The organism is Bradyrhizobium sp. 26S5 (assembly GCF_036923295.1).
Classification (GTDB): Bacteria; Pseudomonadota; Alphaproteobacteria; order Rhizobiales; family Xanthobacteraceae; genus Bradyrhizobium; species Bradyrhizobium septentrionale.
Map to the genome: position 1 here is coordinate 2973049 of NZ_CP145948.1, position 461373 is coordinate 3434421.

Consider the following 461373-nt stretch of genomic DNA (forward strand, 5'->3'; position numbering starts at 1 on the left):
ATGACGCGTTTCCGGCGGCGCGCGCGCTCGGCTATCGCGGCATCTCCTCGAAATCGTGCAAAGGCATCTACAAGTCGATCATCAACGCCACGCGCGCCGCTGCGTGGAGCGCGGACGACGCCGGGTATTTCATCAGCGGCGAGGACTTGACCTGCCAGGCCGGGCTTGGCGTGCAGCAGGACCTCGCGCTCGGCGCGCTGATCGGCGTCACCCACGCCGAACGCAACGGACACCACTATGTCGACGGCTTTGCCGACACGCCAGCGAACGAAGCGGATGCCTTCCTCACCGCGCATCCCGATCTCTACACCCGCGCGGGCGGCAAGGTGCGCCTCGCGATCCATGACGGCGATCTCCTGACGGGATCGATCGCTGCCGCACCGGGCTTTGCCAGTTCGGTCCATCCGGACTGGTCCATCATGCAGCCGCTCAAGCGGCCAACACCACGCGTTTCGCAGGAGCAGACAGCATGACGACCAAACGCCTCGGCCTGATCATGAACGGCGTCACCGGCCGGATGGGGCTGAACCAGCATCTGATCCGCTCGATCGTCGCGATCCGCGAGCAGGGCGGTGTGCAACTCGCGAACGGCGACCGCATCATGCCCGATCCGATCCTGGTCGGCCGCGACGCCGAGAAGGTCGCCGCATTGGCCAAACGCTTCAACATCGAACGTCATACCACCGACCTCGATCGCGCGCTGGCCGACAAGGGCGACACCGTGTTCTTCGACGCCGCGACCACGCAAGCGCGGCCCTCGCTGCTGACCAAGGCAATCAACGCCGGCAAGCATGTCTATTGCGAGAAGCCGATCGCGACCAACCTCGAGGAAGCCGTTGCGGTCGTGAAGCTTGCGAACGCAAAAGGCCTCAAGCACGGCACGGTGCAGGACAAGCTGTTCCTGCCGGGCCTGAAGAAGCTCGCCTTCCTGCGCGACTCCGGTTTCTTCGGCCGCATGCTCGCGGTGCGCGGCGAGTTCGGCTATTGGGTGTTCGAGGGCGGCTGGCAGGAAGCGCAGCGACCGTCCTGGAACTACCGCGCCGAGGACGGCGGCGGCATCATTCTGGACATGGTCTGCCACTGGCGCTACGTGCTCGACAATCTGTTCGGCGAGGTCGAGAGCGTGGTCTGCATCGGCACCACCGACATTCCCGAGCGTTATGACGAGAAGGGCAAGAAGTATCAGGCGACGGCCGACGATTCGGCCTACGCGACCTTCCGCCTGAAGGGCGGCGTGATCGCGCATATCAACATGAGCTGGGTGACGCGGGTCTATCGCGACGATCTCGTCACCTTCCAGGTCGACGGCACCCATGGCTCGGCGGTCGCGGGCCTGACCGACTGCGTGATCCAGGCGCGCCAGGCAACGCCGCGGCCGGTGTGGAATCCGGACGAGAAGCGGCTGCACGATTTCTATGCCGACTGGCAGAAGGTCCCTGAGAACGTGGTCTACGACAACGGCTTCAAGGAGCAGTGGGAGATGTTCATCCGCCATGTCTGCGAGGATGCGCCTTACAAATACACCCTGCTCGAAGGCGCCAAGGGCGTGCAGCTCGCCGAATGCGCGCTGAAGAGCTGGAAGGAGCGGCGCTGGATCGACGTCGCGCCGATCGTGGTCTGAGAAAGGACCCTGCCATGAACAAGCCAGTCCTGCACAAGCCTGCCCTGACAAAGTCATCGCTGTCGCTGAAGCTGCCGACCGCTGATGGAGGCCTCGAGACTTATCGCCTGGCGGCGTCGCGGACCTTTCCGGCGAAGCTCGGGGGCACGCTGAACCGCGTCGCATTCTCGGCGGCGCATGTGGTGGCCGATCCGCGCGCCGACGTCGATCCATGGCTGTCGGCCGCGATCGACTGGGACAGGACGATCGCGTTCCGCGAGCACGTCTGGGATCTCGGCCTCGGCGTCGCCGAAGCCATGGACACTGCGCAGCGCGGCATGGGGCTGGATTGGGCGACCTCGCTCGAATTGATCCAGCGCTCGGTGAAGGCGGCGAAGGCCAAAGGCAACGCACTGGTGTTTTCCGGCGCCGGCACGGATCACCTCGCGGTGGAGAATGCAAAATCGATCGACGATGTGATCCGCGCCTATGAGGAGCAGATCGAGGCGGTGGAAAAGGCCGGCGGCCGCATCATCCTGATGGCGTCGCGGGCGCTGGCAAAGCTTGGGAAGAGCGCGGACGACTACGCGAAGGTCTATGACCGTGTGCTGGCGCAGGTCCGCGAGCCCGTGATCATCCATTGGCTCGGCGACATGTTCGATCCGGCGCTGACGGGCTATTGGGGCACCGCCGATCTCGACAAGGCGATGGATACGGCGGTCAAAATCATCAACGCCAGCGCGGCCAAGGTTGATGGCGTGAAAGTCTCGCTGCTCGACAAGCAGCGCGAGATCGACATGCGGCGGCGGCTCGACAGCAAAGTGAAGATGTATACCGGCGACGACTTCAACTATGCCGAACTGATCGCCGGCGACGACAGGGGATTTTCCCACGCGCTGCTCGGTATCTTCGATGCGATCGCACCGGCTGCGTCCTACGCGCTGTCGCGGCTGGCTGCGGGCGATGAGGCCGGCTTCCACGACGTGCTGGGACCCACGGTGCCGCTGTCGCGCCACATCTTCAAGGCGCCGACGCGGTTCTACAAGACCGGCATCGTGTTCATGGCTTACCTCAACGGCCACCAGGATCACTTCACGATGGTCGGCGGACAGGAGAGCGCGCGTTCGACCTTGCATCTCGCCGAGCTGTTCCGGCTCGCCGACAAGGCGGGGCTGCTCGCCAATCCGGAAGCCGCGACGCGCCGGATGGTGACGATCCTGGCCACACGCGGCGTTGAGCCCTGATGCGCGATTTTTCCAGAGATCACCGCTGGCTGTCGCTGAACACGGCGACGGTCCGCAAGCAGGGCGATCTCACAGCCATCATCGAGGCCTGCGCGCGGCATGGCATCCGCGCCATCGATCCCTGGCGCGACCAGGTCGCCGCTGTCGGCCTCGATCGCGCCGTGCGCGCGGTCAGGGATGCCGGGCTCGATCTGTCAGGCTATTGCCGCGGCGGCATGTTCACGGCGGATAGCGCGCATCGCAGCGAGGCGCGCGACGACAACCGCCGCGCGGTCGATGAGGCGATAGCGCTGGGCGCGCCCTGCATTGTGCTCGTCGCCGGCGGCCTGCCGCAATATTCACGGCCGGGCAGTACCGCGTCCAGGGACATCGCGGCGGCACGCAACCTGGTGCATGACGGCATTGCCGAGATGCTGGAATATGCCAAACAGGCAAAGCTGCCGCTTGCGATCGAGCCGCTGCATCCGGCCTATGCCGCCGACCGGGCCTGCGTGAACACCACAAAGCACGCACTCGATATCTGCGACGCGCTCGATCCTGACAGAACCGGCGCGCTTGGTGTCGCGCTCGACGTCTATCACATCTGGTGGGATCCGGAGCTGATGAGCCAGATCGCGCGCGGCGGCAAGGACCGCCTGCTGGCGTTCCACGTCTGCGACTGGCTGGTGCCGACCAGGGACATCCTCAACGATCGCGGCATGATGGGCGACGGCGTGATCGACATCAGATCAGTGCGCGCGGCCGTCGAGGCGCAGGGCTTCGCCGGCTATTCGGAGATCGAGATCTTTTCGAATGACTGGTGGACGAAGCCGATGGATGAGGTCTTGACGACATGTATCGAGCGGCACCGCTCGGTGGTTTGACCCAACGAGAGGTTCGGTGGACAAGGCGAAGCGTGCCCGTTATTCCGGGTGCTGCGGGTGTGAACGGCACTGGGGGCCGTTGAACTCCCCGGTCCGGACCTTCGGAGCACGACATGCGTTTGAGCGATTGCCACAATTTCCATGACTTCCGCGAGCTGGCGAGGCGGAGGCTTCCGGGGCCGATCTTCGATTATATCGACGGCGGGGCGGACGATGAGGCGACGCTTCGGCAGAACACCGCGAGCTTTGAGCGTTGCGATCTGGTGCCCAATGTCCTGCGCGGCGTGGAGAACGTCGATCTCTCGGTCACCGTGATGGGACAGAAGCTGGCAACGCCGTTCTATTGTTCGCCAACCGCGCTGCAGCGTCTGTTCCATCATCAGGGCGAACGGGCCGTCGCTGCCGCGGCGGCAAAATACGGTACGATGTTTGGCGTGTCCTCGCTCGGCACCGTGAGCCTGGAGGAATTGCGCAAGGCCTACACTACGCCGCAGGTCTATCAGTTCTATTTCCACCGGGATCGGAGCCTGAACACGGCGATGATGCAGCGCGCCAAGCAGGCCGGCGTCGACGTGATGATGTTGACCGTTGACAGCATCACCGGCGGCAACCGCGAACGCGATCTGCGCACCGGATTTTCGATTCCTTTCAGGCTCACGCTCGGCGGCATGCTGCAATTCGCCATCAAGCCGGCGTGGGCCATCAACTACGTCACCCATGAAAGCTTCAAGCTGCCGCAACTCGACGAGCATGTCGACATGAGCGGCGGTGCCATGTCGATCGGGCGCTATTTCACGGAGATGCTCGATCCGGCCATGACATGGGACGACGTCGCGCAAATGGTCCGGCAGTGGAATGGCCAGTTTTGCCTGAAGGGCGTCATGTCGGTTGAAGATGCCAAGCGCGCGGTCGAGATCGGCTGCACCGGCATCATTCTGTCCAACCACGGCGGCCGGCAGCTCGACGGCTCGCGGGCGGCGTTCGATCAGCTGGCCGAGATCGTCGATGCCGTGGGCGACCGGATCGATGTGATGATGGACGGCGGCATCAAGCGGGGCAGCCATGTGCTGAAAGCACTGTCGCTGGGTGCCAAGGCCGTCGGCCTTGGACGCTTCTATCTCTATCCGCTGGCATCGGCCGGCCAGGCCGGAGTCGAGCGGGCGCTTGGCCTGCTGCAGGCGGAGCTGTTGCGGGACATGCGGCTGATGGGGTGTTCCTCGATCAGCCAGCTCTCCCGTGCGAACTTGCGCTTCAGATAGCCGCTGATCCTGCCGACCTCGCGGTCACGAGAGGTCCTGCGTCAACGCGGCGCCGATCTGCTCCAGTGCCCAATCGACCTGATCGCTGGTAATCACCAGCGGCGGGGCGATGCGGATGGTGTGGTCATGGGTGTCCTTGGCAAGGATGCCTTTCTCGCGCAGCACCTCGCAATAGCGCCGGGCAGGGCCGGCCTCGGGGTGAAGCTCGACCGCGAGCATCAGCCCGCGACCGCGCACCTCGCTGATGGTGTTGGCACGGATGCTTCGCAGGCCTTCGAGGAAGCGCGCACCCTGGGCGGCCGCGTTCTCGATCATCCCTTCGTCGACCAGCACGCGGAGCGCCGCGCGTGCCACCGCGCAGGCGAGCGGATTGCCGCCGAAGGTCGAGCCGTGCTGACCGGGCTTCAGTGTGCCGAGGACTTCGTTGTTGGAGAGCACCGCGGAGACCGGGTAGAAGCCGCCGGACAGCGCCTTGCCGAGCAGCGTCACGTCGGCCTCGACGCCCTCGTGCTGTTCCGCCAGCAGTTTGCCGGTGCGGCCGAGCCCGGTCTGGATCTCGTCGAGGATCAGCATGATGTTATTGCCAGTGCAGAGTTCGCGGACCCGGGTGAAATAGCCTGACGGCGGGATGATGACGCCGGCTTCGCCCTGGATCGGCTCGACCAGGAACGCGACCGTGTTCGGCGTGATCGCATCCTCCAGTGCCCCGGCATCGCCGAAGGGAATGATCTTGAAGCCCGGCGCAAACGGTCCGAAATGCGCGCGTGTGTCCGGATCGGTGCTGAAGCCGACGATCGCAAGCGTGCGTCCGTGGAAATTGTCGGCGCAGACGATGATCTCGGCCTGGCCATCAGGCACGCCCTTGACCTCGTAGCCCCATTTGCGCACCGACTTGATCGCACTCTCCACGGCCTCGGCGCCGCTGTTCATCGGCAGGACCTTGTGGGAGCCGGTCAACTCGGCGAGTTCCTCGTAGAACGGGGCGAGCTGGTCGTTGTGGAAGGCCCGCGAAGTCAGTGTCAGCCGGCCGGCCTGTTCCACCATGGCGGCAAGGATTTTTGGATGGCAATGGCCTTGATTGACTGCCGAATAGGCCGACAGGCAATCGAGGTAGCGCTTGCCGTCGGTATCCCAAACCCAGACGCCTTCGCCGCGCGACAACACGACGCCGAGCGGCGCATAGTTCTGGGCGCCAAACTGCGCTTCCCTTGCGATGAAATCGGTGACTGGCGGACGCATGTTTCGTCACTCCAGCTGAGTCGGCGCCATGGAGGTGCCGTCCTGCACCTTATCACTGATTTGGGTATCGGCCCGTGCGGCTTAAAGGATTGCTGTGGACCAAATTCGGTCCATCCCTTGCGCGTCAGTCCTGATCGCGGTGCGCGATCTCGAGGGTGACGAGCCGCGCCAGCAGCGTCGCGGGATAGAGCTGGCCGAAGATCGCCTCGACATTGCACAGGCTGCGCGCGATCGGGTGCAGCGGCGCCACGTCGCCATAGCCGGTCGTCGTCAGCGTGGCGAAGGAGAAATAAATCAGCTGGCTCGCGAGCGACGGGCGGTCCTCGACCTTCATGCCGGCAAACGCATCCGGCACCAGCGTGCCGATGAAGGTGAAGAGCGCCGAGAAGATCACCGCGACCGTGAGATAGAGCAGCACCGCGCCGATCACCCGGTGATAGGTGACGCGCCCCGGCGCGAAGGTCGCTTGCGCGACCGTCACCGCCATCGTGATGCCGACCAAAAGCCAGGAGCCGGCGAACAGATTAAGGTCGAGGATCGAAGCGAGCGAAGCCGGAGGATTGCGCCGGTCACGATCATCGCAAGCGCGACCAGCATCGTGACGACGGCAAGCGCGCTGCCCGACATCACGAACACGCCGCCGACCAGGAAGACGGCGAGCAGCAGCTCGAACACCTGAAACTCGAACAGGCCGAGCGCCTGCAACGGCGCCACCACGAACATCATGACCAGCAGGAGGACGGTCAGCACTGTCAGCAGCGAATCGCCCCAGCGATCGCGGATTTGCCTTGTCGTCATCGGATCACGCGTGGCGCCGGCATGGCACGCTGAGGAAGCCGCGGAAGCGCACCCGTCCGCCCCGCACCGGCTCGCCGTCGAGCAGATAATTCGGCAAGCGCTTGAGGAATCGCGAGATCGCGATGGCGCCTTCGAGGCGCGCCAGCGCCATGCCCGCGCATTGATGCGCGCCGGTGCCGAAGGCGAGATGGCGGTTCGGCGTGCGCGCGACGTCGAAGCGTTCTGGGTCGGGGAATTGCGCGGGGTCGCGGTTGGCGGCGCCGATGCACAGCGTGACCAGCGTGCCGGCCGGCAGCTTGATGCCGCCGAGCTCGGTCTCCTCCACGATCATGCGGTTGCCGAGCTGGTTCGAGCTTTCGTAGCGCAGCATCTCCTCGACCGCGGTCTTGATCAGCTCGGGCTGCGCGATCAGGCACTGCTTCTCGTCGGGGTATTGGGTCAGCGTCACCAGTCCGTTGCCGATCAGATTGGTCGTGGTCTCGTGGCCGGCGTTGAGCAGGAAGATGCAATTGTGCAGCAATTCCTTTGCGGTCAGCCGCTCGCCATTCTCTTCACCCTGGATCAGCCGGGTCAGCACATCGCGCTCGGGATTGCCCGGTTTGGCGCGACGGCGTTCGACCAGGGTTTCGAGATAGGCGAGGAAATCCTTGACTGCATTATTGCCGCGGTCGAACGCCTCCTTGCCGATCACCGGCTCCAGCGCCCCCAAGATCGCCAGCGACCAGTCGCGCAGCGGCTCGCGTTCGTCGTGCGGCACGTCGAGCAGATTGCCGATCACTTCGACGGGAATGGCGGAGGCGAAGTCGCCGATCAGCTCGAAGCGGTCCTTGGTCGCGATCCGGTCGAGCAGGCTGTCGACCAGCGCGATCAGGTCCGGCTCCATGCCGGCGATGGCGCGCGGCGACAAGGCGCCCATGATCAGCCGCCGCACCCGGGTGTGCGCCGGCGGATCGTTGAAGACGAGGCTCGTCGTGTGGTGCTCGTAGAGCAGCGAGTTGCCGTATTTCGGCAGGAACTCCTTCTTCTTGTCGGAGGAGAACGCCTTGGTGTTCTTGTAGGCGGCGATCAGGTCGTCGTAGCGGGTGAGAAAGTAGCAGCCGTTCGGCAGCCGCTTGACCGGCGCAGTCTCGCGCAGCGCCCGATAGGTCGGGTAGGGATTGGCGTAGAAGTCTGGCGTCAGCTTCTCCAGGTCGAAACCGTCAGCCAGCTCTCGCGCGTGCCCGTCCATGGCGGATATCCAACCCTTATTAGTTTCACTTGCAACTATCGTAAGCCGCAGGCGGCGACCGCGCAACACAATTTGCAGGCCGCGGGAACAGCGCGGCGGGCGCGATCCGATGCGAGTAAATCGCAGAGCCATATGCGGTTTTGCGCTTTGATGAAGCGCGCGCGCCCCACTACAGTCGCGGCCAAACAATAGAGACCGGAAACGCCGATGCATGCCCGTGCCGAGACCGCGGCCTCCTGGCCCGAGGAGATCTTCTCGATATTGCAGCGCTTCGAGGTGCGCCAGGTGCCTTACGTGCCGGACGCCGGGCATTCGGAGCTGATCGAGCGCGTGCTGGGCTCGTCCTCGATGCGCGGCATTGCGCTGACCACCGAGGAGGAGGGCGTGGCGCTGCTCGCAGGCGCCTGGGCCGGCGGCCAGCGCGGCGTGCTGCTGATGCAGTCGAGCGGGGTCGGCAATTGCATCAACATGCTGTCGCTGGTGCAGATCTTCCGCTTGCCGTTCCTCACGCTGGTGACGATGCGCGGCGAATGGGGCGAGTTCAATCCGTGGCAGGTGCCGATGGGTTCGAACACCCAAGGCATTCTCGAATTGTCGGGGATCAAGGTGCTGCGCGCCTCGCATCCTGATGAGGTGCGCGAAGTCGTCGAGGCCGGCGCCGCGCAAGCGTACAACGCCTGCACGCCAACCGCCGTGCTGCTGTCGCAGCGCCTGATCGGGGCAAAGGTCTTTACCAAATGAGCAAAGCCAATCTCCTCGACCGCCGCGCCGTCGTTTCCGAGCTGCTGAGGAATCGCAACGGCGCGTTCGCCGTCGGCGGCCTCGGCGCTTCCACCTATGACATCGCCGCCGCCGGCGACCATGACCGCAACTTCTATCTCTGGGGCGGCATGGGTGGCGCCGTGATGATCGGGCTCGGCCTGGCGCTGGCCCAGCCGACGCTGCCGGTCGTCGTGATCACCGGCGATGGCGAGATGCTGATGGGGATGGGGAGCCTCGCGACCGTCGGCCTGCAACAGCCCAAAAACCTCTCGATCATCGTGCTGGACAACGAGGCCTATGGCGAGACCGGCGGCCAGTCCAGCCATACCGGCGGGCCCGCCGACCTCGTCGGTGTTGCCAAAGCCTGCGGAATCGGGGATAGCCGCGCGATCAGCACGATGGCCGAGGTCGAGGCTTTTGCTTCGACTTTGCAAGATGTTACGGCGGGGCCGCGGTTCGCCAGCGCGAAGATCGACGGGGCCAACCTGGAACGCGTGCTGTCCAGCCGGGACGGCACCTACATCGTCAACCGCATCCGCGGGTCTGTCGGCCACACTCCAATTTAAAGTGGCTTTCGCGGTGCAATAGAACCTTGACTTTTGGTAAAGTGAGTGATTACTCACGACCCAAATGTCTACCTTACGCATGACGAGTGACTTGCGGCGTCAGTTGATCCTGAGCGCTGCCAAGCGATGCTTCGCCCGGAACGGCTTTGCCGGCACCACGACAAAGAGCGTGGCGGCTGCGGCTGCCATTTCGGAAGGGCTGTTGTTCAAGCACTTCCCGTCGAAGGCGGCGCTCTACGCCGAAATCCTTGCCGAAGAGTGCGAGGCCGATCCCGACCTCGCGCATCTGCTCGGCCAGGAGCCGTCGACCGCGACGCTGGTCGAACTGGTGCAGGGCATGGTCGGCCACTTCATGCAACTGCGGGATGCGCCGGACCAGGAAGAGGCGCAGCGGATGCGGCTGATGGTGACGAGCCATCTCGATGACGGCGAGTTTGCGCGCCTGCTCTACGACAAGGTCGGCAAGCTGATCGGTCCGACCTTCGCCGCCTCGCTCGAACGGGCGATCGCTGCCGGCGACGCCACGCAGATCGGCGACCAGCCGCTCAACCTGTTCTGGTTTGCGCACCACACCGTGCTTATGAGCGCGTTGACGCAGCTGCCTGCGACACCGTGTCTCCCCTACGGCGATGCCGCCGCGGCCGAGCGGCAGCTTTGCCAATTCATCCTTCGCGGCATCGGACTTACCGAGGCCGCAATCTCAACTCATTTGGGCCGCCAGCCGTCGCCGATCGCAGGACCGTCGGTAACTGCAGAAAGTGCATGACATGAATATCCAGACCGAAAGTCACATCTCGGGACAACCGCTCAAGGAAAAACAGGCCAAGCGCCCCGTCCGCATGGTGCGCTGGTTCATCATCGTAGGCCTGTTGCTGGCTCTGCTGGTCGGCGCACTGGTCGGCTTCAACGCCTTCCGCAGCCACATGATCGCGCAGTTCTTCGCCAACAATAAGCCGCCGCCGTCGAACGTGACCGCCGTCGAGGCGAAGTCCGAGGTGATTCCGAACCTGTTGAGTGCGGTCGGCGATCTCGTCGCCGTGCACCAGGTCAACGTCACCACCGACGTGTCGGGCCGCATCACCGAGATTCTGTTCACCGCCGGTAGCCATGTGAAGGCGGGGACGCCGCTGGTGCAGCTGTTCGATGCGCCTGAGCAGGGCGACCTCGCCAGCTTCAAGGCGCAGGCGACCGTCGGCGAGCAGCAGCTCGACCGCGCCAAGCAACTCGCGTCACGCCAGTTCGGACCGCAGTCGACCGTCGACACCGCGCAGGCGACCTACGACCAGGCCAAGGCGGGCATCGCCAGGACCGAAGCGCTGATCTCGCAGAAGCTGGTGCGCGCGCCGTTCGAAGGCGATCTCGGCGTTCGCCAGGTCGAAGTCGGCCAGTATCTGACGGCCGGCACGCAGATTGTGTCGCTCACCGATCTGTCGGTGCTGTACGCCAACCTGACCGTGACCGAGAAGCAGAGCTCGCAGATCAAGGTCGGCCAGACCGTGCGGATCGCGGTCGATGCCTATCCGGGCCGTACCTTCGAGGGCAAGCTCACCACCATCGAGCCGCAGATCTCGACCGACACCCGCAACATCCGGGTCCAGGCCACGATCCAGAATCCGGACAGCATCCTCAAGCCCGGCATGTTCGCGACCACCACGATCGTGTTGCCCGAGAAGCCGCCGGTCGTCACCGTCCCTGAGACGGCGGTCGACTACACGCTGTACGGCGACTCGGTGTTCCTGATCACCGAGAAGAAGGGCGACGACGGCAAGACCACGCTGACCGCGGACCGCACATTCGTGAAGACCGGCAATCGCGTCGAGGGACGTGTCGAGATCCTCAAGGGCCTCAAGCCCGGGGCCAAGGTCGTCGCCGTCGGACAGATCAAGCTGCAGTCGGGCATGGCGGTCGCGATCTCGACCGATCCGCCGCCGCCGATTCCGGCCGAGGCGCCGCGTTACTGATCTCCATTATCTGAACTCGGAGGGCCGATTGGCCCTCCGCCACCTGCCGCAAACCGGCAGACAACACGAATCGAGTTGGCGATGGCCTTCACTGATATTTTCATCAAGCGCCCGGTGCTGTCGGTCGTCGTCAGCCTGCTGATCCTGCTGATCGGCTTGCGCGCGGCGATGGTGCTGCCGATCCGGCAATATCCGAATCTCTCGAACACCGTGGTGACGATCACCACGTCATATCCGGGCGCGTCGCCCGAGCTGATCAACGGTTTCATCACGACGCCGATCGAGCAGGCGGTCGCCTCGGCTGAAGGCGTCGACTACATGACGTCGAACTCGGTGCTCGGCACTTCGACGATCCAGGTCTACGTCAAGCTCAACCACGATCCGAACCAGGCGCTGACCGAAGTGCTGGCCAAGGTCAACTCGGTCAAATATTTGATCCCGAAGGAAGCGTTCGATCCTGTCGTGAGCAAGGCGACCGGTGACACCATCGCGGTGATGTATCTCGGCTTCTCCAGCGAAGAGCTGACCGGATCGGCGATCTCCGACTATCTGACCCGCGTCGTGCAGCCGGTGCTCTCGACGGTCGACGGCGTCGCCTCGGCCGACATCCTGGGCGGCCAGACCTTCGCGATGCGCGTCTGGCTCGATCCGACCCGCATGGCCGGACGCGGCGTGTCGCCCAACGACGTTGCCGCCGCAATCGCCGCCAACAACTTCCAGGCGGCTGCCGGCCAGACCAAGGGCTTCTTCATCGTCTCCAACGTCTCGGCCAATACCGACCTTCAGAACATCGATCAGTTCAAGCGCATGATCGTGAAGTCGAAGGACGGCGGGTTCGTGCGTATCGAGGACATCGCGACGGTGGAGCTCGCGGCGCAGAGCACGGATGCCAGCGTCGCCTTCAACGGCGAGCATGCGATCTTCATCGGCATCAAGGCGACGCCGCAGGGCAACCCGCTGACCCTGGTGCAGGGCGTGCGGGCGCTGTTTCCCAGCCTCGAGCGCAACCTGCCGCCGTCGATGAAGATGAAGGTGGCCTATGACTCCACCAAGTTCATCCAATCGTCGATCGACGAGGTCGAGAAGACGCTCACCGAAGCGGTCCTGATCGTCGTCGTCGTGATCTTCCTGTTCCTGGCGTCGCTTCGCTCGGTGATCATCCCCGTCGTCACCATTCCGCTGTCGCTGATCGGCGTCTGCATCCTGATGCTGGCCGCAGGCTTCAGCTTCAACCTGCTGACGCTGCTGGCGATGGTGCTGGCAATCGGCCTCGTGGTCGACGACGCCATCGTGGTGGTGGAGAACATCCATCGACATCTCGAGGAGGGCCTGCCACCGGTGCAGGCATCGCTGAAAGGTGCCCGCGAGATCGTCGGCCCGGTCGTCTCGATGACGATCACGCTAGCGGCGGTGTACGCGCCGATCGGCTTCCTTGGCGGCGTGACCGGTACGCTGTTCCGCGAATTCGCCTTCACGCTGGCGGGCTCCGTGATCGTGTCGGGCGTGATCGCGCTGACGCTGTCGCCGATGATGTGCTCGGTGTTCCTCAAGAGTGCGGAAGAGGGGCGTTTCGCCAGGCTGGTCAATCGCGTGTTCGGCGCGATCACTCGCGGCTATGGCCGTCTGCTCGACCGCTCGCTCGACTATCGCCCGATCACGGCGCTGTTCGCCCTCACCATCCTCGGCCTGGTCGGCTTCCTCTATATGCACATCCAGAAGGAGCTGGCGCCGCAGGAAGACCAGGGCATCGTGTTTGCGATCACCAAGGCTCCGAAATACGCTAACATCGACTACATCGATTTCTATAGCGACAAGATGGACAAGGAGTTCCAGAAGTTCCCCGAGACCGACCTGCGGTTCATCCTGAACGGTATCACCGGTCCGCAGGGCGGCTTCGCCGGCGCACTGCTTAAGCCGTGGGACGAGCGCAAACGGAGTGCGCAGGCGCTACAACCGTTAATGCAGGCCGAGCTGTCCAAGATCGAGGGTGTCAGCGCGTTCGCGTTCAGTCTGCCGCCGCTGCCCGGCGGACCCGGCGGTCTGCCGGTGCAGATGGTGATCAGCTCGACGGCCGGCTTCCAGCAGGTGTTCGACCAGATGAACAAGCTGAAGGATGCGGCGCGCAAGAGCGGCCTGTTCATCGTCACCGACAGCGATCTCGACTTCAACCAGCCGGTGGTCCGGGTGAAGGTCGATCGTTCCAAGGCGAGCGACCTCGGCATCACCATGCAGTCGATCGGCGGCGCGCTGGCGACGCTGCTCGGCGGCAACTACGTCAACCGCTTCAACCTGGAAGGACGCTCCTATCAGGTGATCCCGCAGGTGCCGCGCGCCAGCCGGCTCGCGCCGGAATCGTTCGACAACTACTATGTCCCGACCGCGACCGGGCAGCTGGTGCGGCTGTCGACCGTGGTTACGGTCGAGACCGGTGTCGATCCGAACGCGCTGACCCACTACAACCAGCTCAACTCGTCGACCTTCCAGGCCGTGCCGATGCCCGGCGTCTCGATGGGGCAGGCGGTGGAGTTCCTGCAGGGTGAAGCCAAGAAGCTGCCGTCCGGCTTCACCTACGACTTCCTGGCCGACTCCCGGCAATACGTCCATGAAGGCAACCAGCTGCTGGTCACCTTCGCGTTCGCCATCATCATCATCTTCCTGGTGCTGGCGGCGCAGTTCGAGAGCCTGCGCGATCCGTTCGTGATCATGATCTCCGTGCCGATGGCGATCGTCGGCGCCTTGATCCCGCTGTTCTTCGGCGTCGCCACCATGAACATCTACACCCAGGTGGGCCTGCTGACGCTGGTCGGACTGATCACCAAGCACGGCATCCTGATGGTGGAGTTCGCCAACGAACTGCAGCTCAACGAGGGACTGGACCGCCGCTCGGCGATCGAGATGGCGGCCCGGATTCGTCTGCGTCCGATCCTGATGACGACGGCGGCCATGGTCACCGGCCTGCTGCCGCTGCTCACCGCATCGGGCGCCGGCGCTGCAAGCCGCTTCTCGATCGGGCTCGTGGTCGTCACCGGCATGACGATTGGCACGCTGTTTACCCTGTTCGTGCTGCCGATGGTCTACACGGTGATCGCGACCGACCACCAGGCCGCGGCCCGTTCCGACCGCGCCAAGCAGATCGCCGACTACGAGCTCGGCGGTGGCAGTGCGCTCAAACCGACCTGAGCCCTCCAAGTTCATGCTCGCAGGAGAGGCGGCACTGGCGAAAGCCACTGCCGCCTTTTCTTTGTCCTGTGACGGGCCTTGCCGACGGGGGCGCAGAGGACTCTTTGGTTTGACGCGTTTTCTTCACGCGAACCGGGAGACCACTTCGCTCGAAAGCGCTATGCTCCTCACAAGATCTGGAGGAAACAGGCGAGGAAACAGGCATGGCGAGCGAGTTTGCGGCGGGCAATTACCGGTTCATTCCGGCGGTGTTTCAGTATTCAAGCGGCGCGCAGGCGAATGCGGGCTATGAGATCGAGCGGGTCCGCTTCGATCGATTGCTGCCGCTTGCGGAAGGTTTTGCGCAGATTGCGGCCTACATCCGGGATGCCGGCCGGCCGCTGACCTCGTTCTGCGCCTGCGAGTTGCGCTCGCCGGCCGCATTCACCGAGGACGGTTTCCGCGCCTTCAACCAGCACTATGTCAAGACGCTCGCCGAATGGGGCCTGTTCGACGGCACCATCAATCCGGTGGCACGCAGCAATGTCTGTCCCGAGATCGATCCGCCGGCCGAGCCGTCGTTCTATGCGTTCTCGTTCACGCGGCCGAGCACGAGCGCGTCGCCGTCCTTCGTGATCGCGGGTGGCGCCGAGGCACGCGGCGGCGCCGGCAGCTATCCCGAGCGCATCGTTTGCTATCGCGATCTCAGTCCCGGCGCGTGGCGGGAGAAGGTCCGTTTCACCACGGGCGAGATGGAGCGGCGTCTTGCCGAGTTCAGCTTTGGCTGGCCGGAGACGACGGCGGTGCAGGCCTACACCGTGCACGATGTCCATCCCGTCATGCTCGACGAGCTGGTCCGCCGCGGCGCCACCCGCTCGGGCCTGACCTGGCACTTCTGCCGCCCGCCGGTGGTCGATCTCGAATACGAGATGGATTGCCGCAGGGTGCTAAGGGAAGTGGTGATTTAGGCGGAAGACATCCGGCTTTTCCGGCCCCGTCATCCTGAGGTGCGAGCGGAGCGAGCCTCGAAGGATGCACGGCCCGGCTGGTGGCCGTCGACCCTTCGAGACGCGCAAGATGCGCTCCTCAGGGTGACGGGGAGGGAGTGTTGCCCGCTTCTAACTACATTACCGCGCCTTCGGGTCCAGCGCGTCGCGCAGGCCGTCGCCGATCAAATTGAACGACAGCACGACCAGGAAGATCGCAAGTCCCGGCCAGACCGCTATCCATGGCGCATTGGTGAGGAAGCGCTGCGCGGCGTTGAGCATGCTGCCCCAGGACGGCGCCGGCGGCTGCTGGCCGAGGCCGAGGAAGGAGAGTGCGGCTTCCGCAATGATCGCAGCCGCGATCGACAGCGTCGCCTGCACCAAAAGCGCCGGCAGGATGTTCGGCAGGATATGGACCAGCGCGATCCGCCAGCGCGGATTGCCCATCGCGCGCGCGGCTTCGACATAGTCCTCGACCTTGACGCTCATCACCTGGCCTCGGGTCAGGCGAACGAAGATCGGGGTCGCCGAGATGCCGATCGCGATCATCGCATTGCCGAGGCTCGGGCCGAGGAAGGCGGAAAGCGCGATCGCCAGGATCAGGAACGGGCAGGCCAGCATCGCATCAGTGATACGGCCGATCAGCGCGTCGATGAAGCCGCCGCGATAGCCGGCGAGCAGGCCGAGCGGCACGCCGATCGAAAGCGCGATGCTGACCGAGATGAGGCCCGCCAGCAGCGAGGCGCGGGCGCCGTACACGACACGCGCCAGCACGTCGCGACCGAGTTCGTCGGTGCCGAACCAGTGCTGCGCCGACGGCGCCTTGCGCACCAGCGACCAGCTCGTCGCGATCGGATCGTAGGGCACGATCAGCGGCGCGAACACCGCGAGCAGGATGAAGGTCGCGATCACGACGAGGCCGGCGACGGCGCCCTTGCGCTTCATCAGCCGTCGCCAGGCGCGGCGCGACGGGCTCTCCAGTGCTTCGGAGGCAGCAAGCGGGACCATGCTGAGAGCGGTGTCGGTCACAGGGTCAGCCCCTCAGCCGCGGGTTGACGAGGATATAGGCGATGTCGGCGATCAGATTGAGCGCGATGTAGATCGTCGCGGTGGTCAGCACCACGCCTTGCACCACCGCGTAATCGCGGTTGAACACCGCATCCACGATCAGCTTGCCGAAGCCGGGGATCGAGAAGATCTGCTCGGTGAGGACCGCGCCTGATAGCAGCGTGCCAAGCTCGAGCGCGCCGAGCGTGATGATCGGCGTCAGCGCGTTGCGCATCGCATGCTTGAGGATCACCGTGCGCTCCGAGAGCCCCTTGGCGCGCGCGGTGCGGACATAGTCGCTCTCCAGCACCTGCAGCATGGCGCTGCGGGTATGCCGCATCAGGATCGCCGCGATCGCATTGCCGAGCACGAAGGCCGGCATGATCGACGCCGCAAGACTGGCGCGCCAGTTCTCGCTCAAAGGCACGTAGCCGGAAGCCGGCAGCCAGCCAAGCTCGATCGAGAACAGGAAGATCAGCATGATGCCGAGCCAGAAATTCGGCGTTGAGATGCCCCACAGCGCGAACAAATTGGCGCCGTAGTCCCAGGCGGAGCCCTTCTTCACGGCCGAGACGATGCCGGCAGGAACCCCGATCAGGAAGGCGATCACGATCGCCATGCCGCCGATCTGCAGCGTCACCGGCAGCTTCTGCGCGATCAGGCTGAGCACCGGCATCTTGTTGCGCAAGGACTCGCCGAAATCGCCCGACAGCACGCCCTTGATCCAGTAGACATATTGCACCGGGATCGGCTGATCGAGGTGATACTGCTGGCGGATCTGCTCGATCACGGCCGGATCGCGCTCCTCGCCGGCCATCACCAGCGCGGGATCGCCCGGCAGCAAATGTTGCAGCGAGAAGATCAAGATCGACACGAAGAACAGCGTCGGGACGAGCTGAACCAGCCGCTTGGCGAGGAAGTTCAGCATTGCCAGCCCTGCGTCTCTGGTGGCGCGACGGTCATTTCAGCTTCAGCCCGACCACGCGCACCAGGCCATCGGGCATCTGCCGGTAACCGTCGACCTTGGCGGTGTGCGCGATCAGCAGCTTGCGGTGATAGAGGTAGATGATGGGCTCGTCATTGAGCAGGATCTTGGTCAGCTTCTCGTAGATCGCCTTGCGCTGCGCGGGATCAGCGGTCAGCCGCGCGTCCTCCATCAGTCTGTCGGCTTCCGGATTGGAATAGCCGCCGTCGTTCTGCGGGGCCTTTGAGTGCATGAAGATGTAGGAATTGCCGTCGGGATCGATCCGGCCGCTCCAGTTGATCTGGAATATTTGGAATTCGCCGGCCTGGGCCTGCTTGAAAGTGGTGGCAAACTCGACAACACGGATCTTGATGTCAAAGCCGGCTTCGGCCGCCATCGACTGGACCACCTGTGCCACCGCTTCATACTCCGTGCCCTTGGGCACCATGTAGTCGACGGTAACCGGCAGCGCGACACCGGCTTCCTTCAACAGCGCCTTGGCCTTGGCGACGTCGCTGCCGCGAACCGGAAACGCCTTCTGGTAATAGGGATGGGTGGGAGAGACCCATTGATTGCCCGGCGTGAACTCGCCGTTGAACACGACCTGGTTGAGCGCCTCACGATCGATCGCCAGATCCAGCGCCTGGCGCACCTTCTCCGACTGGCTGAGCGGTCCCTTGGCCTTGTCGTTGGCAATGTTGATGGTGAGGCCGAGATAGCCGAGCTCGGGCGCCGTCGACAGCACGAGCTTCGGGTCGGCGCGAACATCCTTGATATCGGTCGCCAGCACCCGCTCGATCAGATCGAGCCCGCCGGATTTCAGATTGGCCAGCCGCACGGTGGCATCCACTATCGGCAGATACACGATGCGGTCGATGAAGACGTTGTCCTTGTTCCAGTAGTCGGCGAATTTCTCGAACACGATGCGGTCCTGCTGCACGCGCTCGACGAATTTGTACGGTCCGGCGCAGACCGGATGCAGGCCGAACTTGTCGCCGGCCTCTTTCGCCGCTTTCGGCGACACCATCATGCCGGCACGGTCGGTGAGCTGGGCGATCAGGGGCGAGTATGGCGTCTTCAGCACCAGCTTGATGGTGAGCGGATCGACCACCTCGACATGATCGAGGCTCGCAAGCTCCGACTTGCGGAACGAGGTCGGCAGCGTCATGTGGCGGTCGAGCGAGAACTTGGCCGCTTCCGCATCGAACGGTTCGCCATCCTGGAACTTGACGCCGGGCCGGAGCTTGATCGTGACCTCCTTGCCGTCGGCGGATGTCTCGTGCGACAGCGCGAGCTGCGGCACGATGTTGAGCTTTTCGTCGATGTCGAACAGCTTGTCGCAGAACGCGGCAAACACGATACGGCCGACATAGGTGCGTGCGGTCGAGGGATCGAGGATGTCGGGATCCTCGGCAAGGCCGATGCGCAGCGTGGTCTGGGCTTGAGCCCGGGTTTGAGCGCCCGCGCCGAGCGCGAGCAACAGCGCGGCTGCCGCCGCCAAACGAAGCATCTTCATCACACCGTTCCCCATGTTCACGCGCCGACCTTAAGTCCCGACTGTACCAACCCCGGGACGTCCGGCTCCTTCCGCCGCGCCAAAGGCCGCCAACAGTTTTTCCAGCGTCGGCGAGAAGCCGCCGTCAGACGGGACGATCGCATCGTCCCGCGGCAGCTCCGCCGTCCGGTGACACGCCGTTGCATGTCCGGTGCCATCTTCGACGAGCTGTGGCGCTTCGCTGCGGCAGCGCTCGATTGCATAGGGACATCTTGTGTGGAATCGGCAGCCCCGGGGCGGATGCAGCGCACTCGGCAGTTCGCCCTGCAGCACAATCCGGCTGCGTTTTGCCTTCGGTTTAGGCACCGGGATCGCCGACAACAGCGCACGGCTGTAGGGATGGCGCGGGGCGGCGAACAGCGCCTGCGCATCCGCCGTCTCGACGATGGTGCCGAGATTCATCACGGCGACGCGATCGGCGATGTGTTTCACGACCGCGAGATCGTGCGACACGAAGATGTAGGCGAGCTTCAGGCGATCCTGCAGGTCGCGCAGCAGATTGAGAATCTGCGAGCGGATCGAGACGTCGAGCGCCGACACCGGCTCGTCGCAGATGATCAGCTTCGGCTCGACCGCGAGCGCCCGCGCAATCGCGATGCGCTGGCGCTGGCCGCCGGAGAATTCGTGCGGGTAGCGGCGCGCAAAGCGCGGCTCGAGGCCGACGAGGCGCAGAAGCTCCTCGACCCGCTCGCGGCGGCGTGCCGGCGGTACCAGGTCGTGCAGCGCCAGCGGCTCGGTCAGGATCTGGCTCACCGTCATGCGCGGGTTGAGCGAGGCGTAGGGGTCCTGGAAGATCAGCTGCGCGTCGCGGCGGAACGCGCGCAACTGCTCGGCATTGAGCGCGCCGAGGTCGCGGCCCTCGAAGCTGACACGTCCGGCATCCGGCTCGATCAGCCGCAGCACCAGGCGGCTGACGGTAGATTTGCCGCAGCCGGATTCGCCGACCAGTGCCAGTGTCTTGCCGGCCTCGACCGTGAAGCTGACGCCGTCGACCGCTTTCACATGGGCGGTCGGCCGCCCGAACATCGACCGTTCGGCGACGAAATGCTTCACCAGCCCTTCGACCTCGAGCAGCACGGTCATCGGTGTTGCCCTCCGTGTCCCGGGCGCAGTGCAACGCGAAGTGTTGCGCTGCTGAACCGGGACCCATGTCTCGTGACGCTCGCTGTGGGCCCCGGTCCAGCAGTGCACCACCGCGCTGCGCTTGTGCTGCACTGCGCCCGGGGCACGAGAGTGAGGAGCCCAGCCGTCATGACACCAGCTGCTCCAGCGGCGCCCTGATGCAGCGCGAGGCGTGGGTCGCGCTCAGCATCGCGAGCGGCGGCGGCGCTTTGGTGCAGGCATTCTCCACGAACGGGCAACGCGCGGCAAAGCGACAGCCCGCGGGCGGGTTCGCCATGTTCGGCACCATGCCCTCGATGGTGGCGAGATGGCTGGTGCGGCGGTCGAGCCGCGGGATCGAGCCGAGCAGGCCGACCGTGTAGGGATGCTGCGGATTGGCGAACAGCTCGTCGACCGGCGCGCGCTCGACGATCTCGCCGGCATACATCACCGCGACCTCGTCGCAGACTTCAGCGACAACGCCGAGATCGTGGGTGATCAGGATGATCGCAGCTCGGCTAGCGGCCTTCAGCTCGCGCATTAGATCGAGGATCTGCGCCTGCAGCGTGACGTCGAGCGCGGTGGTCGGCTCGTCGGCGATCAGAAGCTGCGGATCGCAGGCCAGCGCCATCGCGATCATCACGCGCTGGCGCATGCCGCCGGACAGCTTGTGCGGGAACTCGTCGATGCGCTTCTCGGGCGAGGGGATATGCACGCGGCGGAGCAGCTCGATGGTGCGCTCGCGCGCCGCGCGGCGGGAGCCGCCGCGGTGACGCAAGATGGTCTCGGTGATCTGGTCGCCGATCGTGAAGCTCGGGTTGAGCGAGGTCATCGGCTCCTGGAAGATCATGGCGAGACGGTTGCCGCGCAGGTCGCGCAGCGTCGCGTCCGGCACGTCGAGCAGGTCGAAGCCGTCGAAGCGGATCGCGCCGGAGACTTCAGCCGATTGCTTCGGCAACAACCCCATGATGGCGAGCGAGGTCACGCTCTTGCCGCAGCCGGACTCGCCGACCAGGCCGAGCGTGGCGCCGTTGGCGACGGACAGATCGACGCTATCGACCGCGTGCGTAATGCGGCCGTCGTCGCCGTGGAACGTGACGCGCAGGCCTTCGATCTCGATCAGCGCGCCTGCAGTCATTCGCGGCTCGTGGTTGCCGCTGCGATGCCGGCATCGATCTTGGCGCGGTCGCTGGTTCCGGCCGGATTGCCTCGGGTCGGCATGAAGTTCCGGAACGGCACCCAGTGCTCGCGGCTGACGGCTTCCAGCCGCTCCAGCTCGCGCAAGGGATCGGCGTGATCGTCGACCCGCAGGTCGAGCAGCGGCCATTCCTCCGCGCCGTGGATCAGGAGTGCCGCCGATTGCTTGCCGCGCTTGTCGCCGCCGGCCGCTTCGCCGGCGAACATCGCCTTGATCAGCCGCTCGGCGAACGGGAGTTTTTCGCCTGCGGAATACACACGCGCGGTCTCGTCAAGCACAGCGGGGCCGGCCAGCATGTTGCCGGCGATCGAGAAGCCATCGCCCGCGATATGGCCGAACCAGTCGATGCAGTCCTTGCCGGAATGCGCAGCGAAGTGACCCGTGCTGTCCATGACATGGACCTGCCGACTCTCGCGGCCGCTGTCGGTCGCAAGCAGCGCCGCGATCGCCTCATGCGGGCTCTTGCCCTCGCGCAGCAGCGCGAGGCCGTCGATGCCGTAATAGGGATTGACCAGCGCCTGCGTCGCGACGGCGCCGATCCCGGGGGCGATGTGGGGCACCAGCGCACCGACTGCGAAGAACCGCGTCGCGACCGCGATGCCGAGCTGGCCGGTGGCGCTATCGCGGGCGATGATCGACCAGGTCATCTCGTGTCTCTTCTCCCTCTCCCCGCTCTTCGCGGGGAGAGGGCTGGGGTGAGGGGCTCGTTCCGCGAAAGCGGCAGATATCGAGTTTGCGGAGGCTCCCCCTCACCCGGATCGCATCTGCGATGCGATCCGACCTCTCCCCGCAAGCGGGGCGAGGTGGAGTTTGAGGCTCGGTCTGCAATTCGATCCGACGTCATCATGATACGATGGTCATCTCGTCTAGCGGCCCGCGGCATAACCCTGCATGCCGCGCGGGTTGGCCGCGGCACTGCGACGGGGGCCAACCTTGGAGGCGGCGGTGAGGCGGCCCTCCGACCAATCGGGGCCGATCTCCACCACATGGCCGCGGCGCTTCAATTCATCGATGGTCGATTTCGGCACGCGATTTTCCAGCACCAGCACGCCGGGCCGCGAAGTGCGCGGCCAGAACGAGATCGGGAAATGCTCGGAGTGCCACGCCGGCGCGTCGATAGCCTCCTGCAGATTGAGCCGGGCGTGGACATGGCGCAGGAAGAACTGCGTGATCCACTGGTCCTGCTGGTCGCCGCCGGGCGAGCCCCAGGAGAGATACGGCTCGCCGTCGCGCAGCGCCATGGTCGGCGACAGCGTGGTGCGCGGCCGCTTGCCCGGTGCGAGCGCGGCAGGGTGGTTCTCCTCCAGCCAGAACATCTGGGCGCGGCTGCCGAGGCAGAAGCCGATCTCGGGAATCACCGGCGAGGATTGCAGCCAGCCGCCGGACGGTGTCGCCGAGATCATGTTGCCGGCCTTGTCGATGATGTCGAAATGCACGGTGTCGCCGCGCACCTCGCCGAACCGGCCGACCGTCGGCTCGCCTGCGCCCATGGCGCCGACCGCCTCGCGATGCCCTTCGGCGCGTCGCAATTTCACGACGCCGCCGAAACCTTCGAGCGAGCCGGGGCGGAAATCGAGCGAGGCATGCTCCTTCGAGATCAGCTTGCGCCGTTCGTTATTGTAGGCATCGGACAGCAGCGTTTCGATCGGGATATTGGTGAACTTGGGATCGCCATAAAACGTTTCGCGATCGGCATAAGCGAGCTTGGCGGCTTCGATCTGCAGATGGATGAAGTCGGCGCCAGCCGGATCGAGCCCGTCGAGTTCAAAACCCTTGAGCAGCGCGAGCTGCTGCAGCATCACCGGGCCCTGGCTCCAGACGCCGGCCTTCTGCACGGTGTAGCGGCCGTAATCATAGGTGAGTGGCGCCTCGATGGTCGGTTGCCAGCGCGCCATGTCGTCGGCCGACAGCACGCCGCGATGCGGCGAGCCGGAGACGTCCATCACCTCCTGGGTGCGGCAGAACTTATCGATCGCCTCGGCGACGAAGCCTTTCGACCAGGCCTGCCGCGCGCGCTCGATCTGCGCGACGCGGTCGTGGCCTGCGCTCTCCGCCTCGCTCAGGATACGGGTGTAAGTCTCCGCGAGCTTCTTGTTGGTGAAGATGGTGCCGGGCTTCGGCACCTCGCCGTTCGGCAGATAGACGTCGGCCGACGTGGTCCAGTATTTCCGGAACAGCTGCTCGACGGTCTGGATGGTCGCAGACGCACGCTCGACCAGCGGATAGCCGTCACGGGCATAGGCGATTGCAGGCTCCAGCACGTCGCGCAGCTTCATCGTGCCGTAGTCGCGCAGCAGCAGCATCCAGGTTTCGAACGTGCCGGGCACGCAGGCCGCGAGCAGGCCGGTGCCGGGCACCATATCGAGGCCCTCGCTGCGGTAATGCGCGATGGTTGCCTTCGCCGGCGCCGGGCCCTGGCCGCAGATCACCTCGCTTTTGCCGCGCTTGACGTCGTGCACGATAACAGGCACGTCGCCGCCGGGCCCGTTCAGATGCGGTTCGACCACCTGCAGCGTGAAGGCGGTGGCGACCCCCGCATCAAAGGCGTTGCCGCCTTTCTCCAGCGCCGCCATGCCGACCGCGGTGGCGATCCAGTGCGTCGAGGTGACGACGCCGAAAGTGCCTTCGATCTCGGGCCTTGTGGTGAACGGATCGGGGTTGACGTTGCTCATGACGATTGACCGTTTGGCGGCTTGTTGGGTTTCTTGTGCGCGCGCACTTGATCACAGGCGGGCTGGTATGCCAACCGCTTGGTAGACATGGCCGCTCCCATCCGCGTGATCATGCCGGAACGGCGGCGGCAGCATTGTTGACGGCGTGGCAGGCGACGCCATCGATCAGTTCCGGCGTCCTCTCACGGCAGAGATCGAAGGCGAGCGGACAGCGCGGGTTGAACGAGCAACCCGGCGGCGGATCGATCGGGTTGGGAATCTCGCCCTTGACCGGGATGCGCTGGCGCCCGGACATCGCAAGATCGGGAACCGCGCCGAGCAGCATCCTAGTGTAGGGCATCCGCGGGGTCTCGAACAGTTTTCGGCCCTCGGCGATCTCGACGATGCGGCCGAGATACATCACGCCGATCCGGCTCGCCATATGACGGACCACCGCGAGATTGTGACTGATGAAGAGATAGGTCAGGCCGAACTTGTCCTGCAAATCGCGCATCAGATTGAGGATCTGCGCCTGCACGGAGACGTCGAGCGCCGAGGTCGGCTCGTCGCAGACGATGAACTCGGCCTCCGACGCCAGCGCGCGGGCGATCGCGATGCGCTGGCGCTGGCCGCCGGAAAATTCGTGCGGGAATTTTTGGCCGTCGTCGGGGTGCAGGCCGACCAGCGAGAGCAATTCGCCGACCCGGGCCTTGATATCGCGCTCGCCCTGGATCAGGTCGAAGGCGCGGATCGGCTCGGCGACGATGGCCGCAACCCGGTAACGCGGATTGAGGCTCGCATAGGGATCCTGAAAAACCATCTGGATGCGCCGGCGCAGCCGACGGCGCGCCTGGGCCTGCCGCGGATCGGTCATCGAGACGCCGTCGATAATGACTTCGCCCGAACTCGGCGGCAGCAGGCCGACGACCATGCGCGCAACGGTGGTCTTGCCGGAGCCGGATTCGCCGACCAGCGCAAAGGTCTCGCCGCGCTTGATGTCGAAGCTGACGCCGTCGACGGCCTTCAGGAATTCGAGATGGCCACCCTCGATCACGCGATTGAGCCACGGCTTCGAGACGTCGAAGACACGGCGCAGGTTCTTGACCTCGATCAGCGCCGTGCTCATGCCGCCGTCTCCTTTGCGGGCTCGAACAGATGGCAGGCGACGGATTGTGTGCCCTGCCGGATCGGCTCGGGCCGCTCGATGCGGCAGCGATCGAAGGCGAACGCACAGCGCGGATTGAACGGGCAGCCCGGCGGGATCGCCGATAGCCGCGGCATCGCGCCGGGGATCTGCACCAGGCGCTTGTCCTCGCCCGCGAGCGTCGGGATCGCGCCCATCAGGCCACGGGCGTAGGGATGCAGCGGATTGCGTACCACTGCCTGCACCGGGCCGATCTCGGCGATGCGGCCGGAATACATCACCGCGACGCGGTCGCAGGTCTCGGCGATCACGCCCATGTCGTGGGTCACCAACATCACGGCGGTGCCATGGTCGCGGCCGAGCCGCTTGATCAGCGCGATGATCTGCGCCTGCACGGAGACGTCGAGCGCGGTGGTCGGCTCATCGGCGATGATCAGCTCGGGCTCGGCGCAGATCGCGAGCGCAATGACGACGCGCTGGCGCATGCCGCCGGAGAATTCGTGCGGGTAGCCGTCGATGCGCTTCTCCGGCGCGGGGATTCCGACCTCGGCCAATAGATCGATCGCGCGCTTGCGCGCGGCGCTTTCGCTGAGATTGGTATGGGTTCGGATGGTCTCAATGATCTGGTCGCCGATCCGGTAGAGCGGATTGAGGCTGGTCAGCGGATCCTGGAAGATCATGCCGATCCGCTTGCCCCTGACGCGGCGGATCTCCTCCGGTGGAAGATGGTCGATGCGGGTGCCCGACAGCTCGATCTCGCCGCTGGAGATGCGGCCGGGCGGATCGATCAGCCCGATCACCGCAAGGCCCGTGACCGATTTGCCGGCGCCGGATTCGCCGACCACGCCAAGCACCTCGCCCTTGGCGATGTCGAACGACACGCCGTTGATGGCGCGCAACGTCGCGCGGCGGGTGACGAATTCCACCTCGAGGTTGCGTACGGAGAGGACGGGCTTGCTCATCGGAGCTTCGGATTGAGGGCGTCGCGCAGCCAGTCGCCGACGAGGTTGATGGAGAGGATCAGGCCTGCCAGCGCAATGCCCGGGAAGGCGACGATCCACCATTCGCCGGCAAACAAATAGTTATTGCCGATCCGGATCAGGGTGCCGAGCGAGGGCATGGTATCGGGCATGCCGGCGCCGAGGAACGACAGCGTCGCCTCGGTGATGATCGCGAGCGCCAGATTGATGGTGGCGATGACCAGGATGGGACCCATCGTGTTCGGCAGCACGTGCCGCAGCATGATCGTCGGCGCCGGCAGCCCGATCAGCTGCGCCGCCGCCACATAATCCCTGTTCTTCTCGACCATCACCGAACCGCGGACGGTGCGGGCATATTGCACCCAGAAACTGAGGCCGATCGCGATGATCAGTACGCCGAGCGTGCTCATCTCGTCGAGCCGGTTGCCGAGCAGCGACTTGGCGACGCCGTTGACCAACAGCGCGATCAAGATCGCCGGGAAGGTGAGCTGCACGTCGGCGATCCGCATGATGACGCTGTCGACCGCGCCGCCGAAATATCCGGCGACCAGCCCGAGCGCGATGCCGAGCGCGCCGGCGAAGATGACGCCGGCGACGCCGACCGCAAGCGAGATGCGCAGGCCGTAAAGGATCGCCGAGAGAACATCACGCCCCTGCTCGTCGGTGCCGAGCAGGAAGGGGCTTTGGCCGTCGGCGGTCCACAGCGGCGCGATTCGCGAGTTCATCAGCTGCAGCTGTGCCGGATCGAACGGGTTCTGCACCGCGAGCCACGACGCGAAGACCGCCAGCAGGAAAAACAGCAGCGTGATCAAGGCGGCGACCATCGTCAGCCGGGAACGGCGGAACGAATAGAAGATATCGCTGTCAAGCGCGCGCCTGAACCAGCCGGCAGGTACATGCGCCTGGTCGTCGGAGCGATGGGGAACGACGGCGTCGGACATCGGTCAGCCCCTCACGCCGCACGACCGACGGTCGACCGCAAGCGCGGGTCGACCACGGTGTAGAGGATGTCGACCACGAGATTGATGGTGACGAAGATCAGCGAGACCATCAACAGATACGCAGCCATGATCGGGATATCGACGTTTTGCACGGCCTGTACGAACAGAAGTCCCATGCCCGGCCATTGGAACACGGTTTCCGTGATGATCGAGAAAGCAATAACCGAGCCAAACTGCAGCCCAGCCACCGTGATTACCGGGACCAGGGTATTCTTCAGCGCATGGCCGAAATGGATCGCGCGCGTGGTCAGCCCGCGGGCGCGGGCGAAGCGGATATAGTCGGTCCGCAGCACTTCCAGCATTTCGGCGCGCACCAGCCGCATGATCAGGGTCATCTGGAACAGCCCGAGCGTGATCGACGGCATGATCAGCGCTTTGAGGCCGGAAACGGTCAGCAGTCCGGTGGTCCACCAGCCGAGCTTCACCACCTCGCCGCGGCCGAAGGAGGGCAGCCAGCCCAGCGTCACCGCGAACAGATAGATCAGCAGGATGCCGATCAGGAAGGTCGGCAGCGAAATGCCGATCAGCGATATCGCCTGGAATAATTTGGCGAGCACGGTGTCACGGCGCAGCGCCGAATAGACCCCCATCAGGATGCCGGCCACCATGGCGAACAGCGTCGCGCAGATCGCAAGCTCCAGCGTCGCCGGCAGCCGCTCCGCCAGCAGCGAGGAGACCGGCAGGCGGAACTGGTAGGACACGCCGAACTTGAACTGCACGGCATTGATGAAGTAGCGGCCGAACTGCACCAGCACGGGATCGTCGAGGCCGAGCGATTGCCGTATCTCGGCGCGCTGCGCGGCCGAGGTGTCGATCGAGACGATCTGGTTCACCGGATCGCCGGCAAAGCGGAACATCGAGAACGCAATGACGCCCACGGCGAGCATGACGCCGATCGCCTGCAGCACGCGGCGAAGAGTGAAAGCCAGCATCTCTACCTTTCACTGCTCTTAGCACTTGTCAGCACACTTGGCACGCGGCATTGCGCGCCCGGAAAGCAAGAGGTCCCGGAAGCAGGGGCTTCCGGGACCCAATTCGTCAAAACTACTATTCACCCTGTTTGGTCGCCCAGTAAAGCAGGACCTGGTTGTCCGCACGCTGGGTCAGCTTGACCTTCTTCGATACGCCCCATGCCAGCGACTGCTGGTGCAGCGGGATGTAGCCGTAGTCCTTGATGACGATCTCGTAGGCCTGCTTGATCAGCTGGTTGCGCTTGGCATCGTCGGGCTCGACCAGAACCTTGTCGGTCAGCGCGTCGACCTCCTTGTTGCAATAGCCGCCCAGATTGGCTTCGCCCCTCGTGGAATCCTTCGGGTCGGGGCGGCAGCCGAAAATGTCGTGCAGCACGTTGTGGGAATCCGAGGTCGCCGGCGTCCAGCCCAGCATGAAGAACGAGGTCTGGTAGCCGCCGGGCTTCAGCACCTTGGCGAAATACTGCGCCTTCGGCTGCGCCAGCAGGTTCACCTTGATGCCGATGCGCGCCAGCATGCCGACCACCGCCTGGCAGATCGCGGCGTCGTTGACGTAACGGTCGTTCGGGCAATCCATCGTGACTTCGAAGCCGTTCGGATAGCCGGCGTCGGCCAGCAGCTTCTTGGCGCCGTCCGGATCGAGCTTGGGCCGGGTGAACTCCTTCGACAGCGGATAGAGCTCGGGGGCGATCATCAGCGTCGAGGGCGTCGACATGCCGCGCATGACGCGGGTCTTGATCAGATCGACGTCGATCGTCTTGTAGAAGGCTTCGCGGACGCGGATGTCCTTGAACGGGTTCTTGCCCTTGATATTGGAGAACAGCAGCTCATCGCGCGCGATGTCCATGCCGATGAAGATGGTGCGGATCTCCGGCCCGGTCAGGACGGTTGCGGTGCCGCTCGAATTGACCCGCTGGATGTCCTGGATCGGAACCGGCTCGATGACGTCGACTTCGCCCGAGAGCAGCGCGGCGACGCGGGTGGCGTCGGAGGCGATCGGGGTGAAGATGATTTCCTTGAGATTGTGCTCCGGCTTGCGCCAGTAGTCCGGGTAGACCTTGAAGACGGTCTTGACGCCGGGCTGGTGGCTCTCGATCGTGAAGGGGCCAGTACCGTTCTCGTGCAGCGTCGCGTAGCTCGGCGTGGTCGCGGAGGCCGGCGTCGGTGCGACGGCGTTGTTCTCCTCGCACCATTTCTTGTCCATGATGTACCAGCCATCCCACTGCGCGGTCAGGATGGGATTGGGCGAGTCCAGCGTCACGTCGACCGTGTAGTCGTCGACCTTGGTGAACTTGGCGTCGGCCGGGACGTTGCTGAGGAAGTTGGAGCCCTTGGCGCGGACTCGTTCGGCGGAGAACAGCACGTCGTCGGCGGTGAAGGGGTCGCCATTGTGAAATTTCACGCCCTTGCGCAGATGAAAGCGCCATTGAGTCGGGCTCAGCGCCTCCCAGCTTTCCGCCAGTGCCGGAATGATCTTCAGGTCCTTGTCGCGCGCAACCAGTCCCTCATAGACATGGCCATGATGCGCGATCGTCGTGGTTTCCTTCAGTGTGTAGGGATCCAGTGACTTGAGCTCGCCCTGGTTGGCATATTTCAACGTCTGGGCCGATGCCGGCAAAGCAAAGGCAACGAGTGCGACGGCAGCCGCCGCAAACAAACTCCAACGTACCGACATGTGATCCCGCGTCCCCGTTTTTGTCCGCCGGCTGCTTTGTCCGGCTGGTATTATTGGCCATGTTGCCAGAGTTTGCAGGCCACGCAAGCGCGATTTCCCAAAGGGTTAACCGGTTTGCGCGGGTGCAGCGCAATGAACAGGATCGTGAGAATAGGCGGTCGGCGCGAACGCGTGACATTCGACTTTCGGAGTGCCGTATTGGCCGCAATGGCGATCACCGGCGGGCGCCGTTTGCGCCGGCAACGGGTGAACGGTTTAGTTGACCATAACGGATGATTGAGGCCGACTGTACCTCGGGGCAGATACGGCTCGCTTGCGTGACTCCCCCGGTCGCGGTGATACTGAGGCGGGCCAGGCGCATTTGAGGAGGCGGATATGAAAGTCAACGTCGAGATAGATTGTACGCCCCTTGAAGCGCGGCAGTTCTTCGGCCTGCCGGATGTGGCGCCGATGCAGAACGCCGTGATGGACAAGCTGCAGCAGCAGATGCTGTCGAACATCGACAAGATTTCACCGGAATCGTTGATGCAGAGCTGGTTCACCTTCGATCCCAAGCTCGCTGAGCGCTTCCAGGATATGTTCGTGGCGATGGCCGGCTTCGGCGGCACGGCCAAGAAGAAGTCGTGACTGACATGGACAGGAGCGTCGATGGGACCGGACGCCGGCTGCGTGCGCCAAGCCTGTTCCTGATGCTGGCGGAGGGGCGCGGCGTGCTCGAGCTCAATTCGAGCCTGCTGCTCTCGCCGCTGCTGATGCAGGCGCCGAAGGGCGACGGTCATCCGGTGCTGGCGCTGCCGGGCTTCCTCGCCAGCGACCTTTCGATGGCGCCGATGCGGCGCTATTTGAAGGAGCTCGGCTACGACGCCTACGCCTGGAACATGGGCCGCAATTTCGGCGGCATCGCCTCCAGGCGCAATGCGCTGCGCGACCTCCTGAAGCGGATACACGAGGCTTCCGGGCGCAAAGTCTCGATCATCGGCTGGAGCCTCGGCGGCGTCTACGCGCGCGACCTGGCGTCGCAGATGCCGGAGCTGGTGCGTTCCATCATCACGCTGGGCTGCCCGTTCGCCGACGACATCCGCGCCACCAATGCGACACGGCTCTATGAGCTGTTGTCCGGCGAGGGGGTGGACGACATCCCCGAGATCCGCGCCGCGATCGCCGGCGACATGCCGGTGCCGACCACCTCGATCTATTCCCGCACCGACGGCATCGTGAACTGGCGGACCTCGCGGCTGCGGCCTTCGGCCACCGCCGAGAACATCGAGGTGCATTTCGCCAGCCATCTCGGCCTCGGCGTCAATCCCGCAGCCTTGTGGGCGATCGCGAACCGGCTGGCGCAGCCGGAAGGGGAGTTCCGGCATTTTGACCGGTCGGGCCCCTTTGCCATTGCCTACGGGGCGGCAGAACAGGCACTATCCTAAACCAGACGACGAGAAGCGCCGCCAAGGCGCCCGCGTCAATTGGCTCTCGGGAGGAGATCATGAGCGACGCCAAGAAGCTGTCCTCGCTGGACGCATCGTTTCTCTATCTGGAAACGCCGGAAATGCCGATGCATGTCGGCAGCATGGCGATCTTCCGCCTGCCCGACGGCTACAAGGGCGACTTCTTCGAGGAGTTCAAGGCGATGATCGCCTCGCGGCTGCACGTTGCGCCGATCCTCAAGGCGCGCCTGCAGAAGGCGCCGCTCGACATCGATCATCCGTCCTGGGTCGAGGACGACCAGTTCGACATCGACCGCCACATCTTCCGCGCCAGCCTGCCGGCGCCGCGCGACCGCGCCACGCTGGAGCGCATCGTCGGCTGGATGCACGCCAAGCTGTTGAACCGCGCCCGCCCGCTCTGGGAGTTCTACGTCTTCGAGGGCATGAAGGACAACGAGATCGGGCTCTATTCCAAGATGCACCATGCCTGCATCGACGGCGGCGCCGGCGCGGCGCTGACCAGCATGATCTACGACCTGACGCCGGTGCCGCGGCAAATCGAGCCGCCGAGCGCGAAAAAGGTCGCTCAGGAGCCGCGCGACATCGCGGCCAATCTGATCGACGCCTATCAGCAGCTCTGGACCCAGCCGTTCGAGGCGGCCGCCGCCGCGCAGAAGAGCCTGGAGCTGCCGCGCTCGGGCAAGAGCGATCTCGGCTCGATCCTGTTCGACAATGCCATGTTCCAGATCGAGAGCGCGGTGAAGTTTGCCGGCTCGATGCCGACCGTGCTCAAGAGCCTGTCCGACGTCGTCGCCAAGGTCGCCGACCCCAGGTCGCGCGAGAGCCTGCAGGCCATGGCCTCGCCGCCGACCATCCTCAACAAGGCGATCTCGTCGGAGCGTAGCTTTGCCGGCACCTCGATCTCGCTGTCGCGCGCCAAGGCGCTGGCGAAGGCGTCGGGCGGCAAGCTCAACGACGTCGTGCTGGCGCTCGCCTCCGGCGTGGTGCGCCGCTATCTGATCGGCCAGGGCGCGCTGCCGAACAAGTCGTTGACGGCCGGCGTTCCGATCTCGCTGCGCGAGGAGGGCAATGCCGAATCCAACAACCAGGTGTTCGGCATGATCTGCTCGATCGCGACCGACGTCGAGGACCCCAAGAAGCGGCTCGAGACCATCATCGCGCAATCCACCAAGTCCAAAGAGATGTCGCATCCGCTGCGCGCCCTCGTGCCGCAGGTCTCCAACATCTCGCTGCTGGGTGCGCCGATCGTGGTGCAGGTCTTGGCGCTGCTCTACAGCCGTTCCGACCTCTCCAACGTGCTGCCGCCGGCGACCAACATCACGGTGTCGAACGTGCCGGGGCCGCGGCAGACGCTCTACGCCGCGGGTGCGGAGCTGCTGCACATCTTCCCGGTTTCGATCTCGACCCATGGCGTGGCGCTCAACATCACGGTGCAGAGCTATCGCGATCAGCTTGATTTCGGCTTCATTGTCGGTGCCAACATCATTCCCCATGTGCAGGTGATGTGCGACATGCTGCCGCTCGAATTCGATGCACTCGAGGCGGCGTTCGCGCCCCCGCCTGCTGACATCAAGGGCGCGGCCGAATAGGAATTTCACAATGATCGAGATGCCACCGCTGCAGTTCGCCGAGACGAACGGCATCCGCATGGGGTTTTACGAATCGGGCCCCAAGACCGACACGCCGCCGGTGGTGCTGTGCCATGGCTGGCCCGAACTGGCGTTCTCCTGGCGCCACCAGATCAAGGCGCTCGGCGAGGCCGGCATCCGGGTGATTGCGCCGGATCAGCGCGGCTACGGCGCGACCGACCGGCCGGAGCCGGTCGAAGCCTACGACATGGAGCACCTGACCGGCGATCTCGTCGGCCTGCTCGACCATCTCAAGATCGACAAGGCGATCTTCGTCGGTCACGACTGGGGCGGCTTTGTTGTCTGGCAGATGCCGCTCAGGCATCCTTCGCGGGTCGCCGGTGTCGTCGGCGTCAACACGCCGCATTGGGACCGTGCGCCGATGGACCCGATCGCGCTGTTCCGCCAGCGCTTCGGCGACCATATGTACATCGTCCAGTTCCAGGATCCGGCGCGCGAGCCCGACCGTATCTTCGGCAGCCGCGTCGAGCAGACTTTCGACGCCTTCATGCGCAAGCCGGTGGCGCGCCCGCCCGGGACGCCGGAGGAACAGCCGATCGCCGGCGTCGGGGCGTCGGCCCGACTTAATCTGGCGTTTCCGCAGATGATCGCGAACTACGACGCCAAGCACGACCCGCGCACGCCGATCCTGTCGGCGGATGAGAAGAAGGTGTTCGTCGATACGTTCTCCAAGACCGGCTTCACCGGCGGCATCAACTGGTATCGCAATTTCACCCGCAATTGGGAACGCTCGGCCGGGCTGGACCATCATGTGCGGGTGCCGTCGCTGATGATCATGGCCGAGAACGACGCGGTGCTGCCGCCGTCGGCCGCCGACGGCATGGAAAAGCTGGTGCCGGACCTCGAAAAGTATCTGGTCCACGACAGCGGCCATTGGACGCAGCAGGAAAAGCCTGACGAAGTCAGCGCCAAGCTGATTGAGTGGCGTAAGCGAAAATTCGGACAGGCGTCATCCTGAGGTGCGCGCCGGCCTCGGCGCGCCTCGAAGGATGAGAGGGACAGGAGCAAGCGGCCATCCTTCGAGACGCGCGCGTTGCGCGCTCCTCAGGATGACGCGCATAGTGAGGGGGCACTTCCGAAGATGGCGTCCGGCAACAGACTGAGTCCGATCCCGCATCCGCCGACGAAACCGGTGGTCGGCAACATGCTGTCGCTGGATTCGACCGCGCCGGTGCAGCATCTGGTCAAGCTCTCCAAGGAGCTCGGGCCGATCTTCTGGCTCGACATGATGGGCGCGCCGATCGTGATCGTCTCCGGCCATGATCTGGTCGACGAGCTCTCCGACGAGAAGCGCTTCGACAAGGCGGTGCGCGGCTCGCTGCGCCGCGTGCGCGCGGTCGGCGGCGACGGGCTGTTCACCGCCGACACCAAGGAGCCGAACTGGAGCAAGGCGCACAACATCCTGATGCAGCCGTTCGGCAACCGCGCCATGCAGTCGTACCACCCGAGCATGGTCGATATCGCCGAGCAGCTGGTCAAGAAATGGGAGCGCCTCAACGCCGACGAGGAGATCGAGGTCGTCCACGACATGACGGCGCTGACCCTCGATACGATCGGGCTCTGCGGCTTCGACTACCGCTTCAATTCGTTCTACCGCCGCGACTACCACCCTTTCGTGGAATCGCTGGTGCGCTCGCTCGAGACCATCATGATGACCCGCGGCCTGCCGCTCGAGGGTCTGTGGATGCAGAAGCGGCGCAAGACGCTCACTGACGACGTCGGCTTCATGAACAAGATGGTCGACGAGATCATCGCGGAGCGGCGCGGCAATGCCGACGTGACCAGCGACAAGAAGGACATGCTGGCCGCGATGATGACCGGCGTCGACCGCGCGACCGGCGAGCAGCTCGACGACGTCAACATCCGCTACCAGATCAACACCTTTCTGATCGCCGGCCACGAGACCACCAGCGGCCTGTTGTCGTGCACGATCTATGCGCTGTTGAAGCATCCCGAGGTGCTGAAGAAAGCCTATGAGGAGGTCGACCGCGTCCTCGGTCCCGACCTCGATGCGAGGCCGACCTATCAGCAGGTGACGCAGCTCACCTACATCACGCAATGCCTGAAGGAGGCGCTGCGGCTGTGGCCGCCGGCGCCGGCCTACGGCATCGCGCCCCTCAGCGACGAGACCATCGGCGGAAAGTACAAATTAAAGAAGAACACCTTCATCACCGTGCTGGTGATGGCGCTGCATCGCGACCCCTCGGTCTGGGGACCGAAACCCGACGTGTTCGATCCGGAGAATTTCAGCCGCGAGGCGGAGGCAAAGCGCCCGATCAACGCCTGGAAGCCGTTCGGCAACGGCCAGCGCGCCTGCATCGGCCGCGGCTTTGCCATGCACGAGGCGGCGCTCGCAATCGGCATGATCCTGCAACGCTTCAAGCTGCTCGACGTGCATCGCTACCAGATGCATCTGAAGGAGACGCTGACCGTCAAGCCCGACGGCTTCAGGATCAAGGTACGGCCGCGCGACGACAAGGATCGCGGCGCGTTCGCCGGCAGCACGGGCGCGGTTGCGGCTGCGCCAAAGGCGCCGCGCGCGCCGACCACGCGCCCCGGCCACAACACGCCGATGCTGGTGCTCTACGGCTCTAACCTCGGCTCCGCCGAGGAGCTGGCGACCCGGATGGCGGATCTGTCCGAGATCAATGGTTTCGCAGTGCGTCTCGGGCCGCTGGACGATTATGTCGGCAAGCTGCCGGAGGAGGGCGGCGTCCTGATCATCTGCGCCTCCTACAATGGCGCGGCGCCCGACAATGCCACGCAATTCGTCAAATGGCTCGAAAACGATCTGCCGAAGGATGCCTTCGCCAAGGTGCGCTATGCGGTGTTCGGCTGCGGCAACAGCGATTGGGCCGCAACCTACCAGTCGGTGCCGCGCTTCATCGACGAGCAATTGACCAGGCATGGCGCGCGCGCCGTCTATCCGCGCGGCGAGGGCGATGCGCGCAGCGATCTCGATGGCCAGTTCCAGAAATGGTTCCCGGAGGCGGCGAAGGTCGCGACCAAGGAATTCGGCATCGACTGGAATTTCACCCGTACCGCCGAGGACGAGCCGCTTTATGCGATCGAGCCGGTGGCGCAGGGCGCGGTCAACACCATCGTGACGCAGGGCGGCGCGGTGCCGATGAAGGTGTTCGCCAACAACGAGTTGCAGAACAAGGAGGGTGCCCATCCGTCGGAGCGCTCGACCCGGCACATCGAGGTCGAACTGCCGGCCAATCTGAAGTATCGCGTCGGCGATCATCTCAGCGTGGTGCCGCGCAACGACCCGACCCTGGTCGATTCCGTGGCGCGCCGGTTCGGCTTCCTGCCGGCCGACCAGATCCGCCTGCAGGTGTCGGAAGGCCGCCGCGCGCAACTGCCGGTCGGCAACGCGGTGTCGGTTGGGCGGCTGCTCACCGAGTTCGTCGAGCTGCAGCAGGTCGCAACCCGCAAGCAGATCCAGATCATGGCGGAGCAAACCCGCTGCCCGGTGACCAAGCCGAAGCTGATGGCCTATATCGGTGACGACGAGGCCTCGGCCGGGCGCTACCGCACCGAGGTGTTGTCCAAGCGCAAATCGGTGTTCGACCTGCTCGAGGAATATCCGGCCTGCGAACTGCCGTTCCACCTCTATCTCGAAATGCTGTCGCTGCTGGCTCCGCGCTACTACTCGATCTCGTCGTCTCCGGCCGGCGAGGCACAGCGCTGCAGCGTCACGGTCGGCGTGGTGGAAGCCCCCGCAAGCTCTGGTCGCGGCATCTACAAAGGCGTGTGCTCGAACTACCTGGCACGCCGGCGCGCCGGCGACACCGTCCACGCCACCATCAAGGAAACCAAGGCGGGCTTCCGCCTGCCCGATGACAACGGCGTGCCGATCATTATGGTCGGGCCGGGGACGGGCTTGGCCCCGTTCCGCGGCTTCCTGCAGGAGCGCGCCGCGCGCAAGGCGCATGGTGCGACGCTGGGCCCTGCGATGCTGTTCTTCGGCTGCCGCCATCCGGAGCAGGATTTCATCTATGGAGATGAGCTGAAGGCGTTCGCAGCCGACGGCGTCAGTGAACTCTACACCGCCTTCTCGCGTACCGATGGGCCGAAGACCTATGTGCAGCATCTCGTCGCTGCGCAGAAGGATCGGGTCTGGGAGCTCATCGAGAAGGGCGCAATCGTCTATGTCTGCGGCGACGGCAGCAAGATGGAGCCCGACGTCAAGGCGACCCTGATGTCGATCTATAGCGAGCGCTCCGGCGCGGACGCGGATGCTGCCGCGCGCTGGATCGAGGAAATGGGCACCAGGAACCGCTACGTGCTCGACGTCTGGGCCGGTGGGTAGCCTGACGTCTTCGGGCAAGGTACTGGCCATGCTACAAGCCGCCGCATGATTCCATGGGAAAAGATCGATACCGCGCGCATTCCCGGCACCGAAGGCGAATTGCGTCTGATGCGGCGCGGCCGCGAATTCTCGATCATGCTCGGCACCAACGAGCTGATGAACAGCCGCCTGTCGGGCTCGGAAGCCGCACTGGCGACGCTTGCTGCGAAGAAGATCGAGAAGATCGTGAAGCCACATTTTCTCATTGGCGGCCTCGGCATGGGCTTTACGCTGCGAGCGGCGCTCGCCGTGCTCGGACCCGAAGCGCAGATCATGGTGGCCGAACTGGTGCCGGCAGTCGTTGCCTGGGCGAGGGGCCCGATGGCGGAGATTTTCGGCGACAGCCTGAACGATCCGCGCGTCAGCATTCAGGAGGTTGACGTTGCCGACGTGATCGAGCGCCATCCGCGTACCTTCGATGCCATTCTCCTCGATGTCGATAACGGCCCCGAAGGCCTGACCCGCAAGGCCAATGACGCGCTGTATGATGTCTCCGGACTCAAGATCGCGCACGCCGCGTTGCGGCGCGGCGGCGTGCTCGCGGTCTGGTCGTCCGGGCCGAATGCCAAATTCCCGAAATCCCTGTTGCGGGCCGGGTTCGCCGTCAACGAAGTTGCCGTGCGCGCCACCGGCCGAGGCCGCGGCGTACGCCACGTGATCTGGATCGCGGTCAAGGAATAGCAGGCGTCGCTATTGCGACGCAGCAAGGCTGCGGGGGCTGCCGTTCGGTTCGATTGTATTGAAAATCGAGGGCTGTTGGGCTTCACTCGACGGCACCGAAGCCTCGAGCCCTTGGTCTGTCGGATGCAGGCGACGTCGAATTTTGGGGTGCAGGAGACGCACGGGATCCTGAACCGCTTCCAGGCCGAATTCCGCGGCTCGAGCGAGGGGCTCGGCTGGTCGTCCGCGTATGCCTCGGTCCAGCGTGAACGGCCGTTTGACGGGCACTTCCATGCCCTTTCCGACAATCTGATGGTGCTGCATCGGGGTGGCCCCGTCGACATCACCTATGTGATGGACGGCAAGTCGGTTGCCCGCCAGATTCCGCGCGGCGGCGTGTTCTTCCTGCCGGCGGGACATGCCTGCAACGTCGTCCTGCGTGAAGCGCTTGAATCCACCCACATCTATCTGCGGTCCGATCTGTTCGCGGGCCGGGATGGGGCGTCCAGCCTGATCGGCGGGCTCGCGCCGATGCTCGGCGATCAGGATGCCGTGCTGGAGCATCTCGCTGCGGCGATCGGCGACACCATCACCAGCAGCCTGCCGGCCTCGTCGCTGTTCGTCGATCCGATCGCCCAGGCGATCGCCAACCGCTTTGTCGCGATCAATTTCCACAAGCCGAGCGTGGAGGCTGGCAAGCACCCGAACCTGCTCAGCAACAGGCAGATGGCGCGCATCCGCGAATTCGTCGACACCAATCTCGATACCGATATCCGGCTCGACCAGCTGGCGGAGCTTTGCGGCCGCAGCACCGAATATTTCGTGCGCCTGTTCAAGGCGACCAGCGGCATTTCACCCTATCAATACGTGCTCAATCTGCGCATCGAGCGCGCCAGGGCGTTGCTCGTCGATGAGACGCAGAGCCTGGCCGACATCGCGCTGGCCTGCGGCTTCTCCCACCAGGAGCATTTTACGCGCATGTTCCGCCGCTTCACCGGCGTGACGCCGGGACGATACCGGCGCAGCCACTAGGCGTGTACTCATAAATTTGGTACGCGCGTGCGGTGATAGCGAGGTCCGGATCGCCCTCGAAAGCAGACGTCGAACGATGCCAAGTGAATGTCCGCTAAGGGCCTTAGCGGACATTGATTGGCCTTCCGCGTTCTCCGGAAAACGGAGTAGGCTACGCCAGCTTTCGGCTATGGACCAGAAGCTAACGCGCGCAGCTTCCCGCCGACCAGAGTCATTTTGTGAGATAGGAAATCCCTACTCGCGGCCTATGAGCCGACCTTGACCACCTGCGGCACCTTCCAGCTTCCGTCGATGATCGAAGGGGCAATGTCCTTGGGCCAGTACATTCGCAGCATCAGGACAAAATCGCCCTTGGGGGCCGGCAGCCAGTTCGACTCCTTGTCAAGACCCGGCGACTCGTTCTGAAAGTAGAGGGTCAGCGAGCCGTCCGGATTGAACTTCGGATTGTCGCGCATGCTAACGGTGAACCTGTTCAGCGGATTGGGAACGAACCACCAGCCCTGGTCGATCATGTACATGGTGAACGACCAGAAGCCGTTGACGGGTGGTGTTGCATCTTTTGCAAACGTCAATGTGTATTTGTTTGCACCGCTCAGCTTCTGTCCTGTCGAGTCCTTCTCGGTATTCGGATAGACCGCATCGCGCTCCTGATTTGCGGGCCAACCGAAGGCCGCTACCACTGCGCGCTTCATGTAATCGGAGGGGCCGTAGGTGCCGAGACCCTTCGTGATCGACCAACCGTTGACGATCCCGCCGAGGTTCTCCTTGTTGGCTTCGATTTTTTTAAGAGCGATATTGGGGATGTCTTTCAGCGCTGCTTGTACTGCCGGATCGAGCTTGCTCATCTCGAACGGCTTGCCGGGCACGATGCCGATCTTCGCCATGCTTGCGAGCATCGGTGTATCTGCCGCGGCTGCAGGTGCCGTCGAAGCCATGAGCTTGGCCATCAGATTGAAGTACCCCTCCGTTCCCATGGCGAGAATGACCGTCTGCGGCTTGTCGGTCATGCTGAAGCCCGGATTGGGATTCACCGGGGGCGTGACCGGCGTGTATGGCTTGCCCCACGCCAAAAGCGGCGTGATCTTGTATTGTGCCTGCAGCGCGTTGACGGCCTTGTAGTCAGCCTCCGTGCCGTCCGCATAGGTGCGACCGAGAATGACCATGTTGCGCGTCGCCATCGGGAAATGTTTCATGTCCGCTGGCACTTCGCCCTTCCAGCCCGGGCCGGTGAAGAGGTAGTTGGTGGCCTTGCCGCTGGCCGTCCGCTTGCTCGGTGAGTGCTCGGAATCCGACATCCACAGATCAGTGATCTCAAAGAGATAGAAGCGATCGCCCATATCCGGATGACTGAATACCTGCGGCTCGGTAAGGTCGAGCCAGGCAACGGAATACAGCGTATCGGCATTGGGCGCGGAAACGCCGCGATAATCCGCAGGCGGATAGCGGGGAACGTTGACGAACTGACCGGTGGGACTGTTGAACCCCTCGACCTTGGGCACGTTGCTCATCTGCACGCGGGTTACTTCAGTCGTAATCAACGAATAACCGTAGACATAAGCATCGACGGCAATCTGCTGGGCATCCGCGGGCGATAGGGATTGCGCGTTTGCCGGTACAGCCGCTGTGAAGCACGTCGATACGGCAAGGGTGATGGCGAGAAGAGAACGTCGATTAATTGCGTTCATAAAATCTACCTCTTTGCTTTTTGTCCGATGCGAAGGTCGGTGGCGGTAATCGGCTCCGCTGACAGCCTGAAGCAAATTCATTCGAACAACAGCGCCGATGAAAGCCCATTGATTCAGATCAACGACGTCCGGTTTGGGTCAAAGCGCCGGTTTTCCCCTTTGGCGTTGACTTCCGATCTCCCCCTAATCAACGGACATTCTCGTGGCCGGGTCGGCACGTCTCAAACGGGCCAACAGCGGAAGTCGTACTGATCCGTTAGTTCATCAAACAAGCTTAGAGAGCACGATCTCGTTCCGCCTGATCGAAGGGTGATCCGCCGCTAATGCCTTTGGTGAAGCTGTCGGGAAAATGCAAGCCCGCCGGCGCATCCTGCAAGGCCCCCTATGACAAAGACGGAAATCCATGACCTGAAGTACAAGTTGCCGGCTGGTCCGGTCGACGATAGCCCGAGCCAGATTAGCGTACCAACCACGAAACCAACGACACCGAACGCCCAATGATTAGCAGTCCGAATAGTATTCAGGAACGGATATGCGCAGGCGCCCATAACCAAGCTTACAGGAACGGCAATAGCGAAGCTGAAAAGTAGCGCGAGCACAAAGGTAGTCGCCCCGCCCACCACGACGCCCGGCAGGTCCGCAACTTTTGTGTGCCCTTCGGCGACCTCGTATATCCCGAACGCCAAGTTAGCGAGGGTGAACAGGGTAGCCAACGATGCCGCGCCGACCGCTGACGCTGACCACGCCGCAAGCATCATTGCTCGCACACTACTCGTCATGATCGAACCTCGCAGCGACGGTTTTACATCACATGGCTGTTCTACTTTAGAGCGTCGATATTTACGGACTATTGCTGAGGTCGAGATAGACCAATCGATGACAATGTCCGTTCTGGGTCACAAGGCAACATCCTTGCGGTCGGGCCGCCCTCCGCTTTACCTCTCGAAAGCGGACATCCCGGATTAATGAGTACGCGCCCTAGCTCCCGGCGATTGGCGACTGGGTCAGGCGCGGGCGCACAGCCGGCCCCCTCTCGACGGATGATTTTTCCGGTTTTGTGCAGATTTTCTCCGGTTTCATGCAGGCCCGCCGCGGCCGCCCGCCGCTAGCATTCTCCCAACAAGACGAGATCGCCGGTTCGCCGGCCCGGGAGGAATGCCATGAGCGTCGCAATGCCCGATGCCGGAGGCGCATCCATTGCGCCCGTTGCGGCGGCCGGTGATGCCGGCCGGGATACCTTTGCCTATTGCTCGCAGCAATATCGTGTGGTGTTCGGCGCCGGCACGTCGGCGCGGCTTGGCGAGGAAACGGAGCGCCTTGGCATCAAGCGGGCGCTGGTGCTCACCACAAGCGAGCAGCAGGATCTCGGACGTCAGTTGGGTGCCGGCCTCGGTGACAAGCTGGCCGGCCTGTTCGCCGGCGCGCGCATGCATACGCCGGTCGAGGTCACCAACGAAGCGCTTGGCATCGTCGAATCCCATGACATCGACGGGCTGGTCGCAATCGGCGGCGGTTCGACGGTCGGGCTCGGAAAGGCGCTGTCGCTGCGCACCGGGCTGCCGCACATCGCGATGCCGACCACCTATGCCGGCTCGGAGATGACGCCGATCCTTGGTGAAACCACCAACGGCATCAAGACCACACAGCATTCCCAGGATCTGGTGCCAGACACCGTCATCTACGACGTGGATCTCACCGTTAGCCTGCCGCCGCACATCTCCGCCGCCAGCGGCTTGAACGCGATTGCCCACGCGGTCGAGGCGCTTTATGCGCCCGACGCCAATCCGCTGACCTCGCTGATGGCGGAGGAAGGCATCGCCGCGCTCGCCCGTGCGCTGCCGCGCATCATGACTGCGCCCGCCGATCCCGGCGCGCGGCGCGATGCGCTCTACGGCGCCTGGCTGTGCGGCGTCTGCCTCGGCGCGGTCGGGATGTCGCTGCATCACAAGCTCTGCCACGTGCTGGGCGGCATGTTCGACCTGCCGCACGCCGAAACCCATTCGATCGTGCTGCCCCACGCCGCCGCCTACAACGCCGCCGCCGCGCCGGAGGCGATGACCCGCGTCGCGCGAGCGCTGCACAGCGTCAATGCACCGCAGGGCCTGTTTGACCTTGCCCGGCAGCTCGCGCTGCCGCGCGCGCTCTCCGACATCGGGATGCCCGAGGGCGGCATCGCTCGCGCCGCGGAGATGGCGGTGCGCAACCCCTATGCCAACCCCAGACCAGTCGATCGCGCCCCGATCGAGCAACTGATCGCGGCAGCCTGGTGCGGCGACGCGCCCGTGCAGCACTGACCTTCATCAGATCAAGGAAACACGATGGCCAATTTCAACGAGCATGATCTCACCGACGAGGTGCTTCGCAGCTTCGCCAACACGCCGAACAAGCGGCTCAAGTTCATCATCGAGGAGACGGTCAAGTCGCTGCACGATCTGGTGCGCCGCACCGAACTCACCTTCGAGGAATGGAATCAGGCAATCGAGTTCCTGACCCGCACCGGCCAGACCTGCACGCCGCTGCGCCAGGAGTTCATCCTGCTCTCCGACGTGCTCGGCGTTTCGATGCTGGTCGACGCCGTCAATCACCGCGAGCGCGAAGGCGCGACCGAGACCACGGTGCTTGGCCCGTTCTATGTCGGCGAGCACCGCGTCACGCCGCACGGCGCCAACATCTCCGAAGGCATCGACGGCGAAGTGATGTTCGTGCTGAGCCGCGTCACCGACCTCGCCGGCAAGCCGCTCGCCGATGCCGAGATCGATGTCTGGCACGCCGACGATGACGGCTTCTACGATTCGCAGAAGGCCGATTACGCGACCCACGGCCCATCGCTGCGCGCGCGCTTCGTCACCGATGCCGACGGCCGTTTCTCGTTCCGCACCATCCTGCCGTGCAGCTATCCGATCCCGACCGATGGCCCGGTCGGCGATCTCATCACCGCCACGCAGCGTCATCCGATGCGGCCCGCGCACGTCCACTTCCTGGTCAAGGCCGAGGGCTACGAGCCGCTGATTACCCACGTCTTCCTCGATGGCGACCAATATCTGCGCAGCGACGTGGTGTTCGGCGTCAAGGACGAGCTCATCGCGCGCGTCGAGCCCCGCAGCGAACCGGCGTTGCCGAATGGCGACCGCGTGTCCGCACCGTGGCACCTGATGACCTACGACTTCCAGATGAGGCCCGGAGCTGGGCTGGTGCCGAAGCCGATGATGGCCGCGGAATGACGATCGCAACCAACAAGACGACCAGGGAGAGCAACATGACCAGCAAACCGATCGAGACCGACGTGCTTGTCGTCGGCAGCGGCCCGGCCGGCGCGACGGCGGCGGCGCTGCTCGGCATGTACGGCGTCAAGCACATCATGGTGACCAAATACGGTTGGCTGGCCGATACCCCGCGCGCCCACATCACCAACCAGCGTGCGATGGAGGTGCTGCGCGATCTCGGTCTCGAGGACAAGGCGGTCGCGCAGGCGGTGCCACAGCATCTGATGGCCAACAACGTGTTCTGCGAGAGCCTCGCCGGCGAGGAGTTCGGCCGACTCTATTCCTGGGGCAATCATCCCTCGCGCAAGGCGGATTACGATCTCGCCAGCCCGACCCGGATCTGCGACCTGCCGCAGAATTTCCTCGAGCCGATCCTGATCGAGGCCGCCGGCCAGCGCGGCACCTCGCTGTGCTTCAACACCGAGTTCGTCGACCTGGTGCAGGATGCCGACGGTGTGACCGCGACGGTGAAGGATCGGCTATCCGGCGAGACCTACCAGATCCGCGCCAAATATCTGATCGGCGCCGATGGCGGCCGCAGCCGCGTCGCTGAGGTGATCGGGCTGCCGATGGAGGGCCAGATGGGCCGCGCCGGCAGCATGAACATCATCGTGCAGGCAGATCTGAGCAAGTACGTCGCGCACCGGCCGAGCGTGCTGTACTGGGTGCTGCAGCCCGGCGCCGAGATCGGCGGAATCGGCGCCGGCCTGATCCGCATGGTGCGGCCGTGGAACGAATGGCTGATCATCTGGGGCTACGACATCGAGCAGGGCGAGCGCAAGCTCAGCAATGACGAGGCGATCTCGATCGTGCGCAATCTCGTCGGCGACGAGACGCTCGAGGTCAAGGTGACCTCGACCTCGACCTGGACCGTGAACGAGATGTATGCCGGCCACTACACGTCCGGTCGCGTGTTCTGCGTCGGCGATGCCGTGCACCGGCATCCGCCGACCAACGGGCTCGGCTCCAACACCTCGATCCAGGATGCCTACAATCTCTGCTGGAAGCTCAAGCTGGTGCTGGAGGGTCACGCCGCGCCATCGTTGCTCGAGACCTATTCGGCCGAGCGCCAGCCGGTCGGCAAGCAGATCGTGACCCGCGCCAACAAGAGCATCGGCGACTTCCCGCCGATCTTCGAGGCGGTGGGGCTGGTCGCCTCGACCGATCCGGCCGAAGCGCGCAAGGCGATCGCCGCGCGCAAGGCCCCGACCGCCGAGGGCAAAGCGCGCCGCAAGAAGCTCTATGAGGCCATCGCCAACAAGAGCTACGAGTTCAACTGCCACGGCGTCGAGATGAACCAGCGTTACGGGTCGACCGCCGTGGTGTCCGACGGCACGCCGATGCCGGCCTTCACTCGCGATCACGAACTCTATTATCAGGCCACCACGTGGCCCGGCGCGCATTTGCCGCATGTCTGGATCGAGCATCAGGGCCAGCGCAAGTCGACGCTCGATCTCGCCGGCAAGGGCCGCTTCACGCTGCTCACCGGGATCGGCGGCGACGGCTGGAAGACGGCCGCTGCCGCGGTCGAGAAGGCCTACGGCCTGCCGGTCGATGTCGTCACCATCGGCCCGCAGGGCTGCGACGCACTCGACATCTATGCGGACTGGTATCGCCAGAGCGAGGTCGACGAGGACGGCTGCGTGCTGGTGCGTCCCGACACGTATGTCGCCTGGCGCGCCAGGGAGGCGGCGGCTGACGCCTCCGATGTGCTGCTCGACGTGTTCGGCCAGATCCTTGGCCGCAGCGCGAAGGCGCAGACGAAGTCCATCGCCGCCGCGTGATGCGGCGCGACGCCGGTAATTTCTCAGAACGGAATGAACGGCAGCCGGTGTGAAAACCGGCTCGCCTCAAGGGAGGGGAAAATGACCAAGGACCATTTGAGCGCCAAGGACCACTTGAACGCCAAGGATCACTTGAACGTAATGTCTTTCGATCGCCGCCGCGTGCTGCAGGGCATCGCCGGTGGTTTCGCGGCCGCAGGTACGACGACATTGTTTGCGCCGGCGGTGCGGGCGGCCAACAAGCCGATCAAGATCGGCTATGTCTCGCCGAAGAGCGGTCCATTGGCCGCGTTCGCCGAAGCCGACGATTTCGTGCTCGGCGAGTTCAGAAAGTTCATCAAGGATGGCGTCAAGGTCGGATCGCAGACCTACTCGGTCGAGGTGGTGACCAAGGACAGCCAGTCGAATCCGAACCGCGCCGCAGAGGTCGCCAAGGAGCTGATCACCCGCGACAATGTCAGCCTGATCGTGGTCGGCGCCACGCCCGAAACCAATAATCCAGTGGCGACGCAGTGCGAGCTCGAGCAGGTGCCGTGCATCTCTTCCGTCGCGCCGTGGCAGACCAACTTCATCGGCCGGCAGGCCAATCCGGGCGATCCCAAGAGCTGGAAGCCGTTCGAATACACCTTCCACTATTTCTGGGGGCTCGAGGACGTGATCGGCGTCTTCACCAGCATGTGGAGTCAGGTCGCGACCAACAAATCGGTCGGCGCGCTGTTCCCCAACGATGCCGACGGCAACGCTTGGGGCGACACCACGATCGGCTTCCCGCCTGTGATGGCCAAGCAGGGTTTCAAGCTCACCGATCCCGGCCGCTTCCAGAATCTGACCGACGATTTCAGCTCGCAGATCGCCGCGTTCCGCGGTGCCGATGCCGAGATCATCACCGGCGTGATCATCCCGCCCGACTTCACCACGTTCTGGAACCAGGCGCGGCAGAAGGGGCTGAAGCCGAAGGTCGTGTCGGTGGCCAAGGCGCTGCTGTTCCCCGCGTCGGTGCAGGCGCTGGGCAAGGGCGGCAACAATATCTCCACCGAGGTGTGGTGGACGCCGACGCATCCCTACAAATCGAGCCTCAGCGGCGTCAGCGCGGCCGACCTCGCCAAGGGATATGAGCAGGCGTCGGGCAAGCAATGGACCCAGCCGATCGGCTTCGTGCATTCGCTGTTCGAGGTCGCGATCGACGCGATCAAGCGCTCCGGCGACCCGGCCGACGGCGCGGCGCTCGCGAAGGCCATCGGCGCCACCAAGCTCGATACGATCGTGGGCCAGGTCGCGTTCGGCTCCAGCGCGGTGCCGCCGTTCGCGGCGAAGAACATCGCCAAGACACCACTGGTCGGCGGCCAGTGGCGGCTCAATGGCGACAAGTACAACATGGTGATCACGGACAACAGGCTGGCGCCGCAGATTCCGCTTGGCGGCGACATGCAGGCGCTGAGCTAGCGCGAGCCAGCTGCTTCATCGAAGGCAGGAGATGCGCGGCAGTGCTGCGCATCTCCTCTCCGCCGAAACCATACAGTGGGCGACCATGCTCGAACTCCATGCCATCTCGAAAAGGTTCGGCGCCATCGTCGTTGCCGACGCGATCGACCTGACGCTTGTGTCCGGCGAGGCGCTGGGTGTGATCGGGCCGAACGGCGCCGGCAAGTCGTCGCTGTTCAATTTGATCACCGGGCTGCTGCGGCCCGATGCCGGCCGCATCGTCCTCGATGGCGTCGACATCACGGGTCTCTCGCCCGAGGCGCGCTGTCGCGCTGGCATAGGGCGCTCGTTCCAGATCCCGCAACCGTTCGACCATCTCTCGGTGTTTGAGAATCTTGCGGTCGCCGCGTTGTTTGGCGGCGGCCTGTCGGAGGCGGATGCGGTCCAGCATTGCGGCCGCATGCTCGATCTGACCGGCCTCGAGGCCAAGGCCAACCGGCTTGCCGGCAGCCTGCCGCTGCTCGATCGCAAGCGGCTCGAACTGGCGCGGGCGCTCGCTACCCGACCGCGCACGCTGCTGCTCGACGAGATCGCGGGCGGGCTCACCGATGCCGAATGCCACGAACTGGTCGAGACCATCCGCACCATCCACGCCGAAGGCGTCGCCATCATCTGGATCGAGCACGTGGTGCACGCGCTGCTCGCGGTGGTGCAGCGGCTGGTTGTCTTGAACTTCGGCAAGGTCGTCGCCGAGGGCGTGCCGGTCGAGGTGATGCGCTCGCGCGAGGTCGAGACCATCTATATGGGCGTGCCGGCATGACCGCGCTGCTCAACGTCACCGCGCTCGATGCCTTCTACGGCGACTTCCAGGCGCTGTTCGGCATCGACTTCGAACTGCAAGAGGGCGAGGCGGTCGCGGTGATCGGCGCCAACGGCGCCGGCAAGTCGACCATGCTGAAGTCGCTGGCCGGGCTCGTGAAGAGCCGCCCGGATTCCATCCGCCTGAGTGGGCGGGCGATCGGCGATGCGTCGGCCGCGCGCATCGTGCGGCTCGGTCTCGCGCTGGTCCCTGAGGGGCGCCAGCTCTTTCCCTCGCTCAGCGTCGAGGAGAACCTTCTGATCGGCGCCTACGGCGGCGAGCGCACCGCGCCGTGGGATCTCGCCGCGGTCTACCGCATGTTCCCGGTGCTGAAGGAGCGACGGCGCGGCGCCGTGACTGCGCTGTCGGGCGGCCAGCAGCAGATGGTGGCGATCGGCCGTGCGCTGATGTCCAACCCGTCGGTCCTGCTGTGCGACGAGATCAGCCTCGGCCTCGCGCCGATCGTAGTGGAGGACATTTACCGCATGCTGCCGCAGATCCGCGCCGGCGGCACCGCGGTCGTGCTGGTCGAGCAGGACATTGCCCGCGCGCTGCGGGCGGCGGATCGCTTCTACTGTCTGCAGGAGGGACGGGTGACGCTGAGCGGACGGCCAAAGGATGTGGGTCAGGACACGATCCGCGCGGCCTATTTCGGAACGTGAGGGAGCGATGAGCGGGTTCGACACCATCATCGAAGGCGTGCTGCTCGGCGGCGTCTATGCGCTGTTCGCGCTCGGCCTGTCGCTGATCTTCGGCATCATGCGCCTTGTCAATCTGGCGCATGGCGATCTAATCCTGCTTGCGGCCTATCTGGTGCTCAGCGCCACCACCGCGCTCGGCCTGCCGCTTGCGGCGGCATCCCTGCTGGTCGTCGTGGCGATGTTCGCGCTCGGCTTCGTGCTGCAGCGGCTCGTGCTGGAGCGGGTGCTCGGCGACGACATCCTGCCGCCGCTGCTCGTCACCTTCGGCCTGTCGATCGTGATCCAGAACGGGCTGCTGCTCGGCTACGGCGCCGACAGCCGCCGGCTGCAGGCAGGAGCCTTCGAATCCTCATCGGTGACGCTGGCCCCGGGCCTGAGCGTCGGACTGGCGCCGCTGACCGCGCTGGTGACGGCGATCGCCGCCGTCGCGCTGCTGCAGCTGATCTTCTATCGCACCTCGCTCGGCCGCGCCTTCCGCGCCACCGCCGACAATCCCGCGATCGCGCAATTGATGGGCGTCAATGAGCGCAATGTCTACGCCATCGCGGTGGGACTATCGCTCGCGGTGTCGGTGATCGCCGCGATCGTGTTCGGCATCCGCGCCAGCTTCGATCCGTCGATCGGTCCGGCGCGGCTGCTCTACGCGTTCGAGGCGGTGATCATCGGCGGCCTCGGCAGCCTGTGGGGGACGCTGGCAGGCGGCATCGTGCTCGGGCTCGCCCAGGCGATCGGGGCGCGGATCAATCCGGAATGGCAGATACTGGCCGGCCATCTCGCCTTCCTAGCCGTGCTGATGGTGCGGCCGCGCGGTCTGTTCCCGGCGAGGCGGACATGAGCGTGGAAAGCATCCGTATCCCGGCAAGCCGCGAGGAGCGCCCGGCGGATGCGCCGGTGTGGCAGGTTCGGGTCGGCACACGGCTGTCGCGCATTGCGGCTGTGGCCGGCATCGCGCTGGTCGTGGTGCTGGCCGCGCTGCCTGCGATCGCATCGCGCAACCTGATCCAGGACCTGATCTTCGTCTTCACCATGCTGACGCTGGCGCAGCTCTGGAACGTGCTGGCCGGGTGGGGCGGGCTGGTGTCGGTCGGGCAGCAGGCGTTTGTCGGGCTCGGCGCCTATGCGCTGTTTGCCGGCATCGTGATGGCCGGCCTCGATCCCGTTGCGGCGATCCCGCTGGCTGGTCTGTTCGCGGCGCTGGTCGCGGCGGTGCTCGGGCCGCTGCTGTTCCGGCTGGAAGGGCCATACTTCGCGATCGGCAGCTGGGTTGCCGCCGAAGCGCTGCGGCTGATCTGCGCGCAGTTCAAGTCGCTCGGCGGGGGCACCGGGATGTCGATCTCGCCCAGCGAGCTGTCGCAGATCGTCGGGCTAAAGGCGGTGCAGGCGCTGCTCGGTTTGCGCCCTGCGGCGGCGCGCGACGTGCTGGTCTACTGGCTTGCGCTGCTAATCGCCGTGCTGGTGACGCTCGGCATCTACGCCTTCATGCGCTCGCGGCTTGGCCTCGCGCTGGCGGCAAGCCGCGACAATGCGGCGGCGGCGCGCAGCGTCGGCGTCCGCACCGCGCGGATCCGCCAGGTGCTGTGGATCGCGGTTGCGTTCGCGACCGGCATGGTCGGCGCGCTGGTCTATCTGCAGAAGGCGCGGATATCGCCCGACGCCGCGTTCAGCGTCACCGACTGGACCGCGTACGTGATCTTCATCGTCGTGATCGGGGGCGTACGCACCATCGAAGGCCCGATGGTCGGTGTGCTCCTGCTCTGGGGGCTCCTGACCTATCTCGCCCAGTATGGCAGTCTGTATCTGGTCGTGCTGGGGACGCTCGCCATCCTGATCATGCTGTTCATGCCGAGGGGTGTGTGGGGCGAGGCCGCCCGGCGCTGGCAGCTGCAGCTGTTCCCGACGCAGCGCTGGCTTGGTCGCAGCCGGTAGCGACGTTCAATATCGTCATGCCCGGCGCATAGGCGAGCGGAAGCGACGCCGTCCTTCGGACGGCTAAGGCCGGGCATGACGGAAATTCTCAGAACATCGTGTTGTTGTTGGCGGGAGTCTCCGGGATCGGCTGCACCACGTCCCAATGCTCGACGATCTTGCCGTCCTCGAGCTTGAAGATGTCGATGATCGCATTGCCGCGCGTGCCGGGCTCGCGCACGGCATGGACGTGCAGGATCACGTAGTCGCCGTCGACGAACGAACGCTTGATCTCGCTGTGCGAGTTGGGAAACTTCTCGCGCAGGAAGCCGATGAACTTGCGGAAGCCGTCGGGGCCGTCGGCAGCGCCGGGATTGTGCTGCACATAGCGGTTGCCGACATAGGCGAGCGCCGCGTCGGCGTCCTTCTGGTTCAGCCCCTTCTCGTAGAAGGCCAGCACCGCCTTGCGGTTGGCTTCCTGCTGCGCTTCGCTGGTGGCGGCCATCGCGGTGGATGACGCGAGCGCGAGGAGGAGAGCGGCGACCGCTGTCCGCGGCCGGAGGATGGTGTTCATCTGGGGACTCCCGAGGCTGATGGCGCGCGACCCGCACGCTGCACTGCGTTCTCTACAGCCTCTACGCGGCGCCCGGAAGAACGCACCCCTGGCTCACATGGTTACCGGGAGATACCAGAGCCCTTTCCGTTCCGATTGAATCGGAACGGGGCTTTGTCACGCGAACCGGTATCCACTTCGCTCGAAAACGCTCCGGCCTCACGCGGCCTTGGCCGCCGCGCCATGCGCGTGCTTGTCGATGGCGTCGATGATCTGCGGCCACATCGGGATCGGCAGCGCATGGCCCATGCCCTCGACCATCACGAGCTTTGCGCCCGGGATCGAGACCGCAGTGTCCTTGCCGCCTTCGGGATGCACCAGCGGATCGACGGTGCCGTGGATCACCAGCGTCGGCGCCTTGACGCCGCGCAGCCGTTCCTTGCGGCTGCCGGAGGCGAGGATGGCGCGCAGCTGGCGGCCGACGCCTTCCGGATTGAGGCCGCGCTCAAAGGTGCGCCGCGCGCGCTCGGGGTCGAGCGCCTCATCCTCGGGGAACGAGCCGTTGCGCAGCACCTTCCAGGTCTGACCGAAGCGCGCGAAGTATTCCTCCTTGCTCTTAGGCGGCGGCGCCATCAGCACCGCGGTCGCCTCGCGGGTCGGCCCAGGTATCTTCGGGTTGCCCGTAGTCGACATAATCGAGGTCAGCGAGCGCACGCGCTCGGGGAAGGTGATCGCAACCTCCTGCGCGATCATGCCGCCCATTGAGGCGCCGACCAGATGCGCGGTGCGGATGCCGAGTGCGTCCATCAAGCCGACGGTGTCCCGCGCCATGTCGATCAGCCGGTAGGGCGCTGCGACCGGGATTTTCAGGAAACGCAGCTTGAGCAGTTCGAGCGCGGACAGCCGCTTGCCGCCGCTCAGGCGGGAGGACTTGCCGATATCCCTGTTGTCGAATCGGATCACGCGAAAGCCGCGCGCGGCGAGCTGGCGGCAGAATTCGTCGTCCCAATGGATCATCTGGGCGCCGAGCCCCATGATCAGCAGCAGCGGCTCGGCATTCGCATCGCCAAAAATCTCGTAGCAGATGTCGATGCCATTGGCGCGGGCGAGCTGCGGCGGCTGATGGGCGAGCGTGGTCACGGGCATCCCCTGCTGGTATCGCGGTCAGGAACCTCTATGCCACGCTTTGATGCGGCGCAGAAGGGCTTCGACGCCGTGGGTCGTGCCGTGCTGTTGACCGATCCACGGCAACAGTGTCGTATGGCGGAAACAAGCGGAAGCGCGGCAAGCGCTCGGATTTGGTGTGGAGGAGCGCCGCATGGCCGACAAGGGCAACGACCCTGCCGTGATCTGGCAGACGATGATGGGTGAGATGGAGAAGGGGTTCAACTCCTTCGGCAACCAGTTAATGGCATCGCCGGAATTCTCCAAGTTGATGAATCAGGCCGGCGGTGCCGCGGCGGGCGCGCAGCGGCAGCTCGGCGAGCTGATGGAGAAGTATCTTCTGGCGATGAACCTGCCGAGCCGCGCCCAGCTCGTCGGCATGGCCGAGCGCCTGCAGTCGATGGAGAACCAGCTCAACGAGATCAAGACGCTGCTGCAGCAGGTGCACCACAATTCGCTGGCGCCGGGGGATGGCTTCGGCGCAACGCCACGGCCGCCGCGCACCAAACGCCCGCCATCCGAGGGAGAGCCCAAATGAACGCTTCCACGGGGTTTGACGTCGCCTCGATCGCGGAGCGGGTGCAGTCCGAGGTGCAGCGTGCGATCCAGCGCAGCATCAAGGGCGTCGAGTACATCTCGAGCTCCGGTCCCGCGCTCGGCTCGACGCCGAAGGACGTGCTGTATTCGCGCGGCACGATGAATCTCTATCACTACCGGCCGATGGCGAGCGAAGTCTATCGCGTGCCGATCCTGATCGTGATGGCGACCACCAACCGCGGCTACATCCTCGATCTGGTGCCGGGCCAAAGCTTCGTCGAATTCATGCTCAAGCGCGGCTACGACGTCTACATGCTGGACTGGACCGCGCCGAAGCCGGAGGAGAAAACGCTGAGCATGGAGGACTACGTCCTGGATTTCATCCCGGAGTCGGTCCGCCGCGTGCAGCAGGACTCCGGCGAGCAGGACGTCTCGGTGATCGGCTATTGCTTCGGCGGCGTGCTGTCGCTCCTCTACGGCTCGATCTTCAACGACGGGCCGATGAAGAACCTGATCTGCTTCACCACGCCGATCGATTTCCGCGAGATGAAGCTGTTCCAGAATTTCTCCGACCGTCGATATTTCGACGTCGACAAGCTGGTCGACAGCGTCGGCAACGTGCCGGGCGACATGATCATGACGTCGTTCGATATGCTGCGGCCGGCGTCGCGCGTATTCAGCCAGGTGCAGTTGTGGGACAACATCTGGAACGACGAGTACGTCAAGGGCTACCGGATGATGGATCGCTGGGGCACGGACACCCTGCCGCTGGCCGGCGAGTATTTTCGCCAGACCGTCAAGAACCTGATGTGGGACAACAAGCTCTACAACGACAGCATGACGGTCGGTGGCCGCGAGGCGAAGCTTGCCAACATCAAGGTGCCGATCCTGCACGCGGTCGCCGAGCACGACCACATCGTGCCGTATGACGCGGCAAAGCACCTCATCCCCAAGATCGGCTCCGAGGACAAGGAGGAGGTGATGCTGAAAGGCGGTCACGTCTCGCTGGTCGCCGGCGCCAATGCAATCAAGCGGCTGTGGCCGAAACTGGACTCCTGGTTGGGCAAGAGATCGACATGACCGAACAACGTTCCTATCCGCGCCACGTCAAGACCGAGGCCGGCGACATCGAGTTCCGCCTGATGGCGAGGGCCGACGAGGCCGCGGTGCTGGCCTTCGCGCAAAAGCTGCCGACGCACGACTTGCTGTTCCTGCCGCGCAACATCAGCCAGCCGAAGGTGCTGTCGGCCTGGGTCAACGAGATCGATCGCGGCGACATCACGAGCCTGCTCGCGATCAAGGACGGCAAGGTGGTCGGCTGCGGCACGCTGGTGCGCGATCCGCACTCCTGGTCGCCGCATGTCGGCGAGATCCGCATGGTGGTGTCGCTCGATGTCCGTGGGCAGGGGGTCGGCCGGGCGCTGTCGCAAGAGACCTTCGCCATCGCGCTCGGCGCCGGCTTAGAGAAGTTCTCGGTGCAGATGACAGTCGACCAGCGGGCGGCGATCGCGCTGTTCGAGAGCCTCGGCTTCAAGGCGGAGGCACTGCTGCGCGACCATGTCCGCGATGTCGAGGGCAAGACCCACGACATCGTCGTGCTTGGGCACAATGTGGCGCAGGTCCGGGCCCAGATGGAGGCTTATGGGCTGCCCGGCGCAGTTGGGGGTGGCTAAATACCTCAATCTGCCGGTTCCACAGGCAGTTTGCCCGATATTTACGCTGCTCACGCGTTCGTGATATCGCGATGCAACATCTATGTTGCGGCGCACCATGGGATGTGTCATAACACTTTTGCCCCGGGCCAATCCGGACGGGGTGAGCCCATAGCTCAAACCTGAGGATGGAGAGACCCCAATGACCACCGAAACCAATTCCGTGCTGAACAGCGTCAAGGAAGCCTTCGCGCCCGTCACCGAGGCGTTCACCAAGCTCCAGAACCTGGAAGTTCCGGAAGCCGCCCGTGAGTTCGTGAAGAAGCAGGCCGAGGCCGCCAAGACCCGTGCCGCCGACGCGTATGCCGGCTCCGAGAAGGTGACCAACGTGATCGAGACCGCTGTTGCCGGTTCGGTGACCGAAGCCGCCAAGATCAGCCGCAACATCCAGCAGGCGCTCTACCAGGACGCCGAGGCGTTCTTCGCCGGCATCGACAAGCTCGCGTCGGCCAAGTCGCTGAGCGAAGCCGCCCAGATCCAGTCGGACATGGTCCGTGCGCGTGGCGAACTGTTCGTCTCGCGGGCGAAGGCCACGTCAGAGTATCTCGGCAAGCTCGTCACCGACGGTGCGAAGACCGCGCAGGACAACTTCGCCAAGGTCTACAGCAAGACCGCCTGATCGCGCTTGCACCGACCACTGCCCTTTTCGAAGGCCCGCCATTTTGCGGGCCTTCTTTTTTGCCCCCTCCGACGTCATCCTTGCGCAACGGCTTTGCCGTTGTCGCTGGAGGTGCGAGCGGAGCGAGCCTCGAAGGATGGGAGCTAGCGACGGTGCTTGTGGCCATCCTTCGAGGCGCGCAAAGTGCGCGCACCTCAGGATGACGCCCGGGCGTGTGGCACCTAGGTAAACTAGCGTTCACTCGAAAGTCCCGATGACCCTTCCCGCCGCCCTCATCGCAACGCCCGTCGACGCCGAACGCGCGGCCGAGCTGCGGCGCGTGAAGTGGCTGGCGACCGGCGTGCTGGCGGCAACCTTCATCATTTTCATCGCGTCGAAGGCGCTGTTGTCGACGCATCCGGTGTTCGGCTTCATCGCGGCATTTGCCGAGGCCGCGACGATCGGCGGGCTCGCCGACTGGTATGCCGTCGTTGCGCTCTTCAAGCGGCCGCTGGGGCTGCCGATCCCGCACACCGCGATCATCCAGAGCAATCAGAAACGCATCGCCGAGAAGCTCGGCGAATTCATCGAGAACAATTTCCTTGAATCCGGTCCGGTCGAGGCCAAGCTGCGCGAGATCGACTTCGGTTCGTTCATCGCCGACTGGCTGCGCGACCGCAAACGATCCGAGGATCTTGCCCGCTTCGTGCTGCGGATGCTGCCCGAGGCGTTCGCGGCGACCGAGAGCTCAGGCTTGATGCAATTCATCAGCCGTCGCATCACGACGCAGGTGCTCTCGATTGATCTCGCGCCGCTTGCCGCCGGCGCGTTGCGCGGCTTCGTGCAGGAGGGCAAGCATGCCGGCCTGCTCGACGACATCCTGCGCGTGCTGCATCAGACGCTGACGCAGCAGGAGACCATGGCCGTGATCCGCGACAAGGTCCGCGCCGAGATGCCGACGCTGCTGAGACTTTATCGCGCCGACAAATTCGTGGTGAACCGCATCATCGCCTCGGCCACGAAATTCTTCGAGGAAGTGCGCAACGACCCCGAGCATCCGTTCCGCGGCGAGTTCGACCGCATGCTGCTGTCGTTTGTCGACCGGCTCGGCAGCGACAAGGCATTTGCCGATCGCATCGAGGGGCTCAAGCGCGACCTCTTGGCGCGGCCGGAGCTCGCCAATCTCGGACGCACCATCTGGGCCAACGTCAAGGACTTCATCGAGCGCAGCGCTTCGGGCGAGTCGCAGGTGCTGCAGCATCAGCTGGCAAGAATGTTCAGCGAGGCCGGCGAGGCGCTCGGCGGCGACGCCGACATGCGCGGCGAAATCAACCAGGGTCTGGTCGCGATCCTGCGCACGGTCGTGGCCGAGCAGAAGAGCGGCGTCTCGACCTTCATCGCCGACCAGATGAAGAGCTGGGACATGGAGCAATTGCTGCAGCTGATCGAGGTCAATGTCGGCAAGGATCTGCAATACATCCGCTTCAACGGCTCGCTGATCGGCGGACTTGCCGGTCTCGCACTTTACACCCTGGAATATGTGCTTCGGCTGCTGTGACCGATTGGGCACGGAGGTCACTTAAGTTGTGGCAAGTGTGACCCGGACCGCTTGCACGGAAGTGATCGGTTCCCTAGCTTTTCAAGGTTGATTGTTGCGTTGCGGAACGATTCCGCCGGGTTTGCGTCAATCCTGTTGACCCATTCCCGCTGATCCCATTGCCGGCCGCCGCGACGTCAGGGGCCGTGCCAAAGAGGAGTTGAAATGTCCGTTGCTGCGCAGACGCTACGCCCGCCGTCCAGGACGCTGATGTTTCTGGAAGGCCGCGCCATTCATGAGCTCGGTGCCTTCCTTGGTGCATTGCCGCTGTTGAGCCTCGCGCCGCGCGGCGATGCGCATCCGGTGCTGGTGCTGCCTGGGCTGATCGCCTCTGACACGTCGACCCGGCCGCTGCGCTCCTTCCTCAGGAGCAAGGGCTACGCCGTCAGTGGCTGGCGCCAGGGTCGCAACCTCGGGCTTCGTTCTGGCGTGCAGGACGGGATGGTCGAGCTGCTGCAGGAGATGAATGAAACCAGCGGCCGCAAGGTCTCGGTGATCGGCTGGAGCCTCGGCGGCCTCTATGCGCGCCAGCTCGCCAAGATGATGCCGGAGCGCGTGCGGCAGGTGATCACACTCGGCAGCCCGTTTGCCGCCGGCCCGAAATCGACCAACGCCTGGCGCGTCTACGAGATGGCCAGCGGCCGCCGCGCCGAGCAAGAGGACCAGCGTTTCGGCGGCTCGCTCGCCAGCACGCCGCCGGTGCCGACCACCGCAATCTTCAGCCGCACCGACGGCGTGTGCGCCTGGCAGGGCTGCCGTGAGCAGAGTTCGTCGATGACCGAAAGCATCGAGGTCGAGAGCAGCCATTGCGGCATGGGCCATCATCCGGCCGTGGTCTACGCGGTCGCCGATCGCCTCGCGCAGAAGGAAGGCGAGTGGGCGCCGTTCGATCGCAGCGGCTGGCGCAGCGTCGTCTATCCGGATCCGAATCGATAAGCGTTGTGAAGGTCTCTCTTCACCTCGCCCCGCTTGCGGGGAGAGGTCGGATTGCGCAGCAATCCGGGTGAGGGGGACTCTCCACGTCTCGTCTCTCACCATTCTCGCGAAGGCAGCCCCTCACCCCAACCCTCTCCCCGCAAGAGCGGGGCGAGGGGGGCAGCGGCGCTTCCCGCGTGTCGGTATTTCTGTGAATCGACAAAACGCGCTATGCGTTGACACATGCCGCAGCCGCTTGCCCGCATCGTCGACCAGCTGAAGCGCGAGCCGTCACGCACGGGCTCAATCATCATCACCGTGTTCGGCGATTCCATCGTGCCGCGCGGCGGCTCGGTGTGGCTCGGCACGCTGCTCGAATTCTTCAAGTCGCTCGACATCGACGGCAATGTGGTGCGCACCGCAATGTCGCGGCTCGCCGCCGACGGCTGGCTCGAGCGCAACAAGGTCGGCCGCAACAGCTTCTATCGGTTGAACGCCAGGGGACGGCAGACCTTCGACACCGCGACGCGGCACATCTACGATCCGCCGCCGTCGGACTGGACCGGCCGCTTTGAGCTGCTGTTGATCGGCAATGCCGAGGACCGCGACGCCGCGCGCGAGGCGCTGAAGAATGCCGGCTTCGGCAGCCCGGTGCCCGGCGTGTGGGTCGCACCCTCGGGCGTGCCGATCCCCGATGAAGCGTCGCGCGCGATCCGTCTCGAAGTCTCCGCGGAGGATGACAGCGGGCGCCGGCTGCTCAGCGAAAGCTGGCCGCTCGATCGCACCGCGGACGCCTATCTGAAGTTCATGAAGACGTTCGAGCCGCTGCACGGCTGGATCATCCGAGGCGAGAGGCTGAGCGACGCCGACGCCTTCACCGCACGCATTCTTCTGATCCACCACTACCGCCGGGTCGTGCTGCGCGATCCGCTGCTGCCGTATCAATTGCTGCCGAAGGATTGGCCGGGCAGGGCCGCGCGGAAACTCTGCGGCGAGATCTATCGCGGGCTGCTTTCGCCGTCGGAACAATGGCTTGACGACCACGCCACCAACGAGGCCGGGCCGCTGCCGAAGCCCAACGGGGCCGTGGCGCGCCGTTTCGAGGGCACCTGAACATATTACAAAAAATTCTTGCATTTTAAAATTTGTGTTATATATTCCTGCCCAACAACACACTGGGAGGTCGGCCATGTATACGCAGGCGCTCAACTCATCCGACGGCGACGATCGCGGCGTCGAGGATGTCGCCCGTGCCAGTCAGTTCCAGGCCCGCATCGATGCCGACGAGCGCATCGAGCCGAATGACTGGATGCCGGCAGCGTACCGCAAGACGCTGACCCGGCAGATTTCCCAGCACGCCCACTCCGAAATCGTCGGCATGCTTCCCGAGGGCAACTGGATCACCCGCGCGCCGTCGCTGCGTCGCAAGGCCGCGCTGCTGGCCAAGGTGCAGGACGAATGCGGCCACGGGCTCTATCTCTACGCCGCCGCCGAGACGCTCGGCACCTCGCGCGAAGAGCTCGTCGACGCGATGCTGTCGGGCAAGGCGAAATATTCCTCGATCTTCAATTATCCGACGCTGACCTGGGCTGACATCGGCACCGTCGGCTGGCTGGTCGACGGCGCGGCGATCATGAACCAGATCCCGCTCTGCCGCTGTTCCTACGGGCCCTATGCGCGCGCGATGATCCGCGTCTGCAAGGAGGAGTCGTTCCATCAGCGCCAGGGCTTCGAGATCATGGTGACGTTGTGCCGCGGCACCGCGGAGCAGAAGGCGATGGCGCAGAACGCGCTCGATCGCTGGTGGTGGCCGGTGCTGATGATGTTCGGCCCACCGGACCAGGTGAGCCAGCACAGCGACACCTCGACCAAATGGAAGATCAAGCGCTTCTCCAATGACGAGCTGCGCCAGAAATTCATCGACGCCACCGTACCGCAAGCCGAGTTCCTCGGGCTGACGATTCCCGATCCCGGCATGAAGCAGAACGAAAACGGCAATTGGGAACACAGCCCGATCGACTGGGACGAGTTCAAGCAGGTGCTGGCAGGCAACGGTCCCTGCAACCGCGATCGCCTTGCCGCCCGCCGCAAGGCGCATGAAGAAGGCGCCTGGGTGCGTGAAGCCGCGATGGCCTATGCCGAGAAGCGCAAGAGCCGCCAGCTCGCGCAAGCCGCAGAATAGGGAGCGCCGCCATGGCCACGCCGAACGTTCCGCTCTGGGAAGTCTTCATCCGCAGCCGCAACGGGCTTGCGCACAAGCATGTCGGCTCGCTGCACGCGGCCGACGCCACGCTGGCGCTGCAGGCCGCGCGCGACATCTACACCCGGCGCGGCGAGGGGCTGTCGATCTGGGTGGTGCCCTCGAACGCGATCACCGCGTCCGATCCGTCCGAGAAGGGCATGATGTTCGAGCCGGCAGAATCCAAGATCTACCGTCACCCGACCTTCTACGACGTCCCCGACGAAGTCGGGCATATGTGACTCTCATCCGTCATGGTGAGGAGGCGCGTAGCGCCGTCTCGAACCATGACGCCCCGATCGCAATCGCGGCCATCCTTCGAGACGCCTGCTGCGCAGGCTCCTCAGGATGACGTCGAGCAAGTGGATGCAGGTGGAATAGAGAACATGGCAACCGCCAATATCGAAGTCTCCGAAACGCCGCTGGTGCTCTACGCGCTGCGCCGCGCCGACGATGCGCTGATCCTCGGCCATCGCCTCTCCGAATGGTGCGGCCATGCGCCCGCGATGGAAGAGGACATGGCGCTCGCCAATATGGGTCTCGACCTGCTCGGCCAGGCCCGCGAGCTCTACACTTATGCTGCCAAGGTCGAAGGCCGCGGCAATGACGAAGACAAGTTCGCCTATCTGCGCGACGTCAGGCAGTATCGCAATCTCCTGCTGGTCGAGCAGCCGAATGGCGACTTCGCCCGCACCATGGTGCGGCAGTTCTTCCACGCGGCGTTCGCCGATCTCTACTGGCGCGCGATGATGGCGTCGTCAGATCCGACCTTCGCCGCGATCGCGGCGAAGTCGGAGAAGGAGAGTGCCTATCACCTGCGGCATTCGTCGGAATGGATCGTCCGCCTCGGTGACGGCACCGAGGAGAGCCATCGCCGCGCGCAGGATGCGATCGACGACCTCTGGGCCTATACCGGCGAGATGTTCGCGGTCGACGACGGCGAGCGCAGCCTGATCGATGCCGGCATCGCAATCGACCCGGCGGCGCTGCAGCCGCGCTGGCTGAAGACGGTTACAGGCATCGTCAACGAGGCGACGCTGGCGCTGCCATCCGGCAACTGGATGCAGCAGGGCGGCCGCAGCGGCCGGCACAGCGAGCATCTCGGCCATCTCCTCAGCGAGCTGCAGTCGATGCAGCGGACCTTCCCGGGGGCAACATGGTGACGGCGGCACTCAGCGATGCCGATCTGCGCCGGCGCGCCTGGAGCGCGGCCGCGCAGGTGGTCGATCCCGAGATTCCGGTGCTGACCATTGCCGATCTCGGCGTGCTGCGCGATGTCGCCGTCCACGACGGCCATGTCGAGGTCGCGATCACGCCGACCTATTCCGGCTGTCCGGCGATGAACATGATCGCGCTCGAGATCGAGCTCGCACTGGAGCGCGAAGGCATTCACCGGCCGAAGGTGCGCACCGTGCTGTCGCCGGCCTGGACCACCGACTGGATGAGCGAGGACGGCCGGCGCAAGCTCAGGGAATACGGCATCGCGCCGCCGCTGCCGGGCTCCTCGCGCCGCGCGCTGTTCGGCGAGCAGCAGGTGCCGTGCCCGCAATGCGGATCGGGCGATACCGAACTGCTGTCCGAATTCGGCTCGACCTCCTGCAAGGCGCTGTGGCGTTGCAAGAGCTGCCGTGAACCCTTCGACTACTTCAAGTGTCATTGACCATGTCGACCCCGCGCTTTCACCGTCTGTCCGTCAGCGATCTGCGCCGCGAGGCGTCGGACGCCATCTCGATGACTTTTGCGATCCCCGACGATCTGCAAGGCGACTACCGCTTCACGCCGGGACAATATCTGACGCTGCGCACCACGATGGACGGCGAGGAAGTCCGCCGCTCCTATTCGATCTGCTCGGGTCCCGACGATGGCGAGCTGCGCATCGCGGTGAAGAAGGTCGACGGCGGCGCCTTCTCGAACTGGGCCGCCGATGAGATCAAGGCCGGCGACGAGCTCGACGTGATGACGCCGACCGGCCGTTTCGGCGTCGCGCATGCGCCGGGTGAAGCGCGGACCTATGTCGGCTTCGCTGCTGGCAGCGGCATCACGCCGATCCTCTCGATCATCAAGGGCGTGCTGGCGCGCGAGCCGGACAGCCGGTTCTTCCTGTTCTACGGCAATCGCTCGACCGAAGGCGTCATGTTCCGCGAGGCGCTGGAGGAGCTGAAGGACCGCTTCATGCAGCGGCTGTCGGTGTTCCACGTGATCTCGGGCGAGGAGCAGGACATTCCGATCCTGCACGGCCGGCTCGACGGCGAGAAGGTGCGGGTACTGCTGCGCTCGCTGGTGCCGGCTGCGACCGTCGATCACGTCTTCGTCTGCGGCCCGGCCGCGATGAGCGAGACCATCGAGGCGACCTGCCGCGAGATCGGCATCGCCGACGAGCGCATCCATGTCGAACGCTTCGTGTCGGAATTCGGCGGCAAGCCGCGTCCGAAAGTGGTCGTTCCCGCCGGCGCGCCGCCGAAGGCAATCGCCGGATTGATCATCGACGGCAAGCGCCGCGAGGTCCCGGTGGCCGACGGCGAGTCGATCCTCGACGCCGCGCTGCGTGCCGGCATGGACCTGCCGTTCGCCTGCAAGGGCGGCATGTGCTCGACCTGCCGCGCCAAGCTGGTCGAAGGCGAGGCCCCGATGGATCTGAACTATTCGCTGGAGCCGTGGGAGCTGAAGGCGGGGTTCATCCTCACCTGCCAGGCCAAGCCGTGCTCCGGCAAGGTCGTGGTCGACTACGACCACGTCTGATTGTTGATCGTCATTCCGGGGCGATGCGCAGCGTCGAACCGCAGATGCGCAATGGCGCATCGGGGAATCTCGAGATTCCGGGTCTGGTCCTTCGGACCATCCCGGAATGACGGAAGAAGCGTTGACGCCTCACGCGTCGCGCCCAACACTGATGTGACACCAAGAGGCCCTTGCAACGGGCCCGCGCACAGGGAGTTCGATGTGAACGTGAAGGCCACGCTATCGCCCGAGGACGTCGCCCGCGCCTGCGCGGATGCGATGTGGAAGGAAGACGACGCCAGCAAGGGCCTCGGCATGGAGCTTGTTGAGATCAGGCCGGGGCGGGCCGTGATGGCGATGACGGTGCAGCCGCACATGGTCAACGGCCAGCGCATCTGCCATGGCGGCTACATCTTCACGCTGGCGGATTCCGCCTTCGCCTTTGCCTGCAACAGCCGCAACGATCGCGCGGTGGCGGCGCAGGGCGACATCACCTTCATCCGGCCCGGCAAGCTCGGCGACCGTCTGGTGGCGAGCGCGCACGAGATCTCGCGCGGCGGCCATTCGGGAATTTACGACGTGCGCGTCACTGCCGGCGACAGCGTGATCGCCGAATTCCGCGGACATTCGCGGGTGATCCAAGGCAACTGGCTGCCGGACACGGACATCAAGGCATCATGATTTCGGGAGACATGTGATGGTGACGGCAAAGCTCAAGGTCAGGGATGGCGGCTATCACGCCGAGCTCGACGCCGCCGAACGCGCCTCGCGCGACGAGATCATGGCGCTGCAGACCAGGCGGCTCGCCTGGTCGCTCAAGCACGCCTATGACAATGTCGCGCATTACAAGAAGAGTTTTGATGCCGCCGGCGTCCATCCGTCCGATTTCAGGCAGCTTTCCGATCTCGAAAAATTTCCGTTCACGGTGAAGACGGATCTGCGCGACAATTATCCGTTCAACATGTTCGCAGTGCCGCGCGAGCAGCTGGTGCGGGTCCACGCGTCGTCTGGCACGACCGGCAAGCCGATCGTGGTCGGCTACACCAGGGCGGACATCGACACCTGGGCGGATGTGATGGCGCGCTCGATCCGCGCCGCCGGCGGCCGCACCGGGATGCTGATGCACAATGCCTATGGCTATGGCCTGTTCACCGGCGGCCTCGGCGCGCATTACGGCGCCGAGCGGCTCGGCTGTACGGTGATCCCGATCTCCGGCGGCATGACCGAACGGCAGGTGCAGCTGATCAACGATTTCAAGCCCGACATCATCACGGTGACGCCAAGCTACATGCTGGCGATCCTCGACGAGTTCAAACGGCAGGGGCTCGATCCGCGAAAATCATCGCTGAAGTTCGGCATCTTCGGCGCCGAGCCATGGACCAACGCGATGCGCGTCGAGATCGAGCACGCCTTCGACATGGACGCCACCGACATCTATGGTCTGTCGGAGGTGATGGGGCCCGGCGTCGCGCAGGAATGCGTGGAGACCAAGGACGGCCTGCACATCTGGGAAGACCACTTCTACCCCGAGGTGATCGACCCCCTGACCGGCAAGGTGCTTGCTGACGGCGAGAAGGGCGAGCTGGTGTTCACCTCGCTGACCAAGGAAGGCTTTCCGATCATCCGCTACCGCACCCGCGACCTGACGCGGCTGTTGCCGGGCACGGCGCGGCCCGGCATGCGGCGGATGGAGAAGGTGACCGGCCGTTCCGACGATATGATCATCCTGCGCGGCGTCAACGTGTTCCCGACCCAGATCGAGGAGGCCCTGCTGGCGACCGACTGGTGCGGCGGCCATTTTGTGATTGAATTGACCCGCGAGGGCCGGATGGACGAGATGACGGTGCTAGCCGAAGCCCGTCCCGAAAGCTCGGACGGCGAAGGGCTGACCGCGCACGCCGAGAAGCTCTCCGCCTTCATCAAGAACACGATCGGCATCTCCACCCGCATCCGCGTCGTCGCCCCCGAGACGCTAGAACGGTCGCTCGGCAAGGCGAAACGTGTTTACGACAAGCGGCCGAAGGCCTAGCCTTGCGCCCACAGCAAGAGGGCGCAGGGTTCGATGGCAAATTCGACTGAAACCACCGCCGCTGAGATCGTGGCGGCGATCCGCGACGGGAAGGTGACGGCGGTCAGCGTCGTCGAGGCGGCGCTCGATCGCGCCGAGCGGCTCAAGGACCTCAACGCATTCATCGTGCTGAACCGCGACGGCGCACTTGCCGCCGCGCGCCAGGTCGATGCCGGGACGCGGACCGGCGTGCTGGCCGGGCTTCCGATCGTCGTCAAGGACAACATCAACACATCAGATCTGCCGACATCGGGCGGCACGGCGGCGCTGCAACACGCGCGACCTGCGCGCAATGCGCCGTCGCTGCAAAAGCTGCTCGACGCCGGTGCTATCGTCATCGGCAAGACCAATTTGCACGAGCTCGCCTTCGGCATCACCAGCACCAATCTTGCGCCGTTCGCGGGACCTGTGAGGAATCCGTACGACACCAGCCGGATTCCGGGCGGGTCGTCGGGCGGAACGTCCGCGGCGATCGCCGCGCGTATCGCCACCTGTGGCCTCGGATCCGACACCGGCGGCTCGACCCGCGTGCCCGCGGCGCTGACCGGCACCGTCGGCTTACGGCCGTCGGTCGGCAATGGCGGCGCCGAGCGGCGCTACCACGATGACAATCAGGTGGTTCCGATCAGCCATACCCGCGACACCATCGGCCCGATGGGCCGCACGGTCGCCGATGTCGCGCTGCTCGATGCCGTGATTACAGGCACGCCGCTCGCCACTAGCATTCCGTTGCGCGGCGTGCGTCTCGGCATTCCCGCCTGCTTCTGGAGCGGCCTCGATCGCGACGTCGAGGCGGTTACCCGCGCAGCCTGCGCACGGCTCACGGCGGCTGGCGTGGTGCTGGTCGATGTCGATATGCCTGACCTGTTCGAGCAGAACGGCAAGGTGTCCTTCGTGGTCGCGCTGCATGAACCGATCGCCGATATCCCGGCCTGGCTCGCCGCCTCCGGGATCGAGGGAATCACGCTTGCCGATATCGCCGCGAAGGTCGCCAGCCCCGACGTCATCGGCGCGTTCGGGGCCATCACCACGGACGCCTTCGGCGCCGCCTATGATGATGCGATCAAGGTGCAGCGGCCGGCGCTGCAGGCGATCTATGCCGCCTATATCAGGGACAACAAACTGGATGCCATCCTGTTTCCGACCACGATCGCGCCTGCGTCGGTCATCGATGAAAAGAACGGGTCCGGCGACATGTCGGTCAATGGCGGCGAGCCGGCGCCGACTTTCGGCACCATGATCCGCAACACCGATCCCGGCAGCAACGCCGGCCTTCCCGGCTTGTCGCTCTATGCCGGAATGACGCCGGGCGGATTGCCGGTCGGGCTCGAGATCGATGGTGCGGTCGGCAGCGATGCCAGACTGCTCGGGCTCGGCTTGTCGATCGAGGCGATCCTGGGCACGGCCCCGCCGCCGAAGCTCTGAGTCCACCGGCCGCAACAAGTCCCTTGAATTGGTCGGTCAGTCGATTAGTCATGGCGTTGGAGCGTGGCCTCGCGTCACGCAAAACGACCAAGACTGGAATCTCCATGCCGTCGGCTCTCCATCCCAATCCTGATCAGGTCGAAGCGCGTTGCGTGCGCCTGTTGACCAAGGCGGAGAATGCAGCGGCCGTGGCGCCGGTGGTCGAGACCCATGCACTTTCGTGCGGGGGCAACGACGTCCTGATCGAGGTGAAGGCGGCGGCAGTCAATCCGTCCGACGTGAAGGCCGCGACCGGGCTGATGCCCTATGCCGTGTTCCCGCGCACCTCCGGCCGCGACTATGCCGGCGTCGTGATTGACGGTCCGTCGGGCTTGATCGGGCGCGAGGTGTTCGGCTCATCAGGCGATCTCGGCATCCGCCGCGACGGCACCCACGCCACGCATCTCGTGGTCGAGCGCGATGCCGTGGTGGAAAAACCCGCCGGCATTTCCTGGGACGAAGCCGCCGGGATCGGCGTGCCCTTTGTCACCGCGATGGAAGGCCTGCGCCGCGCCGGACTGCCGAAGGCGGGCGAGACCGTGCTCGTGATGGGCGTCAACGGCAAGGTCGGCCAGGCCGCCGTGCAGATCGCAAGCTGGCACGGTGCGCGCGCGATCGGCGTGGTGCGCAAGAGCGAGCCCTATGAGGGCCACACGAATTCGCCGGTCGAGGTGATCGATGCCTCCACCACCGATGTCGCCGCGCGGGTGCGTGAGCTGACCGGCGGCAAGGGCGCCGACATCGTCTACAACACGGTCGGCGATCCCTATTTCCAGGCCGCGCACAAGTCGCTGGCGCTGCGCGGCCGGCAGATCCTGATCGCCGCGGTCGACCGCATCGTGCAGTTCAACATCCTCGAATTCTACCGCGGACAGCACACCTATGTCGGCATCGACACGCTCGCGCTGTCGTCGGTTGCGACCGGCGAGGTGCTGCGCGAGCTCGCGCCGGGCTTTGCCAGCGGGCATCTGAAGCCGTTTCCGATCAGGCAGAACGCGATCTATCCGTTGGAACAGGCCAAGGCGGCGTTCGTTGCCGTCGCCGGCTCGTCGCGCGACCGCGTGATCCTGCGACCGTAATTCACCGTCATTGCGAGGAGCGAAGCGACGAAGCAATCCATTCTCTCCCGTTGTGGTGGTATGGATTGCTTCGCTTCGCTCGCAATGACGAACTCTTGAGGACCCTTGCATGGACTCCGCCACGATCGTCATCCTCGCCGCCCTGATCATCGGCCTGATCTACGGCTCGGTCGGACTCGTCAGCGGCTTCTGCATGATGAGCGGGCTGCGCGGCTTGTGGGCGGAGGGCGACGGCCGGCTGGGGCGTACCTACGCGTTGGCGATGGGCGTTGCGATCGCGGCCTCGCAGCTGCTGGCGGCGGCGGGCCTCGTCGATCTCGGCAAGTCGATCTATCTGCAACCGTCATTCTCGGCGCCGGTGATGTTCCTCGGCGGCCTGCTGTTCGGTTACGGCATGGTGCTGTCGAATGGCTGTGGCTCGCGCGCGCTGGTGCTGCTCGGTCGCGGCAATCTGCGCTCGTTCGTGGTCGTCATCGTGCTCGGCATTTTTGCCGAGATGACGCTGAAGGGACTGATCGCGCCTATGCGGATCGCGATGGTGCAGACGTCTCAGGCCACGGTCGCCGCCAATTCGGTGCCGGCCTTGCTGGCAAGCGCCGGCCTTGGTGCGGTGCCGGCGCGGATGATCGCGGCCTCGGTGCTCGCGGCCGTGCTGATCATCTTCGCCTTCGCTTATGCGCCGTTCCGAAAATCGCCCGGCCAGATCGCGGCCGGCCTGATCGTCGGCCTGCTGGTGGCGGCAGGCTGGTACGCGACCGGCTATCTCGGCGCCGATGATTTCAATCCGGTGCCGGTGACGTCGCTGACCTTCATCGCGCCGATCGCCGACGCGCTGCAATATGTGATGCTGTCGACCGGCTCGACGCTCAATTTCGGCATCGTCACCGTGTTCGGCGTGTTTGCCGGCAGCCTGATTACGGCGCTTGCCACCGGACGCTTCGAGCTCGAAGGCTATCGGTCGCCGCAGCACATGCTGCGCTCGGCCGGCGGCGCCGCGCTGATGGGGGCGGGCGGCGTGATGGCCTTCGGCTGCTCGGTCGGGCAGGGGCTGACCGGGCTGTCGACGCTGTCGCTGTCGTCGTTCATCGCTATCGCCGGCATCCTGCTCGGCACCGGCGCAGGTCTGCGCGGGGCCTTGCGGGTCAGGCCGCTTGCGACGGCCTAGGGCGCTTACTCATAACCGGCGGCTTCCGGTCATAAAGCGGAAGTTGCCCGGTTCGGTAGTTATCGGCGGCTTATGACCCAGAGCTGTCATTGTGCCGCCGGTAGAAAAGGATAGGCTTAGCGTCGAAACGAGGTCGGTTGTGGGCCGTATATCCGCTGCCGCATCACGAATTAGATCGGTGGGGCCATGGCAGTAAAAAAAGACACGGGAACGCCACAGGCAAAAAGCGTCGAGCTTCTGGTAGCGATGACCGGCAAGGCGAGTCCTGCGAAAGCGGCCGAAGGCGACAAGCCGGTATTTGCCTATATCGAGAGCCTTCCCGAACCGCAGAAGAGCATCGCCAAACATGTCGATGCCTTGGCCGCCAAGGCAATCCCCGACCTCAAACGCGCGGTGAAATGGGGAATGGCTTACTATGGCGTTCCCGATGGGTGGTGCTTCTCTTCCGGCGCCTTCGTCGGTCACCTGAAGCTGATGTTCATCCGAGGCAACGAACTACAACCGGAACCCCCAGTGACACCGTTCAGAATGGGCAAGGCCACCCGCGGCGTCGAGTTGACCGCCATGGACGAGTTCGACGACGACCAGGTGCTTTCGTGGATGGCTCAGGCCGCCAAGAAACCGTACGTCACGGCGGCGATGAAGAAGAAGAAATAGGCCTCCTGGCGGCTGCCGCTTCTGGCCCAAGGCCGACATGCAGCGACGTCGGTTTCGACGTCAGCTTCCGAGACCGAAGCGGACGTGACGAATCCATGAGTACAGGCCCTAATTACGCACGCGCCGGTGCATCCGCGAGCGAGCTCAGCGCGATGCCGCCGACGATCAGGGCCGCGGCAATCGCGAGCGACAGATCTATCGGTTCGCCGAGCAGCAGCGCCGCGGTGACGATCCCGACGATCGGCGTCCCCGTCGTGCCGAGTGAGGTCGTGAGCGCCGGCAGGCTCTTGTTGACCATCGACATCGCCCAATAGGCGAGCGCCGTGCCGATGAAGCCGGAATAGAGGAACAGCAGCACGAGGTGCGGCGACCAATTCACCTCGGGCACGCCCTCGGTGACCAGCGCCGTCGTCGTCAGCACCAGCACCTGCCACAGCAGGAGCTGCAGCGGCGTCGCGATCCAGCGGTGCGAGCGGATATAGATGATGTTGGCGGCCCAGCAGATCGCAGCGACGATGATCATGCCGGCGCCGGCGATGATGTGCAGATTGCTCCAGTCCAGCGACGCCGGGTTGAGGATCACGCAGAGGCCGGCGAGCCCCGACGCGACCCCGACCAGCTTCAATGTACCGAGCCGTTCGGTGCGCGCGGCACCGGCGGCAAGAGCGACCCAGAGCGGCGTGGTGTAGCCGAGCACCACGCCCTTGCTCGCCGGCAGATAGCGCAGGCCGGCGGCGGTCAGTGTCGAGAAGAACGTCATGTGCAGCAGCGCGACGCTGAGCACGACAGGGACATCGGCGATCCGCGGAATGATCAGATTGCCGCTGGCGCGCAGGATCACCAGCAGGGCGATCAGCGCGATCCAGCTGCGGATCGACGCGGTCCATAGCAGCGGCACCGCCTGGACCAGCGATTTCGTCACCGACCAGTTGATGCCCCAGGCCAGCACCACGACGATGAACAAAGCGGCGGCTTTGGCCGGCGACAGCGATTGATTCACGGCAGCGTCCTTGCAGGCGATACCGCTTGTGAATAGGATCATGCTGGCTCTCTCGAAAGGGCCAGATTTGATAGACTGAAGGAGCCAGATTGATCCTCGCCGAATTGCTCGTGCTGAAGCGGTCGGATGATGCCGGCCTGGCCGCGCAGCTGACGGGGCAGCTGCGCGCGCTGATGGCAAGCGGCCGGATCAGGAGCGGCGCCGTGCTGCCGTCGAGCCGCAGTCTCTCGGCCGAGCTCGACGTGTCGCGCAACACGGTGACGCATGCCTATGAGCAGCTCGCGGCCGAGGGATATCTGCGCGTCGCCGCGCGGCGCCGGCCGGTGGTCACCGACGATATCGAGGCGCGCTTTGCCAAGGCTATGCCGGCGCCACGGCGAGACGCCGCCCGCAAGCCGCTGCTGTCGCCCTGGGCCTTGCAGCTCTCCGAGACGGATTGGCCGCTGTCGTACCAGGCCGAATTCCGGCCGCTGCGTCCCGGGTTTGCGGACGCGCGCGAGTTTCCGCACGAGCTCTGGGCGCGCTGCCTGCGCCGCAGCGCGCTGCGCCGCCGTTTCAACGACCAGACCATGGTCAACCGGCCAGCGCTGCGCGAAGCCTTGCGCGACTACCTCGAAATCAACCGCGGCGTGCACGCCGAGGCCGACCAGATCCTGATTCCTGCCGACCGCGCAGGCGGCGCTGACGCTGATCGCGGCGACCACCATCGTCGCCGGTGATGCGGTGTGGACCGAGGATCCCGGATATCCCGGCGCCGCAGCGGCGTTTCGCGCGGCCGGCGCCGACGTCGTCGGCGTCAGGCTGGATCAATGGGGCATGATGCGGGTGCGCGCGGTGCGCGCGCCGAAGCTGATCTTCACGACGCCGTCGCATCAGCACCCGACCGGACGAGTGATGCCGGTTGCGCGCCGCACCGAGCTGCTGGCGACGGCCGAGCCCGGCAAGACCTGGATCGTCGAGGACGATTACGACGGCGAATTTCACTATGACAGCCGCCCGATGCCGGCCCTGCAAGGGCTCGACCGCGAGGGGCGCGTGCTCTATCTCGGCACCTTCCCCAAGGCGATGACCGCCGATATCCGCATCGGCTATCTGGTGGTGCCGCCACAGCTGGCGCGGACGATGGAGATCGCGCAGCGGCATCTCGGGCTGATCGCCTCCGTGCATGTCCAGGAGGCGCTGGCCGGCTTCATAGCGGACGGGCATTTCCTGGCCCATGTCAGGCGGATGCGGCGCATCTATCGCGCGCGCCGGGACCACCTCGCCGCCGCGCTGGCGCGGCAGCTCGGCGAGGTGCTCGCGGCCGAGGTCCCGCCCGGCGGCATGCAATTGATCGCCCGCTTCAAGGACGGCGGCGCCGACCAGAGCGCCGTGGCGCGGCTGGTTGCCGCCGGCGTCGAGGTGCGCGCGCTGTCGAGCCTCGCGCTGGAACGGCCGCGCGACCATGGCTTGTTGCTCGGCTTCGCCGCCTGGCGCGAGAACGAGATCGGCGCGGCGGTCCGGATCATGGCGAACTGCCTGGCCGGCAAGCGCGCGGCGCGTGGGTAGAAGGGCGCTCGCACGATTTCGGAATAATGGAAGAATATCCCTGAGTTGCCCGACGCGTCAAGTTGCCTTGTCGAACACCGGCGGCCGCCGGCTACTTTGCATGGGGTTGTTTTCGATATTTCAAGTGGAGAGCGGATACAGCTGACATGCTGCTTCGGCTCGGCCCATCTCGCTGCGTCGCAGGTTCTACTCCGCCGCCTTGGTGACGATCCGTACCTCCGATGTCAGCGTCTTGTGCACCGGGCATTTGTCGGCGATCTCCATCAGCCGCTTGCGCTGATCGACGTCGAGCTCGCCCTCAATCCGGATGACACGGTCGATCTGGTCGAGCATGCCCTCGCGCGTCTCGCACTCCTCGCAATCCTTTGGGTAGATCTTGTTGTGTTGGAGCGTCACGGTGATGCGATCGACGGGCAGCGACTTGCGGTCGGCATACATCCGCATCGTCATCGAGGTGCAGGCCCCGAGCCCGGTGAGCAGGAAATCGTAAGGGCCGGGACCGGTATCCTGACCGCCGACGGCGGCCGGCTCGTCGGCCAGCATGCGGTGCGGCCCCGTGGTGACGATCTGCTGGAACTTGCTGGCGCGGGTCTCCTGCACCACGACGTTGCGCGGTGCGGCGCCGGTGTCTGCTGCCGGCTGGGGCGCGAGATCGACGTAGCGTTCCGCCCAGGCGCCGATCAGGTCGGCGACATAGGCGGCATCCTGCTTGCCGCTGAGGAGATGGTCCGCACCCGCAAGCGAGACGAAGCTCTTGGGGTGTTTGGCGGCGATGAAGATATTGGTGGCGTTGTCGATGCCGACGGTGTCGTCGGTCGGCGAGTGCATGACCAGCAGCGCCTTGTGCAGCGTTTTGACCTGTGCCATCAGATTTTGCTCGGCGACGTCGTCGAGGAATTTGCGCTTGATGCGGAAGGGACGGCCGGCGAGCGACACTTCGCCTTCACCCTGCGTGCGGATGTCCTCGAGGCGGTCCTTGAAAAAATGCGTGACATGGGCGGGATCGGAGGGCGCGGCGATGGTTGCGACCGCCTTCGCCTCGGGGATCCGGCCTGCGGCTGCGAGGATCGCGGCGCCGCCCAGGCTGTGGCCAATCAGGATCGCGGGCGCCTTGCGCGTCTCGCGCAAATGGTCGGCGGCGCGGACGAGGTCGGCGACGTTCGACGAGAAGGTCGAGTTGGCGAAATCGCCCTCGCTGGAGCCGAGGCCGGTGAAATCGAACCGCAACGTGGCGATGCCCTTGGCGGCGAGCGCGACCGCGATGCGCTTTGCCGCCAGCACGTCCTTGCCGCAGGTGAAGCAGTGCGCGAACAGCGCATAGGCCTTGATCGGCCCGTCGGGCGCATCAAGTGCTGCGGCCAGCTGATGGCCGTCCACACCGGTGAATTGAAAGCGTTCGTGCGGCACGGGCAGGCTCCATTTTTCTTGGTGGTTGTCAGTCGCCAGAATAGCGCTGTTCGGCCCAGGGATCACCGCGATTGTGATAGCCGCGCACCTCCCAGAAGCCCGGCGCATCTTCGGTCAGGAATTCGATGCGCTGCAGCCATTTGGCGCTCTTCCAGAAATAGAGATGCGGCACCACGAGCCGCACCGGGCCGCCATGCTCCTGCTCGAGCGGCTTGCCCGACCAGCTATGGGCGAGCAGCGCGTCCTCGGCGGCAAAGTCCTCGAGCGGCAGGTTTGTCGTATAACCGTCATAGGAATGCAGCGCGACGAAGCGCGCGTCCTCGCGCGGCTGGCAGGCGGCGAGCAAGTCGCGTGTTGCGAGCCCCTCCCACTGATTGTCGTAGCGCGACCAGGTGGTGACGCAGTGGATGTCGGAGACGAATTGCGTCTGCGGCTGCGCCATGAATTGCGGCCAGCTCCAGTAGATCGTCTGCTCCACCGCACCGTAGACGTCGAGCCGCCAGCGCTCCTGCGTGACGTTGGGCATCAGCCCGAGATCGAGCACCGGCCAGTCTGCCGTCAAATGCTGGCCCGGCGGCAGGCGCTGCTCCTCCGGCCGGGTGATCTCGCCGGTGAGGAACTTGCCTTCGCGCGCCCAGCGTTGCTTGCTGCGCGTCAGCTTGCTCTCGGGCGGTTCCTGGTCGTCGGTCATTGGCGTCGTGTCATCATTCGTGGCGATGCATCGCGGATTCGTGCTTGGTGTCGCGCATCGTCGAATAGATCAAGAGCGACAGGAAGATCATGCCGCTGAGGTAATAATAGAACCAGTCCTCGTGTCCGACGCTCTTGAAATACAGCGCGACCGCGGGCGCGGTGCCGCCGAAGATCGATACCGTGATGGCATAGGGTAGGCCGACGCCGAGTGCGCGGACGTTGGTCGGGAACAGCTCGGCCTTCACGATTGCATTGATCGAGGTTTAGCCGGCGACGAAGATCCAGGCGCCGCAGATCAGGAGGAAGGCGATGAAGGGCGACTTGGTGTCCTTCAGCGCGGTCAGAATCGGCACTGTCGAGATCGTGCCGACGACACCGAAGAAGATCAAAAGCGGCTTGCGGCCGATGCGGTCGGAGAGGCCGCCATAGATTGGCTGCAGGATGGTCGCGAAGATCAGCGAGCCGAAGATCACGAAGGTGGTCTGGTCCTCGGTCAGCCCGACCGACAGTTTGACGAAGGTCTGCATGTAGGTGGTGAAGGTGTAGAACGCCGCGGTGCCGCCGGCGGTGAGGCCGACCACCAGCAGCAATTCGCGCGGGTAGTTCAACAGGCCGATGATCGAGCCGGTCGGCTTGGAGACCTTCTTGGCCTCCTCGAACGCCTCGGTCTCGTGCAGGCCGCGCCGCATCACCGCTGCGAAGATCGCAAGCCCGGCGCCGATCACGAACGGAATCCGCCAGCCCCAGGCCTTCAGCTCGTCCGAAGTCAGGAATACCTTCTGCAGCAGCAAGAGCACGATGATCGCGGTGAGCTGGCCGCCGATCAGGGTGACGTATTGGAAGCTCGAATAGAAGCCGCGGTGCTTGGGGTCGGCGACCTCGCTGAGATAGGTGGCGCTGGCGCCATATTCGCCGCCGAGGCTCAACCCCTCGATGATGCGGGCCAGCGCCAGGATCGCCGGCGCGGCAATGCCGATGCTGGCATAGGTCGGCGTCACTGCGATGATCAGCGAGCCGAAGCACATGCAGACCACGGATAACGTCAGCGACAGCCGGCGGCCGTAGCGGTCGGCGACGTAGCCGAACAGCCAGCCGCCGAGCGGGCGCATCAGGAAGGTCGCGGCAAACAGCACGGCGGCATTGAGCTGCTGCACCACCGGATCGCTGTGCGGGAAGAACGCCGGTGCGAAATAGAGCGCGAAGGCGGTATAGGCGTAGAAATCATACCACTCGACGAGATTGCCGACCGAGCCGATGAAGATCGCCTTCACCCGCCGCTCGACGTCGTGGATGTCGAGATGATCGCTCGCGGATTGAGCGGTTTGATCGGTCATAAGCTAGCCTCCCGGACTCGTCGGTTCGATTCCGGGGCAAGCTACCTCATTGAATGGTGCGATGTAACTGCTGTGTCCGGCCGCTCAGGCGGTCTTGCCGAACAGAACAGGCAGTTGACGCGGCCCGCGCACCGTGCCTTCGGACCAGGTGACCTTGCCGGCTGGATCGAGCCGGAAATCCGGAATCCGCTTCAGCCATTCCTCGATCGCGACCTGCATCTCCATCCGCGCCAGATTGGAACCGACGCAGCGGTGAATGCCGAGGCCGAAGGCGGCGTGGCGGTTCTCCTTGCGGTCGATCACCACCTTGTCCGCGTTGGGGAACATGGCGGGGTCGCGATTCGCCGCCGGGAACGACAGCAGCACCATGTTGCCGGCCTTCACCGGGCAACCGGAGATCGTGGTCTCCTTCATCACCTCGCGCGCCATCGTCACCGGCGCATAGGCGCGCAGGAATTCCTCGATCGCAGTCGGGATCAGTGCCGGCTCCGCAATCAGCCGCTCGCGATCGGCCGGCGTCCTGGCGAGGTGCCAGAGCGAGGAGCCGATCGCGCTCCAGGTGGTGTCGATGCCGGCGATCAAAAGCAGCCGCAGCGAGCCGAGCACGTGCTCGTCGGTGAGCGGCTGGCCGCCGGGGCCCTTGGCCCGCAGCAGCTGCGAGATCAGGTCGTCGCCCGGCGCAACCTTGCGCTGCTCGAGATGGGCCATGAAATAGCCGGTCATCTCGCGCACGCCGTTCATCAGCTCGTCTTCGTTCTTGATGCCGAGCTCGAGGATCTGGTGGATCCATTTGATGAAGAGGTCGCCGTCCTTCTCGGGGATGCCGAGCATGTGGGCGATGGCGCGCACCGGGATGTGCTTGGTGTAGCGCGCCGCGGCGTCGCAATGGCCATCGGCGATGAATTCGTCGATCAGCTCGTTGCAGATCGCGCGCACCCGCGGCTCCAGCCGCGCCATCGCGTCCGGCGTGAACGGCGGCAGCAGCACCTGCTTGGCGGGCTTGTGCTCCGGCGGATCCGAGGTGATCGGCGGCGCGCGGGCGGTGATCTCGGGGCGGACGTCGCGCACGATGACGCGGCGCGAGGAGAAATGTTCGGTGTCGTAGGCGATTTCCTTCACCGCCTGATAGGTGGTCGGCATGTAGCAGCCGAGGAAGCGCTCGGTATGCACGACCGGCGAGGCTGAGCGCAGCGCCTCCCAGATCGGGAACGGATCGTCGGTCCAGACCGGGTCGGTGTGGTCGAAATCATGGACCCAGTCGGTGACCGGGGGATGTTCGGGCAGATAGGTTGCGGACGGGGAATCGGACATCAGCTCGTTCCTTCTCGTTCGATCAAACGCTTGGGCTCAACGGGAGGCGCGCGGCCGCCCCTTTTGGCCGTCATTCCTCGGTGACTTCGATCGCGATTTCCGGGCAATTGGTCTGCGCGAGCCAGGCCTTGTCCTCGAGCCCGGCCGGAACGGTCCCGTCGCCGGCCTCATGGGCATTGCCGTATTCGTCGAGCTCGAACAGTTCGGGGGCGAGTGATTTGCAGCGGGCGTGACCCTGGCATTTGTCCTGGTCGACGCGGATTCTGAGCTTGGACATGCAAGCACTCTCCCTCGGCTCTGGCGCACCGCAGGGCGCGCCGGGTTCCTCATGTCTTGATTACGCAAGTTCTAGCTTGCTTGGGCGGCCGGGCTCTTAACCTGACCACCAAGTTATAGCATATTACATTATCGTCGCGCTTGCGCGTCAAGCAAAAATTCAGCGATCATTGCCGCAATGGGACAAATCATTCGTAAGCCGTTCAAAACCTACCACCATGGCGACCTCCGCGAAGCCCTGATTCAGGCCGCGTTGCGCGAGGTCGAGCTTGGTGGTCCCGAAGCAATCAGCATCAAGGCGCTGGCCAAGCAGCTCGGCGTCTCGCAGCCGGCGCCGTACCGGCATTTCGCCGACCGCGAGGCGCTGCTCGAGGCGGTGACCGCGGAAGCGTTCCGGCAGTTCAACGTGATCATGCGCGAGGCGATCGAGCAGCCGGGCAAGGGATCGAAACTGTCGCGGTTTGCCCAGGCCGCGCTGGCCTTCGGGCTCCAGCGCCACGGCATCTACCGGCTGATGTTCGCATCGCGCACCATGGCCTGCGCGCCTGTTGGCAGTGAGCTGCACACCGCGGCGATGGACACGCTGGCGCTGCTGATCGAGTCGTTCGAGGCGCCGGCCGTCGGGCTGTTGCGCGAGCGCCAGGCGCTGAAGATCTGGGCCGGGCTGCACGGTATCGTAATGCTCGCCGAGCAGGGCCTGCTCACCGGCGAGTCCGCCCAGATCAGCCGCGAGGAGCTGTTGGACGAGATCGTCGAGCAGACCAAGCACGCACTCACCGTCGCGCTCAAGGCGACGGAAGACAAGGCGTAGAGCATGATCCGGAAAAGTGCGAAGCGGTTTTCCGAGAAGATCATGCTCAAACAAAGAGCTAAAGCGCGATGATGATTCAACCCAATCTCATCGCGCTTTAGGCTGCTTTATCTCGGCGGCCGCGGATCGATCGGAGTGGTGCCGCGCACGCCCAGAACATCCTCCAGCACCTTCGCACCAGCCAGAAGCTGCGCCTCGGCGCGCGGTTTGGCGACCACCTGCAGGCCGACCGGCAGGCCCGACGCGGTGAAGCCGCAGGGCAGCGACAGCGCCGGGCAGCAGGCCAGCGTGATCGCATAGACGATGCCGAGCCATTCGACGTAATTGTCGAACGCCTTGCCGTCGCATTCGGCGACATAGCGGTTCTCGATCGGGAATGGCGGCACGATGGTCGCGGGCGCCAGCAGCAGATCGTAGGTCTCGAAGAATTCGAGCGCACGTGCGGTCATCGCGACGCGCTGCGCTTCAGCGCGCTCGAGCTTCTCGACCGTGAGCTTGAGGCCTTCCTCGATGTTCCAGATCACCTCGGGCTTGAGCAGGTCGCGCTTGGTGCGCAGCAGTTCGGCCTTGCTGATCGCGAAATCGAACGCGCGCAGCACGTGGAAGCATTCATGGGCCTCGCGCAAATCGGGATGGGCTTCCTCGACGATCGCGCCGGCTTCCGCAAAACGCTCCGCCGCCTTGCGGGTCACCGCCTTGACCTCGGGATCAACGGGCGTGATGCCGAGATCGGGCGAATAGGCAATGCGCTTCGGCTTGCTGCCGGAGCGTGTCGCCGAGAGGAACGATGTCGGCAGCGCGGGCAGCGACAGCGGATCGGCGGCATGCTCGCCGCTCATTGCGTCCAGCAGCAACGCGAGGTCTTCGACATTGCGCGCCATCGGTCCCTGCACGCCGAGCGTGCGGTCGACGCCGAATTTCGGCGTGTGCGCGACGCGGCCGATTGACGGCCGCAAGCCCACGATGCCGCAGAAGCTTGCGGGGTTGCGCAAGCTGCCGCCCATGTCGGAGCCGTGGGCGAGCCACGCGGTGCCGCTCGCCAGTGCCGCCGCGGCGCCGCCGGAGGAGCCTGCGGCCGAGCGCGACGTATCCCAGGGATTGCGGGTCGGGCCGAACACCTCGTTGAAGGTGTTGGCGCCGGCGCCGAATTCCGGCGTGTTCGACTTGGCGTAGATCACGCCGCCATTCTCTTCGAGGCGCTCGACCAGGATGTCGGACTTCGCCGGGATGTTGTCCTTGAAGATCGGCGAGCCCAGCGTGGTCAGCACGCCTGACACGGCGGTGAGATCCTTGATCGGAACGGGAAGGCCGGCGAGCAGGCCGCGCTCGCCGACCGGCTTCTGCATCAGGGCCTTGGCGTGGCTGCGGGCGCGATCGAAGCAGAGTGTGGGCAGGGCGTTGACCTTGCCGTCGACCTCGGCGATGCGCTTTTCCAGCACATCGAGCAGATCGAGCGGCGTGACGTCACCGGCCTTCAGTTTCCCGACGACGGCACACGCCGTTTCCTTCACCAAGCCCTGATCAGCCATGCACCGTTGCTCCTATGTGTTCTGTTTGCTTGTGCTGTAGAACATTTCCTGCCGTTGTGGCAATGCGACGAGAACCGAGGGAGCAGGGATGGCAGAGTTGTTTTCCGCGCTGGACTGGCGCGCGATGAGCCAGCAGGAGCGCGACCTCGGCCTGAACAACGGCGTCGCCGTCAAGGGCAGTGCCGAGATCGCCGCCGGCTGGGAGCAGCGCTCGGCGGCGCTGCGGCAGCAGCATTCCGATCATCTCGATCTCAGATACGGCCCGCGTGAGCGCAACCGGATCGATTTCCTCAAGGCGCACGACGGCGCGCCGACGCTGCTGTTCATCCACGGCGGCTACTGGCAGACCCGCGCCAAGGAAGTGTTCACGATCTTCGCCGAGGGGCCGATGGCGCACGGCATCAATGTCGCGCTGATTGGCTACACGCTGGCGCCGGATGCGACGCTCGATGAGATCGTCGCCGAGATTCATGCCGGGATCGATTTTCTTGCGCAGCAATTGCCGGGCCTCGGTGCCGCTGCCGATGGCATGGTCGTGTCGGGCTGGTCGGCGGGTGGACATTTGACATCGATGGCGCTGTCGAACGCCCATGTTCGGGCCGGCATGGCGATCTCAGGCATCTACGACCTCGAGCCGATCAGGCACTCCTACCTCAACGAAAAGCTCAAGCTCGACGAAGCCGCATCGCGGCGCAATTCGCCGATGATGCAGCAGGGCGGTACGTCAAAGCCGCTGTCGCTGGTGGTCGGCAGCGCCGAGCTGTCGCTGCTGCGCAAGCAGACCGCCGATTTCGCCGGCCATCGCGCCCACTACGGCTTGCCGGTGACCTATGAAGAGATCCCCGGCGCCGATCATTTCTCGATCATGCACCAGATGCAGGCGCCGCAGGGCCGGATCACGACGCTGATCCGGCAATTGTTCGAGCGGACCGCGTCATCCTGAGGTGCGAGCCTCTTCGGCGCGCCTCGAAGGATGACGCAGCCCGTGGCCCATCCTTCGAGACGCCGCTTCGCGGCTCCTCCAGCGACAATGGCGAAGCCATTGCGCGGGGATGACGGTGGAACAAGTGGCACGATCTCGGACTAGCCCCACCCCGACGTCAGCCCCCCATCGACCGTGTAGATCACGCCCGACGTATACCCCGCGCGGTCGGACGCCAAAAACGCCATCAGGTCGCCGATCTCGCGCGCATGCGCGGGACGGCCGAGCGGCATGCCTTTCTGGAATTCCTTGTAGCGGTTCTCGTCGCCGAACTGGTGCTTGGCGCGGGTCTTGAGCAGGGTGACGTGACGGTCGGTGCCGACAGGGCCGGGGTTGATGCCGACGACGCGGATGTTGTCGGCGAGACTCTTGCCGCCGAGCGCGCGGGTGAACGCCATCAGCGCCGCGTTGCCGGCGCTGCCGCAGATATAGTTGGCGTCGAACCTCTCGCCGGCCGCGCCGATGTCGTTGACAACAACGCCGCCGCCGCGCGCCTTCATCTGGGCATAGATCGCGCGCGTCAAATTGACGTAGCCGAACACCTTGAGTTCCCAGGCGTGCCGCCAGGTCGCCTCATCGATCTTGTCGATCGAGCCGCCGGGGATGTCGCCGGCATTGTTGACCAGGATATCGATGTCGGCAGCCTCCTTGGCCAGCCGGGCAAGATCCTCGGACTTGCGCAGATCGACCACGCTGATCGCGGCATCGATCTGGTGCGCGGAGCGCAGCCGCTCGGCCAGCGCCTTGAGCTGGTCGCGGTTGCGGGCGGCGAGCAGCAGGTTGGCGCCTTCCTCGGCAAAGGCTTCGGCGGCGGCCGCGCCAATGCCCTTGGAGGCGCCGGTGATCAGGACACGTTTGCCGCGCAGATGCAGATCCATGGGATGTCTCGCTTGTTATGAGGAACGGATATCGGCGAATTTGGTGGGGCAGGGTCGCGCCGCGGTCAACACTGCACTGCAGCGTTGCGCTGGCGCGAAGTTTGGTCCATTGCAGGGCCATCAGAATAGGCGGCATTGCCGGCCGGGCAAATCACAAGGGTGTTCTCGATGAGCAGCAAGAAGCAGTATCGGATTGCGGTCATTCCCGGCGACGGCATCGGCAAGGAAGTGATGCCGGAAGGCCTGCGCGTCATCGAAGCGGCGGCGAAGAAGCACGGCGTCGACGTGAAGTTCGACCATTTCGACTTCGCCTCCTACGACTATTACGAGAAGCACGGCGAGATGATGCCGGCCGACTGGAAGGACAAGATCGGCAAGCATGACGCGATCTATTTCGGCGCGGTCGGCTGGCCGGCGAAAATACCTGACCATATTTCGTTGTGGGGTTCGCTGATCAAATTCCGCCGCGAATTCGACCAGTACGTCAATCTGCGCCCGGTGCGGCTGATGCCCGGCGTGCCGTCGCCGCTGGCGAACCGCAAGCCCGGCGACATCGATTTCTGGGTGGTGCGCGAGAACACCGAGGGTGAGTATTCCTCGGTCGGAGGCCGCATGTTCCCGGACACCGACCGCGAATTCGTGACACAGCAGACGGTAATGACCCGCATCGGCGTCGACCGCATCCTGAAATTCGCGTTCGATCTGGCGCGGTCGCGGCCGAAGAAGCATCTGACCTCGGCGACCAAGTCGAACGGCATCTCCATCACGATGCCCTATTGGGACGAGCGCGTGGAGGCGATGGCCAAGACATATCCGGGTGTGAAGTGGGACAAGTACCACATCGACATCCTCACCGCGAACTTCGTGCTGCATCCGGACTGGTTCGACGTCGTGGTCGGCTCCAATCTGTTCGGGGACATCCTCTCCGACCTCGGCCCGGCCTGCACCGGCACGATCGGCATCGCGCCGTCGGGCAACATCAATCCTGAAGGCGATTTTCCCTCGGTGTTCGAGCCGGTGCACGGCTCGGCGCCTGATATTGCGGGCCAAGGCATCGCCAACCCGATCGGCATGATCTGGTCGGGCGCGATGATGCTGGAGCATCTCGGCGAGAAGCAGGCGGCGGACGCCATCGTCGGCGCGATCGAGCGCACCCTCGGCGAACGCACGCTGCGCACCCGCGATCTCGGCGGCAACGCCGACACCACGGCCTGCGGCAAGGCCGTCGCGGAGATGGTGGATTAAGCTGCGCTGTCAATCACGGGGTCGTCCTGGCGGAAGCCAGGACCCATTACCCCGAGTGCTTGTTGTCTTGATAGGCCTGACCACCGCCCTGCGCGATGACACAGGCCGGTGGTAATAGGTCCTGGATCGCGCTCGCTACGCTCGCTTGTCCAGGACGACGTCGATAATTAAATTACTTCACGATCCTTCGGCAATGCTCCCACGCCGCATGGATCAAATTCTCGCTCGCTTCGGGCGTGCGGAACGCGGAGTGCGCCGACAGCGTCACGTTGGGGATTTTCGTCAGCGGATGATCCTTCGGCAGCGGCTCGATGTTGTAGACGTCGAGGCCGGCGTGGCGGATGTGGCTCGAGTTGAGCGCATCGATCATGGCCTGCTCGTCGACGATGGCGCCGCGCGCGGTGTTGATCAGCACCACGCCCTTCTTCATCTTTGCGATCTTGTCGCGCGTGATCATCCCGCGGGTCTCGTCGTTCAGCAACAAATGGATCGAGACCACGTCGCTCTTTGCCAGCACCGCGTCGAGATCGACGAATTCGATGCCCGGATGGCTCTTGGGCGACCGGTTCCAGGCGATCACCTTCATGCCGCTGCCGAGCGCGATGCGCGCGACTTCGGCGGCGATGCCGCCGAAGCCGACCAGGCCGAGCGTTTTGCCGGTCAGCTGCATGCCGTCCTCGCGCAGCCAGTTGCCGGCGCGCATCTCGCGGTCCATCTGTGCGATCACGCGCGCCGACGACCACATCAGCGCGATCGCGGACTCCGCGACCGCGGTGTCGCCATATCCCTTGATCAGGTGCACGGCGATGCCGAGCTCGGCAAGTTCTTCGGGGTTCATGTAGCTGCGCGCGCCGGTGCCGAGGAACACGACGTGCTTCAGGCCGGCGCACTTCTTGGCAATGTCGGTCGGCAACGCGGTGTGATCGACCACCGCGATCTCGGCGCCGTCGAGCACCGCCGGATAGTCTTCCGGCTTGATGTCGGGGTTGCGGTTGATCCGCATCTTGGGATCGCCTGGTTTCTCCAGCCGCTCCGTGATCACCGCAAGCGATTCATTGGCGTCGACGAAAACTGCGCGCATGCGCACCTCCAGGTAAAGGGGATCAGAGGATCACGACGCGACGCCGGCGAGCGCCAGCACCGTATGCATCAGGACGTTGGCGCCGGCGGCGCAATCGGTCTGTGTCGCGTCTTCCAGCTCGTTATGGCTGATGCCGTCCTTGCAGGCCACGAACACCATCGCTGCCGGCATCACCGTGTTGAGGTTGCAGGCGTCGTGGCCGGCGCCGGAGGTGATGCGGCGATGCGAATAGCCGAGCTGCTTGGCCGCGTTCTCCACGGCGTCGACCAGCTTCGGATCGAAATGCGTCGGCGCCTTGCGCCAGACCAGATCGAGCTGAACCTCGACCTTGCGCCGCGCGGCGATCTCGGTGACCGCTGCCCGCAGGTCGCGATCCAGCGCATCCATGATCGCGGCATCGGCGCTGCGGCAATCCACCGTGAAGGCGATCTCGCCGGGGATGACGTTGCGCGAGGGCGCAGCGATCACCGCCTCGCCGATGGTGCCAACCGCCTTCGGGCCATGCTTTTTGGCGATGCTTTCCATCGCCAGCACGATCTCCGACAGCGTCGCCAGCGCATCGCGGCGCAGCGGCATCGGGGTCGAGCCGGCATGGCTCTCGAAGCCGGTGATCTTGCCGTCGTACCACAACACGCCCTGGCCGGAATCGACCACGCCGATGGTCTTGCCCTCGGCCTCCAGGATCGGGCCCTGCTCGATATGCAGCTCGACGAAGCTGGTGAATTTCTGGCGGCCGACCGGGGCATCGCCGCGATAACCAATCGAGTCGAGTGCCTGCGCCACCGTGACGCCTTCGGCGTCCTTGCGCGACAGGATGTCGTCGGTGGTGAAATCGCCGACATAGGCGGCCGAGGCCATCATCGCCGGCGCAAAGCGCGAGCCTTCCTCATTGGTCCAGTTGCAGATGCAGATCGGCAGCTCAGTCTCGATGCCGGCATCGTTGAGCGTGCGCACCAGTTCGAGCCCGGCCAGCGTGCCGAGGATGCCGTCATATTTCCCGCCGGTCGGCTGGGTGTCGAGATGCGAGCCGACGCCGATCGGCGGCTTCGACATATCCCGTCCTTTCCTCAACCCGAACATCGAGCCGAGCGCATCGACCTGCACTTCGAGGCCGGCGTTCTCGCACGCCTTGCGGAACCAGTCGCGCACCTGCTTGTCCTCGGCGCTCAGCGTCAGCCTCCGCACCCCGCCCTTCGCTGTTGCGCCGAACTGCGCGGTTTCGTGGATGCTGCCCCAGAGGCGGGCGGAATCGATCTGCAGGTTGGTCGCGGCTCGGCTCATGTCGTCAGTCCATTTCAGCTGTCATTCCGGGGTGGCTCGAAGAGCCGAACCCGGAATCTCGAGATTCCGGGTTCGATGCTGACGCATCCCCGGAATGACGTTTGATTATCCGGCACTTGTTCAATGACGCGCCGCTTCCACCGCGTCAACCGCCACGCTCGCCTGCGCGATCTGCCTCGCGAGATGAGCGACGCGCTCGATGGCGACCGCATCGGGGGAGGCGAGCCAGCTTGCGGTGAAGGTGAGGGGCGGCAGCTTGAGGTCGGTATCGAGCAGTTGCAACCGCCCGTCGGCAAGCTCGTTCTCGACGATCGCCGATGGAATCACCGCAATGCCAAGGCCTTCATTGGCCATATGGATCACGGTTGCGAGCGAGGTCGAGGCATGCAGCCGGATCGGCGGCAGATCGGGGGCGTTGAACAATGCGCGCACGGTCTCATAGGGCTGGGTCTTGCGCGGAAAGGTGATGATCGGAAACCGCGCCAGATCCTGCCGCGCCACCGGGCCGTCGCCGAGGCCGAGCGCCGGGCTGGCCAGGAAGCCGATCGGATAATCGCACAGCACATGGTTATGCACGCCGGAGGCCGAGACCGGTCCGAGCACGAAGGCGAGCTCGATCTCCTGCGCCAGCAGCCGCGGGGTCAGGTTCGGCGTGATGTCGACCTCGATCTCGAGCGACAGGTTCGGATAGATTTCGTTGACGCTCTTGACCAGCCGCGGCAGCCAGGTGTGCACGATGGTCTCCGCGACACCGAGCCGCAGCGCACCGCGCATCGCCGAACGGTCGCCGACCTCGGCCATCATCTCCGAGCGCAGGCCGATCAGCTTCTCGGCATAGGTCATCATCAGCCGGCCGCTCGGCGTCGGCGAGGCCACGCGATGGTCGCGGTTCAACAGCTTGACGCCCATCTCGCGCTCGAGCTGGGCAATGCGCTGGGAGATCGCCGGCTGGGTGGTGTTGAGCCGCTGGGCGGCGCCGCGGAAGCTGCCGAGCTTGACGACCCAGAGGAAGGTTTCGATCGAGCGGAAGTCCGTCATCGGAAGCATATCCCCGATCGATAAATTCCATTTATCGATTTTGATTAGAAAGGACGATTAGACATTATATCACGCTTGGTGTTGGTTTGTCCTTGTCGAGATTATGGGCAGGAGCCTCCCATGACTGTTTTTGCGGCAGTGCAGCGATCTCAGGGTGAACCTGTGCCGGCGAGCGTCGAGGCGCGGCGCGCCTGCCGCGACGGTGTGGCCTCGGCCACGACAGCCGGTCTCGCCAACGGGTTCGTCCAGGGCAATCTCGCGATCCTGCCGGAAAAGCTTGCCGGCGCCTTCCACCGGTTCTGCCAGCTCAATCCGAAACCGTGCCCGATCATCGGCATGTCCGATGTCGGCGATCCCCGTATCCCCGCGCTCGGCCTCGACCTCGACATCCGCACCGACGTGCCGCGCTACCGGGTCTGGCGCGACGGCGAGGTGGCCGACGAGCCCACCGACATCACGAAATACTGGCGCGACGATCTCGTCACCTTCGTGCTCGGCTGCTCGTACTCGTTCGAAGAGGCGCTGCTCGATGAGGGACTGCCGATCCGTCATATCGAACGCAATCTGCGTGTGCCAATGTACCGCACCAACATCGCCTGCAGCCCGTCGGGGCCGTTCGCGGGACCCATGGTGGTGTCGATGCGCCCGTTCAAGCCGGCAGATGCGATCCGCGCGGTGCAGATCACCTCGCGCTTCCCGTCGGTGCATGGCGCGCCGGTCCATCTCGGCCATCCGCATGCGATCGGCATCAAGGATATCGCCAAGCCCGACTATGGCGATGCGGTGCCGGTGGCCGACGACGAGATCCCGGTGTTCTGGGCCTGCGGCGTGACCCCGCAATCGGTGATCGCAAGTGCGAAGCTGCCGTTCGCGATCACGCATTCGCCCGGCCTGATGCTGGTGACCGATCTCAGGAACAAGCAGCTCGCTGTGCTCTGAATAGGCAATTCGTGCAATTCATTGAGGCTTTACTGCGCGCTACAAGCATCACATCGATTAAGAACAAAGCTGATCAAGGGGAATTTCGAATGATGATCTCTCGCCGTAACGTATTGCTTGGCGCCTCCGCCGCCGCGCTGGCACCGATCGTGGCCCGCGCGCAAACCTCCGAAGTCGTCATTGGCATCATCTATCCGTTCTCCGGCGGCAGCGCGCAGCAGGGCGTCGATGCGCAGAAGGCCTATGAGACCGCGCTCGACGTCATCAACAAGGACCATGATTTCGACCTGCCGCTCGCCAAGGGCGCGGGCCTGCCGGGCCTCGGCGGCGCCAAGATCCGTCTCGTGTTTGCCGACCACCAGGCCGATCCGCAGAAGGGCCGTGCCGAAGCCGAGCGCCTGATCACGCAGGAGAAGGTCTGCGCCGTGATCGGCACCTATCAGAGCGCGGTCGCGGTCACCGTCAGCCAGATCTGCGAACGCTACGGCGTCCCGTTCCTCTCGGCCGACAATTCCTCGCCGAGCCTGCATCGCCGCGGCTTGAAGTTCTATTTCCGCGCGGCGCCGCATGACGAGATGTACTCGGCCGCGATGTTCGATTTCTACGATGCGATGAAGAAGAAGGGCACCAAGATCGAGACGCTGTCGCTGTTCCACGAGGATACCATCTTCGGCACCGACTCCGGCAACGCCCAGACCAAGATCGCCGGCGAACGCGGCTACAAGATCGTCGCCGATATCAAGTACCGCGCCAATTCGCCGTCGCTGTCGGCCGAGGTGCAGCAGTTGAAAACCGCGAATGCCGACGTGCTGATGCCGTCGAGCTATACGACGGACGGCATCCTGCTGGTCAAGACCATGGCCGAACTCGGCTACAAGCCGAATGCGATCGTCGCTCAGGATGCGGGCTTTTCCGAAAAGGCGCTGTATGACGCGGTCGGCGACAAGCTGGAAGGCGTGATCTCGCGCGGCACCTTCTCGCTCGACCTCGCCACCAAGCGTCCGATGGTCGGCAAGCTCAACGCCATGTTCAAGGAACGTTCGGGCAAGGACTTCAACGATCTCACCTCGCGCCAGTTCATGGGCCTGATCGTGATGGCCGACGCCATCAACCGCGCCAAGTCGACCGATGGCGAGAAGATCCGCGAAGCGCTGGTCGCGACCGACATTCCGGGCGAGCAGACCATCATGCCCTGGAAGCGGGTCAAGTTCGACGACATGGGCCAGAACAACGACGCCGATCCGGTGCTGCTGCAATATGTCGGCGGCAAGTTTGTCACCATCTTCCCGCCGCAGGCCGCGATCGCCGACGCGGTCTGGCCGATGAAATAGGCCGGGATGGCGCAAGGGGCGGGGGGAGCAAGCACTATGACAGCGAAAGAGATCATTCAGCGCACCGCGCATTTCGTCATTGCGAGGAGCGAAGCGGCGGCGCAACGCAGTCTTGCTCGCGGGGCGATGGCTTGCTCCGCTTCGCCGGCAACAACACGTGATGGCATGGCAGGCGTCGCGAGGCGTCAGCCGTGACCGCCCAAGCCATTATCCAGAGTCTGGCGAGCGGCCTTCTGATGGGGCTGCTCTATGGACTGATCGCAGCCGGCCTCGCATTGATCTTCGGGCTGATGGACGTCGTGAATTTCGCGCACGGCGAATTCCTGATGATCGCGATGTACGCGACCTTCTTCCTGTTCGCGTTCTTTGCGATTGACCCGTTGCTGTCGGCGCCGCTGGTCGCCGCCGCCTTGTTCGTGTTCGGCGCGGTGGTTTATCTCCTGATCGTTCGCTTCGCGGTGCGGGCGAAGGCCAATGCCGGCATGGTGCAGATCTTCTCGACCTTCGGCCTTGCCATCGTGATGCGGGGTCTGGCGCAGTTCTTCTTCACGCCCGATTATCGCAGCGTCACCCACTCCTGGCTCGGCGGCAAGACGATCTCGGTTGCCGGCATCTACCTGCCCGTGCCGCAATTGGTCGGCGCGCTGGTCTCGATCGCGGCCTTCGTTGCGCTCTATTTCTTCATCAACCGTACCGATTTCGGCCGTGCGCTGGAAGCGACACGCGAGGATGCCGGGGCGGTGGCCCTGGTCGGCATCGACAAGAACCGCGTGTTCGCGCTGGGCTGGGGCCTTGGTGCGGCGCTGGTCGGGCTTGCCGGCGCGATCATGGCGACCTTCTTCTACATCTATCCTGACGTCGGCGCTTCCTTTGCCCTGATCGCATATGTCACCGTGGCGCTCGGCGGCTTCGGCAGCGTGTTCGGCGCCTTTGCCGGTGGCATCATCGTCGGACTGGTGGAGGCGAGCACTGCGCTGATCCTGCCGCCGTCGCTGAAGTCGGTCGGCATCTACGCCGTCTATCTGCTGGTCGTCTTCATCCGCCCGCGTGGCCTGTTCGGATCGATGTGATGGACACCCACTTCGCCCAACGCCGCAGGCGTGACCTGATCGTGGCGCTTTGCCTGGCGGTGATCGCCGCGCTGGTGCCGCTGTTCGTCAAGGACGTCTACGTCCAGAACATCATGGTGCTGACCCTGATGTATGCCGCGCTGTCGCAGAGCTGGAACATATTGTCCGGCTATTGCGGGCAGATCTCGCTCGGCCATGCGCTGTATTTCGGGCTCGGCGCCTATACCACCGCGCTGCTGTTCACCAAGTTCGGCGTGCTGCCGTGGTTCGGCATGCTGGCGGGCGGGGTGATCTCCGCCTTGATCGCGATGGCGCTCGGCTATCCCTGCTTCCGGCTGCGCGGGCATTATTTCGTGATCGCGACCATCGTGATCGCCGAGATCGCGCTGTTGTTGATCCAGAACTGGGATTGGGCAGGTGCCGCGCTCGGCATCACGATTCCGATGCGCGGCGACAGCTGGCTGAAATTCCAGTTCGCCCGATCCAAGCTGCCATATTTCTACTTCGCGCTGGCGCTCGCCTGCGTCGCCTGGTTCGTCACCTGGTGGCTGGAGGACTCCAAATGGGGCTATTGGTGGCGCGCGGTAAAGGACAATCCCGATGCCGCCGAAAGCCTCGGCGTGGTCGTGTTCAATTCCAAGATGGGCGCCGCGGCGGTCTCGGCATTCCTGGTCGCGGTCGGCGGCGGCTTCTACGCCCAGTTCGTCTCCTATATCGATCCTGAAAGCGTGATGGGCTTCCAGTTCTCGCTGCTGATGGCACTGCCCGCGGTGCTCGGCGGCATCGGCACGCTGTGGGGGCCGGTGCTCGGCGCCGTCATCCTGATCCCGCTCACCGAGCTGACGCGCTCGTTCGTCGGCGGTTCGGGGCGCGGCGTCGACCTGATCGTCTACGGCACGCTGATCGTCTTGATCTCGCTCGCGCTGCCGCGCGGTCTGGTCAGCGTGTTCGGCAAGGTCCCTTGGCGCAAGGAGGCCGCGCGATGACGGCATTGTTGGAAACCCGCGGCGTCTGGCAGCGCTTCGGCGGCCTCGTCGCCAACAGCGATGTCTCGATCTCGGTCGGGCGCGGCGAGATCGTCGGCCTGATCGGCCCGAACGGCGCCGGCAAGTCGACGCTGTTCAATCTGATCGCGGGCGTACTGCCGCCGACCCAAGGTTCGATCATCTTCGACGGCGAGGACGTCACCCGGCTGCCGGCAGCGGAACGCTGCCAGCGCGGCGTCGGACGCACCTTCCAGGTGGTCAAGAGCTTCGAGACCATGACCGTGATCGACAATGTCATCGTCGGCGCGCTGATCCGCAACACGAAGATGCGCGTTGCGCGGCAGAAGGCCTACGAGGTGCTGGAGTTCTGCGGCCTTGCGGCGCGCGCCGAAAAGCTTGCCGCCGACCTCGTCCCGTCGGAGAAGCGCCGTCTCGAAGTCGCGCGTGCGCTGGCGACCGAGCCGAAACTCCTGCTGCTCGACGAAGTTTTGACCGGTCTGACCCCGGTCGAGGCGCAGACCGGCGTCGAACTGGTGCGCAAGGTCCGCGCCACCGGCGTCACTGTGCTGATGGTCGAGCATGTGATGGAGATCGTGATGCCGCTGGTCGACCGCGCCATCGTGCTCAATCTCGGCAAGGTGCTCGTCGAGGGCAAGCCCGCCGAGGTCGTCCGCAATCCAGAGGTCATTTCTGCCTATCTCGGGGATCGTCATGCTGTCGGTGCGTGAAGTCACCACCGCCTATCAGGGCCTGGTTGCGATCTCTTCGGTGTCGATCGACGTCACCAAGGGTGAGATCGTCTGCGTCGCCGGCGCCAACGGTGCAGGCAAGTCGACGCTGCTCAAATCGATCGCCGGTGCCGAGCGGCCGCGCGCAGGGACCGTCACCTTCGACGGCAAGCGCATCGACGGCCAGCCGCAGCACGTCATCACGTCAAGCGGCATCGCCTTCGTGCCGGAAAACCGCCGGCTGTTTCCGCGGCTCTCGGTGCACGACAATCTGCGGCTCGGCAGCTACCTCTATCGCAGCGAGGCCAATCGCGACGCGCCGCTCGATCTGGTGTTCCAGCTGTTCCCGCGGCTCGCCGAGCGGCTCGACCAGCGCGCCGAGACTTTGTCCGGCGGCGAGCAGCAGATGCTCGCGATCGGCCGGGCGCTGATGACGCGGCCGCGGCTTCTGATGCTCGACGAGCCGTCGCAGGGCATCATGCCGAAGCTGGTCGACGAGATCTTCCAGGCCGTGAAGCGCATCCGCGACGCCGGCATGACGGTTCTGATCGTCGAGCAGCGCATGGCCGAGTGTTTGGAGATCGCCGACCGCGCCTACATCCTGCAGACCGGCCGCGTGCTGATGCAGGGCACCGCCGCCGAGATCAGCGGCAATCCCGACGTGCGCAAGGCGTATCTGGGATTGTAGCGGAAAAATATCTCCGCGCACTCCGACGTCATCCCCGCGCAAAGGCGAAGCCTTTGTCGCTGGAGGTGCGAGCCTTGCGGCGCAATTGCGCCGCTGGGCGAGCCTCGAAGGATGGCCACAAGTGCGTCCGCGGCTATCCTTCGAGGCGCGCCGAAGAGGCGCGCACCTCAGGATGACGCCGGAATTTGTGGCGCGGTGTTCGGCTCGTAGCCCGGATGAGCGACTTGTCCGCCGTAGCTCGAAGAGCGAAGGCGGAAGCGACATCCGGGGCGTCCCGCATATTGCTGCGCTCATGCGGGCTACGAATCCAGCCCACGCATCCTACTTGCCCTGTTCGACCTTTTCGACTTTGGCCGCGAGGTCGGGCACGCGGCTGACGCGGTAGGTCGCGTTGCTGCAGGTCAGGGTCCAGGCCTCGTTGTCGGGCTTGGAGAGCTTGTCGTCCCGTTCGGCCTTGAGCGGCTTGTCGCAGGCATAGCCCTGCGCGCGCAGCTGGACCGCAAGCAGGTCCTGCAAGGTCTCCTCGGCCTGCGCAGTGGATCCCGCCAGGCCGCCGACGAACAGAGCCGCGAATGCCAAGCCTGTGAACTTCGTCATGACTGTCCTCCGCATGTCTCACCTCTGCTAGGTCTAGTCAGTAGATCCCTACACCTGTTGCAGTGACGCGCTTCTTTCCATGAGGGTGAGGGGCGTTCCGTTGTATTCGATCCGTTCGAAGGTCTTCCAGCCCAGCCGCGCATACATCGCTTCGCTGTGCGGGGTGAACAAGTACAGCCGGTCGAATCCCAGTTTGGCGCTTTCATCGATGGCGCGCAGACTCAATGCGGAGGCGATTCCCTGTCCGCGATGTTCCCGGGGCACGTATACCGAGGACAGCCACGGCGTCAGATGCTTGTGGATGATGCTCGCCGCAAGGATGCCGGCCGATCCCAACGGCGTCCCGTCCTCGCTCAATGCCACAATCGCCATCGGCAGCGCGTCTTTCTGGAGCGATCGACGGAGCCTCTCGGTTCGATCTTCGAGCGTGGCCGCCGGCGTGAGGTAGCCGAATTGCGCGTGCTGCCATGCCGCGATCGTTGGCACGAGTGCTGGATGGTCAGCCAGATATTCGATCGTTGCTTTCGGTTGTCCGATCAAATGTTCAATCATGCCCGTGTTCCGGCAACGTCAACCCGAACACCTTGGTCAACTCCTTGACCTGTTCCGGCGACAGATACCGCGGGTTCAGCCCGCGCAGCAGCAGATAAAGCTTTGCGGTTTCTTCCAGCTCCTCGGTTGCGAACACCGCGGCCTCCAGCGTGTCGCCCGACACGACGGGGCCGTGATTGGCGAGCAGCACCGATGAATATTTCCCGGCCAGCCCCCTGATCGCGTCGGCAACGACGGGATCGCCGGGGCGATAATAGGGCACCAGCGCGGTCTGGCCGCATTTCATCACGTAATAGGCCGTCATCGCCGGCAGTGCGGCGCGCGGGTCGATCTCGGGCAGCATCGAGAGCGCGACCGAATGGGTCGAGTGCAGGTGCACCACGGCGCCGGCGCTCGTGCGGGTCTGGTAGAGCGCGGTGTGCAGCGGCACTTCCTTGGTCGGGGCATCGCCGGAGACCAGCCGGCCGTTGCCGTCGAGCCGCGACATTTTCGCCGGATCGAGGAAGCCGAGCGAGGCGTTGGTCGGTGTCACCAGCCAGCCGCCGTCGTCGAGCCGGACGCTGATATTGCCCGAGGAGCCCGGCGTCAGCCCGCGCTCGAACAGCGAGCGGCCGAAGCGGCAAATGTCCTCACGAAGCTTTGTCTCGCTCATCCGGTTTCGCCTGTTCCGGCTCGCTCATGGCGCCATCCGTTTTCCGCTTTGTCTCATGCTTTGGCAGCGCGGCCAAGCCGTGTTACGCAAGCAGTAACGAGCATGATCCGGAAAACGGCAATCATGCTCTAACAAGTAAAAATTTGAGGATCGCCGCATGTCCAGTTCCGCAACACCACGCGTCGCCGTCATCGGGCTGGGGTCGATGGGATACGGCATGGCGACCTCGCTCAGGCGGGCCGGTCTCGAGGTGACCGGCTGCGACGTCTCGTCCGATGCCGTCGCACGCTTCGTGGCCGATGGCGGCAAGGGCGCCAGCTCTCCGGCCGAGGCGGCCAAGGATGCCGATATCGTCGTCAGCGTCGTCGTCAATGCGGCGCAGACCGAGGCCATCCTGTTCGGCAAGGGCGGCGGCGCCGAGACCATGGCCAGGGATGCGGTCTTCATCTCCTCGGCGACCATGGACCCCGATATCGCGCGGCGGCTGGCAAAACAGCTCGAGGCGACCGGCCGGCACTATCTCGATGCCCCGATCTCCGGCGGCGCGCAGCGCGCGGCGCAGGGCGAACTGACCATTCTCGCTTCCGGCAGCGCGGCGGCGTTCGCCAAGGCGCGGCCGGCGCTGGATGCGATGGCGGCAAAGCTCTACGAGCTCGGCGATGCGGCTGGCCAGGGCGCGGCGTTCAAGATGATCAACCAGCTGCTGGCCGGCGTGCACATCGCGGCGGCGTCGGAGGCGATCGCGTTTGCCGCCAAGCAGGGACTCGACATCCGCAAGGTCTATGAGGTGATCACCGCCTCCGCCGGCAATTCCTGGATGTTCGAGAACCGCATCCCGCACGTGCTCGACGGCGATTATGCGCCGCGCAGCGCGGTGGAGATTTTCGTCAAAGACCTCGGCATCATCCAGGACATGGCGCGCACTGCGCGCTTCCCGGTGCCGGTCTCGGCCGCGGCCTTGCAGATGTTTTTGATGACATCGGCCGCTGGCATGGGCCGTGACGACGATGCGTCGGTGGCGCGGATGTATGCGCAGGTCACCGGCACCAAGCTTCCCGGCGCGAAATAACAGGAGTTTGCAATGCCCCGTTTTGCCGCCAACCTCACCATGATGTTCAACGAGGTCCCGTTCCTCGACCGCTTCGAGGCGGCGGCGAAAGCGGGCTTCACCGCGGTTGAGTTCCTGTTTCCCTATGACCATCCGGCCGAGGAGGTCGGCAAACGGCTGAAGGCCGCCGGGCTGACGCAGGCGCTGTTCAACCTGCCGCCGGGCGACTGGGCCGCCGGCGAAAAGGGATTTGCGGCGCTGCCGGATCGCTTCGCCGATCTGCAGCAGAGCCTGAAGACCGCGCTGCCCTATGCAGCGGCGACCGGCGTCAAGCGGGTGCATCTGATGGCCGGCATCGCCAGTCGCAGCGATGCCACGGCGGTCGCGGCGTTTCGCAAATCGGTCGCATACGCGGCCGAGTTCTTCGCGCCGCATGGCCTCGACGTCGTGATCGAGCCGATCAATCCGCGCAACGTGCCCGGCTACTTCCTCAACGATTTCATTTTCGCGCGCGACCTGATCAACGAGCTTGGCCTCGCGAACCTGAAGCTGCAGTTCGACATCTATCACTGCCAGATCATCCATGGCGACGTCACGATGCGGCTGCGCGAGATGATGCCTGTCGTCGGCCACATTCAGATCGCCTCGGTCCCGTCACGCAACGAGCCCGACGGCGAGGAGCTGAACTATCCGTTCCTGTTCAATGAGCTCGACCGGCTCGGCTATGGCGGCTTCGTCGGCTGCGAATACAATCCGCGGGCCAAGACCACCGACGGCCTCGCCTGGTTCAAGCCCTATGCCGGAGTGAAGCCGTGACATCAGCAACGAAACTGTCGCTTGGCTGTGTCGCCGACGACTACACCGGCGCCTCGGACCTCGCCAACACGCTGACCCGTGCGGGTCTACGCACGGTGCAGACCATCGGCGTGCCCGCCGACGATCTGGCGCTGCCCGAGGTCGACGCCGTCGTGGTGTCGCTGAAGAGCCGCTCGATCGAACCCGGCCTCGCCGTGACGCGCTCACGCGCGGCGGAAAGCTGGCTGCGCGGCCGCGGCGCTTCCCACATCCTGTTCAAGATCTGCTCGACCTTCGATTCCACCGATGCCGGCAATATCGGCCCGGTGATGGACGCGCTGCGCGCCGATTCCTCTGACAGCATCGTGCTGGTGACTCCGGCGTTCCCAGAGACCGGCCGCACCGTCTACCAGGGCAATCTGTTCGTAGGCTCCGTGCCGCTGAACGAGAGCCCGCTGAAGGATCACCCGCTCAACCCGATGCATGATTCCAATCTGGTGCGTGTGTTGGCGCGCCAGAGCAAGACCAAGGTCGGCCTGGTCGATCTGGCGACGCTGAGCCGCGGCGCTGAGGCGGTGCGCGCTAGGCTGGCCGAGCTCGCGCGCGGCGGCATCGGCGCTGCCATCGTCGACGCGGTGTTCGATCGCGACCTCGAGACCATCGGGCAGGTGGCGCTGGATCATCGCCTGTCGGTCGGCGCCTCCGGCATCGGGCTTGGTCTGGCGCGGGCGCTGGTCGCTGCGGGCAAGGCCAAATCGGACGCCGCGACTGCGATGCATGAGAGTGCGATCGGCGGCCCGGCCGCCTGCCTCGCCGGCAGCTGCTCGCAGGCGACCCTGCGCCAGATCGCCAACGCCGGGAAGGTGATGCCGGTGCTGCACCTCGACCCCGAGCGGGTGATCGCCGGACGGGAGGAGGCGCAGCGCGCGCTCGCCTGGGCCCGAGACCGGTTCGGCGCCGGGCCGATCCTGATCGCCAGCAGCTCGACCCCCGAGGAGGTGGCAGCTCTGCAATCCCGTCATGGCCGCGATGCAGCCGGACATGCCATCGAGCAGGCGATGGCCGATATCGCGGAGGGGTTGGTGCAGTCGGGTGTGCGCAGGCTGGTGGTCGCCGGTGGTGAAACTTCAGGCGCCGTGGTCGACCGCCTGCGCATCCCGGGATTCCTGGTCGGTGCGGAAATCGCTGCAGGCGTGCCGGTTCTGCGCGCCGTCGGCGCCGGAAATGGCGAGATGGTACTTGCCCTGAAGTCGGGCAATTTCGGCGGGCCTGAGTTCTTCTGGGATGCGCTGGCATTGATGCCCTGATGCGCGCAACGCGCCGCGTGTTGCGGCGGCGAGGGACGTCTCCGTAGTTGAACGGGGAACCAAATTAACCCTGCCGAAGGAGGGGGGCTGGCTTTGATATCCGCGGCGTCCCGCAGCGCCCCCAGCCATTCGATCGGGCCTCGCGAGCCCGATATCCAAGAGACCTCACGATGTTCGCCAAATTCTCGATCCGCGCCAAGATCATTGCCGTGGTTGCGTTCCTGCTTGTCGCGATAACGGGAATGGGCTTGCTCGCGGTCAAGAACATGCGGGCGATCAATGCCAACACCGTCGACATCATGACGAGCTGGCTGCCGAGCGTACGGGCGCTTGGCGACCTGCGCGCCGGCGTCATCACTTACCGCAACGTGATCCGCGAGCACATGCTGGCCGAGACGCTGGAGGAGAAGCTGGCTGCGGAAAAGACCCTGGCAACCGTGGTCGAAGCCAACACGAAGGTCCGCGCGGTCTATGAACCGCTGATCACGTCCCCCGAGGAGCGGGCGCTTTACAATCAGTGGGTCGATAGCTGGACGCGCTACAAGAAGGGTACCGAGCAGGTGATGGAATTGTCGCGCAAGGAAGCCGGCAAGATCCCGCACGAGGCGCATGAGCTGAATGCCAAGACGGTCAACAAGATCGGGCTCGAGGCAGACGAGATCCTGCGCAAGGACATCGACCTCAACAACGCCGGTGCCGACAAGGCGGCGCAGGATGCGGCCAGCAGCTACGATTGGGGCTTCATGCTGCTTGCGATCATCCTGGGTGCCGCCATCGTCGTCGGCGTCGGCGTCAGCTTCCTGATGATCCGCGACGTCTCGGCCGGCATCGCCTCGATCGTGAGCCCGATGCAGGCGCTGGGCCGAGGCGACCTCACCGCCGTCGTGCCGCATCAGGGCGAGAAGACCGAGATCGGCGCCATGGCCGATACGCTGCAGGTGTTCAAGGAAGCCCTGGTCGCCAAGAAGGCGGCCGATGAAGCCGCTTCTGCCGATGCCGAAGCCAAGATCGAGCGCGGCCGCCGGGTCGACACCATCACCCGCAATTTCGAACAGATGATCGGCGAGATCGTGCAGACGGTGTCGTCGGCCTCGACGGAGCTCGAAGCCTCGGCGGGCACGCTGTCGTCGACCGCGCGGCGTTCGCAGGAATTGACCACCTCGGTTGCCGCGGCGTCCGAGGAGGCCTCGACCAATGTACAGTCGGTGGCATCCGCGACCGAAGAGCTGTCGTCGTCGGTGACCGAGATCAGCCGTCAGGTGCAGGAATCGGCGCGGATGGCCGGCGACGCCGTCGGTCAGGCGCGCACCACCAACGATCGCGTCAGCGAGCTGTCGAAGGCCGCCGCGCGCATCGGCGACGTCTCGAATTGATCAACACCATCGCCGGCCAGACCAACCTCCTTGCGCTGAACGCCACCATCGAGGCGGCGCGCGCCGGCGAGGCCGGCCGCGGCTTCGCGGTGGTGGCTTCCGAAGTGAAGGCCCTGGCCGAGCAAACCGCAAAGGCGACCGGTGAGATCGGCCAGCAGATCGCCGGCATCCAGGCTGCGACCCAGGAGTCGGTCGGCGCGATCAAGGAAATTTCGTCGACCATCGAGCGGCTGTCGGAGATCTCGTCCACCATTGCCGCCGCAGTCGAACAGCAGGGCGCGGCGACGCAGGAGATTTCCCGCAACGTGCAGCAGGCGGCGCAGGGCACCCAACAGGTCTCGGCCAACATCACCGACGTGCAGCACGGCGCCAGCGAAACCGGCTCGGCCTCAAGTCGGGTGCTGTCGGCGGCGCAATCGCTGTCCGGCGACAGCAGCCGTCTCAAGCTCGAGGTTGGCAAGTTCCTCGACGCCGTCCGCGCCGCCTGAACACTGCTTTGGCACGTTGATCAAAAGCCCGGCCGTGATAGCCGGGCTTTTTTTATCTCCGCGATTGAAGCTTGCTCCGTCTTTTGCGCATGGATCGACTGCACAGCGACGAAAAGTTGTGTCGGGGCGAGCGCTGCAATTATTCAGAGGTGTCCGAGGGTTGCGTCGTCCGTAGTCATACTGAAATTCACGTTAACCTTGTTCTAGCGGGGTACGTGTAGCGTTTTCGAAAACCTGCCGGCAGTTCGGTTGAGAACATGCCGTTGTCGCGTTTCCTCCGCCCTTATGCCGCTTGAGTGGGCCTGCGATCAGGCCCTGCGTCATGTCGATTCGCTTTTTGAAGGCGGAGCGATCGCGAAGCACGTCCGGAATTCCTTAAGTCATTAACAGCATCGGAAGATGAGAGATGTCCTGGCTGGATAATTTCAAGATCGTCGTGAAGGTTGGTCTGATCGTTGGCATTCTCGGCGTCGTCATGATCGGAGAAACCCTGTTTGCGGCGCGCCGCATGAGGGCGATGGACGATGCCAACACCGATGTCGTGACACGCGTCGACAAGTACACGACGCTGGCCACGCGCATGACGCGTCATGCCGAAGCCTATCTTTCCGCGGCGTTTCAGCTCGCCGTGGAAACCACCGACGAAGGCAACGTCAAATATCTCGCCAAGACCAAGTCCAGCGAAAAGGCCTATAAAGCAGGCATGTCGGACGTGCTCAACCACATGCCGGAGAAGGGGACGGCCATCAAACCCATCCTTGCCGGTTTCGAGAAGGCTTTCGTGGTCTGCGATCCCGGAATCGAATACGCGGCGACGACCACCTCTCCCGAAGAGAACATGAAGGCCGCCGCGCGTCTCAAGGCGGAGTGCGTTCCGCTGATGGAGGCCGCGATTACCGACCAGGTCAAACTCGTCGACGATCTGCTGGCGGATGCGCACAGGATATCCGATGCGATGACGGCGGAGGCCGATTCTTCGATCAGTACCGTGCAGATGACGGCTGCAGCCGGTCTCTTGCTGGGCCTCGCGGTCGCGATGTGGATTGGGATCGCGGGAATGTCGCGGCCCATCGCCCGCCTGAAGGCGGCGATGGAGGCGCTCGCTCGCAACGATCTCACTGCCGATGTCCCGGGCAAGCAGCGCCGCGACGAGATTGGCGAGATGGCCCGCAGCGTCGAGGTGTTCAAGGCGAACGGGCTCGAAGTCGAGCGTCTGAAACGTGAGCAGCAGGAAGCCGACCAGCAGGCCGCCGTGCGGCGCAAGGCCGACATGATGCAACTTGCTGATGGCTTCGAAAGCGCGATCGGCCATATCGTCGAGACGGTGTCGTCCGCTTCGACCGAACTGGAGGCCTCCGCCAACACCCTGACCGCCACGGCCGAACGCTCGCAACAGCTGGCGACCGTGGTGGCGGCGGCTTCCGGACAGGCGTCCGCCAATGTCCAGTCGGTATCTTCGGCCACCGAAGAGTTGTCGTCATCCGTCAACGAGATCAGCCGGCAGGTCCAGGAATCGGCCCGGATGGCCAACGACGCGGTCGACCAGGCCCGTACCACCAACGATCGGGTCAGCGAGCTGTCGAAGGCCGCCGCGCGCATCGGCGACGTCGTCGAGCTGATCAACACCATCGCCGGCCAGACCAACTTGTTGGCGCTGAACGCCACCATCGAGGCGGCGCGGGCCGGCGATGCCGGCCGCGGCTTCGCGGTCGTCGCGTCCGAGGTCAAGGCGCTGGCCGAGCAGACCGCGAAGGCGACCGGCGAGATCGGCCAGCAGATTTCCGGCATCCAGGCCGCGACGCAGGAGTCGGTCGGCGCGATCAAGGAAATCTCGTCGACCATCGAGCGGCTGTCGGAGATATCCTCGACGATCGCTGCCGCCGTGGAAGAGCAGGGCGCCGCGACCCAGGAGATTTCCCGCAACGTTCTGCAGGCCGCGCAGGGTACCCAGCACGTCTCGGCCAACATCACGGACGTGCAGCGTGGCGCCACCGAGACCGGCTCGGCCTCCTCGCAGGTTCTTTCGGCAGCGCAGTCACTTTCAAGTGACAGCGCGCGCCTCAAGATCGAGGTCGGCAGGTTCCTGGGCACGATACGCGCGGCCTAGCGCACAAGGGGCGACCAGGCGCGCCCATTTCTGGAGCTATGCCAAGGAAGTGAAGGCCAACTGCGTTTCCCGCGTTGGCCTTTTTGCCATGCTTCGGGTAAATCGGCCTTTGCGGAACGGCATTTGGAACGCCGATTCCTCTGCCTGGGCGGGCTCTATTTCGGGAATATCTCTTTTATGATCGCACTGGTCCGTATCGCGCTGAGCCGGCCATATACTTTCGTCGTGCTCGCGATTCTGCTGCTGATTATCGGACCGTTGGCGGCGCTGCGCACGCCGACCGACATCTTTCCGGATATCCGCATCCCCGTGATCGGCGTGGTGTGGCAGTACACCGGCCTGCCGCCCGACCAGATGTCCGGCCGCATCACCACGCCGTTTCAGCGCGCGCTGACCACGACCGTCAACGACATCGAGCACATCACCGCCAACTCGTATAACGGGTTCGGTATCATCAAGATCTTCTTCCAGCCCAGTGTCGACATCCGCACCGCCAACGCGCAGGTCACTGCGATCTCGCAGACCCTGCTCAAGCAGATGCCGCCGGGCGCGACGCCGCCGCTGATCCTGAACTACAGCGCCTCGACGGTTCCGATCATCCAGGTCGCGCTGTCGGGCGAAGGCCTCACCGAGCAGAACCTCGCCGATATCGGCATCAACCAGCTGCGCACGCCGCTGGTCACGGTGCCCGGCGCCGCGATCCCTTATCCGTTCGGCGGCAAGCAGCGCCAGGTTCAGATCGATCTCAATTCGACGGCGCTGCAGGCCCGCGGCCTGTCGGGCCAGGACGTCGCCAACGCGCTCGCCGCGCAGAACCTGATCACGCCGGTCGGCACCCAGAAGATCGGCAATTTCGAATACACCATCAACCTCAACAACTCGCCGCTCCGGATGGAGGAGCTCGGCGACCTGCCGGTCAAGCAGGTCAACGGCGCAATGGTCTATGTGCGCGACGTCGCCACCGTCCGCGACGGCAACCCGCCGCAGACCAACATCGTTCATGTCGATGGCAACCGTTCGGTGTTGATGATGGTGCTGAAGGCCGGCGCCACCTCGACGCTCGATATCATCTCCGGCATCAAGCAGAAGGTGATCGACGTCAAGGACCAGATGCCCGACGCGCTCAAGATCGGCTTCATCGGCGACCAGTCGGTGTTCGTCCGCGGTGCGATTACCGGCGTCGCCTTCGAGGGCGTGATCGCAGCGCTCCTGACCAGCGTGATGATCCTGCTGTTCCTCGGCAGCTGGCGCTCGACCGTCATCATCGCGGTGTCGATCCCGCTGTCGGTGCTGGGCGCCATCATCATGCTGTCCCTGATCGGCGAGACGCTGAACATCATGACGCTCGGCGGCCTCGCGCTCGCGGTCGGCATCCTGGTCGACGACGCCACGGTGACGATCGAGAACATCAACTACCACCTCGAGCAGGGCAAGCCGGTCGAGCAGTCGATCCTCGACGGCGCCAACCAGATCGTGACGCCGGCCTTCGTCTCGCTGCTCTGTATCTGCATCGTGTTCGTGCCGATGTTCTTCCTGTCAGGCGTGGCGCGCTTCCTGTTCGTGCCGATGGCCGAAGCGGTGATGTTCGCGATGATCTGGTCGTTCATCCTGTCGCGCACTTTGGTGCCGACGATGGCGAACTATCTGCTGCAGCCGCATGTGCATCACGAAGGCGCGCCGCCGAAATCGCGCAATCCTTTGGTCTGGTTCCAGCGCGGCTTCGAGGCGCGGTTCGAGCGCATCCGCAGCGGCTATCGTGGCCTGCTCGCGATGGCGCTCGGTCATCGCACGGTGTTCGTGACCGGCTTCCTTGCGGTCGTCGCCGCCTCGTTCCTGCTGGTGCCGTTCCTCGGGCGCAACTTCTTCCCGTCGGTCGATGCCGGCAACATCCTGATGCATGTCCGCACCCAAGTCGGCACCCGCGTCGAGGAGACCGCCAATCAGCTCGCCGACATCCAGAAGGCGATCCGCAAGCTGGTCCCCGGCGAGATCGAGACCATGACCGACAACATCGGCATGCCGATCTCCGGCATCAACATGACTTACAACAACACCGGCGTGATCGGCCCGCAGGACGGCGACATCCAGATCCGCCTGAAGGAAGGCCACAAGCCGACCGAGGAGCATGTCCGCGCGCTGCGTGAGCAATTGCCGCGGCTGTTCCCGGGCACCAGTTTCGCGTTCCTGCCGGCCGACATCGTCAGCCAGATCCTGAACTTCGGCGCGCCAGCGCCGATCGACCTGCAGATCCGCGGCGCCAATCTCGACGCCAACTTCGCCTATGCCAACAAGCTGCTCGCCAGGATCAAGCGCATCCCCGGCATTGCCGATGCGCGGATCCAGCAGTCGCCGAACAACCCGACCTTCAACATCGATGTCGACCGCACCCGCGCGCAATATGTCGGCCTGACCGAACGCGACGTCACCAACTCGCTGGTGGTGAACCTCGCCGGCTCGTCGCAGATCGCGCCGACCTATTACCTCAACCCGGACAACGGCGTGTCGTATTCGATCGTGATGCAGACGCCGCAATACCAGATCGACTCGCTGAGCGCGCTGCAGACGCTGCCGATCACCGCGAGCGGCAACACCCAGGCGCCGATCCTCGGCGGCATCGCCGACATCAAGCGCGCCACCTCGAGCGCGGTGGTCTCGCAATATGACATCCAGTCGCTGGTGCAGATCTACGCGACGACGCAGGGCCGCGATCTCGGCGGCGTCGCCACCGACGTGCGCCAGCTGATATCAGACACCGCCAAGGAAGTGCCGAAGGGCTCCTCGGTGGTGCTGCTCGGCCAGGTGCAGACCATGAACTCGGCCTTCACCGGTCTGCTGTTCGGCCTGCTCGGCGCGGTCGTGCTGATCTACTTCCTGATCGTGGTGAACTTCCAGTCCTGGTCGGACCCGTTCGTGATCATCACGGCGCTGCCCGCAGCACTTGCCGGCATCGTCTGGATGCTGTTCACGACCGAGACCACGCTGTCGGTTCCGGCGCTCACCGGGGCCATCATGTGCATGGGCGTGGCGACCGCCAACAGTGTGCTGGTGATCAGCTTCGCGCGCGAGCGCTATGAGGAGCTCGGCGATCCCGTCGCGGCGGCGCTGGAGGCCGGGTTCGTCCGGTTCCGCCCGGTGCTGATGACCGCGCTCGCCATGATCATCGGCATGGCGCCGATGGCGCTGGGGCTGGGCGAGGGCGGCGAGCAGAATGCGCCGCTGGGCCGGGCCGTGATCGGCGGCCTGATCTTTGCAACCTTCGCGACGCTGATGTTTGTTCCCGTGGTATTCAGTATGGTACACAAGAAGCAAGGCGCCAAAGCCGCCGCCTCATCGGAGATTCCGCATGCCGCCCACTGAACAGCGCCCGCCGGTTTCGCGCCGGAAACTGGGCATCTTCGGCGTGGTGGCGCTGGTCGGCGCCGGCCTGATCGTCGGCACCGGGATCCGTGCCCGCGAGGAGCAGGACTCACGCTTAAAGGAATGGACCGACGACCAGGCCGTTCCGACCGTCGCGGTGGCACTGCCGATCGCCAAGGCGCTCACCCCCACCATCGACCTGCCGGGCCGGCTTGAGGCCTATTCCCGCGCCCCGATCTTCGCCCGGGTTTCCGGCTACCTGAAGACCTGGGACGTCGACATCGGAGCCCGCGTCAAGGCCGGCCAGGTGATTGCCGAAATCGAGGCGCCCGACCTCGACCAGCAATTGCTGCAGGCGCGCGCCGATCTTGCCAGCGCCCAGGCCTCAGCCAAGCTCTCCGAAGCGACGCTGAACCGGCGCAAGACGCTGGTCGCCTCGAACTTCGTCTCCGCCCAGGAGATCGACGAGCGCACCGCCGACCTCTCCAACAAGAACGGTGCGGTCAAGGCCGGCCAGGCCAATGTCGAGCGGCTCGAAGCGCTCGCCGGTTACAAGAAGATCACGGCGCCGTTCGACGGCGTGGTGACCTCGCGCGACACCGACGTCGGCGCGCTGATCAATGCCGGCGGCAACTCGGGCCCGGCGATGTTCACGGTCTCCGACATCACCAAGCTGCGCGTCTACGTCAACGTGCCGCAGAATTACGTCCCGGCGATCAAGATGGGCGCCAAGGCCGCGCTGGTGTTGCCGGATTACCCGAACCGCACCTTCCAGGCGACGGTGGAAGCTTCCTCGCAGGCGGTCGATGTCGCCTCGGGCACGACGCGGATGCAGCTCGGGCTCGACAACTCCTCCGGCGAACTGATGCCGGGCAGCTACGCCAGCGTGAAGCTCAATCTGCAGCGCGACTCCACGCCGCTCAGCATTCCCGCCAGCGCGCTGATCTTCAACAGCAACGGCCTGCGGGTCGCGACCGTCGGCCCTGACGACAAGGTGCTGTTCAAGACCGTGAAGATCGGCCGCGACCTCGGCAAGGAGATCGAGATCGCCTCGGGCCTCGCCCCCGACGACCGCATCATCACCGCCCCGCCGGACGGCCTCGCCGACGGCGACCACGTGCGCGTGACCGGCGCCGGCGCCAAGGGCAAGCCGACCACGGCGTCCGAGAAGCAGGACGCGAAGGGGTAGGGCGTTCGTCGCCCTTACTTCGTCATGCCCGGGCTTGTCCCGGGCATTTTCGTTTTTGGCTGATGCGTAGGCAGCCCTGACCTCGCCCCGCTTGCGGGGAGAGGCGTAGGCCGCCTCCGGCGGCCGTCTCTTAAGAACGCTGAAGCGAAGCTTCAGCTACGTTGCATCGTGAGATGCAATCCCTGTGAGGGGGTACAGGTCTAACTGCGCTCACGTCTCGCGGAGAGAGCCCCTCACCCCAACCCTCTCCCCGCAAGAGCGGGGCGAGGGAGCCTTACACCGCGCCTGCGGCGAGAGTTCCTACCTCACCCGCCATTCCAGCACGCCGTCAGCCGCCGTGACGATGTCGCCGAGCGTGCCGACCGGCGTGCGATCCATATCCTGCAGATACGCCAGGGTCGCGGTATCGCTTGCCGGGATGCGGCCGAGCGTGCGGCGGCCGTCCTCGGTGCGCAGCATGGTGACGCCGTGCTCGACCTCGCCATTGGCGCGATAGATCACGGTGAAGGCCTCGACCTTGCCCTTGCCCGCGGCCTCCGCGGCGAAGTCGGGCACGTCGCGCCTGTTGCGGTCGGCTTCCGCCTGCACGGAGGTGTCCTGCTTGAGTGCGGCCGTCGGCGCCGCGCGCGACAGCACCAGGCCGTGATGTTTGGTGACGAAGCCGCCCTGGCCGTAGAGCAGGCCGAGCGTGCCGCCGCTGCGGAGCTTGCGCACCATCGCGCAGGCCGAATGCGTCATGTAGGTGTTGAGCGGCGCGCCGAAGAACGTCAGCCCGCCGGTCACGGTCGGCTGCACGTCGGCTCCGAGGCCCAGCGTGCGGCGCGCCATCTTCGGCACGCAGGGGAAACAGCTATAGAGCTCGATCGCGTCGAACTTCCTGCCGTCGCCGCCGACGAGGTCCATCACCGCCTTCAGCACCGCATTCTGGGCGTGGCTCTCGACGAACTGGTCGCGGATCAGATAGTCGCGCGGCTCTTCCGCCGAGGCGCCGCCGAGCGGATAGATCAGCTTCTCTTCCGGCACGCCTGCGGCGCGCGCTTTCGCAAGGCTGGTCAGCATCAGCGCGCCGCCCATGTTCACCGTCGGGTTCGCCACCATCAGTTTTGTATACGGCCACGCGATCATCCGATTATCAGGCGTTACGGTGGTAATCTCGTCGCCGGTGAAGCGCTTCTTCAGCCAGGAGTTCGGATTGTCGGCCGCAACCCGCGCATAGGTCGACCACAGGTCGCCGGATTCCTTCAGCGCCTCGCGCGGCGTCTGGCCCCAATGCGCCGAGGTTGCGGACTCATAGAGCGGATAGACCGTGATCGGCCTGAAGACGCCAAGCGCCACGGCCAGCGGCTTCTGGAACGCGGCGCCGCGCTTCGGCTCCTCGACGTCGTGCGCGAACGGCGTCCACGGCAATTCGACGCCGGCGCGCTGCGCCTTGGTCGCGGTCGACTGCGCCTCCGCACCGCACACCGCGGCAACGCTGCATTCGCCGCGCGCGATGCGCTGGGCTGCCTCGTGCAGATAGCGGATCGGGCTCTCGCCGCCGACCGGCCCGTAATAGAGATGCGCCGGCGCAACGCCGAGCCGCTGCGCGAGCTGCTTCTCGGGATCGCGATAGCGCCAGCTCAGGAAGTTGACGACGTCGAGTGACTGCAACTCGGAGAGCAGCTTGGCCCCGCTGTCGGCTTCGGCGCGCTTCAGCGCCTGTTCCAGCAGCGTGAGCGGCTCGAGGCCGGCGGCGATGTCCCTCGGACGATCGACGATCTCGCCGACGCCGACGATGACGGGAATGCGGTCTTCGGGGATAGAGGATGTGGTCATTTCTTCTTGCTTTACTTTCTAGGTCTTCGCCACGCCGTCGCCCTTCGAGGCGCGCAAGGGCGCGCACCTCCAGCGACAACGGCTTCGCCGTTGCGCGGGGGTGACGGCTACGGGGTACGCGTCATCCTGAGGTGCGAGCGTAGCGAGCCTCGAAGGATGGGCCACGTACTCTACTCCGCCACCAGCGCGTTCATGTGCTCGACGGCTTCAACAAAGTCTTCCTTGAACTCCTGCACCACGGCGCCGGCCGACTTCACGCTGTCGATCAGGCCGACGCCCTGGCCGACGAAGTAGGTGACGAGATCGCGCGCCTTCTCGTTGCCGGCCGCGGCGGCGCGGTCGATGGCGTTGAAGGCGTCGCGGCTGATGATGCTTTGCAGCGGCATCGGCAGCGCGCCGGGGCTGTCCGGCGAGCGGTCCCAGGCGTCGGTCCAGACCGAGCGGAGCTGCCGCGCCGGCTTGCCGGTGCGGCCCTTGGAGCGGATCGCATCGCGCGAGGACGCCGCGATCATCTTCTCGCGGAAGATCTCTGAGGTCTCCGACTCCACGGTGGCAAGCCACACCGAGCCGGTCCAGGCGCCGGCCGCGCCCATCGCCATGCAGGCCGCCATCTGGCTGCCGGTCATGATGCCGCCGGCCGCGAGCACCGGCACGTCGCGGATCTTCCGGACCGCCTTGATCACCTCGGGCACCAGCACCATGGTCGAGACCTCGCCGCAATGGCCGCCGGCCTCGGTGCCCTGTGCGACCAGGATGTCGACGCCGGCCGCTACCTGGCGCAGCGCGTGCTCCTTGGAGCCGACCAGGGCTGCGACCGGCACGCCGTGCTTGCGGCCCATCTCGATCATCGCCTTCGGCGGCACGCCGAGCGCGTTCGCAATCAGCCTGATCGGATGCCGGAACGAGACCTCGAGCAGTTGCAGCGCGGTCTCGGCATCGAACGGCTGCGGCTGGTTGTCGGCGACATTCCGGCTCGTCAGCTCGATGTCGTACTTCTTCAGCAGATTGCGGGTGAAGTCGCGGTGCTCCTGCGAGACGCGCGCCTCCAGGCTCTTCCAGGTGACGTTCTTCTCACCCGCGGTCGAGATGTTTTCCGGGATCAGCACGTCGATGCCATAGGGCTTGCCGTCGACATGCGCATCGATCCACTTCAGCTCCTGCTCCAGCGTGTCCGGCGTATGCGCGGTCGCGCCGAACACGCCGAAGCCGCCGGCGCGGCTGACCGCTGCCACCACGTCGCGGCAATGGCTGAAAGCGAGCAGGGGGAAATCGATTCCCAGCATGTCGCAGATCGGTGATTTCATGGAGCGGTTCTCCCGGCAGCCGTTTTTGTGCTTGTTGGCATCAGGCTTCCGCGACGCTAGCGCATCATGGATGGCTAAGCCAAGCCGGTTTCGGCTACGGCGATCTTGCGTGCAAGCGCTGCTCTGGCTGCATCCCTCGCGGCGCATTCCGCAAGGTAGAAAATGCGAGAGAGCGGGGTGGGCAAAGCCAGCTGTGCCCACCATCTAGTGCGGGCATGCACGGCGGTCGCCGCGCCACCTTGGAAAAACGTAAATCGGGAGCCAATGACGTGACTGACACCCCTGCCTACGAGCCGCCGAAAGTCTGGACCTGGAACAAGGAGAGCGGCGGGCGTTTCGCCAGCATCAACCGGCCAATCGCCGGCCCGACCCATGACAAGGAACTGCCGGTCGGCCGCCATCCGCTGCAACTCTACTCGCTGGCGACACCGAACGGCGTGAAGGTCACGGTGATGCTGGAGGAGTTGCTCGCCGCGGGCCACAAGGGCGCGGAATACGACGCCTGGCTGATCAAGATCGACGGCAACCAGTTCGGCAGCGGCTTTGTCGCGGTCAATCCGAACTCGAAGATCCCGGCGCTGATGGACCGCAGCTCTCCGGAGCCGATCAGGGTGTTCGAGTCGGGCTCGATCCTGGTTTATCTGGCGGAAAAGTTCGGCGCGTTCCTGCCGACCGACGCCAAGGCCCGTGCCGAAACCTTCTCCTGGCTGTTCTGGCAGATGGGTGCCGCGCCCTATCTCGGTGGCGGCTTCGGGCATTTCTATGCCTACGCCCCGACCAAGATCGAATACGCCATCGATCGCTTTGCGATGGAGGTGAAGCGCCAGCTCGACGTGCTCGACCGCCGTCTCGCCGACAACGAATATCTCGGGGGCGATGTCTATACTATCGCCGACATGGCGGTTTGGCCGTGGTACGGCGGCCTTGCAAAAGGCCTGCTCTACGGTGGCGGTGAATTCCTCTCGGTGCAGGACTACAAGAACGTGCAGCGCTGGACCGATGCGATCGCGGCGAGGCCTGCGGTGAAGCGCGGCCGCATGGTCAATCGCACCTGGGGTGAGCCGTCGAGCCAGCTGCACGAGCGGCATGAGGCCAGCGATTTCGAGACCAGGACGCAGGACAAGATCGGCGAGCTGGCGGCGTCGTGACATGCCGCATAAATCTGCCCGTCATCATGAGTGTCTGAATCAGATCTGTGGCCGATGAGAACTCGTCATGCCCGGCCTTGTGCCGGGCATCCACGTCTTTGCTTCACTGCGGCCTGAAAGACGTGGATGGCCGGGACAAGCCCGGCCATGACGAAGATGGTGGGTAACGCCTTGCTAGCCCACCCGATGCTTCACCCCAGCAGATCGTCGTACTCCGGGTGCTTCTTCATGAAGCCCTGGATGAACTCGCACTTCACGACGAGCTTGCGGCCCTGCGCGCGCACCGCGTCCAGCGTGGCGCGGGCGAGCTTTGAGCCGATGCCGCGACCGCCGAGCTCCGGCGGTACCTCGGTATGCACCAGCGTGATCGTATCCGGCGTCTTGCGATAGACCACGAAGGCGGTGGCGCCGTCGACTTTGAGCTCGAACCGGCTCTGGGCTTCGTTGTCGTGGAATGCTTCGCTCATTTATCGTCCTTGGTTATTTTGTCTGCGCGCCCTCGGCCGCGGGAAACACCACGCGGTCGTCGGTGCGGCAATAGCGGTCGGCGAACATGCGGCCGATCGGGTGGTAGCGCTCCATGTGCACGCGCATCGCCTCGCGATCCCACAATTCGTCGCGGATGTGGAAGTGGATGCCTTCGCCCATGATCAGCTGGCGGTCGCCGTTGACGTCGATCAGCTTCCAGGTCTTGCACTCCATCGCGAACGGCGCGTCGGCAAGCCGGGGCACTGCGATCCTGCGCGATGGCGCGAGCTTGAGGCCGAGATAATCGGGCTCGCCGATCTCGGGCGGGAAGTCGCCGCTCGTCTCGTGCATCGCGCGCGCCAGCGGCTCGTCGGTGAGATTGACCACGAACTCACCTGTGCGCTGGATGTTGATGAAGGTGTCCTTCTCGCGGCCGTCGGGCCTTCGGTTGACCGCGAACATGCAGAGCGGCGGGTCTTCGCAGAACACGTTGAAGAACGAAAACGGCGCCGCATTGACCACGCCATCCGGCCCGATGCTGGTCACCCAGGCGATCGGCCGCGGCAGCACGAAGGAGGTCAGCACCTTGTAGCGTTCGCGCTGGGTGAGGTCGCTAGGGGAATATTCCATGGGGTGATCCGACAATGTGTAGGGGTTAGCGACCTGTCCGCCGTAGCTCGAAGAGCGAAGGCGGAAGCGTAACCCGCCGCCAGCCGGCAAGAAAGCAAAAGGCGGGTTACGCTTGCGCGCACCCGCCTTGCAAACTTGCTCTCTTGCTTACCTCGCCCCGCTTGCGGGGAGAGGTCGGATTGCGCAGCAATCCGGGTGAGGGGGTACAGGTCTCAACGTTCGGCTCGCTCGCGGAGGCAGCCCCTCACCCCAACCCTCTCCCCGCGAAGAGCGGGGAGAGGGAGAGGATAGACTACGGCATGCTCAGCTCGTGGCGGCCGACCACCATCCAGTGCACCTCGTCCGGACCGTCGGCGAAGCGCAGATGGCGGACGTCCTGGTACATCTCGCCGAGCGGTGACCACTGCGAGATGCCGGTGGCGCCGTGCATCTGGATCGCCTGGTCGATGATCTTGCAGGTGCGCTCCGGCACCATGGCCTTGACCATGCTGACCCAGATCCGCGCTTCCTTGTTGCCGAGCACGTCCATCGCCTTGGCAGCCTTGAGCACCATCAGCCGCATCGCTTCGATCTCGCAGCGCGCCTGCGCGATGATCTGCAAATTGCCGCCAAGATGAGCGATCTTCTTACCGAAGGCTTCGCGGGTCAGGCCACGCGACACCATCAGGTCGAGCGCCTTTTCGGCCTTCCCGATCGTGCGCATGCAGTGATGGATGCGGCCCGGGCCGAGGCGAACCTGCGAGATCTCGAAGCCGCGGCCTTCGCCGAGCAGCATGTTCTCCTTCGGCACCCGGCAATTGTTGAAGCGCAGATGCATGTGGCCGCGCGGCGCATGGTCGTGGCCGAACACGTGCATCGGGCCGAGGATCTCGACGCCGGGGGTGTCGATCGGGACCAGGATCTGCGACTGCTGCTTGCTTGGCGCGGCGTCCGGATTGGTCTTCACCATCACGATCATGATTTTGCAGCGCGGATCGCCGGCACCGGAGATGTAATACTTCTCGCCGTTGATCACCCACTCGTCGCCGACCAGCTTGGCGGTGGTCGAGATGTTCTTGGCGTCGGAGGAGGCGACGTTCGGCTCGGTCATCGCGTAAGCCGAGCGGATTTCACCGGCGAGCAGCGGCTTCAGCCACTTCTCCTTCTGCTCCTTGGTGCCGACGCGCTCCAGCACTTCCATGTTGCCGGTGTCGGGCGCGGAGCAGTTCATGGTCTCCGACGCCAGCGGATTCTTCGCAAGCTCGACGGCGATATAGGCATAGTCGAGGTTCTTCAGGCCCTGGCCGGTCTCGTCATCGGGCAGGAAGAAGTTCCACAGCCCTTCCTCCTTGGCCTTGTCCTTGGCCTTCTGTAGTACCGCGAGCTGCTCCGGCGTGAAGCTCCAACGGTCCTTCTTGCCCTCGGCGAGTCGCATGAACTCGACCGACATCGGATCGACGGTCTCACGGATGAACTTCTTGACGTGCTCGTAAAGCGGACGAACCTCATCCGACATCCTGAGATCGTTGAGTTCTTCTCCAGGATTGAGATTGTAGGTCGTGGTTCGCGGGATATAGGCGTGTTTCATTCTTGGTCCTCCCATCAGCGAGATTTCGCGTTGCGGCCGACAATAGACTTAGGATTTGCGAAGCGCGAGCATGCTTTTCGGCGTGATCCCTGCCGCATCGCGGAATATCGCGACAGCGTTTAAAACGTTGTTTAAACGCCGTCGGTCTCAAGATCGAATTTGGCGGCAGGCGCTCAGGCTATCCGGTGCATCGCGCAGATCTTGTTGCCGTCGAGATCGCGCAGATAGGCGAGGTAGAGCTTGACGCCAGAACCTTCCCGCACGCCGGGCGGGTCCTCGCAGGGCTTGCCGCCATTGGCGACGCCGGCCGCGTGCCAGGCGTCGACCTGTTCGGGCGAATTGCAGGCAAAGCCGATCGTGCCGCCATTGGCGTGCGTCGCCGGTTCGCCGTTGATCGGCTTGGAAACCATGAAAATGCCGGCCCTGGTGAGGTACATAATGCGGTGACCGTCGACCCGGGCCGGCCGGACATCGAGCGTGGCCAGCAACGCGTCATAGAACGCCTTGGCCTTGTCCAGATCGTTGGTGCCAACCATCACGTGTGAAAACATCTGAAATATCCTCCCTGCTTGTCTTGGCGCGCCGCAATGCTGCGCGATGTCCCGCACGCCGCGTGCATGCCGGTCGAACGCTAGCAGCAGATTTGCCGCGGCGGAAGCGGCCTCACGTCGCGCGGCAGTGCTGAAGCTTCGTCATTCCCCGGTGCGCAATTGCGCACCTGAGGGCTCGCGAAGTGAGAACCCGGAATGACGGCGAGGTGAGCACGCCGCTTAGGCTCCCTCTCCCCTTGCGGGAGAGGGTGGGGAGAGGTAGCCCCGGGCTTTCCCTGCGCCCTCTGCTTGATGAGGGAGCAAGTTAACGCAAGACTCGGACGCTTCAGCGCCGCGAGGATGCGGATGTATGACCCACAAACCGTGCAACACACTCAGTGTCGTCCCGGCGAAGGCCGGGACCCATTACCCCACGCATGTGTTGCTGCGCGACGCTGGAGCCACGATCCCGCTCATAACCAAATGCAGTGGGTTCTGGGTCCTGGCTTTCGCCAGGACGACAGTTGCGGACGTGGCGGCAGCAACGTCGTCAGAACGCCGTGTACCCGCCATCGATCACAAAACAATCCGCCGTATGATAGGACGATGCCTTGCTCATGATGTAGACGGCGATGCCGCCGAAATCGCTCGGCTCGCCGAAGCGGCGCAGCGGGATGCGCGGCATCACGTTGGCGAAGAATTTGTCGTTGGCCATGATGCCCGCGGTCATGTCGCTCTTGATCCAGCCGGGCAGGATCGCGTTCGCGGTGACGCCGTGGCGGGCGAGCTCGACGCCGAGCGCGCGGCACAGCGCGTTCAGCGCGGCCTTGGTGCCGGCATAGTGCTCGTTGCGCGCGGTGCCGAACAGCGAGGCGAGGCTCGAGGTCGCCACCAGCCGGCCGAATCTGTCGCCCGCCTCGGCGCGCTCGGTCATGTGGCGCGCCGCGGCCTGGAACACATGAAACACGCCGTCGAGATTGGTCGCGAACATTTTTCGCCATTCTTCCTCGGTGCGGTCGATGAAGGAGCGGCGTCCGCCGCCGCCGATGCCGGCATTGGCGAAGCAGCCGTCGACGCGGCCGAAGGTGTCGAGCGTCGCCTTCATCGCGGTCTTGACCGAGCCGGGATCGGTGACGTCGCAGAATTGCGTTGCGACCTTGCCGGGCCCGGCCTTCATCGAAGCCGCCGCGTTGGCATTTTTCTCGGCGTTGCGGCCCCAGATCGCGACGTTGCAGCCGGCGGCGTTCAGCGCCTGCGCGATGCCAAGGCCGATGCCGCCATTGCCGCCGGTGATGACGGCGACGCGGCCGGTGAGATCGAAGATGCCACTCATTGGGGTTTCCATTTGGTTTGGCGCGCGTTAATCGTGCGCCTCGGGACGAGCTTGGCGGCAACCATGGACAAGCCCGGCACAAAAATCAAATATGGGTCGAAGCATCGACCTACCGCGGTACCAACCGCCGAAGCAACGTAAAGAGGAAACCATGCAGTTCAAACACGTCACGCTCGACTTCGACGGATCGGTCGCGATCCTCAAGCTCGACCATCAGGAAGTCATGAACGCGGTCTCGCTCGACATGCTGGGCGGGCTTGCCGAGGCAATGGATGCGATCGACGACAAGCGCGACGAGGTGCGCTGCCTGGTCATCACCGGTGCCGGCCGCGCCTTCTGCACCGGCGCCAATCTGCAGGGCCGCAACACGCAAGCGAAGCCGGGCAAGAGCAACGCCGGCGCCGCGCTGGAGACCGCATTCCATCCGTTCCTGCGCCGATTGCGTAAGCTGCACTGTCCGATCGTGACCGCGGTGAACGGTCCGGCCGCCGGCGCCGGGATGAGTTTTGCATTGATGGGCGATTTGGTGCTGTGCGCGCGCTCGTCGTATTTCCTGCAGGCGTTCCGCCGCATCGGCCTGGTGCCGGATTGCGGCTCGACCTGGCTGCTGCCGCGGCTGATCGGCAAGGCGCGCTCGGTCGAGCTGTCGCTGCTCGGTGAGCGGCTGCCGGCCGAGAAGGCGCTGGAATGGGGTCTCGTCAACCGCGTCTATGACGACGGCGCGCTGATGGAGGAAACCATGAAGCTCGCGCATGAGCTCGCCAATGGCCCGACGGTCGCGCTGTCGCTGATCCGCAAGCTTTACTGGGACAGCCCGGAGAATTCGTTCGAGGAGCAGCTCAATCTGGAATTCGAGTCGCAGCGCATCGCGGGCAGCGCCGAGGATTTCAAGGAAGGCGTCGCCGCATTCCTCGAGAAGCGTCCGGCGAAGTTCAAGGGCAAATGATCGAGACCGAGCTCACCCGCTGCGTCGCCTCCTTTCATCCCGGCGCGACCGGCATCACGGGCGCCGCAAAGCTCTCCGGCGGTGCCAGCCAGGAGACCTGGACGTTCGACATCGTCCATCCGAACGGCAATGTCGGCGCGATCCTGCGCCGCGCGCCGCCGGGCTACGGTGCGGCGCCCGGCCGCGCCGCCGGCCTCGATGCCGAGGCCACGCTGATGCAGCTCGCGCATGACGCGGGCCTGCCGTCGCCCAAGGTGATGCACGTGCTGACGCCTGAGGACGGTCTCGGCCGCGGCTTCATCATGGCGCGGGTCGAGGGCGAGACCATCGCGCGGAAAATTTTGCGCGACGAGGAATTTGCCAATGCGCGGCCGATCCTGGCGCGCCAGCTCGGCCGCGTCATCGCCGGCATCCACGGCCTGCCGCAGGCAAAACTGCCGCAGCTGCGCAGCCTGACCGCGACCAAGGAGATCGAGGATCTCGCCCGTGAGTATCACAGCTTCAACTGGCCCCGCCCGGTGTTCGAGCTCGCGCTGTGCTGGCTGCGCGATCACGATCCCGGTCCGTCGTCTGAGGTGACGCTGGTGCATGGCGATTTTCGCCACGGCAATCTGATCATCGGCCCCGACGGGGTGCGCGCGGTGCTCGACTGGGAGCTCGCGCATACCGGCGATCCCATGGAGGACCTGGGATGGATCTGCGTCAACTCGTGGCGCTTCGGTGAGATCGACAAGCCGGTCGGCGGTTTTGGCACCCGCGAAGACCTGTTCGCAGGCTATGAAGAAGCCGGCCGCGAGGCTGACCCCGATCGCGTGATGTTGTGGGAAGTGATGGGCACGCTGCGCTGGGGCGTGATGTGCTGCGGCATGATGCAGCGCTTCCGCTCCGGCCCCGATCATTCGATGGAGCGGGCGATGATTGGACGGCGGGCGTCCGAAACCGAAATTGACCTACTCAGACTGCTAGCGCCGCGAGGCAAGTAAGATGCAGGACGAACCGACACCCACCGAACTGATCAAGGCCGTCGCCGATTTCCTGCGCACCGAGATCGCGCCTGCGATCAAGGGGCACAACAGCTTCAAGCTGCGCGTCGGCATCAACGCTCTCGATCTGGTGACGCGGCAGCTTGCGCTTGCCGAGGCGGGCGATACGACCGAGGCCGCGCGGCTGAAGCAGCTCCTTGGTGCGGATGGTACGCTGATGGAGCTCAACGGCGCGCTGTCGGCGAAGATCGCAAGCGGCGAGGTCGATCTGAACACGCCGGGGCTATCGGAGCATCTCTGGCAGACCACGATGGACAAGCTCGCCGTCGATCAGCCGAACTATGCGTCCTACAAGAGGGAGTTGGGGAATAAGTAGCTTTGGGTACGTTCCCCGGACGCTGCGCAGCGCGAAGCGGTGCGCTGCTGATCCGGGGTCCATCAGCCGCAGGTCCCGGCTCTGCGGCGCAGCGTTGCACGCTGCACCGCGTCCGGGACGCGACAGTCCGTTACCGCCCCAGCCACTTCGGCGGCCGCTTCTCCGAAAACGCCTTCGGTCCCTCGATGTAATCCTGCGAGGCGGCCATCGCCTTCACCGCCGGATACTCGCGCTGCTCGGCGGTCGCCCGTTCCAGCGATACTTCGAGACCGCGCTGGATTGCCTGCTTGGAGGCGCGGATCGACATCGGCGAGTTCTTGGCGATGGTCTCGGCCCAGCGCTCGGCGGCAGAAAGCGCCTCGCCCTGCGGCACCACCTCGTTGACGAAGCCAAGCTCGAGGCCTTCCTTGGCGCTGACATGGCGCGCGGTCAGGATCATGCCCATGGCGCGCTTCAGCCCGATCTGCCGTGGCAGCCGGTGCACGCCGCCGGCGAGCGCGGCAAGGCCGACGCGCGGCTCGGGCAGGGCGAAGGTCGCATTCTCGGAGGCGATGATCAGGTCGCAGGCCAGCGCGATCTCAAACCCGCCGCCCATCGCGACGCCGTTGACGGCGGCGATGATCGGCTTGTCGCAGTCGAAGCGGCTGGTGAGGCCGGCGAAGCCGCCCTTGTCCCAGCCGCGCTTGCCGCCGGCGGCCTGCCATTTCAGGTCGTTGCCGGCGCAGAACGCCTTGTCGCCGGCGCCGGTGACGATCGCGATCCACTGCTCGGGATCGGCGGAGAAATCGTCGAACACCTTGTTGAGCTCGAAATGCGCGTCGATATGCAGCGCGTTGTAAACCTCGGGCCGCGACAGCGTCACGGTGGTGATGGGACCCTTGCGTGTCACCTTGGAGAATTTCAGATCCATGTTGGCTCCCGTCGATTTTCTGTGGCGAAGAATATGTTGGCTATCCTAACGCCTGCGCGCCGTCCCGTGCCATCCAATTACGCAACGCGACCGCGCGCGCAGGCGCCATCGGCCTGCTTGACTTGGCCTGTCGCTTCTCACCTTAATCGATCCGAACGCGTGTTTGCGATAGCGCCTAGACGCAAAATCAAAATCAACGAATTTTCCGGGAGAGACGACCTTGGATTTCAATCTGCCGGCTGACCTGACAGCCTATCTCGCCGAGCTCGACCGCTTCATCGAACGCGAGATCAAGCCACTGGAAGCGGCTGATGACAACATCCGCTTCTTCGATCATCGCCGCGAATGGGCGCGTACCGATTTCGACAAGGGCGGCCTGCCGCGCCATGAATGGGAGCTGTTGCTGCGCAAGGTCAAGAACTTGGCCGACGCCGCCGGCCATCTGCGCTTCGCGATCCCGAAGCGCTATGGCGGCAAGGACGGCTCCAATCTCTGGATGGCCGTGATCCGCGAACATTTTGCCTCGAAGGGGCTCGGCCTGCACAACGACTTGCAGAACGAACACTCCATCGTCGGCAACCTTCCGATCGTGACCATGCTCGACCGCTATGGAACCGACGAGCAGAAGGCGATGATCGACGGCTCGATCACCGGCAAGTACCGCATCACGTTCGGCCTGACCGAGCCCGAGCACGGCTCGGATGCCACGCATATGGAAACCAGGGCGGTGCAGGCGACCCGCGACAACGTCAAGGGCTGGATCATCAACGGCGAGAAGATGTGGACGACAGGCATGCATGTCGCGACCCATTGCGCGCTGTTTGCCCGTACCTCGGGCAATGACGGCGATGCGCGCGGCATCACCTGCTTCCTGGTGCCGGCGAAATCGGCGGGGGTGAAGGTCGAAGAGTATATGTGGACCTTCAACATGCCGACCGATCATCCCCGCGTCAGCTTCACCGACGTGTTCGTGCCTGAAGATGCGCAGTTCGGCGAGGTCGGTCGCGGCCTGTCGCTGGCGCAATGTTTTGTCCATGAGAACCGGATCCGTCAGGCCGCAAGCTCGCTCGGCGCTGCCGTGTATTGCATCAACGAAAGTGTGAAATATGCGCGCGAGCGAAAACCGTTCGGCAAGGCGCTGGCCGAGAACCAGGCGATCCAGTGGCCGCTGGTCGAGCTTGCGACCCAGGCCGAGATGCTGCGGCTGTTGATCCGCAAGACCGCCTGGGAGATGGATCAGCTGACTCAGGCGCAGGTCGAGCACACGCTGTCGGACCGGGTCTCGATGTGCAACTTCTGGGCAAACCGTCTGTGTTGCGAGGCCGCCGACCGCGCGATGCAGGTGCATGGCGGCATGGGCTATTCGCGCCACAAGCCGTTCGAGCACATCTATCGCCACCACCGCCGTTATCGCATCACCGAAGGCAGCGAGGAGATCCAGAAGCGCAAGGTGGCGGGCTTCCTGTTCGGCTATATGGGAGCCGGCAAGCACTGAGGGATAAACGAGGGAGCGGGTCGACATGGAAGGTGGATGCACCTGCAGAAACGTCCGCTACCGCCTGACCGGCAGGCCGCTGATCGTGCATGCCTGCCACTGCACGTGGTGCCAGCGCGAGACCGGCACCGTGCATGCGCTCAACGCGATGTACGAGGCCGAGCGGGTCGAGCACATCGCGGCCGAGCCCGAGATCGTCGACACGCCGTCGGCGAGCGGCAAGGGGCAGAAGATCGCGCGCTGCCCGATCTGCAAAGTCGCGGTGTGGAGCAATTATCCGGGCTCGGGACCGGCGGTACGCTTCGTCCGCGTCGGCACGCTGGATGATCCGAGCCAGTTCCCGCCCGATGCGCACATCTTCACGTCGTCCAGGCAGCCCTGGGTGACGTTCTCGCCCGGCGCAAAGGTGTTCGCCGAGTATTACGATCGGAAAGCGGTCTGGCCGGAGGAAGCGCAAGAACGCTGGCGCGTCTTGCGGGAGAGGATGAAGAAGGCGTGAGGGGAGCCTCTCTCTCTCTCTCTCTCTCTCTCTCTCTCTCTCTCTCCATCGTCGTCCCGGCGAGGGCCGGGACCCATAGCCACGACAGGCTATTGGTTGAACGAGATGTGGCCCCAGCGTCTCACCACCACAAACAACGGTGGTTATGGGTCCCGGCTCGCGCTTCGCTTGGCCGGGACGACAGAGGAGGCTAATTCACCTGCCGGTCCTTGCCCGTCCAATACGGATCACGCAAATTCCGCCGCAGGATCTTGCCCGACGGATCGCGCGGTAGCGCGGCGATGAAGTCGACCGATTTCGGCGTCTTGTAGCCCGCGATCCGCTCGCGGGTGAAGTTGATGATGTCGGTGGCCGTCGCACTCTTGCCCGGCTTCACCACCACCACGGCCTTCACCGCCTCGCCCCATTTGTCGTCGGGGATGCCGATCACGGCGGCTTCGGCCACGTCGGGGTGGTCGCACAGCGCGCTCTCGACCTCGGCCGGATAGATGTTCTCGCCGCCGGAGATGATCATGTCCTTGATGCGGTCGTGGATGTAGAGATAGCCGTCACTGTCCATGTAGCCGGCATCGCCGGTGCGCAGCCAGCCGTCATTGTCGATGGTGCGCGCGGTGGCCTCGGGCAGATTCCAGTAGCCGACCATGTTGGAGCCGGAACGGGTGGCGATCTCGCCGACTTCGCCCGGCGGCAGCGGCTTGCCGTCCGGATCAAGGATCGCAAGCTCGATACCGGGCAGCGCCTTGCCGGCCGAGCGCATCCGCTCGAGCCCCTCGATGTGGTCTTCCGGCGGCAGTGCCACAATGGTGCCGGTGGTCTCGGTCATGCCGTACATCTGCACGAAGCCGCATTTGAAGACCTCGATGCATTCCTTGAGCAGCGCCGCCGGGATCGGCGAGGCGCCATACAGCATGTACTTCAAACGGGAGAAGTCGACCTGCCGCGCGCGCGGCTGCCGCACCACGAACTGCATTGCGGCCGGCACCATGAACAATTTGGTGATGCCGGACTGCTCGAAGAAATCGAGCACCTTGGTCGGGTCGAATTCGCGCGCGATCACGCCACGGGCGCCGTGATAGAGCCCCATCACGCCCCAGCCGGAGCCGCCGATGTGGAAGATCGGCATTGCCACCAGCGAGACGTCGTCGGTGGTCCAGCGGTTCCATTCCGGCTTCTCGGCCTCGTTGCCGCTCTGCACGAGGTTGAGGAAGTTGGCGTGCGACAGCATCGCGCCCTTCGGCTTGCCCGTGGTGCCCGAGGTGTAGAGCTGGATCGCGATGTCCTTCGGCTCGAGCGGGACGCGCGGATCATCGCCGCTCTGCGCGTCGCGCCAGGCGCGATAATCGGGCCATTCCGGCGCGCCGCTCTCAGTCGTGATGACGGTGCGAACGCTGGGCAGCTTGTCCCTGATGTTGCGCGCTTGCGTGATGAATTCGGGGCCGACAAACAGGATCGGTGCCTTGCAGTCCTCGACGATGAAGGCGACCTCGGGGCCCGCCAGCCGCCAGTTCACCGGCGCCATCACCACGCCGGCCTTCATCGCGCCCATCAACAGCTCGAAATAGAAGTCGCTGTTCTTGCCGAGATAGGCGATGCGCTCGCCCTTCTTCACGCCCATCGCGATCAGCGCGTTGGCGACACGGTTGGTCTTGATGTCGAATTCGGCGAAGCTGGTTTGCCGTCCCTCGAACTCATAGGCCAGCGCATCGCCGAGACTGCTGGCGCGGTCGCGCACCATGTCGGCAAGGTTGGTCAGTTTCGGCGCAGCGGACATGTTTCCCCGTGACGTCTTGTTCTGGTTGCGCGGAGTGTGGCGGCATCCGGCAGCAAAGACAATACGGGGGAAGTGGCTGCGATGTTTCAACATCGTCGTCCCGGCGGAGGCCGGGACCCATTACCACAAATGCGAGTGTGGTGCGATGCTGGGGCCCCAGCGAGCTCAACGACGCGCAGCGGTGGTTATGGGTCCCTGCTTTCGCAGGGACGACAGTTGAGGTTGAGGCGCGAGCTGTCGCGTCAGCCGCGCGCCGCGCGGTCCTTCTCGTTCTGCGCCTTGATCGACTCGCGCGCCTTGGTCCAGTCGTCGTCGCTCCAGTCGCGCAGCTGGTAGAAATTGCCGCCCATCGCGAGCGCCTGGGCGCCGTCCATCGCGATGGTCTCGCCGTTGATCCAGTCGCAGCCGCCCGAGATCAGGAACACCGCGAGGTTCTGCAACTCCTCCATGGTGCCGACGCGGCCCATCGGGTTCATCGCCTTGGTGCGCGCGCCGGCCTCGTCGCCGGGCTTGATACGCTTGCTCATGCCTTCGGTCGGGATCTCGCCGGGCGCGATGGTGTTGAGGCGGATGCCGTGGCGGCCCCATTCGATCGCAAGCGACATGGTCATCGCGTGGATCGCCGACTTGCTCATCGCCGACGGCACCACATAGGGCGAGCCGTTGCGCACCCAGGTCACCGTGATCGACACCACATTGCCGCGATGGCCGCCGGCGATCCAGCGCCGGCCCACCGCGTGCGTGACGTAGAAGGTGCCGTGCATCACGATGTTGGCCACTGCGTCAAATCCTCGCGCGGAGAGCTCTTCCGAGCGCGAGATGAAATTGCCGGCGGCGTTGTTGATCAGATCGGTGAGCGGACCGCTGGTGGTCCAGATCGCCTCGATCATCTCGTCGACCGCCATGGCATTGCGGATGTCGACGCCATGGCTGACCACGCGTCCACCATGCTCGGCCATCAGCTCGGTGGCGGTTTCGTCGCAGACGCTCTTGCGGCGGCCGCAAATGTGCACCTCGGCCCCGAGTTGCAGGAACCGCGAGGCCATGGCCTTGCCGAGGCCGGTGCCGCCGCCGGTGACCAGGATGCGCCGCCCGGTAAGAAGCTGATCAGAGAACATCGTTTCCTCCACGGGGGTTGTCAGTTAATTGGTCGATTGACTAAAAGCGGACAACGGCCTTTGTGTAAAGCGCCATCAAGGAACAGCGGAGGAGATTTCAATGGAAGATCGCGTTTCGATATCGATTTCGGACGGTATCGCCGATGTCCGCCTGGTGCGGGCCGACAAGATGAACGCGCTCGATGCCGCGATGTTCGAGGCATTGGTCGCCGCAACCGACCGGCTTTCAAAGGAAAAAGCCGTTCGGGTGGTGGTGCTATCAGGCGAGGGCCGGGCGTTTTGCGCCGGGCTCGACATGGGGCGGTTCGCTGCCATGAAGGACGGCGGTAACGGGGTGCCGGGTGGCGAGAACCGTGACCTGACGATCCGCACCCACGGCAAGGCCAATTTCGCGCAGCAGGCGGTCTGGGGCTGGCGCCAGCTTCCGGTGCCCGTGATCGCCGCGGTCCATGGCGTCGCGTTCGGCGGCGGCTTCCAGCTCGCGCTCGGCGCCGACATGCGCTTCCTTTCGATTGATGCGCGGATGTCGATCATGGAGATCAAATGGGGCCTGGTGCCCGACATGGCGGGCACGCCGATCCTCGCGAGCCTGGTGCGCGACGACATCCTGCGTGAGCTTACCTACACCGGTCGCATCTTCTCGGCGCAGGAAGCAGTGAGCTACGGCCTCGCCACTCGCATCTGCGACGACCCGCGCGCCGCGGCGCTCGAGGTCGCGCGCGAGATCGCCGGCAAGAGCCCGGATGCCATCCGCGCCGCCAAGCGGATGCTGAACAATCTGTCGGTCGATCCGGCGGCCGCGCTGCTGGCGGAATCCGTCGAGCAGCAGAAGCTGCTCGGCAGCCCGAACCAGACTGAATCCGTGCGCGCCAATCTGGAGAAGCGCGCGCCAAGGTTTGCGGATGCGTGAATCTCTTCGCCGTCATGGCCGGGCAAAAAGCGCGAAGCGCGTCTTCGCGCAGATGTCCCGGCCATCCACGTCTTCGTTGCGGCGGTGAACACGTGGATCACCGGGACAAGCCCGGTGATGACGACAACTTCCAGCGTCGCTAACCATCAACGAAGAACAAGAACAACAGATGAGCGAAACGTCCCATCCCTTCCTCGGCATTATCAGCGGCGAGCGCCGGCGCGATCACGCGGGGGTGGCCGAGCGCACTGAGCGCATTGCCAGCGGCCTGAACAAGCTCGGCGTCAAGCCGGGCGACAGCGTCTGCATGCTGATGCGCAACGACATCGCCTTCATCGAAGCCGCCTATGCGGCGATGCGGCTCGGCGCCTATGGCGTGCCGATCAACTGGCACTTCAAGCCGGAGGAGATCAACTACGTGCTGAGGGATTCCGGCACGCGCGTGCTGATCGGCCATGCCGACATGCTGCATTCGCTGCGCGGCGCGATCCCGCCTGACGTCACCGTGCTCAGCGTGCCGACGCCGCCGGAAATCCTCGCCAACTACAAGATCAATCCCGATCATCTGACGACGCCGGATTTCGCGATCGATTTCGAAGCCTGGCTCGCCCAGTTCCCGCGCTATGACGGCCCGGTGGTGCCGCAGCCGCAGAACATGATCTACACCTCGGGGACGACAGGCCACCCGAAGGGCGTGCGCCGCTTCGCGCCGACGCCCGAGCAGACCGCCAATGCGGAAGCGATGCGGGGGATGATCTACGGCCTGAAGCCGGGGGCACGCGCGATCCTGCCGGGGCCGTTGTATCATTCCGCGCCGAATTCCTTCGGGCTGCGCTCGGGCAAGCTCGGCGGCGCGCTGGTGCTGATGCCGCGCTTCGACGCGGAGCAATTTTTGGCGCTGATCGAGCGCGAGCGGATCGACACCATCTTCATGGTGCCGACGATGTTCATCCGCCTGATGAAGCTGCCGGAGGAGGTGCGCAGCAAGTACGACATGTCGTCGCTGCGCCACATCATCCACGCCGCGGCGCCGTGCCCTGCCGACGTCAAGCGCGCCATGATCGACTGGTGGGGACCGGTGATCTACGAATTCTACGGTTCGACCGAGTCGGGCGCGGTGACGTTTGCAACCTCGGAGGACGCGCTGAAGAAGCCGGGCACGGTCGGAAAGATTTCGCCCGGCGCCGAGCTGCGCTTCATCGGCGACGATGGCCAGGAGGTGGCGCAGGGGCAGATCGGCGAGATCTATTCGCGGATCAAGGGCAATCCCGATTTCACCTATCACAACAAGTCCGAGAAGCGGGCCGAGATCGACCGCGAGGGATTCATCACCTCGGGCGATGTCGGCTATATCGACGCCGACGGCTATGTCTTCATCTGCGACCGCAAGCGCGACATGGTGATCTCAGGCGGCGTCAACATCTACCCGGCGGAGATCGAGGCGGTGCTGCACGCGGTCCCCGGCGTGCATGATTGCGCGGTGTTCGGCATTCCCGATGCCGAGTTCGGCGAGGCGCTGATGGCGGTGGTCGAGCCGCAGCCGGGCGTCACGCTGGACATCGCAGGGGTCCGCGCCCAGCTGAAGTCCGCGCTGGCCGACTACAAGGTGCCCAAGCACATCGAGATCCAGACCAACCTGCCGCGGGAGGATTCCGGAAAAATCTTCAAGCGCCGGCTGCGCGATCCATATTGGGAGCGGGCGGGGCGGAGGATTTAGGAGCACAAACTCGCTGTCGTCCCGGCGAAGGCCGGGACCTATAACCACGGATGCCTCTGCTTGCACGAGCCGTGGCCCCATCGGATGCCAACCTCGGGCATCGGTGGTTATGGGTCCCTGCTTGGACGACGGGCAGTGGTGCACCGCCCCCAAGTTCATCTTGCGCTGCGGCAAAAAATGCGCACATTTGGAGCGAGCCCGGCAGCCTCTGGAGTAGCCAGCCATGTCTCCCCAGATCTTGCCTCCCCAGACCATGCCTTCCGAGACCGATCTCCAGGCCAGGCGCGCGGCAGAAGTGCAGGCGCAGGAGGAGGATGCACGGCTCCGGAACGACATCCGCCTGCTCGGCCGCGTCCTCGGCGACACCGTGCGCGACCAGGAGGGGGCCGACGTGTTCGACCTGGTCGAACACATCCGCCAGACCTCGGTCCGGTTCCATCGCGACGAGGACAAGCTGGCGCGGCGGGAGCTGGAGGGCATCCTAGACGGCATGTCGATCGCCGAGACGCTCCAGATCGTCCGCGCCTTCAGCTATTTCTCCCACCTCGCCAACATCGCCGAGGACCAGAACAACATCCGCCAGATGCGCAGCCGCGGCCCGAGCGGGGCGCCGCGGCCGAGCACGCTGGAGCAGACGCTGGTCCATGCCCGTCAGGCCGGCATCAGCCCGGCCGACCTGCGCGATTTCTTCAGGAGCGCGCTGGTCAGCCCGGTGCTGACGGCGCATCCGACCGAGGTCCGCCGCAAGAGCACGATGGACCGCGAGATGGAGATCGCTGACCTGCTCGACCGCCGCGAGCGGCTGCAGATGACCCCGGAGGAGAGCGAGGCCAGCGACGAGCAGCTCCGCCGCGCGGTCGTGACGCTGTGGCAGACCAATCTCTTGCGCCGGACCAAGCTGACCGTGCTCGACGAGGTCGCCAACGGCCTGTCGTTCTACGACTACACCTTCCTGCAGGAGGTCCCGCGCGTGCATTGCGCGCTGGAGGACCGGCTCAACAAGGAGGGTGGCGAAGCGGGCGAGCTCGCCTCGTTCCTCAGGATGGGAAGCTGGATCGGCGGCGATCGCGACGGCAATCCGTTCGTCACCGCCGAGGTGATGCGCGGCACGCTGCGGCTGCAGTCGAGCCGGGTGCTCAGCTTCTATCTCGAGGAGCTGCACGCGCTCGGTGCCGAGCTGTCGCTGGCGGCGTTTCTCGCCGACGTGTCGGACGAACTGCGGACCCTTGCCGAGCGCTCGCCCGATACCTCACCGCATCGAAGCGGCGAGCCTTATCGGCTGGCCGTCTCGGGCATCTACGCGCGGCTCGCGGCGACCGCCAGGAGGCTCGAGGTCGAGACCACGCGGCCGCCGGTCGGCAAGGCCGAGCCCTATGCCAGCGTCAAGGAATTCCAGGCCGATCTCGACGTGCTCAATCGCTCGCTGATCGCGAACAATTCCGGCGTGATCGCGCGCGGCCGGCTGCGGCTGTTGCGGCGCGCGGTGGATTGCTTCGGCTTCCATCTGGCGCGGCTCGACATCCGCCAGAACTCGGCGGTGCATGAGCGCACCATCGCCGAGCTGCTCGATACCGCGAATTCCGGCATGTCCTATCTGGCGCTCGGCGAGGACGCCCGCGTCAGCCTGCTGCTCGGCGAGTTGCGCAGCGCGCGGCCGCTCGTCTCGCCCTTCGTCAAATATTCCGAAGAGACCCAAAGCGAGCTCGCCGTATTCCGTGCCGCGGCGGAGGCACATGCCAAATTCGGCCCCGAGGTGATCCCCCAGTGCATCATCTCGATGTGCAAGGGCATGTCCGACATGCTCGAGGTCGCGGTGCTTCTGAAGGAGGTGGGGCTGGTCAATCCGTCCGGCCGCAGCGCGATCAACGTCGTGCCGCTGTTCGAGACCATCGAGGATCTACAGGCCTCGAGCGGGATCATGGACCGCATGCTGGTGCTGCACGACTATCGCAAACTGGTCGACAGTCTCGGCAGCGTGCAGGAGGTGATGCTCGGCTATTCCGACAGCAACAAGGATGGCGGCTTCGTCACCTCGGGCTGGGAGCTCTACAAGGCCGAGATCGGACTCGTCGAGGTGTTCGAGCGCCACGGCGTGCGGCTGCGCCTGTTCCACGGCCGCGGCGGCTCGGTCGGCCGCGGCGGCGGCCCGAGCTATGATGCGATCATCGCGCAGCCCGGCGGCGCGGTGAACGGCCAGATCCGCATCACCGAACAGGGCGAGATCATCTCCTCGAAATATTCCAATGCCGAGGTCGGCCGCAGCAATCTGGAAATTCTCGCCGCGGCGACGCTGGAGACCAGCCTGCTGCAGCCGCGGCAGAGCGCGCCGCGTACCGAATATCTCAAGGCGATGGAGCAGCTCTCCGCGCTCGCCTTCAAGGCTTATCGTGGCCTCGTCTATGAAACCGAAGGCTTTGCCGACTATTTCTGGGGCTCCACCGTCATCAGCGAGATCGCGACCTTGAACATCGGCAGCCGTCCGGCCTCGCGCAAGAAGACCCGCGAGATCGAGGACCTGCGTGCCATCCCCTGGGTGTTCTCCTGGGCGCAATGCCGGCTGATGCTGCCGGGTTGGTACGGTTTTGGCGCGGCGGTGGAGACCTGGATCGCGGAGCATCCGGAGCAGGGCATGCCGTTCCTGCAGGAACTCTACCGGGAATGGCCGTTCTTCCGCACGCTGCTGTCCAACATGGACATGGTGCTGGCGAAGAGTTCGATCGCGATCGCCTCGCGTTATGCCGAGCTGGTGCCCGACGTCGCGTTGCGCGAGAAGATCTTCGGCCAGATCCGCCGCGAGTGGCATCTGTCGATCGAGACGCTGCTCGACATCATGGGCCACGACCGGCTGCTGCAAGGCAACCCGCTGCTGGACCGCGGCATCCGCAACCGTTTCCCCTATCTCGATCCGCTCAATCACGTGCAGGTCGAGCTCTTGAAGGAGCATCGCGCGCAGAACCCGGACGAGCAGGTGTTGCGCGGGATTCAGATCACGATCAACGGGATTTCGGCGGGGTTGAGGAATAGCGGGTGATCTCCCTCCCCCTGAAAGGGGGAGGGCAGGGTGGGGGTCTCTCTCCACGAGCGCGTTTGCGGAGAGAGACCCCCACCCGGCGCCTCACGGCGCCGACCTCCCCCTTGCAGGGGGAGGTTAAACAAGCGTCAGCAGTTATGCGCGCCTCTGGTCTCGACATAGACCGCATAGAGCGATTGGCTCGCCGTCATGAACAGGCGGTTGCGCTTCCTGCCGCCGAAGGTGAGGTTGGCGCAGGTCTCCGGCAGCAGGATCTGGCCGATGCGCTGGCCGTCGGGCGCGAACACCTGCACGCCGTCATAGCCGGGTCCGACCCAGCCGGCGCCGACCCAGATGTTGCCGTCGATGTCGACGCGCATGCCGTCCGGGAAGCCCGACTTGCCGTCCAGCGTCATGTCGATCAGCGTGCGCGGGTTGGAGAGCTTGTCGCCGTTGAGGTCGTACTGCCAGACAATGTTCTTGGCGTTCGGATAATGCGTGATGCCGGTGTCGCAGACATAGACCTTCTTGTAGTCGTGGCTGAAGGCGATGCCGTTCGGCTTGAACGGTTCGTCGGCGACCTTGGTGACCTGGCCGGTCGATGTGTCCAGGCGATAGACCGCTTCCTTCTGGTAGGGCTGTTTCGATCCGGTGTTGGCCAGTTGGCCTTCATAGATCGAGATCGCGCCATAGCCGGGATCGGTGAACCAGATCGACTTGTCGTTTGGATGCACGACCATGTCGTTCGGCCCGTTGAGCTGCTTGCCATTGGCCTGCTCCGCCAATGACGTGACGGTTCCATCGTGCTCGTAGCGCACGAGGCGCGTTCGCTCGGCCGTGATCTGCCGGCCCTCGAAATCGAAGGTCGAGCCATTGGCCTCGTTCGACGGCTTGTGGAACTGCTCGGAGATGTGGCCGTCGTCGTCGAGATAGCGCAACTGCCGGTTGGCCGGGATGTCGCTCCACACCAGATACTGGCCCTGTGCGTTCCAGGCCGGGCCTTCCGCCCACAGACAGCCGGTGTAGAGCCGCTTGATCGCGGTGTTGCCAACCTTGGCCTTGAAGCGCTTGTCGTCGATCACGACGATATCCGGGTCGGGATAACGCTGCGGCTCCGCGTTGCGGCCGAAGTCGCGCGCGGCAGCATCGGATGCAACCATCGCAGTTGCAGCAAGCGCGGTTGCGCCGCGCAAAATGGTTCGACGGTCGAACGCCTTCGCGCCGTCGCCCTCGTGTTTCTGAATGTTGCTTGGATTTGCCACGAAAGTCCTCCCAGGTTTTTTGTTATCGGGAGGGCGATCATGCACCCGCAATTCTGGCACAATGCGGGCACGCGATGATGAAACAACCAAAGAGTGTGTCGCCCCGGCCTCGTGCGCGATTGCGCGCAGAGTTCACCGAGGCGACCTTTTCATAAAACTGTCAGATCGGATCCCAAGATCAGATCAGTTCAGATCGGATCCCAGGTGAAGACGTCGGCCGAACGGTCGAGCTTGGCGAACGATCCCTTCAGCGCGGGCATGCCGTGTTCGGCAATGGTCTCGGGCGTCCAGCCTTCGCCGCGATGAACCGAGCGCACCGGACGATGCTGGCCGAACAGGAAGATCTCGTTCATGCGCACGCCGAAGATCTGCCCGGTGACGTCCTTGGCAGCGTCCGACAGTAGATAGGCGCAGACCGGCGCGATCTTCTCCGGGCCCATTTGCTTGATCTTCTCGACCCGCGCCTTCTCGGCATCGGTCTCGGTCGGGATGGTGCCGATCATGCGGGTCCAGGCGAACGGCGAGACGCAGTTCGAGCGCACGTTGAAGCGGCCCATGTCGAGCGCGATCGACTTCGACAGGCCGACGATGCCGAGCTTGGCGGCGGCGTAGTTGGCCTGGCCGTAATTGCCGATCAGGCCGGAGGTTGAGGTGAAGTGCACGAACGAGCCCGACTCCTGCTCGCGGTAGATCCGCGCCGCGGCGTGGCTGACATAGAACGAGCCCATCAGATGCACCTTGATGACGGCCTCGAAGGCTTCCACGCTCATCTTGTGGAAGATCATGTCGCGCAGGATGCCGGCATTGTTGACGACGCCGTCGAGCCGGCCGAAGTGGTCGGTCGCGGTCTTCACGATCTTGCTGGCGGGAATCGCTTCCGCCACCGACTCGAAATTGGCAACAGCCGTTCCGCCGCGCTTCTTGATCTCCTCGACCACTTCCTCGGCAGGCGCGGCGCTCGAGCCGCCACCGTCGGCGGCGCCGCCGGGATCGTTGACCACGACCTTGGCGCCCTCAGCCGCGCAGAGCAGCGCGATCTCGCGGCCGATGCCGCGGCCCGCGCCGGTGACGATGATGACTTTATCCTGCAGTGATTTTGCCATGTGGGTTCTCCTTGTTGCTGTCCGTTATTCCGGGATGGTGCGAAACACCAGACCTCAGATGCGCAATTGCGCATCGGGGAATCTCGAGATTCCGGGTTCGCGCTTTGCGCGCCCCGGAATGACGGGCGTTACTTCTCGTTCGTAAAGATGATCGTGCCTGACGCCGCGAACATGCCGCCGACGCCGTGGCAGACCGAGATCTTCGCGTTCGGCACCTGCGCCGGCGCGATGCCGCGCATCTGCCGCACGCTCTCCTGCAGCGCGTACATGCCGTACATGCCGGAGTGCATGTAGCTCAGCCCGCCGCCATTGGTGTTGAGCGGCAGCTTGCCGCCGGGTCGGGTGTTGCCGTCGGCGATGAACTTGCCGGTTTCCTCATGGGGCATGAAGCCGAGGTCGCCGAGGCCGTAGAGCGGCAGATGCGCGAAGGCGTCGTAGATCATCAGATGGTCGACGTCCTTGTGCGCGATGCCGGCCTCCTTGAAGGCGAGCGGACCCGCCACCTTGAAGGCGCGCGATGAGTCAAACGTCTTCATCTGGCTGACCATCGGCGTTTCCACGCTCTCGCCGGTGCCGAGGATATAGACCGGCTTCTGCGGGAAATCCTTGGCGCGGTCGGCCGAGGTGAGGATCAAGGCGCCGCCGCCGTCGGTGACGAGGCAGCATTGCAGCAGCCGGAACGGATAGGCGATCATCCGTGAGTTCAGCACGTCGGCAACCGTGATCGGGTCCTTCATGGTCGCCCGCGGATTCTTCGCCGCCCATTCGCGCTGCACGACCGCGACCATCGCAAGCTGCTCATGGGTGATGCCGTGCGTTTTCATGAAGCGCAGCACGGGAATCGGAAACATGCTCGGTGGTCCATAGACGCCGAACGGTGACTCGAACTGGCCGTTGAGGCTGTCGGCTGCAGTGAAGCGCGGCTGCTTGCCGATCATCGACTTGCCGCTCTCGGCATGGGTGATCAGCACGATCTTGCAGAGGCCGGCCTCGATCGCCGCCGCGGCGTGGCGGACATGCAGCATGAAGGAGCAGCCGCCGACCGAGGTGCCGTCGACCCAGGTCGGCGTGATGCCGAGATAGTGGGCCATCTGCTGCGGGGTCTCGACCGCGGTGGCGAAGCCGTCGATGTCGGACAGCTTTAGGCCAGCATCCGCGATCGCGTTCAGTGCGGCATCCGCGTGCAGCTGGATCTGCGACATGTTCGGGATGACGCCGAGTTCGGTGGTCTCTGCCGCACCGACGACGGCAACCTGGTTTCTGCGCATCGCGTTACCCCTTCGCCGGACGGAACAAGGGAAGGGTGATCTTGTCGTCGAGTGCCTCGAAGGCGACCTCGAGCGGCATGTCGAGCTCGAGCGCTTCCGGCGTCTGCGGACAATCGATGATGTTGCTCATCAGGCGCGGGCCCTCGTCGAGCTCGACGATAGCGATCGCATAAGGCGGCGTGAAGCCGGGCGCCGCAGGACGATGATTGATGACATAGCTGTAGAGCTTGCCCTTGCCGCTGGCCTTGAAGACCGAGACCTTGCGCGAGGCGCAGGAGGGGCAGAACGGCCGCGGCGGAAAATAGACATTGGCGCAGGCGTCGCAGCGCTGCAGGCGCAGCTCGCCGGCCTTGGTCCCATCCCAGAAATGCTGGGTCTCAGGCGTCGGTTTTGGTTTTGCGCGCGCGGGCTCGGCCATGTCTGATGTTTCCTCCCGAAATCGTTACAGACTTGATGCGCCATTGGACCGAGCCCCGTCAACGGTCCATCCGTGCCCCGCGCAGCGGCCTGTGTTTCGCGCATGCCGCATATTCCGCCCCTCGCACAATTGCTAAGGCCGCGATGCTTGTGTCGCTCCGATCCGGCGCGTAGAAGGGCCGCGGTCCAAGATACGTCAAGGGCACGTTCAAGATACCCGGGAGGAATAATATGATGCTGAGGATCATCGGCGCGGCACTCGCTGCCAGCCTCGCATTCGCCACACAAGCCACGGCCGCCGACGCACCGTCGGAAATCAAGATCGGCACGCTCTACGCGTCCTCCGGACGCTACGCCTCGATCTCGATGCCGGTCTACAGCTCGCTGAAATTGTGGGTCGAGCAGAAGAATGCCGAGGGCGGCGTGTTCGTGAAGGCGTTCGACAAGAAGATCCCGATCAAGCTCGTCTCCTATGACGACCAGAGCAACACCGCGACTGCGTCTACGCTTTATAACCAGCTCGTCACCCAGGATAAGGTCGATCTCCTGGTCGCCGATTCCGGATCGGTGTTGACGGCGCCCGCGGTTGCGATCGCGCGCGATCACAAGATGTTCCTGTTCGACCAGACCGGCACCGGCGCGAGCTTCTTCTCCAAGGACAATCCCTACATCGCGCTGATGGCCGATCCGGTGTCGACCGTCTGGCCGAAGCCGGTCGCTGACTTCATCAGCCAGGACGGCCCTGGCCTCGGCATCAAGAAGGTCGCGATCCTCTACGCCACCAACGAATTCACCGGCACCCAGGCCAACGCGTTCCGCAAGTTCGTCAAGGATTCCGGCGCGCCGATCGAGATCGTCTACGACCAGGGCGTTCCGACCGAGACCACCAACTACAACGTGATCATCAACAACATCAGCAAGACCAATCCCGACGCGGTGATCCATTTCGGCTATGCGCCGAACGACATCGCTTTCCTGCGCAACGTCCAGGACGTCGGCACCAAGTTCAAGATGCTGTTCGCGATCTATGCCGGTCTCGAGACCGAGCTGCTCGAGAAGAACGTCGGCGCCAAGGGGCTGGAGCACATCTGGACCTATGTGCCGCCGTCCGAGCTGGATTATCCCGTCAATTTCGGGATGACCATGAAGGATTTCCGCGACGCCTGGCTGAAGAAGTACAACGACGGCAAGATGGAGTTCGGCTTCAACGCGGTGGCCGGCTACACCACCGCGCTGGTGGTCGAGAAGACGCTGTCGGTTGCGACCAGCCTCGATCAGATGGAGCTGCGTCGCGCCGTGTTCTCGCTCAGCGGCCAGCTCAAGACGCTGGACGGCACCTTCGCGCTGGACGAGACCGGCGGCCAGATCGGCGAGCTGACGCCGCTCGGCCAGCTCACGGTCGACGAGCACGATCACATCAAGTTCGTCTCGATCTATCCGCACGAGACCGCCAACGGCAAGCCGATCTATCCGGCGCCGTGATGCGATTTTCGGCGGGAGGCGTAACCTTCGGCGGCGAGCGGTAGCATGACCTATGCGCTCGTTGCCGGCGTGCTGTTCGGGCTGTATTTCAGCCTGGTCGGCATCGGCCTCAATCTCGTGTTCGGCGTCATGCGCATCGTCAATCTTGCGCATGGCGACATCCTGATGCTGGGCGCCTTCATCGCGCTCGGCGTGGTCGGCATCGCCGGCATCGATCCGCTGTTCGCGGTGCCGCTGGCCTTCGTGGTGTTCGTGCTGGCGGGCGTGCTGCTGTACTGGGTGCTGGTGCCGCGGCTGCAGGGCTCGGCCAATCCGGAAATGCTGTCGATCATCCTGTTCTTCGGCTTGTCGCAGGTGATCGAGGCCGTCACCACGATCTTCGCCGGCACCAGCGAGCGGTCGATCCAGAGCCGGCTGCTCGGCACCGTGTTCACGACCATCAAGGTGAAGTGGTTCGGCGGCAAGGCCGGCGGGGCAGGGCCGATCCAGATCTTCGGCCAGGGTTTTCCCGCGCCCTGGGTGATCGCGGCCTGCACCAGCCTGATCGCGATCGCGCTGGTCTATCTCTATCTCTACCACACAAGGCTCGGCACCCTGACGCGCGCGGTGATGTCGCGCCGCGACGAGGCGCTGGCGACCGGCATCGACGTCGATCGCGTCTCGGCGGCGGCGTTCGGCATCGGGCTCGGCATCGCCGCTGTCGCCGGCGTGTTCGCGCCCTTCATGTTCGGCTCGGTGACGCCGGCCTTCGGCGCCGATGCGACGGTGACGTCGTTTGCGATCGTCGTGCTCGGCTCGCTCGGCAATCCGCTCGGCACCGCGCTCGGCGGTGTCGTCTATGGCCTCTGCTACATGCTGGTGCAGACCTATCTCAGTTCCTGGGCCGACCTGTTGCCCTATGTGTTGCTGATCGTGATCCTGTTGTTGCGCCCGAGCGGTCTGCTCGGAAGGCGGGTGCGCGTTGCCTAGCGTATCGAAGCACCTGCTGTTCATCCTGGCGCCGCTGGTCGTGGTGTTCGCACTGCTGCCCGGCGTCTATCAAAACCATCTCTTGCTGTTCAACTTCGTGATCTTCCTGATCCTCGCGCAGGGCGTGAACATCATCTATGGCTTCACCGGCTATCTGCCGTTCGGCTATGTCGGCTTCTTCGGCGCCGGCGCCTATGGCTTTGCCATCATGGTGATGCACCTGCAGACGCCGGCGCCGTTGGCGGTGGTGGTCGGCGGCCTCGTTGCGGTGGCGCTCGGCCTGTTGCTGACACCGCTGCTGCGGCTGTCGGGCGCCTATTTTGCGATCGCCAATCTCGCGGCCTCGCTCGCGGTGCTGCACTTCGTCGCCAACCCGGCGCTGGAGGGGATCACCAAGGGCCCGTATGGCGTGTCGCTGACCGGCACGTTCAACCCGACCCACGCGTACTATGCGGCCGTCGTCGTGATGGCGCTGACCGTCGGCGCCGTGGTCTATCTCAAGAACTCGGCGTTCGGCCTCGCGCTGCAAGCCGTGCGCGAGGATGCGGTGTCGGCCTCAATGGCCGGCGTCAACATCATCAAGATGCGGGTGATCGCCTGGCTCGCCTCGGCGCTGGTCGCGGGCCTCGCCGGCGGCATCTACGCCTGGTACGTCTCGGTGTTCTATCCCGACAATGTGTTCTCCGGCGAGTTCAGCATTTTCGCGATCGTGTTCGCGCTGTTCGGCGGCGTCGCCACCATCACCGGACCGATCGTCGGCGTGCTGATCCTCTACGGCATCTACAATCTGATCGGCTTCACCACGCCGCAATATTTCCAGCTGATCTATGGCCTGTTGATCATGGGCCTGGTGCTGTTCCTTCCCGCAGGGCTGGTGTCGCTGGCAACGCGCAGGGGGTGGCATGTCCCCTGAGAAAACCCCCATCCTCAAGGTCTCCAAGCTGGTCAAGCGCTTCGGCGGCTTCCACGCGCTCGACGGCTTGAGCTTTCATGTCGTGCCGGGCGAGATCCTCGGGCTGGTCGGCCCCAATGGTTCGGGCAAGACCACGGCGATCAACGTGATCTCCGGCCTCTATGCGCCCGACGGCGGCGAGGTCGTGTTCGACGGCACGTCCTCTGGCGGCGTCGCCTCGCACAGACTGGTTCATCGCGGCATCAACCGCACCTTCCAGGTGCCAAAGCCGTTCCTGTCGCTCACGGTGCGCGAGAACATCCAGGTCGCGCTGGCCTATGGCGGTGCGACCGGCGCACCGTCGATCCCCGAGCTGCTCGAGGATTTCAGGTTGAAGGAGGTCGCCGACCGCCCCGCCGCCGATCTCAACAGCGCGCAGCAGAAGATGCTCGATCTGACCCGCGCGCTCGCGACGCGGCCCCGGCTGTTGCTGCTCGACGAACTCGCGGCCGGTCTCAACCCGGCCGAGCTCGACTGGATCGCCGGCCGCATCAAGGCGCTGGCCGCAACCGGCATGGCTGTTATCGTGGTCGAGCACCTGATGGGCTTCATCGAGCAGATCACCGACCGCGTCATCGTGCTCAATGCGGGCAAGGAGATCTTCGAAGGCACGCTTGCGACCGCGGTGCGCGAGCCGCAGGTGATCGAGGTATTTCTGGGAGGCGAGCATGCCCACTGATGCAGCGCCGCTTCTGGACGCCAAAGGCGTCGATGCCGGCTACGGCACCATGCAGGTCTTGTGGGGCGTCGATCTCGACGTCCGCCCCGGCGAGACCGTGCTGCTGCTTGGCGCCAATGGCGCCGGCAAGACCACCTTCCTGAAATCGCTGGTCGGCCTGATCGAGGCCCGCAGCGGCCATATCAGGCTCGGCGGCGAGGACATCACCAAAATGCGATCTTCGGACCGCATGAAGCGCGGCATGACCTACATGTCGGAGCTTGCGGTGTTTCCCGATCTGTCGATCGAGGAGAACATCCGGGTCGGCGCGCAGGCGCTCGGCCATGTCAATCCGGGCGGGCGGGTCGACGAACTCTACGGCCTGTTCCCGGTGCTGCGCGACAAGCGCCGCGACCGGCCTCCAGTCTGTCCGGCGGCCAGCGCAAGATGCTGGGCATCGCCAAGGCGCTCTCGGCCGAGCCGAAGCTCCTGGTGATGGACGAGCCCTCGGCCGGGCTGTCGCCGCTGTTCGTCAAGGAGGTGCTCCGCGCCTTGTCGAGCCTGCAGGGCCACGGATTGGCACTCTTGATCGCAGAGCAAAATATCGGTTTCCTTGAGATTGCCACCCGCGTATTCGTGCTGGAAGGCGGGCGCATCCGTTTCTCCGGCACGGTTGCCGAGATGAGCGGCAATGAAGACCTGCACCGCGCCTACTTCGGGTTGAAGTGATCCGGATCGGTGCGGCTATTCGGGCGACAACAAGGTCCAACTGTGAAGTGAAAACCATGCCCAAAAATCCGACACTCGCCTCCCTTGCCGCCGATCTCGAAAGCGGCGCGACCTCTGCCCGCAAGCTCGTCGAGCAATGCATCGCCAGGATTGCCGATCCGGCCGGCGAGGGCCAGCGCACCTTCATCCATGTCGACCGCGACGCCGCGCTGGAAGCCGCCGATGCCATGGACCGGCTGCGCAAGGCCAATGCCGCGCCGTCGCCGTTTGCCGGCATTCCGGTCTCGATCAAGGACCTGTTCGACATCAAGGGGCAGGTGACGCGCGCGGGCTCGCGGGCGCTGGACGATTCGGCGCCAGCGGATGCCGATGCGACTGTGGTGGCGCGGCTCAAGCGCGCCGGCTTCATCGTGATCGGCCGCACCAACATGACCGAGTTCGCCTATTCCGGCATCGGCATCAATCCGCATTACGGCACGCCGAAGAGCGCCTGGAATCGCAGCGTCGGCCACGTGCCCGGCGGCTCGTCCTCGGGGGCGGCGGTCTCGATTGCCGACGGCATGGCGTTCGGCGCGCTCGGCACCGATACCGGCGGCTCCTGCCGGATCCCGGCGGCGTTCAACGGCATCGTCGGCTACAAGCCGACGCAGCGCCGGATTCCGCTCGATGGCGGCGTGCCGCTGTCGTTCACCCTCGACAGCTATGGCCCGCTGGCGAATTCAGTCGCCTGCTGCGCCGCGCTCGATGCCGTGCTGGCCGATCAGCCGGTGACGCCGCTGACCCCGCGCCCTGTCAAGGGTATGCGGCTCGCGGTGCCGACCACCGTTGCACTCGACGACCTCGATGATGCCGTCGCAAAAACCTTCGAGCGTTCGCTCGCCGCGCTGTCGCGCGCCGGCGCGCTGATCGAGCGGATCGAGGTGCCCGAACTGCTCGATGTCGGCGTCATGAATGCCAAGGGCGGCTTTGCCGCCGCCGAGAGCTATGCCTGGCACCGCTTCCTGCTCGCCAGCAAGGGCGACATCTACGACCCCCGCGTCGCCGTGCGCATCCAGCGCGGCGAGGGCTTTCCGGCCGCCGACTATATCGATCTGCTCAACGCGCGGCGCTCCTTCATCGCCCGCACCGAACAGCGGATCGCGCCCTATGACGCGATGGTGCTGCCGACTACGGCGAACCTGCCGCCGACGATCGCCAGCCTCGCCGACGACAAGGCATTCGGCACCGAGAACCTGCGCGCGCTGCGCAACTGCACGCTGATCAATGTGCTCGACGGCTGCGCCATCTCGCTGCCCGCGCATCGCGAGGGCGAGGCCCCGGTCGGCCTGATGCTTGCAGCCGCAGGCGGTTCGGATCGCCGCATCTTCGAGCTTGCGGCCGGAATGGAGACCGTCATCCGTGTTTGATCTCACCTTCAATGTCGACGACAAGGGCGTCGCCACGCCGCTCACGCTGGAAATCAAACAGGCCGTGATCGCCGGCTGGACCGGCCGCGATCCGGTGGCGCGCGACAAGCATATCGCGGAGCTCGAGGCGCTCGGCATCGCGCGGCCCGCGACCACGCCGATCTATTACCGTTGCTCGGCGCGCCGGCTCACCTTCGCCGACGCCATCGAGGTCTGCGGCGAGGACTCCAGCGGCGAGGTCGAATTCGTGCTGATCGGCTGGCAGGGCCGCATCTTCGTCGGCTGCGGCTCGGACCATACCGACCGCAAGGTCGAGAGCTACAGCGTCACGGTGTCGAAGCAGATATGCGACAAGCCGATGGCCTCTGAGCTCTGGGAGCTCGAGAACGTCATCGGTCACTGGGACCGGCTGATCCTGCGCTCCTGGGCCACAATCGGCGGCCAGCGCGTGCTCTACCAGGAAGGCACGCTCGACCACATGCTGCCGGTCAAGGACCTGATCGCCGGCGGCTTCGAGAAGGGCGCGCTGCCCGACGGCTGCGCCATGTTCGGCGGCACCTTCGCGGCCAAGGGCGGCATCCGCCCGGCCAGCCGCTTCGAGTTCGAGCTGGAAGACCCGGTGTTGAAGCGGAAGATCAGCCATGGCTACGACGTGATCACGCTGCCGGTAAGAGGCTGACTTCTTCCCGCAAGTCGGGCCAGAAAAAGTCGGCTAACACTGCCTCCACGCGTCGTCCCGGCGAAAGCTGGGACCCATAACCACCGTCGTCAGTTGTTGAGATCGCTGGGGCCACAGCGTGCCAACCACAATGCCCTGTGGTTATGGGTCCCGGCTTTCGCCGGGACGACGCCGTGATTGTGGCGTCGTTCTCGGCATATTTCGGAAATCGGGTGGCGCCGGCCGCGCTCATGGGCCAGATTCCGCCGCATGACAGCAACAGCCAAAGCCATCGCTCGCCCAGCCACCGGCATTCCCGCCCGCATCGACGCGCTCGACTGGGACCAGATCACCGCCGACCTCGACACCCAGGGCTGCGCCGTCCTCAACGGCCTGCTGACGCCCGGGGAATGCGATGGCATCGCCGCGCTCTATCCCGATGACGGCCGGTTCCGCAGCCGGGTCGTGATGGGCCGCCACGGTTTTGGCCGCGGCGAGTACAAATACTTCTCCTATCCGCTGCCGGACCTGATCGCGGAGCTGCGGCCGGCGCTGTATGCGCGGCTGACCGCCACGGCCAATCGCTGGAACGAGACGATGGGGATCGAGATCAGCTATCCGACATCGCACGCGGCGTTCCTGAAGCGCTGCCACGATGCCGGGCAGACCCGGCCGACGCCGCTGCTGCTGCAATATGGCGAGGGCGACTACAACTGCCTGCACCAGGACCTCTATGGCGAGCACGTGTTCCCGATCCAGGTCGCGATCCTGCTGTCCGAGCCGGGGCGCGATTTCACCGGCGGCGAATTCGTGCTGACCGAGCAGCGGCCGCGGATGCAGTCGCGGCCCGAAGTGGTGCCGCTGACCAAGGGCGATGCGGTGGCCTTTGCCGTGCATCACCGTCCGGTGCAGGGGACGCGCGGTCCCTATCGTGTCAATCTGCGCCATGGCGTCAGCCGGATTCGCGCCGGCCATCGCCATACCGTTGGCGTGATCTTCCACGACGCAAAGTGAGTGCGCAGAAGCTTGGCTGCTGATCTGTTCGAGACCATTGGTGATGCAAGGCCGCCGCGCGAGACGATTGCGGACGGCGCGGTGCTGTTGCGCGGCTTTGTCCGGCCGTTCGAGGTCGAGCTGATCCCGGCATTGCGCGTCATCGTCAAGCAGGCGCCGTTCCGCCATCTGATCACGCCGGGCGGCCACCGGATGTCGGTCGCAATGACCAATTGCGGCAACCTCGGCTGGGTATCCGACGCAAGCGGCTATCGCTATGATCCGATCGATCCCGACACCGGACAACCCTGGCCGGCGATGCCGGAGGTGTTGCGCAGGCTCGCTGCCGACGCGGCGGATGAGGCCGGCTTCACCGGCTTTGCGCCGGAGGCCTGTCTGATCAATCGCTACGTCCCCGGCGCAAAGCTGTCGCTGCATCAGGACAGGGACGAGCTCGACTACGCGGCACCGATCGTCTCGATCTCGCTCGGGCTGCCGGCAATCTTCCTGTTCGGCGGCCTGAAGCGCAGCGACACGCCGCGCCGCTACCGGCTCGAACATGGCGATGTTGCGGTATGGGGCGGACCGTCACGGCTATTTTATCACGGCGTCGCGGCGCTCGCTGATGGCGAGCACAGCGTGCTCGGCCGCCAGCGCATCAATTTGACCTTCCGCAAGGTGCGCTAGCGCCCCTCCCGCAAACGTGGCGGGTGGTCTAAACTCATGACATGACCACCAAGGCCGACCGCGCCGTCAACCGTACCGGCGTCTATCTCGCCGTGCTGCAGCTCGTCTTCACGCTGGGCTGGACCACATACGTGATCCATCTGCCAAAGCTGTGCGCCGATGTCGGCATTGCGCCGACCACCGTCATCCTGATCCTGATGATGGATCAGGGCATCTTCACCATTACCGACACCGCCATGGGCATGGCCGCCGACCGGATCTCGAGACTGGTCGGCCGCCTCGGCGTGTTCGTCGGCATCCTCGCCGCGATCTCCTGCGCCGCCTTCATCGCGCTGCCTTACGTGGCGGGCACCGGGCCGGGCGCCAAGATCTGGCTGATCGCGCTGATCGTAATCTGGGCGGTGACGTCGTCGGCGTTGCGCGCGCCGCCGCTGACGCTGCTCGGCAAGTATCGGGCCGAGCCGTCGGTCCCGTTTCTCGCCGCGCTGGCGATGCTGGGCTATGGCATCGCCGGTGCGGTGTCGCCCTATCTCGCCGTTGTGCTGCGCGATCACGATGCGCGTCTGCCGTTCGTGTTGTCCGGTGCGGTGCTGCTGCTGACCGCGCTGGCGTTCTCAGGGATCGAGCGCCGCATCGCCGAGGAGGCGCAGCCGGAGCGGCTTGCGCCACCGGCCAAGCGGCTCGGCGCGGTGCCGATGTTCCTGATCGCGTCGATGGTGCTGCTTTCGCTCGGCTATCAGCTGCACTTCAACATCAACAGCGCCCCGTTCTACCTGCGCTTCGCCACGGCGGACAATCTGCAATGGCTGATGCCGGTGTTCTGGATCGGCTTCAATATCGCGATGTTTCCGGCGAGCATCGTCGTCAGGCATCGCGGCGGCCTGATCGTGATGGGCGCGGCGGGGCTGCTCGGCGCATTCGCCATCATTGCCGCCGAGATTGCCGGAAGCCTCAACGCCCTGATCGTGGCGCAATTCCTGGCGGGGGCCGCCTGGGGCTGCATGCTGATGAGCGCGGTGTCCGCAGCCCTTGCGATCGGGGAGACCGGCGCGGAAGGCAAGGTCACCGGCCTCGTGTTCTCGGCGCTGGCGCTTGCCACCTTTGCGCGGATGGCGGCGGTCGCCGGCGGCTTGCAGAAGATACCGGACTATGCGCCGCTGGTGCACTGGGCGCCGGTCGCCTGCTGGTCGGTCGCCGGCGCCGGCCTGCTCGTGATCGCCGCGTCGCGGCTGCAACGCGGCGTCAAGCAAACTTGATTAGCATCGTCATTCCGGGGCGCGAAGCGAACCCGGAATCTCGAGATTTCCGGGTTCGATGCTTCGCATCGCCCCGGAATGACGAGCGTTTGGCTTAGTTATTCCGCGCCGGATGGATAAACGCCCAGGGCGAAACCTCGGAATCTGTCGGCACCTCCACCGAGATCACGTAAGGGCCGCCGTCGGCCAGCGCCTTCTCCAGCACTGGGCGGAAGTGATCGGGCGAGGTGACGCGCGCGGCGCCGACGCCGAAGGATTCCGCGAGCTTGACGAAATCGGGGTTGACCAAATCGGAGGCGACGACGCGGCCGTCGAAACGCTCGCGCTGGTCGCGGCGGACATTGCCGTAGGCATTGTTGTTGAACACCAAGGTCACCACGCCGATCCTGAACTGCACGGCGGTGGCGAGTTCCTGCACGCCGAACATGAAGCCGCCATCGCCGGTGATCGCGACCACCGGCTTGTTCGGGTTGGCGACCTTGGCGCCGAGCGCGGTCGGGAAGCCCGAGCCGAGCGTGCCCTGATAGCCCGAGGTGACGAAAGTCCGAGGCTCGTAGATCGGAAAGCCGTACCAGGAGGCGAAGCCGACCTGCGACAGCTCGTCGGTGACGATCGCGTTTGCCGGCAGCACCTCGCGCAGGATCTTCAGATAGGCCATCTGCGGCTGGACGCGCTGGATCTCATGCTCGGTGGCAGCGGTGGCCTCGCGGATTGCCGTGCGGCGGCCTGAGGTCTTGCTGTAGCCGGCCTTGCGGACCGCGGCGACGAGATCGGCGGTGCCGGCCTTGGCGTCCGCGATCACGCCGGCGTCAGCGGGCCAGCGGCGCAGCTCGACCGGATCGATGTCGATCCGTACGCATTTCAGGCCGGCCGGCTGATAGGGCCAACGCGACATCGTCGGCAGCTCCATGCGGGTGCCGATGCCGATCATCAGGTCGGACTTTGGCCACAGTTTGTAGGCCGAAGCCATCGTGAGTCCGAGCTCATGCGCGTTGGAGACGATGCCGCGGCCGCTGCGGAACGCGACCACCGGCGCGTCGATCATCTCGGCGAGCTCGAGGATTTCCTCGCGCGCCTCGATGGCGCCGCTGCCGACGAAGATCATCGGCGCCTTGCTGCCGACGATCAGATCGGCGGCCGCCTTGATACGGTCCGGATCGGGCTGCGGCGCCGGCAGCGGGTCGAACGGCTTGACGGCCGCGACCTGGGTGCGCTGGGTGAACACGTCCCAGGGCATTTCCAGCGAGGCCGGGCCGCGCCGGCCCGACAGCATCTCCTGGAACGCACGCGACACCATCGCGGGCGCGTTGTCGGGGTATTCGATCCTGTCAGCCCATTTTACGAAGCTGCGCAGCGTTGCGAGTTGGTCCGGCATCTCGTGCAGATGGCCGCGGCCCTTGCCCAGGAATTGCGTCGGCACCTGTCCGGTCAGGCACAGCACCGGCTCGTTGCAGCCGAAGGCGGTGAGCAGCGCCGCCGAGGCGTTGAGCACGCCGGGGCCGGGCACCACGCTGAACACGCCGGGCTTGCCACTGGAGCGGGCGTAGCCGAACGCCATGTAGCCGCAGGCCTGCTCGTGCCGGGCGCCGATCACCTTGAGCTGCGCCTGGTGGAACGCATCGAACAGGCCATAGATCTGGGCGCCGGGCAGGCCGAACACGGTGTCGACGCCGTGGGCGACGAGGCCGTTGACGATCGCTTCGCCGCCGGATGTTGAGGTCATGGCACTGTCCACTTGCTTCTCGGGTTAGATCGCTTCGTCGACGACGCCGTTGCGCAAAATGCCGACGCCTTCAGCCTCGACCTCGACGACGTCACCGGGCCTCAGATAGCGCGGCGGATCGAACCGTGCACCTGCGCCGGTTGGCGTCCCCGTGACGATGATGTCGCCGGGAACCAGCGTCGTGAAGGTCGAGATGTAGTTGATGAGGTAGCGGAAGCCGAAGATCAAGCGCGAGGTGCGGTCGTCCTGCCTGACTTCGCCGTTGACCCGCGTGGTCAGGCGGATATCGGCGATCTGCGCTTCGCCGGTGTAGGGCACGATCCACGGGCCGAGACTACCGGTGGAATCGAAGTTCTTGCCCTGGGTGACGTTGAATTTGGCGTGGCGCACCCAGTCGCGGATGGTGCCTTCATTGCACAGCGTGATCGCGGCGATGTGATCGAGCGCGGCGCTCTCGGCAATGTGCCGGCCGGCCTTGCCGACCACGAGCACCAACTCGCCTTCATAGTCGAGCTGCGGCGAGATGCGGGGGCGCACCACCGGCGTGTTGTGGCCGACGAAGGAGCGCGGCACCCGCAGGAACATGCTGGGATATTTCGGCGCGTCCGAGCCGTCCTTGTACTCTGCGTTGCGGTCCGGATAGTTGACGCCGATGCAGATGATCTTGTCCGGCGCCGGGATCGGCGGCTGCCAGGCGACTGCGTCCAGCGCATGGTCGGGCGCGCGCTTGGCGGCATCCTCCACGAGCCTCGTCAGCGCGCCGGCGGCGATCGCCTCACGCAGCGTTGGATACTCTTTGGCGAAGCGCGACGAGAAGTCGACGATGCCGGTGTCGGTGACGGCGCCATATTTCGTGGCGCCGTTGATGGAGTAGGTGGCGAGGCGAGGGGCGGGCATCGGCAATCCATTCATTGGTGTCGTCCCGGCGAAGGCCGGGACCCATACGCCGCGGCCATCGGAATGGGTACGCGGCTAGACATTCTTTCGGCAACCCTATTCGGTGGTTATGGGTCCCGGCCTTCGCCGGGACGACGTGGATGGTGTTCGTTGCATTCGTGTTTAATCCGCAACCAGCACGTCGGCGACGAAGCGCGGCTCGCGCACGGTTTGCCCTGCGAAGGTCGAGCCCTCCTCGAACCAGGAGCGCGGCGCCGGCGCGCCCCACAGCGTCTGGCGGCGCGGATCGCGTAGCGACCAGCGCAGCGGCTCATGGTCATGATCGCCGGTGAAATAGTCGCTGGTGTAGAGCTCGATGCGGTGGCCATCGGGATCGCGGATATACAGGAAGAACGCGTTGGAGATGCCGTGCCGGCCCGGGCCGCGCTCGATATTCGCAAGGAAGCCGGAGGAGGCCATCACGTCGCAGAGATGCACGATGTTCATCGCGGTCGGTACCCAATAGGCGATGTGGTGCAGGCGCGGTCCCTTGCCGTTGGTGATGGCGAAGTCGTGGACGTTGCCCTTGCGATGCATCCAGGCGGCTGCGATGCGGCCATTGTCGCCGTCCTCCTCGGCATATTCGGTGAGGCGGAAGCCGAGCCGCGCATAGAAATCGACAGTGTCCTGCACTTCGGCGGCGAACACGTTGAAATGGTCGAGCCGCTGCGGATGGCAGCCCTTGTAGAGATCGTAGCGCCGCAAGAGATGCGGGCGCTTCTCCATCGTGGCATAGAGTTCGATCTGGAAGCCGAACGGATCGGTGAATTGCAGGGTGCGGCCCTGGAACGGCTGGTCGACGAAAGCATAGGCAACGCCATTTTCGGAGAAGAAGGCGGCCGCCTTGTCGAGATCGCCGTCATTACCGACCTTGAAGCCGAGCCGGTTGCAGGCGGCCTTCGGCGCCTTGCGCAGCACCACCGAGTGATGCTGGTGCTCCTCGCTGGCGCGCAGATACACCGCCTTGTTGTCGCGATCCTCGATATGGAGGCCAACTGTGTTCGAATAGAACGCGGCGCTCTTCTCCAGGTCCGTGACGTCGAGCACGGCATGGCTGCAGCGGATGATGTTGAAGGGCGGATCGAAGACGTGCGTCGGAACGGGCATGGTGTTTCCTCAATTTTGTTCGTCATTCCGGGGCGGTCCGCAGGACCGAACCTCAGATGCGCGATTGCGCATCGGGGAATCTCGAGGTTCCGGGTTCGCTTCGCGCCCCGGAACGACGTGCAATCAAATTCCCAGTTTCTGAATCTTGTGCGTCCCGCGCGCGAGCGAGACGTGCTTGGTTTCCATGTAGAAGTCGAACGAGTAATCGCCGCCGTCGCGGCCGATGCCCGACGATTTCATGCCGCCGAACGGGGTCGGCAGATGGCGGACGTTTTCCGAGTTGAGCCAGATCATGCCGGCTTCCAGCGCATCCGCCACGCGCAACGCGCGGCCCATGTCGCCGGTCCAGACATAGCCGGTCAGGCCGTATTGCACGCCGTTGGCGATCTCGATGGCGTCAGCCTCGTCCTTGAACGGGATCACGGTCAGGAACGGGCCGAACACCTCTTCCTGCGCGACGCGCATGGTCGGGTTGGCGCCGGTCACCAGCGTCGGCTGCACATAGTGTCCGCCGCCGGGGCCGTCATGCGGCTTGCCGCCGACCGCGATCGTGGCGCCGTCCTTCTTTGCGACGTCGAAATAGCTGCAGACCTTGGCCAGATGCCGTTCATGGATCAACGGCCCGATCTCGGTTGTGGGATCGAGGGGATGACCGACCTTGAGTGCCTTGACGCGCGCGGTCAGCTTCTCGATGAACTTGTCGGCGATGCTCTGCTGGACGAGGAGTCGGCTCGACGACGTGCAGCGCTCGCCGTTGAGCGAGTAGATCATGAACACGACGGCATCGAGCGCGCGGTCGAGATCGGCGTCGTCGAACACGATCACCGGATTCTTGCCGCCGAGCTCGAAATGCACGCGCTTCAGGGTCGGGGCACCCTGCGCCATGATCGCCGAGCCCGTCGTGCTCTCGCCGACAAAGCCGATCGCCTTGATGGCGGGGTGTTCGGTCAGCGCCTTGCCGGCCTCTTCGCCGAAACCGTGCACGGTGTTGAGCACGCCGTCGGGGAGGCCGGCCTGTTTTGCAAGTTTCACCAGCAGGTCGGCCGTGACCGGCGACCATTCCGCCGGCTTGTGCACCACGGTGCAGCCGGCGGCAAGCGCAGGTGCGATCTTCCAGGTCGAGAGCATGAACGGCGTGTTCCACGGCGTGATCACGCCGACCGGACCGATCGGTACGCGGGTCGAGATGTTCCAGTGTTCGTCCGACGGCGTGTTGAGGCCGTCGCGCGCCTCAGTGCATTTGTCGGCGAAGAAGCGGAAATTCTCCGCGGCGCGGATCGCGCCCTTGGCCATGAAGCGGTGCGCCTGACCGGTGTCGATGCATTCGAGCACGGCGATGTCGTCGGCGCGCTCCTCGATCGCGTCGGCGACGCGATGCAGCAGCTTGCGGCGCTGCGCCGCCGGCATGTCGCGCCAGGCCTTGAACGCCTTGGAAGCAGCGGTCGCGGCGCGGTCGATATCCTCGGCATTGCCGCGCGCGACGGTTGCCAGCACGGTGCCGTCGATCGGCGATTTCGTCTCAAAAGTCTGGCCGGAGGCCGCCGGGACGACCTTGCCGTCGATCACATTGCCGATGCCCTCTGCCTTCAACTTGGCGAGCAGGGGGCCGGCGCGATCGCGATTGGCCTGGAATACGTCGGCGGCGGATTTCGAGGTGGCTTTATCCATTGACCGTCTCCACCTTCAGTGCCTCGTGGATGTTGTTGCGTTTCCAGCTGGTTTCCTTGTCGTTGATCTGCATGTCGAACGACAAGGCGAATTTGCTCTTTGCAAATACCGGATCAAGATGCGCCGACAGCGCCTTGAAGATGTGCTCGCCGGCCTTCTTGCGGGTGGCGAGGTCGCGGCCTTCGCCAAGCCGCAGTACCATGTCGAGGAAGCCGTAATTCGCGCGACCGTCGGCGATCGCGTAATGCTCGCATCTGACGGCGCGGACGCGGATGCCGCCGAGCGGGAAGATGCCGGTCTCGACCGCAGCCTTGCGGACCAGTTCGACTGTTACGCCGATGTCGACGAGGCCGTCGAGGTTGGCGGAATATTCAAGCGTGAAATGCGGCATGCAGCGCTCCTGCTGAGTGCGTCAGGCGAAGTAGCAGCTCACGGAACCGTACGGTCCGTAATCGGCCTGAATGGTGTCACCCTTGCGGGTCTCGGTCGGGCGGATGAAGGAGCCTGCCAGCACGACCTGTCCGGCCTCCAGCGCCAGCCCGTTCGGGGCGATCTTATTGGCGAGCCACGCCACCGCGGTCGCCGGATGATTCAACACGCCGGCGGCGAGTCCGGTTTCCTCGAGCTGGCCATTTCGGTAGCAGAGCGCGCCGATCCAGCGCAGATCGGTTTCCAGCGGACGGATCGGCCGGCCGCCGAGCACGATGCCGGCATTGGCGGCATTGTCGGCGATGGTGTCGAAGATTTTTCGCGTTGCCTTGGTCTCGGGGTCGACGCGTTCGACCCGTGTATCCAGGATTTCCAGTGCCGGCACCACGAAGTCGGTGGCGTTGAGCACGTCGAACAGCGTGCAGTTCGGCCCAGCCAGGCGATGCTTCATCACGAAGGCGAGCTCGGCCTCGACGCGGGTTGCGATGAAGCGGTCGGTCGGCACCAAGCCGCCATCGGCAAAGAACATGTCGTCGAGCAGGATGCCGGAATCGGGCTCGTCGATATTGAGCGCGCTTTGCATCGCCTTCGACGTCAGGCCGATCTTGTGGCCCTTGACGACGCGGCCCTGCGCCACCTTCATCTCGACCCAGGCCTTCTGAATCGCGTAGGCCTCTTCGAGGGTGATACGGGGGTATTCCAGCGACAGCTGGCGGATTTGCTTGCGGGTCTTTTCCGCAGTGTCGAGCCGTTCGGCGGCAGCGCGGATATCGTCCTTGGAGAGGGCCATGCGTGATACACAAAAGTGGATGCTGGGGAGATGATTAACATGTTAAGTGAATTCCCGCAAACTGAATCGGGGCATGCTGCAACGCAAAAGATCGTTGTGGTGGATTGAGCGATGGCGCGAAAAAATAACGACACGCGGTCGGGGCAGGGTGATGAAGGATCGCCGCGCCGCACGCCGATGCGCGAGTTTTCGCGCTCGCTGCCGATGTCGCTGCTCCGCGCCCGCGAAGCGGTGATGCGGCAATTCCGTCCGTCGCTGCGCAATCACGGGCTGACCGAGCAGCAATGGCGGATCCTGCGTGCGCTCACCGCGGTCGACGAGATCGAGGTCACCGAGCTCGCCCGCATGGCGTTTCTGCTCGGCCCGAGCCTGTCGCGCATCCTGCGCGATCTCGAGGCGCGCCAGTTGATCGAGCGCAAGGCGGCGGCGACAGACGCGCGACGTGCGGTGGTTTCGATCTCCACCAAGGGGTTGAAGCTGATCGAGGCGGTGGCGCCGACCTCGGAGGTGATCTACGCCGCCATCACCAGGCGCTATGGCGCGCGCAAGCTCGCGGAACTGCAGGAGATGCTGGGCGCGTTGGAAGCCAGCCTTGCCGGAATGAGCTCCACGGATGATGTCGAGCTCGATGCGGACGAGTAGCCGGCAATTTGCGCGAGGGCGCGCAGCAGTGCCGGTCAGGCCATGTAGGGAACGCGCGAAATCACGTTGATGGCACGGAATTCGGCGATCCAGCCGGCGACCTTCGAGTGGGACCACTCGATATGCCGGCGCAGGGTCGCGGCCGCCGCATCGCCGTCGCGGGCGCGCAAGGCTTCAATGATCACCAGATGCTCGTCCATGAAGGAATCGATCTGCGGCGCGGTCAGGGCGACCTGAATGTGCTTGCCGATCACGAAAGCGCAGTGGGTGCGCTTGAGGGCTTCGAGCATCTCGCGATTGACGCCGTAACCCAGGCACTGGATATGGAGGTCCCCCTCGATCTCGTCGAGTTCGCCGACGCCGACCCGGTCGCGATATTGGATGCCCTCGCGCAGCCGCTCGGCCATCCGGTCGAGCAGCGCCGCCGGTATCTTTGCGGCAGCGGATTTCAGCAGCAGCGGTTCCAGCGTCGCGCGCATCTCGAAGATGTCGCGAACGCGGTCCTCGTCCAGCGGCACCACGTACCAGTGGGCCTTGGCGCCTTTCTCCAGGATTCCGATCGCCTGCGCACGCAGCAGCAAATTGCGCGCAACGGTGCGCCCGACCCGGAAATGCCGCGCCAGTGCGAGCTCGCTGACGCGGAAGCGTCCGAACAGCGACCTGTAGATGATCTCGCGTTCGAGCTTGTAATAGAGGGCGTCCCAGGCGTCGCTGCGCACCGCCTCGACCGGTCCGTCGGTCAGCCCCAGCATCTCCGGCGTGATCGGGACGCGACGCGGTTCGACCTGGCGCTTGCCGGCGATGACGCCGCGGCCGTCGAACCGGCGCACCAGGCCGATAAGCTCCAACTGCTCGAAGGCCTGCCGCACCGGGGAGCGGCTGGAGCCGAACATGGTCGCAATCGCCGATTCGGAGAGAACCGTGCCGGGCGGCACGTCACCGGTCCGGATACGCTTGGCCAATGCGGCCTTGATCAGCGCATAGGCCGGTTGTTTCCGTCTGGTCTGCGATTTCGCTCTTGGCATCGACATGGATGGGTGCTCGGCCGCCACACTAACACGTGATCGCGTCGCGGTCGCTCGCAACAGGCATTTACGCACCGCCTGTGCCGAACTTTTGACTATTGCGTGCAATGTACAATCATGGTTAGCTGGCCCATACGCTTGGATTTGATGGTCGCCGTTGCACGTCGGGTGCGCTGCAGCGGCGCTGATGTTTGTTCGTCACGCTGCGATTGCTGTGGACAGGGCAACGAGTCTACGCGTCCAGCTCGTCTCAACGCAGCCGACAAGCAAGTTCGGCGCAATACAGGGAGGATTGAATGAAACTGACGAGGCGTGAGTTTTCCGCCGGTTTGGCGGCAGGTCTCGCTGCTCCCGCGCTGATGCGGAGCGCTTGGGCGCAAGGCGCGACCATCAAGATCGGCATGTGCGTGCCGGTGACCGGACCGGCCGCGGAGCAGGGGCTGTGGGCGCAGAACGGCGCCAAGCTGGCGCTGGCCGCGGTCAACAAGGCCGGTGGCGTGCTCGGCAAGCAGGTCGAACTCGTCATCGAGGACGACCAGACCACCAATCCGGGCATCGTGCTGGCCTTCTCCAAGCTCGCCGCGCAATCCGACATCGTCGCCTTCCTCGGCTCGATCCGCTCGACCCAAGTGCAGGCGATGGCGCCCGACGTGATCAAGGTCGGCAAGCCGGTGATGATCGGCGGCACCAATCCCGACCTTACCCATTCCGGCAATCCGTGGCTGTTCCGCTTCCGTCCGAATGACAATTATTCCGGCCGCGTGATCGCCGATTTCGGCGTCAACACGCTGGGCAAGAAGAAATGGGCGATCGTCCATTCCACCGATGCCTTCGGCACCGCGGGCGGCAAGGCGCTGTCAGAAGCGCTGACCAAGCTCGGCGCGCCGCCGGTGCTCGACCAGGGCTATGCCAACCAGAGCCAGGACTTCACCCCTGTGGTGCTGGCGGTGAAGCAGTCCGGCGCAGATGTGCTCGGCACCTACTTCACCTTCGAGAACGACCTCGGCATCTTTGCCCGGCAGCTGCGTCAGCTCGGCGTCAACATCCCCTGGGTCGGCTCGCCCTCGGTGGTGGCGGTCTCCTCGACCAAGCTCGCCGGCCCCGCGCTGTTCGGTACCTTCGGGGTCGCCGACTTCGCCGAAGACTCAAGCGACGCCGCAAAGACGTTCGGCAAGGCCTATCGCGATGCCTACAAGACCGCGCCCGACAATCAGAGCGCCTGGCCATACGACGCGATCACCATCCTGTCGGCGGCGATCAACAAGGCGGGCTCGACCGATTCGAACAAGATCCGCGACGCCATCCTGGCGACGCAGAAATTCGCCGGTGCCGAAGGCGAGTACAATTTCGACAAGAACGGCGACGGCCTGCACGGCTACAACGTCGTGAAGAACGAGAAGGGCACGATCGTCTACGACAAGCACATCGACTTCAACGATTGATTGCGGATCGGCCTCGCCGTTGAACCCGGCGAGGCCGCTTCCCCCGCGCACACTGTTCTGATCGGGCGCTGTCATGGATCTGGTCCTACAACTTCTGTTCACGGGCATCGGCATCGGCGCGGTCTACGCGCTGGTCGCGCTCGGCTTCGTGCTGATCTTCCGCGCCACCAATGTGGTGAACTTTGCGCAAGGCGAATTCTCGATGGTCGCCGCCTATCTGATGGTGGTGTTCTCGGTCGATCTCGGCTGGCCTTACTGGCTGTCGTTTCTGATCGCGCTAGCCGGCATGGCGCTGTTCGGCGTCATCTTCAATCTCGGCGTCTACTATCCGCTGCGCCACCGCACCTATCTGCCTGTCATCATCGCCACCATCGGCGCCTCGATCCTGCTGTCGAACTCGGTGCTCGCGATCTACGGCCCGCAGCCGCAGGTGCTGCAGGGCTGGTTCGATACGCCCGGCATCCAGCTCGGCCCGGTCTATCTGGACAGCCAGTACCTGTTGATCATCGGCGTCACCATCCTGCTGGTGCTGTTCAATTTCTGGTTCTTCGAGAAGACGCTGCTCGGCAAGAAGCTGCAGGCGACCTCGCAGGACAAGGAGATGGCCTCGCTGCTCGGCATTTCCGTCTCCACCATGATCATGATCACCTTCATCTATTCGGCTGTGCTCGGCGGTCTCGCCGGCATCCTGGTGGCGCCCGTGCTGTTCGTCTCGATCCAGATGGGCTCGACGATTGCACTGAAGGCGTTTGCCGCGACCATCATCGGCGGCTTCGGCGACGTCGCCGGTGCCATCGTCGGCGGGCTTGCGCTCGGCGTCATCGAGACCTTCGGTGCGGCCTACATCTCGGTTCCCTACAAGGACGGCTTTGCCTTCCTGGTGCTGATCGCCTTCCTGGTGTTCCGACCGCAGGGCATCTTCGGCGAACGTGTCGCGGAGAAAGCATGAGCGCCAGCGACAACATGATCCCGGCGCCGGCCGTGCGCTCCAAGCCGCTGATCGTCCGTCATCTGCCGTATTTCGTCGGCGCTGCGGTGCTGGTGGCGCTGGCTGCCGGCATGCGGTTCGATGGCTACATCCTCAACATCCTGCTGCAGGCCACGACCTTCTCGATCGCGGTGTTCGGGCTTTCGGTCGTGCTCGGCCTGTGCGGCCAGATCAACCTGGCGCAGGCCGCATTCTTCGGCTTCGGCGCTTATGCGGTCGGTCTCGGGACCGCCGACCTGCATTTGAACTTCTGGCTCTGCCTGGTTGCGGCCTGCGTCATCACGCCGGTGGCGGGCGCGTTCCTCGGCATGTCGACGCTGAGGCTGGGCGGGCATTACTTGGCCATGGTGACGATCTCGTTCCAACAGATCGTGACGCTGGTGATGATCAATGCCATCGGCCTGACCCACGGGCCGGACGGCGTCGCCAATATTCGCCGGCCCGAACTGTTCCAGTCGTCGCAGAGCTATCTCGCCTTCTGCGTCGCGATGCTCGCGATCGTCGGCTATCTGGTCTGGCATCTGCCTGACACCAAGCTCGGCCGCGCCATGCGCGCGGTGCGCGACAATGAGCTCGCGGCTGGCGTCAACGGCATCGACGTGTTCCGCACCAAGATCTACGCGTTCGGGCTCTGCGCGCTGCTCGGCGGTCTGGCCGGCGGCCTGTTCGCCGGCGGCTTTGCCTATGTCAGCCCGGATCAGTTCTCGTTCGCGGAATCGATCGTGTTCCTGACCATGTCGCTGCTCGGCGGCGTGGCCTCGCCGATCGGCTCGGTGATCGGCACCGGGCTGTTGATCCTGATCCCGGAATGGCTGCGCTTCCTGAAGAGCGTGCCGGGACTTTATCTGGCGATCTACGGCCTGTCGGTGATCCTGATCATCCGCTTCATGCCCGACGGCATCTGGGGCTTTGTGTCTGATGCATTCACGCGCTTGCGGGCGCATGCCAAGGCGCCGCCGGCTGCGGCTGCCTTGCAGCTCAGGCCGGCGACCACCGGCGGCGACATCGTGCTCGAAGTGACCGGGCTCTCGAAGCATTTCGGCGGCCTGAAAGCGGTCGACGGCGTCGACATCGCGGTGAAGCGCGGCGGCGTGCATGCGCTGATCGGACCCAACGGCTCCGGCAAGACCACGACGCTGAACGTGTTGTCCGGCCTCTACAAGGCAACTGCCGGCAAGATCGTGCTCGACGGCACCGACATCACCAATATGGCGCCGCATCAGCGCACGGCGGCGGGTCTCGGCCGCACCTTCCAGAACATCCGCCTGTTCCGCTCGATGACGGCGCTGGAGAATGTCGAGATCGGCGCCGAGCGGCCCGGCAACACCATGATCGGGAAGGGCGAGGACGCGTTGACCGAGCGCGCGATGGAGGCGCTGACCTTTGTCGGCCTCGGCAATCGCGCCAACGAGCTGATCTCGAGTTTCTCCTACGGCCACCAGCGCCTGATCGAGATCGCGCGGGCGCTGGCGTCGAACCCGACGCTGCTGCTGCTCGACGAGCCGGCCGCCGGCCTCAACTCGACCGAGAAGCTCGAGCTGCATGAGCTATTGAAGCGGATCGCAGCGCAAGGCCTCACCATCCTGATCATCGATCACGACATGACGCTGGTCTCGGAAGCCGCCCAGCACATCACCGTGCTGAACTTCGGACGCCGCATCGCGGACGGCGAGTCCATGGCGGTGCTGCGCCATCCCGACGTCGTCTCCGCCTATCTCGGAAGCGAATGATGCCGCTGCTCGAAATCCGCAATCTCGTGGTCCGCTACGGCGAGATCGAGGCGCTGCGCGGCGTCACCATCGCCGTGGAGCAGGGGCAGGTGGTCACGCTGCTCGGCGCCAACGGCGCCGGCAAGTCGACCACGCTGCGTGCGATCTCAGGCCTCGCCAAGCCCGCCTCCGGCGACATCATGTTCGACGGTCACTCGATCGCCGGCCTCGGGCCGGAGGCGATCGTGCGGCTCGGCATCTCGCATGTGCCGGAAGGTCGCCGCGTGTTCCCGGGCCTCACCGTGAAAGAGAACATCATGCTCGGCGCGTCGAACCGGAAGGTATCGGCGTCGCAGATCTCGCGCGAGGCCGACGCGATGTTCGACCTGTTTCCGGACATCCGTGCCTTTTCCAACGCGCTCGGCTGGACATTGTCCGGCGGCCAGCTGCAGATGGTCGCGGTGGCGCGCGGCCTGATGGCCAAGCCGCGATTGTTGCTACTGGACGAGCCCTCGCTCGGGCTGGCGCCTGTCATCGTGCAGGCGGTGTTCCGCATCATTTCGCAGATCAGGAAGGACACCACGGTCTTGCTCGTCGAGCAAAATGCGCGCATGGGACTTTCAGTCGCCGATCACGGTTTTGTCCTCGAGACCGGGCGGATCGTGCTGGGCGGCAAGCCTGACGAATTGTGGGGCAACGAAGCCATCGCCGCGGCCTATCTCGGCGGCCACGCCAAAACCCACGCCTAACAACGCACCGTGCTTTATCAAGCGAGCTAGTCTTTCATGGTCACCATCAAGGTCGATAACCTCATCAACTTCGTCTCCGAGGTGTTTTCCCATTCGGAGTCCGCTCCGGACGAGGCGAAGCGCATCGCGACCTACCTGACGACGGCAAACCTCACCGGCCACGACAGCCACGGCGTGATCCGCGTGCCGGTCTATGTCAGGTGGAAGAAGATGGGCTCGATCGTGCCGAACCAGACCCCCGAGGTCGTGGTCGACACGCCGTCGCTCGCGGTGGTCGACGGCAAGTTCGGCTATGGCCAGACCGTCACGCCGATTGCGGTCAAGCTCGGCATCGAAAAGTGCAAGAAGGCAGGCCTTGCTGCAGTCGCGCTGCGCAACTCCGGCCATCTCGGCCGCGTCGGCGACTGGGCCGAAATGGCCGCCGCCGAAGGTCTCGTCTCGATCCATTTCGTGACTGCGGCCGGCTCGCTGCTGGTCGCGCCTTACGGTGGCGTCGAGAAGCGGCTGTCGACCGCGCCATATTGCGTCGGCATTCCGCGCGAGGGCCAGGATCCGATCGTGCTCGATTTCGCCACCTCCGTTGTTGCGGAAGGCAAGGTGCTGGTGGCAAGCCGCGGCGGCAAGAAGCTGCCACATGGCGCGCTGGTCGATGCCGACGGCACGCTGAGCGAAGATCCGCACGTGCTATATGGCCCGTACACACCGGACGGGCCGCGCGACCACACCAAGGGAACCGGCGCGATCCGCGCCTTCGGCGATCACAAGGGCTCGGGCCTTGCCTTCATCTGCGAGCTGCTCGGTGGCGCGCTGACCGGCACCGGCGCGACGTCGTCGGACCGGCGCTTCGCCAACGGCATGATGGCGTTCTACATCGATCCCAAGGTGATCGACACCAGCAACTTCTTCGACGGCGAGATCACCCGCTACACCGATTTCATCCGCGCCACCAAGCCGATCGCGGGTACAGAGTCCGTGCTGGTTCCGGGCGATCCCGAGCGGAAAACCCGTGCCGACCGCACCAAAAACGGCATCCCCTTGCCTGACGACACCTGGGCGGCGATAGTGAACACCGCGCGCGAAGTCGGCGTCAGCGAAGTCTCGATCCAGCGGGCGACCAGCTGAGGTCCGCCCTCCAAGAAACACATCTGCTCTTCAAGAAACAAAAGGAAACGTGATCAATGGCAAACAAGGTCAAGCAGGTCTGGGCATCGGGCAAGGCGGTGGTGAACGCGTGGCTCGCGATCCCCTCCGGGTTTTCGGCCGAAGTAATCGCGCAATGCGGCTTCGACAGCGTCACCGTCGACATGCAGCACGGCGTGCAGGATTATCTGTCGATGGTGCAGTGCTTCCAGTCGATGCATGCACATCCGGTGACGCCGATGGTCCGCGTGCCCTGGAACGAGCCGGGCATCATCGGCAAGGTGCTGGACGGCGGCGCCTATGGCGTGATCTGCCCGATGGTCAACACGCCGCAGGAAGCCAAGAACCTCGTCTCTTATGCGAAGTATCCGCCGAAGGGCGTGCGCTCCAATGGCCCGATCCGCGCCGGCATGTATGGTTCCGCCGGCACCTATCAGCAGACGGCGAATGACGAGATCGTGCTGCTGCCGATGATGGAGACCAAGACCGCGGTCGAGAACATGGAAGCGATCCTCGATGTCGAAGGCATCGACGGCGTCTATATCGGCCCGTCCGATCTCGGCTTCTCCTATGGTCTGGTGCCGAAGCTCGATCGCGACGAGCCCGAGATCCTCAAGATCTACGAGAAGATCATCAAGGAATGCGGCAAGCGTGGCCTCAACCCCGGCATCCACTGCTCCGGCGCCGATGGCGCAGTGCGCGCGATCAACATGGGCTTCAAGCTCGTGACGCTGTCGAACGAAGTCGGCCTGATGCAGACCTACGCCAAGATGCAGGTCAACGCGACCCGCGAGAAGTCCGGCGGCAAAGCCTGATTGTCACTTCTCCCTCGCCCCGCTCTTGCGGGGAGAGGGTTGGGGTGAGGAGCCTCTATCCGGCGAGCACCATCGTTGGAATTGACATTGTGCCTTGCCCCTCACCCGGATCGCTGACGCGATCCGACCTCTCCCCGCAAAAGGGCGGAGAGAGCTGAAGAACTCCGAAGGAGAACTCCCATGGCCTCGGCACAAGTGATCCGCCTGCACGCCGACGACAGCGTCCTGATCGCACGCGCGAGCCTGCCGCCGGGGCTCGAGGTGGCCGACGGTGTCACCACGGTCGACCGCATTCCGGCCGGCCACAAGGTCGCGATCAAGCCGATCGCGTCAGGTGAGCCGATCAGGCGCTACGGCCAGATCATCGGCTTTGCGACGCAGCCGATCGCACCCGGCCAGCACGTGCATACGCAGAACTGCGGCATGGGCGACTTCGCCAAGGACTATGCCTATGGCGTCGACGTCAAGCCGGTGCCGAATTTCGATCTGCCGGCGACCTTCGAGGGCATTCGCCGTGCCGACGGCCGCGTCGCCACCCGCAACTATATCGGCATCCTCACCTCGGTGAATTGCAGCGCCCATGTCGCCGGCATCGTCGCCGACATGTTCAAGAAGAATCCATTCACCGGCGACAACCCGCTCGCCGATTTCCCGAATGTCGATGGCGTCGTCGCGCTGACCCACAAGACCGGTTGCGGCATGACCCAGGACGAGCCCCTGGCGCTGCTCCGCCGCACGCTCGGCGGCTATGCGCGGCACGTCAATTTCTCCAACGTCATCGTGCTCGGCCTCGGCTGCGAGGTGAACCAGATCGGCGGGTTGATGCAGGAGCAGAAGCTCGCCGGCCGGCTGCGCGCGATGGACATCCAGGAGGTCGGCGGCACGCGCAAGACCGTGGAAGCCGGCGTTGCCTTCGTGAAGGAAGCACTCACCGATGCCAACAAGGTCAAGCGCGAGGCGGTGCCGGCGAGTGAGCTCACCGTAGCGCTGCAATGCGGCGGCTCGGATGGTTACTCCGGTGTGTCGGCCAATCCGGCGCTCGGCGCCGCGAGCGATCTGCTGGTCCGTCACGGCGGCACCGTGATCCTCTCGGAAACGCCCGAGACCTACGGCGCCGAGCATCTGTTGACCCGCCGCGCCGTCAGCCGCGAGGTCGGCGAGAAGCTGGTCGGCCTGATGCGCTGGTGGGAGGAATACACCCAGCGCGAGGGTGCCGAGATGAATGCCAATCCGAGCCCGGGCAACAAGGCCGGCGGCCTCACCACGATCCTTGAGAAGTCGCTCGGCGCGATGGCGAAGGCCGGCAGCACCAACCTCGTCGACGTGCTGCACTATGCCGAGCCCGTTACCAAGAAGGGTTTTGTGTTCATGGACACGCCCGGTTACGACCCGGTCGCCGCGACCGGGCAGGTCGCCGGTGGCGCCAACCTCGTCTGTTTCACCACCGGCCGCGGCAGCGTGTTCGGCTGCAAGCCCGCGCCGTCGATCAAGCTTGCGACCAACACGCCGATGTACAAGCGGATGGAAGACGACATGGACGTCAATTGCGGCACCATCCTCGACGGCGAGGAGAGCGTGCAGGAATGCGGCCAGCGCATCTTCGACCTCATCCTCAAGACCGCCTCGGGCCAGCCGACCAAGAGCGAGAGTTTTGATTTCGGCGGCGCCGAGTTCGCGCCCTGGGTACTCGGCGCGACGATGTAGGCGCGGAGGACACATGCGCGGGCGTCGGTTCGGAACAATTGGATGCCTCGCATTTCTGGCCGCCTTGAGTGTTGGCGTCGGTTCGGCTGACGCCGCAAACATTGTGGCGCTTGGCGCGAGCAACACCTACGGAAAGGGCGTGGCGCGCAACCAGGCCTATCCCGCGCAGCTCGAAGCGATCTTGCGGGCGAAGGGATTGAACGTCCGTGTCGTGAACGCCGGCATCAATGGCGACACCACGGAAGGGATGCTGCAACGCCTGGACCGGGCCGTCCCGAACGGCACCAGTGCGGTTATCTTGCAGCCGGGCGGCAATGATCGGCGCAAGGGCAGCCCTGACCGGACAGCCGATATTCAAAGTCGCCTCAGTGCACGTGGCATCGCGGTGATCATGCTCTCCAACGGGATGTTGAGCGGTCTCCCCCATCAGCCCGACGGCCAGCATTTGACCCCCGAGGGCTATCATATGCTCGCCCAGTCGCTGGCTTCGCAGGTGTCTGGGGCGATCGGCCGCTAGCCGGTGAGGGTCTCCGGCCGCGCCAATTGCTGACATCGGGACAACGCGCGGATATTTCCTGGGCAATCGCTGCCCGTTGTTAGTGCTTGATGTCGACCGGCAGCAGTGTTCTGCTCAAAAAAGCTGCTGGAGTCCTCGGTCCGTGTCGATCTTCGTCGCACTGCATCACGTCACGCACTACAAATACGACCGGCCGATCGATCTCGGGCCCCAGACCATTCGGCTCCGGCCCGCGCCGCATACCCGCACGCCGATCCTGAGCTACTCACTCAAGGTCACGCCCGCCAATCACTTCGTGAACTGGCAGCAGGATCCGCAGGGCAACTGGCTGGCGCGCTACGTCTTTCCGGAGAAGACAACCGAGCTCAAGGTCGAGGTCGACTTCACCGCCCAGATGACGGTGGTCAATCCGTTCGACTTCTTCGTCGAGCCCTATGCCAGCAGCTTTCCGTTCGAATACGACAGCGATCTCAAGATCGAGCTCGCGCCCTATCTGGAAACGGACGAGCCCGGGCCGTTGCTCGCCGCTTACCTGAAGGACATTCCGCGCAACGCCGACAGCACGGTCAATTTCCTGGTCGAGCTGAACGCGCAGCTGCAGAAGAAAATCAGCTACGTCATCCGGATGGAGGCCGGCATCCAGACGCCCGAGGAGACGCTTGCCGCCGGCTCCGGCTCCTGCCGCGATTCGGCGTGGCTCTTCATCCAGGCGCTGCGCCATCTCGGGCTCGCCGCGCGTTTCGTCTCCGGCTATCTCATCCAGATCCGGCCGGACATCGATCCGATCGAAGGGCCGCGCGAGGTCGAGAGCGATTTCACCGACCTGCACGCCTGGGCCGAAGTCTATCTGCCGGGCGCGGGCTGGATCGGCTTCGACGTCACCTCCGGCATGCTGACAGGCGAGGGGCACATTCCGGTCTGTGCCACGCCGCACTACCGCTCGGCCGCGCCGGTGACCGGCACCGCAGGCTTCGCCAATACCGAGTTCGGCTTCGAGATGACCGTCAAGCGGATCCGCGAGGCGCCGCGGATCACGAGGCCGTTTTCGGATGATTCCTGGGCGCGGCTCGACCGGCTCGGCGAGGAGGTCGATGCCGACCTGACGAAGGACGATGTGCGGCTGACCATGGGCGGCGAGCCGACTTTTGTTTCGGTCGACGATCTGGAATCTCCGGAGTGGAACGTCGCCGCGGTTGGCCCGACCAAGCGCGCACTCGCCGACGAATTGATCCGTAAGCTGCGCACCCGGTTCGCGCCCGGCGGCCTGCTGCATTACGGCCAGGGCAAATGGTATCCCGGCGAAAGCCTGCCGCGCTGGGCGTTCGGCCTCTATTGGCGCAAGGACGGCAAGCCGATCTGGAACAATGCCGACCTGATCGCTTCAGTCGAAAATCCGCGCAAAGCTGAGATCGCAGACGCAGAGCGCTTCGCAATCGGCATCGCCGCGCGGCTTGGCCTGAAGGCGGACTACGTCATGCCGGCCTTTGAGGACACTGCGTTCTGGCTCGAGCGCGAGGCAGGCCTGCCGGCCAATGTGAGCCCGGCCAACTCCAAATTGGCCGATCCGGAAGAGCGCGCACGGATCGCGCGGGTGTTTGACGAGGGGCTGACGTCACCGAAGGGCTTTGCGCTGCCGATCCAGCGCTGGTCTCCGCTCGGCGACCGCGTGCCGGCGCGCTGGCGTAGCGAGCGCTGGAAGATCCGGCGCAGCCATTTGTTCCTCTTTCCGGGCGATTCCCCCCTGGGCTTGCGCCTTCCGATCGGCTCGCTCGAACACGTCCCGCCCGATGATTTTCCCTTTATCGTCGAGCAGGACCCGATGGCACCACGCGATGCACTGGGGGAGATCGATCCGGAGCTGAAGCAGGCACTCAAGGACATTGAAGAGCCGCTGCCGGTGCGCACCGCGATGTCGATCGAGGTGCGCGACGGCGTGCTGTGCGCCTTCATGCCGCCGGTCGAGAAGGTCGAGGATTATCTCGAGCTGATCGCCGCGATCGAAGCCGCCGCCGAGGAACTGCAACTGCAAGTCCACGTCGAGGGCTACGCACCGCCGTTCGATCCGCGCATCGAGGTGATCAAGGTGACGCCGGACCCCGGCGTGATCGAGATCAACGTGCAGCCGGCGCAAAGCTGGCGCGAGGCTGTCGATATCACCCTAGGCCTTTATGAGGATTCCGCGAAGACGCGGCTAGGGGCCAACCGTTTCCTGATCGATGGCCGTCACACCGGCACCGGCGGCGGCAACCACATCGTGGTCGGCGGCAGCAAGCCTGAGGACTCGCCGTTCCTGCGCCGGCCCGATCTGCTGAAGAGCCTCGTGCTGTACTGGCAGCGGCATCCGTCGCTGTCCTATTTGTTCTCCGGCATGTTCATCGGCCCGACCAGTCAGGCGCCGCGCATCGACGAGGCGCGGCATGATGGGCTCTATGAGCTCGAGATCGCGCTGTCGCACGTGCCGCCGGCGGGCATGGACGCGCCGCTGTGGCTGGTCGACCGGCTGTTCCGGCATATCCTGGTCGATATCACCGGCAACACCCATCGCGCGGAAATCTGCATCGACAAGCTCTACTCGCCCGACGGCCCGACCGGCCGGCTCGGCCTGGTCGAATTCCGCGCGCTTGAAATGCCGCCCGATCCGCGGATGTCGCTGGCGCAGCAGCTTCTGATCCGCGCGCTGATCGCCAAGCTGTGGCGCGAGCCGCAGCAGGGCAAATTCGTGCGCTGGGGCACCGCGCTGCATGACCGCTTCATGCTGCCGCATTTTCTCTGGGAGGATTTCCTCGGCGTACTCGCCGAGCTCAAGCAGTCCGGCTACGACGTCGAGCCGGAATGGTATCAGGCCCAGCTCGAATTCCGTTTCCCCGCCTTCGGTCGCGTCCATCACGGCGGCGTCGGCCTGGAGTTGCGGCAGGCGCTCGAGCCCTGGCACGTGCTGGGCGAGGAGGGCACCGCGGGCGGCACCGTGCGTTACGTCGATTCCTCGGTCGAGCGGCTGCAGGTGAAGGCGACCGGATTCGTCGAGGGCCGCCACGTCATCACCTGCAATGGAAGGCGGATGCCGATGACCGAGACCGGCCGCGCCGGCGAGGCGGTCGCCGGCGTCCGCTTCAAGGCCTGGCAGCCGGCCTCCGGGCTGCATCCGACCATTCCCGTGCACGCGCCGCTGACGTTTGATCTGATCGATACCTGGAACGGCCGCTCGCTCGGCGGCTGCGTCTATCACGTCGCCCACCCCGGCGGCCGCAACTATGAGACCAAGCCGGTCAATTCCTACGAGGCCGAGGCGCGGCGGCTGGCGCGCTTCCAGGATTATGGCCATACCCCCGGCAGGATCGAGACACCGTCGGAAGAGCGCACAATTGAGTTTCCCTTGACCCTCGACTTGCGGTCGCCGCTCCTGCACTAATTGTGTCAAGGGGAAGTGGAATGACCGCATCGGGTGGGCAAGGCAGCAGTCAGGAGAGCAGGGCCCGTCCCGGTCAGCGCCGGATGGCGCAGTGGACCCGCGACTATGTCCGGCTGCCCGGCATTCCCGACGAATATATTGCCGAGAACGGCGCACCGCGGCCGGTCTGGGCCCGCTTCTTCGACGCCTTTGCCGCGCTGTCGCCGGCCGATATCGAGCGCCGCTTTGCCTCCGCCGACCGTCATCTGCGCGAGGCCGGCGTCACCTATCGCGCGCCCGGCGACACTTCCGACCGGATCTGGCCGCTCAGTCATCTGCCGCTGATCATCGACGCGGCCGACTGGCGGCAGCTCGCCGCCGGCGTCGCGCAACGCGCACAGCTTCTGGAAATGGTGCTGCGGGATCTCTACGGCGAGGGCCGCCTCGTCGCCGATGGCGCGATTCCTGCGGCGGCGATCGCCGGCAGCAGCGAGTATCTGCGCGCGGTCAGCGGCGTCAAGCCGCCGGGTGGCCGCTATCTGCATCTTTATGCCGCCGACATCGGCCGCGGGCCTGACGGCCGCTGGTGGGTGCTCGGCGATCGCACCCAGGCGCCGTCGGGCGCCGGCTATGCGCTGGAAAACCGCCTGGTGCTGTCGCGCGCCTTTTCCAATCTCTACAAGTCGATGAATGTCGAGCGCGTCGCGCCGTTCTTCGAGGCCTTCCGCGATTCGCTTCGCGCCAGCGCCGACCGCGACGAACCGCGGATCGGCCTGCTGACGCCGGGCGCCTTCAGCGAGACCTATTTCGAGCATGCCACGCTCGCGCGCTATCTCGGCTTCCTGCTGGTCGAGGGTGACGATCTCGCGGTCTCCGGCGACCGCATCCACATCCGCACCGTCGCCGGGCTGAAGCGGCTCGACGTGCTGCTGCGCCGGGTCGATTCCAACATGCTCGATCCGCTCGAGCTCGACGCGTCCTCCTATCTCGGTGTGCCCGGCCTCGTCGAGGTCCTGCGCAAGGGCGGTGTCGTGGTCGCCAACACGCCGGGCTCGGGCGTGCTGGAAGCGCGGGCGCTGCTCGGCTTCCTGCCCAATCTCTGCCGCCGTCTGCTCTCCGAAGACCTGATGATGCCGCACATCGCGACCTGGTGGTGCGGCCAGAAGTCCGCCCGCGAAGAGGTGCTGTCGCGGCTCGACGAGTTCGCGATCGAGGGCGCCTATGGCCGCGGCGTTCCGGATTTTCCCGGCCACGGGCCGGTGCTCCCCGGCGAATTGTCGGCGGCGGACCGCGATCGCCTGAAGGACGCGATCAGCCATCGCGGCATCGACTATGCCGGCCAGGAACTGGTGCGGCTGTCGACCACGCCGGTGTGGGAAAACGGCCGCATCGCGCCGCGCCCGTTCGTGCTGCGGGTGTTCGCGGCGGCGACGCCGAACGGCTGGACCGTGTTGCCCGGTGGCTTCTGCCGGATTGCCGATCGGGCGGATGCGCGCGCGGTGTCGATGGGCGATGGCGCGGTGTCCGCCGACGTCTGGGTGGTCTCCGACAAGGCGGTCGCGACCTCGACCTTGCTGCCGGCGGTCGACACCGTGCGTATCCGCCGCATTGCCGGCGTGCTGCCGAGCCGCGCCGCCGACAATCTGTTCTGGCTCGGCCGCTATCTGGAGCGTGCCGAGGCCACCATCCGGCTGATCCGCGCGCTGTGCACGCCGCTGCGCGATCCCGCGCGAGCGAATTCGACCGGCGCCGCGCCGGCGATGCATTCGACCGAGCGCATCCAGCGCATGCTGGTCGCCTGGGGCGCGGCCTCGCAGACCGCGCGCGCCAATCCCGCCAAGGTCGCGCTCGAGGCGTTGCAGAACGAGGAGAAGTTCGGCTCGGCGCTGTCGCTGGTGCGATCGGCGCAACGCACCGCGACCTCGCTCCGCGAGCGGCTGTCGCCGGATGCCTGGCAGGTCATCACCGAGATGGCCGAGCGGCTCGCGATCGAGGTGCATGACGACGACGGCGTCGTCAGCGCCGCCGAGCTGACCTTGCAGGAGCTCGCAAGCTTCGCCGGCCTCGCGCAGGAGAACATGAACCGCGCCGCCGGCTGGCGCTTCCTCGAGATGGGCCGCCGCGCCGAGCGCGCCATCAACACCACGCGCTTTGCCCGCCAGTTCGCCTATGACGAAGCCGGCGACGAGGATCTCGACGTCCTGCTCACGCTGGTCGACTGCCAGATCACCTACCGCTCGCGCTATCTGGTGCAGCCGCTGCTCACGCCGGTGCGGGATCTCGCGGTGCTCGACCCCTACAACCCGCGCTCGGTCGCATTCCAGGTCGCCGCGCTGAACGAGCATATCGCGGCGCTGCCGAGCCTGAAGGAGCACGGCCTGATCGAGCGGCCGCAGCGGCTCGCAGTCGCCGTGGAGGCGATGTTGACGACGGCGGAAGCGGCCAGCCTCGACGTCAAGACGCTGTTCGCGCTGGAGCAGGACCTGCTCAACATCGCCGATGCGGTCGGGCTGCATTATTTCCCGCATGGACCGAACGCCAGCCGGCCGGAGAAGCTCACGGGGCTGGCGTGATCTACGACATCCGTCACGTCACGACCTACAGCTATGAGACCCAGGTCAGCTTCGCGCGCTGCTCGCTGCGGCTGGAGCCGGTCAGCGGCGACGGGCAACAGCTGATCTCGCATTCGGTCGATATCCGCCCCAAGCCCGCGGAGCGCACCGTGCGGCGCGACTTCTTCGGCACGCTGACCGAAAGCGTCCTGATCGAGGCCGCGCATCGCAGCCTTCGCATCGATTCCCGCTCGCGGGTCTCGGTGGCGCGGCAGCCGCCGGCGCGTGGCGCCGCGAGCCCGCCCTGGGAGAGCGTGCGCGATCACGCGTTCGAAGGGGTGAGCCTCGGTGCGGCCTCGCCGGTCGGCTACGTCTTTGCCAGCGCGCTGGTGCCGGTGCTGCGGCCGGTGACGGCCTACGCCTCCGCGAGCTTCTTGCCCGGTGGCGGCATCCTCGCCGGCGCGGCCGACCTGATGCGCCGCATCCGCAGCGACTTCAAATACGATCCCAAGGCGACCGTGATCTCGACACCGCTTCGCGACGTGTTCGAGAAGCGCCATGGCGTCTGCCAGGATTTTGCCCATGTGATGATCGCAGGCCTGCGCGGCCTCGGCCTGCCCGCGGCCTATGTCTCAGGCTATCTGCGCACCATTCCGCCGCCGGGCCAGCCGCGGCTGCAGGGCGCGGACGCAACCCATGCCTGGGTGTCGGTCTGGTGCGGCAGCGAGCTCGGCTGGATCGGGTTCGATCCGACCAACGATCTCATGGTCGCCAACGACCACATTATTCTCGCCATCGGCCGCGACTTCGCCGACGTCTCGCCGGTCGACGGCGTCATCGTCGGCGCGCGCAAGCAAAAGCTCAGCGTCGCGGTCGACGTGCTGCCGGTGGAGTGAGCGGGGGGCGGTCGCGCGTTCGACCGCGCTAGAGCCTTTTCCGTTCCGATGGAATCGGAACGGGGCTCTAGATTCTTGTTTTGACGCGTTTTCTTAACGCGAACCGGTATCCACTTCGCTCGAAAACGCTCTAGCGTGATCTCGATCAGGCGACGTGCCGCTTGCCCGATTTATCCCACCCGATGGGACTGACGACGACGCGGTCGCGGCCTTCATGCTTGGCCTGATAGAGCGCGAGGTCCGCGGCCTTGAGCAGATCGCGCGATGTGCGCTCGTGATCAGGGACGAGGCAAGACAATCCGATGCTGACGGTCGGTAACTCATGCTCGGATTCGCGCGCAGCCGTCAGCTTTGCGCGAATCTTTTCGGCAACTTCCAATGCGCCCGCCTTGCCGATGCCAGGCAGCAGCACCGAGAACTCCTCACCGCCATAACGCGCGCCGAGATCGGTTGCGCGCTTTGTGCTGGCTGCGATGCAGCGCCCTACGGTGGCGAGCACGGCGTCGCCGGCCTGATGTCCGTAGGTGTTGTTGAACGCCTTGAAATGATCGACGTCGATCATCAGAAGCGAGACCGGCGCCTTTGCGCGCATGCCGCGACGCCATTCGACGTCAAGGGTATCGTCGAGGCGGCGGCGGTTGGCGAGACCGGTCAGTGCATCGGTGCTCGCGAGGTGTGCGAGCCGGTCTTCCGCGGCGGCGCGTCGTTTGAGCGCGGCCAGCAGATAGAACATCAGGATGATCGCGAAGCCGCCGAGCGCGGCCACCACGCCGCCGATCAGCCACAGCTGCTGCCACCAGTCGGCATAGATGCCGTCGAGTGAGAGACCCTCGGCGATGATCAGGCGGCGGTGTCCGACCTCCTGAAAGATATAGAGCCGGTTGACATGGTCGACGACCGATTTCGTCATGTAGGAGCCGGACTGCCGTGCCGGATACTGTTTGAAGACCAGGGAGTCCTTGATGCTTTGCCCGATCTTGCTGATGTCGAACGGTGCCCGCATCACCATGACGCCATCAGTGTTGAACAACGCCATGCTATCGCCGGCGCCGAAATTCAGTTTGCGAAACAGATTGTGGAAATAGCTGAGCCGCATGCTGCCGGCGACCACGCCGGCGAAAGACCCGTCGTCATTGCTGATGCGGCGGCTCAGGCTGATCAAATATTCGCCGTCCGAAGTGACCCACGGAGGACTGATGAACAGTCCGCTGTCCGCTCGCGTCCGATGTGCCCGGAAGAAGTCCCGATCTGCGAAATTTGCGGCCCGCGGCGTCAATGTTCTGGAATCGCGCGTGACGTCTCCTGCTGCATTCAGCACGAGGATCGAGCCGAGATCCTTGGCCGTGGCGGCGCGGTCGAACAGCACGATCTGGCGAAGCTCCGGGCTGATCTTGCCGAGCTCCGGCAGCTTGACGCCGTCGGCGACGGCTTGCAGCGAGAGGTCATAAAGCTCGATGGTGCGGTCGATCTCGCTGGCGATGGAGGCGATGAGGTTGGTCGCGCCTTCCTTCGCATGCCGGTAGTCCTTGTCCGCCATCTCCCAGAGAATGGCGGCACAGATCGCTGAAAAGCACAGGATGAGGCCGATTCCGAGCGCGAGCAGCCGTTTGGTCGGCACCGCCTTCGGCTTTTGTACAAGCCCGTTCATTGCTCGCTTCCACTTCCCCGCGCCCCCGCGCTCCGGGACTTTTTATAGGGGGATCAAATTGAGAAAGGCGGCCTGAAGCGTGTGTAATTTGGGCCCGTGCGTTGGGAGAGTCTTTACCATCTAGATTGGCCAGGATCTGCCGCACGGTCTCGGCGCATCGCTGATTCGTTCAGGTTCCGGTCCGCCACAGGTCTAGGCGGCGTCGCTGCGCAGGTTGCGGAAGAACTGCTCGACCTCGCGCGACAGCGTCTCGGCGGTTGCGGTCAGATCGTTCGATGCCGCGAGCACCGATTCCGCCGCCTTGCTGGTCCGGTCCATATCGTCGCGGAGCGAGCCGACGTTGGTCACCAGGGTTTCATTGCCCTGCGCGGCCATGTGCGCGTTGGCGGAGATTTCGCGCGTGGCGGCGTCCTGCTGGCCGATCGCGCTTGCGATGTTGGCGGTGACGTTGCTGATCTCGCGCACCGCCTGGCCGATGTCGCGCACGGCGGCCACCGAGTTGCGGGTCGAGGCCTGGATCAGGCCGACATTCTCGCTGATCTCGGCGGTTGCCTTCGCGGTCTGCCCGGCCAGCGCCTTGACCTCGTGCGCGACGACGGCGAAGCCGCGGCCGGCATCGCCGGCGCGGGCGGCCTCGATGGTGGCGTTCAGCGCGAGCAGGTTGGTCTGCTCGGCGATCGCCTGGATCAGGTTCAGCACGCCGTCGATGCGCTGGGTGGTGGCGGCAAGCCCCTCGATCTCGGTGATCGAGCGGTCGGTGCGCGCACCAGCCTGATCGACCGCGCCGGACGACTGCTTGACCTGACGGCCGATCTCCTCGACCGAGGCGGAGAGTTCTTCGGCCGCGCCCGCCACCGCGGCAACGTTGCTCGAGGCCTGTTCGGTCGCGCCTGCCGCCGCCGCCGCGCGGCCGCTGGCGCCTGCCGCGACGTTTGCGATGGTCTGCGCAGTGTCGCGCATCGTGGTTGCGTTGTCGTGCACCGCGCGGAGCACCGATCCGATGGTGCTGCGGAACGTCTCGAGCGACGTCTCGATATGCCGGCCGCGTGCATCGCGCGCCTCGGAGTCCTGCGCGACCTGGGCGTTCAGGCTGCGGTTGCGGTCCATCGCCTCCTGGAAGACCTTGATGGCGCCGGCCAGCGCGCCGATCTCGTCGCGGCGGCCGACATGCGGCACTTCAACATGGTCGGCGCCCTCGGCGACACGCTTGATGGTCGTGGTGATTTGCGACAGCGGGCGGGCCACCGAGCGGGCGATGATCAGCACGCCCAGCACGACCACGATCAGGGCCGCCGCGCCGAGCCCGGTCAGCAGCAGCGCCATTGCGCGGTTGGTGTCGGTCTGCTGCGCCAGCTTCTTGCTGCGCTCGGCGTAGACCTTGGAAAGCGCCTCGAGATCCTTGTTCAGCGCTGTGCGCACGTTGCGGTTGGCGTCGTTGTCGCCCCATTCACGCCCGGCTGCGGCGCCGATCTCGATGCCGCGGCGAACCAGCTCCTTGCGAAACTCGACGAACTGCTCGATGCGCTGCTTGAACACCGCGAACTGGCTGGTGTCGTCGGCCTGCACCAGGGTTTCCCAGTTCTTCACCACGCCGAGGATGCGCTCGTTGAACGCCAGCAGCCCGTCGCCGTATTTCTTCACCGCCGCCGGATCGGTCGACATGTAGATGCCGCGGGATTCCATCACCACGGCATAGACCAGCGAATTGACCCGCTCGACATTGAGCGCGGCACGGCTGGCGAGGTCGACGGCCTCGGTCAGCTCGGCGTTGCGCCGCGCGTTGTAGTCGGACAGCACGGTGATGGCCGCGGTCAGCGCCGCGATCAGCGCAAACGTCGAGTACAGCCTGGCAGCAAGCGAGAATCGGGAAGCCATTGGAGGCCCGGATGTGGAGACGGGAGATGTGATGGGGGCGGGCATTGCGGGCACTCCAAGAGGCCGGGGAGCACCTTCGGCCGATTAAAGCTTATGCAAAACCTTCATGGACAATTTCTTAACGCGTGCGTTTTTTGTGGCCGCAACCCTTAAAATCTCTAAATAATACCAATGTCTTATAAGGCGTTCTGAGTCCGCCGGGGGCCGGCGGCTTGCGGCGGCGACGATGATGCGCCGCCATCACCATCAACACCTCCGGCGCGGAGGGCGAAGCTGGTGGCACGACTTTCGCAAAGAGGTGCTAGGCTATGCCGTCCCCAGCCCGCGACGCGAACTCCCCATGCTCTATCGTCACACAATCGATGCCACCAACTATGCATTCGACGATCTGCGCATCCTGCTTGCCAAGGCCTCGCCGCCGCGTTCCGGCGACCGATTGGCCGGCATTGCGGCCGACAGTGCGGAGGAGATGATCGCCGCGCGGCTTGCGCTTGCCAACGTTCCGCTCAAGCAATTCCTCGATGAGCCTGTGATCCCCTATGAGGACGACGAAGTCACCCGGTTGATCCTCGACAGCCACGACGTGGCCGGCTTCCTGCCGGTGTCGTCGCTCACCGTCGGCGGCTTCCGCGACTGGCTGCTGTCGGATGCCGCCACCCGTGATTTGATCAAGAAGATCTCGCGCGGCATCACGCCGGAGATGGTGGCGGCGGTGTCGAAGCTGATGCGCAACCAGGACCTGATCCTGGTCGCGAACAAATGCGAGGTGACGACCCGCTTCCGCAACACCATCGGTTTGCGCGGGCGAATGAGCACGCGGCTGCAGCCGAACCATCCGTTCGACGACGCCAGGGGCATCACCGCCTCGATCCTGGACGGCCTGCTGCTGGGATCGGGCGATGCCTGCATCGGCATCAATCCGGCGAGCGACGATCCGAATGTCATCGGCACCCTGCTGCGGCTCTTGGACGACATCATCACGCGGCTGGAGATTCCGACGCAGGGTTGCGTGCTGACCCATGTCACGACCACGCTCGGATTGATCGGGCAGGGGCTGCCGGTCGATCTCGTATTCCAGTCGATCGCCGGCACCGAGGCAGCCAACCGCAGCTTCGGCGTCGACCTGTCGCTGCTGCGGGAGGCCCGCGAAGCCGGGCTGTCGCTGCGCCGCGGCACGGTCGGCGACAATGTGATGTATTTCGAGACCGGGCAGGGCTCGGCGCTGTCGGCCAACGCCCATCACCAGGTCGACCAGCAAACCTGCGAGGCACGGGCCTATGCGGTGGCGCGCGCGTTCGATCCGCTGCTCGTCAACAGCGTGGTCGGCTTCATCGGTCCCGAATACCTCTACGACGGCAAGGAAATCATCCGCGCCGGGCTCGAGGATCATTTCTGCGGCAAGCTGCTCGGCCTGCCGCTCGGCATCGACGTCTGTTACACCAACCACGCCGAGGCCGATCAGGACGACATGGACAATCTCCTGACGCTGCTGGCGGCCGCCGGTGTGAACTTCATCATGGGCGTGCCGGGCGCGGATGACGTTATGCTGAACTATCAGTCGACATCGTTTCACGATGCGCTCTACATCCGCGACCTGTTCGGCCTGAGGCGGGCGCCCGAATTCGACGATTGGCTGCTGCGCGCAGGCCTTGCCGGGCCGGACTTTCGCCTCGTTGCCGATGCGGAGCGGCTGCCCGATCTCGCTGCCAGGCTCTTGACCTGAGGGGATAGCGCAATTCTGCAGAGCAACTATCTCGGCAGTGTGACGTTGGTAAGTGCCACAATGTTGAAGAATTTCTGGCCCAGCGTTCCGCGCTATGGTTAGATTTGAGGGTGCTTCGGGGTCATTCGATGAGAGCTGAGGGCATAAAGACAGCACGGCGTATCCTCTGCGTCTTTCCGCGCTATACGTCGTCGTTCGGGACCTTCGAGCACTCCTATCCCCTCACGGAGGGCGTCAAGGCGTTCATGCCGCCGCAGGGACTGCTGCTGATCGCGGCATACCTCCCCGAGACCTGGCTGGTCCGCTTCGTCGACGAGAACCTGCGGCCGGCGACGGCGGAGGATTTCGAGTGGGCAGAAGCCGTGTTCGTCAGCGGTATGCACATCCAGCGCCAGCAGATGAACGACATCTGCCATCGCGCGCATGACTATGACCTGGCGGTCGCGATCGGGGGGCCGTCGGTCAGTGCCTGTCCGGACTACTATCCCTCATTCGACTACCTTCATGTCGGCGAACTCGGTGACGCGACCAACGAACTGATCAAGCGCCTCGCGGAGGACACCAGCCGTCCTGCCGAGCAGGTGGTGCTCAAGACCCTCGATCGCCTGCCGATGACGGAATTCCCGCTGCCGGCCTACGAGCTCGCCGAGACCAAGAAGTATTTTCTCGGCAGCATCCAGTTCTCCTCGGGCTGCCCCTATCAGTGCGAGTTCTGTGACATCCCCGGGCTCTATGGCCGCAATCCGCGCCTGAAATCGCCGCAGCAGATCATCGCCGAGCTCGACAAGCTGCGCGCCTGCGGCGCGACCGACACCGTCTATTTCGTCGACGACAATTTCATCGGCAACCGCAAGGCTGCCAGCGAATTGCTGCCGCATCTGATCGAGTGGCAGAAGCGGACCGGCTATGTCACCCGACTGGCCTGCGAGGCGACGCTCAACATCGCCAAGCGGCCCGAGATCCTGGAGAAGATGCGCGAAGCCTTCTTCGTGACGATCTTCGTCGGCATCGAGACGCCGGATCCTGACGCGCTGAAGGCGATGCACAAGGATCAGAACATGATGGTTCCGATCCTGGAGGGCGTGCGCACCATCAATTCCTTCGGCATGGAAGTTGTCTCCGGCATCATCATGGGGCTCGACACCGACAAGCCGCAGACCGGTGATGCGCTGCTCTCCTTCGTCGAGGAGTCCCGGATTCCGCTCCTGACCATCAACCTGCTGCAGGCGCTGCCGAAGACGCCGCTGTGGGATCGCCTCGAAAAAGCGGGACGGCTGATCGATGACGACAGCCGCGACTCCAACGTGCAATTCCTGCTGCCTTACGAGGACGTGGTCAGTTCCTGGCGCAAATGCATGGAGCTCGCCTACGAGCCCGAGACGCTGTTTAGGCGCTACCAGCATCAATGCGACTACACCTATGCCAACCGCATCAAGGTGCCGGTCAGCCCGGAGATGAAGAGCTGGGCCAACATCCGGCGCGGCCTGATCATGCTGCGCAACATCTTCTGGAAGGTCGGCGTGCTCGGCGACTACAAGCGCGTGTTCTGGAAGTTTGCGCTCGGCCGGCTCAAGCGCGGCGACATCGAGGGGCTGATCTCGGCGACCCTGGTGGCACATCACTTGATCACGTTTGCGCGTGCAGCCTCCAGCGGCCGGCAGAACGCCTCGAACTACTCGCTCCGGCTGCGCGAGGCTTCCGTTCCCGCCGAATAGCAGCATGACAACACCGCCGGCGCCATCGTCCCCTTCGCCAATGTCCGCTTCGCTTGCCGATCTGCGCGAGCTCACGCCGGCGCGCGTCGGTCTCGGCCGGTCCGGGGCAAGCCTGCCGACCAGTGCGCTGCTCGCATTTACGCTCGATCACGCCCGCGCCCGCGATGCCGTCCACGCGGCGTTCGATCTCGGCGGGATTGCCGCCGGTCTTGCCGGCCTCGGCATCACGCCGCTCGAAGTGTCGAGCCAGGCGCGCAGCCGGCGCGACTATCTGCGCCGGCCCGATCTCGGGCGCATGCTGGATTCCGCATCGAGGCGGTCGCTCGAGAGCAGCGGCGTCACCGCGTGCCCCTGTGCCATCGTGATCGGTGACGGCCTGTCGCCGACCGCGGTCAATGTGCACGCCGTCGAATTGATCCGGCATCTCGTGCCGCGGCTTAAGGCCGACGGGATCGACGCCGGCGCGGTGATCGCAGCATCGGGCGCGCGGGTCGCGCTGGGGGACGAGATCGGCACGATCCTCGGCGCGCGCATGCTGGTGCTGCTGATCGGCGAACGGCCCGGCCTGTCGGCGCCGGACAGTCTGGGCGCCTATCTCACCTTCGCGCCGCGAATCGGCCTCACCGATGCCGACCGCAACTGCATCTCCAACATCCACCGCGCCGGGCTGAGTTATGCGGAAGCCGCATTCAGGATCTCTTGGCTTGTGCGTGAGGGCCTGGCACGCCAGATCACGGGGGTCGCGTTGAAGGATGAAAGCGGCGCAGGATTGTCCAGGAATACGCTACCGGGGTGTGACAAATCCGATACTTAGCGGCGGTTTTCGGCAGTTCCCGGCCGATTTAACATGTCGCTCGCGCTTGCGAGCAAGGGGGCGGACCTGTAAAACCGCGCCGGTCAATATTTGCGTGTTTTCAAGGACTAGCGCCGATCAGTCGCGCTCGCGAGCCTCATTCGCGCCCTATAACCCAAGCTAGACAGATCGCGCCGCTTCAGAACTGGACAGGGCATGCTCGAAAAGAATTCCGAAAGTCGGGTCCACGTCGAGAAGATCGAGGAGCCGCGGCCGGGGACTAGCATCGCATTCGGGTTGGAGCGTATCGGCCTGATCGCGATCAAGGCGCCGGTCCTGTCTGTCATCATTCTGCTGGCGCTGATGGTCGCGGCCGTTTTCGGCATCGAGCGCATCAAGATCGACGACTCGCTCAGCCAGTTGTTCCGTTCCAATTCCAAGGACTACAAGCAGTACGAAGCGGTCACCAAACGCTTCCCGGCAACCGAGTTCGACGTGCTGGTCGTGGTCGAGGGCAAGACGCTCCTCGCGCGCGAGAACCTCGAAAAGATCCGCGACATGGTCACCGACCTGCAGCTGGTCGAGGGCGTGCGCGGCCTGGTCTCGCTTTTTTCGGCGCGCCAGGCGCCCGAGCCCGGCAAATTGCCGGCCGCCCTGTTCCCGTCCGAGCTGCCGCAAGGCGCCGCCTACGACAAATTCGTCGAGACCGTCAAATCCAACGAGATCATTCGCGGCAAGCTGCTGTCCGAGGATGGAACGCTCGCACTGATCGTGTTGTCGCTCGAGCCTGAGGTTGTCGGCAGCAACAAGCTCTCCAAGGTCGTCGCGGACATGAGAAAGATCATGGCCGATGATCTCAGCGGTAGCGGGCTCAACGCCCAGCTCTCCGGCGTTCCAGTCATGCAGCTCGAAATCCGCAACGCGGTCAAGCGCGACGGGCTGACCTACAATATCCTCGGCATTCTGGCTGGCTGCATCATCGCCATCATCTTCTTCCGCAAGATATCGTTCATGGTGATCGCCGCGTTCCCGCCGATCATTGCGATCCTGCTCGCGCTCGGCGGCCTCGGCTGGGCCGGCTTCAATCTCAACATGTTCCTGAACGTGATGACGCCGCTCATCATGGTGATCAGCTTCTCCGACTCGATGCAGCTGACGTTTGCGGCACGCGACCGCCTGATCGCCGGCCAGGACAAGTACACCGCGTTCAAGAACGCGGTGATGGTGGTCGGTCCGGCTTGCGTGCTTACTCATGGCACCGCCGGCATCTCGTTCATCGCGCTGCAATTCTCGAATTCCGAACTGATCCGCAAATTCGGCGAGGCCGGGCTCGCCGCTACCATCATCGCGCTGATCGCGGTGCTCTCGCTGGTGCCTGCGTTCGGAGTGCTTCTGGTACGCAACGAAAAAGTGTTTGCGGTCAAATTCCAGGGCGCCGACGCCGGTGTCCAGGCGCTGCGCAATTTCTGCTACTGGATCGCGGTACGCATGGTGGGCCGTCCCGGGCTGTTCAGCCTGCTCGCGCTGATCGTCGTCGGCGGCCTCGGCATCATCTACGCCAATCTCGAACCGCGCTACCGGCTCGCCGATCAGGTGCCGGACAAGCGGCAGGCGGTGGCGGCGTCAAGCCGGCTCGACGCCAAGCTGACCGGCGCCAATCCGGTCGATGTGCTGATCGAATTCCCCAAGGGCCAATCGCTGTACTCGCCGGAGACCTTGAAGACGATCGCCGACGTCCACGCGATGGTCGAAACTGCGGCGGGCGTCGGCAACGTCTGGTCGCTGGAAACCTTGCGGCGCTGGCTCGCCGAAAAGGCAGGCAGCAATGACGTCGCGACGCTGAAGGAATATGTCGGCGTGATTCCCGAGCATCTGGTGCGCCGCTTCATCTCGGCGGATCAGGATGCGGTCGTGGTGTCCGGCCGGGTCCCGGATCTTGACTCGAGCGAGCTGCTTCCGGTGGTGAACAAGCTTGATAGCTCGCTGGACAAGGTGCGCGCCGAGCATCCCGGTTACGAGATCGCAGTCACCGGCCTGTCGGTGATCGCCGCGCGCAACAGCGCCAACATGATCGAAAAATTGAACCGTGGCCTGACCGTCGAATTTCTGCTGGTGGCGGTTTTCATCGGGCTGGCATTCCGCTCGGTCGTGGTGATGTTCTCCTGCATCCTGCCCGGCATCTTCCCTGTGGTGCTGTCAGGCACCGTGCTGTGGCTGCTCGGGGAGGGGCTGCAATTCGCCAGCGTGGTGGCATTGACGGTGTCGTTCGGCCTCGGCCTCAGCGCCACCATCCACTTCCTCAACCGGTTGCGGCTCGAGACCAAGCCGGGGGTCTCGCCGGAGCTCGCGGTGGAGCGCGCCACCGTGCTGGTCGGCCCCGCACTGATCCTCACCACGGTGGTGCTGGCCTGCGGCCTCGTCGTCACCGTGTTCTCCGACCTGCCGTCGCTGCGCCTGTTCGGCTGGCTCAGCGCATTCTCGATGGTCGCAGCGCTGGTCGCGGACCTCTTCATCCTGCGGCCGACCTCGATGTTCCTGATCAACCTGTCGCAGAAGCTCCGCGGCAAGGGCGGGCAGCCAGCGCCGATCGAAAAGGCCTGATCGGCCGATAAAAAAAGGCCCGGTTCCGAAGTGGTCGGAACCGGGCCATTTTTGTTCGCCGGAGAAATCGGTCGGGGAGCGTCAGCTCTTCGTCATCGTGATCGAGACGCCGCGGATCTCACCCTTGGAGTCGATCTGTACCTGCTTGAAGCCGTTGGTCTGCAGGTTCAGGTTTGCGGCAAAGCCGGACGCCTCGACGAACACGTCGATCCGCCCGCCGCCGGCGGTGCCCTGCAAATTGCCGAAGATATTGCGGCTGGCCTCGCTCCAATTGCCGGAGATCCGGTCGCCCTGGCTGGTGACGTCGCTGGAAAGGTCGAACTTGTAGCTGTCGCTCGCGCAATGCAGGCTCTGCTTCAGGCTCAGGCCCGAGGGCGCGACCTTGTAATCCGCCTTGCAACGAATGCGTTCGGTGGTGCCGTTGGACAACGCCACCGTGCCGGTTCCGCTCCAGGAGCCGGCAAAACCGGCGAACGGGCCGCTGGCCTGGGCATGGACTGCGGAGGCGGACAGCATGAGTGCGGCGCCGACGCCCACAGCCCTGAGAGCCTGCCCGGAAAGGCTGGAACCAAACAGTGTCATTGTGAATTTTCCCATCAAAATCAGCGCTTCCTTCGCAAGAAAGCGTCTCGCCGCATCGAAAGTTTAGTGTCACCGAAGAATGTTAGGTTCAAACGACAGAACGGCGTGCGCGACGCCGATATTGTCATCGAACAGAATCAGAAGCCTCCGGCTCGTGTGGCATCTAGCTACGCGCAAGCGCGATCCGCAATTGCCAAACGCGACAAAGTGATGGCACAAATCGTCGTTTGGAATCAATAGTTTATGCGGGGGTTTACAGCGCCGCAAATTTAGCCGCATTTAACAGTGCTTGTCGTCAATCCGTTGCCGCGTTACGTGGCGTCTGCAATCCCCAAAATCCGTCCCGGCCATGCCGAACCGCTTTTCGGGAACAGATTTTCTGCTGTCGGAAATGAAGGAATACGATGCGTAAATTTCTCCTGGCACTTGCCCTGTTGTCGATCCCGCTCTCATCCGGCGCCTCCGCCCAGCAGCAGCAGCGCGGTACGCCCGACGAGCAGAAGGCCTGCACGCGCGACGTGCAGCGTCACTGCCGCTCCGTGATCGATCAGGGCGATTTCACCATTCTCGCCTGCCTGCAGCAGAACCGCACCAAGATCAGCGCGGCCTGCGACCAGGTGCTGAAGACCCACGGCCAATAAGGCCCTCAAGGCCGCTTCAGGTCTCTTGGACCGCCGCAAGGCCCGTGAACGGCATTCCTGCCGGCCACGGGCCGGATATGCTGGCGGTCACAGATAGCATTGGTTTTGGTGGCGTATTCCCCTATATGGGGCTCGCAAATCCCCGCATGCGCCTGACCATTCGCGCCTGCGTCGTGCCATGACCAGTGTAGCCCAAATTTCCCATGACCACCGCGAGCGACCTGCGATCCGGAAAGACCCACCGCGACGAGAATTTCCCGGTCGCGTCGTGGATCATTCATCCGCGGCATCGCGCCCTGATCCTGGCCTTCTATAACTTCGTCCGCACCGCCGACGATATCGCCGATCACGCGACGCTGCCGGCCGAGGAGAAGCTGCGCTATCTCGACCTCATGGAGGCCGAGCTGCTTGGCAATGGCGCTACTCAGAAGGAGGCGGTCAATCTGCGCCGGGCGCTTGCCGAGCGCGGCATGCCGCCGCGGCATGCGCTCGACGTGCTGGTGGCGTTTCGCCTCGATGTCACCAAGCTGCGCTACGAAAACTGGGATGATGTGATCGACTATTGCCGCTACTCGGCGATGCCGGTCGGGCGATTCATGCTCGACGTGCACGGCGAGGACATTTCGACCTGGGCGGCGTCGGACGCGCTCTGCGCCGGTCTGCAGATCAACAATCATCTGCAGGACTGCGGCAAGGACTACAGGAATCTGAACCGCGTCTATCTGCCGCGCGACGCGCTGGCCGCGGCGGACGCGACCGTCGAGATGCTCGGCGAGGCGAAATCACCGCCGGCCTTGCTCGGATGCCTGCAGGCGCTCGCGGTGCGCACCGCGGCGCTGCTCGACGAGAGCAAGTCGCTCGCCGCCGAGGTGAAGGACTTCAGGCTCGGGCTCGAGATCTCGGTGATCCAGGCCTTCGCCGACAAGATCGTCAACATGCTGAAGGTGCGCGATCCGCTCAGCGAGCGCGTGCATCTCGGCCCGGTCGAACTGCTGCTGCAGAGCCTTGGCGGCGTCGCCGGCGAGACCGCGCGGCGCGCGACCGGACGGCGTGCGGTCTCCAGGACGGCGGCGGGCGCATGAGTGTCGAGGCGGCGGCCAACGCAAATTACGGAAGCACGGCATCGGGCAGCTCGTTCTATGCCGCGATGCGCGTCCTGCCGCGCGCGCAGCGCGAGGCGATGTTCCAGATCTACAGCTTCTGCCGGCAGGTCGACGACATCGCCGATTCCGACGGCCCGCGGCCGGAGCGGCTGGCCGCGCTGCAGCAGTGGCGCGACGACATCGACGCGCTCTATGCGGGGCATCCGCCGGAGCGCCTGAGGGACTATGTCGCGTCGGTGAAGACCTTCGGGCTCAAGCGCGAGGATTTCGTCGCGATCGTCGACGGCATGGAGATGGACGTGCCGCAGGATATCCGCGCGCCGGATCTCGCGATGCTCGACCTGTATTGCGATCGCGTCGCGAGCGCGGTCGGCCGGCTGTCGGTGCGCGTGTTCGGCCTGCCCGAGGACGACGGCATCGAACTCGCTTATCACCTCGGCCGCGCGCTGCAGCTCACCAACATCCTGCGCGACATCGACGAGGACGCCGGCCTCGGCCGCCTCTATCTGCCGCGCGAATGGCTCTGGCACGCCGGCATCACCAATAACGACCCGGCCCGCGTCACCGCCGACCGCGCGCTGCCGAAAGTGTGTGCGCCGCTCGCCGAGCGCGCCAAGATGCATTTCCAGAAGTCCGACGAGATCATGAAGCGCAATTCGCGCCGCGCGGTGCGCGCGCCGCGGATCATGTCAAAATACTACCGCGCGATCCTCGATCTCCTGATCGCGCGCGGCTTCACTGCCCCGCGTGCGCCGGTGCGTGTGTCCAAGGCGGCCAAGATCGGCATTCTTCTTCGTTACGCGATCATCTGATGCAAAAGACCGTTCATATCATCGGTGCCGGCATTTCCGGCCTCTCCGCGGCCATGCGACTTGCCAATGGCGGCTACAAAGTGTGCGTCCACGAGGCGACGCAGCAGGCCGGTGGCCGCTGCCGTTCCTATTTCGACGCCGCTACCAATCTGACTATCGACAACGGCAACCATCTCTTGCTGTCGGGCAACCGCCATGCGTTGAGCTACGCACGCTCGATCGGCACCGAGGCCGGTCTCGTGGGACCCGCGCGCGCGCAGTTTCCGTTCGTCGATCTTGCCGGCGGCCAGCGCTGGCAGCTCGACCTTGGCGACTCCCGCTTGCCGCTGTGGGTGTTCGACGAGGCGCGCCGCGTCCCTGACACTACCCTGCGCGATTATCTCGCATTGGCGCCGCTGGCCTGGGCCGGCACCGGGGCGCTGGTCGGCAACACCATTCCCTGCAAGGGCACGCTGTACGATCGCCTGGTGCAGCCGCTGCTGCTGGCTGCGCTGAACGTCGATCCGCCGGAGGGCTCGGCCGGGCTTGCCGGCGCCATCGTGCGCGAGACGCTGCTCGCGGGCGGGCAGGCCTGCCGTCCGCTGATCGCGCGCGACGGCCTGAGCTCGGTCCTGATCGAGCCGGCCGTGAAGTTGCTGCAGGAGCGGGGCAACAGCGTCCAGTTCAGTCACGAATTGCGTGCACTCGTCATGTCGGGTGATCGCGTCGGCGAGCTCGACTTCGGCGGCGGCGACAGGATCGCGCTGGCGGCCGGCGATGCCGTCGTGCTGGCGGTGCCGCCGCGCGCTGCGGCCACGCTGCTGCCCGGCCTGAAAACGCCGACCAAATTCCGCGCCATCGTGAACGCGCACTTCCGCATCGATCCGCCGCGCGATGCCGCGCCCATTCTTGGCGTGGTCGGCGGGCTCGTGGAATGGCTGTTCGCCTTCCCGCAACGGCTGTCGGTGACGATCAGCAATGGCGATCGCCTTGTCGACATGCCGCGCGAGGAGCTCGCGCAGGCGATCTGGCGGGATATCTGCAAGGCATCGGGCGTGTCCGGTGACCTGCCGCCCTGGCAGATCGTGCGCGAGCGCCGCGCTACATTCGAGGCGACGCCGGAGCAGAATGCCCTGCGTCCCGGGCCTGCGACGGCGCAAAGAAACCTGTTCCTTGCCGGCGACTGGACTGCTACCGGGTTGCCGGCAACCATCGAGGGATCGGTGCGGTCGGGGGATCGCGCCGCCGATCTGGTTTTGGCCAGGCGCTAGATTCGACCTATTGGAGCGACGCCGGCCAGCGTGGGCCGGCCCGCGATGAAGAGGATATCGAGCGAAATGCTTTCGAGAGATCACAGCGTCGCAGTCGATCCGGTCGCGCTGGAGAAGAGCATCTCCAAGGCAACCGAAGCGCTGCTCGGCTATCGCCAGTCCGACGGACACTGGGTATTCGAGCTCGAGGCCGACAGCACCATTCCGGCCGAGTACGTTCTGCTGCGTCACTACCTTGCCGAGCCGGTCGACGCCGGGCTCGAGGCCAAGATCGCCAACTATCTGCGCCGCACCCAGGGTGCGCATGGCGGCTGGCCGCTGGTGCACGACGGCCCGTTCGACATGAGCGCCAGCGTGAAGTCGTACTTCGCGCTGAAGATGATCGGCGATTCCATTGACGCGCCGCACATGGTGCGGGCGCGCGAGGCGATCCGTTCGCGCGGCGGGGCTTCGGGCAGCAACGTGTTCACGCGCTTCCTGCTCGCGCTCTATGGCGTCGTGACCTGGCGCGCAACGCCGGTGCTGCCGATCGAGATCATGCTGCTGCCGATGTGGTCGCCGTTCCACATCAACAAGATCTCCTACTGGGCGCGCACCACCATGGTGCCGCTGATGGTGCTCGCTGCGTTGAAGCCGCGTGCGAAGAATCCGAAGGGCGTCGGCATCGACGAACTGTTCCTGGAAGATCCGAAGTCGGTCCGGATGGCGCCAAAGGCGCCGCATCAGAGCGCGGGCTGGTTCTATCTGTTCCGCTCGCTCGACGCCGTGCTGCGCGCGATCGAGCCGATGTTTCCGAAGCGCCTGCGCCAGCGCGCCATCGACGCCGCGCTCGCCTTCACCGAAGAGCGGTTGAACGGCGAAGACGGCATGGGCGCGATCTATCCGCCGATGGCCAACATCGTCATGATGTATGAGGCGCTCGGCGAGGACGAGAATTTCCCGCCGCGCGCCATCACCCGCCGTGGCATCGACAAGCTGCTCGTGATCGGCGACGACGAGGCCTATTGCCAGCCCTGCGTCTCGCCGGTGTGGGACACCGCGCTGGCCTGCCACGCGCTGCAGGAGGCCGGCGGCGAGGACACCCTTGCCAAGGCCAAGCAGGGCCTCGACTGGCTGAAGCCGCGCCAAGTGCTGGAGCTGAAGGGCGATTGGGCGGTCAAGGCGCCGGACGTCCGTCCCGGCGGCTGGGCGTTCCAGTACAACAACGACCACTATCCCGATCTCGACGATACCGCCGTGGTCGTGATGGCGATGGATCGCGTGCGGCGGCACAGCGGGACCAGGGAATATGACGAGGCGATCGCGCGCGGCCGCGAGTGGATCGAAGGGCTGCAGAGCCGCGACGGCGGCTGGGCCGCGTTCGATGCCAACAACCTCGAATATTACCTCAACAACATCCCGTTCTCCGATCACGGCGCGTTGCTCGATCCGCCGACCGAAGATGTCACCGCGCGCTGCATCTCGATGCTGGGCCAGCTCGGCGAGACCGCCAAGAGCAGCAAGGCGATGGCCGACGGCATCGCCTATCTGCGCCGCACCCAGCTGCCTGAGGGCTCCTGGTACGGCCGCTGGGGCCTGAATTACGTCTACGGCACCTGGTCGGTGCTCTCAGCGCTAAATGTCGCAGGGATCGATCGCAACGACCCGATGATTCGCAACGCGGTCGACTGGCTGGCGTCGGTCCAGAATCAGGACGGCGGCTGGGGCGAGGACGCCGTCAGTTACCGGCTGGATTACAAGGGTTATGAAGCTGCGCCATCGACTTCCTCGCAAACGGCATGGGCTTTGCTTGGATTGATGGCAGCCGGAGAGGTCGAAAATCCCGCAATTGCGCGGGGGGTGGAGTACCTAAAGGCAACACAGACGGAAAAAGGGCTGTGGGACGAGCAGCGATACACCGCTACGGGGTTTCCGCGGGTATTTTACTTGCGATATCATGGCTACTCGAAGTTCTTTCCGCTCTGGGCGCTGGCGCGGTATCGGAATTTGAGAAGCACCAATAGCAGGGTGGTAGGGGTCGGGATGTGATTGTTGAGGCGGGGGCCGCCGAGACCGTGGGCAATAGAATTGATCCTCGGCCGGTATTGATTGTGACTGGATTGGTGCAGGAGGCCCGCATCGCGGCAGGGCCCGGCATGATCGTGATCTGCAGTTCAAGCGATCCGCAGCAGCTGCGTGCATTGCTGGCGACGCTGGATCCCATGACGTTCCGCGGCGTGATCTCGTTCGGCGTGGCCGGCGGGCTCGACCCGTCGCTGAAATCCGGCGATGTCGTGGTCGCGACCGAAGTGATGGCCGGCGATACCCGTTTCCTGGCGGCATCCGCGCTGAACGAGGAGATGATCGCCAGCGCCGCGCTGAAGCGCCGCAGGATCGTCCGTGGTGGACTTGCCGGCGTGGAAGAGGTGATTGCGGCGAAGGCCTGCAAGGCGGCCCTGCGCTCGATCACGGGCGCGGCTGCGGTCGATATGGAGAGCCATATCGCGGCAGCCTATGCCGCAAAGGCAGGCATTCCGTTCGCCGCGCTGCGTGTGATCAGCGATCCCGCGCACCGGGCGCTGCCCGAGCTTGCGAAATCCGCGGTGAAGCCGAACGGCGACATCGACCTGCGCAAGGTGCTGAGCGGCATTGCGCGCAATCCGCGCACGCTGCGGGCGTTGGTGTCGACCGGTATCGACTTCAACCGCGCGCTGCGCTCGCTGCGCAGCTGCCGCGGCTTCCTGCTCGGCAACGACGTGCTGGTGCCGGTGGAGGCCTGACAGGCCACCGGCGAGGCGCTGACGCCGAGATACACCCTCAAAAAAAGGCCCGGTCGCATCGCGATCGGGCCTTTTGTTTTGGTCGCTCATGAGCCGGCTTGATGCCGCGCCGTCCGGCTCCGCGCGTGCTCGGCGCGGACTTGTCCAGCCGGGTAGGGATCCCGCTGTTCCCGTTCCCGCCGCCTCAGGGCGTGGCGCTGGTCTCCACCGGCCACGCCCGGCGGCCTCCGGGGCGCCTGGTGCTGTGCTGCGACCTCAAGGCTCCGCCGAATGCTTGACAAGCACTGGCATTCGATCGACTATGAATTATGATCCTCTATTCATGAATTAAGGTTCATTATGGCAATCGCTGCGGTTCGCCTCAATCAACTCGTCGAAACCAAGGCGCGCATCCTGGATGCCGCCAAGGAGGCGGTGGCGTTGAGTGGCTGGAAGGATGCCCAGATCGCCCTGATCGCCTCACGGGCCGGCGTGGCCACCGGCAGCGTGTACCGCTACTTCGACTCCAAGGCGGACCTCTACGCGCAGGTGCTGGGGCTCGTTTCGGAGCGCGAGGTGGCCGTGGTCGCCGCCATCGTCGAGGCCGAAGGATCTGCGTCGCAGTGTCTGGTGGACGCGATCTACACCTTCTCGGTCCGCGCGATGCGCGGCCGCCGTCTGGCCTACGCGCTGATCGCCGAACCCTGTGAACCCGAGATCGACGCGGCGCGCCTGAAATACCGCGCGGCACTGGCCGATCAGATCGCACGGCTGGTCCGGCGCGGCATCGCCAGCGGTGAATTCGTCGAGATCGACGCCAACGTCGCGGCGTCCTGCGTGACCGGCGCTTTCATGGAGGCGCTGGTTGGTCCTCTGGCGCCCGAAGCGGCTCCCGATTCCGACGCGGCCAAGGCGATCGCACAATCGATCGCAGGGCTTTCCGCCCGCATGCTGTTTCGCCACGCCACGCCTGAATTGACCCCTGGATCGAGAGTCTCCGCATGAATGCGCGTGTCCAGCCGGTTGCCGTCGCGGCAACGAAAGCCAGTTCGTTTGCAACCCACGAAGTCCGCAATCAGGCGCGGCCGGCGACAGGCTTCAACGCGTTCGACGATGATCCTGCGTTGAGCGGCCTGATCGCAAAGTTCACGCCGTGGGCAAAGGATAAGCTCTCTACGCTCGGAGCCCATGCCGGCTGCGAACCCGTGCAGGAAGCGGCGAGGCTTGCCAACGAGCACGAACCAAAACTCTTGACCCATGACCGGTATGGCAACCGAAACGACTGGGTCGAATTTCATCCGGCCTGGCATCAATTGATGGCGCTGGCGTTCCAGAGCGAGGTCCATAGCCTCGCCTGGTCGACGCGCGAACCGCATGGACATTTGGCCCGCGCGGCGCTGAGCTATCTCTGGAATCAGATCGAGAACGGCGTCGGTTGCCCCACGGGAATGGCTTACGCCGCGATCGCCGGATTTTCCGGCAAGCCGCAATTCAGTCTGTGGCGGGAGCGAACGCTCGCTTCGGACTACGATCCGCGGCGGCTCCCGATCGAGGACAAGCGTGCGGCGGTCATCGGCTACGCGATGACCGAGAAGCAGGGCGGCTCCGACCTGCGCGAGACCCAGACCACCGCACGCTTCGTCGAGCGCGGCGCGCATGGCGAGATCTATGCGATCACCGGCCACAAATGGTTCTTCTCGGTGCCGGTCGCCGATGGGTTCTACACGCTGGCGCAGACCCAATCCGGTGTCAGCTGCCTGTTCGTACCGCGCCTGCTGCCGGACGGCAGCGCCAACCGCGTCCACATACAGCGTCTGAAGGACAAGTGCGGCAACCGTTCCAACGCCTCGAGCGAGATCGAATATCACGACACCTGGTCGATCCTGGTCGGTGAAGAAGGGCGCGGCATCCGGGAAATCCTTTCGCATGCGCATCTGACCAGGCTGGATTTCGCGGTCGGCTCCGCCGGCCTGATGCGGCAGGCGTTGAGCCTGGCCTTGAACCACGCGCAAACGCGAACGGCGTTCGGCAAGCCGATGGCCGAGCTTCCGATGCAGCGCAACGTGCTCGCCGACCTCGCGCTCGAGAGCGAGGCGGCGATGCTTGGCGCATTCCGGGTCGCGCGTGCGACCGATGGCCTGCAAACCAGCGAGCACGAACGGCTGCTGGCGCGGGTCGCCACTCCAGTGATGAAGTTCTGGAATTGCCAGCGCGCCCCTTCGTTCACCTACGAGTGCTTGCAGGTGCATGGCGGCAACGGCTTCATCATGGAGAACCCGATGGCGCGGCTCTATCGCGAGGCGCCGCTGAACTCGATCTGGGAAGGCACCTCGAACATGATGTGCATGGACGTGCTGCGGGCCATGCAACGCGATGCAAACTGCCGCGATGCATTCGTCGACGAACTGCGCGCCAGCAGGGGCCTCAACCCGACCTATGACAGGAGCACGGACGATCTCGCCGATCGACTGTGTGCGCGCTATCCGGACGACGGGCATGCGCGGGCGCTGGTCACCCGCATGGCGCATGCGTTGCAGGCTGCCGAGATGTTGCGGCATGGCGACGCGGCTGCCGCCGATCTGTTCGTGCAATCCAGGCTTGGCGCGGACGGCATGCACGTGTTCGGCACGCTGCCATCGTCGGACGGCCTCAGCCGTATCGTCGCGCGCGCCTCCGTCATCCGTCACTAGGGAAGCCCAGTCACATGCGTCAGAGCGAAGTTTGTGCCGTCAACGACATCAGGGCCGTTGTGGGCGAAGAGGAATGGGCGACACGGGTCGATCTCGCGGCGTGCTACCGTCTGGTCGCACTCTATGGAATGACCGACCTGATCTACAACCACCTCAGCGCGCAAATCCCGGGGCATGACGATCAGTACCTGATCAATCCCTACGGCATGCTGTACGAGGAAATCACGGCGTCGAGCCTCGTCAAGATCGACATCGAGGGCCGCACCCTGCTGCAGCCCGACCACCGCTACAACGTCAACGTCGCCGGTTTCTATCTGCATGCCCCGATCCATCGCGCGCGGCCCGACGTGAAGTGCGTCCTGCATACCCACACCAGGGCGGGCACGGCGGTCAGCGCGTTGGCCGAGGGGCTGCTTCCACTGTCGCAGACGGCGATGCGGTTTCACGGGCGGATCGGCTATCACGATTTTGAGGGGCCGGCGATCGATCGCGACGAATGCGATCGGGTCGTCGCCGATCTCGGCCGCAACAACGTACTGGTGTTGCGCAATCATGGCCTCTTGGTCTGCGGCAACACGATTCAGCAGGCGTTCAACGCGATCTACTGGCTGGAGCAGGCGTGCCGGATCCAGGTCGATGCGCTTGGCTGCGGCCGGCCGCTGCACGCGCCGACCGAACTCGCGATCGACAACACGGTGACCTGCTTCGCCGGCACCGAGATCACGCTCGACAACGAGCGCGACACCAATCCGGTGTTGAATGAAACAGCGCAAAATCAGCAGGCCGGTTACGGCCTGCTGGAATGGCCGGCGTTGCGGCGCCGGCTCGACCGCATCGACGGGAGCTATGCGCAATGAGCACGTCGCTGGCAGCGCTGCGGATCGGCTTCATCGGCGCCGGCCGCGTCGCGCAAACGCTCGCGCCGGCGTTCGCCGGCGCGGATCTGAACGTTGCGGCCTTCTACAACCGCGGCCGTGATGCCGCGCAGCAGCTCGGATCCCGCGTGCCGTCGGCGCGGTCGATGACGCACGCGCAGCAGGTCGTGGACAGCTGCGATATGGTTTTCCTGACGGTGAGCGATGACGCGATCCTGCCGGTCTGCCGCGATTTGCGCTGGGAGCCGCGTCACCGCGTGGTCCATTGCAGCGGCGCGACCGAGCTGGCGGCGCTCGATCATGCGAAAGCCGCGGGCGCAGCAACCGGCGGATTTCATCCAATGCAGATGTTTGCAAATCCCGACGTCGCGCTCGAGGGATTGCGCGGATGCACCGTCGGCATCGAGGCAGAACCCGACTTCAGGCGCGACCTCGAACATCTCGCTGTCAGCATCGGCTGCGAACCGTTGGCGCTGCCGGCCGGCGTGCGGGCGCTCTATCATGCTTCGGCCTATTATGTCGGTCCGTTCCTGATCGCGCTGCTCAAGGAGGGCGTCGAGCTCTGGAAGAGCTTTGGCGCCAGCGAGGCCGACGCGCTGCGTGCGATGATGCCGCTGTTGCGCGGGACGGTCGCGGCGGTTCTCGACGGTGGCCTAGCCAACGGCATGGGCGGCTGCGTGGCGCGCGGCGACGTTGGAACGATCCTCAAGCACCTCCGAGCCCTGGACGAGCGCTTTCCTCCCTCGGGCGCGCTGTATCGCGAACTGGCCCTGCGCAATGTCCCGCTCGGGATCGAGCGCGGCACACTCAGCGCACCGCGCGCGGCAGAGATCGAGAAGGTGCTTCGACGGAGTAGCCGGGAAGAGCAGGCGGTCTCCTGATCGAAAAAAGGCCCCGGTTCGCTGAACCGAGGCCTTTTATCATTCTGCTCACACAAAGCCTTAGGCGGCGGTGGAAGCCTTCTGCTGCTGCTTGGCGGCGGCAGCCGCGGCCTCGTCGCGGCGGATATCCGAGAGCTTCTTCTGGACCTGCTCGGCGAAGATGTACTGCGCCGGACGCTGCTTCGACATGTCGATCTCGGGCGCCATCGGGCCGGTCGTCCTGATGCCGCGCAGTGCCACCCACATCGCCTTCAGCGGATTGTTGATCGCAGCGGTCGCCGCGGTCGGCTCGTAGCCGCAATGCGCCATGCAGTCGGCGCACTTCTCATACTTGCCGGTGCCGTAGGTCTCCCAATCGGTGGTGTCCATCAGCTCCTTGAAGGTCTTGGCGTAGCCTTCACCGAGCAGATAGCAGGGCTTCTGCCAGCCGAAGATATTGCGCGCCGGCATACCCCAAGGCGTGCACTCGTATTCCTGGTTGCCGGCGAGGAAGTCGAGGAACAGACCGGAATGCATGAAGTTCCACTTCTTGCCCTTGCCGAGCGCAAAGACGTCGCGGAACAGCTTCTTGGTCTTGGTGCGGTTCAGGAAGTGCTCCTGGTCGGGCGCACGCTCATAGGCGTAACCCGGCGACATCGAGACGCCGACGCCGAGCTCGGTGGTGAAGTCGAGGAACTTTGCGATCTCCTCGGCCGGATGGCCGTCGAAGATGGTGGCGTTGACGTTGACCGTGAAGCCGCGCGCCTTCGCCGCCTTGATCGCGGAGACGGCGCGATCGAACACGCCCTTCTGCGACACCGCCTTGTCGTGATGATCCTTCAGGCCGTCGAGATGCACCGAGAAGAACAGGTAGGGCGACGGCTCGAACAGATCGAGCTTCTTCTCGAGCAGCAGCGCGTTGGTGCACAGCGAGACGAACTTCTTGCGCGCGACGAGGCCGCGCACGATCTCGCCGATCTCCTTGTGGATCAGCGGCTCGCCGCCGGGAATTGCCACCATCGGCGCGCCGCATTCATCGGCTGCGTCCCAGCATTCCTGCGCAGTCATGCGGCGATTGAGGATCGCATCCGGATAGTCGATCTTGCCACAGCCGACGCAGGCGAGGTTGCAACGGAACAGGGGTTCCAGCATCAGCACGAGCGGATAGCGTTTGCGGCCAAGCAGCTTCTGCTTGATCAGATAACCGCCGATACGCATTTCCTTGAAGAACGGTATAGCCATTAGACGATTTTCTTTCTGCACTTATCAAAGGGAAGTGGGTTCAGATCAGCCCGCAGTCAGTTCGGCCGGCAGCCGGAATTCGATATTCTCTTCGCGGCCCGGAACGACCGAGACCGACACCGGTCCGATGCGCCGCAGGGCCTCGATCACATCGTCGACCAAAACTTCGGGCGCTGAAGCGCCCGCGGTGATGCCGACGGCCTTCGCATCCTTCAGCCAATCCGGGTTGAGCTCGCTCCCATCGGCAATCAGATAACTCGCGACGCCGACCTCGGTGCCGATTTCGCGAAGCCTGTTCGAGTTGGAACTATTGGCGGCCCCCACCACCAAAATGACGTCCACCAGCTTGCTTAGGTCCCTTACCGCAGATTGGCGGTTCTGTGTCGCATAGCAGATATCCCTGATGTCCGGGCCTTGAATATCTGTAAATTTTGCCTGAAGGGCCGCGATTATGTCCCTGGTGTCGTCCACGGACAACGTGGTCTGGGTGATGTAGGCGACCGGGGCGTCGGTCGGTAGCCTCAGTTCTGCCACATCCTGGACGCTCTGGACCAGCAGGACCGGCCCTGGAACCTGCCCCATGGTGCCCTCGACCTCGGGGTGGCCGGCATGCCCGATCAGGATCAGGGCGCGGCCCTTCGAGATATAGCGTTTGCCCTGGTTGTGGACCTTCGTCACAAGCGGGCAGGTGGCATTGAGCACGGGCAGGTCGCGCTCGGCGGCCTCCTGCTCGACGCTCCTCGCCACGCCATGGGCGCTGAAGACGGTCACGGCTTTGGCCGGCACTTCCGACAGGTCCTCGACGAAGATCGCGCCCTTCTTCTTCAGGCTTTCGACCACGTATTTGTTGTGAACGATCTCGTGACGGACATAGACCGGCGGGCCATACTTCTGCAGCGCGCGTTCGACGATCTCGATCGCGCGCACCACGCCCGCACAGAAGCCGCGCGGCTGAGCAAGAAAAACTTCCATCGGACTTTCGCTACGCAAATTGCACCAATCTCATTCAATGCCCTGCGGCCGTTTCGGCAACGCACTCCACACGTCGGACGCCGCAACGTCAGTTGCAATGTCCGCACCATCACAGGTCCTGCACGGGATCCGTGCCCCAAGCGCATGGAAATACAGGCTTTTGTGGCAAAAAGGTAGCGCCTCGCGCGGGTGGGCGGTCAACCAGGAGGGGTGTATGAGGTAATATGGTGTGGATTCCGGCCCCTGCGACCCTCCGTCCCCCTCACTTGTTCGTCACTTTATCGCCCTCTGATGCGGTTTATACCGGCCACTCGTGGCCGTTCCCTGTCGTTTGGAACCTCCTCGCCATCGCGTCGAGGAAGGTAACCAAAACAACATTAGATCGGTCCCGGGAACTCCGCTACAGAGCGGGCGTTTTCGGCCATGCTTCCCCGAGATTAGAAAGAAACGAAGTGCTGACAAATATTGTCGTCTCCGTTGTTCGAACCTGTACGCGTTTTGCCCTTCCGGTTGTGATCCTTGCTGTGCTGCTGTCGATCGGCGCCGGCTTCTATACGGCCCGCAACTTCTCGATCAACACCGACATCAACAAGCTGATCTCGCCCGATCTGGATTGGCGCAAGCGCGACAACCAGTTCGAGGAGGCGTTTGATCGCGAGCGGCTGATCCTGGCCGTGGTCGAGGCCGCGACGCCGGAGCTGACCAGCTCGGCCGCGAAGGCGCTCACCGCGAAGCTGCAGGCCGACAAGAAGAACTTCGAGGCGATCACCGCGCTCGGCTCCGGCGAGTTCTTCGAGAAGAACGGCTTGCTGTTCCTGCCCACCGAAGAGGTCGGCAAGGTCACCGGACAGCTCGGATCGGCCGCGCCGCTGATCGAGATCATGGCGGGCGATCCTTCGATTCGCGGGCTGACCGGCGCGCTCGAGACCGGCCTTGCCGGCGTCAAGCGCGGGCAGGTCAAGCTCGACAATGCCGCTCCGTCCTTCAACCTGATCTCCCAGACCATCGAGACCGTCCTCGCCAAGGGCAACGCGACCTTCTCCTGGCGCGAACTCACCAGCGACACGCCGCTGACCGATTCGGACAAGCGCGCCTTCATCGAGGTCAAGCCGATCATCGACTATTCGGCGCTGGAGCCGGGCAAGGCCGCAACCGACGCGATCCGGCAGGCGGCGGCCGATCTGAAATTCCCGACCGAATATCACGCGCGCGTCCGCCTGACCGGACCCGTGCCGATCGCCAACGAGGAATACGCCACCGTGCAGGACGGCGCGATCACCAACGGCATCGGCACCGTGGTGATCGTGCTCGTCATCCTCTGGCTGGCGCTGCATTCCGGCAAGATCATCTTCGCCGTGTTCGTGAACCTGTTCATCGGCCTTGCGCTCACCACGGCGGTCGGCTTGATGATGGTCGGATCGCTGAACCTGCTCTCGATTGCCTTCGCGGTTCTGTTCATCGGTCTCGGCGTCGACTTCGGCATCCAGTTCAGTGTTCGCTACCGCTCCGAGCGCTTCAAGAACGATAATCTCACGCTGGCACTTGAGAACGCGGCGCGCCGCTCGGCGGTGCCGCTGTCGCTTGCGGCGATGGCCACCGCCGCCGGCTTCCTCTGTTTCCTGCCGACCGACTACAGGGGCATCTCCGAGCTCGGCAAGATCGCCGGCGCCGGCATGCTGATCGCATTCCTCACCAGTATCACGGTGCTGCCGGCGCTGCTCGATCTGCTCAACCCGCCCGGCGAGAAGGAGCCGGTTGGCTATGCCTTCCTGGCGCCCCTCGACCACTTCCTGGAGAAGCACCGCATCCCGATCATCGTCGGCACGATCTTGATCTCCGTCGCTGGTCTGCCGCTGCTCCACTGGATGAAGTTCGACTTCAATCCGATCAACCTGCGCAGTGCGAAGGTGGAATCGATCGCGACCTTCCTCGACCTGCGCAAGGACCCAAACACCGGCGCCAACGCCATCAATGTGATGACGCGCTCGGAAGCCGACGCCAAAAAGATCGAGGCCAAGCTCGAGAAGCTGCCGGAAGTGTCGCGCGTGATGTCGCTCGACAGCTTCGTGCCGGACGACCAGCCGGCCAAGCTGAAGCTGATCGCGCAGGCGGCCAAGACGCTCGGCCCCGCGCTCAACCCCGACTCGGTCGATCCGGCGCCGTCGGATCAGGAGAATGTCGAGTCGCTGAAGAGCTCGGTCGACAGCCTGCGCAGGACCGCCGGCGACAACAAGGGGCCGGGTGCGGTTGCCGCGCGCCGGCTGGCCGACGCGCTGCAGAAGCTTGCCGATTCGAACCAGGCGACCCGCGACAAGGCGCAGGAGGTGTTCGTCGCGCCGATGAAGATCGTGTTCGACCAGCTCAAGAACACGTTGCAGGCCCAGACCGTCACGCTGCAGAACCTGCCGCCGGAACTGGTCGCGAGCTGGAAGACCAAGGATGGCCTGATGCGCGTCGAGGCGGAGCCGAAGGGCGATCCAAACGACAACGACAATCTGCGCCGCTTTGCCGACGCTGTGCTCGTTGCCGAGCCGACCGCGATCGGTGGACCGATTTCAATTCTGAAATCTGGCGATGTCGTCGTGGACGCCTTCATTCACGCCGGCATTCTGGCGCTTGTGGCGATCAGCGTGCTGCTGTGGCTGGCATTGCGCCGTGTCGTCGACGTGCTGCTGACGCTGGTGCCGCTCCTGGTCGCCGGCATCGTCACGCTGGAGATCTGCGTGCTGATCGGGCTGCCGCTCAACTTCGCCAACATCGTCGCGCTGCCGCTGCTGCTCGGCGTCGGCGTGGCGTTCAAGATCTACTATGTCACGGCGTGGCGCCAGGGCAGAACGAATCTGCTGCAGTCGAGCCTGACGCGCGCGATCTTTTTCAGCGCGCTGACCACGGCAACCGCGTTCGGCAGCCTGTGGCTGTCCAGCCATCCCGGCACTGCGAGCATGGGCAAGCTGCTTGCGCTGTCGCTGGTCACGACGCTCGCGGCGGTGTTGCTGTTCCAGCCGGCGCTGATGGGCAAGCCGCGCGAGGTCGGCAAGGAGGAAGATATAGCCAACGACGTCACCTGACGTCTTCGGCGCCTGACGCCCTGGCGGCCCGCGATTTTAGAGTTGAGCGCGCCAGTGATGCTGGCGCGCGCGACTTCTCCGCTTGACGGTGCGGTCAGCTCGCTGCCGCTAACGCGTCGGCTTTGCGATGTCCGGGAGCAGGCAGATATCGCCCACGAGGTCGGCCGACGCATTGGCGTTGGCTGGCGGGTTGACCGCCTGCTTTTGAGCCGGCTTGGTGGCAGGCGCCACGACGCCGGTGGTTTTTGGCGCTTGAGGAGCTGCCGATTTGGGCAGGGCGCCCTTCGCAGCAGGGTTGCCGGCGACGCTGACCGGGATCGGCGGACTGACGCGGGTCCAGGTCTCGCCGCCGCACAGGAAGCCGAGCACGCAGCCCTGGATCTCGAGCTGATCGGTGCCGACGGGCTTGATGGTCGAGCTGTAGAGCTGGCCATCCTTGGCGTTGTAGACCTGACCTTCCCACGCATCGACGCCGGCCTTCTTCTTCATGTCGATCAGGATCGGCATGCCGAGTGTCGGCCGGCTCTGCTTCGCGGGATCAGGATTGTTCTTATCCTTGCCGCCGGGGGTTTTTTCCCAGGACACCGCACCCCACATGTTGCCATTACACTGGGCGACGCGGATGGTTGCGACACCGTCTGCGACCTTCCAGTCGCCGGTTGGGTCCGCAGCAAGTGCCGGTGATAATACGGTGGCCAAAAATAAACCTGAAAAGGCTATTGTACGCGCGAAAGTTCTTGGGCAGTGCAACATGGTCCAAACCTGTGCTTAATTGGACGATCCGAGCGGGGGTCAAAACGCCGCGAGCGAGCGTTTTAAGTTGACGAGATGGCCATCAACCGACGTATGTAACGAATGGTAAGTTCCAATTTAGACGTTTCCGAGATTTTTGTGGAGCGGGAGGGGCAGCGCGGTGCCATGCACACGCGTCACCTCAACGAGCAGCTCGTTCGCGTCCTCAAGACCATCGGCTACGACGTCGGCTTCCAGAAGGGGCAAGGCCAATACCTCTTCGATCGTCAGGGGGCTCGCTACCTAGATCTATTGAGCGGATTTGGCGTTTTTGCGGTCGGTCGTAATCATCCGGACCTGCGCAAGGCGCTGAAGAGCGTGCTCGACGCCGATCTGCCGAATCTGGTGCAGCTCGACGTCTCCACGCTCGCCGGCGTGCTCGCGGAACGGCTTCTGGAATATGTTCCATATCTGGACAAGGTGTTTTTTGCTAATTCCGGCGCCGAAACCGTCGAAGCCGCGATCAAGTTCGCGCGCGGCGCCACCGGCCGTCCCGGCATCGTCTATTGCGGGCATTCGTTCCATGGCCTGTCCTACGGCGCGCTGTCGCTGACCGATGATTCGAATTTCCGCAGCGGCTTCGAGCCGCTGCTGCCGGGCTGCACCCCGATACCCTACAACGATCTCGAGGCGCTGGAGAAAGCGCTGTCATCGCGCCAGGTCGGCGCATTCATCGTCGAGCCGATCCAGGGCAAGGGCGTCAACATGCCCACTGACGAGTTCCTGCCCGGCGCGCTGGCGCTGTGCCGCAAATACGGCACGCTGTTCATCGCCGACGAGATCCAGACCGGCATCGGCCGCACCGGAAAGTTCCTCGCGGTCGAGCACTGGGGCATCGAGCCCGACATGGTGTTGCTGGCGAAGGCGCTCTCCGGTGGTCACGTGCCGATCGGCGCGCTGCTGACGCGCAAGAACATCTTCGACAAGATCTTCAACCAGATGGACCGCGCGGTCGTGCACGGTTCGACCTTCGCCAAGAACGATCTGGCGATGGCCGCCGGCATTGCCACGCTCGACGTCATCAAGGCCGAGAAGCTCGTCGAGAACGCCGCCAAGCGCGGCGCCGAGCTCCGCCTGGCGCTGACCCGCATGGTGCCGGGATACGAATTGATGAAGGAAGTCCGCGGCAAGGGCCTGATGATCGGCGTCGAGTTCGGGCCGCCGAAATCGCTGCGCCTGAAGGCGTCGTGGAACCTGCTGGAGACCGCCAACAAGGGTCTGTTCTGCCAGCTCATCACGGTGCCGCTGTTCAAGGATCACAAGATCCTGACCCAGGTCGCGGGCCACGGCCTCCACACCATCAAGCTGTTGCCGCCGCTCGTCATCACCGAACAGGATTGCGCCTGGATCGAGAAGTCGTTCGACGAGGTGATCGCCGGCAGCCACAAGGTGCCCGGCGCGATCTGGTCGCTCGGCAAGACGCTGGTCGACAACGCGGTGCGCAAGTCGGCGTAAGCGCAAATCTGTAGCCGGATGCAGCGAAGCGAAACCCGGGATTCCCACAATTCGTAAGCTGCGTTGAGCGGATTAGCCCACCGGGTCCGCGCGAAGCGCGGCCCGATGACAGGCTTCGGCGTAATCCGCCGACAGGCCTGCGGCGCGCGCTACCTAACCTTCTTCGGGATGGATATCTGCGCGCGTGGCCTTTGACCACATCTCGTCGAATTCGTCCTTCTCAATCTCGGCCGCTTCAAATTCTGGATTCGCCGCAATCTCGGCAAGCGACGAAAACGTTTCGGGGCTGAGAAAGGTGCGTCCTCGAGATCTCGAGCGACTTGCGTAGCCCAAGGAGTCGTCGGAAAACACTTCCACTCTGCGGACTTCCCACCGTGCGTCATCCAGTTCGCTGTAGATCCGGACGGGGTCGTGGCTGTTCTGGTGCCGCCACGTCACTCTCGTGTAGCGCAACGTCATGGCTGATTGGTTCCAAGACCGCCATCGACCACTGACATCAAGCGGCGCGGCATTTGGAATAACGTACACACTTTTTCGCCCAGCGACGACATTTAGAGCCTTAGAGTAGGCCAAGCCGTAACCCGCCGACAGCGCGCGAGAAATTTGGTGGATTATGCCTTCGGCTAATCCGCCCATCTACAAATCACCCCTCCTTGTTGGCGCGCATCGCGCTCTCGAACTTGTCGCCGAATTCGGTCAGCTCGTCGGCGCCGAGGTCGCTGACCGCCCAGTAGTTCAGGCCGCGGTCGCTCCAGCGGCGGATGTTGAAGCCTTGCAACGTCGAGATCTTCGCCGGGTGCCGTTCGGTGTTCGCGGTCTGCGCCACGAACAGGTTGATGACGTGCTGGCGCCGCTTGTAGACCACGGCGCCGATCTCGCGGGTGTTGACGTAGTCGAGCCGGCCGCCGATCAGGGTGAAGCCCTGCGCGGTGAGGTCGATCACCGGTGGCGAGACGTCGAGCTTGCCATTGAACCAGGGCTTGACCGTGTGCTGATCGGTCGAGATCACGTCGGTGAGGTGGCCGGCCTGCAGCGAACGCAGATGCGCCGACACCACCTCGCTCTCGATGCGCTGCTCGTCGTCATTGCGCAGCACGACCGCGACAAGGCCGGTCGCGGCCATCGCCGATACCGCGGAGCCGAGCGCGAAGCCACGCAGCACCGAGCGCCGGCTCGGCGCAGCCTGCACCTGCACCTGCGGCAGTGCCTTCTCGATCTTGCGGCGCAGCTCGAGCGGCGCCTTGTAGCGCACGTCGCTCTCGGCGATCGCCTGGCGGATCTCCTGACACTCCTTCATCAGGGCGGCGCAATGCGCGCAACCTTCGATATGGGCTTCCACTTCGCGTGCATGGCCAGCGTCGAGTTCGCCGTCGATCAGCGCGTGGACCAGCACTTCGGCTTCCTCGCAGGTCATTTCACTTGCTCCTGTTCCGCAAGCCAGGCCGATCGCAGCATGGCGCGGGCGCGCGCGAGGCGCGACATCACGGTGCCGACCGGCACCGCGGCGACATCGGCGATCTCGCGGTATGAAAGATTCTGGATTTCCCTCAGCACAAAGGTCTCGCGAAACGGCTCGGCGAGCGCCGCGACCAGCTTGCGCACGGTATCGCCGTCGAAACGGCGCAGCAGCTGCTTTTCCGGTGTCTCCGGAGCTTCGCTCCACAGCGGGGTCTGCTCGCCGCCTTCGGGCAGCTCCTCGACCGCGGTGGGGGCGGTCTTGCGCCTTGCATATTCGGCGCGGCAGACATTACGCAGGATCGCGAACAGCCACGGCTTCATGGCAGGTCCCCGGTAGCTGTCGAAATGCTTGTAGGCGCGCAGATAGCATTCCTGCACCGCATCCTCGGCGTCGGCGGCATCGCGCAGCAGGTAGCGCGCCAGCGTGTAGGCGTCGTCGAGATACGGCAGCGCTGCCTCGCGGAAGCGCCGCGCCTTCTCGGGATCGTCTTGCGACGCTTTGACAACCATCGTGTCCTGTCCGGCTGGTCGAGAGACGGCTTGTGCCCGGCCGGGGGCGGAGGGCCACCGGCCAGGCATGGCTGTGATTGTATGGGTGGTCACGTTACCCAACCTTGATACTGCCTGTCATGTGCGGATGCAGCGAACAGAAATACTTGTACTCGCCGGCTTCCGTGAAGGTGAACGAGAAGGTGCCGTCGGTATCCATGGTCTTGGAGCGGAATTTGCCCGCACACACCACGGTGTGCGGGATGTCGTCGCGGTTGGTCCAGGTCACGGTGGTGCCGACCTTCACGTCGAGCGGGTTCGGCGTGAACGAAAAATTGTCGATGTGGACCGCGGTGTCTTCGGCGCGGGCCGCCGTGACCGGCAGCAGCATGGTCGCGACCACGGCTATACCGAAGTCGCGTCGATTGATCGAACTCATCGCTCTCTTCCCTCAACCCTGCAGCGGCGTGTCGATGATGGCCAGCGGCTGGCTGTTCTGCTTGAAGTTGATGCTGGCGACGCCGAGCATGCTGCGCAGCTTGGCATCCTCGACCTTCATCGGGCCGGGCGAGGGCGCGGAACCGGGCGCCGGCTGCGGGAAGGCGGTCGAGCGCGCGGTGTGGAAGGTGACGTTGCCCTCGACCTTCTGCATCACCTGGTGGATGTGGCCGTTGAGCACGGTGACCGAGCCGAAGCCCTTGACGTATTCGAGCGCGCGGGCGCCATCCTCGGTGCCCCAGCCCCATTGCGGATAGACCGTCCACAGCGGGATGTGGGCGAACAGCACGATTGGCGTCGACTTCGAACGGCCCTTGAGGTCGTTCTCCAGCCATTCCAGCTGCTCGTTGCCGAGATTGCCGAGGCCGCCGCCCTTGAGGTCGACGACGTTGACAAGGCCGATGAAATGCACGCCGCCGGCATCGAACGAATAGTAGCCCGGACCCTTGGTGCCGCGGCCGTAGCGCTCCTTGTAGAGCTTGACCTCCTCGTCGATGAAGTCGTGCTCGCCCGGCACGTAATGCACGTCGAGCTTGGCCTGCGAGATGATGCGATCGGCGTCATCGAATTCGGACGCCTTCGACAGATGGGTGATGTCGCCGGTGTGGATCATGAAGGACGGCTTGACCTGCATCGCCCGGACCTTGTTGATGGCCTCTTCCAAGGTGCCGATCGCGTTCGGGTTGGCCGGCTTGTCGAAGCCGACATGGCTGTCGCTGATCTGCATGAAGGTCATGCCGGTGGGCTCTGCAGCCTGCGCCGAGCCGATGATGCCGAGCGAATGCGGCACGCCGCCGGTGACGGTCCACAGCACGCCGGTGCCGGCCCAGGTCATGCATTCCAGCACCTTGCGTCGGCTGACGCCCTTTTCCTCATCGTGATGATCGTGATCGTGTCCGCTCATGACATTGTCTCCCGTGGGCCCCAGGGATTGGGTTTCCGGGTAGGTGATCAGCGGTGCCGGGGCTTTATTCCCGGGGCTGCGGCGGTGCGTCGGGACGCGATGACGATTTCGTGAGGGCCCGCGCGACAGGTGGACGCAAGGGCAAGATGCGTCATTGCCGCCCAACGGCTTGCGGCGCTATCGACCCATCAAACCACTGATCGGCCGGAGGAAACCATGGGCGACGTGACCGGCGGCTGTCACTGCGGCGCGATTCGTTATGAGGTGACCGGGGAACCGATCGTCCATGCGCTGTGTCATTGCAGCGATTGCCGGCGTCATGCCGGCGCGCCGATGGTCGGCTGGGTGATGGTCGCCGAGGACATGGTCAAGCTGACCAAGGGGCAGCCCAGGATCTACCAATCCTCGGAGCATGGCCGGCGGCACTTCTGCGCGGATTGCGGTACCGGGCTTTTCTACACCAATGGCAACATGTTGCCCGGGTTCATCGACATTCAAAGCGGCACCTATGATGACCCCGGCGCGGTGCCGGCCGTCGTGCATATCCAGGTCGCCGAGCGGCTGCGCTGGATGGAAGATGCGCATGAGCTGCCGACCTTCGACCGCTTTCCGCCGCCGGCATGACCGGCGACCGGCGATGATGCGCGCCGCAACATGGAAACGCTGCGCAACATAGATGAACGGCCGCAACAAAGCTGTCTTGCAGCCGTCAGCATAATGTCAGCGCTCCTGCATAAGAATGGCGGACTTCATTCGCCACACCGGGAGATCACCATGAGCGACCACGCAGGCGTTGAGCATCACCACAAGGCAGCTGAGCATCACGAGCACGCGGCGCGTCATCACCGCGAGGCAGCCAAGCACCACGAGGCCGGCGACCACCACAAGGCGGCGCATCACGCCCACAGCGCCCATGGTCACGCCAGCCATGCCCAGCATCACCACACCGAGGCGAGCCGGCATCACGCCGAGCACCACGGCAAGCACTAGTAACCGTTCCAGTACTGCGTGAGTTGGCTTCCGCCGTCCCCGCCAGGGGACGGCGTTTTTCTTTTTGACCTACTCCGCGCGTCTTGCAAACGTTCTGACCGCCGCAACCTTCAGCGCCGGCGCTTCCTGCGCGACGCAATGCCCGACGCCGTCGAACGTCCAGCGGCTCGCGTGCGGGAGCAGCGCCGCGGCTCGGTCGGCCATCAGCTTGTAGACCGATCCTGACTGCTCGGTGGTGGCGATGCAGACCGGGCAGGTGATCTCGGAGAGCCACGGGAATGGATTGCCGCGGGCATCGCCGGTGTAGATCTGTTCCATCGCCTGGACGATCGGCAGCAGCAGCGCGGACTCGATCTCGGGCGTGCAGCGCAGCCGCACGCGGCCGTCGTCGAGTTTTGCAAACCCGTGATGGACATAGGCCCAAAGCGATCGCTCGGTCCATGGCGCGAACGCGGGCGCGGTGCGCAGCCGCTGGAACAGCGCATCCGCGCTGTCGAACTCGGCCCGGCGGCGCAGCGCGCCCTGCACGGACGCGCTCGACATCTCGCTCAAGCCACCGGTCCGTGGCGCGTGCGGGTCCATCACGGTCGGCTCCGTCACGAACAGCCGCGCGAAGCGGTCCGGCATCAGCTTCGTTGCGAGCAGCAGGTCGGTCGCGCCGGCGCTGTGGCCGATGCCGTAGATGTTATGCAGGCCGAGGCGTTCGACCACCATGCAGATGTCTTCGGCGAAATCCTGGAAGTGGTAGCAATCGGCCGCCGGTTTGTGGCTCAGGCCATGGCCGCGGCGGTCGAGCGCATAGACGGTATGGTCGGCGGCCAGCGCCTCGGCGACCTCGCTCCAGACCTCGGCGACAAAGCCGGTGCCGTGCAGCAGCAGCGCGGGCGGCTTGCCGGAAGCGGGCTCGCCCCATCGCGCCACCGCGATCGCGGTGCCGGCATCGCCAACGAGAATTCGCTGCGGCTGCGTCATCGTCGCTCTATCGCGCGTCCTGCAAAATCATCGCCGCGGCCTTCTCGGCGATCATCGCGGTCGGCGTGTTGGTGTTGCCCGAGGTGATGGTCGGCATCACGGAAGCATCCGCGATGCGCAGGCCGTGCAGCCCGTAGAAGCGCAGCCGCTCGTCGACGACAGCCATCGGATCGTTGGCCATTCCCATCTTCGCGGTGCCGACGGGGTGGAAGATCGTGGTGCCGATGTCGCCGGCGGCCTTGGCGAGCGAGGCATCGTCGTCGCCGACCGCGGGGCCGGGCAGGAATTCCTCGGGGTGATATTTCGCAAGCGCCGCCTGCTTCATCAATTTGCGCGTGGTGCGGATCGCATCGGCTGCGACCTGGCGGTCGTCTTCGGTCGACAGATAGTTCGGCGCGATTGACGGCTTGTCGTCGGGCGCGGTCGATTTGATCCGCACGGTGCCGCGCGAGGTCGGCTGCAGATTGCAGGCGCTCACCGTGATCGCCGGGAAGCGGTGCAAGGGATCGCCGAACTTGTCGAGCGACAGCGGCTGCACGTGGAATTGGATGTTGGCGCGCGAGCGCGTCGCATCCGAGCGGGTGAAGATGCCGAGCTGCGACGGCGCCATGGTCAGCGGCCCGCGGCGGCGGAATGCGTAGTCGAGGCCCATCAGGCCGCGGCGGACCAGGTTGTAATAGGTCTCGTTCAGCGTCCGCACGCCCGACACCTTGTAGATCGCGCGCTGCTGCAGATGGTCCTGCAGATTGCGGCCGATGCCCTGCACATCGGCGACGATGTCGACGCCGAGCGGCGACAGCCATTCGGCCGGGCCGATGCCGGAGCGCTGCAGCACCTGCGTGGTGCCGATCGAGCCGGCGCAGAGAATCACTTCGCCCTTGGCGCGCGCTTCCACCACCTCATTGCCTTGCTCGTTGCCTTGGCGGAACAGCACGCCGGCGGCGCGGCCGCTCTCGATGATCAGGCGATCGACCAGCACGTTGGTCTCGAGCCGCAGATTGCTGCGGTTCAGCACCGGCTTGAGGAAGCCGCGCGCCGACGACCAGCGCCGGCCGCGCTTCTGGTTGACGTGGAAATAGCTGGTGCCCTCATTGTCGCCGGTGTTGAAATCGGGAATGCGCTTGATCCCCATCTCTTCCGCGGCATCGCCGACCGCGTCGAGGATCTGCCATGACAGGCGCGGCGCCTCGATGCGCCAGCCGCCGCCGACACCGTGATGCTCGCTCTCACCGAGAAAATGATCCTCCAGCCGCTTGAACGCCGGCAGCACGTCGCTGTAGCTCCAGCCGGTGAGGCCGAGCTGCCGCCAGTGATCGTAATCCGCGGCCTGGCCGCGCATCGAGATCATGGCGTTGATCGCCGAGGACCCGCCGATCACCTTGCCGCGCGGATAGGCGAGTGCGCGCCCGTTGAGGCCGGGCTCTGCCTCGGTCTTGAACATCCAGTCCGAGCGCGGATTGCCGATCGCGAAGAGATAGCCGACCGGGATGTGAAACCAGATCCAGTTGTCCTTGCCGCCGGCTTCCAGCAGCAGCACGCGCTTGTTCGGATCGGCCGACAGGCGGTTGGCCATGATGCAGCCCGCCGTGCCTGCGCCGACGATAATGTAGTCGTAATCACCCTCGAGCCTTCGCGGCATGTCCTCGTTCCCGGCAAGCGTCTATTGTTGGTCCCTATTAGTCAGACGCAGCCGGTCGAGACAAGCCCGACGGAGGACGCCGGGCGTGCGCTGGGTGATCAGGGACGGCTGGGTTCGGCGAGTGTGACCTCGGGGCCCGGCCGTGGCACACAGAGGATGAGGGTCAGCATGCCGATCGCGAGCAGCGCGCCGACGAGCGCGAGCGGTGCGTAGATGCTCTCGGTCGCGACATTCATCCATCCGATCAGGGCAGGGCACACCGCGCCGCCGAACGAGCCGATCGCGCTGATCAGCGCGATACCGCCGGCCGCGGCGCTGCCTTCCAGCATCGCGTTCGGGATGGTCCAGAACAGCGAGAGGATCGCGAAGATGCCAATCGATGCGATCGCAAGCAGCGTTACGGTCAGGAGGATGCTGCCCTGCGCGGCCTGCAAGGCGATGAAGCACGCTGCCGCGACGAGGCCGCAGCAGACCACGTGCCAGCGCCGCTCCCTGGTGCGATCGGAACTGGTGCCGATCACGACCATGCCGATCGCCGACGCCACCGAGATCACTCCGCTCAGCCAGCCGATCTCGGTGGTGGTCGCGACGCCGACGCGTTTCAGCAGCGTCGGCGTCCACAACAGGATGGTGTTGAGCGAGCAGAAGAACGCGAAATAGATGAAGGACAGCAAATAGACGCGCGGCTCGCGCAGCGCCGCCGCGAAGCTCCGCGTGGTGCTGGGCGTGGCGGCGCGGTCGCGGGCGAGATCGCTTGCGACCTGCCGCCGCTCGTCAGTGCTGAGCCAGCTCGCGGCCTGCGGCCCGTCGGCGAGATAAAGATAGGCGGCGATACCGAGCAGCACGGCGGGAACACCTTCGAGGATGAACAGCCACTGCCAGCCATGCAGGCCATGGACGCCCTGCATGCGATCCATGATTAGGCCCGACAGCGGTCCGGCGATCACGCCGCCGAGCGGCACCGCCATCACGAACAGGCTGGTCATGCGGCCGCGCACGCGGTCCGGAAACCACAGCGTCAGATAATACAGGATACCGGGAAAGAATCCGCCTTCGGCGGCGCCGAGCAGGAAGCGCAGCAAATAGAGATGATACTGGTTCTGCACCAGCGCGAGCAGCACGGTGACGGCGCCCCACAGCACCATGATCCGCAGCAGCGTCTTGCGGACGCCGATCTTGACCAGCAGCAGATTGCTCGGCACTTCGAGCGCGACGTAGCCGACCGAGAAGATGCCGGCGGCAAGCCCGAACACCGCGTCGTCGATGTTCAAGTCGTGCAGGAATTGCAGCTTGGCGAAGCCGATGTTGAAGCGATCGATGATCGCCACCGTGTAGCATGCCAGCAGGAACGGGATCAGGCGCCAGGCGATCCGGCGATAGAGCCGCGAATGGGCTGCATCCTGCATCGAAACCTCCTCAGTGATTATTTTGATTGTTTGTTGGCGCGGCGACGGCGGTGCGCTCCCTCGCCCCGTTCTTACGGGCAGAGGGTTGGGGTGAGGGGCTGTCTCCGCATACTCGGAGAGAGTTACGCCCGCGGAGGCTCCCCCTCACCCGGAATGCATCTGGCGATGCGTTCCGGCCTCTCCCCGCAGGCGGGGCGAGGCGGAGCGCGCTGCTCGACCTGAGCGCACTTCGCTAGTTCGCCGGAAACTCCAGCATCGCTTCGCCGGCCGCGACCGTCTCGCCACGCTGGTTCTGCACGGCGACGTCGACCAGCACCCAGCGCGATCTGGCTGATATCTGCTTGGCCTTGATGGTGCCGGCGGGGCGGATGGTGTCGCCGGGCTTCACCGGCTTCAGCCAGCGCGTCTCGAGCCTGCGATGGATCGCGCCCGCGGGAAGAGCCCAGTCGGTCAGCATGCGCGAGATCAGGCCGAAATTGTTCATGCCATGCATGATGATGCCGCCGAAATTGGTCTTGCCAAAATCGCCCTTCATGTAGTTGTCATCGAGATGCAGCGGGTTGTGGTCGAGCGATGCATCGCAGAACAGGCGGATCGATTCGCGCGAGACCGCGAATGCGGGGCCGTCGATGCTGTCGCCGGCCTTGAGAGTATCGAAATTCGCTGTGGTCATCGTGATCCCCCTTAGATCGGACGGATGGTCTGGCCGCGACCCGAGCAGATCACGTCGCCATGCTGGTTGAAGAAGACGTTGTCGTGCACCACGAACAGCCGCTCGCGCTTGATGAATTTGTCGAGCGCGCGGGCCTGCAAGGTGATGGTGTCGCCGGGGCGGGCAGGGACGTTGTAGCTCCAGGACTGCCCGGCATTGACGGTGCCCGGCGAGCGCATCCAGTCGTCGGCCGGTGTGCAGGCGAACATCAAGAGGATGTGGATCGCGGGCGGCGCGATCAGCCCGCCATAGGGGCCGGCCTTGGCGGCGGCTTCGTGCAGATACAGCGGATTGGTCTCGCCGACCGCGCGGCAGTACAGCGCGATTGCTTCTAGCGTCAGCGTGTAGGGTAGCGTCTTGCGCGGTTCGCCGGGGACGATCTCGTCCCAGACCTTGCGCAGCTTCGCGTCCTTCCAGAAATCGGTTTCGAACGGGGTGGTCGCAGAACTTTCCGCTTGCGCCATCGGGCATCCTCCTGCTATTCAGTTCGCCAGGCGAACAATTTATTCGCTGTATGAACTGACGCTAGCGAGGTCGGGGGCCCCTGACAAGCGCGCAGCGCCGCGTCATGTGCAGGCAGCCATGCGGGCTGCGATGTCATGAGCAATACCAACGCCCGAGCATGACCCGGAAAAGTGCGAAGCGGTCTTCCGAAAAGGATCATGCTCAATCGAAAAGCCAGAGTGACGGGATGAGCAAAGAGAGTGACGGCTTCGTGCGCGCGATCGCGCGCGGCTTCTCGATCATCGAGGCGCTCGGCAAGCCGCCGGGCCGGCACACGCTGGCGGAGGCCGCGGACACCGCTGATCTGAACCGCGCCACTGCGCGCCGCATCCTCGCGACATTGGTGGCGCTGAAATATTGCGCGTCCGACGGACGCTATTTCAGCTTGCGGCCGCGCGCGCTCGGGCTCGGCCTGTCCTATCTGAACGCATTGCCCTACTGGGCGCATGCGCAGCGCGCGCTGGAAAACCTGCGCAACGAGATCGGCGAATCCTGCGCGATGGCGGTGCTCGACGAAGACGAGATCGTCTATGCGCTGCGTCTGCCGGCGCGGCGCATCCTGTCGGCCAATCTCGGCGTCGGCAGCCGGCTGCCCGCGCATCTGGTGTCGCTCGGCCGCGTCATGCTCGCGGCGCTGCCGCCTGTTACCCGCGAGGCCTATCTCTCAGGCAACGCCTTCAGGCAGGTCACGCCGCGCACGGTCACAGATCCCGAGCGCCTCGGGGAACTGCTCGCGCGGGTCGAGAGCGAGGGTTATGCCTGGGTCGATGGCGAGCTTGATCCCGCGATCTGCGGCATCGCGGTGCCGCTGCGCGATCCGGCAGGCTCCGTGGTCGCGGCGCTCAGCGTCAACACGATCTCGGGGACCGTGAGCGAAGCCGGCGCGCGCAAGAAATTCCTGCTGCCGCTGCGGCGCACCGCGCAGGAGATTCGCAGCCAGATGCTGACGTCGGGCTAGGTGGTGTGGACACTAGCGCATCCATAGAACGATGGCTGCGAGAGTGACGACGGCCCGGTAGTTCCGGGCCGTTTTTTCGAAGCGGGTTGCGACGCGGCGGAACTGCTTGAGCTTTGAGAAGCAGCATTCGACGAGATGACGCTGGGCATAGAAATGCTTGTCGAGTGGATATTTGAGCGCACGTGACGGGTTGTTGGGGATCACGGCGAGCGCGCCTTTGGCGGCGATGGCTTGGCGCAAGTGATCGGCGTCATAGGCCGTATCGGCCATGACGACCTCGGCGGATAAGCCTTCGATCAATGCGGCGGCTTGCGGTGCATCGCCCTTCTGACCTGCGGTAAGCGTGAACCGCACCGGACATCCCAAGCCTCGAACGGCCATATGTATCTTGGTGCTCAGGCCGCCGCGCGAGCGGCCGATCGCTTGATCTTCCGCTTGATCTTCAGACCCCCCTTTTTGGCGCCGGCGGCGTGCTGATGCGCCCGAACAATGGTGGAATCGACGATCAGATATTCGAAGTCCGGATCATCGGACATCGCCTCGAAGATCCGCCACCAAACACCCTTGATGCTCCATCGACTGAAGCGCCGGAACACGCTGTTCCAGTCCCCAAACACCTCCGGAAGATCGCGCCAGGGAGACCCCGTACGCACGATCCACAGCACACCTTCCACGAACATCCGGTTGTCGCGCCCGGTGGAGCCCTTCTGATCGGGGCGCCCTATGATCAGCGGCGCTATCCGCTCCCACGCCGCGTCGCTCAATACCAAACGGTCCATCACACCCAAGGCGGCCTCCCCAAAAGCAGCCTTGAATCTGATTTGCTCCTAAAAGGGAATCCTTAGAGTCCACACCACCTAGGGCACGGCCGTCATCGACGCCTTTTCACCCGATTCGGACCGGGATGGCTTTTCACGCCCGTGCCGAATGAATAGGCTTTCTCTTTGTTGGCCGGCTGAATTGCCAGGAAAAATTCCGGCCGCGTCAAACGTTGCTCAACTTGCTGGAGGATTCCCGTGGCAGACCCGGTCCGCGCCCCTTTCTACCACGACGGAATGCGTGAGTTGCAGGACCGCTTCGACGGTCGTCGTGTCGCCGACGGCCTCGAGAAGCATCGCCTCCACTTCGAATTCTGGGAACAGGACCGCAAGCTCATCGAAGAGTCGCGGTTCTTTTTCATTGCGACGAGCTATCAGGACAACGTCGATTGTTCGATGCGTTCCGGCGATCCCGGCTTCGTGAAGATCACTGGGCCCGACACGCTTGAATTCCCTGAGTACGACGGCAACAACATGTACCGCACGCTCGGCAATATCCACCGCAATCCGAACATCGGCTTGCTGTTTGTACGCCTCGACGGCAAGACGTTTCGTACGCGCATCCGAGGCAAGGCAACGATCCACGACAGCGCTGAAGCGCTTGCCGGGCATCATGGCGCGAAGGTTGTCGTGCGCGTCACATGCGAAATCTTTCCAAATTGCCCGCGCTACGTTCCGGACATCATGAGCGCTTCAGCTGATGTGCCGGCGAATCTGTTCGTTCCTCGGCCAGGCTACGAGCCGCCCGCACCGGAATGGAAAAGCCGGGATTACCTCAAAGACGTCCTTTCGAAATACGATCCGCACCGGAAACGTGAATAGGGAAGCAACCTGCGATCAGGGCAGCGGCGCCATGTAGGGAATGCTGGCGACCAGCGCGAACACCTGAACCGCGTTGCACAGCATGCCGCCCCAATGCAACCGGCGCAGCCGCCGCACCGCGGTGGGATCGCCTGAGTCTCGCGCGTTCGCCTCGGCATCGAGCCGCTGCAGAAACCAGCGGCGCGCCAGCACCGCAAATCCCGCGATCAAGGCGATGCCAAGCGCGACGGCTGGCCGGCCAGCCGCGGCAAAGGCCAGTGTTCCGATCACACCGGAGACCGTGAGCACGAGGAAGTAGGCATTGAACATGCCGCGCAGCAGGCGGGTCACCGGTGGGACGTCGAGCTTCACAAGCAGGAACGCCGGCGCCGCCAGTAGGAAATAGCCCATCGGCACCAGCAGGATGATGGTGGAGAACAAGACCGCCTGATCCGGCGTCATGCAGCCGCCCCTTTTTTGAAGGCCTGAGGATTCTCGGTGCGGAAACCTGAGGTAGTATCCGCGCGGGATATCTCCGGCACTATTAGGCTTTGGTCGGATGCGATCGTATCAGGCCTGACGTCGGTGCAAAGTGCCGCGAGAAGCATTCTGCCTCCCGTTTGCGAATGCAGGCCCCAGCCGCAGGCATGCCACATCTGTTGGGTGGACCGGCTCTTGCATGCTAAACAGGCACAAGTCGTCCAACCCTCTGAGGCCAGAATTCTCATGCCCATCGTCAACCGCGTCGCCGATCTGCAACCCGATATCCAGGCTTGGCGCCGCAACATCCATGAAAACCCCGAGCTGCTCTATGATGTGCATCGCACCGCATCATTCGTGGCCGATCGTCTCAGGGAGTTCGGCTGCGACGAGGTCGCCACCGGCCTCGGCAAGACCGGCGTGGTTGGGGTCATCAAGGGCAAGAAGGGGCCGGCCAAGGGCGACGTCAAGGTGATAGGCTTGCGTGCCGACATGGACGCGCTGCCGATCCATGAACAGACCAACCTGCCTTACGCCTCGAAGACGCCTGGCAAGATGCACGCCTGCGGCCATGACGGTCACACCGCGATGCTGCTCGGCGCGGCGCGCTATCTGGCCGAGACGCGCAATTTCGCCGGCGATGCGGTCGTGATCTTCCAGCCGGCCGAGGAGGGCGGGGCCGGCGCCGCCGCGATGATCAAGGACGGCCTGATGGATCGCTTCGGGGTCGAGCAGGTCTACGGCATGCACAATGGCCCGGGGATACCGATCGGCTCGTTCGCGATCCGCTCCGGCCCGATCATGGCCGCAACCAACGCGATCGACATCAAGATCGAGGGCCTTGGCGGGCATGCCGCCCGGCCGCACAAATGCATCGATACCGTGCTGGTCGGTGCGCAGCTGATCACGGCGCTGCAGCAGATCGTCTCGCGCACCGTCGATCCGCTGGACTCCGCTGTGATCTCGATCTGCGAATTCCACGCCGGCAACGCCCACAATGTGATCCCGCAGACTGCGGAATTGCGCGGCACCGTGCGCACGCTGACCAATGAGGTTCGCCAGCTCGTCGAGAAGCGCGTGCGCGAAGTCGTGGATGGCGTCGCCAAGATGACCGGCGCCAGGATTGAGCTCAACTATGAGCACGGCTATCCCGTCACCGTCAATCACGGGCCGCAGACCGAATTTGCGACCCGCGTCGCGCGCGAGGTCGCGGGCGCGGCCAATGTGCACGAGATGCCGCCGTTGATGGGCGCCGAGGATTTTTCCTACATGCTGGAGGCGCGGCCCGGCGCCTTCATCTTTTGCGGCAACGGCGACAGCGCCGGCCTGCATCACCCCGCCTACAATTTCAACGACGAGGCGATCGTCTACGGCACCTCGTATTTCGTGAAGATCGTGGAGAACGCGCTGGCGGCGTGATGTCGCGGTCCGCGTCACCTTGGTTCAACGAACGCCTCATGGCCGGGCGAAAGCGCGAAGCGCGTCTTCGCGCCGGATGTCCCGGCCATCCACGGGTTTCCTTACTCGAACCGAAGAGGTGGATGCGAAGCGCACACGTGTGCGGTCCTAGTCCGTCGGGAGCCGCGAGAATCGGAAATTGCAGTGGCTCGCGCCGCCAGCCAGCGTTTGGGTCCTTTGCAGGTGGATGCCTCGGGTTGCATAGGCGTCGAAATCGAGCCCGCAAATGTTCGGCAGGATGTCTTTATCGCCATGGCGAGCCGCGAATTTGCAAAAGCCGCAAGCCTTGTAGTCGATGCCGAATTCAAAGCTGTCACCCGGACCCGGCTCGACGAAATCGTAGACGAAATCTTCCGGAAATTCTTTCTGATGGCTTTTTGTAGCGCTTTGTGTCGCCTGCTCGCGCAGCAAAGCCTGATTCTCCGATGACATGAACTGACGCCCCGAGGCGAGACGTTCCGCTTCGGGCACCGTGAGCAGTTGCGCCTTGTAGGTTTCTCGCTCGATTTCGCCGATCACCGAGAGCGACACGCCGTGCCGCCGGAGTACGCGGCTGATAGCCATAAATCCGATCAGACGCATGAAGAAATCGCTCATGCGACTAGCCGCGCCTCCGACATAGGGCATTTGGGTGAGCACGATTTCGAATTCGTCCATCACCTCCTGCCTGATCCCGGCAATATCGGACAGATGCGCGCACTCGCGCAACATCGCTTCCGCAAGGTCGAGGCGATGGCACATTGCGGCCTCCATGGCACCGCGATGCGACTCGTAAAAGGGATGGATGATCTCAGCCATTGGACATCCTCTCTCATCAAACCCCGGCGCGGCATCCACGCTTCACTCGGCAGCGATCGCCTCGATCTCCAGCAACCATTTGCTGTCGACGGTTTCGGCAATCATGACCGTCGATGCAGGTTCGTTTCCTTCGAGCATCTTGCGGCGAATGGCGCGGTTGGGGACCAGCTGGCTCTTGTCAGTCAGGAACGTGTTGATCTTGACCAAATGCTCGACGCCGAGGCCGGCGGAGGTGAGCACTTCGATGACATTGCGCCAGGACTGCTCGCATTGCGCCTCGAACCCTTCGGGCACGCTGCCGTCGGAATTCTCCGGCACCTGGCCGCTGATGAACAGCAGCCGGCGGTGCTGGCCAACTTCCAGCCCCATGCTGTAACCGCTGGAGGGAGCGTGGACGGCAGCGGGATTGTGACGGACGAGATGAGCCATGTCAGATTTCCTCATGTTCGACGAATTCCAGAGCCAGGCCATGCGACGCGGCGGGTGCAATCAGTAACGCATTGTCGATCAGCTGGAACGCGACGCCGTTATTCTTCAAGAGCCGCCTGGTCGCATCCAGATCGGTGACCGCCACGCGCGCCGCGCAAAAGCGCGGCGAGCCATCGGCGACGACGTCAGGTAGCCGGCGCGCGATCTCAGAGGGACCGAGCACGGTGATCCGATTGCCCCTCTCGCCGACCGTCAGTTGTCCGGGCGCGTGCTCGGCCGCACTCTCCGTCAGGCTTTCGAGGAACGCGCGATGTTGCTCAGGCTCCGGCGCCGACATGACGACCTCGATCACGCGCAAAGCGCCGTTGGGATGGTGCTGGTATTCCGCCTTCCAGAACAGTTCTGGCGGATGGCGTTGCTGGCAGGTAAAGAAGGCGATCCCGGGCATCGCGGCATCGGTGGCAAAGGCCAGTGAGAATGCGACACGGGCAGTGCCGCCGCCCGGCAGCACCGCGTCACGGCCGAAATCGAATGGTGCATAAGCGCCGATGCGCATCGCGCGGAAGCGTGCTGCGTCGGCGTGTGCGTCGGTGCTGTGCAAGGCCAGCATCGACATCCCTTCAGCGTTCCTGAGAAAATCCTGCTGATGTGCGGCAAAGTTGAAGTGGCCGCTCTCGGCCGGCGGTATCGCTGCGACATTGGTAACGGCCAGCAATTCCAGAAAATTGTTCCCGAACATCGCCAGGCGGTTGCTGGTTCCGAAGGGATGGACACCAGTTGGCGTCAGGCTGAAGCCGAGCGTCTGCCAGTCCAGCGCGGCCTGCGCCAAATCGTGGACACAGATAACCAGATGATCGAGGCGGTGAGGCATGGGATCTCCGCAAATGCTGCGACCCAACCGTAGCTGCGGCCACCAAGCCGGCGCAAACCATGTTTCCTTCGGTCCAGCACAAGAAAATCTATTGCAAGGTCACGGCCCATCGGTGTCAAACTGCAGTGCGATGACCTACGCCCTTCCACCACTCAACGCGCTCCGCGCATTCGAAGCCGCCGCGCGGCATCTCAGCTTCAAGCTGGCCGCGCACGAGCTGCACGTGACGCCCGCCGCCGTGGGGCAGCAGGTGAAAGCGCTGGAGGCGCGCCTTGGTGTGCGTTTGTTCGAGCGGCTGCATAAGCAGCTCATCCTGACGGCGGCCGGCCAGGCCTACCTGCCCGGGATATCCGATGGTTTCCGTCGCATTGCGGAAGCGACCTCGCAAATGAAACCGGCAGGTGCAGTGCTGCTGCAGTTGGGGGTCCATGGCAGCTTCGACCTGCGTCCCCTCGAACTGGCGGAGTTTCGCAGCGCGCATGCGGACATCGGTTTGCGGGTGCTGCAGCCCGCCGGCTTGCATGAGTTGGTCGAGGGCAAGGTCGACCTGCTGATAGCCCGCGGTCTTGGCCACCATCCGGGCTATCGCTCCGACCGGGTCAATGAGGGATCCGGTTTGGGTGATTGGCTGATTGCGCCCGAAGGTACCGCGGATTGTCCCGAGGTCATAAGCTTCCGCCAGTGGCTGCGCGCCCTGGCGGCCGAGAAGGGGCTCGCAAACCACCGCCGCCCTCGTCTGGTCGGCAGCATCGGGAGTTGAGGCGACCGCAAGAGCGCGTTCGCAGCGCTACGCTGACGCAGACGCGTTCGTCACGAATCCCACCGCACTGGCAACGACACCGGACCGCGGAACACCCAGCCGCGGACAACCGGCGGAGCCTCCTCGCGGAGGCGCAGATTGCGCAGGCGTTCGAACAGCATCGGCGCCACGATCTTGCCGACGGTGAGCCGCGACACCCAGGTGCCGGCGCAGAAATGCGGTCCGGCGCCGAACGCCAGATGCGATTGCTTTGGCCGCATCACGTCGAAACGATCGGGATTGGCGAAGCGGCTGCCGTCGCGGTTCGCGGCGCCGACGCAGAGGCCGATCTGAAGGCCCTCGGGCAGCGCGGCGCCGGAGAGATCGACGCTGCAGGTGACGCGGCGCGGATACATGCCGATCGGCGAGATCCAGCGCACCGCCTCCTCGAGCGCTGACGGCCATAGCTCCGGCTTCGCCAGCACGCTGTCCTTCTGCACGGGATTTTCCAGCAGGCCGAGCACGAGGGTCAGGATCGCGTCGCGCGGCTCGTTCAGTCCGCCGCCGATGATCACCTTGATGTTGGCGCGGATGGCTTCGATCGGCATCTGCGGATCGGCATTGACCATCGAGGACAGGATCGAGGGATTTGGATTGCTGCGGTGAAGTTCGAGCACCACGTCGATCGCGGTATCGACATCGGCGCTCGCCTGCATCGCCTTGCGCTCGATCTCGGCATCGGCGGCATAATTGCCCGCGCCGTCGATCAGCGCCTGTGACCACTCGGCCAGGATCTGCCACGGCATCTCGCGAAAACCGATCATCGCCATCAGTCCACCGGCGCCGCCAGCGCGGCGAACAGATCGGCTTCGCCAGTCGCGGACAGATCATCGATCAGCTCTTGCGCGATCGCGGTGAATTTGGGCGCCCAATGCTCCTTGATCGTGGTGGGGCGGAACGAGGGCTCGATCGCCTTGCGGCCGATCGCGTGCTCGGCGCCGTCCTTGCGCATGAAGGTCGGCCCCATCACTCTGTTGACCAGCGAGGTTGGATTGTCGGCCGAGTAGGTCGCGGGATCGCGCTCGATCCGCGTGATGTCGTCGAAGCGCGTCACCAGCGTCAGCTTGGCGGGTTCGACGAAAACCGCCGGCGCCATCTCGCGCAGGCGGCGGAAGACCGGGTAGGGGTCGTCGAGCAGGTCCTGATACGCGATGTCGGTGACGACAGGCACGGTGCTGGTCATTAATCCTCCCGGGAGCGTCTTTTCGCCAAATCTAGCGCCGGGTGCGCAATCGCTCAATTCGATGGGGCCGATCTGCTACATCGAAATCTCGCATGACCTTGTGATAGGCTGGGCCGCCAGCAATGGGGGAGGTGCAGCGTGGCGGTCAATTCCTCGATCGATCCGATCGACATCGGGACCTTGCGGACGCTGGTGCTGGTGTACGACCTGCAATCGTTCTCGGCGGCAGCCAAGCGGCTCGACGTCAACCAGTCCACGATCAGCTATGCGATCGAGCGGCTGCGCGGCGCGCTCCGTGACCCGCTGTTCGTCCGCAACGGCAACGGCGTGACCGCCACGGAGCGCTGCGCGGCACTGGTCGGCTGGGCGCGAGACATGATCGGCGAGATCGACGGGCTCGCCGCACCGGCGGAATTCGATCCGGCGACGGCGCGGGGCAGCGTGACGATCTCCTGCAACTATCACGAACGCCAGACCCTGATCCCGCAATTCACTGCGCGGCTGCGGGCCGGCGCGCCGCAGGTTCGTCTTGTCCTGCTCGACGCCGCCGGCCACGGCGACGTCCATCTCAAGCAGAACCAATGCGACATCGTGCTCGGTCCGGTCGGCATCGTCGGCGACAACTTCTTTAGACGCCACATCCTCACCGATCACTATGTCTGCGTGATGGATCCGGCCCATCCGCTGGCGCGCGGCCGGGTCGCGCTGTCGGCCTATGCGAAGGCCGAGCATGTCTTCATCACCCACAGCGGCGAGTGGCAGCCGCTTTATCTCGAGGCGCTGAGGGCGAAGCAGATCGAGATCGAGCCGGTGGTCAGCCTTCCGAACCACGACAGTCTGGAGCGCATCATCGCCGGCACAAGGCTGGTCGGACCATCCCGCATCATCTGGCGCGGGCGATGCGCGGCGGCCTGCATGTCGGTGCGCTGCCGTTCCGCGTGCCGGTCTCGATCGACATGTACTGGAGCGCAAGGACGGCCAAATCCGGCCTGCACAAATGGGCGCGCGGCCTGCTCGCCGAGGAAGCCCGGGCTTATGCTGCCTGAGCCGCAGTCTTTGAAGACGGCCGTCGCGAAACGTCCTCCATCACGCAGCAAGGCCCGCGCTGGCGGCGCGGGCCTTGCGTGTTTCTTGCGTGTCTTGCGAGAGCCGCCGCGGCTCTCGCGGGTCAGAACACCCGCGAGAAGATCACGTAGAGGCAGCCCGACAGCAGGATCGCGGCGGGGAGCGTCAGCACCCAGGCCATCACCATGTTTCTGATGGTGGCGACCTGGAGGCCGGAGCCGTTGGCCGCCATCGCGCCGGCGACGCCTGACGACAGCACGTGTGTGGTCGAGACCGGCAGGCCGAACATGTCGGCGGCGCCGATGGTGGCGGCGGCAACGAGTTCGGCCGATGCACCCTGTGCGTAGGTGAGATGGGTCTTGCCGATCTTCTCACCGACCGTGACGACGATGCGCTTCCAGCCGATCATGGTGCCGAGGCCGAGCGCGATCGCGACCGCAACCTTCACCCAGGTTGGGATGAATTTGGTGGCGCTGTCGAGCGAGGCCTTGTAGGCGTTCAGGGTCGCGACCTCTTCCTTGCTGAGGTCGTTTTCCTTGTCCTTCATCAGGAAGCGGATCGCCTCCGAGGTCAGGTACATGTCGTTACGGGTGTTGCCGACGACTTCCGCCGGCACCTTGTTCAGCGAACCGTACTTCTGCACCTGGTCGCCGACGTCCTTCACCAGCACCGACAGCGAGGGATAGGTGCCTTCGCTGATGTGGTGCGACGAGACGTATTGGGTCACCGCCGGGCGGGGATCGCCGATGATGCTGTGGCCGGCGCCCTTGGCCGCGACCACCTTGGAGGCGGCCTCCGAGGTCTTCTGGAACTGGGCCACCTGGCTCTCCGGCAGCGCGCGGTTCAGAGCGTAGGCGGTCGGCACGGTACCGATCAGGATCAGCATGATCAGGCCCATGCCCTTCTGGCCGTCGTTCGAGCCGTGGGCGAAGCTGACGCCGGTACAGGTCAGGATCAGCAGGCCGCGGATCCAGAGCGGGGGCGCCTTGTTGCCTTCCGGCGCGGCGTAGAGCGCCGGGTTCCGGACGATCACCTTCAGCAGCAGCAGCAGCCCGGCGGCGCAGATAAAGCCGACCAGCGGCGACAGCAGAAGCGCGTAGCCGATCTCGGTGGCCTTGCCCCAATCCACGCCCGAGGTGCCGTCACGGCCGCGCAACAGCGCGTTGGCGACGCCGACGCCGATGATCGAGCCGATCAGCGTGTGCGAGGAGGAGGCGGGCAGGCCGAAATACCAGGTGCCGAGATTCCACAGGATCGCGGCGATCAACAGCGCGAACACCATGGCAAAGCCGGCGCTGGAGCCAACCTGCAGGATCAATTCCACCGGCAGCAGCGAGACGATGCCGAACGCCACCGCGCCGGTCGAGGTCAAGACGCCGAGGAAGTTGAACAGGCCGGACCACATCACCGCAGCTTCCGCCGGCAGCGAGTGGGTGTAGATCACGGTGGCCACCGCGTTGGCGGTGTCGTGGAAGCCATTCACGAACTCGAAGCCGAGCGCGATCAACAACGCGACCAGCAGCAGCAAGTAGGGCAGGTAGGAGGTGACCCTGGTGCCGGTGGCGTCGACGTCCGAATAGATGCTGTAGGCAACGTACAAAAGTCCCGCGGCAAGGATGCCGAAGAAGATGATCATCGTGAGCGGGTTAAAACCCTTGTCGAGATTGGGCCGCGACGCCGGCTGTATCGGCGCTCCATCGGCCAGCGATGAATTGAGTGTAATGTCGGTCATTCTGACGCCCCTCGTAGTTGGAGGGGCATTTTTGACTGATGGAGTTGAAGGTTAGATGACAAGCTCAACGTTGTTTTGCGCAGCGCAAGCAGGTGCTTGAATCCGCGCCATGCGTCATGCGCTGAATCTTGCTGCTTCTCCTTGAAATCGTTTGAACAGTCCCGCGAATACGGACACGACGGGACTGGCGCGCGCGGTGGATATCGCACGATCATTCGTGCGCATCGTCGGTCCAGGACGGCTGTTTCGGGAGTGAGGATGAGGTGGCGCGCCGCACGATCGGGGCTAGCAAACCGCGCAGCGCGCCCGCCTCAGGGTACGTCATGGCGTGAACATGACGCCCGATGCCCGTAGACACGTGAGGGTATCACGGATCAATTCAAGGTTGTAGGGATTTATCAGCGTTTTGAACAATTTCACGTTGAAGTGTGATCCTGCAGTTCCCCCGGAACTCAAGCCGCGTGGGCTGAATTGCGCAGCTGATTTGCGGCGATTTTCAGATCGTCGATAAAGCGTTGATATTCCAGCGCCTTGGCTTTCTCGTCGGGCAGCCGCAACAGATAGGACGGGTGTACGGTGACCAGCACCCTGGTTCCGTCATGCTCGATCAGCTGGCCGCGGTTCCTGTGGATAGGTGTGATCTTGCCGAGCACGCTCTGCGCGGCCGTGGCGCCGAGCGCCACCACGAGCTCCGGCTTGATGGCGGCGAGCTCGCGCTCATACCACTGCCGGCAGGCGCGGATCTCCGGTGTGCCCGGCTTCTGGTGCAGCCGGATCTTGCCGCGCGGCACGAACTTGAAGTGTTTCACCGCATTGGTGATGTAGACCTTGGCGCGCGCGATGCCGGCTTCCTCAAGCGCGCGATCGAGCATCTGCCCGGCGGGACCGACGAAGGGATGGCCGGCGAGATCTTCCTTGTCGCCGGGCTGCTCCCCGACCAGCATCAGCGTCGCGCCTTGCGGCCCTTCGCCGAACACGGTTTGCGTCGCGTCCTTCCACAGCGGGCAGGCGCGGCAAGCGGCGGCCTCGTCGCGCAAGGCTGCGATCGCGTCACGAGTTTGCTTGTCTTGAGTTTGCTTGTCTTGGGTTTGCTTGTCCTGGGTATGCGTGTCGCGAGCTTGCTTGCGGGGCATCGGCATATCCTGCCGCTGCTGCGGCTCGGCGGCCTTGCGTGCGATGAAGGGGCCGCTGGTCATGCGCATGGCGTCTTCGATCAGAGGTTTAATGATCGAGTCCTCGGGCAGGTTCCTCCAATAGGCCTGCGGCATCTCCATCACTTTCAGCCGCGCCGGATTGAAGCGGCCGTTGTCATGCCGCCGCCAGACCTCCTCGAGCCGGTCCTCGCTCGGAACCTCGGATTTGGCGACGCCCGGCGTGATCGAGATCGCGTGCCCGTCCCAATGTGCGCAGGCGTCGGGGGTCAGGATCGACCACGGCATGTCGGCGAAGCGGCCGGCGAAGAACGGTGCGGCATGCTCGACGATGCGATGCTCCGGCTCGAACCAGGCGACGTAATGCGCCTTCTGCTCGCGGCCGATCTCGCGGAAGCGCAGATGCGTGTGCATCCTGTCGATATCGCGATAGACCGCGCGCGCCATCGCGTGGACCTCGGCGACATCGGGATCATCAGTCGCGCTGAGCAGATCATGATGGCTGCGCAGCCGCCACAGCAGGCGATAGAGCAGGGCGAAGCGCTCGTCATTGCGATGCAGGATCGCGGTCCTTGCCAGCTCGATAAATTTGGCTGTGACGTTGAACTGCGCCTGCGGCGTATCAGGCAATTCATTCACGCAGGATGCCGACACCAGTTCGTCGTCGCTGCGCACCGTCCACGTGACGTCCGACGGCTTCACGTCATTCAGCACCAATCGCCGCGCGGCCTTGCGCCAGCCTTCGAAATCGGTGACGTTGTCGAGCACGATGATACGCATGCGATTGCTCCGTTTCCGTCACGCCGCCATTTTCCGGGCCGGCGCGCCGGACGCCGCGGGCGAACCGGCGGCGTGCAGTTCGGCCGCTCCTGAATCCCATTGATTCCGCTCATGAATCACGGAGCTCACCAATCCGATTGACTCTGCCGGCCCTGTTAGCTTTATATTAGAACATATCATGAACAAATGAGCCAGTCCCTGGTTCGGATCAGTGACGGCCTCAAATTTTGGTTGGGAAGGAGCGGCGCATATGAACGGCGCACGCACGGGTACGCTTGCGTCTCTGCGCGGCAGCATCGCGCGCATCGAGGCGCCATCGGAGGCGGCGATGCCGAACCGCATCGCGCTTGGACACGCCAGCGCGGACGCGATGCTGCGCGGCGGGCTTGCGGCGGCAACGCTGCACGAGGTGTTCGCGGCCGGCCATCAAGGCGGGGCGGCGACCGGCTTCATCGCGGGGCTTGCCGGACGGCTGTCTGCGCGCAAGCCGCTGGTCTGGGTGCGGCAGGATTTTTCCGATCGCGAAAACGGCGCGCTGTCGATGCGCGGGCTCGCCGAGCTCGGCCTCGATCCGCGCCTGCTGGTCACGGTGCGCGCCGCCGATATCGACAATGGCCTCCGCACCGCGGCCGACGCGCTCGCCTGCGATGCGCTCGGCGCCGTCGTGCTCGAGGTCTGGGGCCATGCGCGCCAGCTCGACCTCGTCGCCAGCCGCAAATTGACCCTGGCCGCGCAAGCCTCCGGCGTCACCGCGCTGGTGCTGCGGATCGCGGCAACGGCGATCCCCTCGACCGCGGAGACGCGCTGGATCGTGCGCGCGGCGCATTCGCCGCCCGGCAATGCCGCAAGCGCCTGGGGCGCGCCGCGCTTCGACGCCGAACTCGTGCGCAATCGTCATGGCCCGGTCGGGCGATGGATCATGGAATGGAAATGTGATGAGTGCCAATTCAGTGAACCGTCGGCGTATCCTCAGCCTGTGGCTGCCACGTCTGCCCATCGACCGCATCAAGCGCAAGCTCGCGCAGGACATCGTCTCGCAAGCTGATGCGCGGGACATTCGGCAGGTGGTAGGGCTCCCTCTCCCGCTTGCGGGGGAGGGTTGGGGTGGGGGTCTCGCCACGAACGACGCTCTTCGTGGGGAGAGAGCCCCCACCCGGATCGCATCTAACGATGCGATCCGGCCTCCCCCGCAAGCGGGAGAGGCGAAGAAAGAATCTCGCTTTCCGCAGCAATCGACTGAGGCCCCCAGCGTCGTCGTCGCAAAGGACCACAACGCGATCCTGCTGCACGCGATCGACGAGGCGGCGGTGCGCGCCGGGCTGTCGATCGGGCTGCCGCTCGCCAATGCGCGGGCGATCTGTCCGGAGCTCACGGTCTACGACGCCGATCCGGCCGCCGATCTGAAGACGCTGAACGACATCGCCGACTGGTGCGACCGCTTCACGCCGCTGGTCGCGCTTGATCCGCCTTACGGGCTGTTCCTCGACATCACCGGCTGCGCACATCTGTTCGGCGGCGAGCGCGCGTTGCTGCAGATCGTGACCAATGCGCTGAGCCGGCGCGGCTTTGCGGTCAGCGCTGCGATATCAGGCACCTCGATCGCGGCCCGCACGCTGACGCGTTACACTTCCGGGCAGATCGTCGCCAGCGGCGCGGAAGCAGAGGCGGTCGGCCCGCTGCCGGTGTCGGCGCTCGGCGCCGATCCTGCCGTGACCACCGGCCTGCGCCGCGCGGGCTTGAAGACCATCGGCGACGTCGCCTCACGCGCCCCGCATGAAATCTCGGCACGGTTCGGCGCCGCCTTCACCACCCTGCTCAGCCACGCGCTCGGTCAGGGCGATGCCCCGATCAGCCCGCGCAAGCCGCTGCCCGATTACATCGTCGAGAAGCGTTTCCCCGAACCGGTCTCCACCGACACCGTGATCGCGCTGACGTTACAAAGCCTCGCCAAGATGCTGGTGACGGCGATGGACAAGCAGGGCAAGGGCGCCCGGCAGCTGGAGGCGAGCTTCTTCCGCACCGACGGCGCGGTGCGCGCGATCATGGTCGAGACCGGCCGTCCGGTGACGCGGCCCGAGATGATCGACCGCCTGTTCCGCGAGCGGCTCGATGCGCTCAATGATCCCCTTGATCCCGGCTTCGGTTTCGACCTCATTCGCCTTGCCGCCGGGCGTACCGAGATCGTGGTGCAGCAACAGCGCGATCTCGACACGTCAGTGCACGACAATGACGAGCTCTCGGCGCTGATCGACCGCATCGCCGCCCGCATCGGCGGCAAACGCGTCGTCGTGCATCTGCCGCTGGAGAGCCACATCCCCGAACGATCGGCGCTCGCGCTACCGGCGCAGCATCATCTGACTGCTGCCAGCGCCGCCGCCTGGCCGGAACGCGTCGCCGGCGAGCCGCCGCTGCGTCCCTTGCGGCTGTTCGATCGGCCCGAGCCGATCAAGGTGCCGTTCGCGAGCGTGCCCGACGGTCCGCCGCATCAATTCACCTGGCGGCGCGCGCAGCACGACGTGGTGCGGGTCGAGGGCCCCGAGCGCATCGCGATGGAATGGTGGAAGCAGGACGGCGCATCGCTGACCCGCGATTACTTCCGCGTCGAGGACGCCGAGGGCCAGCGCTTCTGGATCTTCCGCGACGGTCTCTATGAGAGCGAGCTGCGCGACGAGCAGGGCAAGCCGGTCCCCGCTAACTGGTATGTGCATGGGCTGTTCGCATGAATACGCCAACGCCTGATTATGCCGAGATCGGCATCACCAGCAATTTCTCCTTCCTGCGCGGCGGTTCCGATCCGCGCGCCTATGTGCATCAGGCGAGCGAACTCGGGATCCCCGTGATCGGGCTCGCCGATCACAACACGCTGGCCGGCGTGGTGCGCGCCTGGAAGGAGCTCGACAGCGAGAAGGTCGCTCATCCGCCAAAACTTTTGATCGGCGCCCGCATCGTCTTCATCGACGGCACGCCCGACATCCTGGTCTATCCGCGCGACCGCGCCGCCTATGGCCGGCTGTGCCAGCTGCTGACCCGCGGCAAGCGCGGCGGCGGCATCGAGCGCATCGAGAAGGGCGACTGCCGGCTCATTCTGTCCGATCTGCTCGACTTCGTCGAAGGCCAGCTGCTGGTGCTGGCGCTGCCGCATCGTTTCGAGGTGGCCGACGCGCTCGATCTGCTCGCGCAACTCAAGGCAAGTGCGGCCGATGGTGTCTGGCTCGCCGCAAGCCTGCTCTATCGTGGCGACGACAGGCGCCGCCTCGCGCGGCTGCATGGTCTCGCCACTGATGCCGGCGTGCCGCTGCTCGCCACCAACGAGGTGCTCTATCACCATCCCGCGCGCCGCCCGCTGCAGGACGTGCTGACCTGCATCCGCGAAAAGACCACGATCGAGGCTGTTGGCCGCAGGCTCGAGGCCAATGCCGAGCGGCATCTCAAGCCGGCGCATGAAATGATCAGGCTGTTCCGCGATCTCCCTGATGCGATCGCGGAAACCATGCGCTTCGCTGCGCGCATCTCCTTCGCGCTCGACCAGCTCAAATACCAGTATCCCGACGAGCCGGTGCCGCCGGGCAAGACCGCGCAGCAGCATCTGGAGGACCTGACCTGGGCCGGCGTCGACAAATATTTCGGCGGCGAGATCGACGAAAAACTTCGCACCACCCTGAACAAGGAGCTCGCGCTGATCGCCGAGCTGAAATACGCGCATTACTTCCTCACCGTGCATGACATCGTGCACTATGCGCGCAGCCAGAACATCCTGTGCCAGGGGCGGGGCTCGGCGGCGAATTCGGCGGTCTGCTACGTGCTTGGCGTCACCTCGGTCGATCCGACCAAGGTCGATCTGCTGTTCGAGCGCTTCATCTCCAAGGAGCGGCTGGAACCGCCCGACATCGACGTCGATTTCGAGCATTCGCGGCGCGAGGAGGTGATGCAGTATGTCTATCGCCGCTACGGCCGGCACCGCGCCGCCATCATCGCCACCATCATCCATTATCGTCCGCGCAGCGCGATCCGCGATGTCGGCAAGGCGCTCGGGCTGACCGAGGACGTCACCGCGGCGCTCGCCGACACCGTGTGGGGCAGCTGGGGCAAGGGCCTCAACGACATGCAGGTGCGCCAGGCCGGGCTCGACCCGAAAAATGCGATGATCAACCTCGCGGTCGAGTTCGCCACCGAGCTGATCGAGTTTCCGCGCCATCTCTCGCAGCATGTCGGCGGCTACGTGCTGACCCAGGACCGGCTCGACACCTATGTGCCGATCGGCAACGCCGCGATGGACGACCGCACCTTCATCGAATGGGACAAGGACGACGTCGACGCGCTTCACATGATGAAGGTCGACGTGCTGGCGCTGGGCATGCTGACCTGCATCCGCAAATGTTTCGACCTGATCGATGACCACAAGGGCGAGCGCTGGGAGCTCGCCTCGGTCCCGCAGGACGAGGAAGAAGTTTACGACATGCTGTGCCGCGGCGAGTCGCTCGGCGTGTTCCAGGTCGAGAGCCGGGCCCAGATGAACATGCTGCCGCGCTTGAGGCCGCGCACCTTCTACGACCTCGTCATCGAGGTCGCGATCGTGCGCCCCGGTCCGATCCAGGGCGACATGGTGCATCCTTATTTGCGGCGGAGAAACAAGCAGGAGCAGGTGACCTATCCATCGCCGGCGCCGGACCAGGGCGACAAGAACGAACTTTACAATGTGCTGCACAAGACGCTCGGCGTGCCGCTGTTCCAGGAGCAGGCGATGCGGATCGCGATCGAGGCGGCAAAGTTCACCTCGGAGGAAGCCAACGGCCTGCGCCGCTCGATGGCGACCTTCCGCAACCTCGGCACCATCGGCAGCTATGAGGAGAAGCTGGTCGGCAACATGGTGGCGCGCGGCTACGATCCGGACTTCGCCCGCAGCTGCTTCGACCAGATCAAGGGTTTTGGCTCCTACGGCTTCCCGGAAAGCCATGCCGCGAGCTTTGCGCAACTGGTCTACATCTCCTCATGGCTAAAACACCATCATCCCGATGCGTTCTGCTGCGGCCTGCTCAACTCGCAGCCGATGGGCTTCTACGCCCCGGCGCAGATCGTCGGCGACGCCCGCAACAACGGCGTCACGGTGCGCGAGGTCGACGTCTCCTTCAGCTTTGCGCAGAACACGCTGGAGGAGCGCGACGGGGACTATTGCGCGGTGCGGCTCGGCTTCCGCCAGATCGACGGGTTTCATTGGCTCGATGAGGATGAGGAGAGGTTGAAGCAGCTACAACTGTCATTCCGGGGCGCGCCTGTGCTCCCTCTCCCGCTTGCGGGGGAGGGCTGGGGTGGGGGTGTCTCCGCAAGCGACACTCTTTGTGAGGAGAGAGCCCCCACCCGGATCGCATCTGTCGATGCGATCCGGCCTCCCCCGCAAGCGGGAGAGGCGAAGCAAGAGAAAGACTGGGCCGACCGCATCGTCGCCGCGCGTAACCGAAAACCCTTCACGTCGCTGGAAGACTTCGCCCGCGACACGGCTCTGCCCAAGCGCGCGCTGATCCTGCTCGCCGACGCCGATGCGTTCCGTTCGCTCGGGCTCGACCGCCGCGAGGCGCTGTGGGCGGTGCGGCGGCTGCCGGATGACGTGCCGCTGCCGCTGTTCGAGGCCGCCACGGCGCGCGAGCAGCCGGATGAGGGCGCAAAGCCGCTGCCGGAGATGCCGCGTCCCGAGCAGGTGGTCGCCGACTATCAGACCATCCGCCTGTCGCTGAAGGGCCATCCGATGGAATTTTTGCGCGAGATGTTCACCAGGGAGCGCGTGGTCGCCTGCCACACCATCAACCAAAGCAACGACCGACGCCGCGTCAGCTGCGCCGGCGTCGTGCTGGTGCGGCAGCGGCCGGGCAGCGCCAAGGGCGTCGTGTTCATGACGCTGGAGGACGAGACCGGCATCGCCAACATCGTGGTGTGGCCGAAGGTGATGGAGCAGTACCGCAAGGAGGTGATGGGCGCGCGCTTGATCTTGGTCGAGGGCTATATCCAGAGCAGCCCCGAGGGCGTCACGCATCTGGTGGCGCAGCGCATGACCGACCGCTCCCACGATCTGATCGGCCTCGCCAACGAATCCCTCAGTCGCAAGCATCCGGTGCCGGCAGGCCCCGCGCTGATCGAGCCGCTGAACGACGACCGACGCGACCACGGCGACAACTCACCGCAAAAGATCCGCCACCCCCGCAACGTCCGCATCCTGCCGCCGTCACGGGATTTTCATTGAGGGTCGTGCTACGGCGACGCTCTCTCACCGTCACCCTGAGGAGGCCGCGGAGCGGCCGTCTCGAAGGGCGAACGGCCCGGCTTTCTCCGTGCGGCTGCCAGCGGGGCCGTGCATCCTTCGAGGCGCGCAAGTGCGCGCACCTCAGGATGACGGGGCGACCATGAATGTCGTGTTCCTCTAAAAATTCACCCGGTTCGAGATCGCGCCGTCGACGACGAGGTTCGAACCTGTTGTGAACGAGGAGATCGGGCTCGCCAGGAACACCGCTGCGCTCGCGATCTCCTGCGGCGTCGCCATGCGGCCGGTCGGATTGCGCGCCAGTGCGTCCTGGTACATCTTGGGCGCGTTCTGCTCGACCATGTTCCAGACGCCGCCCTTGAAATACACGGTGCCCGGCGACACCACGTTGACGCGGACTTTCTTCGCCGCGTATTGCCGCGCCAGTCCCTTTGCCATGTGCACCAGCGCCGCCTTGATCGGGCCGTAGGAGCCGGCGCGATCGGCTTGCGCTGCCGAGATCGACGAGATGAGGACGAAGGCCGCATCGCCGGTCTTTTCGCCGCTTGCTTCGAGGAACGGACGCGCTGCCTCGAAGGCGTTCACCGCGCCGAGCACGTCGAGCCGGAAATTCTGCTCCCACGATTCCGGATCGCCGCCTTGCGCCATGGCGCCGGCGTTGGAGAACAGCATGTCGATGCTGCCCAGTTCGGCCGCGGCATCCGCAATCCACGATTTCAGCGCCGCGCCGTCGGTGATGTCGACGGCGCTGCCGGTGGCGCGCACGCCGGCAGCCTTCAGCTCGGCCACGCTGGCCGCAACCTGCTCGGCATTGCGGGCGCACACCGCCACGCCTGCGCCTTCGCCGGCCAGCGTCGCCGCGATCGCCCGCCCGATGCCGCGCGTGCCGCCGAGCACGACGGCGTTTCGTCCCTTCAAACCCAGATCCATTCGCATGTCCTTTGCTGATGCGCGCGGACTGTAGCGTCCATCGCAGCACTGCGCGACCTCGATATTCCCTCGCGTCACGCGATTTTCATTGTAGCCAGGCGAATATCGCGGTGCACCCAATCCAATCCCGCCTTGTACGCCACAACTCAATTGCTATCGTCCCGCCGCCCGGACGATCGATCCGGGATCTGAATAACAACCATTCGGGAGCACTCCATGCGTTATTTCACTGCGCTCATCGGCGCGGCCTGCGTCGCGTTCGCTACCGCCACCGGCGCGTTTGCCCAGGTGGCGCCCAATCCCGACAATCCGAACGACGTCGTCGCCGATGCGCTCGCGCCGCCGCCCTATGGCGAGCCGATCAATCTGGAGACCGCCAAGAAGGTCGCCGCCGCGGCGGTCGCCGAGACCCAGAAGCGACACTGGAATGCGTTCTGCATCGCGATCGTCAATCCGGCCGGCGAGCTGGTCTATTTCGAGAAGCAGGACAACTGCCAATATGCCTCGATCGGTGTTTCGCAGCATAAGGCGCGCACCACGACGCGCTATCGCCGGCCCACGCTGGCGTTCGAAAACCTGATGGGCAAGGGAGCATACTTTTCCTATCTCGCGACGCTCGACGATGTGGTCGCCTCGCGCGGCGGGAATCTTCTTATCGTCGGCGGCAAGGTCGTCGGCGCCATCGGCGTCAGCGGCGGTTCGGGCTCGCAGGACAACGTGATCTCGCTCGCCGGCCAGGCCGCGCTGGAGTAGGGGCAACGACGTGATGCTTCTGCCGGGCTTCGGTCCGGCCGAAGTCCTCCGGCGCATGAATTGAGCGGGAATGAAAGATGGGTAGAGCGAAGCGAAACCCATCACCCCGTATCCGCGGCGCAAATGGGTATCGCTTCGCTCCATCCATCCTACAAGGCCGTCAATTATTTTGTTCGGCTTTTCAGAATTTAACTTGACGCCTGACCCAACTCAGATGTTCAATGCGTCCGTCTCACCCGATGAGGGGCGCTTCGCGGTCGTCACGAACGTGGGTCGAGATGCGGTGGACGCGGAATGCGCAACTGACGAGTGCGCATGAGGCGGACGGCGAAGTCGTGTGGTCCTGACGCCCTAGTGGCAGGTGTCCCCAAGCAAGGCGTGACAGCGTTTTGCGAAGGCGGTGACAAACAAGCCCAGTCTCGCCGGGGAGAGCACGAAATAAGCCGTAAAGCCATCGCGCAGGGAAAGCCGGATTGCTCCGGTTACACCTGTGGTCCTACCTCCCGTGCTTTTTGTTGCACGGGACCCATGGGTGCAATCGGCACCCGGCTTTCCCTGCGCCCTCTGATCGCAAGAGGGCACGACAAAACGCAACGCTCGGACAGATCATGTCGCGAGAGTGCTGAAGTGTGCCTTACACGAGAATGCTGACGTGGGGCTTACAAGTGGCTCAAATTCGGTGTCGTCCCATAACCACAAATGTTGATTGTCTCGAGACGCTGGGGCCACAGCGTCGTATAACGATGATCACCTGTGGTTATGGATCCTTGCTCCCGTGCGCAATTGCGCACTAGGCAGGGACGACGGTTGAATGCGGTCTTGCAGCCGCAGCTACTCCACCGCCGCACCGACCGGCGGTCCGCCCGGCGGACGGTGCAGGAAGGTGATCGATGCATAGGCGCCGACCCACGAGCCAAGTGCGGCGAAGGCGACATACACCCAGTTTTCGGTGTAACTGATCACCGCATAGGAGGAGAGCAGATACCAGATGCTGCTCCAGGTCGCCGCCGGCACGCGCTTGCGCGCCACGACCGCCGAGGTGAACATGACATAGACCGCGTCGGTGGCCGCGGTCGCGATGAAGACCGCGCCGGCGGTGAGGGGATCGATGGCAGCCATTGCAACTCCTGCAGAGCTAAGTATGACGGTCGGGTTCGGGCACCGCCTTATTGTCATCATGCGCAGGCATAGAATAATCGCAAAGAGGAATGCGCATGCAGGGCATCCGTGAAATCCTCGCCGATATGTGGACCGGCGCCGGCGGCGCGCCGTCCGCGCTCGACGCGGTCCGGCTGACCGGCAGCGAGCCGCAGCTGCCGTCGTCGTTCCGGGTCGCAGCCGCGGCGCAGGCTCCGATCGCCGCAGCCGGGCTTGGCGCGGCCGAGATCTGGAAGGCGCGCTGCGGCGAGCGGCAGGAGGTCGCGGTCGACATGCGCCACGCCGTCGTCGAATGCCGCAGCGAGCGTTATCTGCGCGTCGACGACAAGCCGCCGCCGCCGGCCTGGGACAAGATCGCCGGCGTCTACCGTGTCAAAGACGGGCGCTTCGTCCGCCTCCACACCAATTTCCCGCATCACCGCGACGCCGTCTGCAAGGTGCTGGGCTGCAACGCCGAGCGTGACGACGTCCAGGCGGCGCTGATGCAGTGGGATGGCGAGGCGTTCGAGACCGCGGCCTATGCCGCCGGCGGCGTCGTCGCCCTGATGCGCTCGCACGACGAATGGTCGGCGACGCCGCATGCCAAGGAGCTTGCAAAACTGCCGCTGATCTCGATCGAGAAGATCGGCGAGGCCGCGCCAAAGCCGTGGCCTGCCGGCGACCGCCCGCTGGCCGGCATCCGTGTGCTCGATCTGTCGCGCGTGATCGCAGGTCCCGTTGCCGGCCGCACGCTCGCCGCGCATGGCGCCGACGTGCTGCTGATTTCGGGCCCCGATCTGCCTGATATCCCCTGGCTCACCATCGACACCGGCCGCGGCAAGCTCGCGAGCTTCGTCGAGCTGAAGAGCGAGGAGGGACGGCGGGTGATGCGCGGTCTGGTGGCGCAGGCCGATATTCTCTCCCAGGGCTATCGTCCGCAGGCGATCGCGCGCCTCGGCTTCTCGCCGGAGGACGCCGCGCGCATCAACCCCGGGATCGTCTATGTGACACTCTCGGCTTATGGCCATGCTGGCCCATGGGCGGAGCGCCGCGGCTTCGATTCGCTGGTGCAGACCACGACCGGCTTCAATCATGCCGAGGGACAGGCGGCCGGCATCGACGGCCCGAAGGAATTGCCGGCCCAGATGCTCGATCACGCCACCGGATACTTCATGGCCTTCGGCGCCATGATGGCCAGGGCACGCCAGGCGCGCGAGGGCGGCAGCTGGCACGTTCGGGTGTCGCTGGCGCAGACCGGGCGCTGGCTGTGGAATCTCGGCCGCCTCGAAGCGGGCCTTGCGACCGCGGATCTGACCGCGGATGCGGTGCAGCCCTTCATCGAGCAGCTGCCATCAGGCTTTGGCACGCTGAGCTCGGTCCGGCACGCGGCCGTCCTGTCGAGGACCCCGGCCCGTTGGTCCCGTCCGGCCATGCCGCTCGGCAGCCATCCTCCGGAGTTTCCTGCCCCGGAGTTTCCCGGATGAGACATTCAGCAGCCATTCAGGGTATCCAAACTTTAACGACAGGCACTGCCGAAGTGCGATTTTTAGGTTGTTTGAAACGCCAATTCGGCACTATTAGCGCACCGCTGGGGCTGTCCCGCCGGAAGCTGCAACGATCGACCCCGCGGACCGCATGCTGAAAGAGTTTACCAAGAGAATGCAGAGCTTTAGCCGTCCGCGCCTGCTCGTGGCCGCGGCGGTGCTGGCGGCTGCCTGCGCGGGCGCCTATGGCTATACGCGTTTCGGCTCGGACAAGCAGACATCGTCAGAAGTCTCCAGCCAGTCCCGCAAGGGGGGGACGCGTTATGCGCCGTCGCCGGCCGAGTGGGCCAGCCTGACCTTCCAGAACGTGACTGAGCACACCTTCCGCTCCGAACTGGTGACGGAGGGCAAGATCGGGATCGATGAGGACCGCTCCACCCCGGTCTACTCGCCCTACACCGGGCGCGTCACCCGCCTGCTGGTGCGGCCGGGCGATTCTGTGGTGAAGGGGCAGCCGCTGTTCGTGATCGAGGCGGCCGACACTGTGCAGGCGCAGAACGATTACGTCGCGGCGATGACCGGCCTCAACAAGGCACAGTCGGCGCTCGACCTCGCGCAGATCCAGGAGAAGCGCGCCAAGGACCTGTCCGAGGGCAAGGCGATCCCGCTGAAGGACTATCAGCAGGCGCAGACGGCGCTGGTGCAGGCGCAGAACGATGCGCGCTCGGCGCAGACGCTGTTGGAAGCGGCGCAGAACAAGCTGCACATCCTCGGCTTCGGCGACGATGCGATCGTGACGCTGCAGCAGAAGGGCCGCCTCAATCCGGAGACGACGGTGTTCGCGCCGATCGGCGGCACCGTGGTCCAGCGCAAGGCCGGCCCCGGCCAGTATGTCTCGACCGGCGCCAGCGACCCGGTCTACGTGATCGGCGATCTCTCGACGGTCTGGCTGATCGCCTTTGTCCGCGAATCCGACGCCGACAGCGTTGCGGTCGGGCAGGACCTCTCCTTCAGCGTGATGGCGCTGCCGGGCAAGGTGCTGACCGCTCGCGTCAACTATGTCGCCGCCGCGATCGACGCGACCTCGCGCCGGCTTCTGGTCCGCGCCACCATCGACAACGCCGACAATCGGCTGAAGCCCGAGATGTTTGCCAATGTGACGCTTTATTCGAAGGGCGACCATCCGGCGGTCGGCGTGCCGAAGCAGGCGCTGATCTACGAGGGCGACCAGGTGCGGGTCTGGGTCGCGAGAGCCGACGACAAGACGATCGAGCTGCGCCAGATCAAGCCCGGGCTCATCAATGGCGACCTCGTCGAGGTGGCCGGCAATCTCAAGCCGGGCGAGCAGATCGTGACGAAGGGAAGCCTCTTCATCGACCGCGCCGCGTCAGGCACGTAAGAGCATGATCCGGAAAAGTGGGAACCGGTTTTCCGAATAGATCATGCTCAACAAGAAAAGTCCCTTCCAGTTGAAAGCGCCGATCTGAATGGATCGCCTCGTCGCCCTTGCCGCCAATCGCCGCTATTTGATGGTGGCCATGTTCGTCGCCGTCTTCATCGGCGGCCTGCTTGCGTTCAAGCAGCTCAACATCGAGGCCTATCCCGATCCGACCCCGCCGATGGTCGACATCGTGACGCAGAGCCCGGGTCTCTCGGCCGAGGAGATCGAGCGCTACATCACGATCCCGATCGAAACCCAGGTCGCCGGCATCAAGAACCTCAAGACCATCCGGACCATCTCGCTGTACGGTCTCTCCGACGTCAAGCTGCAGTTCTCCTTCGACTACACCTATGACGAAGCGCTGCAGCAAGTGCTCAACCGCCTCTCGCAGCTCGCGCCGCTGCCGGGCAACGTGCTGCCGGGCATCTCGCCGCTCAGCCCGATCGGCGAAATCTTCCGCTACCGGCTGAAGGGGCCGCCGAACTACAGCGTGCTCGACCTCAAGACGCTGCAGGACTGGGTGCTGCAGCGCCGCTTCCGCGCGGTGCCCGGCGTGATCGACGTCACCGGCTGGGGCGGCAAGACCAAGACCTACGAGATCCAGGTCGACTTCAACAAGCTGGTCGCCAACGGCCTGACGCTGCCGCAGGTCTTGCAGGCGGTTTCCAACGCCAACATCAATGTCGGCGGCAACACCGTGAACATCGGCTCGCAATCGGCCGTGGTGCGCGGCGTCGGGCTGATCCGCTCGATCGACGACCTCGCGAACACCATGGTCTCGCAGTCCGGCGGCAACCCGGTGCTGGTCCGCGACATCGCCCATGTCACGATCGGCGAGAAGCCGCGGCTCGGTATCGCCGGCCTCGACAATGACGACGACATCGTGCAGGGCATCGTGCTGATGCGGCGTGGCGAGCAGAGCTCGCCGACCATCACCCGCGTCGAGCAACTCGTCCACGAGATCAACCATTCCTCGATCCTGCCGCCGGGCGTGAAGATCGAGCGCATCTACGACCGCAAGGACCTGATCGAGCTCACCACCCACACGGTGCTGCACAACATGGTGGTCGGCATCCTCCTGATCGTGCTGCTACAGTGGATCTTCCTCGGCGATCTGCGCAGCGCGCTGATCGTCGGCGCGACGATCCCGTTCGCGCTGTTCTTTGCCGTGATCATCCTGGTGCTGCGCGGCGAGTCCGCCAATCTGCTGTCGGTCGGCGCGATCGATTTCGGCCTGATCGTCGACGCCACCGTGATCATGGTGGAGGCGATCTTCCGCCGGTTGTCGCAGACAACGGCGCTGTCGGACGCCGAGCAGGCGCATATCTCCGACGACACGATGATGGGGATGAAGAGCCACGCGATCCTGTCGGCGGCCGCCGACGTGTCGCGCTCAATCTTCTTTGCAGCCGCGATCATCATCGCCGCGTTCCTGCCGCTGTTCACGCTGAGCGGCGTCGAAGGCAACATCTTCGGTCCGATGGCGCGCACCTATGCCTACGCGCTGGCCGGCGGCCTGCTTGCGACCTTCACGGTGACGCCGGCGCTGAGCGCGATCATCCTGCCGGCGCATATCCACGAGACCGAGACCTGGATCGTCAAGAAGCTCGATGCGATCTACGTGCCGGTCCTGAACTGGGCGATCGCCAACCGCAAGATCGTGATGGCCGGCGCCGCCGGCCTCGTGGTCATGACCATCATCTTCGCGCGCTTCCTCGGCCTCGAATTCCTGCCCAAGCTGGAAGAGGGCAATCTGTGGATCCGCGCCACGCTGCCGCCGACGATCTCGCTGCAGGAAGGCAACGCCTACGTCAACGAGATGCGGAAACTGATCCGCAGCCGCCCGGAGGTGGTCTCGGTGGTGTCGCAGCACGGCCGACCCGACGACGGCACCGACGCGGCCGGGCTGTTCAACGCCGAATTCTTCGCGCCGCTGAAGCCCGCCGGCGAATGGCCCGATACCCACGACAAGGACGTGCTCACCGCGCAATTGCTGACGCAACTGCAGGAGAAGTTCCCGGGCGTCGAATTCAACTTCTCGCAATATCTGCAGGACAACGTCTCGGAAGCGGTGTCCGGCGTGAAGGGCGAGAACTCGATCAAGCTCTACGGCAACGATCTGCAGGCGCTGACCGACACCGCCAACAAGATCAAGTCGGTGCTGTCGACCGTTCAGGGAGTCACCGACCTTGCGGTGTTCACCTCGCTCGGGCAGCCGACGATCCAGATCGACGTCGATCGGGCGCGTGCCGCGCGCTATGGCCTGTCGCCGGGCGACATCAACGCCACGATCAGGGTCGCGGTCGGCGGCGACAGCGCCGGCGACCTCTATGAGCCCGGCAGCGACCGGCACTTCCCGATCATCGTCCGGCTTGCGCCGGAATATCGCAAGAGCGCGGAGGCGATCCAGAACCTGCGGATCGGGGTGGCGAACGCCAATGGCGGCATCACCCAGATCCCGCTCAGCGAAGTTGCCTCGATCAAGCTGATCTCCGGCGCGGCCTATATCTACCGCGAGCAGCAGGAGCGCTATCTGCCGATCAAGTTCTCGGTGCGCGAGCGCGACCTCGGCAGCGCGATCCGGGAGGCGCAGCAGAAGATCGAGGAGCAGGTGCAGCTGCCGCCGGGTTCGCGTGTCGAGTGGGTCGGCGAGTTCGGCAATCTGCAGGATGCGATCAAGCGGCTGTCGATCGTGGTGCCGATCAGCCTGGCGCTGATCGCAGTGCTGCTGTTCTTCAACTTCGGCTCGATGGTCGACACTCTGCTGGCGATGAGCGTGATCCCGATGGCGATCTTCGGCGGCGTGCTCGGGCTGCTGATCTCGGGGATTCCGTTCAGCGTGTCGGCGGCGATAGGCTTCATCGCGCTGTTCGGCATCGCCGTGATGGACGGCATCATCATCCTGTCGCAGTTCAACCAGCTGATCGACGAAGGCTATGACCGGATGCGCGCGGTGATCCGCACCGGCGAGTTGCAGCTGCGTCCGGTGCTGATGACCTGCGTCGTGGCCGGCGTCGGCCTGCTGCCGGCGGCGGTGTCGGAGGGGATCGGCTCCCAGGTGCAGAAGCCGCTCGCCATCGTCGTCGTCACCGGCATGATGCTGGCGCCGCTCGTTATCCTGATCACGCTGCCGGTCCTGATCTCCTATTTCTCACGCCGGCCGAAGGACAACGTCAGGTGAAGCCGTAGAGCCGTGCCGGATTGTCGACCAGGATGGTCTTGCGGACTGCGGCGTCCGGCGCCCAGACCGGCAGCTGGTTGAGGAGGCGGCCGTCGTCGATCTGGTACAGCGGCGTCACGTCGGTGACATTCTTGCCTTGCGGCGTCACCGAATCCGGGTGCGGCCAGTCGGTGCCCCAGACGACGCGCTCGGCATTGGCCGCGATCAGTGCCTGCGCCAGCGGCGTGGCGTCGGCATAGTCGGGCGCGAGCTTGGAGGCGCGGTAGGCGCCGGAAATCTTGACGTAGGCCTTGCCCGACTTGACGAGCGCGAGCAGGTCGGCAAATCCCGGCTGGCCGGTGCCGAGCGCGGCCTCGGCGCCGCCGAAATGGTCGAACACGACCGGCACCGGCGCTGTCGCGACCAGATCCTTGATCGCGGAGATCATGGCGAGGCTGGTGAACAGCTGCACGTGCCAGCCGCGCGCCTTCATCCGCTCGATCGCTGCCGTGAAGCGCTGCCGGCCGACATTGGGATCATTGACGCCGCCGGTCGCGAGGTTGAGGCGGATGCCGCGGAAGCCGGCCTTGTGCATGGCGTCGAGATCGCCCTCGCTGGTCTTGTCGTCGATCACCGCGACGCCGCGCGCCGTCGGCCCGCGGGCCGTCATGCCGAACAGCGACGACGAATTATCGGGGCCGTAGACGCTCGGCGTCACGATCACCACGCGCTCGACATGCAGCGCCTTGTGCAGCGCGCTCATCTCCTCCGGCGAGGCCGGCTCCGGCGTATAGACGCGGCCGGCGAAGAACGGGAACTTGTCGGGATCGCCATGGATGTGGGTGTGGCAGTCGCACGCACCGGCAGGCACGTCGAAGTTCACCGGGGTGGATGGTTGCGATGGCTTGGAAAAAGCGTTGCTGCTGGTCATGGTCACTCCGGCTGCGATGGAAGCCAGCATCATATCGCGTCGCGTCAGCATTGGACGTCTCCCTGCGTGCTCGGCTGTTATGCGCGTGAACCGCGCGCCGGCATTATCGGTTGCCGGCGGGGGCGGAGGTTATCGGCGGAGAGCGCGGGCGGGAAGGGCCGGTTCGATGTGCGAACGGTTCCGCAACGCCTATTGTCCCGACGGCGTGCGCAGGCCGTGCCAGGCGTCGCGGACTTGATGGTAGTGCACCTCGGGCAGATAGTCCGGCGTCTTGAGATTGAGCGTCTTGACGTCGAGCCGTCCGGTCGCGCTGAGCAGCGTGTAGGAGGCGATCACGCGGTCGCGCTGCGCACCGATCAGCCGTGCCCGGGCCGTGATCAAATCCTGCTGGGCGTTGAGCACGTCGACGGTGGTGCGCTGGCCGCCGGCGGCTTCCTTCTGCACGCCGGCCAGCGCAACCTCCGCAGCCTTCACCTCGGACTCGGAGGCCGACACCGCGATCTTGGCCCCTTCATTGGCGACCCACGCGCTGACCACGGCGGTCTTGGCCTGATTGCGGACCTGATCCAGCACGAGCCGGCTCTGCGCCGCCACTTCCTTGGCCTGCCGGGTCTGCGACGCCGCGGTGCCGCCGTCGTAGATCGGCTGCGTGAGCTGGCCGATCACCGAGGCTTGATCGGTGCCGAAGGTGCCGAGCGTGGGGTCGCTGTCGCGGCTGCGGCTGACGCTGCCCTGCACCGAGACATTCGGCATCAGGCTGCTCTCGGCGACGCGGATCGAGGTCGAGGCGATGTCGACGTCAAAGCCGGCCGCGGTCACGGCGGGGTGTTCGCGCAACGAGAGCACTATCGCATCTTCACGGTTGCGCGGCAGCAGCCGGTCGATGGTCTCAGCGGGACGCAATTGGGAGGGCGGGTTGCCGACCACCTGGGCATAGGTGGCCTGGCTGATCGCGAAGTTGACCTCGGCGGCGTTGAGATCGGCGAGGCCGCGGTTGAGCCGGGCCTCGGCCTGGGCCGTATCGGTCGGCGTGACGTCGCCGGCATTGAGGCGGCGCTGCGTGATCGCCTGGGTCTCCTTCAGGAAGGCGACATTGGCGCGCTGCGCCTCGACCAGCGTCTGGTTGGCCAGCACGTTGGTGTAGGCGGTGACGGCGTCGAGCAGCACGCCCTGGCCGACATTGCGCAGGGCCTCGCGGCCGGACTGCACCTGCAGTTCGGCGACGCGGACGCTGTTGGCGGTCTTGAAGCCGTTGAACAGGGTCTGGGTCACCGTGACCCCGATCTGCCACGGCTTCAGCGTCGCGGTCTGGATGACGTTGCCGGGCAGCTGGTCGCGCACCGCCTGAAGGCCGACCGAGAGGCCGGCGATGATCTGCGGGCGGTAGGCGGCCAGCGCCTGCGGCACGTTCTCGTCGGTGGCACGCTGCCGCGCCCGCTCGGCATTGAGCTGCGGATTGGTCTGATACGCCTTGACCAGGGCTTCGGGCAGGCTCTCGGCACGGGCCGCGGTATCAGCCAGCAGCGCACATGCCAGGGCGCCGAGGCCGATGCCCGACAAAAGCACGCGCCTCGCTACATCGCCAACCCTCGCGGCACGCTCAACCATGTGATCCCGCAAACCAAAACCCCGGCAATCCGCCTCCGCCGACGCCGCCGACACATCTACCTGTTTAGGGGGCCGTGCCGCCACAGGCAAACCGCCACGCGACATCTGCACATCATTTCAGTTCTTGTCTGTTGCCGGTTCGTCACAGGCGAACGCAACGGTCATATGAAGTATAAGCTCGAACCGTCCGCCGCCGATTCTGTGGCGCCGGTTATCCGCTGCCTGCTCCGGGTTCATTGCTGATGCCCACATTCTTCTCCGACCCCGAGGCGATCGCGGAGCACATCGTTCGTGACGTCGGAACCGAGCTGGTGGTCGGGCTGCCGCTCGGCCTCGGCAAGGCCAACCACATCGTCAACGCGCTGTACGCGCGCGCGGTGGCCGACCGCTCGATCAATCTGACGCTGTTCTCCGCGCTGACGCTGGAAAAGCCGAAGCCGAAGAGCCTGCTCGAACAGCGCTTCATCGGTCCGGTGATCGATCGCCTGTTCGGCGGTTATCCGGATCTCGCCTATGCGGAGGCGCTGCATCGCGGCGCGCTGCCGCCCAACATCAAGGTGATCGAGTTCTTCTTCCTCGCGGGGCAGTGGCTGCATCAGCCATTCGCCCAGCAGCACTACATTTCCGCCAACTACACCCATGCGGCGTCATATCTGCTGTCGCGCGGACTGAATGTCGTGCCCCAGCTGGTCGCCAAGCGCGTGGTCGACGGCGTGCCGCGCTACAGTTTGAGCTGCAACACCGACACGACCCTCGACGTGCTGCGTGCGCGCGCGCAGGGGCGGGCGTCATTCAAGCTGATCGGCCAGGTCAATTCCGAGCTGCCGTTCATGCCCGGGCCCGGCGATTTGCCGGCGGATGAGTTTGCGGCGGTGCTCGACAGTCCCGACACAGACTTCCCGCTGTTCGCGCCGCCGTCGGAGCCGATCAGCGACACCAAATATGCGATCGGGTTGCATGCCGCCGGTCTGGTCCGCGACGGCGGCACGCTGCAGATCGGGATCGGGCAAGTCGGTGATGCGCTGGCGCAGGGGCTCGTGGTCCGCCACCACGACAATGCGCAATTCCACGACATCATGCAGCGCCTTGCGCCCGGTCGCGCACAGCTCGGGGCGGCCGAGACCGCGCCGTTCGAGAAGGGCCTCTATGGTGTCAGCGAGATGTTGTTCGAGGCGTTCCTCGGGCTGATCGACGCCGGCATCCTCAAGCGCGACATTGGCGGCGTGACCCTGCACGGCGCATTCTTCCTCGGCCCGCAGTCGTTCTACCGGGCGCTGCGCGAGATGCCGCCGGAGCAATTGGCGCGCATCCAGATGATGCCGGTGTCCTTTACCAACGAGATATTCGGCGACGAGGACGGCAAGCGCCGCGCCCGCGTCGATGCGCGCTTCGTCAACAACGCGATGATGGCGACGCTTCTCGGCGCTGCGATCTCGGATGGTCTGGAGAATGGCCAGGTCGTCAGCGGCGTCGGTGGTCAGTACAATTTCGTCGCGCAGGCGTTCGCGCTCGAGGGCGCGCGTTCGGTGCTGGCGCTGGAGGCGACCCGCCAGTCCGGGAAACAAGCGCAGTCGAACATCCGCTGGTCCTACGGCCACGAAACCATTCCGCGGCACCTGCGTGATATCTTCGTCACCGAATACGGCGTCGCCGATGTCAGAGGGAAGTCCGACGCCGATGTCATTGCAGCGATGCTGCAGGTGACGGATTCCCGCTTCCAAAGCGAGCTGATGCGGCAGGCCAAGGATGCCGGCAAGCTGCCGCGCAATCACGAGATCCCGGCCGCGCATCGCGAAAACTATCCAGAGCGGATCAGCGACGCGCTGAAGCCCGCGCGCGACGCTGGGCTTCTGCCGTCATTCCCGTTCGGCAGCGATTTCACCGACGTCGAGCAGCGGCTGATTCCGGCTTTGCAGATATTGCAGCAGGCACAGCGTACGCCGCTGCAACTCGCGGGCCTGCTGTGGCAGGGCATACGGCACCCGCCCAATTCTGCCGACCGCGAATGCCTGGCGCGGCTTGGTCTCGACAAGCCGACGCATTTTGCCGAGCGCGCCTATCGCGCGCTCGTCACCGCAGCATTGCAGCGAAGCCGAACGGGTTAGCGGTTCTTGTTGACCGGCTTGCGCTTCTCGATGAAGGCCGCCATGCCCTCGGCGCGATCCTCGAGCGCGAAGGTCGAGTGGAACAGGTTGCGCTCGACATTCATACCTTCCGCGAGCGGCGTCTCGAACGCGCGGTTGATGGCTTCCTTGGCCATCGCGACGGCCGGACGCGACATCGAGGCGATCTTCTCCGCTGCGGCGAGCGCCTCTTCCATCAGCTTGTCGGCCGGAACGATCCGCGACACGAGGCCCGAGCGCTCGGCTTCCGCGGCATCCATCATCCGCCCGGTGAGGCAGAGGTCCATCGCCTTCGACTTGCCGATCGCGCGGGTCAGGCGCTGCGTGCCGCCGATGCCGGGAATGGTGCCGAGGGTGATTTCCGGCTGGCCGAACTTGGCGGTGTCGGCGGCGATGATGATGTCGCACATCATCGCCAGCTCGCAGCCGCCGCCCAGCGCATAGCCCGCGACCGCCGCGATGGTCGGCTTGCGGCAACGGGCCACGCGGTCGCCGCCGATCGCGGTGAAGTCGCTGTTGAACATGTCGATGAAGCCCTTCGGTTGCATCTCCTTGATGTCGGCGCCGGCCGCGAAGGCCTTCTCGCTGCCGGTGATCAGGATGCAGCCGATCTTGTCGTCGGCCTCGAGATCGTCGATCGCCGCGGCGATCTCGCGGAACACGCCGAACGACAGCGCATTCAACATTTTCGGCCGGTTCAGCGTGATGACGCCGACCGGTCCCTTGCTTTCGACGATGATGAATTCGAACGTAGCCATAGACGCAAACCCCATGCTGATTTGGCGGGCAATGTGCCCGCTGGCGGGATGCGCTTCAAGTGGCTGAAACGAGGCACCGGGCCGCGGTGCGGCGCACCCCGCGCCGCAGCCGCAAGCACTCTGGCTAGGCCATGAACATGCGCGCGGCGGAGGCCACCGTGAGCAGGGCGCCGAAGCCGATGAAGATCTTCCCGATCAGCGACGTCTGGTCCAGGCTCGAGCTGTCGCTGCTCGCCAGAACCGGCGCCGGCTTGGGTGCAGCTACGGCGACCGCCGGCGGCGCCTCCTGCTGGGCGGTCTGCGGTTGAGCCTGCGGCTGTTCCGCCGGCTGCTCCTGCTGCAGGGCCCGGTCGACATCGTTGAGCTGGTCGGATGCGACCACGTTGCTGTCAGGCTGCGCGTCGGCGGGCTTGTCGGCCGCGGCAATCAACGCGTTGGCCTTCACCGTCGTCGCGGCCGCGTTGTCGTCGCCCGAGGTCAGCTCCGCATTGGCATTGGCGACCGTGGCAGGCATGCCTGTCGAGGTGACGCTGCCGGCGTCGTTACCGGCGGTCTTCTTGCTCTCGGATTTGTCGGAAGACTGGTGACGCGCATGGCGCCGGCCATGCCGCGAACTCTGCGGCGCGGACTTGTCGGTGGTCGCGGTGTCGGATTTCGCCGCCGATGCGTCCGAACCGGCCGCATGCGCCGGCAACGGACCGGCAAGACCCATGAAAAGCCCGGTAAGCCCTGTCGCTACCATCAAGGCCAAGCACCCGCTGGCTTTGATCTTCATTTTGGTGATCTCCCCATTTCGCCCGCCCGAGGGCGAAAAAAGACCCCGCTGCGTGTCCACACCGGGGCAGAAAAAGGGAATCTTCGGGCTTCCGGGGGCAAAAGCTGGGCAATTTCGTCCCAGTGCGTGATCGACGGCAGCAGCACCGATGCTTGTCGAAGCGATCAATGTTATGAGCCGTGACGTCTGGAAACCCGCCGGAGCGATTCTTTGGAGCTGATCCTCGGCGCGGTCTTGTCGGAGGATGATGATCACGAACTCGTGATCTCTTGGCTTGCCGCGTAACGAACTGAAAGATCGGCCGAATTGCAATTCAGGAGCCTGCGTGCGCGAACGTGAGGATGAATGGACCGACCTGATGCGGTCGGCCATTTCAGGCGATGACGCGGCGTATCACCGCCTGCTCAAGGCCATCACGCCGGTACTCCGTGCCGCGACGCGCCGTGGCTTGGCGCGCGCGGGACAACCGGTCGATCAGTCCGAGGACATCGTGCAGGACATCTTGCTGGCGGTACATTTGAAGCGGCAGACTTGGGACACCAACGCGCCGTTCGCGCCGTGGCTGTTCGCGATCGCGCGCAACAAGCTGATCGACGCACTACGCCGCCGCGGCAGGCGCATCTTCGTCAACATCGACGATTTCGCCGAGACGCTGCCGGGGGAAACGCCGGAGCCGACGGCGTCGCCGAGCGAGGTGACCGCCCAGCTGCAGGCGTTGCCGGCACGGCAGCGCGACGTGCTGCAGTCGATTGCGGTCGACAGTGCCTCGATCAAGGATACCGCGGCGAAGTTCTCGATGAGCGAGGGCGCGGTGCGGGTCGCGCTGCACCGCGGGCTTGCGAGCCTGACCGCGAAATTACGGGACCGATGAGCATGGATACGGATCAACTCATTCGAACCCTTGCCGCCGACAATGCCTATCGTGCGCGGCCGGTCGGTCTTGCGCTGATGCTGGCGCTGCTGGCGGCGGCGCCGGTCTCGCTCCTGATCTTCTTCGCCGAGCTCGGCGTGCGGCCCGACGTGATGACCGCAATGCGCAATCCGTTCTTCGACCTGAAGTTCGCGGTCACGCTGGCGCTCGCCGCCTCGGCGATCGCGGTCAGCCTGCATCTGTCACGGCCGGAAGCCTCGCTGCGCGGCTTCGGCTGGTGGCTGCTGATTCCGGCCGGCATCCTCGTTGCTGCGATCAGCGGCGAGATGATGATGCCGCAGCGTACGCCGATGATGACGCGGCTGATCGGCAGGAACTCGATGGCGTGCATGACTGCGATCCCGGCGATGTCGCTGCCGCTGTTGGTCGGCGCGCTGTACGGGCTCCGGCAGGGCGCCCCGGCGCGGCCCGCGGTCGCCGGTGCAATCGCAGGCCTGCTCTCGGCCGGACTGGCGGCGACGATCTATGCGTCGCATTGCACCGATGACTCGCCGCTGTTCGTCGCCACCTGGTACACGCTGGCGACCGCGATCGTCGCGAGCGTCGGCGCCCTGATGGGACAGCGGGCGCTGCGATACTAGAGCGTTTTCGAGCGAAGCGGGTACCGGTTCGCGTGAAGAAAACGCGTCAAAACTAGAGTCTAGAGCTCCCGTTCCGATTCAATCGGAACGGCAAGGGCTCTAGGCCGCGGGCGCGGACTGCTGCATGCGATGGAAGCGGAGCACCTGCTGCGCGGTGGATGGCCGCAGCCGCTCATAGGTGTCCTTGCAGGCCTGCAGGTCGGTCGGCTCGCCGCCCGAGATTTCGTCGCGCAGATTGATGATCGCCCGCACCGTCGACCATGACAGGCTCGAGACCTTGGCCAGGATCATCACGCCCTCGGCGCGGGTTTCGATCATCATGTTCTCGGCGACGCTGACCGAGACATTGGCGAGCGCGGCGAGCGAGGCGTTGGTTTCGTCGAACTTGCCGGCCTCGGCGAAGGCTGCGAGCTGGAATTCGTCGAGCCGGCCGTCCTGGTAAAGCGACTTGACCAGCGCATGCGCGATCGCGGTGTCGGGCGTCACGGCTGCCGACGCCGAGCGCGCGCGTCGCGTGGCTTCCTTCACCGCGATCGGAATCTCCTTGGCCTGCTGCGGGATGGCAGCTTCGAGCCGCTGCCTGACCGCGTCCGAGGCCTTGGCGACCAGCTTGAGATAGAGATGCCGCGGGATGTTCGGCCGCAGGCCGACGCAGGTCGACAGATTGTCGTCGCCCTCGGCGCGGCTGACCAGGCGGGTGAAGCCGCGCTCGGTGAATTCGGCGCCCGGATTGTTGACCGCGCTCTGGATCACCTCGTCATTGCCACGCAGCACCAGCACATCGGTGACGGCGCCGCTCAGCGACTTGCGGTTCGAGATCGCGAGCAGATGCGCCTGGCTCTTGCTGCGCGCGGTCTCGATCAGGGTGTCGTCGTCAAGCCGCGGCGACAGCGTCAGCACCGGGCCGGCGACCTCGATCAGGTCGTCGAACGCCAGGGTGCGGATGGTCTGCGGCGGTGCGGTGTCGATCGGGGCGAGGCGGTTGGCGAGCAGCGCCTTGGCCGAGTTCTCGATGTGCTCGAGCAGGCATTGGAAGACGTCGTCGAACAGCACGATCTGCTCGTCCGAATAGTTCACGGAGCCGTTGATGAAGAGGTCGGTGACGCGACGCAGCGTCTCGACACGGCGGGCGACGGTGCCGTGGGCGAGGGTTGTCTGCAGCTCATCGAGCAGACTTTCGGGGGCGGTCGCGGGCTTCGAACTCATGACTCTGTCCTGGAGCGGTGGCGACGGCTTCTCCGGCGCCGAATAGGGAAATGAAAGGGTTCAGGCGCTGGCGATGCGGTTGCGTCCCCGGGCCTTGGCTGCGTAAAGCGCGCCATCGGCGCGGGCGAGTAATGTGTCGGAGTTTTCGCGCGGCTTCAGCGTCGTGACGCCGGCGGAGATCGTCACCTGCATGCCCGGCGAGAACGCGCTCCAGTCGAGATCGGCGATGATCTTGCGCAGCCGTTCGAGCGCGCGCATCGCCTGATCCTGCGACAGGTCGGGCAGTACGAGCAGGAATTCCTCGCCGCCGTAACGGCCGAAGCGATCGATGCTGCGGAGATTGGCGAACATGCCGATGGCGAAGGTGCGCAGCGCCTCGTCGCCGATCGGATGGCCGTAGACGTCGTTGATCCGCTTGAAATGGTCGAGGTCGATCAGCGCGACCGCGCAGGAGCTGCCGTTGCGGGCGCAGCGCGCGATCTCCTCTTCGAGCGTGCGCATGATGCTGCGGCGATTGGAGGTGCCGGTCAGTTCATCAATCTCGGCGAGCTCCTCGATGCGCCGGTAGGCCTCCTTCAGCTTCAGTCCGCTCTGATACAGCGATTGCTGCATCGAGCTGGAGAAGATGCCGAGATACATGCAGCGCCCGATCGTCAGCGCGAACACCAGCATGGTGGCGAGGCGGTCGATCCGCGTGCCGGTCGGCATCCCGATCGCCTTGTCGGTTCCGAGAAAGAGTGCAGCGAGGCCCAGCACCATGATGGTCCAGACGATCGCGGTCTGCCGTGCCGAGGTGCGCAGCGCGCCGAAGCCGAACACCACGAACAGGTTGCAGAGGAACAGCACGCCGACTTCCGGCGCGATGTAGGTGAATACCAGCAGGTTCACCATGTTGATCGCCGATTGCGGCGCGACCAGATAGTGGTCGCTGAAGCGCTCGTGGAAGCCGCGCTCCGACAGCAGCACATAGACGGCGACCAGCGAGAGGCCGGTCAAGGCGTAACTGGTCGCGACCAAAACGGATGTGGTGCCGGCATGCGCGTAGATCAGCAGCACCACGGCATCGAGCACGAAGCAGGCGGCGATCATCGATTGGATCTGGCGGCGCTGCCGGGCGCGGCGCGCGAGGCGGTCGACCGTCAGCCTGGGACGGCCGCTTTCCGATGCGCCCGTGATCGGGCCGGGAAGTGACGACGCAGCGCTGCCCATGGTCTCGCCGTTGGTGAAATCCGGCGAAAATCTAAGTGGGAAAGCCTTTAGGTTTGGTATCTTTGGGAACCGAATCTGCTCCGGTGAAATGCGGGCATCACCCTTGTTTCGTAAGGGGAATCCGTGTCCCGGGGCTGGCTGTGAGCGATCCTGCGAAGGGCCGGTGCCGGTGCTGACGTCGCGAGGGCGCTGGCTTGCCGGCAAAGCCTTGATATGGTCGCGCCGGACGGTGGGCGTCCGCGAGAGTGCTAAGTATTATGATACCTCTTCCTGAGTCTCGGGCGATTTTTCCTTATTGTGATCGCCGACTGTGTCATAGATCACACATGCGGTCTGGACATTGCCGTATTGTGAAGAATCTTGCCTCTCGCGTCGAACCACGCACCATCCCCCTCAGACCAACTTTGCGAGACGGCCATTGAGCGCGACACAGGCGGCTTCAGACGAGGTTCTGATCGCTCGGATCGCTCAAGGCGACCGGCTCGCCATGCAGGTGCTGTACGGACGGCATCATGTCAGGGTGTACCGCTTCGGGCTTCGGCTCGTGCGGGACGAACAGGTGGCGGAGGACCTCATCAGCGAGGTCTTTCTGGACGTGTGGCGTCAGGCGGGCAAATTCGAGGGACGATCCGCCGTTTCGACCTGGCTATTGGCGATTACCCGGTTCAAGGCTTTGTCTTCGCTACGGCGGAGGAAAGACGCCGAACTGGACGATGAGGCCGCGAACGCGATCGAGGACACGTCCGACGATCCGGAAACGGTAGTGCAGAAGAAGGACACCGGCGATACGCTGCGTAAATGCCTGAGGGGGCTATCGGCGGAACACCGGGAGATCGTCGATCTTGTCTACTATCACGAGAAATCCGTGGAAGATGTCGCTGAGATCGTGGGGATTCCGGAGAATACCGTGAAGACGCGCTTGTTCTATGCGCGCAAGAAACTTGCCGAGTTGCTGAAGGCAGCCGGTGTCGAGCGAGGTTGGCCATGATGGCTGCGAGCAAGAAGATGCTGGGTCAAGAACCCGATGATGTCGAGATGCTGCTGCCCTGGCACGCGGCCGGCACGCTGAACGCGCGCGATGCGCGCCGCGTCGAGGACGCGTTGGCGTCCGATCCGGAGCTGGCGCGGCAGTATGCCGTCATCCGCGAGGAATATGCCGAGACCATCGGCCTCAACGAGAGCCTCGGTGCGCCCTCGGCGCGCGCCATGCAGAAGCTGTTTGCCGCGATCGATGCCGAGCCAGAGCGCAAGCCGTCGGTGGGGGCGCGGATGTCGTCCGGGGTCTCCGAGTTCTTCGCAAAATTGTCGCCGCGGACGCTGGCCTGGTCGTCCAGCCTTGGTGCGGTCGTGGTGTTGCTGCAGGCGGGTGTGATCGGCGCGGTGCTGATGCGCGACCAGCCGGCTTCGATCCAGACCGCGTCGCTGGATGTCGCCGAACGCAGCGCGCCGGCACCGAGTGCGCCCAGTGCGGCGGCACCGATCACCCGTGACCTCGGCGCCGGCGTCGCGGCGGCGCCGACGCGGCTCCTGGTGCGCTTTGCGCCCGATGCCAGGATCGCCGACATCTCGACGCTGCTCGATAATTACCAGGCCTCGATCGTCGACGGTAAGGGCGGCATGTTCCGCCTGCAATTCCGTGCAATGGACAAGAGCGGCGTCGCCGCGCTGATTGCCCGTTTGCAGAAAGAGAAGATCGTCAACCTCGCGGTCGAAACGCCGTAGCCGGCGTCGGGCCGCTCTGCGCCTGGTTGACCTCGCCACGACCGCCGACGGCGGGACGTTGCCATCACCGCCGACGACTGGACCAGGGCGCTTCGTTGCAGCACCCGTGGACAAACCGCCGCAGCCCTCGCAGACGCCTGCCGGCAATAACACTTCCGTGAGCCGCGCGCTGCATGAACCCGCGCCGTCGATCGCAGCGATGATTCCGCTGTAAATCACAGTGATTTTCGGCGTCGAAGGCCGGCAATGGTGCGATGGAACCGGGTCGCCAAAGGTTAAAAAAATCGCTGAGGATTTGAACGTCCGCCATCCTGTCACGACTTATGTGTGTGGGAGCGGTTTATCCCTCCCCGGCTATATCAGGCGCGAGCGCCCATCCACCCCAAGCGCCCATATGGCTTTGACCCGTCCGGTTGTCCCCCCGGACGGGTCTTTGCTTTTGGGGCACCCCTGCATGACGGGCTCGCCGAACGCGGCCGATCATTCAACGGCGCGCAGCGCGGTCGCGACGCGATGGCTGCCGCGGGCGAGCGCATGCGACGGATTGCTGTGGATCATTCGGCTGCGCGGTGTCCGGACGCGCTTCGCATCACCACGATGCAAGTCGATGACTTGACGGGGGGCGCGCGAGAAACTCCGTAGTCGAGCGGACTTCTCTCATCGACCGTTCGCGATTAAGAATTTAGTTAGACTTTATTTACCTTTTCCACAGAATATCAGCGTCGCGTCCAGTTGATTCGGTTCGGTTGCGTCTGCGTCCGTTTCTTTCTCTACGGGCAAGTTGAATGACACATCGGACCGACGTGGCCAGGGGCCAGCAGATCGTTGCACGCTGGTGCAACCTGGCCGAGCAAAGGCTGGAACACCTTACCGAACTGTTCGAAACCGGACGCTGGCGCCGCTACCATAGCGAGCAGGCCTTTCTCGAGAACATCAGGGAAGCACGGGCCGCGGTCGAGATCTGGCGGTAATTGCTGTCGCGCGAGGCCTCGCTCGACAATTCGCCGATCGATCTGTCCTGGCTTGGCCGCGGCAAGTCGACATTGCCGCCGCCTTACATCTCGTCGGCGCCCTACGTCTCGCCGGCGCCGGAGCGCCGGTCGGAGGCTGCGACATTGGCGGAGGCCGCGATGAATGCGGTCGCGGCCGCGCTGGAGACGGCGACCGAAGTCCTGGAGGAGCCGCCCACCATGGCCGACGCGCCGCAGCCGATGATGCGGCCGCCGGTGCTCGACCTCGACACCATCCAGCGGCGCTATCCCTTGCTGCGCAACGCGCTGTAGCCGAACGGCCGGCCAATTCGCTCGAAATGCTCTAGCGCCGCACCGCGTTGGCGCCGACCACCAGCTGCGCAAATTGCTGGGCGCCACCTACTGACAGGTCAGTGGTAACAGGGCGGGCATGGTCGAGCCCGACCACCGCGCCGCGCGGGGTTTCCGAGATCATGTTGTTGTTGATCAGTGCGGTGCCGGCGCCCGGCACCACCGAGACACCGATGCCGACAAAGGCGTTGCGGACGACGTTGCCTGAAATCGCGACGTCGCGCAGATATTTGCCCCAGCCGGCGACGATGCCGAAGGTCGGCGCGTTCTCGATCACGTTGCCGGTGACGGCGCTGTCCGCCTCGACATAGATGCCGATGCCGGCCCCGTCGTTCGGGTCGGTGCCGACAGGGCGCTTCGGCAGCAAATTGCGGATGATGTTGCCCTGGACCACCGCGATGCGGCCGCCCTCGTTGAAATTGCACACGGAGACGCCGATCGCGGCGCCGTCGACCGTGTTGTTGGCGATCACCGCGGCCTCGAACGCGAACTCCGAGTAGAGCGCGACCTCGCGGACATTGCTGACGCTGTTGTCCGTGATGTGGATGTTGGAGGCGGAGTTGCCGCGCACCGCCGAGAAGTCGCAGTTCCTGATGCGGTTGCCACGCACGATCACGTTGCCGGCGCGGAACGCGTTGATGGCGTTGCCGTACTGCCCGGAGCCGCCGGGGCCGGCCTTGATGTCCTCGATCCGGTTGTCGGCGACGATCGAGCCGTCATCGCCGATCGCGCTGCGCAGGATCTCGATGCCGTTGTCGTTGGTGCCCTTGATGGTGTTGCGCGCGACCATCAGGCCGAGCGCGTCGAACGACACCAGCGCCGTAGTCGCGATGTCGGTGAAGATGTTGTTGCTGACGTCGCCCGACATCTGCTCGAACCAGATGCCGTTGCCGCCGCTGCCGGTGAACTGGCAATCGGTGATGCGGATGTCGCGGCCGGACAGGCAATGCACGAGGCCGCGCCGCGTCGGCAGCGGGACGTTGCCGCCGTCGAAGCTGAGGCCCATCAGGACGATGCCGCCGGCGCCTTCGCCTTCCAGCAGCGAGGCGCCGCCGTTGAACACCAGGCGGCTGGCGCCGCGCACGCCGATCAGCTGGCTGCCGGGCGCAAGCCGCAACAGCCCGGTGCGGTAGACGCCGGGCGGGAAGGCCAGCGGCACCTGCGCGCGCGCGGCATCATCGATCGCGCGCTGCAGATTGCGGGTCTGGTCGTCGGGACTGCCGGGGCGGACGCCATATTGCGTGACCTCGCGGCCGAGCGAGCCGGTAGAAGCCGCGGCGCGCGCAGCATCCGGCGACATCGCAAGCGCGCCGGCTGCGCCGGCGGCGGATGCTCCGATCAGATGGCGGCGGTTGACGTCCATGGTGCATGCCCTCGCAGGAAGACGCGAGCGGTGGCGTTCGCGCCCGAGTGGTAGCGCGAAATGCGGCGCCGCATGGTGAACACGCCGACGCAGCAGGGCGATTGTTGGCGGTAGGGTTAATCGCCGGTGCAGCCGATTCACATTGTCAAACAGCCCAGCACTCGGTGTCATCACCCGCGTATGCGGGTGATCCAGTATTCCAGAGACGCCGGTGCTTGAACCAAGAGGCCGCGGCGTACTGGATCGCCCGGTCGAGCCGGGCGATGACAGTGTGGGTGGGGACGCAGCTTCGCATTCTCGCGACATGAATCGTCCGAGCTTTGGATTTCGTTTCACCCTCTCTTGAACAGAGGGCGCAGGGAAAGCCGGGTGCCGATCGCACCCATGGGCCCCGAGCAAAAGTTAGAAAGCTCGGGGGTAGGACCACAGGTGTAACCGGAGCAATCCGGCTTTCCCTGCGCGATGGGCTACGGCTTATACGTGCTCTCCCCGGCGAGACTGGGCTTGTTTGTCACCGCCTTCGCATCACGCCTTCGCGTATTGCGACGAGACACCTGCCGCTAGGGCGTCAGGACCACACGACTTCACCGTCCGCCTGATGCGCACTCGTCAGTTGCGCGTTCGGCGTCCACCGCATCCCGCCGCACGTTCGTGACGATCGCGATACGCCCCTCATGTCGGGCGGGACGGCGGATTCATAGCCGTGAGTTGGGGTGTGTGTCAAGAAGATTTATGATAATCGGAAATTGGAAGGTTGGGCGGCGGTCACTCGCGGGGCGAGCACACAGGATGGACCGCCGGTTATTAATCCGCAACACGTCGCGCCTGACCGTCCTGTTGGGAATCCGAGCTAACGCAACGAATGCTTCTCCAGGGCCACAGCAATCTTCTCCAGGACCGCGTTCCTGCGCTGCATTTCGGCGACCTGTTCTTCGCAAATCTCAATGACTGTCCGCCCGGACAACCGTCCGCGCGCACGCGTGCTTGTTCGGCAACAAAGCCATACCCCTACCGCCAGAAAGACAACAGCAGCGAGCCATGACAGTGCCCGACCCAGACCGGAGTCCGCGATAGCCCGACGGAAGTCGCCCTTGGATAGGTACGCACTGGCGCGATTGCTGTAGGCGTCCTTATCCGTCGGATCGAGCGCGATCATCTGGTCGTAGTCGGCGATGGCGCGGTCGAAGTCGCCCTTGGTTTGGTAAGCGTAGCCGCGGTTGAAGTAAGCATCCCTATATTTTGGATAGAGCGCGATCGCCTGACTACAGTCGGCGATGACGCGATCGAGGTCACCCTTCGCCCTGTACGCAAGGGAGCGGTTGTAGTAGGCGAGCACATATGTCGGATCGAGTTGGATCACCTGGTCGTAGTCGGCGATGGCGCGATCAAAGTCGCCTTTGGCCCAGTAGGCGTTGCCTCGTGCCGTGAGGGCGGCATTGTTGTTCGAATCCAGTCGGATACTGCTAGTATAGTCCGCGATGGCACGGTCGTTGTCACCCTTGGCTTGATAGGCGTAGCCGCGCTCGCCGTATCCGACCCGCTTTCCATAGTCCGACAGACCGCTTTCGAACGCCTGGTTGGCGTCCGTTATCGCGCGGTCGTAGTCGTGCCATTGGTTGTAGATATGCGACCGGTTGAGCAGTGTGCCAGCAGCTTTCGGATCAAGCCGGATCGCCTCAGTGTAGTCTTTGAAGGCCCGGTCGACACGATCTGCGAAGCTTGTCCACGACCAAGAGTAACCGCGCTGATGATACAAGCTGGACAAGTCGCGGTCATTGTAGTCTCCGCTCTGGATCGCGCGTGTACAGGCGGCGATAGTCGCGGCAGCGGTTTCCTTCGATCCTTTCAAGCACTCTTGTTGATCGTCGGCCGCGGCTGCCCGGCTGACGGCTGCGGCTGTTGCCAATGCCAAGGCAACTATCCAGACATGCGCGGAAATCCTCGAGCGCATACCCTTCCTCCCCCGATGCGCCAGTGTTTGAGCTAACCCGGAGACGGAGACAGTTTTTCCAGAGCCGCTGCGATCCTCTCCAACAAAGCATTCGTGCGCCGGGATTCGGCGACCTGTTGCTCACAGAGATCAACCCAACTCGTCCCGGATGACCCGCGCCAATTCCTGCGCGAGAGCCACAACCAGACGCCGATCAGCACCAAGAACGGTAACCAGGACACAATCAGACTAACCACCCAGGACGGCGAACCACCGCCCGGTGCATTGACGAGCGTGAACCATACGACGAGAGCACCGACGAGAATGATCCACAGAGCACCTAACAGAAATCGAAAGCGAGGCTTGGTCATTCCAGTCACGGTCGTCTCTCTTTGATTGATCCAAAGAAACGCTATGCTACCATTGGTTGATTGACCTTCCCATGCCTCACATATGCAGCCGTCGCAACGTGGTTAGCCGTTCCTTTGCGAGGTCCGCCACGAAAAGCTCGGTGCAAGCTGGCGCATTAGCGCGGGTAACGACTGCACGCCCACCTGCGAGACCTTTACACCTGCAAGAAGTGCGGCACGATCGAGCCAAAACGGAGAGGATGCGGACCCCGCGCCCGCACTCGGTTCGAGACCTGTTCGCGCTCACGCGCGCACGGCCTGCCGCGTCAGTTTCACCAGCTCCAGCAGCATGGCTTCGCCGGCATCGACGAGTTGCTCCAGCGTGATCTGTGATCTGCCTGATGCAGCCGTTCCGTCATGCGCAAGCGGCGGAACATGGATGAATTGCGCGAGGTACAGGCCATTGTTGCCGTTCACGGCCTCGATCGCGCGCCAGCTCAGATAGTTGCAGAGATAGCTGCCGGCGTCGCGCGACAGCCGTGCATCGATGCCGGTGGCCAGCGCAGCACGCAGCAGCTTTTCGCTGTGCGGCCCGAACATTTGCGCATCGGCGCCGCCCTCGATCGATCCCTTGCGGGCATGCTGGCGGCCGGCATCGGGAAATCTGGTCGTCACCGCGTTGCGGGCGCGGCTTTCGATCCGCAGGTATTCGGTGCGGCCGGCGAGGCCGAACATCAGGAGCGCCTGCGGGCGGTGCGTTGCGATCAGCTCCGGCAATTCGCGATCGACGGCAGCATAAGTGACGTGGAAGATGTGGCTGGTCAGCGCGACATCGTCGAACGCCGGCCGGCGCAGCGTGGTCAGCCGCTTGACCAGCGGCATGGTCGGGTTGAGCGGCGCACCCGGGAACGGCCCGAAGCCGGTGAGGAGGATGCGCAGCTTCTCGCTCAATGCAGCATCTCCGCGATCTGTTCGGCGGCGACCGCGGGCGAGATGCGGCCGGCGGCGACCTCGGCTTCCATCTTCTTCACCCTGGCGCGGATCGCAGCGTCCGCGCGCAGCCGCGCCATCATGCGGCCCTCCAGCATCGACCACATCCACTTCACCTGCTGCTCGCGGCGGCGGGCCTCGAATTCGCCGGAGGCGTTCATCGCGGTGCGGTGATCGAGGATCTTCTGCCAGAGCCGGTCGAGCCCGGCGCCGGTCAGCGCGGAATAGGTCTCCACCGGCGGATGCCAGTGCTTGGAGCGCGGCGCCAGGATGTGCAGCGCGCTGCGATAGTCGGCGGCGGCAAGGTTGGCGCGCTTGAGGTTGTCGCCATCGGCCTTGTTGATCGCGATCATGTCGGCGAGCTCGACCAGGCCCTTCTTGATGCCCTGCAGCTCGTCGCCGGCGCCCGGCAGCATCAGCGCCAGGAAGAAGTCGGTCATGTCGCAGACCGCGGTCTCGGACTGGCCGATGCCGACGGTCTCGACCAGCACGACGTCGAAGCCGGCTGCTTCGCACAACAGCATCGCCTCGCGGGTTTTTGCCGCGACGCCGCCGAGCGTACCCGACGAGGGCGAGGGGCGGATGAAGGCCTGGTCGGAGACGGCGAGCCGCGCCATCCGGGTTTTGTCGCCGAGGATCGAGCCGCCGGTGCGCGCCGAGGAGGGATCGACCGCCAGCACCGCGACCTTGTGGCCGCGCTCGATCAGGAACATGCCGAGCGCATCGATGGTGGTCGACTTGCCGACGCCGGGCGAGCCGGTGATGCCGACCCGCACCGCCTTGCCGGTGTCGGGCAGCAGCGCCTGCACCAGCTCGCGCGCCGCCGCCTGGTGATCGCTGCGCCGGCTCTCGACCAGCGTGATCGCCCGCGCCAGCGCGGCGCGGTGGCCGGCGCGAAGGTCTTTGGCGAGGGCGCGGATGTCGGGGGAGGCGGGCTTCGACGCGGTCATGGCACTGGTTTACAACGGCTGGCCATTGCAGGCGAGGGGAACGCGGAGTGGCGCCGGAGCGCCTTGTTGATGAAGCCCAGGGATCGACGCCGATCGTGCCGCAAACTCACCGCCTGTAATATACCTTGATAGGATACCTGTATTCCCTCCCTTGCGCGGCGCACCACTCTGGAAAGGTCCCCGCCCGATGTTTGGAAAAAGCGATCCAGTCGGCGAGCTGAGCGTCGAAGTAGCGTACCTCGGACGCGCGATCCGCAAACGGCGGAGCTTCGGGGGCACTGGCTATGAGATCTCGAGCGTGGGCCAAGGCCGCAATGACCTCGTCAACGCTGCCGAGGAATAGGGATTCATCAAGATGATGCGTCGCATAGTCGGCGACGGAGAGCTCAGCGTCGATCAACATCAGTCGAACCGGAATATCTTCGGGGCACATGGAGAGGGCTCTCTCCAAGAGTCTGTTGTCGCGCGACACGATACCGAGCCATCGGATCGGTGTGCTCGCGGCCGGCTCGTCGTCGATCCACGCCTGTAACGTCGGAACTAGAAAACGAGTAATCAGCGGCTGCGTGAGGAATTGATGAGCATCCCTTGTCCGCGCGTTCAACTCCAGGATTGCGACTGCCGCCGAACGGGCCGAGGCGCTGTCAATTGATTGGGTCAAAGCAAGAAATTGCTCGAGGGCCGAGAATGCTTCGCGACGCATTCCCTTCTCGCGTAGGCGGCAATAGCTCGCAAGTGATGTCAGATTGGGGTGAACATCGAGCTGCTTGGAAAGCTCAAGGAGACCTTCGAAATTCGCCCTATTCCAGTAGTGCATGTCAGGGGCAGTCCCGTCACAACCGCGGCTCTGAGCCGTACCCTTGCGTGGCTTCAGTCCGGGCACGCGCTGCAGATCGCGTACCGACCGTAGCATGGATTTGTCGACTAGGCAGCTCGTCCACAGCCAACGGTTGAGAGAGACATCGTCATGGCCGGGCTTGGCCCGGCCATCCACGTCTTTCTTCCGTTAGAACCAAAGACGTGGATGCCCGGGACAAGCCCGGGCATGACGAGTCCTGTGGACGGGGACGCGGCAGCGCTACTCCGCCGCCTCGCTGTGGCCGAGCCGCGCGTTGAGCTTGCGGATCAGCTCCTCTGCGGCATCGGAGATCACGGTGCCCGGCGGGAAGATTGCTTCAGCCCCGGCGGCGTAGAGCGCGTCGTAATCCTGCGGCGGCACCACGCCGCCGATGATGATCATGATGTCCTCGCGGCCGTGCTTCTTCAGCGCGGCCTTCAATTCCGGCACCGCGGTGAGATGCGCCGCGGCGAGCGAGGAGACGCCGAGGATGTGGACGTCGTTCTCGACCGCCTGGCGGGCGGCTTCGTCGGCGGTTGCGAACAGCGGCCCGATATCGACGTCGAAGCCGACATCGGCAAAGGCGGATGCGATCACCTTCTGGCCGCGGTCATGACCGTCCTGGCCGATTTTTGCCACCAGGATGCGGGGATGCCGCCCTTCGGCCTCCTCGAAAGCGTCGATCAGGGCCTGCACTTTTTCGACCTTGTTGGACATCGCCGCTGCCTCTCGCTTGTAGACGCCGGTGATGGACTTGATCTCGGCGCGGTGGCGGCCGAACACCTTTTCCATTGCGTCCGAAATCTCGCCGACGGTGGCCTTGGCGCGCGCGGCGTCGATCGCCAGCGCCAGCAGATTGCCGTTGCCTTCGCCGGCCGAGCGGGTGAGCGCGGCGAGCGCCGCATCGACGTCCTTCTGGTTGCGCTCCTTCTTAAGCCGGCCGAGCTTGTCGATCTGCAAACGGCGCACGGTGGAGTTCTCCACCTTGAGCACGTCGATCGGCTTCTCGTTCTCCGGCTTGAACTTGTTGACGCCGATAACAGCTTGGCGGCCGGCATCGATCCGGGCCTGGGTCTTGGCGGAGGCTTCCTCGATCCGCAGTTTCGGCACACCGGCCTCGATCGCCTTGGCCATGCCGCCGAGTTCCTCGACCTCCTGGATGTGGCCCCAGGCCTTCTGCGCGAGATCGCGGGTCAGCCGCTCGACATAGTAGGAGCCGCCCCAGGGATCGATGATGCGGTTGGTGCCGCTTTCCTGCTGCAGGAACAGCTGGGTGTTGCGGGCGATGCGCGCCGAGAAATCGGTCGGCAGCGCTAAGGCCTCGTCGAGCGCATTGGTGTGCAGCGACTGGGTGTGGCCTTGCGTTGCCGCCATCGCCTCGATCGTGGTGCGCATCACATTGTTGAACACATCCTGCGCGGTCAGCGACCAGCCCGAGGTCTGGCAGTGCGTGCGCAAGCTGAGCGAGCGCGGGTCCTTCGGGTTGAACTGCTTGAGCAGCTTGGCCCACAACAGCCGCGCCGCGCGCATCTTGGCGACTTCCATGAAGAAGTTCATGCCGATCGCCCAGAAGAACGACAGCCGCGGCGCGAAGCGGTCGACGTCGAGACCCGCGGCAAGCCCGGCGCGCAGATATTCGACGCCGTCGGCCAGCGTATAGGCGAGCTCGAGGTCTTGCGTCGCGCCGGCTTCCTGCATGTGATAGCCGGAGATCGAAATCGAATTGTACTTCGGCATCCGCTGCGAGGTGTAGGCGAAGATGTCGGAGATGATCCGCATCGAGGGCGCGGGCGGATAGATATAGGTGTTGCGCACCATGAACTCTTTCAGAATGTCGTTCTGAATGGTGCCCGACAGTTTTTCCGGCGGCACGCCCTGTTCCTCGGCAGCCGCAACGAACAGCGCGAGGATCGGCAGCACCGCGCCGTTCATGGTCATCGACACGCTCATCTGGTCGAGCGGAATGCCGGCGAACAGCGTGCGCATGTCGTAGATGGAATCGATCGCGACCCCGGCCATGCCGACGTCGCCGGAAACGCGCGGATGATCGGAATCGTAGCCGCGGTGGGTGGCGAGGTCGAACGCGACCGACAGGCCCTTCTGTCCCGCGGCAAGGTTGCGGCGATAGAAGGCGTTGGAATCCTCCGCCGTGGAGAAGCCGGCATATTGCCTGATGGTCCAGGGCTGGTTGACATACATGGTCGGGTAGGGGCCGCGCAGATAGGGCGCGATGCCGGGCCAGGTCTCGAGGAAATCGATGCCTTCGAGGTCGGCCTCGCTGTAGGCGGATTTCACCGGAATGCCCTCCGGCGTCAGCCACGGCTCGGCGTTTCCGGCCGGTGCACCTGCGGCGACGGGCTGGAACGCGACATCAGCGAAATTGGGAATCCGGGTCATTCCTTGCAGTCCTCAAACTCTCGGCTTCGCTCGATCAACCTTTGCAGGTTCTGCTTGTAGACGGGATCGCGGAATCCTGGATTCCGTTCAACCCTGTCCTTGAACCTCTCTTCGTCCTTGAACCTCTCTTCGTCGGTCACATCTTCGCTCAATTTCGTCGGAGGTCTGATCTTGCTATCGAACCGCAAGAAAGACCCCAATATCAACCCGACAAGTTCTAAGGCAGAGTCTATCATCGTTTGCTCACGCGCAACCTGCCTCTCAATCATGGTCCGGATGCTGGTGGCTGGTGATGGTCGCCATTTTCTCCGGTCCATAGTTCTGCATCGTGGTCTGGCTCGGCAGATTGGCGATACCGACCACCCAGCCGTGGCGGGACTCGGTTCCGAATTGCTGCGTCGGCATCACCCGGTCGGGCCGGTCGAAGGTGCCGGTCATGATCTCGATGCGGGGGCCGTCGATCCGGCGGAAGCTGAGCGGCGTGCCGCAGGCGGCGCAGAAATCGCGCTCGGCGATCGAGGAGGATTTGAACGCCGCCGGCTTGCCGCGGGTCCAGGTGAAGTTCTCACGCTCGATATCGGCGAAGGAGGCGAACGGCGCGCCGGAAGCCTTTTGGCACATCCGGCAGTGACAGATGCTGATCTTGGCCGGGACGCCCGTTACCGCAAAGCGGACGGCGCCGCACTGGCAACCGCCGGTCAGGACGTGTGTCGATGGTGCTTCTGCCGTCATGCCTGCTCCATCCGCCGATAGGCCTCGCGCAACGTCGCCAGCGCATCACCGCCGGCGAACACGAACTCGCCGATGCCGGCGGCCCGCAGCGCCGCTTCCTGGTCGCCGGGCCGCCCTGCCAGATAGATATGCCTTGCTCCGGCGCCGTGAAGGGCCTTGGCGGCGTCAGCGGCGCTCGTGGCATAGACCTTGTCCGAGGAACAAATGCACGCCATCGCGGCGCCCGAGGCCTTGAAGGCCGCGGCAAGCGCCGCTGCATCGGCAAAGCCCTCGCTGTCGACGGCCTCGATCCCGCCGGTCTCGAAGAAGTTTTTTGCGAACGTCGCGCGCGCGGTGAAATCAGCTGCTGTGCCGAGATTGCCGAGAAAGACCTTCGGCCGGGCGCCGCGCCCCTTCAGTGCGGCGTCCGACTTGTCGCGCAGCGCCTCGAACGGTTCGGCAAGCCGCATCGGCGCGAGCGCATCGAACTTGATCTTGGCATCGACCTTGGCAGCCAGCGCTGCCGGTTTCACATCCAGCACCGCGATGTCGGCCTCGTGCAGGTTGGGGAATTCGCTGGCGCCGGTCAGCACGTCGCGGCGCTTCGCCACATTGGCTTCGCGCTGGGCCCGCGTCGCGGCGACCTTGTTCTGCAGCAGCCCCTGCTGGAGTGCCGGGAAGATGCCGCCGGCCTTTTCGATCTCCTGGAACAGCGTCCACGCCGCCTCGCAAAGCTGCGCGGTCAGCGTCTCGATGCTGCCCGAACCCGCCGCGGGGTCGGAGACTTTTGCAAGGTTGGATTCCTCGAGCAGCACGAGCTGCGTGTTGCGCGCCACGCGCCGGGCGAAATCATCCGGCAGGCCGAGCGCCAGCGTATGCGGCAGCACGGTGATCGCGTTGGCGCCGCCGAGGCCAGCGGCAAAGGTCGCCATGGTGGCGCGCAGCAGGTTCACATTGGGGTCGCGCTGGGTCAGCATCCGCCAGGCCGTCTGCGCGTTGACGAAGATCGGCTTCGGCTTAAGGCCGCAGGCCTCTTCGATCCTTGCCCAAAGGCGTCGCAGCGCGCGGAATTTCGCCATGGTCAGGAACTGGTCGGCGTCGGCGCTGAGGCGGAACGAGACGCCCGCGCGCGCCGCATCGAGATCGATCCCGGCGGCCTCCAGCATGCGCAGATAGGCGAGGCCCAGCGCGAGCGTGAAGGCCAGTTCCTGCACCTCCGAGCCGCCGGCATCATGCACCGGCCGGCCGTCGGCCACCACGAACGGTCCCTTGAAGCCGCGCTTGATCAGCCCGTTGACCACCTGACCGAACGGCTTTTCGTAGTCGGCCCAGGCGCCGGGCGCGGCACCGCGCACCGCAACCGTGCTGAGCGCCTGGTAATTGAAATGAAGATCGAGCTTGGCCGGATCGAGCTTGCGGGCCTCGACCATGTCGGCAAAGGTCTCGCCGGCGTTCTCGCGCCCGAGCACCGGGTTGAGCGCGATCATGATGCCGGCGTCGAGATGGATGCCGCCGCAGGCCCGCGCCAGCGTCTTCTTGCTGGCATCGGCAAGACCGAAGCCGCGCGTGCCGGGACCGCCGGCGAACTCGAATTCCAGGCCGGTCGCCCCGTTCTCGAGATCCTCCAGTGCCTGCGCATTGGCCTGCGCGGCATCGGGATGGTCGACCCGCTGCAGGATCTGCCAGGGGGCCGCAGCGGCGCGGCCGGGAAGCGGGCTTAAGTTGGTGGCGCGGCGGTAGATCGGATCGATCTTGAGGCCATCATAGGTCTTGCCGACCAGCTTCTCGAACGGGGCGCCCTTCAGCACGCCGTCGACCAGCTTGCGCCAGTCGTCGTAGGTCGCCGATGCAAAATCCGAAGCCAGAGGCAAGTCGTCAGTCGAGGTCGTCATCCGCCCAGAATATCCTTCACCGGCCCCCGCGAGGGGGTCCCTTGATTTGGCCGGAAATTGCCACGGGCGGGCGGCCAAGCCAAACGGTTGTTTGAGGTGGTTTGGCTTTAATCGAGGTCCGCTAGACGGAAAATACCGTCGGCGGAGACCTCGGCCAGCGCGTCCGCGACGCGGCGGCCGGCGATGATGCGGTCGGGAACGATCTCGGCCAGCGGCACCAGCACGAAGGCGCGCTCGAACAGGCGCGGGTGCGGCAGCGTCAGTTCCGGCTTGTTCAGTGTGACGTCGTCATAGGCGATCAGGTCGAGGTCGAGGGTGCGCGGGCCCCAGCGCTGCTCGTTCTTGCGGTCGCGGCCGAACTTGGTTTCGATCTTGTGCAGCGTGAACAGCAGCGCATGCGGATCGAGGCTGGTCTCGATCTCGATGCAGGCATTGATGAAGCTGTCCTGCTGCTGCTCGCCCCAGGGCGGCGTCGAATAATCCGACGAGCGCGCCAACAGCGCCGCCTGCGTCATGCCGCAGATATTTGCGATCGCCTTGCGAAACGTGGTGCGGACGTCGCCGACATTGCCGCCGAGTGCGATCAGGACATCAGCCATCGGGGGTCACCCATGGGGCGGTGAATGCGGCGCTGGATGGCGCGAGCGGGTCAGCACCACGCCGACATCGTCGAAGATCGCGGCGATCGGCGCATGCGGCTTGTGCACGGTGACCTTGACCGCCCTGACGCGCGGGAAGGTGACCAGGATGTCGTCGGCCACCGCGCCGGCGGCGCGCTCGAGCAGCTTGTAGTTGGTGTTCTTGAATGCCGACGTCGCGGTCGCCACCACGTTGGAATAGGAGACCGTGTCGGAGAGGCGGTCGGTGCGCGAGGATTCCGAGAGGTCGGTGTAGAGCTCGAGATCGATCACGAAGCGCTGCCCGACCTCGGTCTCATGTTCCATCACGCCATGGCGGGCATGGATGACGATCCCGGTAATGAAGATCGTGTCGGTCATTGCTGTCCCTTGATTGCTGCGGCCACCCGCAGCGCCTGAACGGTTTCCGCGACGTCATGCGCGCGGATGATGCGGGCGCCATTCTGCACGGCGATCAGGTGCGCGGCGATCGAGCCGCCGATGCGCTGTTGCGGCTCCGCAGGCACGACCGTGCTGATGAAGCGCTTGCGCGAGGCGCCGACCAGCACCGGCAGGCCGAAGCAGTCGAGCTCGGCGAGCCGCGCCAGCGCCATCATGCTCTGCTCCGGCGTCTTGCCGAAGCCGATCCCGGGATCGAGCACGATCCGGTCGTCGGCAATGCCGGTGCGCGCGGCAATCTCGAGCGAGCGCTCGAAGAAGGCGGTGATATCGCGCATGATGTCGATCGCCGGATCGGCCTGCTCGCGATTGTGCATGATGATCACGGGCACGCCGCGCGCGGCGACCATTGACGCCATGCCGGCATCGCGCTGCAGGCCCCAGACGTCGTTGGCGATCGCAGCGCCCTGATCGAGCGCCCAGGCCACGACCTCCGATTTCATGCTGTCGATCGAGACCGGCACGCCGAGCGCGATCACCTCGGCCAGCACCGGCTTCAGCCGCGCCATCTCGGCATCGGCGGAGACCGGCTGCGAGCCGTAGGGACGGGTGGATTCCGCGCCGATGTCGATGATGTCGGCGCCCTCGGTGACCAGCCTGCGGGCCTGCGCCAGCGCCTGCTCGGGTGCGACGAACTGTCCGCCATCGGAGAATGAATCCGGCGTCACGTTCAGGATGCCCATCACGGCCGGATAGGGCATCGACAATAGCGCCGGCAGCACCGCTGATACGGCCGTGCCGGCCCCCGCCGATGCTATGGGCTTGGTCGCCATCATGCGGTGGCTTTGCGCTGACGACAGCGGCAAGTCAAGATGTCGCAGGGATGCGTGGGCGCCGGCGGCCGCTGAGTGCCTTTAAGGAAGGCTAATAGATCACCCTAATAGGTGATTTTGGGAGGCAGCTTGCGTGCCTGCTCGATCAGCAACTCGACCGATTTCTCCGACGGCATCACGCGGACGAGCTTCCGCCGCACATTGGCGTCCTTCATGCTCTGCGCCAGCCGCGACGGGTTGCGGTGGGCGAGCTCGCGCACCGTGGTGACGCCGGCGGCGCGGACCAGCCCGACCTTCGCCTTGCCCATGCCGGGAATCCGCATGTAGTCGGAGATGTTGGCCCACTCGAGCAGTTGCTGTTCGCTGATCCCGGTCTTGGCGGACAGCTCCTTGCGTCCCTTGACGGTGCGGGCGGCTTCAAGCAGCGCTTCGGTCGTGCGGATACCCTGCGATTTCAATTTGTTGGCGCAATAGGCGGACAGGCCTTCGATCTCGGAGAGGGGGTATGTCATGATACTCGTATGCAGGTAGAAGGGAGCGCACGCGCAAAAGGCGTTGGGAAAATGCTTCAGGCGAACTGGCTGAGGCCCGGCGTCCCCGAGATGATCTCGCCCATTTGATCCGCTCCGATTTTGTCGCGGCCAAACCTAAAAAGTTCACGCGCGACGTTCTGTATCTCACTCATGCTCAATCCGAGCGCCATCAGCCGGGTGCCGACGGCCATCAGCCCGCCACCCATCAACCGCGATAGACCACCGCTGGTGTTAGCGCTGGCGATTGCCGCTTCGGCGCCGGGGATTTGGTCGATCAGAGCCTGGACCTTGTCGGAAGGTCCCTCGTTACGGAGGAAACCCAGAACGATGCCGATGGTTTTTTCAGCGACAGCACCATCGATGCCGGCCTTCGCGGCCAGCCGTCCAACCAATTCGTCCATATTGCCCCGCCTCAACCGGCTTTAGCCGGATCGTTCTTGAGGATTTATCTTGAGCGCCTGTGTCACGAAATTCAAGCGATCCGCGCATTTCAGTTCGTTTTCTTTTTCGATCGCGCCGTGACTGTTGCCTCGCTGCAAGAGTGAGCGGCGGATTCACACTATCTTGTCGCAATGCGCAATGCCTTTCGTCACTTGGCCGGGAATAAAGTATGAGGAACTGGTGAAGTGACAATCTACGTCGGCACGCGTCGATGGTTTCAATCGACCTGCAAGATGCAATATGATGGCATAGGTTCGACACATCGAACCGGGTTCGACACCGAACCGGGTTCGACATCGAACCAATCTAATCTGCGCGAAGAGGCGAAGCGATGGCGACCTCCGACAACACACTGGCCGATACGGACGAGAAGATTTTTATCGGCAAGGGCGAGGAGACGGCATGGCTGACGCTGGCGCTGGCCAACCGGCATGGCCTTGTCACCGGCGCAACCGGAACCGGCAAGACCGTCTCGCTGCAAGTCATGGCCGAAGGATTTGCACGCGCCGGCGTTCCGGTTTTCGCAGCCGACATCAAGGGCGATCTCTCCGGTATCTCCGAAATCGGCGAGGCCAAGGACTTCATCGTCAAACGCGCCAAGGACATGGGGCTGACGTTCCAGCCGGATCAGTTCTCGACCGTGTTCTGGGACGTGTTCGGCGAGCAGGGCCATCCGGTGCGCGCCACCGTCACCGAAATGGGGCCGCTGTTGCTGTCGCGGATGCTCGACCTGAACGACGTGCAGGAGGGCGTGCTCAATGTCGCCTTCCGTGTCGCCGATGAGAACGGCCTCACGTTGATAGACATGAAGGATCTGCGTGCGCTTCTGGATGCGATCGCGCCCAACGGCAGCAAGAAAGCGGCCGACGACGAGGAAGATCCGCTGGCGCCGATCCGCAAGGCGGCCCAGGGCTACGGCAACGTCTCCAAGGCGACGGTCGGAACGATCCAGCGTCAGCTCCTGGTGCTCGAGAACCAGGGCGGCGCGAAGTTCTTCGGCGAGCCGGCGCTGACGCTGAAGGATTTCATGCGCACCGACCGCGACGGCCGCGGCATGGTTAACATTCTCGTTGCCGACAAGCTGATGCAGAGCCCGCGGCTTTACGCCACGTTCCTGCTCTGGATGCTGTCGGAATTGTTCGAGGAATTGCCGGAGGCGGGCGACCTGCCGAAGCCGAAGCTGGTGTTCTTCTTCGACGAGGCGCATCTGTTGTTCACCGACGCGCCGAAGGCGCTGATGGACAAGATCGAGCAGGTGGTGCGGCTGATCCGCTCCAAGGGGGTCGGCGTCTATTTCGTCACGCAGAATCCGATCGACGTGCCGGACAAGGTGCTGGCGCAGCTCGGCAACCGTGTGCAGCACGCGCTGCGGGCCTTCACGCCGCGCGACCAGAAGGCGGTCGCCGCGGCCGCCCAGACCTTCCGGCCCAATCCGAAGCTCGACACCGCGCGGGTGATCATGGAGCTCGCCAAGGGCGAGGCGCTGGTGTCGTTCCTCGAAGGCGGCGGCACGCCGTCGATGGTCGAGCGCATCATGGTGCGGCCGCCGTCGGCGCGGATCGGGCCGATCACGCCCGAGGAGCGCAAGGCGATCATGGATGCGAGCCCGGTCAAGGGCAAATACGACACCGCTGTTGACGCCGAATCCGCCTACGAGATCATCCAGAAGCGGCTGTCCGGGGCGGCGGCAGCGCCGGCGGATGGCGGCGGCGAGGGTGGCGGCATCCTCGGCCAGATCGGCTCGATCGCGGCCACGATCTTCGGCACCAACGTCAAGCGCGGCCGGCTCTCGACCGGGCAGGTGATCGCGCGCAACGTCACGCGCTCGGTGACCGACAAGGTGATCGGCGGTGTGGTTGCCGATCTCGGCAAATCGGTCGGCGGTTCGGTTGGCGGCTCGATCGGCCGTGCCCTGGTGCGCGGCGCGCTCGGCGGAATTCTGCGCCGATAGCGTCGCGCCGCTCCGCGTGGGGCGGGCGAGCGGCTTTGCCTCCGCCGGCCGGCGCGCTACAAGTTGGCGCAACGTCCAACCAATAGGATATCCGCGATGTCCAATGCCAAGCTGCAGCCCGTCCTCGACCGCATCGACGCCGATTTCGACAACAGTCTGGAGCGGCTGTTCATGCTCCTGCGGATCAAATCGATCTCGGCCGATCCGGCCTTCGCCAATGACTGCAAGGCGGCCGCCGATCATCTCGCCAAGGATATCGCAACCCTCGGCTTCAAGACCGAGGTGCGGCCGACGGCGGGCCATCCGGCCGTGGTCGGGAAGCTGAACGGTTCGACCGACGGCCGTCCGCATGTGCTGTTCTACGGCCATTACGACGTGCAGCCGGTCGATCCCTTGAATCTCTGGCACCGTCCGCCGTTCGAGCCTGTGGTGACCGACCATGCCGACGGGCGCAAGATCATCGTTGCGCGCGGTGCTGAGGACGACAAGGGACAGCTGATGACCTTCGTCGAGGCCTGCCGCGCCTGGAAGAACGTGACGGGATCGCTGCCGGTCGACATCACCATCGTCATCGAGGGCGAGGAGGAGATCGGCTCGAAGAATTTCGTGCCGTTCCTGGAGGCCAACAAGGATGACCTGAAGGCCGACTTCGCACTGGTCTGCGACACCGGCATGTGGGACCCCAACACGCCGGCGATCACGACGTCGCTGCGCGGCCTGGTCTATGACGAGGTCAAGATCAAGGCCGCCAATCGCGACCTGCATTCCGGCGTGTTCGGCGGCGGTGCGCAGAACCCGATCCGCGTGCTGACGCGGATCCTCGGCGGCCTGCATGACGAGAACGGCCACATCACCATCCCCGGCTTCTATGATGGGGTGAAGGATCTGCCGCCGGACATTCTGGCGCAGTGGAAGCAGCTCAATCTGACGCCGGACAGCTTCCTCAAGCCGATCGGCCTCTCGCTGCCGGCCGGCGAAAAGGACCGGCTCCTGATCGAGCAGGTGTCCTCGCGGCCGACCTGCGACATCAACGGCATCGTCGGCGGTTACACCGGCGAGGGCTCGAAGACGGTGATCCCGGCCGAGGCGTCGGCGAAGGTCTCGTTCCGCCTGGTCGAGGGACAGAATCCCGAGAAGATCCGCCAGGCATTCCGCAATAACGTGAAGGCGCGCGTGCCGGCGGACTGCAAGGCCGAGTTCACCGATCATTCCTCTGCGCCGGCGATCGCGCTCGACTGGAACATGAAGCCGCTCGCGGCCGCCCGCCGCGCGCTGACCGATGAATGGGGCAAGGAGGCGCTGCTGGTCGGCTCCGGCGCCTCGATCCCGATCGTCGCAGACTTCAAGCGCACGCTCGGTCTCGACAGCGTGCTGGTCGGCTTCGGGCTCGACGACGACAACATCCATTCGCCGAACGAGAAGTACGACCTCAAGAGCTACCACAAGGGCATCCGCTCCTGGGCGCGGATTCTGGCGGCGTTCGCCGACGCCAAATAGCGCGAGGCACCCTGAACGTAAAAACGCCGCCCGGAATTGGGCGGCGTTTTGATTCTGAACGTGCAGAGGGTGTTGCCGAATATTCTACCCGAAGATTGTGAAATTTCAATCGCGGTAGCCGGGGTTCACCCGGTCGAGCTTGCGCAGCAGCGGCGGCCAGACCAACTGGGTCGAGCGCAGTTCGGCACGGTCCGGGTTGGACAAGAGCTCGGTGTTCTTGTCGATCGCCTCGGCCTCGACCGGATAGGCGATCGGGCCGAGTGCGCGGGTCGCCACACCTGCATCGAGCAGGCGCGCTCCAGATGGTACATCCGCTCGAAGGCGGATGCGACCGAGCGGCCGACCGTCAGCGTGCCGTGATTGCGCAACAGCATGTGGTTCTTGCCGCCGAGATCGCGCTGCAGGCGCGGGCGCTCGTCGTGATCGAGCGCGATGCCTTCATAGTCGTGATAGGCGAGGTCGTGGGTGACGAGCTGCGCGGTCTGGTTCAGCGGCAGCAGTCCCTCCGGGCTCGACGACACGGCGGTGCCGTCGACGGTGTGCAGATGGAGCACGCAGCCGGCGTCCTCGCGCACCTCGTGGATCGCCGAATGGATGGTGAAGCCGGCCGGGTTGATGCTGTAGTCGCTCTGCGAGAGCTGGTTGCCATCGAGGTCGACCTTGACCAGGCTGGAGGCGGTGATCTCGTCGAACATCAGCCCGTAGGGGTTGATCAGGAAGTGATGCTCCGGCCCGGGCACGCGGGCCGAAATGTGGGTATCGACCAGATCATCCCAGCCGTAGAGCGCGACCAGCCGGTAGCAGGCGGCGAGATTGATCCGCTGTTGCCACTCCGCGTCCGTCATGCCGGACGGAATTTCCTTCAAGCGTGCTTCGGCCGGCGACATGGGTGGGGTCTCCCGTGAATATTGGTTGTCTGGGAAGGATAGCCCCGTGTGCTTCCCCCAGCAAGGCACGGGCGGGGTGGCAGTCATGCGTCGGCGGCGTTTCGCGCGGAATGTGCGAGATTGTTGACGAAGTTCGCCAGCATGTTCGCGCCGATCACCGTAGCGATCTCGACGATCTCGGCGTCGCCGAATCCCGCGTCGCGGACGGCCGCGAACTCCACGGCATCGACACCACCGCGCGCAGCAATCACAGCCTTGGTGAACCGCAAGACCGCGGCCGCAGCCCGGTCCCGCGAGCCGAATGCTGTTGCCGCATCGAGCTCCTGATCGCTGACGTCGGCGCAACGCGCAAGGTGGCGGTGGTTGACAAGGCAGGAGTTGCAACCGTTTGTGTTGGCGACCGCAATGGCGATCCGTTCGCGCAAGGCTGCCGGCAGCGCTCCGCCCTTCAAGGCGGCGCGCAGTGCGAGGTAGCCGTGCAGGGCCGCCCGCGAATGCGAGAGCAGGCGCATCAGGTCAGGCACGAAACCCAACTCCCGCTCGATCGCCGCAATGGATATTGCGCTGTCGCCCGTCAGTCTCTCGATAGCGAGGGGCTTCAGATCAGACATTGTGCTGCTCCCGCGCAACGGGGCCGTCTGGTCGACGGCCCCCGGATCATCGTCAGCTGGCCGGCGGCTTGAAGGCCGAGCAGCCCTCGACAATGAAGGACCGGAAGTTCGAGGCTTTGTCGCGGATCGCCGCGAGCTCCGCTTGCTCGGGCGCATCGTGCCAGGCCTGCGCCTTCGCCAGGCTGTCGAAGAGATAGATCGTAATACGATGCGGCAGCGGAGTTCCGGCGACGGCTTCGGCCTTCCCGCCGCGCGCCAGGAAGCGGCCGCCGAATTTGTCGATCAGTTCGCCCTGCCGCTTGGCGTAAGTGGCAAAGCCCGCCTGATCGGTCACGTCGACCTCGTTGACGACATAGGCGGGCGCAGAAGCCGTGCCTTGTGCGTGCAGGCCGGACAACGCGAGGACGCCGAGGCTCACGGCCGCGGAAGTGACGCACGCGAATTTCGAAGTCGGTGTCATGGCGGTCTCCGTCGAGAGGGGCGAGCATGTTGGTGCTCAACGGCCGTCACCTTGGTGCGACCGGGCTATAATCAGAATGGCGAAATATCGCATAGGGGTATAATAATATCTGATGGTTGGGAAACTCACGGATTGGGAACAGCGTATCGGCCGCCGGCTTCGGCTGCGCGACCTGCATGTGCTGGCGTCGGTCACCAAGCTTGGCAGCATGGCGAAGGCGGCTGCGGAGCTTCGGCTCACCCAGCCGGCGATATCGCAGGCCATCGCGGATCTCGAAGCCGCGCTCGGTGTCCGCTTGCTCGACCGTTCACCGCGCGGTGTGTCGCCGACCGCCTATGGCGAGGCGCTGCTCCGGCGCGGCACCGAGGCGTTCGACGCGCTGGCGCAGGGCATCAAGGACATCGAGTTTCTGTCCGATCCCGGCAAGGGCGAGGTATGGGTCGGAACGTCGGAATCCTATATCTCCGGCGGGCTTCTTTCGGCCGTCATTGCCGGACTCGCCGCGCAATATCCACGCATTGTCGTTCACGTCCTCGAGGCGAATACGGCTGCGATGGAATTTCGCGAGTTGCGCGAGCGCAAGGTCGACATGATGCTTGGTCGTATCTCCGGCCCGGTGCGCGACGACGATCTGAAGGTCGACGTTCTCTATGACGAGCCAATCGTGGTTGCCGCCGGCACGAATCATCGTCTCGCCCGGCGCAGGCAGCTCACCCTCGGGGATCTGACCGATGAATCCTGGATTCTTGCGCCGCCGGGTACGGCGGTGCGCGACCTCGTGAGCGGTGCGTTCAGCGCGCAGGGACTTCCGGTGCCGCGATTGGGCGTCACGACCTATTCGATGCAGTTGCGCATGCAACTGATGGCGACCGGTCAGTATCTTACACCGGTGCCGGCTTCATTGCTGCAGTTCAATGCCGAACGCTGGTCGCTAACGGACTTGCCGGTGTCGCTCGGAAAGCCTTTGCCGGTCGCCATTGTCACGTTGAAGCGCCGGCTGCTTCATCCGGCTGCGCAGCTGCTGATCGAGCAGGCGCGGAAGGCGACGGCTTCGAAGGCGGGCACGACAAAACGTGCCACGCGAGGCTAGAGCATTTTTGGTTGCGATTGAATCAGAACCGAAGCTCTAGCTTTTTGTCTTGACGCGTTCTCTTCACACGAACCGGCGTCCACTTCGCTCGAAGACGCTCCAGGCGGTCCTGGTATCGCGCGCTACGGCGCCGGGATCGCCAGCAGGCTCGAGATGCTGCGGCCGCGGATGTCGTAGACGCGGGCGAACACGACGTCGTCGCGCTTGATCTCGACCATCACAGGGGCGGTGAGGCCCTTGCAGTAGAATTCGCCGAGCGTCATGGCGAAGTCGGCGGCATTGCTGTCCCAGCCGATCGTGAAGTCGGGCCCGAGCGCGACCTGCGCGGGGCGCTGCGGTCCGCACACCGCGACCTTCCACTTGCGATGCTGCGGCGGCACTTCCTGCCGCTCCGCCAACTGCTCACGCAGCCCGTCGGACGCCTGCTTCAGCGCCAGGCCCCAATAGTCCAGCATGAAGAAGTTGTCCGCGGTCCGCACCGTGCCGGCGATGTGGTTGAAGTGCGTGTACTGATAGGGATGCAGGCGGATCATTTCGCTGAACGGCAGCAGCAGGCCGAACGCGAACACGGCGAGCGCCGCAGGCTGCCAGGCGCGGCGGTTCTCGCCGAGCCAGTCCATGCCGCGGGCGAATGCGACGCCGGCGAGCACCGCCATCGGCGGGATCACGAAGATGAAATGGCGGATGCCGTTGTAGAGCGCCGGCCGCTTCACCATCGCGATCACCAGCGGCAGCGTCGCCGCCAGCGTCAGCATCAGCATGATCGACTTGCGCTTCGCCGGCACCTCGGTGCGCGACAGTGACATGAAGGTGATGACGATGGCTGCGGTCAGCAGCACCAGCAGCACTTCGGGCAGTTGCAGCGCGAACAGGGTGGGCAGATAGGACCACGGCATGTCCGGCACCGACACCAGCGCGCCGTCGAACATCTCCTTCCACGGCTTCTCGAAGAAGTGCGAGAAATAGGTCACCGCTTCGAACGGATGCCCGGGCTCCATGATCGACCACGGCCAGATCAGGCCCATCACGAGATAGCCGAACACAAGCCCCGGCAGCAGCACATAGATGACATGGGCAAAGCGATGGGTGGCCTCGCGCGCGCCCTGCTTGCGGAGTTCCTCGATCCACAGCGGAGCGAAGCCGACGACGGCGTAGATCAATGCGAGCCCGCCGAGGACGCGGCAGCCGATCGACAGGCCGGCCCCTAAGCCCACGATCAGGATCGTGCGCGGCGAGGGCGCCGGATATTCTTCCATCAGGCGGACGAGGCCCATGATCAGGATCACCATCGCCACGGCGAACGGCGCATCCTTCGGATTCATGAACATGTGGCCGTAGAAGGTCGGGCACAGCGCCAGCAGCAAGAGCGCCGCCAGTCCCGCCAGCGGACCACCGACGCGGCGCGCCAGGCGCCAGGTGACCGCAAGGCCGATCACGCCGACGATCGCGCCGAGCAGGCGGCGTGTCTCGAACAGTTCGAGCGGGATGATCTTGTGCAGCAGGGCAGCTGCCATATCGAAGCCGCCGCCGTACATATAGAGGTTGGCAAACGACAGCGCGCCGGTGTCCTTGAACCCGGACCCGTACATGCGCAGCAGCAGGTCGGCGTATTCAGCGTGGGTGTAATCGTCCCAGCCCAGGCCGTAATCGCGGAATGTGAGACCGGCGACCACGGCGACCACGCCGAGGACGAGGAATGCGAGATCGTCGCAGGTCTTCTCCATCGAGCGCCGCGCAGGCGCCTCGAATGCAGACGTCGTAATCGATGACATAGCTAGTGGTACCGGCGTGCCTGTGGCCCTGTTTGGCGCTTTAGGGCCTCATTCCCCGGCATCCATAGCGCAGTTCCGTTTCCAAGTAATTGGTAATTGTGGCGTAATTTCCCAGATGCATTGCAATATATTGGCAGCAATTCGTCGTCAGTAAATTTACGGGAGCTGTGCTGCGGCGCAGTCGTTGGGAGCGCGATTTGCCGCGCGGAGCGCCGGTTAAGCGGGATGTTAGGGAACTCTGCCTACAATTGGCGGTTGGCGGTGTGGGCACTATGACGGTATCGTGGCGTCGGTGGCTCGCGCCGATTTTCGGTCGGGTCTCCCGGGGGTTAGTTCGATGAAGGTTGGTCTGTTGGTCGTCGGTGCGGGCCTGGTTTTGGCAGGCTTGGCGGCGGTCGGCTTGGGAATCCAGGACAAGGAGTTCAGCTTCGGCAGCACCATGATCCTGGTCGGCGTGACCGGTGTATGCTCGGGCGCGATCGTCCTGGGCCTCGCCGCGGTCGTACGCGAGCTCCAGGCCATGGGCGGACGGCTCGACGCGGTTGTTGCCACGGGTATCCGGTCCGGGGGCCCGTCGCCGTCTGCAACTTCCCCGCGCAACGCTCCCGACGATCCGGTGTTCCCGCCGCCGCGTGAGCCAAAGGTCGCGGCGCCTCCGCCGCTCGCTCCATCGGTCCAGCCATCCGCGCCCGCGGCGCCACCGCCCTGGCACGACGAAATCCCCCAGCGTGGCGCGTCTGGCGAGCTGCCGCCGCCGGGCGCAACGCCCACCGACGGCGAAGGGCCGCCCAAGCGGCGCAACCTGCTGTTCTCGTCCTCGCGGAAGGAGCGCGACAGGACCCAGGGGCGCGCTGCCGAGCCGCTCACGCCGGATCTGTTGTCGCCGGAACTGCGTCCAAATCCTTCCGCTGCGGCCGAGCTGCGCCGGCAACCTTCGACGATGCCTGGCCGAAGGCCGAGCGACCGAGATCGGTCGATGTCGCCCCGCGGCGTACGCCCCGGCCGTCAACCTTCGGCGAGACCCAGTCGGCCGCCGCCGCGCCGTCGCCGTCGCCGTCATCAGGCCATCCGCCGGCGCCGCAGGAGCAGCCCCCGGTCACCGTGCTCAAATCGGGCGTCGTCGACGGCATGGCCTATTCGCTCTATTCGGACGGATCGATCGAAGCGCAGATGCCCGAGGGCATGATGCGGTTCGCCTCGATCGACGAGCTCAGGTCGCATCTCGAGCAGCGGCCGTAGATCCGCGCCAATACTTGCGAGCCGCCGGCGCGAAGCCTAAAATTCGGCCGTTCTTGTCAGGCTTGCTGCAATCCGCTCATATTCGCCAAGTAGTACGCGATTCCATTTATGTATTGCTGCACATGGATACTGTCCGGTGGGCGCCGGGCCGTCGCTAGCACGGGGAAGATTGAGCCATGTCCGATATCTCAGGCAAAACGCCGGTCGAGCTGACCGCAAACATCGTTTCGGCCTATCTCAGCAACAATCCGACGCCGGCCTCGGATATTCCGAACCTGATCAGCCAGGTCCACGCCGCCTTGCTGCGGGTGTCGAGCGGGCGCAGCGACACGCCGAGCGAGCCGGCCAGGCCTGCGGTGTCGATGAAGAAGTCGATCACGCCGGAATATCTGGTGTGTCTCGAAGACGGCAAGCGCTTCAAGTCGCTCAAGCGCCATCTGCGCACCCAGTACAACATGACGCCGGAGCAATATCGCGACAAATGGGGGCTGCCGGCGGATTATCCGATGGTGGCGCCGAACTACGCGGTGGCGCGATCGCAACTCGCCAAGAAGATGGGACTGGGCCAGCAGACCCGGAAGCGGAAGTAGGGGTTTACGCGGCGGACGCCAGCGCCTCGCGCGCATCGTTGCGGATGCGATCGACCATCGAGCGGAGACCGTTGGAACGCTGCGGCGTCAGATGGTCGCGGAAGCCGAACTCGTCGAACAGCGCGAGCGCATCGGTGGCGAGGATGTCCTTCGGCGTCTGCCCGGAAAACAGCGTCAGCACGATCGCGACCAGGCCGCGCACGATGTGGGCATCGCTGTCGCCGACATAGATCAGGCGGGGTTCGCCATGGGCATCGCCCTCGACCCGTTTCGACAGCCAGACCTGGCTGACGCAGCCCTGCACCTTGTTCTCGGCCGAGTGCTCCGCTTCCGACAATGGCTCGAGCGTGCGGCCGAGCTCGATGACGTAGCGGTAGCGGTCGTCCCACTCGTCCAGCAGCGCAAAATTGTCCCTGATTTCGTCGATCGTCGTCATCGTGGCCCGCGTCCTATGCTTAACGGCTTATATAGGGAAGGCGGGCCGCGAAAGCGACGAAAATGGAACCGGTTCCGCGGCTATTATTGTTTCGACGCGTTTTCTTCACGCGAACCGGCACTCACTTCGCTCGAAAACGCTCTCATTTTGCGCCTACGGCGTCGGCGGCAGGCGGAATTCGATCGTCTGATCGTCCGCGGTCAGCGTGTCGCGGGATGCGGCAAGGGCTGACGCGGTATCGTCGCCGCCGATCGAGCCGGTGTGGTCCGGCGGCTTCTTGTCGGTGATGATCTGGTAGAGCTTGCGCGCGCCGTCGGTTGCGCGCTGACCGATCGCGGTCGCGGCCTGGCCGCCGACTTCGCAGGCGGAAGGCTGGCGCTTGCAGAACTGACCCATGTCGTTGATCGTCGCCGTCGCGGCCGACACCGCGTCCGACGCGTTGATCTGCGGCACCTTGTCCGCTTCGGGTGTTTTGTCTCTCGGCAGCAGCACGAGCACAAGCCCGAGCCAGAATGCCAAACGCAGCAGGAAGAACATGGCGCGATCCCGGTCGTCTATCTTGTCTTTTGCTTCTTGCGCGGTCGATGCCGCTATTGCCCTCAGGCTTAGCAGCGGTCGATAAACCGGAAGTATCCGCATTGAAGTAAATCCGCCCAAAAATCGCGGAAAATCCGCCTGAATTGATTCGCCGTAAATTTTCGATTGATGGCTGCATGTGCGCGCCGAATGCGCAGATTGCGCCGCGTCCACCCTTTCGAAACCATAGATTGTCGCATCCGGAAACCAGTCGTTCACCATCCCCGACAAATGGGCGGTGAATGGCTGCGTCAAAGCCTCGCCAATGCACGGTGTTTGGCAGCAGGCCGCATTGCCTTAGCGTTCGCTTAAGTTCGCTCTGACACGTTGACCTGCAATCACCAAGGAGGCGTTCCGGCGCGTCTGTCTGACGACTAAGCCGAAGCGCGAGTGCTGTGAGTAGTTTGAGTCTGATCCGCGATTGCCTGGATGCGCTGCTGCATCCGTCGGCGCAATATGATGCGCTGACGCGTGCGCGCCATCGTGCCTTCATGGCGCCGCGGCTGCTCGGCAGCCTGGCGGCGCTCGCTTCCTTTCCGGCCTTCCTGGCGATGCGCGGTGCGCCCACAGCGATCGAGGTCGCGGCATTTGCCTGGCTGATCGCGCCGATCCTGCTGTCATGGTTCCTGTCGCGCACCGGCCGCTATGAAGGCGCGCATGTGCTGTCGTCGCTGGCGCTCGCGGGTCTCGTGATGATGATCGCGGCGTCCACCGGCGGCATCGCGTCGTTCGCCACGGTTTGGCTCGTCGTGATTCCGATCGAGGCCGCATTGTCGGCCTCGCGGCGCGTGGTCGCCTTTGCGTTCGCGTTGGCGATGATCTGCGCGGCGTTGCTCAGCGTGCTCGGCCATTATCACCTGCTGCCGTTCGCCGATCCCGCGGTCGCGACCAACAGCACGCTGATCGGGTTCGGCGTCGTGTCGGCGATCTTCTATGCGGCCGGGCTCGCCTTCGGCGCGGAATCGCTGGCGCGCACCAGCGTGGCGCTGCTCTATGTCGAGGAGGAGCGTTACCGCCTGCTCGCGCACAACATGAGCGACGTGCTGTCGCGGCACAGCCGCAACGGCGCGGTACGCTTCATTTCGCCTGGGGTCGAGATCATGCTCGGCGTGCCGGCATCGCGGCTGTTGGGCCACGGCCTGTTCGACCGCGTTCATGTCGCCGATCGCCCGGCCTATCTCACCGCGCTGTCGGACGCGGCACGCGGCGAGTCCCGCAGCGTCGAGTTCCGGGTGCGCCGCGACGCCGCGCGCGGCGAGACCGCCGAATTCATCTGGGCCGAGATGCGCTGCCGTCCGCTGGAGCAGACCGCCGCCGATGCCGAGGTCGTCGCGGTGATCCGCGATGTCACCGATCGCAAGGTGCAGGAGCAGGCGCTGGAACAGGCGCGCAACGCGGCCGAGCAGGCCGATGCCTCGAAGACGCGCTTCCTCGCCACCATGAGCCACGAGCTGCGGACCCCGCTCAATGCCATCATCGGCTTCTCCGAGATGATCGCGCAGGAAGACGTGCTCGGGCTCGACGCGGCGCGCCGGAAGGAATACGCGCAGCTGATCAACGACTCCGGCCAGCATCTGTTGTCCGTCGTCAACGGCATCCTCGACATGTCGAAGATGGAGTCCGGCAATTTCGAGATTTCGCCGGAGCCGTTTGCGCCGCGGCCGGCGCTAATCAATTGCTGCAATCTGGTGGCGCTGAAGGCGCGCGAGAGCGGTGTGGAGCTCGTCACCCGCGTGCCCGACGATCTGCCGATCGTGAATGGCGATCCGCGCGCGTTCAAGCAGATCGTCCTCAATCTGGTTTCCAACGCCATCAAGTTCACCGAGCGCGGCGGCAAGGTGACCGTATCGGCCAGCGTCGAGGGGGCGCGCCTGCTGCTGCGCGTCTCGGACACCGGCGTCGGCATCGCCGCCGACGATCTCAAGCGGATCGGCGATCCGTTCTTCCAGGCCGGCAAGACCTATCAGCGCCGCCACGAAGGCACCGGCCTTGGCCTGTCCATCGTCAAGGGACTGGTCGGCCTGCATAACGGCGAAATGAACGTGGAGAGCAAGGTCGGCGAGGGCACCATCGTGTCGGTCGCGCTGCCGCTGGCGTTCACCCCGCCGGCCGCGGTCGAGCCGTCCAGCAATGTCTCGACCCTGAAGCCCGCGCTGCGGTCCGGATTACAAGAGCAAACCCATCAGGTGAAGAAGAGTGCCTAGACAGACTTTGGATGACGATGAAACGCCGCGCCGTCGCCGCGGCGCCAAGGCAGTGGCCATCGCGGCCGAGGAAGAACGTGGCCTCGTGCTGCGTCTGCTGCTGCACAGTCCGAAGGATCTCGTCGCGGGCGTGCTGGCCGTTTCCGCCATCGTTGCGATCCTGATCAATGCGCTGTTCCTGCAGGCCGGCCGCCATCCGTCGCCGATGTTCGGCGGTTCGGTCGTGACGCTGCCGCCGCCGGCACCGCCTGTAGCGGCCGCCAGTCCGTTGCCGCGTCCGCGCCCGGCCGAGGCCGCCGCTGCCATGGAGCCACCCAGGCCGGTCGAGGTGAAGCCGGTGGAGACCAAAGCGGTTGAAGCAAGGCCCGTCGAATCCAAACCCGTTGAAGCAAGATCCGCCGAACCCAAGTCGGTTGAAGCGAAGCCGGTCGATCCGATGGCGAGCCTGGTGATGAAGTCGACCGCCGCGCCGCCGGCCGCCGCACCGTCGAGCGTCATTCGTCCGCCGGCACCGATCCCGACGGCGCATCTGAGCCCTGCCGGAAAACGCATCGCCGCGGTCCAGCGTACGCTGACCGAATATGGCTACGGCCAGCTCAAGCCGAGCGGCACGATCGGTGCGGACACGCAGACTGCAATCGCGAAGTTCGAGCGCGCCCGCAAGCTGCCGGTGACCGGGCAGATGTCCGATCGCCTGGTGCACGAACTCAGCGTGATGATCGGGCATTCGATCGAGTAGTTCTCCGCGACGGCATTGAGAATGTGTTCGTCATGCCCGGGCTTGTCCCGGGCATCCACGTCTTTGAGAGTTGTTGAAGCGAAGACGTGGATGGCCGGGTCAAGCCCGGCCATGACGAGCTAGGGTTTTTCGCCCAGCAGAACGTCCCTGACCTCGTCGGAGAACAGCTTCTTGCGGCCGGCCAGCAGCACCCATTCCGGATCGTCGCGATCCGGAACGGCGCGCGGCATGCCGTGATCGAGCAGGGCGTGCGCGCAGCCCACCCAATCGCCGCCACTGACCGGCTCATTGCAGGAGGCCCACGACAAGCTGCCGGAGGCATTGTCGCCAAAGCCGTGCTGCTCGGTCCACTCTGCACCGTGCTCGAGCAGGAAGCGCGTCAGGGCGGCGTTGCCGCGGAATACGGCGTGATTGAGCGCCGAGCCATCCCAGTCGCCGCCGCGTACCGCGATGGGCCAGCCCAGCTCGACCATCAGCCGCACCGCGTCATCGCCACCCGCCGCGGCGAGTTCCGGAAGCAGGCGCAATTGCTGTGGTGAAAGCGCGCCGGGAAGGTCGGGCCGGCTGGCCTGCATCCGCCGTGCCTCGCGCGCGTCGCCGCTGCTGCACGCTGCGACGAAGCGTTCGTCATCGGCCAGCGTCTCGGCACCGGTGCGCTCCCGCAGCAGCTCGGCGACCTCGGTCAGTCCGAATTGCAGCGCGTAACGGTAGGCGCTGAGACCGTCCGGTGTCGTGATGTGCGGGTCGGCGCCGGCGTCGAGCAAGGCCGCGATGCACGTCCGCGACCGCCGCCGCCGGATCGCCCACATCAGCGGCGAGCCGCAATCGGTCAACGGCGCATTGCGGGCGGGCTCGTTCGGATTTCCACCATGCCGCAGCAGCAATTCGAGTGCCGCCACGTTCTCGTCATCGAGCACCTTGTACATCGCGTTGGTGCCGGCGATCCGCGCGCCATGCGCGAGCAACACGGCGGTCGTCACGAAGCCTTCCAGCGAGTGGTACAGCGATTCATTGTCGTTCGGATTGGCGCCCGCTTCGAGCAAAAGCCTGGTCAGCTCGAGATCGTGATTGCGCCCCGCGGCGCCATACAGGGCCGACAGCGGATTGCCGTCGTCGGGCGCATCGAGCGATCCCGGCGGCCAGCGGCTACCGATGTGCTGGTCGGGATCGGCACCGGCCTGCAGCAGCAGGCGCGCGCAGCGATGTAGCCGCGGCTGAAATTCCGGAATCTGCAGCAGGCTGGAATGCGTGACCGCGACCAGCGGCGGCAGCTTGAGCGGACCACCGGGACGGTTGACCCATGCGGGATCGTTGGTTGCGGTGCGCCGTATCGTTTCCTCGTCGCCAATGGCGCAGGCAAGATAGGGATCATCGGCCACAAGGCCGGGATCCTCTTTGAGCATCCGTACCGCAACGCGCGGATTGGCGCGATCGGTGGTGCCGTCGACGTCGGCGGCATAGACCAGCTGCAGCCACCGCCGCACGCGATCGTCCTTGCTTTTGCCGGGCGGCAATTGCGCCTCGACGTAACGCCGCAAATCCGGCCATGAGGCAAAGCCAAGATCGCGTGCCACGCAGGACTGCGCGTCGTGGAGCCGCAGATCGAGCGCGGCGATGTCGGCGTCGCTGCGGCCGGCCGCGGCCGGAAGCGCGTGGCGGAAACGGGCGTAAGCTTCCGGCGCCTGCCGCCGGTAAAGGCGGATCAGCTCCTTGGCCTGCTTCTTCAGATGTTCGAGATTCAATCGCGCGCGCGATCGGTCCATGGAAACCTCCGTGCATCAATCGCCGATGGTCCACAAAACCGGCTGCACAAAGGCTTGATTTGCCACTTCAATGTTGCAAGTGGGTTCAACCCTTCCCGTGGACCCGGGCGCGGCTTGCACGCAAGCTGAGGATATGAGCGGCCGGCGCGCCGGTCAACCCGCCGTTTGGCGTGCGGCGATTGGACGGCGTCACGCCGCTGGCCTATAGGTCTGCGCATGCGATTGAAAACAAGTATTTGGGTCGCGGCCTATCTGCGCCGCTGCCAGACCGAGGGCGTGTTCGGCGCGATCCGCAAGAAGGGCGCGGAGGAGGCCGGTGCCGTCTTCGTCAAGGTGACGCTGATGGACGGCAACGCGATGCTGTACGCGCCGGCGCCGCAGACGGTCTATGACGACAGCCGTCCGGCCGAGCGGTTGTTCGTGCCGTCGGCGTTGCAGCCGGTGCCCGAGCCTTCGGTCGAGGAGCGCTTGACCAAGGAACTTCGCTTCGATCCCGACGCCTGGATCGTCGAGACCGAGGACCGCGCCGGGCGGCATTTTCTCGATCTAGCGAAAAACTAGCTTCCGGATTTCTGGTTGCGGATGGCCGGTGCGCTGCCGGGCTGCACCACGGATCGCGTCTGCGAGGCTGCTGCACGCACGCGGTGACGCTCATCGTCATAGAGCGACGAGCGATACTTGGCGCGCGCCACCGCCATGGTCGAGCCGCGCCACGCCGCCAGCATCACCAGCGCCGAGCGCTCGCTCAGATGATCGTACAGCCGCGACAGGCGGTAGACATAGTTGACCGACGAGCCGGCTTCCGGATTGAGGAACATCAGGATGCGCTGGAACGCGGCGCTCGACACATCAAGCGCCCGCATCGCGCAGGCGAGCGGCTCGCCGCCGGGATCATTCACCACGTCGGCGGCGATCCGCGACGGCAGGATCAGCGCCTCGCCGAGCTCGAGCGTGAAGTTATCGATGTCTTCGGCAAACGCCGCCATCTCCAGGATATGGATCGCCCGCGCGGCGCGGGCGGCCGGAATCCGCGCCGCCGCCTTCAGCGGCGTCTCCTGCAGATTGTGCAGGATCTGCGCGCGTTCCTTCGCGTTGGCGGCAAAGAACATGTCGGAGATCTCGGCGGCATCGTTCGGCCGCATCGCGAGGCTCGCCGCCATCCGCAGCTCGGCTTCGGTCGGAATCTTGGCGGGCAGCGCGGACGGTGACGGCGCGGGAATTGGACCGGCAGCCGGCATCGGCTGGTCTGGACCGCCGCGCCGCAGCCCGAGCTTGTCCATGATCCCAGCGGGCGTTGCCGGATAGATCGCAAGCCGTGCGCGGACGGCGGCGCGTGTCGCGTCGTCGACCTCGTCGATCAGGCGCGAGGTCAGCTCGACGAACTGGCGCTCTTCGTCCGCCGAGTGTGCGCTGGCCTGCACATAGAGGTCCGTCAGGACGCGCAGCAAGGTGGGGCGGATGTCGACGCCCTCGCGGCGGGAGAGCGTCATCAGCCCATCGAAACCAGGAAATAACGGAGCTGCGCTCATCTCGGGCGTACGCACTTGCCAGTAAGGAATCGGTTTGAAAACCTTGTGGCAGCGAGCCTACGCAGGCTGCTTTAAGAGCCGGTTAAGGAAAACAAGCCGTGAAGGCGAATGCTCGCATTTGCGCGTGTCCATTAAGGCACAGCGCCATATCCGTAACCGTCCGTATCGGCGGCTTAAGATGTCATTAACCATGCGCGTTCTTAACTCGGCAGGCGCGGGCAAATCATGTCCGTGCGGGGCCAGAGAGAACGGAACATGGGCACCATCGTTGAGTTTCCGGCGGATGCGGCTGCGCGGCGGCCGAGCATGGCCGGTGCTGCCGGCGAAGGCATGGGGACCGTGCTGATCCTACCCGTCGTCCGGATCGAGCGAACGACGGAGGAGACCGGTGGCGATCGCGGACCGGAGCAGGGCACTGCGCAGGGCCGCCGTCGCCGACGCCGCTCCTGATCGCGGACATCGTGCAATGCCGGAGCTTGTGCAGCGGATCGCCGCGTGGCGGCCATTCCCGGCGCTGATCCTGCTGCTGGCGGGCTCGGCGCTCGCGGGCTGCAGCGGCGGCGATTTCGGCCGTACCCGCGCCGACTTCCGCAACGACGACATGCATCGCTGGATGGGTGCGGAGGCGACCGGCAGCGTCGGCAAAAACGCCTCGCAGTTCCAGCTCACCGAACACGAACGTCAGCTGCGCGATCTCGCCTACCAATTCATCGAGCCGCCGTTGTCGCGTCCGGCGTGGAAGAGCGTGTTCGGCGACTATCAGCCGCTGCCCTCGCCCTGGCGGCAGAGGGTCGTGTTCGACCGCACGGCGTATGGCCGCAATCTGATCGACGAGCCGCATCGCTCGTTCGCCTCGCGCTATTCGCTCTTGATCGACGAGGTCCGCGACGACATCACCCGGTTCGAGCCGTTCTTCGCCGTCGCGATCCAGGTGATCGAGCTCGACCGCAAGCGCAATGCCAGCCTCAAGATGATCGCGGACCTGTCGCTGCGCGAGAAGGCCGATGCGGTCGCACGGATGGAAGAGAATGCGTTGATCGTGCAGTGGGTCGGGCAGAGCCTGGAGCGGCGGATCGCGTCCTATCGCTGGGCGCTGGAGCGGCTGGTGATCCAGGCGCCCGACGGCATGGCCGCGGACGCCGAACGCCAGATCAACGAGCTCGCCCGGCTCACCGCCAATGCGCCGCTGGTCTCCGCGCCGGTTGCCGGCCAGGCCGTGGTGACGAAGGGCTAGGCCCGCCTCGCTTTCGTCGCGGTCGATCTGACGCGGCGACTGTTCGGTTGCCGCGGCAGGCTCGCGATGAACGCCCTCAGCGCATCGGATGGCGGGTTAGCCGCGGGATAGGCGAGGCCGACCTGGCGCGTCACGTCGATATCGATCGCCCGCACCGCGACATCAGGATTGCCGCGCGCGACGCCTTCGGGGACGATCGCAACCCCGACCCCGGCCGCCACCAGCGCCATCGCCCATTCCTCGGATTCCGCGATCGCCACCGGTCTGCGCGGCGGTGACGTGCGCTTGAAGAATTCCTGCTGCTCGCAATGGCAGCGATCGATCATCGGAACGCCAGCGAAGTCGGTGGTCCGGAGCGTCTCCTTCAGGGTCAGGGGATGCGACGGCGGCAATGCCGCTACATAGCGCTCGCTCCAGAGCGGGATGAAGTGCGCGCCGGCGGTGATCATGGTCTTGGCGACGATCCGCGCGTCGGCCTTCTCATTGGCGCCGACCAGCCGGAGCGCGAGGTCGGCATGGCCCGTCAGCGGCTTCAGCAGCGCGATGGTCCGGGCCTGATCGAGCGTCCGCAACAGGCCGAGCGTCAGCGCCTGCCTGGTCGCGGGCTTGCGAAACAGGTTTCGCGCCGCGTCCGCCTCGTCAATGATCTTGCGGGCGATGCCGTGAAACTGCGCGGCTGACTCCGTCGGGGCCATGCCCTTCTTGTGCCGGATGAACAGCGTGGTGCCGAGCTCGGCCTCGAGATTGGTGATCGCCGCCGAGATCGACGGCTGCGAAATGAAGCAGAGCTTCGCCGCGGCGGTCAGATTGCGCTCGCGGTAGACCGCGGCGAAGTAGCGGAGTTCGCGGATATCCATAGGTACATCCTATCGTATAGATAGATAGACAATATTTTACCTATGGAAAGGCGGGTGGCAAGCCTGCGCTGACTTCAGCGGAGGACTGGTCATGCGCATCCACCATCTCAACACCGGCACCATGTGCCCGATCGGCAAGCGGCTCGTGAACGGCAGCGGCAGCATCTTCCAGCGGGCGCGGATGGTCTGTCACTGCCTGCTGGTCGAGAGCAACGACGGCCTCGTGCTGGTCGATACCGGGATCGGGCTCGGCGATATCGCTGACCCGCCGCGGCTCGGACGCAAATGGGTGCGGCAGACCACGCCGCGGCTCGATCCGGCCGAGACCGCCGTCCGGCAGGTGAACGCGCTCGGCTTCTCGCCGGACGACGTGCGCCATCTGCTGCTGACGCATCTCGATCGCGACCATGCCGGCGGCGTGCCGGACTTTCCGAAGGCCAAGGTGCACGTCCATCGCAACGAATACGAGATGGCGGTGACCCACCAGGTCGCGCCGCCGGTGGGACGCTACATCACGGCGCAGTGGCAGCACGGGCCGGACTGGGCGTTCTACGGCGCCGATGGTGAAGACTGGTTCGGCTTCAAGGGCGTGCGCCCGCTCGGCGACCGCGAGCCGGATATCCTGATGATCCCGCTGCCGGGGCACACGCTTGGCCATTGCGGGATCGCGGTGCGCGACAAAGACAGATGGCTGCTGCACGCCGGTGATGCCTATTTCCATCACGCGCAGCTCCACGCCAGGCCGCGGATCCCGCTGGTGCTCGGCATGTTCCAGCGCCGCGCGGATATGGATCGCGCGAGGCGCATCCAGAACCAGGAGCGGCTGCGCCAATTGAATGCGGCGCATGGCGCTAGCGTCACGATCGTCAACAGCCACGATCCCGTCGACTACGAGACCTGCCGCTGCGGCCGGCACGCGCTGGCAGCGAGCTAGCGCTTGCGCGCCGCGGGCGGCGGTGCCGGCGCGGGCAGCGGCGGCGGCGCCTCCTGCTTGGCTGCCACCGGCTCGGTCTGCGGCTTGCAGGAGGAGGCCGCGAGCGAGGCCTGCGCCTGCGGCATCAGGCCGGGCTCCGGCGCCAGCGCTTTCAGCAGGATCAGCCCGGTTGATGTCGGCGAGTCGATGATCAGCCGGTCGGCGGCGGTGACTTCCTCGTCCTCCGGCAGCTCATTGTGCTGCGCTTCGGTCATCAAATAGAGCTCGATCACCTTCTTGCCGGCGGAGCGGTCGTTGATCGCGTAATAGGCGACCTCGTTGCGGGTGTAGAACGACACCGACGTGTAGGCCTGGCTGACCGGCACGGTGAGCTTGAGCGGCGCGCTCGAGAGATCGTAGCGGCAGATCGCCATCGCGAACGCCGGATCCATCAGCGGCATCGGCGAGTGGGTCGGGTCGGCCAGCGGCAGCTGCGTCACTTCGTTGAGCTTGGTCATCGGCGTCAGCCGCGAATAGGCGTCCTGCGAGGCGATGCGCGGCAGCGCCAGCACGCTGACGAGATGCACCACGCCGCCGAGCAGCACGCCTGCGAGGATGGTGAACAGCAGCCGGATCATGGGCAGCCCGTCGTTGCGATCGAGGGCATCGGCGCGTCGCGCTGGGTGCGGGTCGCGACCCCGACCGGCGTGTCGTAGAGGCGCAGCATCAGCGCGTAACGTTCGATGCCGCCGGTCGGCAGCCAGTTGCCGGCGCGCGAGCGCGAGGCGATGTGGATCTCGAACGTGCCGTCGGAGGCGCGCATGATCTCCTGGCTGGTGAAGCCGTAGCGCTGCAGCGAGTTGGCGACCAGATGGCCCTTGCGGTCGAACAGCGTCAGCGTCCAGAACCGCGCCGCCGGCGTCACGCCGCTGACCACGATGTCGCAGCGGCCGTCGAGCGGCTTGTTCTTGTCGTCTGATGTCGCCGAGAAGGCGATGCCGTCGCCGGTGCCGATCGGCAATTCGCCGCTGCGCGCGATGGTGGCGCGCGAATAGGGGTCGACGTCGGAGGTGCCGTTTTTCGGCCGCGCGGTCCAGGCGCCGATCTTCAAGGTGCCGAGATCGGTGCCGCGCGTCGCCGTCGCGTAGGTCAGGCCGAGGCCGACCGCGGTGGCGATGACGAGTGCCAGCAGGGTGGTGAGGAGGAGCCGCACGTCAGTTCTTGCGTGGCGCAGGAGTTGTTGTCGCGCCGTCCGGCCCGGCCGCGGCAATGTAATTTTCGGGGAACGCCAGCGCGCTCGAGGATTCCGGCTTGCCGGCCTTCGAGGGCTCGTTCAGCGTGGTTTTGTTGGCGGTCTTGGCGGCGTCATCGAGCAGCTTCTCGACCCGCACCAGGATATCGGCACCGCGCTTGGTCAGCACCGGCGGCGGACCCGGCTTGGTCTCCAATATGCGCGGCGCTGCGTTGGCCTGGGCATTGGCCTGCGCCGGCTGCGGCGGCAGTTTCTGGCCCATGCCGACGCCGTTGAGTTCTTTCACCTCAACACCCTGATGCGCGGCGACCATGATGTCGTGCCAGGTCTGCGCCGGCAGCGAGCCGCCGGTCATGCGGTTGGTCGGCGAATAGTCGTCATTGCCGTACCAGACCGCGCAGGTGAAGTTGCCGGTGTAGCCGACGAACCAGGCGTCGCGATAGGCGTTGGTGGTGCCGGTCTTGCCCGCGGTCGGAATACCGTCGAGCGCGGCGCGCCGCGCGGTGCCTTCGCTCACCACGTGGCTCATCATGCCGGCCATGTCGGCGGCGATGTTCGGCGGAATGGCCTGCCGCGGCTTCGGCCCGTCGCGGTCCCAGCGCCACACCAGGTCGCCGGCGCCGGTGCGCACCTCGAGCACCGAATGCGGCGTCACCGCCTTGCCGCGGTTCGGGAAGGTCGCATACGCCACCGCGTGCTCGATCACCGTGACTTCGTCGGAGCCGATCGGCAGCGACGGCGTATCGGGCAGCGGCGCCTTGAGGCCGAAGCGGCGCGCGACCTCGACGATCTTGGCGCGGCCGGCCTTCGGGCCACCAATGTTTTTGCCGAGCTCGATCGAAAGCTTTACCGGCACCACGTTGATCGACCGGGTGATCGCCTGCGTCAGCGTCACCGAGCCGGAATAGGAGTGGCCATAGTTCTGCGGGCACCAGTTGCCGATGCAGACCGGGCCGTCGACGATCTTCGAGTTCGGCGTGTAGCCGTTCAATAGCGCCGTGGTGTAGACGTAAGGCTTGAACGACGAGCCGGGCTGGCGATAGGCGTCGACGGCGCGGTTGAACTGGCTCGCGCCGTAGTCGCGTCCGCCGACCATGGCGCGGATGCCGCCGTCGAGATCGGACACCACGGTCGCCGCCTGCGTCGCGTGATAATCGCGCCCGAACTGCCGGAGCTGGTTCTCGATCGCTTCCTCGGCCGCCTTCTGCACGTTCATGTCGATCGCGGTACGGACCACGAAGACACGCTCGGTGTAGGATTTCGGGAAGGTGTCGACTAGCTTGCGCATCTCGTCGAAGGCGTAGTCGAGATAGTAGTTCGGCGAGTTCTCGTCGCGCCGGTCGACCGCGACCGCCGGATTGCGGCGGGCGCCGAACACCTGGCCCTCGGTCATGAAGCCGGCATCGACGAGGTTGTCGAGCACGACGTTGGCGCGGGCGCGCGCCGCGGGCAGGTTGATGTGCGGAGCGTATTTGGTCGGCGCCTTGAACAGGCCGGCGAGCATCGCGGCTTCCGCGAGGTTCACGTCGCGCACCGACTTGTTGAAGTAGAAATGCGCTGCGCCGTCGACGCCGAAAGTGCCGCCGCCCATATAGGCGCGGTCGAGATAGAGTTTCAGGATCTCGTTCTTGGTGAGGCGCGTCTCCAGCCAGACCGCGAGGAAGGCTTCCTTCACCTTGCGCTCGATGGTGCGCTCGTTGTTCAGGAACAGGTTCTTGGCGAGCTGCTGGGTGATCGACGAGCCGCCCTGGCGGACGCCGCCGGCCTGCGCGTTGGTGACGAGCGCGCGCGCGAGGCCCGGAAAGTCGATGCCGAAATGGTCGTAGAAGCGGCGGTCTTCGGTTGCCAGCGTCGCCTTGATCAGATTGTCCGGAAAATCTTCCAGCGGGATCGAGTCGTTGTGCTTGATGCCGCGGCTGCCGATCGGGTTGCCGTAGCGGTCGAGGAAGGTCACCGCGAGATCGGACTTCTTCAGCCAGTCCTCGTCGGCGGTCTCGCGGAAGGCGGGGATCGCGAGCGTCAGCATCAGGATCATGCCGCCGAGCCCGATGGTCGCGGCTTCCGACAGCGGCTCGATGAACACCCAGCGCTTCCAGCGGCCGACATAGAAGCGGTCCATGAAGGTGGAATAGCGCTCGTAGAGCTCGCGCAGGCCCTTGCCCGACGAGAACAGCGTCGAGTCGATACGCGCATCGAGGTCCAGGAAGAAGTTCCGGACCTTCTGTTTCCAATGCGACGGCATGATCTGGCGGACCGGACCCTTGATCAGTTCGACAGCGCTGCGCCTGCCCAAAACGGGCACAGGCCAGCGTCTTGCTTCGATGTTGCGGCAATCCCAAGGCGCTTTTGCGTCGTTGGGGACTCGTTCGTTGTTCTATCCGAGCGGCTGCCATAAACCAATGGCGCGGCTGGCGAATTTAATGAAAGCCCTAACGCTGCCCACCGGCTTTTGCGACCCCGCAGGTGCTCCCCCTTGCGGAGCCGGCGCCGGCGTCCCAAGAAGAGCTGTACCGCCATGTCAGGGATATCATGACCGCACCGCCCAAGCGCCCGTCGGACCAGGATGGATTCTTCTGGAAAACCAAGACGTTGGAAGAGATGTCTGGCGACGAATGGGAGAGCCTGTGTGACGGCTGCGCACGTTGCTGCCTGGAGAAGCTCGAGGACGAGGACACCGGCAAGATCTATTTCACCCATATCTCCTGCAAGCTGCTCGATGCCGGCCTGTGCACCTGCAAGGACTATCCGAACCGCTCCGACCAGGTTCCGGATTGCGTCCGCCTGACGCCCGAAAACGTCCGGACCCTGAACTGGCTGCCGCCGAGCTGCGGCTACCGGCTCGTGGCCGAGGGGCGGGACCTCTATTGGTGGCATCCTTTGATTTCGGGCGATCCCAACACCGTTCATGAAGCCGGGGTCTCGGTGCGCGGGCGGGTGCAGGGCACCGAGATCGACGTCAACGACGCCGATCTCGAGGATCACATCGTGCGCTGGCCGGGCTTGTTGCCGAAGCAAGCACGGTTGAAGAAGCGGCCGAAAGCGCTGGGCAAGACGACCAAGGCGTGACGTCGCAACGAGCGCTGCGATCACGTCATCGCGAGAAGGTCGCGGCGGGATGCACCCATGCGCTGGGGGGCCTGCCTCAGCATCGATTTGCTGCATAAATTGCGAAGCAGAGAATGATTCCATCGCGGGATCAGCCCGCGCAGCAGCATTACGCCTCAAATGAACAAGTATGAACGGCAGAGCCGGATTCCTGCCGACCAAGAGACATTGCCCGACGACATTGCCGAAGAGTTGTCCCGCCTCCCGAGCGAGGTGATCGAACTTAGCGACGCGCCGCCGCTGGCGCCGCCGGCACCGCTCAATCCGGATGAAGTCCGCACCATCGTGATCAGCCTGATGCTGACGATGTTCCTGGCCGCGCTCGACCAGACCATCGTCGCGACTGCGCTGCCGACGATCGGACGCCAGTTTCACGACGTCACCAATCTGTCCTGGGTGATCACGGCCTATCTGCTCGCCTCCACCGCGGTGGCGCCGGTGTTCGGGACGCTGAGCGACATCTACGGCCGCCGCGTCATGATCATCACCTCGCTCAGCCTGTTCGTGGTCGGCTCGGTGCTGTGCGCGATCGCCCCCAGCATGACCATGCTGATCGTTGCCCGCGGCCTGCAGGGGCTTGGCGGCGGCGGCATCATGCCTGTTGTGCAGACCGTGATCTCCGACGTGGTGACCCCGCGCGAGCGTGGCCGCTATCAGGCCTATTTCTCCAGCGTCTGGATGGCCGGCGGCATTCTCGGCCCCGTCGTCGGCGGCGTGTTCGCCGAGCATCTGCACTGGTCGATGATCTTCTGGATCAACTTGCCGCTCGCGGCGGCGGCGCTGGCGCTGCTGCTGCCGAAGATGAGCAAGATCCCGGTGTTCCACCGCAAGCGCAAGGTCGACTGGCTCGGCGGCGTGCTGCTGATGGCTTCGGCCGTCGTGCTGATGCTGGTGCTGACCTGGGGCGGCACCCGTCTGTCCTGGCTGTCGCCGACCATCACGGCCATGATCGGCGCCTCGATCGCGCTCGCCGGCGCCTTCGTCTGGCATGCGCGCCGCGCCGACGAGCCGTTCCTGCCGCTGTCGCTGCTCGGCGGCTCGGTGGTGCCGTTCGCAATGGGCGCGGGCGGCTGTGCGCTCGGCGCAATGGTCGGGCTGACCGTGCACCTGCCGCTGTACTACGAGGTGGTCTATCACCTCACCGCCAGCGAGGCCGGCCTTGCGCTGATCCCGCTCGCGGCGATCTCGACCTTCGGTGCGGCGATCGCCGGACGGACGATGGCGAAGGCTAGGCACTACAAGCGCGTCGCGATCGTCGGCACCTCGGTCGCCGCGATCTGCGCCGTCGGCGTGGCGGTGACGACGCTGCCGCTGTGGGGATTGCTGCTGTTGATGAGCGTGTTCGCGCTCGGGCTCGGCACTACGTTCCCGATCAGCGTGGTGTCGCTGCAGAACGCGGTGGCGCGCCCGCAGGTCGGCACCGTGACCGGCGCGATGAACTTCTTCCGCGCGATGATGGCTTCCTTCACGGTCGCCGCCTTCACCACGATCCTGCTGATGACCTTGGGCCCCGATATTTCGCTCAACGGCGAGCATCATGCTGCGGCCGCAGGCGCCGTGAGCGCGATCCCGATGGCCGACATGATCACGGCGTTCCGCTACGTATTCGGCGCCGCCGCCGTGCTGCTGACCACGGCTTCGATCTGCATGATCACGATGGAAGAGCGCCCGCTCGCCGGCCCCGCCGCGCGGCCGCCGGCGGAGATGGCGGAGTAGGGCGGGAGCCAAGCTTACCGCTGTCGTCCCGCTGAACGAACGCAGGGATGATCCTGTGACCACGCCAAGTCCACCGCTGTCGTCCCGGCGAAGGCCGGGACCCATAACCACCAATGTTGGTTGCCGTAGGGATCGTGGCCGCAGCGTCGCGCAACCAATCAACATTTGGGGTAATGGGTCCTGGCTTTTGCCAGGACGACGACGCGGACGGTGCTCGATTCACTATCAAACATCGCGGTGTCATCACCCGCGCATGCGGGTGATCCAGTATTCCAGAGACGCCAGTGCTTGAGCAGAGAGGCCGCGGCGTACTGGATCGCCCGGTCAAGCCGGGCGATGACAGTGTGGGTGGGGATACAGCTTCGCGTTCTCGCGACATGAACCGTCCGAGGTTTGCTCTTCGTTCCGCCCTCCTCGCAGAGGGCGCAGGGAAAGCCGGGTGCCGATCGCACCCATGGGTCCGGTGCAACAAAAAGCACCGGAGGTAGGACCACAGGTGTAACCGGAAACTCCGGCTTTCCCTGCGCGATGGGTTACGGCTTATTTCGTGCTCTCCCCGGCGAGACTGGGCTTGTTTGTCACCGCCTTCGCAAGACGCAATTGCGTCTTACAAGGGGACACCGGCCGCTAGGGCGTCAGGACCACACGACTTCACCGTCCGCCTCAATCACGCTTCGTCCGTCGTGATCTCAGCGTCCACCGCATCTCACACCGCGTTCGTGACGATCGCGAAGCGCCCCTCGATCGGGTGAGACGGGCGGATTTATACACTGAGCTGTACTTCTGATAAAGCGAAATATTTTTGCGCGAGGGGCTTGCGCCGTCGGGCAACTCAGTGATCGGCGTCCCGCGCTCATATTCCCCCACTGCCTCATCTTTGTTCAGCCTGAAAGCGCCGACCCACTACTTTAGTTGCCGTCCATGCATGGCGATCTGCGCGCAGTTTCACTTGCTGCGCATTTTGTCGCAGCTATAGTCCCGCCCCAAGAGCTGGAAGCGGCCGAAGAAGAACAAGAGGAGTGAAACAGGGTGAAAACAACATCGCGACTGCCTTTTCATGCGATGCAGCAACTTGCCGGAGTGGCCGTGTTGGGCCTGCTGGCCGCGGCGCCGAGCGGAGCGCAGGCCGCCGATACCCTCAAGATCGGCGTGATCGCCGAGGCGCAGGCGATCGCCGGGGCGTCGATCCCGCAGGCAGCGCAGCTCGCTGCCGACGAGATCAACGCCAAGGGCGGCATCGACGGCCGCAAGATCGAAATCGTCTCTTACGACAATCACTCATCCTCGGCGGATTCGGTGCGCGCATTCCAGCGCGCGGTCAACGAGGACAAGGTCAACGTCGTCATATCGAGCTATATCAGCGAAGTCGTGCTGGCGTTGGAGCCGTGGGCCTCGCGCCTGAAGACGCCGTTCGTCACGCCGGGCGCCGCCTCCAACGAGATCAGCAAGAGCGTTCACGCCGATTACGAGAAGAACAAGTACACCTTCCACGGCTACCTGACCTCGGCGGCGCTGGCGCTGTCGGTGTGCGATGCCGCCAAGGACCTGCTGGTCGATCAGAAGCACATGAAGACCGCGGTCATCATGAGCGAGGACGCGGCGTGGACCAAGCCGCTCGATGTCGGCTATGAAGAGTGCCTGCCGAAGATCGGGCTCAGGGTCGTCGACCATATCCGCTTCTCGCCCGATACCACCGACTTCACGCCGATCTTCAACAAGGTCGAAGCCGCGAAGCCCGACGTGATCATCACCGGCATCTCCCATGTCGGCGTCCAGCCGACGGTGCAGTGGAAGAACCAGCAGGTGCCGATCCCGATGTTCGGCATTTCCTCGCAGGCGACCAACGAGACCTTCGGCAAGGACACCAACGATGCGGCGGAAGGCGTGCTGTATCAGGGCGTGTCGGGCCCGAACGTCGCCGTGACGCCGAAGTCGGTGCCGTTCGCGGAGGACTTCAAGAAGCGCTACGGCAACTATCCGTCCTACGCCGGCTACACCGCCTATGACGAGGTCTACTACATCGCCGATGCGGTGAAGCGCGCCGGCTCGGTCGAGGCCGACAAGATGGTCGATGCGCTGGAGAAGACCGACTGGGAAGGCACCATCGGACGCGTCCAGTTCTACGGCAAGGACGACCCGTTCACCCATTCGATCAAGTACGGCAAGGGCCTGATCACCGGACTGATGCTGCAGTGGCAGGGCGGCAAGCAGGTCGCGGTCTGGCCGAAGGAGGTCGCCAAGAGCGATCTCAAGTTCCCGAGCTTCGTCAAGGTCCCCACGAACTGACCGGTCATCGTGCTCCCGGGTCCCTCCCGGGAGCATTCGTCTTTGGTTTCGCGTCCTCCACAACAGGCAGCCTTGCTGCCGCGGCCAATCTGAGATGCTCGCCTTACAAATCCTGATCGATGGCTTTGCCATCAGTGCGCTCTATGCGCTCGGCGCGACCGGCTTCACCCTGATCTTCGGTGTCTCCGGCGTTCTCAACCTCTCCCACGGCGCCATCATGGTGGCCGCAGCGGTCGCGGCCTGGGCCGCGGCCAGCGTGCTGCACCTCGACATCTACACCGGCGCGTTGTTCGGTGTCGGCGTCGCGCTGATCGTGTCGTTCGCGACCTATTTCGCGGTCGTGAAACCGATCCAGAACTCCAGGCGGATCCCCAACGAGGAGAAGGAAATCTTCGTCCTCACCGGCACCTTGCTGTGGGGCATCATGATCCAGGAGCTGATCGCCTATTTCTTCACCAACAACGCCAAGACGGTGCTGCCGATCGTCGAGGGCGTCGTCGATATCTTCGGCAACCGCACGCCACGCAACAATATCTTCACCGCGCTGGTGTGCTGCCTCGTGATCGGTCTGCTCTGGCTTCTGGTGAACCGCACCCGGACCGGCAAAGCGGTGCTGGCGGCCTCGATGAACCCGCGCGGCGTCACCTTGCTCGGGCTCGAACTCACGCAGATCTATATCGTGGTGTGGGGCATCTACGGCATTCTCGCCGGCATCGCCGGCGTGCTGCTCGGCATGTTCCTCGGCGTCAGCTCCTACAGCGTCGGGCCGCTGACCGCGAGCGCGTTCTCGATCGTGGTGCTTGGCGGCCTCGGCAGCGTCTCGGGCTCGCTGATCGCGGCCTTCGTCGTCGGCTATCTCGAGACCATCACGGCCTACATGATCTCGCCGGCCTATCGCACCATCCCCGCTCTGCTGCTGCTCGTGTTCGTGATGTATATCCGGCCCCAGGGCCTCTTGGGGAGGCGCTGACATGGCCAACTTCTTCACCTCGCGCCTGTTCTTCATTTCGCTGGTTAGCGTAGTGGTCGCCGCGACGCTGCCGTTCTACGTCTCGGGCTACATCCTTGGCCTGCTCACCGTTGCGTTTTATTTCGGCGTGTTCGCGATGGCCTGGGACCTGCTGTTCGGCTTTGCCGGCGAGGTCAATTTCGGCCCGACCTTCCTGATCGGCACCGGCGCCTACACGGCGGGCATCCTTAACAACCAGTTCGGCTGGTCGGTCTATCTCTGCATCCTGCTCGGCGCGCTGGCGTCGGTTGTCGCGGGCTTCGTGCTGGCACTGCCGGCGCTGCGGGTGAGGGGGCCGTATTTCGGCCTGACCACGCTGGTTGCGGTGCTGATGCTGCAGAATTTCATCGTGGTGTTTGCTGACCTGACCGGTGGCGAGATCGGGCTCACCATCCCAGATGTCATCACCATCAATGCCGGCGCCAATTACTGGATCGCGCTCGGCTTCATGACCATCAGCGCGGCCATCCTCTATGGCCTGTCGCAATCGCCCGTCGGCCTCGTGCTGCAGGCGAGCGGGCAGGACCCGGTGCAGGCCGGCGCGCTCGGCTTCAACATCGTCAAGCACAAGCTCGCGGCGTTCATCGTCAGCGCGTTCTTCTCAGGCCTGTCGGGGGCGCTTTTGGTGTTCTACTTCGGCACCGCCTCGGTCGGCACCGTGGTCGACGTCGCGGTCGGCGTGAACGTGATCGTCTCCGCCGTGCTTGGCGGCCGGCGCACCGTGCTGGGGGCTGCGTTAGGTGCGATCTTCCTGATCGTGGCCGGCGAATTCCTGCGCCCGACCGGCGAGCTTGCGACCTTCATCGTCTCGGCGGTGGCGCTGCTCGTCGTGCTGTTCTTCCCCGGCGGTTTCCTCGGAGCGGCCCTGTCACGCGAGGCGCGCTCCTGATGGACCAGACTGTGATCAGCACCCCGACGCTCGCGGTGCGCGGCCTGACCAAGCGGTTCGGCGGCCTGACCGCGGTGAAGAATCTGAGTTTCGAGCTGCGCCCCGGCGAGATCCTCGGCCTGATCGGGCCGAACGGCTCGGGCAAGTCGACCGCGATGAAGAGCGTGATGGGCATCGAGCGCCCGACCGCGGGCGAGGTGCTGTTCGAAGGCGAGAACGTGGCCGGGCTGCCTGCGCACAAGATCGCGCGCAAGGGCTTTGGCATGGTGTTCCAGCACTCGCGGCCGTTGAACCGGCAGACTGTGCTGGAGAACATCATGGTCGCGCTATTGCCCGACAGCCTGTTCATGCTGTTTCCCGACAAGGCGCTGACCGAGCGCGCCAAATGGATCGCCGACCGCGTCGGCCTTGGCGCGGTGATGAACCGTCGTCCACCGACGCTGCCATTCGCGGATCTGCGCCGGCTCGAATTGGCCAAGGCAATCGCGCGCGATCCAAGAGTCGTGCTGGTCGACGAGCCCTTCGCCGGCCTCACCAGCACCGAGGTCGGAACGTTCTCGCAATTGATCCGCAGCTTCCGCGACGAGGGCCGCGCGGTGATGCTGGTCGATCACAACGTCAAGAGCGTCGCGGCGCTGGTCGACCGCGTGCTTGCGATGTATCTCGGCGAGGAGATCACGACCGGCCGCGCCGATGAGGTGATGAAGAACGAGACCGTGCGGCGGGTCTATCTCGGCGGCGCGATCGAAACCCATGCGCGGCCCGAGACCTCGTTCAAGGACAAGGTGCCGCTGCTGCAGGTCGAGAATGTCAGCGTGCATTACGGCAAGGCGCAGGCGCTGGAGAACGTCTCGATCCACGTCCATGAGGGCGAGTTCGTCTCCATCGTCGGGTTGAACGGCGCCGGCAAGACCACGCTGTTCAACACCATCTCGGGCTTCCTGCCCTATACCGGCGAGATCCTGCGCGGCGGCGAGAAGTTGCGCGGCACGGGGCCGGCCAAGATCGCCCGCTCGGGCCTCGTGCAGTGCCCGGAATCGCGCGAGCTGTTCGGCGAGATGACGGTGCGGGAAAATCTCGATCTCGGCGGCCAGCATCTCGACGACGCGGCGCGGGCGAAACAGCTCGCCTGGCTGTTCGAACTGTTTCCGATCCTGAAGGAGCGTCAGGGCCAGATGGCGCAGACGCTGTCCGGCGGCGAGCAGCAGATGCTGGCGATCGGCCGCGCGCTGATGATGCAGCCGCAGATCCTGATCCTGGACGAGCCGACGCTTGGACTTGCGCCCGTCATCCTCGAACTGCTGTCGAAGGCGCTGGAGAAGCTGCGCCAAACCACCAAGATCACGGTGCTGCTCGGCGAGCAGAACGTGACGTTTGCGCTTCCGCATGCCGACCGCGTCTATGTGCTGGAGCACGCGCGGATCGTCTGGGAGGGCGACCCCGGCCGGTTCGCCGCGGAGGCCGGCAAAGACTTTCTCTGACGTTCGAAAATTTCAAGCAAGAAAGCAAAGCAAGGGAGATCATGATGACAGGATATTCAACCGCCACCCGCGTGAGCTTTTTGGCTTCCGCGCTCGCGCTCTGCCTCGCGGCGCCGGCCTATGCGCAGTCCAACGATCCGATCAAGATCGGTGTCATCGCCGAGGTGCAGTCGATCGCAGGTGCGGCAACGCCGGGCGGCGCGCAGATCGCGGCCGACGAGATCAACGCCAAGGGCGGCGTGATGGGCCGCAAGATCGAGATCGTCACCTACGACAACAAGAGCTCGTCGGCCGACTCGGTGCGGGCCTTCCAGCGCGCGGTGAGCGAGGACAAGGTTTCCGCCGTGATCGCAAGCTACATCAGCGAGGTCGTGCTGGCGCTGGAGCCGTGGGCGTCGCGGCTGAAGATGCCGCTGATCACGCCGGGCGCCGCCTCGAACGAGATCACCAAGGCTGTTCATAGCGACTATGAGAAGAACAAGTACACGTTCCACGGCTATCTGACCTCGGCGGCGCAGGCGCAGCTGGTCTGCGACGCCGCCAAGGAGCTGCTGGTCGACCAGCTCAAGTTCAAGTCGGCGGCGATCATGAGCGAGGACGCGGCTTGGACCAAGCCGCTCGATGTCGGCTATGAGGCCTGCCTGCCGAAGGCTGGATTGAAGGTGGTCGAGCACATCCGCTTCTCGCCCGATACCACCGACTTCACGCCGATCTTCAACAAGATGGAGAGCGCAAAACCCGACGTGATCGTGACCGGCATCTCCCATGTCGGCGTGCAGCCGACCGTGCAGTGGAAGAACCAGCAGGTGCCGATCCCGATGTTCGGCATCAGCGCGCAGGCGCTGAGCCCGTCGTTCTGGGGCGACACCAACGGCGCCGCCGAAGGCGTGCCCTCGCTCGCGGTGGCGACGCCCGACGTCGCGGTGACGCCCAAGACGAAGCCGTTCGCGGCGGCGTTCAAGGCCAAGTTCGGCACGCCGCCGGCCTATACCGGCTACACCGCCTATGACGAGGTCTACATCATCGCCGAGGCGATCCAGCGCGCCGGCTCGACCGATCCGGACAAGATGGTCGCCGAGCTCGAGAAGACCGACTTCGACGGCACCATCGGCAAGATCCAGTTCTACGGCAAGAACGACGAGTTCACCCACGGCATCAAGTCCGGCCCGGGCGCCGTCACTGGCCTCGTGTTCCAGTGGCAAAGCGGCAAGCAGATCACGGTGTGGCCGAAGGCGATCGCCGAGGGCAAGCTGAAGTTTCCGAACTTTGTGAAGCTGTCGCAGTAATCGCGCGAGCATCAAGAGAAACGAGGGGCGGTCACACGGTGGCCGCCCTTCTTACTTGCGCGTCGGCGGGGCCGCCTGGATCGTCGGCGCCGCGGCCGCAAGCAGTGCGGCGCGATCGCCGTTGCGCGGCGGATAGATGCGCCGCTGGTTGATGGTCTGCTTGGTGAGTTTTGCGGCGGCGCCCGAGGTGTGCACCTCGCGGTCCCAGCCGGTGGTGTAGAGCGCGCCCCAGGCGCCGAGATCGAGCACCGTCACATACCAGTCGATGGTGAGCGGCAATAGCTTTTCACCGAACAGATCCGCCATCACATTGTGGCCGGCAAAGCGGCCCATCGGCCGCGCGAACTGGCAGGACATCACGGTCGGATGCTCGCCGTCGATCAGGCAGGCCGCGACATCGCCGGCGGCGAACACGTCCGCCATGCCCTCGGCGCGCATGAAGTGGTCTACGGCGAGGCGGCCGAGCGCGTCGCGCTTGACCGGCAGCGTTGCGGCGAGGTGGCTGGCGCGCATGCCGCCGCACCACACCACGGTCTCCGCCGGAATGATCTCGCCCGAGCTGAGTGTGATGCTCGTGGCATCGACGGCGCTGACCCTGACATTCAGCCGCGTTTCGACGCCGAGCGCGGACAGTGCCTCGTTGATGACCGGGCGTCCCTGCGCGCCGAAGGTCGCGCCGACCACGGGATTGGGATCGATCAGGATGATGCGGTGATCGCCGGTGATGCCCGAGCGCGCGAGCTTGGCCGGCATCTCGGCTGCGACCTCGATCCCGGTGAAGCCGGCACCGACGACAACGACCGTTGCGCACGCCTGCGACGGCGGCTGCTTGCCGAGCGCCGCCAGATGCGTATCGAGCTTGGTGGCAGCCTCGTACGTGTCGACGTCGAAGCCATGGGCGGCAAGGCCTGATATTGCGGGCCGGACCAGTTCGCTGCCGGTGGTTAGGACCAGCCGGTCGTAGCTCAGCTGCTCGGCGCCTGCGCCCGTCCTGACCGTGACCTCGCGCTTCGCCGGATCGATCGCCGCGACATCGGCCACCCTATGGCTGACGCCGACCGGATCGAGCAGGTCCTTGAGCGGCAGCGCGACATCGCCGAGATCGACCTCGTAATTGCGCACCCGGATGTTGTGATAGGCGTTGCGATCGACGACGAGAATCTCGGTGTCCGCCGCCCGCGCGCCGATCTCGTCGCGTTTGCGGGCCGCGCCGAGCGCAGCCCACAGCCCGGCAAAGCCGGCCCCCAGCACCAGGATGCGCGCCATCTTTCCCTCCGATCTTCTGTCGGAGGGAGCTTGCCTGCCTAAGCAAGGTCAAATCAAGTGGGCTGTGAAATTGGACATTTGAAACTCGTCATGCCCGGCCTCGTGCCGGGCATCCACGTCTTTGCTTCAGTCGGTCAAGAAAGACGTGGATGGCCGGGACATAGGCGAGCGGAAGCGACGCCGTCCTTCGGACGGCTATGCCCGGCCATGACGGAAGGTGGGTCACATTCTGATGCTGCTCACGTCCCCGGCCGCGACACCTCGGTCTCCTTGCTGGTGATGAATTCCAAGAGCACCGGCACGCCTTCTTTGGTCTTCTGGATGCCGCGCTTGATCGCGGGGATGATGTCTTCGGGCCTGGTCACCCGCTCGCCATAGCCGCCGAAGGCACGCGCCATCGCCGCGTAATCGCCGGAGATGTCGGTCGAGCGGTATTTCTCGGTCGAGATCGGCATCACCTTCAGTTCGATCGCCATCGAGAAATTGTTGAGCAGGATCGACATGATCGGAATCCGCTCGCGCACCGCGGTCTCGAAATCCATCCCCGTGAAGCCGATCGCGGCATCGCCCCAGACATTGATGCAGAGCTTGTCCGGTTTTGCCAGTTTGGCGCCCATCGCGAGGCCGAGGCCGTAGCCGAGCTGCGTGGTCTTGCCCCAGCCGATATAGGACAGCGGCTCGACCGATTTCCAGAACGGCGAGAGCTGGTCGCGCGGGCTGCCGGCGTCGTGGGTGATGATGGTGTTGTGAATGTCGACGGTGTGTTGCAGGTCCCACAGCACGCGGTAGGGATTGAGCGGCGCGTCGTTGTGCGTCAGCTTCGGCATCCATTTGGCGAGCCACTCCTTGTGGGACGCGGCGATCTCCTCGGCGACGGCGTTCGCGTTGCGGTCCGCGGTCACGGTCTTGCCGATCTCCTCCAGCAGCGCATCGAGCACGAGCCCGGCATCGCCGACGAGGCCAATCCTGACCTCGACATCCTTGTTGATGTGGTTCGGATCGAGCGTCGAATGGATGATGGTCTTGCCCTTCGGCATCGCGATGCCGAACGACGTCTCGGTGAAGGAGCAGCCGATGCCGAAGATCACGTCGGCTTCGGCGAGGAATTTCGGCACCGCGCGCGGCACCGCAAGGCCGCCGGAGCCGAGCGACAGCGGATGCGTCTCCGGGAAGGACGACTTGCCGCCGAGGCTCGTGGTGACGGGGATCGCGAGCCGTTCGGCGAGGCGCTTCAGCTGCGGCCAGGCCTTTGCATAATGCACGCCCTGGCCGGCATAGATCACCGGACGTTTTGCATTCACGAGCAGCGCCGCGGCCTCTTTCACATGCACGGGGTCGGCGCCATAGCGGGTGCGCAGCACCGGCGTGTAGTTCAAGGGCTCCGGCACCTCCTCGTTCCACATGTCGGCCGGGATTTCGACGATCACCGGCCCGCCACGGCCGTTCTTCAATTTGGTGAAGGCGCGGCGGAAGATGTTGCAGACCTCCGCGGCGATGTTGATCGGCTCGGACGACTTCGAGAACGCCTTCATCGCCTGGCTGGAATTAAAATTCGGATCGATGTTGGCAAGCCTGCGCGCATAGCCCATCGGCAGCACCAGCACCGGCACGGATTCGCCATAGCACTGCGCGACGCCGCCCATCGCGTTCTCAGCGCCCGGGCCGTGCTGCATGCAGAAGGCGCCGATCTTCTCACCCGAGGTGACGCGGGAGATCGCGTCTGCCATGTGCACGCCGATGCGCTCCTGGCGCACCATCACCGGGCGGATGTCGGCACTGGCGGCGTATTCGATCAGGTGGTTGACCGGGTAGCCCGTGAGGATCTCGATGCCCTCGCGCTTCATGATTTCCGCGATCGCGGTGCCGAGCTTCATGACGGTCACTCCCTCTGGATGCGGCCGGTTTGGTCCGGCCTCGTTGTCGTCCTGTCCGATAAAGGAACAGGATTCCGTCGACCGGTAAAGCGCGGCCGGGGCCGGATCAGGTAGTCCTGATATGCGTTTACGCCCAATCGCGGCTTGGCGCCTTGCCGGCTGGCGGGAAGCTGCAGGCAGAACTAGCATCCAGTTTCTGTGCAACCTTTAAGCGACCGTTCATCCTGTCCCTCAACGGGCCGTCAACCAATGTGACCTAGTTTTGCTGGCATATTGCTACGGCGCGGGAGAAAAAGCCGCGAGCGTCGGACAGGAGCTTTTCATGCGCGCGTTGCTTGCAAGATTTCTGGGTGATGAGGTCGGCGCGACGGCGATCGAATACGCCATCATTGCTGGCGGCATCAGCATCGTGATCGTCGCCGGCGTCAGGGGCATCGGCACCAGTGTGAGCGGTCAGTTCAACGCCGTCAGTTCGGCCTTCAAGTAAGCGCGGTCGGAAACGCTTCGCATTCTTCCGGATTCAATCGTCCCCGTTCAACGCGCGCAACATCGCGATGTGCACAAACATCAGCCAGCCCCTCGTTGCGCAGGGTTGATCAGATGCTCGACCGCGATCGACCAGCGTGCCTCCTGCTGGGCGTCTTCAAATAATCTTATGATGTAGCCGGCGGCCTGTTGCTATCGCCGGGTGACGCCCGCTCAGCCCGCCTTCTTGCGCGCCGTGGTGCCTTGCGCGCGCGCCGGCTTCTCGGCCTTCTTCGGCTCGGGCTTGACCGCCTCCTTCGGCTCGCGCTTGCCGCTGCCCGAGATCGGCAGCAGCATCTCGCGCTGGCCCTCGATGCGCTTCTTCGGCTTCTTGCCCTTCGCCGCCTTGGCCTCAGCCTTGGCAGGAGCCGCCTGCTTCTCGTTGGCGAGGCTCTTCTTCAGCGCGTCCATCAGGTTGATGACGTTGCCGCTGGTCTTCGCCGCGGGCTTGGCGATCTTGATGCCGTTGCGCTTCTGGTTGATCAGATCGATCAGCGCCTGCTCGTAGCGGTCCTCGAAATCCTCCGGATCGAACTCGGCGGACTTCTGCTCGACGATGTGCTTGGCAAGATCGAGCATGTCCTTGGTGATCTTCACATCCTGGATGTCGTCAAAATACTCCTTCTCGCTGCGCACCTCATAGGGGTAGCGCAGCAGCGTGCCCATCAGCCCGTTGTCGAGCGGCTCGAGCGCGATGATGTGCTCGCGGTTGGTCAGCACCACGCGGCCGATCGCGACCTTGTTCAGGCTGCGGATGGTCTCGCGGATCACCGCAAAGGCGTCGTGGCCGACCTTGCCGTCGGGAACGAGGTAATAGGGGCGGATCAGATAGCGGCTGTCGATCTCGGTGCGCGGCACGAATTCGTCGATCTCGATGGTGCGGGTCGAATCCAGCGCGATATCGTCAAGCTCTTCCTTGGTGACCTCGATATAGGTGTCGGTGTCGACCTTGTAGCCCTTCATGATGTCGTCGGTGGCCACTTCCTCGCCGGTCTCCGCGTCGACCTTGGCGTATTTGATCCGGTGGCCGGTCTTGCGGTTGATCTGGTTGAAGGAGACCTTTTCGGTATCCGACGTCGCCGGGTACAGGGCAACGGGGCAGGTCACGAGCGAAAGGCGCAAAAAGCCCTTCCAGTTGGCGCGGGGGGCCATAGGCAAAACTCCGATAACGCAACCGACGGAACGGTCGAGGATAACACCGGGAACCCCAGTTTGAAACAACACGGCTTGGTGAATCTCGCAACGGCGTTAACCGTGGCCTCGAGCCTGCGCCGGTTTGACGCGGTCCGCGGCGGGATCGCCGGCCGCCCGCCCATGGACGGCCCGGAACATCGCTCCCGATCAGGCGTTGGATTTTCGAAGGGGAGCGGCAAGCGCCGGAATTACAGGCACTTAAGCAATGAGGTCGGCATGGCAACGGAACGACACGGTCAGATCATCGAAACCCCGACCGAGGCGCGCCAGGCCGAGCCCGGACCTTCGGTTCTCGCGCTGCTCACGGCCTCGACAGGGCTCGCGGTCCTGATCCTCGGCATTGTCTGGTTCGTCTCCTTCCGCGTCTGAAGCCCCTATCGTTAACTGCGCATGTGAGGCTCATTGCTCATCGAGATGTGGCGGAACACTCCACCGACAACTCGCGGACCCCTCACGAATCGTCCATGCGCAAAAGTCGCCGCGAGGAGACGTGAGGTGTGCAGCCGCCCCGATCCGCAATGGCGTTCTCGTGTTCGATCGCCTTGACTCAAGACAGGTTGCGGTCGACGCCGATGTTACGATGATGCACGCGAAAAGTTCCGGCGTGCGCGCCGTCGCCGCCGCTGCAGTCCGACCGCGGATCATGTCGAGTAGAATTTTCTTGAGCCAAGCACATTTTTTCTTGAGCGATCGCTCGCGGCTCGCAGTCTCACAAAATTCCACAAATGACGATCAGTGATGCGCGGGGCGAATAGCTGCCTCGCGCCGCGTCACGAGATCATCGAAATTGACTGCTAGCTGATTTGAATCAGATCTGCCTCGAGCTTGAGATGTTCTATCAACAAGAAGAAAAAACCTCGCTGCTGGCGCGCTTCAAGGAGAAAAGCGTTTCAGGCGCGTTCGTCGGATTGACGGTTCTGGCGATGGCGGGGTGGATTTATCTTCTCAGCTCGATGTTCCTGAAATTCATGCTCTGGTGGTTTTCCTGAGACGTCGCTGCCGAGAACGCTTCTCTCTCGAGAGAACACTTGTCTCTCGCCAACACTTGTCGCGCGAGAACACCTGGCGTCGGCGCCTGATTATTGTCGCGCCGTTCCGTTGCACAAAAATTTCGGCCGCTGAACAATCTTTCGGCGCGCTCAATCATGATGTCGTCACAACTCGGAATGTTAATAACATCGAGGCTGATGTGGACGACTGTGATGCTTTCTTCTGTTGTTATTCTCGCGGCGGTGTTCGTCGCAGGCTTTTTCGCCGGTTTCGCCGCGCGTTCGTGGCGATCGCACAAGCGCCGCGCGCGGTACCGGATCTATGCGCCGTATGTGGCGCCGTCAGCCGCCAGATCGTCGAGACCGAAACAGCCGGTCACGGCGTTCGGGCACATGCGTCGCGCGTTCTAAGGCATGATCCGGAAAAGTGCGGAGCGGTTTTCCGAAGAGATATGCCTAAGAACGGGCTAGTTCGATCGAGGTAGCGCGACGTTGTGGTGAGTTGGGGTTGGCGGGCGACATGCAATCGGTCATCCTGTCTTCGTTGCGGCAGCCGGGCTGGGTTCGCGTGCCGGCCTCTTGTCGCCGTTGGCCCTGCGCATCGTGAGGGAACTTGCACAGCATGAGTGATCTCAGGGGTCATTCGCCGAGGCGGTATGTCGTCGATGTCAGTGGCCGGCGCGTGCTGGTTGGTCTTACGCTCGAAGAGACGTCGGAATTCGAGGGGTTGGACACCTCCCTGCCGCAGCTGCCGGACCTCGGAGAGCGAGATGCGGAGCCGGGTGCATCGGACGTCGAGGGACGGTGGCTCGAGCTCTACGACAAGCACGACAAGGCCTGGATCAAGTGGAAGGCCGACCTGAGGGCCGGGCAGCAGGTCAATTCACCCTTTTTTAACTAAGACCGGGCGATTTTGATCTATGCCGCCTGAATGGGCCCGAACCGGATACTGACAGATGTTTCAGCTGTTTTTGCGGGCTCGCGCGCACGACCTGACCCGGTCGCGGCGTGGCGAGGAAGGCTTCAAGGCACGCTCGGCCGAGCGGGATGCCGAGACCGATCGCGCCCGGATCGGATCGATCATGGCCGCAATCGAGGCCGCGCTGCAGGCCGCCGAAAGCGAGCAATCCGGCCTTGGCCGCCGTGTCGATGATGTGCTGGCCCGTGCCGCAGTGACGCTTGGTAACGGCACCGACGAATATCTGGAACGCGAGGCGCTTGACAACCATCATCAAGACCTGTTTGACGCCGAGATCTTGAACGGCCAGCGCCGGCTGAAGGAATTGGCGACCGAGATTGCGCACTTCAAGTTCGTGAAGGCCGCAGTCCTGAGCCGCTTTCCGGACTACAAGGCTCCGGCCGCCAGCAACTGACGCGCCATCCGAGGCGCCTTGCGGCCGGAATGCACAGCCAGCCGTTGCGGCCGCGTTTGACGGCGCATCCGGCCGGCTCCGGCGCAAGGCGAAAGGCACAGGCAGGACGTGGTGATCGCAGGCAATCTACTCGTCACGGGCTGCGCCGGCTTTATCGGCTTCCATCTGGCAGAGCACCTGCTGAGGGCAGGGCAGCCGGTCATCGGCATCGACAATCTGAACGATTATTATGACCCGGCGCTGAAGCGTGCGCGGCTCGACCTGCTCAAGCAGCACCGTGGCTTCACCTTCCAGCAACTCGACCTCGCCGACCGCGCCGGGATGAAGGCACTGTTCGAGCGTTATCGCTTCGAGGTCGTGGTGCATCTCGCCGCCCAGGCCGGCGTGCGCTACTCGCTGCAGAACCCCCATGCCTACGCGGATTCCAATCTGGAAGGGTTCATCAATGTGCTGGAGGGCTGCCGGCATACCGCGTGCCGGCACCTGCTGTTTGCCTCCTCATCGTCGGTCTACGGCGCCAATACCAAGCTGCCGTTTTCTATCCACGACAATGTCGATCATCCGGTGAGCCTGTACGCCGCGACCAAGAAGGCCAACGAGCTGCTCGCCCATTCCTATAGCCACCTCTATCGCATCCCGACGACCGGGCTGCGCTTCTTCACCGTGTATGGGACGTGGTATCGGCCGGACATGGCGCTCTATGCCTTCGCGGACGCGATCACCAAGGGGAAGCCGATCCAATTGTTCAACAACGGCCAGATGCGGCGCGACTTCACCTATGTCGATGACGTGGTCGAGGCGATGGTGCGGCTGATCGGCCGCGCGCCTGAGGGCGATGCCAACTGGTCGGGCGGGCATCCCGATCCAGGGTCGAGCAGGGCGCCCTGGCGGGTCTATAATATCGGCAACTCCAGGCCGGAAGAACTGATGCATGTGGTGGGGCTGCTGGAGCAGGGCTTCGGCCGGCAGGCGGAAAAGCAGTTGCTGCCGATGCAACCTGGGGATGTTCTGGAGACGGCAGCCGATGTCTCCGATCTCGAGCGCGAAATCGGCTTTCGGCCGCAGACGCGGATCGAGGACGGCATCGCCAGATTTGTCGATTGGTATCGGGCTTATCACAACGTCGATCGGACGTAGTGCGCTGCTTGCGAATCCGGGCGCGAGAAAAGCTGGTTCGGCGTGGAACGGAGTTTCACAATGAGAGTTATCATCGGTTTTGCCGTCGTTTCGGCCGCGACCATCGTCTCCAGCGTAATCGTTCCGGCGCGCGCGATCGACGTCAAGGTGGCACGCGCCTGCGATGCGCTGGTGGCGAAGGCATTTCCGCCCCGGCAGCCGGGCAATCCGGCATCCAGCAGCGCGAACGGCAATGCGAAGGTCCAGCGCGACTACTTCAACAAGTGCGTCGCCAATGGCGGCAAGATGGACGACGACACCGCTGCCAAATCGAAATAGCGTGCGATCGCGACGCGTTGCGAATTAGCGATGCTTATGGCAGTTGGCGCTCGAATTGCCGCTCATAGCGATGATCGCGCCATGCGCCAATGCGGGGACGAAGCGCGAAGGCGTTCGGCCCATCCGTCCAGGCCGAAAACGCATCGATGCCATCTCTCGAATTGGAATAGCATTGTCGCATTCGGCTCCGGTTCGAGGCGAATATTGTGCGTGGCCGGACGTCGCGCGTTGAAAGCTTCCGGTGCATCGTCAGAGCCGATCAGAACGGATCAAATCAGACGATGTCTCACTATCCGTAATGGATCGAAACATTCTGCGATCCGTGCAGATGGCGGCGTTCGGTGCCCACATCCATGCTGCTCGGTTCAACCTGTTATGCGCAGAGCGAGTCCCATCAATCGGCAGCAGCAGATTTAGTGTGTGCGCGCTGCCTTTGGTGGAATGTCTGGTTCGGCGTCGGAACTCCTCTTCAACGCGCGAGCCTTTGACGCGGCGACATTTTGATCGCTCGAACGCGCGCCTCCGGTTTCAATAGCGATCGCTGCAATCAACGATCGCCGAATGATTTCATGCGCTTGGTTGCGTTCAACGCTCGGCGCCACTTGCGCCGTTTCGCCGCGCGTCTCATCCCTTGCCGCTATTTCCCATCGTGACGACACAATACGGCCATCGATTAAATGTTTCGCGATCTGGTTGTGGAACCCGAGTGGGAAAATTTCTGTCAGAGCCATGTTGGTCGCAAACCTGCCCCATTAATTTCCTTCGATGTGCGTGATCAGCTCTGTCATTCAAACTTCAATCACATCGCTCATACCCGTAACCGCAGAGCGAGGGCGCGCCATGAAGCAGCACAAGATTCAACATTTGCATCGGCCGATCGAAGAGGCGTTGCTCGCGACCAATCGATCGCTGCGCGACGAGGTCGTTGCGCTGATGCTGGATATCGCTGAGTTGCGTGAGCTGCACGAAGGGCCGGTTGCGTCTCGTTCGTTCGGTGCATCCTGTGAGCAGCCCCGCCCGCGCGTCGCGCTGCGCCGGGTTCATCGCTGACATTCGTCCGCGAATTCCTCCCTGAGCAGTTGTGTCTAGTCTGCGCCGGCGCTAGCGAAGGCCGCCGGCTCGCATGTGGTTGCTGGTTTTTCAATCTAGAGTTGAAGAGTATTCGGCCCTCTCCGCAATGCGGCCGGGGCCCCTGACGGCTTTTCCCGGCAAGTCCGCGTATGAGGGAGGGCAGCTGGAGCGGTCAGTGCTCTTGCGGCACGGACTTGTGCGCCCCGACATCGGACAGACGCTCGCGCAGGATCCAGGTCTGCAAGACCAGCTCGACGGCGGTATGTCGGAGTTCGAAATTCTCCGCGACGAGCCGTTCCAGGGCGTCGGTCGCATCGCTGGAAGCGGACTGGTTCCCCTCGAAGACCTTGAGACGCGCCATAGTGTCGATCCTCGCAAAAATGTTGATCAGAGACGGGCTCTGACAAGCGTCAGCACAGAATAGTTCGCAGACTCTCAGGCGGCCGTGGTTCCGCCTGATCGCCAAGGGTGGGAAATCGCTTAATCGTTAATTTGTGGGTCGAGCGATCAACGTTAGGTTTCGTGAAAATAATCCTCAAATATGTTGAAACCCTCATGACACCCAGTGTCTTCGTACGTACCGCTGCGCGTGCGTGCCCGCAAGCCGCCGGACGCGAAGGTCGAGAGATTAATTTGTTAGGATTTTGTGAAAGTCTTGCTTGATTGGCTGGCCGGGTAACACAGTGAGACATGGGGCACTCACAATCTGTCAACGGACTGATTGAGTATTTCTCATTTGCTTCTCACTCGGGAATGCAAACGGTGCGCCAGTTATCCAGCTCAAATTCTCATACGTAGAAAGTCGTATAACTTTTTCTCCCTGATGCCTTCTGCGGGGGAATATTGCGTACATATTCCGGGTAAATACCTTGCAGCTTCGGCGTTTCTTCGCACAATGCGTCGCTGCCGACGGCAAGTTCGAGGCTCCCGAAGGCCCCCCGGGATATCCTCAATTTGAATTTCCTGTTGCATTTACATAGCTTATAGGCCATGCGATTATTGCTAATCTAGGGGGCAACGAGATGACCAATGAGGCGTCATTCTACTGAGGAGATCACTTCCAAGGTCAAACAGGCCGAGGAACTCATGGCGCGGGGGCAATCACAGGCCCAAGCGTGCAAGGTGCTGGGCGTGAGCGTGATGACGTTTCACCGCTGGCGCAAGCAGGAGGCCGCGCGCGGTCACCATGGGAATGGTACTGTTACCGAGCTCGTCGCTCGTACCGATGATCGAGATGGAATCCCCCCTGTCCGCAACCGTATTGACGAATTGCGGCTGGAAAATGAACGGCTGCGTCGGATCGTAACCGACCTGCTCCTCGAGAAAATGAAGATTGAGGAGAAGCTTGCGCTCAGGTCCAGCGGCGGCAGCGGTTTGCCCCGCCGTGGTGAAGTCCAAAGCTAACGTAAGCTGATCCGTTAATGGATACGTGAGGGCCTGGGCGCCAGCAGCAGCTGGTCGCTCAGATGTGCTTTCTCAGATCGTGCGCGCAGCTCCTCGAAGATCGGACGTAGTCTGGCCTGCGCCAGGTCCAGACCTCCGACAATGTCCTGATTCGGCATTTCTGCCGGGAATCGGGCCGCTCTCAGCTTTGTTTCGATCGCCTTGACCAGCACCTCGACATCGTCGCGATGCTGACCTGCGACCAGCTCGGCGCCCATCAGGCGGATCAAATGGAGGAGGGCCACCAGCGCGGCCTCGGTTTCGCCAGCTGACGAACTCATGGTCGTTCTCTGCCCGATATGTGCGGCAGGTCTTGCGAGCTTATCACCTGCCTGATAATAGAGATATGAATTGTTAACACAAATGTTAATTCCCGATGACCGACCTTTCGGACGCTCGATTAGCGAAGGCACCGGTTAGCTTCGGCGCCTTTTCATTCGCTTTTGCCTCTCTCGAGGCGTTCGCCGTCACCTTCGAGATGATCATCGTCGTGCTGTCCAGCATCATCGGCGGCGCGGCCTATCATCTGTTTTACTACCACACGGTTTATAGCAACAGCTTCGAGGGTTTTCTAGGGATCGGCGTCCTCGCCGCGATCCTTCACATGTTCGTCGCCAAGTCGCAGGGCCTCTACAATGCGCAGGTGCTGGCCGGCCTCGACCGGCGCTGGAGCAGCCTGCTTGGCGGGTGGCTGCTGGTCGTCCTGCTGATGACCCTGATCATCTTCCTCTTGAAGGTGGGTTCCGGCGTCTCGCGCGGTTCGGTGATGTCGTTCGGGCTGATCGGCGGCCTCGGGCTGGTGACCGGACGGGTGCTGCTGCAGGCGCCGCTGCAACGGGCGATCGACCGCGGCATGCTGGCGACGCGCCGCGCCGTCGTGGTCGGGATGGCGGACGAATTGTCCCGGGTGCGGCAATCGAGCCTGCTACGCGATTTCGGTCTCAGCGAGGTGCGACGGGCGCAGCTTTCCGGCACGTCGGACGACGACGGCGACCGGGCGGCGGTCGCGTCAGCCATTCGCGCCGCGCGGGAGTGCGGCGCCGACGAGATCGTCCTGGCGATGCCATGGCAGCAGGAGCCGCGCATCCAGCTTGTGTGCGACCTGCTGCGGGCGTCGCCGCTGCCGGTGCGGCTCTTGCCCGACCGGACGGCTGAACGGTTCCTGGCGCTGCGGATGGTGGCGTCTGGCCCGATCCCGACGCTGGAAATGCAGCGCTCGCCGCTCACCTCGTTCGAGCGCGCCGGCAAGCGGCTGTTCGACATCGTGGCGTCCAGCGGCCTGCTGCTGCTGTTCGCGCCGCTGCTGATCGGGACGGCGATTGCGATCAAGCTCGACTCCCGAGGGCCGGTGCTGTTTCGGCAGCGCCGCAACGGGTTTGACGGCAAGCAATTCCACATCCTCAAATTCCGCTCCATGCATGTGCTCGAGGATGGCGATGTCATCACGCAGGCCCGTCCGAACGATCCGCGGCTGACCGGGATCGGCGCGACGCTGCGCCGCCGCAGCATCGACGAGCTGCCGCAGCTGGTGAACGTGCTGCGCGGCGACATGTCGCTGGTCGGGCCGCGGCCGCACGCGCTGGCGCATGACGACAAATATTCCAAGCTGATCGCGAGCTATGCGCAACGCCAGCACGTCAAGCCGGGCATCACTGGTCTCGCGCAGGTGCAGGGCCTGCGCGGCGCGACGCCCGCGATCGAGGACATGCAGCTGCGCGTCGCCCACGACCTCGTCTACATCAAGAGCTGGAGCTTCATGCTGGACCTGCGCATCTTGTTGCGCACGATCGGCGCAGTGCTGCGGCACAAGGGCGTTTGAAGGTTGGGTGTTTGAAGGTCGGGCGTCTGCCGGGTGCTTGCGCTTGCGCGCTACTGCGGAATGCTTTGATTGGCGTCCCTGAATTCCTGCTCGATGATGCGCCGGTTGGCGTCATCAGCCACGCGATAGGCCTGGTCGATCGCGCCCTTGAGCTCCGGCGCGCGGGTGAGGATCAGGCGGATCTGCCGCCGCAACAGATCGACCAGCTCGACATCGCGCGTCGTGTCGACCTGCGCCAGCAGGATCAGGCGCGGGCCGATCAGATCGCTGCGGTTGAAGCCGGTATAGTAGGACATCTTCAGCGCCCGCGACGCGGTCGGATTCAGCCAGTCGAACCGGCCGGTCGCCGAGGCGAGGCCGAACCAGGCGCCGGCGTCCATCGGCGAGAGCCGAAGCGCGCGGGTGAAGGCGGCTTCGGCCGCCTCCGGCGATGCCGGCAATTCGCTCCAGCCGTCGGCGAGCCACAGCTCGCTCCTGACCACACCGATCTCGGCAGCGAGCCCAGGCTTGCCGCGCAACGCATCGGCGGCGAGCCACCAAGCCGACAGCGCCAGCGCCGCGGCACCGATTGCCACTGCGGCCGGCAGGAAAGCCGGCGACAGGCGCCGCGCGTGCCGGCCGACCGCGTCAGCCATTGTGTTAGCCATCGTATTGGCCATGGCGCGCTGCCCGGTTGCCGGTCATCAGCAGGGTTCGGCGCGGTCCCTCCAGCTTGACGCAGGTCAGGCGGCCGGTGGCGTAGGCGCCGGTGTCGACATTGATGCGGTTGCGCAGCAACTCGGCCTCGCGCACCGGCGTATGGCCGTGGACGACGACCTTGCCGAAATCATCTTCCGACACCAGGAAATCGTCGCGGATCCACAGCAGGTCCTCCTTGCGCTGTTGCTTGAGCGCGATGCCGGGCCGGACGCCGGCATGCACGAAGAAGTAACGGCCGTAGGAAAAGGTGATCGGCAGCGCGCGTAGGAAAGCGAGATGCGCCGGCGGCATCTGACGGATCAATTGCTGCGCCAGCGCCCTGCGTTCGGCGGCGTCGGGATTGGGCGAGGGCGACAAGCCGTAGGACATCAGCGTTTGCAGACCGCCGAACTGCCGCCATTGCGCGAGCATGTCGGGATTGACCAGAAACTCCAGCAGGCAGGCCTCGTGATTGCCGAGCAGGCAGACCACGCTGTGGGTTCGGCGGCGTTGATCGAGCATCGCGATCACATCGCGCGAATCCGGTCCGCGATCGATGTAGTCGCCGAGGAACACCTGGATCGGCCGTGCCGGCCGGAACTTGCGGATATCGGCATCGATACGTGCGCAGATCTCGTGCAGCAGCTCGGCGTGTCCGTGGATGTCGCCGACGGCGTAGATGCAGGTCTCGTCGCCCTCATGTTCGAGGTCGCCGGGCTGGCCGACAAGGCGCCGGAGGAGGCTGCGCATCTTTGGTCTAGCCCGCCTGCAACCGTGAACGGCTGATCCGCTGTGCCAATCCTGTTCCGATCACGGCTCCCAACACGATCACTCCGGGCAGCGCCGGTAATTCCGGCAAGGTGAAGGCGGCGAGCAGCAGCGTCAGCAGGACGGCTGCAGCGGATGCGGGATAGGACCAGTCGCGGCCGCGATTGCGCGCACCGGCCGTGAAGGCAGCGATGCAAGCGACCGTAACCGCGAGTAAGGTCCAGAACATGGCGGAACCGAACTGGGCGATCAAGGCGGCGGCGCTGGTCGCCACCACGGGGCGCGTGGCTGCGCCTTGCCAGTCCATATAGGTCGACGCCAGCGTTGCGGTGGTACCGGCGCCGCTGCCGAGCGCGGGCAGGTCGGCGAGCAGAGTGTGGGTCGACTGCACGAGGTCGGCCGGGGCACCCGCGAAGGCGACGGCAAAGGCCACGTCGGGATGGCGGTTGGCGACCGCCGTCGCCAGCGCGATCAGCGCGACCGCCGTGGCCGCGCCGGCGCTGCTCCAGCGATGCAGATGAAGCTTTCGCGCGGCGAAGGTCATCAGGACGAGCGCGATGCCCGCAGCGAGTGCGATCGCGGCGCCGCGATGCCCGTACCAGCAGGCGCTGGCGGCGCAGAACAGCGCGCTTGCGGCGAACAGCGCGCGCTGGGCCGCGCTGCGGCCATCGGCGTGACCGCCGACGTCGAGCGCGCGTGCGAGGCCGAGCGGAGCGCCCACGAGAACGAGCATCAGAAATCCGTTTGCTGTCTCATCACGCGCAGCTCCGGCTGCGCCAAGCCAGGCCTTGAGCGGATCGCTGTGCAGCACGAGGATCAGTGCGGCGACCACGGCCGTTGCCGCAATGCTGCGGCTCATCATATCGGCGCGGCGGGCATCGATCGCGATCGCGGCGGCGGCGATCATCACCGACAGCAGCGACAGCCAGAGCAGCAGCACGCCAATGCTTGCGCCGGTATCGATCGTGATGCTGCCGCTGAACGGCGCGCCCAGTGTTTCGCCGGCGAACTTCCACACCGGGTGCGCCCAGAACGATAGCGGAAGCATCTGCAGGATGATCCAGGCCGCCGGCACCAGCGCCGCCGCAACCGCAGGGCCGGCAATTTGTTTCAGGAAGGACAGTTCACCCGGACGGATCGCGGTCAGGCTTGCCAGCAGGCCAAGCGACGTTGCGGCGCCGACGAGGCCAGTGGCGAGCGAAGCGTCGAGCAGACCCAGGGGAATCGATGCCCCGATCAAGATGCAGATGAAAGCCGTGACGTTCCACACGAGAGGGGCAGATCCTGCGGAAGATGACAACGCAAGGCAGCGGGATGCCCCGGGCTCGTCGCGAGGTCAACGGAAATCAGGCGCGCCAACTGAGGCAGCGTTATGCCGCGTTAGAGATTTTCGGTTCTGATTGAATCAGAACCGAAGCTCGAGCTTATTGTTTTGACGCATTTTCTTCGCGCGAACCGGGGTCCACGTCGCTCGAAAACGCTCTAATGCGGTCGGCGCAGGGCGAGGACAGGGATACGCGGGCGGGACCAGAGCAGCGGGGCGAGCGTGCTCGCGAGATATCCGCCCTGCAGCGATACGATGGCGATGACCATGAGCAGCATGATCTCCGACCACGGGCCTCCGATGGCGGCCAGCAGCGCCAGTTCCGCAAGCGCCACCGGCACCAGCACCAGACAGTGCTGGCGCAGCCCGAGAACGCCGCCGCCGATCAAATTGCCAAGGAAGACAAATAACATAACCAAACCCTGTGCCCGCATCATATCGGGCCGGGTCCTAAGTCGGGGTTAACCCGATCGCCGCAAACCGCCGGCATGACGGCCGACGCTCGCATGACGGGCTGTTATGTTAGTCGATTAACATTCAGAACGGGCGCAAGTCGCCGTAACTGTAGGCGGCCCAATAGTCGCGGCCGCCATAGGGTCCGTAGGCGCCGTAGAGCGGGGCGCAGGAGTAGCGGTCGGGACAGCCGTGCCAGCAAACCCGTTTCCACTGGCAGACGTCGCCGTGGCAATATTGCAGCCGCTGGCAGTGGCCGCCGACGCGCTCGGCGACGCGCGGGGCTTTGATAATGCTCAATTCAGCGGCATTTGCGCCCGATCCGCCAAGCAAAACCACAGAGGTTGCCAGCGCGATCGCCAGGGGCTTCAGGCGGGTCATCACACCCTCAATCAGTTAACTCAAACCATCTCATTCAGAGATAACGGGGACATCACACGAAAGCAAAGCCGGAGTGGCGTCATGCGGAGCTTTGTCCCGCGATGATGTTGCCGGTGTCGCCGAATTGCCTCACCTTGCTAACATTCTCTATCAATTGCATCGCAATATATCACGGAACCTTGTGATTTTGATAGTCGACATGTTACGGCACGGTCGGAGTATTTAGATGTCGCGTGCGAATTTCATTCGAGCATTGTTATTGCTTGCGGCCGCCGGATCGGTCAGCGGTTGCCATTACATGCCGACCAACGGTCCGACGAGTTCTGATGTCGTGGCCGGGCAGAAGGATCCGGAAAGCCTGCCCTATGCGATGGTCAAGATCACGCCGCAGGTCGAGAACGTGCTGGCGTCGTTCGCGCCGCAGCTCGCCGGAGGCATTCAGGGCCCGCCGCCCAAGGACATCCACTTCGGCATCGGCGACGTCGTCAGCGTCACGATCTTCGAGGCCGCCGCCGGCGGACTGTTCATTCCGGTCGAGGCCGGCGTGCGCCCCGGCAATTATATCACACTGCCGAACCAGAACGTCGATACCGACGGCAATATCTCGGTGCCCTATGCCGGCGCGATCCGCGCCAAGAACCGCACCCCGACCGAAGTGCAGCGCTCGATCGTCGATGCGCTGAAGAACCGCGCGATCGAGCCGCAGGCCGTGGTCGCCCTGATCGAGCAGCGCACCTCGCTGATCTCTGTGCTCGGCGAGGTCAATACGCCGAACCGCTTCCCCGCCAATGCCGCAGGCGAGCGCGTGCTCGACTCGATCACGCGCGCCGGCGGCCCGAAAGGGCAGGGCTTCGATACCTGGGTGATGCTCGAGCGCGACGGCAAGCGCACCACGGTGCCGTTCGGTCAGCTGGTCTACGAGCCCAAGAGCAATATCTACGCGCATCCGGGCGACACCATCTATGTCTACCGCGAACCGCAGACCTTCGTTGCCTTCGGCGCCTCGGGCGCACAGGGCCAGTTCAACTTCGAGGCCTGGCGCATCTCGCTCGCCGAAGCGGTCGCCAAGGCCGGCGGCCTGAACGATTCATCGGCCGATCCGGCCTCGGTGTTCGTCTATCGCGGCGAGCTGCCGGAAGTCGCCGCCAAGCTCGGCGTCGACGTCAGCAAATATTCAGGGCCGATCATCCCGGTCGTCTACAACATCAATTTCCGCGATCCGGCCGGCTATTTCCTGGCCACGCGTTTCCAGTTGCGCAACAAGGACGTACTGTATGCGTCGAATGCGGCGTCGGTCGAAGATGCCAAGGTCATGCAGCAGATCCGCCTCGTGACCGCAACGGTGAACGATCCGATCGTGGCCGCCTACAACGCAACCTTACTTCGCAATTCGATCAAGCTTGCGCCCTGATTTCGGGGCGTGAGCCGGCCCGGCCGGCTTCATGACAAATTCACGATTACCTTCCGGCTCGCGCGAGGCGACGGCATTGCCTTGGCCGGTCCGATGGTCGTCGTGGCTGTTCTGCGCCGTTGTCGCCTTGGCGCCATTGCCGCTCGGCTCGGTCGGTGCTGTCGCGCCCGCGATCTGGTCGATCCTGCTCGCCGTCGCGCTGCTCGGGGCGTTGCCGATGCGCCTGCGCGACGGCCAGCTCGCCATCCTCGCGGCGACGGCGCTGCTGACGGCGCTCGCCCTGCTGGTGCTGCACGAGCAGTCGGCGGTCCACCCCTGGCTCGGTGTGGCGCCGAACGCGCTGTGGGCGGAGGCCGGAAAATTGTTGCCCGCCGAGCTGCCGCCGATCGCGTCGATCGCACGCCATCAGCCGTTTTATTCCGCCGGCCTTGGGATCGTCTGCCTGCTCTCCTTTTCCGTCGGTGTCGTGCTCGGCGCCGATCGCGCCATAGCTCGCGGGCTGTTGCGGACCGTGGCCGCGGCCGGCCTCGTCTATGCGATCGCCGGTATCGTCACGTTCGCGATCGATCCGACCCGGATTTTCCTGCTCCATGAGAAGGAGGCGCATCTGACGTGGCTGACGTCGCCCTTCGTCAACCGCAACACCGCGGGCATCTACTACGGCTGCTGCGCCCTGATCTGGCTTCTGTTTGGCTGCGAACTGATCGAGCGCAACTGGCCGCCGCGGCGTTTCAGCCCGTCGCGCCTGTTGGCGCGCCTCGATCGGCCGGCACGGCGCCGGCTCGCCGGCCATGCGCTGGGCTGGCTGGTCTGCCTGCTGGCCATGTTTCTGACCGGATCGCGCGGCGGCGTCGGGATTTCGCTGCTCGCCGCGGTCGTCGCGGTCGCGATCTTCTTCCGCAAGCGGATGCCGCCGCGCTACGGCCTGATCATGGCACTTTGCGTCGGCAGCCTGGTCGCGCTCGCCCTGCTGCAGCTTCTCGGCGGCGGCGTCGGCGCGCGCTTCAGCACCATGGGGCTGTCGGATGAGGGTCGGTTCTCGACCTATCGCGCGACGCTGCGGATGATCTTTGACCATCCCTGGCTCGGCGATGGTTTCGGGAGCTTCGAATGGGTCTATCCGGCCTATCGGACCGATGACATCTCGCTGCGCGGGACCTGGAACCGGGCGCACAACAGCTGGCTCGAACTTGCGTCCGACGGCGGAATGTTAATGGTCGGCGCCGTGATTGTCGCGCTGCTCGCAGCGTTCGCTGTGCTCACGCATGGCGTGCGGAGCCGCCGCCGCGACGTCATCGTGCCGCTTGCGGCGCTGTGCGCGTCGGCCGCCGGCGCCATCCATTCGATGATCGATTTCTCGCTCCAGATCACCGGCTACGCGGTCGTCATCGCGGCCTTACTCGGGGCGGGACTGTCACAATCCTTCCGCTCCAGAGCGGGCAATGGCCGCGGCGGTGCCAATGTTATGGCGGGGCCGCCGGTTAACGTTGATTTCGCCGGGCGTGCCGGGGCCGCGGCCGGCGAGGCTATTTAATTGGCGCGATAACTCCGATTATGCTAACGAACTGTTAGTATTCGTTAGGGAGATAGCGGTGTTCACATTTGAGCGATCGGGCGGCTTTTCCGCCTCGCGCGTGGCGGTGTTGATGATCTTGGCGTTCACGGCGTCCGGCGGTGACGCACTGGCGCAAGCCGCCGGCGGGCAGAGCCAGCTCTCCCAGGCGATCACGAATTTCAAGGGCTCTCCGGAGCTGCTGCTGACCCAGTATCCGAACGCGGGGGTGGAATTGACCTCACGGGCGCGCGATTTCGCCATCGACGATCCGACCACGCTGGATACGATCATCGGGCTGCTCGCCAAGGCGAGCAAGGACCAGAAGACGGCGATCGCCGCCGGTCTCGCCCAGGCCGCGCGCATCGTGGTGCGCAGCAACCAGCCCTACGCGACGCGCATCCAGCAGGCGATTGCCGACACCAAAGACCTCGACACCGTGATGGCGTTCGCCGCGGCGTCGGGTGACAGCGGCACCGCTGCGACGGGTGGCGGCGGCGCGGGCAGCGCCGGCGCATCCGGCGGCCAGACCGGCGCGCTCGGTGCCGGCGGTGCGGGAGGCGGCGGCACGCTCGAGGCCATCAACGGCAACAGCGTCAACACCGGCATTTTCAGCTTCACGTCATCGGTTACCGGATCGGGCAACGGAACGACAGGTACGACCACCGGCACCACGCTTCTGACAACAGTTACTCCCTGAGCCGGCTTCCGATCGTCAATGGCGAACTCTCTGCAGCAATGCGCTTCGGTGTCGGCGGCGGGACGCTTCCCAGTTTCATTGGAGGGCGCGAGGGCAGGCTCCGGCCTGCCGGCGCGGCGATAGGACGAGATGCTTCAGCGCAACCAGATTTCGCCGTCCGTCGATCTGAGAAATCGTCCGGCCGAACTGCCGTCGCTGGCGGAAACGTTCGACGCGTTCGTCACCTATCTGCTGCGGCAGTATTGGGTCATCCTCGGCACCGCCGCGCTCTGCCTGTTCGGCGGCATCTGCTACTTGGCGACGGCGGCGCCGAGCTATACCGCGCTTGCCACGATGATCATCGACACGCGCAAATTCCAAGTCTTCCAGCAGGAATCGCCGGTCAGTGACGTCCCGGTGGATTCCTCCGCGGTCGAGAGCCAGGTCGAGATCCTGAAGTCGGAGAACGTGGCGCTCGCGGTGATCCGGGACCTCAAGCTCACCGACGATCCGGAATTCGTCGGCTCCAAGGCCGGCGCGGCGGGAGCGGTGCTGGATTTCGTGACCGGCCTGTTCGCCGGCAGCGGGCCGCCCAACGAGTTCGACCGGACCCGGCGCGCGGTCCGTACCTTGCAGAAGCAGCTCGAGGTCCGCCGCCGCGGCCTGACCTATGTGATCGAGGTCTCCTTCCGCTCGCTCGATCCCGAGCGCGCCGCGCAGATCGCCAACGCCGTCGCCGACGCCTACATCGTCGATCAGCTCGATTCCAAGTTCCAGGCGACGCGCCGCGCCAGCGTCTGGCTGCAGGACCGCATCCAGGAGCTGCGCTCGCAGGCATCCAGTGCCGAGCGTGCGGTGCTCGACTACAAGAAGACCAACAACATCGTCACTTCCAGCGGCAAGTTGATGAACGAGCAGCAGCTCGGCGAGCTCAACACGCAGCTGCTTCACGTGAAGTCGCAGGTCACCGACGCCAAGGCCAAGCTCGACCGCATCGAGGCGGTGGTGAAGAGCGGCGTCCCCGATGCGACGGTCGCCGATACCCTGAACAACCAGGTCATCACCAAGCTGCGCTCGCAATATCTCGAGCTTGCCAACCGCGAGGCCGACTGGTCGTCGCGCTATGGCTACAATCATCTGGCCGCCGTCAATCTGCGCAACCAGATGCGCGAGATCCAGTCGTCGATCATGGATGAGCTGAAGCGGCTCGCCGAAAGCTACAAGAGCGACTATGCGATCGCCCTGCAGCGCCAGAGCGAGATCGAGCGCGCCGTGAACGATTCGGTGTCGCAGTCGCAGTCCACCAACCAGGCGCAGGTGACGCTGCGCGAGCTCGAGAGCTCCGCGCAGACCTATCGCTCGCTGTACGACAATTTCCTGCAGCGCTACATGGAGAATGTGCAGCAGCAGTCGTTCCCGGTCAGCGAGGCGCGGGTGATTACCCGTGCCTCGCGTCCGCTCAGCAAGAGCCACCCTCAGACCTTCGTCGTGCTGGCGCTCTCGATGCTCGGCGGCCTGATTGCCGGGCTCGGGCTCGGCGTGTTGCGCGACCTCTATGACCGGGTGTTCCGCACCGCCGAGATGGTCGAGACGATCCTCGACACGGATTGCGTCGCCATCGTTCCCCGCGTGCCGGCGGGCCAGATCAAGGCCGCGGTGGCCGTTCGTCCCAATCTGCCGGCCGGTCCGCGGACCATCCGGCGCGGCGACGAACCGGTGCTGTGGGCGGCGATCGACTCGCCATTCTCGCGGTTCTCGGAAGCGATCCGCTCGATCAAGGTCAATGCCGACCTCAACGTCACCAAGCCGTCAAAGATCCTTGGCCTGACCTCGGCGCTGCCCAACGAGGGCAAGTCGACGCTGGCCTTCGTGTTCGCGCAGCTGGTGGCGCAGAGCGGTGCGCGCGTGCTGCTGATCGATTGCGACCTGCGCAATCCCTCGCTCAGCCGCAAGGTCGCGGCCAATGCCGAGCGCGGCATCCTCGACGTGCTGTCGAACAATGCGACATTGCAGGACACGATATGGCGCGATCCCGAGACCGGGCTTGCCTTCCTGCCGGGCGCCACACGATCGCGCATCGCGCATTCGCACGAGGTGCTGGCCTCCGACCAGATGAAGGACTTTATCGACGCAGCCCGCAGCCAGTATGACTACGTGATCGTCGATTTCCCGCCGCTGACGCCGGTGGTCGACGTCCGCATCACCGCGCACTTCGTTGACTCCTTCGTGTTCATCGTGGAGTGGGGCAAGACCCAGGTGCAGGTGGTCGAACGGGCGCTGCGCAGCGCCCGTGCCGTCAACGAGAACCTGCTCGGCGTCGTGCTGAACAAGGCCGATATCGCCGCGATGAGCCGCTACAGCGGCTATGGCGGCAAGAACTACTATTACAACTCTCACTATGGACGCTATGGCTACACCGAGTGAGCCGCGTGGTGAGGCGATCAAGCGTGCCGCCGTCTGGCTGGCGCGCGGCTTGCTGGCCGCGGCCGCATGCTCGTCGGTCGCCTGGGGCGCGACCACCTTGCCTGACTTTGTCGACCAGACCCGGCTTGATGGCGCCAGGGACGTGATCCTGCGCAACGTGCCGATTAGCGATGCCGAGCTCGATGCGCTGGGTCCGGCCCTCGCGCGTGCCGTAGCGCGAGCGGACTGCATGCCGGCGATCGATCGCAGCACGGCGGTGATCCGGTTGCGGCTTGCCGAGAATGCGCTCGCATCCGGCGATCGGGTGGACGCCCGGATGGGCGAGCTCGACGCGGCCATTCACAAGTCGCTCGGCTGCGCGCCAGCTGACCCTTACCTCTGGCTCGTGCTGTTCTGGCTGCGCAATATCAGGCAGGGCCTGACCGACGCCAATTTCGACCTGCTGCGCATGTCATACCGGCTCGGCCCCAATGAGGGCTGGATCGTGGTCAAGCGCAGCGCCATGGCGCTCGCCATGTTCGATGCCCTGCCGGCCGACCTGTCTGATACGGTCGTTGCCGAGTTCGCGCGTCTGGTGAAGACGGAGCTGTACACCGAGGCGATCGATCTCCTGAAGGGACCAGGATGGGCGCACCGGGAGAAGTTGCTGGCCGGCCTCGCAACTGTCCCCAAACGGAACGTCGACATCCTGACCCGCACAATGGCTGACATCGGATACGATCTCGATCGCCGCTCGCCGGCGGAACGGCGCAGCCTGGAGCGTGAACCGGATTCCCGCCGTGACGAGCTTGCCCGAATGCCATCAGGAGCTGTGGCCAGACCATGACGATGGAATTCAGCGTCGGACAGCACAACGCGCATTATGAGGGTGTCTATTCGGCACGCGAGCGCGACTGGCGGCGGGTCTGTGCGGTCGACAAGGCCGATCATATCGCGGGCTCGCTGGGCAGCTCCGCCGCCGCGATCGGCAACGTGCTCGACGTCGGCTGTGGCACCGGCGCCGTGCTGGCGCGGCTGTCGGCGATCGGCATCGGCCGCGATTTCACCGGGATCGACGTCATCGATCCCGCGACCAATCTGGAAACCGACGGCGCGGCGGCGGTCCCGTTCCACTGGTTGAGCTATGACGGTGTGACGATCCCGTTTGCGGACGGATCGTTCGATCTGGTCTACGCCAGCCATGTCCTGGAGCATGTGCCTGAGCCGCGCGCATTCCTGCACGAGCTTGCCCGCGTCGCGCAGGGGTTCATCTATGTCGAGGTCCCCTGCGAGCTGCACGCGCGCACCAGCCGCCGGGCGCTGCAATCGACGCTCGATATCGGCCATATCAATTTCTACACACCCGCCACGTTTCGCCTGGTGCTGGAGACCGCGGGACTCAAGGTCATGGGCTTCGGCACCTATGACCATAGCCTGCCGGTGCACGCGTTTCATGCGTCGCGGGTGAAGGGGCTTGCGAAGAGCATCGTGCGAAAGTCGTTGTTGTGGGCCAGCCCGGCATTCGCGACGAGGCTTGCGACCTATCATTGCGGGGCGCTCTGCCGGCGCGACGAGGCGCCGCCGCTGCCGCAGGACCGCTGAGCCATGGCCCCGCGCGTGGTCGTCTTCAACAACATGATCACACCCTACACCGACCGTCTCTACAACGAGCTGGTCTGTCGTGGATTGGATCTCGCCGTGCTGTCCTGCACCGCGCAGGAGGCCGACCGCTCCTGGGCCGGCTCCTTCACGCCGCGTTACACGACGCGGACGGTGCCCGGCATTTCGATCCCGCTGTCGCGGTCGCGTCACACCCATGTCAATGTCGGGATCGCGCGCGCCTTGAAGAACCTCGCGCCCGACCTGCTGTTCGTCAACGGCCTCTATCCGTCCATGCTGGCCGGCGCCGCGTGGGCGCGCGCCAACGGCAAGCCGCTTGCGCTGACGATCGACGGCTGGCGTGAGACGATGCCCAATACCGCCTATCATCGTCTGGCGCGGCCCTGGCTGCTGCGGCAGTGCGACGCGGTGGTATGCTGCAGCGACAAGGGCAGGGATTATTTCCGCGGCGAGGGCGTCCGCGACGCGGATCTGTTCGTGGTGCCGCTGGTGCCGGCATGGGATCCGCCGAAAACTGTGCCTGATTTTCAGGAACGTCCGTTTCATCTGCTGTGGTGCGCCCGCATCAACGATGACGCCAAGAACGCGATCTTCTTCGAGAACGTCGCGATCGCGCTCGGCCGCATCCTGCCGGGGCTGAAGGTCCGCGTGGTCGGGTCCGGCGTCGCCGAACAGCGCATGCTGGCGCGGCTTGCCGCCGCCGCGATCGAGGTCCGTCACGACGCCTATGTGCCGTGGCCGTCGATCTCGGAGGTCTATCTGCAATCACGCCTGCTGCTGCTGCCCTCGCTGCTGGAACCGTGGGGGCTGGTGTGCAACGAGGCCTTGCAGTGCGGGGTTCCCTGCCTGGTATCGCCCCATGTCGGGGCCGGCGGCGAGCTGGTGCGCGACCACGACAATGGCCTTGTTTGCGCGCTCGATGAACCGGTGTGGGTCGATGCGGCGCGCGCCTTGCTGGAACAGCCCGCGCGCTGGCGGATGATGTCGCGGCAGGCCCGGCAGAGCGTGCGAGGTGATGCGCTTCCGGACGCGGCTTCGCGCTTCATGGCCGCGGTCGATCATCTTGTGGACGCACCAGCCCGACAGGAAGCCGTGCAATGATCGGCAGATGGTGGTCGCGAACCGACGTCTTCCTGCACGCCTATCTGGTGATGGTGCTCGGCTGCATCTATTTCCTGTTCAATTTCGTCGAGGGGATCTCGTTTGCGGAACGGGCCGGCGAATCCACCCTGTTCCGCGGCGCGTGGCTGTTGCTCTACATCCTCCTGATGCTGCATATCGCGGTCGATCGGAAGCGCTTCGGCCTGCTGCTGCTGCATTCGCATCTCTATCTGGCATTCGTGGCCTTCGCCGCCGTCTCGCTCGCTTTGAGCGCCGACCCCGCGGGCTCGTCGATCAAGTTCGCGATGTATGTGCTGACCACGATGTTCTCGGCGTGGGTCGTGATCAGCTGCCCGGTCGATCGCCTCGTCGACACGCTGTTCCGGATCGGGATCGTGGTGCTGATCGTCCACGTCCTGCTGTTTCCGGTGATCGGCTCGGAATGGAACTACGATGCGCTGAATCGGCCGACGGTGCTCGGAACCCAGGCCTATGCCGGCGTGTTCGGCCACAAGAATCTCGCGGGCGCCTTCTTCGGGCTGATGGTGCTGATCTGCTTCGTGCGCATGCTGGCCGGACCACGGCGGCAATTCGGCTGGTCGCTGCTGCTGATGGGATGCCATTTTGTCGCGCTCGCCGCGGCCGGCTCCGCAGGGCCGCTGATCAGCATGTTGACGACGGTCGCTGTCACCTTCGGGCTTTTGCTGGTGGTGCTCGGGCGCCGCGGGGCCGCGTCGATCTACTGGCTTTGGCTCGCGTCCTTTGCGCTGGTCGTGCTCGTCGTGCCCAGCGACTATCTGTATGCGCTGGTCGGCCGCAGCGGAAACCTGACCGGACGCTCGTTCCTCTGGTCGGTATGGCCGCACTTCTTCTGGCAGCATCCCTGGCTCGGCTACGGGTTTTCCGGATTCTTCAACGAGCTGCCGAACTCGCCCGCCAACGAGCTGACGAGCATGGCGCCATGGAACACGGAGTTCGGCTCGTTCGAGAATTCCTATCTCGACGCCTTTCTCCAATTCGGTCTGCTCGGCGGCGCGCTCTATGTGCTGCTGCTGGCACGGGCGTTGTGGAACAGCATTGTCTTCACATTCGAGCGGCGCGGGATGTATTGGCTGGCGCCGTTCGCGATGCTGCTGTTCGTCGTGATCGCATCCGCTAACGACTCCAGCCAGCTGCTGCACAATTATTTCGGCTGCGTGCTGGTGTTCTGGTGCTATTTCGGCCCGGAGGCCAGGCTGCAAGTGGCGCCGCGGCGGGCGTTCACCAGACTGCGTGCGAGTGAGGCGTGAGTGCATTGACCGACAGGCTGGACCGCGTGGCGGCCCCAAGGCGGCTCGCGGGTGCCGTGCGCGGATCGCTCCGCCGGCTGCGGCGCGCCGGAGGCAATGTCGCGCTCGGCCTGGTCGATCAGGCGCTGCTCAGCGGTTCGGCCTTCGTGCTGACGATCGTGCTCGCCAATGTGCTCGATGTCAGCTCGTTCGGTAGCTTCAGCGTCGCCTGGTCGTTCTCGATCCTGATCGAGGCGGTGTTTTTGCGCGGCCTGTTCGACGACGGGCTGCCGGCGGCCGCGCATCGGATTCCCAAATCTTTGTGGCCGCAGCTGCGGCTCGGCCTCTATCTATCATCGCTGCTGGTCTCGGGTGCGCTTGGCCTGCTGCTCGTGATGGCGGGCCTTGTGATCGTTGCGTTCGGCGGGGGTGCCGGCGGGCTCGTGATCGCAACCGGGCTCGCGATCCCGGCGGTGCGTTTGCAAAGCATGTTCCGCCGCATTTGCTATCTCGACGGCCGGCTGCCGCGCGCGGTGGCGTCATCGCTGACCTACTGCGTGGCTCTGGTCGCCTCGGCCGGGCTGATGATCGCCTTCAAGCTCGCCGGCGCTGCGGCGGCGATGGCGTGCATCGCGATCTCGGCTGCGTTTGCCGCCAGCCTTTTGCTTGCCCACACCAGCGAGCTCGCCCGGCCGCAAGCCAGAATCTTCCGCGGCTCGCTGCGGCGGCTGTTCCGCAACGGCCGCTGGTTCGTCGCGACCTCGCTCACCTATTGGATCGGCAGTATCGGGTTGATCCCGGTGTGCGGCCTGCTGATCGGGCTGGAGGCGAGTGCGTCGCTGCGCATCCTGCTCCTGGTGTTCGCGCCGCTCAGCCAGTTCTGCGCGACGATGTTCTCGGTCCGCCTGCCGGTAATCGCGGCCGAGCTGCGCGCGGGAAGGCGTAGCGCAGTCGCCGCTGCCGCGCGCGAAAATGCGCTGCTGCTCGGGTCGATCGCAGTCGCTTATGGTGCGGTGATCGTGTTGCTTGGCCAGCGCATTCTCGCGCTTGTCATCCATGGACAGAGTTACGAAATCGGTGCCGGCAGCCTCGGCCTGATGGCGGGGGCGATGGCGCTCGATGCGGTGTGGCTCGGCCTCGCGCTGCCGCTGTTTGCGACCGGCAAGCCGCAGCGGTTCATGCTGAGCCGGATCGCGGGCCTCGCCGCGCTGTGCTGCGTCCTGCCGTTTGCGGCCCATGCCTGGCAAATGATGGGCGCGGTTGCGGCGATGGTCGCCTCCAGCGCGGCGTCGGTGGTCACAGTGGTGCTGACCAATTCGGCGCGGGAGCGGACATGACCGACGACATAGCCGGCCGCGCGCTCCCGAGGCTGCATATCGGTGCCTTCAATTGCGGCATCGAGGGCTGGATCAACACCGACATCACCACGCATCTGTGGATCGCGCGGGTGCCGTTTGCGGCGAGGGCGCTGCATCTTGCCGGCCTGCTCAGCGATGCCCGCTATGCCGAGCACCGCCAGGGCAAGTTTGCCGGGCTGCGCTACATGGATCTGACAAAACCGCTGCCATTCGCGGACGGCAGTCTCTCGGCGGTGTTCAGCGCACACGTCTTCGAGCATCTGTTTCCCGATGAGGTCGAGCGACTGGCGCGCGAGATCGCGCGGGTGCTGGCACCGGGCGGGGTGTGCCGCATCGTCGTCCCCGACATGGAAAGGATCGTGGCACTCTACGATCCGGCCGCGCCGCAGGCCTTCCTCAAGGGCGTGTTCGAGATCGAGCGGCGCAAGGAGGTCGCGTTCGCGCATCACTGGGGTTATACCCGCGCGTCGCTCGCAACGCTGTTCCGCGACGCCGGCTGTTCTGAGACCCACACCCGGGCCTACCGGGAGGGCGTCTGTCCCGATATCGACCGGCTCGACAACCGGCCGGACGAGTCGATCTTCTTCGAGGCGATCAAGTAAGGCAGGAGACTGACATTGCTGGGCGCAATTCAAGCTCGATTTTCCAGTGCAGCGCGCAAGCGGCGCGGCGAGTTCCTCGTTCGCACCGTGAATCTGCCGCTGGATGCGAAAATCCTCGATCTCGGCGGCGGGACCGGCCGGCATATTCGCGCGATCCTGCCCCGACATCGCGACATCACGGTGTGCGACATCTCGGCCGACGACCTCAAGGCCGCGCGCGAGCGTTTTGACTTCAAGACCGTGCTGCTGCAGGAAACCGAGCGCCTGCCGTTCGACGATCAGGCGTTCGACTTCTGCTTCTGCTCGTCGGTGATCGAGCACGTCACCGGGCCGAAGCAGGAGGTCGTGACGATCGAGGACGGGGCGGCATTCCTGAGTATCGCGCGTCAGCACCAGAACCGCTTTGCCGGCGAAATCTCGCGGGTCGCGAAGTCGTTTTACGTGCAGACGCCGTACCGTTACTTTCCGATCGAGAGCCATACCTGGCTGCCCGGCATCATCGTGTTGCTGCCGAGGCGGCTGCAGATCGCGCTGATCGGGGTGTTCAACCGCTTCTGGTTCAAGCGGACCGCGCCCGACTGGCACCTGTTCGACTGGCGCGAGATGACGGAGACGTTTCCGGACGCGACAATCTATCGCGAACGATATCTCGGCATGACCAAGTCGCTGATGGCGGTCAAGACATGAGGCGGGTGTCCGCCGGCCGCATCAATCGTCGCGCCGCGCCAGGATATTGATCAGTGTGCCAAGCGCAGGCCGGCGATCGAGTGCCGGCGGCAGCGGGGAGCCGGCAAAGCTCGTTCGCAGCATTGTGAGGCCATGTTGCCGCAGCAGGCCCTGCATGGCGGCCGGCGAGGCGTCGAATTTGGAAAAGGCGAGGTAGCGGAACAGCGGCCGCGCCGACAGCCGCGAGGACGCCGCGTGCGCGAGCTTGTAGCTCTGGCGCAGCAGCGATCCGCGGTTGGGGATCGAGACCAGCAACAGCCCGCCGGGCCTGAGCACGCGATGGATCTGGGCGAGGCACTGCGCGACGTCGGGGACATATTCCAGCACGCTCGCGCAGAGCACGCCGTCGAAGGATCGATCGGCAAACGGCAGGCTTGCGATCGTCGGGATCTGCTGGAACGCGAGCCGTCCGGCCGGCGTATCATCGGCCGAGCCGCCGCGTGCCGCCGCGATCATCTCCGACGACGCGTCGACCCCGGTGACGTCGCAGCCGCGCGCGGCGAGCACGCGGGACAGCGTCCCGGTGCCGCAGCCGGCGTCCAGCCAGTGCTGGCCGGCGAGGTCCATCTTCCCAAGCAGATCGAACATCGCAGCGGTGCGCGCCTTGAAGGTGCGGCTCTGATGCAGCGCCTCCCACCCGGACGAAATCTCGTCGTGAAAGCGGATTTCAGGGCGGTCGATCTGGGCCATGGTGGCCATGCTGTTCCCTACCAGTGGAAGCCGCTCACTCTGGCGCGCACCTCGTCCGGCAATCCGATATCAGACAGTTCTAGCACGACCTGGTCGGAGCGGGTTGCCTTCAGCGCCGCGACGAAGCGCGGATCAGGCGTCGTCAGCACGATGATATCGGCCCATTCGATGGTCGCGGTGACATCATCATGCAGCAGGCCGACCAGCTCCGGGTTGCGCATCAGGAAGTCCCGGTTGGCGCCGATCAGCTGCGACAGCCGCACGTTGGGGTCGTAGATCCGGATGTCGCGCTGCTCGCCGCGCAGGCTTTTGACCAGCTCCACGAACGGGCTGTCGCGGACATCGTCGGTGCCGGCCTTGAAGCTGATGCCGAGGAAGGCAATACGGCGACCGTCATGCGACAGGATCCAGTCGGCGCCGCGCGACATGATCATATCGTTGCTGGGCAGGATGCTTTCGAGCACCGGCGTCGACAGCCCGCGGCTGTGCGCCAGATGTTTCAGCGCCTTGACGTCCTTGGGCAGGCAGGAGCCGCCGAAGGCAAAGCCCGGCCGCAGATAAGCCGGCGAGATGTTGAGCCTTGTGTCCTGCAGGAAGATGTTCATGACATCGCGGCCGTCGATGCCGAGCGTCTTTGCGATCGTCCCGATCTCGTTGGCGAAGCTCACCTTCAGCGCATGCCAGCTGTTGTCGACATATTTGACCAGTTCGGCGGTCTCGACCGGCGGCGTGATCTTGGCGCCCGGCAGATCCTTGTAGAGCGCCATGACGCGGTCGGCGGTCTCCTGGTTGAAGGCGCCGACCACGGTCTTGGAGGGTGCGTTGAAATCCGCAATGGCGCTGCCTTCGCGCAGGAATTCCGGATTGAAGGCGAGGTCGAAATCGCGGCCGATCCTGTTGCCGGAGGCTTCCTCGATCAGCGGTCCGACGGTGCCGCGGGTGGTGCCAGGCAGTACGGTGGAGCGGATCGTCACGGTATGCGGTGCGTTCTTCGCGCGCAGTCCGCGGCCGATCTCGATCGCGACCTGTCGGATCGCGGTCAGGTCGAGATTGCCGTTGCCGGACGAGGGCGTGCCGACGCAGACCATCGATATGTCGCTGTTGACGATCGCCTCGGTGGCGTCGGTGGTCGCGGTCAGCTGACCCGTGGCAACCGCGCGCGCCACCTTGTCCGAGATACCAGGTTCGATCACGGGCGATCTGCCTTCGCGGATCAGGTCGACCTTGGCGACGCTCTTGTCGACGCCGATGATCTGGTGGCCGAGTTCGGTGAAGCAGGCGGCGCAGACCGTTCCGACATAGCCGAGGCCGAAAATGCTCACATTCATGCTTCGACCTTCAATAACCCTGGGACCTGCGCGTGACCGCGGCGGTGTCGCGGTTGACGTGAATGGAGCGGCAGGCCGTTCAAGACGATGCCCGCCCGGCGGCAGCGTTAGCGCTGGAATGCGAGGTTGACCGCTCGGCGGTCGCATTTGCGCGCGGCGCAAGGCTTTGCGCGGGGGCTTTCGCGGCGAACAGCGCCTCATAGGCCGCAAGCAGCTTCGGCTCCTCATGCGTCCAGGACAGCGCGCGCTCGACGCGGCTGCGGCCGAATGCCCCCATCGTCTCACGCTGCGACGGATCGTCGATCAAGGTAATGATTTTGCTGGCAAAATCCTTCGGGTCGTTCTTCGCCGCATAGAGCGAGGCGTCGAGCGCCGAGCGGCGGCCTTCGCGGACGTCGAACTGAACGATCGGCCGTCCCAGCGCCATATACTCCATGATCTTGTTCATGGTGGAGATGTCGTTCATCGGCGTGACGCGGTCCGGATTGACGCAGACGTCAGCGGTCGAGAGCATCGTGAACAGCGGCTCATCGGCGACAGCGCCGGTGAAGTTGACGTAGTCGGAGAGCCGCATCTCCTCGCAAAGCTTGACGACTGCGTTCCATTCCGGCCCGGTGCCGGCGATGTTGAACTGGATGTCGGTGCGTCCGAGATCGTGCACGATGTGGCCGATCGATTGCAGCAGGAGATCTATGCCTTCCGACTGGCCGATCACGCCGACATAGCCGACGCTGTAGCGCCGGCCACGGCGCCAGGCCGGATCGGCAGGGCGGGAGCGCACCCGGTCGAGATTGGGGCCGGAGCGCACCACGAAGACACGGTTGGCCGGCATGCGGCCGCGCGTGATCGCGATCTCACGATAGGATTCGTTGGTCGCGATCGAGATGCTTGCGGTCTTGAAGGTGAGATATTCGACCAGCCGCAGCAGATGCCAGAACATGTCGCGGCGGCCGAACTTCGCCTCGTAGAGCTCGGGATTGACGTCGTGATGATCGAACACGAAGCGCTTGCCGCCGAGCTTGAACAAGAGGCCGATCAGGAAGATCAGATCGGGTGGATTGCAGCCCTGGATCACGTCGAAGCCGTGCTTCCACGCCACCTTGATCGAAAGCCACATCTCCCAGAACAGCGCGACCGGATATTCGATGAGGTAGGCGGCGATCCCGCGTGCTTCCACCGGCATCGGATGGCGGTAGATGTGAATGCCCTCGAGGCATTCGTAAGACGCGTCATGGCCGCGGCCCTTCGGGCAGATCACCGAGACCGCATAGCCTGCCTTGCGCAGCGACGTTGCTTCGCACCACACCCTGCGATCGAAAGGAACCGGAAGGTTCTCGACGATGATCAGGATCCGCCGCGGGGATGGTTCAGCTCTCGACATCTGCGATGATCTATACCATTGACCTAACAACATCACAATCTGACTAACATCGGCATTAACATGCGCGGCTTGCACTATGCAATCCCGGCACCGATGTGACGGCGACGAGACGCGGACATGGCAGGCAAAGCGAGGGATTGGGGCCACAGGGCATTGATTGCCCTGATTTTGAGCGCAGTGGTGCCGCTGGCCCACAAATGGCCGCTGCAGTGGGGCGGTGCATCGGCAAACGATGCGCTGAATGCGAGCCGCGAGAATGTAGTGATCCCGCCGACGCTGTTCGGCATGACGATCAACGCGATCGGGCAGTCGCAGCCGCAGTCGCCACCTTGGCCCGAGCTCAAATTCGACGGCGTTCGGCTGTGGGGCGCGATCTATTGGGCGCAGGTCAATCCGGCGCCCGGCATCTACAATTGGGCCCGCTTCGACGCCATCCTCGCGGCGGCCGAGCGCGAGCATGTCGATATCGTGCTCAATCTCGCCTACACGCCGCGATGGGCCGCGTCGGTGAAGGATGCGCCGCCGGCGTTCACGCCGGGCGCAAGCTCGCCGCCCGGTGATCTCGCGTCATGGGATGACTGGGTGCGCGCAGCGGTGGCGCGCGCTGCCGGGCGCATCAAATATTGGGAGATCTGGAACGAGCCCGAGGATCCCAAATATTACTCGGGCGATATCGCCACCATGGTCCAGATGCAGAAGCGGGCCTATCGGATCATCAAGGCCAGCGATCCCGGCCTGATGGTGCTGACGCCGCCGTCCAACGGCACGCCGGACGGCTATCGCTGGCAACAGGCCTTCATGGCGCAGGGCGGCGGACAGTATGCCGATATCTTCGCCTTCCACGGCTACACGAGCGAACCGGAAGCCGTGATCGGCATCATTGCGCGCTTCAGGCAGATCCTCGCCGCGCACGATCTTTCCGCAAAGCCGATCTGGGACACCGAGGCCGGCTGGTCGTCCTACGAGGACAATCCGGATGGGTGTCTGGCGCGGGCCTATATCCTGAAATGGATCAATGGTGTCGACCGCTTCTATTGGTATGAATTTGCCGGCGGGGGCAGCGATTTTGGAAAATTATGGGACCCGGCGCGCGGGCTGCTTCCGGGTGGCGTGGCCTACCGCACGGTCCAGTCATGGCTGGTCGGCGCACGCATCGTGACCGCCATCCGGACCTCGCCGTCGACCTGGCGCGTTGCGCTTCATATGCAGGATGGCCGCGACGGCTTGATCCTGTGGACCACCAAGGGGCGGTCCGTTTACCGGGTCGACCCGCGCTTTAGCCGCTATCAGGGCCTGGATGGCGGCGAAGGACCTGTCGCCAACGGCGAGGTCGAGATCTCGCCAAAACCGATCCTGTTGCTCGAATGATACGATGTTAATTCACGAACAACAGGATAACTATGATGATGTTCCTGGCTTCATTGCGGGCGGCAGGCGCGATACAAGGAGCGCTGTTAACGTGAGGCGATTGACCGACTGTGAAGCAGATCGCGCAGAACTATAAGAGCGGCGAGCTCAAGCTGATCGATGTGCCGTCGCCACGCTGCCGCCCCGGCGGGGTTTTGGTGCGCACGGCGTTCTCGGCGGTGTCGACCGGCACCGAGATGATGAAGTTCACCGAAGGGCGCCTGTCGCTGCTTGGCAAGGCGCGCGCGCGACCCGACCAGGTCGCCAAGGTGGTGCGCTCGGTCCGTCAGCAGGGATTGCTTGCGACCTATCAGAAGGTGATGAACCGCCTCGATTCCTACACGCCGCTCGGTTACTCGCTGTCGGGCACCGTCGTGGAAGTGGGTGAGGGCGTCGGCGGCTTCTCGGTCGGGCAGCGCGTCTGCTGCGGCGGCAATCAATATGCGACCCACGCCGAATATAATTGGGTGCCGGTGAATCTCTGCGTGCCGGTGCCGGACAGTGCGGCACTCGACCAGGCCGCCTTCACCACGATCGCCTCGATCGCGTTGCAGGCGATGCGTCAGTCGGAGATCCGTTTCGGTGAGACCGCCTGCGTGATCGGCCTCGGCCTGATCGGGCAGATCATGGTGCGCCTGCTGCGCAGCGCCGGCGTCGTGGTGGTAGGGCTTGATCGGCTTGAAGCACGCTGCCGCCAGGCCGAGGCTGCGGGCGCCGCAGTCTGCGCGGTCGCATCGGACGATGCCGCGGCCGAATTTCGCGCCCGGATCGACCAGTTGACCGCAGGCAGCGGCGTCGATTGCGTGTTCATCACGGCGGGCAGCGACGATCCCGATCTCGCATCGCGTTCGGCCGCGTTGCTGCGCGACCGCGGCCGCATCGTCGACATCGGCAAATGCACGCTGAACCTGCCGTGGAACGAATTCTATGACAAGGAGCTCGACGTTCGCTTCTCGCGCTCCTACGGCCCCGGCCGCTACGATCCGCTCTACGAGGAGGGCGGTATCGATTATCCGATCGGTCATGTGCGCTGGACCGAGAAGCGCAACATGGAGGCCATCGTCGCGCTGCTTGCCGACGGACGGCTCGATTTTTCGTCGCTGATCTCCGAAGTGGTGCCGCTGGAACAGGCGACGTCGGCCTTCGAGCGCATGAGCCGCGGCGAAGTCGGCCTCGGCATGGTGTTCGCCTATCCGGATGCCGCCCCCCGCGCGCTGCAGATGACGTATCGCCCGGTCGCGGCCCTGCGCAGCGGCCGGGTGCGGCTCGGCGTCATCGGCGCCGGCAATTATGCCTCCAGCATGCTTTTGCCGCAGCTTGCGAATAACCAGCGCGTCGATCTCGTCGAGGTCGCCACCAATACCGGCCTGAGCGGCGCGAACGCCGTGCGCAAGTTCGGCTTCGCGCGCGCCTCGACGGAAGCTGCCTCGGTGCTCGAGGCCGACGATATCGATGCCGTGCTGATCGCGACACGCCATGCTTCCCACGCCGACCTTGCGGCGCGCGCGCTGCGCGCCGGCAAGGCGGTGTTCGTCGAAAAGCCCCTGGCGATCGACACTGATGCGCTCGATCAGCTGGAACAGACCATCCGCGAGACCGGCAACAACAGGCTGATGGTTGGCTTCAACCGCCGCTTCTCGCCGCTGCTGCAAGGCATGCGCACGGCGTTCGCGCCGCCCGGGCCGCAGACCCTGCAATATCGGGTGATCGCCGGCCCGCTGGACAAATCATCCTGGTATCTGCAGGCGGAGACCGAAGGCAGCCGCTTCGTCGGCGAGGGCGGGCATTTCATCGACGTGTTGTCCTGGTGGCTGGGCGCGGAGCCCGTGCGTGTCTCCGCCAGTACCGCGGGCAAGGACGTCGACAATCTGGTCGCGACCTTCGACTTTGCCGACGGCTCGGTCGCGAGCCTCAGCTATCTTACCGGCGGCGATCCGCGCGTGCCGAAGGAGGCGCTTGAAGTATCGGCAAGCACAGGCTTTGCCGCCTTTGACAATTTCTCGCGCTTCGAGATCTGGCACGCCGGACAGCGGACAGCGCAGAAAGCCCGGCTCGACAAGGGCCAGCGGCCGATGCTGGATGCCTTCATTGCGGCGGTCGCATCGGGGGCCGCGATGCCGATTGCGCTCGACTCGCTGCTTGCAACCACCCGCGCAACGCTTGCCGTGCAGGAAAGCGCCGCCTCCGGGACGCCGGTCGATCTGACGATTGGCGCCGCGGGGCAGGGCGCTGTGCGCGCCGCGACCGGCGCGAGATGAATCCGGCCTGGTATCTGCGCAGACTGCAGCGCATGGAGCCGTCCGAGCTTGCCGGACGGGTGAACGACCAGGCGCTGCGCCTGCTCTGGCGGATCGCTCCGCCCGACATCGCGCGGCGCGCGGGCGCCAGGCTGATGGCGGGCGCGCGGCAGCCGCGCCTGAAGCCGCTGCCCTTGGCCGCCAATGCCCCGCAGCACGCTGCCGAGCGGCTGATCCATAGCGCCGATCAGATTCTCTCCGGACGCTGGCGGGTTTTCGCCAGAGATCATGAGGCGCTGGGCGAACAGCCCGACTGGTTCGTCGATGTCCGCAGTGGCAAGCGGGCGCCGGGCGACACATACGCGTTTGCGGTTCCCTATCGCGACGAAGCGGCGGTCGGAAACATCAAATACATCTGGGAGCCGTCGCGTCACCACCATCTCACGGTGCTCGCATCGGCCTATTACCTGACCTCGGACGAAATTTACGCCCGGCGCGTGGCCGAGCATTTCACGAGCTGGTGGCGCGAAAATCCATTCCCGTGCGGCCCGCACTGGATCAGCGGCATCGAGCTTGGCGTGCGACTGATCTCATGGACCTGGGTGCGCCAGCTGCTGCAGAACTGGCCCGGCGCGCCCGCATTGTTCGAGGATAATGAGCTGTTCGTGACACAGCTCCATGCCCATCAATACTGGCTGTCGCGGTTTCCGAGCCGCGGCTCGTCCGCCAACAACCACGTCATCGCTGAGGCCACCGGGCAGTTCGTCGCGGCCTGTGCGTTTCCTTTCTTCCGCGACAGCGCGCGATGGCGCCGGGATGCAGCCGCCACGCTGGCACACGAAGCCATCGCGCAAACCCTCGCCTGCGGCAGCAACGGCGAGCTCGCGACCGATTATCACGGCTTTGTCCTCGAACTCCTGCTGGCGGCGGCGGTACAGGGCGAAGCGTCCGGGCACCCGCTCGACGACGCGGTCTGGACCACAATGTGCCGCATGAGCGATGTCATTGCCGCGATGCTCGACGATCGCGCTCGTCCGCCGCGTCAGGGCGATGGCGATGACGGCATTGGCCTCTTGCTCGACGATCACGGCGGCAATCGCTGGCTTGGCCTGCTCAGCACGGGCGCGCGCCTGTTCGGCGGTCTGCCCTGGTGGCCCAGCTTGCCGGAGCCTGATCTGCGCACGTTTGTTCTGACCGACGGCATCAAGCCGCGTGCGATCGCCGCGCGGCCCGCCCGCCGCCCGCATTTGCTTGACAGGGCGGGGCAGACTTTTCTCGTCGATACTGAGCGAGCAGTGTGGTGCCGCTGCGACCATGGCCCGCACGGCTTCGGCCGCATTGCGGCGCATGCCCATGCGGATGCGCTGTCGATCGAATGCCGGATTGCCGGCGTCGAGATCTTTGCCGACCCCGGCACCTATTGCTATCATGGCGATCCGCGATGGCGCGCCTACTTCCGCTCCACGCTGGCCCACAACACGCTCTGCCTGTTCGCGCGCGATCAGTCGGTGTCGGGCGGGCCTTTCCTCTGGACCCGGCATGCGCAGAGCCGGCTCGTCGCATCCAGCGGCCTCGACGAGCGTGATGCGGACGCAGACTGGGTCGCTGAGCACGCGGGATATCAGGGCGGCGCAGGCCTCGTGCATCGCCGTTCGGTGCAGTTGCAGCGTCAGGCAGCGCGGCTCGTGGTCACCGATATTGTGCTTGGCAATGAAGGGCTTACCGCTCCGGCGAGCCTCAGCTGGCATCTCGGTCCCGAGGTGGAATGCACGCTCGACGGGCGCACGGCGCTGCTGTCGTGGCCTGGCGGGCGCGGCGAGCTGGATCTGCCGGCAGAACTCAGCTGGATGTCGTATCGCGGCGACGAGACCCTGCCTGCCGGCTGGTATTCGCCGTCGTTCGATCTCAAGGTGCCGGCGACGACCTTGATCGGCGCCGGTACGCTCGCCGCCAGGCAAAATCTGGTGACGGAGTTGCGCTGGTTCTCAGACCCGGCACGCCGGTCATGAAGATTCTCGTCGCGCACAACAGGTATCAGGGACGCGGCGGCGAGGACGTCGTCTTCGAAGCGGAAGTCGACCTGCTGCGCAATGCAGGACACAGCGTCGAAACGCTCACCGTGAGCAACGAGGCGATCAATTCGCTGGCCGCGCGCATCGCGACGACGCTGTCGATCGCCGATAATGCGCAGGGAAAGCGGGTCGTGGCGGAGGCGATCGATCGCTTCCGCCCCGACATCGTCCACATCCACAATTTCTTCCCGCTGCTCTCGCCGGCGGTGTTCGATCTGTGCCGGCAAAAGCGCGTGCCGGCCGTGGTCACACTGCACAATTATCGCACCATCTGCACCGGCGGCATGCTGCTGCGCGACGGCCGCATCTGCCACAAGTGCCTGGACGGCGGTCATCTGTGGGGCGTTGTGCATCGCTGCTACCGCGGATCGCTGCCGGGTTCGCTGGCCTCCGCCTACATGATCGCGCAGCATCAGCGCCGCGGCACCTGGACGCGTCCCGGCCTGCGCCTGATCGCGCTGACGCAGTTTGCCCGAAATCTGTTCACGCAGGCCGGCTTCGACGCTGGCCGGATCGACGTGAAGCCGAACTTCATGGCCGATCCGGGGGCACCTGATCCGGCGACGCCGCGCGACGGGCTGCTCTATGTCGGGCGGCTGAGCCGCGAGAAGGGCATCGGCGTGCTGCTCGAAGCCGTTGCGGGCACGGCTGTGCCGTTGCGGATTGCGGGGGAGGGGCCGGAGGCGACTGCGCTGAAGGCCCGGGCGAGCGGCAACGTCACGTTCCTCGGCGCCATCTCGCGCGAGGAGGTGTTTGCGGAAATGGCCAAAGCGCGGGCGCTGGTCGTGCCGTCGCTCTGGTACGAGGGATTTCCCATGGTCGTGCTCGAGGCCTTCGCGCGCGGGACGCCGGTAATTGCGTCCGAGATCGGCGGGCTTGCCGAGGTGGTGAGCGACGGCGGAACGGGCGCGCTGGTCCCGCCGGGCGACGCGGCCGCGCTCCGGCAGCGGATCGCTGACGTTGTCAGCGCCCCCGATCTGGCGGCTGCATGGGGACGGGCCGCACGGGCCGCCTATCTCGAACTCTATGCGCCGGACGAGAACCGCCGGCTGCTCGAGGCGATCTACGCGCGTACCGTCGGCGGATGACCGCCGCGGGTCGGTGCTCCGCCCGTGATCGGGCATCGTCGCTCCGTTTCCACGCCGGCGTCGCTAACACATTGCGGCAAATCTGGTGTTAATTTGTTATATCGCGGCGTCCGGCGGGCGACGCGCCAGGTTTGGCCTGGTGGTCGAGCGGCCCTGATTCTGCGGCTGATTCCGCGAATTTCGCCCGATTGAAGCTCACAATCTGCAACCAAGGAGCGTCATAACACTTGGTCGGAGGCCCGCCGGTTGTGAAGTTTGACGCTTTTTTGGAAAAGCTCTCACGCGGTGCAGAAATATTTTTTCAGAACAGAAAATCGCGTCGAAGCGCACACAACATCTGCGAAATTCGGTGCGCTCGCGCCAACGCGAGCCCCGTGAAACCCCGTATAATCGCTACCCTTTTTTGCGCCGCGGCTAACATTGGCGGCTTGCCTGCGCTGAATGTTAGTGCGTGCCTGAAATTGCGTTAAGTCTCGCAAAAAGCCTCATGGAACCAGACGTTAATAGCACATTGCTGATTGACTCTCGGATACCGCGGACTTAACAATGGACTTAACAAGTTCGTAACGTGTGTCCACATTTGAGCTGCGTCGCAACAAACGGGTTGTGATTCAACAGCTTACGTGTGGGCGAGCGGCTTGAATCCTCGTATCCCAGCAGGGGCTACCTCGATGGCGACTTACAATCTCGACCAAACCGACCTCAAACACGCGATCAACTCGACGATCGATCACGCGACCCAGCAACAGATCATTGACTATTTGATCAATGCAGGGGTCGGCTACACCAGCCCCGATGACGGAACGGAGATCCCGGTCCAGGTCGGCGCCGGAATCTCCAACCCGGATCCGGCTGCCAATGTTCTCATCGAGACCAACGCCAATAACGTTGTTAACACTGACGCCAACCTGAAGGCGATCATCGAGGCCACCAGCCAGGATGTCACGCTGACGGTCAACGGCAGCACCCCGGTGCTGGTCGCGACCGGCGACGGCAACGATCAGGTCTTCATCAGCAACACCGGCGATACGACGGTTCTCACCGGCGCCGGCAATGACACCGTCTTCGGCGGGTCGGGGCACGATTCAATCAGCGGTGGCGCCGGCAATGACGTGCTCGTCGATAATGCCTCCGGTCACAGCACGCTGGACGGCGGCACCGGCAACGATCTGCTGTTCGGCTCTGGTTCCGATACGCTGCTCGGCGGCTCCGGCAACGACACGCTCTACGGCGGTACCTCGTCTGATCTGGTCGGCGGTCGCGGCAACGACGTGCTGGTCGGCGGCACGGGCAACAATCTGCTCTCCGGCGGCGCCGGCAACGACGCGCTCTACTCGAACTCGGATGCGTCGCACGGCTCGGTCCTGAGGGGTGGTGACGGTGCCGACTCGCTCTACGGTGGCGCCGGCGCCGATACGCTGTATGGCGGCAACGGCAACGACCTGTTCGTTGGCGGCACCGGGACCGTCGCGGAGTACGGCGGCAACGGTAAAGACATCCTCTACTCCGGTAGCGATGCTTCGCACGCGACCTCGCTCTACGGCGGCAACGGCAACGACTCGCTCTACGGCGGCGCGGGCAACGACACGCTGTATGGCGGCAATGGCAGCGACACGCTGGTCGCCGGTTCGGGCACGCAGACGCTGATCGGCGGCAACGGCAGCGACTCGTTCGTCGGCTCCGCCACCGGCACGGCCTCGATGGTCGGCGGCAATGGTCAGGACTACTTCTACCTGTCCAACGCCACCAGCAGCGACACCATCGACGGCGGCGCCAGCAACAAGGACTCCCTGACCTTCCTCGATCACGCCTCGACCGACGTGACCGACATCAGCGCCGGATCGAACGGCTCTCTGGACATCACCTTCAGCAGCGGCCAGGTGACCCAGATCAGCAACATCGAATACCTGATCTTCAACGATGGTCACTCGACCAAGCTGTAAGATCCCAGGTCTTCACAAACTAGGTCTTCACTAAACGAAGGCGCCGCCTCAACCCTGGTTGAGGCGGCGCTTTTTTGCGATTGCAGGTGGTGTTCTGAAATGCTGTCTGATAATCTCGGAGTGTTGCAGCCTGCTCCAATTGTGAGTCATCGAGATAATTTAAGCGTTTGCTTAGCGATGATGTAGCGCGTCGAAGCAGGAGCTCCATCGATGGTGACGCAAAACCTGAACCAGACGGGGCTCAACGCCGCGATCGGCTCCACGATCGATCACGCAACCCGGCAACAGATCCTCGACTATCTGATCACGGCGGGGATCGGGTACACCTCGCCGGATGACGGCAGCACGATCCCGGTGCAGGAGGGCGCTGGGATCAGCAGCCCGGATCCGGACGCCAATGTTCTGATCGAAACCAACGCCAACAATACGATCAAGCTTGACGCCAAGCTGAAGGCGATCATCGAAGCCACCAAGAGCGACGTGACGCTGACGGTGAACGGCGCCGCCCCGGTGCTGGTCGCGACCGGCGACGGCAACGACGTTGTCACCTTCAACAACAACCGCGGGACGACGGTCCTCGTCGGTGCCGGCAACGACACGGTGTACGGCGGTGGCGTGGGTCACGAAACGATGGACGGTGGCGCCGGCAACGACTGGCTTTGGGGCGGTAGCTCAGCGCAACTGTTTGGCGGTAGCGGCGACGACACGCTGCTGTCCGGCGGCCCGGTGTTCGATACGAGCATTTCCAGTACGCTTTACGGCGGTACCGGCAACGATGTGCTGTTCGGTGGCTGGGGCAACGATCAACTGTTTGGAGGCGCCGGTGACGACTGGTTGAGCGCAGGTTTCAGCAACGAGATTCTCGACGGCGGCGCGGGCAATGACACGCTGGTCGCAGGCATGGAGAGCTGTCAGCTCTACGGTGGCGCCGGCGACGACATACTCTATGCGGACCTGTTTGCGTCCCAGGGCTCGATGCTGTCGGGCGGTGACGGCAACGACACGCTGGAGGGCGGTGCCAGTGGCGTCGCCGACACGCTGGATGGCGGCGCCGGCGACGACTTGCTGCAGGGCGGCGTCAGCACTGTTGCGGAGTACGGTGGCAACGGTGACGACGTTCTCAAGTCAGGCGCCGGCTATTCGCTCGGGACGTTGCTCGATGGCGGTGCGGGCGACGACACGCTGGTTGCCGGTGTGGGGTATAACCCCGCTAATATCGGTTCCGACACGCTGGACGGCGGTGCCGGCAACGACCTGCTGATCGGCGCTGCCGGGACTGTTGCGGAGTATGGTGGTCGCGGTAACGATGCGCTCTACTCGCACTCGGATGCATCGCACGGTTCGCTTCTCGACGGTGGTGCCGGCAGCGACTCGGTGTATGGCGGTGCGGGTGCCGACACGCTCTACGGCGGTGCCGGCAACGACCTCCTGGTCGGCGGCGCCAGGACTGTCGCGGAGTACGGTGGCGACGGCAAGGACGTGCTTTACTCCGGCAGCGACGCGTCGCATGCGACCTCGCTCTATGCCGGCGATGGCAACGATTCGCTCTACGGCGGCGCGGGCAACGATACGCTGTATGGCGGCTCCGGCAGCGACACGCTGGTCGCCGGTTCGGGCACGCAGACGCTAATCGGCGGCAACGGCAATGACTCGTTCGTCGGCTCCGCCACCGGTACGGCCTCGATGGTCGGCGGCAGTGGTCAGGACTACTTCTACCTGAAGAACGCCACCAGCAGCGACAGCATCGACGGCGGTGGGGGCAGCAAGGACTCGCTGACCTTCCTGGATCAGGCCTCGACCGACGTGACCGACATCAGCTCCGGATCGAACGGCTCTCTGGACGTCACCTTCAGCAATGGCCAGGTGACCCAGATCAGCAACATCGAATACCTGATCTTCAACGATGGTCACTGGACCAAGCTGTAAGATCCTGGGCCTGCACCAAACGACGACGGCGCCTCAACCCTGGCCGAGGCGGCGCCTTTCTTTTGCATCCGAGCATGCTGAGCTTTGTCGATCGACCCGCTCGAATGGCCGATCTGCATTACAAGTCCCGCGCCAGGCATTTCCCGTCGACGGATGTTAGAAGTTACTTTGTCACATTCGGACCACGTAGCTTTTGTAAAGCCGGAAAGCTTGCTTGACCCGATGGAACTATGGCCAATAGCTTTCCGCGGCCTTGGTAACATCAGTCAAGATAAGCGATTGCTGTAGAAATCAGCCGCTTAACGGACCAACGCCTGGAGCTCTCGAATTGGCCAAGAAGAAGATGCTGAATGCCGGTGCTGGATTGACGGTTGCCAAGCGGATCCAGCCGCTCCTGACATCGCCTGAATGGGAAGAGATTCGATTGGATGTCGACGCAGACGTCGATCCGGACATCGTCGGATCGATCACCGATCTCTCCGAACTGTTCCCGCCGGCCTCGTTCGACGCGATCTGGTGTTCCCACCTGATGGAGCACCTCTATGCCCATGAGATTCACCCGACCTTTGTCCAGTTCCGCGAGGTCCTCAAGCCGGACGGATTCGCGCTGATCATGTCGCCCGATCTCGAGGCGGTGGCCCAGCACATGTTGACTCAAGGTCTCGGTGCGATCGCCTATGTCTCGGCGGCCGGTCCGATCCGGCCATTGGACATGATCTACGGACATTCCGGCGCAATCGAGCAGGGGCGCCATCATATGGCGCACAAGACCGGCTTTTCGAGCGACCGGATGGGGAACCTGCTGCTCGGCGCCGGGTTTCCGACCGTCTCCGTGCGCAGCGGGAATTTCGAGATCTGCGCATTGGCGCTGATGCCGGAGGCCGATGATGGGCGGATCCGGCCGCTCCTGGAGGCCTGCGGGTTCGACTTCCGGGAGACCGTCAGCGCCGCTTGACGGTTGTCGATGTTAAACAATGTTATAAGGTTCCGTGGTTAAACCCGGTCCGCAGCAGTGTCGAGACAGGCTTCTCAAACCTTCTCGATACATATATTTTTGGCTGGCTTGCTGAAAATGCTGCGTTAGCGAACTAACAATGATAAGTTATAGTTCGCTGAGAACCGGATCTGCGCAGTCGAAACTTCGAGGCATCCATGACCACACACCTCTCGCTCGTCGGCGCTGCTTCGGTGGACGACCTGCCTCCCACGGGCCTCGCCTGTCTCGTCATCGTGGCAAGACAGCATGGTTTGCACCTCACCACATCCCAGCTCATCCATGACAATCTCCTGCGCGATCAGGAAGTCACGCTCCCCGAGCTCCTGAAGTGTGCGAATTCGTCGGGCATGACGGCAAAGGCCGTCAAGCTGGACTGGAAGGGCCTGAGCCATCTCAAGCGGGCGCTGCCGGCAATCGTTCGCCTGCGCGACGGCAGCCACATGGTGTTGCTGCGCCTCGAGGGCGATGAGAACAACACCCGGGTGGTGTTGCGGGATCCGAACGCGAGCGAGGATGCCCTGCTCGTGATCGACCAGCCGCGCTTCGAGGACATCTGGTCGGGCGATGTCGTCATGGCCAAGCGCGATTACGAGATTTCCGACGAGACCCAGCCGTTCAGCTTCGGCTTTGTCGTCGCCTTGCTGTTCCGTGAACGGCGCATCCTGCGCGACGTCGCGATCGCGGCGCTGATCCTGGGCTTCATGGGCCTGGCGCCGATCATGTTCTGGCGGCTGCTCTCGGACAAGGTCATTTTCTACAAGGCCTACAACACGTTCTACGTGCTGTGTGTTGCGATGTTCGTCGTCATCCTGTTCGAGGCGGCATTCACGTTCCTGCGGCAGTATCTGGTGCAGCGCCTGACGGCACGCCTCGACGTCAAGCTGTCGACCTACGTGTTCGAGAAGGTGCTCAATCTGCCGATTGATTACTTCGAACAGAACCCTGTCGGCCTGATTTCCCGGGACATCCGCGAAGTGTTCCGGATTCGCGGCTTTCTGACCGGGCAATTGTTCGGTACCGTTCTCGACTCGACAACGCTCTTCTTCTTCCTGCCCGTCATGTTCTTCTTCAGTCCGACCATGACGCTGATGGTTCTGGCCTTTGCTGGAGCGATCGTGACCTGGCTCGTCTTGATGCTGCCGGCCTACCGAAAGAAGTCCTCGGCAACTCTGGCGGCTGAAGGCGCGCAGGGGGCGTTTCTGATCCAGAGCCTGAACGGCATGAGGACCATCAAGTCGCTGGCGCTCGATACGCGGCAACGGCACATGTGGGATGTGCTGGTGGCGCGCGTCGCCAAGGCGCGTCTTGCGGAAGGCCTGACCGGAACTGCGATCCAGACGCTGGTGCGTCCCTTGGAACGGCTGGCGGTGAGCGCTCCCTATGCGCTCGGTGTCTACCTGGCGGTGAGCAGCGGCGATCCGGTCTATGTCGGGGCGCTGTTTGCCTTTTTGATGCTGTCGCAACGTGTTGCCGGCCCGCTGATGCAGATGGCCCAGCTCATCAACCAGTATGACGAGGCGCGCACCGCAGTCACGATCGTCGGCAGGCTGGTGAATCAGCCGGCGGAAGAGGGACGTTCCGGCCATGGCGTGAGGGACCCGCTGAAGGGTTTGATCGAGTTCTCCGGCGTTACCTTCAAGTACAAGGGCGCGGTGTCGCCGGCGTTGAACAATGTCTCCTTCGAGATTCCGCTCGGCACCACGCTCGGCGTGATGGGCAAGAGCGGCTCGGGCAAGACCACGATCACGCGGCTGTTGCAGCGGCTGCACTCCGATTATGGTGGCTTGATCAAGGTCGACGGTATCGATGTCCGCGAATACGATGTCGACCATCTCCGGCGCAACGTGGGCGTCGTGCTGCAGGAGAACTTCCTGTTCAGCGGCACCATCCGCGAGAATATTTCCGCCGCAAAGCCGGATGCGACCTTCGACGACGTTGTCAGGGCGGCGCGAATGGCCGGCGCCGAGGAATTCATCGACAAGCTGCCGCGAGGCTACGAGACCTATATCTACGAGGGTTCCACCAACCTCTCCGGCGGCCAGCGTCAGCGCCTCGCGATCGCGCGTGCGCTGATCGTCAATCCCCCGATCCTGATCCTGGACGAAGCGACCAGCGCGCTCGATGCGGAGAGCGAGACCATCGTAAACGCGAACATTTCGCGGATTGCGCACGGCCGCACGCTGATCATCATCTCGCACCGCCTGTCGTCGCTCACCAAGGCCGATGCGATCCTCGTGCTCAATCGCGGCGTGGTCAACGATATCGGACGTCATGATGAACTTCTGGAACGAAACGACATCTATAGCTCGCTCTGGTACCAGCAGAATACACACCTTGTTCCGACGGGCCGCAGCGACAAGAACTTCAGGAGCCCGACCCTTGTCTCCTAACCAAGCTTCGCTCGCGACCGTTCGCCAGTTCCAGTCCGAGACCGACGCGATCCGCGAGGCCGCCGAGCCGCTACTGGCCCGCGCGACGCTGTTCGTGCTGTCGGCGTTCCTGGTATCGCTTGTGGCGATCATGTGTCTCACGCGCCTCGATCGGGTGATCACGAGCGTGGGCGGCAGGATCGTTCCCGTCGATTCGATCAACGTGCTGCAGGCGCTCGACGCGTCGATCATCAAGACGATCGATGTTCGGGACGGTCAGCAGGTTGAGAAGGGGCAGCTGCTTGCGACCCTCGACTCGACCTTCACCGCGGCCGACGTCACGCAGTACAAGTCGCAGGTTGCGAGCCTTGACGCGCAGGTCGCCCGCGATGAGGCCGAACTGTCCGGAAAACCGTTGTCATTTGGTGGGACCAAGGATCCGGAGGCCACCAAGTACAACGCCTTGCAAAAGGCGCTCTACGACCAGCGCGTTGCCCAGTACAACGCGCAGGTGACGAGCTACGATTCCAAGATCAGTCAGACCGAAGCGACGATCCAGAAGGCGAAAAAGGACGACGAGCGGTATGGTCAACGCGCCGAGATCGCCGGCAAGATCGAGGACATGCGCTCGACGCTTGCCGAAAGCGGCAGCGGCTCCAAGCTGAACCTGTATCTCTCGCAGGACAGTCGGCTGGAGCTGTTGCGTCAGATCGACAACACCCACAACACCTTGCTGGAAGCGCAACACCAGCTGGAATCGCTGAAGGCGGACCGCAAGGCCTTCATCGAGCAGTGGAACGCGCAGCTGAGCCAGGATCTGGTCACGACGCGCAACAGCCTCGATACGGCCCGCGCATCCTTTGACAAGGCCACCAAGCACCAGGACCTCGTCCGGTGGACGGCTGCAGAGCCGTCGGTCGTGCTGACGCTCGCCAAGCTCTCGGTTGGATCCGTGCTGAAGCCGGGCGATCCTTTCATCACGCTGATGCCGCTGAAGACGCGGCTCGAGGCCGAGATCCAGATCCTGTCGCGCGACGTCGGCTTCGTTCGGCCGAACGACCCCTGCACGATGAAGGTCGATGCCTTCAACGCGGCCGAGCACGGTACGGCACAAGGCAAGATTCGCTGGATCAGCGAAGGCGCCTTCACGACCGATGATGACGGAAAGGTTGTCGATGCCTTCTACAAGGCGCGGTGCTCGGTCGACGAGACCAACTTCAAGGATGTTCCGAAGAACTTCCGCCTCATCCCCGGCATGACGCTGCAGGGCGATGTTAATGTCGGCACCCGCTCGGTGGCGATGTATCTGCTCGGCGGCATGCTGCGCAGTGCCAAAGAAGCTATGCGTGAGCCATGACGGTATCGGCGCGATCCCTGCTTGACTTGTTCCGATCCGGTTCGTCCCGTTCAGAGTCGCAGCCGTTTGAACGGGGATTGGCGGCTTACGAGAACCGGCAATATCTCGAGGCGTTCCGCCTTTGGAGGCTTGCGTCGGAAGCGGGCAATCCGGAGGCGGATTACCGGATCGGACTGCTCTATGCGAAGAACGAAGGTGTTATCGGCAGCCTTCCGGACGCGGTCGCGTGGTATGACCGCGCCGCCCTGAGCGGACACACTGATGCGCAATTCCAGCTTGGCTTGATCTACTTCCACGGCGTCCAGGCTGCCGTCGGGCCGAACAGGCCCGAGATGTGGCGGCAATCCACTGCGGCGCGTCTGGGTGACAAGGCCGCCAGCGTCCACGATCTGGTGTTCCCGAACGGGACCGGCGTGCCCAGGGATCTCGACATCGCCTTCCTCTGGATGTCGGTGGCGGCAGAAGCCGGCAAGGCGGAGGCGCAAGCGATCCTTGGTGACATGTACGCCAACGGGCAAGGCTGCGCGCGGGATCACGCGACTGCCCTGCGTTGGTACCAGGCCGCGGCCGAGCAGAACGCGGCGTCAGGTCAATTCGCACTCGGTGACGTGCATTATCAAGGGCGCGGCGTTGGCGTTGATTTCGCGCAGGCCGCGGCCTGGTATCAGAAAGCTGCGGAGCAGGGGCATGTCCGCGCACAGGTTGCGCTCGCCTTCATGAGCCTCAAGGGCACCGGCCTCCCGGTGAACGCCGAAGAAGCCGCGCGGCTGTTCCAGAGTGCGGCTGCCCATGACGATACGATCGCGCTGTACAACATCGCGCTGCTGCGGCTGAGCGGCAAAGGGGCCGTCAAGGACGTCGACAAGGCCGAGACCGCGTTGCGCAAGGCGGCGCGGAAGGATTACCTGCCGGCGATCCAGGCGTTGGCCGAATTCTATGCACTCGGCACTGCTGCGGAGCCGGATCTGCGCGAGGCGGCGTATTGGTACGAGAAGGCGGCCGAGCGCGGCGACGCGCAGGCGCAGTTCTTTACGGGGCGCTTCTATGCCACCGGCACCGGCGTTGCGCCCAGCATCCGCCAGGCCGCGAAGTGGTTCGAACGCGCGGCCGAGAACGGCCACGCCACGGCTGCCCACAACATCGCGGTGTTCTATCTCAACGGCAACGGCAACGGCGTGACGCGCGACGTCGCGACCGCGATCAAGTGGTTCGAGCGCGCGTCCGAAGGCGGCATCAGCGCTGCGGGCGTGCAGCTCGGCCGGCTCTACTCGGCGGGCAACGGCGTGCCGCGCGACCAGGCGCGGGCAGCCGAATGGCTTAGCAAGGCGGCCGACGGCGGCGACGCCGATGCGAAGACGGCCTATGCCGTGTTTCTGATCCAGGATGACCCATCCGAAGCGCGTCTTGCGCAGGCACGCACGCTGTTGACCGACGCCGCTGAGGTCGGACATTCCGCCGCGGCATTCCAGCTGGGCGGGCTTCACATGGGGAGATCAGGTGGTCCCGTCGATCTACCGGCGGCCGCCCAATGGTTCAAGCGTGCGGCAAGTGCCGGCCATGTCGAGGCCCAGCACAGCCTGGCGCTGCTGTATTCCGATCCCAAGAGCAGCATCAAGGATGCGCAGGCCGCCACGAACTGGATCGTCAAGGCTGCAGAAGGCGGCAACGCCGCAGCGCAGTTCAAGCTGGCGGTGATGTATTGCACCGGGCAGGGCGTCGAGCAGGACCTTGCCCAGGGCGTCACGTGGTACGAGGCGGCGGCGCGCCAGGGACACACGACGGCGCAATACAACCTTGCCGCGATGCTCGGGCGCGGACAGGGCTGCGAGGCCGATCCGGCGAAGGCGGCCGAATGGTTCAAGGCAGCTGCGGAGCAGGGCATGGTGGAAGCCCAGCTCGCGCTTGGCGATGCGCTGCGCGCCGGCAGCGGCGTCGAGCAGGACCGCGATTCTGCGCTGCGCTGGTATCGGCAAGCGGCACAGCAGAACAACGAAGGGGCGCTGCGTCGCCTGCAGGCGATGGGCGAGAGCGTCGGCTGATGTTGCTGGATGCGTGCTTCTCGTCGTGCGCAGCCAAAGCAGAGACGATCGGCGGCTTTGTTGTTGGGCGCGAACGCACGGAAGCGGGCACGTCTGGATGACAATCTGGGCAAGACGAACGATGACTTTCATATCGACGACAGAGAGATTGCGTTAATGTTGCGGTCGCGGAGCAAACCTTCCATGTATCATTGGTTGTGTGAAGATGGCCGATAGCACCGGGAGGTCATCGATCCTGGATGCGCTTGAACAACAACGTGATCTCGGAATCGAACTTTTGCTTCACCGAGAAAGAACTGGGACCAACGTTAAACGTTGGCAGGAGATTGAGTGGCAATGAACAAGATTGTTGAACGGAGCGTCAGGGACACAAGGGACATTCAGCCCGTTGCCAGTCCGGTTCAGCAGGACGATCATTCGCAGAGCGTGTTCCTGGATCCGGATGTAAGCGATCTTCAATCCGGACCAAGATTGCGCGGTGCGATCCTCGAGTATTCGGGGCGGGCGATTTCCGGCTGGATCGTGGATGCTCAGTCGCCTGCTGCGACCGTTTCGATCGCGCTCTTTGTCGCTTCACATTGTGTCGAAGAGGGACGGACGGGCCGACCGGCGCCGGCCAGCATCGGCAAGCAGAGCGCGATCGGGCGTCCCGGATTTCGGATCAATCTATCGACGCGGGGCGTGCGCCGTCGCCTCGCACGCGCGCTGAGAAACGCGCTAATCGAACCCAAGCATGCGCAGATCTATCTCCGAGTCAGCCTGAACGACGGCGAGTACTACGAGATACCCCTGTTCGAAAACTTCGCCCCAAGCGAGGTGGTTGTTGCGCTCGGCTTCTCGACCGAAGACTACGACGATCTTCTGTTTCCGAACAACGACGGCAGGATCGTTACCGGACTTGCGGAGGGCACCAGCAAGGAGGTGCGCTACATCTGTTTCTACCTGCCGCAATTCCATTCATTTGAAGAAAATGACAGGTGGTGGGGACCGGGGTTCACCGAGTGGACCAACGTCGCGCGCATGCGCGCGCAATTCCCCACGCACGAATCGCCATGGCTGCCGGCTGATCTCGGCTTCTATGATGTCCGGTTGCCGGAAACGCGTCGTCAGCAGGGTGAACTGGCGCGCAAATACGGCATCGACGGGTTCTGCTACTATGTCTACTGGTTTCAGGGGCGGAGGCTATTGGAGAAGCCGCTCCAGCTCATGCTTGAGGACGGAGAGCCGAACCTGCCGTTCTGCATCTGCTGGGCAAACGAGAACTGGTCCCGCCGGTGGGACGGTTCGGATGCCGAGCTTTTGCTGGGGCAGAATCACTCGCTGGACGATGATGTTCGCTTTATCGACGACATGGCCGATCTGCTGCTCGATGAGCGCTACATAACCGTCGATGGTCGAAAGATCATCGTCATCTACCGGCCGTCATTGTTGCCGGACAAGCAGCACTTGTTCGAGATCTGGCGCAAGCGAGCCAGGGAGCTCGGAATCGGCGAGCTTCTGATCTGCAACGCGATGACGTTCGGAGAGTTCGACCCGCGAGACGTCAACTGTGATGCCGCCATCGAATTTCCGCCGCATACGGTCTCGACGAGAGAGGTGCCGCCGACCGACGTCGATGCACCGGCGACCTTCGCCGGGAAGGTGTACGACTATGTCGACGCCATGCGGTCGTCTCTCGGCAAGAGCTACGATTTCCCGTTTTTTCCTGCCGTGATGCCGCGCTGGGACAATACGCCGCGCAAGGGCGCGCGCGGTCACGTCTTTACCAGGTCGAGCCCGGAAGCGTTCGAGGTCTGGCTTCGCGACGCGACCCTGCGGGCCAAGGGCAACAGCTTTACCGAGTCACTGGTCTTCATCAATTCCTGGAACGAGTGGGCGGAGGGTGCTCATCTCGAGCCGGACTCGCGCTATGGACGCGCGTTTCTGGAGGTCGTGAGGCGGGTCGCTTCGGCGGAGCCTATTTCGGTCCAGATTCGAAATACTCCGGACCTTCTGGATTGCCTGAGCAGGCAGGAGCTCGAATGGGCGGTGAAGGAATCATCTGCGCATGTCGAGGTGTTGGCAAACCTGCATCGATCGGGTCTCGGTCAGTCGGGGGTGCAGCGCGTCAGAAGCGGCGTCCCGGTCGAGGCAGAAGGCGCGTCCGATGGTCCGGTGGGCTCGTTGCTGGTCATTGAAAACATCAATTCCCAAACGAGCGAGCGGGTGATCGCCGATCCGCGATACGAGATAGTGGTGCGCGGATGGATCTGCGCGGGCACTGCTTTCGAAGCAAGCAGGCAAAGAACAGGATTCCTGGTCCTGTCGTCGCTTGCCGCGGAGAATGCAGCGAACAGCGGGTACTGTCTGATCGTCGACTGGCACGAGCGCGTCGACGTGAAGGAATACATGAAGGCCGAAAGCAAGGACTCTTATTTCGGTTTTCAGGTGTCCTTCTCGATTCGGGATCTGGCGGATGGTGAGTATCAACTCGCCGTCCTGGAGGTCGGCGACGGAGCCAGCCTCCTCGTGAGGTCGCGTCACTCGATCATCGTGAGACGTTGAGGCCGGCTATGCTCGCAAGTGTCGTCATCGCCTGCTACAAGCACGAACAGTACCTCGAGGAATGCCTCGAGACCGTCTATCAACAGACCTTTGCCGACCTCGAACTCGTCATCGTGGACGACAATTCGCCGGACAAGAGTTTTGAGGTCGCGCAGAAGGTCATCAAGAAGAAGTCGTTTGGGAAGCGCTTTGTTTCCTGCAAGCTGCTCAAGAACCCGCAAAATCTGGGCGCCCACTACACCTGGAACAGAGCATTGTCGCTGACCGGCGGCGACCTGATTTTCCTTTTGAACTCGGACGACGCCTTTTCCAAGGATCGGGTTCGGCAGTTCGCAGACAAGTGTGGCAAGGAGCGGCTGTTTTTCGGCTTCTCGGCCGTCGAGCCGATCGACGAACATGGCAAGTCGATCGCCAACTATCAGTTTCCGACGCGCCTGCGTTATGCAATCGACCGCGCTCAGATCGCCAGCACGCCATTGTCATGGACGTTCCTGGATTCCCAGATCGCGGCCTCAACCGGAAACTTTGTCTTCAGCCGTGAGCTGCTGCGGCAGGTCGGCTGGCTCGCCGATCTCAAATACTGCCATGACTGGGATTTCGCCCTGCGCGCCGTAACGAAAGTCGAGCCGACCTACCTCGAGACCGACCGCTATCTGTATCGGCTTCATTCAACCAACAGTTTCCGAAGTCTTAGCAAGGTGGCGGAGAGCGAGACCAAGGCCTGCATGGAGTCGTATTGTCTGAATGCGATCACGTCGAGGCCTCAGAACAAGACCTGCCTCAGTCCGTCGAATTTCGGCGATTCATTCTATGACTTCGTGAAGCTGCATCCCAATTTCAACTATTGGGTGAAGCAAATCTACGCGCCCTATCATGTAGAGCATCGGACCGTGGAGTCGAACGATCGGACCAGGCCGCTTCGCTGGCGCTGATCGAGGCGCGTAAGGCCGGCTCTGTCCGTTCCGATCGAATCGGAACGGAGCGGGGCTTCAGGTCCGGCGCACCTGCTTCACGCATGCCGGCGCGCGGTTCGTGCGGAGGCGATCTAACACAGGTTCTTGGACGGCGACTGCGCGGTCGCTTTCAGCACTTCGCGTAGCGCTTCGAGGCGATCGGTTTGGCAAGGCATGGTGGGGACCAGCCAGCCGCCCTCGTCATTTTCGTTCCAGGCATAGATCAGCACTGCGGGCGCCCGGCGATCGGGTGCGCGGCTGTTCACCCAGCTGATTGATTGCGCCAGATGGCCGGCCAATTCCTTCTTGGTCGGAGCCGTATAGAAATTGGTGATCCCGTCGCCGGGACGCTGCTTTGTCTCCCAGGGCACGGGGTGTTCGATGCGAGGGCGCCTGTCCCATCCCGTCATCACCGTGGGCACGACGGGGAGCTGGCTGGCGGCCAGATCATTCCAGCCTTTTTCGGCATATTTCGCGAGATCGGCAAAGCTTCCCCGGCCGTTACCCGTTGTCAGCGCATACGACCCAACTGCGTCGGCACCCACATTGGCGGCCTCCTGGCTCAGGAATTTCATGTCTCCTGCCAGCACGATGTAGGGATCCGCGAGACCAGCTCCGTTCGCGTCGGATTTGAACTTGCTCAACGCGCTCCGGAGGCCTTCCACACCTCCCCAGCTTCGCTGCACGTCCGCACCCTTGATAAAGCCCAGGAAGTAGAGCGGCCGATCGTTCTCCACCTTCAGATAGTTCTTGTCCGCCATCAGGCCGATGTGCTCCTGGGGGAGCGAGGACAGCTTGGCCAGCGATCCCCACCGGCCGAGCTCGGTGAACATGCAGTATCGGAGATTGGCGGCCTTGGGACGGGCCCTGAACTTGTAAAGGGCTTTCGACATCGGATGGTTGGCCCCGTAGGCGGCGAATGCCCAATAATCCAGTCCGGCAAAGATCGCCTGGTCGATCTCCTTATCCATCTCGGTCTCGATCGAGGTCGGGAAATCAAGCGTGTTGGGCGCGCGGTTCACCTGCGTCCCGAAGAAGGGAGTCCGCCAACGATATCTTTCAGGGGCGAGTGATTGCTTGACGGCCTCGGTTGGCTGCGAGCCCGGTGAATACCAGGCGTCCCATCGAATTGCGCCCACGAGCGGCCTGTGAGGGACCGGGGCCGCGGCAGACTGGCCGGAACCCAAGACGCTGAGCGCGCCAGGCAGGAAGCTTGCGGATAGTGATGCCAAAAACATCCTGCGCGTGAGCGCGAACGGCTTCCGAGCTGCTTCGTTCCTATTGTCCATTGCCGATCTCCGATCGTTCCGTCCCGTGACACGATTTTCGTGCAAACGACACCAAGCCTCTCTGCTCTATTGTATTGATTTCCCTCGAAATAACCTTACAACAGTTAAGTGTGAGCACTTCGTGTTATAGCCTTAATCTCGCAAAATAAGTGCGCTAGTAGGGAATTCGTGGTGCGAGCCAATGTTAATTGCTTGTTGATCTCGTGGGGAGCGGCGCAGGTTGGACATGGAAATTCCAGCATTGTCTAGTTTCAGCTCAGGCGTGAATCTCGATACGCTTCCAGCAAGTGAGATCGAGACAAGGCTTAGAGAATTCTTTTCCGGGCGGATCGCAAATCCGAATCCCGACGAACTGATCCAATCGGTCAAGCAGTTGGAGCAGCAGTTCGGTGATTACAGGGAATTCCAGTTTGCAAAGGCGGCGGCGCTTGTGCAGGCATGTGATTTCGCTGGAGCGCGCGGCATCCTTCTCGACCTCGTCAAGCAGCTGCCGTCCGACTCGCGGGTGTTGCATCGCCTCGCGATCGCGGATCTCAACATGGGAGCCGCCTCCGAAGCGCAGGACGTCTATCTTTCCGCGCTCGCTGCTGCCCCGAAAAGTGAAAATCTGCGGCGAGAGTTTGCCGGCCTCCTGCGCGTGATGGAGGCGAGGAAGCTCTATGCCGGGATCGATCGCAAGAAGCACGGCCTGGCAGTGGTGTGCGCCATCAAGAATGAGGGCGACGATCTGCTGGAATGGCTGCACTTCCACAAACTGGTAGGGGTCGATCACTTCTACCTTTACGACAACGGCAGCACCGATAATACGCATGCCGTCATCGAGTCCTTCCCGTGGCCCGAAATGATCACGTATCATTTCGTCGCGGGGGAATTCGGTCAGATGCGCGCATTCTCGCATGCGATCGACAGCTATCGCAATTGTTCGGAATGGTGCGCCTTCATTGATGCGGATGAGTATCTGTTTCCGACCGAGGCCGGCAACATCAAGGACGTCCTGGCGGAGGTCGGGCCGGCGCCGGCCGTGGCGGTGCAGTGGTTGAATTTCGGATCGAACGGTCACGACGCGAGGCCGGCCGGCTTGTGCATCGAGTCCTTCACGCGTCGCGCTCCGGACGACTTCCCGGATCATTTCATCATGAAGTCAATCCTGAGGCCCGACACCATCGTGGCCTACCTGCATCCCCACCAATCCCTGATTTTGGGTTGCTACGTCCAGGAAGACGGCACGCCTGTGTTTCCGATCGGTGGGCGCATTACCGCTCCCAAGCGGAACAAGCTCGTGATCAACCACTACTACACGAAGTCACGGCAGCAATTGCTGAAGAAGCGCGAGCGCGGCAGGCCGTTGGCCGATGGCGATCCTGAAAAGATCCGCGCGATGGAGTTCTTCACCTTGCGGGATCGCAATGACGTTGAAGACGCAACGATTCAACGATTTCTTCCTGAGCTGAAGAAACTGATCCCGGGCTGAGTCTGGGGAACAGCGATGTTCCTCGCTGGGGGAAGGCGATCCCCCAGGCTTCCCTTCGGCGACCGTGCAAGCGCCTGGCCTCGTGGCTCGAGACGCGCCGCAAGCGGCGCTCCTCGCCATGAGGGTCTACAGCTCTGCCACAAAAACAACACCTCATCTCCGCGCAAAGGTTTGCCTTTGTCGCTGGAGGTGCCTGCCATGGGCGGCGTCGCGAAGGATGGCCGCAAAGACGCGGCGCACCGGATTTTCCAAATACGTTAGCCCCGCTCGCCTGGTAGAGGGCGGCAGGCGAGGGCCCCGATAAATCGTGGGTGCTTGAAGCGATCCCTGATCGCAGCGGTCGGCTACAGGGGCTCCAGCCGGTATTTCTGCAGCAGCGCTTGCGCGGCGTCGACGTCGATCCTCGGCGGCCTCTGGAAGATCGACATGTTGTTGGCACGCGCGATTTCCCGGGCGACCGTCCGCACCGGATGGTAGTGGGGGCGGTTCTCGAAGTCGTGAATTGCGATGAAGGCGCCCGGTGCGGCGTGAAGCACGCACTGCACGAAGCAGGCCACGCGAAACCGGCCATCGATGAAATACAGGTCGGCAGTCTTGCTTTCCGGACGCTCCCAGACCAGTTCGTGATAGTCGGGCCACGAGCTCTCTCGCTCCCGATCCGCCGGATGACCCCATTCGCGCAGCTTGCCGATATCGACGTGCAGCAGCAGCGGTTTTGTGCTTGCGCCTTTTGTGGCGTCGCCGACGTTGGAGAGCCATTCCTCGGAGGAATCAATGGAGATGACCCACTCCTTCCTGGTTTGGCAGGCTAGCCAGGTGCTTCCTCCCGAACCAAATTCCAGATAGCGCGTCGAGAGATCCACGAAACTCTTGAACAGTGTCAGTTCCTGACCGTCCATTGCGACATTCATGGCGAATCCTGTCGTTTCTTGATTGCTCTGGTGGGTGGCGCCCACCATTGGCGGAAGGCGGATGCGGCTCGTCAAACGGCGATGAGATTGAATCGTCATCGCGCTTCCCGGCTTCCTGCTTGGACAACGTCCCTCCGCAAGACCGCCTCTGGCATTTCGAGCAAGCGCCTGATGTTCACATCCCTGAACCCGGGCGCTCGCGAGAGATCGGCAATTACTGGTTCAGCCCGACGCGCTCGACCTTGTAGCCGCGCTCCAGGATCGCGCGCCACCATGGCTGCTCGTCGACGTACCAGCGCACGGTCTTGGCGATGCCGGTTTCGAAATTCTCCTCGGCGCGCCAGCCGAGCTCGGTTTCGAGCTTGGTGGCGTCGATGGCGTAGCGGCGGTCATGGCCGGGCCGGTCTTTGACGAAATTTATCAGTTGACGCCGCGGGCCTGCCGCAGCCGGCACGACTTCGTCGAGCAGGTCGCAGATGCTCTCGACCACGTGCAGATTGGTGCGCTCGTTGCGGCCGCCGACATTGTAGGTCTCGCCGACCTCGCCGCGTTCCAGCACCAGCGTCAGCGCCTTGGCGTGGTCCTCGACGAACAGCCAGTCGCGGATGTTCTGGCCGTCGCCATAGACCGGCAGCGGTTCGCCGGCGAGCCCCTTGATGATCATGTGCGGGATCAGCTTCTCCGGGAAGTGATAGGGGCCGTAATTGTTGGAGCAGTTGGTCACCAGGGTCGGCAGGTCGTAGGTCTCGCGCCAGGCGCGCACCAGATGATCTGATGATGCCTTGCTGGCGGAATAGGGCGAGTTCGGCGCATAGGCCGTGGTCTCGGTGAACAGGCCTTCGTCGCCGAGCGAACCGAACACCTCGTCGGTCGAGATATGCAGGAAGCGGAACTGGTCGCGCTTCTCCGGCGAGAGCGTGCGCCAGTGGCGCAGCGTTTCCTGCAGGATCGTGAAGGTGCCGACGATATTGGTCTGGATGAATTCGCCGGGGCCGTCGATCGAGCGGTCGACATGGCTTTCCGCGGCAAGGTTCATCACCGCGTCGGGCTGATATTTCTCAAACAGCCGGCGCAGGTTCTGCGCCTCGCAGATGCAGGCCTTTTCGAAGCTGTAGTTCAGGCTTTCGGTGGCGCGGGGCAGCGAAGCCAGGTTTGCCGCATAGGTCAGCTTGTCGATGTTGACGACGCGGGCGTGGGTGTCTCGCAGCAGGTGACGGACCACGGCGGAGCCGATGAAACCCGCTCCGCCGGTGACGAAAATCGTCGATCCCTTAAACCGCATGTTTCAATACCTCGGCAGTGCGGGGTTGGCCCTGGAAGGAGCGATAGACCGACAGCAGATACTCGCCGTAGCTGCTCTTGGCGGTCTTCTGTGCCACCTTCGCGAAGGCTTCGAGCGAGATGTAGCCCTGGCGCAGCGCGATCTCCTCGGGGCAAGCGATGCGCAAGCCCTGGCGCTGCTCCAGGATCTGAACGAAGTGGCTGGCCTCGACCAGCGAGGAATGGGTGCCGGTGTCGAGCCAGGCAAACCCGCGGCCGAGCACCTCGACATAGAGGTCGCCGCGCTCGAGATAAGCCTTGTTGACGTCGGTGATCTCGATCTCGCCGCGCGGCGACGGCTTGATGCCGGCCGCGATGTCGACCACGTCATTGTCGTAGAAGTAGAGGCCGGTGACGGCGACGTTGGACTTCGGCCGCTTCGGCTTCTCCTCGATCGACAGCGCCCGGTTGGTGCTGTCCAGTTCCACCACGCCATACTGCTCCGGCGCGTTCACGACGTAGCCGAACACGGTGGCGCCCTTCTTGCGGACCGAGGCGGCCGACAGCATGCTCGGCAGGCCGTGGCCGTAGAAAATGTTATCTCCTAACACAAGAGCGACGGAGTCATCGCCGATGAAGTCGCGCCCGACGATGAAGGCGTCGGCGAGACCCCGCGGGGTCTCCTGCGTGGCATAGGAGAACCTGATGCCGATCTCGTGGCCATCGCCGAGCAGGCGCTGGAACAACGGCTTGTCTTGCGGCGTCGAAATGATCAAAATGTCGCGAATTCCGCCCAGCATCAGCGTCGACAGCGGATAGTAGATCATCGGCTTGTCGAACACCGGCAGCAGCTGTTTGGAAACGACGGTAGTCACGGGGTAGAGGCGCGAGCCGGTTCCACCGGCGAGGATAATGCCCTTCATGGTCCCTCACAGTTTGATTATCAAAACATAACATATAGCGTGCGCCGCACAAGTTTGTTATGAGAGCGAATTAACATTTCGGGCCTGCGCAGATCGGAACCTTTGTTAAATGAACGTCATCAAGACCGAGCTTCCTGAAGTCCTGATCGTCGAGCCGAAGCTGTTCGGCGACCAGCGCGGCTTCTTCCTGGAGACCTACCAGTTCCCCCGCTATGTCGAGCACGGCATCACGCGGCCCTTCGTGCAGGACAACATGTCCCGCTCGGCCTATGGCGTGCTGCGCGGGCTGCATCTGCAAAACCCCGTCACCCAGGGCAAGCTCGTCTCCGTGCTGCGCGGCAAGGTGCTGGACGTTGCCGTCGACGTGCGCGTCGGCAGCCCGAATTTCGGCAAGCATGTCGCGGTCGAATTGAGCGAGGAGAACCGCCGGCAATTGTGGGTGCCGCGCGGCTTTGCCCATGGCTTCGTGGTGCTCTCGGAAACCGCCGACTTCTTCTACAAGTGCGACGATTTCTACAGCCCCAAGGACGAGCTCTCGATCCGGTGGAACGATCCCGCGATCGGGATCAAATGGGGCGTCGACAAGCCGCAGCTGTCGGCCAAGGATGCCGACGCGCCGCTGTTGGCCGACGCCAGCAATCTTCCGACCTATGGACAAATCTGATGCGGATCTTGTTGACGGGAACACGCGGCCAGGTTGGCAGTGCGCTCAAGCCGCTGCTGGAAGGCCACGGCACGATCATCGCGCCGCCGACCGCGGAGTTCGATCTGTCGAAGCCGGAAAAGCTGGCGGGCCAGCTTGAAAGCTTGAAGCCCGATCTCATCATCAATCCGGCGGCCTATACCGCGGTCGACCGCGCCGAGGACGAGCGCGAGCTGGCGTTCCTGGTCAACGCGAAGGGACCCGAAGCGATCGCCAAATGGGCTGCGGCGAACCGCGTGCCGCTGGTGCATTTCTCCACGGACTACGTCTTCAATGGTTCGGGCGACAGGCCGTGGCGCGAGGATAGTCCGACCGAGCCGCTGTCGGTCTACGGCGCGAGCAAGCTTGCCGGCGATGTTGCGATCCAGGCGGCGGGCGGCGCGCATCTGATCGCGCGCACCTCATGGGTCTATGCCGCAACGGGCACCAATTTCCTGCGGACCATCGCGCGGCTCGCCGGCGAGCGTAAGGAGCTGCGGATCGTGGCCGATCAGATCGGTGCGCCGACGACGGCACGCGCGATCGCCGGCGCGGTTGCCGGCATCGTGCTGCCGAACATCACCACGTTGCACGATCAGCTCGTGCGCCGGGGCGGTGTCGTCAATCTTGTTTGCGCCGGCGAAACCAGCTGGCACGGTTTTGCGCGTGCGATCGTTGACGGACTGAGGTCGCGCGGCGTCACGCTGGCTGTCGAGAACGTCGTTCCGATCGCCGCGGCCGATTTCCCGACCAAGGCGGTGCGCCCGGGCAATTCGCGGCTGGATCTGTCGCGGCTGAAGGCGCAGTTCGGGGTGACGATGCCGACCTGGCAGGAAGCGCTCGAACCCGAGCTGGATGCATTTGTCCAACTCGGCGCGCCCGCCCACGCCTAGCGCGTCTTCGCGCGACGTGGACGCCGGTTCGCGCGAATAAAGCGCGTCAAACAAAAAGCCTCGGTTCTGAGTCCATCAGAACCGAGGCTGCGTGATTGAGCCGGCCCGCGGTGATCGTCGTCCGTCAGGCCCGGCCGCTCAGCGCGGCCGGCCGATGCTGTCGTAGGTGAAGCCGTGCGCGGCCATCTCGTCCGGACGGTAGATGTTGCGCAGGTCGACGACGACCGGATGCCTCATCTCCTGCTTGATGCGGTTGAGATCGAGGGCGCGGAACTGGCGCCACTCGGTCACGATCACCAGCGCATCGGCCTGGCGCGCGCATTCATAGGCATCCTTGCAGTACTCGATTTCAGGCAATTCCTTGCGCGCCTGCTCCATGCCGACCGGATCGTAGGCGCGAACCTTGGCGCCGAAGTCGATCAGGCCGTTGATGAGCGGGATCGAGGGCGCCTCGCGCATGTCATCGGTATCGGGCTTGAAGGTCAGGCCAAGCACGCCGATCGTCTTGCCGCGCAGCTCGCCGCCGAGCACGTTGGCGACCTTGCGCGCCATCGCGCGCTTGCGGTTGTCGTTCGCGGTCAGCGTAGCTTCGACGATTTTCAGCTGCACGTCGTGGTCGAGCGCCGTCTTGAACAGCGCGCGGGTGTCCTTCGGGAAGCAGGAGCCGCCATAGCCTGCGCCGGCGTGCAGGAACTTGGTTCCGATCCGGTTGTCGAGCCCGATGCCGCGCGCAACCTCCTGCACGTTCGCCCCGACCCTTTCGGAGAGATCGGCGATCTCGTTGATGAAGGTGATCTTGGTGGCAAGGAAGGCATTTGCGGCATATTTGATCAATTCCGCCGTGCGCCGTGCGGTATAGAGGATCGGCGCCTGGTTCAGGTAGAGCGGGCGATAGACATCACCCATCACCTTCTTGGCGCGATCGTCCTCGGTGCCGACGACGATCCGGTCCGGATGGCGGAAATCCTGGATCGCGGCGCCTTCGCGCAGGAATTCGGGGTTCGACGCCACGGCGAAATCAGCGCTGGGATTGGTCTCGCGGATCAGGCGTTCGACCTCGTCGCCGGTGCCCACGGGCACGGTCGACTTCGTCACCACCACGGTGAACTTCTTGAGCGCCGCACCGATCTCGCGGGCGGCCGCATAGACGTAGCTCAAATCCGCATGGCCATCGCCGCGCCGCGACGGAGTTCCGACCGCGATGAACACGGCATCGGCTTCCCCGACGGCTCCCGCGAGCTCGGTCGTGAAGGTCAACCGCCCGGCGCCGGTGTTGGTCTTGACGAGCTGATCGAGGTCAGTTTCGTAGATCGGGATCTTGCCGCGCTTCAGGGCTTCGATCTTGTCGGCGTCCTTGTCGACACAAACGACCTGATGGCCGAAGTCGGCAAAACACGCTCCTGACACGAGACCTACATATCCCGTTCCAACCATTGCAATCTTCATGAATCCGCTCGTCGATCAGTGTGTGGAGAAGAGGAGTTAGCACTAGCACAATTGGCACCGATAACGCCAAGTTTTATAACGTATAGTTTGTGTTGAAGGTCGGCGGCTTTTTGTGCAAACGGTGATTGCCTGAGTGCAGTTGAGTGCTCGCTAGTCACCCAGGGCGCGCCATGGAGGTCATTCTCAGTTTGCAATCGATTGACAACCGAGCTGCCGTTTGAGGGTTGACATGAGGATGAAGACGATCAGCAAGCACAAGCCCTCAGGAACTGAATACGCGTCGTTGCAAACGCAATTCTCCAGATACGATCGCACCACGTTTTCTGGGTTTGTTTATGACCGCGCCGATCTCGGCCGACGCTACACCGTCGAACTGCTCGTCGACGGCGAGCCATACATGTCATCATTGTGTGACGAGTTTGTAACAGAGCTAGCCGACGCCGGGATTGGCGATGGCCGATTTGGCTTTACCTTCCACGTGCAGGATCAGGTCGGCTCGAACGCGGGGATCGTTGAAGCCAGGCTGGCAAATATCGGAAGTCCCGTCGGTGCTCCGATTCGTTGCGATGTCGCCGCACCAGAGGCGCAGTGGCACCGGATCGGCGATATCAAATGGGCCGGAGGTTTGCGCTTCGAAGGCTGGCTTGCTCAAGACGTCGACGAAGACATCGAAATCCTGATCGCGCAACGGCCGGTGATGACCGTGAGGCCGATCGGGTGGACCAACATCGCGCGAGGAAGCGAGTTCGGGGTCGGCCGCCGGATTGATTTTCATCTGCCCGAGCATTTCGCGGATGGTCGCGTGCGTGGACTGTCGGCGCGGACAATGTCGGGGCGGAGCCTAGTCTCCGAGCCGCTTGCATTTGTCGCGTTCGATCGCGGTCTGGAGCAAACCCTCGCCGATCTCGGGCGCTGGGACAGCGAGCGGTTGCGCGGACAGCTGTTCGACCAGCTGCTGCCGGCCTCGGTGCCGTTCCACACCTATCAAGGCTGGAAAGCGCGCTTCTGGCCGGCCACTCAGTCCGACGTGTCGTCCGAGGCCGCGGTCGTGCTGATCGGCGACGTCAGGGTGGACGAAAGCATCGAGAGCCTCGAAGCCCAGCGGCACGCGGCCTGGACGGCGGCGAGCCTGCCAGCCCAGGGATTCAGCCAGTTCGATCCGAGAGCTGCGCGCGAATTTGTCGACGGCGATGCGGCCAACAGCGAGTTCTTCGTGTTCTGCCTGAGCGGGACCATCCTCGCGGAAGACGCCCTGCAGCGCTTCGCCGATGTGTTCGCTTCAGAAGTCGACTGCGATCTTGTCTACGGCGATGTCGAGGTCCAGGGCGGCGCCGTCTGGCCGCTGGCGTTTTCGGCCTTCGACCTCGAACGTGCGCTCGAGCAGGCCTATGGCGCGTATTGTTTCGCTGTGCGCCGGGAACGTGCGTTGGAAGCGCTGCGATCGGCGACGTCGCTCTACGATATCTTCCTGTCCTGCGTGGAGCCTGATCGCACGTTTCATCTGCCGGGATCGGTTGCGGCATTGCCGCGGATCGATGCGTCGGCTGCGACCGCCGAACTGATCGCCGCAAGCGAAGCGCATTTCGCCAGAGCCGGCATCGAGGCGAATGTCGAGCCGCGAAAGGCTGGCCTCCTGCCGGCCGTTCGGGTCAAGCGCGCGGTCGATTGGAACGAGCGCACCACCATCATTATTCCGAACAGGAATCGCGCCGACCTTCTCAAGCGGTGCATCGAGACGGTGACGCCGGCGGTACATGAGACCAACGCCCGGATTCTTGTCGTCGATAACGGCTCGACCGAGCCTGAAACGCTGGACTATCTGGAGAGCCTGTCTGCGGAGGAGATCGACGTCATTTCGGTCGAGGGGCCCTTCAACTTCGCAGCGATCAACAACGCCGCCGTCGATTGCGTCGACACGGAGAATATCTGCTTTCTCAACAACGACGTTCAGGCGCTCGACGACGGCTGGCTGGCGGAACTGTTGTGGCGGCTGGCTGCTCCCGATGTCGGAGCTGTCGGTGCGAAGCTGCTCTGGCCGAACAGCGTCGTGCAGCATGGCGGAGTGGTGCTGGGCACCAACTTCTTCGCCGCGCACGCCTTCAATGACCGGATGGATGGCGATCCCGGCTACGGCGATCTGCTCCAGGTGGCGCACGAATGCTCGGCGGTGACCGCGGCGTGCCTGCTGATGCGTAAGCGCGACTTCCTCGCCGTCGGCGGCATGGACGCGATTCGCTTTCCGATCAATTTCAACGATATCGATCTGTGCCTGAAGCTGCGCCAGCTCGGAAAGCGGATCGTATTCACGCCCGACGCGAAACTCGTTCACCTGGAGTCGGCGAGCCGGGGCCGTGATTCCACGCCGGATCGCAAGGCCCGCTTCAATCGCGAGCTGGCGATGCTGCGCGCGAAATGGGGAGCGGTGCTGATCGACGATCCCTATTACAGCCCGCTGCTGGGGCTGGATTCGGCGCCGTTCTCTGCACTTGCATGGCCGCCCCGGTCATGGAAGGCGCGTGCCAATTTGCCGCCCGTTCCGACCGTTCCGCCGATCGGGATGTAGCGCGACATCGTCGATCAGCCAGTCGCATACGGCAGCGATCGTCGCGTCGGCATCCAAGCCAGGCCGCAGCTTCAGGTCGATTTTTCGGCCGCGCCCTGGTGTCGGAAGCCACTCCGTGGCAGCGGCCGGCAGCCCGGTTGCCAGCAGCGCGTCCACCAGTGAATGTCCAAACGCCGGCGGGCCGATGTCGAGAACCAGTTTCGTGATGCCGTGACCCGCGATCAGTGTGGCAACGTCGGCCGTGGCGATCTCGCCGGTGACCATGACATTGGTCCGCTGCATCAGCTTGAGATCGTCGAGGGTGGTGCCCAGCACGATGATCTCGATCTCGTCGTCGGCGTCGGCCATTTGGTCGCTCAACGCGCGGATGAAGCGAAATTCCGCAGCGCTGGCGTGGAGGGCAAGCAGGCCGAGACGCGCCGGGCCGCTCGCGGCGTGAGGAGGCGCTGGCGATGCAGACGGTTCGCCGAACCTGACCACTCGCAGGTCGAGCACCGCGTCCGAAAAGTCGGCGCCGCTCTGGCCGATCGCAGTCACGCGTCGCGCCACAGCGATCAGGCTTGACCAGTCGGGATCAACACCAGCCCCAATCGCGGGGCGCGTTGCAAGCGCGGTGTCGGTGATCAGGAGGTCGTAGACGAAGCGCTGGGTGAGCTGTGCCAGGCATGCGTTGGGGATGCGGTTCGGCTCTGCGATCGTAAGCGAGCGGATGTCGAGACCGGTGAGAAACTTCAGAAAGGCCTCGCCGCCCTGATGCGTCGCGACGTCGAATGCGATCGACTGAGGTGTTCCGCCGTCGGGGTCGAACGCTGCAGCCAGCTGGCGTTGTCCCTCGGAGCGGAAATGCACGATCAGGCTGCGCTCGCCCTCCGCCGCGAGCTGCCGGCATCGCCTGATGGCGATCGCGCGGCCGGCGGCGGAGCCGCAGAGGACGACGTGCGGGCCCGTGGCGCGCGCTTCGTTCGCAAGCAGCTTGAGCTCAAGCGCCGCGCGGCAATCGCGCAGCGGATCGGCAAGCAGGAACGCCGCGCACTCGGTCGCGTAGCGCCGGTAGCGGTGCTCGAGAACGCGAAGGTTACGCATCACCAGCGAGCGCTTCTCGCCAAGAAACGAGCGCGAGCCCTCATGTCCGACAAACACCGAGGGGATGCATACGTTTCGGAATCCGGTCTCTGCGGCGCGCAGGCAGAAGTCGACGTCTTCGAGATAGCCGCGATAGAAGTCGTCGGACAACTGACGCACGGCCTCGAGGCATTCGCGGGTGATGTAGAGGCAGAACCCGATGCCGTTGGGGATGTCGATGGCGATGCCGGAATTCGCTGCGCCGGCAAATTCATCCAGCAATTCCAGTTCGGCGGGCGAGGGCAGGGGGTTCGATCTGTTTGCGACCGGAAAGCTGGTGTATTCGCCATTGTTCGATAGCGGCGTCGCGGTACCTATCCCCGGCATCGATCGCACGGCGCTGCGCAGGCGCTGCAGCGCGTGTTGCGGCACGATCGCATCCGAATTCAGCAGCACGACATCGCCCGCCGTCGTCTCGGCAAGGGCCCGGTTGACGGCTCCGACGAATCCAAGATTGTGCGCATTGGTCAGGAGCCGTATGCGGGAGTCCGCAGCCAGCTCGCCGAGCAAATGCTTGATGTCGGGTTCAGGCGATGCGTCGTCGACGACGACGATGGTCGAATCCGGCGTGCAGGCTATCGCGGTCAATGCGCTCTCGATGCAGGCGCGCGTTGCGGTCAGATCCCGATACACCGGGATGATGATGGTGAGCGGCGGTGTTTCGCCGTGCCCGGTGCGAGCGGGCCTATGCGGCGCGATCCGGCGATCCGGGGCGCGGTTGGCCGGGAGTTGGACACTTGCGATGACCCGGTCCGCCTGTGCGATCTCGAGCAGCTGCGAGGTCGTGGACGCCGGCCGCATCAGGCGGAAACTCGCGGCGCGTCGCCCGTTGAGCGCGAATCTGTGGCGGGAATCGGCGGGAAGCGTGACGGAGCTCGATTGGCCCGCCTGCGCCAGTGAAAGATGCGGGGCGTCCGCTCCTCGCCATGTCACCCATCCCTTCACTTCCTCATCGAGGAAGTCGACGCGGGCGTAGCTGTCCTGACCGGCCTGTTCGAGGAGCAGGAGGGCGCCCCTGACCGAATCCGGATCGTCGTCGCGCCGCGCGACGCTTCGTGCGGCGTCGATCTGATCGGCGCCGTCGCCCCATGCCATCATGCGCCGCGCGGCGACCAGATCGTCCGGCTCGAGCTCGAGCGCCCTTGCCACGCTGGCGACAGCCGCATCCAGGAGATCGAGATGAAACAGCGCTTCCGCGCGCAGCAAATGGGCGCGGGCGTCCGCATGCGGCAGAATCCGGCAGCGGCGATCGGCGAGCGCGAACGCCAGGCGGAAGTCGCGTGCCTCGAGCGCCCTGACGGCGGCCCGCTCGAGATCGATGTGGTGGAGCGTTCTGGACGTGAAGGCGATCCTGCGCGCGTCGGCGGTCAAATCTCGCCCTCATGCGCCCGCATGGTCAGCCGGCCGTCTTTGCGGCGCTCTGCCGGCTCCGGAACACGCGCACCCGTCCCTCCAGGCGCGGTATTTGATTGACGGGCTCAACGCGCCTCGGCTGCTGGGGCGCAAGCGGTGCTGCCTGCACGCGGCGCTCTTCGAGGTTGAGCTTGAGGCCGACCAGCGGTTCCCGGCCTGAAGGGCCCGACACCACGATCCGGTTCCCGGACACCCGCAGGGCCGGAGCCCCCAGGAAGATGGTCTCGGCCGAAATGGCGTAGCGATCGACGCCGGGGCCGGTGGCTTCGAGCGAGAATCCGGTGATGGCCAACGCGCGTCCCCGGGTTCCGGCAAAGGTTCCAATGGGAACGAACTGATTGTCGCCCCGCTGCGGCCTGGCGAATTTGACGGCATATTGCAGGTTGAGATCGTGCGGCTTGTTCGGCCATTCGAGGCAAATTCCCTCGATCCGGGCCGGAGCCGACGGTCCGGCAATCCAGGCGTTGGCACCGACCGTCACGTCGCCCAAACCCGCAACATGTGCGAGCAGCTTGAGGTCGTCCAGCTCGCCGGCGCCGGCATTGGGCTCGGGCTCGTAGGTGTCGACCGGCTGGCTGACCGGCTGTCCGGCCGGCTGCCCAACCTGCTGTCCCTGGGTCAGCGGCTCGATCTTGATATTGGCGGCGGTCGACCCGCCGGCACGTCCTGCCGTGACCTCCACGATCAGGCGGCTTGGCCGGGCGACCGATACGACCAGCGCGCTCTCGGGCGCGAACAGGGTTCCATTGACCACGTCCGGCCCGGTAATGATATTACAATTGTTAAGACTGGCGCGATCTGCATATACGCGCACCACCGGGGGGGACGTCTTATCATCTGCGCCGTTGTACCGGACCAGGAAGAGACCTCGTGCCAGGTCAACGGTTTTCTGCTGGATCTGTTCGTTCATCGCCGCCTGTGAACCTAACCGAATGTGTCGATATATCTCTCACACAGTGTGCCCCAAAAATTGATGTGATAGAAGGGGTCTTAATGTTAATCTGGTAAGATTGTTTCACCCGTGCAGATCGATGACACACGCCCGGTCATGGTGCCGACCCTGACCTCCATGGAAGATCGCGCGGCCGGGGGGCGCGCTCGCCCGCCGATGAACGTCCTCTTCGTCCACAATAACTTTCCAGCCCAGTATCGCCACATCGCGCGTGCGCTTGCGGATCAGCCCGGAAACAGGATCGTTGCGGTCGGTTCGTCGACTGCAGTCACTTCGCCTGACATCCGGCTGATCAAATACTCGACCACAAAGGCGGACGCTGCCGCGGTGCATCCCTTTGCCCGCCGTTTCGATACCGAAGCGCGGCGCGCGGAAGAGGTTCTGTATGCGCTGTCATCGCTGTCGGGGCAGGGCTTTGTCCCGGATCTGATCTTCGCCCATCCCGGATGGGGCGAGACGTTGCCGCTGCGCACGATGTTTCCGAGGGCGAGGATCATCCTGTATTGCGAATTCTACTATGGGGCCGAAGGCAGGGACGTCGGCTTCGATCCGGAATTTCCCATGACCGGCCTTGATGGCAATGTCGCGCTCCACCTGAAAAACGCGACCACGCTGCTGGCGCTCACCGAATGCGACGTGGGCGTTTCACCGACGCCATGGCAGCGGTCGACCTTTCCCGCCGAGTTTCGCAGCAAGATAGAGGTCATCCACGAGGGCGTGGACACCGACGAGGTGAAGCCCAATCCCGTCGCGAGGCATCAGCTTCCGAACGGTGCGACACTCTCGGCAGACGACGAAGTGATCACCTACGTCTCGCGCAACCTGGAGCCGGTGCGCGGCTTCCACGTCTTCATGCGATCGCTGCCCAGGATCATGGCCGCGCGGCCGAATGCGCAGGTCGTGATCGTCGGCGGCAGCGGCACATCCTATGGCGCGCATCCGCCCAAGGGAGCGAGCTGGAAGTCGACGTTCCTGGACGAGATCAGGTCGGACATCGACCTGCGCCGCGTGCATTTCCTCGGCCGGGTTCCCCGGGAACAGTATCTCGAGCTGCTGCAGATTTCCTCGGTGCACGTCTATCTGACCTATCCTTTCGTGCTGTCATGGTCGCTGCTGGAGGCCATGAGCGCCGGATGCGCGGTGGTGGCGTCCGACACCGCCCCGCTGCGCGACATCATCTCGGATGGCAACGGTCTCCTCGCGCCGTTTTTTGATATTGATGCGCTGTCGGATCAGGTAATCTCGGTGCTGTCACGGCCCAGGGCCTTCAAGAAGATGCGGATGAAGGCGAGGAGCTTTGTGAGAGACAATTACGACGCAAAGCGGGTCTGCTTGCCCCGGATGCTGACGCTCGTTGGATGACGGCGTCCTCCCGCGCACCCATGGGAAGAATGCCAGGAGTTTGCGATGCCGCTTGTGATCTCAGTTGCCCAGCGCAAGGGCGGGGTCGGAAAGACGACCCTTGCGGTCTTGCTGGCCGCAGAACTGGATCGGCGTACGCGCGCGGTGGGACTGGTCGACGCCGACTCCCAGGCGTCGGCGTGTCACTGGGCCGAGCCCGGCAATCTGTCGTTTCCGGTCTACCAGCTCGATCCTGAAACCAGGCCGGTCGCCGAATGGGCCACGCTGATGCGCCAGGTTCCGCATCAGATCATCGTCGTGGACTCCGCACCGAACGATCGGGCGCTGGGTGCCGTGCTCGCAGTCGCCAATATCGTGCTGATGCCATGTACGCCCTCCGGCCTCGACATCGAGGCGACCGCAAGGACGCTCGACATCGTGCGGGAGGTGCGCGCCTCGCGGCGAACGGCGCTCCGCGCCATGATCGTGCCGAACCGCGTCGACCACCGCACCCTCGAAGGCCAGCAATTCATCGAGGAGCTCGATACATTCGAGGAAGCGATCGGGCCGACGATCGGAAGCCGCTCGGCCTATGTTCGCGCCTTCGCGTTGGGGCAATCGGTTGCCGATTTCGCCGGCGGTACGCCCGCGGATATCGAGATCAAGACGCTTGCCGATCTCGTCATGAGCTGGAGCGGGATCGCGCCGCGACAGCGCGTGACGATTTAACAAATCGCGCCGGCCGCTTCACGCGTGGCTAACCATGCCGGCGTGGGAGCAAAAAATTCTGCAGTGCCATCGGCGCCTTCATCGGGCGGCCGCGTTGGCAGAAACCGCGGAATAAGGCCGCAAAAGCCCATAACGTTAGGGTTTGTTGATGGTCGCAGATCGGCGCGCGTGCCATCGCGGTAAGCCGAAATGCCCGCCATCGGGAGGAACCCTTGCTTGGTTAATGCATTGCTCGCGCAGAGCTGAGCATTTGAGGCAAATGCCGCCGCGCGCTTGAGGCTAGGCTCAAGACATTTCCCGTACATGCTTCCCGGCACGGTGGGGAGTGAAGAATGTACAACGTCAAGAGAGTGGTGGCCCTGGTTCTGGCCATCGTTGCGCTCGGGACAAGCGCACGGGATACGCAGGCCGGCATGATCGGCTTTCCGTTGCCGCTGCGCGGCGTGATCGAGAAGATCCGCTTCAGCGAGCCGACGCTGGCGCCGATGGCCTACACGATGTTCTGCATGCGCTATTCCGACGAATGCAAGCAGAAGCCGCGCGCCCGCATGGTGTTCCGCGGTGGTGCGATGCGCTTGACCAAGCAGCGCATTGCCGACCTGATCGAGGTCAATGCTTCGGTCAATCGCCAGATCACTCCGCAGCGCAATGAACGCGGCCTTGCCGGCGAGGAATGGCTGATCAATCCGGCGCGCGGCGATTGCAACGACTACGCCGTCAGCAAGCGCCATGAGCTCTTGGCGCGCGGCTGGCCGATGCGCAATCTGCTGCTGAGCGAGGTGGTGACGTCCTGGGGCGAGCATCATCTGGTGCTGGTGGTCCGCGCCAAGGGCGGCGACATCGTGCTCGACAATTTGAACGCGCAGATCCGCAACTGGTCGCAGGCGCATTATCGCTGGGTCAGGATGCAGACCCCGGCGAACCCCGATCACTGGGCCGCCGTCGCGCAGCTCGGCGCCTGAGTTTTTCAGTTAGCTCCATCGATCGAAAGTGGCGCGGCGAGACATTTCGCCGCGCCACTTTTCATATGAGGGACCCGCGATTGCTGGACGGCTGCCACCACTTGCCGGAACGATTGGCGGCGTGACCGGTTGATGTCGGTCCAACCCATCGAGGCATCGACATGAAGCTGGCCTGTCTTGTCACAACTGCGGCGCTGGTCGCAGCCTCCGGCGCTCCGGTGCTTGCGCAGGGCACCGGGCAGACCACGCAAGGCGCGGCAACCCCCCGCTATTCGATCGATGGACCGGGCGGCGGCGTTCCGACATCGCGGCCGCAGGCGACCCAGCCGGTGCCGCCGGCAACGCCGGTTTACCCTTATGGGAGGCCGTCGCGACACGCGCCGCCGGCCGGGCAACGGACCAACGTCCCGCTCGGGTCGCGTTAACCGTCACGTCAGCGGCAAATCCGTTCGGTCTTAACGCTAATCCCATCGTCGTTTTGCCGCGTCAGACAGAATGTCGTACCCATTCAGTCGCTGCGTCTGTTGAGATGCAGGATTGGTCCGCGCAGGGACGACATTTTCAATGGCAAGCAGGGGTTCGATACTCATCACGGGCGGCGCGGGATACATTGGGTCCCACTGCGCCAAGGCTATTGCCGAGGCGGGATTTGTCCCCGTGGTTTACGACAATTTGTCCACCGGCCACCGCAATTTCGTGCAATGGGGATCGCTGGTGATCGGCGATGTCGCCGATCACGGCAGGATCGCCGCCACCATCCGCGAGCACGATGCGCTCGCCGTGATGCATTTCGCCGCGTTCAGCGCCGTCGGCGAGTCCGTCGCGGATCCGCAGAAGTACTTCACCAACAATGTGACCGGCACGCTCGGCCTGCTGCGCGGCATGCGGGAGGCGGGCTGCGACCGCCTGGTGTTCTCCAGCACCGGTGCCGTCTACGGCAACGCCGGACGCGATCCGATTCCCGAGAGCGCCGCAGGTCCGACCGTCAATCCCTATGGCCGGTCCAAATTCATGATCGAGCAGATGCTGACTGACTATCGCGCGGCCTATCAGTTCAAATCGGTCTGCCTGCGCTATTTCAACGCCTGCGGCGCCGATGCCTCCGCCACCATCGGCGAGCTCCGCGATCCCGAGACGCACTTGATTCCGCGCGCGCTGATGGCGTTGCTCGGGCATGTGCCTGATTTCGCGATCTTCGGCGAGGATTATGAGACGCCTGACGGCACCGCGGTGCGCGACTACATCCATGTCGACGACCTCGCTGCCGCCCATATCGCGGCGCTCGAGCTGCTGTTGAACGGCGGCGCCGGCGGTGTGTTCAATCTCGGCACCGGCACCGGCTATTCGGTGCGCGAGGTGCTCGACGCGATCCGCGCCGAGACCGGTGAAGCCGTTCCGAGCGTGGTGCGCGAGCGTCGGGCCGGCGATCCGCCGATCCTGGTGGCGGATCCCTCCAAGTCGGAGAGCGGCCTCGGCTTCAAGGCGAAGCGATCCGATCTCGGCTACATCATTCGCTCGGCCTGGGCGTGGCACCAGAAGGCGCATCCGCGCCGGCGATAAACCCGCGGCCGCGAGACTTCAATCCAGGGTGATGTAGTGCTGCTCCGCTAGCCGGGCGAGGAACGGCATATCGACGAAGCTTGCCACCAGGAAGACGGCGACCAGCGCCAGCACGATCAGCATCAGGCCGCGCTCGCCATAGAGCTTCTCGGGCTTCTGCGCCGATGATCCCGGCGATGTCGACATCGAAAAATAGGTGGTGAACAGCATCACCACCAGCGGCATCGCGAGAATGTATTCGATGCGGTACTTCACCAGGAACACCGAGAGGAAGAACACCGAGAACAGCGAGTAGCTGAGGCAGGAGGCGGTCAGCGACACCTCGCTATAGTCTGAAAAGCTCGCGCGGTAACGCGCCAATAGCTCCCTGCCGTGAGACGCGGCGATCTCGCGATATTCGGACAGCCGCTTGGCGGCCATCAGGAATGCGCCTCCGAACCAGTAGCACAGGATCACCGAGCCCGGCGGCAGCGACGTCGGGTCGATCATCGCCCAGCCGATCAACAGCCGCAGCGGATTGTTGACGGACTCCGAGATGACGTCGAAATAGGCCTTGTCCTTGCTGCGGAGCGGCGGGACATTGTAGACAATGCCCTGCAGGGCAAAGATGCTGGTTGCGAACAGCATGAGCCGGCTGCTCGCAGATGCGCAGACCAGGCCAAGCGCGACCAGCAGCAGCCATTCGATGCCGATGATCTTGCCGTCCATCGCGCTCTGCACCGCGGAGCGCTGCGACTTGGTCGGGTGATGCCGGTCGAAGTCGCGGTCGAACCATTCGTTGATGACGTAGTTGGCCGACGCGATGCAGACCGCGGCCACAAGGCCAAGGACGATCGAGGCGGCAACATGATCGCCTCGTACGCCGCGCAGCAGGCAGGCGAGGATGATCCCGGGAACGATGAAGATGTGCTTGGTGCTGTGATCGAGCCGCAGGATGGTGAGGTACTGCCGGATGCCCGCGGCAGGCGGCTTGCCGGCTTCGAGCTTGCTGTCCATCAGCGCCATCGCGCGATCCTTTCCAGTTATCCTCGATCTCGGCGATCGCCTAGTTGAGGAGGTAGACATCGAAGCTTTCGTCGGTCCTGGCGGGGCCGAAGCGGCGGATCATCGTGGCCGCTTCGCGGAAATCGCGGATCTGCGCGGCCGAGGCGCGGAATGTCCGCCAGTCCTTGCCCTCGTCGTAGGTCCGGTCTGGCGTGATCTCGTCGAGCCGATACGCCAGCAGGATGATGACGGGCGCGCCGGTTGTGTCGCGGAGCTCGCGCGCCAGGCGGAGGGTCTCGCCGAGATCGCTGTCCATCCTGCCCTTGCGCGAAAAGATCACGACGCTGCCGAACTTGCGGTCGCGTGCGAGATAGACCCGGTTCTTGACGTAATAAGGCAGCGCCTCGACCAGGTATTCCGGCTCGCTGAGGATAACCGCGTTGGCGAGATCGGCGCGTGAGGCGATCAGGCGGCCGAGATCGGCGCTGCGGCTCGCGACGACACCGGCCGCCGCATTGCGCAGGTCGTTGATGCCTGCGGCGGTCTGGATCGCGAGCACCAGCAGGAGTGAGACGCGTCCGATCGCCGGCAGGAGCCGGCCGTGCCAAGTTCGAGAGGTCGATGCCGCGGCGACTTGGCGCCAACTGATCCAGTAGAGCGCGATCAGGAAGCACAGCCAGACCGCGGCGTGGCGGTAGGCGCCGTTGGCAGCGACGGCGAAGAACAGCGACGTCAGCAGAAGCGAGCTGATAGCAGCAAGAAAAGCCGGCCGCCGCGGCAGCAGCCCGACCGTCGCGGCAAACAGCAGGACCGATCCCACGATCCCCGGCAGCAGATTGGCAAACAGCGCTCCCAGTGACGTCGCGCCCGGGTTCACCAGGGACAGCATTGCAGCCGTCAGCGGTGACGAGTGCGACCAGTCGCGGGCCGCCGCGTCATTATAGGTCGGCAGCATCGTCACCGCGCAGATCACGACGCCGATCGTCGCGATGATGGCATTGATCATGAAATTGGTCAGTTGCGGCGACCAGCGCCAGCCATGAGCCTCAAGCAGGTCGAGCAGCCAGAACAGCAGGAACGCGCCGGCCATGATCGCGCCGACGACGTTGGTGTTGGCGAGCAGGAACAAGAGTGCGCCGAGCAGGACGCCGCGGTCGCGGTGGGCCGGATAGCAGGCCGCGATCGCAAACAGGAACAGGGCCGAGATGCCGTAATTCCTCGCCATCACGACATATTCGAACAGCAGCGCATGGCCGGTGATCAGGAGCAGGACCAGCGGCCGCGGGAACGGCGACCGGAAGATCAGCAGCGCGACCGTGACGAGCCCGGCCACGAAGGCGACGCCTGACAGCACCTCGACGCGGCCGAACACGGCATGCGCACCGCGCAGCAGCAGGTACCAAAGGGCAGGGTGGCCTTCGCCGTGCAGCCCTCTCAGCATGGCGATCAGATCGTCGCCGTTCAGCGCAATGGTGAGCGCCCGGACTTCGTCGCGCCACATCACGTGACGGGCGATCTGGAAGCCCACCAGCGCCATCCATCCCGCAAGCAGCAGGACGTCGCGCCAGGATCGGCGGTCCCGCTTCGGCGCGAACAACCAGTCGTCCAGGATCTGCCAGGGACGGATCAATGAACCACGCTGCGGTTCGGTACGATAGGGTTGGAGCACGGCGTCATCCGCGAGCTGCGTCATTTGTGTTAACGATAAAAGCCACCTAGAATACATTAACGTTATGATCAAACCAGACTAACATTTATGACGTCGACGCCGGCCCAGAGGACGGTCAGGGACATCAGCCCTGCGCACCCCGAGGTGGAGTTCGCGCTGGTGCTGGCGCGAACCATCGACTCCGTGAGTTCAGATCCGCAGCAGTTGCGCAGCGCGGTCTACGAGCTCGCGCGGCAGAAGCTGCAGCAGCTCGCCCATGAGGATCCGAACGAAAAGCAGCGGCTGCTGCAGGCGCTGGAAGCGGCGATCGAAGGCGTTGAAGCGCACACCAGGAACCATCCGGTCGAGAAATTCTCGGTGCCGCCGGCGCGGGCGCTGCCGGCATTTCTGGAGGCGGCGGGCGCTGCGCGGAGGATCGAGGGGCCGCCCCGGATCGATGCCGAGGACGCATTTGTCACGACGGTCGATCGCGCCGAGCCGGTCGAGCTGTTGCGCCGTCCGAAATGGTCGTCGTCGGCGCCGCTGCGTTATGTTGCCATGCTGGGCTTCTTTGGACTGATCGCGGCCGTTGTCCTGCTGCAGCAACGCGGTGTGTCCTTGGGAGCTGCGCGCGCGATGATTGCGGGCGCGCCCACGCCGGCGCCGGTTGAAACCCAAAAGCCGGCCGCCGTCGCGGCCGTGCCTGCACCGGTCGTTGCCGCCGCGCCGCCGGCGCCGAAACGGCCGTTGCCGACCGCCTACGGCGTCTACGCCGAGAGCGGCGGCAGGCTGTACGAACTGCAGATGATCCAGGGGCGGGCGCCGGATCCGCGGATAGCGATATCGGCTGCGATCACGAGGCCAAGTGAGACCGCATTGCCTGACGGCCATCTCCGCTTCATCGTGTTCCGGCGCGAAGGCAGTAGCGGCGCCTCCGACCCGATCGATGTGCGCCTGATCGCGCGCGTGACCCAGCAGACCACGTTCGATGCGACCGGCAAGCCGGTGGTCTCGCCGGGTGACGACACCTGGGTGATCCGCAACATCTCGATCCCGTTCCGCGCCGCGCCGCTGAGCGAGGATCCGCAGATGTTCGAGGTCCAGCCGCGCGACGACGCGCCGCTGTCGCCGGGACGCTACGCGCTGATCCTGAAGGCGCAGGCCTACGATTTCACCGTCGAGGGCGGGGTGACCGACAAGCGGCATTGCCTGCAGCGGCTGGCGGCCGCAAACGGCGTGTTCTATTCGGAATGTGAGAAACCGTGAGCGGCGCTTGGCTCCGGTTCAGTGCCGTGCTGGCGCTGTTGGTGGCGTCGAACGCCGCCGTCGCAGCACCCGATGCCGAGACGGCGAAACGGTGCTTGCGCGCAGCCTATATGGTCTACCCGTACAAGCGACCGGGGGCCGCGCCGATGAACGGCGACCGGCTGCACTTCTTCCAGCAATGCATGGCGCAGGGCGGCAGCACGTCCGCGGAAGTCCCCAAAACCGATTGAGCCGGAATGATGCCCTGCGCAGCCGCAAGCGTGGCGAAGGGCGCAGCGCACCGGCGGCTCAGCTCGCGGGATGTTCCGCGCGCGATCTCAACCTGCCGAACTGGCTGCGCAGCACAAGCAGCACCAGACGACCGGCGCCGATGCCGGCGAGACCTCCCGCCACCTTGACGACCGCATCAAGCAGCCGGCCGTGCCGGTCCGGCGTCAGCAATTGCATCGCCTCGAGCGTGAAGGCGCTGAAGACGACAAAGAGCACGATCAGCGCGGTGCGCCGCGGATAACCCAGCACGAAGGCCAGTGCCATCACCGCATACGCCGCGAAACGCTCGGCCTGCGGATGGGCAAACGAGGGCCGGTCCTGGATTGAGGACAGTGTGACGAATGCGATGAAGGCCAGCGCGAGCCAGCCGACAACCACTGCGAACGTCCTGATCTTTGAAACAAGCAATGATCTTTTCCGATCCCTGTGCCCCCGCCGCACCGTCGCTGGATTAGCCCATCGCTCGGGTCGGCGACATGGAAATGGCCGCCGAAGGTTAACTGCCCGCTGTCTGTGCAAATGGTCACAGCGTTGACGGCAGTGGTTCGGCGACGAAGGGACGGCCGGCCACACGTTCAAGTCATAGGTATTATAATACACACAATTGAAACCCGAACGCGCTCCGTCCGCATCTGATTGATGGAACCCGCGAGGCTTGCGCGCGTCTTGGGGATGGTGCACCTGACGAAATATTTAGGTTCGGCTGGCTGTTCCATTCATAGGCCGTTCACGGCGGGAAGCCTCATTTGATGCCGGATATCGCAATGCTCACTCTCGGAGGCCAATGTGCGTCTGCTCGTCGTTGAGGATGACCCGGATCTGAACCGCCAGCTCACCACCGCGCTGACGGATGCCGGCTATGTGGTCGATCGCGCTTTCGACGGCGAGGAGGGGCATTTCCTCGGCGACAGCGAGCCCTACGACGCGGTCGTGCTGGATATCGGCCTGCCGAAGATGGACGGTATCTCGGTGCTTGAGGCTTGGCGGCGGAACAAGCGGGTGATGCCGGTGCTGATTCTGACCGCACGCGACCGCTGGAGCGACAAGGTTCAGGGCTTCGATGCCGGCGCCGACGATTACGTCGCCAAGCCTTTCCATCTCGAGGAGGTGCTGGCGCGGATTCGCGCCCTGCTGCGCCGGGCGACCGGGCATGCCCAGGTCGAGCTGGTCTGCGGGCCGGTGGCGCTCAATACCCGCACCAAGCGGGTCACCGTCAACGGCAACCCGATCAAGCTGACCTCGCACGAGTACAATCTGCTCGACTATTTGATGCACCACACCGGGCGGGTGGTCTCGCGCACCGAGCTGGTCGAGCATCTCTACGACCAGGACTTCGACCGCGACTCCAACACCATCGAGGTGTTCGTCGGCCGCATCCGCAAGAAGCTGGAAGTCGATATCATCCAGACCGTGCGCGGCCTCGGCTACATGCTGTCGCCGCCGATCTAAGGCATGATCCGGAAAAGTGTGAAGCGGTTTATCATGCTTAAACAAGAAGCTAAGGCGCGATCACGATCTGATCTGATCGCGCTCTAGCGCGTTTTCGAGCGAAGCCTGTCCCGCACTTGATGCGGGATGGATACCGGTTCGCTCGCGTGAAGAAAACGCGACCAACCAAAGGGATAAGAGCATATCCTGTTCAATCGGATCATGCTCTTAAGGCGCTTGATCGCCATGCGGGCATCGGCATGATCCGATTCGGGAGGACTGGATTCGCCAATGTCTTTTGCCGCTGAATCTGTTGCCGCTGACACGATGTTCGGGCCCGTGCCCTGATGGGCGGCAGCTCGCTTGCCACCCGCCTGTTCGTCTCGGCGACTGCCTGGGTGGTGGTGATCCTGGCGATCACCGGCGTCATCCTGTCGTCGGTCTATCGCGACGCGACCGAGCGCGCCTTCGACCGGCGGCTCAATCTCTATCTGCGTACCCTGATCGCCGAGGTGGCGACGCCGGACGAGCCGGCGGACCGCCAGTTTCAGTCGCTCGGCGAGCCGCTGTTCGACCTGCCGCTGTCGGGTTGGTACTGGCAGATCACCCGCACCGATACCGAAAAGGGCGAGACCCGCGCCTCGCGCTCGCTGTGGGACAAGAAGCTGCCGAAGCTCGAGGAGCACGGCGCCGAGCTGACCGCAGCGGGCGTCCGCCTCGGCTATGTCGACGGACCCGAAGGCCAGAGCCTGCGCGTGGTGGAGCGTCCGGTCGATCTCGGCGCCGACGGCAAGTTCCTGGTCAGCGTCGCCGGCGACGCCACCGAGATCTTCGATGAGACGCGCAGCTTCGACTATTATCTGTTCGGCACCTTTGCCGCCCTCGGCATCGTGCTGCTGCTGACCACGATCTTTCAGGTGCGCTACGGCCTCGCACCGCTCAAGCGCATTTCGGACGCGATTGCCGATATCCGCTCCGGCCGCGCCGAGCGACTGGAAGGCCGGTTTCCGGTCGAGATCGCGCCGCTGGCGCGCGAGACCAATGCGCTGATCGATGCCAACCGGGAAATCGTCGAGCGGTCTCGGACCCATGTCGGCAACCTCGCCCATGCGATCAAGACGCCGTTGTCGGTGATCGTGAACGAGGCGGCCGCGCATGCCGCCGATCCCTTCGCCAGCAAGGTGCTGGAGCAGGCCGACGTGATGCGGGACCAGGTCGCGCACCACCTTGAGCGTGCGCGGATCGCCGCCCGGGCCACCATCGTCAGCACCGTCACCGACGTCGCACCCGCGATCGAGGCGCTGCGCCGGACTATGGAGAAGATCCATCGCGACCGCGACCTCGCCATCGAGGCGCAGGCCGATCCGGCGGCACGGTTTCGCGGCGAGCGGCAGGACCTCGAGGAGATGGTCGGCAATCTCGTCGACAACGCCTGCAAATGGGCGGCCTCGCAGGTGTTCATCGAGGTCACACTCGTGCCGCCGGAGGCGCAGGGTGCCGGGCCGAAGCTCCGCATCGTGGTCGATGACGACGGACGCGGCCTGTCCGAGGACGAGCGCGCCCAGGTGGCGCGGCGCGGCCAGCGGCTCGATGAATCAAAGCCCGGCTCGGGGCTTGGCCTGTCGATCGTCACCGATCTGGCCGGCCTCTATGGCGGCAATCTCACCCTGAATAACGCGCCGATCGGCGGTTTGCGGGCCGAGCTCGTGCTGCCGGCGGTCTAAGCCGTGGTGGGATTGGGTTGAGCTGGAGAGGCAGCGAAGTCTCACCTCTCCCTTGGGAGAGGTCGGCGCGTAGCGCCGGGTGAGGGATTACGGTCTCTCGTTAGATCCGCGGCCCCTCACCCGATTTGCTGCGCAAATCGACCTCTCCCCGTCGGGGAGAGGTGAGCAGAGTCCGTGATCAACCCGGCCGAGCCCCCCGGCACGGAACCGTCATTATTCCTAAACGGCTTCTTAACGCGCCCACCTCTATCATCGCGGGCGGACGGGCTGCGGCGGTTGCGCCGGGCACCAAGCTTTCACGACCGGGCGCATGAGCCAGAAATCGACCGAGCGGCTGAGGGATTATCTCGCACAGCTTCCGCCGCAATCGCAGGCACTGCTGATGCGCGAGCTGGAGCGCGCCGTCGAACGCGGTGACGACGTCACTGTTGCCAATCTGGTCCTGGAGCAGCTGCGCAAGATCGTGCGCGGAGCCGAGGAGGACGAGCAGATCGAGCCGCGCAGCGACGATCCGGCGCGGCTGCTGTTCCGGCCGCTCGAACCGTTCCTTGCCGAGACCAATTTCCCGACGCGAGCGGGCCAGCTGCGGCGCGCCTCACTGCTGCCGATCTGGCAGTGGCTGGCCCGTGAGGGCGCGCCGGAGGCGGCCCGCGAATTCGAAGCGGCGCTCGCCGCGGCCACGGAGAGCGGTCCGATGGAGATCGCCGCGCGCAGGTTCCAGCTGGCTGCCGCGGAAGCCATTCTCAAGATTGCGGCGCCGGCTCAGGGCGACGATCGCCAGCGTGCGTTGTTGCGCGTCGGTCCGACCAGCGTGGTCGAGGATTTGCTGCCGATCGGCCTGGTCCTGCAGGCCCGCGAAGCGCTGGAGACCCTGGGAAGCCGGCTGCCGAGCCAGATCCGGGTGTTCGCCGATTCCCAGATCGCCTCCGCCACCGAGGCGCTCAAGCTGCCGTCGCTGCAGACGCCGCAGCTGTTGCCCTTCGCGTTGTCATTGATTGCGCAGCGGCTCGCTGCGCCATGGCAGATCATCCGCCTCGCCATCAAGATGGCGGGCTCCGACGACGAATTGCGGGTTGCGGCAACGCCCTACGGCGTCGCCGTCACCATCGCGCTGCACGACCTGTCATTTGTCGCGGCCTGTCTGCGCACCGACATCAGGCGCGGGCATTTCGACTATGTCGGCGAGCAGCTCAAGACCCTGCATGACGGTGTCCGCGGCCTGCGCACCGAGCTTGATTTGCGCAACGATTCCACTTGGGGCCGCCAGCTCACGTCGGTTCGTGCCGATACTTCCAACGCGCTGCAATCGGAGATCGACAGCGTGCCGGGCCGGGTCCGCCGCATCCTGCGCCAGCGCGCCGACAAGGATATTGCCGCCGGCGCCAAGATCGACATGTCCGAGGTCGAGGACGCCGCCGCCCTGATCGATTTCGTCGCGGTGTGCCGCACCTATGCCAGCGAACTCGCCATCAACGAGGTGACGCTGCGGACTTTCTCCGACCTGCAGCACTATGTCGAGCAATCGACCGAAGGGCTGGTGCAGTCACTGCGCGGCGGCGATGCCCGGGTCCGGGCCTTTCGGCAGCAGCAGGTCAAGGCCGCGATCCGCTTCTGCGAGGTGCTGTTCGGCCACGACTACGCCTCCCTGATGAACCGGGCGGCCGAAAACGCCGTCACCGGCGAGCGGAAGTCGTCCCGCGCGGGGTAGCGATACCGCGGACAGTAACAGGCGAGAAAGAGCTCGGGATTGCGGTTATCGCCTGTCACCGTAATTCCCGATTATCGTCCTGTGCAGAATCCGGGATCGGTTCAGAGTTCAAGTCTCTCTATATCGCCCGCAGGAACGTACCTAGCATTTCATTAAAGTCTTTCGACCCGTACATATCCCGTACGATATCCGACTCGTGCTCCGCCAGCTTCTCTCTGATAGAGCGCTCATCGCACGACAAATACTTGGCGAGTGCAACAATTTCTGCAACGCGCAACACTGAGTAGCTAACGGCCCATTCGAACTTCTTTTCTCCCTTTAGGAGTAAAGCTTTGATTCCGGATGGGGTTTCGATAGACCAGAATGTCGGCTTAAGAAGCTCCTCCGCTGTTTCGTTCAGACGGGTCGACCAATTGTCCGGAGCCTGAGGGTCTGGCACACACATTCTCTCCCAGCCAAGTTGGCGTGCCGCGTCAAAAAGGGTCCAGCACGGCCGCCGACTTAAGGGCCAAATATCATTTCTAAATGCAGGGTGCAGATACGGAAAAATCGACGGCAATGCAGCTATGACTTTCGTCCGCGAAGCAGCGTTGAACACCCCGAACTGGGGAGCATAAGCACGCAGTGCAGGCTTGTAGACCAAGTACGCGACATGGGTAACCGCCGGCGTGCTTCCGTCAAAAATGTACCAAAGATCGCCTTTGCCAAAGACCTCGTACTCAAGCGTCCTCCGATATCCAAGGGCCTCGAACGCGGTCCGAAATTCAACGACTCTCGATTTCATCGGCTACGTCTTCAGTTATTGTCGTCTACCATTAGAACTGCACGCTTTTCTCCCGGGCCTTGCTGGCCAAGCTGACCCGACCGAACTAGGCAGCAACCGATCCACCGAAAGAAACTCCAACGTAAGATACCCCCGCGACTAGTTGCAAAGTCGCGCCCTGAGGGGAAGCACTGCCGGACAACCTTATAGGCCAAACAATCAAATCCGCCGTAGCTCGACGGAAAACCGACGAGCCCGAAGGGCGGGACGATCACCGTTTGCACGATTTCGGAATAATGGAAGTGTGGCGCTGAGTTGCCCGACATGTCAAGTCGTCATTCGAGTGCCGGCGGCCCGCCGGCTACTTTGCATGGGGTTGTTTTCGATATTTTGGTCGTGCGCGCCTTCGCCCCGGAGACGCCGTTGCAATACCGCCGGAACGGCCGCCAGAAACCGCCTGATCTCGACCTTCCGCCGATCCAGCAATTGTCAATTGCCGGGCTTGGCGCCGGTAGTGTAAAGCGATTCTAAGGCGGCTTGCCGGAAGCCGCCGTTCCATCCGGGAACCGTTTGATGACGCTGTGGTTTGTGTTCGCGCTGATGACGGTCGCGGCGATCTTTGCCGTGCTTTGGCCGCTCAGCCGGCGCGGGCGGGTGGATACCGGCGGCAGTGAGGTCGTGGTCTACCGCGACCAGCTCGCAGAAATCGACCGCGACATGGCCTCCGGCATCATCGGCGCCGCCGAGGCCGATGCCGCGCGGGTCGAGATCAGCCGCCGGCTGCTGGCCGCCGCCGACCAGAGCGGACGCGAAACCCCGGTGCAAGGCAGTCTCACGCTGCGGCGCGCGGCTGCGATCGTGGCGCTGGTCGGTTTGCCGGTCATTGCCTCAGGCTTCTATCTCGCGCTCGGTTCGCCGCGGCTTGGCGACTTCCCGCTCGCCGAACGCAGCCGGGTTGCCGACGCCAACCAGCCGCTCGCCAATCTGGTGGCGCAGGTCGAGACCCATCTGGAGAAGAATCCGACCGACGGCCGCGGCTGGACCGTGCTGGCGCCGGTGCTGTCGCGCCTCGGCCGCTACGATGACGCCGTCCGCGCCTATCGCAACGCCATCACCTACGCCGGCGACAGCGCCGATCGCCGCGCCGATCTCGGCGAGGCAATGATCGGGACCGCCGGCGGCGTCGTCACCGCGGAAGCCAAGGCGGAGTTCGAGCGCGCCGTCGCGCTGAATGGCGACGATGCCAAGGCCAACTACTTCCTCGGTCTCGCCGCCGAGCAGGACGGCCGCAAGGCCGATGCCGCCGCGCTCTGGCAGAAGATGCTGGCGAAGGCGCCACAGGATGCGCCGTGGCGGCCGCTGGTGCAGGCCGCGCTGGTCCGGGTCGGCGGCGTCAGCGCACCCGCCTTGCCCGACGGCGCAATGGCCGCGGCCAAGGATATGAGCGAGGCCGATCGCGGCACCATGATCCAGGGTATGGTCGATCGGCTGGCAACGCGGCTGAAGACCAATGGCGACGATGTCGAGGGCTGGCTGCGGCTGGTCCGCGCCTATCTCGTGATGGGGGAGCGCGACAAGGCGATGAGTGCGCTTGCGGATGCCCGTCAGGCGGTGGCCAACGATGCCGATCGGTTGCGTCAGCTCAATGAGGGGCTGAAGAATCTCGGGTTGGATGGATAAATCATGACGCCGAAAAGTGCACAGCGGTTTTCGGAGAACGTCATGCGCAAGGAAAAACCATGACCAGGAAGCAACGGCGTTTGACATTGATCGGCTGCGCGCTCGTCGTGCTGGCGATCGCCGCAGGCCTGGTGCTGAACGCGCTGCGCGATTCCATCGTGTTCTTCTCGACGCCGTCGATGGTCGCCGAGAAGCATCTCGGGCCGGGCAAGCGTTTCCGCCTCGGCGGCCTGGTCGAGCAGGGCTCGCTCAAGCGCGGCGACAATCTCGCCGTGACCTTCACCGTTGCCGACGGCGGCGCCACGCTGCCGGTCGCCTACAAGGGCATCCTGCCGGATCTGTTCCGCGAAGGGCAGGGCGTGGTTGCCGAAGGCGCGCTCGATGACAACGGCGTGTTCCGCGCCGACATCGTGCTCGCCAAGCATGACGAGACCTACATGCCGAAGGACGTCGCCGACGCGCTGAAGAAGCAGGGCCACTGGAAGGACGATTACGGCGCGAAACCAAGTAATATGCCGAGCGCCTCCGCGGCGCCGACCCAGGGAGCCATGCGGTGATCGCCGAAAGCGGACATTATGCCCTGGTGCTCGCGCTCGGGCTGGCGCTGATCCAGTCGATCGTGCCGATCGTCGGCGCGCGCTGGCGCGATGCCGCGCTGATGAACGTGGCGCGCTCGACCGCGCTCGCCCAATTGCTGTTCGTCACGGCGTCGTTCGCAGCGCTGGTGACGTTGCACGTCAGCTCCGATTTCTCGGTCGCCAATGTCTACGAGAATTCGCATTCGCTGAAGCCGCTGCTCTACAAGATCACCGGCGTGTGGGGAAACCATGAAGGATCGATGCTGCTGTGGGTGTCGATCCTGGCGCTGTTCGGCGGCCTCGTCGCAGCCTTCGGCAACAATCTGCCGCTGTCGCTGCGGGCGCATGTGCTGGCGGTGCAGGCCTGGGTCGCCAGCGCGTTCTATCTGTTCATCCTGATCACCTCGAACCCGTTCCTGCGCATCGCCAATCCGCCGCTCGAGGGGCGCGACCTCAATCCGGTGCTGCAGGACATCGGCCTCGCGGTGCATCCGCCGATGCTCTATCTCGGCTATGTCGGTTTCTCGATCTCGTTCTCGTTCGCGGTGGCGGCGCTGCTGGAGGGGCGGATCGACGCCGCCTGGGCGCGCTGGGTGCGGCCGTGGACGCTGATGGCGTGGATCTTCCTGACGCTCGGCATCGCGATGGGCTCTTACTGGGCCTATTACGAGCTCGGCTGGGGCGGGTGGTGGTTCTGGGATCCGGTCGAGAACGCCTCGCTAATGCCGTGGCTTGCCGGCACTGCGCTGTTGCATTCGGCGCTGGTGATGGAGAAGCGCAACGCGCTGAAGGTCTGGACCGTGCTGCTGTCGATCCTGACCTTCTCGCTGTCGCTGCTCGGCACTTTCCTGGTGCGCTCCGGCGTGCTGACCTCGGTTCACGCCTTCGCCACCGATCCGACGCGCGGCGTCTTCATCCTGCTGATCCTGTTCGTCTTCATCGGCGGCAGCCTCTCGCTCTATGCCTGGCGCGCGCCGGCGCTGAAGCAGGGCGGACTGTTCGCGCCGATCTCGCGCGAGGGCGCGCTGGTGCTCAACAATCTGCTGCTCACCACGGCGTGCGCGACGGTGTTCATCGGCACGCTGTATCCGCTGGCGCTCGAGGTTTTGACCGGCGAGAAGATCTCGGTCGGCGCGCCGTTCTTCAATTTCACCTTTGCGCCGCTGTTCGTGCCGCTGCTGCTCGCGGTGCCGTTCGGGCCGCTGCTGGCCTGGAAGCGCGGCGACCTGCTCGGCGCGGCGCAGCGGCTGATGGTCGCCGGCATCGCAGCGCTGGTTGCGATCGCCTTGGTCTGGGCCTGGACCTATGGCGGTGCGACGCTGGCGCCGCTCGCGATCGGGCTTGCGGTGTTCGTGATATCAGGCGCGCTGTGTGATCTCGCCGAACGCGTCGCGCTGTTCCGGATTCCGCTGTCGCTCTCGCTGCGGCGCGCGCGCGGCCTGCCGCGTGCGACCTGGGGGACGGCCTTCGCCCATGCCGGCCTCGGCGTCGCGCTGATCGGGATCGTCTGCGAGACCACCTGGAACAGCGAATATATCGGCGCGATGAAGCCGGACGATGTCGCCCGGGTCGCCGGCTACGAGTTGCGGCTCGACGGCGTGAACGCACGGCAGGGGCCGAACTACCGCGAGATGGTCGCGCAATTCACCGTGACCCGTGACGGCGACAAGGTCAGCGTGATGACCCCGTCGAAGCGCAACTTCACGACCCGCGGCGCCTCGACCACGGAGGCCGCGCTGCTGACCCGCGGCGCCAGCCAGCTCTACATCTCGCTCGGCGATACCTCGGCCGACGGCGCGATCGCGGTGCGCATCTATCACAAGCCGCTGGTGCTGATGATCTGGTGGGGGCCGGTGCTGATGGCGTTCGGCGGCATGCTGTCGCTGTCCGACCGCCGCTTGCGGGTCGGTGCGCCGAAACCGGCCAAGGCGGCGGCGCGCGCATTGCAGGCGGCCGAGTGATGCGGCCGCGCGGTCTTGCAGCCGCCGTGCTTGCGGCGACCCTGATGCTCGGTGCGATGCCCGCCCGGGCGGTGCTGCCCGACGAGATCATGGCGGATCCGGCCAAGGAGGCGCGGGCGCGCGAGCTCTCCAGGGAACTGCGCTGCATGGTTTGCCAGAACCAGTCGATCGACGATTCGGAGGCGCCGCTGGCGCGCGACCTCCGCCTCTTGGTCCGCGAACGCATCGCGGCCGGCGACAGCGACCGCCAGGTGATCGATTTCCTGGTCGCCCGTTACGGCGAATTCGTGCTGCTGAAGCCGCGCCTCAATGAGCATACGCTTTTGCTGTGGCTGACCCCGCCGCTGGCGCTGTTGCTGGGCGGTTTTGCGCTCTGGCGGCTCGGCCGGCGCAAGGCAAATCCGGCTGCGGGCGAGGGCGATTCCACCCCCCAATTGACGTCGGACGAGCAGGCCCGCCTAGAACGGCTCTTGGCGGCGGAATCCGGGCCGGACAGACCGGTTTAGTTCCCTCTTTTAAGCCCTTTATTTGCCTGCGCTATTCTGCCGCAGCATCGGCCCGCTCAATTACAAAAGTTTAATTCCGCAGCCAGCGCGCCGTAAGGCTGATGACCCCATGTTCAGACGCATCAGGTGCTCGCCCCCGCACCAATGATCCTGGCCCTGGAGATTTCAGCCAATGACCGAACGTCCCGACCTCTCGACCCTTCCGTCCTACAAGACGCCGAAGCGCTCGCTGTTTTCTGCTCGCAAACTCGCGCTGATGGCGTCGGTCGTGGCCGGCCTCGGTGCCGCCACCTATGGCCTCAGCCCCTCGCACAATCCTGCCGACCTGTTCACGACGCCTGCGCACGCCCAGGTCAACAACGAGGTCCGCAAGGTCCAGCAGCCGGTCGGGTTTGCCGACATTGTCGAGCGCGTCAAGCCGTCGGTGATCTCGGTCAAGGTCAACATCAACGAGAAGGTCGCCAAGGACGACAGCAGCAACAATGACGACTCGCCGTTCCAGCCCGGTTCGCCGATGGAGCGCTTCTTCCGCCGCTTCGGCGGTCCGGATGGCTTGCCCCCGGGCCTGCGCGGTGGACCGCGCGGCGGCGGCCGGGCCGTGACCGGCCAGGGCTCCGGCTTCTTCATCTCGGCTGACGGCTTTGCCGTGACCAACAATCACGTCGTCGACGGCGCCGACAAGGTCGAAGTCACGACCGACGACGGCAAGACCTATTCCGCCAAGGTGATCGGCACCGATCCGCGCACCGACCTCGCGCTGATCAAGGTCGAGGGCGGCTCGAACTTCCAGTTTGCCAAGCTTTCCGACTCCAAGCCGCGCATCGGCGATTGGGTGCTGGCGGTCGGCAATCCCTTCGGTCTCGGCGGCACCGTGACCGCGGGCATCGTCTCCGCCTCCGGCCGCGACATCGGCAACGGCCCGTATGACGATTTCATCCAGATCGATGCGCCCGTGAACAAGGGCAATTCGGGTGGCCCGGCGTTCGACGTGTCCGGTGAGGTGATGGGCGTCAACACGGCGATCTACTCGCCGTCCGGCGGCAGCGTCGGCATCGCGTTCTCGATCCCGGCGGCGACCGTGAAGAGCGTCGTCGCCCAGCTGAAGGACAAGGGCTCGGTCAGCCGTGGCTGGATCGGCGTCCAGATCCAGCCGGTGACCTCCGACATCGCCGATAGCCTCGGCATGAAGAAGGCCGAAGGCGCGCTGGTTGCCGAACCGCAGGCCAACGGCCCCGCGGCCAAGGCCGGCATCGAGTCCGGTGACGTCATCACCGCCGTCAATGGCGAGCCGGTGAAGGATGCGCGCGAGCTCGCCCGCACCATCGGCGGCCTCGCGCCCGGCAATGCCGTGAAGCTGAACGTGCTGCACAAGGGCCAGGACAAGACCATCAACCTCACGCTCGGCCAGTTGCCGAACACCCTGGAAGCCAAGGCTGACACCGACAACAGCGACAAGGGCAACTCGTCCCGCGGCACCGACGTGCCGAAGCTGGGCCTCACCGTGGCGCCCGCCAACAGCGTGGCCGGTGCCGGCAAGGAAGGCGTGGTCGTGACCGAAGTCGATCCCAAGAGTGCTGCCGCCGAGCGGGGCTTCAAGGAAGGCGACGTGATCCTCGAGGTCGCCGGCAAGTCGGTCGGCACTGCCGGTGAGGTGCGTGATGCGATCACCGCGGCGCGCAGCGACAACAAGAACAGCGTTCTCATGCGCGTGAAGAGCGGCGGTTCGTCGCGCTTTGTGGCAGTGCCATTGGCCAAGGGATAACTATCTATGAGTTGGAAAGTGTCGCCGGCATCAGTCGCCCCCGCCGACGGCGCTTTCCGGGGGGCGGGCCCCTTGCTCGCTCCCTATGTTGCCTTTCGATGGAATATGCCCCCCTCTGTCGGAAGGTCTCAGGGCGGTGAGGTCCCCCAGCTTCACCGCCCACTTTTCTCTAACAATTCGAGATTATGCGCGGTCGTCTTGCATGTGCAGGCCGGCCGCGCCATGCTGACAGAGGGCCAATTCCCGTGACTGCAACCGCTCCGCAAATGCGCATCCTGATCATCGAAGACGACCGCGAGTCAGCCGACTATCTGGTCAAGGCATTCCGCGAAGTCGGCTATATCGCCGATCTCGCCGCCGACGGCGAGGAAGGGCTGTCGATGGCCGACACCGGTGATTACGACGTGCTGGTTGTGGACCGCATGCTGCCGAAGCGGGACGGCCTGTCGCTGATCGGCATTCTGCGCGACAAGGGCAACCGGACGCCGGTCCTGATCCTCTCGGCGCTCGGCCAGGTCGATGACCGCATCAAGGGCCTGCGCGCCGGCGGCGACGACTATCTGCCAAAGCCCTATTCCTTCGCTGAGCTGCTGGCGCGCGTCGAGGTGCTGTCGCGGCGCAATGTCGGGCCGGCCGAGGAGACCACCTATAAGGTCGGCGATCTCGAGCTCGATCGGCTGTCGCATCGCGTCGCCCGCGGCAAGGATGAGCTGACCTTGCAGCCGCGCGAATTCCGCCTGCTCGAATATCTGATGAAGCACGCGGGGCAGGTGGTGACGCGCACGATGCTGCTCGAGAACGTCTGGGATTATCATTTCGATCCGCAGACCAACGTCATCGACGTGCACATTTCCCGGCTGCGCTCCAAGATCGACAAGGGTTTTGAGCGGCCGCTGCTGCACACGATCCGCGGCGCGGGGTATATGATCAGAGATGGCATCAGGTAGATCGTGACGGCATTCGGTAAACTGATCCGGACCACGGCGTTTCGGCTGACGCTGGTCTATCTGTTCCTGTTTGCGCTGTTCGCTGCCTCGCTGCTGGCGTATTTCGCCTGGAACACGCGGCGGCTGATCACCGAGCAGATCACCACGACCGTCAACGTCGAGATCGGCGAGATCACTGCCATCTATAACCGTCGCGGCCTGCACGGCCTGCTGACCACCATGGGCAATCGCGCGCTGCGGCCGGGCGCCAATCTCTATCTCTTGACGGCGCCGAACGGGCAGGCGCTGGCCGGCAATGTCGGCTCGCTGGCGCCGGGCGTAATGAGCCTCCAGGGCTGGAGCGAGACCGCCTATCGCCGGTTCGACGACCAGGACAACACAGATCACCGCGCGCTGGTTCGGGTCACCGAGATGGACAACGGTTTCCGTCTCCTGGTCGGACGCGACCTTGAGGAGCGGCGGCGGATGTTCGGCATCGTCGCCAAGGCCGCGCAATGGTCGATCCTCGTCGTTGTCGTGCTCGGTATCGGCGGCGGCATCTTCGTCGCCCGCCGCGTGCTGCGCCGGATCGACGCCATGACCGGCACCACCAAACGCATCATGGCGGGCGATCTGTCCGGCCGGCTGCCGGTCGGCCGCAGCGGCGACGAGCTCGACCGCCTGGCGGAAAATCTCAACGCCATGCTGGAGCGTATCGAGGCGCTGATGACGGGCCTGAAGGAGGTCTCCGACAACATCGCCCATGACCTCAAGACGCCGCTGACGCGGCTGCGCAACCGCGCCGAGGAGGCGCTGGCGCGGTCGGGGAGCGAGGCCGACTATCGCGCTGCGCTGGAGCGGACGATCGAGGAGTCCGACGGGCTGATCCGCACCTTCAACGCGCTGTTGATGATCGCGCGTGCCGAGTCCGGCCAGGCGCGCGGCAACATGGACGATTTCGACGGCGCCGATGTCGCCAACGGCATCCACGAATTGTACGAGCCGCTGGCCGAGGACGACGGCATGACGCTGCAGGTCAAGACCATGCCGGTGCCGATTCACGGCAACCGCGAATTGATCAGCCAGGCGGTCGCCAATTTGGTCGAGAACGCCATCAAGTACGGCAAGCCGGACGCGGGCGTCGAGCCGCTGAAGGCGGATGCGCGCGAGATCCTGATCGAGGCGCGGCGCGAGGGCGACCAGGTCCTGCTCAGCGTCACCGACCATGGTCCGGGCATCCCCGAGGGCGACCGCAAGCACGCGGTGGAGCGCTTCGTCCGGCTCGAGGCGAGCCGTACCTTGCCCGGTTCCGGCCTCGGCCTCAGCCTGGCCTCGGCGGTTGCCACGCTCCATGGTGGCGAGCTGCGGCTGAGCGACGCCCATCCTGGGCTGGTGGCGACCCTGGTGCTGCCGGCGCGGGCGGGCGGCAGTGACAGGCTTGCGGCTCAAACGCAGGATGTGCCACAGAAGGCGGCATGAATGCCGCCGCGCCGGGAAACGCGGATCGACATCGTCTGGCCGCGCGGTTCGCGGACGGACCGCATGTCGCCGTTTCCGTATCCGCCGATCAGCGCCTGACCGACTGGTTCGCCGAGCTCGAACCGGCGCAATCGGCTGCGCTTGCGGCGCTGCTGGAGCAGCCGTTCGCGCGGGACATCCTGCGCGGTATCGCCGAATTCTCGCCATACCTGTTCGAGCTCGCGCGCTCGGACGCCGCGCGGCTGATCAGGATCCTGTCATGCGACCCCGAGTCGCATCTTGCCGACCTGATCGAGACCACGTCGCGCGAGGTGCTCGCCGCCGGCAGCGAGGCCGACGTGATGCATCTGCTTCGCCGCATGAAGGCGGAGGCCGCGTTGATGATCGCGCTGTGCGACATCGGCGGCGTCTGGCCGGTGATGCGGGTGACCGCGGCGCTGACCGACATCGCGGTGACTTCGGTGCAATCGGCGCTGCGATATTTGTTCCGCCAGGAAATCGCCCGCGGCCGGATGACCGCCGTCGATCCTGAGCATCCTGAAGCGGGTTCGGGCCTGATCGTGCTCGCGATGGGCAAGATGGGCGCGGGCGAACTGAACTATTCCAGCGATATCGACCTGATCGTGTTCTTCGATCGCGCCGTCGCTACCTCGCTTGCCGAGGATATCGAGCCGCAGCCGTTCTATGTGCGCGTCACCCAGGCGATGGCGCGGATGCTGCAGCAGCGCTCGGGCGAAGGCTACGTCTTCCGCGTCGATCTCAGGCTGCGCCCGGACCCGGCCTCGACCCAGGTCGCGATCTCCACCGACGCAGCGCTGCATTACTACGAGCGCGAGGGACGCACCTGGGAGCGCGCCGCGATGATCAAGGCGCGGCCCTGCGCCGGCGATCCCAAGGCCGGCGACGCGCTGATCGCCGAGCTCGCGCCCTTCGTCTGGCGCAAGCATCTGGATTTTGCTGCGCTGACCGATGTCCACGACATGAAGCGGCAAATGCAGACCTATCGCGGCCAGAGCGAGATCTCGGTCGAGGGCCACAACGTCAAGGTCGGCCGCGGCGGCATCCGCGAGATCGAGTTCTTCGCCCAGACCCAGCAGCTGATCGCCGGCGGCCGCCATCCGGAGTTGCGGGTGCGGCCGACGCTGGAGGCGCTCAACGTGCTCGCCGACAGCAACTGGATCACCTTCGAGGCGCGCGACGAGCTGACGACGGCCTACGAATTCCTGCGCCGGGTCGAGCACCGGCTGCAGATGATCGCCGACGAGCAGACCCACTCGCTGCCCGAGGAGCCGGAAGCCGTCGAGCGCTTCGCGAATTTCTTCGGTTACGAGAATCGCGAGGCTTTTGCCAAGGACCTGCTCGGCCAGCTCAAGATCGTGCAGAACCACTACGGCAAGCTGTTCGAGGGTGACGATCCGACCGGCACCGCGAAGCTGCCGGATATCGACTACGGTGCTGGCCCCGAAGACGCCCGCCTGATCGAACATCTCGCCCATCTTGGGTTCAAGAAGCCAATTGCCGTCGCCGCAACACTGCGGCAGTGGATCGCGGGCGATTATCGCGCGCTGCGCGTGGAGGCGACGCGCGCCGCGTTCCTCGAGTTCATTCCGGGCCTGATCGACGGTCTCGCCGATGCCGAGGAGCCAGACGATGCCGTGGCGGCGTTCGACCGCTTCCTCGGCGCGCTGCAGCGGGGCGGGCGGCTGATCTCGCTGCTCAGCCAGAACCGCGACTTCGTCGCGCTGGTGGCGCTGATCCTTGGTGCTGCGCCGCGGCTCGGCGACATGCTGGCGCGGCAGCCGCAGATCATGGACGGCCTGGTCGACCCGCGCTTTTTCGGTGCGATGCCGGACAAGAAGGAGCTGTCGGAACGGCTTGCCGCCACGCTGCAGGATGCGTCGTCCTACGAGGATTTCCTCGACCGCCTCCGCCTGTTCGGCCAGGAGAGCCTGTTCCTGATCGGCACGCGGATCCTGTCAGGCACGGTGTCGGCGCAGCACGCCAGCACAGCCTTTGCCGACGTCGCCGAGGGCATCGTGCACACCGTGCACGGCCTCGTCATCGATCAGTTCGCCGCGCAATATGGTCGGATCAAGCGGCAGGAGACCGCGATCATCGCGATGGGCCGGCTCGGCAGCCGCGAGATGACGGCGTCTTCCGACCTCGATTTGATTCTGCTCTACGATTTCGACAGCGAAGCGCCGGATTCCGACGGCGAGCGTTCGCTGCACGGCGCGCAGTATTTTGCCCGCTTCACCCAGCGCCTGATCAGCGCCTTCACGACCCGCACCAATTACGGCGTGCTCTACGAGGTCGACATGCGGCTGCGCCCGTCCGGCCGCGCCGGTCCGGTCGCTTCGCGGATCGATGCCTTCGCCGACTACCAGGAGCGCGAGGCCTGGACCTGGGAGCACATGGCGCTGACCCGCGCACGCGTGATCTCGTCGTCGCCTGCATTCCGCGGGCAGATCGAGGCGATCATCCGCCGCGTCCTGACCCGTCCGCGCGATGCGGCGTCGACCGCGGCCGACGTTGCCGACATGCGGCGGGCGATCGCGCTGGAGAAGGGCGAGGACGATGTCTGGGACCTCAAGCTCGCCGCCGGCGGGCTCGTCGACATCGATTTCATCGCGCAATATCTCCAGCTAGCGCATGCTTCGGTGAAGCCGGAAATCCTCAGCGTCTCGACGCTGCAGGTGCTCGAGCATGCCGCGAGGCTCGGCCTGCTTGGCCAGTCCGAGGCCGAGATATTGCGCTCGGCGGCGCGGCTCTATCACGATCTGACGCAGATCCTGCGGCTTTGCGTCACCGGCAAGTTCAATCCGGAGACCGCGGGCGAGGACCTGCGGCGCGTGATGGCACGGGCCGGCGACGCGCCGGATTTCTCAGCACTCGAAGCGCGCCTGCGCGAGACCCAAAGCGAGGTACGCCGCGTCTTCAACGCGATCGTCGGCGGCGGATAATCCGCCAGGGCTTCTCGACCCGTCATCCTGAGGTGCGAGCGAAGCGAGCCTCGAAGGATGAATCGGCCACACTCGGGCCGTCGACCCTTCGAGACGGCCGCGTTGCGGCCTCCTCAGGGTGACGGTGAGAGAAGACCGCGCGCCTCAGTTCGCCGCTACGCCTGCTGCTTCAGCTTCTGCAGTGCGTCGAGCACGTCAGGGTCGAGACCGGCGCCGCCGGCGTCGAGATGGGCGAAGATCTGCTTGCGCATCCGCGGGTCCCAGAACTTCCAGATGTGCTCGGAGATGCCCTGTACGGCGCGGTCGTGGCCCTGGCGGTGGAAGAACTTCCCGATCTGGTTCGCCATGTAGATCAGTTTTTCAGGCGACGACGACATAAGCGGACTCCTTGCCGGCCACCGCGCCAGTGACGCGTTCCGGATGCGTAAAAATTTCAAATCCATCCGCGCGCGCAATCGCGGCGAGCGTGATGCCGGCGGCGTCCGCCATCCGCACCGCAAGCGCGGTCGGGGCCGATACCGCTGCGATCAGCGGCGCACCGATTGCAGCGGTTTTCTGCACCATTTCGACTGAGACGCGGCTGGTCAGCAGCACCATGCCATCGCTGGCGACGACCCTGTCGCGGGCCAGCGCGCCGGCGAGCTTGTCGAGCGCATTGTGGCGGCCGGCATCTTCGCGCAGCGCGACGATGCCGCGTGTCGCGGTCCAGAACGCGGCGGCGTGCACGGCGCGGGTCTGGTGATTGATCTCCTGCAGCGGCGCGACCGCCGCCACCGCGGTCATGATCTCGCGCGGTGAGAAGACGCGGCCTGCGGGGACGACCGCCGCCGGCCGGACGGCCTCGGCGATGGAATCGATGCCGCAGAGGCCGCAGCCGGTGGGGCCCGCGATATTTCTGCGGCGCTGGGCGATCTGCGCGGCCTTGTCAGGCTTGAGCCACATCCGAAGCTCGATGCCGTCATCGAGCTCGATGATGTCGAGCGTCTCGATCTCGTCGGCCGATTGCACGATGCCTTCGCTGAGGCTGAAGCCGACAGCGAAGTCGCCGAGGTCCTCGGGCGAGCCCATCATCACGGCGTAGGTGCCGCCATTATAGGTCAGCGCGAGCGGCGTCTCTTCCGGGATCAGGCGCGCGCCGTCGCTGAAGACGCCGTTGCGCCAGACCTTCCGGTTCGCCTGGTGGACGGGCTCGCGCATCGTCACTCCGCGGCTTCCACCACCGGCGCGATGCGGCGGGAGTGGCGGGCCTGTTCGTCATAGGCCTTCTGCCAGTCGGACGGACCGTTCGACGGCGAGATCTGCACGGCAGTGACCTTATACTCCGGACAGTTGGTCGCCCAGTCGGAGAAGTCGGTCGTGATGACGTTGGCCTGGGTGTCCGGGTGGTGGAACGTGGTGTAGACCACGCCCGGCGCCACGCGGTCGGTGATCTCGGCGCGCAGCGTCGTTTCGCCGGCGCGGCTCGCCAGCCGCACCCAGTCGCCGTCGCGCACGCCGCGCAGCTCGGCATCGTGCGGATGGATCTCGAGGCGGTCCTCGGCGTGCCAGACCACGTTTTCGGTGCGCCGGGTCTGCGCGCCGACATTGTACTGGCTGAGGATGCGGCCGGTGGTCAGCAGCAGCGGGTAGCGGGGGCCGGTGCGTTCGTCGGTCGCGACATATTCGGTGACGATGAACTTGCCCTTGCCGCGGACGAAGCCGCCGATATGCATGATCGGCGTGCCCTCCGGCGCCTTCTCGTTGCAAGGCCACTGCACCGAGCCGAGCTCGTCGAGCTTGGCGTAGGAGACGCCGGTGAAGGTCGGCGTCAGCGCCGCGATCTCGTCCATGATCTCCGACGGATGGTTGTAGTGCATCTCGAAACCCATCGCCTTGGCAAGCAGGATCGTCACTTCCCAGTCGGCATAGCCGTTGCGCGGCGTCATCACCCTGCGGACCCGCTGGATGCGGCGCTCGGCATTGGTGAAGGTACCGTCCTTTTCCAGGAAGGTTGAGCCGGGCAGGAAGACGTGGGCGTAGTTCGCGGTCTCGTTCAGGAACAGATCATGGACGATCACGCATTCCATCGCCGACAGCGCCGCCACGACATGCTTGGTGTTCGGATCGGATTGCAGGATGTCCTCGCCCTGCACATAGAGGCCCATGAAGCTGCCTTCGATCGCAGCGTCGAACATGTTGGGGATGCGCAGGCCCGGCTCCTTGTTGAGCTTGACGTTCCACATCGCCTCGAACTGCTCGCGCACGGCGTCGCCCGAGATATGGCGATAGCCCGGCAGCTCGTGCGGGAACGAGCCCATGTCGCAGGAGCCCTGCACGTTGTTCTGACCGCGCAGCGGGTTCACGCCGACGCCGGGCCGGCCGATATTGCCGGTGACCATCGCGAAGTTGGCGATGGCGATCACCGTGGTCGAACCCTGGCTGTGCTCGGTGACGCCGAGCCCGTAATAGATCGCGCCGTTGCCGCCGGTGGCGTAGATCCGCGCCGCCTCGCGCAGATCCTTGGGATCGACGCCGGTCATGATCGCGGTCGCTTCGGGGCTGTTTTTCTCCTGGGCGACGAAGGCCGCCCATTCCTCGAACTCGCTCCAGTCGCAGCGCTCGCGCACGAAGCTCTCGTTGACGAGCCCTTCGGTGACGATGACGTGGGCGAGCGCCGTGACCACCGCGACGTTGGTGCCGGGCATCAGCGGCAGATGCAGCGCCTTCACATGCGGCGATTCCACCATCTCGGTGCGGCGCGGATCGAGCACGATCAGCTTGGCGCCCTGGCGCAGCCGCTTCTTCAATCGCGAGGCGAACACCGGGTGGGCGGAGGCCGGGTTGGCGCCGATGATCATCACGACGTCGGTGTCCTCCACCGAGTCGAAATCCTGCGTGCCGGCCGAGGTGCCGAAGGTTTGCGACAGGCCGTACCCGGTCGGCGAGTGGCAGACGCGGGCGCAGGTGTCGACATTGTTGTTGCCGAAGCCGCCGCGGATCAGCTTCTGCACCAGATAGGTCTCTTCATTGGTGCAGCGTGACGAGGTGATGCCGCCGACCGAGTCGCTGCCGTATTTCTGCTGGATGCCCTTGAACTTCGCGGCGGCGAAGTTGAACGCTTCCTCCCACGACACTTCCTGCCAGGGGTCCTCGATCCGTTCGCGGATCATCGGCTTCAGGATGCGCTCCTTGTGGGTGGTGTAGCCCCAGGCGAAGCGGCCCTTGACGCAGGAATGGCCGCGGTTGGCCTTGCCGTCCTTCCACGGCACCATGCGCACCACTTCCTCGCCGCGCATCTCGGCCTTGAAGGCGCAGCCGACGCCGCAATAGGCGCAGGTGGTGACGACCGAATGCTCGGGCTGGCCGATCTCGATCACGGATTTCTCGGTCAGCGTCGCGGTCGGGCACGCCTGCACGCAGGCGCCGCAGGACACGCATTCGGAGCCGAGGAAGCTCTCGCCCATGCCGGGCGAGACGCGGCTGTCGAAGCCGCGGCCGGAGATCGTCAGCGCGAAGGTGCCTTGCACCTCCTCGCAGGCGCGGACGCAGCGCGAGCAGACGATGCACTTCGACGGATCGTAGGTGAAGTACGGATTGGATTCGTCCTTCGGCATCCAGTTGTCGTTTTCGCAGCCGTGCGATTTGGCGAAGACGTGGTTCTCGCCCTCATAGCCGTAGCGCACGTCGCGCAGGCCGACGGCGCCCGCCATGTCCTGCAATTCGCAGTCGCCGTTCGCTGCGCAGGTCAGGCAGTCCAGCGGATGGTCGGAGATGTAGAGCTCCATCACGCCCTTGCGCAGCTTCTTCAGCCGCTCGCTCTGAGTGTGCACGACGAGGCCGTTCATCGCCGGCGTGGTGCAGGAGGCCGGCGTGCCGACGCGGCCCTCGATCTCGATCAGGCAGAGCCGACAGGAGCCGAACGCGTCGACCATGTCGGTCGCGCAGAGCTTTGGAATCTGGGTGCCGGCTTCCATCGCCGCGCGCATGATCGAGGTGCCCTCGGGCACCGTGACCTGATTGCCGTCGATGGTCAGCGTGACCATCGTCTCGGATTTCGACTTGGGCGTACCGAAATCGGTTTCCTGGATCAGCGACATCGTGATCTCCTGTTATTCCGCGGCCTGCAGCCGGGCCGGTGCCGGGCCAAAATCTTCCCGGAAGTGTTTCAATGCGCTGAGCACGGGGTAGGGCGTGAAGCCGCCGAGTGCGCAGAGCGAGCCGAATTTCATGGTGTTGCAGAGGTCTTCGACCACCGCGAGGTTTTCCGCCACGCGCTCGCCGTTGATAATCTTGTTGATGGTCTCGACGCCGCGCGTCGAGCCGATCCGGCACGGCGTGCACTTGCCGCAGGATTCGACCGCGCAGAACTCCATCGCGAAGCGCGCCTGCTTGGCCATGTCGACGCTGTCGTCGAACACCACGATGCCGCCATGGCCGATCAGGCCGTCGCGCGCAGCAAACGCCTCGTAGTCGAACGGCGTGTCGAACAGCGCGCGGGGGAAGTAGGCGCCGAGCGGACCGCCGACCTGCACCGCGCGCACCTCGCGTCCGGTGAACGTGCCGCCGCCGATCTCGTCGACGAGCTCGCCAAGCGAGACGCCGAACCCGGTCTCGAACAGCCCGCCATATCTGATGTTGCCGGCGAGCTGGATCGGCATCGTGCCGCGCGAGCGGCCCATGCCGAAATCGGCATAGGCCCTGGCGCCGTTGTCGAGGATGAAGGGGATCGCCGCGAACGACAGCACGTTGTTGATCACGCTCGGGCGGCCGAACAGGCCCTTATGCGCCGGCAGCGGCGGCTTCGCCCGCACGATGCCGCGGCGGCCCTCGAGGCTTTCCAAGAGTGAAGTCTCTTCGCCGCAGACATAGGCGCCGGCGCCGACCCGCACCTCGAGATCGAACTCATGCACCGAGCCGCCGATGCGCTTGCCGAGCAAGCCGGCGCGCCGGGCGGCTGCGATCGCCGCGTTCATCGCCGCGACTGCGTGCGGATATTCCGAGCGGATGTAGATGTAGCCCTTGGTGGCGCCGACCGTGATGGCCGCGATCGTCATGCCCTCGATCACGACGAAGGGGTCGCCTTCCATGATCATGCGGTCGGCAAAGGTGCCGCTGTCGCCTTCGTCGGCGTTGCAGACGATGTATTTGCGGTCGGCGCTGGCCTGCGCCACCGTCTTCCATTTGATGCCGGTCGGGAAGCCGGCGCCGCCGCGGCCGCGCAGGCCCGAGGTGGTGACGTCGGCCAGGATCTGGTCGGAGGTCAGCGTCAGCGCCCGCTCCAGGCCCTTGTAGCCGCCATGGGCGCGGTAGTCGTCGACCGAGCGCGGATCGACCACGCCGCAGCGCACGAAGGTCAGGCGGGTCTGGCGCTTCAACCAGGGAATCTCGTCCGTGACACCAAGCCGCAGCACATGCTGGCCGTTGCCGGCCATCGCATTGAGCAGCGCAGGGACGTCAGACGTGGTCACCGGGCCGAACGCGACGCGGCCCTGGGCGGTCGCAAGCTCGACCATCGGCTCCAGCCAGCACAGCCCGCGCGAGCCGGTCCTGACGATCTCGACCGTTGCGCCACGCGCGGTGGCAGCCTGCTCGAAGGCGAGGGCGACATCGTCGGCGCCGACGGCGACCGCCGCGGCATCGCGGGGGATGTAGATCCGCATCGTCATCGCTGTGCCTCCGCGACCAGGGCGTCGATTCGCGCTTCGTCGAGCCGGCCGACCACGCGGCCATCCAGCATCGCCGACGGCGCGGTGGCGCACAGCCCGAGGCAGTAGATCGGCTCCAGCGTCACGCGCTCGTCCGCCGTGGTATGTCCCAGCGAAACGCCGAGCTTGGCCTCCGCGCGCGCCGCCAGCGCATCGCCGCCGGCAGCCTGGCAGGCCTCGGCGCGGCAGAGCTTCAGGACATGGCGCCCGGCCGGTTGCTTGCGGAAGTCGTGGTAGAAGGTGAACACGCCGTGCACCTCGGCGCGGGACAAATTGAGCGCTTCGGCGACCATCGGGATCGCCGGCTCCGGCACGTAGCCGAACGCCTCCTGCAACGCGTGCAGGATCACCAGCGTGGCGCCTTCGAGCTTGGCGTGCTCGGCGATGATGTCAGCGCCGCGCGCCGCGTCCCAGGGTTCGTATCCCACCGTCATTCGCGCTTCTCACGATCCAGTTTTTTGCTTTGCACATCTGCATTGGAATCCTTCGAAACATCAATAAAGCTGTCTCATGCGGCGATTGCGAAACGCGATTAATAGCGTTGCGCAATTGGGTGATTTGGGATCGCAATAATGGTCTGGAATCACGCACTTCCATCGCGTATTGGGATTGGGGATCGCGCGGCGGTCGTGGTACGTGTGGCAGTGTTGGGACACCGTTTTTCCGATGGGGTTTGATCCTTGATCGACAAGCTGGAACTTCTGTTGGCACTGGCCAAGGAGCGGCATTTTGGCCGGGCCGCGGAGGCCTGCGGCGTCACCCAGCCGACCATGTCGACCAGCCTCAAGCAGCTCGAGGAAATCCTCGGCGTGATGCTGGTGCAGCGCGGCTCTCGCTTCCAGGGTTTCACCCCTGAGGGGGAGCGGACGCTCGACTGGGCCCGGCGCATCGTCGGCGATACCCGGGCGATGAAGCAGGAGATCAACAGCCTCAAGGACAAGCTGTCGGGCGAGATCCGGATCGCGGCGATCCCGACCGTGCTCGGCATGGTGGCCGCGCTCACCACGCCGTTCCGGGCGCGCCATCCCGATGTGCGTTTCCGCATCCAGTCCTGCACGTCGGCCGACGTGCTCGGCCTCTTGGAAAATCTCGAGGTCGATGCCGGGCTGACCTATATCGAGAACGAGCCGATCGGCAAGGTTCGCACCATCCCGCTCTATAACGAGAGCTATCGGCTGCTGACGGCGCCCGACGCGATGTTCGGTGACCGCAAGCAGGTGACGTGGAAGGAAGTCGGCACCGTGCCGCTCTGCCTGCTGACGCCCGACATGCAGAACCGCCGCATCATCGACCGTGCGCTGACCTCGGTCGGCGCGGAGGCGACGCCGACGCTGACCTCGAATTCGTTGCTGGTGTTGTACACCCATGTGAAGACCGGGCGCTGGGCCAGCGTGATGCCGGCCAAGCTCGCCGAGACGCTCGGCCTTGCGGATGCCGTGCGCAGCATTCCGATCGTCGATCCGGTGGTGGACTACAGCATCGGCCTGGTGATCCCGCAGCGCGATCCGATGACGCCCTTGATCGCCGCCCTGGTGCAGGTCGCGCGCGAGGTCGCGCCGACACTGGAGACGTCGTAGCGCAGCTACGCCGCTTCCGGCAGCTTGCTCTGCAGGGTGCGCGGATCGCGCGGCAGTGTGATACGGACGACGGTGCCGACGCCGAGCTTGGAGCGCAGCTTCATCGAGCCGCCGTGCAGGTTGGTGAGCGAGCGCGCGATCGCAAGCCCGAGGCCCGAGCCCTGGTAGCTCTTGGTGAGCTGGCTCTCGACCTGCTCGAACGGCTTGCCGAGCCGGCGCAGCGATTCCGGCGCGATGCCGATGCCGCTGTCGGCGATCAGGAGCACGATCGAGTCGTCCAGCATCTGGCCGCGCACCAGCACGCGGCCGTGATCCGGCGTGAACTTCACCGCGTTGGAGAGCAGGTTGACGATGATCTGCTTGACCGCGCGGCGGTCGGCGACAACCGAGATCGTGCTTTCGATCTCTGATTCCAGCGACAATCCCTTGTGCTCGGCGCGACCGGAGACCACCCGCAGGGATTCCGCGAGGATGCCGGAGAGGTCGAGCGGCTCCATGTCGAACTTCATGCGGCCGGCCTCGATCCTCGACATGTCGAGGATGTCGTTGATGACCTCGAGCAGGTATTTCCCCGATGTCAGGATGTCGTGGCAGTATTCCTGGTATTTGTCCGAGCCGAGCGTGCCGAACAGTCCGCTGCCCATGATCTCGGAGAAGCCGATGATGGCGTTGAGTGGCGTGCGCAGCTCATGGCTCATATTGGCGAGGAACTTCGACTTCGCGGCGTTGGCGTCCTCGGCGCGGGTCTTTTCCTGCGAATATTTCTCCGCGAGGTCAGCGAGCTCGACCGCCTGCCGCTCCAGCTCGGATTGCGAGCGCTGCAGGTCGATCACGGTGGCGCGCAGGCGCAGATCGTTGTCGACCAGCTTGTGCTCGTGCGCCTTGATCCGGGTGATGTCGGTGCCGACCGAGACGTAGCCGCCGTCCTTGGTGCGGCGTTCGCTGATGTGCAGCCAGCTGCCGTCGTCGAGCTGGGCCTCGAAGGTGCGCGCGCCGGGCGCCGGCACGCCGCTCTCGTGCAGCCGGGTGCGCACCTCGGGCATGCTGCCGACCTCGATCACGGTCTCGTAGGAGGTGCCGGGGCTGACGGCGGAGTCCGGCAGCTTGTGCAGCCGCTGGAAGTGCGAGTTGCAGAGCACGAGGCGGTCCTCGGCGTCCCAGAGCACGAAGGCCTCCGGGATGGTCTCGATCGCGTCGCGCAGCCGCAAGTCGGCTTCGACCGACTTCTCCGCGAGGCTCTTCTGCTCGGTGACGTCGATGGCGATGCCGATCAGATGCAGGCCGCTGTCCGCCGCGGCGTGGCTGAGCTCGCAGCGCACGCGCAGCCAGATCCAGTGGCCGCCGACATGCCGCATGCGGAAGCTCTGGTCGATGTGATCGATCTTGCCCGAGATCAGCTGCTCGGCGATGTCGAACAGGTTGATGTCGTCGGAATTCACCAGCGCGTTGACTTCGCCGAAGGTGAGGAGATCGTTGCGGGTGTCGAGCCCGAGCAGGGTGAACATCGACTGCGACCAGAAGATCCTGCCGCGCGACAGGTCCCAGTCCCACAATCCGCAGCGGCCGCGATTGAGCGCGGTGTCGATCCGGCCGCGCACGGCGTCGTTGATCAGATCGCCCTCGCGGGCGCGGGTCGATTGCCAGTGGAAGGCGAAGCCGAGGATCAGCACCACGAAGCTCGTGGTCGCCGACAACGTTATCGAGAGCGCTGCGTCCGATCCCCAGATCGGCTCGTTCATCTCCTGGATGACGACGACCTGGCCGGGCAGCGACTTGACGAGCTGCGAGATCGCGAGCGCGCCGGTACCGCCCGGCAACGTCATGTCATTGACCGTACCCTGCTGGCCCGGCGCGATCATCAACTGCGCGGTGGAGACGATGTCGAGGATGCGGTCGTTCTCGCCGGCGCTATCGATCGGCACGCGCGCCAGCACGCGGTGATCGGCGCCGGTGATGATGACGTGGCGGCCGTAGGCGATGCCCCAGGACGGAATCAGGTCCGGCAGCAGCTCCTGCATCCGCTCGATGTTGACGAGCCGCTCGCGGCGCACCGAGGTCAGTCGATCGAGACGTTCGGCGAGGATGTCGGACAGCGCGGCGAGGTCGCGTTTCATCGCGCCGCGCTTCTGCCGGGTCTGGTCGATCACCTGGACGAAGGCGCCGAGGCAGATGGTGATGAGGAAGGCGATGATCAGGGTAGGCACAGCGCGGCGCAGTGCAGGCTCGGCCGTCAAGAGCCTGTGATAGGCCGGTTTTGCGATCGATTGCGCCAATCCCTTGATCGAATCGGATTGGACGCACGCGTTCGCTGCATGCGCGCGCGCCATGCCCTAGACCCCCGCTCTAAGCTGATTTTTTACCCGGTTCGGATGCTCCCCACGAGGCATCCGAATCATGATGATTTGAATCCAGATTTCCCGGACTGTCGAGAGTCAACGATTCGTTAATACGAAAAAATTCTTGTCCAAGACAGAATCGGTTGGCGCAAAGTGAGTCCGAAACAGGAACGGCTCCGTAGAATTACGCGCGTGACGGTTCTGCGTGACTGATCACACGCTTCACGGTGGGGAACGCGCGGCGCAGTTTGCGTTCGATCTCGTCGACGCTTTCGTGCACCTTGATCACACTCATCGCGGGCGCGGCGCGGCAATGGAAGTTGACGATCTCGCCGGCGTCGGTGTTGCGGACCCGCACATTATGGATGTCATGGATCGCGCCGCCAGCGGCATATCCGGTCAGCGCGGCCTTGATGGCTTCGACGCGGTCGGGTGCGGCGTCGGTTCCCCACGGCAGTTCCGGCTCGAGCGGCTCGATATGGGTGTCGACCTCGACGTCCTCGCCAAAATCCTCGCGGATCGCGCGCTCGAGCTCGTGGGCGATGTCGTGCGCGGCGACCAGCGTCATGTCGCTGTCGACCTCGAGGTCGATGCCGACGATCAACCTGCCGCCGATATTGTGCACGGTGACATGGTGGATGGCGAGGCCGGAATTGCGCGCGATCACCATGATGCGCTCGCGCACGCTCTCATTGTCGCGCGCCACCGGCACCGCGGTGAAGGTGAGGTCGGCGTCGCCGAACGCCTTGGTCATCGCCTGCTGCGCCCTGCGCTTGATGTCCTCGACGCGGTCGATCGGATAGGTGCGCGGCACCTTGGCGATGGCATCGATGAAATGGGTGGCGCCGACCATGCGGACCCGCAGGCGGTCGACGTCGACGACGCCAGGCACCGCCTTGATGGCGGTCGTCGCCTTTTCCAGCGCGCCTTCGGGCGCGCGGTCGAGCAGGGTCTCGACCGTCTCCCGCGCCATGCGCAGGCCCAATAGGGCGATCATCACGGCGACCGCGATGGCTGCCGCAGCGTCGCCCCACCAGAAGCCGAAGCCCGCCAGCACCAGGCCGACGATGACGGCGGTCGAGCCCATCACGTCGGAGGCGAAATGCAGCGCGTCGGCGGCCAGCGCCTGGCTCTTGGTGTCGCGCGCCGCGCGGTGCAGCGCGCGGGCGCGCCACAGATTGACGCCGATATCGATGACCAGGACGATGAAGGGGATGGCGGAAATCGACGGCGGCGGCGCGCCCTCGCGCAAATGGCTGTAGGCCTGGACCAGGATGCCGCCGGCCAGCACGTAGAGCAGGGCGATGATGAAGAGCGCCGAGACGCTCTCGAACTTGCCATGGCCGTAATGATGCTCGGCGTCGGCCGGCTGGTCCGATACCCGCACCACCGCCCAGGTGATGATGGTGGCGACCAGGTCGATCGTCGAGTGCAGCGCCTCGGAGATCAGCGCCAGCGATCCGATGGCAATGCCGACGACGAACTTTGCCAGCGCCATGGTGCCACTGGCAAGGATCGAGATCGCGGCGACGGATGTCTTGGTACTGGGTGCGCTCATGGGCGGCGGTTTAGCAGCCAATCTGTGAACATCAAGTGTCGTCGATATCTCGCAATCGCAACTCACTTGCAGGAGCAGGATTGTTGCGAACTGTTCTGAAGTCGGAAGCGGTTTGACTCATCGTTTGCCCGAGATGCGGATCCACGTTCTCGCGGCGTGTTTCGCCCGAGCTTTGCCAAATCGTTCGCCCTGGAAACAAGAGGGCGCAGGGAATGCCGGGTGCGCGCTGCACCCGCGGTCTCGCGTGCATGAGTAGAAAGGGAAACGCACACGAGCATACAGGTTCAGCGGGAGACACTCCGGCATTCCCTGCGCGATGGGTTGACGGCTTATTTCGTGCTCTCCCCGGCGAGACCGGGCTTGCTTGTCACCGCTTTCGCAAAAACGCTTGCGCGTTTTGCAAGAGGACACCTGCCACTGGGGCGTCAGGACCACACGACTTCACCGTCCGCCTCATGCATGCTCGTCAGTCACACATGCGGCGGCCACCGCATCTCACCGCAACACCCGTGACGATCGCGAAGCGCCCCTCGATCGGGTGAGACGGGCGAACCATACACCGAGTTGTCATTCCGATAAACCGAAATATTTTTAGTGCGTGGGATTGACAGGTTTGGCTGAGTTGCCCGTCGGGCAGAATGAGGAGGGCACCCTGACAGTCATGCCGGAGCGGAGCGCCAAGGGCCACTCCCAGGTACGAAAGGGGATATGCTCCTCAAGGGAACCGACTTCTGTCTTTGACCCATGGCCGACTTCAGTAAACTCGAAGCCAACGTCAGGCATAGTGATCGAACTCGCTCAAAGCAATTCGCACCTCGCGGGCAAAATCAACCAGCGATACAGTGAAGGCGGCGAGGGAAGCGATGAACAGGATGGCAACCCCGCGCTCGTGCTGAATTGCAAAGAACGCACTCACGAATGCGACGATCACAAGCACCGCTATCGTTATACTGCTGATGACAGCCCAGAAGATTGCGCGGTTCAACATTGCGGTGCGCCGCATCAGGCGGGGAAGATCGGCCCTGAGCCGAACTTTGGTGGTGTCGACTTCCGATATCCCGTTCAACACAATCGTTCTGTCTATGATCCTGTTCAGTCGCGAGATCAGGATCGCAATAAATGCCGCAATTGCTCCCAGCAGAAAAGCGGGCGCTGCCGATTGCGAGATCACATGCGAGAGCTGGCTGACGGTCGGTGTATCTGGCAGCATGGAAACCTTACCTCGTCACCATTCGACACGTTGGCGTGACTGTGCTGGTGGGTGCCATTGGCGAGATCGAGAACGTCAGCCACGTATTCCTTCCCGACGGTCGGTTGACGGCGTCGAATTCACCATAGCCCTTCGGATTGAGGTATCCCTGCATGTCCCTGAGATCACAGTGATCAACCCGAGCTTGACCTAGATTGAACGCCTCGTCGCAAGCGATCGCTATACGAATCGATCCAAATCGAAATTCCATCGCGACTGTTGCGCCAAAGTCGCGAAAAATCGCCTGCTATTCACTCCAATTTCCGAAAACATCCTGTGGAGGATGTCCGCAAATCAGAGCGTATTCGGGCTAGTCCCTCGCTCGTTCAAGCGCGTGCCGCATCGACTTCTGTTCGCTGCTCGTCAACTGCGTCGGCCCGAGCTTGAAAGTCAGCTTGTCGATCTTCCCGGTGAACTCGAACGGCAGCTTGTAGCTGTCATCCACCCCGGTGCGGCTATCGACGCCGACGTCGAAGGATTCGTCGATGGCCATCAGGAACCCAATCGAGTGCGGGATCGACCGGCGGGCGTACTCCTTGCCGTCCACCGAGAGCACTCCGGTGCCGCCCTTGGCCGGGCCGGGTCCATCATATTTGAAATCGAACACGATGGTATGCTTGCCCGGCTTGAGCGCAGAGCCCAACCAGTCGCGCGCGCCCACGCCGGCTTCCCAGCGGTATCGTTTCAAATCCAGCATGTTGTAGACGAAGACCGGCTTACCCTTCAGCAAATAGAGGCCATAGCCGCTGAACCTGCCGCCGAGAGTGGCGATCATTCCCTCAGCCCCGCCGGGCGGGACCGTTATCTCGGCGGTGATCTTGTAGTCCTTGTTCATGATGTTGGGCGCATTCTCGGCGGGAATGCCGGGGTTCGCTCCCTTGTATATGAATTCAGTTCGTCCAGCGGTCGCGCTCGGCCGCGGCGTCACGAGGCGCGGCAAGACGGAATTGTCGAGCGGCAGGACCTGGTACTTTGCCGCCTCCGCCAGGAACAATTCCTTCAGCTCTCGCAGTTTGTCAGGATTCTTGGCTGCGACGTCGTTGTTTTGCGAGAAGTCCTCAGCGATGTTGTAGAGTTCCCACTTGTATTCGTTGATGTCCGGCATCTTTGCCGTGCCCATAAGCCAAGGTGCTTCGGGCGGTGTCGTGCACGCATACCAGCCATCGTGGTAGATGCCGCGGTTGGCGAACATCTCGAAATACTGCGTGTCGCGCTTTGATGGTGCGTTGGCGTTAGCCCGGTCGAACGTATAGGCCATGCTCACACCCTCGATCGGCTTTTGCGCAATTCCATTCACCGTCGCAGGCGCCGGGATACCCGTGGCCCCCAGGATCGTCGGCACGATATCGATGATGTGGTGGAACTGGGAGCGAATGCCGCCGACGTCCTTGATGTGACCGGGCCATGAGATGACCATGCCTTGCCGGGTCCCGCCGAAGTGCGATGCCACCTGCTTGGTCCACTTGAACGGGGTATCGAACGCCCACGACCAGGCTACCGACATATGCGGATAGGTTTTGTCGGAGCCCCAATTCTCATAGTGCAGCATCAGCTCGGCTTCGGGAAGCTTCAGCACGCCGTTGTAGGCGGTCATCTGGTTCGGGGTGCCCTCGAGCGTGCCTTCTGCGCTGGTGCCGTTGTCGCCGCTGATATAGATGATCAGCGTGTTGTCGAGCTTGCCCATGTCCTCCACCGCCTGGATGACGCGGCCGATTTCATTGTCGGTATAGGCCGCGTAGCCGGCAAACACCTCGGCCTCCCGCGCGTAGAGCTTCTTTTGGATCAACGAGAACGAGTCCCACTTCGGGAGGGTATCAGGCCAGGCAGTGAGCTGGGTATTCGCGGGGATCACCCCGAGCTTCTTCTGGTTGGCGAAGATTTGCTCGCGCAGCTTCTCCCAGCCCATGTCGAACTTGCCCTTGAACTTGTCGATCCATTCCTTCTTGGGCTGATGCGGCGAATGCGTGCCGCCGGGCACGTAGTAGAGGAAGAACGGCTTGTCGGGTGCGGCTGCGTTCAGGCTGTTCATATAGTTGATGGCTTCGTCCGCCATATCGGTGGTGAGGTTGTAGCCGGACTTGCCGATCCACGGAAAAATCTGGGTCGTGTTCTTATAAAGATAAGGTGTCCACTGGTCGGTCTCGCCGCCCATGAACCCGTAGAAGTATTGAAATCCCATTCCAACCGGCCACTGGTCGAAAGGACCAGCCGCGCTGTACAGATAGGTCGGGGTATTATGGTTCTTGCCGAACCATGAGGTGGCAAATCCGTTATCTCGCAGAATAGTCCCGATCGTCGCACTCTCCGGACCAATGACGGAATCGTAGCCCGGGTAGCCAGTGGACAATTCACCGATCACGCCGAACCCGACGGAATGGTGGTTGCGGCCGGTGATCAGCGCTGCGCGCGTAGGCGAGCAAAGCGCGGTCGAGTGAAACTGCGTATAACGCAATCCTGCCTTCGCGATACGATCCATGTTCGGGGTTGGGATGACGCCACCGAAGGTGCCGGTCACGCCATAACCTTGATCATCGGTCATGATCAGCAACACGTTTGGTGCGCCTTTGGGCGGCACGACGGACGGTGGCCAGTAGGGCTTGGAGTCTTTCGCGGTTTCCTTGATATCGCCGCCGAACTTCGGAGGCTCGGCCGGAAGCTGCTTGCCATCAAGTGTCATCGTGGCGCTGGGCGTACCCGGCGTGCCCGTGATTTGTTGGGCCGTCGCCGGCGCAGCAAGCAGGCCCGGCAACGTGACGAGCAAGGTCGCAAGACCGGTGGCCAACAACAGCCTTTGCTTCAGTCGAGGCCTGTCTTGTTCATCGATCATGGGATTTCTCCTCTCGCTTGATGCAACGGAACCCAACGTGACTGGCCGACGTGTCGACCGGTTCGGGATGGCGCGCCGCCGGCCGGTAGCGGCGGCAATAATTGGGCGCGCACAGATGCGATCCACCTTTGAGCACCTTGCGTGGAATCTTGATGTTGGGCGCGCACGGGTCGTAGCTCTGGTCTTCGCGACCGCCGCGCGGGTTTTCCGGGATACAGCAGGCTTTCGGTGCATCGGCCTCATGCTTGGCCGCGTACCAATCGAGCGTCCATTCCCAGACGTTGCCGATCATGTCGTAGAGGCCATGGCCGTTCGGCGGAAACGCGGTCACCGGCGATGTCCGCTCATAGCCGTCGGTCGCCAGATTCTCGTTCGGAAACTCGCCCTGCCAGGTGTTGGACATCTGACGCCCGCTGGGCGTGAGCTCGTCGCCCCAGGCGTACTCGGCGTCTTCGAGGCCGCCGCGTGCCGCGAATTCCCACTCCGCCTCGGTCGGTAGATCCTTGCCCGCCCACTTGGCAAAAGCCTCGGCGTCCCTAAAGGCCACATGCACGACCGGGTGCTCGTCCAGTCCGCGGATCGAGCTGCCGGGTCCGTAAGGTCGCCGCCAGTTGGCGCCAAACTTGAACGTCCACCACTCGCCCCAGTGGGACAGATCGACGCGCCGTTTGGGCGGCGCAAAGGCGAGAGAACCCGCTTTGAGCATATGTGGCAGCGCGCCCGGATAGTCCTTCGGGTCCGGGGCTGTTTCGGCAAAAGTGACATGACCCGTCGCTTCAACGAACTGTCGGAATTGCCGATTGGTCACCGGCGTACGGTCCATCCAGAAGCCGTTGACGGTCACGCGATGGACGGGCGCTTCCTCGGGATAGTGTCGATCCGAACCCATGCGGAACGTGCCGCCCGGAACGTAGAGCATGCCAGCATCGGCCCCATGCTCTGGCAGTTGTTCGCGGCTCGATGACGAGGTCGCATCGACGAGTGTCATGACGGCCTCCGAAGACGCTGCCGAAGGACATCCCGCAAGAAGACGTTGCGATGCATGTTCTGATTGTTCGGCATCGAGGTCCACTCATACGAGCAGAACGTCGTGAACTTTCCCGGCTTATAGTACTTGTCGGCGATGGCATTGTTCTGCGACCAGACCGACCCGGCGACCTTCGGGTCGGTGAGCTCCTTGAGCCGCTGCTGCTTGGCAATGGAGCGCGCAAGGAACTGGAAGACCTTGTTGACTTCTTCCGGCGTCTTCGCCTTGAGCTTCGCGGCGATCGGAAGCTTGCTGATGGGAGAGGTTGGGTCGTTCGCCAGCCTCAGCATGCCGGCATATTCGGAGTGATCGGTCACGCCCTGGAAATCGAGCGGACGAGTGATCTTCATCATGTAGTTTGCCGCCGGGTGCTTGATCGGCTGGCCCATCGAATATTTGTAGGCGTCGTCCGGCCCGGCCAGGGTATTGCCGATGATGTACGCGTCCAGCGACCGGCTTGTGTGCTGATGCGTTTGGCCGAAATAGGCGATGCGCTCGGGATTGGCCGCGCTTTGCGCCCTTCGCCGGCGACACGAAAGCGATAGCTGCGCTACCCAACGACGCAATCCGGCCACTGCGGTTCATGTCGGCGCTCCCTGTCAGCTCAATTGAATTCTAAAGCGATGGATCGCCGCGGCCGGCATTCCATCTCATGGCGCACGACGCGAAGATAGAAGCGGGATCTTTGGAATTAGATGCAATTAAGACAATTGGCAGAGGAGACCTTGACTACTTCCACGAGCGCGAAGCTTAGCACAAAACTCAAAGACCAGCCACGCAGCGCTGCTGCTGGCTTGCGATCGTGCTAATTTGCTGATGATTTCACATGTCGTCAACGTTGGCACAAACTGCATAGCGCGCCGAAGGTCGCCTCGCCACTGGCGTTCACCGGTTCAGGCCCGGCACGATAAGCTTTACTTCGTCACCATCCTGCGTGTCGGCGTCACCGTGCTGGCGGGCGCCGTTGGCGAAATCGAGAACGTGCCGTCGGCGTTCTCGCCGACGGTCAGATTGCCCGTACACGCGTGATTGGCCTTCTCGCTTCGATTCTTGTGTGGGTCAGCTCGTATACAGCGTATCTTTGAGGCGGGATCGATTGCACATCGCTCGACCAAACGGAGAGGCAACAGTGAATCTAACGTCGATCAGATTGCCGCTCTGGCTTCGTTTCGTCCTGATTGCGGGGGTTGTCATCCTTGCTGCCGGTGCAGGTCTCTTTGGCTACCGGTACTATACGCGTCCCGTAACCCTGACTGTGGCGGTCGGCTCGATCGACGGTGAAGCTGCCAAGGCAATGTCGACGATCGCGAGCCGGCTGGTCACGATCAACGCGCCGGTGCGGCTGACAGTCATCGACACCGGGACGGCGCTGGCAGCGGCCAAGACATTCGCTTCGGGCAAGGCCGATCTCGCTGTCGTTCGCGGCGATGTCGGTGATTTGTCGCAAGCGCAGGCCGTTGTTGTCGTCAGCCACGTCGTAGCGCTGGTGATTGCGCCGCCGGGCTCGTCAATCGAGGACATGGCCGGGCTCAAGGGCCATAGTGTCGGTGTGATTTCAGCAGAAACAAACTCCAAGCTCGTGGATGTCTTGAGCAATGAATATGGCCTGGTTCGTGCCAAGGTGTTCAAGGACGTTGCACTGGCAGACGCCCGGCGCGCGCTTCAATCGAAGGAGATCAGCGCTCTCCTCGTCGTCATTCCACTGTCACAAAAGTATTTGTCGCTGGTGCGAGGATTCTTCCAGCAGGGTCCCAAAACGTTGCCGGTGCTCATATCAATCGGATCCGCCGGGGCGATCGCGGAAGCCGACCGCGCCTACGAGAGCTTTGACGTGCCAAAGGGCACGTTGCGCGGAGCCCCGCCGGTTCCTGACGACGATCTGACGACGCTGAGAACCGCATTATATCTGGTTGCAAACAAGAAGCTCGGTTCTGATCTGGTCACCAGCCTGACCCAGACGATCATGAACGTGCGCAGGGACCTCATGGTCGAGCAGCCGATCTTTGCGCAAATTGCGGCTCCCAGCACAGATGCGGATGCCTACCTCGCGCTCCATCCGGGAGCCGCCGCCTTCTACAACGGGACCCAGCAGAGCTTCATGGATGAATACGGCAACTGGATCTATCTGACGCCGATGATCTTGGGCGGCATGGCCACGGTGCTCGCGGCGGCCTGGAAATTTCTGGGAATCGGGCCATTCGCAAATGATGGTCCGCTCGACGCGTTGTATGCCTTGGTTCGGCGGATACGGAGTGCAGATAGCGAGGCCGAACTCGGTACGATCGAAGACGAGATTGACGATATCTTGCGGGCGCAACGCGCCAAGGCTGCGGCTGGCGACGAGAGTGCCGTGGATGCCGCAACCCTGAATGTCGCAGCGCACCGTCTGGAGAACCTGATTCACGATCGCCGGCAGATTCTCGCGAATGGACTCACGGTCGCTCGCAACGGGTAGCGGTCTAGTCGATCGAGCGTGCGCGACGCTATTTGCAATTTGGAAGGTCGGCTGATGGCCGGTCTTGTTGGCAAACCGCGTCCTTGGCGTCGATGGATCGGTATGTCCAAAGTTCAGGTTTGGCAGGAAGGCAACACGGGTGTTTCTGCTATAGTTCGACATTCGAACGGGCGGCGGGTGTCTGCTTTAAGGGTTGAAATCATGCACAAAGCACCTGGATCACTACTGTTGGCCATCGGTCTTGTTCTTTTTAGTCCCCAGGCGCGGGCGCAGCAGATTCCGGCCGAAACGCCTCAGGGAATGCTGGCGGCCCAGATTCGCACACAAGGCTTCACCTGCGAGAAGCCGCTCGGTGCAAAGAAGAATACGAGATTGTCTCGACCAGATCGCGACGTCTGGGTTCTCAAATGCAGCAATGCCAAGTACAGGATTACGCGTGCCCCTGACATGGCGGCGAAGGTCGAACGGCTCCCTTAGCGAATGACCTTCTCTTGTCCTTTACGGAAAAGCCGGACCGGCCGGATCGAGTCCGCTCAGGCTCGCGCAATCGTGCGATCTATTGGGCGGGTTCTTCGTCTCTTTCCAGCTGAGGTTTTTCATACAGGACCGCGTTCAACAAGGAACGATGCACCTCGATCTTTCCGTTGTAGCTGATCAATCCCAGCTTGCGAAATTTGTTCAGGAAGTAGCTCACCCGGGATCGGGTCGTTCCGATCATCTCCGCCAAGGTTGCTTGATTGATCGAAGCATCGATTGGTGTTGGCTTTCCATCTTTTCCGAAATTGGCCAGCAGAAGAAGAAGGCGTGCGAGCCGCTTCTCGCTCGAATTGAACAGCTGGTCGATCAAGTCTTCTTCAATGCGATTGCTCCTGGTCACCAGGTAGGTCACGAAAAGTTCTGAAAATCGTGGCTCCTTGCGGAGCGCCGCCATCATCGCCTTCCGCGTGATTGAGGTGATAAGGCACTCCTCCATCGCCCTTGCGGTTCCCACGCGGACCGCCTGACCGTTCAGGCAGCCCTCGCCAAAAAACTGCGCAGCATCCAATATGCCGACGACGGCTTCCTTGCCTTGCTCGGAAACGACGGTCACCTTGACCTTGCCCGATTGGACGTAAAAGACCTTATCGGCCTCTTCGCCCTGGGCGTAGATGATCCGGCCTTTACGGTACTTCAATATCGTCTTGCCGGTCCCGACTTTGGCGAGAAAAGCCTGGGGATCGAACGCTCGCTTTGCAGGCTTCACAAGCCCCTCCTTCGGACCAGCGATCTCTAAATATTAAAACTGGTGTGTTGTGGTCAATATTGACCAGCGGGCCAGTTTCCAAGGGGAGAAAATCACCCGGTCGGTGGCCGGTGTCCGGCAATGTGGTGGGCGCCCGCCCGATCCAGAGATGGTGCCCGCATGCTCGGCCTTCGCACGTTTCCAACCGGTCCGCCGCTGAGCGCCATCGAGCGCCCGCGCTGTCCGCTCTGCCAGACCCGCACGCGGCTGGCCTGCATTGCGTCGGGCGCAGTGGGTTACCAAGTCCGCACTTTCGAGTGCCCCAGGTGTGATCGTGCCCAGCGAACCTTGGTGGTCAGCGACCCCTTGAGCGGCGACGGCCGAGGGTGGCTTAGCGGCCACCTTAAATCCCCGGACTAGATTTTGGCAATCTCAATGGGAGATTAGAAATGGCCGATCAAACAGCTCCATCGCCACCCCGGTTCCAGTCGAACCCACGATGCCAGCGATGTGCGGGCGCTACCGTGGTGCAGCGCATTATGCCTTCGCGACCTGGGCATGAGCATTGGACGCTGCGCTGCAAAAGCTGCGGCCACGTCCATCAAATGCAGGTTGTATCGGGCCCGTCCCAACCCGAACCGCTCGACTGGTTTGAGGGAAATTCGGGATCACCGACATGAACCTCAAAAGGCGTAACAGGACGAAGACCACATTTCTGACGGCCGACCATCTGGACGAGCAGGCAGATGCGCGCGCCAGTGAGGCGAAGCAATTGCCGGAAGGCGAGGCGAGACAGAATGCGCTTCGTAACGCCGCACAGTTGAGGGTGTATGCTTTCATGAAGCGCGCGCTTGCACCACAAGCCGTCAAATCGAAGTAACAGATGCGGATCGGGAGAGTTGCGGCATGTCGGGTTCCGGCTCCGGGATAAACCAAATCACCAATCCGACTTGGATTACACCACAATGAGCAATGTACCTTCCGACGCGCGACGCTTCCTTCGGCGCAAAGCCGTGAGAACCTCCAACGAGGTCGATGCAATTGCGAACGCTGCCGGCGTCGTCCTTGGTGTGCGCGATGAGGAACCGGCCTTCGAATTGCCCGGGCGGTTGTTCGAGCAACTGCCGTTTGCCGTTTATGTTTGTGACCGGGATGGTCTTGTCGTTCGATACAACCGCCGTGCTGCGGAACTATGGGGCCGATTGCCGAAACTCGGCGATCCCGAGGAACGGTTCTGTGGATCGTATCGAATGTTTCGCCCCGACGGCAGTCTGCTCCTGCACCATCAATGCCCCATGGCCGATGTTCTGCGCACCGGTGTATCCGTGCGCCAGCAGGAAGTTCACATGGAGCGACCTGACGGTTCTCGCGGCATCGCGCTCGTTGACATCGAGGCAGTCAAGGACCGTGAGGGGAACATTGCCGGCGCCATCAACTGCTTCCAGGACATAACGGAGCGCAAACGCGGCGAGGAGGCCGCGCTAAGGCTCGCCGCCATCATCGAATCAAGCAACGATGCGATCGTCGGCAAGGACCTCAATGGCACCATCACGAGCTGGAACGGCGGCGCGGAACGCATTTTTGGCTACCTCGCCGAGGAAATCATCGGCCAGCCGATTACGATTCTGATTCCGCCAGATCGCCAGGAAGAGGAAACAGTGATCATGGGGCGAGTCCGGCGCGGTCAGCGCGTCGAACACTATGAAACTGTTCGGCAATGCAAGCATGGGCGCTTGATCGACATTTCCCTGAGCGTTTCGCCGGTCAGAAATGCTCAAGGCGCGGTCGTCGGCGCATCGAAAATCGCGCGCAACATCACCGAGCACAAGCGAAGCCAGGCGCAGGTCGTCAATCTCGCGCACGAGGCCGAGCATCGAACGAAGAACATCCTAGCCACCGTGTTGGCGACGGTGCGACTTTCCCATTCAGCTACGTCTGACGATCTCAAGGAACTGATCGAGGGGCGCATTGGAGCGTTGGCAAAGGTCCATACGCTGTTCGTGGAATCCCGCTGGGCGGGAGCCGAGCTTCACCGCCTGGTCACGCAAGAGCTTCTGGCTTACAGCGGGGAGAGAGGGGCGCGTGTGCGAATTGACGGCCCAGCCGTCATGCTGGAGCCGAGTACGGCTCAGACTGCTGCAATTTCCTTGCACGAGCTCGCGACCAACTCGGCAAAATACGGATCGCTATCGGCGGCGGCTGGTTACGTTGAAATCACGTGGTCCCTTACGGCAGGCGGAAGGCTCAGCCTGCGCTGGGTCGAATCGGGTGGGCCAACCGTCACGCCGCCGACGCACCGCGGGTTCGGCACACGCATTGTGGAAAACATGATCGGGCAACTCAAGGGTGAGGTGCGGTTTGATTGGCGCGCAAACGGGCTCAGGTGCGAAATCGCGTTGCCGCTCGCATAGGCCGGCCCGCGACGTGCCGTCACGGTGCAAGGATGGATAGAGCGGAGCGAAACTCATCATCTCACCGCGCGCCGCTTGATCGGTATCGCTTCCGCCTTCGCTCTTCGAGCTACGGCGGACAAGTCGCTCCACCCATCCTGCGCGACTACTTCAACTGCGTGTTTGCGATCGGCATGATCGAGGCGACGTGCCAGCCGTTTGCATCGTGAATCAGCGTCTGGCTGATCAGAAACTTGTTGTCTTGCGACGGCTGGCCTGGGAGGCCCCGCGTGAAAACGATCGGAACGAGGATCTGCATGACGTCGTCCGAGATCGCGGTGGCGCGAAATTGCGACATGTCGGGCTCGAGATGCCATGTGCCCTGGTAGTATTCCCTGAAGCGATCGGCGACGGCGTCGGGCCCTCTGGTCTCGACGCCTCGCCCGTACCAAAGCATGTCGGGCGAATTCCACAGCATGGCCTTCACGTCGCTGACGTCATGGGCATTTTGCGCAGCGACGAATTTGGCAAAGAACGCGCGTGCCTCGGCTTCACCGGCGGCGGCGGATACACGTCCGCCCGGGATGGTCGCCAATGCGATGAGGAGAAGCGCGGCGCTGACCGAGCGGCGGCGCAGGATGGCCGAGAGGTTGTGAGGCATGGTGTGCGGGCTCTTATTCATGACGAACATCATGATTGTATTCATGATGAGTGTCATGTATAGAGTCAAGCGGGTTCGGAGACGCGCACATGAAAGTGAGCAAGCAACAGGTCGCAGAGCACCGCGCACGGATTTTGGCCGTCGCCGCCAGCCTGTTTCGGCAGCGAGGCTTCGACGATGTCACCGTAGCTGATGTCATGAAGGAGGCGGGCCTGACGCACGGCGCCTTTTACGGACACTTTCCATCCAAGGAGGCGCTGGTCGCGGAAGCGGTTGGGCAAGCGCTGCCACCGGCTCCGGATACGGCCAGGCCGCGCCGCTCGGCGGCGGAATTCGCCAACGGCTATCTCAGCGTCAAGCACCGCGACAACCGGGCCACCTCTTGCCTGTTCTCAAGTCTGGGAACGGAAGCCGCGCGAGGGTCCGCCGGTCTCCGGCAGAAAATGACGGCAGCCGTCCGCAGCCGGATCGATCATCTCACTGTTGATGTCGAAGGCGACGTGCCGAAGGAGAAACGGCGCGCGGCAATTGCCGCATGGTCGGCCATGGTCGGCGCGATGGTGCTTGCCCGTTTGGTCGACGATGAGAAACTCTCAAAGGAAATCCTGAGCGAGACGCGGGCGTCTCTTCCTTTCGCATAAGGAACAGGACCGTAGGATGGGTAGAGCGCAGCGAAACCCATCATCTCACCGCGCGGATATAATTGATGGGTATCGCTGCGCTCCACCCATCCTACGCACTGGTGCCTTCGCTACAGCGTCACCACGATCTTGCCGAGGTGGTTGTTCGCTTCCATGTGCGCGAACGCCTTGCCGATGTCGGCGAATTTGTAGACCTGGTCGATCGGCAGCTGCAGTTTTCGCGACTCGACCGCGGGCCAGATGTCCTTGCGCACCTCGTCGAAGATCTCGCGGATCTCCTCGATCGAGCGGGTGCGGAAGGTGACGCCGATATACTGGATGCGGCGCGCCGCATGCAGGTCGAAGTTGAAGTCGCCATGGGTGCCGCCGAGCCGGCCGACATTGACGATGCGGCCCTTGACCTTGGTCGCCTTGAGATTCTGGTTCGCGACGGGTCCTGAGATCTGGTCGACGATCAAATCGACGCCTTCGCCGGAGGTCGCCTGCAACACCTGATCGACCCAGCCGGGATCCTTGGAATCGACCGCGAGATCGGCGCCGAATTCCTTTAGGCGCCCGCGGCGCATCGGATCGGTCGAGGATCCGACCACGAGCTTGGCGCCCTTCAGCTTGGCGATCTGCATCGCCATCAGGCCGACGCCTGAGCTCGCGCCCTGGATCAGCACGGTCTGGCCCGGCTGCAGCGCGCCGTTGGTGACCACCGCATTGTGCATGGTGGCGAGCGCGACGGGCAGGGTGGCGGCCTCGTCGAAATTCATGTTCGAGGGGCTGCGGAACAGCCTGCCGTGATCGGCGAGCGTGTACTCGGCGAACGCCGCGCCGCCGGAGCCCATGATCTTGTCGCCGACCTTGACGCCTTTGGCGTCGGGGCCGAGCTCGGCGACCTCGCCGGCCCATTCCATGCCGAGCACGGTGCCGACGCCGCCGGCCGCGCCATGGACGTGGCCCTTGGTCATGCCGAGGTCGGCGCGGTTCAGCCCGCAGGCGTGGACTTTCACCAGCACCTGGGTGCCCTTCGGCACGGGTTTTGCGACGTCTGATATCTCGGGGCCGTTTGCGCCGTACACGTAGGCTTTCATGGGATTGTTCCTGGCTTGCGTGAGATTAATTCCGTCATCCTGAGGAGCCGCGAAGCGGCGTCTCGAAGGATGCACGGCCCGGCCGGTGGCCGTCGACCCTTCGAGACGCGCTTCGCGCTCCTCAGGGTGACGGATCACTACTGGACGCCTATTCCGCGGCCTGGCGCTTGCTGCCGGACATCATGACTTCCAGCCGCTCGCGGATGATCGCTTCCGCCTCGTGGACGATGCGCGAGATCAGTTCGCCGCAGGACGGGATGTCGTGGATCAGGCCCTGCACCTGGCCGGCCGACCAGATGCCTTCGTCGGCATCGCCGGTCGAATAGACCATCTTGCCGCGGGCGCCGGCGACCAGCTCGCGGACGTCCTCGAACTTGGCGCCTTCCTTCTCCATCTGCACGACCTTGGTCGAGATCGCATTCCTGGCGACGCGCGAGGTGTTGCGCATGGTGCGGAAGATCAGCTCGGTCTCGCGCTCGTCATTGGCGACGATGCGTTCCTTGACGAGCTGATGGATCGGGCTCTCCTTGGTGCACATGAAGCGCGTGCCCATGTTGATGCCTTCGGCGCCGAGCGCCAGCGCAGCCACGAGGCCGCGCGCGTCACCGAAGCCGCCGGAGGCGATCATCGGGATCTTCACCTTGTCGGCGGCGGCAGGAATCAGGATCAGGCCGGGGGTGTCGTCCTCGCCGGGATGTCCGGCGCATTCAAAGCCGTCGATCGAGATCGCGTCGGCGCCCATCCGCTCGGCGGACAGCGCGTGGCGGACGCTGGTGCATTTGTGCAGCACCTTGACGCCGTGCCTCTTGAACTCGTCGACATGTTCCTGCGGCTTGTTGCCGGCGGTCTCGACGATCTTGATGCCGCTCTCGATGATGGCCTGGCGATACTCGGCGTAGGGCGGCGGCTTGATCGCGGGCAGGATGGTCAGGTTGACGCCGAACGGCTTGTCGGTCAGCTCGCGGCAGCGCGCGATCTCCTTGCGCAGATCGTCCGGCGTCGGCTGGGTCAGCGCGGTGATCATGCCGAGGGCGCCGGCATTGGCGACGGCAGCAACCAGCTCCGCGCGCCCGACCCATTGCATGCCGCCCTGCACGATCGGGTGGTCGACGCCGAACATCTCGGTGAAACGTGTCTTGATCATTCTGCCCTCGGTTTCCGCTGGAATTTTCCGCGACGTGGACGGCCGCGCACGGTTTGTTTTTGATCTCGAGCGGAAGGATGCAGTCCTGACAGGCAAATGTCTACCGGCCGCCGGCGGCGCGCCCATGCGGAAATGAAGGGGCGCGCGGCGGTCAGGTGAGGGCGGGCTCGAAGCTTTCGGTCAATTGCTCAGGCGCTGGTGTTCGACACGCAGCGCCTCAAGCTATTTCCGTTCCGATTGAATCGGAACGGAGCTCTCGATTCATCTTGACGCGTTTTCTTCACGCGAACCGGTATCCACTTCGCTCGAAAACGCTCTGTTGAGAGCAAGGCAAGATGATGCGCGTTACGCTGGCACAGCCTGTTTCATCGACGCGGCGGTTTCCTCGTCGAACGCGGCTGCGATGTCGCGCATGCTGACGACGCCGATCAGGCTGTAATTGTCGATCACCGGCACGTGGCGGATGTGGTGCTTGGTCATGAGATGACGGATGTGCTCGAGCGTGTCGGTCGAGGTGCACGACACCAGCTGCTGCACCGAGACGAACTGCGACACCTTCATGCTGGCGCCGGCTGCGCCGTGCTCGGCGACCGCGCGCACCACGTCGCGCTCGGTGAACATGCCGACCGCGGTGTTGCCTTCGGTGCGAACGACATCCTTAACCACCAGCGCGCTGATATTGCTGGCGCGCATCAGTTGCGCGGCGATCGCGACCGTCTCGTTCATGCGAACCGTGGCGACGCGAGGGGTTTTCTTGCGCAGGATATCTCCGACTTGCATGGCAACCTCCTTGGGTTATCGTTGACAGGATTCTGGTATACAAAATACCAATTGTCAACGCAGCCATTGCAGAAATCTACCACCAGGAAACCGCTGAAATAGGCAGGGACGCTGACATTTCGGACGATTGTGAGCTGAGATGAGCGACCGGATCTCCGGCCGCCCCGACTCATTGGTATCTGGCATGCCTACGTGCGCCAAAAGAAAGAGGCGCACCGAAGTGCGCCTCTGTCAGTTCGGGAGGAGGTCTCGAAATCAGGCCCGTCAAATCAGGCCGTCACATCAAGCGGTCTTGGCGCTCGTCGCGGTTTCCGTTGCGGCGGCAGCCTCGTTGCCGTGGATGAAGGCGCGGCGCATCGGCTTGACCACGAACAGCGCCATCAGCGCCGCGGTGGCATTGAGCGCGACCGCGATCACGAACACCGCCTGCCAACCATAGCTGGCGGCGACGATGCTGGCGGCCGGCACCAGCAGCGCGGCGGTGCCCTTTGCCGTGTACAGCATGCCGTTGTTGGTGGTCGCGAACTTCGAGCCGAAGGTGTCGCCGCAGGTCGCCGGGAATAGCGAGTAGATCTCGCCGAACACCCCGAAATAGACCGCGGTTGCCAGCACGAACACCAGCGGGTTGTGGCCCCAGGTGGAGAGCGTCAGCAGCATCAGCGCGCCGGTACCGAACGCGATGAACATGGTGTGCTCGCGGCCGATATTGTCGGAGACCCAACCGAAGAACGGCCGTCCGAAACCGTCGAAGATGCGGTCGAGCGAGATCGCAAAGGTCAGCGCCGCCATCTGGAAGCCGGCGAGCGTCACCGGCGTGTTGGCGATCTTGTAGTCGTGCGCGATCGGCGCGATCTGCGCCGCCGCCATCAGGCCGCCGGAGGCGACCATCACGAACACCAGATACATCACCCAGAAGATCGGGCTGCGCAGCACTTGCGGCGGCGTGAAGTCGATCTTGGTCTGCGGCAGATTGAGCTGCTTCTTCTTCGGCGGGATCGTGACCGCAGGCTTCTGGATGAAGAAGGCGAGCAGGAACACGATCAGGCCTTGCCCGATGCCGAAATCGAAGAACGCGGCCTGATAGCCGCTCGAGGCGATCATGTTGGCGATCGGCACCACGGTCAGCGCCGCGCCGGCGCCGAACCCTGCGGCCGTTGCGCCCGCGGCAAGGCCGCGGCGATCGGGAAACCATTTCAGCGCATTGCCGACGCAGGTGCCGTACACCGAGCCGGCGCCGATGCCGCCGATCACCGCCGCGGCGTAGAGCATGGTGAGTGAATCAGCGTACGAGTTCAGCACCCAGGACAGCGTGATCATGACGCCGCCGAACATGATGACGATCCGCGGGCCGTATTTGTCGACGAACCAGGCCTCGACCGGCACCAGCCAGGTCTCGGTCACCACGAAGATCGTGAAGGCGAACTGGATCGCCGCGCGGCCCCAATGATGCGTGCCGTCGATCGGGTCGACGAACAGCGTCCAGCCGTATTGCAGGTTCGCGATCATCGCCATGCAGACGATGCCCATGACGAGCTGCAGCCAGCGGAAGCCACTGGACGAAGGTTGATCTTGTGTGACGGCAGTATTGCTGGAAACCATCAAGTCCTCCCGAGCGCGCTGGTCTTGTGACCGAGTGTCGCAATTATTGTGGCGTATCGTCGCAAGCGCTCGGCGGAAGTTGGTATACTATATTCCAGAAAGCAAGCCCATCTTTCTGCTGCGTCGCAGCAAATCTGGCGCGCGGAGCCGGAACCGGCATCCATTTCGCTCGAAAATGCTCTGGAAGAAATGAAAACGCCCGGCTTTTGGCCGGGCGCTTTCGTCAGCAGGAGTGAGGTCGTTGTTCAGGCCATAGCCGATTTCGCGACCACGATCTTTCGCCACGGTTTGAGCAGCGCGATCGCCAGCAGCGAGGCGAGGATGTTGGCGCCTGCCGCGATGATGAACACGCTGTCCCAACTGCCCGACGACTGCTGCATGTAGTTGGCGATCGGCACCAGCAGCGCCGCGGTGCCTTTCGCGGTGTAGAGCAGCCCCGCATTGGTAGTGGCGAACTTGCTGCCGAACGTGTCGGTGCAGGTCGAGGGGAACAGCGAGTAGATCTCGCCCCAGGCAAAGAACACGAAGCCCGAGAGCAGCACGAACCACACCGGATCGTGTCCCCAGAGGTAGAGCATCCAGATGCCGAAGCCTTCCATGCCGAAGGCGATGAACATCGTGTTCTCGCGGCCGATCATGTCGGAGATCCAGCCGAAGAACGGACGCGTCAGGCCGTTGAGGACGCGGTCGATGGTCGCCGCGAAGGTCACGGCCGTCATCGTCACCGCCATCAGCGTCACCGGCACGCTGTCGACCTTCCAGTCGACCGCGATCGGCTTCAGGTTCGCCGTCACCATCAACCCGCCGGCGCCGACGATCACGAACATGAAGTACATCAGCCAGAAAATCGGCTGCCGCAGCACTTCGGTCGGCTGATAGTTGCGCCGGGTCTGGATGATGTTGGCATTGGCCACGACCGCCGGCACCTGTCCGGCCTTTGGCGCCAGCAGGAAGAAGGAGAGCAGCACGATAATGATGCCCTGGCCGAGACCGAAATAGAGGAAGGTGGTCTGGAAGCCGGAATCCTTGATCATCGCCTGGATCGGCGCGACCGTCAGCGCCGAGCCCGCGCCGAAGCCGGCGGCGGTGATGCCGGCGGCAAGTCCGCGCTTGTCGGGAAACCATTTCAGCGCATTGCCGACGCAGGTGCCGTAGACACCGCCGGCGCCGATGCCAGCGACGATCATGCCAAGATAGTAGCCGTTCAGCGTGGTCGCCTGCGCATTGATCGCCCATCCGATCGCGCAGAGGATGCCGCCGACCAGGACGACGATGCGCGGACCGTATTTATCGACGAACCAGCCCTCGACCGGCACCAGCCAGGTCTCGAACAGCACAAAGAGCGTAAAGGCCCACTGGATCGATGCGCGATCCCATCCAAACTTCTTCTGGATGTCGGGGACGAAGAACGTCCACCCGTATTGATAGTTTGCGATCATCACCATCGCGGCGACGCCGATCGCAAGTTGCGTCCAACGATATGTGTCGCTGACACGCGCGGCCGTCGGAGCCGCAGTTGCCTGAACCATGTCCGCCAATTGATCCTCCCAGTGCGCCCTTGTCGTTGCTTATGGCGCGCGACCGGCATCTTGGTATCTGATATGCCAAGGTTCAAGCTGTCGCAGCGGTAACGCGCGCTTATGCCGCACGGGACTCAGTGGGCATCGCGGGACAGTAATTCAGCGCGCAAAGAAAATGGCCCCGGAAATCGGGGCCATTGGTCGAAGGTTGAATGTCAGGTCGGGTTTCGCGACGAAAGCCGCATCCGGTGGAGAGTGCCGGAAAACCCTTGCCTAGAGGCCGAAGCGCGGCAGGTCGCCATTGCGGTTGGAGATCTCCGCGCTCTTCATCAGCAGGCGGTCGATCGAGGCCAGCAGGCGGCTGAACAGGGTGGAGGAGGGCGCGAGCGCGAAAGCGGTGGTCTTGGACATTGGTGTCCCCTTTGGCTGGAAGCCAGCAACGGGCCGGCTCATCATCTGCAGCCAAATTATGTATACCAGATGCCAGACGCAACGGCCTTGTTTGCATAGCAGCATTCGTGACTGTGCATTGCAGCAAAACCGGCTGATTGGCATCCCAGGTTGAGGAGGCCGCGGACCGAATCCGGACCCCTAAGGGTCAGAATCTCCAGCTAAAATTGGCCTTTACCAACTGATCCTGCACCCGGCCGGCGAGCTGACCGACATAGGCGATGCCGAGGCTGGCCTGCGGCGTGACCTTGAGGTCGAGCCCGCCTTCGACCAGCGCCGCATTGCGCGCCAGCGGCACACCGGCCACGCTGAAACCGGTTCCCAGGTTCTGGAACGCGAGCGCCGCCGTCGGGGTCACGTCGCCGAAGGCGTATTGCCAGGCCACCGAGGCCCGCGGCGTCAGCTGCATGCCGGGGGCGAGCGCGAGATTGCTGGCAAAGCTCGCGGGAATACGATTCCGCCGCTGTGCAAGCTCGGCCTCGACGGCTGAAGCGGGGCGAACAGGTCGTTTTTCCATGGCGTGTCGACGACGGCGAACGAAGCAAGGTGGCGCCGTGGGGCCACCTTGCTTCAATATCAATACTCTGAAGATGATCTAGCCCGCGGTGGGCTCATCTTCGGACAAGGTCTGCTCAATAGCGGCGGGCATTTTCGCAACCGACATCAGTGAGCGCGCGACCTGATTGAGCAGCTGATCCGCGTTCTCCTCTTCCGCCAACGTCTTCGAGAGCAGCGCGACGACAGCACCGTACCGCAATTGCTGCGCGAGGTTGCGGGCAGTCGTGTAACCCGCGATTTCGTAGTGCTCGACACGCTGTGCCGCGCCGATCAGCGCAAGATCCGCGGCTGCATCGTCCTTTTTGGCGCTCTCCTTGATCACTTCGCCGCCCTCTTCGACAAGTCCCTGCATACCCTTGCAGGGCTTGGCGCGCGGCTTCTTGCCTAGCAACCCGAAGCACTCGTCGAGACGGTCGACCTGCGCTTCGGTTTCGGCCAGATGAATTGTGAAGAGCTCGCGGAGCTGGTCATAGCGTGCCGCCTCGATCATCTCAGGCAACGCCTTTGTCAGTTGTTTCTCGGCATGCAGGAGATCCCGCAGCTGATCGATCAACAGATCGTCGAAGCCAACGAAAGCTTCGGACGGGGAACTCTCGGCAACGATGGAAGGTGTCGCGCCGGGATCGCCGCTCTGGAGGGCCGGTGATTCCATGAAAACCCAAGCATCACCCTCGTTCCAGGGACCTCGGGTGTCGATTTCACCGTTGTCGCCGGAACCGGTCGAATCGTTGAAGAACTGGTCGACAAGGCCTGGCGTAGGAGCGATACGGCCGATGCTGAACGTGGGCTTGCCCATACTCTCAAGCGCAAGCGCGAACGCCTTCATATGAGTGATTTCCCGCGTCATCAAGAACTGCAACGCATCCTTGGTGCCGGCGTCATCACAGAAATTGATCAGTCGTTCATAGACGATCTTGGCGCGCGCTTCTGCAGCGATGTTGCTGCGCAGATCAACGTCAAGCTCGCCCGTGATCTTGAGGTAGTCGGCCGTCCAGGCGTTGCCTTGCGAGTTGAACAGATTGACGCCGCCCCCGCCGGCAATCGCGATCAAGGGATCGGCTTCCGCCGCTTCGCGATCGAACTTCGAGGGCTTCAGATGCAGGCGTGCGAGGGAGCCGACGACTTCGAGGTGGCTCAATTCCTCGGTTCCAATATCCATCAAGAGATCCTTGCGATCCGGATCTTCGCAATTGAGGCCCTGAATGGAGTATTGCATGGCGGCCGCCAGCTCGCCGTTGGCGCCGCCGAACTGTTCCAGCAGCATATTGCCGAACCGAGGATCGGGTTCATCGACCCGGACCGTGAACATGAGCTTTTTGACGTGATGGTACATTGAAAGACCTTTGATTGGCAGGGAAAGCTCGAGGCCAACTGGACGCTGTGTTGAACGTTCCTAATTCCACTCGCGCCGCAATCAGTTCTGCTCAGAACGTTTTCAATGCAGCGTTTCCGCTGCGGCTTCGTCGACCGCAGCCATCAAGTCGGCCGTATCCGACTGCTGGATCATATGGCCGGCTCTCGGGAGGCGGTGCATTTTGCTGTGCTTGATCTCGTCATGCAGCCTGCCGGACTGCTCGTCGATGTCGATGAGGCGATCATCCTCGCCTGCCAGGATGACGACCGGCATGGCCAGTTCACCGTAGGTCTTCGCGGACAGGATCGCCGCAGGAACCATTAGCGCAGCCTCGGCGGCACTGGCGCGAAGTTGCGATGGGCGCACGGCCAATGATTTTGGAAAGCCGTCGAATTTTTGAGGGACGGATTTCGGTCCGAAAAGCTGCCGTAGCATGGCAGGCCACATGATACGGCTGAGGATCGGGGAAATTGTGTGACTGAGGATATCACCGAAACCAGGTATCGCCGGCCCGGTCATCGCCATGATCGCGTCGGTGCGCGCCGTCGGGAAATAGTATCCCGATGCCAGTATGAGGGCTTCGACCATTGAGGGATGCTTGCTTGCCAAGACGACTGCAACGGAAGCTCCCCAGGAATGTCCGAGCACGATCGCCTTTTCGACGCCAAGGTGCGCAAGCGCGTCCCTGAAGAGATCAGCCTGAGCGGCGGGGGTCCATACGACATTTCGGGGCCTCAGGCTGTAGCCGAAGCCCGGGCGATCGAACACGATAACGCGATAGTGCTTGGCTGCGAGATCTATGAGACCACTTGTCTCAAAATCCTGGATCATGCTGCCATTGCCATGAAGCAGGACCAGAGGCCGGCCGGACCCGCGTTCGACATAGTGCAGGCGGACACCGTCGATTTCGATGAAACGTCCTTGTGGCGGATGATCGCGTTGCGCCTTGTCGGCAAGTCGTTGATTGACGACCGCAGCGGCAGCCATCAAGCCGATCGTGGCGACTACGGTGGACGCGATCGGATATTCCTTCAGAGCACGAAAGGTGCTGGTTGCTAGCGATGGCGAACGTTTTTTCAGTATGCGCATGTGATACTTCCGCTGGACGGAGCCAGCCGTTCGAGACGGGGAGGGGGCGTCGCCGGATTAACGTCCTGGTCTGATCACGACCTTGATGACGCCGGCTTCTTTGTCCCGGAGTTTCATGTGCATCCCGGAGGCGTTTCGAGGCCGGCCGGATGGGGCACCCACAAAGCTGGGATCGATTTGGTCCTCAACGATCTCGTAGCCAACAACGTTGCGGCCTTGAACTCATCGAGGACAGTTCCGGCGGTGCCATGGCGGTCATGTCGTGCAGACGCAACAGGAGGCGCAACCATATGTTCCTAGCACTGCGAAGAGCTGCGGCACGGCAGGATTAGGAACGAACCTCGCAAGGCCCGATTGGGATTCCATAGGACGATTTGACTGAGCAACGGGAGACGGCCGTGCGCAAGCTTGTAGTCTTGATGTTACTTACGGCCGGCGCGGGCGTGCTCGATGGCGCGGGACCTGCGGATGCCCAGGAATATCGCTGGTGTCTTCAGGGAAAGCAGACCGATCCGGGCGACTGCAACTATCAGACGCGGGCACAATGCATGGCATCGGCGTCCGGCCGCGATGCCGGATGTGGCATCAATCCGCGTGCGGCTTTCGCGCGGCAACGTCGGCCTAACTGATGCTCAACCGGACTTAGCCAAAGTTCCAACGCCGCGGGCTGGCACGAGCCTTCTCTGAGCACAACGGAAGGCTCGCTGCGGCTCTTCCTTCGCTTCCTGTTCGCGCGAGCTAACGGTCAAGCCCATCCCTTCGAACGCGGGATTCAATGTCATGGATCGAGACAAGAGCGGACGTATCGTTGAGACTTCACTCGAAGCGCGCCAGGGCGAGCTCGGTCGCGGCATGTTGATGCTGCTGGCCGTAAGCCTGGCGCTCGCAGGGCTCATCATGGCGGGCACGTGGTTGATATTTTTCGGAGCTTGATCGCAGGCAAGCAGCGCGGCGATGGAGGAACTAAAGCGCCGATGCGGGCTTGGCTCACTCCTCACACCTTGGAGATAACTATGAAACGCCCGTTCCTTTTCGTTTGCATTTCTTTATTGGCGGCTGCCACGGCGTTGCCGGCCTCAGCGCAAAATCCACCGGCGCAGTCCGGACCGAACAACAACGCGGTCAACAGTGCCGGTCAGAACAACTCCGACGCTCCTGTCGCGGGTCGCAACAGTTTCACCGAAGGACAAGCCAAATCGAAGATCGAGGATGCTGGCTACGCCAACGTCACCGAACTGAAGAAGGACGACAACGGCGTTTGGCGCGGCCAGGCCAGCAAAGGCGGATCGGCCACTGCGGTAAGCGTCGACTTTCAAGGCAACGTCAATTCAGCCAAGTAATTCGGCCAAGTAAGAAGGGTACAAAATGACCATTACGATTTCTCGTCTTTACGACAAATACAATGACGCCCAGCAGGCTGTTCGACGCCTCGAGGCTGCCGGCGTGCCGCATTCGGACATCAGCATCGTTGCCAACAATTCGGATAGCTGGTTCAGCAGCACCGACAAGAAGGTCGATCGTGACCGCGATGGTGTCGACGATCGCGCCGAAGGTGCCGGCAAGGGCGCTGGCATCGGTGCGGGCCTGGGTGGCGCCGCCGGTCTTCTTGCCGGCCTCGGCTTGCTCGCGATCCCTGGTCTTGGGCCCGTTGTCGCAGCCGGCTGGCTGGCCGCGACTGCTGTTGGAGCTGCCGCGGGAGCAGCTACGGGCGGAATTGTCGGAGCGCTCACGGAGGCCGGCGTTTCAAGAGAGGACGCGGGCACCTACGCGGAAGGAGTCCGTCGCGGAGGTACGCTCGTGTCGGCGCGCGTAGCGGACGCGGAGCGGTCTCGCCTTGAGACGATACTCGACGAGTCGTCCGTCAACTTGCGTGACCGGAGTGCCGCCTGGCAAAAGGCCGGGTGGAAATCGTTCGATCCTGCCAGCCAGCCCTACGGCGCCAAAGAGATTCGCGAGGAGCGGCAGCGCTACGGTGGGTCACTGCGCTAAAAACGTTGCGACGGCTTGCTCTGGCAAGCCGTCGCTTATTCCATAAAGATCCCTTCAAGCGGCGGCCAGGCGTCCAGGCGACGCCGCACACGGTGCTTCGCCGGTGCCGAACGAGCCGGGACGTGAGCCGGCTCGTTGCGCGCATTCGCCTGACGGCGCGGCAGCACTGCCGTCATAAAGAAGGCCGCCGGATGCGGCGGCCTCGAGTGACTGGGTTTGCTTTTCTTCTTGGCCGATGAAGGGGCGGGGCCAATTCCCTTCACCGCGTCCAGTCTTCGCCGGCGCACAGCGTTCCCATGCAGCCGCGAACATTCAGCGTGCCCGACGAGACCATCGTCACCGAGCTCTCATTGGTCTTGCCGTCATCGGCGTTGTAGATCCTGCCGGCCCATTTGTTCGGGCCTGCGGGCTCCAGTTTGATGAAGAGCGACATCCCGGCCGGGACCGCTGTGCCGGATCGGCATTCTTGTCGTCGGGCTGCGGCTTGCCGGTGGCCTTGTCGGTCGGCTCCTTCAGCAAGACGACCCGGCCGCACAGCGCGCTGCCGCCGCTTCTGATCCGAAGCGGTCATTAAAGCGGCAGCGAGAGTTCTTGCGCCAACCGGGAAAATGATTGCTGATGATCTCACCGACACGCAGCGGGATCGGGCCGATTCGTATTCCGGATGCCGCTGTGCCTTGCGTACCGCCGCTGTTAGGTCAATGGTGCTGCCCGATGGCCCCTCGTTCCGAAATTGCCTGGCGCCTGTCTACGCACGATCGTGCGGCCATGTTTTGGTCAAAACTGCATCCGCATTCTTGAGATGCCCACTGCAAAGGCTCGCGATGGAAAGGGCAGGGTTCGCCAAGGCCAAGATTTTCGCTTTTGGCGACGCGCGGAGCGTTGCCACCTACGCGGCCGAAATCCTGATAGTTGCCGCGATTTATGGTGGCCTTGCCGAATCCGCGCGATTGCTTCCGGCGATCAATCCAACCGCGACACCGCTATGGCCACCAACCGGGCTTGCGCTCGCGCTGGTCCTGCTGCGCGGCTACCGGATTTGGCCCGCGATCCTGGTGGGGGCCGTTTCTCCCTGCCTCATGGCCGACCGATCGCTCCTGGAGTTCGGCGCCGCCGGGATCGGCAGCCTGCTTGCTGCATTTGCCGGGACATGGCTGATCGGCCGCTGGTCGAACGGGGGCCAGACGTTTGCCACACCGTCGGGTGTCGCAAAGTTTGCGATCATTTCCTTTGCGCCGACCACGATAATCAGTTCAACCATCGCCTTGGCCGGCGTCACGCTCGCCAACGAATCGAGCTTGTCCGATTCTGTCGTTGCCGGGTTGACCTGGTGGCTTGCGGACGCTGCCGCGGCCCTGGTGATTGCTCCGGTCATCGTGCTCTGGGCGACGATGCCCTTAGGGAGTTTTTCCAAATGGAACCTGTTGGCATCGATCACGGTCGCTGCGCTCGCGGGTATCATCGGGCTCGTTGCTTACAGCCCGCTCATCGGGAGCGACCTCGTCAGCAACGACCTCGAGGTGTTGCTGCCGCATCGGAGCCTTCTGGGCTTTCTGGTCTTACTGCCCTTGATCTGGGCCGGCCTGCGCGGCGGCCGATGCACCGTGGCGACGGCTGCGTTGATTTTCATCGGAGTGGCAGTGTGGGGATTCTCGGCGGGGAATGATCCCTTTCCGAAAATGGATCCGAATGGAGCGCTGCTATCCTTGCTCGTGCTTTCGATCAGCGTATCGGCGCCTCCTCTAGCCCTGGCCGCGGCAATCGCGACGCGCCAGACCAGGGAAGCCCATTTGCTTTCCGTCCAGGACGAACTGACCAGTCAGCTTGAACGGAAGGCCTTGGCGCTCGACAACATCAGACGGCACTTCCAAACCCTTATCGAGGGCGTTGTCGACTATGCAATTTTTGCGCTTGATAGGGAAGGACACGTTACGAGCTGGAATAGCACCGCTCAAAAGATCACCGGTTACACCTCGGAAGAAATCATCGGCAAGCATTTCGGGATATTTTATCGGCCGGATGAACGCCGCGCGGGTTCACCGACACACGCGCTGGAGTCGGCAATCCAAGGAGGCAAGTACGACGTAGAGGGTTGGCGTATCAGAAAGAATGGCACGCCGTTTTTCATCACGGGCTCGGTCTCCTCGAGCCGTGATGACGCAGGAAATCTGATCGGTTTCATCAGTATCCTGCGCGACGCGACCGAGCGACGCGACGCGGAGGAGAAGCTGGTCCAGGCGCGCGAACAGCTCGCGATGTCCCAGAAAATGGAGGCAATCGGCAAGCTGACTGGCGGGATTGCACACGACTTCAACAATCTATTGATGATCATCGGAGGCAGTGCCCAGATATTTCAACGCCTGCTCGATCCAAAACTGCCAAAAGCAATCGAAGCCATACAAACCGCAGCCAAACGCGGCGAAAGTCTCACGCGTCAATTGTTGACATTCTCTCGTCACCAGCATCTCAGCCCGACGGTCGTTGATCTGAATGCGTCCATCAAGAACATGAGGACCATGATCGAGAGCTCGTTGCGTGGCAACATCGTGTACAACGAGAATGTTGGCGACGGTGTTGCGCCGGTCAAGGTTGACCTCGCCGAACTGGAACTTGCGATCGTCAACATCGCCGTCAATGCGCGAGACGCAATGACAAGCGGCGGCACATTCACGTTATCCGTCCACGCGGTGACCGCAGATCAGGACACCGGCGGCGATCGCCGTGGCAAGGCCTTCTTTGCGATAACACTGGGCGATACGGGCACCGGTATTCCGCCGAATCTTCTGTCCAAGATGTTCGATCCATTTTTCACGACCAAAGAGGTCGGCAAGGGGACCGGGCTCGGTTTGTCCCAGGTTTATGGTTTTGCGCACCAGGCGGGCGGAACGGTGACGGCAGACAGCAAGGTTGGACAGGGAACAACGATTACAATCTATTTGCCGTCCTGTGCAGACGAGCAAATCACCAGCAAAGAGCTCGCCGCTGCCCGGGCAAAGCCGAGGCAGCCGCAGCGGCAGACGGTTCTCGTTGTCGACGACAGCCCCGAAGTGGCGGATGTGACATCCTCGCTGTTCGAGCATCTGGGTTATGAAACCATCTATCGAGATTCAGCCGAAGCGGCATTGAAACTGCTCGATACCGGTACAAAGATCGATCTCGTCTTCAGCGATATCGTCATGCCGGGGACCATCGATGGCGTCGGGCTCGCGAGAGAAGTTCGGTCGCGATATCCGGGTTTGCCGATAGCCCTTACAACCGGTTATAGCGATGCCGCGAAAGCAGCTCCGTCGAGTCTAAGAATACTTCGCAAGCCGTTCGATACCGAGGCACTGAGAGATTTTATCCAGGATCTTGCGCCGCCGAGATCAGCGCGATCGTCCGGCATACCCTTGGCGTCAGGCACGACTGACGCTGTGCGCAGAAGTTGACCGGTCGCACCATCGCGGGCGGATCTCATTGAGGTCCGCTATCGACGCGGAGAGCCGACGACCACCCCAAACAAAAATGGCCGCGGTTGCCCGCGGCCATTTGTCGTTTGATCGAGTGCAGCCGTTACTCTGCGGCCTGCTTGCGCGGCGGATCGAGCGCGCCGGAATCGTGGATCTCGGCGACCTGGTGATCGGTGAAGCCGAGCACCTCGCGCAGGATCTCGTCGGTGTGCTCGCCCAGCAGCGGCGAACGGGCGACCTCGCTCGGCGAATCCGACAGCTTGATCGGGTTGCCGACCGAGATGTACTTGCCGCGGGTCGGGTGGTCGACCTCGACCACGGTGCCGGTCGCGCGCAGCGACTGGTCTTCCGCGATCTCCTTCATCGAGAGGATCGGGCCGCAGGGGATATCGTCCTTGTTGAGGATCTCCATCGCCTCGAATTTTGTCTTCGTCATCGTCCACTGTTCGATGCGACCGAAGATCTCGTTCAGGCGGGGCAGGCGGGCCGGCGGCTTGGCGTAGTTCGGATCGGTCTTCCAGGTCGGCTCGCCGATCACGTCGCAGATCTTCTCCCAGACCGGGGCCTGGGTGATGAAGTAGATGTAGGCGTTCGGGTCGGTCTCCCAGCCCTTGCACTTCAGGATGCGGCCGGGCTGGCCGCCGCCGGAATCGTTGCCGGCGCGCGGCACCGCGTCGCCGAATGGAATGCCTTCGCCGAACTGGCTGTATTCCTTGAGCGGGCCATGAGCGAGACGCTGCTGGTCGCGCAGCTTGACGCGGGCGAGGTTGAGCACGCCGTCCTGCATCGCCGCAGTGACGCGCTGGCCCTGGCCGGAATGGGTGCGCTGATAGAGTGCGGTGACGATGCCGAGCGCGAGATGCAGCCCGGTGCCGCTGTCGCCGATCTGCGCGCCGGTGACCAGCGGCAGGCCGTCGCGGAAGCCGGTGGTCGAGGCGGCGCCGCCGGTGCACTGCGCGACGTTCTCGTAGACCTTGCAGTCCTCATACGGGCCGGGGCCGAAACCCTTGATCGAGGCGACGATCATCTTGGGGTTGATGGCGTGGATCTTCTCCCAGGGGAAGCCCATGCGATCGAGCACGCCGGGGCCGAAATTCTCGACCAGCACGTCGCACTGCTTGATCAGCGCGGTCAACACTTCCTTGCCCTTCGGGTTCTTGGTGTCGAGCGTGATCGAGCGCTTGTTGTGGTTCAGCATGGTGAAATACAAGCTGTCCACGTTCGGGATGTCCTGCAGCTGGCCGCGCGTGATGTCGCCGACGCCGGGACGCTCGACCTTGATCACGTCGGCGCCGAACCAGGCCAGCAACTGCGTGCAGGTCGGACCCGACTGGACGTGGGTGAAATCGAGAATGCGAACGCCCTTGAGCGCCTTGGTCATATCTTTTGCTCCGTGTACTCTGGTCTACCCCTGCACCCGCAGGGAAAATGGGTTGAAGGGGACTAAAGCGCGTGTCGTGCTTTAGCTCTTTGTTTGAGCATGATCTTTTCGGAAAACCGCTTCACACTTTTCCGGATCATGCTCTACTTCTTCTTCTGCAGCACGCTTTGCGGATTGAGGTTGCCGATGCGACCGCTCTCCGAGCCCGCCGCCGGATCGATCACCGCGTTGATCAGCGTCGGCTTGCCGGAATCCAGCGCCGCATTGACCGCGCGCTTCAGCTCGTCGGGGGAGGTGGCGTTGACGCCGACACCGCCGAAGGCTTCCATCATCTTGTCGTAGCGTGAGCCCTTGACGAACACGGTGGTCGCCGGATCGTCACCGGCAACGTTGACGTCGGTGCCGCGATAGATGCCGTCATTGTTGAAGATCACGACGCAGATCGGCAGCTTGTAGCGGCAGATGGTCTCGACCTCCATGCCGGAGAAACCGAACGCGCTGTCGCCTTCGACCGCGAGCACGGGCAGGCCGGTCTCGACCGCAGCCGCGATCGAATAGCCCATGCCGATGCCCATCACGCCCCAGGTGCCGACGTCGAGCCGCTTGCGCGGCTTGTGCATGTCGACGACGCCGCGGGCGAGGTCGAGCGTGTTGGCGCCCTCGTTGACGAAGATGGTGTCCGGACGTTCCGCGATGATGGCGCGCAGCGCGCCGAGCGCGCCGTGATAATCCATCGGCGACGCGTTGCTCATCAGCTTCGGCGCCATCTTGGCGACGTTGTCGTCACGCTTCTTCGCGACCGTGGCGAGCCAGTCGCTCGGTGCGGCCGACCAGTTCGCGCCCATGGCGTCGAGGAACGCGGACACGCAGGAGCCGATATCGCCGACCACGGGGGCCACGATCTCGACGTTGGAATCCATTTCCTTCGGCTCGATATCGACCTGGATGAACTTCTTCGGGGCTTCGCCCCAGGTCTTGCCCTTGCCGTGCGAGAGCAGCCAGTTGAGTCGGGCGCCGATCAGCATCACGACGTCGGCGTCCTTCAACACCGTCGAGCGCGCAGCACCTGCGCATTGCGGATGCAGATCGGGCAGCAGGCCCTTGGCCATGCTCATCGGCAGGAACGGCACGCCGCTCTTCTCGACGAAATTCTTGATCGCCTCATCGGCCTGCGCGTAGGCCGCGCCCTTGCCGAGGATGATTAGCGGACGTTTTGCGTTCTTCAAAACGTCGAGCGCGCGCTTGACGGATGACGGGGAGGGGATCTGCTCCGGCGCCGCATCGATCACCTTGACCAGCGATTTCTGGCCGGCGTCGGCGTTCATCACCTGCGAGAACAGTTTTGCGGGGAGGTCGAGATAGACGCCGCCCGGGCGGCCCGACACCGCGGCGCGGATCGCGCGCGCCAGCCCAATGCCGATGTCCTGGGCGTGCAGCACGCGGAACGCCGCCTTGCACAGCGGCTTGGCGATCGCGAGCTGGTCCATCTCCTCATAGTCGCCCTGCTGCAGGTCGACGATCTCGCGCTCGGACGAGCCGGAGACCAGAATCATCGGGAAGCAGTTGGTGGTGGCGTGGGCGAGTGCCGTAAGACCGTTGAGGAAGCCGGGCGCCGACACCGTCAGGCAGACGCCGGGACGCTTGGTCAGGAAGCCGGCGATCGAGGCCGCATAGCCGGCGTTCTGCTCGTGGCGGAACGACAGCACGCGAATGCCCGCCGCCTGGGCCATGCGGCCCAGGTCCGTGATCGGGATACCCGGCACACCATAGACGGTGTCGATGCCGTTGAGCTTGAGCGCGTCGATGACGAGATGGAAGCCATCAGTCAGCTCTTGCTCGGTGCCCGGTGCCTCGGACTTCGTAGCGGTATTCAGCATCGGCATCGTCTCCCTGGTCGTTCTTGTTCGGACGATCTGAATGTCGTCTGAAGCGTGTGTGAACTCTAAGTCTTAGGTGAATAGTTCCTGGCCGTGCGCCTCGACGTAAGCCGCCAAGCCAAGCGTGTGATCGCGGGCGCGCTTTTCCGCGAGTTCGGTGTCGCGCGCCTCAAGTGCCTCGATGATCCCGAGATGCTCGGGCAGCGAGGTCGCAGTGCGGTCCTTGCGGCCGATCGTGAGCTGGCGATAGCCGCGCACATGCAGCAGCAGGTCGTTGGTGAGGTCGACCAGCACAGGTGATTCCGACAGCGAGATCAGCGCCTGATGGAAGGCGATGTTGGCCTTGGAATATTCCTCGACGTGATCCTGCGGCAGGCGATCGTCGCTGAAGTCCTTGAAGAAGTCGCGCAGCGCCGAGATGTCCTTCTTGCGCGCGGTGGTCGTGATCAAGCGCGCCGCCATGCTCTCCAGCGCCGCCCAGGCGCGGATCATGTCGACGATCTCCGCCTTGGTGCGGCGGACCACGACGATGCCGCGGCGCGGCACGGTCTTCACGAAGCCGTCCTGCTCGAGCATCGCGATCGCTTCGCGGATCGGCGTGCGGCTGACGCCGAGGCGCTCGGACAATGCGCGCTCGTCGAGCATCACCGGCTCCGGCGTCGCGTAGATGTCCATCTTCAGGATCGCTTCCTTCAAGGCCTCATAGGCCTTGTTCTTGAAGCTCGTCTCCGGCGCGATCCGGACGATGGCGATATCTGTGTCAGCCATGTTGGGTGACGCCTTGGTCTGTTTCGGTTCAGGCACGACTCGTCTCCTCCTCTTGGAGACGTCTTCTTAGCAGAAGAAACTACCCTAGATTTTTGGCATGCCAAATACCAGAATGTCAAGCTGCCTATATTTTTCGATATTTTTCGACATCAAGCGACCTTGACAATTGCGTTTTTGGCATACCAAATGCCACGAAATCTGTCCCAGGAGGAAGCCAATGTCAAATTCTAAGGATGCGGTCCGCAAAATTCTCGATGCGGTCAAGGCCGACAAGCGCACGAGTCTCACCGCGCCCGAAGGCAAGGTGGTGTGCGATGCCTACGGCATTCCGGTGCCGAAGGAGGGCGTTGCCAAGTCGGCGGCCGAGGCCGCCCGGATCGCTTCCGACATGGGTTTCCCGGTCGTGATGAAGATCGTCTCGCCCGACATCCTCCACAAGACCGAGGCGGGCGGCGTGGTGGTCGGCGTCAAGAGCGCCGCGGACGCCGAGAAGAGCTACGAGACCATTCTCGCCAACGCCAGGAAGTATAAGGCCGATGCCAAGATCGAGGGCATCCAGGTGCAGCAGATGCTGGGCGGCGGCACCGAGGTGATCGTCGGCTCGATCACCGACGGCTCGTTCGGCAAGCTGGTCGCCTTCGGCCTCGGCGGCGTGCTGGTCGAAATCCTCAAGGACATCACCTTCCGCCTCGCGCCCGCGACCAAGGACGATGCGCTGTCGATGCTCGACGGCATCCAGGCCCATGAGATGCTGAAGGGCGTGCGCGGCGGCGAGCCGGTCAATCGCGAGGCGCTGGCCGACGTCATCGTCAAGGTGTCGCAGCTGGTCAGCGATTTCCCCGAGATCGTCGAGCTCGACCTCAATCCGGTGTTCGCCACCAGCAAGAACGCGATCGCGGCCGACGTCCGCATCGTCGTCGACTTCGACTACAAGCCGCGCCCGGCGCCGCGCCCGACCGAGGAGATCGTCGCGGCGATGAGCCGCATCATGCAGCCGAAGGGCGTTGCCGTGATCGGCGCCTCCGCCGAGGACGGCAAGATCGGCAACTCGGTGATGAAGAACCTCATCAACGGCGGCTACAAGGGCGAGATCTACCCGATCCACCCCAAGGCCGAGGAAATTCTCGGCTACAAGGCCTACAAGAGCGTCAAGGACGTATCAGGCGTGATCGACACGGCGGTGTTCGCGATCCCCGCGAAATTCGTCGCCGGCGCGCTCGCCGAATGCGGCGAGAAGAAAATCCCCGGTGCGGTGCTGATTCCGTCGGGCTTTGCCGAGGCCGGTGCGCCCGAGCTGCAAGCCGAGATCGTCGAGGTCGGCAAGAAGTACGACATCCGCCTGATGGGGCCGAACATCTACGGCTTCTATTATACCCCGGCCAATCTCTGCGCGACGTTCTGCACCGCCTACGACGTCAAGGGCCACGCCGCGCTGTCGTCGCAGTCGGGCGGCATCGGCATGGCGATCATCGGCTTCTCGCGTTCGGCCAAGATGGGCGTGTCGGCGATCGTCGGCCTCGGCAACAAGTCCGACATCGACGAGGACGATCTGCTCGCCTTCTTCGAGCAGGATCCCAACACCAACCTGATCGCGCAGCACTGCGAGGACCTGAAGGACGGTCGCGCCTTTGCGGAGGCCGCCAAGCGCGTCTCCAAGAAGAAGCCGGTGGTGGTGCTCAAGGCCGGCCGCACCTCGGCCGGCGCCAAGGCTGCCTCGTCGCACACCGGCGCGCTGGCCGGTAACGACAAGATCTATGAGGACGTGTTCAAGCAGTCGGGCGTGATCCGCGCCCGCAGCCTGCGGCAATTGCTGGAATTCGCCCGCGGCGTGCCGGTGCTGCCGACGCCGAAGGGCGAGAACATCCTGATCATCACCGGCGCCGGCGGCTCCGGCGTGCTCCTTTCCGACTCCGTGGTCGACAACGGCCTGTCGCTGATGTCGATGCCGCCGGATCTCGATGCGGCGTTCCGCAAGTTCATCCCGCCGTTCGGCGCGGCCGGCAATCCTGTGGATATCACCGGCGGCGAGCCGCCGATCACCTATGTCAACACGGTGAAGCTCGGCCTGTCGGATGAGCGCATCCACGCGCTGATCCTCGGCTACTGGCACACGATCGTGACACCGCCGATGGTGTTCGCGCGCAACATGGTTGAGGTGAAGAAGGAGATGGAGGCGAAGGGCTTCGTCAAGCCGATCGTCGCCTCGCTCGCCGGCGACGTCGAGGTCGAGGAAGCTGCCGAATATCTCTACCAGAACGGCATTCCGGCCTACGCCTATTCGACCGAACTGCCGGTCGAGGTGCTGGGCGCCAAATACAAGTGGGCGCGTGGCGCGGGCCTGCTGTGATCGTCTGATCCATCGAAGACCACAGGCCGCCTCGGACATCGTCCGGGGCGGCCCTTTTTATTGGGTCGCCCCGTCTGAGCCTTGCCGCCGAGGTGAGCGGGAAAGGGCGGCATCGGCCCGATCGTTCGAAAACCTGCCCAGGCTTCCTGCTGCGTCTTGCGCGGGTTCCGCGCGCCATTCCTTTTTCCCGATCGCGTTCGGCCCAGCAAGGCAGCTTGCCTTTCGCATCTGATGTGCTACTGATATGTCAGATGAAGGATGATGGAGGGAGCCGCGATGGAGTTGGCTGCAACAGGGATGACCGACCGCCAGCGCAAATATCGCGCGACCTACCGCGAGCGCGTGGTGGGCTGGTACAATGGCTGGCTGCACGTCGTGCTGATCTACACGATCGGCTTCACGGCGCTGTACGTCTACCTGGCCAATGTGCATGACGTGAAGTGGTGGGAATACCTCACCATTCCGGCGGTCTTCCTGATTGCAAACTTCTTCGAATGGGCGGTGCATCGCTTCGTCATGCACCGGCCGTCGAACGTGCCGCTGCTGCGCGCGATCTACAGCCGCCACACGCTGATGCACCATCAGTTCTTCACCGAAGAGGAAATGCGCTTTGCCGATCATCACGACTGGCGCGTCACCTTCTTCCCTCCCTATGCGCTCGTGGTGTTTACCCTGATGTCGATCCCGCCGGCGATCGTCGCCGGCCTCGTGATCTCGGCCAATACCGGCTGGCTGCTGATCACCACGACGACCTCGATGTACCTGATCTACGAATTCATGCACTTCTGCTGCCACGTCGAGGAAAATGCCTTCGTGCGCAACATGCCTTTCGTCAACACCATCCGCCGGCATCACACCGCGCATCACAACCAGTCGATCATGATGGAGCGGAACATGAACCTGACCTTCCCGGTGATGGATTGCCTGTTGGGCACCTCCGATCTCAATCGCGGCCTGCTCGGCCACATCTTCAACGGCTACAGCACGCGCTACGTGAAGACCGACATGCGACGGACGGCGAGGACGCCGCGGGTCGTGGCGAAGGAGCGATCGGTGCCGCATGCCGCAGCTTGAACCCAACCTCGCCGGCCTCGCCTGGTTCGGTCTGCTGTGGAGCGTGTGCTGCATCGGCTTCCTGCAACTGGCCGGGATGTATCCACTGCGCGGACGCGCCGTTCTGCCGGTGACGGTGACGACGATATTGTGGGTGACGCTGCTCGCCGGCACGCTGGCATTCGCCCTGGTCGAGCTGCGCTGGACCACGGTCGTTGTCGTAGGCGGCGTGCTGTTCCTGTTCCTGCCCGGGCTGTTTCAGGCGCTGCCGGAATGGTGGCGTAACGGACGGGCGGGATTGCGCCTGTCCTGCTGCGCCATGATTGCGGCGCTTGCGCTGCTCGTCGGCGTGGCTGCACCGTCTTTTCACATCTGGATGACCTAGAGGGAGGTCTCGATGCCAAGCCACATCAAGCTCATGCTGTCGCTGGCGTGCCTTGCCACGGCGGCCGGTGGATACTTTTTCATGGTCTATCTGGGACAGCGGGGACCGAGCTTCGCCGTTGCTTTCCTCGGCGTGTTTGCCACGGTCGCGATGTGGATCTTCCCCGAGGTTGTCAAGAAGGACCTCAAGATGCGTCCGCCGGGATCCTGATATGATGCGGCAGCACAGGGAGGAGCCGATGGCGAGCTATACCGGGGACCGCACCATCGACGGCATTTCCGTGCTGGTCGACGGCGCGCCGCTGTCTGCGCATTACGACCAGCTTCGGCTCACCGAACACGGTTTTGAATGGAGCTATGAGGGGCCGGAGCCGGCACAACTGGCCTTCGCGCTGCTCTATGATCATCTGCACGACGCCGCCGCTGCGAAGGCGCTGCACGAAGCGTTCATGCGGCGCGTCGTCGCCAATTTCGACAATGAATGGGAACTTTCCTCCGCCGATCTCGACGAGGCGGTCGCGGCGCTGCGGTCCGGGCGGACGGCCTAACCCCACGCTGATTTTTCCGACAGAGAGCCTTTCGAGATGACCCTGACCTGTCGCGCGGCGGTGCTGCATCAAAGCGGAACGCCGCTTTCGGTCGAGCGCGTTTCGCTTGCACCACCCATGCCGACCGACGTCGTGGTGAAGGTGCGTGCCGCGGGGCTCTGCCACACCGATCTGGAGGTGATCGACGGATCGCTGCGCTATCCCTTGCCGATGATCCTCGGGCACGAGGCGGCCGGCGTGGTCGAGGAGGTCGGCAGCGCGGTGCGTGACGTGCGCGCCGGCGATCACGTGATCCTGTCCTGGAATCCGCATTGCGGGCACTGCTTTCACTGCGACCGTGGGCAGCCGATCCTGTGCGAGACCTATCTCGCCAGGGGCGCGGAAGGCGTGCATTTCGACGGCGCGTCGAAGGCGCAGCTCGCGGGCGGCAGCGGCCTGGCGCATCTGATGTTCCTCGGCGCGTTCTCGGAATATGTCGTGCTGCCGGCGCAGCAGGCGATCGTCGTGCCGAAGGACATTCCGTTCGATCGTGCGTGCCTGATCGGCTGCGGCGTCATGACCGGCGTTGGCGCCGCGCTGAACGTCGCCGACATCGGCTATGGCGATACCGTGATGGTCACCGGCTGCGGCGCGGTCGGGCTGGCAGCGGTGCAGGGCGCCCGGCTCGCCGGCGCCGGTGCGATCATCGCGGTCGACCTCGATGATGCAAAGCTTGCGCTGGCGCGAACGCTCGGCGCGACGCAGGTCGTCAACGCGGCGCGCCAGGACCCGGTCCAGTTCGCAAAGGAGGCGACGCGCGGGCGGGGCGCTGACGTCATTCTCGAGGCGGCGGGCCATCCGCTGGCGTTTCGGCAGACCGCGGAGGCGGTGCGGCCGGGGGGTGAGGTGATCTGGCTCGGCAAGATCGACGTCACGCAAGATGTGAGTTTCCGCTGGGGGGCGTTGATGGGCGAGAAGCGATTTCGCCGCTCGAGCTACGGCGGGGCGCGGCCACGGCGCGACTTCCCTTTGCTGGCGCAGGCCTATCTCGACGGCCGGCTCAAGCTCGACGAACTGATCACCGGCCGCTGCACCCTCGACGGCATCAATGATGGCTTCGAGGCGTTGCGGCGCGGCCGCTCGATCCGCACGGTCGTCGAGTTCTAGAGCACGATCCGGAAAAGTGGAATCCGGTTTTCCGAAGAGATCATGCTCAAACAGAGAGATGAGATCATGATGCGATTCCATGCAATCGCATCATGATCCAAGCTCTCACAGCGTCGAACGTGCAAAACTTTCGATGTAGTCGATCAGGTTGTCGGACGCCGCGCCAGCGGCATCGACGCGGCGCTCGGCGACGGCTTCGGCGACGTCGGCATGCAGCCGCGCCGCGAGCGGCAGATCGGCCGCTTCCTTGTAATGCTGGTACCAGAATCGGCGCGACAGGCCGTGCATCAGGCCCATGGCGCGGGTGGCGAACTCGTTGCGTGATGCCGCGGAGATCAGTGTGTTGAACTGGTGATCCAGCCGCATGAACAGCAGATCGTCGGATTTTTCCGCCGCGCGCCGCATGCCGGCGGCGATCTCGGTGAACTGCGCGCGCTGCTCGCTGGTGGCGCGCTCGGCGGCGCCGCGCGCCATCAGCCGTTCCAACTCGCGCCGGACCTCGAGCAGGCGGAGCTGGGCCCGCAGGTCGATCTCGGACACCAGCACGCCGCGACGGGCCAGGATGTTGACGAGGCCGTCGCGCGACAGCCGCTGCAACGCCTCGCGAATCGGGGTACGGCCGATGTCGAGCCGCTTGGCGAGCACGAGCTCGGAGAGCGCGGTGCCGGGCGGCAGTTGCAGGGTCACGATCAGCTCTTCCAGCTCGGCATAGGCGCGATCGGTGAGGGTGACGTCGCCTTGCGGGAGCGGGGCCTGCGCGGCAGCGCGCGGCTTATCGGCGGCGGCGGACGATCGCCGCGCCGGCCGGCGGCTTCCGGCTGCGCGCGCGCGCACCGTGCTGGATCGCTTGTTCGAATCGGCCATCGGGGTCACGCGTGCTGCTGTACAGCAGATATCTCACATGCCCCGATGGCACTGACAAGGCCAGTCGATCAGCGCTACGCCGAATCCGGCCGTATGCAGCGAACAGCAGCGCATCATCAGTGCGAAATGCTCTCCAGCGTCCGGCCGCGGGTTTCCTCGCCGAGCAACAGCACCGCCAGCGCCGCCACCACGAACGCGCCGGCGCCCAGTGCGAACACGCCGCTCTGTCCCGCCGCAGGCAGGATCACGCCGATCACATAAGGGCCGATCAGTGAACCGATTCGGCCGACCGCGGAGGCAAAACCGGTTCCGGTGGCACGAACATGGGTCGGGTACAGTTCAGGCGTATAGGCGTAGAGCGCCGACCACATGCCGAACAGGAAGAACTGCATGCAGAGGCCGGCAATGATGAGCTGGGTCTGGTCCGCCGCCGAGCCGTAGAAGTGGCAGGCGATCGCGCCGCAGAGCAGGTTCATCACCAGCGTCGCCTTTCGGCCCCAGGATTCGACGAGCCACGCCGAGACCAGGAAGCCGGGGATGCCGGCGAGCGAAATCAGGATCGTGTAGAACACCGATTTGGTGATCGGGAATCCCTTAGCCTGCAGCAACGCGCCGAGCCACGTGGTCAGACCGTAGAAGCCGAGCAGCGCGAAGAACCACAAGGTCCACAACATCGTGGTCCGCTTGGCGTAGATGCCTGAAAACAGCGTCCTCAGGCCCGTCACTTCGGACGCGGGAGCGGCGGCCTGGCGCACGACCGGCGGCAGTTCCTTGCTGCCGAGACGATCGCGGACCCTGCTTTCAATGTCGCGCACGGTCGCTTCGGCCCGCTCGGAATGGCCGTGGGACGCGAGCCAGCGCGGCGATTCCGGAACGTAGCGTCGCACCACAAGCACGAAGACGGCCGGGACCGCCTGCAAGATGAAGACCCAGCGCCAGTCGGCGGCCTGCAGCACGAAGTAGGTCAGCAGGCCCGACGCGATGAAGCCGAGCGGCCAAAACCCTTCGAGGAAAGCGATGTAGCGGCCGCGGTTCTTGGCCGGCATGATCTCCGAGACCATCGACTGCGCGACCGGAAACTCCATGCCCATTCCGAAGCCGAGCAGCAGGCGGGATGCGCCGAGCGCGGTCGCCGTCGTGGACAGGCCGCAGCACAGGCTGCCCAATCCCCAGAAGATCATGCTGACCTGGAAGACGCGGGCGCGGCCGAAACGGTCGGCAAGCAGGCCGGCGGACGCAGCACCTACGAACATGCCGAGGAAGCTCATGCTGGACAGCAGCCCGGTTTCCGCCGTCGACAGGCCGAAGGTCTGTCGGATCGAGCCGAGCACGAAAGTCAGCGCGGCCAGGTCCATGCTGTCGAAGAACCATGCGGTTGCGATGATTCCGAAGATCCAGCGTTGATAGGAGGTCAGCGGCAGGCGCTCGAGCCGTGCCGCGATGTCGGCGACCTGCTGCGCTTGCGCGGTGCGCGCGACGGCGGCCGGAGCCCGGCTACCGGCCGATGTGGTGACGTCGGAAATGGTCATGGCTGTCCTCCCCAGGTGGACGTTGCTGGGCTCTTGTCGGCCCGTCCATGAAATGTCACACGGATAGCAGTGATATGTCAATTGGTGATCAGTGCGGAATTGGCGATGCGAACCCGGCTGCGGCGCCGGATGCGGCCGCGGATAAACCGGCGCGTGGCGCGGGCCTGCTGTGATCTGGTCGACAATCGGTGTCGCTTCGGAGGTCCTCCGGAGCGGCATCGCCACCCGGTTAACGGCATCCGAGAAATCGGGGGTTAACAGATAATCCGGCTTTAACGGGGGGCGGACTAAACGTCTCGTGATTGCACGCGCTGGAACCCGGCAGGTATCCGATGGCGCGTCCGGAGGAGGCGTTTTCCCTACCATGTCAATTCAGCTCGATTCGGATTTTGAGAACGACGATCGCGCGAGGGCGCAGATCGACGCGGCGGTGAGCTATCTGCTCAGGGACGCGACCGGCGTGGCGCGCGACCATGCCGTCGAGGCCATCGTCGAACTGGTTCGCGATATCGCAAGCCGGCCGCCCGGTCTCGACATGGCATCGCGGCAGCCGCTCATGAGCGGCGTCGCCTACAAGGACTATGTGATCGATGCCTACCGGCGCGATGTCGATCGCTGGCGCGCCACTATCCGCCGGTCGAACGGCAAGAAGATCCGGATCGCCTTTCCGCCCTCGGTGCGCGACGACGCAACGACGACGGCGGATGCGATCACCGCCGAGAAGGCCATCGAATTCGCCAGGCGGGCGATCGACATGGGCGAAGTAATCTGATCCGCACCGCCTGAAGGCTGCCGTCGTCGCGAAAATCTACCCGACGGCCGCCAAGCCTATGCTTGGGACGCGCGATGTGCTCCGATGCGGCGCCGCGCCGGTTCCGCTGCCGTTTGCGGAGACGCCGATCCATCGCTTCCCAGCCGAGAAAAGCCATGCCTTCCGAACTGCGTTCGCCCCGACTCGCCGTCCTGATCGACGCCGACAATGCATCTGCAAGGATCGCCGACGCGCTGTTCGAGGAGATCGCCAAGATCGGCGAGGCCAGCGTTCGCCGCATCTACGGCGACTTCTCCAATCCGCGATCCAAGGGCTGGGCCGACGTGCTGTCGAAGCACGCCATCATCCCCCAGCAGCAGTTCGCCTATACGACCGGAAAGAATGCGTCCGATATCACGCTGGTCATCGACGCCATGGACCTGCTGCACAGCGGCCGGTTCGATGGCTTCTGCCTGGTGTCCTCCGACAGCGATTTCACGCGCCTTGCCGCCCGCATCCGCGAGCATGGCATCGACGTGTTCGGGTTCGGCGAGCAGAAGACGCCGGAGAGCTTTCGGCAGGCCTGCCGCAGGTTCGTCTATACCGAGAATTTGCGCGGCGGGGTGACGAGCAATCAGGATGCGGCGGTGCGTGCCCAGCCGTTGCAGCCGCCTGACGCCGCGACGCCCATCCTCAAGAAGGTCATCGGCCAGATGGCGAGCGAGGACGGCTGGGTGACGCTCGGCGAGGTCGGACGGCAGCTCGCCAATCTGGCGTCCGATTTCGATCAGAGGACCTACGGCTTCCGCACCCTGGGTGAGCTGGTGCGCAGGACAAACGCCTTCGAGATCGAGTCCAAGGGTGGGACGATGCGAATCCGCGTCAAGCCGGCGGCTGCACCGCCGCCAAGGCCGCCAAGACGGCGAGCGCCGCGAAAACCTGCGGAATGAGCGGCCCGCGCCTGCTCTGATCCGCTTCAATCTGAACCGATCATGAATGCCGCTCGGACATCATCCGAAGCGGCATTTTCATGTGCGCAGGAACTGAAGGGAATTGCGCGCGGAACCGCAGTCTGCGCGCAAGTTGCGCTGTTGGAACTGGAACGTTCTCATTGCTTGCGATGTTGAAGGGCAGCTCACAACTCGGAGGAGGAGAATGATGAACAAGCGTTTTGCCGTTTCCCTTGTCGCTGCTGCGTCGCTGCTTGCGTCCGGTTCGGCCTTCGCGCAGTCCACGACCGCAGCGGGCGCCGCCAACGGTGCGCGGACCGGTGGTGAAATCGCAGGTCCCGTCGGCGAGATCGTCGGCGGCACAGTTGGTGCTGCGGTCGGCGCCGGCCTCGAGATTCCGAATGCGGTGATCGGATCGATCCCGCGCGGCGAGCCGTCGGTGGTGGTGCGCGAACGCGTCGTGGTCGGCGAGCCGCTGCCGGATACGGTCGTGCTGCACCCCGTGCCGCGCTACGCCGAATATCACTATGCGATCGTCAACGATCACCGCGTGATCGTGGATTCCCGCACCCGCAGGGTGGTGAGGGTTATCGACTGATCGCGCGCGGATTTCTGACCGTCGACATCCTCGCGGGCATATCGCCCGCGGGGATTCGTTTGTCCCATGAATACGGGCATGGCACAGGTCCGCTTTTGGCATGCACCGAGCGGTTGGCCTGACGGCGCGATCCCCTAGACTGGCCCCAACGAGCGGGCGCGGCCAGCGTCCGCCAAGAGCAGGGGATGGAAACATGGGTCGGAAGATCGCGATCGTCGGCGCGGGTGCGGTCGGCGGCTACGCCGGTGCGCATATGGTGCAGGCGGGTGAGGACGTCACCTTCATCGATCCCTGGCCCGAGCATGTCGAGCACATGCGCAAGCACGGGCTGCGCGTCACGCACGCGATGGACGTTGCGGAATTCTCGGTGCCGGTGCGCGCGCTGCACGTCACCGACGCGCAGCAACTGGCGAAGGAAAAGCCGGTCGACATCGCCTTCGTCTGCATGAAGTCATACGACACGGCCTGGGCGACAATGCTGATCCGGCAATATCTGGCGGCGGATGGTTACGTCGTGTCGCTGCAGAACTGCATGAACGAGGAGACGATCGCCGGCATTGTCGGCTGGGGCAAGACGCTCGGCTGCATCGCGAGCAGCATCACCGTCAATCTGCCCGAGCCCGGCCATATCCACCGCGGCGCGGGGAAGGGCGGGGCTGCGCACACCGTGTTTCGCGCCGGCGAGGTGCATGGCCGCATCACCGCTCGGGCGGAAGAGGTTTGCCGTCTCGTCGGCTATTCCGACAGCGCAAAAGTCACGGGCAATCTGTGGGGCGAGCGCTGGTCGAAACTGGTCGCCAATGTGATGGGCAACGGGCTGTCGGCCTGCACCGGCCTGCCGGGCGGTGAGGTGCTGCAAAGCGAACCGCTGCGCCGCTTCTCAACGCGGCTCGGCAGCGAGGCGATCCGGGTCGGGCAGGCGCAGGGCTATCAGCTGGAAGAAATCCTGCATCTGCCGCCCGAGACGATCGCGCGGGCCGGCGAGGGCGATGAGGCCGCGACCCGCGCCTGCGACGAGCAGCGCTTCAAGGATGCCAAGCGCACGTCATCGGCGCAGCGCCCCTCGATGGGCCAGGACATGCAGAAGGGCCGCCGCACCGAGATCGAGTTCCTCAACGGTTTTGTGGTGCGCGAGGGCGAGAGGCTCGGCATCACCTGCACGGCCAACGCCGCGCTGACCGATATCGTCAAGCGCGTCGAACGCGGTGAACTCGCGCCGGATCCGCGGCACATCACGGAGCTGCGGATGAATTGAGAGATGGGCTCCATGCCTCAGCGCTGACTGCCGTCATTGCGAGGAGCGAAGCGACGAAGCAATCCATCTCCCCATGTGTGCGGAGAGATGGATTGCTTCGCGTCGCTCGCAATGTCGGGGGAGATATCGTGGCAGATTGCCTACAGCAGCTGCCTCACCCCCATGCCGTTCATGAACCGCTCGCGGATCTGCACGGGGTCGCGGCGGGTGGTGCCGGTGCCGGGTTTGTCGTCGATGCGGACGCCGATCAGCGACGGCCCCGAGGCCTGTTTCGACTGCTCGATCAGGCGCTCGAAATCGTCCTCGTCGGCGGCCCAGGAGCTGTTGGCAAGGCCGCTGGCGAGCGCAAGCGCGACGACGTCGGCATGGCCGGCTGCAGGCGTCGGCTGCGCGCCCGTGATCTGGTAGATGCCGTTGTCCATCACCACCATTGTCAAGTTCTTCGGCGCCAGCGTTGCGATCGTCGAGAGGCAGCCGAGCTGCATCAACAGCGAACCGTCGCCTTCAAGCGCAAACACCAGCCGCTTCGGCTGCGCCAGCGCGACGCCGAGCGCGATCGGGAACGCAAGTCCCATGCTGCCCAGCATGTAAAAGTTCTGCGGGCGGTGGCCGGCGGCCCACAGGTCGAAATTGGTGTTGCCGATGCCGCCGATCACGGCCTCGTCCTTCAATTTGGCGACGAGGCGCTGGGTGAGGTCGAAGCGGTTCATCACCTTGGTGTTGCGCGCGTGGGCGTTGGTCATTGCGGCGCTCACTTGTCGAAGGTTTTGCCGCCGGTCAACAGCGGCGAGAGGATCAGCGCCACCGGCGCCTGGGTGGCGACGGCCTGCTTGATCGAGCGGTCGGCGATGAATTCGAGCTCGTCGAGCCGGGTGATGGTGTGATGTTCCATAGCCAGCGAATCCAGCACCGGGCGCATGGTGCGGCAGACCAGCGCCTGGCCGTAATTGAACTCGCCGAGCGTGCCGCGCTCGGAGACAAACATGATCAGCGGGATCTGGTAGGGCACCGCGAGCGAGGCCAGCACGTTGGCGAGCGTCGCAAAGCCCGAGGTCTGCATCAGCACCGCGCCGCGCATGCCCGCCATCCAGGCGCCGGAGACGATGCCGACGGCCTCTTCCTCGCGCGCGGTCGGAAACGTCGTGAAATAGGGATCGGCGTGCAGGTTCTTGATCAGCGTGGTCAGCACCCGGTCGGGCACATAGGGCACCAGCTTGATCTCGTTCCGCTTCAGCGTCTGCAGCACGATGCCGTGCCAGGTAGCCTTGTCCTGAGGCGAGGCTTGTTCCGCGGCCGCCATCCCATTCTCCCTGTTCGCGCGCGACGCTTAAGGCCGCTTGCGACACGCAACTTGACGCGGTGCATGCGATTGTCAACATGCCGCGGCCGCAACGCGATCTGCGGAATTCGGCCATCCCAGCGCCGAACCAACGTGCGATAGAGGCTTAACGATAAAGGGACGGAACGATAAAGGGACGGGAGGCGTCGATGGCCGGATGGGTCTGGCGGATCGCCATTGCGGCAGCGGCCATGGTGATGGCCGGCCTTGCGTCTGCGCAGCCGTTCCCGACCAAGGCCGTTCACATTCTCGTCCCATATCCGCCTGGCGGCGGCGTCGATGTGCTGACGCGGACGCTGGCCGAAGCGGTGTCAAAATCCTGGACGCAGTCGATCGTAGTCGAGAATCGGCCGGGCGCCGGCGGGGTGATCGCCTCGCAGGCGATCGCGACCTCCGCACCAGATGGTTACAACCTGATCATGGTGGCGAGCGGCCACGCCACCAATCCGTTCCTTTATCCAAAACTGCCCTACGACACCTTCAAGGACTTTTCGCCGATCTCGCTGCTCGCGTCATCGCCGAACGTGCTGCTGGTGCGCGCGGACTCGCCGTTCAAGTCGGTCGGCGACGTCATCGCTGCGGCGAAGGCAAAACCGGGTAGCCTGTCCTTCGCCCATGCCGGCAACGGCACCTCGACCCATCTGGCCGGCGAGCTGCTCAAGAGCCTTGCGAAGATCGATCTCAACGCGATCCCCTACAAGGGCGGCGCGCCCGCGATCAACGATCTGCTTGGCGGACAAATCCCGATGTCGTTCAACAACGGGCCGGAATCGGTCGGGCAATTGCAGGCCGGCACGGTTCGCGCGCTGGCGGTGACGACGGCGTCGCGTGCGCCGTTCCTGCCAGACGTGCCGAGCATGTCGGAGACCGTGCCGGGCTACGACACCGAGGTGTGGTGGGGCCTGATCGGCCCTGGCGGCATGCCCGCCGATCTCGTCGCAAGAATCTCGCACGATTTCGTCGCGGCAGTGAACACCGAGGCCGTGAAGGAGCGTCTCGGCAAGCTTGGCGCGATCCCGATCGGCTCGACGCCGGAGACATTCGCAGCCAAGATCAAGGCCGACTACGACAAATGGGGGCCGATCATCAAGGCCGCCGGCATGAAGGCGGAGTGAGCCGATGGCTGCGTCAGAGATTCCCGCCTGCCTGCCGCCGCGTCCGGTGACGCCGCCCAGAGAGAAGTTGCCGCCGAAGGCCTGCGATACCCATGCGCATGTGTTCGGCCCGGCGGACCGCTTTCCCTATGCCACTGATCGCAGCTACACGCCGCCGGATGCGCCGCTTGCGACCTATCTCGGCATGCTCGATGCGCTCGGTTTCACCCGCGGCGTGCTGGTGCAGGGCAGCGCGCACGGCCACGACAACTCGGCGATGCTGGACGCGCTGCAGCGCGAGCCGGCGCGGCTGCGCGGCGTCGCGGTGGCCGATGCCGATGTCGCGGCGGGCACGCTGCGGCAATGGCACGTGCTCGGCGTCCGCGGCCTGCGCTTCAATCATTTCTTCCGCGGCGGGCAGCTGCACTATCGCGGCGGCATTCCGCTCGGCGTCGCCGAGACGCATGCGCCCGTGATGGCCGAGCTCGGCTGGCATCTGCAGCTCTGGATCGATGTGAAGGACTTGCCTGACACGATCCCGACGCTGAAGGCGCTGGGCCTGCCGGTCGTGGTCGATCACATGGGCCGCACCGACGCGCGCGCCGGCACCAACACCGAAGGTTTCCAGAGCCTGCTGCGTGCGGTCGGCGAGGGCTGGTGCTGGGCCAAGCTTTCCGGCGCGCATCGCCTGAGCCAGCAAGCGCCGGATTATCCGGATGCGCGGCCGTTCCACGAGGCGCTGGTCGCGGCCAACTCCGAGCGGCTGGTGTGGGGCGGCGACTGGCCGCATCCGCGGGTCGAGGGTGAGATGCCCGACGCCGGCCATCTGCTCACGCTGTTCCAGGAGTGGACGCCGGATGCGGCGGCCCGGCACCGCATCCTCGTCGACAATCCCGCAAAACTCTATGGCTTCCCAAACTGAGAGCTGTCCGAAGACATGACCGTCAACAACAAGCGCGTGTTCTACGTCAAATACCTCGCCCACGAGATCTACGTCGAGATCCTGAAGAAGCGGCCGGACGTCCGGCTCGACCGTCTCGAGAACGACACACCGGAGACGCAGTTCGCGCCGGTTCTCGCCGACGCGCATGCCTATCAGATCGGCGCGGCGCGCGATGAGCTGGCACCGCATTTCCATGCCCATGCCGAGCTGTTGAAGCGCGCGCCGAACCTTTTGATCGTGTCGTCGAACGGCGCCGGGTTCGATCCCGTCGATGTCGATGCCTGCACGGCGGCGGGCGTGCTGGTGGTCAATCAGTCCGGCGGCAATGCCAATTCGGTCGCCGAGCACGCGCTCGGCATGATGCTGACGCTGTCGAAACGGATCATCCAGTCCGACCGCCGGCTGCGCCGCGAGGCCAATGTCAACCGCAACGACCTGATCGGCAACGAGCTGAAGGACAAGACCGTCGGCATCGTCGGCCTCGGCAATGTCGGCCGCCGCATCGCCGAGCTGTGCAAGGGCCTGCTGCACATGAAGGTGATCGCCTACGATCCGTATCTCACGGCGGAAGAGATGGCGAAGCGGGGCGGCGAGAAGGTCGAGCTCGACGATCTCTTGCGCCGCGCCGATTTCGTCTCGATCTCCTGCCCGCTGGACAGCAAGAGCAGAAGCATGATCGGCGCGCGCGAATTCGCGCTGATGCAGCCGCACGCCTATTTCGTCACCACCGCGCGCGGCTTCATCCATGACGAGAAGGCCTTGGAAGACGCGCTGCGCGAAAAACGCATCGCCGGTGCCGGCCTCGACGTCTGGTCCAAGGAACCGCCGCCACCGGATCATCCGCTGCTGCAGTTTGACAATGTGCTGGCGAGCCCGCACACCGCCGGCGTCACCCGCGAGGCGCGGATGAACATGGGCCGCATCGCGGCCGAGCAGATCCTCGACGCACTCGACGGCAAGCGCCCGCCACGCATCATCAACCCCGAGGTCTGGCCGGTCTACGCGAGACGGTTCGAGAAGGCGTTCGGGTTTATGCCGGGGTAGGTGATCCGCGGCATCGGCGCTTGATGTCTCCACGTCCACCGGCCGTGGGCTCCCTCTCCCGCCTGCGGGGGAGGGGGGTGGGGGCTCTCTCCGCGAGTCGCATCGTGGAGAGAGCCCCCACCCGGATCGCATCTGCGATGCGATCCGACCTCCCCCGCAAGCGGGAGAGGTGGAGCGTGCCGTGCGGCCAAAAAACCGTCGGAGAAAATCTCCTTCGCCGGAACCTCGATCGGGACAACAAACCCACTGTCAAACCACCGCTCCGCAACGCGTCCGTTGTTATTTTCCCTGAGATATCGACGGCTTAGGGCGAAATCGCCATTTTCCAGGTGTGCCCGACCATTCCGGGCGTGGAAGGAAAATGTGCCATGCGACAGGTCCAGTCATACCTCCGTGCAGCTCCGGCCAGGATCGGCCGCCGCATTGCGCAGATCGTCGCGATCGCTGCCGCCAGCCTGCCGCAGGCCGGCGCGTAAGTTTTCCACCGTGCGCCGCAACCGCGCGGCGAATTAACTCAACATCGCCTCGCGTCAGTGCTAGCACGTGAACCCCGGGCTCTGCCCCCGCAGCAGGGAGGGTTCCATGTCACGCTTCGTCGTTCATTTCATGAAGGACGTGCTCGGCGGCAATGGCCGCCAGCGCGAGGTCTGTCAGGGCGCGCTCGAGATCGACGCCTCGAGCGAAGGCCAGGCCACCGAGATGGCCAAGCTCAAATTCTGTCAGGAGCAGGCGCTGTGCGACTGGTCGCTGCACGCCGACCGCATCCGGATCGAAGCCGCCGACTTGCAAGTGACCTGACGCTAGGTCGAGATCAGCCGCATCCGCTCTGCGCTCCCTCTCCCGCTTGCGGGGGAGGGCAATCGCATATGCGTCTGTTGCAGAAGTCCGGAAATGCCGATGCGATAGTCCCGGGGGGAGGGCGTCTGCACGATTTCTGGATAATCGAAGAATACCGCTGAGTTGCCCGTCGAGTCAAGTTGCCGTGTCCGCCGGCTACTTTGCATGGGGTTGTTTTCGATATTTTGGCAGTGCAACCCTGCGACGACCTCTCCCGCAAGCGGGAGAGGTGCAGCTGGTCTGCCGCGAGACCGGAGCCAAACGCGGCCAAGCTCGTCGCTTGTTACTCCGGCAGGACGCGCACGGCACCCTTGGCCGCGCTGCTCGCGAACGCCGCATAGGCCTTCAGCGCGGTCGAGACGGCGCGCTTGCGCGGTGCGGCCGGCTTCCACGCAGCTTTGCCCTTGGCTTCCATCGCCGCACGACGGCGCTTCAGTTCGGCGTCGTCGACCCTGAGGTTGACCTTGCGGTTCGGGATGTCGAACTCGATGATGTCGCCTTCCTCGACCAGGCCGATCAGGCCGCCCTCGGCGGCTTCCGGCGAGACGTGGCCGATCGACAGGCCGGACGATCCGCCGGAGAAGCGGCCGTCGGTGATCAGCGCGCAGGCCTTTCCAAGTCCCTTCGACTTCAGATAGCTGGTCGGGTACAGCATCTCCTGCATGCCCGGACCGCCGCGCGGACCTTCATAGCGGATCAGCACGACATCGCCGGCCTTCACCTTGTTGCCCAGGATGGCGTCGACCGATGCGTCCTGGCTCTCGAAGATGCGGGCCGGACCGGAGAACTTCAGGATGCTCTCGTCGACGCCGGCGGTCTTCACGATGCAGCCATCTTCCGCCAGATTGCCGAACAGCACGGCGAGACCGCCATCCCTGGAATAGGCGTGCTCGGCGTTGCGGATGACACCCTTGGCGCGGTCGAGATCGACCTCGTCGAAGCGGCGATCCTGGCTGAACGCCTCCTGGGTCGGCACGCCGCCCGGCGCGGCGCGGTAGAAGTTGCGCACCTTGTCGCTTGAGGTCCGCACCACGTCCCAGCGGTTCAGCGCGTCGTCGAGCGTCGCGGCGTGCACGGTCGGGCCGTCGGTGGTGAGCAGCCTGGCACGGTCGAGCTCACCGAGGATCGCCATGATGCCGCCGGCGTGATGCACATCCTCCATGTGGACGTCCTGCACCGACGGCGCGACCTTGCAGAGCACCGGCACCTTGCGCGACAGACGATCGATGTCGGTCATCGTGAACGGCACCTCGCCCTCGCGCGCGGCGGCGAGCAGATGCAGCACGGTGTTGGTCGAGCCGCCCATCGCGATGTCGAGCGTCATCGCGTTCTCGAACGACTTGAAGTTCGCGATATTGCGCGGCAGCACCTTGGCGTCGTCCTGCTCGTAATAGCGGCGGGCGAGATCGACGATCAGATGGCCGGCCTCGACGAACAGGCTCTTGCGGTCGGCATGGGTCGCCAGCACCGAGCCGTTGCCGGGCAGCGCGAGGCCGAGCGCCTCGGTCAGGCAGTTCATCGAGTTTGCGGTGAACATGCCGGAGCAGGAGCCGCAGGTCGGGCAGGCCGAGCGCTCGATCACCTCGACCTCTTCGTCCGACACGTTGGAGTCGGCGGCCGCCACCATCGCGTCGATCAGGTCGACCGCGCGCTTCTTGCCCTTGAGCAGGATCTTGCCCGATTCCATCGGGCCGCCCGAGACGAACACGGTCGGGATGTTGAGCCGCAGCGTCGCCATCAGCATGCCGGGCGTGATCTTGTCGCAGTTCGAGATGCAGACCATCGCGTCGGCGCAATGCGCATTGACCATGTATTCGACGCTGTCGGCGATCAGTTCACGCGAGGGCAGGCTGTAGAGCATGCCGTCATGGCCCATCGCGATGCCGTCATCGACCGCGATGGTGTTGAACTCTTTTGCCACGCCGCCGGCCTTCTCGATCTCGCGCGCGACGAGCTGGCCGAGGTTCTGCAGATGCACGTGTCCCGGCACGAACTGGGTGAAGGAGTTGACCACCGCGATGATCGGCTTGCCGAAATCCTCGTTCTTCATGCCGGTGGCGCGCCAGAGGCCGCGAGCACCCGCCATGTTGCGGCCGTGGGTGGTGGTGCGGGAGCGATAGGCGGGCATCGTAAATCCTTGGGCTATGGGCATTTTTTAGGGGAGATGGGGTCCTTATGCCTGCCCGGGCCTGCGGATTCAAGCGCTGAACCGCATGGCAGAACCCCGCTATTCGGACCATTCCGACGGGCCAGCTTGATCTCAGCCGGCCCCGCGCATTAGCTGGACGGACCGGGAAGCCGGACAGCAAGACAATGAACAAGAACAACCAAAAGGGAGAGACGCGTGGCAAGGCTGCCCCTGATTGATTCGGAGGCGACCGGCGGAGACATCCGCGCCGCGTTCGACCGAATGCCGGTCAAGCTCAACATCTTCCGCATGATGGCCCATGCCGAGGCCAATGCGATTCCCGTGATGCGGCTCGGCAATTCGATCCTGCACAAGCAGAAGCTGTCGGCGGTCAACCGCGAGCTTCTGATCCTGCAGGCCGCGCAGCTCGAGGGCGGCGCCTATGAGTGGCGCCAGCATGTGCCGATCGCGCTCGGCGTCGGCGTGACGCAGGCGCAGATCGATGCGGTGGAGCGCGGCAATTACGACGATGCTGCACTTGATGCGGCCGAGCGCGCGCTGCTCGGCTTCGGCCGCGAGGTGGTCGAGAAGGTGCGCGTCAGCGATGCCGCCTTTACCGCTGTGCGCAAACACTTCAGCGACCAGGAAATCGTCGAGGCGATCGTCGCGGTCGGCTTCTACATGATGATGGCGCGGCTGACGGAGGCGACCGAGACCGATCTCGATCCGGCCGCCGGCATGGCCGTCTACGAGGGCGGCAAGAAGCGGAGCTGATGAGATGTCGGACACGTCACAAGACTCCAAGCCGGAGCGCTATGTCCGTCCCCTGAGCGCGGAATCGTCAGGCATCGCGCCGGGCAGGGGACGTCTCAACGGACGCCGCATTCTGGTGGTCGGCGGCGGCCAACGCGTGTTCGATGCCGCGACCGATCCGATCGGCAACGGCCGCGCCATGAGCCTGCTGTTCGCGCGCGAGGGCGCGCATGTCGCGGTCGCCGACCTCAATCGCGCCTCCGCCGAGGATACGGTCGCGCGTATTGCCGATGACGGCGGCCGCGCGTTCGCGATCGCCGCCGACGTCACCAACGAGGCCGATGTCATCAGGATGATCGACGAGGCGCACCGCGCCATGGGCGGGCTCGACGGCATGGTGCTGAACATCGGCACTTTCGGCAAGACCGGGCTCGACAATGTCAGCGCCGAGGAGTGGAACAGGATCTACGACGTCAACGTCCGCGGCCCGATGCTGTGCTGCCGCGCTGCCTTGCCGAAATTCGCGGACGGCGGCGCGATCGTCTTCATCTCCTCGATCGCGGCACTGAAGGCGGGATCGCAGATGGCGGTCTATGATTCCTCCAAGGCTGCGCTCGGCGGTCTGATGCGCAACATCGCGCATGCCGGTGCGCGGCGCGGCATCCGCGCCAATCTGGTCTATCCCGGGCTGGTCGACACCCCGAACGGCCGCGACGCCGGCGCCGGCCGGCCATCGCGCGGCAAGGGGCATGTCCCGTTCGGCCGTCAGGCCACGGCGTGGGAGATCGCCTACGCCGTGCTGTTCTTCATGTCGGATGAAAGCGTCTACGTCACCGCGCAGACGCTGGCGGTGGACAGCGGGCTCAGCGGTTTGTGAGCGGCGGGGAGGGCGCATGAGTGCATTGTTCGGCAAGGTCTGTCAGAACGGCTACGTCGTTCGCGACATCGATGCGGCGCTGGAGTTCTGGACCGAGACGCTGCGGGTCGGGCCATTCTTCCTGATCCCCTCGGTCAAGGTCGACTGGTTCCGCTATCGCGGCGTGGACTCCGCGGTCGAGATGTCGATCGCGCTGGCCAATTCCGGCGACCTGCAGATCGAGCTGATCCAACAGCGCAACGACGCGCCGTCGATGTATCTGGATTTTCTGGCGCGCCACGGCGAGGGCCTGCAGCACATGTCGTACTGGAGCACGGACTACCAGTCGCTCTACAATCGCGCCATCGCGGCAGGCTTCACGATCGGTCATGAAGGCCAGATCGGCGGCCCCAACGGACGCTTCGCCTATTTCGACACCGCCGGCCACGCCGGCACCGTGATCGAGATCTCAGACATCTCGGGATCGAAGGGGCGGTTCTTCGAGAAGATCAGGACCGTGGCCGCGACTTGGGACGGCTCGGACCCGATCCGCGTGGTGGGCTGACGCGGCTATTCCGCGGCGAGGCTGGTCGGCACCGGGATGCCGACCCTGGGGCGCGTTTTGGCCGCGCGCCGGTTCTTCTTGCTGAAACGGCTGCCGGCCAGCAGCGAAGCGGCGGCGCGAAGTTGCTCGCGCAGCCATTGATTGGTGGTGTCGCCCTCGGCGGTGGCATGCCAATACAGATAATTGACGTGCGGGCTGATCGGGAACGGGCAGGGGAAGCACTGCAACAGCCCGGGATCCTCCAGCACGGAGGCGGCGCTTTCCGACGCGGTCAGCAGCATGTTGCTGCGGCTCACGACATGGCAGGCGGTCGCGAAATTCTGGCAGGTCAGGCGAACGGTACGCGTCAGGCCGAGGCGCTGGAACTGGAAATCCTCGAACGACAGGCCGCTGCGCCGCGACGTCACGCAAACATGCTCCATGCGCAGATACGCCTTCTTGTCGAGCCTTGTGCCGAGTTCGGGGTGGCCGCGCCGCGCGAACACCGCGATATGTTCGGTCAGGATCTGCTCGCGCCGCACCTCCGTCGAGAGCGGCAGCAGCGTATCGATCGCGACATCCAGCGTGCCGGCGGCAAGCTCGCGCTCCAGATTGTTGCGCTCGCTGCGCACGGTCGCGATCTCGACCAGCGGCGCCACCGTGCTGATCCGGTTGATCAGCGCGCTCAGCATCGGCGCCTCGAGATTGTTGCGCAGACCGATCACGAACCGCTTCGGCGTCTTCGCCGGATCGAAGCGGTGGGTGTGGGTCAGCGTCGTCTCAAGGCCGTTGAGTGCCTGGCGCACCGTGGTGATGATCTGGCGTGCAAGCGGCGTCGGCGTCATCACGTGGTTGCGGCGCACGAACAGCGGATCGTTGAACATCGCGCGCAGCCGGCCCAGCGCATGGCTCACCGCGGGCTGCGTCAGATTGAGGCGAAAGCAGGCCCGGCTGACGCCGCCCTCGGAATAGATCGCGTCGAACACGACGAACAGGTTCAGGTCGACGTCGCGTACATGCATGGAAATGATCTACCCGTATCCGTCGAATGCATTTGACGAATACTAGTCGGCACTCTTAAAGTCTCAAGCAAAATAATACCTGGAGGAAACGATGAGCGTGCAATCGCCATCGCGCGGCGTTGCTGTCCCTGCGGCATCATCTCGCTCGGGCACAATGTTCGCAAAGCCGAGCCAGGAGCAGATCGTGCTCCTGATCACGATCGCGCTTCTGGTCGTGTTCGGCCTGACGCTGAACGGCTTTGCCACCGTCTCCAACCTCCTGAATCTGTTGCGGAGTATCTCCATCCTCGGCGTGCTCGGCCTCGGCATGGGGCTGATCGTGATCAGCCGCGGCATCGACCTCTCCGAGGTCGCGATCATGGCGGGTTCCTGGGCGATCGCGCTGATCGAGATGCAGAACGGCATGCCTGTTTTCACGGCAGTGCTGCTGGCGTTGGCGATTGCGGTCCTGATCGGCGTCGTCAACGGCGTGATGGTCGCCTTCGTCGAGGCGCCGGCGCTGTTCGTGACGCTGGCGGCGGGCTTCGTGATCTATGGCCTTGCGTTCTGGATCGCGCCGGCCTGGGTGGTCTACGCGCCGAAGGATGCGCCGGGCCTGATGTATCTCGGCGCCGGACGGCTGTTCGGCATCCCGGTTCCGATCCTGGTGTTCGCGGTCTGCGCGATCGCGATGCACCTGTTCCTGTCTCGCACCTCGATCGGCCGCTTCATCTATGCGCAGGGCGACAATCCGGAGGCCGCACGGCTGACCGGTGTCCCGCTGCGGCCGCTGATCGTGCTCGAGCACGTGCTGGTTGCACTGCTCGCCTGGATTGCAGGCCTGGTCTGGGTCGGCACCACAGGCAGCATGCAGATGGCGATCACCCAGGGCACCATGATCTTCGACGTCGTGCTGGTCGTCGTGATCGGCGGCATCAGCCTGATCGGCGGCCGCGGCAGCGTGTTCAGCGTCGTGGTCGGCTGCGTCCTGATTGGCACGCTGCTCAACGCCTTCACCATCATGGACGTCAACAGCGAGGTGCAGAACATCGTCAAGGGCGTGGTGCTGCTGGCCGCCATCGTGCTCGACAACTGGCTGCATCCCCGCGACGAGGAGACCGCGCGGCAGGGCGACTAAAGGAAGGCGACTGAAGCAAGACGACTGAGCGCGCCCCTCGCGCCAATCAATCAGAACAATTCCCAATCAATCAAAAGAATTTTGTGTGGAGGAGACGATGAAGACGACCAAGTTCTGGACGATCCTGCTCGCCGGCGCGACGCTGGCCACGATGCCGTTTGCGGCATCCGCGCAGGAGGAAGGCACCAAGACCGCGCGCGAGCTGCGCGCCGTCTACGACAAGGCGCTGCAGGGCAAGACGATCGCCTATCTGCCGATCGCGCTCGGCGTGCCGCTGTCCGACGAATGGGGCCGGGTGGTGCAGGAAGAGGCCGAGTGGCGCGGCATGAAATACGTCGTGCGCGATCCCAACAACAACCCCTCGGCGATGCAGCAGGCGCTGACCGCGCTGGTCGACCAGAAGCCCGACGTGCTGATCGTGCAGAATCCGAGCGTCACGCTGTTGATGAAGGACCTCAAGCGCGCCGAAAGCCAGGGCACGCATGTGATCCAGATCAACATGTCCTCGAACTACAAGTCCGGTGCCTTTGTCGGCGCCGACTGGCGCGAGATCGGCAAGATGCTCGCGAGCGAAACCGTGAAGGCCTGCGGCACCGGCTCCGGCAAGTCGGGCAAGGTCCAGATCGTGCAGGGGGAACTGACCGCGGCCGCCAGCGTCGACCAGGTGGGCGGCATCATGGAGGTCTTGAACAAGGATCCCAACATCAAGGTGGTCTCGAACCAGGCCGCCAACTGGGACGCCAACACCGCGCTCAATGTCACCGCAACCGTGATCCAGCAGCATCCTGACCTGTGCGCCTCGATCGGCTTCTGGGGCATCATGGAGTCGGGCGCGGCGCAGGCGATCCGCAACGCCGGCAAGATCGACGACGTCAAGGTGTTCGCCTCGGGTGAAGGCTCGCAGCTCGATTGCGACCAGGTCAATTCGGGCAATTTCTACAAGTTCCTGAGCTACAAGGCGACCGAGCAGGGCCATGACCTGATGTTCGCCGCCGAAACCCTGCTGGTATCCGGCGAGAAGCCGGGCGGGCGCAATCTCGTCTACTACACGCGGCCGATCTGGCTCGACAAGTCGAACGCCTCGGGCGCCAACTGCTTCGCGCTACCCAAGAAAAACTAACAAGGCGCGAGACAGCCGGCGCGGGGGGCATTCCCGCGCCGGCTGTATCACAAGCATGATCCGGAAAAGTGGAAGCCGGTTTTCCGAAAGATCATGCTCAATAAGAGAACGAGATCACGATGGGAGTTCTCACATCATGATCGAGGGAGTGCTTTGACGATGTCGATGGCTGTCGATTCCTTTGCCGCATCGGTGCGGCGGTTCTCGCCCCGGCTTTTGCTGTCCGAGCTGTTGCTCAAGCAGTGGTTCGAGCCGGTGGTTCCCTTCACCGTGATGGTCGGGCTGTGGACCTATTTCGCGCTCACCATTCCCGACTACGCCTCGGTGCAGAACTCGGTATCGCTGCTGCGGCTGTTCGCCGAATTCGGCTTTGTCGCGCTCGCGATGGGCTTCTGCCTCGTCACCGGGGGCATCGATCTCTCCGTCGGCGCGATCTTCGCGCTGTGCAATTTTGCAGCACTGTATTTCCTGCTGGTGCGCGAATGGCCGGTCGGTCTGGCTATTCCGGCGACGCTGGCGGTCGGCGCGCTGCTCGGCAGCATCAACGGCTTCCTGATCGGCTTCCTGAAGACGCGGCCGTTCCTGACCACGCTGGTGACGCTGATCATCCTGCGCGCCTCGGTCAATCTGCTCAACACCAGCTATGCTCAGGTGTTCGCGACCAACTCGGTCGAGAGCGACGCGTGGGACTTCGTCGGCGGCGGCAGCGTGCTCGGCATTCCCATCAATGCGGCGACGCTGTTCGTGGTGCTCCTGATCTGCCACATCTTCCTGTCGCGCTCGCGCTATGGCTGGCATCTCACCGCGATCGGCGCCAGCCGCAAGGCGGCGCGCCACGCCGGCATCCGTGTCCGCCTGATGCTGTTCATGACCTATGTGCTGTCGGGCACGCTGTGCGCGGCGAGCGGCATCTTCTACGCTGCACGTCAGGCCTCGACAGATTCCACCACCGGCGTCGGCTGGGAGTTCCAGGCGCTCACCGCCGTGGTGCTCGGCGGCGTCTCGCTGGCCGGCGGCAAGGGCACGGTGTGGCGGGCCATGATCGGTGCGCTGATCATCTTCCTTCTGATCAACGGCCTCGTGCGCATGGGCATCCCGGGCTACGTCACCTCGGCAGTGACCGGCATGATCCTGCTCGCCGCCGTTGGCATCGACGTCAAATGGTCGAAGAACCGCGGCAAGGCGATCCAGAAGATTTATGTCAACCCGGCCTTCGTGCCGCTGGCCTCGGCGCCGGCGGTGCAGCCCGGCGCGACATCGCCCTACGCGCAGAACGACCGGCTGATCAACGCGCAGGCGATCGGCGTCGACCAGGTCGAGGGGCCCGAGGATGTCATCCTCGACCGCCAGGGCCGGCTCTACGGCTCGACCCGCGACGGCAACGTGATCCGCTTCTCCGGGCCCGACTTCAAGACCCGCGAGGTGTTCGCCCATATCGGCGGGCGGCCGCTCGGCATGCAGTTCGATCGCGACGAGAATCTGATCGTCGCGGTCGCCGGCATGGGCGTCTACGGCGTCGCGCCCGATGGCGGCATCTTCAAGGTCACCGACGAGACCAACCGTACCTGGTACAAGCTGAACGACGATTCCCGGCTGCGCATGGCCGACGACCTCGACATCGCGCCCGACGGCAAGATCTATTTCAGCGACTGCACCACGCGCTACGAGATGACCACCAACACCCTCGACATTCTCGAGGGCCGGCCGAACGGTCGCGTGGTCTGCTACGACCCGGCGACCAAGACCACGCGCACCGTGATCAACCACTTCTATTTTCCGAACGGGATCTGCGTCTCGCATGACGGCAAGTCGATCCTGATCGCGTCGACCTCGCTGTGCAAGGTGTTCCGCCACTGGATCGAGGGGCCGAACAATGGCAAGACCGAAGTGCTGATGGACGAACTGCCGGGCAACCCCGACAACATCAACCGCGCCTCCGACGGCACCTATTGGCTGGCACTGGTCGGTATTCGCACGCCGACCTTCGATCTCGCCGCGCGAAAACCCGGCTTCCGGCTGCGCATGGTCAAGCAGGTGCCGACCGACGAGTGGCTGGCGCCGGCGCTCAACCATGGCTGTGTGCTGAAGTTCAACGAGCAGGGCGAGGCGCTGGAGTCGTGGTGGGACCCGACCGGCATCTCGCATTCAACGTTGACCTCGATGCGCGAGCACGAGGGCTATCTCTATCTCGGCGGGCTCGAGAACAACCGGATCGGCCGCATCAAGCTCGACGGCGTCGACGACAGCTGGACCGGCTACGATGCGTATTGGGGCGCAAAGAGCAGGGTGGCGAAATAATGGGATTTTTCGATCATCTGCTGCGCGACATCAGAAGCGTCATCGACCGCGACGGTGGCCAGAACGCGATCCCGCCGCTCGACGGCGCGATGAGCCCGAACGACCGGCTCGACGCCGCCGTGCCGATTGGCGAGCCGCTGCCCGGCATCGACGACGTTATCGCGACCGGCGACGGCGCGGTCTATGTCTCCGCCGGAAGGCAGGTGCTGAAGCTCAGTGGCAACGATCTCTCGACCCGCACTGTTGTCGCCGAGTTCGAGGACGATGCCGGCGGGCTGGCGCTGCATCCGGACGGCCGCCTGCTGGTCTGCGTCGCGGGCAGGGGGCTAGCCGCGATCGATCCGGCAAAGCCCGATCCGCGCTGGCTGGAGGCTGCCGGCGGCAGCGCGCTGACCGGGCTGTTGTCGGTGACGGCGGCGCCCGATGGCCGCATCTATGCCGTCGAAGGCAGCGCCGGCCGCCGCCCAGGCGAGTGGCGGCATGATTTGATGGAAAAGCGCGCCAATGGCCGCCTCGTGAGCTGCGGTGCCGGCCTCGACAATCCGCAGGTGCTGCTGCGCGACCTGGCGTATCCCTATGGCGTCAGCGTTTCGGACGACGGCAAGAGCCTGTGGCTCACGGAGAGCTGGGCGCATCGGCTCAGCCGCTTCGCGCTTGCCGGTGACGGACTTGGCCCGCGCGAGACCGTCGCCGCCAATATGCCGGGCTATCCGGCGCGGCTGCATCCGGATGGCCATGGTGGCCTGCTGCTCGGCATGTTCGCGCGCCGCACGCATCTGATCGAGTTCGTGCTCAAGGAAGACGATTTCCGCGAGGAGATGATGGCGACGATGCCGCCGGATTACTGGGTGGCGCCGGCGCTCACCGGCGGCAGCGATTGCCTGGAGCCGATGCAGATCGGCAGCGTCAAGGCGCTCGGCATCCAGAAGCCCTGGGCGCCGCCGCGCTCCTATGGCCTGCTGGTGCATCTCGACGCCGATGGCGAGGCCAGCGACAGCCTGCACAGCCGCGCCGGCGGCCGCTTCCACGGCATCACTGCCGCCTGCGCCACGCCCTCGGGCGTCGTGATCGCCGCGCGCGGCGCCGGACGGCTGCTGCGCTATACGGGAGAGCTGCGATGAATGACGGCGTGATGCAGGCCACGACCGCGCCCCAGTCCGCAACCCGCGAGCCGGTGCTGCGGATCACTAGCGGCTCGAAAATCTATGGCGGCGTTCACGCCATCGAGGGCGTCAATTTCGATCTCTATCCCGGCGAGGTGCACGCGCTGGTTGGCGAGAACGGCGCCGGCAAGTCGACGCTATGCAAGGCGATCGCGGGCGCGATCAATCTCACCTCCGGCGACTATCTGCTCGACGGCAAGCCTGCCAATTTCGAGCAGCCGCGCGACGCGCTCGATGCCGGCATCTGCATGGTCTATCAGGAGACCAGCCTGGTGCCGACCATGACGGCGGCGCAGAACATCGAGCTCGGCAACGAAAAGCTGCTGACGCGCTTCCGCACCCTGAACATCCAGGCCCAGCAGCTGCTGCAGTCGCTCAACTTCCACGTCGATCCGGCAACGCCGGTGGCGCTGCTCGGCACCGCCAAGAAGCAGATGGTGGAGATCGCGCGCGCGATCTACAACAAGGCGCGCATCATCATCTTCGACGAGCCGACCGCGTCGCTGACGCCGGAGGAGATCGTCCACTTCTTCCATCTGGTGCGCGACCTGCGCGCCCGCGGCGTCTCGATCATCTACATCTCGCATGCGCTGGAGGAATCGCTGCAGATCGCCGACCGCATCACCGTGCTGCGCGACGGCAAGCTGGTGATCACGGCGCCCGCCAAGCAGCTCACCCGCGACGCGCTGGTGCAGCACATGGTCGGGCGCGAGGTGGCGCAGGCGGTCTACGGCCGCAAGGAGAAGACCCATCAGCGCCGCGAGAAGGTGCTGACGGTCGAGAACGTCACCATGGGCATGGCGGTCAAGAACATGTCGTTCTCGGTCTATGCCGGCGAGGTGGTCGGCATCGCCGGCCTGATCGGCTCCGGCCGCACCGAGATCGCCAAAATCATCTACGGCGCGCTGAAGCGCAATCTGGTCAATGGCGGCACCATCCGGCTGCGCGGCAAGCCGATCCGCTACCGCGTGCCGCGGCAGGCGATCAATGACGGCATCGCCTACATCACCGAGGACCGCAAGGCCAACGGCTTCTTCGAGACCATGGTGGTCGACGACAACGTCTATATCGGCAGCCTCGCCACACGGAAGGGCTGGAGCTTCCTGCTGTCGCGCGCCAAACGCAGCAAGCTTGCGAACTATTGGGTCGAACGGCTCAAGATCAGCGCGTTGCAGCGTAAGGCGCGGATCGTCGAGCTGTCCGGCGGCAACCAGCAGAAGGTGGTGCTGGCCAAGACGCTGGTGCAGGAGCCCTCGATCATCTTCTTCGACGAGCCGACCCGCGGCGTCGACGTCGGCACCATCCCGCACATCCACGGCGAAATCCGCCGTCTCGCCGACGAGGGCAAGGCGGTGGTGGTGATCTCGTCGTATCTGCCGGAGATTCTCGCGGTGTCCGACCGCATCCTGGTCGCCCGCACCGGCCGCATCGCCGCCGAATTCGACGCCGCCGACGCGACGCAGGATAAGATTTTGTACGCGGCGGTGCATTGAGGTCGCACGGCCCAATCTCTCCCTGTCATTCCGGGGCGGTGCGAAGCACCGAACCCGGAATCTCGAGATTCCGGGTTCGGCGCTGAAGCGTCGCCATCAGGTGCGCAATTGTGCACCGGGGAATGACGAACGGACAGGCGCGCGCTCCTAGCGCTGATTTGTCCGACGGCCTGCGCCCTCTGCGAGAGGGCGGAACGAGGCGTTAGCTCGGGCGTTTCATGCCGCGAGAACAGGAAGCCGTATCACATTCTGTCATCGCCCGCGAAGGCGGGCGATCCAGTACGCCGCGGCCCTTCCGCTCAAGCACGACCGTCTCTGGAATACTGGGTCGCCCGGTCAAGCCGGGCGATGACGGGTGGAATGGGTGGCGAACCCGCCCTTGACAATTATTTTAAGTATAAAATAATATCCGGCATCGGCTCGCTGGAGAAATGCCCCCAGCCCGCCGAACCCAACGGGAGAACGCCATGCGCATCGTTTGCATTGGAGGCGGGCCGGCCGGGCTCTACTTCGGCATCCTGATGAAGATGCTGGATCCCGCGCACGTCATTTCCGTGATCGAGCGCAACCGCCCCTACGACACCTTCGGGTTCGGCGTGGTGTTCTCGGATGCGACCATGGACAACATGCGCAAATGGGATCCGGTCACCGCCGATACGATCGAGCAGGCCTTCAACCATTGGGACGACATCGAGGTCCTGATCAAGGGCCGGCGGATGCGCACCACCGGCCACGGCTTCGTCGGCATCGGCCGCAAGCGGCTGCTCAACATCCTGCAGGCGCGGGCCGAGGAACTCGGCGTCGAGCTGATCTTCGAGCGCGAGGTCAATTCCGATCTCGAGTTTCCCGACGCCGATCTGATCGTGGCGTGCGACGGCGTGAACTCAAAGGTCCGCACCAAGTACACCGAGACCTTCCAGCCCGACATGCTGATGCGGCCGAACCGCTATATCTGGCTCGGCACTGTCAGGCCGTTCGACGCCTTCACCTTCGACTTCCGGAAGACCGATCACGGCTGGTTCCAGGCGCACATCTACAAATTCGAGGACGG

General features: G+C 64.4%; 403 protein-coding genes and 5 pseudogenes (2 of these 408 cut by a window edge). 237 read left to right on the forward strand and 171 right to left on the reverse strand.

Annotation, left to right across the window (positions count from 1 at the left end; translation table 11 throughout):
* The 5 genes from V5279_RS13785 to V5279_RS13805 form a co-directional block, all read left to right on the forward strand.
* Window positions 1–473, forward strand: the 3' portion of a protein-coding gene (locus tag V5279_RS13785; protein WP_338698111.1) for a hypothetical protein. 934 nt of this gene lie to the left of the window's left edge; 473 of the gene's 1407 nt are visible here — the last part of the coding sequence; its start codon lies off the left edge, out of view; the stop codon is at window positions 471–473.
* Window positions 470–1621 (forward strand): Gfo/Idh/MocA family oxidoreductase, encoded by a 1152-nt coding sequence (locus tag V5279_RS13790; RefSeq protein WP_338698113.1) that lies wholly within the window; start codon window positions 470–472, stop codon window positions 1619–1621. Before V5279_RS13785 ends, V5279_RS13790 begins: the two co-directional genes overlap by 4 nt.
* A 14-nt stretch (window positions 1622–1635) precedes the next feature.
* Window positions 1636–2844 carry a dihydrodipicolinate synthase family protein gene (locus tag V5279_RS13795; RefSeq protein ID WP_338698115.1) on the forward strand — a complete coding sequence of 403 codons (1209 nt, stop codon included), beginning with the start codon at window positions 1636–1638 and terminating at the stop codon, window positions 2842–2844.
* The gene (locus V5279_RS13800) at window positions 2844–3707 is read left to right on the forward strand and encodes a sugar phosphate isomerase/epimerase family protein (RefSeq protein WP_338698119.1); all 864 of its coding nucleotides are present in this window, start codon (window positions 2844–2846) and stop codon (window positions 3705–3707) included. Before V5279_RS13795 ends, V5279_RS13800 begins: the two co-directional genes overlap by 1 nt.
* Window positions 3708–3820: 113 nt before the next feature.
* Window positions 3821–4966, forward strand: coding sequence for an alpha-hydroxy acid oxidase (locus V5279_RS13805; protein WP_338698121.1), 1146 nt, complete (start codon window positions 3821–3823; stop codon window positions 4964–4966).
* 24 nt (window positions 4967–4990) lie between these two features.
* Here V5279_RS13805 and rocD read toward each other — a convergent pair whose 3' ends face one another.
* From rocD to V5279_RS13825, 4 genes are all read right to left on the reverse strand, one after another.
* Window positions 4991–6205 (reverse strand): ornithine--oxo-acid transaminase, encoded by a 1215-nt coding sequence (rocD, locus tag V5279_RS13810; protein ID WP_338698123.1) that lies wholly within the window; start codon window positions 6203–6205, stop codon window positions 4991–4993.
* 124 nt (window positions 6206–6329) lie between these two features.
* Complete coding sequence (locus V5279_RS13815) at window positions 6330–6692, reverse strand: potassium channel family protein (RefSeq protein ID WP_338698125.1); 363 nt, start codon at window positions 6690–6692, stop codon at window positions 6330–6332.
* Entirely contained in the window at window positions 6683–7003 is a 321-nt protein-coding gene (locus tag V5279_RS13820; RefSeq protein WP_338698128.1) for a hypothetical protein, read from the reverse strand. The genes V5279_RS13815 and V5279_RS13820 overlap by 10 nt, the downstream gene beginning before the upstream one ends.
* A gap of 4 nt (window positions 7004–7007) precedes the next feature.
* A complete protein-coding gene (locus tag V5279_RS13825; protein ID WP_338698130.1) occupies window positions 7008–8231 on the reverse strand; it encodes a cytochrome P450 in 1224 nt (407 codons plus the stop codon).
* 207 nt (window positions 8232–8438) lie between these two features.
* On the opposite strand from V5279_RS13825, the gene V5279_RS13830 reads away from it, so the two are divergent.
* The 6 genes from V5279_RS13830 to cnbZ all read left to right on the forward strand — a co-directional run bounded on the left by V5279_RS13830 (window position 8439) and on the right by cnbZ (window position 15647).
* On the forward strand, window positions 8439–8972 hold the full coding sequence (locus V5279_RS13830; RefSeq protein ID WP_029078102.1) for a thiamine pyrophosphate-binding protein: 534 nt from the start codon (window positions 8439–8441) through the stop codon (window positions 8970–8972).
* On the forward strand, window positions 8969–9559 hold the full coding sequence (locus tag V5279_RS13835) for a thiamine pyrophosphate-dependent enzyme (protein WP_338698134.1): 591 nt from the start codon (window positions 8969–8971) through the stop codon (window positions 9557–9559). Before V5279_RS13830 ends, V5279_RS13835 begins: the two co-directional genes overlap by 4 nt.
* Before the next feature lie 64 nt (window positions 9560–9623).
* Complete coding sequence (locus V5279_RS13840; RefSeq protein ID WP_338698136.1) at window positions 9624–10325, forward strand: TetR/AcrR family transcriptional regulator; 702 nt, start codon at window positions 9624–9626, stop codon at window positions 10323–10325.
* Between the two features lies 1 nt (window position 10326).
* Window positions 10327–11520 (forward strand): efflux RND transporter periplasmic adaptor subunit, encoded by a 1194-nt coding sequence (locus tag V5279_RS13845; protein ID WP_029078099.1) that lies wholly within the window; start codon window positions 10327–10329, stop codon window positions 11518–11520.
* 81 nt (window positions 11521–11601) lie between these two features.
* On the forward strand, window positions 11602–14700 hold the full coding sequence (locus tag V5279_RS13850; RefSeq protein ID WP_338698139.1) for a multidrug efflux RND transporter permease subunit: 3099 nt from the start codon (window positions 11602–11604) through the stop codon (window positions 14698–14700).
* Between the two features lie 203 nt (window positions 14701–14903).
* Window positions 14904–15647 carry a 2-amino-5-chloromuconate deaminase CnbZ gene (gene cnbZ, locus V5279_RS13855; RefSeq protein ID WP_338698141.1) on the forward strand — a complete coding sequence of 248 codons (744 nt, stop codon included), beginning with the start codon at window positions 14904–14906 and terminating at the stop codon, window positions 15645–15647.
* Between the two features lie 159 nt (window positions 15648–15806).
* On the opposite strand, the gene V5279_RS13860 is transcribed toward cnbZ, so the two are convergent.
* The 12 genes from V5279_RS13860 to V5279_RS13915 all read right to left on the reverse strand — a co-directional run bounded on the left by V5279_RS13860 (window position 15807) and on the right by V5279_RS13915 (window position 29952).
* Entirely contained in the window at window positions 15807–16673 is an 867-nt protein-coding gene (locus V5279_RS13860; RefSeq protein WP_338701175.1) for an ABC transporter permease, read from the reverse strand.
* Window positions 16674–16698: 25 nt separating this feature from the next.
* The gene (locus V5279_RS13865; protein WP_338698142.1) at window positions 16699–17640 is read right to left on the reverse strand and encodes an ABC transporter permease; all 942 of its coding nucleotides are present in this window, start codon (window positions 17638–17640) and stop codon (window positions 16699–16701) included.
* 31 nt (window positions 17641–17671) lie between these two features.
* Window positions 17672–19192: an ABC transporter substrate-binding protein gene (locus V5279_RS13870; RefSeq protein ID WP_338698144.1), complete on the reverse strand. Its 1521-nt coding sequence runs from the start codon at window positions 19190–19192 to the stop codon at window positions 17672–17674.
* A 30-nt stretch (window positions 19193–19222) separates the two neighbouring features.
* Complete coding sequence (locus tag V5279_RS13875) at window positions 19223–20314, reverse strand: dipeptide ABC transporter ATP-binding protein (RefSeq protein WP_338698146.1); 1092 nt, start codon at window positions 20312–20314, stop codon at window positions 19223–19225.
* Between the two features lie 166 nt (window positions 20315–20480).
* Window positions 20481–21470, reverse strand: a complete 990-nt coding sequence (locus tag V5279_RS13880) for an ABC transporter ATP-binding protein (protein ID WP_338698148.1) — start codon at window positions 21468–21470, stop codon at window positions 20481–20483.
* Complete coding sequence (locus tag V5279_RS13885) at window positions 21467–22177, reverse strand: DUF1028 domain-containing protein (protein ID WP_338698150.1); 711 nt, start codon at window positions 22175–22177, stop codon at window positions 21467–21469. The genes V5279_RS13880 and V5279_RS13885 overlap by 4 nt, the downstream gene beginning before the upstream one ends.
* Before the next feature lie 219 nt (window positions 22178–22396).
* Entirely contained in the window at window positions 22397–24202 is a 1806-nt protein-coding gene (locus V5279_RS13890; protein ID WP_338698152.1) for a gamma-glutamyltransferase family protein, read from the reverse strand.
* A gap of 109 nt (window positions 24203–24311) precedes the next feature.
* Window positions 24312–25307 carry an ABC transporter ATP-binding protein gene (locus tag V5279_RS13895; protein WP_166297839.1) on the reverse strand — a complete coding sequence of 332 codons (996 nt, stop codon included), beginning with the start codon at window positions 25305–25307 and terminating at the stop codon, window positions 24312–24314.
* Window positions 25304–26287, reverse strand: coding sequence for an ABC transporter ATP-binding protein (locus V5279_RS13900; protein ID WP_338698154.1), 984 nt, complete (start codon window positions 26285–26287; stop codon window positions 25304–25306). Before V5279_RS13900 ends, V5279_RS13895 begins: the two co-directional genes overlap by 4 nt.
* Window positions 26284–27246 carry an ABC transporter permease gene (locus V5279_RS13905; RefSeq protein ID WP_338698156.1) on the reverse strand — a complete coding sequence of 321 codons (963 nt, stop codon included), beginning with the start codon at window positions 27244–27246 and terminating at the stop codon, window positions 26284–26286. The genes V5279_RS13900 and V5279_RS13905 overlap by 4 nt, the downstream gene beginning before the upstream one ends.
* An 11-nt stretch (window positions 27247–27257) precedes the next feature.
* Window positions 27258–28238: an ABC transporter permease gene (locus V5279_RS13910; protein ID WP_166203522.1), complete on the reverse strand. Its 981-nt coding sequence runs from the start codon at window positions 28236–28238 to the stop codon at window positions 27258–27260.
* A gap of 115 nt (window positions 28239–28353) precedes the next feature.
* Window positions 28354–29952, reverse strand: a complete 1599-nt coding sequence (locus V5279_RS13915) for an ABC transporter substrate-binding protein (protein WP_338698159.1) — start codon at window positions 29950–29952, stop codon at window positions 28354–28356.
* Window positions 29953–30327: 375 nt separating this feature from the next.
* On the opposite strand from V5279_RS13915, the gene V5279_RS13920 reads away from it, so the two are divergent.
* From V5279_RS13920 to V5279_RS13950, 7 genes are all read left to right on the forward strand, one after another.
* Window positions 30328–30579, forward strand: coding sequence for a DUF6489 family protein (locus V5279_RS13920; protein ID WP_029078084.1), 252 nt, complete (start codon window positions 30328–30330; stop codon window positions 30577–30579).
* 5 nt (window positions 30580–30584) lie between these two features.
* On the forward strand, window positions 30585–31376 hold the full coding sequence (locus V5279_RS13925) for an alpha/beta hydrolase (RefSeq protein WP_338701176.1): 792 nt from the start codon (window positions 30585–30587) through the stop codon (window positions 31374–31376).
* Between the two features lie 59 nt (window positions 31377–31435).
* Window positions 31436–32986, forward strand: a complete 1551-nt coding sequence (locus V5279_RS13930; protein WP_029078082.1) for a WS/DGAT/MGAT family O-acyltransferase — start codon at window positions 31436–31438, stop codon at window positions 32984–32986.
* 10 nt (window positions 32987–32996) lie between these two features.
* On the forward strand, window positions 32997–34004 hold the full coding sequence (locus V5279_RS13935) for an alpha/beta hydrolase (protein ID WP_338698162.1): 1008 nt from the start codon (window positions 32997–32999) through the stop codon (window positions 34002–34004).
* 123 nt (window positions 34005–34127) lie between these two features.
* Entirely contained in the window at window positions 34128–37361 is a 3234-nt protein-coding gene (locus V5279_RS13940) for a bifunctional cytochrome P450/NADPH--P450 reductase (RefSeq protein ID WP_338698164.1), read from the forward strand.
* A 45-nt stretch (window positions 37362–37406) separates the two neighbouring features.
* Entirely contained in the window at window positions 37407–38081 is a 675-nt protein-coding gene (locus tag V5279_RS13945) for a spermidine synthase (protein WP_338698167.1), read from the forward strand.
* Window positions 38082–38204: 123 nt separating this feature from the next.
* The gene (locus V5279_RS13950) at window positions 38205–39092 is read left to right on the forward strand and encodes an AraC family transcriptional regulator (protein WP_338698169.1); all 888 of its coding nucleotides are present in this window, start codon (window positions 38205–38207) and stop codon (window positions 39090–39092) included.
* Between the two features lie 245 nt (window positions 39093–39337).
* Here V5279_RS13950 and V5279_RS13955 read toward each other — a convergent pair whose 3' ends face one another.
* On the reverse strand, window positions 39338–40777 hold the full coding sequence (locus V5279_RS13955; protein ID WP_338698171.1) for a DUF1254 domain-containing protein: 1440 nt from the start codon (window positions 40775–40777) through the stop codon (window positions 39338–39340).
* A gap of 1160 nt (window positions 40778–41937) precedes the next feature.
* On the opposite strand from V5279_RS13955, the gene V5279_RS13960 reads away from it, so the two are divergent.
* The 8 genes from V5279_RS13960 to V5279_RS13995 all read left to right on the forward strand — a co-directional run bounded on the left by V5279_RS13960 (window position 41938) and on the right by V5279_RS13995 (window position 50732).
* Entirely contained in the window at window positions 41938–43071 is a 1134-nt protein-coding gene (locus V5279_RS13960; RefSeq protein WP_338698173.1) for a maleylacetate reductase, read from the forward strand.
* 24 nt (window positions 43072–43095) lie between these two features.
* The gene (locus tag V5279_RS13965) at window positions 43096–43998 is read left to right on the forward strand and encodes an intradiol ring-cleavage dioxygenase (protein WP_338698175.1); all 903 of its coding nucleotides are present in this window, start codon (window positions 43096–43098) and stop codon (window positions 43996–43998) included.
* A 35-nt stretch (window positions 43999–44033) separates the two neighbouring features.
* Window positions 44034–45824 (forward strand): FAD-dependent monooxygenase, encoded by a 1791-nt coding sequence (locus V5279_RS13970; protein ID WP_338698177.1) that lies wholly within the window; start codon window positions 44034–44036, stop codon window positions 45822–45824.
* Between the two features lie 141 nt (window positions 45825–45965).
* A complete protein-coding gene (locus tag V5279_RS13975; RefSeq protein WP_338701178.1) occupies window positions 45966–47267 on the forward strand; it encodes an ABC transporter substrate-binding protein in 1302 nt (433 codons plus the stop codon).
* 31 nt (window positions 47268–47298) lie between these two features.
* A complete protein-coding gene (locus tag V5279_RS13980; protein WP_338698179.1) occupies window positions 47299–48066 on the forward strand; it encodes an ABC transporter ATP-binding protein in 768 nt (255 codons plus the stop codon).
* Window positions 48063–48767 carry an ABC transporter ATP-binding protein gene (locus tag V5279_RS13985; protein ID WP_338698181.1) on the forward strand — a complete coding sequence of 235 codons (705 nt, stop codon included), beginning with the start codon at window positions 48063–48065 and terminating at the stop codon, window positions 48765–48767. The genes V5279_RS13980 and V5279_RS13985 overlap by 4 nt, the downstream gene beginning before the upstream one ends.
* A gap of 7 nt (window positions 48768–48774) precedes the next feature.
* Window positions 48775–49641, forward strand: coding sequence for a branched-chain amino acid ABC transporter permease (locus V5279_RS13990; protein ID WP_029078072.1), 867 nt, complete (start codon window positions 48775–48777; stop codon window positions 49639–49641).
* On the forward strand, window positions 49638–50732 hold the full coding sequence (locus V5279_RS13995; protein ID WP_338698184.1) for a branched-chain amino acid ABC transporter permease: 1095 nt from the start codon (window positions 49638–49640) through the stop codon (window positions 50730–50732). The genes V5279_RS13990 and V5279_RS13995 overlap by 4 nt, the downstream gene beginning before the upstream one ends.
* Before the next feature lie 88 nt (window positions 50733–50820).
* On the opposite strand, the gene V5279_RS14000 is transcribed toward V5279_RS13995, so the two are convergent.
* Both V5279_RS14000 and V5279_RS14005 read right to left on the reverse strand, forming a co-directional pair.
* Window positions 50821–51216, reverse strand: coding sequence for a nuclear transport factor 2 family protein (locus V5279_RS14000; RefSeq protein WP_414645947.1), 396 nt, complete (start codon window positions 51214–51216; stop codon window positions 50821–50823).
* Between the two features lie 267 nt (window positions 51217–51483).
* Complete coding sequence (locus V5279_RS14005) at window positions 51484–52410, reverse strand: alpha/beta fold hydrolase (protein WP_414645929.1); 927 nt, start codon at window positions 52408–52410, stop codon at window positions 51484–51486.
* Between the two features lie 172 nt (window positions 52411–52582).
* Here V5279_RS14005 and V5279_RS14010 point away from each other — a divergent pair, with 172 nt between their 5' ends.
* From V5279_RS14010 to V5279_RS14095, 18 genes are all read left to right on the forward strand, one after another.
* Window positions 52583–52966, forward strand: a complete 384-nt coding sequence (locus tag V5279_RS14010) for a hypothetical protein (protein WP_029078068.1) — start codon at window positions 52583–52585, stop codon at window positions 52964–52966.
* On the forward strand, window positions 52963–54045 hold the full coding sequence (locus V5279_RS14015; RefSeq protein ID WP_029078067.1) for a PHA/PHB synthase family protein: 1083 nt from the start codon (window positions 52963–52965) through the stop codon (window positions 54043–54045). The genes V5279_RS14010 and V5279_RS14015 overlap by 4 nt, the downstream gene beginning before the upstream one ends.
* Entirely contained in the window at window positions 54042–54638 is a 597-nt protein-coding gene (locus V5279_RS14020; protein WP_338698192.1) for a GNAT family N-acetyltransferase, read from the forward strand. Before V5279_RS14015 ends, V5279_RS14020 begins: the two co-directional genes overlap by 4 nt.
* Window positions 54639–54819: 181 nt before the next feature.
* On the forward strand, window positions 54820–55296 hold the full coding sequence (locus V5279_RS14025) for a phasin family protein (protein WP_338698194.1): 477 nt from the start codon (window positions 54820–54822) through the stop codon (window positions 55294–55296).
* A gap of 253 nt (window positions 55297–55549) precedes the next feature.
* The gene (locus tag V5279_RS14030; protein WP_338698196.1) at window positions 55550–56833 is read left to right on the forward strand and encodes a DUF445 domain-containing protein; all 1284 of its coding nucleotides are present in this window, start codon (window positions 55550–55552) and stop codon (window positions 56831–56833) included.
* A gap of 204 nt (window positions 56834–57037) precedes the next feature.
* Window positions 57038–57808, forward strand: coding sequence for an alpha/beta hydrolase (locus V5279_RS14035; RefSeq protein ID WP_338698198.1), 771 nt, complete (start codon window positions 57038–57040; stop codon window positions 57806–57808).
* Window positions 57809–58030: 222 nt separating this feature from the next.
* Window positions 58031–58900, forward strand: a complete 870-nt coding sequence (gene paaX, locus V5279_RS14040; RefSeq protein ID WP_338698200.1) for a phenylacetic acid degradation operon negative regulatory protein PaaX — start codon at window positions 58031–58033, stop codon at window positions 58898–58900.
* A 76-nt stretch (window positions 58901–58976) separates the two neighbouring features.
* Entirely contained in the window at window positions 58977–59969 is a 993-nt protein-coding gene (gene paaA / locus V5279_RS14045) for a 1,2-phenylacetyl-CoA epoxidase subunit PaaA (protein WP_166297814.1), read from the forward strand.
* A gap of 11 nt (window positions 59970–59980) precedes the next feature.
* Window positions 59981–60268, forward strand: a complete 288-nt coding sequence (gene paaB / locus V5279_RS14050) for a 1,2-phenylacetyl-CoA epoxidase subunit PaaB (protein WP_016842890.1) — start codon at window positions 59981–59983, stop codon at window positions 60266–60268.
* Window positions 60269–60412: 144 nt separating this feature from the next.
* On the forward strand, window positions 60413–61189 hold the full coding sequence (paaC, locus tag V5279_RS14055; RefSeq protein ID WP_166297813.1) for a 1,2-phenylacetyl-CoA epoxidase subunit PaaC: 777 nt from the start codon (window positions 60413–60415) through the stop codon (window positions 61187–61189).
* Window positions 61183–61686: a 1,2-phenylacetyl-CoA epoxidase subunit PaaD gene (gene paaD / locus V5279_RS14060; protein WP_338698215.1), complete on the forward strand. Its 504-nt coding sequence runs from the start codon at window positions 61183–61185 to the stop codon at window positions 61684–61686. Before paaC ends, paaD begins: the two co-directional genes overlap by 7 nt.
* A 2-nt stretch (window positions 61687–61688) precedes the next feature.
* On the forward strand, window positions 61689–62765 hold the full coding sequence (gene paaE, locus V5279_RS14065) for a 1,2-phenylacetyl-CoA epoxidase subunit PaaE (protein ID WP_166297811.1): 1077 nt from the start codon (window positions 61689–61691) through the stop codon (window positions 62763–62765).
* Between the two features lie 201 nt (window positions 62766–62966).
* Window positions 62967–63425 (forward strand): hydroxyphenylacetyl-CoA thioesterase PaaI, encoded by a 459-nt coding sequence (gene paaI, locus V5279_RS14070; protein ID WP_338698216.1) that lies wholly within the window; start codon window positions 62967–62969, stop codon window positions 63423–63425.
* 16 nt (window positions 63426–63441) lie between these two features.
* Window positions 63442–64773, forward strand: a complete 1332-nt coding sequence (gene paaK / locus V5279_RS14075; RefSeq protein ID WP_338698218.1) for a phenylacetate--CoA ligase PaaK — start codon at window positions 63442–63444, stop codon at window positions 64771–64773.
* Between the two features lie 33 nt (window positions 64774–64806).
* A complete protein-coding gene (gene iaaH, locus V5279_RS14080) occupies window positions 64807–66237 on the forward strand; it encodes an indoleacetamide hydrolase (protein WP_338698220.1) in 1431 nt (476 codons plus the stop codon).
* Between the two features lie 104 nt (window positions 66238–66341).
* On the forward strand, window positions 66342–67355 hold the full coding sequence (locus V5279_RS14085; protein WP_338698222.1) for a zinc-binding alcohol dehydrogenase family protein: 1014 nt from the start codon (window positions 66342–66344) through the stop codon (window positions 67353–67355).
* A 109-nt stretch (window positions 67356–67464) separates the two neighbouring features.
* Entirely contained in the window at window positions 67465–68520 is a 1056-nt protein-coding gene (locus tag V5279_RS14090; RefSeq protein ID WP_338698224.1) for a YeeE/YedE family protein, read from the forward strand.
* A 186-nt stretch (window positions 68521–68706) separates the two neighbouring features.
* Window positions 68707–69177 (forward strand): DUF1801 domain-containing protein, encoded by a 471-nt coding sequence (locus V5279_RS14095; protein WP_029078052.1) that lies wholly within the window; start codon window positions 68707–68709, stop codon window positions 69175–69177.
* 112 nt (window positions 69178–69289) lie between these two features.
* Here V5279_RS14095 and V5279_RS14100 read toward each other — a convergent pair whose 3' ends face one another.
* On the reverse strand, window positions 69290–70219 hold the full coding sequence (locus tag V5279_RS14100; RefSeq protein WP_338698227.1) for a DMT family transporter: 930 nt from the start codon (window positions 70217–70219) through the stop codon (window positions 69290–69292).
* A 47-nt stretch (window positions 70220–70266) separates the two neighbouring features.
* Between V5279_RS14100 and V5279_RS14105 the strand changes: the two are divergent.
* A pseudogene (locus V5279_RS14105) lies at window positions 70267–71725 on the forward strand (PLP-dependent aminotransferase family protein).
* A gap of 186 nt (window positions 71726–71911) precedes the next feature.
* Here the strand turns inward: V5279_RS14105 and V5279_RS14110 are convergent.
* From V5279_RS14110 to V5279_RS14130, 5 genes and pseudogenes are all read right to left on the reverse strand, one after another.
* Window positions 71912–73132, reverse strand: coding sequence for a bifunctional alpha/beta hydrolase/OsmC family protein (locus tag V5279_RS14110; protein ID WP_338698229.1), 1221 nt, complete (start codon window positions 73130–73132; stop codon window positions 71912–71914).
* Window positions 73133–73160: 28 nt separating this feature from the next.
* Window positions 73161–73823: a sulfite oxidase-like oxidoreductase gene (locus tag V5279_RS14115; RefSeq protein WP_338698231.1), complete on the reverse strand. Its 663-nt coding sequence runs from the start codon at window positions 73821–73823 to the stop codon at window positions 73161–73163.
* Between the two features lie 13 nt (window positions 73824–73836).
* Window positions 73837–75159 (reverse strand): annotated as a pseudogene (locus V5279_RS14120) (MFS transporter).
* Between the two features lie 84 nt (window positions 75160–75243).
* Entirely contained in the window at window positions 75244–76470 is a 1227-nt protein-coding gene (locus tag V5279_RS14125; protein WP_338698233.1) for a cytochrome P450, read from the reverse strand.
* 70 nt (window positions 76471–76540) lie between these two features.
* Window positions 76541–76747, reverse strand: a complete 207-nt coding sequence (locus tag V5279_RS14130) for a ferredoxin (RefSeq protein WP_029078045.1) — start codon at window positions 76745–76747, stop codon at window positions 76541–76543.
* Between the two features lie 177 nt (window positions 76748–76924).
* On the opposite strand from V5279_RS14130, the gene V5279_RS14135 reads away from it, so the two are divergent.
* Entirely contained in the window at window positions 76925–77557 is a 633-nt protein-coding gene (locus tag V5279_RS14135) for a TetR/AcrR family transcriptional regulator (protein ID WP_338698237.1), read from the forward strand.
* A gap of 107 nt (window positions 77558–77664) precedes the next feature.
* On the opposite strand, the gene V5279_RS14140 is transcribed toward V5279_RS14135, so the two are convergent.
* Complete coding sequence (locus V5279_RS14140; protein ID WP_338698239.1) at window positions 77665–79086, reverse strand: amidase; 1422 nt, start codon at window positions 79084–79086, stop codon at window positions 77665–77667.
* An 88-nt stretch (window positions 79087–79174) separates the two neighbouring features.
* Between V5279_RS14140 and V5279_RS14145 the strand changes: the two genes are divergently transcribed.
* A complete protein-coding gene (locus V5279_RS14145; protein WP_338698240.1) occupies window positions 79175–80029 on the forward strand; it encodes an alpha/beta hydrolase in 855 nt (284 codons plus the stop codon).
* A gap of 140 nt (window positions 80030–80169) precedes the next feature.
* Here V5279_RS14145 and V5279_RS14150 read toward each other — a convergent pair whose 3' ends face one another.
* Window positions 80170–80946: an SDR family oxidoreductase gene (locus V5279_RS14150; RefSeq protein WP_338698242.1), complete on the reverse strand. Its 777-nt coding sequence runs from the start codon at window positions 80944–80946 to the stop codon at window positions 80170–80172.
* Between the two features lie 168 nt (window positions 80947–81114).
* On the opposite strand from V5279_RS14150, the gene V5279_RS14155 reads away from it, so the two are divergent.
* Window positions 81115–82191 (forward strand): tartrate dehydrogenase, encoded by a 1077-nt coding sequence (locus V5279_RS14155; protein WP_338698244.1) that lies wholly within the window; start codon window positions 81115–81117, stop codon window positions 82189–82191.
* Window positions 82192–82363: 172 nt separating this feature from the next.
* Here V5279_RS14155 and V5279_RS14160 read toward each other — a convergent pair whose 3' ends face one another.
* The 3 genes from V5279_RS14160 to V5279_RS14170 form a co-directional block, all read right to left on the reverse strand.
* A complete protein-coding gene (locus V5279_RS14160) occupies window positions 82364–83272 on the reverse strand; it encodes an NAD(P)-dependent oxidoreductase (protein WP_338698246.1) in 909 nt (302 codons plus the stop codon).
* 30 nt (window positions 83273–83302) lie between these two features.
* Entirely contained in the window at window positions 83303–84553 is a 1251-nt protein-coding gene (locus tag V5279_RS14165) for a Zn-dependent hydrolase (RefSeq protein WP_338698248.1), read from the reverse strand.
* A gap of 120 nt (window positions 84554–84673) precedes the next feature.
* Complete coding sequence (locus tag V5279_RS14170) at window positions 84674–85591, reverse strand: LysR family transcriptional regulator (RefSeq protein ID WP_338698250.1); 918 nt, start codon at window positions 85589–85591, stop codon at window positions 84674–84676.
* A gap of 120 nt (window positions 85592–85711) precedes the next feature.
* Between V5279_RS14170 and V5279_RS14175 the strand changes: the two genes are divergently transcribed.
* The 6 genes from V5279_RS14175 (at window position 85712) to V5279_RS14200 (ending at window position 91333) form a co-directional block, all read left to right on the forward strand.
* Window positions 85712–86530, forward strand: a complete 819-nt coding sequence (locus V5279_RS14175; RefSeq protein ID WP_057017644.1) for a putative hydro-lyase — start codon at window positions 85712–85714, stop codon at window positions 86528–86530.
* A gap of 89 nt (window positions 86531–86619) precedes the next feature.
* Window positions 86620–87861 carry an ABC transporter substrate-binding protein gene (locus V5279_RS14180; protein ID WP_338698255.1) on the forward strand — a complete coding sequence of 414 codons (1242 nt, stop codon included), beginning with the start codon at window positions 86620–86622 and terminating at the stop codon, window positions 87859–87861.
* Between the two features lie 236 nt (window positions 87862–88097).
* Window positions 88098–88931, forward strand: coding sequence for a branched-chain amino acid ABC transporter permease (locus V5279_RS14185; protein ID WP_234584006.1), 834 nt, complete (start codon window positions 88098–88100; stop codon window positions 88929–88931).
* A complete protein-coding gene (locus V5279_RS14190; RefSeq protein ID WP_338698257.1) occupies window positions 88931–89917 on the forward strand; it encodes a branched-chain amino acid ABC transporter permease in 987 nt (328 codons plus the stop codon). Before V5279_RS14185 ends, V5279_RS14190 begins: the two co-directional genes overlap by 1 nt.
* Window positions 89914–90645, forward strand: a complete 732-nt coding sequence (locus V5279_RS14195) for an ABC transporter ATP-binding protein (protein WP_166203615.1) — start codon at window positions 89914–89916, stop codon at window positions 90643–90645. Before V5279_RS14190 ends, V5279_RS14195 begins: the two co-directional genes overlap by 4 nt.
* A complete protein-coding gene (locus tag V5279_RS14200; RefSeq protein ID WP_166297785.1) occupies window positions 90629–91333 on the forward strand; it encodes an ABC transporter ATP-binding protein in 705 nt (234 codons plus the stop codon). Before V5279_RS14195 ends, V5279_RS14200 begins: the two co-directional genes overlap by 17 nt.
* A gap of 321 nt (window positions 91334–91654) precedes the next feature.
* Here the strand turns inward: V5279_RS14200 and V5279_RS14205 are convergent, their stop codons facing one another.
* The 3 genes from V5279_RS14205 to V5279_RS14215 are packed head-to-tail and all read right to left on the reverse strand — an operon-like array spanning window position 91655 to window position 93134.
* Window positions 91655–91930 carry a hypothetical protein gene (locus V5279_RS14205; RefSeq protein ID WP_166297784.1) on the reverse strand — a complete coding sequence of 92 codons (276 nt, stop codon included), beginning with the start codon at window positions 91928–91930 and terminating at the stop codon, window positions 91655–91657.
* Between the two features lie 48 nt (window positions 91931–91978).
* On the reverse strand, window positions 91979–92482 hold the full coding sequence (locus V5279_RS14210; protein WP_338698261.1) for a GNAT family N-acetyltransferase: 504 nt from the start codon (window positions 92480–92482) through the stop codon (window positions 91979–91981).
* A complete protein-coding gene (locus tag V5279_RS14215) occupies window positions 92475–93134 on the reverse strand; it encodes an aldolase (protein ID WP_338698264.1) in 660 nt (219 codons plus the stop codon). Before V5279_RS14215 ends, V5279_RS14210 begins: the two co-directional genes overlap by 8 nt.
* Before the next feature lie 157 nt (window positions 93135–93291).
* On the opposite strand from V5279_RS14215, the gene ltnD reads away from it, so the two are divergent.
* The 7 genes and pseudogenes from ltnD (at window position 93292) to V5279_RS14250 (ending at window position 104798) form a co-directional block, all read left to right on the forward strand.
* A complete protein-coding gene (gene ltnD, locus V5279_RS14220) occupies window positions 93292–94203 on the forward strand; it encodes an L-threonate dehydrogenase (protein ID WP_338698267.1) in 912 nt (303 codons plus the stop codon).
* 12 nt (window positions 94204–94215) lie between these two features.
* Window positions 94216–94998 (forward strand): 2-oxo-tetronate isomerase, encoded by a 783-nt coding sequence (gene otnI / locus V5279_RS14225; RefSeq protein WP_338698269.1) that lies wholly within the window; start codon window positions 94216–94218, stop codon window positions 94996–94998.
* Entirely contained in the window at window positions 94995–96284 is a 1290-nt protein-coding gene (gene otnK, locus V5279_RS14230) for a 3-oxo-tetronate kinase (RefSeq protein WP_338698271.1), read from the forward strand. Before otnI ends, otnK begins: the two co-directional genes overlap by 4 nt.
* Window positions 96285–96454: 170 nt before the next feature.
* A pseudogene (locus V5279_RS14235) lies at window positions 96455–98145 on the forward strand (methyl-accepting chemotaxis protein).
* Between the two features lie 406 nt (window positions 98146–98551).
* On the forward strand, window positions 98552–100252 hold the full coding sequence (locus V5279_RS14240) for a HAMP domain-containing methyl-accepting chemotaxis protein (protein ID WP_338698273.1): 1701 nt from the start codon (window positions 98552–98554) through the stop codon (window positions 100250–100252).
* Window positions 100253–100429: 177 nt separating this feature from the next.
* The gene (locus V5279_RS14245; protein ID WP_338698275.1) at window positions 100430–103609 is read left to right on the forward strand and encodes an efflux RND transporter permease subunit; all 3180 of its coding nucleotides are present in this window, start codon (window positions 100430–100432) and stop codon (window positions 103607–103609) included.
* Window positions 103596–104798, forward strand: coding sequence for an efflux RND transporter periplasmic adaptor subunit (locus tag V5279_RS14250; RefSeq protein ID WP_338698277.1), 1203 nt, complete (start codon window positions 103596–103598; stop codon window positions 104796–104798). The genes V5279_RS14245 and V5279_RS14250 overlap by 14 nt, the downstream gene beginning before the upstream one ends.
* A gap of 300 nt (window positions 104799–105098) precedes the next feature.
* On the opposite strand, the gene V5279_RS14255 is transcribed toward V5279_RS14250, so the two are convergent.
* Entirely contained in the window at window positions 105099–106613 is a 1515-nt protein-coding gene (locus V5279_RS14255) for an acetyl-CoA acetyltransferase (RefSeq protein WP_338698279.1), read from the reverse strand.
* Window positions 106614–106783: 170 nt separating this feature from the next.
* The gene (locus V5279_RS14260) at window positions 106784–107917 is read right to left on the reverse strand and encodes a nitronate monooxygenase (RefSeq protein ID WP_338698281.1); all 1134 of its coding nucleotides are present in this window, start codon (window positions 107915–107917) and stop codon (window positions 106784–106786) included.
* Window positions 107918–108186: 269 nt separating this feature from the next.
* On the opposite strand from V5279_RS14260, the gene yghU reads away from it, so the two are divergent.
* Window positions 108187–109065 (forward strand): glutathione-dependent disulfide-bond oxidoreductase, encoded by an 879-nt coding sequence (gene yghU / locus V5279_RS14265; RefSeq protein ID WP_338698283.1) that lies wholly within the window; start codon window positions 108187–108189, stop codon window positions 109063–109065.
* 191 nt (window positions 109066–109256) lie between these two features.
* Here yghU and V5279_RS14270 read toward each other — a convergent pair whose 3' ends face one another.
* The 5 genes from V5279_RS14270 to V5279_RS14290 form a co-directional block, all read right to left on the reverse strand.
* Complete coding sequence (locus V5279_RS14270) at window positions 109257–109532, reverse strand: GNAT family N-acetyltransferase (protein ID WP_338698285.1); 276 nt, start codon at window positions 109530–109532, stop codon at window positions 109257–109259.
* A gap of 13 nt (window positions 109533–109545) precedes the next feature.
* On the reverse strand, window positions 109546–110163 hold the full coding sequence (locus V5279_RS14275; RefSeq protein ID WP_338698287.1) for a flavin reductase family protein: 618 nt from the start codon (window positions 110161–110163) through the stop codon (window positions 109546–109548).
* Window positions 110164–110455: 292 nt separating this feature from the next.
* Window positions 110456–111730: an acyl-CoA dehydrogenase family protein gene (locus V5279_RS14280; protein ID WP_166203634.1), complete on the reverse strand. Its 1275-nt coding sequence runs from the start codon at window positions 111728–111730 to the stop codon at window positions 110456–110458.
* A 173-nt stretch (window positions 111731–111903) separates the two neighbouring features.
* Window positions 111904–112281, reverse strand: coding sequence for a VOC family protein (locus V5279_RS14285; protein ID WP_338698290.1), 378 nt, complete (start codon window positions 112279–112281; stop codon window positions 111904–111906).
* Window positions 112282–112810: 529 nt separating this feature from the next.
* The gene (locus V5279_RS14290; protein WP_338698292.1) at window positions 112811–113593 is read right to left on the reverse strand and encodes an SDR family oxidoreductase; all 783 of its coding nucleotides are present in this window, start codon (window positions 113591–113593) and stop codon (window positions 112811–112813) included.
* Between the two features lie 151 nt (window positions 113594–113744).
* On the opposite strand from V5279_RS14290, the gene V5279_RS14295 reads away from it, so the two are divergent.
* From V5279_RS14295 to V5279_RS14305, 3 genes are read left to right on the forward strand one after another with little or no spacing between them, the layout of a single operon-like run.
* Window positions 113745–114539 (forward strand): enoyl-CoA hydratase/isomerase, encoded by a 795-nt coding sequence (locus V5279_RS14295; protein ID WP_338698294.1) that lies wholly within the window; start codon window positions 113745–113747, stop codon window positions 114537–114539.
* Complete coding sequence (locus tag V5279_RS14300; protein WP_338698296.1) at window positions 114536–115522, forward strand: phosphotransferase family protein; 987 nt, start codon at window positions 114536–114538, stop codon at window positions 115520–115522. The genes V5279_RS14295 and V5279_RS14300 overlap by 4 nt, the downstream gene beginning before the upstream one ends.
* A 1-nt stretch (window position 115523) precedes the next feature.
* Window positions 115524–115898 (forward strand): DUF6285 domain-containing protein, encoded by a 375-nt coding sequence (locus V5279_RS14305; RefSeq protein WP_338698298.1) that lies wholly within the window; start codon window positions 115524–115526, stop codon window positions 115896–115898.
* Between the two features lie 130 nt (window positions 115899–116028).
* On the opposite strand, the gene V5279_RS14310 is transcribed toward V5279_RS14305, so the two are convergent.
* Window positions 116029–116808 carry an enoyl-CoA hydratase-related protein gene (locus tag V5279_RS14310; protein WP_338698300.1) on the reverse strand — a complete coding sequence of 260 codons (780 nt, stop codon included), beginning with the start codon at window positions 116806–116808 and terminating at the stop codon, window positions 116029–116031.
* A 220-nt stretch (window positions 116809–117028) separates the two neighbouring features.
* Between V5279_RS14310 and V5279_RS14315 the strand changes: the two genes are divergently transcribed.
* Together V5279_RS14315 and V5279_RS14320 are read left to right on the forward strand one after the other, a co-directional pair.
* Window positions 117029–118303 (forward strand): acyl-CoA dehydrogenase family protein, encoded by a 1275-nt coding sequence (locus V5279_RS14315; protein ID WP_029083969.1) that lies wholly within the window; start codon window positions 117029–117031, stop codon window positions 118301–118303.
* Window positions 118304–118328: 25 nt separating this feature from the next.
* A complete protein-coding gene (locus V5279_RS14320) occupies window positions 118329–118802 on the forward strand; it encodes a GFA family protein (RefSeq protein ID WP_166297766.1) in 474 nt (157 codons plus the stop codon).
* A gap of 190 nt (window positions 118803–118992) precedes the next feature.
* Here V5279_RS14320 and V5279_RS14325 read toward each other — a convergent pair whose 3' ends face one another.
* Together V5279_RS14325 and V5279_RS14330 are read right to left on the reverse strand one after the other, a co-directional pair.
* Window positions 118993–120573: a fatty acid--CoA ligase gene (locus V5279_RS14325; protein WP_338698304.1), complete on the reverse strand. Its 1581-nt coding sequence runs from the start codon at window positions 120571–120573 to the stop codon at window positions 118993–118995.
* Between the two features lie 242 nt (window positions 120574–120815).
* Window positions 120816–121691 (reverse strand): SDR family oxidoreductase, encoded by an 876-nt coding sequence (locus tag V5279_RS14330; RefSeq protein WP_166297765.1) that lies wholly within the window; start codon window positions 121689–121691, stop codon window positions 120816–120818.
* 100 nt (window positions 121692–121791) lie between these two features.
* On the opposite strand from V5279_RS14330, the gene V5279_RS14335 reads away from it, so the two are divergent.
* From V5279_RS14335 to ppc, 3 genes are all read left to right on the forward strand, one after another.
* Window positions 121792–122601 carry a crotonase/enoyl-CoA hydratase family protein gene (locus V5279_RS14335; RefSeq protein WP_338698306.1) on the forward strand — a complete coding sequence of 270 codons (810 nt, stop codon included), beginning with the start codon at window positions 121792–121794 and terminating at the stop codon, window positions 122599–122601.
* 169 nt (window positions 122602–122770) lie between these two features.
* Entirely contained in the window at window positions 122771–124318 is a 1548-nt protein-coding gene (locus V5279_RS14340) for an acyl-CoA synthetase (RefSeq protein ID WP_338698308.1), read from the forward strand.
* 238 nt (window positions 124319–124556) lie between these two features.
* The gene (gene ppc, locus V5279_RS14345; RefSeq protein WP_338701182.1) at window positions 124557–127349 is read left to right on the forward strand and encodes a phosphoenolpyruvate carboxylase; all 2793 of its coding nucleotides are present in this window, start codon (window positions 124557–124559) and stop codon (window positions 127347–127349) included.
* 128 nt (window positions 127350–127477) lie between these two features.
* Here the strand turns inward: ppc and V5279_RS14350 are convergent, their stop codons facing one another.
* The 4 genes from V5279_RS14350 to V5279_RS14365 all read right to left on the reverse strand — a co-directional run bounded on the left by V5279_RS14350 (window position 127478) and on the right by V5279_RS14365 (window position 131379).
* Window positions 127478–128590 (reverse strand): SMP-30/gluconolactonase/LRE family protein, encoded by a 1113-nt coding sequence (locus tag V5279_RS14350; protein WP_338698310.1) that lies wholly within the window; start codon window positions 128588–128590, stop codon window positions 127478–127480.
* A gap of 188 nt (window positions 128591–128778) precedes the next feature.
* The gene (locus V5279_RS14355; RefSeq protein ID WP_028338734.1) at window positions 128779–129693 is read right to left on the reverse strand and encodes an SDR family oxidoreductase; all 915 of its coding nucleotides are present in this window, start codon (window positions 129691–129693) and stop codon (window positions 128779–128781) included.
* A gap of 128 nt (window positions 129694–129821) precedes the next feature.
* The gene (locus tag V5279_RS14360; protein ID WP_338698321.1) at window positions 129822–130961 is read right to left on the reverse strand and encodes a thiolase C-terminal domain-containing protein; all 1140 of its coding nucleotides are present in this window, start codon (window positions 130959–130961) and stop codon (window positions 129822–129824) included.
* Window positions 130962–130965: 4 nt separating this feature from the next.
* A complete protein-coding gene (locus tag V5279_RS14365; RefSeq protein ID WP_029083979.1) occupies window positions 130966–131379 on the reverse strand; it encodes a Zn-ribbon domain-containing OB-fold protein in 414 nt (137 codons plus the stop codon).
* A 230-nt stretch (window positions 131380–131609) separates the two neighbouring features.
* Between V5279_RS14365 and V5279_RS14370 the strand changes: the two genes are divergently transcribed.
* The 11 genes from V5279_RS14370 (at window position 131610) to V5279_RS14420 (ending at window position 141168) form a co-directional block, all read left to right on the forward strand.
* Window positions 131610–132860, forward strand: a complete 1251-nt coding sequence (locus tag V5279_RS14370; protein ID WP_338698324.1) for an amino acid ABC transporter substrate-binding protein — start codon at window positions 131610–131612, stop codon at window positions 132858–132860.
* 45 nt (window positions 132861–132905) lie between these two features.
* Window positions 132906–133829: a branched-chain amino acid ABC transporter permease gene (locus V5279_RS14375; protein ID WP_166297761.1), complete on the forward strand. Its 924-nt coding sequence runs from the start codon at window positions 132906–132908 to the stop codon at window positions 133827–133829.
* Window positions 133822–134742 (forward strand): branched-chain amino acid ABC transporter permease, encoded by a 921-nt coding sequence (locus V5279_RS14380; RefSeq protein WP_338698326.1) that lies wholly within the window; start codon window positions 133822–133824, stop codon window positions 134740–134742. Before V5279_RS14375 ends, V5279_RS14380 begins: the two co-directional genes overlap by 8 nt.
* Entirely contained in the window at window positions 134732–135460 is a 729-nt protein-coding gene (locus V5279_RS14385) for an ABC transporter ATP-binding protein (protein WP_166297759.1), read from the forward strand. The genes V5279_RS14380 and V5279_RS14385 overlap by 11 nt, the downstream gene beginning before the upstream one ends.
* Window positions 135450–135935, forward strand: a complete 486-nt coding sequence (locus V5279_RS14390; RefSeq protein WP_338698329.1) for an ATP-binding cassette domain-containing protein — start codon at window positions 135450–135452, stop codon at window positions 135933–135935. The genes V5279_RS14385 and V5279_RS14390 overlap by 11 nt, the downstream gene beginning before the upstream one ends.
* Window positions 135887–136168 (forward strand): hypothetical protein, encoded by a 282-nt coding sequence (locus V5279_RS14395; RefSeq protein ID WP_338698331.1) that lies wholly within the window; start codon window positions 135887–135889, stop codon window positions 136166–136168. Before V5279_RS14390 ends, V5279_RS14395 begins: the two co-directional genes overlap by 49 nt.
* A 56-nt stretch (window positions 136169–136224) precedes the next feature.
* Window positions 136225–137574 (forward strand): amidase, encoded by a 1350-nt coding sequence (locus tag V5279_RS14400; RefSeq protein WP_338698333.1) that lies wholly within the window; start codon window positions 136225–136227, stop codon window positions 137572–137574.
* On the forward strand, window positions 137567–138253 hold the full coding sequence (locus tag V5279_RS14405; RefSeq protein WP_338698334.1) for a DUF2848 domain-containing protein: 687 nt from the start codon (window positions 137567–137569) through the stop codon (window positions 138251–138253). The genes V5279_RS14400 and V5279_RS14405 overlap by 8 nt, the downstream gene beginning before the upstream one ends.
* Window positions 138254–138502: 249 nt before the next feature.
* Window positions 138503–139246, forward strand: a complete 744-nt coding sequence (locus tag V5279_RS14410; RefSeq protein ID WP_338698335.1) for a 2OG-Fe(II) oxygenase — start codon at window positions 138503–138505, stop codon at window positions 139244–139246.
* A 12-nt stretch (window positions 139247–139258) separates the two neighbouring features.
* On the forward strand, window positions 139259–139912 hold the full coding sequence (gene alkB, locus V5279_RS14415; protein WP_338698338.1) for a DNA oxidative demethylase AlkB: 654 nt from the start codon (window positions 139259–139261) through the stop codon (window positions 139910–139912).
* Window positions 139913–139953: 41 nt separating this feature from the next.
* Complete coding sequence (locus V5279_RS14420; RefSeq protein WP_338698340.1) at window positions 139954–141168, forward strand: MFS transporter; 1215 nt, start codon at window positions 139954–139956, stop codon at window positions 141166–141168.
* A gap of 94 nt (window positions 141169–141262) precedes the next feature.
* On the opposite strand, the gene V5279_RS14425 is transcribed toward V5279_RS14420, so the two are convergent.
* The 6 genes from V5279_RS14425 to hpaH all read right to left on the reverse strand — a co-directional run bounded on the left by V5279_RS14425 (window position 141263) and on the right by hpaH (window position 147821).
* A complete protein-coding gene (locus V5279_RS14425; RefSeq protein WP_338698342.1) occupies window positions 141263–142891 on the reverse strand; it encodes a thiamine pyrophosphate-dependent enzyme in 1629 nt (542 codons plus the stop codon).
* Window positions 142892–142915: 24 nt separating this feature from the next.
* A complete protein-coding gene (locus V5279_RS14430) occupies window positions 142916–143788 on the reverse strand; it encodes a fumarylacetoacetate hydrolase family protein (RefSeq protein ID WP_338698344.1) in 873 nt (290 codons plus the stop codon).
* Between the two features lie 162 nt (window positions 143789–143950).
* A complete protein-coding gene (gene hpaD / locus V5279_RS14435; RefSeq protein WP_338698346.1) occupies window positions 143951–144934 on the reverse strand; it encodes a 3,4-dihydroxyphenylacetate 2,3-dioxygenase in 984 nt (327 codons plus the stop codon).
* A 123-nt stretch (window positions 144935–145057) separates the two neighbouring features.
* The gene (gene hpaE, locus V5279_RS14440; RefSeq protein WP_338698348.1) at window positions 145058–146602 is read right to left on the reverse strand and encodes a 5-carboxymethyl-2-hydroxymuconate semialdehyde dehydrogenase; all 1545 of its coding nucleotides are present in this window, start codon (window positions 146600–146602) and stop codon (window positions 145058–145060) included.
* The gene (locus tag V5279_RS14445; protein WP_166297748.1) at window positions 146595–146993 is read right to left on the reverse strand and encodes a 5-carboxymethyl-2-hydroxymuconate Delta-isomerase; all 399 of its coding nucleotides are present in this window, start codon (window positions 146991–146993) and stop codon (window positions 146595–146597) included. Before V5279_RS14445 ends, hpaE begins: the two co-directional genes overlap by 8 nt.
* Before the next feature lie 21 nt (window positions 146994–147014).
* Window positions 147015–147821: a 2-oxo-hept-4-ene-1,7-dioate hydratase gene (gene hpaH / locus V5279_RS14450; protein ID WP_338698352.1), complete on the reverse strand. Its 807-nt coding sequence runs from the start codon at window positions 147819–147821 to the stop codon at window positions 147015–147017.
* A 111-nt stretch (window positions 147822–147932) separates the two neighbouring features.
* On the opposite strand from hpaH, the gene hpaR reads away from it, so the two are divergent.
* Complete coding sequence (gene hpaR, locus V5279_RS14455) at window positions 147933–148463, forward strand: homoprotocatechuate degradation operon regulator HpaR (RefSeq protein WP_338698354.1); 531 nt, start codon at window positions 147933–147935, stop codon at window positions 148461–148463.
* A 35-nt stretch (window positions 148464–148498) separates the two neighbouring features.
* Here the strand turns inward: hpaR and V5279_RS14460 are convergent, their stop codons facing one another.
* A complete protein-coding gene (locus V5279_RS14460; protein WP_166307047.1) occupies window positions 148499–149494 on the reverse strand; it encodes a GntR family transcriptional regulator in 996 nt (331 codons plus the stop codon).
* A gap of 290 nt (window positions 149495–149784) precedes the next feature.
* Here V5279_RS14460 and V5279_RS14465 point away from each other — a divergent pair, with 290 nt between their 5' ends.
* The 11 genes from V5279_RS14465 to V5279_RS14515 all read left to right on the forward strand — a co-directional run bounded on the left by V5279_RS14465 (window position 149785) and on the right by V5279_RS14515 (window position 165388).
* Window positions 149785–150930 (forward strand): ABC transporter substrate-binding protein, encoded by a 1146-nt coding sequence (locus V5279_RS14465; protein ID WP_166297745.1) that lies wholly within the window; start codon window positions 149785–149787, stop codon window positions 150928–150930.
* A gap of 73 nt (window positions 150931–151003) precedes the next feature.
* The gene (locus V5279_RS14470; RefSeq protein ID WP_029082157.1) at window positions 151004–151879 is read left to right on the forward strand and encodes a branched-chain amino acid ABC transporter permease; all 876 of its coding nucleotides are present in this window, start codon (window positions 151004–151006) and stop codon (window positions 151877–151879) included.
* Window positions 151876–153648, forward strand: coding sequence for a branched-chain amino acid ABC transporter ATP-binding protein/permease (locus V5279_RS14475; protein WP_338698362.1), 1773 nt, complete (start codon window positions 151876–151878; stop codon window positions 153646–153648). The genes V5279_RS14470 and V5279_RS14475 overlap by 4 nt, the downstream gene beginning before the upstream one ends.
* Window positions 153648–154376, forward strand: coding sequence for an ABC transporter ATP-binding protein (locus V5279_RS14480; protein ID WP_026192494.1), 729 nt, complete (start codon window positions 153648–153650; stop codon window positions 154374–154376). The genes V5279_RS14475 and V5279_RS14480 overlap by 1 nt, the downstream gene beginning before the upstream one ends.
* Before the next feature lie 36 nt (window positions 154377–154412).
* Window positions 154413–155498, forward strand: coding sequence for a malate/lactate/ureidoglycolate dehydrogenase (locus tag V5279_RS14485; RefSeq protein ID WP_166297743.1), 1086 nt, complete (start codon window positions 154413–154415; stop codon window positions 155496–155498).
* A gap of 56 nt (window positions 155499–155554) precedes the next feature.
* Window positions 155555–156331, forward strand: coding sequence for an HpcH/HpaI aldolase family protein (locus V5279_RS14490; protein ID WP_139481981.1), 777 nt, complete (start codon window positions 155555–155557; stop codon window positions 156329–156331).
* 180 nt (window positions 156332–156511) lie between these two features.
* Window positions 156512–158035: a UxaA family hydrolase gene (locus V5279_RS14495; protein WP_166297741.1), complete on the forward strand. Its 1524-nt coding sequence runs from the start codon at window positions 156512–156514 to the stop codon at window positions 158033–158035.
* Window positions 158036–158048: 13 nt separating this feature from the next.
* The gene (locus tag V5279_RS14500; protein ID WP_248114355.1) at window positions 158049–158552 is read left to right on the forward strand and encodes a GDSL-type esterase/lipase family protein; all 504 of its coding nucleotides are present in this window, start codon (window positions 158049–158051) and stop codon (window positions 158550–158552) included.
* Between the two features lie 142 nt (window positions 158553–158694).
* Complete coding sequence (locus V5279_RS14505; RefSeq protein WP_338698378.1) at window positions 158695–161961, forward strand: transglutaminase family protein; 3267 nt, start codon at window positions 158695–158697, stop codon at window positions 161959–161961.
* A gap of 20 nt (window positions 161962–161981) precedes the next feature.
* Window positions 161982–164513, forward strand: coding sequence for a circularly permuted type 2 ATP-grasp protein (locus V5279_RS14510; protein WP_338698380.1), 2532 nt, complete (start codon window positions 161982–161984; stop codon window positions 164511–164513).
* Entirely contained in the window at window positions 164510–165388 is an 879-nt protein-coding gene (locus V5279_RS14515; protein ID WP_338698382.1) for a transglutaminase family protein, read from the forward strand. Before V5279_RS14510 ends, V5279_RS14515 begins: the two co-directional genes overlap by 4 nt.
* A gap of 145 nt (window positions 165389–165533) precedes the next feature.
* On the opposite strand, the gene V5279_RS14520 is transcribed toward V5279_RS14515, so the two are convergent.
* Together V5279_RS14520 and V5279_RS14525 are read right to left on the reverse strand one after the other, a co-directional pair.
* A complete protein-coding gene (locus V5279_RS14520) occupies window positions 165534–167036 on the reverse strand; it encodes a sensor domain-containing diguanylate cyclase (protein WP_338698384.1) in 1503 nt (500 codons plus the stop codon).
* 192 nt (window positions 167037–167228) lie between these two features.
* Complete coding sequence (locus V5279_RS14525; protein WP_338698386.1) at window positions 167229–168911, reverse strand: methyl-accepting chemotaxis protein; 1683 nt, start codon at window positions 168909–168911, stop codon at window positions 167229–167231.
* Between the two features lie 340 nt (window positions 168912–169251).
* Here V5279_RS14525 and V5279_RS14530 point away from each other — a divergent pair, with 340 nt between their 5' ends.
* From V5279_RS14530 to V5279_RS14545, 4 genes are all read left to right on the forward strand, one after another.
* Entirely contained in the window at window positions 169252–170634 is a 1383-nt protein-coding gene (locus tag V5279_RS14530) for an ethanolamine ammonia-lyase subunit EutB (RefSeq protein ID WP_338698388.1), read from the forward strand.
* A gap of 128 nt (window positions 170635–170762) precedes the next feature.
* On the forward strand, window positions 170763–172349 hold the full coding sequence (locus V5279_RS14535; protein ID WP_338698390.1) for a B12-binding domain-containing radical SAM protein: 1587 nt from the start codon (window positions 170763–170765) through the stop codon (window positions 172347–172349).
* A 4-nt stretch (window positions 172350–172353) separates the two neighbouring features.
* Complete coding sequence (gene eutC / locus V5279_RS14540; protein WP_338698392.1) at window positions 172354–173163, forward strand: ethanolamine ammonia-lyase subunit EutC; 810 nt, start codon at window positions 172354–172356, stop codon at window positions 173161–173163.
* A 195-nt stretch (window positions 173164–173358) separates the two neighbouring features.
* Window positions 173359–175743 carry an efflux RND transporter permease subunit gene (locus V5279_RS14545; RefSeq protein WP_338698393.1) on the forward strand — a complete coding sequence of 795 codons (2385 nt, stop codon included), beginning with the start codon at window positions 173359–173361 and terminating at the stop codon, window positions 175741–175743.
* 81 nt (window positions 175744–175824) lie between these two features.
* Here the strand turns inward: V5279_RS14545 and V5279_RS14550 are convergent, their stop codons facing one another.
* Window positions 175825–176325 carry a hypothetical protein gene (locus V5279_RS14550; RefSeq protein WP_338698395.1) on the reverse strand — a complete coding sequence of 167 codons (501 nt, stop codon included), beginning with the start codon at window positions 176323–176325 and terminating at the stop codon, window positions 175825–175827.
* A 404-nt stretch (window positions 176326–176729) separates the two neighbouring features.
* On the opposite strand from V5279_RS14550, the gene V5279_RS14555 reads away from it, so the two are divergent.
* The 10 genes from V5279_RS14555 to V5279_RS14600 all read left to right on the forward strand — a co-directional run bounded on the left by V5279_RS14555 (window position 176730) and on the right by V5279_RS14600 (window position 187315).
* On the forward strand, window positions 176730–176966 hold the full coding sequence (locus V5279_RS14555) for a hypothetical protein (RefSeq protein WP_166297722.1): 237 nt from the start codon (window positions 176730–176732) through the stop codon (window positions 176964–176966).
* Between the two features lie 203 nt (window positions 176967–177169).
* Window positions 177170–178048 carry a squalene synthase HpnC gene (hpnC, locus tag V5279_RS14560; RefSeq protein ID WP_338698396.1) on the forward strand — a complete coding sequence of 293 codons (879 nt, stop codon included), beginning with the start codon at window positions 177170–177172 and terminating at the stop codon, window positions 178046–178048.
* A complete protein-coding gene (gene hpnD, locus V5279_RS14565; protein WP_338698397.1) occupies window positions 178045–178881 on the forward strand; it encodes a presqualene diphosphate synthase HpnD in 837 nt (278 codons plus the stop codon). Before hpnC ends, hpnD begins: the two co-directional genes overlap by 4 nt.
* Window positions 178881–180131: a hydroxysqualene dehydroxylase HpnE gene (hpnE, locus tag V5279_RS14570; RefSeq protein WP_338698398.1), complete on the forward strand. Its 1251-nt coding sequence runs from the start codon at window positions 178881–178883 to the stop codon at window positions 180129–180131. The genes hpnD and hpnE overlap by 1 nt, the downstream gene beginning before the upstream one ends.
* Before the next feature lie 66 nt (window positions 180132–180197).
* Window positions 180198–182159: a squalene--hopene cyclase gene (shc, locus tag V5279_RS14575; RefSeq protein ID WP_338698399.1), complete on the forward strand. Its 1962-nt coding sequence runs from the start codon at window positions 180198–180200 to the stop codon at window positions 182157–182159.
* A 71-nt stretch (window positions 182160–182230) separates the two neighbouring features.
* Window positions 182231–182890 carry a phosphorylase gene (locus V5279_RS14580; protein WP_248114551.1) on the forward strand — a complete coding sequence of 220 codons (660 nt, stop codon included), beginning with the start codon at window positions 182231–182233 and terminating at the stop codon, window positions 182888–182890.
* A 339-nt stretch (window positions 182891–183229) separates the two neighbouring features.
* Entirely contained in the window at window positions 183230–183874 is a 645-nt protein-coding gene (locus V5279_RS14585) for a TetR/AcrR family transcriptional regulator (protein ID WP_338698401.1), read from the forward strand.
* A complete protein-coding gene (locus tag V5279_RS14590) occupies window positions 183871–185559 on the forward strand; it encodes an acyl-CoA dehydrogenase family protein (RefSeq protein ID WP_338698403.1) in 1689 nt (562 codons plus the stop codon). The genes V5279_RS14585 and V5279_RS14590 overlap by 4 nt, the downstream gene beginning before the upstream one ends.
* 14 nt (window positions 185560–185573) lie before the next feature.
* Window positions 185574–186416, forward strand: a complete 843-nt coding sequence (locus tag V5279_RS14595) for a class II aldolase/adducin family protein (protein WP_338698405.1) — start codon at window positions 185574–185576, stop codon at window positions 186414–186416.
* Window positions 186413–187315 (forward strand): Rossmann-like and DUF2520 domain-containing protein, encoded by a 903-nt coding sequence (locus V5279_RS14600; protein ID WP_338698407.1) that lies wholly within the window; start codon window positions 186413–186415, stop codon window positions 187313–187315. Before V5279_RS14595 ends, V5279_RS14600 begins: the two co-directional genes overlap by 4 nt.
* Before the next feature lie 60 nt (window positions 187316–187375).
* Here V5279_RS14600 and hpnH read toward each other — a convergent pair whose 3' ends face one another.
* Both hpnH and ispH read right to left on the reverse strand, forming a co-directional pair.
* Complete coding sequence (gene hpnH / locus V5279_RS14605; RefSeq protein ID WP_166293577.1) at window positions 187376–188536, reverse strand: adenosyl-hopene transferase HpnH; 1161 nt, start codon at window positions 188534–188536, stop codon at window positions 187376–187378.
* Window positions 188537–188581: 45 nt separating this feature from the next.
* Complete coding sequence (gene ispH / locus V5279_RS14610; RefSeq protein WP_338698411.1) at window positions 188582–189508, reverse strand: 4-hydroxy-3-methylbut-2-enyl diphosphate reductase; 927 nt, start codon at window positions 189506–189508, stop codon at window positions 188582–188584.
* A gap of 452 nt (window positions 189509–189960) precedes the next feature.
* On the opposite strand from ispH, the gene V5279_RS14615 reads away from it, so the two are divergent.
* Window positions 189961–192576 (forward strand): MMPL family transporter, encoded by a 2616-nt coding sequence (locus V5279_RS14615; protein ID WP_338698413.1) that lies wholly within the window; start codon window positions 189961–189963, stop codon window positions 192574–192576.
* 108 nt (window positions 192577–192684) lie between these two features.
* Here the strand turns inward: V5279_RS14615 and V5279_RS14620 are convergent, their stop codons facing one another.
* Window positions 192685–193329: a DUF2147 domain-containing protein gene (locus tag V5279_RS14620; RefSeq protein WP_338698415.1), complete on the reverse strand. Its 645-nt coding sequence runs from the start codon at window positions 193327–193329 to the stop codon at window positions 192685–192687.
* 102 nt (window positions 193330–193431) lie between these two features.
* Between V5279_RS14620 and hpnO the strand changes: the two genes are divergently transcribed.
* The gene (gene hpnO / locus V5279_RS14625; RefSeq protein ID WP_166293585.1) at window positions 193432–194823 is read left to right on the forward strand and encodes an aminobacteriohopanetriol synthase HpnO; all 1392 of its coding nucleotides are present in this window, start codon (window positions 193432–193434) and stop codon (window positions 194821–194823) included.
* Between the two features lie 153 nt (window positions 194824–194976).
* On the opposite strand, the gene V5279_RS14630 is transcribed toward hpnO, so the two are convergent.
* The 5 genes from V5279_RS14630 to V5279_RS14650 form a co-directional block, all read right to left on the reverse strand.
* Entirely contained in the window at window positions 194977–195282 is a 306-nt protein-coding gene (locus V5279_RS14630; RefSeq protein ID WP_338698419.1) for a DUF6881 domain-containing protein, read from the reverse strand.
* A 184-nt stretch (window positions 195283–195466) separates the two neighbouring features.
* Window positions 195467–196237: an anti-sigma factor gene (locus V5279_RS14635; RefSeq protein WP_338698421.1), complete on the reverse strand. Its 771-nt coding sequence runs from the start codon at window positions 196235–196237 to the stop codon at window positions 195467–195469.
* Window positions 196234–196791, reverse strand: coding sequence for a sigma-70 family RNA polymerase sigma factor (locus tag V5279_RS14640; protein WP_338698423.1), 558 nt, complete (start codon window positions 196789–196791; stop codon window positions 196234–196236). Before V5279_RS14640 ends, V5279_RS14635 begins: the two co-directional genes overlap by 4 nt.
* Window positions 196792–196885: 94 nt before the next feature.
* A complete protein-coding gene (locus V5279_RS14645; RefSeq protein ID WP_166203713.1) occupies window positions 196886–197209 on the reverse strand; it encodes a cupredoxin domain-containing protein in 324 nt (107 codons plus the stop codon).
* A gap of 12 nt (window positions 197210–197221) precedes the next feature.
* Window positions 197222–198172: a metallophosphoesterase family protein gene (locus tag V5279_RS14650; RefSeq protein ID WP_029082125.1), complete on the reverse strand. Its 951-nt coding sequence runs from the start codon at window positions 198170–198172 to the stop codon at window positions 197222–197224.
* A gap of 216 nt (window positions 198173–198388) precedes the next feature.
* Here V5279_RS14650 and V5279_RS14655 point away from each other — a divergent pair, with 216 nt between their 5' ends.
* A complete protein-coding gene (locus V5279_RS14655; RefSeq protein WP_338698429.1) occupies window positions 198389–198796 on the forward strand; it encodes a GFA family protein in 408 nt (135 codons plus the stop codon).
* Between the two features lie 96 nt (window positions 198797–198892).
* Here V5279_RS14655 and V5279_RS14660 read toward each other — a convergent pair whose 3' ends face one another.
* The 6 genes from V5279_RS14660 to V5279_RS14685 all read right to left on the reverse strand — a co-directional run bounded on the left by V5279_RS14660 (window position 198893) and on the right by V5279_RS14685 (window position 204355).
* Window positions 198893–199159 (reverse strand): hypothetical protein, encoded by a 267-nt coding sequence (locus V5279_RS14660; protein WP_338698431.1) that lies wholly within the window; start codon window positions 199157–199159, stop codon window positions 198893–198895.
* A 72-nt stretch (window positions 199160–199231) separates the two neighbouring features.
* A complete protein-coding gene (locus V5279_RS14665; protein ID WP_166293593.1) occupies window positions 199232–200134 on the reverse strand; it encodes an alpha/beta fold hydrolase in 903 nt (300 codons plus the stop codon).
* 7 nt (window positions 200135–200141) lie between these two features.
* Window positions 200142–201773, reverse strand: a complete 1632-nt coding sequence (locus V5279_RS14670; protein ID WP_338698434.1) for a GMC family oxidoreductase — start codon at window positions 201771–201773, stop codon at window positions 200142–200144.
* Between the two features lie 98 nt (window positions 201774–201871).
* On the reverse strand, window positions 201872–203179 hold the full coding sequence (locus V5279_RS14675) for an MFS transporter (RefSeq protein WP_338698436.1): 1308 nt from the start codon (window positions 203177–203179) through the stop codon (window positions 201872–201874).
* Window positions 203180–203411: 232 nt separating this feature from the next.
* Window positions 203412–203852, reverse strand: a complete 441-nt coding sequence (locus V5279_RS14680; protein ID WP_338698438.1) for a MaoC family dehydratase — start codon at window positions 203850–203852, stop codon at window positions 203412–203414.
* An 11-nt stretch (window positions 203853–203863) separates the two neighbouring features.
* Window positions 203864–204355 carry a MaoC family dehydratase gene (locus tag V5279_RS14685; protein WP_338698440.1) on the reverse strand — a complete coding sequence of 164 codons (492 nt, stop codon included), beginning with the start codon at window positions 204353–204355 and terminating at the stop codon, window positions 203864–203866.
* Window positions 204356–204582: 227 nt separating this feature from the next.
* Between V5279_RS14685 and V5279_RS14690 the strand changes: the two genes are divergently transcribed.
* Window positions 204583–205353 (forward strand): IclR family transcriptional regulator domain-containing protein, encoded by a 771-nt coding sequence (locus V5279_RS14690; protein ID WP_338698442.1) that lies wholly within the window; start codon window positions 204583–204585, stop codon window positions 205351–205353.
* A 12-nt stretch (window positions 205354–205365) separates the two neighbouring features.
* Here V5279_RS14690 and V5279_RS14695 read toward each other — a convergent pair.
* A pseudogene (locus tag V5279_RS14695) lies at window positions 205366–206141 on the reverse strand (IS5 family transposase).
* Between the two features lie 228 nt (window positions 206142–206369).
* Here V5279_RS14695 and V5279_RS14700 point away from each other — a divergent pair.
* Window positions 206370–206993, forward strand: coding sequence for a pyridoxamine 5'-phosphate oxidase family protein (locus V5279_RS14700; RefSeq protein ID WP_338698444.1), 624 nt, complete (start codon window positions 206370–206372; stop codon window positions 206991–206993).
* Window positions 206994–207008: 15 nt separating this feature from the next.
* On the opposite strand, the gene V5279_RS14705 is transcribed toward V5279_RS14700, so the two are convergent.
* Window positions 207009–207434, reverse strand: a complete 426-nt coding sequence (locus tag V5279_RS14705) for a hypothetical protein (protein ID WP_166203720.1) — start codon at window positions 207432–207434, stop codon at window positions 207009–207011.
* A gap of 264 nt (window positions 207435–207698) precedes the next feature.
* Between V5279_RS14705 and V5279_RS14710 the strand changes: the two genes are divergently transcribed.
* Window positions 207699–208871: a M20 aminoacylase family protein gene (locus V5279_RS14710; protein WP_029082117.1), complete on the forward strand. Its 1173-nt coding sequence runs from the start codon at window positions 207699–207701 to the stop codon at window positions 208869–208871.
* A gap of 147 nt (window positions 208872–209018) precedes the next feature.
* On the opposite strand, the gene V5279_RS14715 is transcribed toward V5279_RS14710, so the two are convergent.
* From V5279_RS14715 to V5279_RS14725, 3 genes are read right to left on the reverse strand one after another with little or no spacing between them, the layout of a single operon-like run.
* Window positions 209019–209708, reverse strand: a complete 690-nt coding sequence (locus V5279_RS14715) for an L-2-amino-thiazoline-4-carboxylic acid hydrolase (RefSeq protein WP_338698448.1) — start codon at window positions 209706–209708, stop codon at window positions 209019–209021.
* 42 nt (window positions 209709–209750) lie between these two features.
* Window positions 209751–210137 carry a RidA family protein gene (locus V5279_RS14720; protein ID WP_166293609.1) on the reverse strand — a complete coding sequence of 129 codons (387 nt, stop codon included), beginning with the start codon at window positions 210135–210137 and terminating at the stop codon, window positions 209751–209753.
* Window position 210138: 1 nt separating this feature from the next.
* A complete protein-coding gene (locus V5279_RS14725) occupies window positions 210139–211008 on the reverse strand; it encodes a VOC family protein (protein WP_338698451.1) in 870 nt (289 codons plus the stop codon).
* 130 nt (window positions 211009–211138) lie between these two features.
* Here V5279_RS14725 and V5279_RS14730 point away from each other — a divergent pair, with 130 nt between their 5' ends.
* Complete coding sequence (locus V5279_RS14730; protein WP_338698453.1) at window positions 211139–211768, forward strand: LysR family transcriptional regulator; 630 nt, start codon at window positions 211139–211141, stop codon at window positions 211766–211768.
* Between the two features lie 50 nt (window positions 211769–211818).
* Here V5279_RS14730 and V5279_RS14735 read toward each other — a convergent pair whose 3' ends face one another.
* Both V5279_RS14735 and V5279_RS14740 read right to left on the reverse strand, forming a co-directional pair.
* Complete coding sequence (locus tag V5279_RS14735; RefSeq protein ID WP_338698455.1) at window positions 211819–212571, reverse strand: cytochrome P450; 753 nt, start codon at window positions 212569–212571, stop codon at window positions 211819–211821.
* Window positions 212572–212576: 5 nt separating this feature from the next.
* On the reverse strand, window positions 212577–212990 hold the full coding sequence (locus V5279_RS14740) for a hypothetical protein (RefSeq protein WP_338698457.1): 414 nt from the start codon (window positions 212988–212990) through the stop codon (window positions 212577–212579).
* Between the two features lie 138 nt (window positions 212991–213128).
* On the opposite strand from V5279_RS14740, the gene V5279_RS14745 reads away from it, so the two are divergent.
* A complete protein-coding gene (locus tag V5279_RS14745; RefSeq protein ID WP_338698459.1) occupies window positions 213129–214250 on the forward strand; it encodes a LysR family transcriptional regulator in 1122 nt (373 codons plus the stop codon).
* Here the strand turns inward: V5279_RS14745 and V5279_RS14750 are convergent.
* Complete coding sequence (locus V5279_RS14750) at window positions 214159–215787, reverse strand: inorganic phosphate transporter (RefSeq protein WP_338698461.1); 1629 nt, start codon at window positions 215785–215787, stop codon at window positions 214159–214161. The two genes, V5279_RS14745 and V5279_RS14750, sit on opposite strands and share 92 nt — an antisense overlap.
* 452 nt (window positions 215788–216239) lie before the next feature.
* A complete protein-coding gene (locus V5279_RS14755; RefSeq protein ID WP_338698463.1) occupies window positions 216240–217718 on the reverse strand; it encodes a UdgX family uracil-DNA binding protein in 1479 nt (492 codons plus the stop codon).
* 250 nt (window positions 217719–217968) lie between these two features.
* Here V5279_RS14755 and V5279_RS14760 point away from each other — a divergent pair, with 250 nt between their 5' ends.
* Genes V5279_RS14760 through V5279_RS14770 form a run of 3 tightly spaced genes read left to right on the forward strand, consistent with a single transcriptional unit; the run spans window position 217969 to window position 223950 of the window.
* Window positions 217969–218763: a DNA repair protein gene (locus tag V5279_RS14760; RefSeq protein WP_338698465.1), complete on the forward strand. Its 795-nt coding sequence runs from the start codon at window positions 217969–217971 to the stop codon at window positions 218761–218763.
* Window positions 218654–220441, forward strand: a complete 1788-nt coding sequence (locus V5279_RS14765) for a DNA polymerase Y family protein (RefSeq protein ID WP_338698467.1) — start codon at window positions 218654–218656, stop codon at window positions 220439–220441. The genes V5279_RS14760 and V5279_RS14765 overlap by 110 nt, the downstream gene beginning before the upstream one ends.
* On the forward strand, window positions 220438–223950 hold the full coding sequence (locus V5279_RS14770) for an error-prone DNA polymerase (protein WP_338698469.1): 3513 nt from the start codon (window positions 220438–220440) through the stop codon (window positions 223948–223950). The genes V5279_RS14765 and V5279_RS14770 overlap by 4 nt, the downstream gene beginning before the upstream one ends.
* Window positions 223951–224127: 177 nt before the next feature.
* On the opposite strand, the gene V5279_RS14775 is transcribed toward V5279_RS14770, so the two are convergent.
* The gene (locus V5279_RS14775; RefSeq protein WP_338698471.1) at window positions 224128–224898 is read right to left on the reverse strand and encodes an SDR family NAD(P)-dependent oxidoreductase; all 771 of its coding nucleotides are present in this window, start codon (window positions 224896–224898) and stop codon (window positions 224128–224130) included.
* Window positions 224899–225114: 216 nt separating this feature from the next.
* Here V5279_RS14775 and V5279_RS14780 point away from each other — a divergent pair, with 216 nt between their 5' ends.
* Complete coding sequence (locus tag V5279_RS14780; RefSeq protein ID WP_338698473.1) at window positions 225115–225651, forward strand: GlcG/HbpS family heme-binding protein; 537 nt, start codon at window positions 225115–225117, stop codon at window positions 225649–225651.
* An 831-nt stretch (window positions 225652–226482) separates the two neighbouring features.
* Here V5279_RS14780 and V5279_RS14785 read toward each other — a convergent pair.
* Complete coding sequence (locus tag V5279_RS14785; RefSeq protein WP_166203732.1) at window positions 226483–226770, reverse strand: hypothetical protein; 288 nt, start codon at window positions 226768–226770, stop codon at window positions 226483–226485.
* Between the two features lie 95 nt (window positions 226771–226865).
* Between V5279_RS14785 and V5279_RS14790 the strand changes: the two genes are divergently transcribed.
* The 3 genes from V5279_RS14790 to V5279_RS14800 all read left to right on the forward strand — a co-directional run bounded on the left by V5279_RS14790 (window position 226866) and on the right by V5279_RS14800 (window position 232894).
* On the forward strand, window positions 226866–228272 hold the full coding sequence (locus tag V5279_RS14790; RefSeq protein WP_338698476.1) for a CoA transferase: 1407 nt from the start codon (window positions 226866–226868) through the stop codon (window positions 228270–228272).
* Between the two features lie 151 nt (window positions 228273–228423).
* Window positions 228424–229671 (forward strand): efflux RND transporter periplasmic adaptor subunit, encoded by a 1248-nt coding sequence (locus tag V5279_RS14795; protein WP_338698478.1) that lies wholly within the window; start codon window positions 228424–228426, stop codon window positions 229669–229671.
* Window positions 229672–229759: 88 nt separating this feature from the next.
* Window positions 229760–232894: a CusA/CzcA family heavy metal efflux RND transporter gene (locus V5279_RS14800; protein WP_338698480.1), complete on the forward strand. Its 3135-nt coding sequence runs from the start codon at window positions 229760–229762 to the stop codon at window positions 232892–232894.
* On the opposite strand, the gene V5279_RS14805 is transcribed toward V5279_RS14800, so the two are convergent.
* Both V5279_RS14805 and V5279_RS14810 read right to left on the reverse strand, forming a co-directional pair.
* A complete protein-coding gene (locus tag V5279_RS14805) occupies window positions 232887–233855 on the reverse strand; it encodes an amidohydrolase family protein (RefSeq protein ID WP_338698482.1) in 969 nt (322 codons plus the stop codon). The genes V5279_RS14800 and V5279_RS14805 overlap by 8 nt on opposite strands.
* A 138-nt stretch (window positions 233856–233993) precedes the next feature.
* Window positions 233994–235412 carry a TolC family outer membrane protein gene (locus tag V5279_RS14810; protein ID WP_338698484.1) on the reverse strand — a complete coding sequence of 473 codons (1419 nt, stop codon included), beginning with the start codon at window positions 235410–235412 and terminating at the stop codon, window positions 233994–233996.
* A gap of 242 nt (window positions 235413–235654) precedes the next feature.
* On the opposite strand from V5279_RS14810, the gene V5279_RS14815 reads away from it, so the two are divergent.
* A complete protein-coding gene (locus tag V5279_RS14815) occupies window positions 235655–237517 on the forward strand; it encodes an acetyl-CoA hydrolase/transferase C-terminal domain-containing protein (RefSeq protein ID WP_338698486.1) in 1863 nt (620 codons plus the stop codon).
* Here V5279_RS14815 and V5279_RS14820 read toward each other — a convergent pair.
* Both V5279_RS14820 and V5279_RS14825 read right to left on the reverse strand, forming a co-directional pair.
* Window positions 237514–238293, reverse strand: coding sequence for an enoyl-CoA hydratase (locus V5279_RS14820; RefSeq protein ID WP_338698488.1), 780 nt, complete (start codon window positions 238291–238293; stop codon window positions 237514–237516). The two genes, V5279_RS14815 and V5279_RS14820, sit on opposite strands and share 4 nt — an antisense overlap.
* A 124-nt stretch (window positions 238294–238417) precedes the next feature.
* On the reverse strand, window positions 238418–239323 hold the full coding sequence (locus V5279_RS14825) for a hypothetical protein (protein WP_338698490.1): 906 nt from the start codon (window positions 239321–239323) through the stop codon (window positions 238418–238420).
* Between the two features lie 70 nt (window positions 239324–239393).
* On the opposite strand from V5279_RS14825, the gene V5279_RS14830 reads away from it, so the two are divergent.
* Together V5279_RS14830 and V5279_RS14835 are read left to right on the forward strand one after the other, a co-directional pair.
* Entirely contained in the window at window positions 239394–239939 is a 546-nt protein-coding gene (locus V5279_RS14830) for a sigma-70 family RNA polymerase sigma factor (RefSeq protein ID WP_029082095.1), read from the forward strand.
* 2 nt (window positions 239940–239941) lie between these two features.
* Complete coding sequence (locus V5279_RS14835; RefSeq protein ID WP_166293639.1) at window positions 239942–240580, forward strand: NrsF family protein; 639 nt, start codon at window positions 239942–239944, stop codon at window positions 240578–240580.
* A gap of 99 nt (window positions 240581–240679) precedes the next feature.
* Here the strand turns inward: V5279_RS14835 and V5279_RS14840 are convergent, their stop codons facing one another.
* A complete protein-coding gene (locus V5279_RS14840; RefSeq protein ID WP_166293641.1) occupies window positions 240680–241786 on the reverse strand; it encodes a DUF2336 domain-containing protein in 1107 nt (368 codons plus the stop codon).
* Between the two features lie 60 nt (window positions 241787–241846).
* Window positions 241847–242995: a GGDEF domain-containing protein gene (locus V5279_RS14845; protein ID WP_338698496.1), complete on the reverse strand. Its 1149-nt coding sequence runs from the start codon at window positions 242993–242995 to the stop codon at window positions 241847–241849.
* 418 nt (window positions 242996–243413) lie between these two features.
* On the opposite strand from V5279_RS14845, the gene V5279_RS14850 reads away from it, so the two are divergent.
* The 4 genes from V5279_RS14850 (at window position 243414) to V5279_RS14865 (ending at window position 246000) form a co-directional block, all read left to right on the forward strand.
* The gene (locus V5279_RS14850; protein ID WP_029082091.1) at window positions 243414–243983 is read left to right on the forward strand and encodes a sigma-70 family RNA polymerase sigma factor; all 570 of its coding nucleotides are present in this window, start codon (window positions 243414–243416) and stop codon (window positions 243981–243983) included.
* Window positions 243980–244717, forward strand: a complete 738-nt coding sequence (locus V5279_RS14855) for a hypothetical protein (RefSeq protein ID WP_338698498.1) — start codon at window positions 243980–243982, stop codon at window positions 244715–244717. Before V5279_RS14850 ends, V5279_RS14855 begins: the two co-directional genes overlap by 4 nt.
* Window positions 244718–245502: 785 nt before the next feature.
* Window positions 245503–245688 carry a TIGR03809 family protein gene (locus tag V5279_RS14860; protein WP_338698500.1) on the forward strand — a complete coding sequence of 62 codons (186 nt, stop codon included), beginning with the start codon at window positions 245503–245505 and terminating at the stop codon, window positions 245686–245688.
* Window positions 245689–246000 carry a hypothetical protein gene (locus V5279_RS14865; protein WP_338698502.1) on the forward strand — a complete coding sequence of 104 codons (312 nt, stop codon included), beginning with the start codon at window positions 245689–245691 and terminating at the stop codon, window positions 245998–246000. It begins immediately after the preceding gene.
* Window positions 246001–246031: 31 nt separating this feature from the next.
* Here V5279_RS14865 and V5279_RS14870 read toward each other — a convergent pair whose 3' ends face one another.
* From V5279_RS14870 to V5279_RS14930, 13 genes are all read right to left on the reverse strand, one after another.
* Window positions 246032–247402, reverse strand: a complete 1371-nt coding sequence (locus V5279_RS14870) for a TIGR03808 family TAT-translocated repetitive protein (RefSeq protein WP_338698504.1) — start codon at window positions 247400–247402, stop codon at window positions 246032–246034.
* An 850-nt stretch (window positions 247403–248252) separates the two neighbouring features.
* Window positions 248253–249353, reverse strand: a complete 1101-nt coding sequence (locus tag V5279_RS14875; RefSeq protein ID WP_338698506.1) for a tetratricopeptide repeat protein — start codon at window positions 249351–249353, stop codon at window positions 248253–248255.
* Between the two features lie 632 nt (window positions 249354–249985).
* Window positions 249986–250633 (reverse strand): pyroglutamyl-peptidase I, encoded by a 648-nt coding sequence (locus V5279_RS14880; RefSeq protein ID WP_338698508.1) that lies wholly within the window; start codon window positions 250631–250633, stop codon window positions 249986–249988.
* The gene (gene meaB, locus V5279_RS14885; protein ID WP_338698510.1) at window positions 250630–251622 is read right to left on the reverse strand and encodes a methylmalonyl Co-A mutase-associated GTPase MeaB; all 993 of its coding nucleotides are present in this window, start codon (window positions 251620–251622) and stop codon (window positions 250630–250632) included. Before meaB ends, V5279_RS14880 begins: the two co-directional genes overlap by 4 nt.
* Window positions 251623–251728: 106 nt before the next feature.
* Window positions 251729–252439: a hypothetical protein gene (locus V5279_RS14890; protein ID WP_338698512.1), complete on the reverse strand. Its 711-nt coding sequence runs from the start codon at window positions 252437–252439 to the stop codon at window positions 251729–251731.
* Window positions 252440–252700: 261 nt separating this feature from the next.
* The gene (gene scpA / locus V5279_RS14895) at window positions 252701–254857 is read right to left on the reverse strand and encodes a methylmalonyl-CoA mutase (protein WP_338698514.1); all 2157 of its coding nucleotides are present in this window, start codon (window positions 254855–254857) and stop codon (window positions 252701–252703) included.
* Window positions 254858–255118: 261 nt separating this feature from the next.
* Window positions 255119–255589: a GFA family protein gene (locus tag V5279_RS14900; RefSeq protein WP_338698516.1), complete on the reverse strand. Its 471-nt coding sequence runs from the start codon at window positions 255587–255589 to the stop codon at window positions 255119–255121.
* The gene (locus tag V5279_RS14905) at window positions 255586–257460 is read right to left on the reverse strand and encodes a methylmalonyl-CoA mutase family protein (RefSeq protein WP_338698518.1); all 1875 of its coding nucleotides are present in this window, start codon (window positions 257458–257460) and stop codon (window positions 255586–255588) included. Before V5279_RS14905 ends, V5279_RS14900 begins: the two co-directional genes overlap by 4 nt.
* 107 nt (window positions 257461–257567) lie before the next feature.
* Window positions 257568–258059, reverse strand: a complete 492-nt coding sequence (folK, locus tag V5279_RS14910; protein WP_166293680.1) for a 2-amino-4-hydroxy-6-hydroxymethyldihydropteridine diphosphokinase — start codon at window positions 258057–258059, stop codon at window positions 257568–257570.
* 6 nt (window positions 258060–258065) lie between these two features.
* Window positions 258066–258458 carry a dihydroneopterin aldolase gene (gene folB / locus V5279_RS14915; protein ID WP_166293682.1) on the reverse strand — a complete coding sequence of 131 codons (393 nt, stop codon included), beginning with the start codon at window positions 258456–258458 and terminating at the stop codon, window positions 258066–258068.
* A complete protein-coding gene (folP, locus tag V5279_RS14920; protein ID WP_166293684.1) occupies window positions 258455–259312 on the reverse strand; it encodes a dihydropteroate synthase in 858 nt (285 codons plus the stop codon). Before folP ends, folB begins: the two co-directional genes overlap by 4 nt.
* Window positions 259313–259413: 101 nt before the next feature.
* Window positions 259414–259821, reverse strand: coding sequence for a DUF4332 domain-containing protein (locus tag V5279_RS14925; protein WP_166293686.1), 408 nt, complete (start codon window positions 259819–259821; stop codon window positions 259414–259416).
* Between the two features lie 56 nt (window positions 259822–259877).
* On the reverse strand, window positions 259878–260243 hold the full coding sequence (locus tag V5279_RS14930; RefSeq protein WP_338698525.1) for a DUF2267 domain-containing protein: 366 nt from the start codon (window positions 260241–260243) through the stop codon (window positions 259878–259880).
* Between the two features lie 371 nt (window positions 260244–260614).
* On the opposite strand from V5279_RS14930, the gene V5279_RS14935 reads away from it, so the two are divergent.
* Entirely contained in the window at window positions 260615–262234 is a 1620-nt protein-coding gene (locus V5279_RS14935) for a helicase HerA-like domain-containing protein (protein ID WP_338698527.1), read from the forward strand.
* Between the two features lie 96 nt (window positions 262235–262330).
* Window positions 262331–263731 (forward strand): M20/M25/M40 family metallo-hydrolase, encoded by a 1401-nt coding sequence (locus V5279_RS14940; RefSeq protein WP_338698529.1) that lies wholly within the window; start codon window positions 262331–262333, stop codon window positions 263729–263731.
* 105 nt (window positions 263732–263836) lie between these two features.
* On the opposite strand, the pseudogene V5279_RS14945 reads toward V5279_RS14940, so the two are convergent.
* The 3 genes and pseudogenes from V5279_RS14945 to V5279_RS14955 all read right to left on the reverse strand — a co-directional run bounded on the left by V5279_RS14945 (window position 263837) and on the right by V5279_RS14955 (window position 265689).
* Window positions 263837–264618, reverse strand: a pseudogene (locus V5279_RS14945) (class II aldolase/adducin family protein).
* 83 nt (window positions 264619–264701) lie between these two features.
* On the reverse strand, window positions 264702–265229 hold the full coding sequence (locus V5279_RS14950) for a carboxymuconolactone decarboxylase family protein (RefSeq protein WP_338698531.1): 528 nt from the start codon (window positions 265227–265229) through the stop codon (window positions 264702–264704).
* 52 nt (window positions 265230–265281) lie between these two features.
* Window positions 265282–265689 carry a DUF1330 domain-containing protein gene (locus V5279_RS14955; protein ID WP_338698534.1) on the reverse strand — a complete coding sequence of 136 codons (408 nt, stop codon included), beginning with the start codon at window positions 265687–265689 and terminating at the stop codon, window positions 265282–265284.
* Between the two features lie 112 nt (window positions 265690–265801).
* Here V5279_RS14955 and V5279_RS14960 point away from each other — a divergent pair, with 112 nt between their 5' ends.
* Entirely contained in the window at window positions 265802–266779 is a 978-nt protein-coding gene (locus tag V5279_RS14960) for a LysR family transcriptional regulator (RefSeq protein ID WP_338698536.1), read from the forward strand.
* Window positions 266780–266901: 122 nt separating this feature from the next.
* Here V5279_RS14960 and V5279_RS14965 read toward each other — a convergent pair whose 3' ends face one another.
* Window positions 266902–268551 (reverse strand): glycosyltransferase family 39 protein, encoded by a 1650-nt coding sequence (locus V5279_RS14965; RefSeq protein WP_166293701.1) that lies wholly within the window; start codon window positions 268549–268551, stop codon window positions 266902–266904.
* A 1101-nt stretch (window positions 268552–269652) separates the two neighbouring features.
* Between V5279_RS14965 and V5279_RS14970 the strand changes: the two genes are divergently transcribed.
* Both V5279_RS14970 and V5279_RS14975 read left to right on the forward strand, forming a co-directional pair.
* A complete protein-coding gene (locus V5279_RS14970) occupies window positions 269653–269790 on the forward strand; it encodes a hypothetical protein (protein WP_338698538.1) in 138 nt (45 codons plus the stop codon).
* A 176-nt stretch (window positions 269791–269966) separates the two neighbouring features.
* Window positions 269967–270380: a MucR family transcriptional regulator gene (locus tag V5279_RS14975; protein ID WP_166293705.1), complete on the forward strand. Its 414-nt coding sequence runs from the start codon at window positions 269967–269969 to the stop codon at window positions 270378–270380.
* A gap of 4 nt (window positions 270381–270384) precedes the next feature.
* Here the strand turns inward: V5279_RS14975 and V5279_RS14980 are convergent, their stop codons facing one another.
* The gene (locus V5279_RS14980) at window positions 270385–270816 is read right to left on the reverse strand and encodes a SufE family protein (protein WP_338698541.1); all 432 of its coding nucleotides are present in this window, start codon (window positions 270814–270816) and stop codon (window positions 270385–270387) included.
* 153 nt (window positions 270817–270969) lie between these two features.
* A complete protein-coding gene (locus V5279_RS14985; RefSeq protein ID WP_166215313.1) occupies window positions 270970–271353 on the reverse strand; it encodes a DUF5330 domain-containing protein in 384 nt (127 codons plus the stop codon).
* A gap of 434 nt (window positions 271354–271787) precedes the next feature.
* Between V5279_RS14985 and V5279_RS14990 the strand changes: the two genes are divergently transcribed.
* A complete protein-coding gene (locus V5279_RS14990; RefSeq protein ID WP_338698542.1) occupies window positions 271788–273596 on the forward strand; it encodes a PAS domain-containing sensor histidine kinase in 1809 nt (602 codons plus the stop codon).
* Entirely contained in the window at window positions 273589–274335 is a 747-nt protein-coding gene (locus V5279_RS14995) for a peptidoglycan-binding domain-containing protein (RefSeq protein ID WP_338698544.1), read from the forward strand. The genes V5279_RS14990 and V5279_RS14995 overlap by 8 nt, the downstream gene beginning before the upstream one ends.
* A gap of 119 nt (window positions 274336–274454) precedes the next feature.
* On the opposite strand, the gene V5279_RS15000 is transcribed toward V5279_RS14995, so the two are convergent.
* Window positions 274455–276098 (reverse strand): ankyrin repeat domain-containing protein, encoded by a 1644-nt coding sequence (locus V5279_RS15000; RefSeq protein ID WP_338698546.1) that lies wholly within the window; start codon window positions 276096–276098, stop codon window positions 274455–274457.
* A gap of 216 nt (window positions 276099–276314) precedes the next feature.
* On the opposite strand from V5279_RS15000, the gene V5279_RS15005 reads away from it, so the two are divergent.
* Window positions 276315–276659, forward strand: a complete 345-nt coding sequence (locus V5279_RS15005) for a DUF1491 family protein (RefSeq protein ID WP_166293713.1) — start codon at window positions 276315–276317, stop codon at window positions 276657–276659.
* Here the strand turns inward: V5279_RS15005 and V5279_RS15010 are convergent.
* Complete coding sequence (locus V5279_RS15010; RefSeq protein ID WP_224741735.1) at window positions 276656–277588, reverse strand: DUF2336 domain-containing protein; 933 nt, start codon at window positions 277586–277588, stop codon at window positions 276656–276658. The genes V5279_RS15005 and V5279_RS15010 overlap by 4 nt on opposite strands.
* A 294-nt stretch (window positions 277589–277882) precedes the next feature.
* Here V5279_RS15010 and V5279_RS15015 point away from each other — a divergent pair, with 294 nt between their 5' ends.
* Complete coding sequence (locus V5279_RS15015) at window positions 277883–278077, forward strand: hypothetical protein (RefSeq protein WP_029082055.1); 195 nt, start codon at window positions 277883–277885, stop codon at window positions 278075–278077.
* A gap of 16 nt (window positions 278078–278093) precedes the next feature.
* Window positions 278094–278861 carry a hypothetical protein gene (locus tag V5279_RS15020; protein WP_338698552.1) on the forward strand — a complete coding sequence of 256 codons (768 nt, stop codon included), beginning with the start codon at window positions 278094–278096 and terminating at the stop codon, window positions 278859–278861.
* Here the strand turns inward: V5279_RS15020 and V5279_RS15025 are convergent.
* Entirely contained in the window at window positions 278858–279718 is an 861-nt protein-coding gene (locus V5279_RS15025; protein ID WP_338698554.1) for a LysR family transcriptional regulator, read from the reverse strand. The two genes, V5279_RS15020 and V5279_RS15025, sit on opposite strands and share 4 nt — an antisense overlap.
* A gap of 91 nt (window positions 279719–279809) precedes the next feature.
* Here V5279_RS15025 and V5279_RS15030 point away from each other — a divergent pair, with 91 nt between their 5' ends.
* Window positions 279810–280652 carry an MBL fold metallo-hydrolase gene (locus V5279_RS15030; protein ID WP_338698556.1) on the forward strand — a complete coding sequence of 281 codons (843 nt, stop codon included), beginning with the start codon at window positions 279810–279812 and terminating at the stop codon, window positions 280650–280652.
* Here V5279_RS15030 and V5279_RS15035 read toward each other — a convergent pair.
* Genes V5279_RS15035 through V5279_RS15045 form a run of 3 tightly spaced genes read right to left on the reverse strand, consistent with a single transcriptional unit; the run spans window position 280649 to window position 284125 of the window.
* The gene (locus tag V5279_RS15035) at window positions 280649–281269 is read right to left on the reverse strand and encodes a DUF1254 domain-containing protein (RefSeq protein WP_029082051.1); all 621 of its coding nucleotides are present in this window, start codon (window positions 281267–281269) and stop codon (window positions 280649–280651) included. The two genes, V5279_RS15030 and V5279_RS15035, sit on opposite strands and share 4 nt — an antisense overlap.
* The gene (locus tag V5279_RS15040; protein WP_029082050.1) at window positions 281266–281844 is read right to left on the reverse strand and encodes a DUF1214 domain-containing protein; all 579 of its coding nucleotides are present in this window, start codon (window positions 281842–281844) and stop codon (window positions 281266–281268) included. The genes V5279_RS15035 and V5279_RS15040 overlap by 4 nt, the downstream gene beginning before the upstream one ends.
* 1 nt (window position 281845) lies before the next feature.
* A complete protein-coding gene (locus V5279_RS15045; protein WP_338701192.1) occupies window positions 281846–284125 on the reverse strand; it encodes a PBP1A family penicillin-binding protein in 2280 nt (759 codons plus the stop codon).
* Window positions 284126–284412: 287 nt separating this feature from the next.
* Here V5279_RS15045 and V5279_RS15050 point away from each other — a divergent pair, with 287 nt between their 5' ends.
* From V5279_RS15050 to V5279_RS15080, 7 genes are all read left to right on the forward strand, one after another.
* Window positions 284413–284949, forward strand: coding sequence for a YcgN family cysteine cluster protein (locus V5279_RS15050; RefSeq protein ID WP_338698563.1), 537 nt, complete (start codon window positions 284413–284415; stop codon window positions 284947–284949).
* A 159-nt stretch (window positions 284950–285108) separates the two neighbouring features.
* Window positions 285109–286704, forward strand: coding sequence for an MDR family MFS transporter (locus tag V5279_RS15055; RefSeq protein ID WP_338698565.1), 1596 nt, complete (start codon window positions 285109–285111; stop codon window positions 286702–286704).
* 1089 nt (window positions 286705–287793) lie between these two features.
* Entirely contained in the window at window positions 287794–288990 is a 1197-nt protein-coding gene (locus tag V5279_RS15060) for an ABC transporter substrate-binding protein (protein WP_414645948.1), read from the forward strand.
* A 94-nt stretch (window positions 288991–289084) separates the two neighbouring features.
* A complete protein-coding gene (locus V5279_RS15065; protein ID WP_018270667.1) occupies window positions 289085–289960 on the forward strand; it encodes a branched-chain amino acid ABC transporter permease in 876 nt (291 codons plus the stop codon).
* Window position 289961: 1 nt separating this feature from the next.
* Window positions 289962–290888, forward strand: coding sequence for a branched-chain amino acid ABC transporter permease (locus V5279_RS15070; protein WP_338698572.1), 927 nt, complete (start codon window positions 289962–289964; stop codon window positions 290886–290888).
* Window positions 290888–292369 carry an ATP-binding cassette domain-containing protein gene (locus tag V5279_RS15075; protein ID WP_338698574.1) on the forward strand — a complete coding sequence of 494 codons (1482 nt, stop codon included), beginning with the start codon at window positions 290888–290890 and terminating at the stop codon, window positions 292367–292369. Before V5279_RS15070 ends, V5279_RS15075 begins: the two co-directional genes overlap by 1 nt.
* A gap of 41 nt (window positions 292370–292410) precedes the next feature.
* Window positions 292411–293655 carry an ABC transporter substrate-binding protein gene (locus V5279_RS15080; protein WP_338698576.1) on the forward strand — a complete coding sequence of 415 codons (1245 nt, stop codon included), beginning with the start codon at window positions 292411–292413 and terminating at the stop codon, window positions 293653–293655.
* A 51-nt stretch (window positions 293656–293706) separates the two neighbouring features.
* Here V5279_RS15080 and V5279_RS15085 read toward each other — a convergent pair whose 3' ends face one another.
* Complete coding sequence (locus tag V5279_RS15085) at window positions 293707–294921, reverse strand: NAD(P)/FAD-dependent oxidoreductase (protein ID WP_338698578.1); 1215 nt, start codon at window positions 294919–294921, stop codon at window positions 293707–293709.
* Between the two features lie 239 nt (window positions 294922–295160).
* Entirely contained in the window at window positions 295161–296795 is a 1635-nt protein-coding gene (locus V5279_RS15090) for a thiamine pyrophosphate-requiring protein (protein WP_338698580.1), read from the reverse strand.
* Window positions 296796–297117: 322 nt separating this feature from the next.
* Between V5279_RS15090 and V5279_RS15095 the strand changes: the two genes are divergently transcribed.
* Entirely contained in the window at window positions 297118–297282 is a 165-nt protein-coding gene (locus V5279_RS15095; protein ID WP_029084091.1) for a Flp family type IVb pilin, read from the forward strand.
* Between the two features lie 212 nt (window positions 297283–297494).
* On the opposite strand, the gene V5279_RS15100 is transcribed toward V5279_RS15095, so the two are convergent.
* Window positions 297495–298472, reverse strand: a complete 978-nt coding sequence (locus tag V5279_RS15100; protein ID WP_338698583.1) for a Ku protein — start codon at window positions 298470–298472, stop codon at window positions 297495–297497.
* Between the two features lie 258 nt (window positions 298473–298730).
* Between V5279_RS15100 and V5279_RS15105 the strand changes: the two genes are divergently transcribed.
* The 7 genes from V5279_RS15105 to V5279_RS15135 all read left to right on the forward strand — a co-directional run bounded on the left by V5279_RS15105 (window position 298731) and on the right by V5279_RS15135 (window position 302331).
* Entirely contained in the window at window positions 298731–298883 is a 153-nt protein-coding gene (locus tag V5279_RS15105; protein ID WP_338698585.1) for a hypothetical protein, read from the forward strand.
* A 461-nt stretch (window positions 298884–299344) separates the two neighbouring features.
* Window positions 299345–299503 carry a hypothetical protein gene (locus V5279_RS15110; protein WP_165128757.1) on the forward strand — a complete coding sequence of 53 codons (159 nt, stop codon included), beginning with the start codon at window positions 299345–299347 and terminating at the stop codon, window positions 299501–299503.
* Window positions 299504–299701: 198 nt separating this feature from the next.
* On the forward strand, window positions 299702–299914 hold the full coding sequence (locus V5279_RS15115; RefSeq protein WP_338698589.1) for a hypothetical protein: 213 nt from the start codon (window positions 299702–299704) through the stop codon (window positions 299912–299914).
* A 211-nt stretch (window positions 299915–300125) separates the two neighbouring features.
* The gene (locus tag V5279_RS15120) at window positions 300126–300404 is read left to right on the forward strand and encodes a hypothetical protein (protein ID WP_166293738.1); all 279 of its coding nucleotides are present in this window, start codon (window positions 300126–300128) and stop codon (window positions 300402–300404) included.
* Window positions 300405–300459: 55 nt separating this feature from the next.
* Window positions 300460–300876 carry a hypothetical protein gene (locus tag V5279_RS15125; RefSeq protein WP_166293739.1) on the forward strand — a complete coding sequence of 139 codons (417 nt, stop codon included), beginning with the start codon at window positions 300460–300462 and terminating at the stop codon, window positions 300874–300876.
* A gap of 108 nt (window positions 300877–300984) precedes the next feature.
* Window positions 300985–302013, forward strand: a complete 1029-nt coding sequence (locus tag V5279_RS15130) for an NAD-dependent epimerase (protein ID WP_414645717.1) — start codon at window positions 300985–300987, stop codon at window positions 302011–302013.
* Window positions 302014–302073: 60 nt separating this feature from the next.
* Window positions 302074–302331, forward strand: a complete 258-nt coding sequence (locus V5279_RS15135) for a hypothetical protein (RefSeq protein WP_338698593.1) — start codon at window positions 302074–302076, stop codon at window positions 302329–302331.
* A 413-nt stretch (window positions 302332–302744) separates the two neighbouring features.
* Here the strand turns inward: V5279_RS15135 and V5279_RS15140 are convergent, their stop codons facing one another.
* Window positions 302745–303062: a hypothetical protein gene (locus V5279_RS15140; protein WP_338698595.1), complete on the reverse strand. Its 318-nt coding sequence runs from the start codon at window positions 303060–303062 to the stop codon at window positions 302745–302747.
* A 109-nt stretch (window positions 303063–303171) separates the two neighbouring features.
* On the opposite strand from V5279_RS15140, the gene V5279_RS15145 reads away from it, so the two are divergent.
* Complete coding sequence (locus V5279_RS15145; RefSeq protein WP_338698598.1) at window positions 303172–303381, forward strand: hypothetical protein; 210 nt, start codon at window positions 303172–303174, stop codon at window positions 303379–303381.
* A 193-nt stretch (window positions 303382–303574) separates the two neighbouring features.
* On the opposite strand, the gene V5279_RS15150 is transcribed toward V5279_RS15145, so the two are convergent.
* Entirely contained in the window at window positions 303575–303763 is a 189-nt protein-coding gene (locus tag V5279_RS15150) for a hypothetical protein (protein ID WP_029084082.1), read from the reverse strand.
* A gap of 668 nt (window positions 303764–304431) precedes the next feature.
* Between V5279_RS15150 and V5279_RS15155 the strand changes: the two genes are divergently transcribed.
* The gene (locus V5279_RS15155; protein ID WP_166293743.1) at window positions 304432–304806 is read left to right on the forward strand and encodes a helix-turn-helix domain-containing protein; all 375 of its coding nucleotides are present in this window, start codon (window positions 304432–304434) and stop codon (window positions 304804–304806) included.
* Between the two features lie 14 nt (window positions 304807–304820).
* Here the strand turns inward: V5279_RS15155 and V5279_RS15160 are convergent, their stop codons facing one another.
* Window positions 304821–305126, reverse strand: coding sequence for a hypothetical protein (locus V5279_RS15160; protein WP_029084080.1), 306 nt, complete (start codon window positions 305124–305126; stop codon window positions 304821–304823).
* Window positions 305127–305221: 95 nt separating this feature from the next.
* On the opposite strand from V5279_RS15160, the gene V5279_RS15165 reads away from it, so the two are divergent.
* Entirely contained in the window at window positions 305222–306664 is a 1443-nt protein-coding gene (locus V5279_RS15165) for an undecaprenyl-phosphate glucose phosphotransferase (RefSeq protein ID WP_338698603.1), read from the forward strand.
* Window positions 306665–306714: 50 nt separating this feature from the next.
* On the opposite strand, the gene V5279_RS15170 is transcribed toward V5279_RS15165, so the two are convergent.
* From V5279_RS15170 to V5279_RS15190, 5 genes are all read right to left on the reverse strand, one after another.
* Window positions 306715–307299 carry a hypothetical protein gene (locus tag V5279_RS15170; protein ID WP_338698605.1) on the reverse strand — a complete coding sequence of 195 codons (585 nt, stop codon included), beginning with the start codon at window positions 307297–307299 and terminating at the stop codon, window positions 306715–306717.
* A 4-nt stretch (window positions 307300–307303) separates the two neighbouring features.
* Entirely contained in the window at window positions 307304–308092 is a 789-nt protein-coding gene (locus V5279_RS15175) for a metallophosphoesterase family protein (protein ID WP_338698607.1), read from the reverse strand.
* A 7-nt stretch (window positions 308093–308099) separates the two neighbouring features.
* Window positions 308100–309380: a hypothetical protein gene (locus V5279_RS15180; RefSeq protein WP_338698609.1), complete on the reverse strand. Its 1281-nt coding sequence runs from the start codon at window positions 309378–309380 to the stop codon at window positions 308100–308102.
* A gap of 212 nt (window positions 309381–309592) precedes the next feature.
* The gene (locus V5279_RS15185; protein ID WP_338698611.1) at window positions 309593–309871 is read right to left on the reverse strand and encodes a hypothetical protein; all 279 of its coding nucleotides are present in this window, start codon (window positions 309869–309871) and stop codon (window positions 309593–309595) included.
* A 100-nt stretch (window positions 309872–309971) separates the two neighbouring features.
* Window positions 309972–310268, reverse strand: a complete 297-nt coding sequence (locus V5279_RS15190; protein ID WP_338698613.1) for a hypothetical protein — start codon at window positions 310266–310268, stop codon at window positions 309972–309974.
* Between the two features lie 226 nt (window positions 310269–310494).
* Here V5279_RS15190 and V5279_RS15195 point away from each other — a divergent pair, with 226 nt between their 5' ends.
* From V5279_RS15195 to V5279_RS15245, 11 genes are all read left to right on the forward strand, one after another.
* A complete protein-coding gene (locus tag V5279_RS15195) occupies window positions 310495–311679 on the forward strand; it encodes a polysaccharide biosynthesis/export family protein (protein ID WP_338698615.1) in 1185 nt (394 codons plus the stop codon).
* A gap of 31 nt (window positions 311680–311710) precedes the next feature.
* Window positions 311711–313213: an O-antigen ligase family protein gene (locus V5279_RS15200; RefSeq protein ID WP_338698617.1), complete on the forward strand. Its 1503-nt coding sequence runs from the start codon at window positions 311711–311713 to the stop codon at window positions 313211–313213.
* Window positions 313214–313271: 58 nt separating this feature from the next.
* Window positions 313272–313931, forward strand: coding sequence for a hypothetical protein (locus tag V5279_RS15205; protein ID WP_338698619.1), 660 nt, complete (start codon window positions 313272–313274; stop codon window positions 313929–313931).
* Between the two features lie 129 nt (window positions 313932–314060).
* Window positions 314061–316334, forward strand: a complete 2274-nt coding sequence (locus V5279_RS15210) for a polysaccharide biosynthesis tyrosine autokinase (protein WP_338698621.1) — start codon at window positions 314061–314063, stop codon at window positions 316332–316334.
* A complete protein-coding gene (locus tag V5279_RS15215; RefSeq protein WP_338698623.1) occupies window positions 316318–317160 on the forward strand; it encodes a hypothetical protein in 843 nt (280 codons plus the stop codon). The genes V5279_RS15210 and V5279_RS15215 overlap by 17 nt, the downstream gene beginning before the upstream one ends.
* Window positions 317157–317915 (forward strand): class I SAM-dependent methyltransferase, encoded by a 759-nt coding sequence (locus V5279_RS15220; protein WP_338698625.1) that lies wholly within the window; start codon window positions 317157–317159, stop codon window positions 317913–317915. The genes V5279_RS15215 and V5279_RS15220 overlap by 4 nt, the downstream gene beginning before the upstream one ends.
* 3 nt (window positions 317916–317918) lie before the next feature.
* Complete coding sequence (locus V5279_RS15225) at window positions 317919–319034, forward strand: glycosyltransferase family 4 protein (protein WP_338698627.1); 1116 nt, start codon at window positions 317919–317921, stop codon at window positions 319032–319034.
* Entirely contained in the window at window positions 319031–320323 is a 1293-nt protein-coding gene (locus V5279_RS15230) for an O-antigen ligase family protein (RefSeq protein WP_338698629.1), read from the forward strand. The genes V5279_RS15225 and V5279_RS15230 overlap by 4 nt, the downstream gene beginning before the upstream one ends.
* On the forward strand, window positions 320320–321639 hold the full coding sequence (locus V5279_RS15235) for a polysaccharide transporter (RefSeq protein ID WP_338698631.1): 1320 nt from the start codon (window positions 320320–320322) through the stop codon (window positions 321637–321639). The genes V5279_RS15230 and V5279_RS15235 overlap by 4 nt, the downstream gene beginning before the upstream one ends.
* Entirely contained in the window at window positions 321636–322262 is a 627-nt protein-coding gene (locus V5279_RS15240) for a class I SAM-dependent methyltransferase (protein WP_338698633.1), read from the forward strand. The genes V5279_RS15235 and V5279_RS15240 overlap by 4 nt, the downstream gene beginning before the upstream one ends.
* A gap of 15 nt (window positions 322263–322277) precedes the next feature.
* Window positions 322278–322949: a class I SAM-dependent methyltransferase gene (locus tag V5279_RS15245; protein ID WP_338698635.1), complete on the forward strand. Its 672-nt coding sequence runs from the start codon at window positions 322278–322280 to the stop codon at window positions 322947–322949.
* Window positions 322950–322970: 21 nt separating this feature from the next.
* On the opposite strand, the gene V5279_RS15250 is transcribed toward V5279_RS15245, so the two are convergent.
* From V5279_RS15250 to V5279_RS15260, 3 genes are all read right to left on the reverse strand, one after another.
* The gene (locus tag V5279_RS15250; protein ID WP_338698637.1) at window positions 322971–323687 is read right to left on the reverse strand and encodes a class I SAM-dependent methyltransferase; all 717 of its coding nucleotides are present in this window, start codon (window positions 323685–323687) and stop codon (window positions 322971–322973) included.
* Between the two features lie 8 nt (window positions 323688–323695).
* The gene (locus tag V5279_RS15255) at window positions 323696–325006 is read right to left on the reverse strand and encodes a nucleotide sugar dehydrogenase (RefSeq protein ID WP_338698639.1); all 1311 of its coding nucleotides are present in this window, start codon (window positions 325004–325006) and stop codon (window positions 323696–323698) included.
* Window positions 325007–325085: 79 nt separating this feature from the next.
* The gene (locus V5279_RS15260; RefSeq protein ID WP_338698642.1) at window positions 325086–326387 is read right to left on the reverse strand and encodes a glycosyltransferase family 4 protein; all 1302 of its coding nucleotides are present in this window, start codon (window positions 326385–326387) and stop codon (window positions 325086–325088) included.
* A gap of 117 nt (window positions 326388–326504) precedes the next feature.
* On the opposite strand from V5279_RS15260, the gene V5279_RS15265 reads away from it, so the two are divergent.
* The 12 genes from V5279_RS15265 (at window position 326505) to V5279_RS15320 (ending at window position 347298) form a co-directional block, all read left to right on the forward strand.
* A complete protein-coding gene (locus tag V5279_RS15265) occupies window positions 326505–327755 on the forward strand; it encodes a glycosyl hydrolase (RefSeq protein WP_338698644.1) in 1251 nt (416 codons plus the stop codon).
* Between the two features lie 110 nt (window positions 327756–327865).
* Entirely contained in the window at window positions 327866–330052 is a 2187-nt protein-coding gene (locus V5279_RS15270; RefSeq protein ID WP_338698647.1) for a bi-domain-containing oxidoreductase, read from the forward strand.
* The gene (locus tag V5279_RS15275) at window positions 330049–332040 is read left to right on the forward strand and encodes an alginate lyase family protein (RefSeq protein WP_338698649.1); all 1992 of its coding nucleotides are present in this window, start codon (window positions 330049–330051) and stop codon (window positions 332038–332040) included. The genes V5279_RS15270 and V5279_RS15275 overlap by 4 nt, the downstream gene beginning before the upstream one ends.
* The gene (locus V5279_RS15280; RefSeq protein ID WP_338701198.1) at window positions 332010–333191 is read left to right on the forward strand and encodes a glycosyltransferase; all 1182 of its coding nucleotides are present in this window, start codon (window positions 332010–332012) and stop codon (window positions 333189–333191) included. The genes V5279_RS15275 and V5279_RS15280 overlap by 31 nt, the downstream gene beginning before the upstream one ends.
* 671 nt (window positions 333192–333862) lie before the next feature.
* The gene (locus V5279_RS15285; RefSeq protein WP_338698651.1) at window positions 333863–335134 is read left to right on the forward strand and encodes a calcium-binding protein; all 1272 of its coding nucleotides are present in this window, start codon (window positions 333863–333865) and stop codon (window positions 335132–335134) included.
* 210 nt (window positions 335135–335344) lie between these two features.
* Window positions 335345–337060, forward strand: a complete 1716-nt coding sequence (locus V5279_RS15290; protein WP_338698653.1) for a calcium-binding protein — start codon at window positions 335345–335347, stop codon at window positions 337058–337060.
* A gap of 343 nt (window positions 337061–337403) precedes the next feature.
* On the forward strand, window positions 337404–338015 hold the full coding sequence (locus tag V5279_RS15295; RefSeq protein ID WP_166306484.1) for a class I SAM-dependent methyltransferase: 612 nt from the start codon (window positions 337404–337406) through the stop codon (window positions 338013–338015).
* 197 nt (window positions 338016–338212) lie between these two features.
* A complete protein-coding gene (locus tag V5279_RS15300; protein ID WP_166293782.1) occupies window positions 338213–340447 on the forward strand; it encodes a peptidase domain-containing ABC transporter in 2235 nt (744 codons plus the stop codon).
* The gene (locus V5279_RS15305) at window positions 340437–341783 is read left to right on the forward strand and encodes an HlyD family type I secretion periplasmic adaptor subunit (protein WP_338698656.1); all 1347 of its coding nucleotides are present in this window, start codon (window positions 340437–340439) and stop codon (window positions 341781–341783) included. Before V5279_RS15300 ends, V5279_RS15305 begins: the two co-directional genes overlap by 11 nt.
* Window positions 341780–343822: a tetratricopeptide repeat protein gene (locus V5279_RS15310; RefSeq protein ID WP_414645930.1), complete on the forward strand. Its 2043-nt coding sequence runs from the start codon at window positions 341780–341782 to the stop codon at window positions 343820–343822. The genes V5279_RS15305 and V5279_RS15310 overlap by 4 nt, the downstream gene beginning before the upstream one ends.
* A 336-nt stretch (window positions 343823–344158) precedes the next feature.
* Window positions 344159–346366 (forward strand): glycoside hydrolase family 99-like domain-containing protein, encoded by a 2208-nt coding sequence (locus V5279_RS15315; RefSeq protein ID WP_338698660.1) that lies wholly within the window; start codon window positions 344159–344161, stop codon window positions 346364–346366.
* An 8-nt stretch (window positions 346367–346374) separates the two neighbouring features.
* Window positions 346375–347298 carry a glycosyltransferase family 2 protein gene (locus tag V5279_RS15320; protein WP_338698662.1) on the forward strand — a complete coding sequence of 308 codons (924 nt, stop codon included), beginning with the start codon at window positions 346375–346377 and terminating at the stop codon, window positions 347296–347298.
* 113 nt (window positions 347299–347411) lie between these two features.
* Here V5279_RS15320 and V5279_RS15325 read toward each other — a convergent pair whose 3' ends face one another.
* On the reverse strand, window positions 347412–348341 hold the full coding sequence (locus tag V5279_RS15325; RefSeq protein WP_338698664.1) for a hypothetical protein: 930 nt from the start codon (window positions 348339–348341) through the stop codon (window positions 347412–347414).
* A 493-nt stretch (window positions 348342–348834) separates the two neighbouring features.
* Here V5279_RS15325 and V5279_RS15330 point away from each other — a divergent pair, with 493 nt between their 5' ends.
* Window positions 348835–350079 (forward strand): glycosyltransferase family 92 protein, encoded by a 1245-nt coding sequence (locus V5279_RS15330; protein ID WP_338698666.1) that lies wholly within the window; start codon window positions 348835–348837, stop codon window positions 350077–350079.
* 344 nt (window positions 350080–350423) lie between these two features.
* On the opposite strand, the gene V5279_RS15335 is transcribed toward V5279_RS15330, so the two are convergent.
* From V5279_RS15335 to rfbA, 3 genes are all read right to left on the reverse strand, one after another.
* Window positions 350424–351089, reverse strand: a complete 666-nt coding sequence (locus V5279_RS15335) for a hypothetical protein (RefSeq protein WP_338698668.1) — start codon at window positions 351087–351089, stop codon at window positions 350424–350426.
* Between the two features lie 115 nt (window positions 351090–351204).
* Window positions 351205–352272, reverse strand: coding sequence for a dTDP-glucose 4,6-dehydratase (rfbB, locus tag V5279_RS15340; RefSeq protein WP_338698670.1), 1068 nt, complete (start codon window positions 352270–352272; stop codon window positions 351205–351207).
* Window positions 352262–353173: a glucose-1-phosphate thymidylyltransferase RfbA gene (rfbA, locus tag V5279_RS15345; RefSeq protein WP_029082372.1), complete on the reverse strand. Its 912-nt coding sequence runs from the start codon at window positions 353171–353173 to the stop codon at window positions 352262–352264. Before rfbA ends, rfbB begins: the two co-directional genes overlap by 11 nt.
* A gap of 109 nt (window positions 353174–353282) precedes the next feature.
* Between rfbA and rfbC the strand changes: the two genes are divergently transcribed.
* A complete protein-coding gene (rfbC, locus tag V5279_RS15350; RefSeq protein WP_166293797.1) occupies window positions 353283–353837 on the forward strand; it encodes a dTDP-4-dehydrorhamnose 3,5-epimerase in 555 nt (184 codons plus the stop codon).
* Window positions 353837–354748: a dTDP-4-dehydrorhamnose reductase gene (gene rfbD / locus V5279_RS15355; protein WP_338698675.1), complete on the forward strand. Its 912-nt coding sequence runs from the start codon at window positions 353837–353839 to the stop codon at window positions 354746–354748. The genes rfbC and rfbD overlap by 1 nt, the downstream gene beginning before the upstream one ends.
* 138 nt (window positions 354749–354886) lie before the next feature.
* On the opposite strand, the gene V5279_RS15360 is transcribed toward rfbD, so the two are convergent.
* Complete coding sequence (locus V5279_RS15360; RefSeq protein WP_338698677.1) at window positions 354887–356194, reverse strand: UDP-glucose/GDP-mannose dehydrogenase family protein; 1308 nt, start codon at window positions 356192–356194, stop codon at window positions 354887–354889.
* A 430-nt stretch (window positions 356195–356624) separates the two neighbouring features.
* Window positions 356625–356969 (reverse strand): hypothetical protein, encoded by a 345-nt coding sequence (locus tag V5279_RS15365; RefSeq protein WP_338698679.1) that lies wholly within the window; start codon window positions 356967–356969, stop codon window positions 356625–356627.
* A gap of 27 nt (window positions 356970–356996) precedes the next feature.
* On the opposite strand from V5279_RS15365, the gene V5279_RS15370 reads away from it, so the two are divergent.
* Window positions 356997–358757, forward strand: a complete 1761-nt coding sequence (locus V5279_RS15370; RefSeq protein WP_338698681.1) for a glycosyltransferase family 2 protein — start codon at window positions 356997–356999, stop codon at window positions 358755–358757.
* Here the strand turns inward: V5279_RS15370 and V5279_RS15375 are convergent.
* Window positions 358698–361250 carry a glycosyltransferase gene (locus tag V5279_RS15375; protein ID WP_338698683.1) on the reverse strand — a complete coding sequence of 851 codons (2553 nt, stop codon included), beginning with the start codon at window positions 361248–361250 and terminating at the stop codon, window positions 358698–358700. The genes V5279_RS15370 and V5279_RS15375 overlap by 60 nt on opposite strands.
* Before the next feature lie 25 nt (window positions 361251–361275).
* Window positions 361276–362202, reverse strand: a complete 927-nt coding sequence (locus V5279_RS15380) for a hypothetical protein (RefSeq protein ID WP_338698685.1) — start codon at window positions 362200–362202, stop codon at window positions 361276–361278.
* Between the two features lie 198 nt (window positions 362203–362400).
* On the opposite strand from V5279_RS15380, the gene V5279_RS15385 reads away from it, so the two are divergent.
* The 5 genes from V5279_RS15385 to galE all read left to right on the forward strand — a co-directional run bounded on the left by V5279_RS15385 (window position 362401) and on the right by galE (window position 366836).
* Entirely contained in the window at window positions 362401–363606 is a 1206-nt protein-coding gene (locus V5279_RS15385; protein ID WP_166306493.1) for a glycosyltransferase, read from the forward strand.
* A 45-nt stretch (window positions 363607–363651) separates the two neighbouring features.
* On the forward strand, window positions 363652–364314 hold the full coding sequence (locus V5279_RS15390) for a ParA family protein (RefSeq protein ID WP_029082364.1): 663 nt from the start codon (window positions 363652–363654) through the stop codon (window positions 364312–364314).
* Between the two features lie 332 nt (window positions 364315–364646).
* Window positions 364647–365276 carry a transglutaminase-like cysteine peptidase gene (locus V5279_RS15395; RefSeq protein WP_338698693.1) on the forward strand — a complete coding sequence of 210 codons (630 nt, stop codon included), beginning with the start codon at window positions 364647–364649 and terminating at the stop codon, window positions 365274–365276.
* A gap of 161 nt (window positions 365277–365437) precedes the next feature.
* Window positions 365438–365701, forward strand: coding sequence for a hypothetical protein (locus V5279_RS15400; protein WP_338698694.1), 264 nt, complete (start codon window positions 365438–365440; stop codon window positions 365699–365701).
* A gap of 139 nt (window positions 365702–365840) precedes the next feature.
* Window positions 365841–366836 carry a UDP-glucose 4-epimerase GalE gene (gene galE / locus V5279_RS15405; RefSeq protein ID WP_338698696.1) on the forward strand — a complete coding sequence of 332 codons (996 nt, stop codon included), beginning with the start codon at window positions 365841–365843 and terminating at the stop codon, window positions 366834–366836.
* Between the two features lie 18 nt (window positions 366837–366854).
* On the opposite strand, the gene V5279_RS15410 is transcribed toward galE, so the two are convergent.
* Both V5279_RS15410 and V5279_RS15415 read right to left on the reverse strand, forming a co-directional pair.
* Window positions 366855–367841 (reverse strand): UbiA family prenyltransferase, encoded by a 987-nt coding sequence (locus tag V5279_RS15410; RefSeq protein WP_338698698.1) that lies wholly within the window; start codon window positions 367839–367841, stop codon window positions 366855–366857.
* 40 nt (window positions 367842–367881) lie between these two features.
* The gene (locus V5279_RS15415; RefSeq protein ID WP_338698700.1) at window positions 367882–369489 is read right to left on the reverse strand and encodes a hypothetical protein; all 1608 of its coding nucleotides are present in this window, start codon (window positions 369487–369489) and stop codon (window positions 367882–367884) included.
* Between the two features lie 87 nt (window positions 369490–369576).
* Between V5279_RS15415 and V5279_RS15420 the strand changes: the two genes are divergently transcribed.
* Entirely contained in the window at window positions 369577–370734 is a 1158-nt protein-coding gene (locus V5279_RS15420) for a hypothetical protein (RefSeq protein ID WP_338698702.1), read from the forward strand.
* Window positions 370731–370964 carry a hypothetical protein gene (locus V5279_RS15425; RefSeq protein ID WP_338698704.1) on the forward strand — a complete coding sequence of 78 codons (234 nt, stop codon included), beginning with the start codon at window positions 370731–370733 and terminating at the stop codon, window positions 370962–370964. Before V5279_RS15420 ends, V5279_RS15425 begins: the two co-directional genes overlap by 4 nt.
* 58 nt (window positions 370965–371022) lie before the next feature.
* On the opposite strand, the gene V5279_RS15430 is transcribed toward V5279_RS15425, so the two are convergent.
* Window positions 371023–371412: a hypothetical protein gene (locus V5279_RS15430; RefSeq protein ID WP_063618959.1), complete on the reverse strand. Its 390-nt coding sequence runs from the start codon at window positions 371410–371412 to the stop codon at window positions 371023–371025.
* Window positions 371413–371790: 378 nt separating this feature from the next.
* On the opposite strand from V5279_RS15430, the gene V5279_RS15435 reads away from it, so the two are divergent.
* The 3 genes from V5279_RS15435 (at window position 371791) to V5279_RS15445 (ending at window position 375864) form a co-directional block, all read left to right on the forward strand.
* On the forward strand, window positions 371791–372453 hold the full coding sequence (locus V5279_RS15435) for a response regulator transcription factor (protein WP_029082355.1): 663 nt from the start codon (window positions 371791–371793) through the stop codon (window positions 372451–372453).
* A 326-nt stretch (window positions 372454–372779) separates the two neighbouring features.
* Window positions 372780–374156, forward strand: coding sequence for a sensor histidine kinase (locus tag V5279_RS15440; RefSeq protein WP_338698708.1), 1377 nt, complete (start codon window positions 372780–372782; stop codon window positions 374154–374156).
* Between the two features lie 310 nt (window positions 374157–374466).
* Window positions 374467–375864 (forward strand): hypothetical protein, encoded by a 1398-nt coding sequence (locus V5279_RS15445; protein WP_338698710.1) that lies wholly within the window; start codon window positions 374467–374469, stop codon window positions 375862–375864.
* Between the two features lie 118 nt (window positions 375865–375982).
* Here the strand turns inward: V5279_RS15445 and V5279_RS15450 are convergent, their stop codons facing one another.
* The gene (locus tag V5279_RS15450) at window positions 375983–376648 is read right to left on the reverse strand and encodes a hypothetical protein (protein WP_338698712.1); all 666 of its coding nucleotides are present in this window, start codon (window positions 376646–376648) and stop codon (window positions 375983–375985) included.
* Between the two features lie 552 nt (window positions 376649–377200).
* On the opposite strand from V5279_RS15450, the gene ccmI reads away from it, so the two are divergent.
* The 8 genes from ccmI to V5279_RS15490 all read left to right on the forward strand — a co-directional run bounded on the left by ccmI (window position 377201) and on the right by V5279_RS15490 (window position 388482).
* Window positions 377201–378307 (forward strand): c-type cytochrome biogenesis protein CcmI, encoded by a 1107-nt coding sequence (ccmI, locus tag V5279_RS15455; RefSeq protein WP_338698714.1) that lies wholly within the window; start codon window positions 377201–377203, stop codon window positions 378305–378307.
* Window positions 378308–378366: 59 nt separating this feature from the next.
* The gene (gene ccmE / locus V5279_RS15460; protein WP_338698716.1) at window positions 378367–378864 is read left to right on the forward strand and encodes a cytochrome c maturation protein CcmE; all 498 of its coding nucleotides are present in this window, start codon (window positions 378367–378369) and stop codon (window positions 378862–378864) included.
* Complete coding sequence (locus tag V5279_RS15465) at window positions 378861–380846, forward strand: heme lyase CcmF/NrfE family subunit (protein ID WP_338698718.1); 1986 nt, start codon at window positions 378861–378863, stop codon at window positions 380844–380846. Before ccmE ends, V5279_RS15465 begins: the two co-directional genes overlap by 4 nt.
* Window positions 380846–381352 (forward strand): cytochrome c-type biogenesis protein, encoded by a 507-nt coding sequence (locus V5279_RS15470; RefSeq protein ID WP_338698720.1) that lies wholly within the window; start codon window positions 380846–380848, stop codon window positions 381350–381352. Before V5279_RS15465 ends, V5279_RS15470 begins: the two co-directional genes overlap by 1 nt.
* Window positions 381353–381524: 172 nt before the next feature.
* On the forward strand, window positions 381525–383114 hold the full coding sequence (locus V5279_RS15475) for a Do family serine endopeptidase (protein ID WP_338698722.1): 1590 nt from the start codon (window positions 381525–381527) through the stop codon (window positions 383112–383114).
* Between the two features lie 266 nt (window positions 383115–383380).
* Complete coding sequence (locus V5279_RS15480) at window positions 383381–384061, forward strand: response regulator transcription factor (RefSeq protein ID WP_166215344.1); 681 nt, start codon at window positions 383381–383383, stop codon at window positions 384059–384061.
* A 3-nt stretch (window positions 384062–384064) separates the two neighbouring features.
* Entirely contained in the window at window positions 384065–385519 is a 1455-nt protein-coding gene (locus tag V5279_RS15485) for a sensor histidine kinase (RefSeq protein WP_338698724.1), read from the forward strand.
* On the forward strand, window positions 385516–388482 hold the full coding sequence (locus V5279_RS15490; protein ID WP_338698725.1) for a bifunctional [glutamine synthetase] adenylyltransferase/[glutamine synthetase]-adenylyl-L-tyrosine phosphorylase: 2967 nt from the start codon (window positions 385516–385518) through the stop codon (window positions 388480–388482). The genes V5279_RS15485 and V5279_RS15490 overlap by 4 nt, the downstream gene beginning before the upstream one ends.
* 155 nt (window positions 388483–388637) lie before the next feature.
* Here the strand turns inward: V5279_RS15490 and V5279_RS15495 are convergent, their stop codons facing one another.
* The 5 genes from V5279_RS15495 to V5279_RS15515 are packed head-to-tail and all read right to left on the reverse strand — an operon-like array spanning window position 388638 to window position 394600.
* A complete protein-coding gene (locus tag V5279_RS15495; RefSeq protein WP_338698726.1) occupies window positions 388638–388859 on the reverse strand; it encodes a formate dehydrogenase subunit delta in 222 nt (73 codons plus the stop codon).
* Window positions 388843–389679: a formate dehydrogenase accessory sulfurtransferase FdhD gene (fdhD, locus tag V5279_RS15500; RefSeq protein ID WP_338698727.1), complete on the reverse strand. Its 837-nt coding sequence runs from the start codon at window positions 389677–389679 to the stop codon at window positions 388843–388845. Before fdhD ends, V5279_RS15495 begins: the two co-directional genes overlap by 17 nt.
* Window positions 389680–389681: 2 nt before the next feature.
* Window positions 389682–392558: a formate dehydrogenase subunit alpha gene (gene fdhF / locus V5279_RS15505; RefSeq protein ID WP_338698728.1), complete on the reverse strand. Its 2877-nt coding sequence runs from the start codon at window positions 392556–392558 to the stop codon at window positions 389682–389684.
* A gap of 12 nt (window positions 392559–392570) precedes the next feature.
* Entirely contained in the window at window positions 392571–394127 is a 1557-nt protein-coding gene (locus V5279_RS15510; RefSeq protein WP_338698729.1) for an NADH-quinone oxidoreductase subunit NuoF, read from the reverse strand.
* The gene (locus V5279_RS15515) at window positions 394124–394600 is read right to left on the reverse strand and encodes a formate dehydrogenase subunit gamma (protein ID WP_338698730.1); all 477 of its coding nucleotides are present in this window, start codon (window positions 394598–394600) and stop codon (window positions 394124–394126) included. Before V5279_RS15515 ends, V5279_RS15510 begins: the two co-directional genes overlap by 4 nt.
* A 246-nt stretch (window positions 394601–394846) precedes the next feature.
* Between V5279_RS15515 and V5279_RS15520 the strand changes: the two genes are divergently transcribed.
* Window positions 394847–395743, forward strand: a complete 897-nt coding sequence (locus V5279_RS15520; protein ID WP_166293841.1) for a LysR family transcriptional regulator — start codon at window positions 394847–394849, stop codon at window positions 395741–395743.
* Window positions 395744–395748: 5 nt separating this feature from the next.
* Here the strand turns inward: V5279_RS15520 and V5279_RS15525 are convergent, their stop codons facing one another.
* The 6 genes from V5279_RS15525 to V5279_RS15555 all read right to left on the reverse strand — a co-directional run bounded on the left by V5279_RS15525 (window position 395749) and on the right by V5279_RS15555 (window position 405306).
* The gene (locus V5279_RS15525; RefSeq protein ID WP_338698734.1) at window positions 395749–398070 is read right to left on the reverse strand and encodes a PAS domain-containing sensor histidine kinase; all 2322 of its coding nucleotides are present in this window, start codon (window positions 398068–398070) and stop codon (window positions 395749–395751) included.
* A 193-nt stretch (window positions 398071–398263) separates the two neighbouring features.
* The gene (locus V5279_RS15530; RefSeq protein WP_338698736.1) at window positions 398264–399637 is read right to left on the reverse strand and encodes a cation-efflux pump; all 1374 of its coding nucleotides are present in this window, start codon (window positions 399635–399637) and stop codon (window positions 398264–398266) included.
* 775 nt (window positions 399638–400412) lie between these two features.
* Entirely contained in the window at window positions 400413–400847 is a 435-nt protein-coding gene (locus tag V5279_RS15535; RefSeq protein WP_338698738.1) for a DUF2721 domain-containing protein, read from the reverse strand.
* A 349-nt stretch (window positions 400848–401196) separates the two neighbouring features.
* Window positions 401197–403713, reverse strand: a complete 2517-nt coding sequence (locus tag V5279_RS15545; RefSeq protein ID WP_338698740.1) for an arylsulfatase — start codon at window positions 403711–403713, stop codon at window positions 401197–401199.
* Entirely contained in the window at window positions 403703–404701 is a 999-nt protein-coding gene (locus V5279_RS15550; protein ID WP_338698742.1) for a formylglycine-generating enzyme family protein, read from the reverse strand. Before V5279_RS15550 ends, V5279_RS15545 begins: the two co-directional genes overlap by 11 nt.
* Complete coding sequence (locus tag V5279_RS15555) at window positions 404698–405306, reverse strand: DUF3604 domain-containing protein (RefSeq protein WP_338698744.1); 609 nt, start codon at window positions 405304–405306, stop codon at window positions 404698–404700. The genes V5279_RS15550 and V5279_RS15555 overlap by 4 nt, the downstream gene beginning before the upstream one ends.
* 563 nt (window positions 405307–405869) lie before the next feature.
* Here V5279_RS15555 and V5279_RS15560 point away from each other — a divergent pair.
* Together V5279_RS15560 and V5279_RS15565 are read left to right on the forward strand one after the other, a co-directional pair.
* Entirely contained in the window at window positions 405870–407195 is a 1326-nt protein-coding gene (locus V5279_RS15560) for a TAXI family TRAP transporter solute-binding subunit (RefSeq protein ID WP_338698746.1), read from the forward strand.
* 54 nt (window positions 407196–407249) lie between these two features.
* Complete coding sequence (locus V5279_RS15565; RefSeq protein ID WP_224741716.1) at window positions 407250–407672, forward strand: hypothetical protein; 423 nt, start codon at window positions 407250–407252, stop codon at window positions 407670–407672.
* Between the two features lie 79 nt (window positions 407673–407751).
* On the opposite strand, the gene V5279_RS15570 is transcribed toward V5279_RS15565, so the two are convergent.
* Complete coding sequence (locus tag V5279_RS15570; protein ID WP_338698749.1) at window positions 407752–408438, reverse strand: Crp/Fnr family transcriptional regulator; 687 nt, start codon at window positions 408436–408438, stop codon at window positions 407752–407754.
* Window positions 408439–409093: 655 nt separating this feature from the next.
* Between V5279_RS15570 and V5279_RS15575 the strand changes: the two genes are divergently transcribed.
* Both V5279_RS15575 and V5279_RS15580 read left to right on the forward strand, forming a co-directional pair.
* A complete protein-coding gene (locus tag V5279_RS15575) occupies window positions 409094–409297 on the forward strand; it encodes a hypothetical protein (RefSeq protein WP_166293854.1) in 204 nt (67 codons plus the stop codon).
* 85 nt (window positions 409298–409382) lie between these two features.
* Window positions 409383–410828, forward strand: a complete 1446-nt coding sequence (locus V5279_RS15580; protein ID WP_338698753.1) for a PAS domain S-box protein — start codon at window positions 409383–409385, stop codon at window positions 410826–410828.
* Between the two features lie 145 nt (window positions 410829–410973).
* On the opposite strand, the gene V5279_RS15585 is transcribed toward V5279_RS15580, so the two are convergent.
* A complete protein-coding gene (locus tag V5279_RS15585; protein WP_338698755.1) occupies window positions 410974–411513 on the reverse strand; it encodes a nuclear transport factor 2 family protein in 540 nt (179 codons plus the stop codon).
* An 89-nt stretch (window positions 411514–411602) separates the two neighbouring features.
* Here V5279_RS15585 and V5279_RS15590 point away from each other — a divergent pair, with 89 nt between their 5' ends.
* Window positions 411603–412109: a helix-turn-helix domain-containing protein gene (locus tag V5279_RS15590; RefSeq protein WP_338698757.1), complete on the forward strand. Its 507-nt coding sequence runs from the start codon at window positions 411603–411605 to the stop codon at window positions 412107–412109.
* A gap of 110 nt (window positions 412110–412219) precedes the next feature.
* On the opposite strand, the gene V5279_RS15595 is transcribed toward V5279_RS15590, so the two are convergent.
* The 9 genes from V5279_RS15595 to V5279_RS15635 all read right to left on the reverse strand — a co-directional run bounded on the left by V5279_RS15595 (window position 412220) and on the right by V5279_RS15635 (window position 421682).
* On the reverse strand, window positions 412220–413188 hold the full coding sequence (locus tag V5279_RS15595) for a zinc-binding dehydrogenase (protein ID WP_338698759.1): 969 nt from the start codon (window positions 413186–413188) through the stop codon (window positions 412220–412222).
* A gap of 148 nt (window positions 413189–413336) precedes the next feature.
* Window positions 413337–414332 (reverse strand): nitronate monooxygenase family protein, encoded by a 996-nt coding sequence (locus V5279_RS15600; RefSeq protein ID WP_338698761.1) that lies wholly within the window; start codon window positions 414330–414332, stop codon window positions 413337–413339.
* Window positions 414333–414677: 345 nt separating this feature from the next.
* Window positions 414678–415112: a CBS domain-containing protein gene (locus V5279_RS15605; RefSeq protein ID WP_166293864.1), complete on the reverse strand. Its 435-nt coding sequence runs from the start codon at window positions 415110–415112 to the stop codon at window positions 414678–414680.
* A gap of 282 nt (window positions 415113–415394) precedes the next feature.
* The gene (oxlT, locus tag V5279_RS15610; protein WP_029082331.1) at window positions 415395–416711 is read right to left on the reverse strand and encodes an oxalate/formate MFS antiporter; all 1317 of its coding nucleotides are present in this window, start codon (window positions 416709–416711) and stop codon (window positions 415395–415397) included.
* 245 nt (window positions 416712–416956) lie between these two features.
* Entirely contained in the window at window positions 416957–418240 is a 1284-nt protein-coding gene (oxlT, locus tag V5279_RS15615; RefSeq protein WP_166306519.1) for an oxalate/formate MFS antiporter, read from the reverse strand.
* A 264-nt stretch (window positions 418241–418504) separates the two neighbouring features.
* Window positions 418505–418642 carry a hypothetical protein gene (locus V5279_RS15620; RefSeq protein ID WP_166293866.1) on the reverse strand — a complete coding sequence of 46 codons (138 nt, stop codon included), beginning with the start codon at window positions 418640–418642 and terminating at the stop codon, window positions 418505–418507.
* A 187-nt stretch (window positions 418643–418829) separates the two neighbouring features.
* A complete protein-coding gene (locus V5279_RS15625) occupies window positions 418830–419198 on the reverse strand; it encodes an autotransporter outer membrane beta-barrel domain-containing protein (RefSeq protein ID WP_338698776.1) in 369 nt (122 codons plus the stop codon).
* Window positions 419199–419276: 78 nt separating this feature from the next.
* Entirely contained in the window at window positions 419277–420572 is a 1296-nt protein-coding gene (locus V5279_RS15630) for a DUF892 family protein (RefSeq protein ID WP_338698778.1), read from the reverse strand.
* 102 nt (window positions 420573–420674) lie between these two features.
* Entirely contained in the window at window positions 420675–421682 is a 1008-nt protein-coding gene (locus tag V5279_RS15635; protein WP_338698780.1) for an alpha/beta hydrolase, read from the reverse strand.
* A gap of 419 nt (window positions 421683–422101) precedes the next feature.
* On the opposite strand from V5279_RS15635, the gene V5279_RS15640 reads away from it, so the two are divergent.
* The 4 genes from V5279_RS15640 to V5279_RS15655 all read left to right on the forward strand — a co-directional run bounded on the left by V5279_RS15640 (window position 422102) and on the right by V5279_RS15655 (window position 423671).
* Complete coding sequence (locus tag V5279_RS15640; RefSeq protein WP_338701204.1) at window positions 422102–422311, forward strand: DUF3551 domain-containing protein; 210 nt, start codon at window positions 422102–422104, stop codon at window positions 422309–422311.
* A 151-nt stretch (window positions 422312–422462) separates the two neighbouring features.
* Window positions 422463–422615, forward strand: a complete 153-nt coding sequence (locus V5279_RS15645; RefSeq protein ID WP_166293873.1) for a hypothetical protein — start codon at window positions 422463–422465, stop codon at window positions 422613–422615.
* 80 nt (window positions 422616–422695) lie between these two features.
* Entirely contained in the window at window positions 422696–423022 is a 327-nt protein-coding gene (locus tag V5279_RS15650) for a hypothetical protein (RefSeq protein ID WP_165128486.1), read from the forward strand.
* 25 nt (window positions 423023–423047) lie between these two features.
* Window positions 423048–423671, forward strand: a complete 624-nt coding sequence (locus V5279_RS15655; protein ID WP_338698782.1) for a general stress protein — start codon at window positions 423048–423050, stop codon at window positions 423669–423671.
* 259 nt (window positions 423672–423930) lie between these two features.
* Here V5279_RS15655 and V5279_RS15660 read toward each other — a convergent pair whose 3' ends face one another.
* Window positions 423931–424104, reverse strand: a complete 174-nt coding sequence (locus V5279_RS15660) for a DUF2147 domain-containing protein (protein WP_338698784.1) — start codon at window positions 424102–424104, stop codon at window positions 423931–423933.
* A 391-nt stretch (window positions 424105–424495) separates the two neighbouring features.
* Between V5279_RS15660 and V5279_RS15665 the strand changes: the two genes are divergently transcribed.
* Window positions 424496–427099: an MASE1 domain-containing protein gene (locus V5279_RS15665; RefSeq protein ID WP_338698786.1), complete on the forward strand. Its 2604-nt coding sequence runs from the start codon at window positions 424496–424498 to the stop codon at window positions 427097–427099.
* Between the two features lie 124 nt (window positions 427100–427223).
* Here V5279_RS15665 and frc read toward each other — a convergent pair whose 3' ends face one another.
* From frc to V5279_RS15680, 3 genes are all read right to left on the reverse strand, one after another.
* The gene (gene frc / locus V5279_RS15670) at window positions 427224–428501 is read right to left on the reverse strand and encodes a formyl-CoA transferase (protein WP_338698788.1); all 1278 of its coding nucleotides are present in this window, start codon (window positions 428499–428501) and stop codon (window positions 427224–427226) included.
* Between the two features lie 143 nt (window positions 428502–428644).
* Complete coding sequence (oxc, locus tag V5279_RS15675) at window positions 428645–430378, reverse strand: oxalyl-CoA decarboxylase (RefSeq protein WP_166293879.1); 1734 nt, start codon at window positions 430376–430378, stop codon at window positions 428645–428647.
* A gap of 72 nt (window positions 430379–430450) precedes the next feature.
* Window positions 430451–431146 (reverse strand): GntR family transcriptional regulator, encoded by a 696-nt coding sequence (locus V5279_RS15680; protein WP_050387017.1) that lies wholly within the window; start codon window positions 431144–431146, stop codon window positions 430451–430453.
* Between the two features lie 217 nt (window positions 431147–431363).
* Between V5279_RS15680 and V5279_RS15685 the strand changes: the two genes are divergently transcribed.
* From V5279_RS15685 to V5279_RS15710, 6 genes are all read left to right on the forward strand, one after another.
* A complete protein-coding gene (locus V5279_RS15685; protein WP_338698791.1) occupies window positions 431364–433493 on the forward strand; it encodes an acetate--CoA ligase family protein in 2130 nt (709 codons plus the stop codon).
* A 276-nt stretch (window positions 433494–433769) separates the two neighbouring features.
* A complete protein-coding gene (locus V5279_RS15690) occupies window positions 433770–434567 on the forward strand; it encodes a fatty acid hydroxylase family protein (RefSeq protein ID WP_338698792.1) in 798 nt (265 codons plus the stop codon).
* Complete coding sequence (locus tag V5279_RS15695) at window positions 434554–434931, forward strand: hypothetical protein (RefSeq protein ID WP_166293883.1); 378 nt, start codon at window positions 434554–434556, stop codon at window positions 434929–434931. Before V5279_RS15690 ends, V5279_RS15695 begins: the two co-directional genes overlap by 14 nt.
* A 12-nt stretch (window positions 434932–434943) precedes the next feature.
* Complete coding sequence (locus V5279_RS15700) at window positions 434944–435141, forward strand: hypothetical protein (protein ID WP_338698793.1); 198 nt, start codon at window positions 434944–434946, stop codon at window positions 435139–435141.
* Window positions 435142–435169: 28 nt separating this feature from the next.
* Complete coding sequence (locus V5279_RS15705) at window positions 435170–435478, forward strand: DUF6166 domain-containing protein (RefSeq protein WP_338698794.1); 309 nt, start codon at window positions 435170–435172, stop codon at window positions 435476–435478.
* Window positions 435479–435514: 36 nt separating this feature from the next.
* On the forward strand, window positions 435515–436624 hold the full coding sequence (locus V5279_RS15710) for a Zn-dependent alcohol dehydrogenase (RefSeq protein WP_338698795.1): 1110 nt from the start codon (window positions 435515–435517) through the stop codon (window positions 436622–436624).
* Window positions 436625–436729: 105 nt separating this feature from the next.
* Here V5279_RS15710 and V5279_RS15715 read toward each other — a convergent pair whose 3' ends face one another.
* On the reverse strand, window positions 436730–437488 hold the full coding sequence (locus V5279_RS15715; protein WP_166293893.1) for a GntR family transcriptional regulator: 759 nt from the start codon (window positions 437486–437488) through the stop codon (window positions 436730–436732).
* A gap of 116 nt (window positions 437489–437604) precedes the next feature.
* A complete protein-coding gene (locus V5279_RS15720; RefSeq protein WP_338698796.1) occupies window positions 437605–439017 on the reverse strand; it encodes an MFS transporter in 1413 nt (470 codons plus the stop codon).
* A 364-nt stretch (window positions 439018–439381) separates the two neighbouring features.
* On the opposite strand from V5279_RS15720, the gene V5279_RS15725 reads away from it, so the two are divergent.
* The 4 genes from V5279_RS15725 (at window position 439382) to V5279_RS15740 (ending at window position 442571) form a co-directional block, all read left to right on the forward strand.
* Window positions 439382–439789 (forward strand): hypothetical protein, encoded by a 408-nt coding sequence (locus tag V5279_RS15725; protein WP_166293897.1) that lies wholly within the window; start codon window positions 439382–439384, stop codon window positions 439787–439789.
* Window positions 439790–439944: 155 nt separating this feature from the next.
* Window positions 439945–440718 carry an NYN domain-containing protein gene (locus V5279_RS15730; RefSeq protein ID WP_166293898.1) on the forward strand — a complete coding sequence of 258 codons (774 nt, stop codon included), beginning with the start codon at window positions 439945–439947 and terminating at the stop codon, window positions 440716–440718.
* A 208-nt stretch (window positions 440719–440926) separates the two neighbouring features.
* Window positions 440927–441316 carry a DUF1236 domain-containing protein gene (locus V5279_RS15735; protein ID WP_166203874.1) on the forward strand — a complete coding sequence of 130 codons (390 nt, stop codon included), beginning with the start codon at window positions 440927–440929 and terminating at the stop codon, window positions 441314–441316.
* A 193-nt stretch (window positions 441317–441509) separates the two neighbouring features.
* Window positions 441510–442571 (forward strand): 2-dehydropantoate 2-reductase, encoded by a 1062-nt coding sequence (locus tag V5279_RS15740; protein WP_338698797.1) that lies wholly within the window; start codon window positions 441510–441512, stop codon window positions 442569–442571.
* 140 nt (window positions 442572–442711) lie between these two features.
* Here V5279_RS15740 and V5279_RS15745 read toward each other — a convergent pair whose 3' ends face one another.
* Together V5279_RS15745 and V5279_RS15750 are read right to left on the reverse strand one after the other, a co-directional pair.
* On the reverse strand, window positions 442712–443314 hold the full coding sequence (locus V5279_RS15745) for a thiamine pyrophosphate-dependent enzyme (RefSeq protein ID WP_338698798.1): 603 nt from the start codon (window positions 443312–443314) through the stop codon (window positions 442712–442714).
* Between the two features lie 8 nt (window positions 443315–443322).
* Window positions 443323–443871, reverse strand: a complete 549-nt coding sequence (locus V5279_RS15750) for a thiamine pyrophosphate-binding protein (RefSeq protein ID WP_029082310.1) — start codon at window positions 443869–443871, stop codon at window positions 443323–443325.
* A gap of 188 nt (window positions 443872–444059) precedes the next feature.
* Here V5279_RS15750 and V5279_RS15755 point away from each other — a divergent pair, with 188 nt between their 5' ends.
* The 4 genes from V5279_RS15755 (at window position 444060) to V5279_RS15770 (ending at window position 447789) form a co-directional block, all read left to right on the forward strand.
* Window positions 444060–445025, forward strand: a complete 966-nt coding sequence (locus V5279_RS15755; RefSeq protein WP_338698800.1) for a tripartite tricarboxylate transporter substrate binding protein — start codon at window positions 444060–444062, stop codon at window positions 445023–445025.
* A gap of 4 nt (window positions 445026–445029) precedes the next feature.
* Window positions 445030–445926 carry an amidohydrolase family protein gene (locus V5279_RS15760; RefSeq protein WP_338698802.1) on the forward strand — a complete coding sequence of 299 codons (897 nt, stop codon included), beginning with the start codon at window positions 445030–445032 and terminating at the stop codon, window positions 445924–445926.
* A 15-nt stretch (window positions 445927–445941) separates the two neighbouring features.
* Window positions 445942–446991, forward strand: a complete 1050-nt coding sequence (locus V5279_RS15765; RefSeq protein WP_338698804.1) for a hydroxyacid dehydrogenase — start codon at window positions 445942–445944, stop codon at window positions 446989–446991.
* 582 nt (window positions 446992–447573) lie between these two features.
* Window positions 447574–447789 (forward strand): hypothetical protein, encoded by a 216-nt coding sequence (locus tag V5279_RS15770; protein ID WP_029082305.1) that lies wholly within the window; start codon window positions 447574–447576, stop codon window positions 447787–447789.
* Window positions 447790–448111: 322 nt separating this feature from the next.
* On the opposite strand, the gene ilvD is transcribed toward V5279_RS15770, so the two are convergent.
* The gene (gene ilvD / locus V5279_RS15775) at window positions 448112–449956 is read right to left on the reverse strand and encodes a dihydroxy-acid dehydratase (protein ID WP_166293916.1); all 1845 of its coding nucleotides are present in this window, start codon (window positions 449954–449956) and stop codon (window positions 448112–448114) included.
* 216 nt (window positions 449957–450172) lie between these two features.
* Between ilvD and V5279_RS15780 the strand changes: the two genes are divergently transcribed.
* From V5279_RS15780 to V5279_RS15790, 3 genes are read left to right on the forward strand one after another with little or no spacing between them, the layout of a single operon-like run.
* Window positions 450173–450730 (forward strand): carboxymuconolactone decarboxylase family protein, encoded by a 558-nt coding sequence (locus V5279_RS15780; RefSeq protein WP_338698809.1) that lies wholly within the window; start codon window positions 450173–450175, stop codon window positions 450728–450730.
* A 4-nt stretch (window positions 450731–450734) separates the two neighbouring features.
* Window positions 450735–451586 (forward strand): SDR family oxidoreductase, encoded by an 852-nt coding sequence (locus V5279_RS15785; protein ID WP_338698811.1) that lies wholly within the window; start codon window positions 450735–450737, stop codon window positions 451584–451586.
* Window positions 451587–451602: 16 nt separating this feature from the next.
* The gene (locus tag V5279_RS15790) at window positions 451603–452130 is read left to right on the forward strand and encodes a VOC family protein (protein WP_338698812.1); all 528 of its coding nucleotides are present in this window, start codon (window positions 451603–451605) and stop codon (window positions 452128–452130) included.
* Window positions 452131–452135: 5 nt separating this feature from the next.
* Here V5279_RS15790 and V5279_RS15795 read toward each other — a convergent pair whose 3' ends face one another.
* Window positions 452136–453131, reverse strand: a complete 996-nt coding sequence (locus tag V5279_RS15795; protein WP_338698814.1) for a LysR family transcriptional regulator — start codon at window positions 453129–453131, stop codon at window positions 452136–452138.
* A gap of 91 nt (window positions 453132–453222) precedes the next feature.
* On the opposite strand from V5279_RS15795, the gene V5279_RS15800 reads away from it, so the two are divergent.
* From V5279_RS15800 to V5279_RS15825, 6 genes are all read left to right on the forward strand, one after another.
* Window positions 453223–454248 carry an ABC transporter permease gene (locus V5279_RS15800; RefSeq protein WP_224741713.1) on the forward strand — a complete coding sequence of 342 codons (1026 nt, stop codon included), beginning with the start codon at window positions 453223–453225 and terminating at the stop codon, window positions 454246–454248.
* 97 nt (window positions 454249–454345) lie between these two features.
* Window positions 454346–455368 (forward strand): sugar ABC transporter substrate-binding protein, encoded by a 1023-nt coding sequence (locus V5279_RS15805; protein ID WP_338698818.1) that lies wholly within the window; start codon window positions 454346–454348, stop codon window positions 455366–455368.
* A 159-nt stretch (window positions 455369–455527) separates the two neighbouring features.
* Window positions 455528–457666, forward strand: coding sequence for an ABC transporter permease (locus tag V5279_RS15810; RefSeq protein ID WP_338698820.1), 2139 nt, complete (start codon window positions 455528–455530; stop codon window positions 457664–457666).
* Window positions 457666–458787, forward strand: coding sequence for an SMP-30/gluconolactonase/LRE family protein (locus V5279_RS15815; protein WP_338698822.1), 1122 nt, complete (start codon window positions 457666–457668; stop codon window positions 458785–458787). The genes V5279_RS15810 and V5279_RS15815 overlap by 1 nt, the downstream gene beginning before the upstream one ends.
* A complete protein-coding gene (locus tag V5279_RS15820; protein WP_338698824.1) occupies window positions 458784–460322 on the forward strand; it encodes a sugar ABC transporter ATP-binding protein in 1539 nt (512 codons plus the stop codon). Before V5279_RS15815 ends, V5279_RS15820 begins: the two co-directional genes overlap by 4 nt.
* 467 nt (window positions 460323–460789) lie before the next feature.
* Window positions 460790–461373, forward strand: partial view of a bifunctional salicylyl-CoA 5-hydroxylase/oxidoreductase gene (locus V5279_RS15825; RefSeq protein ID WP_338698826.1) — the 5' portion only. 1732 nt of this gene lie beyond the right edge of the window; the window shows 584 of its 2316 coding nt (coding positions 1–584); its start codon is at window positions 460790–460792; the stop codon falls past the right edge of the window.

Bases quoted from the DNA above. Each gene is read 5' to 3' on its own strand.
- V5279_RS13790 (WP_338698113.1), top strand. From the start codon at position 470: ATGACGACCAAACGCCTCGGCCTGATCATGAACGGCGTCACCGGCCGG.
- V5279_RS13795 (WP_338698115.1), top strand. From the start codon at position 1,636: ATGAACAAGCCAGTCCTGCACAAGCCTGCCCTGACAAAGTCATCGCTG.
- V5279_RS13800 (WP_338698119.1), top strand. From the start codon at position 2,844: ATGCGCGATTTTTCCAGAGATCACCGCTGGCTGTCGCTGAACACGGCG.
- V5279_RS13805 (WP_338698121.1), top strand. From the start codon at position 3,821: ATGCGTTTGAGCGATTGCCACAATTTCCATGACTTCCGCGAGCTGGCG.
- rocD (WP_338698123.1), bottom strand. From the start codon at position 6,205: ATGCGTCCGCCAGTCACCGATTTCATCGCAAGGGAAGCGCAGTTTGGC.
- V5279_RS13815 (WP_338698125.1), bottom strand. From the start codon at position 6,692: ATGGCGGTGACGGTCGCGCAAGCGACCTTCGCGCCGGGGCGCGTCACC.
- V5279_RS13820 (WP_338698128.1), bottom strand. From the start codon at position 7,003: ATGACGACAAGGCAAATCCGCGATCGCTGGGGCGATTCGCTGCTGACA.
- V5279_RS13825 (WP_338698130.1), bottom strand. From the start codon at position 8,231: ATGGACGGGCACGCGCGAGAGCTGGCTGACGGTTTCGACCTGGAGAAG.
- V5279_RS13830 (WP_029078102.1), top strand. From the start codon at position 8,439: ATGCATGCCCGTGCCGAGACCGCGGCCTCCTGGCCCGAGGAGATCTTC.
- V5279_RS13835 (WP_338698134.1), top strand. From the start codon at position 8,969: ATGAGCAAAGCCAATCTCCTCGACCGCCGCGCCGTCGTTTCCGAGCTG.
- V5279_RS13840 (WP_338698136.1), top strand. From the start codon at position 9,624: ATGTCTACCTTACGCATGACGAGTGACTTGCGGCGTCAGTTGATCCTG.
- V5279_RS13845 (WP_029078099.1), top strand. From the start codon at position 10,327: ATGAATATCCAGACCGAAAGTCACATCTCGGGACAACCGCTCAAGGAA.
- V5279_RS13850 (WP_338698139.1), top strand. From the start codon at position 11,602: ATGGCCTTCACTGATATTTTCATCAAGCGCCCGGTGCTGTCGGTCGTC.
- cnbZ (WP_338698141.1), top strand. From the start codon at position 14,904: ATGGCGAGCGAGTTTGCGGCGGGCAATTACCGGTTCATTCCGGCGGTG.
- V5279_RS13860 (WP_338701175.1), bottom strand. From the start codon at position 16,673: ATGGTCCCGCTTGCTGCCTCCGAAGCACTGGAGAGCCCGTCGCGCCGC.
- V5279_RS13865 (WP_338698142.1), bottom strand. From the start codon at position 17,640: ATGCTGAACTTCCTCGCCAAGCGGCTGGTTCAGCTCGTCCCGACGCTG.
- V5279_RS13870 (WP_338698144.1), bottom strand. From the start codon at position 19,192: ATGAAGATGCTTCGTTTGGCGGCGGCAGCCGCGCTGTTGCTCGCGCTC.
- V5279_RS13875 (WP_338698146.1), bottom strand. From the start codon at position 20,314: ATGACCGTGCTGCTCGAGGTCGAAGGGCTGGTGAAGCATTTCGTCGCC.
- V5279_RS13880 (WP_338698148.1), bottom strand. From the start codon at position 21,470: ATGACTGCAGGCGCGCTGATCGAGATCGAAGGCCTGCGCGTCACGTTC.
- V5279_RS13885 (WP_338698150.1), bottom strand. From the start codon at position 22,177: ATGACCTGGTCGATCATCGCCCGCGATAGCGCCACCGGCCAGCTCGGC.
- V5279_RS13890 (WP_338698152.1), bottom strand. From the start codon at position 24,202: ATGAGCAACGTCAACCCCGATCCGTTCACCACAAGGCCCGAGATCGAA.
- V5279_RS13895 (WP_166297839.1), bottom strand. From the start codon at position 25,307: ATGAGCACGGCGCTGATCGAGGTCAAGAACCTGCGCCGTGTCTTCGAC.
- V5279_RS13900 (WP_338698154.1), bottom strand. From the start codon at position 26,287: ATGAGCAAGCCCGTCCTCTCCGTACGCAACCTCGAGGTGGAATTCGTC.
- V5279_RS13905 (WP_338698156.1), bottom strand. From the start codon at position 27,246: ATGTCCGACGCCGTCGTTCCCCATCGCTCCGACGACCAGGCGCATGTA.
- V5279_RS13910 (WP_166203522.1), bottom strand. From the start codon at position 28,238: ATGCTGGCTTTCACTCTTCGCCGCGTGCTGCAGGCGATCGGCGTCATG.
- V5279_RS13915 (WP_338698159.1), bottom strand. From the start codon at position 29,952: ATGTCGGTACGTTGGAGTTTGTTTGCGGCGGCTGCCGTCGCACTCGTT.
- V5279_RS13920 (WP_029078084.1), top strand. From the start codon at position 30,328: ATGAAAGTCAACGTCGAGATAGATTGTACGCCCCTTGAAGCGCGGCAG.
- V5279_RS13925 (WP_338701176.1), top strand. From the start codon at position 30,585: ATGGACAGGAGCGTCGATGGGACCGGACGCCGGCTGCGTGCGCCAAGC.
- V5279_RS13930 (WP_029078082.1), top strand. From the start codon at position 31,436: ATGAGCGACGCCAAGAAGCTGTCCTCGCTGGACGCATCGTTTCTCTAT.
- V5279_RS13935 (WP_338698162.1), top strand. From the start codon at position 32,997: ATGATCGAGATGCCACCGCTGCAGTTCGCCGAGACGAACGGCATCCGC.
- V5279_RS13940 (WP_338698164.1), top strand. From the start codon at position 34,128: ATGGCGTCCGGCAACAGACTGAGTCCGATCCCGCATCCGCCGACGAAA.
- V5279_RS13945 (WP_338698167.1), top strand. From the start codon at position 37,407: ATGATTCCATGGGAAAAGATCGATACCGCGCGCATTCCCGGCACCGAA.
- V5279_RS13950 (WP_338698169.1), top strand. From the start codon at position 38,205: ATGCAGGCGACGTCGAATTTTGGGGTGCAGGAGACGCACGGGATCCTG.
- V5279_RS13955 (WP_338698171.1), bottom strand. From the start codon at position 40,777: ATGAACGCAATTAATCGACGTTCTCTTCTCGCCATCACCCTTGCCGTA.
- V5279_RS13960 (WP_338698173.1), top strand. From the start codon at position 41,938: ATGAGCGTCGCAATGCCCGATGCCGGAGGCGCATCCATTGCGCCCGTT.
- V5279_RS13965 (WP_338698175.1), top strand. From the start codon at position 43,096: ATGGCCAATTTCAACGAGCATGATCTCACCGACGAGGTGCTTCGCAGC.
- V5279_RS13970 (WP_338698177.1), top strand. From the start codon at position 44,034: ATGACCAGCAAACCGATCGAGACCGACGTGCTTGTCGTCGGCAGCGGC.
- V5279_RS13975 (WP_338701178.1), top strand. From the start codon at position 45,966: ATGTCTTTCGATCGCCGCCGCGTGCTGCAGGGCATCGCCGGTGGTTTC.
- V5279_RS13980 (WP_338698179.1), top strand. From the start codon at position 47,299: ATGCGCGGCAGTGCTGCGCATCTCCTCTCCGCCGAAACCATACAGTGG.
- V5279_RS13985 (WP_338698181.1), top strand. From the start codon at position 48,063: ATGACCGCGCTGCTCAACGTCACCGCGCTCGATGCCTTCTACGGCGAC.
- V5279_RS13990 (WP_029078072.1), top strand. From the start codon at position 48,775: ATGAGCGGGTTCGACACCATCATCGAAGGCGTGCTGCTCGGCGGCGTC.
- V5279_RS13995 (WP_338698184.1), top strand. From the start codon at position 49,638: ATGAGCGTGGAAAGCATCCGTATCCCGGCAAGCCGCGAGGAGCGCCCG.
- V5279_RS14000 (WP_414645947.1), bottom strand. From the start codon at position 51,216: ATGGCCGCCACCAGCGAAGCGCAGCAGGAAGCCAACCGCAAGGCGGTG.
- V5279_RS14005 (WP_414645929.1), bottom strand. From the start codon at position 52,410: ATGCCCGTGACCACGCTCGCCCATCAGCCGCCGCAGCTCGCCCGCGCC.
- V5279_RS14010 (WP_029078068.1), top strand. From the start codon at position 52,583: ATGGCCGACAAGGGCAACGACCCTGCCGTGATCTGGCAGACGATGATG.
- V5279_RS14015 (WP_029078067.1), top strand. From the start codon at position 52,963: ATGAACGCTTCCACGGGGTTTGACGTCGCCTCGATCGCGGAGCGGGTG.
- V5279_RS14020 (WP_338698192.1), top strand. From the start codon at position 54,042: ATGACCGAACAACGTTCCTATCCGCGCCACGTCAAGACCGAGGCCGGC.
- V5279_RS14025 (WP_338698194.1), top strand. From the start codon at position 54,820: ATGACCACCGAAACCAATTCCGTGCTGAACAGCGTCAAGGAAGCCTTC.
- V5279_RS14030 (WP_338698196.1), top strand. From the start codon at position 55,550: ATGACCCTTCCCGCCGCCCTCATCGCAACGCCCGTCGACGCCGAACGC.
- V5279_RS14035 (WP_338698198.1), top strand. From the start codon at position 57,038: ATGTCCGTTGCTGCGCAGACGCTACGCCCGCCGTCCAGGACGCTGATG.
- paaX (WP_338698200.1), top strand. From the start codon at position 58,031: ATGCCGCAGCCGCTTGCCCGCATCGTCGACCAGCTGAAGCGCGAGCCG.
- paaA (WP_166297814.1), top strand. From the start codon at position 58,977: ATGTATACGCAGGCGCTCAACTCATCCGACGGCGACGATCGCGGCGTC.
- paaB (WP_016842890.1), top strand. From the start codon at position 59,981: ATGGCCACGCCGAACGTTCCGCTCTGGGAAGTCTTCATCCGCAGCCGC.
- paaC (WP_166297813.1), top strand. From the start codon at position 60,413: ATGGCAACCGCCAATATCGAAGTCTCCGAAACGCCGCTGGTGCTCTAC.
- paaD (WP_338698215.1), top strand. From the start codon at position 61,183: ATGGTGACGGCGGCACTCAGCGATGCCGATCTGCGCCGGCGCGCCTGG.
- paaE (WP_166297811.1), top strand. From the start codon at position 61,689: ATGTCGACCCCGCGCTTTCACCGTCTGTCCGTCAGCGATCTGCGCCGC.
- paaK (WP_338698218.1), top strand. From the start codon at position 63,442: ATGGTGACGGCAAAGCTCAAGGTCAGGGATGGCGGCTATCACGCCGAG.
- iaaH (WP_338698220.1), top strand. From the start codon at position 64,807: ATGGCAAATTCGACTGAAACCACCGCCGCTGAGATCGTGGCGGCGATC.
- V5279_RS14085 (WP_338698222.1), top strand. From the start codon at position 66,342: ATGCCGTCGGCTCTCCATCCCAATCCTGATCAGGTCGAAGCGCGTTGC.
- V5279_RS14090 (WP_338698224.1), top strand. From the start codon at position 67,465: ATGGACTCCGCCACGATCGTCATCCTCGCCGCCCTGATCATCGGCCTG.
- V5279_RS14095 (WP_029078052.1), top strand. From the start codon at position 68,707: ATGGCAGTAAAAAAAGACACGGGAACGCCACAGGCAAAAAGCGTCGAG.
- V5279_RS14100 (WP_338698227.1), bottom strand. From the start codon at position 70,219: ATGATCCTATTCACAAGCGGTATCGCCTGCAAGGACGCTGCCGTGAAT.
- V5279_RS14115 (WP_338698231.1), bottom strand. From the start codon at position 73,823: ATGACCGACGACCAGGAACCGCCCGAGAGCAAGCTGACGCGCAGCAAG.
- V5279_RS14125 (WP_338698233.1), bottom strand. From the start codon at position 76,470: ATGTCCGATTCCCCGTCCGCAACCTATCTGCCCGAACATCCCCCGGTC.
- V5279_RS14130 (WP_029078045.1), bottom strand. From the start codon at position 76,747: ATGTCCAAGCTCAGAATCCGCGTCGACCAGGACAAATGCCAGGGTCAC.
- V5279_RS14135 (WP_338698237.1), top strand. From the start codon at position 76,925: ATGGGACAAATCATTCGTAAGCCGTTCAAAACCTACCACCATGGCGAC.
- V5279_RS14140 (WP_338698239.1), bottom strand. From the start codon at position 79,086: ATGGCTGATCAGGGCTTGGTGAAGGAAACGGCGTGTGCCGTCGTCGGG.
- V5279_RS14145 (WP_338698240.1), top strand. From the start codon at position 79,175: ATGGCAGAGTTGTTTTCCGCGCTGGACTGGCGCGCGATGAGCCAGCAG.
- V5279_RS14150 (WP_338698242.1), bottom strand. From the start codon at position 80,946: ATGGATCTGCATCTGCGCGGCAAACGTGTCCTGATCACCGGCGCCTCC.
- V5279_RS14155 (WP_338698244.1), top strand. From the start codon at position 81,115: ATGAGCAGCAAGAAGCAGTATCGGATTGCGGTCATTCCCGGCGACGGC.
- V5279_RS14160 (WP_338698246.1), bottom strand. From the start codon at position 83,272: ATGCGCGCAGTTTTCGTCGACGCCAATGAATCGCTTGCGGTGATCACG.
- V5279_RS14165 (WP_338698248.1), bottom strand. From the start codon at position 84,553: ATGAGCCGAGCCGCGACCAACCTGCAGATCGATTCCGCCCGCCTCTGG.
- V5279_RS14170 (WP_338698250.1), bottom strand. From the start codon at position 85,591: ATGACGGACTTCCGCTCGATCGAAACCTTCCTCTGGGTCGTCAAGCTC.
- V5279_RS14175 (WP_057017644.1), top strand. From the start codon at position 85,712: ATGACTGTTTTTGCGGCAGTGCAGCGATCTCAGGGTGAACCTGTGCCG.
- V5279_RS14180 (WP_338698255.1), top strand. From the start codon at position 86,620: ATGATGATCTCTCGCCGTAACGTATTGCTTGGCGCCTCCGCCGCCGCG.
- V5279_RS14185 (WP_234584006.1), top strand. From the start codon at position 88,098: ATGGGGCTGCTCTATGGACTGATCGCAGCCGGCCTCGCATTGATCTTC.
- V5279_RS14190 (WP_338698257.1), top strand. From the start codon at position 88,931: ATGGACACCCACTTCGCCCAACGCCGCAGGCGTGACCTGATCGTGGCG.
- V5279_RS14195 (WP_166203615.1), top strand. From the start codon at position 89,914: ATGACGGCATTGTTGGAAACCCGCGGCGTCTGGCAGCGCTTCGGCGGC.
- V5279_RS14200 (WP_166297785.1), top strand. From the start codon at position 90,629: ATGCTGTCGGTGCGTGAAGTCACCACCGCCTATCAGGGCCTGGTTGCG.
- V5279_RS14205 (WP_166297784.1), bottom strand. From the start codon at position 91,930: ATGACGAAGTTCACAGGCTTGGCATTCGCGGCTCTGTTCGTCGGCGGC.
- V5279_RS14210 (WP_338698261.1), bottom strand. From the start codon at position 92,482: ATGATTGAACATTTGATCGGACAACCGAAAGCAACGATCGAATATCTG.
- V5279_RS14215 (WP_338698264.1), bottom strand. From the start codon at position 93,134: ATGAGCGAGACAAAGCTTCGTGAGGACATTTGCCGCTTCGGCCGCTCG.
- ltnD (WP_338698267.1), top strand. From the start codon at position 93,292: ATGTCCAGTTCCGCAACACCACGCGTCGCCGTCATCGGGCTGGGGTCG.
- otnI (WP_338698269.1), top strand. From the start codon at position 94,216: ATGCCCCGTTTTGCCGCCAACCTCACCATGATGTTCAACGAGGTCCCG.
- V5279_RS14240 (WP_338698273.1), top strand. From the start codon at position 98,552: ATGTCCTGGCTGGATAATTTCAAGATCGTCGTGAAGGTTGGTCTGATC.
- V5279_RS14245 (WP_338698275.1), top strand. From the start codon at position 100,430: ATGATCGCACTGGTCCGTATCGCGCTGAGCCGGCCATATACTTTCGTC.
- V5279_RS14250 (WP_338698277.1), top strand. From the start codon at position 103,596: ATGCCGCCCACTGAACAGCGCCCGCCGGTTTCGCGCCGGAAACTGGGC.
- V5279_RS14255 (WP_338698279.1), bottom strand. From the start codon at position 106,613: ATGACCACATCCTCTATCCCCGAAGACCGCATTCCCGTCATCGTCGGC.
- V5279_RS14260 (WP_338698281.1), bottom strand. From the start codon at position 107,917: ATGAAATCACCGATCTGCGACATGCTGGGAATCGATTTCCCCCTGCTC.
- V5279_RS14270 (WP_338698285.1), bottom strand. From the start codon at position 109,532: ATGAGCGAAGCATTCCACGACAACGAAGCCCAGAGCCGGTTCGAGCTC.
- V5279_RS14275 (WP_338698287.1), bottom strand. From the start codon at position 110,163: ATGGAATATTCCCCTAGCGACCTCACCCAGCGCGAACGCTACAAGGTG.
- V5279_RS14280 (WP_166203634.1), bottom strand. From the start codon at position 111,730: ATGAAACACGCCTATATCCCGCGAACCACGACCTACAATCTCAATCCT.
- V5279_RS14285 (WP_338698290.1), bottom strand. From the start codon at position 112,281: ATGTTTTCACACGTGATGGTTGGCACCAACGATCTGGACAAGGCCAAG.
- V5279_RS14290 (WP_338698292.1), bottom strand. From the start codon at position 113,593: ATGAGTGGCATCTTCGATCTCACCGGCCGCGTCGCCGTCATCACCGGC.
- V5279_RS14295 (WP_338698294.1), top strand. From the start codon at position 113,745: ATGCAGTTCAAACACGTCACGCTCGACTTCGACGGATCGGTCGCGATC.
- V5279_RS14300 (WP_338698296.1), top strand. From the start codon at position 114,536: ATGATCGAGACCGAGCTCACCCGCTGCGTCGCCTCCTTTCATCCCGGC.
- V5279_RS14305 (WP_338698298.1), top strand. From the start codon at position 115,524: ATGCAGGACGAACCGACACCCACCGAACTGATCAAGGCCGTCGCCGAT.
- V5279_RS14310 (WP_338698300.1), bottom strand. From the start codon at position 116,808: ATGGATCTGAAATTCTCCAAGGTGACACGCAAGGGTCCCATCACCACC.
- V5279_RS14320 (WP_166297766.1), top strand. From the start codon at position 118,329: ATGGAAGGTGGATGCACCTGCAGAAACGTCCGCTACCGCCTGACCGGC.
- V5279_RS14325 (WP_338698304.1), bottom strand. From the start codon at position 120,573: ATGTCCGCTGCGCCGAAACTGACCAACCTTGCCGACATGGTGCGCGAC.
- V5279_RS14330 (WP_166297765.1), bottom strand. From the start codon at position 121,691: ATGTTCTCTGATCAGCTTCTTACCGGGCGGCGCATCCTGGTCACCGGC.
- V5279_RS14335 (WP_338698306.1), top strand. From the start codon at position 121,792: ATGGAAGATCGCGTTTCGATATCGATTTCGGACGGTATCGCCGATGTC.
- V5279_RS14340 (WP_338698308.1), top strand. From the start codon at position 122,771: ATGAGCGAAACGTCCCATCCCTTCCTCGGCATTATCAGCGGCGAGCGC.
- V5279_RS14355 (WP_028338734.1), bottom strand. From the start codon at position 129,693: ATGGCAAAATCACTGCAGGATAAAGTCATCATCGTCACCGGCGCGGGC.
- V5279_RS14360 (WP_338698321.1), bottom strand. From the start codon at position 130,961: ATGCGCAGAAACCAGGTTGCCGTCGTCGGTGCGGCAGAGACCACCGAA.
- V5279_RS14365 (WP_029083979.1), bottom strand. From the start codon at position 131,379: ATGGCCGAGCCCGCGCGCGCAAAACCAAAACCGACGCCTGAGACCCAG.
- V5279_RS14370 (WP_338698324.1), top strand. From the start codon at position 131,610: ATGATGCTGAGGATCATCGGCGCGGCACTCGCTGCCAGCCTCGCATTC.
- V5279_RS14375 (WP_166297761.1), top strand. From the start codon at position 132,906: ATGACCTATGCGCTCGTTGCCGGCGTGCTGTTCGGGCTGTATTTCAGC.
- V5279_RS14385 (WP_166297759.1), top strand. From the start codon at position 134,732: ATGTCCCCTGAGAAAACCCCCATCCTCAAGGTCTCCAAGCTGGTCAAG.
- V5279_RS14390 (WP_338698329.1), top strand. From the start codon at position 135,450: ATGCCCACTGATGCAGCGCCGCTTCTGGACGCCAAAGGCGTCGATGCC.
- V5279_RS14395 (WP_338698331.1), top strand. From the start codon at position 135,887: ATGCTGGGCATCGCCAAGGCGCTCTCGGCCGAGCCGAAGCTCCTGGTG.
- V5279_RS14400 (WP_338698333.1), top strand. From the start codon at position 136,225: ATGCCCAAAAATCCGACACTCGCCTCCCTTGCCGCCGATCTCGAAAGC.
- V5279_RS14410 (WP_338698335.1), top strand. From the start codon at position 138,503: ATGACAGCAACAGCCAAAGCCATCGCTCGCCCAGCCACCGGCATTCCC.
- V5279_RS14420 (WP_338698340.1), top strand. From the start codon at position 139,954: ATGACCACCAAGGCCGACCGCGCCGTCAACCGTACCGGCGTCTATCTC.
- V5279_RS14425 (WP_338698342.1), bottom strand. From the start codon at position 142,891: ATGACCTCAACATCCGGCGGCGAAGCGATCGTCAACGGCCTCGTCGCC.
- V5279_RS14430 (WP_338698344.1), bottom strand. From the start codon at position 143,788: ATGCCCGCCCCTCGCCTCGCCACCTACTCCATCAACGGCGCCACGAAA.
- hpaD (WP_338698346.1), bottom strand. From the start codon at position 144,934: ATGCCCGTTCCGACGCACGTCTTCGATCCGCCCTTCAACATCATCCGC.
- hpaE (WP_338698348.1), bottom strand. From the start codon at position 146,602: ATGGATAAAGCCACCTCGAAATCCGCCGCCGACGTATTCCAGGCCAAT.
- V5279_RS14445 (WP_166297748.1), bottom strand. From the start codon at position 146,993: ATGCCGCATTTCACGCTTGAATATTCCGCCAACCTCGACGGCCTCGTC.
- hpaH (WP_338698352.1), bottom strand. From the start codon at position 147,821: ATGGCCCTCTCCAAGGACGATATCCGCGCTGCCGCCGAACGGCTCGAC.
- hpaR (WP_338698354.1), top strand. From the start codon at position 147,933: ATGGCGCGAAAAAATAACGACACGCGGTCGGGGCAGGGTGATGAAGGA.
- V5279_RS14460 (WP_166307047.1), bottom strand. From the start codon at position 149,494: ATGTCGATGCCAAGAGCGAAATCGCAGACCAGACGGAAACAACCGGCC.
- V5279_RS14465 (WP_166297745.1), top strand. From the start codon at position 149,785: ATGAAACTGACGAGGCGTGAGTTTTCCGCCGGTTTGGCGGCAGGTCTC.
- V5279_RS14470 (WP_029082157.1), top strand. From the start codon at position 151,004: ATGGATCTGGTCCTACAACTTCTGTTCACGGGCATCGGCATCGGCGCG.
- V5279_RS14475 (WP_338698362.1), top strand. From the start codon at position 151,876: ATGAGCGCCAGCGACAACATGATCCCGGCGCCGGCCGTGCGCTCCAAG.
- V5279_RS14480 (WP_026192494.1), top strand. From the start codon at position 153,648: ATGCCGCTGCTCGAAATCCGCAATCTCGTGGTCCGCTACGGCGAGATC.
- V5279_RS14485 (WP_166297743.1), top strand. From the start codon at position 154,413: ATGGTCACCATCAAGGTCGATAACCTCATCAACTTCGTCTCCGAGGTG.
- V5279_RS14490 (WP_139481981.1), top strand. From the start codon at position 155,555: ATGGCAAACAAGGTCAAGCAGGTCTGGGCATCGGGCAAGGCGGTGGTG.
- V5279_RS14495 (WP_166297741.1), top strand. From the start codon at position 156,512: ATGGCCTCGGCACAAGTGATCCGCCTGCACGCCGACGACAGCGTCCTG.
- V5279_RS14500 (WP_248114355.1), top strand. From the start codon at position 158,049: ATGCGCGGGCGTCGGTTCGGAACAATTGGATGCCTCGCATTTCTGGCC.
- V5279_RS14510 (WP_338698380.1), top strand. From the start codon at position 161,982: ATGACCGCATCGGGTGGGCAAGGCAGCAGTCAGGAGAGCAGGGCCCGT.
- V5279_RS14520 (WP_338698384.1), bottom strand. From the start codon at position 167,036: ATGAACGGGCTTGTACAAAAGCCGAAGGCGGTGCCGACCAAACGGCTG.
- V5279_RS14525 (WP_338698386.1), bottom strand. From the start codon at position 168,911: ATGGCTTCCCGATTCTCGCTTGCTGCCAGGCTGTACTCGACGTTTGCG.
- V5279_RS14530 (WP_338698388.1), top strand. From the start codon at position 169,252: ATGCTCTATCGTCACACAATCGATGCCACCAACTATGCATTCGACGAT.
- V5279_RS14535 (WP_338698390.1), top strand. From the start codon at position 170,763: ATGAGAGCTGAGGGCATAAAGACAGCACGGCGTATCCTCTGCGTCTTT.
- eutC (WP_338698392.1), top strand. From the start codon at position 172,354: ATGACAACACCGCCGGCGCCATCGTCCCCTTCGCCAATGTCCGCTTCG.
- V5279_RS14545 (WP_338698393.1), top strand. From the start codon at position 173,359: ATGCTCGAAAAGAATTCCGAAAGTCGGGTCCACGTCGAGAAGATCGAG.
- V5279_RS14550 (WP_338698395.1), bottom strand. From the start codon at position 176,325: ATGACACTGTTTGGTTCCAGCCTTTCCGGGCAGGCTCTCAGGGCTGTG.
- V5279_RS14555 (WP_166297722.1), top strand. From the start codon at position 176,730: ATGCGTAAATTTCTCCTGGCACTTGCCCTGTTGTCGATCCCGCTCTCA.
- hpnC (WP_338698396.1), top strand. From the start codon at position 177,170: ATGACCACCGCGAGCGACCTGCGATCCGGAAAGACCCACCGCGACGAG.
- hpnD (WP_338698397.1), top strand. From the start codon at position 178,045: ATGAGTGTCGAGGCGGCGGCCAACGCAAATTACGGAAGCACGGCATCG.
- hpnE (WP_338698398.1), top strand. From the start codon at position 178,881: ATGCAAAAGACCGTTCATATCATCGGTGCCGGCATTTCCGGCCTCTCC.
- shc (WP_338698399.1), top strand. From the start codon at position 180,198: ATGCTTTCGAGAGATCACAGCGTCGCAGTCGATCCGGTCGCGCTGGAG.
- V5279_RS14585 (WP_338698401.1), top strand. From the start codon at position 183,230: ATGGCAATCGCTGCGGTTCGCCTCAATCAACTCGTCGAAACCAAGGCG.
- V5279_RS14590 (WP_338698403.1), top strand. From the start codon at position 183,871: ATGAATGCGCGTGTCCAGCCGGTTGCCGTCGCGGCAACGAAAGCCAGT.
- V5279_RS14595 (WP_338698405.1), top strand. From the start codon at position 185,574: ATGCGTCAGAGCGAAGTTTGTGCCGTCAACGACATCAGGGCCGTTGTG.
- V5279_RS14600 (WP_338698407.1), top strand. From the start codon at position 186,413: ATGAGCACGTCGCTGGCAGCGCTGCGGATCGGCTTCATCGGCGCCGGC.
- hpnH (WP_166293577.1), bottom strand. From the start codon at position 188,536: ATGGCTATACCGTTCTTCAAGGAAATGCGTATCGGCGGTTATCTGATC.
- ispH (WP_338698411.1), bottom strand. From the start codon at position 189,508: ATGGAAGTTTTTCTTGCTCAGCCGCGCGGCTTCTGTGCGGGCGTGGTG.
- V5279_RS14620 (WP_338698415.1), bottom strand. From the start codon at position 193,329: ATGTTGCACTGCCCAAGAACTTTCGCGCGTACAATAGCCTTTTCAGGT.
- hpnO (WP_166293585.1), top strand. From the start codon at position 193,432: ATGGTAAGTTCCAATTTAGACGTTTCCGAGATTTTTGTGGAGCGGGAG.
- V5279_RS14630 (WP_338698419.1), bottom strand. From the start codon at position 195,282: ATGACGTTGCGCTACACGAGAGTGACGTGGCGGCACCAGAACAGCCAC.
- V5279_RS14635 (WP_338698421.1), bottom strand. From the start codon at position 196,237: ATGACCTGCGAGGAAGCCGAAGTGCTGGTCCACGCGCTGATCGACGGC.
- V5279_RS14640 (WP_338698423.1), bottom strand. From the start codon at position 196,791: ATGGTTGTCAAAGCGTCGCAAGACGATCCCGAGAAGGCGCGGCGCTTC.
- V5279_RS14645 (WP_166203713.1), bottom strand. From the start codon at position 197,209: ATGAGTTCGATCAATCGACGCGACTTCGGTATAGCCGTGGTCGCGACC.
- V5279_RS14650 (WP_029082125.1), bottom strand. From the start codon at position 198,172: ATGAGCGGACACGATCACGATCATCACGATGAGGAAAAGGGCGTCAGC.
- V5279_RS14655 (WP_338698429.1), top strand. From the start codon at position 198,389: ATGGGCGACGTGACCGGCGGCTGTCACTGCGGCGCGATTCGTTATGAG.
- V5279_RS14665 (WP_166293593.1), bottom strand. From the start codon at position 200,134: ATGACGCAGCCGCAGCGAATTCTCGTTGGCGATGCCGGCACCGCGATC.
- V5279_RS14670 (WP_338698434.1), bottom strand. From the start codon at position 201,773: ATGCCGCGAAGGCTCGAGGGTGATTACGACTACATTATCGTCGGCGCA.
- V5279_RS14675 (WP_338698436.1), bottom strand. From the start codon at position 203,179: ATGCAGGATGCAGCCCATTCGCGGCTCTATCGCCGGATCGCCTGGCGC.
- V5279_RS14680 (WP_338698438.1), bottom strand. From the start codon at position 203,852: ATGACCACAGCGAATTTCGATACTCTCAAGGCCGGCGACAGCATCGAC.
- V5279_RS14685 (WP_338698440.1), bottom strand. From the start codon at position 204,355: ATGGCGCAAGCGGAAAGTTCTGCGACCACCCCGTTCGAAACCGATTTC.
- V5279_RS14690 (WP_338698442.1), top strand. From the start codon at position 204,583: ATGAGCAAAGAGAGTGACGGCTTCGTGCGCGCGATCGCGCGCGGCTTC.
- V5279_RS14705 (WP_166203720.1), bottom strand. From the start codon at position 207,434: ATGACGCCGGATCAGGCGGTCTTGTTCTCCACCATCATCCTGCTGGTG.
- V5279_RS14710 (WP_029082117.1), top strand. From the start codon at position 207,699: ATGCCCATCGTCAACCGCGTCGCCGATCTGCAACCCGATATCCAGGCT.
- V5279_RS14715 (WP_338698448.1), bottom strand. From the start codon at position 209,708: ATGGCTGAGATCATCCATCCCTTTTACGAGTCGCATCGCGGTGCCATG.
- V5279_RS14720 (WP_166293609.1), bottom strand. From the start codon at position 210,137: ATGGCTCATCTCGTCCGTCACAATCCCGCTGCCGTCCACGCTCCCTCC.
- V5279_RS14725 (WP_338698451.1), bottom strand. From the start codon at position 211,008: ATGCCTCACCGCCTCGATCATCTGGTTATCTGTGTCCACGATTTGGCG.
- V5279_RS14730 (WP_338698453.1), top strand. From the start codon at position 211,139: ATGACCTACGCCCTTCCACCACTCAACGCGCTCCGCGCATTCGAAGCC.
- V5279_RS14735 (WP_338698455.1), bottom strand. From the start codon at position 212,571: ATGATCGGTTTTCGCGAGATGCCGTGGCAGATCCTGGCCGAGTGGTCA.
- V5279_RS14740 (WP_338698457.1), bottom strand. From the start codon at position 212,990: ATGACCAGCACCGTGCCTGTCGTCACCGACATCGCGTATCAGGACCTG.
- V5279_RS14750 (WP_338698461.1), bottom strand. From the start codon at position 215,787: ATGACCGACATTACACTCAATTCATCGCTGGCCGATGGAGCGCCGATA.
- V5279_RS14755 (WP_338698463.1), bottom strand. From the start codon at position 217,718: ATGCGTATCATCGTGCTCGACAACGTCACCGATTTCGAAGGCTGGCGC.
- V5279_RS14760 (WP_338698465.1), top strand. From the start codon at position 217,969: ATGAACGGCGCACGCACGGGTACGCTTGCGTCTCTGCGCGGCAGCATC.
- V5279_RS14765 (WP_338698467.1), top strand. From the start codon at position 218,654: ATGAGTGCCAATTCAGTGAACCGTCGGCGTATCCTCAGCCTGTGGCTG.
- V5279_RS14770 (WP_338698469.1), top strand. From the start codon at position 220,438: ATGAATACGCCAACGCCTGATTATGCCGAGATCGGCATCACCAGCAAT.
- V5279_RS14775 (WP_338698471.1), bottom strand. From the start codon at position 224,898: ATGGATCTGGGTTTGAAGGGACGAAACGCCGTCGTGCTCGGCGGCACG.
- V5279_RS14780 (WP_338698473.1), top strand. From the start codon at position 225,115: ATGCGTTATTTCACTGCGCTCATCGGCGCGGCCTGCGTCGCGTTCGCT.
- V5279_RS14785 (WP_166203732.1), bottom strand. From the start codon at position 226,770: ATGGCTGCCATCGATCCCCTCACCGCCGGCGCGGTCTTCATCGCGACC.
- V5279_RS14790 (WP_338698476.1), top strand. From the start codon at position 226,866: ATGCAGGGCATCCGTGAAATCCTCGCCGATATGTGGACCGGCGCCGGC.
- V5279_RS14795 (WP_338698478.1), top strand. From the start codon at position 228,424: ATGCTGAAAGAGTTTACCAAGAGAATGCAGAGCTTTAGCCGTCCGCGC.
- V5279_RS14800 (WP_338698480.1), top strand. From the start codon at position 229,760: ATGGATCGCCTCGTCGCCCTTGCCGCCAATCGCCGCTATTTGATGGTG.
- V5279_RS14805 (WP_338698482.1), bottom strand. From the start codon at position 233,855: ATGCTGACGCGACGCGATATGATGCTGGCTTCCATCGCAGCCGGAGTG.
- V5279_RS14810 (WP_338698484.1), bottom strand. From the start codon at position 235,412: ATGGTTGAGCGTGCCGCGAGGGTTGGCGATGTAGCGAGGCGCGTGCTT.
- V5279_RS14815 (WP_338698486.1), top strand. From the start codon at position 235,655: ATGCCCACATTCTTCTCCGACCCCGAGGCGATCGCGGAGCACATCGTT.
- V5279_RS14820 (WP_338698488.1), bottom strand. From the start codon at position 238,293: ATGGCTACGTTCGAATTCATCATCGTCGAAAGCAAGGGACCGGTCGGC.
- V5279_RS14835 (WP_166293639.1), top strand. From the start codon at position 239,942: ATGGATACGGATCAACTCATTCGAACCCTTGCCGCCGACAATGCCTAT.
- V5279_RS14840 (WP_166293641.1), bottom strand. From the start codon at position 241,786: ATGAGTTCGAAGCCCGCGACCGCCCCCGAAAGTCTGCTCGATGAGCTG.
- V5279_RS14845 (WP_338698496.1), bottom strand. From the start codon at position 242,995: ATGGGCAGCGCTGCGTCGTCACTTCCCGGCCCGATCACGGGCGCATCG.
- V5279_RS14855 (WP_338698498.1), top strand. From the start codon at position 243,980: ATGATGGCTGCGAGCAAGAAGATGCTGGGTCAAGAACCCGATGATGTC.
- V5279_RS14860 (WP_338698500.1), top strand. From the start codon at position 245,503: ATGACACATCGGACCGACGTGGCCAGGGGCCAGCAGATCGTTGCACGC.
- V5279_RS14870 (WP_338698504.1), bottom strand. From the start codon at position 247,402: ATGGACGTCAACCGCCGCCATCTGATCGGAGCATCCGCCGCCGGCGCA.
- V5279_RS14875 (WP_338698506.1), bottom strand. From the start codon at position 249,353: ATGCGCTCGAGGATTTCCGCGCATGTCTGGATAGTTGCCTTGGCATTG.
- meaB (WP_338698510.1), bottom strand. From the start codon at position 251,622: ATGACCGCGTCGAAGCCCGCCTCCCCCGACATCCGCGCCCTCGCCAAA.
- V5279_RS14890 (WP_338698512.1), bottom strand. From the start codon at position 252,439: ATGCACTACTGGAATAGGGCGAATTTCGAAGGTCTCCTTGAGCTTTCC.
- scpA (WP_338698514.1), bottom strand. From the start codon at position 254,857: ATGACCCGGATTCCCAATTTCGCTGATGTCGCGTTCCAGCCCGTCGCC.
- V5279_RS14900 (WP_338698516.1), bottom strand. From the start codon at position 255,589: ATGACGGCAGAAGCACCATCGACACACGTCCTGACCGGCGGTTGCCAG.
- V5279_RS14905 (WP_338698518.1), bottom strand. From the start codon at position 257,460: ATGACGACCTCGACTGACGACTTGCCTCTGGCTTCGGATTTTGCATCG.
- folK (WP_166293680.1), bottom strand. From the start codon at position 258,059: ATGGCTGATGTCCTGATCGCACTCGGCGGCAATGTCGGCGACGTCCGC.
- folB (WP_166293682.1), bottom strand. From the start codon at position 258,458: ATGACCGACACGATCTTCATTACCGGGATCGTCATCCATGCCCGCCAT.
- folP (WP_166293684.1), bottom strand. From the start codon at position 259,312: ATGATGGCGACCAAGCCCATAGCATCGGCGGGGGCCGGCACGGCCGTA.
- V5279_RS14925 (WP_166293686.1), bottom strand. From the start codon at position 259,821: ATGACATACCCCCTCTCCGAGATCGAAGGCCTGTCCGCCTATTGCGCC.
- V5279_RS14930 (WP_338698525.1), bottom strand. From the start codon at position 260,243: ATGGACGAATTGGTTGGACGGCTGGCCGCGAAGGCCGGCATCGATGGT.
- V5279_RS14935 (WP_338698527.1), top strand. From the start codon at position 260,615: ATGGCGACCTCCGACAACACACTGGCCGATACGGACGAGAAGATTTTT.
- V5279_RS14940 (WP_338698529.1), top strand. From the start codon at position 262,331: ATGTCCAATGCCAAGCTGCAGCCCGTCCTCGACCGCATCGACGCCGAT.
- V5279_RS14950 (WP_338698531.1), bottom strand. From the start codon at position 265,229: ATGTCTGATCTGAAGCCCCTCGCTATCGAGAGACTGACGGGCGACAGC.
- V5279_RS14955 (WP_338698534.1), bottom strand. From the start codon at position 265,689: ATGACACCGACTTCGAAATTCGCGTGCGTCACTTCCGCGGCCGTGAGC.
- V5279_RS14960 (WP_338698536.1), top strand. From the start codon at position 265,802: ATGGTTGGGAAACTCACGGATTGGGAACAGCGTATCGGCCGCCGGCTT.
- V5279_RS14965 (WP_166293701.1), bottom strand. From the start codon at position 268,551: ATGTCATCGATTACGACGTCTGCATTCGAGGCGCCTGCGCGGCGCTCG.
- V5279_RS14975 (WP_166293705.1), top strand. From the start codon at position 269,967: ATGTCCGATATCTCAGGCAAAACGCCGGTCGAGCTGACCGCAAACATC.
- V5279_RS14980 (WP_338698541.1), bottom strand. From the start codon at position 270,816: ATGACGACGATCGACGAAATCAGGGACAATTTTGCGCTGCTGGACGAG.
- V5279_RS14985 (WP_166215313.1), bottom strand. From the start codon at position 271,353: ATGTTCTTCCTGCTGCGTTTGGCATTCTGGCTCGGGCTTGTGCTCGTG.
- V5279_RS15000 (WP_338698546.1), bottom strand. From the start codon at position 276,098: ATGGACCGATCGCGCGCGCGATTGAATCTCGAACATCTGAAGAAGCAG.
- V5279_RS15005 (WP_166293713.1), top strand. From the start codon at position 276,315: ATGCGATTGAAAACAAGTATTTGGGTCGCGGCCTATCTGCGCCGCTGC.
- V5279_RS15010 (WP_224741735.1), bottom strand. From the start codon at position 277,588: ATGACGCTCTCCCGCCGCGAGGGCGTCGACATCCGCCCCACCTTGCTG.
- V5279_RS15015 (WP_029082055.1), top strand. From the start codon at position 277,883: ATGGGCACCATCGTTGAGTTTCCGGCGGATGCGGCTGCGCGGCGGCCG.
- V5279_RS15020 (WP_338698552.1), top strand. From the start codon at position 278,094: ATGCCGGAGCTTGTGCAGCGGATCGCCGCGTGGCGGCCATTCCCGGCG.
- V5279_RS15025 (WP_338698554.1), bottom strand. From the start codon at position 279,718: ATGGATATCCGCGAACTCCGCTACTTCGCCGCGGTCTACCGCGAGCGC.
- V5279_RS15030 (WP_338698556.1), top strand. From the start codon at position 279,810: ATGCGCATCCACCATCTCAACACCGGCACCATGTGCCCGATCGGCAAG.
- V5279_RS15035 (WP_029082051.1), bottom strand. From the start codon at position 281,269: ATGATCCGGCTGCTGTTCACCATCCTCGCAGGCGTGCTGCTCGGCGGC.
- V5279_RS15045 (WP_338701192.1), bottom strand. From the start codon at position 284,125: ATGCCGTCGCATTGGAAACAGAAGGTCCGGAACTTCTTCCTGGACCTC.
- V5279_RS15050 (WP_338698563.1), top strand. From the start codon at position 284,413: ATGACCGCACCGCCCAAGCGCCCGTCGGACCAGGATGGATTCTTCTGG.
- V5279_RS15055 (WP_338698565.1), top strand. From the start codon at position 285,109: ATGAACAAGTATGAACGGCAGAGCCGGATTCCTGCCGACCAAGAGACA.
- V5279_RS15065 (WP_018270667.1), top strand. From the start codon at position 289,085: ATGCTCGCCTTACAAATCCTGATCGATGGCTTTGCCATCAGTGCGCTC.
- V5279_RS15070 (WP_338698572.1), top strand. From the start codon at position 289,962: ATGGCCAACTTCTTCACCTCGCGCCTGTTCTTCATTTCGCTGGTTAGC.
- V5279_RS15075 (WP_338698574.1), top strand. From the start codon at position 290,888: ATGGACCAGACTGTGATCAGCACCCCGACGCTCGCGGTGCGCGGCCTG.
- V5279_RS15080 (WP_338698576.1), top strand. From the start codon at position 292,411: ATGATGACAGGATATTCAACCGCCACCCGCGTGAGCTTTTTGGCTTCC.
- V5279_RS15085 (WP_338698578.1), bottom strand. From the start codon at position 294,921: ATGGCGCGCATCCTGGTGCTGGGGGCCGGCTTTGCCGGGCTGTGGGCT.
- V5279_RS15090 (WP_338698580.1), bottom strand. From the start codon at position 296,795: ATGAAGCTCGGCACCGCGATCGCGGAAATCATGAAGCGCGAGGGCATC.
- V5279_RS15095 (WP_029084091.1), top strand. From the start codon at position 297,118: ATGCGCGCGTTGCTTGCAAGATTTCTGGGTGATGAGGTCGGCGCGACG.
- V5279_RS15100 (WP_338698583.1), bottom strand. From the start codon at position 298,472: ATGGCCCCCCGCGCCAACTGGAAGGGCTTTTTGCGCCTTTCGCTCGTG.
- V5279_RS15105 (WP_338698585.1), top strand. From the start codon at position 298,731: ATGGCAACGGAACGACACGGTCAGATCATCGAAACCCCGACCGAGGCG.
- V5279_RS15110 (WP_165128757.1), top strand. From the start codon at position 299,345: ATGTTCTATCAACAAGAAGAAAAAACCTCGCTGCTGGCGCGCTTCAAG.
- V5279_RS15115 (WP_338698589.1), top strand. From the start codon at position 299,702: ATGTGGACGACTGTGATGCTTTCTTCTGTTGTTATTCTCGCGGCGGTG.
- V5279_RS15120 (WP_166293738.1), top strand. From the start codon at position 300,126: ATGAGTGATCTCAGGGGTCATTCGCCGAGGCGGTATGTCGTCGATGTC.
- V5279_RS15125 (WP_166293739.1), top strand. From the start codon at position 300,460: ATGTTTCAGCTGTTTTTGCGGGCTCGCGCGCACGACCTGACCCGGTCG.
- V5279_RS15135 (WP_338698593.1), top strand. From the start codon at position 302,074: ATGAGAGTTATCATCGGTTTTGCCGTCGTTTCGGCCGCGACCATCGTC.
- V5279_RS15140 (WP_338698595.1), bottom strand. From the start codon at position 303,062: ATGGCTCTGACAGAAATTTTCCCACTCGGGTTCCACAACCAGATCGCG.
- V5279_RS15145 (WP_338698598.1), top strand. From the start codon at position 303,172: ATGAAGCAGCACAAGATTCAACATTTGCATCGGCCGATCGAAGAGGCG.
- V5279_RS15150 (WP_029084082.1), bottom strand. From the start codon at position 303,763: ATGGCGCGTCTCAAGGTCTTCGAGGGGAACCAGTCCGCTTCCAGCGAT.
- V5279_RS15155 (WP_166293743.1), top strand. From the start codon at position 304,432: ATGAGGCGTCATTCTACTGAGGAGATCACTTCCAAGGTCAAACAGGCC.
- V5279_RS15160 (WP_029084080.1), bottom strand. From the start codon at position 305,126: ATGAGTTCGTCAGCTGGCGAAACCGAGGCCGCGCTGGTGGCCCTCCTC.
- V5279_RS15165 (WP_338698603.1), top strand. From the start codon at position 305,222: ATGACCGACCTTTCGGACGCTCGATTAGCGAAGGCACCGGTTAGCTTC.
- V5279_RS15170 (WP_338698605.1), bottom strand. From the start codon at position 307,299: ATGGCTGACGCGGTCGGCCGGCACGCGCGGCGCCTGTCGCCGGCTTTC.
- V5279_RS15175 (WP_338698607.1), bottom strand. From the start codon at position 308,092: ATGCGCAGCCTCCTCCGGCGCCTTGTCGGCCAGCCCGGCGACCTCGAA.
- V5279_RS15185 (WP_338698611.1), bottom strand. From the start codon at position 309,871: ATGATGCGGGCACAGGGTTTGGTTATGTTATTTGTCTTCCTTGGCAAT.
- V5279_RS15190 (WP_338698613.1), bottom strand. From the start codon at position 310,268: ATGACCCGCCTGAAGCCCCTGGCGATCGCGCTGGCAACCTCTGTGGTT.
- V5279_RS15195 (WP_338698615.1), top strand. From the start codon at position 310,495: ATGTCGCGTGCGAATTTCATTCGAGCATTGTTATTGCTTGCGGCCGCC.
- V5279_RS15200 (WP_338698617.1), top strand. From the start codon at position 311,711: ATGACAAATTCACGATTACCTTCCGGCTCGCGCGAGGCGACGGCATTG.
- V5279_RS15210 (WP_338698621.1), top strand. From the start codon at position 314,061: ATGCTTCAGCGCAACCAGATTTCGCCGTCCGTCGATCTGAGAAATCGT.
- V5279_RS15215 (WP_338698623.1), top strand. From the start codon at position 316,318: ATGGCTACACCGAGTGAGCCGCGTGGTGAGGCGATCAAGCGTGCCGCC.
- V5279_RS15220 (WP_338698625.1), top strand. From the start codon at position 317,157: ATGACGATGGAATTCAGCGTCGGACAGCACAACGCGCATTATGAGGGT.
- V5279_RS15225 (WP_338698627.1), top strand. From the start codon at position 317,919: ATGGCCCCGCGCGTGGTCGTCTTCAACAACATGATCACACCCTACACC.
- V5279_RS15230 (WP_338698629.1), top strand. From the start codon at position 319,031: ATGATCGGCAGATGGTGGTCGCGAACCGACGTCTTCCTGCACGCCTAT.
- V5279_RS15240 (WP_338698633.1), top strand. From the start codon at position 321,636: ATGACCGACGACATAGCCGGCCGCGCGCTCCCGAGGCTGCATATCGGT.
- V5279_RS15250 (WP_338698637.1), bottom strand. From the start codon at position 323,687: ATGGCCACCATGGCCCAGATCGACCGCCCTGAAATCCGCTTTCACGAC.
- V5279_RS15255 (WP_338698639.1), bottom strand. From the start codon at position 325,006: ATGAATGTGAGCATTTTCGGCCTCGGCTATGTCGGAACGGTCTGCGCC.
- V5279_RS15260 (WP_338698642.1), bottom strand. From the start codon at position 326,387: ATGTCGAGAGCTGAACCATCCCCGCGGCGGATCCTGATCATCGTCGAG.
- V5279_RS15265 (WP_338698644.1), top strand. From the start codon at position 326,505: ATGGCAGGCAAAGCGAGGGATTGGGGCCACAGGGCATTGATTGCCCTG.
- V5279_RS15275 (WP_338698649.1), top strand. From the start codon at position 330,049: ATGAATCCGGCCTGGTATCTGCGCAGACTGCAGCGCATGGAGCCGTCC.
- V5279_RS15285 (WP_338698651.1), top strand. From the start codon at position 333,863: ATGGCGACTTACAATCTCGACCAAACCGACCTCAAACACGCGATCAAC.
- V5279_RS15290 (WP_338698653.1), top strand. From the start codon at position 335,345: ATGGTGACGCAAAACCTGAACCAGACGGGGCTCAACGCCGCGATCGGC.
- V5279_RS15295 (WP_166306484.1), top strand. From the start codon at position 337,404: ATGCTGAATGCCGGTGCTGGATTGACGGTTGCCAAGCGGATCCAGCCG.
- V5279_RS15300 (WP_166293782.1), top strand. From the start codon at position 338,213: ATGACCACACACCTCTCGCTCGTCGGCGCTGCTTCGGTGGACGACCTG.
- V5279_RS15310 (WP_414645930.1), top strand. From the start codon at position 341,780: ATGACGGTATCGGCGCGATCCCTGCTTGACTTGTTCCGATCCGGTTCG.
- V5279_RS15315 (WP_338698660.1), top strand. From the start codon at position 344,159: ATGAACAAGATTGTTGAACGGAGCGTCAGGGACACAAGGGACATTCAG.
- V5279_RS15320 (WP_338698662.1), top strand. From the start codon at position 346,375: ATGCTCGCAAGTGTCGTCATCGCCTGCTACAAGCACGAACAGTACCTC.
- V5279_RS15330 (WP_338698666.1), top strand. From the start codon at position 348,835: ATGGAAATTCCAGCATTGTCTAGTTTCAGCTCAGGCGTGAATCTCGAT.
- V5279_RS15335 (WP_338698668.1), bottom strand. From the start codon at position 351,089: ATGACGATTCAATCTCATCGCCGTTTGACGAGCCGCATCCGCCTTCCG.
- rfbB (WP_338698670.1), bottom strand. From the start codon at position 352,272: ATGCGGTTTAAGGGATCGACGATTTTCGTCACCGGCGGAGCGGGTTTC.
- rfbA (WP_029082372.1), bottom strand. From the start codon at position 353,173: ATGAAGGGCATTATCCTCGCCGGTGGAACCGGCTCGCGCCTCTACCCC.
- rfbC (WP_166293797.1), top strand. From the start codon at position 353,283: ATGAACGTCATCAAGACCGAGCTTCCTGAAGTCCTGATCGTCGAGCCG.
- rfbD (WP_338698675.1), top strand. From the start codon at position 353,837: ATGCGGATCTTGTTGACGGGAACACGCGGCCAGGTTGGCAGTGCGCTC.
- V5279_RS15360 (WP_338698677.1), bottom strand. From the start codon at position 356,194: ATGAAGATTGCAATGGTTGGAACGGGATATGTAGGTCTCGTGTCAGGA.
- V5279_RS15365 (WP_338698679.1), bottom strand. From the start codon at position 356,969: ATGAAAATCAATCCGGCGGCCGACCCCGAACTCGCTTCCTCGCGCGAT.
- V5279_RS15380 (WP_338698685.1), bottom strand. From the start codon at position 362,202: ATGAACGAACAGATCCAGCAGAAAACCGTTGACCTGGCACGAGGTCTC.
- V5279_RS15385 (WP_166306493.1), top strand. From the start codon at position 362,401: ATGAACGTCCTCTTCGTCCACAATAACTTTCCAGCCCAGTATCGCCAC.
- V5279_RS15390 (WP_029082364.1), top strand. From the start codon at position 363,652: ATGCCGCTTGTGATCTCAGTTGCCCAGCGCAAGGGCGGGGTCGGAAAG.
- V5279_RS15395 (WP_338698693.1), top strand. From the start codon at position 364,647: ATGTACAACGTCAAGAGAGTGGTGGCCCTGGTTCTGGCCATCGTTGCG.
- V5279_RS15400 (WP_338698694.1), top strand. From the start codon at position 365,438: ATGAAGCTGGCCTGTCTTGTCACAACTGCGGCGCTGGTCGCAGCCTCC.
- galE (WP_338698696.1), top strand. From the start codon at position 365,841: ATGGCAAGCAGGGGTTCGATACTCATCACGGGCGGCGCGGGATACATT.
- V5279_RS15410 (WP_338698698.1), bottom strand. From the start codon at position 367,841: ATGGCGCTGATGGACAGCAAGCTCGAAGCCGGCAAGCCGCCTGCCGCG.
- V5279_RS15420 (WP_338698702.1), top strand. From the start codon at position 369,577: ATGACGTCGACGCCGGCCCAGAGGACGGTCAGGGACATCAGCCCTGCG.
- V5279_RS15440 (WP_338698708.1), top strand. From the start codon at position 372,780: ATGGGCGGCAGCTCGCTTGCCACCCGCCTGTTCGTCTCGGCGACTGCC.
- V5279_RS15445 (WP_338698710.1), top strand. From the start codon at position 374,467: ATGAGCCAGAAATCGACCGAGCGGCTGAGGGATTATCTCGCACAGCTT.
- V5279_RS15450 (WP_338698712.1), bottom strand. From the start codon at position 376,648: ATGAAATCGAGAGTCGTTGAATTTCGGACCGCGTTCGAGGCCCTTGGA.
- ccmI (WP_338698714.1), top strand. From the start codon at position 377,201: ATGACGCTGTGGTTTGTGTTCGCGCTGATGACGGTCGCGGCGATCTTT.
- ccmE (WP_338698716.1), top strand. From the start codon at position 378,367: ATGACCAGGAAGCAACGGCGTTTGACATTGATCGGCTGCGCGCTCGTC.
- V5279_RS15470 (WP_338698720.1), top strand. From the start codon at position 380,846: ATGCGGCCGCGCGGTCTTGCAGCCGCCGTGCTTGCGGCGACCCTGATG.
- V5279_RS15475 (WP_338698722.1), top strand. From the start codon at position 381,525: ATGACCGAACGTCCCGACCTCTCGACCCTTCCGTCCTACAAGACGCCG.
- V5279_RS15480 (WP_166215344.1), top strand. From the start codon at position 383,381: ATGCGCATCCTGATCATCGAAGACGACCGCGAGTCAGCCGACTATCTG.
- V5279_RS15490 (WP_338698725.1), top strand. From the start codon at position 385,516: ATGAATGCCGCCGCGCCGGGAAACGCGGATCGACATCGTCTGGCCGCG.
- V5279_RS15495 (WP_338698726.1), bottom strand. From the start codon at position 388,859: ATGTCGTCGTCGCCTGAAAAACTGATCTACATGGCGAACCAGATCGGG.
- fdhD (WP_338698727.1), bottom strand. From the start codon at position 389,679: ATGCGCGAGCCCGTCCACCAGGCGAACCGGAAGGTCTGGCGCAACGGC.
- fdhF (WP_338698728.1), bottom strand. From the start codon at position 392,558: ATGTCGCTGATCCAGGAAACCGATTTCGGTACGCCCAAGTCGAAATCC.
- V5279_RS15510 (WP_338698729.1), bottom strand. From the start codon at position 394,127: ATGACGATGCGGATCTACATCCCCCGCGATGCCGCGGCGGTCGCCGTC.
- V5279_RS15515 (WP_338698730.1), bottom strand. From the start codon at position 394,600: ATGACGGTGGGATACGAACCCTGGGACGCGGCGCGCGGCGCTGACATC.
- V5279_RS15525 (WP_338698734.1), bottom strand. From the start codon at position 398,070: ATGGCGCGCGCGCATGCAGCGAACGCGTGCGTCCAATCCGATTCGATC.
- V5279_RS15530 (WP_338698736.1), bottom strand. From the start codon at position 399,637: ATGAGCGCACCCAGTACCAAGACATCCGTCGCCGCGATCTCGATCCTT.
- V5279_RS15535 (WP_338698738.1), bottom strand. From the start codon at position 400,847: ATGCTGCCAGATACACCGACCGTCAGCCAGCTCTCGCATGTGATCTCG.
- V5279_RS15545 (WP_338698740.1), bottom strand. From the start codon at position 403,713: ATGATCGATGAACAAGACAGGCCTCGACTGAAGCAAAGGCTGTTGTTG.
- V5279_RS15550 (WP_338698742.1), bottom strand. From the start codon at position 404,701: ATGACACTCGTCGATGCGACCTCGTCATCGAGCCGCGAACAACTGCCA.
- V5279_RS15565 (WP_224741716.1), top strand. From the start codon at position 407,250: ATGGCCGGTCTTGTTGGCAAACCGCGTCCTTGGCGTCGATGGATCGGT.
- V5279_RS15575 (WP_166293854.1), top strand. From the start codon at position 409,094: ATGAACCTCAAAAGGCGTAACAGGACGAAGACCACATTTCTGACGGCC.
- V5279_RS15580 (WP_338698753.1), top strand. From the start codon at position 409,383: ATGAGCAATGTACCTTCCGACGCGCGACGCTTCCTTCGGCGCAAAGCC.
- V5279_RS15585 (WP_338698755.1), bottom strand. From the start codon at position 411,513: ATGAATACAATCATGATGTTCGTCATGAATAAGAGCCCGCACACCATG.
- V5279_RS15595 (WP_338698759.1), bottom strand. From the start codon at position 413,188: ATGAAAGCCTACGTGTACGGCGCAAACGGCCCCGAGATATCAGACGTC.
- V5279_RS15600 (WP_338698761.1), bottom strand. From the start codon at position 414,332: ATGATCAAGACACGTTTCACCGAGATGTTCGGCGTCGACCACCCGATC.
- V5279_RS15605 (WP_166293864.1), bottom strand. From the start codon at position 415,112: ATGCAAGTCGGAGATATCCTGCGCAAGAAAACCCCTCGCGTCGCCACG.
- oxlT (WP_029082331.1), bottom strand. From the start codon at position 416,711: ATGGTTTCCAGCAATACTGCCGTCACACAAGATCAACCTTCGTCCAGT.
- oxlT (WP_166306519.1), bottom strand. From the start codon at position 418,240: ATGGTTCAGGCAACTGCGGCTCCGACGGCCGCGCGTGTCAGCGACACA.
- V5279_RS15620 (WP_166293866.1), bottom strand. From the start codon at position 418,642: ATGTCCAAGACCACCGCTTTCGCGCTCGCGCCCTCCTCCACCCTGTTC.
- V5279_RS15625 (WP_338698776.1), bottom strand. From the start codon at position 419,198: ATGGAAAAACGACCTGTTCGCCCCGCTTCAGCCGTCGAGGCCGAGCTT.
- V5279_RS15630 (WP_338698778.1), bottom strand. From the start codon at position 420,572: ATGTACCATCACGTCAAAAAGCTCATGTTCACGGTCCGGGTCGATGAA.
- V5279_RS15635 (WP_338698780.1), bottom strand. From the start codon at position 421,682: ATGCGCATACTGAAAAAACGTTCGCCATCGCTAGCAACCAGCACCTTT.
- V5279_RS15640 (WP_338701204.1), top strand. From the start codon at position 422,102: ATGTTACTTACGGCCGGCGCGGGCGTGCTCGATGGCGCGGGACCTGCG.
- V5279_RS15645 (WP_166293873.1), top strand. From the start codon at position 422,463: ATGGATCGAGACAAGAGCGGACGTATCGTTGAGACTTCACTCGAAGCG.
- V5279_RS15650 (WP_165128486.1), top strand. From the start codon at position 422,696: ATGAAACGCCCGTTCCTTTTCGTTTGCATTTCTTTATTGGCGGCTGCC.
- V5279_RS15655 (WP_338698782.1), top strand. From the start codon at position 423,048: ATGACCATTACGATTTCTCGTCTTTACGACAAATACAATGACGCCCAG.
- V5279_RS15660 (WP_338698784.1), bottom strand. From the start codon at position 424,104: ATGTCGCTCTTCATCAAACTGGAGCCCGCAGGCCCGAACAAATGGGCC.
- V5279_RS15665 (WP_338698786.1), top strand. From the start codon at position 424,496: ATGGAAAGGGCAGGGTTCGCCAAGGCCAAGATTTTCGCTTTTGGCGAC.
- frc (WP_338698788.1), bottom strand. From the start codon at position 428,501: ATGACCAAGGCGCTCAAGGGCGTTCGCATTCTCGATTTCACCCACGTC.
- oxc (WP_166293879.1), bottom strand. From the start codon at position 430,378: ATGCTGAATACCGCTACGAAGTCCGAGGCACCGGGCACCGAGCAAGAG.
- V5279_RS15680 (WP_050387017.1), bottom strand. From the start codon at position 431,146: ATGGCTGACACAGATATCGCCATCGTCCGGATCGCGCCGGAGACGAGC.
- V5279_RS15685 (WP_338698791.1), top strand. From the start codon at position 431,364: ATGTCAAATTCTAAGGATGCGGTCCGCAAAATTCTCGATGCGGTCAAG.
- V5279_RS15690 (WP_338698792.1), top strand. From the start codon at position 433,770: ATGGAGTTGGCTGCAACAGGGATGACCGACCGCCAGCGCAAATATCGC.
- V5279_RS15695 (WP_166293883.1), top strand. From the start codon at position 434,554: ATGCCGCAGCTTGAACCCAACCTCGCCGGCCTCGCCTGGTTCGGTCTG.
- V5279_RS15700 (WP_338698793.1), top strand. From the start codon at position 434,944: ATGCCAAGCCACATCAAGCTCATGCTGTCGCTGGCGTGCCTTGCCACG.
- V5279_RS15705 (WP_338698794.1), top strand. From the start codon at position 435,170: ATGGCGAGCTATACCGGGGACCGCACCATCGACGGCATTTCCGTGCTG.
- V5279_RS15710 (WP_338698795.1), top strand. From the start codon at position 435,515: ATGACCCTGACCTGTCGCGCGGCGGTGCTGCATCAAAGCGGAACGCCG.
- V5279_RS15715 (WP_166293893.1), bottom strand. From the start codon at position 437,488: ATGGCCGATTCGAACAAGCGATCCAGCACGGTGCGCGCGCGCGCAGCC.
- V5279_RS15720 (WP_338698796.1), bottom strand. From the start codon at position 439,017: ATGACCATTTCCGACGTCACCACATCGGCCGGTAGCCGGGCTCCGGCC.
- V5279_RS15725 (WP_166293897.1), top strand. From the start codon at position 439,382: ATGTCAATTCAGCTCGATTCGGATTTTGAGAACGACGATCGCGCGAGG.
- V5279_RS15730 (WP_166293898.1), top strand. From the start codon at position 439,945: ATGCCTTCCGAACTGCGTTCGCCCCGACTCGCCGTCCTGATCGACGCC.
- V5279_RS15735 (WP_166203874.1), top strand. From the start codon at position 440,927: ATGAACAAGCGTTTTGCCGTTTCCCTTGTCGCTGCTGCGTCGCTGCTT.
- V5279_RS15740 (WP_338698797.1), top strand. From the start codon at position 441,510: ATGGGTCGGAAGATCGCGATCGTCGGCGCGGGTGCGGTCGGCGGCTAC.
- V5279_RS15745 (WP_338698798.1), bottom strand. From the start codon at position 443,314: ATGACCAACGCCCACGCGCGCAACACCAAGGTGATGAACCGCTTCGAC.
- V5279_RS15750 (WP_029082310.1), bottom strand. From the start codon at position 443,871: ATGGCGGCCGCGGAACAAGCCTCGCCTCAGGACAAGGCTACCTGGCAC.
- V5279_RS15755 (WP_338698800.1), top strand. From the start codon at position 444,060: ATGGCCGGATGGGTCTGGCGGATCGCCATTGCGGCAGCGGCCATGGTG.
- V5279_RS15760 (WP_338698802.1), top strand. From the start codon at position 445,030: ATGGCTGCGTCAGAGATTCCCGCCTGCCTGCCGCCGCGTCCGGTGACG.
- V5279_RS15765 (WP_338698804.1), top strand. From the start codon at position 445,942: ATGACCGTCAACAACAAGCGCGTGTTCTACGTCAAATACCTCGCCCAC.
- V5279_RS15770 (WP_029082305.1), top strand. From the start codon at position 447,574: ATGTCACGCTTCGTCGTTCATTTCATGAAGGACGTGCTCGGCGGCAAT.
- ilvD (WP_166293916.1), bottom strand. From the start codon at position 449,956: ATGCCCGCCTATCGCTCCCGCACCACCACCCACGGCCGCAACATGGCG.
- V5279_RS15785 (WP_338698811.1), top strand. From the start codon at position 450,735: ATGTCGGACACGTCACAAGACTCCAAGCCGGAGCGCTATGTCCGTCCC.
- V5279_RS15790 (WP_338698812.1), top strand. From the start codon at position 451,603: ATGAGTGCATTGTTCGGCAAGGTCTGTCAGAACGGCTACGTCGTTCGC.
- V5279_RS15795 (WP_338698814.1), bottom strand. From the start codon at position 453,131: ATGCATGTACGCGACGTCGACCTGAACCTGTTCGTCGTGTTCGACGCG.
- V5279_RS15800 (WP_224741713.1), top strand. From the start codon at position 453,223: ATGAGCGTGCAATCGCCATCGCGCGGCGTTGCTGTCCCTGCGGCATCA.
- V5279_RS15805 (WP_338698818.1), top strand. From the start codon at position 454,346: ATGAAGACGACCAAGTTCTGGACGATCCTGCTCGCCGGCGCGACGCTG.
- V5279_RS15810 (WP_338698820.1), top strand. From the start codon at position 455,528: ATGTCGATGGCTGTCGATTCCTTTGCCGCATCGGTGCGGCGGTTCTCG.
- V5279_RS15815 (WP_338698822.1), top strand. From the start codon at position 457,666: ATGGGATTTTTCGATCATCTGCTGCGCGACATCAGAAGCGTCATCGAC.
- V5279_RS15820 (WP_338698824.1), top strand. From the start codon at position 458,784: ATGAATGACGGCGTGATGCAGGCCACGACCGCGCCCCAGTCCGCAACC.